A 377,666-nucleotide genomic window follows, 5' to 3' on the forward strand; every position below is an offset into this window, starting at 1 on the left:
TTCATGTCGGTGATCAGGGCCCGGGTCCTGAGGCCGGCGCCCTCGGCGACCGCGACGATGCTCTCGGCCAGGGCCTTGGCATCGTCTATATCGGCCATGAAGGCGCCGCTGCCGACCTTGACGTCCATGACCAGGCCCTGGAGCCCGGCGGCCAGCTTCTTGGACAGGATCGAGGCTGTGATCAGCGGGATGGACTCGACGGTCGCGGTGACGTCGCGGATCGCGTAGAGGCGCTTGTCGGCCGGCGCCAGGTCGGCGGTCTGTCCGATGATCGCGCAGCCGGTCTCGGCGATCGCCCGCCGGAAGGTTTCGATATCGGGTTGGCTTTGATAGCCCGGGATGGAGTCCAGCTTGTCCAGCGTGCCGCCGGTGTGGCCCAGGCCGCGGCCGGAGATCATCGGCACCGCGGCGCCGCAGGCCGCCAGGATCGCGGCCAGGGGCAGGCTCACTTTGTCGCCGACGCCGCCGGTCGAATGCTTGTCCAGCACCGGCCGCTCTTCCCCTGGCCAGTCGAGCACCCGGCCCGAGGCCATCATGGCGCGGGTCAGGGCGACGCATTCCTCGCGCTCGAGCCCTCGGAAGAAGACCGCCATCGCGAAGGCCGCCGCCTGACCCTCGGAAATCGAGCCGTCGGTGATGCCGGCAACGAAGGCCGCGACCTCCTCGGGCGCCAGCCGGGCGCCGTCGCGCTTGCGGCGGATCACTTCCTGCGGCAGGAAGCCGGGCGCGCTCACCCGCCGGCCTCCAGGGCCGCGAGCACGGTGTCGAGCAGCTTTGAGGCACCGATCCGGAAATGCGTCGGGCCGATCCAATCCGCGCCCAGGTGGCGTTCGGCGATCTCCAGATAGGCCGCCGCGTCCTCCAGGCTCCGGATGCCGCCGGCCGCCTTGAAGCCGACCCGTCCGCCGCGCTCCTGGATCACCCCGAGCAAGGCCTCGGCTGCCTCGGGCGTGGCGCCGACGGCGATCTTGCCGGTCGAAGTCTTGAGGACGTCGGCGCCGGCGGCGATGGCGTCGCGGGCCGCCTCGGCCGTTTCGGCCGGACCGGGAAAGGCGCCGGTCTCCAGGATCACCTTCAGCTTCGCCGCACCGGCCGCCGCCTTGACCGCGGCGATGTTGGTCTTGGCGGCCTCGTGCTCGCCGGCCAGCCAGGCCCGGTAGGGCATGACCAGGTCGAGCTCGGTCGCGCCCGCGGCCACCGCCTGCCGGGCCTCCGCCGCCGCGCCCTCGGCCGATCCTTCGCCCTCGGGGAAGTCGACGACCACCGCGACGGCGATCCCGCTGCCGGCCAGGCGCTCGGCCATCTCGGCGGCGAAGTCGGGCCAGGAGCAGACCGCCGCGACCTTGCCATGAGGCGTGACCGCCTTGGCGCAGAGCGCAGCGATGTCGTCGTCGCGGGCGTCGTTCAGGCTGGTCAGGTCGAGCAGCGGCAGCAGGCGCCGCGCCAGCCCGCGCAGGCTTTCGCTCATGCCTTGCCCCGCTCGAAGAAGAAGGCCTCGGGCAGCAGCTCGCCCAGGGTGAAGCTGCGACGCAGGCCCTCAGGTCCCGCGATGTGAACCGGGGTCCCGGAGCCCGCGAACTCGGCCAGGCGCTGGCGGCAGCCGCCACAGGGGGTGCAGAGCCGCTCGCCCTCCGCCAGGACCAGGACCTCGGCGACCTCGCGGGCGCCGGCGGCGACCAGGGCGCCAAGGGCGCCGGTCTCGGCGCAGAGCCCCTCGGGGTAGGAGGCGTTCTCGACGTTGCAGCCAGAAAAAAACCGACCGTCGCCGCTGCGCAGGCAGACACCGACCTGGAAGCCGGAGTAAGGGGCATGTGCATTGTCCCGCGCCGCCTTGGCCAGGCGGATCATCTCATCGAGGTCGCTCATTTGTCCTTCACGTAGGGGATGCCGCTGGCCTTGGGCGCCACGGCGCGGCCGACGAAGCCGGCCAGCAGGATCACGGTCAGAGCGTAGGGCAGGGCCTGGATGACCTGGACCGGGATCACGCCGATGCCGGGCAGGGCGACTCCCTGGAGCCGGATCTGCAGGGCGTCGGCGAAGGCGAAGAGCAGGCAGGCCAAGACCGTCGGCACCGGCTTCCACTTGCCGAAGATCATCGCCGCCAGGGCGAGGTAGCCCTTGCCCGCGGTCATGTCGCGCACGAAGCCGGCGGCGTGCGCGGTTGAGAGGTAGGCGCCGGCGATCCCGCAGAGGAATCCGCAGAGCAGCATCGCCCGGTAGCGCAAGGCGGCGACCGAGATCCCGGCGGTGTCGACGGCGTGGGGGTTCTCGCCGACCGCGCGCAGGCGCAGGCCGAAACGGGTCCGGTAGATCAGGAGGGCGACCAGCGGCAGGACCCCGATGGTCAGGTAGACCAGGAGGTTGTGGCCACTGATCACCTCCGAATAGACCGGGCCGATCAGCGGGATCGGTGCCAGCCACTCGCTCATCGGCAGGTCGAAGCCGATGAAGCGGCCCGGACCCTGCAGGGACGGCGTCACCCCGTTGAGGCCGAACCAGGCGACGGCCAGGGTCGGCCCCAGGCCGGCGACCAGGATGTTGATCGCCATGCCGGAGACCACCTGGTTGCCGTTGTGGGTGACGCAGGCGTAAGCGTGCAGCAGCGCGAAGGACATGGAGACGATGATCGCCGCGCCGAGCCCGAGCCAGGCCGAGTTGGCGACCGCCGCCACCGCCGCCGCGGCGAAGGCCCCGGCCAGCATCTTGCCCTCCAGGCCGATGTCGATGACCCCGGAGCGTTCCGCGACCATGCCGGCGAAGGCGGCGAGCAGCAGAGGCGTCGCCACCCGCACGGTGGCGTCGATCAGAAGCAAAATGAGGAGGAAGGTCTCGCCCATCAGGCCGGCGCCTCCTGTGGCGCCTCCCGGGACCTTGCCCGGAAGAAGGCGACGATGGGACTGCGGAAGATGTTCTCCAGGGCGCCGCAAAACAGGATCACCAGGCCCTGGATCACCACCACCATGTCGCTGGTGAAGGTCGGGATCTCGAAGGCCAGCTCGCTGCCGCCCTGGTAGAGCGCCCCGAAGAGCAGGGCGGCCAGGATCACCCCGAGCGGGTGGTTGCGCCCCATCAGGGCGACCGCGATGCCGGTGAAGCCGAAGCCGGCGGAGAAGCCGAGCATCAGGCGGTGCTGGGAGCCCATGACCTCGTTGATCGCCAGCAGGCCGGCCAGGGCGCCGGAGAGGGCCATGGCCAGCATGATGCTGCGCCCGGGCGAGATGCCGCCGTAGCGCGCGGCCTGCTCGTTGGCCCCGGTGCAGCGCAGCTCGTAGCCCCAGCGGCTGCGCCAGAGGAAGAGCCAGACCAGGCCGGCCGCGGCCAGGGCGACCAGGAAGGTCACGTTGAGCGGCGAGGGCCCGGTCCGCACCCCCAGCGCGCGCAGGACCTCGTGGGCGTAGGGTAGGTGCCCGGCGTCGGCGAAGCGCGCCGTCTGCGGCACCTGCTGGCCGGGCTCGATCAGGACCTCGACCAACAGGTAGTTGAGCAGGATCGCGGCCAGGAAGTTGAACATGATGGTCGTGATCACGGTGTGGCTGCCGCGCTCGGCCTGGAGGTAGCCCGGCACGAAGGCCCAGAAGCCGCCGAAGAGCATGGCGCCCAGCATTGCCAGCGGCAGCAGCAGCGGCCAGGGCAGGTCGCCCAGGGCTAGGCAGACCAGGGCCACGCCCAGGCCGCCGATCAGGGCCTGGCCCTCGCCGCCGATGTTGAACAGGCCGCAGTGGAAGGCGACGGCCACGGCCAGGCCGGTGAAGACCAGGCTCGTGGTGTAGAAAAGCGTGTAGCCGATCTGGTCCCAGGACCCGAAGGCGCCCCAGACCAGGGCCTTCAGCGCCTCCCAGGGGTTCTCGCCGACCAGCAGCACGACCACGCCGGCCAGCAGCAGGGCGACCAGCAGGTTGACCAGCGGAATCAGGGCCAGGTCGACCCAGCGCGGCAAGCCGTTGCCGGTCATGCCGCGTCCTCCGTGATCCCGGCCATCAGCAGGCCGATCTTCCGGCGGTCGGCCTCGGCGGTTGGCATCTCGCCGACGATTCGGCCCTCGTGCATGACCACGATCCGGTCGGCCAGGGCCAGGATCTCCTCCAGTTCGGCGGAGACCAGCAGGATCGCCTTGCCAGCGTCGCGCATTTCGATCAGCCGGCGGTGGATGAACTCGATGGCGCCGATGTCGACCCCGCGGGTCGGCTGCCCGACCAGCAGCAGGGCCGGGTCGCGCTCAATCTCGCGGGCCAGGACCAGCTTTTGCTGGTTGCCGCCCGAGAAGGATCCGGTCCGCAGCAAGGGGGCCGCCGGGCGCACGTCGAAGGACTGCATCAGGTCCTGGCAGTGCGTGACGATCTTGGGCCGCTCGCTCAGCAGGCGGCCGTTGTAGGCCGGGTCGTCGTGGTAGCCGAGGATCGCCGTCTCGCTGGCGTCGAAGCCGACGATGACGCCCATGCGCAGTCGGTCCTCGGGCACGTGGCCCAGGCCGAGGTGGCGCAGCTCCCGGGGATCGCTCGACTGGTAGCCGGAGAGGATGCGCCGGCCCTTGAGCTTGACCTCGCCGTCGGTGAAGCCGCGCAGGCCGACCAGGGCCTCGATCAGCTCGGTCTGGCCGTTGCCGGAGACCCCGGCGACGCCGAGGATCTCGCCGGCGCGGACCTCCAGGCTGAGGTCGACGACCTTGGGCTGATGGGCCTCGTCGGTCACCGTCAGGCCTTCGACCGTCAGCACTGGGTCGCCCGGCTTGGCCGGCGTCTTGTCGACCCGCAGCAGGACCTTGCGGCCGACCATCATCTCGGCCAGCTGCTCGCGGCTGGTTGCGGCCGTGACGACCCTGCCGACGACCGCACCATCCCGCATCACCGTCACCGCGTCGGTGACCGCCATGATCTCCTGCAGCTTGTGGGTGATCAGGACCACCGTCTTGCCCTCGGCCTTGAGGCGCCGGAGAATCTTGAAGAGGTCGTCCGTCTCCTGCGGGGTCAGGACCGCGGTCGGCTCGTCGAGGATGATGGTCTGGGCGCCGCGGAACAGGATCTTCAGGATCTCGACCCGCTGCTGCAGGCCCACCGGCAGCTCGGCGACCAGGGCGTCGGGCGGCACCTCCAGGCCGTAGTCGCGCTCGATGGCGATCAGCTCGTCGCGGGCCTGGTCGAGGCTGGGGCGCACCCAGAACTGGTCCTCGGCGCCGAGGATCAAGTTCTCCAGCACAGTGAAGGTATCGACCAGCATGAAGTGCTGGTGGACCATGCCGATCCCGGCGCCGATGGCGTCGCGCGGGTCGCGGATCCGCACCGGCTTGCCCCTGACCCGGATCTCGCCGGCGTCGGCCTGGTAGAAGCCGTAGAGGATCTTCATCAGGGTCGACTTGCCGGCGCCGTTCTCGCCGACGATGCCGTGGATCGTACCCGCCGCGACGGCGAGATCGACCTCGCGGTTGGCATGGACCGGGCCGAAGCGCTTGTCGACGCCGACCAGCTCAATCGCCATGCCCTCGGTCGCGGGCCGGTCGGTCGTCTTCCCGGCCGGCGCCGCTCCAGACGCCGTCTTGGTCACGGCCGGCCGCTCAATAGTTGCAGCTGTTGCCGGCGGTGTAGTCCGCGACCTTGATGTCGCCGGCGACGATCGCCTCGCGGGCCGCGCCAAGGGCCGTCTCCATCTCCGCCGAGATCAGCGCGCGGTTGTTGTCGTCCAGCGCCCAGCCCACGCCTTCTTCGGCCAGGCCCAGGACCTTGAGCCCCGGCTTCCATTTGCCGTTCATGGCGTCGGTGAAGGCTTCATCGATCGCCACGTCGACGCGCTTGACCATCGAAGAGAGCATGGTGCCGGGATGCAGGTGGTTCTGGTTGGAGTCCACCCCGATGGCCAGCTTGCCGCCGTCCTTGGCCGCCTGGTAGACGCCGACTCCGGTCGCGCCGGCGGCGGCGAAGACCACGTCGGCGCCGCGGTCGAACTGGCTGCGCGCCAGTTCGCCGCCCTTGGTCGGATCGTTCCAGGCCGCGGGCGTGTTGCCGGTCATGTTGACCAGGACCTCGGTCTCGCCCTTGGCGTGCTTGGCGCCCTGCTCGTAGCCACAGGCGAACTTGCGGATCAGCGGAATGTCCATGCCGCCGACGAAGCCGACCTTTCCGGATTTGGACGCCATGGCTGCCAGCATGCCGACCAGGAAGGATCCCTCGTGCTCCTTGAAGACCACCGATTGCACGTTGGGCGCCTCGGTCACGCCGTCGATCAGGGTGAACTTGACGTCGGGATACTCCTTGGCGACCGTCTCGATGGCCGAGGTCTGGGAGAAGCCGACGCCGACGATGATGGTGGCCCCCCGGCGCGCCATGCGGCGCAGCGCCTGCTCGCGCTGGGCCTCGTTGGTCGGCTCGAACTCCAGGTACGCGATCCCGGTCTTCTTCTTGAAGGATTCGGCGCCGTTGTAGGCCGCCTCGTTGAAGGACTTGTCGAACTTCCCGCCCATGTCGAAGAGCAGGCCCGGCACCACCTCGGCCGCTGTGGCCGGGCCGGCCGCGGCCCAGGCGACGACCACCAACCCCGCAAAAAGCTTGCGCATTTTCTTGTTCCTCCCTGAGAGCTGAAGCGCTTTGGCTCGTATTTTGTCCAGGCAGTCAAACACCAATGCCGATCATCTGCAAGCGCAGGTGGTGCCGCCCACGGGGGCGCCGGCGTGCCACGGCATTGACCCCCGGCGGCCCCGGGCGCAGGCTCGCCGGCGGGAGTTGAGATGCGGGCAGGGGAGGGCCGCAGATGAACCGAATCGACCTGGAGGGGCAACACGCCATCGTCACCGGCGGGGCGCAGGGCATCGGCCGGGCCATCGCCGAGCGCTTCCTGGCCAGCGGCGCCAGGGTCAGCCTCTGGGACCGGGACGAAGCCCTGGCGGCCGAGAGCGCGGCCGATCTGGCGGACCAGGGCGAGGTCCTGGCCTTCGCTATGGACGTCACCGACGAGACTTCGGTCGCGGCGGCGCTGGCGGCGAGCCGCGACGCCCACGGCACGCCGGCCGTGCTGGTCAACAACGCCGGAATCGCCGGGCCCGCCGTCCTGACCTGGGACTACCCGGTCGAGGACTGGCGCCGCGTCTTGGCCATCGACCTGGACGGCGTCTTCCTCTGCTGCCGGGCCGTGGTCCCGGCCATGATCGAGGCCGGCTACGGCCGCATCGTCAACGTCGCCTCGATCGCCGGCAAGGAAGGCAACCCCAACGCCTCGGCCTACAGCGCCGCCAAGGCGGGGGTGATCGCGCTGACCAAGTCCCTGGGCAAGGAACTGGCCGACCACGACATCGCGGTCAACTGCATCACACCGGCGGCGGCGAAGACCCGGATCTTCGAGCAGATCACCCAGGCCCATATCGACTACATGCTCTCCAAGATCCCGCGCGGCCGCTTCGTCGAGGTCGGCGAGATCGCGTCCCTGGTCGCCTGGCTGGCCTCGAAGGAATGCTCTTTCACCACCGGCGGGGTCTTCGACATCTCCGGCGGCCGGGCGACCTATTGAACCGAGAGCACGGAACGCGACGAGGAAAGGACGATGCCCGGTCTCAAGCTTCCGCTTTCCGTGTTGGTCGTAGGTCTGGCGCTCTCCTCGTCGGCGCTCGGCAGCGAGGAGAAGTTCACCCTGGTCGACCGCATGCCGCAGGTCGAGGGTGAGCTGCAGCGCACGATCTCGGAGCAGGAGGAGTCCGGCCTGACCTTCACGCAGAAGGTCTACCTCCAGGACTTCGGCGATGCCGCACTCTTCACCTACGTGACGGAAGCCAACTGTGCGGAGGGCGCGGCTGGGGTCGAAGCCTCCGCGCCCTTCATCGTCGCGCTCCGATACATCATCAAGCGGCCGCAGGACTTCTCGACCGCCGTCCTGCACGACATCTTCAAAGAGGTCTATGTCGAGGATCGCGAAGGCCGGGTCCGGCTCTACCAAGACCTGCGTGGCCCGCAGATGATCGAGCTGACGGAGAACTTCAAGCCGGCCTGTTCCGGGATCTAGCGCGAGGCCGCGCCTCGTGGCCGTCCTGTCGGTCAATTCGCATAGATTCTGAACTTTCATCTGTAAAACAATGTAAATACATACAAATATAATCGAAGCGAGCTTCTCTGGAGTGAATGCGATGGCGCTTTCGGACTACAAGACGGCCCTGGTCACCGGCGCCTCGAGCGGGATCGGCGCGGCCTGCGTGCGGGCGCTGCGGGAGCGGGGCCTGGACGTCGTCGCCTCGGCCCGGCGGGAAGATCGTCTCGCCGCGCTGGCCGAGGAGACCGGCTGCCGGACCCTGACCCTCGACCTCGACGACACGGAGGCGGTTTACCGAGACCTCGGCGGGCTGGAAGTCGACGTCTTGGTCAACAACGCCGGCCTGGGGCGGGGCTTCGAAGGCTTCTTAAAGTCGAGTCCGGCGGAGATCGACGAGATCCTCCGGATCAACGTGAGCGCAGCGATCCACGTCGTCCGCGCGCTGGCCGAAGGCATGGCCGGCCGTCGGCGCGGCCACATCGTCAACATCGGCTCGGTCGCCGGGCTGCACCCGGTCGGCTTCCCGGTCTACGGCGCGAGCAAAGGGGCGATCCACCTCTTCGCCCAGCACCTGCGCGTCGACCTTAAGGGCAGCGGTCTGCGTCTCACCGAGATCTGCCCGGGCCGAGTCGAGACCGAGTTCTTCGACACCGCCTTCAAGGATGAAGCCGACCGCCAGACCTTCCTGCGCGGCTTCCGGCTGCTGCAGCCGGAAGACATCGCCGCGGCCGTCGTCTATGCGGTCTCGGCGCCCTGGCACGTCAATGTGAGCACGATCGAGCTGACCCCGACCGAGCAGATCCCCGGCGGCGCCGTCATCGCGCCGGTGGAAGAGGGATGACCCGGGCGCGCGGACCCGGCGTCAGGCCTCCCGGCCCTTGTAGAGGTAGACGATGGCCTCGGCGCGGGACTTGATGCCGAGCTTCCTGAAGATGTTGGTCGCGTGATTGCGGACCGTGCGCTCTGAGATCGCCAGCGCGGCGGCGATCTCCGGATTGCTCTTGGCCTCGCAGATCAGCGACAGGATCTCGCGCTCGCGCGGCGACAGGCACTTAAGGTCCGGGCCCAGCTGCGGATCGACGCCGGGCGTCCCGCCGGCGAAGTCGAGCACGGCCTCCTTGAAGCGGCTCCAGGCCGTTTCCTGCTTGAGGAGGATGTGGTTCCGGGACTCCAGGACGACGAGCTCGGCCTTCGGCATGTGGCGCGCCAGGATGCGCGCTTCGGACATCGGCGTGATCTGATCCTGGTCGCTCTGAACCACCAGGGTCGGGACCGAGACCCGGGGCAGGAGGTCGAAGACATCGACGTCGGCCCGCGCGTCGAGCAGGCGGGACGCGGTGGCCGACGACATGGTCCTGTGGCAGAGATCGTTGTACCAGCCGATCTGCTCGTCGCTGCCGTCGGGTATGAAGCGCGAGGTGAAGAGCTGGCGAAACACCGGGTTCTCCAGGTTCCAGCCCAGATCGAGAATCTCCACGATCGACTTGTAGAGCTTCGCCCCCTGGGGGTTGCCGCGCTTCCGCCAGCCGCGTGCATAACCGCCGTGCAGTATCAGCCCTGACACCTTGTCCGGGTGCTTGACGGCGTAGGCGATTGCAGCCGAGGCGCCCTGGGAGATCCCGAGCAGCAGGATCGGCCGCTCGACCTCGGCTGCGGCCACGACCGTCTCGAGGTCTTCGACCCAGCGCGCGAAGGAAAAATCCCTGGCGGAGCGATCGGAGAGGCCGCAACCGCGCTCGTCGTAGCGGATCAGATGGAAGTGGTCCGAAAAGAAGCGGACCCAGTGGGACCAGACCGGGCTCTCCAGGTCGTACTCCAGATGAGTCAGCCAGTTCGCGGCCTTGACCATCGGTACGCCCTGTCCGCTGCTCGCCCAGGCCAGGGCTATGCCGTCCGGCGAATGGGCGAACCTGACCCGCTGTTTCAGCGATTCCATCTCGAGACCGCCAACGCCTCCCCGAGTCGACATGGGACAAGCGTCCCACGGAAAAGGCCAGGAATCGATGCGATTGGGACCTTTGCCCGATTAACGCCTCCGCGCGACCGGGGGAACCTCGCAAAGAGGTTAACCCAAGCGTGGAGCGAAAGCGATGTCCACCGGCTTTCGAGCCCGATCCGGCGGTCTGCGTTCGAGAGGGCCCAAGGATCGGGTTACCCAAACCGGTGACCGTCCGGTTGGAGCCGGGCCTGTGTGGGTCGTCCTCCCGCGCCGCCGGGGAGCGGGCGACGCCTGGCCGAACCCTCCGCGAGCCATCTTCGGGCCGCGACTCCGGCAAGGTCCTTGGCCGGTTATCGGCCGAGGAGTCGTCAGAAAAAAAGTCGAATTTCCTCAGGATTGCCCGGGCCGATGCCCGTATCGGAAACGCCACCGCACGGGCTCCCGGCCGTCGACAGGGTGGGAAGGGTCGAGGGGCGTTCGAGACGAGGCGTCAAGGAGAAGCAGGACGGCGACAGAAAAGGCTTGGAGACCGGCGGGTGGAAGCGCTCGCCTCCCGGTGCGGGCTTGGGGGAGGGGAGAGATCCATCGGCGCCTGAGCACGCAACGCTTCCAGGCACGCAAGAGCTGAAACCAGTTGACCAGCCGCGGGCGCGAAACCCGCGGCGAAGGGGGAATTTTGCCCGGATCATTCAATCTCATGCCGCGTCCGACGGGCCCGACGCTGTACAGCGCTTCCCGGTCGGACCGCCGGCCAGTCGTGGCCCTGCACTGCTCCGGCGCCGACGGCGGACAGTGGCGGCGCCTCGCGGCAGATTTGGGGGACCGCTTCGACCTCTCGGCGCCGGATTTTTTCGGTTGCGAGGGCGCGCCCCGCTGGCCTGGAGAGCATGCCTTCACGCTGGCGGAGGAGGCGCGCCCGATCCTGGCCGCCGTCGATGCCGCTTGGCGACCGGTGCATCTCGTTGGCCATTCCTACGGCGGCGGCGTCGCGCTGCGCATCGCCCTGGAGCGGCCGGAGCGGGTGGCGAGCCTGACGCTCTACGAGCCCTCGGCCTTTCACCTACTGAGAGGAGAACAGGGCGAGACTGCGGCGGCTCTCGCCGAGATCCGCGCCGTCGCGCGCGCCTGCGTCGAAGCGGTCGCCATCGGGGACTGCCGCCGGGCCGCGGCCGGCTTCGTCGACTACTGGAGCGGCCCCGGCGCCTGGGCCGGGCTGCGGCCCGAGGTCCAGGCCAGGCTGGTCCGCTGGGCGCCCAAGGCCCCGCTCGACTTCCACGCCCTCATCGAGGAGCCGACGCCGGTCGGCGCCTTCAGAGAGCTCGACATGCCGGTCCTGATCCTGCGCGGCGAGCTTGCGCCGGCGCCGACCCGCCTGGTCGCCGAGCGGCTGCGGCAGGCCCTGCCCGACTGCCGCCTCGAGACCATCGCCGGGGCTGGCCACATGGGCGCGGTGACACATGCCGAAGACGTGAATGCCTTCATCGTTGCGCATCTCACGGCGCTGGCCGCCGCCGGCGCGCAGGGCCTGCAGAGGCCCCCGCGTGATCCGAGCCAGTCCACCAGGTACGCGGAAGACCTGCAAACCCAATGAAATGAAGGGAAGGGAAACGACCATGTCCATCCAAACCATCCAAGGCAACACGGAGCGCTTCGCGCGCTGCATCGAAGCCTCCAAGCGGGTCCGCTGGGACATCGAGGAGGACGTCATCCGAGGCCGCCGCTTCGAGCTGTCGCAGAAGTTCCTGCCGGACGGCCTCTCCGGGGTGGCCGACCTCGACTTTCTCTCGGCCAGGGAACGGCGCTACCTCAGCCAGATCCAGGGCCGGACCTACGCGAACGTCTTCGGCCTGGTCGAGCGCTTCATCAACGCCAAGGTGCTGGAGCTCAGCCGCGATCACTGGTTTGGCGATCAGGTCGCCCTGGAGGCCCTGGTCCGCTTCAGCGACGAGGAGATCAAGCATCAGAAGCTGTTCCGCCGCATCGAGCGGCTCGCCGCCGAGCAGATGCCCGAGGGCTACGTCTTCGCCGCCGACCCCGACGCCGTGGCGCGGGCGGTGCTGAGCAAAGGGAACTGGGCGATCCTGGCGCTGACCCTGCACATCGAGCTTTTCACCCAGGCGCACTATCGCGAGAGCATCGAGCCGGACGACGAGCTCTCGCCGCTCTTCAAGGACGTCTTCCTGTTCCATTGGAAGGAGGAAAGCCAGCACGCGATCCTCGACGAACTGGAGTGGCGCCGCCTGCACGCCGGCCTCACGGAGGCCGAGCGCGATCGCGGCGTCGACGAATTCATCGAGCTGGTCGCCGCGGTCGACGGCCTGCTCCGGGCGCAGGCGGCCGCGGATGCCCGCTACTTCGCCGAGACCTGCGGCCGCGCCCTGGGCCGGCTCGATCGGGCGGCGCTCGGCAAGGGCGTCCTCGAAGCCTACCGCCGGCAGTACATCCTGTCCGGTGCCGAACACCCCCACTTCGTCAAGGTCCTGACCGAGATGACCACGGAACCGCAGAGGCTCCGGGTCGAGACGGCCTTGGCGACACTGTCCTAGTTCCGGCGAGAAGCTTCCGGGACCCTCGTTTCAATCGAACTTCGAAAGTCAGGAGAAAACAATGCTCTGTCGATATCTCTTCGTATCTGCTCTCAGCGCCGTCGCGCTGGGCGCGACCGGCGCTGCGGAGGCGGACTCCGCTGCGCAGGCGCGCTTCTTCTCCAAGGAGAAGGTCAGCGTGGCCGCCGTCGTGGACCTGCCGGCGCTGCCCGACGGGTCCTTCGCGGAACTCGATGGCACGACGGTGCTGACGCGCACCAAGACCGGCGTCGGCTTCACCTTCAATACGACGGATCTGGCTGCGGACGCGCCCTACACGGTCTGGTGGGTGACCTTCAATCGCCCGCGGCACTGCCTGGCGCCCTACCTCTGCGGCGCCGACGATTTCGGGAATCCGGCCGCCGAGCCCGGCGTGTTCTACGCCACCGGGCGCGTCTCCGACGCCTACGGTCAGGCCGAGTTCTCGGGCGAGGTCGACTACGGCGAGCTGCCCCAGGGCGAGGACCAGGTGCCTTTTCCGAGCCTCGACCGCCCGATCCGGCCGGGGGCCGAGGTGCACCTCATCGTCCGGGCCCATGGTCCGGCTTCGGAGGACCCCGAGGTCCTGGATGCGCAGCTGACCGAGTTCAACGGCGGCTGCCCGCCCTACGACTGCGTCGACGTCCAGGCCTCGCTGCATCGCAGTCCCAAGCTTCGGCTCTGGTAAGCGCCGGCGCGCTGATTCGCATTCCGGGGGTCTCCCGACCGGGGGATCCCCGGATCTTCGAAGATGAAAGGGAAACAGGATAATGGGGCAGATCTTCGACAACATACTCGAGACCGTCGGGCGCACCCCGGCGGTCAAGATCAACCGGCTGGCGCCGCCCGACATCGAGCTCTTCGTCAAGCTCGAGGCCTTCAACCCCATGGGCTCGGTCAAGGACCGTCTAGCCCTGGGCGTGATCGAGGATGCCGAGCGCCGCGGCCGCCTCTCGCCGGGACAGACGGTGATCGAGGCGACCAGCGGCAACACCGGCATCGGCCTGGCCATGGTTTGTGCGCAGAAGGGCTATCCGCTGGTGGTCACCATGGCGGAGAACTTCAGCGTTGAACGACGGCGGCTGATGCGCTTCCTGGGCGCCAAGGTCGTCCTGACGCCGGCCTCCGAAAAGGGCAGCGGCATGCTGTCGAAGGCCATCGAGCTGGCCGAGGCCCACGGCTGGTTCCTCTGCCGGCAGTTCGAGAACGAGGCCAACGCGGAGATGCACGTCCGCACCACCGCGCCGGAAATCCTCGCCGACTTCGACGGTCGGCGGCTGGACTACTGGGTCACGGGTGCCGGCACCGGCGGCACTCTCAAGGGCGTCGGCAAGGTCCTGGCCGACGCGCGGCCCGAGACCAAGATCGTCGTCTGCGAGCCCGACAACGCGCCGGTGCTGGCGAGCGGCCTGGCGCAAAGCCGCGCGGCCGACGGCGGCCCGGCCGAGAGCCATCCGCACTTCCGCCCGCACCTCATGCAGGGCTGGAGCCCCGACTTCATCCCCAAGCTCACCGAGGACGCCGTTGCGATGAAGCTGATCGACCGCATCCTGCCGATCAACGGCGAGGAGGCCTTGAAGATGGCCCGGGAGCTGGCACGGCAGGAGGGCATCTTCTGCGGGATCTCCGGCGGCGCTACCTTCGCCGGCGCCCTGCAGGTCGCTCGCGAGGCGGCACCCGGCAGCAGCCTGCTCTGCATGCTGCCGGACACCGGGGAGCGCTATCTCTCCACGCCGCTCTTCGAGGACATCGCGGTCGAGATGACGGCGGAGGAGCGGGAGATCTCGCGTTCGACCCCGAGCTGCCGCTTCGACGCGCCGGCCCCGGCAGTGCCCGCCCCGGCCGCGGCGGAGCCTCCGGCGGTCTCGGCGGCGGCGGCGGCCTTCGTTGCCGAGACGATCCACGATCCGGAGCAGCCGGTCGTGATGTTCGCTCTGGAGTGGTGTGAGTTCTGCTGGTCGGTCCGCAGGATGTTCGCCAAGCTCGGCATCGCCTATCGTTCGGTCGATCTGGATTCCGTCGCCTACCAGGCCGAGAACTGGGGCGGCGAGGTCCGGGCGGCGCTGACCGCGCGCACAGCCTGTCGGACCATTCCTCAGATCTTCGTCGGCGGGACCTTCATCGGCGGCTGCACAGAGCTCTTCGACGCCTACCGGGACGGCCGCCTGCAGCCGCTGCTCGAACAGGCCGGTGTCGACTGTGACGACGCGGCGGAGGTCGATCCCTACGGCTTTCTTCCGGCCTGGCTCCATCCGCGATCCAAGCCGGAGCCGGAAATCCGAGAGGCAACGCCCTGAGCGCCGGGCCGCGCGACCGGGGGAGGTCGCGCGGCCCTGGCTCGGGTCCGGGTTTCAGGCGACCTCGCGGGTCCTCTCGGTGACCGCGTCGGTGATCGCCGCGATGTGGCGGTCGTCGGTGCCGCAGCAGCCGCCGAAGACGTTGATGTGGCCGAAGCGGTGCCGCAGCTCGCCGTGCAGCCGACCGAACTCCTGCGGGTCGCCGGAGTCCAGCCCCTCGACCGCGTCGAGCGCGGCGTGGCTGAGCCGCGAGGCGTTGGCGCGCAGGCCGCGCAGCCTTTGCATCCAAGCTTCCCGTCCGGTCAGGGAGTGGGCGAAGTGGTCGGGGTGGGCGCAGTTGATCATGTAGTAGGCCGGCGCCGCCCGGGTCGCTTCGTCGACCCATTCGATCGCGTCCTTCAGGGTCTGGCCGGTCGGTAGGCGGCCATCGGTCTCGACCGTGAATGAGATGGCCACCGGCAAGCCGGCCGAGCTGGCCGCCCGGGCCAGGCCGATCGCTTCCTCGGCGTAGTTCATGGTGATCGCCGTCACCATGTCCGCGCCGGCTTCCGCGAAAACCGCGATCTGCCGGCCATGATAGGACTCGGCCTCGACCGAGGTCATCTTGTCCCGAGGATCGTAGCCGTCGCCGCGCGGCCCGACGCAGCCGCTGACCACCATGGGCGTTGCGGCGGTTTCGTAGGCGCGCCTCAGGTCGTGCAGCAGGGTGATCGCCTGGCGGTTGGCCTCCGCCAGATCTTCGGCCGAGTAGCCGAGCAGCTCGCCCCAATCACTGCTGGCGCGCCAGGTCGCGCTCTCCAAGATGAAGCCGAGACCCTTGGCGCGAGCGATCTCGGCATAGCGGGCGTAGTAGTCCCAAAGGGCGTCGCGGCCCTCGGGCCGCCGCAGAAGGTCGAAGGCGGCGAAGTAGGGCAGCTCGAAGCCCTCGTGGTAGATCAAGGTGGTCTCGATGCCCCCGTCGGTCAGGAACAGACCGCCGGTCAACTGCGGCAGGGCGTTCCGGTAGCGTGCCATGATGGCGTTCCCCTAAGTCAGTGGCGTAGTCGCCCCCACTTAGGCCGATCTCACGAGGCCGTGAAGTCCGGATGGCAGCGAGTGTGACCGCCGTCACCAAAAGTGCCGCTCAAATGGGAACGCTCAGCCGATCTCGACGCGGCGCCCGGTCTCGCTGGAGCGGTAGATCGCCTCTTCGATCTCGACGTTGCGCAGGTAGTCGCGGCCGCTGTTGGCCAGCGGCGCCCCCTCGATCAGGTGCTCGAGGATGTGCCGGGTTAGCAGGTAGACGCTGTCGCCGGCGAAGCCGCGCTTTTCCCAGTCGTAGGGCTCCGGTCGCTCCGGCGCGCCCTGGGGCTTGAACCAGAGCCCGCCGTCGCCGTCGAGGCGCAGCACGCCGCCGCTGCCCTCCAGGTGCATCTCGCCCATGGTGAGGCGGCAATCCTCGGCGTCGTGGTCGTTGAGCCGGTTGCCGTCGAAGAGCCCGGTGGCACCACTCTCGAACTCGAAGAGCACCTGGCCTGCGTCCTCGCCGGCGATGGCCGGGTTGAGGCGCCGCAGGCGTGCGGTCACGGCGATCACCTCGCCGAGCAGGTAGCGGAAGGTGTCGATGAAGTGGATCCCGGTCTCGTGGATCAGGAAGCGCGCCATCTTCTGGAAATAGGGCTGGCGGTTCAGGTAGGCCTCGGGGCCCTGGCCGTCGCCGGGGCGCAGCCGGAAGGCGATGCCGTGGGGCCTGCCCAGGCGTCCCGTCTCCAGCAGGGCCTTGGCATGGCGGTACCAGGGCTGGAAGCGGAAGTTCTCGTGCACGATCAGCGGCACCCCGGCGGCCTCGGCCATTTCGACCAGAGTGCGCGCCTCGGCGAGGCTGGGGGCCAGTGGCTTCTGGCAGACCATGGCCACGCCGCGGGCCGTCGCCGCGGCGACCATGGCCTCGTGGGTCTCGGGCGGGGTGACGATGTCGACCAGGTCTGGCTGGGTCTCTTCGAGCAGCGCCTGGATCGACGAGCAGACCGCCGGGACCGCGAAGCGTTGGGCCATGGCCCGGCCGCGGCCGGCATCGCGCTCCGCTAGGCCGACCAGCTCGACCTCGGGGCAGCGCTGCCAGGCTTCGTACTGGAACTGGCTGAAGTAGCCTGCACCGACGACGGCGACCCGCAGGCGGTCGGTCATGGAGCCTCCCGCTCGAGGGCCGCCAGGACCCCCTCGGTGATCTCGCGCAGGCCACTGCCGCCGCCCAGCTCGGTCGGCCGAAGGTTCCCGCCGGCAAAGGCCTGCTCGACGGCGCGGGCCAGCAGGCTGCCGGCCTCGATGCAGCACGGCAGGCCGTGCTGCTCGCCCAGCCAGTCGAGCATCATGGCTGCGGAGAGGACCATTGCCGTCGGGTTGGCCTTGCCGGTCCCGACGATGTCGGGCGCCGTGCCGTGGCAGGGCTGGAAGACCGCCTGCGCCTCCCCGACGTCGGCGGAGGGCGCCATGCCCATGCCGCCCATCAGCGCAGCGCCGGCGTCCGAGAGGATGTCACCGAAGAGGTTCTCGGTGACCAGGACGTCCAGGTCCCAGGGGTTGCGGATCAGGTTCAGGGCCATGGCGTCGACGTAGCAGTGGGTCGCCTCGACGTCCGGGTTCCGGGCCGCGACTTCGTCGAAGATCTGGCGGAAGAAGCCGAAGCTGCCCAGCACGTTGGACTTGTCGACGCAGGTGACCCGGCCCGGCCGGCCCTTGGCCCGGCGCCGGCGGGCGAGGTCGAAGGCGGCCTGGAACAGCCGCTCGCTGGCCCTGCGCGTGACCACCATGGTGTCGCGGGCGGTCTCGTCGCCGTCGAAGACGGTCTTGCCGCGCGCGGCGAAGAGGCCTTCGGTCGATTCCCGGATCAGCACGAAGTCCAAGTTCCGGGCGCGCGGGTCGGCGAGGGGGCCGGGCAGGCCCGGCAGGCTCTTAACCGGCCGCAGCCCGGCGAAGAGCTCGAAGGTCTCCCGTAGGTCCAGCTGCGGGGCGATCTCGCGGCCGTCCGGATAGCGCACCGAGGGCAGGCCCATGGCGCCCAGCAGGATCGCATCGGCCTCGCCGGCCCGGCGCAGGCTCTCCTCCGGCAGGGCGGTGCCGGTCTCGCGGTAGTGGTCGGCGCCGGCGGGCAGCGGCTCGAAGTCGAGGCCGAAGCCGCCGACCCGCTCTTCCACCCGTTTCAGGATCTCGAGGCAGGGCGGCATGATCTCGGTGCCGATCCCGTCGCCGGGCATCACGGCGATGCGAAAGCGCGAATTCTGCGGCATGGGCCTCAGTCCAGAAGGGTCCAGGTCGTCACGGTCTTGTCTTCGACCAGAGACGCAATATCGCTGTCGAAACTCCTGAAATGTCGTGTTTCGAGGTGGGCCTTGAAGGCGGCCTCGTCGCTGTAGATCTCGTAGAGGAAGATCCGCTCCGGGGCCTCCGGGTCGGCACAGACGTCGAAGCGATGGCAGCCCGGCTCGCGGTCCAGGGACTCAGCGGCCTGACGGCGCACGCGGTCGCGGAAGGCCTCCGCCTTGTCGGGTTTGGAAACGAAAATGACGGCGACGACGAACACGGAATCTCGGCTCCTAGGTTCTGGTTCAGTTGGGAAAGGCTTCGCGCAGCTCGGCAAGCTGCGCCGCGTCCAGGCAGCAGTAGCGGCGCTCGCCGAGCAGCAGGAAGAGCTTCGCGGTCTCCTCCAGCTCCTCGGCGGAATAGACCGCAGCGTCCAGGGCCTTGGCCGAGACCACCGGGCCGTGGTTGGCCAGCAGCATGGCGTGATGGTCCTTGGCGACGCCGCGCACGGCCTCGGCCAGGGCCAGATCGCCCGGGCGGTAATAGGGCACCAGCGGCAGGCGCCCGATGCGCATGACGTAGTAGGCGGTGATCGGCGGCAACACGTCGGCCGGGTCGAGATCCTCCAGGCAGGAGACGGCCACCGAGTGGGTCGCGTGCAGGTGGACGACGGCGCGGTCCTCGGGCCGCTCCTGGTAGATCGCCAGGTGCAGGAAGGCCTCCTTGGAGGGCTTATCGCCGGCCAGGTGCCGGCCCTCCGGGTCGAGCTTGGCGATGCGCTCCGGCTCCAGCATGCCCAGGCAGGAGTTGGTCGGCGTCACCAGAATGCCGTCCTCGAGCCGGACCGAGATGTTGCCGGAGGAGCCGCAGCCGTAGCCGCGCAGGAAGAGCGACTGGCCGAAGCGGACCATGGCCTCGCGCAGGCGGCCCTCCTGCGAGGTCATGACAGCACCTCGAAGGCCCGGGTGAAGAAGTCGGGGCCGCCGAAGTTACCGGACTTCAGCGCCAGGGCGAGCGGCTCCTCGTTTAGGCTTACCGTCCAGGGCACGCCGGGGTCGATCTCGGGCCCGATCGCCAGGCTGCGGATGCCCAAAGCCGTGACCACCGCGCCCGAGGTCTCGCCGCCGGCGACCACCAGGCGCCGCACCCCGGCCCGGACCAGGCTCTCGGCGATCCGCGCCAGGGCCCGCTCGACCAGCCGGCCGGCACGCTCACGGCCCAGGTCCCCTTGCACCTTGGCCAGGGTCTCCGGATCGGCGGTGGAGTAGATCAGGATCGGGGCGCTGCCGAGGCCGTCGCGGGCCCAGGCCAGCGCAGCCTCGATCGCAGCGTCGCCTTCCGCCAGGGCTTCCGGGTCCAGGCGGAAGCTCGGATGGCGCCGGCGCATCTCGGCGACCTGGCGGTTGGTGGCCTCGGAACAGCTGCCCGAGAGCACCGCCGCCGGTGCGTCCGCCGGCGGCCGGGGCAGGGGCGGGATCGGGTTCAGCTGCCCCCGATCCCGGAAGTTCGCCGGCAGGCCGACCGCCAGGCCCGAGCCGCCGGTGATCAGCGGCAGGCCCTCCGTCGCCCGGGCCAGGGTCGCGAGGTCGGCCTCGGAGAGGGCGTCGGCGATGGCGAGGCCGGTTCCACCGGCGCGGAGTTCTTCGATGCGTGCGGTGACGGCCGCCGGCCCCTTGGCGACCACGGCCTGCGGGATCAGGCCGACGCGGCCCGCGCTCTGGCGCTGCAGCACCCGGACCAGGTCGCTGTCGGTCATGGGGTTGAGCGGATGGTGCCGCATCCCGGTCTCGGACAGCAGGCGGTCGCCAACGAAGAGATGGCCCTGGTAGACGGTGCGGTTGTTCTCCGGCGCCGCCGGGCAGGCAATCGTGAAGTCGCTCTCCAGGGCGGCCAGCAGCGCCTCGGCGACCGGGCCGATGTTGCCCTCGTCGGTCGAATCGAAGGTCGAGCAGTACTTGAAGAAGACCCTTCGGCATCCCTGGCCACGCAGCCAGTCCAGCGCCACCAGTGACTGGGCGACCGCCTCGGCGGCCGGTATGCTCCGGGTCTTCAGGGCGATGACCGCGCCGTCGGCCTCGGGCGCCGGGCCGGCGCCGTCGTCGGGCACACCGTTGTACTGGACGCAGTAGAGGCCCTGGCGGGTCAGCTTGTTCGCCAGGTCCGTGGCCCCCGTGAAGTCGTCGGCGATGCAGCCGAGAAGCACCCTATCTTCCCCCTCGATGTCGGTTCCCGGGCCCATCGCAGCCTCGTTTCGGATCTGGCCAGAACCTGAAATAACGTATACATTAATTTCTCGAGGATTGAAACTCTGATCGGGCCGCCGGGGCGGGAACGGCGGGGGAGCGTTGAACTTGGGACAGGACATCGGGTTCGTCGGCTTGGGGGCCATGGGCCTGCCCATGGCGGCCGGCTTGGCAGGGGCGGGGCATCGGCTCCGGGTTTACGACATCGATCCGGCGGCCCGGGAGCGGGCCGCCGCCGTCACCGGCATCGCCGCCGTGCCCGATCTGCCCGCGGCGGCGGCCGGGGCCGAGGTCCTTTTCACCTGCCTGCCAAACGACGCGATCCTGCGCGAGGCCTATCTCGGGCCGGCCGGGATCGCCGGGGCCCTGGCCAAGGGCGCGACCACGATCGACTGCTCGACCGTGAGCCCCAAGGCGACCCAGGAGATCTCGGCCGCCCTGCGGGACCGCGGCGTGGCCCACCTCGATGCGGCCATGCTGGGTTCGGTGCCGCAGGCCGAGACCGGGGAGATCGGCTTCGTGGTCGGCGGTGAGCGCCAAGCCTTCGAGGCCGCGGCGCCGCTGCTCGACGTGCTCGGCCGCTTCCGGGTCTACGCCGGCGGCTCCGGGGCCGCCAACCGGATCAAGCTGATCCACCAGTCCCTCGTGGCGGCCAACGCGGTGGCCGTCGCCGAGGCGCTGGCGCTCTGCCGGGCGACCGACACCGATCTCGACTGCTTCTACGACGTGGTCTGCAATGGCGGCGGCTTCGCCTACTCCCGCTACTTCGAGAAGCGCCTGCCGCGGATGCGCACTGGCGACTTCTCGCCGCTCTTCATGCTGCAGCTGATGAAGAAGGATGCCGCGCTCGGCCGGGACCTGGCGTCGGAGGCGGGACTGGTGACTCCGCTCCTGGACCAGGTGGTGCAGCGCTTCGAGGCAGCGCTGGCACAGGGCCTGGGCGCTGAGGACTTCTCGGCGGTCGCGCGGCTTTACGACCGGGAAGGGGAGGAGGCGTGACCTTGAGCCTCGAGGATCTGACCTTCCTTGGCCAGGGCCTGAAGCGCCCGGAGTGCGTGCTCTGCACCGCGGACGGCAGCGTCTTCGCCGCCGACTGGGAGGGCGGCGTGACCCGGATCGCCCCCGACGGCCGCCAAGCCCGGCACCTCGCCGAAGGCGAAGGTTGGGTCCGTCCGAACGGCATTGCCCTGCGCCGGGACGGCAGCTTCCTGCTCGCTCACCTGGGCGAAGACAGTGGTGGCGTGTTCAGCCTGGACCGCAACGGCACCTTGCGTCCGGTCCTGACCGAGGTCGAGGGCTCGCCCTTGCCGCCGACCAATTTCGTCTTGGAGGACGAGTACGGGCGGCTCTGGATCACGGTCAGCACCCGTCTCCGGCCGCGCATCCGGGGCTGCCGCGCCGACGCGGCCGACGGCTTCATCGTCCTGTCCGACGACCGGGGTGCGCGCATCGTCGCCGACGGCCTGGGCTACACCAACGAGGTCCAGTTCGATGCCGAGGGCCGGCACCTCTACGTCAACGAGACCTTCGGCCGCCGACTTTCGCGGTTCCGCGCCGCCCCCGACGGCACGCTCTCCGACTACGAGATCGTCGCCGAGTTCGGCCCCGGGACCTTTCCGGACGGCCTGGCCTTCGATGCCGAGGGCGCGATCTGGATCGTCAGCATCGTCAGCAACCGGGTGATCCGCGTCCAGCCCGACGGGCGCCAGGAGGTGGTGCTGGAGGACAGCGACGCCGCTCATCTCGACTGGGTCGAGGCCGCCTATGCCGCCGGCCGATTGACTCGCGCCCATCTCGACAGGATCGAGAGCCGGCGGCTTCGCAACATCTCCAGCCTCGCGTTCGGCGGCCCGGATCTGAAGACGGTCTACCTGGGCTGCCTGCTGGGCGACAGCCTGGCCCGCTTTCCTGCTCCGGTCGCCGGCCGGCCGCCCCTGCACTGGGAGGTCGCGGCGTGACCGCGCGCACCAAGTCCGGCCCGGCAACGGCCGAGCCGAACAAGGCCGGAGCCAAGAAGGCCGCACCGCCGCGGGATTCGCTGGTCGACCGGGCCTACCGCGACATCAAGTCGCGGATCATGGGCAACCTCTACCCGCCCAACCTCCAGGTCCTGGAGCAGGACTTGGCCCTGCAGCTCGGCATGAGCCGGACCCCGGTGCGCGAGGCCCTGATCCGCCTGGAGAAGGAAGGCCTGGTCGAGATCCTGCCGCGCCGCGGCATGCGCGTCGTGCCCATCGCGCCCGAGGACATGCGCGACATCTACGAGGTCCTGACCAGCCTGGAGGCCCGCGCCGCCGAGCGCCTGGCCGAACGGCGTCCGACGGAGGCTGATCTGGCGCCGATGATTGCCGCCGTGCAGCAGATGGAGAGCTCGCTCGACCGGGGCGACCTCGACGCCTGGGCCCGGGCCGACGAGGACTTCCACCGCCTGCTGCTCGAGCTCTGCGGCAATCGACGCCTGGCGACCATGGCCATGACGGTCTTCGACCTGGTCCACCGGGCGCGCATGGTAACCCTCAGGATGCGGCCCCTGCCCAAGAAGTCGAGCCGCGACCACCGGGCGCTGATCGAGGCGATCCTCGCCGGTGAGAGCCGCCGGGCCTACGAGCTGCACTACCAGCACCGCCACCAGGCGATGCAGCTCCTGACCGACATCCTGGAGCGCTACAACCTGCAGGAGCTGTGAGGGGAGAGGACGTCTGGCACCCTGCCGACCTCGCCCTTCGACAGGGGGCGAAGCCCGGCGTTGCGCGTGGACGAGGTGCAAGGACGCGCTCATGCCGAGCCTGTCGAAGCATGAGGCTGCCGAAGCAGATCTCTCTCGGTGATTGGTGCGCGGCCGGCGCGACTACTCCTTCACCGCGCCGGTCATCGAGGAGACGTAGTGCTCGACGAAGAAGGAGTAGAGGATGGCGACGGGCAGCGAGCCGAGCATGGCGCCGGCCATGAGGCCGCCCCAGTTGTAGACGTCGAAGGTGATCAGCTCGGTCACCGCGCCGACCGGGACGGTCTTGTTCTCGGCCGAAGAGATGAAGGTCAGGGCGTAGATGAACTCGTTCCACGACAGGGTGAAGGCAAAGATGCCGGCCGAGATCAGCCCGGGCACCGAGAGCGGCAGCACGATCTTGACCAGGATCTGCAGGCGGGTCGCGCCGTCGATCAGGGCGCATTCCTCCAGCTCGTAGGGGATCGAGCGGAAGTAGCCCATCAGCAGCCAGGTGCAGAAGGGCACCAGAATGGTCGGATAGGTCAGCACCAGGGCCCAGTTCGAATCGAAGATGCCCAGCCAATGAACCATGATCGCCAGCGGAATGAAGAGGATGGAGGGCGGCACCAGGTAGGCCAGGAAGATCAGCATGCCGACCGTGCGTGAGCCCTTGTAGCGCAGCCGCTCGATGGCGTAGGCGGCGCAGACCGCGCAGAAGATCGACAGAAAGGTCGAGGTGACCGTGACGAACATCGTGTTCCACAGCCAGCTCGGGTACTCGGTCTCGGTCAGCAGGTGGTAGTAGTTCTCCAGGGTCGGCTCGTAGACCCAGAGCGCCGCGAGGCCCCGGTAGGCGTGGAGCTCCTCGGTCGTCTTCACGCTGGTGATGCCCATCCAGTAGAAGGGAAACAGCAGGACGAAGACGAAGATCGCCAGGGGGATGTAGACCACCACGACCTTGCGCGGGATCGACTCCAGGTAAGTCATGCCGCCTTCGCTGGCGACGGCCGCGGGCTTCTTGACGGCAACGTCAGTCATCCTGGCCTCCTTGCTGCCACTTGCGGCGCTGCAGGCCGAAGTAGCTGAACAGGATGGCGGCCAGCAGGAAGGGGATCATCGCAGTGGCGATGGCCGCGCCCTCGCCGAGCGCGCCGCCGACGATGGCCCGCTGGTAGGACAGGGTGGCCATCAGGTGGGTCGCGTTGATCGGGCCGCCCCGGGTCATCACCCAGATCAGCTGGAAGTCGGTGAAGGTGAAGAGCACCGAGAAGGTCATGACCACGGCGATGATCGGGGTCAGCAGCGGAAAGGTGATGTGGCGGAAGCGCTGCCACTCGCTTGCGCCGTCTATGGTCGCCGCCTCGTAGAGCGAGGGCGAGATGGTCTGCAGCCCGGCCAGCAGCGTGATCGCGACGAAGGGGATGCCGCGCCAGATGTTGGCGGCGATCACCGAGGCCCGGGCGTTGTTCGGGTCGCCCAGGAAGTCGATGGTCTCGGTCAGCAGGCCGGCCTCGATCAGGATCCAGCTGATCACCGAGTCCTGCGAGTCGTAGATCCACCAGAAGGCCAGGGCCGAGAGCACGGTGGGCACGATGAAGGGCATCAGCACGATGGCACGGATGAAGGCCTTGAAGGGGATGTAGTGGTTCAACAGCAGTGCCAGCCAAAGGCCGAGACCGAATTTGATGATGCTGGCCACGACTGTGTAGAGGAAGGTGTTGAAGACCGAGAGCCAGAAGACGTGGTCCTCGAACAGCCAGATGTAGTTTTCCAGCCCGATGTATTCGCCGGGCCGGCCGACCTTGACGTCGGTCAGCCCGATCCAGACCCCGAAGAAAAGCGGATAGGTCAGGAAGACCAGCAGGAACAGGGCCGCCGGCAGCATGAAGATCAGGCCGAGGGCGTTGCGGTTGTTGCGCAGGCGGTCGAGCAAGCCAATCGGCTCGATGCTCCTGGTCTGGCTGGCTATCGCCACGTGGCCCTCGCTTCGTCAGGAGTCGGTGGTCTCGAGCCCCGGCCGCGGAGTTGCGACGGCCGGGGCCCGGGATGGCCGGTCTAAGCGCCTCAGGAGCGGTAGACCCGCTCGGCGCGGCGCTGCGCGTCGGCCGCGGCCTGCTTCGGGCTCTTCGCGCCGGTCGCCGCCTCCGCCACCATGTTGACCACGACGAAGTCGGCGAAGACCTCCGACGCGGCGTTGCCCAAGGAACCGGCGTGGGCGAAGGACCGCGTGCGCTTGGAAACGTCGCGGAAGACCGTGCGCTTCGGATCCTCGGTCCAGACCGGATGGTTCTCGTAGGCGGCCAGCGTGTGGCTCAGGTAGCCGACCGAGTCCTGCAGGAACCTGTCGTGCTGTTCCTTCTCCATCAGCCAGGACAGCAGCGCCTTCACCGCGTTGGGATACTTGGTGTACTTGTAGGGCATCATGGGGAAGCAGACGTGGAACTCCGTCGGCTCGCCGACCGGACCGATCGGGTAGAAGGCGTGGTCCATGTCCTCGGCGACCTCGGTGTTGCCCTCGCGCACCGCCGCGGCATAGATCGAGATGCCGTTATTGGTCAGCGAGCAGGCGCCCTGCAGGAAGGCCTTGTTGTTGTGGCCGTCGAGCCAGGAGGCCGCGCCGGGGATGAAGGACTCGCCGAGCGCCTTGACGTACTCCAGGCCGGCCACGGTCTCCGGGCTGTTGACGACGACGTTGTCGTTCTCGTCGACCAGCTTGCCGCCGTGCGACCACATGATCCAGTGCGCCCAGCAGTTGCCGTCGCCGCTGGCGTTGCCCAGCGCGAAGCCGCCGGGGGTCCCGTTCTTCTTCAAGTTCACCATCAGCTTGAGGAAGTCGTTGGTGTTGTCCGGCACGGTCTCGAAGCCGGCCTTCTGGATGTGCGACTTGCGGTAGTTGATCAGGTTGCCGCCGATGGTGATCGGCAGGTTGATCCACTTGCCGTCGCGCTTGCCGTACTGCTCTGCGACGGGATACCAGCCGCCGTAGCTCGCGCCTAGGTGCTCGCAGACGTCGGTGATGTCCAGCATGGCATCGGGGTACTGATGGGCGTCGGCGTGGATACCCCAGATAATGTCCGGGCCACTGCCAACGCTGGCCGCGACTGCGGCCTTGGGACGCAGGTCCTCAAAGCCTTCGCTGTCGACCCGGATCTTCACGCCAGTGGCCTTGCTGAAGGCATCCATCATGGCGAGAAAGCTCTCGCCCTCGGACTGGACGAAGCGCTTCCAGCGCAGCACCCGCAACTCGGCACCCTTTTCCGGCTCCCACTTCATGTGGTTGGCAGCCCAGGACTTGGCCGCCGCGACCAGGGCCGGGCCGGCAATGACGGCCGCCGCGCCTGCCTTCAGAATGTCGCGTCTCGTAAACATGGTCATGGCTTCTCCTCCGTGTTCCTTCTTGTTGTTCGTTGTCGTTCCTCGGTTCCCGCTGGGCGGCGGCCGGTCCTGCCTGATCCCGCCGTTGCTTCGAAAACCTCCCTCTTGCCACCAGCCGGATCGGCCACGGGGTTTCAGCGCAGCACTTGACCGCTGTCCCGGTCGAAGATGTGTGCCAGCTCGCGCCGTGGCTGCAGATAGATCCGCTGCCCGTGGGTGAAGTCGTGCCGCTCCTTGAAAGAGACCTGCACCTCGGTGCCAGCCATGCGGCCGACCACCAGGATCTCGGCCCCGGTCGGCTCCACAACCACGACGTCGACCGGCAGGCCGTTGCTCTCGTCGGTCAGGGTGAAGTGCTCCGGACGGACGCCGTAAAAGACCCGCGTGCCGTCCGGGCCGCCGCGGCCCGGCGCCAGCTCGAGCATCGAGCCGTCCTCCGCGGCGACGCGCGCGTGGCCGTTGGCGACCTGCACCGTGCCTTCGATCAGGTTCATCGCCGGCGAGCCGATAAAGCCGGCGACGAAGGTATTGACGGGTTCGTCATAGAGATCCAGCGGCGCGCCGAACTGCTCGATGTTGCCGTCGCGCATGACCACGATCTGGTCGGCCATGGTCATGGCCTCGATCTGGTCGTGGGTGACGTAGATCGAGGTGCTGTTGAGCCGTTGGTGCAGCTCGCGGATCTCGGTGCGCATCTGCACCCGCAGCTTGGCGTCGAGGTTGGACAGCGGTTCGTCGAAGAGGAAGACCTGGGGGTCGCGCACGATCGCACGGCCCATGGCGACGCGCTGGCGCTGGCCGCCCGAGAGCTGCCGCGGGTAGCGGTCGAGCAGGTCGCGCAGGTTCAGGATGTCCGCCGCGCGGGTCACCAGCTCGTCGATCCTGGCCTTGTCGACCTTGGCGAGGCTCAGGCTGAAGGCCATGTTGTCGTAGACCTTCATGTGCGGATAGAGCGCGTAGTTCTGGAACACCATCGCGATGTCGCGCTGCTTTGGCGGGATGGTGTTCACGACCTGGCCGCCGATGGCGATCTCGCCGGAGGTGATCTCCTCGAGGCCGGCGATCATGCGCAGCAAGGTCGACTTGCCGCAGCCGGAGGGGCCGACCAGGACCGTGAAGGAACGGTCCGGAACGGTGATGTCGACGCCGTGCAAAACCTCGGTCGAACCGAAGGACTTGCGCACGTCGCGGATTTCGACCGACGCCATTGCCTCCCTTTCGGGCCTGCCTGCTGCACGCAGGGCCCGCTCTTTGCTCGGCGGGCTTGCCGTTGCATTAACGTATACATTAATCGGAGTTCGAGGCCGCGTCTACAGCAATTCTTGACCGAGCCCCGGCACCGAATTGTCGAAATGCACCGGGAAACGGCCAGCGAGCGCGCTCCGGGCGCTGGCCGGGCGCTCGCGGTGACGAGACAGAATATTGCACGACTACAAGGAATCAGAGAAGCATAGTTGCGAATTTCAACTCATTATTGGAATCGCAGGAATTTTAACCATGATGTAGGATGCAATCTGGGCTGGAGGCAAGCACCGGATATACCCGGAATAATAGACTAAAGCGAACAGGAGAAGGCCATGCTGCTTCAGTCCAGACGAAGGCCGCCCGCTTGCCGGGTTGGCGCCCCGTTCCGCCTCGGAACGGGCATTTCGATTCCCCTGACTCTCGCCGCGCTTTTGCTCGCGTCGAACGTGGGCGCCCAGGTGACATCCCGCGAAGCTGCGGTCAACTTCGACCGGCGCATTTCGATCATTCAGGCGACAGGCGCAGCCCGCGCCACGGCGTCGGCCGCGCAGAGCACTGCGCTCTCGGCACTCAGCTCGGCGCTGTCGGACTCGCTCCTGTCGTCCATCGACGCGCAGACCGGCGTGACGCGCTCGCTCTACAATCCCAAAGGCTTCCTGACCGAGGCGGCCCAGGGCGCGCCGCTGCAGATCGCCGACGGCTACCTGCGCGCCAACCTGACACTGCTGGGGCTGGACTCGGCCGATCTCGACGACTACGAGGTCACGGATTCCGTCTATTCCGCGGTCTCGGGCGTGACCCATATCTACCTGCGCCAGCGCCATCAGGGCCTGCCGGTCTACAACGGACAGCTGCAGGTTCACATCGCGCGCGACGGCCGGATCTCCGGGATCAACAACGCCTTCGTGCCGGGGCTGGCGCGCCTGGCGAAGTCGGCGGTGCCGGTGATGACCGCGGAGGATGCCGTCATGTCGGCCGCCGTGCATCTGAAGCGGCCCATGCTGCGTCGCCCGCAGCTCCTTGCGCCGGCCGAGGGGGCGGCGCAGACCACTTCCATGAACGCCGCGACCCTGTCCCGGGAAACGGTCGAGGCGGAGCTGATGTGGCTGCCGGTCGGCGCCGACCTCCAGCTGGTCTGGCGCTTTCAGCTGCACATGCCGGACTCCCAGCACATCTACGACATCACCGTGGATGCGGAGGGCGGCAAGCTCGCGGACACGGCCGGCGAGCGGGTGATGACCCGCTTCACCTGGTCGAGCTCCGCCAAGTTCCTAGTCTACGAGCAACCGGCGGAAAGCCCGAACCACATCAGCCCCCTGCCGCCGGATGACGCCAGGACCTTGGTCGTCGACCCGGAGGACGCGACGGCCTCGCCCTCCGGCTGGTTCGACAGCGGCCAGACCGACATGGACGGCAACAACGTCCGCGCCTACACCGACCGCGACGGGAACAATAGCCCGGATTCCGGTCAGCCCAACTGCACCGCGGCGCTGGAATGCGATTTCCCGCTGAACCTGGGCGCCGATCCCGTGAACTACAAGAGCGCCGCCATCGCCAACCTGTTCTACTGGAACAACATCATCCACGACATCCAGCACCAGTACGGCTTCGACGAGGCCGGCGGCAACTTCCAGGAGAGCAACTTCGGCCGGGGCGGCCTAGGCAGCGACTCGGTCAACGCCGAGGCGCAGGACAACGCCGACGGCAACTCCCGTTGCAACGCCAACATGGCCACGCCGCCGGACGGCAGCAATCCAAGGATGCAGATGTACGTCTGCAACTATTCGAACCCCCAAGCGGACGGCGATCTCGACAACGGCGTGATCGTCCACGAATACGGCCACGGGATCACCATCCGCCAGGTCGGCGGGCCCTCGAACTCGAGCTGCCTGAACAACAATCAGCAGCCCGGTGAAGGCTGGAGCGACTGGTTGGCCTTGGCCTACACGGCAAAGGTCGGCGATGCCGGGACCGACAGCCGCGGCATCGGCACCTACCTCTTCGGTCAGCCGCCCAACGGCGGCGGCATCCGGCCGCAGCCCTACAGCACCGACCCGGCCGTCAATGACTACACCTACGCCAGCATAAATGGGCTTTCCGTGCCGCACGGCCTCGGCTCGGTCTGGGCGCAGGTGCTCTGGGAGGTCTATTGGGCCCTGGTCGACAAGCACGGCTTCGATCCCGACCTCTACAACGCCCTGGGCGGGTCCGGAAACCAACGGGCCATGCTCTACGTCAACGAGGGCCTCAAGAACACCGCCTGTTCGCCGACCTTCGTCGAGACCCGCGACGGAATCATCCAAGCCGCCAACGGCTTCTCTGGCGGTGAGGACGTCTGCCTGCTGTGGGAGACCTTCGCGGCCTTCGGTCTGGGAACCGACGCCGTCAGCGGCGGCTCCAACAGCACCTCGCCGATCAACGGCTTCGCGCTGCCGGCGGAATGCACGGGTCCGACCCCGCCGCCTCCGGGCTGCAAGGCGGTCCTCTACGAGACCGACTTCGAGTCCGGCACTGCCGGATGGGAGGACGGTTCCGGCTTGAGCACCTGCACGACGGGAAGCTGGGTGGTCGGCGATCCCAACCGCATCACCAGCGGGGGCGTCGTCACGCAGCTCGGCGACGACAACACACCGACCGGCGTCAACGCCCTCTTCACGCAGCCGAACACCAGTGCGGGGCGGGACGACGTCGACGGCGGCGTCTGCTCGGTCGAGTCGCCGGTCATCGACGCGACCGGCCTGACGAACGTTCTGGTCGAGCTCTACTTTTTCCACGGCCAGCGCGACGCCGGTGATCATCCCGGTGGCGACTTCTTCTCGATCGATGCCGAGACCGCGGCACCAGAGGCCTTCGAAACCAACCTCGTCTCGATCGGGGACGTCACCTCGAACGCCGCCTGGACCAAGGTGACGACCACCTTGGCGAACCCCGGCACGATCCAGCTGCGGGTCCAGGCCTCGGACGGTGCCGGCCCCGGCGACCTGGTCGAGGGCGGTATCGACGACGTCCGGATCTGTGAAGCGGAATAGCCGACGGCCTCCGAGCTTAGAAGACTGAAGTCGAAGCCCGCCCCCCTGGGGGCGGGCTTCTGCTTTCGGCAGCGTTCGCCGCGTTCGATCCCAGGCGCGGGCTATGGCGTTTCAGCCATGACGCGCAGCGTCGCCACGTAGTCGGAGGTCTCGATCCTTCGCTCGGCTTCGGTCTGCGGCTCGAGGGCGGTGACGGTTACGCTGTAGCGGGCGAAGCGCCGGGTGTCGCTGCCGCCCGGCGGCACCTTGAACAGCAGCTCCTCGAGCTGCGATCCCAGCTCGGCCTTCACCAGCACGTGGGCTTCGCCCGCGACGAGGCATGCCGTGCCCTTGGGACAGCGGGAGTCCATCGGTACCTCCAGGAAGTGGAGGCGGAGTTCGGTGCCCTCCAGCCGTGACGCCTCGCCGACCCGAAGCGAGAAGGCCTCATCCAAGGCTGCACTCCCGGCGGCCAGAGCCGCGAAAAGCGAAACGATAAGATAATACTTCGCCATCAAGTTGCATTGAGCCTCTGGATGGTTGCGGCGTCAAGCGCGGCCGGTGGCAGGACCCGCGGTGCGCCGAGTCCGATTCCGGGGGGCGGGCAGGGGTGCCTTCCAGGCGTGGCGCCGATCGCGCCCGGTCCTGCGCGGCAAGAAGAAAGGACTGGAATACCTATGCGTTAGATGTGATTGTTCCCTTTCACTCGAGACGACCTTATGGAATTCCTGATCAATCTCATCGGCGGCGTCGCGCTGCTCCTCTGGGGCGTGCGGATGGTCCGCACCGGCGTCAACCGCTCCTTCGGCAGCGCCCTGCGCCGGGTGATCTCCAGATCGACCGGCAACCGGTTTTCGGCCTTCCTGGCCGGGCTCGGCGTGACGGCAATCCTGCAGAGCAGCACCGCGACGGCCCTGATCGTGTCCTCCTTCGCCGGGCGGGCGATCATCCCGGCGGCGATGAGCCTGGCCCTGATGCTCGGGGCAGACGTGGGCTCGACCCTGGTCGTCCAGGTGCTGTCCTTCGACGTCACCTGGCTCTCGCCGCTGCTGATCGCGGGCGGCGTCTTCGGGTTCCTGTCCTCGGAGATCAGCGCGCGGCGCAACCTGTCGCGGGCCGTGCTCGGGCTCGGTCTGATCCTTTTGTCGCTGAAGCTCATCACCGCGGTCTCGGCCCCGCTCAGGGAGGCCGAAGCCCTGACGGTGGTGCTTCGGACCCTGGTCGACGAGCCCCTGCTGGCGGTCCTGCTCGTTGCCGTCATCACCTGGCTGGCGCATTCCAGCGTCACCATCGTGCTCCTGGTGATGTCCTTTGCCGCGGTTCAGACCATCGCGATCCAGCTCGCCTTCGCCATGGTCCTGGGGGCCAACCTCGGGGCCGCCATCACCGCCGTGGTCGTCACCCTGCGCGCCCCGGTGCTGGCCCGGCGGGTGCCCTTGGGCAACCTGATCATGCGCGGCGCCGGGGTCCTGGTGCTGGTGCCGCTCTTGCCCTGGCTGCAGCCCTATGTCGCCGCGCTGGGGGACGATCCCGCGCGCATGGTCGCGAACTTCCACACGGGGGTGAACCTGGCCCTGGCGATCGTCTTCCTGCCGCTGCTGGCGCCGGTCGCCAAGGCCGCGGCACGTTTGCTGCCGGAGGAGGAGGCAGCCGAAAGCCGCCCCGGCCAGCCGCGCTATCTCGACGCCAACGCCTTGGACACCCCGGCGGTGGCGCTCGCCGCGGCGGTGCGCGAGACCCTGCACATGGGCGACGAGCTGCGCGCCATGCTTGCCAAGGCGGCGGCGGCCTTTCGTGAGGACGGCGCCCAGCTGGTCAAGGAGGTCTCCGCCGCCGACGACGTGGTCGACGACCTGCACGAGGCGATCAAGATCTACCTGACGCAGCTCTCGACCTCGGAACTCGACCGGGAAGAGAGCGAGCGCTGCATCGAGATCCTCAGCTTCACGACCAACCTCGAGCACATCGGCGACGTGATCGACAAGAACCTGATGGAACTGGCGGCCAAGAAGATCAAGAGCAAGTCCAGCTTCTCGCCCGAGGGCCAGCAGGAGCTGGAGAGCTACCACGAGCGCGTGGTCGCCAACCTCGACCTGGCGATGAACGTCTTTCTGACCCGCGAGAAGGCGCTGGCCCGGCAGATGCTGCGGGAAAAGGCGGAGATGCGGGATCTGGAGCGCAGCCTGGTCGACCAGCACTTCGCGCGGGTCGCGGCCGGGCGCGCGGAGTCCGTCGAATCGAGCTCGCTGCACCTCGACGTGCTCCGCGACCTGAAGCGGGTCAACAGCTACCTGACCTCGGTGGCCTATCCGATTCTCGAGCGGAGCGGCGAGCTGGCGGAAAGCCGGCTGGTCGAGGACCACGCCCTGGATCCGGGCTGATCCGGATCAGGCGTTGCCTTCCGCCAGGCGGTCGACCAGGCGGCCGACCTTGCGGACCGCGGCTCTGGGCGCAATCGTCCGGGCGCTGGCGATGGTCTTGAGCAACGCGGCCCGGTCGGCGGCTCCTCTCGGCGCGAGGACGACGCCGGCGGCCTCACCGTTGCCGAGGAACCCGAACAGGCGGCGCCAGCGCTTGCGGCGCAGGGTATAGCCCTGGCCGCGGTCGTCGAAGACGGCTCGAAAGCTCTCCTCAGTCTCGGACGCGTCGATGTCGCGCACGGCATCTTCGGCGGAGTCGTAGACGTAGAGGACGCCGTCGTCCTGAAGCGTGATCAACATGCTCTTCCTTCCCCCTGTGAGACCTCTCCGCACGGCACGCTTTCGGGCTTCGTCGAAGACATTGGCCCAGGTTGCGCCGGACAGCCGAATCCCCCTCCCAAACAAGAGGTGCTCCCGCCTCAAATGTCGCGCAGTAGCGTCAGGTATTCAACAGCTTGAGGGGTGGAATCCACCTAGATTATCAAATTGTCACAGGCATAGGCCGCCATCGATCACAAGAGCCGTCCCGGTGGTGAAGGCGGACTCGTCCGAGGCCAGGTAGACGGCCAGGGCCGCGACCTCCTCGGGCTGGCCCAGGCGGCCCATGGGCTGGCGGGCGATGAAGGCCTTGCGGGCCGCCACGGGGTCGTCGAAGGATGCGATTCGTCCGTCAAGCGAGGGCGACTGCACCGTGCCCGGGCAGATCGCATTGCAGCGCACGCCCTGGCCGACGTAGTCCGCCGCGACCGACTTGGTCAGGCCGATCACCGCGGCCTTGCTGGCGCCGTAGACGCAGCGGTTGGGCAGGCCGCGCAGGGAGGAGGCGACCGAGGCCATGTTGACGATGGAACCGCCGCCCTTTTCCAGCATGCCCGGCAGGAAGGCGCGGATCGTGCGGTACATGGCCGTGACGTTGAGGGCGAAACCGAAGTCCCAGTCCTCCTCGCCGCTGTCGAGGACCGAGCCGTGATGGACGTGGCCGGCCACGTTCATCAGGCCGTCGATCGCCCCCAGCTCGGCGGCGCAGGCCGTGATCGCCGTCGGATCCAGCACGTCCAGGCGCCGAATGGCGACGCCCTCGACGCCGTCTAGCTCCGACTTGAGCAGGGTCTCGTTGACGTCGCTGGCCGTGACCTCGGCGCCCTCCGCGGCGCAGGCCCGGGCGATCGCCTGGCCGATGCCCTGCGCCGCCGCGGTGACCAGGATCCGCTTGCCCTTCAGTCTCTCCGCCATGGTCGGTGCTCCCCCTTAGGGTCAGTAGTCGCAGCTGTTCTGGGCGCTGTAGTCGGCGACCGCGATCTTGCCGGCGACGATCTCGGCCCGGGCGGCGCCGAGCCTGCCCTCCATCTCGGCGCTCACCAGTGGCCGGTTGTGCTCGTCCAGCGCCCAGCCGACGCCGTCCTCGGCCAGGCCCAGGACCGTGATCCCGGGCGCCCAGCTGCCGGCCTGGGCGGTCGCGAAGGCCTCGCGGACCGCGACGTCGACCCGCTTGACCATGGACGAAAGCATGGTCCCGGGGTGCAGGTGGTTCTGGTTGGAATCGACCCCGATGGCCAGCTTGCCCAGGTCCTTGGCCGCCTGGTAGACGCCGACCCCGGTGCCGCCCGCGGCGGCGAAGATGACGTCGGCGCCGCGGTCGAACTGGCTGCGCGCCAGCTCGCCGCCCTTGGTCGGGTCGTTCCAGGCCTCCGGCGTGTTGCCGGTCATGTTGACCAGGATCTGGACCGCGGGGTCGACGTGCCTGGCGCCCTGCTCGTAGCCGCAGGCGAACTTGCGGATCAGCGGGATGTCCATCCCGCCGACGAAGCCGACCTTGCCGGTCCTCGACGCCATGGCCGCCAGCATGCCGACCAGGAAGGAGCCTTCCTCCTCCTTGAAGACCACCGACTGCACGTTGGGCGCCTCGACCACCGCGTCGATCAGGGTGAACTTGGTCTCGGGGTACTCCGCGGCCACGGTCTCGACAGAGGAGGCCAGGCCGAAGCCGACCGCGACGATCACGCTGGTCTCGCGCCGGGCCATCTTGCGCAGGGCCTGCTCGCGCTGAGCCGCGGTCGTGATCTCGAACTCCAGGTAGTCGATGCCGGTCCTCGCCTTGAAGGCCTCGGCGCCGTTGTAGGCGGCCTCGTTGAAGGATTTGTCGAACTTTCCGCCGATCCCGTAGACGACCCCGGGCCGGAACTCGGCGGCGCCGGCGGTCGACAGCCCGGCCAGCACCAGAACGGAGAGAGCGGTCATTACACGCAGCATGTCGTCTTCCTCCCCTGGCTCGAGGCTATGCCCTCGTTCAGATTTCTTGTGACTGCGGCAGTATCATCAGCCGCGGCAGCGCGACGTGATCGGGCCGGGTGAGGGCGAAGATCAGGAGTTCCGCGACGTCGGCCGGCCGCAGGGGTTGTTCAACGTTCTGAGTGACTTCCGGCCGAACGCTGTAGCCGCGATGCAGGTCGGTCACCACCAGGCCGGGCTCCAGGCAGGTGACCTTGATCGCCGATCCCGCGACCTCGAGACGCAAGGCTTCGGACAGCGCCTCGACGGCGTACTTGGTCCCGGCGTAGCCGCCGGCGAACTTGCGGACCTTGCTGCCGAGCACGCTGGAGGTGTTGACTAGGTGCCCGGCCCCAGCGCTGCGGAACTGCTTCATGGCGAGGTAGGCGATGCGGTAGGCCGCCTCGACGTTGACCCGGACCATCTCGCAAAGCGCATCGACCTCGACCTCCTCGATCGGACCTGTGTGGATCAGCCCGGCGTTGTTGAAGACCACGTCGAGGGCGCCGAACTGGCTCAGCGCCGCCTGGAAGAGCGATTCTGCATAGCCCGGATCGGTCATCTCACCCGGCACCGCGATGCAGTCGGGCAGGCGCCTCGTGTGCTCCTGCAGGATCTCGGCCCGCCGGCCGGCCAGCACCAGCTTCATGCCCGCGCCCGACATCGCCTCGGCCCCAGCCAGCCCGATCCCGCTGGTCGCCCCGGTGACGATCCCGACCTTGCCCTGGAGGGAGACGGCCATCGCCGCGGCCTCCGACGGCTAGTGGCTCTCTTTCGGAACCGGGGCGCCGGAGCTGCCGACCAGGAAGTCGAAGTCGCAGCCTTGGTTCGCCTGAAGGACGTGGTCGTGATAGATCTGGGCGTAGCCGCGGTCCGGCGCCTCGGGCGGCCGCCACTGGGCCCGGCGGCGTTCCAGCTCCGCGTCGTCGACGTCCAGGTGCAGGCGCCGACCGGCGACATCGAGCTCGATCATGTCGCCGTCCTGGACCAGGGCGAGGGGGCCGCCAACCGCGGATTCAGGCGCGGTGTGGAGGACCACGGTGCCGTAGGCCGTGCCGCTCATCCGGGCATCCGAGATCCGCACCATGTCGCTGACGCCCTTCTTCAGGATCTTGGCCGGCAGGGCCATGTTGCCGACCTCCGAGAATCCGGGATAGCCCTTGGGACCGCAGTTCTTCATGACCATGACGCAGGTCTCGTCGATGTCGAGACCGGGGTCGTCGACCCGCGCCTTGTAGTGGTCGAAGTCCTCGAAGACCACGGCCCGACCGCGGTGCTGCATCAGCTCGGGCGTCGCCGCCGAGGGCTTGATCACCGCGCCGTCCGGCGCCAGGTTGCCGCGCAGCACGCAGATTCCGCCGCTCGGCTTGAAGGGCTGGTCCAGGCTGTGAATGACCTCGCGGTTATAGCAAACCGTGTCCTTGACGTTGTCCCAGATGGCCTTGCCGTTGGCGGTGACCGCGTCCTTGTGCAGCAGGCCGTGCTCGCCCAGTTCGCGCAGCACTACCGGCAGGCCGCCGGCGTAGTAGAAGTCCTCCATGAGGAAGGCCCCCGAGGGCATGAGGTTGACCAGGCAGGGCACCTCGCGGCCCAGACGGTCCCAGTCGTCGAGGCTGAGGTCGACGCCGACCCGCCCGGCGATGGCGAGCAGGTGGACCACGGCATTGGTCGAGCCGCCGATCGCGCCGTTGGTCAGGACCGCGTTCTCGAAGGCCTGCTTGGTCAGGATCTTGGACATCTTGAGGTCTTCCTGGACCATCTCGACGATCCGCCGTCCGACCATGTGGGCCAGGACGTTGCGCCGAGAATCGGCGGCCGGGATCGCGGCGTTGCTCGGCAGGCCGAGGCCCAGGGACTCCATCATCGAGGCCATGGTCGAGGCCGTGCCCATGGTCATGCAGTGGCCGATCGAGCGCGACATGCAGGCCTCGGCGTCAAGAAAGTCGGCTTCTGTCATCTCGCCCTTCTTGCGCATCTCGTCGAACTTCCAGACGTGGGTGCCCGAGCCGATCAGCTCGTTGCCCCAGCGGCCGTTCAGCATCGGCCCGCCGGAGAGCACCAGGGTCGGCAGGTCGCAGGAGGCCGCGCCCATGACCAAGGAGGGCGTGGTCTTGTCGCAGCCGACCAGCAGCACCACGCCGTCGAGCGGGTTGGCGCGGATCGACTCTTCGACGTCCATCGAGGCCAGGTTGCGGAACATCATGGTGGTCGGCCGCATCAGGGTCTCACCCAGCGACATGACCGGGAACTCCAGCGGGAAGCCGCCCATCTCGTAGACCCCGCGCTTGACCCGCTCGGCCAGGACCCGGAAGTGGGCGTTGCAGGGGGTCAGCTCCGACCAGGTGTTGCAGATGCCGATCACCGGCCGGCCGTCGAAGAGGTGGTGCGGCAGGCCCTGGTTCTTCATCCAGCTCCGCCGGTGAAAGCCGTCCTTGCCCGGCAACCCGAACCACTCGGCGCTGCGGCGCTTGGTCTTGCTGTCGTCTGGCATGATCTCTCCCTGAAGGCGACCAGGCGCGGGAGGCCCGCGGCGGTCCGAAGCTCTCTGTTTCTCTATTCTGTCATTGCCGGACTTGATCCGGCAATCCATCGGGGTCGCGGTTCCGGCCTGGCCATGGATCCCCGGGGCGAGCCCGGGGATGACGACGGTGCGGAAGGCTTGCTTGGAAGCGCCGCGTCACGCTTCCAGATAGTCCGCGATGTAGTAGGCGACGATCTCGTCCAGGCTTTTTTCGCGGGGCAGGCCGAGGGCGAGGGCGCGGTCGTAGTAGGTGTCGAGCGGCCAGGTCTTGACGATTTCCTCGATGAAGGGGTCGGGCTCGACCGTGATCTTGCCGAGCGGGCGCTCGCCGGCGACCCGGTGCAGGGCCTCGATCATCTCGGCCACGGTCACGGTCAGCGCCGGCAGGCTGACCGCCCGGTCGCCGCCGAGCTTCTCGCCGGGCAGCTCGTGGAGCGCGACGATGCCGTCGACGATGGCGCGGTAGCCGAGCAGCGGCATGACCGTCTCGGTCCTGACCGGCAGGGCCATGTCGACGCCGTCAAGCGGCTCGCGGAAGACACCGGAGACGAAGCTGGAGGCGGCCAGGTTCGGCTTGCCCGGCCGGATGATGACCGTCGGCAGGCGCGCCGCCCGGCCGTCGAGGAAGCCCTTGCGGGTGTAGTCGTTGATCAGCAGCTCGCCGACCGCCTTGGTCATGCCGTAGGTGGTCTGCGGGGTCTGCTTGGTCGTGTCGCCGACGCTCTCCGGCATGGCCGCGCCGCCGAAGACCGCGATCGAGCTGGCGAAGACCAGGCGGGGCACAGACCCACGGGCGCGCAGGGCCTCCAGGACGTGGAGGTTGCCGTCCAGATTGACCCGTATCGCCAGGTCGAAGTCCTGCTCGCCGCCGCCGCTGACCACCGAGGCCAGGTGGAAGACCGAGATGTCGTCCCGGTCGATCAGGCCCGCGACCGTGGTGCGGTCGCTGATGTCGCCGGCGACGAAGCGGGCCTCCTCCGCCAGGGCCGGGGGCAGGGGGTCCGGAACCGCCTGGTCGAAGAGCAGCATCTCGTCGATCGCCGCCTTCTCCCCCGAAGGCGCCGTGATCGCGCCGATGTCCAGCAAACGCCGCGCCAGCCGCTGCCCGATGAAGCCGGCGCCGCCCGTGATGACCACTTTCATGCTTTTCTTGTCCGTCCCGTCTTGGCCTCCGCCTTTGCCCAAGGCTAATGTATACCTTAATCGAGCGCGAGCCTTTCCTGGCGCGCCACCTGGTACAAGGGGGAGAGATGAAGCCCGAGATCGTCCTGACGGGCGGCATGATGCCGCATGTCATGGAAGCCCTGGAGGCCGCCTACGTCGTGCACCGCTACGACCAGGCCACCGACAAGGCGGCCTTTCTCGCGGAGGTCGCGGACAAGGTGCGTGGCATGGCGAACGGCGGCCATCACGGCAACCTGGACAATGCCTTGATAGACGCCCTGCCGAAGCTGGAGATCATCTCCTCCTTCGGGGTCGGCGTGGACCACATCGACGTCGGCTACGCCACGGGCAAGGGCGTGGTCGTGGCCAACACCCCTGGCGTCCTCAACGACGAGGTCGCCAACCTGGCGATCGCCTTGATCCTAATGTGCAGCCGCCAACTGGTCGCCGCCGACCGCTACGTCCGCAGCGGCCAGTGGCGTGACGGCGCGATGCCGCTGCAGCAGGCGATCCGCGGCAAGACTGTCGGCATCCTGGGTCTCGGCCGCATCGGCAAGGACATCGCGACCAAGCTCCAGGTCTTCGGCTGCGAGGTGGTCTACAACGGCCGCCGCGAGCAGCCGGACCAGCCCTACCGTTTCTACCCGGACCTGACCGCCATGGCGCGGGACAGCGACTACTTGGTCGTGATCTGTCCCGGCGGCCCCGAGACCGAGGGCATCGTCGACCGCCCGGTCCTCGACGCCCTGGGGCCCGAGGGCACCCTGATCAACGTCGCCCGCGGCTCCGTGGTCGACGAGCCGGCGCTGGTTGCGGCCTTGGTCGAAGGCCGTCTCGGCGGCGCCGGCCTCGACGTCTTCGCCGATGAACCCAAGGTGCCTCAGGACCTCATCGACCTCGACCATGTCGTGCTGCTGCCGCATGTCGGCAGCGCCACGGTCCAGACCCGCAAGGCCATGGGCGACCTGGTGGTCGACAACCTCGCGGCCCACTTCGCCGGCAAGGGCGCGCTGACGCCCGTCACCGCCGGCTGACAAGAAACGAACGAGAGGGGAAGCCGAGAAATGAAGCTGTTGCGTTATGGTCCGAAGGGGCAGGAGAAGCCCGGTCTTCTGGATGCCCAGGGCGGCATACGGGATCTGTCAGGCCAGGTCGACGACATCGCGGGCGAGGTCCTGAGCGATGCCGGGCTGGATAAGCTACGCGCGCTCGATCCCGAAAGCCTGCCGCTGGTTCCGGGCGAGCCGCGCATCGGGCCCTGCGTGGGGCGGATCGGCAAGCTGGTCTGCATCGGGCTCAACTACCGCGACCACGCCGAGGAGTCAGGCCAGCCGGTCCCCGAGGAGCCGGTGATCTTCATGAAGGCGACTTCTTCGCTTTCTGGGCCGGACGACCCGGTGGTCCTCCCGCGCGGCTCCGAGAAGACCGACTGGGAGGTCGAGCTGGCCTTCGTCATCGGCAAGGAGGCGCGCTACGTCGAGCAGGCCGACTGGGCCGACTACGTCGCCGGCTACTGCGTCTGCAACGACGTCTCGGAGCGGGCCTTCCAGCTCGAGAGCACCGGGCAGTGGGTCAAGGGCAAGAGCGCCGACAGCTTCGCACCGCTCGGTCCCTGGATGGTGACCCGCGACGAGATCCCCGATCCCCAGGCGCTCGACGTCTGGCTGGACGTTGACGGCACCCGGCGCCAAAGCGGCAACACCCGGACCATGATCTTCCCGGTTGCCGAACTGCTCGCCTATGTATCCCGCTTCATGAGCCTGCAGCCGGGCGACGTGATCTCGACCGGTACGCCGCCGGGCGTCGGCCTCGGGCACAAGCCGCCGATCTTCCTGGCGCCCGGCCAGGTCATGACCCTGGGCATCGAAGGCCTGGGCGCCCAGCGGCAGGAGGTCGTGGCGTCGGAGTGAGGCGCCCGAAGCAGGCGAGAGACTTTGCGTTGAGAGGTTTTCCCCTCACCCGCTCGCTCCGCTCGCCGCCCTCTCCCGGGGGAGAGGGCTGTGAAGGCTTGGCGAGGCAATTGTCGAGCCCTAGCCGGAGCTGGGTGAGGGGACTCACAGGAACGAATTCGGACAGGGAGGACACTATGGCGAGACAAGGAGCGGCCAAGGGGCCGGCAAAGAAGGCCGCGGCCAAGAAACCGGCGGCCAATACGGCGCCGGCGAAGAAGGAACGGGTGGGCTTCATCGGCGTGGGCCTGATGGGCCACGGCATGGCCAAGAACATCGTCGAAAAGGGCTACCCTCTGACCGTCATGGGCCACCGCAACAAGAAGCCGGTCCGGGACTTGGTCAAGCGCGGCGCCGTGGAGGCCAGGAGCCCGGCCGAGATGGCCCGGCGCAGCGACGTGATCTTCCTCTGCGTCACCTCCTCGGTGCAGGTCGAGGACCTGATGCGGCGCAAGGACGGGCTCCTCGCCGGCGCGAGCAAGGGCCTGATCCTGGTCGACTGCTCGACCTCGGACCCCAACTCGACCCTGGCCTTGGCCGAGGAGCTCAAGGCCAAGGGCATCAAGCTGATCGACGCGCCGCTGGGCCGCACGCCCAAGGAGGCGGAGGAGGGCCGGCTCAACGCCTTCGTCGGCGCCGACAAGGCGACCCTCAAGGCCCTGATGCCGCTGCTCCAGACCTGGGCGGAGAACATCATCCACGTCGGCCCGGTCGGCACCGGTCACAAGATGAAGCTGATCAACAACTTCGTCGCCATGACCTATGCCGCGCTCTATGCCGAGGCCTTCACCGCCTGCAAGAAGACCGGGGTCAGCATCCAGACCTTCCACGACGTCATCGCCGCCGGCGGCCTCAACAACATCTTCTTTCAGAACTACTGCAAGTGGGTGCTGGGCCGCGATCCCAAGGCGCACGAGTTCACCATCCGCAACTGCGCCAAGGACATGGGCTACTACAACAACATGGCCGACGCGGTCGGGCTGACCACCATCATCGGCGCCGCCGCCAAGCAGAGCTACACCCTGGCCATGACCCAGGGCGCCGGCGACAAGTACATGCCGATGATGGCCGACGCGATCGGCGCGGTGAACGGGGTCAAGTTCGGGAAATAGCCGGTTAACAATCGGTTACGGCCGGCTTTTAAGGTCATTTTAAGGCCGGGGCGGGACCCTGCGGGCGAATCGAGCCCCCCAGGAGACCGCCCATGCGCCGCCCGATTTCCCTCGCCCTCGGCTGCCTTGCAGTCCTGCTGGTCGCCGGCTGCATGAGCCCGTCGGGCGACACCCCGGCGCAGAAGCGCCAGGCCGCCGCCGAGATGCGCCGCGACACCCTGGCCAAGCTCTACGCGATCCGGCCCAGCGCCCGGGCCGAGATCAAGCGGGCGGTCGGCTACGGGGTCTTCAGCAACGTCGGCGTGAATCTGATCTTCCTTTCGGCGGGCAACGGCTATGGCGTGGTGCGCGACAACCACAGCCGCCGCGACGTCTATATGAAGATGATCACCGGCGGCATCGGCATCGGTCTCGGGCTCAAGGACTTCCGCGGGGTCTTCGTCTTTACAACCCGCGAGGCCCTGAACCGCTTCGTCGAGTACGGCTGGGACGCCGGCGCCCAGGCCGACGCCGCGGCCAAGAGCAGCGACAAGGGCGGCGCCTTCGCCGGGGCGATCAGCGTCGCGCCGGGCATCGAGCTCTATCAGATCACAGAGAACGGCCTCGCCCTCCAGGCCACCATCCAGGGCACCAAGTACTGGCGCGACGACGACTTGAGCTAGATCCGCCTCAGCGCGCCGCCTTCGGGCGACGCACGGCGCAAGTCAGCGACACCCGACGGCAGATGATGCCTTTTGCCGGCGAGGCGCCGTGAAGCCTGGCTGAAGCCGGAGGCTAAGCGGTCTCGCTGCTTGGACCGAAAGCCGAGTGCACGCGTCCCGCGCTCGTCTGGAAGCGGTTTCGCTTGCCTTCACTCGGCCTTGGCGTGCAATAACGCCCCATGAAAAACGTGACCCTCTACGGCGCCACCTACAGCGTCTTCACCCGTATTGCCCGGCTGGTGTTGGAGGAGGCGGGGGTGGGCTACCGGCTGATCGAGATCGACATCTTCGATCGGGAGGCGCTGCCGGCCGGCTACCTGCAACGGCATCCCTTCGGCAAGATCCCGGCCTTCGCGCACGACGGATTCCGGCTCTTCGAGACCGACGCCATCGCCCGCTACGCCATCGAGACCGCCGGCGCCGAGGGCCTGGTGCCGGAGACCACGGCCGCGCGGGCGCGCATGACCCAGATCCAGCGGATCGTCGACAACTACGCCTATCCGGTCCTGGTCTGGGGCGTCTACGTCGGCGAGACGCGCGGCAAAGGCCCGCTGCCGCCGGAGACCGTCGAGCAGGCACACAAGGTCCTCGCGGTCCTGGAGGAGCTCTGGGAAGGGCCTTTTCTTCTGGGTGAGCGGCTCACGCTGGCCGACCTCTGGCTGGCGCCGGTCCTGGCCTTGTTCCGCTGCGCGCCGACCGGACAGGCGCTGCTCTCGGAGTTCCCGGAGCTGGAGAGCTGGCTGCAGCGCCTCCAGGCGCGATCCTCGATGCAGGCGACCCGCTTCCCGGTCGAGCTGGCGCCGGCAGGTGGGGCTTCAGGCTAGCCGCCCTTACCTTCGTGCCCATGCTGATCGAGACCGCCCGGCTCCGGCTTCGGCCCTTCATCCCGAACGATCTTCCCGAGCTCGCCCGGCTTCTGGCCGATCCGGATTTCATGGCCTGGTCGGTCGCCGGGCCACTCGGAGAGGCCGAGGCGCGCCGAAAGCTCGAGGCGGAGATCGCCTGCTTCGCCGTCCATGGCTTCTCGAAACTGGCGCTGTCGCTGCAGGACGATCCCCGGCTGATCGGCTATTGCGGTCTCGGCCGGGAGACGATCGAGGGCGCGCCGGTGCCGGAGCTCGGCTTTCGCCTGAGCCCGCCTTACCGAGGCGAGGGCTTGGCCACGGAAGCGGCCGAGGCCGCGATCGCGGATGCCTTCGGCCGGCTCGCGCTGCCCGAGATCTACGCCTTTGCGGCGCCGGGCAACGCGCCGTCGCGCCGGGTCATCGCCAAGCTGGGCATGACCTACCTGCGCGACGTCCGGCTCTACGGCCGCGATTGGCGGCTCTACCGCCTTTCGCGGCCGAGATGAGCCGCCTCAGTATTTGAAGGCCGGCTTGACGGCCTGGTTGCTCGCCAGCGGCGTATCCAGGCTGCTCGGATTGGCCCCGGCACCTTCGGCGAACTGGTTCTGCACCTTCATGCCGGTGGTCCAGATCCCGACCAGTTCCTGCGCGCAGTGCGTGCGGCTGATCATGCCGGCCTGGACGTAGGGGTCGAAGGTTTCCTGGGCCAGCGAGCGCGCGGCGACCTCGCCGGTCCGCCCGCCGTGCATGCGGCCCTGGATGAGCATCTCCTGCCGCACCATGTTGCAGGGGTCCAGGGAGCCGTAGCGGCCGATGAAAACCGCCGTGAACATGAGCACACCCAGGACGAGGACTGATACCAGGCTTTTCATCCAATGTTCCTTTCGGGCGGTTCGGGCCTTTTTGGGCCCGTCCTTCGGGCGCCGCTGTTCTTGCGGCGTTCGAAGACGTGGACGGTCCGCGGTGCTGATCCACGGGTCCGTGTCGCGGTTTCTCGTCATGTCGTGAGGCATCACTTGTCTTGTTTGCGGCGGTCAGCCGCGTGTCCTGGTCGCGCCCCCGCGCCGACCCTCCCGAGTACTTCTGCCGAGAGGCAAAGTACCGCCTTTACGCTAAGCTAATTCACCGCCACGGCGCATGAGCATTTTTGGGCATTTTCGGGTTATACTTTGGCGTCTTCTTGCAGCGTCAGGGTGACACGGACGATGCTGGGCTCCTCCGCATCGTTGCGCCGGGTGAAGCCGAGGATGTCGCAAAGCTTCAGCATGGTGCGGTTGTCGCGCAGAACGTCGCCGAAAAGCTCTTTGATTCCACGGTTTCGCGCGTAGTTGATGATTCGGCGCATCAACAGCATGCCCAGGCCCTGGCCGGTCATTTCGCCGCCGATGATGATGGCGTACTCCGCGCGTTCGTTGTCGGGATCGGCGCTCATGCGCACGACGCCGTAGACCTCGGTCTGGCCGGGGATGCCGGGATCGGTCAGGACCAGGGCCATCTCGCGGTCGTAGTCGATCTGCGTCGCACGCGCCAGGGCCTCGTGCGATATGGTCCGCATCGGGACGAAGAAGCGCAGCCGAATCTCCTCCGGCGTCAGCTTTGCGAAGGCGCGCTGGAAGGCGGGTTCGTCCTCCGGCACCACAGGGCGCAAGAGGAGCCGGCGCTCGTCGGCGAGCGGGATCTCCTCCTCCAACTCGGAGGGGTAGGGCCGGATCGCCAGCCGGCTCTTGGCCGCCGAATCCGATGCTTCGACTCGGACCCTGGCATCCAGGGCCATCACGCCGTATTCGTCGGCCAGAAGCGGATTGATGTCGAGCTCCGCGACGCTCTCCAGGTCGACGACCAGCTGCGACAGCTTGACCAGGGTGAAGGCGACGGCGTCCAGGTTCGTCGGCGGTAGGCCCCGGTAGCCCTGCAGAAGGCGGTAGATCCGGGTCCGCGCCATGACGTCGCGGGCCAGCTTCATGTTGAGCGGCGGCAGGGCCAGCGCCTTGTCGTCGATCACCTCGACCCCGGTGCCGCCTTCGCCGAACAGCAGCACGGGGCCGAACTGGCGGTCGCTGAGCACCCCCATGATCAGCTCGTAGGCGCCGGGCCGCCGGATCATGGGTTGCACGGTGAAGCCGTCGATGCGCGCTTCCGGCCGCTTCTCCGCGACCCGGGCGGCCATGGCCGCCGCCGCCTCGGCGACGCTGCCGGGGCCGCGCAGGTCGAGCGCCACGCCGCCGACGTCGGTCTTGTGGGTGATGTCCCGCGACAGGATCTTGAGTGCCACCGAGCCGCCCAGCTCGGCAGCCACCGCCGCCGCCGACTCGGGCGTCTCCGCCACCCGCGTGGGGCTGACCGGGATGTCGTAGGCGGCCAGTACCTGCTTGGCCTCGGGCTCGGTCAGCCAGTCACGTCCGTCGGCCAGCGCCGCCCCGATCACCGCCTGCGCGGCCTCCCGGTCCGGTGTGAAGCCCTCGGGTATGGAAGGCGGCGTCTGCATGAGCTCCGTCTGGTTGAGCCGGTAGGTCACCAACTCGGTGAAGGCGCCGACCGCCTTCTGCGGCGTCTCGTAGGTCGGGACCGAATGCTCGGCGAAGAGCCGCCGGGATTCGAGCGCGGCGTCTTCGCCGACCCAACTGGTCAGGATCGGCAGCTTCTTCGTGCTCTTGATGGACTCGACCACGGCCTGAGCCGCCTCGGTCGAAGAGGCGACGGCCGTCGGACAGTTGAGGACCAGCAGGCCGTCGATGCCGTTCTCCTTTCGGCTCGCGGCCTGGACGAGGATCTCCAGCGCCTTGGCGTAGCGCAGGCCGTCCGCATCGCCGATGATGTCGACCGGGTTGCCGCGCGACCAGGTCGGCGGCAGCACGGCCTCGAGTTCAGCCAGGACTTCCGGGCTCAGTTCGGCGAGGCGGCCGCCGTAATCGATCAGCGCGTCGGTGGCCATGACTCCGAAGCCGCCCCCGTTGGTCAGGATCGCCAGGCGGTTGTCCTTGGGCAGGCGGGCCTTGCCCACGGTCTCCACCGCATCGAAAAGCTCGTCCAGGTTCATGACCCTGAGCATGCCGGCGCGCCGGAAGGCGGCGTCGTAGACCTCGTCGGCGCCGGCTAGGGCCCCGGTATGGGAGGCCGCGGCCTTGGCGCCTTCGGCATGGCGGCCCGCCTTGACCACGATCACGGCCTTGCTGCGCGCCGCGGCGCGCGCGGCCGAGAGGAACTTCCGCGCGTCGCTGATCGCCTCGATGTAGAGCAGTATCGAGCGGGTCTGGATGTCGTTGGCGAGGTAGTCGAGCATGTCCCCGAAATCGACGTCGGACATATCGCCCAGGGACACCACGTAGGAAAAGCCGATGCCGCGGCTGCTCGCCCAGTCGACCACCGAGGAGACCACCGCACCTGACTGGGCGACGAAGGCGAGCCGCCCGGTCTCGGGCTCGCGCGCCGCGAAGCTGGCGTTGAGCCCCTGGCTCGGCACCATGATGCCCAGGCAGTTCGGACCGGCGATCCGCAGCAGGTGGGGGCGAGCCGCATCGAGCATCTCCTGGCGCAGGCTCGCGCCCTCGGCCCCGGCGCGCCGGCCCAAGCCGGCCGAGATGACCACTGCCGCCTTGGTGCCGCGCGCACCGAGCTCGTCGATCAGGCCCGGGATCGTCGCCGGCGGCGTGGCGATAACCGCGAGGTCCGGTCCTTCGGGAAGATCGGCGACACTCCGAAAGGCCGGAATCCCCTCGACCTCTTCGTGCGTCGGGTGGACCGGGTGGACCTTCAGGCCGCCCTCGCGGTTCAGGAGATTGCGGGCCAGGACCGCGCCGACGGAGCCCTGGCGCTTGCTGGCGCCGATCAGGGCGATCGACTTCGGCTTGAAGAGGAAATCGAGGTTTCGGATCGTCATGACGGCGCGGCTCCGGATCCATTTCATACTGCCGCAGGATAGCGGCGTGCGGGCTGCGCAAGATCAAGGCGCGTTTCGCAGATGCAGCATAATTGCCTTGTTTCGAGGTCGGCAATGAAGCTTTCATTGCCGGGGCGCGGAGGATCGGGAGACCACCATGGCCTGGGATCGGATCTCCAAGTCGGAGGGCGGACAGCGAGCGTCGGACGCGGCGTCTTACGAGGCCGCGTGCCGCAGCTTTACCTGGGCGGAGGCGCGCGCGGCCCTGGACGGCCTGCCCGAGGGCCGCGGCCTGAACATCGCCCACGAAGCGGTCGACCGCCACGCTGTGGGGCCGCAGGGCGCGCGAGTCGCCCTGCGCTGGCTCGGCAAGGACGGCGCCCGGCGGGAGCTCAGCTATGCCGAGCTCGCCGCGCTCTCGAACCGCTTCGCCAATGCCCTGCGCGCGCTCGGCGTCGGCGAGGGCGACACCGTCTTCAGCCTGCTGGGGCGAGTGCCGGCGCTCTACGTCTCGGTCTTGGGCGCCCTGAAGAACGGCAGCGTCTTCTGCCCCCTGTTCTCCGCCTTCGGGCCGGAGCCGATCCAGTCCCGCATGGAGATCGGTTCGGCCAAGGTGTTGGTAACGACGCCGCAGCTCTACGCGCGCAAGGTCCGGCAACTGCGCGCCGCGCTGCCCCACCTCGAGCGGGTGCTGCTGGTCGGCGGCGACGCTCCGGAGGCCGGTTGCCGAAGCTTCGAGCGGCTCGTCGAGACGGCCCCGGAGGATTTCACGATCCCCCCGACCGACCCGGAGGACCTGGCGCTGCTGCATTTCACCAGCGGCACCACGGGCCGGCCGAAGGGCGCCCTCCACGTCCACGAGGCCGTGGTCGTCCATTCCGCCTCGGCCCGCTTCGCCCTGGATCTCGGGCCGGGCGACGTCTACTGGTGCACGGCCGACCCGGGCTGGGTGACCGGCATGTCCTACGGCATCATCGCGCCCCTGGTGGTCGGCGCGACCCTGGTCGTCGACGAGGCCGAGTTCGACCCGGAGCGCTGGTACCGCGTCCTCCAGGACGAGGCTGTCCGGGTCTGGTACACGGCGCCGACCGCGATCCGCATGCTGATGAAGCACGGGCCCGACCTGGCCCGGCGCTTCGACCTCTCGGCGCTGCGCTTCGCGGCCAGCGTCGGCGAGCCGCTCAATCCCGAAGCCGTAATCTGGGGGCAGGAGGTCCTGGGCCGGCCGTTTCACGACACCTGGTGGCAGACCGAGACCGGCGGGATCATGCTTGCCAACTTCGCGGCGACGGACATCAAGCCGGGGTCCATGGGCCTGCCGCTGCCGGGGATCGAGGCCGCCATCGTTCGCCGCCGGGAGGATGGCGGCGTCGAGGTGATCGAGGAGCCGGAGCGGGACGGGGAGCTCGCGCTGAAGTGCGCCTGGCCCTCGATGTTTCGCGGCTATCTGAACGAGGCGGCGCGCTACCGCAAGTGCTTCGCCGCCGACTGGTACCTGAGCGGCGATCTGGCCCGGCGCGATCCCGAGGGCTACTACTGGTTCCTCGGACGGGCCGACGACATGATCAAGTCGGCGGGCCACCTGATCGGCCCCTTCGAGGTGGAGAGCGCGCTCATGGAGCACCCGGCCGTCGCCGAGGCCGGAGCGATCGGCAAGCCGGATCCGGTCGCCATGGAGACGGTAAAGGCCTTCGTCGCCTTGAAGCCGGGCGTCGAGCCGAGCGATGCCTTGCGCCGGGAGATCCTGGGCCTGGCGCGCGAACGCCTCGGCCCGGCTGTCGCGCCGCGCCAGATCGACTTCCTGGACGACTTGCCGAAGACCCGCAGCGGGAAGATCATGCGCCGCCTGCTGAAGGCGCGGGAGCTGGGACTGGCGGAAGGCGACACCTCGACGCTCGAAGCCGGGAGTTGAGGCGCAATATGTCGTTCTCCGGACAACGTTCTGAATTTCTTGGAGGAAGAGCATGAACGAGGCTGAGATCAAGGCGATGGTTCAAGACGTTCTGACCCAGGTTGCACCCAACATCGACACCGCCAGCCTGGACCCGGAGACGGCCTTCCGTGATCAGGTTGAGTTCGACTCCCTCGACTTCCTGAACTTCGTCATCGCCTTGGGCGAGCGAAGCGGAAGCGAGATCCCTGAGATCGATTATCCCAAACTGGCCAGCTTGCAGGGCTGCATCGGCTACTTCACCGCGCGATCGAAGGCCGTCGTCGACTAACACCAAGGAGCGCTGCCAGCACTGCTACCGCAAAGCAGTCAGGATCGGGGCTTGAAAGCCTGCTATAGTGGGACGGGCTGGGGTCGAGACCCGGGCCGTGCAGGCCCGAAAAGGGGACGTCGGCGACGGAGATCAGGCTCTTTGATCCGGACTCCATCTTGTCGGTTTCGGGCCGTCGCTTGCGCCGAGCCAATCCCCGGCCCGCCCTGCAATGTTAGGATTCACCGTCTTCGAGGTACCACGATGACCAGCGAGGAGGTCGAGGATCAGGCCGCGGAAACCGTACGCTCGCTCCCTGAGACGGCCAGAATGGTCCTCCTGCAGCCCGTGGCCTTCTTTCGGACCATGCCCAAGTCCGGCGGTTTCCTCTCGCCGCTGATCTACCTCCTGGTGATGACCGCGATTGCCTCGGTGATCTCGGTGGTTGCCGCCACGATCTCTGCGGCCGAGGTCGCTGGGGCGGCCCTTTTCGGGATCCTCCTCGCGCTCATACTGCTGGTGATCGGCGCCTTCATAGCGTCGGCTATTCTCTGCGTGATCTGGATGATGCTGGGCTCGAAGGAGAAGTTCGAGACCGCCTTCAGGGTCGTTTGCTACACCTCGACGATCCTGCCGATCGCGGCGCTTCTCGACATCATCCCCTACTTCGGTACCGCGGTCTGGGTGGTCTGGGGCACCTGGCTGATTATCCTCGCCAGCGTTCATGCCCACGAGCTGGCGCGAAAGCAGGCCGGCACCGTGTTCGGGATCATAGGCGCGGTCTTTCTCCTCGGGGCCTTCGGCTTCCAGTATGCCGGCCAGCAGTCGATGAAACGGCTGGAGGAGATCCAGGGCCAGTTCGAGGGCCTGGACGCGGACAACCCCGAGGACGCCGCCAAGATTCTCGAGATGATGAAGGATTTGCAGCGGCAGTAGGCCGCCGTAGTCCCCGTTTTCAGCGACGCCAGCTCGGATCGACGCGGTCGAGCATGCGCAGGTAGGCCGGCCATTCCGGCAGGCGGACTTCGGCGCCGGCCTGGGCTGCGCCGTCCTCGAACTGGCTGCGGGTGCGCGCCATCACCGCGCGGCTCGGCAGCTTGAGGGTGCCGCCCGAGGCCATGACCTTGAGCTGGATCGCGGCGTTGTCCTCGAAGTGGTAGAGACGGCTGAAGGCCCAGGCGACCGAGGGCCCGGTGGTGATCAGGCCGTGGTTGTAGAGCAGCAGGGTGTGATTGTCCGGCCCGAAGTCGGCGACCAGGCGCGCGCGCTCGTCGAGGTCGAGAGCGATCCCTTCGTACTCGTGGGTGCCGATACGCTCGTGGAACATGAACCCGGTCTGGGTCATGGGGACGAAGCCTTCCTCCAGGCAGGAGACCGCGACCGCGTTCTGGGAGTGGGTGTGCAGCACGCAGGAAATGTCCGGCCGCGCCCCGTGGATCGCCGAGTGGATGACGTAGCCGGCCCGGTTCACCGGGTAGGGGCTGTCGTCCAGCTTGTTGCCCTCGAGGTCGATCTTGACCAGGTTGGAGGCGGTGATCTCGTCGTAGGTCAGGCCGAAGGGGTTGATCAGGATCGCTTCCTCGCTGCCCGGGACCCGCGCGGTAATGTGGTTGTAGACCTGCGAAGTCCAGCCATGAAGATGCACCAGCCGGTAGCAGGCCGCCAGGTCCAGCCGGACCTGCCACTCCTGGGCGCTGAAGCCGCGAGGCGCGTCAATTGAGTGAGGGTTCTCTTTTGCTGCCATACCCATGTCAATTTCCCTCGGCTGCGAACGCCAAACTAAACATAGCATTGGTTTGCGGTAGAGCAGAACCGCCCATGTTGCTAGGGCAGTCTCATTCACTTCCGCAAAAGGGGTGGCTTGCGTAGCGCCGCCCCCCTCCGTGTCTGCCTGTGTTTGCGAAATTCCGCATTTCTCGCGGTATGGGCAAACAATCTCATTGACAGAAGGTTAGGCGGGCATTAATCAGAATGTGGTGGCAGCAGCGAATGGAATCTGGGCAATGAATGTTGAGTCTTTGTCGAGCGCAGAAAATGCCGAAGCTCCGGATGCGGGTCCGGAACGCCAGCGATCAACGATCGGATTTCCTTACATTGGTCTCAGCGAAGCAATTGGGGTCGCTCAGGCTTTGCATGCACATGTCGGGTCCGGCGCGTGTGATGACAATCAGCTTGCGTCATGGCTGAACCTTAGTGCGAAGAGTAGTGGTTTTCGCGTTCGAATTTCGGCGGCACGCATGTTTGGTGTCATAGATTCGGTGTCGCCTGGAAAGTACCAGCTATCATCTCTGGGTATGGCCATCGTGGATCGCGACCGTGCCGAGCGTGCCAAAGTGGAAGCCTTCCTAAGGGTTCCATTATTTGATGCAGTTTATGAGAAGTGGGGTGGGAGGCAGCTCCCACCACGGACTGGTTTTGAGCGCGAGCTAGTTGGCCTGGGGGTCGCAGAGAAGCAGAGCGACCGAGCACGACAGGTCTTAGAACGATCAGCACAGTCTGCAGGTTTCTTTCACGCAGGTAGAGACCGGCTCGTCAAACCAGGAATTAAGCCTGAAGAGGAGCGTCATTCGGATCAAGGTGGTGGTACCGCGAAAGTAGACGACAACCTACCGGAGCACCTTGATCCAGTGATTAAGGGACTTATCGACAAACTACCAAGGCCTGGGTCTATTTGGCCTGAGAAGGAAAGGGCTCTTTGGTTACAAATTCTCGAGAATAGCTTCAAGCTTGTCTACGATGAGGAGGCCGAACCGAAAGGCCATTCTATTAGGGAAGCTGGGACCGCCAATTCAGATGACGAGGGCTGGTCGTGACAGAGGAAGAGTACTATTCGGTAGTGGCAAAGCTAGGTCTCCGTCCGACCCAAGTGCCGACAGTATATGTGACTGGCCAGGGAGATCTCTATAACGTACCTATTGCAGCTCGATACACTGCCGAACAGCGCGCCGAAATCATCGAGCGACTTAAGATGAGGATGGGAATAACTTGGGGGGGCGCCTGGGATGCGGACTAGGCGCCCTATCGCCAAGTCAGCCTAGTTAGTGTTTAGAGCAGCCCGTGCAATCTCTGCAGGAAATGCAACCCAAGGCCGTAGGCCATCTTCTTCGGATTCGACCTTCGATACGACAACGCCAATACCAGAAGCACGATACAGATCGGCAATTGCCAAAGGAATGGCATCTTCGAGCGCGTCCATCGTAGGCTCAGCGACCAACAGGCCTGGCAAATCGGGGCTTGTTGCGTAGAAAAGGCCCGTTTCGCCTTCCTCTGTTCTCACTCGAACGATCTTTGCCTTGCTCGTGGGTCGATGCATGGTTCCCTTCCTATGACACCACTCAGCATACAGTGTGTGAGTGAGTGACTAAACTATCCATTAATCTGACGTGTGATGCATGCCAAATCAAGACACTGGGTTGCAATGCAGCATTGTGACTAGGGTCTATTGACTGCGGCGCTCTGAATTTCAATTCCGCCATACCATGTATAGGCGCGTCAGATTCAGCTGCTCCGCTGCGGAAAGATTTCCGGTGGGATGCGGGTCTCGGCCTTGATCCGGCGCAGGACGAAGTGCGAGCGCACGTGGTCGACGTAGGGCAGGTCCAACAGGAAATCCTGCAGGAAGCGGTCGTAGGCCCGGACGCTGGGCGCTAGGACCCGCAGCATGTAGTCCTCGTCCCCGGTGGTGGCATAGCAGTCCAGGACCTCGGGGCGGCTCATGACGGCGGCCACGAAGTCCTCGGTGTTGGCCTTGAGGTGGCGGCCCAGGCGCACGTTGGCGAAGACGCAGTCGGTCAGGCCGACCCGCTCCGGGTCGACCTTGGCGACATAGCCCTGGATCACGCCGCTCTCCTCCAGCGCCCGGACCCGGCGCCAGCAGGCCGAGGGCGAGAGGTTGACCCGCTCGGCGAGCTCCTGGTTGGACAGCCGGCAGTCCTTCTGGAGCTCGTCCAGGATGCGCAACTCCTGGGGACCGATCTCGGGAGAATCGACACGATTCTTCATTGAAGCTCTGTTCAGTGGTGAGACTTACCATTTTCTAGCAGATTCTCGCCTAGAAAGGAATATCTGACCAAAGCGCTTGGGTTAGAATTCGAGCTTGTGCAGTCCTCGTGCGGCAAGCGTGATGCTTAACGCCTCTTCAAGCTGTCATCGCCGGACTTGATCCGGCGATCCATGGTCGGGTGGCGCGGTGGATGCCCGGATCAAGTCCGGGCATGACAGCGGGGCAGAAGCGGAAATGCGCCGACGCATCTGGACGAAAGCCAACGGAGAGTCCCGATGCGTCCAGCCCCGATCGCCGTGCCCGACCCGACACCGGAGATCGACTGGGACTATCGACTGAACAGCCGCTACGAAGCCGAGCGCCGCCGGGTCTTCCTGACCGGCACCCAGGCGCTGGTGCGCCTCCTTCTCGAACAACGTCGCCTGGACCGCGCCGCCGGCGTGAAGAGCGCCGGCTTCGTCAGCGGCTACCGCGGCTCGCCGCTGGCCGGGCTCGACCTCTCCCTGTGGCAGGCCGAGGATCTCCTCAAAGAAGAGGACATCCGCTTCCAGCCGGCGGTCAACGAAGACCTCGCGGCCACCGCGATCCTCGGCACCCAGCAGGTGGAAAGCGATCCACGGCGCCAGGTCGAGGGCGTCTTTGCGCTTTGGTACGGCAAGGGCCCCGGGGTCGATCGTTCCGGCGACGCCCTGAAGCATGGCAACGCCCTGGGCTCCTCGCCCCGCGGCGGCGTGCTGGTCGTGGCCGGCGACGACCACGGTTGCATCTCCTCCTCCATGCCACACCAGTCGGAGCAGGCCTTCCAGGCCTGGTCGATGCCGGTGCTCAACCCGGCCTCGGTCGCAGACTACGTGAGCTTCGGGCTCTACGGCTTTGCCTTATCGCGCTTTTCCGGTACCTGGGTCGGCTTCAAGGCGATCTCTGAAACGGTCGAGAGCGGGGCCGCGGTGGTCCTGCCCGAGCCGCCGGCCTTCGTCACCCCGCGGGACTACGCACCCCAGGGCGACGGCCTGCACTACCGCTGGCCCGATCTGCCGAGCCTCAGGATCGAGCAACGGCTCTTCGACAAGCTAGCGGCAGTGCAGGCCTTCGCGCGGGCCAATCCCATCGATCGGCGGGTCTTCGGGGCCCGACATCCGCGCCTGGGCATCGTCACCACCGGCAAGGCGCACCTCGACCTCATGGCGGCCCTGCGGGACCTGGGCATCGACCGGCCGGTGGCCGAGGACCTGGGGATCTCGGTCTACAAGGTTGGGCTGTCCTATCCCCTGGCGCGCGATGGCATCCTCGAGTTCGTCCGCGGGCTCGACGAGGTGCTGGTGGTCGAGGAAAAGCGGAGCTTCGTCGAGAGCCAGCTCAAGGAGCTGCTCTACAACCTGCCCGCCGAGCGGCGGCCGCGCCTGCTGGGCAAGCGCGACTTCCGGGGCGCGCCGCTGATCCCGGAACTGGGCGAGCTTTCGCCGGCCCTGCTGGCGCCCGTCGTGCGGCGCTGGGTCCTCGAACACGACCCGAACTGGGATCGCCTGCTGCCGGGCCTCCCCGAACCCGACGCCGAGGCGGCGCCGGCCTTCGATGTCGCCAAGCGCCTGCCGTACTTCTGCGCCGGCTGCCCGCACAACACCTCGACCGTGGTGCCCGAGGGCAGCCAGGCCTTCAGCGGCATCGGCTGCCACTTCATGGCCAACTGGATGGGCCGCGAGACCGAGGGCCTGGTCCAGATGGGCGGCGAGGGGGTCAACTGGATCGGGCGCGCGCCCTTCACCAGCGACGGCCACGTCTTCCAGAACCTGGGCGACGGCACCTACTATCACTCCGGCACCACCGCGATCCGCCAGGCCATCGCCGCCGGCATCAACATCACCTACAAGATCCTCTTCAACGACGCCGTCGCCATGACCGGTGGCCAGCCGGTCGACGGCCAGGTCTCGGTGGCCGGGATCGCCGCCCAGGTCCGTGCCGAAGGGGTCGCGCGCATCGCGGTGGTCAGCGACGACCCCGGGCGTGCCGGCGCCCAGGGCGAGCTGCCGCCAGGGGCGACCCTGCACCACAGACGCGAGCTGGACGCCGTGCAGCGCGAGCTGCGCGACACCGAGGGCGTCACGGTCCTGATCTACGACCAGGCCTGCGCCGCCGAGAAACGTCGCAAGCGCAAGCGCGGGCTGGTCGCCGATCCGCCGCGCCGGGTGGTGATCAACGAGGCGGTCTGCGAGGCCTGCGGCGACTGCTCGGTGCAGTCCAACTGCGTCGCCGTGGTGCCCAAGCCGACACCCTTCGGGGTCAAGCGCCAGATCGACCAGAGCGCCTGCAACAAGGACTTCTCCTGCCTCGAGGGCTTCTGCCCTAGCTTCGTGACCGTCGAAGGCGCGGCGCTGCGCCGCGGCCCGGCGCCCGAGACGCCGGCGCTCGACCTCCTGGCCGAGGCAAACAAGCTGGCCCTGCCGGCCTGCATGCCGCTCAGCCGCACGCGCGAGATCCTGGTCACCGGGGTCGGCGGCACCGGCGTGGTGACCCTGGGCGCGCTGCTGACCATGGCGGCGCAGCTGGAAGGCAAGGGCGCCAGCGTGCTCGACTTCATGGGCTTCGCCCAGAAGGGCGGGGCGGTGCTCAGCCACGTCAAGCTGATGCCCGAAGCCGGCGCCGAGGGCCCGACCCGGATCGACCGCGACAGCGCCGACCTGCTGCTCGCCTGCGACGTGGTGGTCGCGACCAGCCCCGAGGCGCTGGCCGCCCTGGCGCCGGAGCGGGCCCGGGTGGTCGGCAACCTCGCCGAGACCCCGACCGCCGACTTCGTCCTGCGCGGCCAGGCCGATCTCCAGGCCGGCGAGCGCCGTCGCGCCCTGCGCGCCCGCGCCGGCAAGGGCCGCTGCAGCTTCTTCGACGCCACGGCCCTGGCCAAGGCGCTCTTCGGCGACGCCGTCTACGCCAACCTCATGGTCCTGGGCCAGGCTTGGCAGCAGGGTCTGATCCCGCTGAGCCTGGACTCGATCGAACGCGCCGTCGAGCTCAACGGGGTCAAGGTCGCGGAGAACCGCCAGGCCTTCGCCGCCGGCCGCCTGGTCGCCGCCGATCCCGGCTTCCAGCAGCGGGTCCTGGGCGGTCCGGAGGCGACGTCCGCGCCCGAGAAGGGTCTCGCGGAGATCGCTGCCCGGCGCCGCGCCTTCCTGGCCGACTATCAGGACGCCGCCTATGCCGAGGCCTATGCCGGCTTCGTCGCCCGGGTCGAGGCGGTCGAGAAAGAACAGGTCGGCCGGGCCGGGCCGCTGAGCGAGACGGTCGCCCGCAACCTCTTCAAGCTGATGGCCTACAAGGACGAGTACGAGGTCGCTCGGCTGTACAGCGACGGGTCCTTCCTGGCCAGGCTCGGGGCCGAATTCGAGGGCAAGCCGCGCCTGACCTTCCACCTGGCGCCCCCGGTCTTCAATGGCGGCAAGGACGCCCGAGGCCGGCCGGTCAAGCGGCGTTTCGGGCCCTGGATGCTGCCGGCACTGCGCCTGCTGGCCAAGGGCCGGCGCCTGCGCGGCACCGCCTTCGACCCCTTCGGCTACCTGGCGGAGCGGCGCGAGGAGCGGCGCCTGATCCGGGACTACCGCGCCCTGGTCGAGCGCCTGCTGGCCGGCCTGACGGTCGATAGCCTGCCGGCGGCCGTGGCGGTCGCCGGCGCGGCGGATCGGATCCGCGGCTTCGGTCCGGTCAAGGCCGAGGCCATCGCCGCCTACCGCAAGGACCTCTCCGAAAAGCTCGCGGCCTTCGAAGCCGCGGCCATGAACAGGGACGCCGCGTGAACCACCTGTCTGGGATTTGAACATGAACCTGCGCACCCACCCCGACTTCGACGACCACGAGGAGATCACCTTCTTCGCCGATCCGGCGAGCGGCCTGAAGGCCATCGTCGCCCGGCACCGGGTCTGGAACAGCCCCTCGGTCGGCGGCTGCCGGATGCGTGACTACGCCGGCGAGGACGAGGCTTTGGCCGACGTCTTGCGCCTGTCGCGCGGCATGACCTACAAGTCGGTCATGGCCGGGCTCGACTACGGCGGCGCCAAGGCGGTGATCCTGGGCGTGCCGCCGGCCGAGCGGCGCGAGGCCCTGTTCCGGGCCATGGGCCGCGCGGTCAACCGCTTCCGCGGCGGCTTCCGCACCGGGGTGGACGTCGGCCTGACACCGGACGACGTCGAGGTCATGAAGACCGAGACCCGCTTCGTCGCCGGCATCGGCGCCATGGCGCCGGCGGAGGCCACCGCCCTGGGGGTGCAGGAGTCGATCAAGGCGAGCCTGTCCAAGCGCCTCGGCTCGGGGCACCTGCGCGGCCGCCGAGTCGCGCTACAGGGCCTTGGCAAGGTCGGCCGCCGCCTGGCCGAGCTCCTGGTCGCCGACGGCGCGGCCGTGGTCGGCGCCGACGTGAACGGCGAGTCCGTGGAGCAGGCACGGCGCGATCTGGGCATCGAGATCGTCGCCCCGGAGGCCATCCACGCAGAGGCGGCCGAGGTCTACAGCCCCTGCGCCCTGGGCGCGGTGATCAACGACGCCTCCATCGGCGAGCTCCGAGCTAAGGTGGTCGCCGGCTCGGCCAACAACCAGCTCGCCGAGGCGCGGCACGGCGCGGCCCTGGCCGAGCGCGGTGTCCTCTACGCCCCGGACTACATCGCCAACGCCGGTGGCCTGATCGCCGTCGCCGCCGACCTGGAAGACCGGCGCGAGGACTGGATCTGGCAGAAGCTGCGCGGCCTCGGCCCCAGCCTGACCCGGGTCTTCGAGCGCGCCGAGGCCCTGGGACTGCCCACAGCGGAGGCCGCCGACCGCCTGGCCCGGGAGCTGATCGCCGAGGCCGAGCCCGCGCAGCGCAGCGCGGCCTGAGCGGGGTCGGCTCTTGACGCGGACTCCGAGGTTTCACTTGCCGGAAAAGTCCGGGCCTTCCCATCATGCGGGGCCTCAGTCCGGAGCCCGCCCCATGACCGAAGCTCTTTCCGGCGTCGCGCGGAACCTCGAAGCCTTCAGCGACGCGGAGGCCGCGCTGGCGCGGCTGGGCGAGATCTACGCCCGCGGGGCGGCCGCCCTGCGCGACCGCTTCGACCGCTTTCTGGCTGGAAAGGCGATCGAGCCCGACTCCTGGCCCTGCTATCCCTACCTCGGCATCGAGATCGAGCCGACGGATGTCAGCCGAAGCGGCGGGCTGTCCTACGGCAAGCTGCCGGGGGCGGGGGCCTACGGCACCACTCTGACCCGGCCCGACCTCTTCCGCGACTACTACCGGGCGCAGCTGGAGCTGCTGCTCGGCAACTACGGCAAGCCGGTCTGGGTCGGGACCAGCAGGCGGCCGATCCCCCTGACCTTCGCCGTGGAGGAGGCGACGGCCGACCTCACGGCCGAGAAGGTCCACGAACTGCGCGGCCTCTTTCCGCTGCCCGAGCTGTCGCGGATCGACGATTCCATCGCCAACGGCACCTACCGCCAGCCGTCGCACGCGCCGAAGCCCCTCGCGCTCTTCACCGCCGAGCGGGTCGACTACTCCCTGGTACGCTTGGCCCACTACACCGCGACCCTGCCGCGCTGTTTCCAGCGCTTCGTTCTCTTTACGAACTATCAGCGCTATGTTGATGAATTCATTGATTTCGGACGCAAACAAGTGGCGGAAGGCGAGGACTATCTCGCCTTCGTAGAGCCGGGCAATCTGGTGACCCCCAACCCGCGCCTGTCTTCCGATCCGGCCTCGGGCCGGGCCCCGGAGCACCTGCCGCAGATGCCGGCCTACCACCTGGTTCGCGAGGACCACGAGGGCATCACCCTGGTCAACATCGGGGTCGGCCCGTCCAACGCCAAGACCATCACCGACCATCTTGCGGTCCTGCGGCCGCACTGCTGGGTGATGGTCGGTCACTGCGGCGGGCTGCGGCTGTCCCAGCGGCTCGGCGACTACGTCCTGGCGCACGCTTACGTGCGCGACGACAACGTCCTCGACGTGGACCTGCCCGACTGGGTGCCGGTGCCGCCGATCGCCGAGATCCAGATCGCCCTGACCGAGGCGGTCTCGCGGGTCACCGGCCTGGCGGGCCGCGAGCTCAAGGTGCGGCTGCGCACCGGCACGGTCTTCACCACCGACGACCGCGACTGGGAGCTGCGCCACGACGAGCTGGCCCGGCGCTTCAACCAGTCGCGGGCCATCGCGGTCGACATGGAATCGGCGACCATCGCGGCCAACGGCTTCCGCTTCCGCGTGCCCTACGGGACCTTGCTCTGTGTCTCCGACAAGCCGCTGCACGGCGAGATCAAGCTGCCCGGTATGGCCGACGCCTTCTACCGCGCCCGGATCAGCCAGCACCTGCGGATCGGGATCGAGACCCTCTGCAGCCTGCGCGACGCCGGCGTCGAATCGCTCCACTCCCGCAAGCTGCGCAGTTTCGACGAGCCGGCTTTCCGCTAAACTTCGCTCATGGCGAAGGTTCAACCGCAGAAGGTCGCTCTGGTCGTCGGCGCCGGCGACTTCCTCGGCGGCGCCATCGCCCGGCGCTTCGCTCGGGAGGGCTTCCACGTGGTGGCCACGCGGCGGCGCGGCGATCTCGCGCCACTGGTCGCTGCGATCGAGGCGGACGGCGGCCGGGCCCGCGGCCTCCATTCCGACGCCCGCGACGAGGCCCAGGTCCAGGCCTTGGTCGAAGAGGTCGAGCGCGACCTCGGCCCGATCGAGGTCGCGGTCTTCAACGTCGGCGGCAACGTCCGCTTTCCAGTCGTTGAGACCACGGCGCGGGTCTACCGCAAGGTCTGGGAGATGTGCGCCCTCGGCGGGTTCCTGGTGGGCCGCGAGGTCGCCCGGCGCATGCTGCCGCGCGGCCGGGGCACGATCCTCTTCACCGGTGCCACCGCGAGCCTGCGCGGCGCCGCCGGTTTCGCCGCCTTTTCCGGCGGCAAGCAGGCCCTGCGCGCCCTGGCCCAGAGCCTGGCCCGGGAGCTCGGGCCAGAGGGTATCCACGTCGCCCACGTGGTGATCGACGGCCCGATCGACACCGAGTCGACCCGGGCGCTCTTCCCGGACTGGTTCGCCGCCCGCCCCGCGGACGGCATCATGCAGCCCGCCGACCTCGCCGAGATCTACTGGCAGCTGCACTGCCAACCCCGCTCCGCCTGGACCTTCGAGACCGACGTCCGCAGCTACCTGGAGCCCTGGTAGAGCCTCCGAACCAGGTTGCGTCGCATTGCGCTACGCGCGCAGACGGGGAAGATTGCGATGCGGAAGCTGATTCACCAGACGGGAGACGATGCCGTGTTCTGCAACTAAAGTGCGTCTTGCCTTGACCCTTGGAAATCGCACCGCCGATGTTCTGGAACCGAGCCAAGAGCCCGATCGATGAGGAGACCGAGGACTGGCTCATCGAATGCTGGAGCTGGCTTCTGGCGAACCTGATCGGGTTGGAGCAGCTTCGCGAACTCCCTCTGGTCCTGCCGACGCCCGAGTTCTTTCCGCCGAGCGACGCGGTCGGCCACGACCGCGCCGACCACGTCTTCCGCAGCGTCGCGGCCTGGAGTTGGACTCAAGACTGGCCATTCGTCTTGGTGCCCCAGGAGGAAGGCTTCAACCCGGTCCTTGGCCCGATGGCCGTGGTCCAGAACGTCGAATCCGAGCCCGCGGGAACCTTTTTCCTCGGACCGGGGGAGCCGATGCGAATCACCTACGATCCGGCCTTGCTCGACCGGCCGATGAGTCTGGTCGCCACCTTCATCCATGAAATCGCCCACGCCATCCTCCTGGGCATCGGCAAGGATGTGCCGGGCGGGCCGGAGTTCGAGGAATGGGCCACGGACCTGACCACGGTGTTCCTGGGCTTTGGCATCTTCGGCGCGAACTGCGCCGTCGAGTTCCAGCAGTTCCACGACGTTGGCGGCGGCGCCCAGGGCTGGTCCCTGCGGCGAAGCGGCTACCTGAGCGAGTCAGAATGGGCCTTCGCGCTCGCCCTCTTTCTGTCATCGAGAGGGGAGAGCATGGAGGCAGCCGCACCCTGGCTAAAGCCCACGCCGCTGACGCTGCTCAAGAAATCGCTACGATACTTCGAACGTTATCCGGAACGGCTGGCGGCCTTAGGACGATAGAACCCGAGGCCCAACAAAGTGGGCTCGTCAGATGACTGAAGATCAGGACAGCTGGCGCGTCATGCGCCAGGACGACAACGGCAACAGGTTTCTGGTCGAGAGCGGACTCTCGGCAGATCGGGCCAAGGCGCTGGTCGATGAGCTATCGGCTCGTGGACACAAGCAGACTTATTGGGTTGAACGCGAGACCGAAGTTGGTCCTCGAAATGGCCGCGCTCACTTCTAGCGGCCTTCTGGATTCCCTGCTCGCAGCTCCTTCAGCAACCTCTCCGCCACATCCTGGCGGACCTCGCCGGCTTCGATCAGGGCGGCGGCCAGGGTGTCGACCTCCTCGCCCAGGGCGCCGGCCAAGAGGGCGACGTTCTGGGCGTGCAGGGCCATATGGCCCTTCTGGATGCCGGTGGTGGCGAGGGCGCGCAGGGCGGCGAGGTTCTGGGCCAGGCCGACCGCGCCGATGACCCGGGCGAGGCCTTCCGCAGTCTCGACGCCGAGGACCTTGAGGTTCTGCTGCGCCGTCGGGTGCAGCCGGGTGGCGCCGCCGACCAAGCCGACGGCCAGCGGCATCTCCAGGACCCCGACCAGATCGTCGGCGGCGTCGGTCTCCCAGCGGCTGAGGCTGCGGTAGCGGCCGTCGCGGGCGGCGAAGGCGTGGGCGCCGGCCTCGACCGCCCGGGTGTCGTTGCCGGTCGCCAGGACCACCGCGGTCACGCCGTTCATGATCCCCTTGTTGTGGGTCGCGGCGCGGTAGGGGTCGGCCTCGGCGAAGCGGTAGGCCGAGAGGATGCCGTCGCGCACCTCGGCGCCGCCGATCTCCGCCAGCGGCCAGAGCGCGCGGGCGCGCACCAGGCGCCGGTCGGCTAGGTTCGAGAGGATGCGCAGGTGGGTCCGGGCGCCGGTCCACTCGGCGAGGCGCGGCGCCACGGCCTCGGCCATGGTGTTGACCGCATTGGCCCCCATGGCGTCGCGGGTGTCGACGATCAGGTGGGTGATGACCATGGGTCCCTCGGCGGTCTCGATGACCCGGACCTCGAGGTCGCGGAAGCCGCCGCCCAGGTCGCACAGCACCGGGTCGGCCGCATCGCAGATGGCCTTGATGTCGGCGCGCCGCTCCAGGACCTTGAGGCGGACCTGCGCCGGGTCCGGCATGCCGAGCTGCTGAATCTGGGCGATCATCTCATTACCGCTACTGGCTGTGGCGAAGCCGCCGCTCGCCCGGCAGCGCTTGGCCGCGTTGCCGATCGCGGCGATCACCGAGGACTCCTCGGTCGCCATGGGCACCAGCACGTCGCGGCCGTCGATCAGCAAGTTGGTGGCGATTCCGAGCGGCACGTTCATCGTTGAGACCGCGTTCTCGACCAGATGGTCGGCCAAGGTCAGCTGATCGCCGGCCGCAGCGGCGTAGTGCGCCGCCAGTTCCGGCCCGAGCCCGGCCAGCGCCGCAGTCCGCTCGGCACGCTCGACCGGCGTCAGCTTGTGGAAGCCCGAAAGCCGTGAGGTCGTTTCTGCCATCGTGGCACCCTCCCCAGGATCGCGGGGAGCTTAGCGCCGGCAGGGCGGTGCAGAAAGGGGCGGGCTTCCGAGCGGCCATGCAGAAAAGAGAGCGGGCCGCCCGGCCTGACGGCCGTGGCGGCCCTTCTCCATCCGGCCTTCGAAAGCTGCGCGCGGGGCGGTCCTGTCTGCGGCAGCCCCTCGGGGCGGATCCAGCGCGGTCGGGTTTTCCCGCTCGCTACCCTCTTGAACATCGCCGAGCCGATTTCCTTCCCCGACCGCGGCGCGAGGCGCCGTGGCAATTCGGTGGCGAGGGTGGCGGCCCGGCCGCAGCCGCGGCTCAGAGCAGCAAGCGGAAGGTTTCCTGATAGGCCGAAGGAATCGGCGAGAGGGGCGGGCAATAGGAGAGATCGGTCACCGTCTTGAAGATCTGCCCGGACAGAACCATCACGACGTCGTTGCTCTCAGAGACCAGCGGCATCATCAGGCGCTTTGTCAGCCGCTCCGGCTGCGTGCCGTGCAGGGGATAGAGGGACTCCGTATAGAGGGCGCAGCGTTTCCCGATGATCTCGGCGTAAAGCGCAAGGACATAGTCCCGGTAGGGCGGGCGCAGCAGCTCGTCGAGATACTGCCCGCTCAGGCTCTGGCCGGTGACGGCCTCGACCACGGTGCCGGCGAGGCGGTAGCGCAGGCGACCGTCCTCCAGGATATCGGTCAGCATGATGTGCGGTAGGATCTCGGGACCGATTTCGACCGGATCGATGTCCTTCCGGGAGGGCAGCTCGCGCCCGGCCTTTTTGCGGGACCAATAGAGAAAGAGCCGCTGCAGGAGCGGCTGATCGATGCCCGCTGGCGGCCGGGCGGATTCCCCGGCGTCATGGCTTTCGGGGTCGTACCCGAAGGCCCCGCGGGGTCTCTTCATGCCGATCGTCGTCACGGGCAGGCCCTATCCGGAATGCGCGCAGAGGGTGCGGTCATCAAGAGGCCGATGGTCTGAGCCGTCGGTAAAGAAAACCTGAAGAGCCGCCGCAATCCGAGCCGGCTGATTCCGGGGCCGGCGCTCGGGCCGGAATCCGGCTGGACCTGCGTGGCCCGAGCCCCTAAACCCTCGGCCCATGTCGATCTCCTCCCAGAGCGCCCTGGCCGAGGGCTTGGTGCGCGATTTTGCGGCGCAGCAGCCGATCCGGGCCGGTTCCTTCATCGTTACGATCTATGGCGATGCCGTGGCGCCGCGCGGCGGCACCCTGTCCCTGGTCAGCCTCCTGGCCTTGATGTCGGAGGTCGGGGTCAGCGAGAGCCTGGTGCGCACCGCGGTCTCCCGCCTCGCCGCGGACGGCTGGCTCAGGGGCAGCCGGCAGGGCCGCCACAGCTTCTACAGCCTGACCGAGGACGGCAGCCGGCGCTTCGAGGCGGCGACCCGCCGGATCTATCTCGGTACGCCTCCGCCCTGGGCGGGGACCTGGGAGGTCGTGCTGCTCCCGGGCGGGGCCGGAGAGGGCCGGGAGGTCCTGCGCAAGGCCCTGCGCTGGCTGGGTTTCGGCCAGGCCGGCCCGGCGGTGATGATCCACCCGCAGCCCGACCGCGAGGCACTGGCCGCGGTCCTGGGCGAGCCCGGAGCCGCCGCGGCGGCCCTTCTGGTCTCGGGCACGGCCGGGATCTCCGGCAAGTCGGCCGTGTTGACGCGTCTGGCGGCCGAGAGCTGGGATCTCGAGGGCCTGGCCGCCGGCTATCGCCAGTTCCAGGACCGCTTCGGGCCGCTGGGCGACGCCTTGGCCGTCGGCAGCGAGCTGACGCCGCTCGAGAGTCTTCTGGTCCGGCTGCTGCTGATCCACGAGTACCGCAAGGTGATCCTCCGGGATCCGGCCCTGCCGGCGGCGCTGCTGCCGGAGGACTGGCCGGGGCGCGCCGCGCAGGCCCTGTGCCGGCGGATCTATGCCGGCGTAGTGGAAGGGGCGGAGACCTGGGTCTCCGGGACCCTGCGCGGCGACGACGGGGCCTTGCCGCCGCCCAGCCCCGATTTCTGGTCGCGCTTCGGCGGCCTGCGCCCGGGAAACCCCTGATTCCCGCCAGGGCTGCGGCCTGAACATTACAGGAATTCATTGTTTTTCGGGGAATCTTGTGCCATATCATCGGGTAGAGCCGATCGGCCGGCCACACAGCCATCGGGAGCGACGGCGCGCATGTACACGCAAGGGCTGGACATCAAGCCTGGCGACAAGGCGATTCCTCTTGAGACCGGGAGCTCCGAAGCGGAGCGGCGCTTCCAGGACCGCATCGACCGGGACGAGCGGATCGAGCCCAAGGACTGGATGCCCGAGGGCTACCGCAAGACCCTGATCCGCCAGATCTCGCAGCACGCCCATTCCGAGATCGTCGGCATGCTGCCCGAGGGCAACTGGATCACCCGGGCGCCCTCCCTGCGGCGCAAGGCGGTGCTGCTGGCCAAAGTCCAGGACGAGGCCGGGCACGGCCTCTACCTCTACGGCGCCGCCGAGACCCTGGGCGTGTCACGGGCCGAGCTGGTTGAGCAACTGCTGAGCGGCAAGGCCAAGTACTCCAGCATCTTCAACTATCCGACCACCACCTGGGCGGACATCGGGGCGATCGGCTGGCTGGTCGACGGCGCCGCGATCATGAACCAGATCCCGCTCTGCCGCTGCTCCTACGGGCCCTATGCCCGGGCCATGATCCGGGTCTGCAAGGAGGAGAGCTTCCACCAGCGCCAGGGCTACGAGATCATGCTCGCCCTGTCGCGCGGCAGCGAGGCGCAGAAGGCCATGGCCCAGGATGCGCTTGACCGCTGGTGGTGGCCCTCGCTGATGATGTTCGGGCCCAGCGACAAGGATTCGGCCCATTCCGCGCAGTCGATGCGCTGGGGCATCAAGCGGATCTCCAATGACGACCTGCGCCAGAAGTTCGTCGACGTGACCGTGCCCCAGGCCGAGTACCTGGGGCTCAAGGTGCCCGACCCCGATCTCGCCTGGAACGAGGCGCGGGGCCACTACGATTTCGGCCCGATCGATTGGGAGGAGCTGAAGCAGGTGATCTCCGGCAACGGGCCCTGCAACAAGGCGCGCATGAAGGCGCGGCGCGATGCCCACGCCGAGGGCGCCTGGGTCCGCGAGGCGGCCTTGGCCCATGCCGAGAAGCGCCGCGCCCGGGCGCTGAAAAAGGCCGGCTGAGCCGGCCGAGGAGACGATCCCATGAGTTCACGCGACTGGCCTCTCTACGAGGTCTTCATTCGTTCGCGCAACGGCCTCAGCCACAAGCACGTCGGCAGCCTGCACGCCGCCGATGCCGAGATGGCCCTGGAGAACGCGCGCGATGTCTACACCCGCCGCGCCGAGGGGGTCAGCATCTGGGTCGTGCCCTCGGCCGAAATCGTCGCCTCCGACCCGGGTGCGAAGGACGCCTTCTTCGATCCGACGGCGGACAAGATCTACCGCCACCCGACCTTCTACGACATCCCCGACGACGTGAAGAACATCTGAGCGGCAGAGGCAGAGACGATGACCGACATCGCCAGGGACCAGCTCTTAGAATACCTGCTCCGGCTCGGTGACAGCAGCCTGATCCTGGGCCAGCGGCTTTCGGAATGGTGCGGCCACGGCCCGGAGCTGGAAGAGGACATCGCGCTGATCAATGTCGCGCTCGACCTCATCGGCCAGGCGCGGAGCCTGCTGACCTACGCCGGCGAGGTCGAGGGGCGAGGCCGCGACGAGGATGCCCTGGCCTTCCTGCGCGACGGCACGGGCTACTGCAACCTTCTGCTGGTCGAGCAGCCCAATCAGGACTTCGCCTACACCATCGCCCGGCAGTTCCTTTTCGACGCCTTCCATCTGGAGCTGCAACGGGCGCTCTTGGGCTCGGGTGACGAGCGGCTCGCGGCCATCGCCGGAAAGAGCGTGAAGGAGGTGACCTACCACCTGCGCCACAGCTCGGAATGGCTGGTCCGCCTAGGCGATGGCACACCGCTCAGCCACGACAAGATGCAGACGGCGCTCGACGACCTCTGGATGTACAGCGGCGAGATGTTCGAGATGGACGCCCTGGAGACCGCGCTGGCCGAGGCCGGCGTGGCGCCCGACCGCGCCGCGTTGCGTCCGGCCTGGGAGGCGCGGGTCTCGGCGGTGATCGAAGAGGCGACCCTGCAGCGGCCCGACGACGGCTGGATGCAGAGCGGCGGCCTGCGCGGCCGCCACAGCGAGCACCTAGGCCACATCCTGGCCGAGATGCAGCATCTGCAGCGGGCCCATCCGGGAGCCCAGTGGTGACCGCGACCCGGCCGGCTACGGACCTTTCTTCCGACCGTGTGGCCGGACCCAGGACCGCGGAAGAGGCCAAGGTCTGGACACTGCTTGAGGACGTCACCGATCCGGAGATCCCGGTCCTGACCGTGGCCGACCTCGGCGTGCTGCGCGAGGTCAGGACCGAAGGCGACACGGTCGAAGTGGTGATCACGCCGACCTACTCGGGCTGCCCGGCCATGGACACCATCGAGTCCGACATCCGGCTTCGGCTCGAAGGCGCCGGCTATCGGGACGTCAAGGTCACCACCGTGCTGGCGCCGGCCTGGACCACCGACTGGCTGAGCGAAGCCGGCCGGGCCAAGCTCGCCGCCTTCGGAATCGCGCCGCCGGCCGAGGCCAGCGGCAGCAAGCGCGCGCTCTTCGGCGAGGAGCCCGTGGTCGCCTGTCCGCACTGCGGCGCCCGCGAGACCGAGTGCGTCAGCCAGTTCGGCTCGACCGCCTGCAAGGCGCTCTACCGCTGTCGCGCCTGCCTGGAGCCCTTCGACTACTTCAAGTGCATCTAAGCGCCGCCGAGCGCCACGTATTCAAAGACACCAGAGGTCCCATGGCCCGCTTCCACGCCCTGACGATCGCCGAGGTCGCGCGCGAGACTGAGGACGCGGTCGTCGTCACCTTCGATCTGCCGCCGGAGCTGGCCGAGGCCTATGCCTACGTCCAGGGCCAGCACCTGACCCTGCGCCGTGACATCGACGGCGAGGATGTCCGGCGCAACTATTCGATCTGTAGCGGCGTCGACGAGGGCCGGCTCAGCATCGCGATCAAGCGGGTCGAGGGCGGCCGTTTCTCCAGCTTCGCCAACGACGCGCTCAAGCCCGGCGACAGGCTCGAGGTCATGACCCCGACCGGCTCCTTCCACACGGCCTTGGATCCGGCCCAGGCCAAGACCTACGTCGCCTTCGCCGCGGGCAGCGGCATCACGCCGATCATCTCGATCATCAAGACCACCCTGGCGCACGAGCCCGATAGCCGCTTCCTTCTGTTCTACGGCAACCGCAGCGTGGCCTCGATCATCTTCCGCGAGACCCTGGAGGATCTGAAGGACCGCTACCTGGAGCGCTTCTCGCTCTATCACGTGCTCAGCCGGGAAAAGCAGGAGGTCGAGCTCTTCAACGGCCGCCTGGACGCCGAGATGGCCGAGGCGCTGCTCTCCGCCTTCTGCCCCGTGGAGTCCATCGACGAGGCCTTCATCTGCGGCCCCGGGACCATGATCGAGGCGGTCAGCGGCAAGCTGACGGACCTGGGCCTGCCGGAAGCCAGGATCCACTTCGAGCTCTTCACGACCGAGGTCCAGCGCGCGCCCGAGTTGCGCCCGGTCGCGCATGGCAAGGTCGAAGGCAGCGGCGACGCGGCCGAGATCACCGTGATCCTCGACGGCGTGCGGACCCGCTTTGAGCTGCCCTACGACGGCGAGAGCCTGCTCGACGCAGCCTTGAAGGAAGGCCTCGACCTGCCCTTCTCCTGCAAGGGCGGTGTCTGCTCGACCTGCCGGGCCAAGCTGGTCGAGGGCAAGGTCGACATGACCGTCAACTACGCTCTGGAGGACGCCGAGGTAGACGCCGGCTTCGTCCTGACCTGCCAGTCGCATCCGCTGACCGAGCGCATCGTCCTCGACTACGACGAGGCGTAACGCCGCAGCGTGCAGGGGTCAACAGGCGTCGGCGGCCTTCGAAGATATCAGGATGCAGCCGGTATCGCGGCGGTAGGGGCTGAAGGTGCCGATATAGACCTCGTCTTGCGCCGGGCCCGTGCCCGCTCGCGTGTGGTCGGCCTGGTCCTTGCCGATGTGGCCGCGCGGCGTCGGGTCGCCGGCGAAGCCCCAGGTTGCGGTGTCGGGATCGATCCAATAGCGGCCGCTGGGCACCGGGCCGCCGGCAAGTTCGTCGAGCAGCGCAAGCTGCTTTTCCGACAATGCCTGGCCGTTGACGATAACCAGACGTTCCTGCGCATTCCCGTCCAGGGCGGCGAGGCCGACCAGAAAGGCGATGATCGCCAAGGTCAGAGCGAGACGTCCCAAGGTCGGTCGGTTTACCATGTGCATCCTGATCTCCGTTCGGACGCCGCCGGCTCCTGCAGATGACGGCGGGCGCTCAGTTCGAATCCGGCCCGCGACCGGATCCGACCTGCGAGATAGGGCCTTGCGTGCAAACCGCATGTGATTATTCGCACAGGGCCTGGCCGACCAGGCTTTCGCCGAAGGGGCCGGCCCCGACGAAAAGAAGGGCCGGCCTCTGATGAGGCCGGCCAAGGCATGATTTGGCGGGAGGTTCGGTGAGAGGGAGCCGGGATCGCCGCCGGCACTGCGGCATCCGTCTCGCTGTCTCACACCAAGAAATGGTGCGCCCCGAGGCGCCGAAAAGTGACGGTCGTCACAGTTCCCACAGTCCAGGCGCCGAGATGGCGCCTCACTGCCGGGTCTTGAGCGGCGAGAGCTGGACGATGGCGATGGTCACGAGCGGCGCCATGAGCGTGATCAGGGCCACGGAGATCAACAGCCAGCCGAGTTCGCCGTAGTCGGCGGCGACCTCGACGGCGCCCGTCGCCCGGTCGACGACCTCGCGCGTCACGACGTAGATCTGGTTCATGTACTTCGTGCCGAGACTGGCGGCGGAGAGCGCGAGGTTGGTGAAGGAGGCCATGACCGCGAAGAAGGTCGCCTTCAGGTGCGGCGGCGCGTTCTTGGCGATCCAGGCCAGCATCGGGATCATCGAGATCTGCGCCAGCGGCGATTCGATGGCGGTGTCGAGGATCGCGATGAAGCGCGCGTCGACGATGCCGCCGCTCCAGCCGGCGGTCCATTCGTGCAGGCCGTAGTACAAGCCGATGTTGGGCAGCGAGAGCAGGCCCGCGGCCAGAGTCAGCAAGGCCATGACGTAGGCGATGGAGCGCGTCGCCATCAGGGGCCGCAGAACCACCATGCCGACCAGCGCCAGGCCCGAGGTGATCAGCGACAGCACGGAGAGAAACTGCTGGTCGAAGCCGAGGACGTCGATCTCGAACCAGGTCACGCCGGGGCCGGGCAGGGGCACGGCGCGGAACACGAAGATGATGATGGCGGTCCCGACCAGGGCCTTCCGGACCCCGGCGTCCAGTTCCCGGATCAGCCGGTTCATCAGGAAGATCACGATCGCCATGGATCCGGCGAAGACGATCTCCTGGGCGTAGGGCACCTGGCCGAGGCCGATGCCCAGGGTGAAGACGGCGAAGGCGAGGCTGCCCCCGAGGATATACCAGTTGGGCCGTGTCTCGCCCGCGGGCTGGAACAGCAGCCGTTGGATCCGGAACTCGTCGACGCCGCGCCGGCGCAGACGCCGGGCCCGCAGGCGCAGGGTGAGCTGGCCGAGCAGAACCCCGGTGACCGAGACCGCGGGGATGCCCAGGGCGAGCAGGTAGATCCGGGCGTAGACCTCGACCTTGTCGGCCTCCGACATGGCCTCGACCCCGGCGAACATGAAGATGTTGACCGCCGAGACCGCGGCCAGGCCACTGATGATCGCGAAGCGGCCGAGGGTCTGCATGGTGGTGTGCATGGCCTTGATCTCGGCTTCGGGATAGGGCCGGCCCTCGTCGTCGGCGGTCGGGACCGCTTCCACGGTCATGGCGTCGGCGACGACGTCCTGGACCACGTAGCCGGTCGGCGCCAGCAGGGCCGAGGTCACGTACCAGGCCTCGATGGGCATGAAGCCGGTCATCCACCCGGTGTGGGCGATCAGGCCGTACATGATCCCGATTGCGAGCGCGATCAGCGCCGCGCCGAGGTAGACCAGCAAGGCCTTCCAGCGCCACAGCAGGTCCACCAAGTGGCCGAGCGGCATCTTCAGTGCCCAGGGAATCCCGGCCCAGAAGCCGAGACCGGCCAGAAAGGCCGCCGAGAGACCCAGGTACTCCTTGATGAAGAAAGTGCCGACGATCGCAGTCAGCCCGGAGACGCCGGCGGCGAGGTAGACCAGCAGGGGCGGCAGGTAGGACCAGCGCAGCTGGCGCGCCAGGTCGATGAAGGTGGCGTCGAGCCAGCGCCAGAGGGCGCGGGCGGTCATGTTCGCGCAGCTCCACGCCGGCCGCAGGCCGGCGCGCACGCCTGCAACGTGGCGTCGGGGCAGGGTCGCGAAGTCACCCTAAGGCCCGCCGATCACTTCAGGTATTTCGAATCGAGCGGCTTGGCCGTCTTGTTCGGGTCGATCCAGAAAACGTGCCCGCGCAGATCGTCGGGCAGGGTTGTGTGCTCGGAAAGGTCGAAGGTGTAGTCGACGATCCCGCCCTCGCCGTCGGACGTCTGCGCGCCGATGTAGAGCGCGCCGTGCCGGACCGAGTAGACCATCTTCGTGACCCGCTCGCCGGGCGGGTTGTCCAGGGTGATCTTCAAGATCTTGCCCTCGTAGCGCACCTCGGCCTTGTAGCGGGCCAAGTCCTCCTGGCTGATGTCGGAGGAGATGGTTTCGCAGGCGAACAAGAGGAGGCAGGCGAGGACGGCAGAAAGCTGCTTCATGGTGTTCCAGTCGCTGTGACGCCGAATCCGAGCGTATTGACCGGGAAACGGGCGGTGGAGTCAAACGCCCGGCCACCCGGGCTGCCGCCGGGCCGCTGGGCGCCAGAATCTCCTCTTGCCTTGGCCTCCCGGCTTCGGTGGATTGACACGGCCGGGGCGAGGCTCGCGCCTTCGGCCTGGGACAAGAGGCGGAGCGAAGAGGAGCAGAGGGACAACATGGCTGCGACACGTTTTGGATTGGGACAATCGGTCAGGCGCGTCGAGGATCGGCGCTTCCTGACCGGCCAGGGCCGCTACCTCGACGACATCGCATTCGACGGCCAGCTGCAGGCCCGCGTCCTGCGTTCGCCTTACGCCCACGCCGAGATCCGCCGGATCGACGTTAGCGCGGCGGCCGCCGTGTCCGGCGTGGTCGCGGTCCTGACCGGGGCCGAGGTCGCGGCCGACGGCCTGGGCGATATCCCGCCGGGCGCCCTGGTCACCAATCGGGACGGCAGCTCGAACCACGTGCCGTCGCGGCCCGCCCTGGCCCGGGAGCGGGTGCGTTTCGTCGGTGAGCCGGTGGCCCTGGTCCTGGCCGAGAACCTCGAGGCGGCGCGCGACGCCGTGGAGCAGATCGTCGTCGACTACGCCGACCTGCCGCCGGTCGTCGGGACCGAGGCGGCCCTGGCGGCGGGTGCGCCGCAGATCTATCCGGAGGCGCCGAACAACCTCTGCCTGGACTGGGAAAAAGGTGACGAGGCGGCGACCGAAGCTGCCTTCGCTGCGGCCGATCGTGTCGTGACCCTGGATCACGTGAACAGCCGCGTCGTGGTCAACCCGATCGAGCCGCGCGGCTGCGTCGGCCTCTGGGACCCGGCGACCGAGAGCTACACGCTCTACAACGCCGGCCAGGCGGTCCACGGCATCGCGCGCATGCTGGCGACCGGCGTCTTCAAGACCACGCCGGACAAGCTGCGGGTGATCTCGCCAGACGTCGGCGGCGGCTTCGGCACCAAGAACTTCGTCTACCCGGAAATGGCCCTGGTGCTCTGGGCCGCGCGGCGGCTGGGCCGGCCGGTGAAATGGATCTCCGAACGGACCGAAGGCTTCGTCAGCGACACCCAGGGCCGCGACCATGTGATGCGAGCGGAGCTGGCGCTGGCCGCCGACGGCCGCTTCCTTGGCCTGCGCATCGCCTCCATCGCCAACATCGGCGCCTACGTCTCGACTTTCGGCGCGATGATCCCGACCAACCCGGTCGCGGTCGTGCTCGGCGGGGTCTACGACATCCCGGCGATCCACTACCGGGTCAAGGGTGTCTTCACCAACACCGTGCCGGTCGATGCCTACCGCGGCGCCGGCCGGCCCGAGGCTTCCTACGCCATCGAGCGCCTGGTCGATCTCGCCGCGCGGGAGCTCGGCGTCGATCCCTTGGAGCTGCGCCGCCGGAACTTCATCCGGCCGGAGGCCATGCCCTACACCACCGGCGTCGGCAGCGTGCTCGACTGCGGCGAGTTCGAGCGGATCCTCGACCGGGTCCTGGAGACCTCGGACCATGCGGGCTTTACGGCGCGCCGGCAGGAGTCGGAAGGGAAGGGGCGCCTGCGCGGGCGCGGCTTCGCCTGCTACTTCGAAGCGACCCTGGGCCTGCCCAGCGAGAAGACCGAGGTCCGCTTCGACAAGGACGGCGGGGTCACCGTCCTGGCCGGCACAATGTCCAACGGCCAGGGCCACGAGACCACCTACGCCCAGATCCTGCACCAGCGCCTGGGGCTGGACTTCGAGAGCATCCGTTTCCTGCAGGGCGACAGCGGCCGGATCGCGGTCGGCGGCGGCCACGGCGGCTCGCGTTCGATGCAGCTGGGCGGCAACGCCCTGCTCGCCGCCGCCGACATCATCGAGGAGAAGGCCAGGAAGCTGGCCGGCCACCTGCTGGAGGCGGCGCCGGCCGACATCGAGCTGGCCGAGGGCGCCTGCCGCGTGGTCGGGACCGACCTCAAGATAAGCCTGCCCGAGCTGGCCCGGATCTCGAGGGATCCGGCGCGCCTTCCCGAGGGCATGGAGCCCGGCCTGGACGCGGTCGGCGGCTACGAGCGGGAGGCCAACACTTTTCCCAACGGCGCCCACGTCGCCGAGGTCGAGGTCGATCCAGAGACCGGCGCGGTGCACCTGGTCGCCTATCACGTGGTCGACGACTTCGGCACGCTGCTCAATCCCATGATCACCGCCGGCCAGGTCCACGGCGGCGTCGCCCAGGGGGTGGGACAGGCCCTGCTGGAGCGGACCGTTTTCGACCGCGAGAGCGGGCAGCTGCTGTCCGGGTCCTTCATGGACTACTGCATGCCCCGGGCCGACGACCTGCCGGATATCGAGGTCGTCTTCGAGCCGGTGCCGACCGAGACCAATCCCCTCGGCGTCAAGGGCTGCGGCGAGGCCGGCTGCATCGGCGCCCTGCCGGCCGTGATCAACGCGGTGGTCGACGCACTGAAACCTTACGGCATCCGCCATCTAGACATGCCGGCCACGCCGGAGCGGGTCTGGCGCGCGATCCAGGATGCCACGTCCGGACGACAAGGTGGGTCGTGAAGCTTCAGCCTTCGGCGAGCTGGTCGAAGGCCTCGAGGGCCTGCGCCCCGTAGACGTAAGAGGGCCCGCCGCCCATGTAGATCGCCATGCCGACGGTCTCGAGAACCTCTTCGCGCGTGGCCCCTAGCCTGATCGCCGCCGCGGTGTGGAAGCCGATGCAGCCGTCGCACCGCCCTGCGATGCCGATCGCCAGGGCGATGAGCTCCTTGGTCTTCATGTCCAGCGCACCCGGTCCGTTCGCAGCGCTCGCGAGCTCGGAGAAGGCCTTGGCGACCTCCGGCGCGAGCGCGCGGTAGTTCGAGATCGCCTCGGACAGGCTGCTGTTCTCGGCTTTCCAATCCTTGTGCATGGCTTCCGGCTCCAGGCTTGCAGGGAGATTCTCCTGTTCGCGATCTTGCGGCCACCGGTGAGTCCGAGCGCTGACCCACGTCAAGTCGAAGGGTTCTTTCGGGCAGGTTCGGGCACAGAGTTTACTGGCAGGAGTCCAGCGCCGAACCCAAGTAGAGTTGCGAGGAGGTCCGCATGACAGAAGAAGCCTCGAAACTCAGCCGACGCGCTGTCTTGGCATCGCTGGGCGCTGTCGGGCTCGCGGCGGGGATCGTTCGAGGCCGTGCCGCGGCGCGAACCCGGGCGGCGGATGGCCCCCTGACCAGGCCGATCCCGGCGAGCGGCGAGGCGCTGCCGGTGATCGGCATGGGCTCCTGGATCACCTTCGACGTCGGCGCCGACCAGGATGCGCGCGACCGGCGGGTCGAGGTGCTGCGCGCCTTCTTCGAGGCCGGCGGCGGGATGATCGATTCCTCGCCCATGTATGGGTCCTCCGAAGAGGTGATCGGCCACGCCCTGGCGCGGCTCAAGGACGGTGCGCCGCTGTTTTCCGCGACCAAGGTCTGGACGCCCTCGGTGCGCCGCGGGCCGGATCAGATGGAGGCCTCGCGGCGGCTCTGGGGGATCGAGCGTTTCGACTTGATGCAGGTCCACAACCTCGTCGAATGGGAAGGTCATCTGGAAACGCTCAAGGCCTGGAAGGCCGAGGGCCGGGTCCGCTACCTCGGCGTCACCACCTCCCACGGCCGCCGGCACGCCGCCCTGGAGCGGCTGATGGCGACGGAGCCGCTGGACTTCGTGCAGTTCACCTACAACCTGATCGACCGCGAGGCCGAGCGGCGCCTCTTGCCCCTGGCCGCCGAGCGCGGCCTGGCGGTGATCGTCAACCGGCCGTTCCGGCGCGGCGCGCTCTTCGACGCCTATGCCGGCAAGCCCCTGCCGGGTTGGGCAGCCGAAATCGACTGCGAGAACTGGGCGCAGCTCTTCCTCAAGTTCGTGGTCTCGCACCCGGCGGTGACCTGCGCCATCCCCGCGACCTCGCGGGTCGACCACATGCGCGAGAACATGGGCGCGGCCTACGGCCGGCTGCCGGACCCGAAGCTCCGCCAGCGTATGATCGGCTACATCCAGAGCCTTTAGCGGTGGATCGCGACCGCCTCACATTCGCCTGGTACGGCTTCGGCTTCGAGGCGGTGTCGGAGGAATACCTGGTCGAGGGCGGCGTGCCGCACATCGACATGCGGCGGTCGCCCTTAGCTTGAGGGCCGCCTCTAGCCGAGCGCCGCCGTCACTTCGACCGGCGGGCCGGCCTTCAGGGTCTGATAGACGACGCAGTAGCGCTCGGTCAGCTTGAGCAGGGTTTCGAGCTGCTCCTCGCTCAGATCGCCGTCGAGGTCAAAGGCGAGGCGGATCGCGCGGAAGCCGACCGGGGCCTCCCGATCGACGCCCAGAGTGCCGCGGAAGTCGAGGTCGCCCTCGGCCTTCACGGTTGCGTCGCGCAGCGGCAGCTCGAGCGCGGTTGCCACGGCGTTCAAGGTGACGCCGGCGCAGGCCACCAGGGCTTCGAGCAGCATGTCGCCGGAGCAGGCGTGGACCCCGCTGCCGCCGGTCGCCGGATGCAGCCCGGCCTCGACCAGAGCGCGGCCGGTGTCGACTTTGCAGGTCACGCCTTGGCCCATCCGCCCTTCGGCCTTGAGGGTAACCACCGCGGCCTCCGGATCTTCCCGGTATTTGGCCTTGATCGGTGCTTGGGTCTCCTTCAGCTCTGCCGCGTCCATCGCGTCCTCCCGTGCTGTGGCCGCCGGCGTCCCGCCCGCCGAAGCGAACCCGATGATGCGGGCCGTCAAGCGCCAAGGCAAGACGCGGGGCGCGCGTGGCAAAACCCACCCCTGCCACCGCCACCGCATGCTAGGCCTCTTGCCGCTGCGGGGGCGTTTCCGCTGCCGCGGATCGGAAAAGGAGGCCGAACCATGCCGCGCTCGCCGATCGTCTTTGCCCTCGCCCTGCTGATCGTCTTGGCGGCGCCACCGATGGACCGCGCCAAGGCCGGTTTCGGCGGCATCCAGGGCACCTGGGAGGTTACGGTCACACCCCAAGCGACGCCCGACGTCCCGCCGCCGGCGCCGTTCCAGGCGCTCTTCAGCTTTCACTTCGGCGGTACCCTCTCGGAGACCGACGGCGGCATCCACCCCGGCAGCCAGGCCGAGCTCTTTCCCGAGCTTGGCACCTTCAGCGCCAGCGACGGCCTCGGCGTCTGGTCGCGCAGCGGGCATCGGCGCACTGCCTTGACCTTCTTCAAGGTCCTCTTCGTCGAGCAGGAGCAGGTCGGCTATCTGCGGATCCGCGGCAAGGTCGCCTTGAGCCACGACCGCAAGCGCTTCACCGGCGAGGCCCTTTCTGACTTCATCCTCGGCCCCGACCTGGAGACCGGCGAGATCTTCTTCACGGGCCCCGTCCGCCTGGACGGCCGGCGCCTCGGCGTCGTGGCGGCGACCCCCTGAGCGGCGAAGCGAGAGGAGGCTGTCATGGCGAGCGAAGGGGGCGAGCGCTACGCGCTGGGGCGCCTGATCCTGGACTACCTGCGCAGCTTCACCTGGCCGGCGATCCTCCTTGCCGTGGTGCTCTTCTACAGCAGCGACGTGCGGGAAATCCTGCGCAGCCGCGAGCTCGAGGTCGTGGGCTTCCTCAAGATCGGCCAGAAGGTGGAGGAACTGGAGGCGCAGGCCGCAGAGGAGATCGCCGACGTACGGGCCCTGCTGCAAGAGCTGCAGGCGCGGCCCGACCTGCCGGCCGAGGCGGTGGCTGCGGACATCGACGGCAAGCTCACCCGGCTGAGCAGCAACCTTAGCCGCGAGGTCCAGCAGATCCAGCAGATCGCGCCGGACCTGGCCTCGGGCGCGGCGACCGCCCAGGTCGCGCTGACCCCGCGCCCCGCCGCCTCGGTCGTCGATCTGGAGCGTGAGGGCTTCGAGGCCTTGCTCGACCGCGATGCCGAAAGGGCTCTGGAGACCTTCGGGAGGGCCGAGGCGCTGGTGCCCAACCACAACAGCGTGGCGGCCATCCGTGCCCTCCTGGCCGAGCACCGGGCCGAGCTCGCGGACCCCGAGTCCCGCGCCTGGAGCAAGCTCTACCGTGTCATCCTGACCAAGCACTCCTGGGGCATGCCCAGCGGCTTTCGCCCCAAGTTCCGGCGCCTGGCCGCGGCCTCCTAGCGAGATGCTCTCGAAGTCCGGCGCTCTTTGTGCGTCTGACCGGGAAAGGGCCAAGACACAAGAAACCCGGCTCTGCCGTCGCCTAATCCCCGGAAATGGGTTACCTCTATGGGCTTGATCGAAAGCCTGCCGAGGAACTTGCCCCATGCCGAGTGCTTGCTCTAGAAGTCTCGTTCTTACATTCGCGGTCCTGATCGTCCTCTCGGTCGGGTTGCGCGAGGTCTCTGCCCAAGGCGATATCGATGACATCCTCGGTGCCGGCGACAAGGAGCTCTCGCTCGAGGCGATCTTCGCGCTGATGGACAAGAACGGAGACGGAATCGTGACCCGCGACGAGCTGCGCACCCACAAGATGGGGGTGTTCTTCCAGCTCGACCGCAACAGCACCGGCAAGCTGTCCCGAGAAGATCTGCCGCGCCTGACCGACGCCGAGTTCGTATCGATGGATGAGGACGGCGATGGGCAGATCTCCGGCTACGAGTTCAATCAGGCCAAGGTGATCGAGTTCGAAGCCCTCGACTTGGATGGTGACGGCAAGATCACCTTGGAGGAATTCCTGAACGCTCCCAGCGATTCGGCCAAGTGATGCTTTCCGGCACCGTGGCGCGCTCGGTCACGAACGGCGTCGCGCGGCCGGGCCGCGGCGGGAAGCGGGCAGCATTCCGGCCGAGCTGACCGAGGCAAGCGGATGAAGGAACCCGGACTTCAGTGGCTCCAGGCCCCAGTCCTCACCCTGGTTGCCATTCTCTTGATCACGCTGGCCAGCGGCGGCACCGAGTTCATCTTCGGGCTGACGATGTCGGTGGTCATCTTCGCCGGTGTCGGGACCATTTATCTCCTGTTTCCGGGCAGCCGCTTCTTTTCGATCTCGCTGGCCAACTTCCTCGCGGTCTACGCCTGCGTCTACGTCTTCCTCGTCGAGACGAACTTCCTCAAAGCCTCCGACATGGCCGGAAAGATCGGGTTCATGCTGCCGGTCGCCGCCTTCATCGGCGGGGCCTTGCTCCGCCGACGCGAGGTTCAGGAGATCATTTCCGAAGCGCCGCGCCTGGGAGCCGAAGCTGTCGGGCGCGGCCTGCTCTGGCTGCTTCCGCTTGCCGTAATCGGCATGCTCAGCTTCGCCGTTCCCATGCTCGCCTGGAGCGCCGACCAAGAAAGCGTTGCTCTCCTGGCTTCCATGACCTTGGTATCCCTGCTCGTTTTCCTCCTAAGCCCCAGCATCGGCGCCTTCCTGCTCTTCGCAGGCCAGATGTTCGATCATTTCTTCGACCGCGTCGTGGGGCTCGTGATACCGGCCTTCGCCTTCATGACCTTCTACTCGCTGCAGGTGATCCTCTTCGCCTGCCTCTACCGGATCATCGACCTCTATGTCCCGGGAAATCACTTCAACTTCAACGGCGCGCCCTACGAGCCCAGTTTTTCGGACAGCCTCTATTTCTCGATCGTGACGATGTCGACCCTTGGCTACGGGGACATCGCGCCGGCCAGTCAGCTGATTCGCGCCCTGACCGCCATCGAGATCGTCAGCGGCGTCCTGCTCTTGCTCTTCGGCTTCTCGGAGATCATGCGTTATGTCCAAGACCGGGAACAGGCGACCGAGGGCCCAGCGAAAGACCGGCTAGGCGCCGGCTCCAGCCGGCGTCTTGACACCGAAGAAGAGGGCGTAGAGCACCGGGACGAGGAGCAGGGTCAGCACGGTCCCCAGGGCCAGGCCGAAGGCGATCACGCAGGCCATGGAGAAGAACAGGGGATCGACCAGGATGATCAGCGGCAGCACGCCCAGGATCGTCGTGGTCGCTGACATCAGGATCGGCCGGAAGCGCGAGACGGCGGCGAGCACCACCGCCTCGTAGTCCGAAAGCCCGGCCGCCCTTTGGCTGTCGATCCTGTCGATCAGCACGATGCCATTGTTGAGGATGACCCCGGCCAGACTGAGCAGGCCCAATATGCCGAAGAAGTCGAAGGGCGCCCGCATGATGATCAGGCCGACCAGGGCGCCGGCGAAGGCCATGGGGATGGTCAGCATGATAATCGTCGGCCGGCGGAAGGAATTGAACTGCCAGATCAGCAGGACCACGATCCCGATGACACAGGCCGGCATGTAACGGAACAGCTTCTCGTTGGTCTCCTCCGAGTCCTCGATCTCGCCGCCGACCTCCCAGCGATGGCCGAGCTTGAGGCCCAGCGCCTCGATCTTCGGCGTCATTGCTGCCAGCAGCTCCGGCGCCTTCAGGTGCTGATGGCGGGCGTCGACGGTGACGGTGCGCTCCTGATTGTACCGGGCGATCCGGCTGTATTCCCACTCGCCCCGGTAGTCGGCGACCTGCGACAGCGGCACCATCTCCTCGCGAGCCGAGGAATAAACATTCACGTTCCACAGGTCGCCCAGCGTCTGGCGTTCGTCCTCGACCGCGCGGAAGACGACCGGGATCGCGGTGTCGCCCTCCCGGTAGTCGGTGATCTGCGCGCCATCCATGAAAGCGTTCAATGAAGTCGCGATCTCTCGCGATGTGACCCCGGCCCGCCGGGCGCGGGACTGGTCGACGACCACGTTGACCTTCAGGACCTTGTTCTCCCAATCGATCAGAGCGTAGTCGATACCTGGCATGTCCTGGAAGGCCCGCTCCAGTTCGTGTCCCTTGGCGAAGAGATGTTCGGCATCGATGCCGATCAGGCGGATCTCGAGCAAGCCCGGCTCGGAGGACCCCATCCACATCCTCTTCAACTGGGGCTCGACGTCGGGGAAGGACTCGGCAAGATAGAGCTTGCTGCGCCTGATCACTTCCGGGACCTGATCGGCCTTGGCCGTATTCACAACCAAAAAGCCCCGGTGGGGGTCTGGGTCCTTCGGCGAGAGCGAAAGGAAGAATCGGGGCCCTCCGGTGCCAACGTAGGCGATGCTGCTGGTTACTTCGGGGTTGGCCGCCTCGTCGCCCAGCCAGGCCGCGTATTGCTGCACCACTTCGTCCGTCGTCTGGATGCGCGAACCGGCGGGCAGGTCCAGATAGACCAGGAACTGGTTTCGGTCGCTCGGCCCGAAGAACTCCCGGACCAGGGAGGATGCTGCATAGCCGGCGACGATCAGAAGCCCGAGCGTCACGGCGAGGGTGGCGTATCGCTGCCTAAGGACGAATTCCAGGAATGAGCGATATCGGCGGTAGAAGCCGCTGTCGTAGGGATCCTCGCCTGAGTCTTTCCCACCGGCCGGCGCCTTGACCACGAGGAACCAGTTGCACATGGCCGGGGTCATGTACATCGACAGCAGCCAGGACGCCAAAAGCAGGATGATCACGACCATCGGCAGAGCGAAGGCATACTCTCCCGTCTGGCCGTCGATCAGCAGCATCGGCAGGAAGGCCAGGATGGTGGTCAGCGACGATGTCAGTAGAGGGACCGCCAGGGTCTGACCCGCGGCAAGGCAAGCCTCGCGCTGCTCCTGGCCGCGCTCCATGCGGGCCCGGATGTCTTCGACCACCACGATCGCGTTGTCGACCAGCATGCCCAGGGCCACGATTGCGGAGAGGATCGAGACGCGGTGCAGCTCGATGTCCATGAGCCACATGACGATCAGGCCGAGCAGCATGGTGATCGGGACGAAGGAGCCGACGATCAGCCCCGCCCGCAGGCGCAGGAAGAGAACGACCACCACGAGCACGGTCACCAGGGTCTGGTAGACGTTGCTGAGCGCACCGTCGACCGCCGCCTGGACCAGGTCTGGTTGGAAGGTCGCGTACTCCATCACGTAGCCGACGGGCAGCCCCGCTTCGAGCTCCCTGATCTTGCGGGTGAGCTGCCTCCCGAACTCCACGCTGTTCACGCCGGGCGTTATGGAGAGGCTGATCACGACCGCCGGCTTCCCCTTGTAGTAGGCGAGACTCGACGGCGGGTCGACGTAGCCGCGCTCCACCGAAACCAACTCGGTCAGGTTGACCAGCTGGTCGGACTCGGGGATCGAGATCAGCACCGCTTCGATGTCTTCGATGCTCTGGAAGTCGCCGGAGGGTTCGATGACGAGGTCTTTCTCTTCCACTTCGACGGTGCCGCTGGGCAGGATCACGTTCTGCTGCTGCAGGGTGGTCAGCACGTCGTAGATGCTGATCCCGAACTGGGCGAGCTTGGCGTTGGAGAACTTGAGATAAACCTGTTCGTCCTGAACCCCGTAGAGCTCGACCTTGCGGATTCCTTTGAGCTCGTAGAGCCGGTCGCGCACGTCGCGGGCGACCAGGCGCATCTCGGCCATCGAGAAGCCGTCGCTCCAAAGCGCGATGGTGGCGACCGCGGTCAGGCCGAACTCGTCATAGACCAAGGGACCGACCGTGCCCTCTGGCAATTGCGGCCGGACGTCGTCCATCTTGTTGCGTAGCCGTTTCCAGATCGCCTCTAGGTCCTCGTACTCGTCGCGCAGGATGGCGTGGATGACGGTGATGCCGGTCTTGCTCTCCGAGGTGATCTCGTCGATCTCGGGCATGGTCCGGATCTCTTCTTCGATCCTGCGGGTGATCAAATCCTCGACCTGAAGCGGATCCATGCCCGGAAAGGCCGCAGTGATCACCGCCTCGCGGATCACGATCGGCGGATCCTCGAGGCGCGGAAACTGTACGAAGAGATAGATGCCGACGATGACGATGCCGAGGATCGCCGTGATGGTCAGTCGGCTGGTGTTGATGGCGAAGTCGGTGATCGAGAACATGGCGAACTCCGGCAGCGGGGTGGGACGGGGCAGGGCTGACTACTGCGAGAGCAGCTTCACTTCCTGGCCGTCCTTCAAGAAGCTGACCCCGGCGATCGCCACGACATCGCCTGCGGTCACACCCTCCGTGATCACCACCAGGTTATCCCGGACTCCGTCCGCCTTGACCGGTGTTCTCTTGACGGCCGAGGTCTCCGGATCGAAGACGAAAATGTAGCCTTCCCTCGGGTTCTGCGGATCCACCCCGGGCGCGAGGGCCGAGATCGGCACCAGGTAGGACTCCGCCTCGTCCTCGCCGCCCAGGATCAGGCTGACTTCGGTGGTCATGCCGGGCAGCGCGCCCTCCTGCTGCTCGAGGATCGCAACCTTGACCGGGAACACGTTGCCGGCCTCCGCCTGTGTGCCGATTTCCGACACCCGTCCCTTCACGGTCCCGATCGGCCCGGTCAGGAATCGGACCTCGGCGGGCAGGCCGAGGTAGATGTCGCGAACGGTGCCCTCCGGCACGCTGATCTTCGCCTCCATGGCGCCCTCGACGTAGACGTCGAAGATCGTCTGGCCTCGAGAAACCTCGGCGAAGGCGTCGACGTAGCGCCTGGCGACCACCCCGTCGAGCGGCGCGAGCAGCTCGGTCTTCTCCAGATCGCGGCGCGCAAGGTTCAGCTCGGAGACCCGGTACCTGACCTGGTTCTGCGCACTCTCATAAGCCGCCAGGGCCTGCTCCTGGGCCGACCTCGCCACCCATTGCTTCTTGTAGAGGGCGTCCTGACGCTCGAACTCGGTCCTCTTTTCGGCCTCGTCGGCCCGGGCTCGGCCAAGCGCCGCCTTGGCCGATTCGACGCTCAGCTCGAAGGTCTGTCTGTCGAGCGCGGAGAGAACCTCCCCGCTCTTGAAGCGATCGCCGACATCGACCTTGAGCTCCCTGACGTTGCCGGCGACCTCGAAGCTCAGGGCCGAAGTATCGACGGCCTCGATCACGCCCGGGAACTTCCTGAGTTGCCCGGAAGCTCTCTGCGAGACCGTGGTGGTCTTGATCGCCCGGACCTGCTCGATCGTCTCGGGCGCCTCCTTCTCGCAGGCGACGAGCCCCCCGGTGCCGAGCAGCATCGCGGCCACCAGGCCGAGGTACCGGGGTCTCGGGCAGGGACGCCAAGAATGGGTCCTGGTCGACAACAAGTTGCTTCTCCCCATTAGATTGACCTTCGATGACAGGTTGCGCGGCCTCAGGAAGATCACTCGAGCCCGCTACTGCCTCTCCTCCTTGATCGCCCGAAAGAACTCCGTCAGATCGCTCTTCATGCGCTTCTGGCCGACCGATTGCGCGACCCCGCTGAAGAAGCCCGTGATCTGGTCTGTGAAGGCGCTGTTGACGAAGAAGACCGCGCTGCCGCCCTCGACCGGGAGCGCCACCGCGATGACCTGCAACGACTGATAGGTGTGGCCGACGAAATACTCGCGGCTGGTCAGGAGCGTGTAGTCCTCGTTGCCCGCGACCATGTCGTGCATGAGTGTCAGGGCGGGCCGGCCTTCCACGTTGCGTTTCAGCCAGAAGAAGTTGTGGGTGATCTCGGCATTCTTGGTCTCGGGGAACCCGAAGAAATCGGCCGCGAAGTCGGGAAAGTAGCTCTCGAGGAAATTCCTTGCCTGCTCCGATATGTCTTTCAGTTCCTTCGCCGGCTCGAGAGTCGCGTTGCCGCTACGGTAAGGCGCGATCCCGCCCAGACCGCCCTTCTGGTAAGCCTCGAAGCGCCCGACAAGGATCTCACGATATGCGGCAGAGACCGTCTCGACCATGTCCTGGGAGTCGGCGTCCAGGTCTCTCAGTTTGGTTCTCAGCGTCTCGATCTCCTCGGCACTGAGATTGAAGTCCTTGCCGCCCCGATAGCCGAGAAGCTTCCTGGCCTCGGCGCCCTCCGACGGCGCGAAGCCAATCGCCTGCCATTCCGCAGGTTCGGTGGCAGGGCTCAGCGCACCATAGGCGAGAATGCCTTGGTCTTGATCGAAGCCTCTTCCCTTTCGCGTGTCGTCCGTCAGCGTCTTCACCGGCACCGGAAGAAACACGGCCGCAGCCGCGATCAGCTGATCGTCCCGCGTCCGCTTGACGTCCGTCGTGACGATCTTGCCGGACTTGAGGGCCTGGCGGTCCTTCTCGCTGTAGCCGAGGCGCGACATCACCTCGTCGACGCTCGGCGGCTTGGTGTCCTGCGCCGCCGCCGCGCCGAGGGTGACCGTCAAGAAGAGCAGCGCGCTTGCACAGGTTTTCAGCATGATCTCTCCCGATGTCGGCCGATTGCGTCCGCCGTCCGGCAGTACCCTAACCCTCAAGACAGGCCGACACCAACACATCCAATGAGACCGGCGCAGACCTCTGTCACGCCCCGGCGCCGGCGGGCTTTGCGAGAGCCCCCCTGCGGCCGAACTTTCTGGCAATGCCCGCATCATATGCGCGAAGTGGATAGTCCGGTTCTGCCAATTGCGACTAAATTGAGGGTCTTCTACCGCGACACGGCAGCTCAGGCCTTGTGTCCCCGCTACGTCGCCAGCGCGCGGGTGCGGTTGTTGGCCGAAGGGCCGGATAGAGAGGGTTCCGAATCTGCGCCTTGGAATGTCGGACCTGTGACAGCCCGGGATATCGGCTACGATGGATCGTACCAGTCAGCTGCGAAGTGGAGGATCAGGATGATGCGTGGATTGGCTCTGGCTGTCGGGGCGTCAGCGGCGCTCGCGGTCGCGCGGCCGGCGGCGGCCCAGGAGCTCTATTTCTATCCCAGTCAGGGACAAAGCCAGCAGCAGCAGAACCAGGACTTCGGGGAATGCCATGCCTGGGCGGTCCAGCAATCCGGCTTCAATCCCATGGCGCAGCCGGCGCCGCCGCCGCAGGAAGCCACGCAGGGCGGTCTGCTCCGCGGCGGTGCCCGCGGCGCAGCGGCCGGCGCGGTGGTCGGTGCCATCACGGGCAATGCCGGCCGGGGCGCCGCGGCCGGGGCCGCAGGCGGCGCCCTGATCGGCGGATTTCGCAGGCAGGATCAGCGCAGGCAGCAGGAGCAGGCGCAGCGGCAGTACAACCAGCAGCAGGCCGCCGGCCGCTCCTCCTACAACCGGGCCGTCAGCGCTTGCATGCAGGGCCGCGGCTACGGCGTGAGCTAGGAAAGGATCCGCATATGCGACTCTTCGGTACGCTTGTCCTGGCCGCGCTCCTGCTGGCTTCACACGCTGCTCGGTCGGAGGGCTTCGACAGGTCGAATCCCGTGATCTGCGCCTCCGTCGACAGTCTTTCCTGCGCACCGGGCGAGGCCTGTCAGGCCGCGACCACGGAGGCACTCAACATTCCTCAGTTCTTCCGCATCCACTTTGCCGAGAAGGTGGTGAAGGCGGAGCGACCCGATGGCGAGGAGCGCACGTCGGAAATCAGGAGCATCGACGAGCTCGAGAACGAGCTGATCCTGCAGGGGACGCAGGGCGGCCTCGGATGGAGCCTCACGATTGCGCGCGCGACCGGCAAGATGTCCTTATCCGCCGTCGGGGATGAGGTCGCCTTCGTTGTCTTCGGCGCCTGCACCCGCCTGTGATGGAGGTGAAGGCCGGGCTCGGTCGGTGATGGAAGACCTGCAGTGTTTCAGGAGCAGCGATGCTCCGAGCAAGTCCAGGGAGACGAAAAGGAGGCTAGAAGCATGAGAAAGACGGCATTGGCTCTCGCCACGGCCTTGGCCCTTGCTGCGACCGGCGCTCTGGCGCAGGGCAGCAATAAGATCAAGACCCTTTCGGTCGATGATTTCCAGCTCGACACCGCCAAGGAGCTGGTGGAGATCTGCACGCTCGAATCCGCCCATCCCGATTTCCAGACGGCCATAGGGTTCTGCTACGGCTATATCTCGGGCGGCGGCCATTTCCATAGGGCGCTGGCCAATGGACCGGAATTCGATCCCATGGTGTGCCCACCGACGGAAGTCACTCACGACCAGGTGGTGAAGATCTTCACGGCCTACACCCAAGCCAATCCGCAGTTTCTCGAGGAGCCGGCGATGGATGTCCTGTTCCGTGCCGCGGTTGCCAAGTGGCCCTGCGGGTAGAGGGCTTTCGTGGATCGCCTTTGAATTTGGGAGTAAGGGAACTATGACGAAGACCATGGCAATAACCGGTACTAGCCACCCGGACGGCGGCCTGCTGCGGCGCATCGCGATTCCGTTTCTCGTGGCCTGCGCACTCATTCTCGCTGGTTGTTCCTCGGATCCCTCGAAGCGGGAGACCGAGGAGCGTACCGGCAAGGGCGTCGGCATCGGGGCGGCGGCAGGCGCGGCAGGCGGCGCCTTGTTCGGCGCAATCGCCGGCAAGCCCGGAACCGGCGCAGCGATCGGGGCGGCGGCAGGCGCGGTCCTCGGCGGTGCCGGCGGCTACATCTACGACCAGAGCCAGAAGCGCAAGGACGCCGAGAGCGAGAACGAGCAGCTCAAGCGCGAGAATGAGGAGTTGCGCCAGCAGCAACAGCAGCAGCAGTAGCTGTCCTCGGCACCGGGATTGCGGCCCCGACGAGGAAGCGAGCCGATCTCTGCACCGCCTGGGGGAGGGTGGGCATTGCCCACGCGAGGGATTCGCGGCCCAAGGCCTTCGGAAGTCGAGCCTGTGAACCTTCCGCCGGGCGCCGGCCGCGCCCCGAGCGAGAGGTTCGAGCCCCGCCGCACACCCGGGTGGCCTTCGTCGCAAGATGGCCAGGCTTGCGGGGTGATGTATGGTAGTGACCTGAGTGTCACGGTGAAGGAGGGTATCTGAGTCAAGGGGTTGCTAGGTTCGATCGGGGCCGGGTCTGCGCCCGGCGCCGTGTGCGGGGGCGGGAGCTGTCGTAGTTCCAAGCGTCCTATGGGGGAGCGAAAATGACCGCTGAGACAACAGCGACGAAAGGCGGTGAGCTTGAGCTCGAACCGACGCGGGAGGCCTTGGTCCTCAAGCTGAAGGGGCCCTGGCGGTTGGCCAGGGGAATCAGTTCGATGGAGAGCCTCTTCGCGCGGCGCGAGCTCACATCGATCCCCAAGCAGATTAGGATCGATTCCTCTGCGCTGACGGAGTGGGACAGCGCTCTGATTTGCTTCCTGGTCGAGCTGAAGAAGCGCTGCCAGACCTTGAACATCGCCTTCGATGCGAGCGATCTTCCCGAGGGCGCCAAGCGCCTCGTCGACCTCGCCCTGGCCGTTCCGGAGCGCGAGGATTCCAAGCGGGCGGAGAGCCGCAGCGACTTCCTGACCGTGATTGGTCGCGATGTCATAGACTCCCTCAAGAGCGCCGGCGAAATGCTTGATTTCTTGGGCGAGAGCTTCATCGCCTTGGGTCGCGCGATCCGTGGCCGCGCGCGCTTCCGCATGTCCGACGCGTTACATCTGGTTCAGCAGTGCGGGCCCGACGCCCTGCCGATCGTGACCCTCATTTCATTTCTCGTCGGCATGATCTTGGGCTTCGTCGGTCTGGTCCAGCTCGAGCAGTTCGGCGCCGACATCTTCGTGGCCAATCTTGTGGCCGTCGCCATGGTCCGTGAAATGGGCGGCATGATGACGGCGATCATCATGTCCGGGCGGACCGGCGCCGCCTTCGCCGCCCAGCTTGGCACCATGCAGGTCAACGACGAGATCGCCGCCTTCCGGACCATCGGCATCCCGCCGATCGAGTTCATCGTCCTGCCGCGCATGCTGGCGCTGATCTTCGCGGTTCCCCTGCTGACGATCTACGCCAACATCATCGGTATGCTGGGCGGCTCGCTGGTCACCGTGGCCCTCACCGAGGTGTCGATGCTGCAGTACTACGTGCAAACCGTGCAGTCCGTCGGCCTGATCGATTGGGCCAGCGGCCTCGTCAAGGCCACCGTCTATGGGATCATCATCGCCATCTCGGGCTGCCTGCGCGGCATGCAGTCCAAGAAGAGCGCGGCTGCCGTGGGCGAGGCCGCCACCTCGGCCGTGGTCATGTCGATCGTCTTGATCATCATCGCCGAAGCGATCCTGACGATCATGTACCAGATCCTGGGGATCTAGCGATGGCCGAACAGCAGGTCCCCGAGCCAAGCAGGGTCAGCCCACCGGCCGTCGGGCCGCAGGCCGGTGCGGATGCGCCCATCGTGATCGAGGACGTGACCATGGCCTACGGCACCTTCGTGGTGCAGAAGGACCTCAACTTCACGGTCAAACGCGGCGACATCTTCATCATCATGGGTGGCAGCGGCTGCGGCAAGAGCACGGTGATGCGCGCCCTCATCGCGATGCAGCCGCCGGCCAAGGGTCGCGTCTGGTTCGAAGGCGAGAGCCTGTGGGAGATAGAGGAACAGGCGCGCCAGACCCTGATGCAGGAGACCGGAGTCGTCTTTCAGAGCGGCGGCCTGTGGAGCTCCATGACCCTGGCCGAGAACATCTGCCTGCCCCTGGGCGAGTACACCGACCTCTCGGAGAAAGACTCCTTCGAGGTCGCCAAGCTCAAGCTCGCCCTGGTCGGCCTGGCGGGTTTCGAGGATTTCTATCCCTCCGAGATCTCCGGCGGGATGCAGCGCCGCGCTGGTGTGGCTCGCGCTTTGGCGCTTGATCCGCAGATCCTGTTCTTCGACGAGCCTTCGGCCGGGCTCGATCCGATCAGCTCCCGGCGCCTCGACGACCTGATTCTCGAACTCCGGGACAGTCTCGGCACGACGATCATCGTCGTCACCCACGAGCTCGCCAGCATCTTCACCATCGGCAACAACTCGGTGGTTCTCGACCCGGACAGCAAGACCCAGATCGCGACTGGGGATCCGAAGTGGCTGCGCGACCATAGCGAAGATCCGCGTGTGCGTGCGTTCCTGAACCGCGGAGAGGAAGAATGACGTTCACGGACCGCGCAACGGAGGGGGAGGACTGAGACGCCATGGCCAAGGCCAATCCTAGAACCGTTGGGGGGTTCGTGCTCGGCGCCGTCGCTCTTGCCGTCGCCGCTGTTGCCGTCTTCGGCACCGGAAGGTTCTTCGAGACACGGGACACGGTGGTCTCTTTCTTTTCTGGCTCGCTCATGGGCCTTCGCGTTGGCGCCCCGGTGGAGATGCGTGGGGTCCTGATCGGCACGGTCACGGACCTATGGGTCGAAGTCGATCCGGAAACTCTAGAGTTTACCTTCCCGGTCCTGATGGAAATCCAGCAATCGAGAATCCGCGGCATTGCCGAAGTCGAAGAGGATCGTCTCGACGAACTCATCGACGACGGGCTTCGCGCGCAGCTCGCCACACAGAGCCTGGTGACGGGCCAGCAGTCGATCCAGATGCAGTTTCTGCCGGAAACGGAGGTCGAGTTCGTAGAGACGACTCTTCCCTATGACCAGATTCCCACCGTGCCATCGGTGTTCGAGCAGATCGAGAGCGATGTCAGCGAGGTGATGAGGCGGGCGAACATACTGCTGGACCGTGTGAATGACATACTCTCCGATGACAACCGGTCGAGGGTCGGAACCATTCTGGACAACCTGACCAAGACGACGACCGAACTTGAGCAGGGCATAGACTCCCTGAACCGGCTGGTGGAGGATGCGCAGGAGGTGGTGCTGAACGTCAAGAACACCGATCCGAAGATACAGAGACTTCTCGATACCGCGAACGGGACTCTGGAGCGCTATGGTGCCCTAGCCGAGCGCAGCACGGCGCTGGTCGAGGAAAATCGCAAGGGCATGAAGGACTTCACCACGACCGGGCTCTACGAGCTGACCAACCTGGCGGTCGACGCCCAGGGTGCGATCGAGCAGTTTCGACGGGTAATGGAAGAGATGGAGCGCGACCCCGCGCGCTTCTTCCTGGGCAGGCCCGCAGAGGTGGAGGTGCAATGATGGACTGGCGCAAGCAAGGTCAGACTCCGATTACAAGGCGCTTTTTTGGCGGTCTCTTGCTCTCGGTTCCGGCGCTGGCGCTGGTTGCTTGCAGCCTTCCGGGCGGGCGCAAGGCGCCCCGCCGCGTGAGGCTGACGGCGGCCGAGGACTTCCCGCCGAACATGCCTTCGGTGGCCTGGACCTTGCTGGTCAACGAACCGCAGGCGACGCTCTCGCTCAACTCCGCGAAGGTCGCCTACATCGGCGAGAAGAAACAGATCGCATATCTCGCGACCGCTGAGTGGGCGAGCCGGGCGCCGGAGATGGTCATGGAACTGCTGGTCGAGTCCTTTCAGAACTCGAACAAGATCCTGACGGTCGGCGACCGTCGGGCGCGGATCCGGCCGGACTTCGAGCTCGAAACCAGACTCGTCGAGTTCTTCTTCGAGCAGACCGACAAGAACGCCGGCGAGGTGCGGGTCCAGCTTGAGACGACCCTCATCAAGCGCCCGCAGCGCTCGCCCCTGGCCACCTTTTCCTTCGAGTCCACCTCCACAGTCTCGCCGCGCTCTCTCGACAACATTATCGCGGCCTTCGACGAGAGCCTGAGGGACGTGATGGAGCAGACGGTGGAGTGGACGCTCCAAACCGGCGCGCGCGCCTAGCGCGGGCCGGGAACGCCAGCCTGTCCGCGCTCGGCCGAAAGTTCGATCTAAAGCGGGGTGATTTGAAGCTGAACCGGCTTCAAAACTGAATCCCGCTTTCCCTTAACGATTGAGAGTACGGCTCAGACATGAGGTCGATTCGACCTCATGTCATCGTGCTCTAGGCTCGACCGCCCGCGCTGGTTGATGACACCGGCGGCGCTGCGACACGGTGCACCGGCTTCCGCGCGGCGGGCGAACGCTGCGTCCGGAAGAGCCGTGGCTGCCTCTGGGCCAGCGTCTTGGACGGCACTTCGCCGAAGTGCTTGCCGTAGGCCATCGAGAAGCGTCCGAGATGAAAGAAGCCCCAGCGGAAGGCGATGTCCGTCACCGAGGCCTCCGAGGGCTCGGATCGTCTCAGATCGGCGTGGGCACCCGTCAGGCGCCGCAGCATGTGATACCTCGTGGGCGAGATGCCGAAGTAGTTCTGAAAGGCATATTGCAGCGTCCTGACGCTGATCCCGACCTCGGCGCTGAGCTCGGTGAGTCCCAGGGGCTCGTGCCGCTTCGCCTCCATGATTTCGCGGGCGCGTCGCGCGTGGAGGCGCACCTGCCGGGAATTCCCGGCAAGGCGCTGTCGTTTGTCCCAGTCGACGCTCGAAAGGGCCATAACCAGCAGATTGCCGATGTCAACCGAGATCGTCCGGACGTCGGTCCCGAGACGATGGCGGTCCGTCGAGACAGCCCCTTTCATGAAGATCCTTGCGACATGTTCTTTAAGCGCCGCTGTCGCGGGCCCGTCGATTATGCAGTCCTGACCCCGGGCGCCCGGCATCTCGGCATCCGGGCCGAAGGCGGCGCGCCAGACGGCGAGATAGGCCGCCTCCGTCATGTAGACCCCGGCCAGCTGGGTCTCCTGCTGTATGAGGACGTCTTGCTCGGTACGGCCGTGAAATACAATCGCTTCGGCTTCGGTGAAGGCCCGTCCCTGGCAGCGCAACGACCGTCCGATTTTGACCGGCAGGATGATCGGGACGAGCTGCCTTGGACGCGTGCCCAGGCCATGAAGCGCAGGGCAGCGATGGGTTTTTAGCGAAAGATAAAGCCCGGGAAGCGCGAGACTTTGGTATCTGGCGGTATAGCTGCCGGGGGAGAGCTGTATGTAGCGAAGATCCCATCCCTCGGCCTCGGCGTAGTCCTGTGCCTCCTCAACGTCTGCGATGGTCTGACTGTGGATTTTAGGAACCTTGTCACCTGCCAGGTCGGTGATGTCCACGCGAAGCCCCCCTAGATCATCGATAGCCTCAATCAGAACACATACATATCACTGCGGTGTGCCATTTCACGACAGTGTGCCTGTTCACGACAATGCGATGCTTCACAAGCATCGGTCCAGCGAAAAGCTGCCGCCGCAACATCACCCACGCGATGCGGTCTGAAGAACCGGAGCGTCCGAGGTTCACGGCACCGCCAACCTGTCGGCCACCTCTATGAAGACGCTTTCCGGGGCGTTTCCGGGTCCGGGACCGGCGGTCTGCGGGGCGCCCGCCTGGTCGCCGGTGTCCGCTGCCCTTGGAACAGCCGCGTCTCGCGGCGGCTCAGCGTCCTAGAGGGCAACTCACCGAAATGGCTTCCGTAAGCTCTGGAGAACCGCCCGAGATGAAAAAAGCCCCAATGCGTGGCGACTTGCGTCACCGAGACCTCTGCCGGATCCGCTTGCTTGAGCTCGGTATGGGCGCCAGCCAGCCGGCGAAGCAGATGGTAGCGTCCCGGCGAGATGCCGAAGTGGTCCTGAAAGGCGTACTGCAACGTCCTGACACTGACCCCGACCTGAATGCCGAGGTCGGTGAGCGTCAGCGGCTCGTGCCGCTTTTCCTCGATGATGTCGCGGGCACAGCGGGCATGACGTGCTTTACGCTCGATGCTTCCGGGCTGCCAGGGGGGCAAGTCCTGGTCCTGGCCATAGACAGCGGCCACCAACAGGTCTTTGAGGCGCCCTGAGAGGCCCGGGCTGCGCAGGTCCGGTATCTGAGCCTCCGGATCCGGTCCGAACAACGCGCCCAGCATTGTTTTCAAGAGCGCGACCTCCGGACCGCCCACGATCCGTATCGGCTTCGAGAGGTATTCCGCCCCCGGTTCGGAACCGCGAAGGACTGTAAGACGGGTTTCCTCTGGCAAATAGGCAACGATCGCATGGATGCCGCCATCGATGGCCAGGTCGATGTCTTCTTGGCGGTCGACGAGGATCAGATCCGCGTCGCTGACCTTTCGCCCCTGGAACTGAAACGACCGACCGGTCTTGACCGGAAGGATCACGGTGGCGAGGTCTCCTGGTGCTCTGCCTGAGATGTGCAGCGAATAACCGCGGTAGTTCTTCCGCACCAGAAAAAGAGCGGGTAGATCTAGGCGAGCGTAGTCACCGACGAAGCCACGGCTGGGGAGGGGAAGGAATCGGACATCCCAGCCTTCCACCATCGCCTGCTCCCGAGCTTCGTCGATGGTTTTGAGTTGCCGCCGCGAAATCTTGGGCCCGAGACCTTTCCCGAAAGGTGCGATTCGGCTCAAACCGGATTCCCCCCAAGCACTTCGTCATCCGAAGTCATTTTTGTTACGGGGATATGTCGGCGCCGGATCAAATTCCTTGCGTTCGCAGTGTCAGTCGGGGCAGGCACCCGGTGGTCGCAAGGAATTACCATTTTAGGTCAGGCGAGCGCCGCGACCCGCTTCGGAGGCCCTTCGCATTGTGATCGGAAGCAGCGCAGGCTAGGCTCTGCGGCGTGGGTTCGCTGAGCGTAGAGGAAGGGAGCGGCGGCAATGCACTTTCGAAAGTCGGGTCGTCTCGCTTTGGCGGGTCTGGTCCTGCTGGCTGTACCCGCGTCGGCGGAACCGATGGAGGGGTCGATGGCCAAGCTCGTCGGCCATCCCTCGGCCGACCTAACGCCCGAGGGCGTCTTCGAGCGAATGGACGAGAACAGGGACGGCAAGCTCAACCGCGCAGAGCTGAGAAACCGCAAGATGAACGTTTTCTTCGTCCGCGATAAGAACCTGGACTCCTATATCTCGCGTGAGGAGTTCGATTCACTGAGCGATTCGGTCTTCGCCGCGCTGGACGAGGACAAGGATGGCCGGATCTCCGGGTTTGAGTTCAATCAGGGCAAGCTGACCGAGTTCGAAACGATCGACACCAACGGCGACAACGTCATCAGCCTCGAGGAGTTCCAGGCCTTCAGAGTCCGTATTGAGGGATAGACTCAACCTCAGGCCCTGGAGACGGTCACCTAGCAGCTGCGCCCGGTCTTGTGCCGCGCGTGCGTCCGCTTTGATCCGGCGGATTGCGCTAGGGATGGTAGGGCGCGGAAGGCGGATCGAGAGGAGTCTCGAATGCGGAGGTGGAGCGCCGCTGCCTGGCGAGACGGCGTTTTTGCGCGAATCGGATAGCCCCGGTTCGAGGCGCGCGCTAAATTTTCGACCGTTGCGAGACAGCTGGCTTGGCGAGAAGGCCGAATGACGGCGTGAACCTTTTGGGGGGTATCGCGAGAATCGGTCCACGCGAGTTTCGGGGGAGGATCTCAGATTCGAGGCACCCCTGGACGGACAGAAGGGGGAGTAGTCCGGTGTCGGCAAAGGTCCTGGCGATCATCTTTGTTTCGTTGTTCTCCTTGTGTGCCTGCGTGAAGGTCGGCCCGGATTTCGAGCCGCCGGAGGCGCCGCTTCAGGACGACTGGCTCGAGGACGCCGAGGCGGGGGTCAAGGCCGAGCCCGCGGACTTCAGCACCTGGTGGCAGGTCTTCGAGGATCCGGTCCTGACCGAGCTGGTGGAGACCGCGACCAGGCAGAACCTGACCCTGCAGTCCGCCGGCCTGCGGGTGATCGAGGCGCGCGCCCAGCTGGGCATCACGGTCGGCCAGCAGTACCCGCAGGTCCAGGACGCGGTCGCCGACTACTCCTACAACAAGGAGGCCAACAACGCACCGAACACCAGGGGGAACGACCGCACCTACCAGAACCTCACCATGGGCATCGACAGCACCTGGGAGATCGACTTCTGGGGCAAGTTCGCGCGCGCGATCGAGTCCTCGAGCGCCAGCCTGGGAGCGAGCGTCGCCGACTACGACGACTTCCTGGTGATCCTGACCGCCGAGGTGGCGCGGAACTACGTCGTGGTCCGCGAGGCCGAGGAGCGCATCCGCCTGGCGCGCTCGAACGTGGTCATCCAGCGGCGCAGCCTGGAGATCGCGTCCTCGCGCTTCCGCGCCGGCGCGGTGAGCGAGCTGGACGTTCAGCAGGCGCGGGCGCTGCTGGCGGAGACCCAGTCCTCGATCCCCTTCTTCCAGATCCAGCGGCGCCAGGCGCGCAACGCCATCGCGGTGCTGCTCGGGATCCCGCCGTCGGAGCTCCTGGAGATCTTCGGCGAGGATCCGGAAGAGGAGCTGGACGCACCGGAGGAAACCGAGCTGACCTTGATCCCGACGGCGCCCGGGGAGGTCGCGGTCGGGATCCCGGCGGAGCTGCTGCGGCGCCGGCCGGACGTTCGCCGCGCCGAGCTGGACACCGCGGCCCAGAGCGCGCAGATCGGCGTCGCGCGCGCTCAGCTCTTCCCGGCCTTCAGCCTGGGCGGCTTCGTCGGCCTGCAGACCGCCGGCAGCACCGACCGCCGCTCGAACAACGCCAGCCTCACCGATCTCTTCAAGACCGACAGCTTCACCGGCTTCATCGGCCCGACGGTCTCCTGGCCCTTCCTGAACTATGGCCGCCTGACCAACAACGTCCGGGTCCAGGACGCCCGCCTGCAGGTCCTGATCGCCGACTACCAGAACACCGTCCTGGAAGCCTACCGGGAGGTCGAGGACGGCCTGGTCGGCTTCCTGCGCTCGCGCGAGCAGGCCGACTTCCTGACCACCAGCGTCACGGCCTCGAAGCGCTCGGTGGAGCTGGCCTTGCTCCAGTACCGCAACGGCGTGGTCGACTACACCCGGGTCCTGGACACCCAGCAGGACCTGGTCGAGCGCCAGGACGAGCTCGCGGTCTCCCAGTCGGCGATCGCCCAGAACCTGATCCTGAGCTACCGCGGCCTGGGCGGCGGCTGGCAGACCCGCGGGCCGAACGACTTCGTGCCGCCGGAGACGATCGAGGTCATGCGCACCCGCACCGACTGGGGCGGGATCCTGCCGCCGGACGATCTCGGCGACGCCCCCGACAGCGGCACCGCAGCCGCCGAATCCGACACATACTTCAGAAGGCCGGACTTCTAAAGGGGCGGCGGCCGCGTGACCCCTCGAGACCACCGCGTCACGCCTCCCGGTCAACTCGAAGAAGCGCAATCCGGCTCCGTCGACAGGCTGCAGTGGCGGAAATGCGGCCCTCCAGCATTAAAGTTCTGTTACAGCCATGGGTTGCATTAATCGGATAGCACCCGTCTGCGCCTGCCGCTAGGCTTTCTCATCTTCGACTTCGCCCGCATGGCGAGCGATTGGAGGTGAGGCAGGTCGCCTCGGGCGCTGTAAGTGGTGTCACGCGGTATGGGCGGCTCTCTGTCACGCAGCGTCCGTTCGTTTGGGACGCGGCCGCCGGCTGAATCCAAAGATGCCGACTTTCGAGGTCCGAGGCCGCGCCGCCCGCTCTTGCCATCCAAGAGACAGGAGAAAGCGGTTATGAATCAAAGACGTAAAGGAACTTCGCGAAGCTTTGCGGGCGCACTCCTGGTGGCTGTCTTCACCGTGTCTTTCGCCTTCACGACCGTGGCTGGTTCAAAGCATGACCCTTACGCGGGCCTATCCGGAGAAGACCTGGCAGCCGTCTTGTCGAGCTTTCATACGCGCGTGATCGGAGATGAAAAGCGGGTCAAGGGAACCTCGAAGGAAAGACGAACGGCGAAGTACATCGCGTTTCAGTTGCGCCTAGCCGGCTATAACCCACGGCTGCAGCGGTTTGACGCGGCGACGGGCGAGCTGATCGGTCCCGAGAAGAAACGATACGGGCCCAGACGGGACCAAGTGATTTCCTACAATGTCATCGCTGAGAAGAAAGGCAGCGTCGACCCCGAACGTGTTCTCGTTTTGGGCGCTCATTTGGACTCGGTGCCGCAGAACGATGGCACCGGCTACTCGGACAACGGCGCCGGTGCGGGCGTCGGGCTCGGTGTCGCGCAGGTACTGGCCAAGCAAGATCTGCCGTTCACCACCGTCTTCGTCTTCTTTGGTGCCGAGGAAAGCTGTCCGAGCTACATCGACTACTGCGTCGACAGCGGCCTGGCCGGCACCGGCGGCAAGAAGGGCTCAACGGCCTACACATCGACGTTCACCCCTCAGCAGGTGAACGATACCGTTGCGATGCTGAACCTCGATACCGTCGTCGGCGGCGACTTCCTCTATGCCCATGGCGCGTCAGAGGGTTCGGACGGCTGGGTCAGGGAGCGCCTGCTGGAAATCGCGGCGGAGGCGAGGATCGACCTTCGCATCAATCCGGGCTATCCGATCGACTATGCCGACGGCAAGGTGCTGTATCCCCGGGGTACGACCGGTGACTGGGGGGATCATTTCCCCTTCGAGGAAAAGGGCGTCGAGATCGGCTTTATCGAGGCGACCAACTGGGACATCGGCGATCTGGACGGCTACGAGCAGTCGGAGAAGCTGCTGAACGAAACCGGCGACGGCGCGATCTGGCATACCGACCGGGACATCTTCAAGTTCCTGAAGAAGACCTTTCCCGGTCGGGTCCAGCGCCAGAACCGGGAAGCTGTTGCGCTGGTCTACCGCTTCCTGCGCGATCCCCAGCCGCCCGCCGAGCTTTCGCCCGGCGCCCTGGCCCGGCGTGAGGCCTCGATCTGCGCCGAGGTCATCGGCAAGAAGGTCGCCGGCACCTCCGGCGAGCTGGCGATGCGGGACTACATCCTCGAGCGGTTGCTGGAGATGGGCTACGACGCCGACATCCAGCCCTTCGAGATCCCCGAGGACGCCGACTACAGCGGCGGCGAGACCTCGTTCAACGTCTTCGCGGTCAAGCCGGGACAGAGCCCCACGGAAAGCGGCAAGGAATTCGTGATCGGATCGCACTACGACTCGGTGCCTCAGAACGACGGCAACGGCTACACCGACAACTGCGCCGGCACCGGCACCAACCTGGCCCTGGCCGATGTCCTGCAGGACGAAGCCGTGCCGGTCACCGTCCGGTTCATCTTCTTCGGCGCCGAGGAGCTCGGCAAGATCGGCTCGGAGGCTTATGTCGACGCCATGGATGGCGCGAGCACGGGAGTTGCAGGCGAGCCGCTCGGCGATATCGACGATGTCGAGGGAATGCTGAACCTCGACACGCCCTGGGGCGGCGATTTCAACTATGTCCACGGCGCGTCGGAGGGCAACGAGGGCTGGATCCGGGAAGCCCTTCTGAGCATTGCCGAGGCGAAGCGCTACCAATGGCAAGAGAACCCGGGCAACTTCATCTCCGTGGCCTATTGGTACGGCGGCAACGGGACCGTCCCGCAGGACACGGCTTGCGTGACCGGCGAGACCTACGATACGAAGGCCGCAGAAGAGGGCGAGCCCCTGACAGTCGACGACTTCGACAGCGACGAGCTGATCGACACCTCCGACGAGGAGGGCACCGACGTCAGCGCGGCCGACTACTGCGTCTTCCTGCCCGAAGGCACGACCGGTGACTGGTCCGATCACTTCCCATTCCAGGCCCAGGGCAAGGAGATCGGCTACATCGAAGCCACCAACTGGGATATCGGCGACTTCGACGGCTACCAGCAGTCGGCGGAGCTCTTGGAGGAGTTCGAAAACTGCATCGCGAGCGGGGGCGATACCGACGATTGCGGCGACGCCGCCGGGGCCATCTGGCATACCGACCGGGACGAGTACGGTTTCCTGAACGAGACCTTCCCAAGCCGGATCCAGCGACAATCGACCGAGATCATGGAGGTGTTGCTCGCGTTCCTGCGCGCGCCGGAACTGCCTCTTGTCGCCAGCGTGCCGCCGAGCGCCGAGGTGGTGTCTGCCCGCAGCAGCGATGTGCGGGAGCGCATCTTGCGGCGGGGCCTGCGCGTTCGGCTCAAGGCCTTGGTTGAAGACCTGGGCAACAACAACGAGAGCATCGATCTCCTGATCGAGGCGCTGAAACGGCGCGACGTCAACGACTCGGTGCTGATCAAGCGGATCCCGCCCGAGGCGGTCGCGCGCCTTGAAGAGCTGCGGGAGGAATTCGGAGACTTGCTGCGCGAAACACCGTAGCTTCACGGGCCGTCGTGGTGCGGGCGGCCCGCGCATCTCCGGGCTCCGGTCGGCCTCGAGGTTTCGGAGCGATCGCGGGTCGGAGGGCTGCATTGCCGCGGCGTCAACTGGCAAGGCGCGGCGACGAGGCGGTGAGCGACAGCGGCTCGGTCTGTGCCCGCCGGCTCGCGATCCGCCGTCGCGTGCCGAAGAGACCAAGACGCTTTCGTAACCAAAGTATAACACTTGCGTCCGGTCCCAACTCCTCGCGGTGGTGAGACTTCGATCCGCTCCGTCGGGTTTCTGTCGAACCCTCTCGAACCCGGCAAGACGCCGCTTGTGTGCGCAAAAGTCAATTGAGTTCAAAGCATTGGTTCAAGGCTCGCCCGCAAGGATCCTAGCGTGCTCGCGGCCTGCCGATGCGACTTGACGCTCGGACGATGTCGTCCTTTCACGGAGACAGCAGCCGTCTGTGTTCAATTGTTGCGTGAATCGGATAGCGCGGTATCGACGGCGGGCCTAGGGTCGTGATGACAGCCACAATCCGCGAGTGAACCAGCGGGGTGAATGTTGAAGGGGAGGGCCGTCGGCAGGGCTGGCGCGCAATGGCAGGTTTCCGATGCCTCTGTTTCCTACTGTTGCGCCGGGGCTATTCGCTGACCGCAGGGCGCCGACGGTCATGTTTGGCGGCGCATTGAGCGCAAGGTAACGGAAACGCGGCAAGGATGGCATCAATCGACGACGACGGAAGTGGGTCTCAAGAAACGGGTCCCGGGCGCTAGATGCCAGTCATTCCGCTGATCCGAGGGATCAGGGTGGGAGCGGAAGATGCTGATCAGAACGTGGTCAATCGCATTTGTTATCGCGATCTCCGTACAGGCTTTCCTCTCGGTACCGGTTGGGGCTCAGACGGTAGCCGTAGATGCGGAGCTGCTCAGGCAACTGCAGGAGCTCGTCAAGGAGCAATCCGACCAGCTCAAGCAGCAGTCTCAGCAGCTCGGTTCGCAGGCGCAGACCATTGAGACGCTCAAGTCTCGGGTCGATCAGTTGGAGCGGGCCTCGACGGAAACACAGAACATCGCGACCCAGGCGCAATCCACCGCGGCCGAGGCCCAGACAACCGCGACCGAGGCCCAAACGGTCGCCGCTAAGGCCATAGACACGGCGGAGCAGACGAGCGCTGGCCAGCTGCCAAGCAACGTCGTCACATCGGGCGACGACAAGATCAAGGTGACGGTTTCGGGCCAGATCAACCGGGCCGTCAACTTCACCGACGATGGCGAGGAAACCAGAGCGTACTTCGTCGACAACGACGTCTCGAATTCGCGCGTCCGCTGGGTCGGTGAGGGAACGACGATCGACGGCACCAATCTGGGCTCGAGGATCGAATTCGGCATCAGTCCCAACAACTCCGGCGACGTCAGCCAGCAAAACGAGACCTCCGACGACTTCCTCGACGTGCGGAAAGCAGAAGGCTGGGTCCGCAATGACACCTACGGCATGCTGCAATTCGGCAAAGGCCAGGCGGCGGCCGACGACACGGCGGAGTACGACCTCTCGCTGGTCGGTGCGGTGAATACCTACTCGGGTGTTGCCGATCTCTTCGGTGCCATTGAGTTCACCGAAAGCAACGAACTGACCGGTATCCGGGTCGACGACGTCTTCTTCAACTTCGACGGCGACCGGCAGAACCGCGTCGGAATCGATTCACCGGTCATCGGGCCGGGCCTTCAGATCGCGGCCTCGGCCGGCGACGACCAGCGCTACGACATCGCGCTCAAGTGGGGCTACGACTACGGCGACTGGAGCGGTGTGCAAATCGGCGACTTCCTGACCCTGGGCGCCATTTCGATCCGGGATCCGAGCATAAACAAGACGGACTGGCGCCTGGCGGGTTCCTTCTCGGCGATCCACGAGCCGACCGGTCTCGGCCTCACCGTTTCCGGGGGCATGGATGAGAGGGACCAGCGGGACAATCCGCACAACATCTATGCAAAGCTGAGTTGGGACACCAGCTTCTTCGATTTCGGCGACACCGGGTTCGGAATCGACTACACCTACGGCAAGAATAGACAGGCCGACTCTGACGAGAATCAGTCCTACGGCATCGGCGTCGTTCAGCTCATCGACGCCTGGGCGACGGAACTCTACGCCCAGTATCGCATCTTCAACTACGAACGCGAAGACGAGCAAAACCCCGACAACATCATCGCCGGCACGATCGGTGGGCGGGTCAAGTTCTGATGCGCGCCGCAATTATCCTTGTGTGCCTTCTGGCGACCGCCTGCGGCGTGACGATGAAGCCCGGCTCGGAACCGCGCAACCGCCGGGAGATTCCTCCGGGCCCGGGGATCATGAGCGGCGAGGAGGGCGAGTTCGTGATCTATCGGCTTAATCGGACGCCCCCCGCAACGAGAGCCTCCGACGAAGCAGCGGAGGCGCCTGAAGAGGATGCCTCCGACGCGGAGTCAGGCCAATAGGGCCAGCGAAGACCTTACTGGAAGCCGAGGTCAGCCTGGCCGACGCAAGCGCAACAGGGACAGAGAGCAATGGCGCATTCACATGGACGACCCTGGGGTCTTCGTGCGCTGGTCGCCATCGCGGCGATTCTGATATCGGCGGCCTCGCCGGCCTCCGCGCAGACCTTGGAACGGATCGCTGAAACCGGCGTGCTCAAGGTCGGCTACCGCGAGGACGCACGGCCTTTCTCTTTCAAGGGTGAGACGGGCGAGCCGAGCGGCTACGCGATCGAGCTCTGCCGGGAAGTCGCGGCCGACGTGGCGATCAAGCTCAAGCTGCCCGAGCTCTCGATCGACTATCGGCCGGTCTCGACGGAAGAGCGCTTTCGGGCCGTCGCGGAGGGACGGATCGACATCCTCTGCGGTGCCAGCACGGTCACCCTGGCGCGGCGGGAGATCGTCTCCTTCTCGATCCCGACCTTTCAGACCGGGATCAGCCCGCTGCTGCGCGCCGATGCACCGGCCTTCCTGCGCGAAAGCCTGGCGCAGCGCAGACCGGCGCTGCCGCCGCGCGTCGTCCTGATGCAGGCCTTCGAAGACCGGAAGTTCGGCGTGCGCGCCGACACCACGGCCGAAGCGTGGCTGCGCAAGAGCATCAAGACGCTCGCCTCCAACGCGGAGATCGCAACCGTCGACAGCCACGACGAAGGCCTTCGCCAAGTCCTCGACGGCGAGCTCGACGCCTACTTCGCCGATCGGGCGATCCTTCTGGGCATGGCCTTGGCCAGCGACCGAATGAGCGAGCTCGTGGTCGGCGAGCGGCTCTACAGCCACGAGCCCTACGGTCTGGCCCTGGCGAAGGGGGACGAGGACTTCCGCCTGCTGGTCGACCGCAGCCTCAGCCGGCTTTACCGGACGCTCGCGATCACGCCGATTTACGCCCGATACTTCGGATCTCCGGGGCGGCTGGTCCTGGCCCTCTATCAGATGAATGCCCTTCCGGAGTGACCCCAGGTGCCGATCTGTCCCACCACGAAGGGCCGGCGCCCGGACCCGGAGGCAAGCTCTGCGGCGGTGGCGCTCGAACTCCGTGACGGCGCGTTGGAAAAGGCTAAGGCGAGAAAACGCAGGGGAAGCGTGACACCATGAAGTTTCCGAGCGCATACACCATTCTCTTCGGTCTCATCATCGCGGTCGCCATCGCGACCTGGTTCGTCCCGGCCGGAGAGTACGACCGCGAGATGAACGAGGCCCTCGGCAAGGAGGTGCCGGTGCCCGGCACCTACAAGGAGGTCGAGCCGAACCCGCAGGGCTTCGTCGACGTGGTGCTGGCGCCCATCGCCGGCTTCTACGATCCCGGCAGCTACGAGGCGGCGGCGATCGATGTCGCGCTCTTCGTGCTGGTCATCGGCGGTTTCCTGGGCATCGTGACCAAGACCGGCGCGATCGATGCCGGGATCGGCGGCGCTATGCGCAGCCTCGCGGGCCGGGAAAAGTGGATGATCCCGATCCTCATGGCGCTCTTCGCGGCCGGTGGCACGATCTACGGCATGGCCGAGGAATCGCTGGCCTTCTACACCCTGATCATTCCGGTCATGATTGCCGCGCGCTACGACGCCGTGACCGGTGTCGCGATCATCATGCTGGGCGCCGGCGTCGGGACCCTGGGATCGACCATCAATCCCTTCGCCACGGTCATCGCGGCCAATGCCGCGGGCGTGCCCTTCACCGACGGGATCGTCCTGCGCTTCGTCGTTTTGATCCTCTGCTGGCTCGCCTGCGTGATTTACGTGATGCGCTACGCGGAGCGAGTCCGCAAGGATCCCGAGGTCTCCATCGTCGCCGACCGGCGCGCCGACAACGAGGCCCATTTCCTCAAGGGGCGCGATGAGGCGGATAACATGGAGCTGACCTTCACGCGCAAGATCATCCTCGTGATCTTCGCCGGCAGCTTCGGTGTGATGATCTGGGGCGTTTCCGCCGGCGGCTGGTGGATGGCCGAGATGTCCGGCCTCTTCATCGTCGCGTCGATCCTGGTCGGGATCATCGCGCGCATGAGCGAGGAGGACTTCACCAACACTTTCGTCGACGGCGCCCGCGATCTTCTGGGCGTGGCTCTGGTCATCGGCATCGCGCGCGGCATCGTGGTCGTGATGGATGCCGGCAAGATGACCGACACCATCCTGTTCTGGGCCGAGAGCGCGGTCTCCGGGCTGCCGGAGATCGCCTTCATCAATGCGATGTTCGGGCTCCAGGCGCTGCTGTCCTTCTTCGTGCCTTCGTCCTCGGGCCTCGCCGTGCTCACCATGCCGATCATGGCGCCCTTGTCCGATTTTGCCGGGGTCCAGCGCGATCTCGTGGTGACCGCCTATCAGTCGGCAAGCGGCCTGGTCAACCTGATCAATCCGACCTTTGCCGTGGTGATGGGCGGTCTTGCCCTCGGTCGGGTGCCCTACGAGCGCTGGCTACGCTTCATGTTCCCGCTGCTCGTGGCCCTCACCGTCATCATCATGGCTGCGATCAGCGTGGGGACGATCCTGAACTAGGTGCGCGGGAATGCTGCGGGAGGATGCCCAGATCGGCACGGCGCTGAACGGCGGTCACAGCGAAAGCCTGCCGGTCAGAAAACTGGGGCTTTGGATGTGCACGGCCCTCGTGGTCGGCAACATGATCGGCTCGGGCATCTTCCTGCTGCCGGCCGCCCTGGCGGCCTATGGTCCGATCTCCATCGCCGGCTGGCTGGCGACCTCGACCGGGGCCATCGTGCTGGCCCTGATCTTCGGGCGCCTTGCTCGCCTGGTGCCCAAGACCGGCGGCCCCTACGCCTATTCGCGGGAGGGTTTCGGCGATTTCGCAGGCTTTATCATCGCCTGGGGTTACTGGATCGCGCTCTGGGCCGGCAACGCGGCGGTGGCCGTGGCCTTCTCGGGCTACCTGGGATTCCTGGTCCCGGCGATCGGCGACAATCCGTTGGCCGGCCTGGCCTCGGCCCTCGCAGCGATCTGGCTGCTCACCTGGGTGAATGCGCGCGGCATCAGCGAAGCGGGCTTGGTGCAGCTCATCACCACGGTCTTGAAGCTGCTGCCCTTGTTGCTGGTCGCGCTGATCGGCCTGGTGTTCATCGACCCCGGCCTCTTCACCCCGATCAACGTCAGCGAAGAGAGCAACGCGGCCGCCGTGGCCGCCTGCGCGGCTTTGACCCTTTGGGCCTTCCTGGGCTTGGAGTCCGCGACCGTGCCGGCTGGGGACGTCGTGGAACCGGAGCGCACCATCCCGCGGGCGACCATCATCGGCACCGGCCTGGCAGCGGTCGTCTATATCGCCGTCACCGTGGTCGCCTTCGGGCTCGTGCCGGGTGCCGAGCTGAAGAGCTCGACCGCCCCCCTGGCCGACGTGGCCACGGCGATGTGGGGCGCGCTGGGCGGCACCTTCATCGCGGTCGCGGCCTGCATCTCGACCTTCGGGACCCTCAACGGCTTTACCCTGCTCACCGGCCAGGTGCCGCTCGGTGCCGCCCGCGACAGGCTCTTCCCGCCGCGCTTCGCCCGTCTGTCGAAGGCCGGGACGCCGGTCTTCGCGCTGGTCGTCTCGAACACCCTGGCGAGCATCCTGATCGCGATGAACTTCACCAAGGGGCTGGTCGACCAGTTCGTCTTCATCATCCTCTTGGCGACCTTGACGACCCTGGTGCCCTACCTCTTCTGCGCCCTGGCCGAGCTGATGATCTACATCACGACGGGACGGACGATCGTGCGCAAGGGCCTGGCACCCGTTGTCGGCCTGGCGGTCGCCGGGTTCCTCTACTCCGCCTGGGCGATCTACGGGGCCGGCCAGGAGGTCGTCTTCTACGGGTTCCTGCTGATCACGGCAGGTGTCCCGGTCTACGTCTGGTTGAAGTGGCGCCTGCGCGCCGGGAACACGAGCACAGAGGTCATTCAAGGAGAAGCGACATGACGACGTTGGGAGTCCATTCGGAAGTCGGAAAGCTGAGGAAGGTGATCGTCCATCGCCCAGGCCTGGCGATCGCGCGCCTCACGCCGAGCAACTGCCACGACTTGCTCTTCGACGACGTGCTCTGGGTCAAGCAGGCGCGCCAGGAGCACCTGGCCTTCTGCGACGAGATGCGGCACCGGGGCATCGAGGTCTATCTCTTCCGCGAGTTGCTCGAGGAAACGATGAAGGATCCGGCAGCGCGCGAATGGCTGCTGAACCTCAGGATGCCGGAGAATACGGTCGGAGTCGGCATGGCGCGGGAGCTCTACGCCCACGCGATGGAGGTGGACGCCTACGATCTTTCGGTCCACCTGATCGGCGGTATCAACCGGGCGGAGCTGCCTTTCGAGCCCAAAGGTATGCTCGCCGCCATGCTCGATCCCCAGGATTTCGTCCTGGCGCCCTTGCCGAACCAGCTCTTCACCCGCGATCCCTCGGCCTGGATCTACGGCGGCGTGACGCTTCACCCGATGTTCTGGCCGGCGCGTCGCGCGGAGACACTTAACACAGCGGCGATCTACAAGTTCCATCCGATGTTCAAGGACGCGGATTTCCAGTTCTGGTGGGGCGACGACGTCGAGAACGACCACGGCATGGCCCGCGTCGAGGGCGGCGACGTCATGCCGATCGGCAAAGGTATCGTGCTGATCGGCATGGGCGAACGCACGACCCCGCAGGCGGTCGGCCAGGTCGCGCGCAGCCTCTTCGCCAAGGGCGGGGCCGAGCTGGTCATCGCCGCCGGAATGCCCAAGGAAAGGGCCGCGATGCACCTGGACACCGTCTTCACCTTCTGCAGCGAAGAGGTCGTCAACATGTTCCCGGATGTCGTGAACACGATCCGGCCCTTCTCCATCCGGCCGGGCGACAAGGAGGGAGAGATCTCGGTCGTCGAGGAGAAGAAGCCCTTCCCGACAGTGGTCGCCGAGGCGTTGGGGGTCAAGAAGCTCCATGCCGTCCACACCGGCGGCGACCCCTATGAGGCCGAGCGCGAGCAGTGGGACGACGGCAACAACGTGGTCGCCCTGGAGCCGGGCGTGGTGGTGGCCTACGAGCGCAACACCTACACCAACACCCTGCTGCGCAAGGCGGGGATCGAGGTCGTCACCATCGCCGGCAACGAGCTCGGGCGGGGTCGCGGCGGCGGTCACTGCATGACCTGTCCGATCGAGCGCGATCCGGTCGACTATTAGGACCGGCCTGACCAGCGGGGGAAGTGACGGAGTGAATCCGATGTGCCATGACCCGCTTGAGGGCAGCCCCTGGCAGGCCAGGGCGTTGGATGCAAAGCCGGGCGACCGGCCCGGACTTCGCAGAGGATCGCGCGTCCGGGTCGGGCAGGGCAGTCGGGATCAGTTGTCTGTAGTCGAGCCGAATTGCCTAAATCGGATAGCGGCGGCTCGAAGCAAGTCGTAGCGTTAATGGTGTTGGCCAAAGGGCCGGTGAATGGAGATCTAAAAAGATGGCATTCAATCTCAAGGGACGCAATTTCCTCAAGATCGTGGACTTCAACCAGCGCGAGCTGCGCTACCTGCTGGATCTGTCGCGGGATCTGAAGCGAGCCAAGTACGCTGGGACGGAGCAGCAACATCTGAAGGGTAAGAACATCTGTCTGATCTTCGAAAAAACCTCGACCCGGACGATGTGCTCCTTTGAGGTCGCCTCGATGGACCAGGGTGCCGGCGTCACCTATCTCGGCCCGTCGGGCTCCCAGATGGGCCACAAGGAATCCATGAAGGACACGGCGCGGGTGCTGGGTCGTCTGTACGACGCCATCGAATACCGCGGCTTCGGCCAGGAGATCGTCGAGGAGATTGGAAAGTACGCCGGAGTACCGGTTTTCAACGGTTTGACCGACGAATTCCACCCGACCCAGATGCTCGCTGACGTCCTGACCATGCGCGAGCACAGCGACAAGCCGTTGCACGAGATCTCCTACGCCTTCGTTGGAGACGCGGGCAACAACATGGGTCACTCCCTAATGCTTGTCGGCTGCATTATGGGCATGGACGTACGTCTTGCCGGCCCTAAAGAGAAGTGGCCGAGCGACGACTACGTGGAGCGAGCGCGAGAGCTCGCCGAGACTTACGGCGCACGCCTCACGATCACCGACGATCCCCATGAGGCGGTGAATGGCGCTGACTTCATCCACACCGATATCTGGGTCTCGATGGGTGAGTCCGCCGAGCTCTGGGAAGAGCGGATCAAGCTGTTCAAGCCCTATCAGGTGACCAGCGAGCTGATGGCGGCAACCGGGGTCTCGAGCACCAAGTTCATGCACTGCCTGCCGGCCTTCCACAACCGCGAGACCAAGGTCGGCGAGGAGATGTATGAGAAGTTCGGCATCGCCGAGATGGAGGTCACCGACGAGGTCTTCGAATCCCCGGCCGCGATCCAGTTCGAGCAAGCCGAGAACCGCATGCACACCATCAAGGCGGTGCTCGTCGCGACGATCGGGAGCTGAGCCATGCGTGTCGTCGTCGCCCTGGGCGGCAATGCCTTGCTGCGTCGCGGCCAGGCGCTGACCGCGGAGAACCAGCGCGAGAACGTTCGGGTCGCCGCCCAGGCGATGGCGCCGATCGCCGAAGAGCACCAGCTGGTCATTTCCCACGGCAACGGTCCCCAGGTCGGGCTGCTCGCCCTCCAGGGGGCCGCCTACAAGCCGGACGAGGCCTACCCGCTCGACGTCTTGGGGGCGCAGACCGAGGGCATGATCGGCTACATGATCGAGCAGGAGATGGGCAACCTGCTGCCCTTCGAGGTGCCCTTCGCGACCATGCTGACGATGATCGAGGTCGATGTCGACGACCCGGCCTTCAAGAACCCGACCAAGTTCATCGGACCGGTCTACGAGGAGTTGGAAGCCCACCGGCTCGCGGAGGAGAAGAACTGGTCGATCCGGCAGGATGGCGACAAGTGGCGCCGGGTCGTGCCCTCGCCCTTGCCAAAGCGGATTTTCGAGCTGCGTCCCATCAAGTGGCTGCTCGAGCAGAACACGATCGTGATCTGCGCCGGCGGCGGCGGCATTCCGACGGTCTACGACGAGAACCGCAAGCTGCACGGCGTCGAGGCGGTGATCGACAAGGACCTCGCAAGTGAGTTGCTGGCGCGGGACCTCGACGCCGACCTCTTCATCATGGCGACCGATGCCGATGCGGTCTACCTCGACTGGGGCAAGCCCGAGGCGCGAGGCATCAGGCTGGCGTCGCCCGCCGCGATGCAGGACTACGAGTTCGCGGCCGGATCCATGGGACCCAAGGTCGCAGCCGCCTGTCAGTTCGCCGAGCAAACCGGCAAAGCGGCTGCCATCGGTGCGCTTGCCGACCTGCCTGATATACTTGAGGGCAAGGCCGGCACGACAATCAGCGGGTCCGCCGAGGGAGTGGAATACCATAGCTCGGCTTGAGGCCAGGCCGGGCTTCGGGCGGGCGAGAACATGAACGCCTTGACAGGCTGATCCCGGAAAAGGGGGCGACCGGGCGTTCAGGGAACAGGGAGTTTGCGGGCATGACGCGCGAGTTGGTGCGTTACTCGAAGATTCTGTCGATCGTCGGCGATATTCTACAGGTTCAGGTGCCGGAAGCTGCGGAGGGCGAGGAAGCCGTCGTCCGCTTCAAGGACCTTGCCATCATCGAGGATGAGGGTGGTCACAAGGCCCTGGCTCAGGTCATCAACATCGTCCGCGACTCGGTTTCTTTGCAGATCTTCACCGGGACCAAGGGCGTCTCGACCAGCGCGACCGTAACCTTCCTCGGCCATCCGATGCAGACGACCTATTCCCCGAACATCCTGGGGCGCGTCTTCACGGGGGCGGGGGAGCCGATGGACTCCGGGCCCGACCTCTCCATGGATCCGCAGGTCCCCATCGGCGGGCCGTCGGTCAACCCGGTCGAGCGCATCGTGCCGACCAAGATGATCCGCACCGACGTGCCGATGATCGACGTCTTCAACAGCCTGGTCGAAAGTCAGAAGATCCCGATCTTCTCGGTCTCTGGCGAGCCCTACAACCCCTTCCTGGCGCGCATCGGCATCCAGGCCGACGCCGACATCGTGGTCTTCGGCGGGCTCGGTCTGATCTTCGACGACTACTACACCTTCCGGAAGAACTTCGAGGACGCCGGCGTGTTCTCGCGGACCGTGATGTTCGTCAACCAGGCTTCGGATCCTATTGTCGAGCGCCTCCTCGTGCCGGACATGGCTTTGGCCGTGGCCGAGCGCTTTGCGGTCGAGGAGGGCAAACGGGTCTTGGTCCTGCTGACCGACATGACCGCCTATGCGGACGCGCTTAAAGAGATCGGCATCTCCATGGAGCGGGTGCCCTCGAACCGCGGCTACATGGGCGACCTTTATTCTCAACTCGCGCGGCGCTACGAGAAGGCCTGCGACTACGCCAAGGGCGGCTCGGTGACGATCCTCGCCGCGACCACCATGCCGGGCAACGACGTCACCCATCCGGTACCCGACAACACCGGCTACATCACCGAGGGACAGTTCTATCTGCACAGCGGCGTCATCGATCCCTTCGGCTCGCTCTCGCGCCTCAAGCAGAACGTCATCGGCAAGGTGACGCGGGAGGATCACGGCCAGATCATGAACACGATGATCCGCTTCTACTCCGAAGGACAGGACGCCGCGCAGAAGCAGGCCATGGCCTTCGACCTTTCGGACTTCGACCATCAGCTGCTCAAGTTCAACCGGCTGTTCCGCGAGCGCTTCATGAACATCGAGGTCTCGATCCCGCTCGAGGAGGCGCTCGATCTCGGCTGGCAGACCTTGGCCGAGTGCTTCCGGCCGGAGCAGCTGTTGATGAAGCAAGACCTGGTCAACAAGTACTTCCCGCAAAACGTCTCGCCGACGGTCGCGGCGGAGGGCGCGGACGGCGAAGATGCCGAGACGCAGGAGGCCGAGGCAGCACCGGAACCCAAGGCCGCGGTGAAGGGGCAAGAGCAGGCCGGATCAGAGGCCGACGCCGGGACCGACAAGCAGGAAGGCAACCATGGCGAAGCTGCAGCTCAGTAAGTCCGCGCTCGCCCGGGAGCAGAAGAGCCTCAAGACCTTTGAGCGCTTCCTGCCGTCTCTCGACCTCAAGCGCCAGCAGGTCATGGCCGAGCGGGCGAAGGCCGAAAAGGCGCTGGCCAACACGCAGCAAGAGATCGAAAGGTTCCGAAAGGAAGCTGGCGAAAAGCTGCCGATGCTTGCCCTGGGCGAGGTGGATCTGACCGATCTGGCGAAGCTGAAGAAAGTGACCCTCGGAACCGAGAACGTGGTCGGGACGCGTCTGCCGAAGCTTGAAGAGATCGAGGTCGAGGTGCGCCCCTATGCCCTTATGGGTCGGCCGCAGTGGGTCGATCGAACGGCGGAGATTCTGCACGACATGCTCGAGCTGCGCGTGCGGGTTCAGGTCGAGGAGCGCCGGCTGGCGCTCTTGGAGCAGGCGGTCAAGACGGTCACCCAGCGCGTCAACCTTTTCGACAAGGTTCTGATCCCGACCGCTAAGCAGAACATCAAGCGGATTCAAATCTACCTGTCGGACCTTCAGACCGCTGCCGTCGCACGCTCCAAGCTCGCCAAGAAGAAACACGCATCCGCGGGGGCCGCATGAGCATCGCCCGAGTAAAGAGGGTCACCGTCTGTGGCCTTTTGACCGAGAAGGATGACCTGCTGGAGGGGTTGCAGAGGCTCGGCTGCATGCATCTGCTGCCCTTGCGGCCGGCGCCGGCGGAAGCTGAGAACGTGGCGAGCCCCCGGGCCGAAGACGCCTACAAGGCCCTGCGCTTCCTCACCGACATGCCGGAGAAGCGCAAGCAGGTCACCAGGGACCCGACGTTCGATGTCGAAAACCTCGTGCACGAGGCACTCGTCGTTAAGGACAGGCTGCGCGACGCCACCGACCGCCGCGAGTTTCTCGAGCATCGCATAGCGGCGGTCGAACCTTGGGGTGACATCGCGTTTCCGCCGCTTTCCGAGCTCGCCGGTTATCGGCTGTGGTTCTACGTCTTGCCGTCGGGAAAGGCCGCCGCCCTCGAAAAGGTCGAGCTCCCCTGGCAGATTGCCCGCAAGGACAACCGCTTCACCTACGTCGTGGTGATCGCCGAGGAGGAGCCGCCAGAAGATCTTCTGCCGGTGCCGAGGACCCGTACCGGCTCGCTTCCGCTGCAGGCTCTCAAGGAACGGCTCGAAGAGACCGAGATCGAGATCGAGGACACGATTGCCCGGCGCCACGCGCTGACACGCTACATTTATCTGCTGAGCGTCAATCTGGCCGAGGCCGAGAACCGGGCCTCGCTCGCCTATGCCGACCAGCAGGTCCGCGAAGAGCAGGGCATTGTCGCCGTGCAGGGCTGGGTGCCCGAGGATGCGGTGCCTGGCGTGCAAGCCTTTGCCGAGGAACGCGGCCTCGCCTGCCTCCTGGAGGAGCCCAAGCCGGACGAACAGCCGCCGACCTTGATTGAAGAGGCGCCCGAGATGACCGCCGGGGTGGACCTGGCGATGTTCTACACCGTGCCGCCCTACCGGATGTGGGACCCCAGCGTGGTCCTGTTCTTTTCCTTCTCGGTGTTCTTCGCGATGATCGTGGCGGACGCCGGCTATGCCGCCGTCCTCTTGGCCGCCCTTTTTGCCTTCTGGAAGCGACTCGGGGACAGCGTCAGGGGACGCTCTTATCGCCTGCTCGGCCTTTCCATGCTCGGCTGCACCATCATCTACGGGACCATGATCGGCAGCTTCTTCGGCGTCACACCGCCGGAGGACTCCCTGCTCGGCGCCCTCAAAGTGATCGATTTGAACAACTACGGGGCAATGATGCAGCTCTCGGTCATCATCGGCGTCCTGCATCTGATTCTCGCGAATGCCGTGGTCGGCTTCACGAATCACAGGAGTACGACCGCGATCGCAAATCTCGGCTGGATTGTGGGTCTGATCGGCGGCACGGCGATGGTCTATGCCGAGGAGAATGGGGGCTTGGCGGAAGCGGCCCCCTATATCCTGGGCGCCGGCATCGGTCTTATCTTCCTCTTCTCCAGCGACCGGCCGATCGCGAAACTTCCAGGCGATCTTCTCTGGCGGGCCCTTGACGGCTTCAAGGCCTTGACCGGGGTGATGGGCGCGTTCGGCGACGTGCTGAGCTACATGCGCCTTTTCGCGCTTGGCCTGGCCGGCGCGTCTCTGGCCATAACCTTCAACAGCATGGCCATGCAGGCCAAGGACGCATTACCCGGGCTGGGCCTGCTCTTCGCGATCCTCATCCTTATCGGGGGTCATGTCATCAACCTGGGCCTGGTGATCATGAGCGGCGTGGTCCACGGCCTCAGGCTCAACTTCATCGAATTCTACAAGTGGGGCATGCCGGGGGAGGGCAGCCCCTTCCAGAAGTTCGCCCGCAAGGAGGTGCAACCGTGAATGAACTAGTAGTGGCCTTGGGCTGGGTCGGGATCTACGCGCCCATGGCGATCGGTGCGATCGGCAGCTCGATCGGCTGCGCCCTCGCTGGCTCCGCTGCCTGCGGCGCAATGCTCGAGACCGAGAGCGGCTACGGCCGCTTCATCGGTCTGACGGCGCTGCCGTCGTCCTTCGTGATCTACGGCATCGTCATCATGTTCACACTCCAACGTGAAGTGAACCCGGAAAACGCCGGGGCCTTGTTCGGGATCGGGTTCTTCGCCGGACTCGCGTTTCTCTATGCCGGCATCTATCAGGGCCGGTCCTGCGCGGACGCGATCAATGCGGCGAAGGAGAAGCCCGAAATCTTCGGCCTGTCGATCGCACCGGCCGCCATCATCGAGGGCTTCGCGGTCTTCGCCTTCGTCTTCGCTCTGGTCGTGAGCGCCGGCATCCCGGCAGTGGGGGGCTCCTGATGGCCAAGGCAATCAAGGAGGCATTACCGCCTGCGAGCGGAGTCGATGCGCTCATCGCCAAGCTTCGCGACGAGGGGGTCACGGCGGGCCGCGGCGAGGCCGACAGGATCATCGCCGACGCCCAGGCCCAGGCGAAGCAGATCATCGACAAGGCGAAAGCCGAAGCCAAGGCGCACTTGGCGGCCGCCCACAAGGAGGGCGATGCCTACCAGTCGGCCGGGGAAGAGGCGGTGAAAACCGCCTTGCGCGATACCGTCCTCGACATGAAGGCCCGCCTGATGCAGCGCTTCAGCGCGGACGTGAAGAGGCTGGCGACGGAAGAGCTCGGCAAGGACGACACGCTCAAGCAGATGATCCTCGAGCTGGTCGGCCGGGTGGGAACGGACACGGGCCTCGCCAAGGCAGGCGACGTCGAGGTCATTCTGCCGGAGAAGGCGGCGGGTCTGGAGGAGCTGCGCAAGAACCCGGCGGAGCTGCAAAAGGGCAAGGCGACTAGGTACGCTTTGGGTCTGAGCGACGCCATGCTGCGCGAGGGTGTCACCTTCTCCGCGTCCGAAGATGTCAAGGCGGGCGTCCAGATCCGCGTCGTCAAGAACAACATCACGATCGACCTGACCGACGAGGCGATCGCGGCCCTGCTGCTGCAGCACCTACAGCCGCGGTTTCGCGCCGTGCTCGAAGGCATCGTGAAGTAACGGACGAGCAGCAGGGCGATGAGCGATCCGAACGTCTACATCATGCTGATGTCGAGCCTGCCCAGTCCGGAGGCGCTCTTCCTCGCGAAGCGGCCGCCGCTTTCGCGCCTGAAGCTGGATCGCCGCCTGCGCGTCCTCGCGCCAGCGCACGCCCGGGACCTCAAGGCGACCGAGCAGGTCCTTCACTGGGGAGAGATCCCCCTCTCCGTGACGGATGAGGAGATCGTCAGCCGGGCCAAGAAGGCGGTCAAGCAGATCGAGAGCGAGACCGTCCGGCTGATCATTCGCGATCGGCTCGAGATCCGGACTTGCATGGTGGCGCTGCGCCGACGCCATCGCGGCGAAACGGCGCCGGGGTCCAGCACCGTCTGGGGCTTCGGCCGCTGGACGAGGCACATTGCGCGCAACTGGACCGAGGCGACCTTCCGGCTGGACAACGTCTTTCCATGGCTTCGCGAGGCCGACCGCCTTCTGAAGGAGGGCGAGACCCTGCCTTTGCAACGGCTGATCCTGGAGCAGGCCTGGAAAGTGGTGAACCGCCGCAAGGGCAAGCATCAGTACGACTTCGAGGCTGTGGTCGCCTACGTCCTCAAGTGGAACATCGTGGACCGCTGGGGCCGCTACAACGGCGAGCAAGCGGCCGAGCGCTTCGAGCAGTTGACCCAGGCCGCTCTCGGAGACCACGCGAAGGTGTTCGAGGAAGGACAAGCCTGATGGCCAGCACCGATAAGCCCAAGAAACCCGCGAGCGCATCCGGGTCCGGTGGTGGCGGATCTCCGCAGGCGGCCAAGGCGGCGAGCCGGCCGAAACGCAAAGCGGCCGCGGCTTTGCCCGTCAAACCCAGGACCAAGAAACCGCAGGAGAGGCGAATGGCCGAAGGAAACCTGCAGGCGACGGCACGAGTCGTCGCCGTCCAAGACGACCTCGTCCAGATCGAGGCTGTCGACGACCTCGAGGGTAACCCGGCAGATCTCGTAAAGAACGAGGTGGTCTTTATCTGCCCCAAGCAGGTCAACGAGCTGGGCGAGCAGGAGAGGCTGAAGGCGGAGGTCCTGCGGGTCCGCGGACGGACCGCCGACGCGCAGGTCTACGAAGACACCGCCGGCGTCGCCATCGGCGATGCCGTCGAGCAAAGCGGCGAAATGCTCGCGGTCGACCTTGGCCCTGGACTGCTCGGGCAGGTCTACGACGGGCTGCAGAACCCCCTCTACGAGCTCTCCACGCGCTACGGCATCTTCCTGCCGCGCGGGGCGACGACGACTCCTCTGGATCCCAAAAGCAAATGGTCCTTCGTGCCGACGGTCAAGGTCGGCGCGACCGTTGCCGCCGGCGACACCATCGGCACCGTTCAGGAAGGACGCTTCAAGCACAAGATCATGGTGCCCTTCGGCTGGACGGGCGAGTTCAAGGTATCTTGGATTCAGGAGGGGAACTTCACCGTCAGCGAAACGGTGGCCCAGGTCGAGGACAAGGCGGGGCGGGCGCAGGATATCCGCTTGGCCCAGAAGTGGCCGGTGCGGCGCGCGCTCGACTCCAATCTGATGCAGAGCCGAAGGTCGGAGCGGCTCTATCCCGACGAGCCGCTGGTGACGACCCAGCGCATCATCGACACCTTCTTCCCGGTGGCGCGCGGCGGGACGGCCTGCATCCCGGGTCCCTTCGGCGCGGGCAAGACGGTGCTGCAGAACATGATCTCGCGCTATTCCGCGGTCGACGTGGTCATCGTCGTCGCCTGCGGCGAGCGCGCCGGCGAGGTGGTCGAGACGATCAACGAGTTTCCCAAGATGAAGGATCCGACCACGGGCGGCTCGCTGATGGATCGGACCATCATCATCTGCAACACCTCCTCCATGCCGGTGGCGGCGCGCGAGGCCTCGATCTACACCGGGCTGACTCTCGGCGAGTACTATCGGCAGATGGGTTTCGACGTGCTCTTGATCGCCGATTCCACCTCGCGCTGGGCGCAGGCCATGCGCGAGACCTCCGGAAGGCTCGAGGAGATACCCGGCGAGGAGGGCTTTCCCGCCTATCTCGAATCCTCGATCAAGAACGCCTACGAGCGGGCCGGGATGATCAAGTCCAATGACGGCGCGGTCGGCAGCCTGACCATGATCGGCACCGTCTCTCCGGCCGGCGGGAACTTCGACGAGCCCGTCACGCAGGCGACCTTGTCGACGGTCAAGGACTTCCTCGGCCTGTCCTACGATCGCGCCTACAAGCGCTTCTACCCGGCGGTCGATCCGCTCATCTCCTGGTCGCGCTACCTGAAGCAGCTGGAGCCCTGGTTCAACCAGAACGTCGACGTCGGCTGGACCAAGCGTGTCGAGGAGATGCAGGAGCTGCTGCACAAGGGCGAAGGCGTTTCGCAGATGATGCAGGTGACCGGCGAGGAGGGCATCACGACCGAGGACTTCGTGGTCCAGCAGAAGGCGCTGTTCCTGGATATGGTCTATCTGCAGCAGGATGCCTTCGACTCGGTCGACGCCTCGGCGCCCCTGGAACGCCAGAAATTGACCTTCGGCAAGGTCTACGACCTGGTGACGCGGCGCTACAGCTTCGCCGACAAGGAGGCGGTCCGGGACTACTTCACGAAGCTCACGGGCCTGTTCAAGAACTTCAACTACGCGGCTGAAGACTCGCCGGATTACAGCGGCTTGCTCAAGCAGATCGACGATCTCGCGGCCGGTGTGCCGCAGTGAGCTGAAACGGAATTCCTGAACCAAAGGCCGCCTCAGTCAACCCGGGCCGGCCGGAGAAGGGCCCGGCTTCTCGTCCATCTCGCAAGAGACGGCTCTGCTATACCAGCAAAACCGCCTTGCGCCGCCCTTTCGAGATGTGCCCGACGGTGGGGACCGGCGCAGGATGATGGCCCAGGGCAACGCGACAGGTTGTGGCTTGGTGGTCTGGCGAAAACCCTGACAAATCCTCTCATGCTGCAATTGCGAAAAGGGCCGAAGTTTCCGCCGCTTAATCGTACAGGCTGCTCCCGTCCACAGGCCAAAATATAATCGCTATCACAAAAGCTTAAAGTTCCTTTCGTCGGGTTTCTGTGCTATAATTTATTCGTAAGATTGCATTTTGCAGATGCGAAGGTTCTTTAGTGGGAGGCACGCCATGCCGCCGTCCAAGCAGATCGATCGCACCCAAGATCAGACACAATCCACAACGCAGTTGCCGTGGCAGGCCTTCTGGGACTACGCGACGGATTGCTGGCAGCGCAACGTGCTCTTTGCCGACGTCATGCGCCAACGCGGCAACCAGCACCTGGAGCACATGGCGCAGCCGGTCCAGCATGTGCTGAACTACGATTTCGATCTGGTCATGGACGGACGCGATCTGCCTCGGCCGGCCAACTACGGCTTGGTCCGGATCCGCCCGCCGGCGGGGATAGAGGTCGATGATAACAAGCGTCCCTTCGTCGTCATCGACCCGAGGGCCGGGCACGGGCCGGGCATCGGCGGTTTCAAACCCGACAGCCAGGTCGGTGCCATACTGAAGGCTGGCCATCCCTGCTACTTCATCGGCTTCGTGTCGGAGCCGGTAGAGGGCCAGACCATCGAAGACGTCGGCGGTGCCGAGCTCGCCTTCCTGGAGCACGTCGCCGAGCTCCACCCCGCGACCGAAGGCAAGCCCTGCGTGATCGGCAATTGCCAGGCGGGCTGGGCGATCATGATGCTGGCGGCCGTGGCGCCCGACGCTGTCGGTCCGCTCCTGATCGCCGGTTCGCCCTTGTCGTATTGGGCCGGCGTGCGCGGTAAGAATCCCATGCGCTACACGGGCGGGCTTCTCGGCGGCACCTGGCTGACGGCGCTCTCCGGCGACCTCGGGCACGGCATCTTCGATGGGGCCCATCTGGTCTCCAACTTCGAGAACCTGAACCCGGCCAACACCCTGTGGTCCAAGCAGTACAACCTTTGGTCCAAGATCGACACCGAGCCGGAACGCTACCTGGCTTTCGAGCGCTGGTGGGGTGGCCACGTCCTGCTGACCGACGAGGAGATGCAGTTCATCGCCGACGAACTCTTCGTCGGCAACAGGCTCGTCCAGGGCAAGATGCAGACCTCCGACGGGCTTGCCATCGACCTGCGCAACATTCGGTCCCCGATCGTCGTGTTCTGCTCCCACGGCGACAACATCACGCCGCCCCAGCAAGCGCTGCAATGGATCCTGGACCTCTACCAGGACGTCGACGAGATTCGGGCCTACGGCCAGACGTTCATCTACGCGCTGCACCACGACATCGGCCATCTGGGGATCTTCGTCTCCGGCCGCGTGGGCAAGAAGGAGCACACCGAGTTCACCCAGAACATGGACCTGATCGATGTCCTGCCGCCGGGCCTCTACGAGGCCGTGATCCGCGAGAAGACGGAGGAGGACAGCAACGTCGAGCTCGCCCAAGGCGACTACATCATATCCTTCGAGGAGCGGAGCTTGGACGACATCCGCGCGCTGGGCGAGCAGGACAGCGACGACGAGCGCGCCTTCGAAGCGGTGGCCCGCGTTTCGGAGATCAATCAGGGCCTCTACAAGACCTTCCTGTCTCCCTTCCTGCGCGGCGCGGTGACGGAGCAAGGCGCCAAGGCGCTGCGGGATACGCACCCTGCACGCCTGCAGTACAGCTTGTTCTCGGACCAGAATCCCTTCATGGCCTGGGCCAAGGAGGCCGCCGAGACCGTGCGCGACAACCGGCAAAAGGTGGAAGACGACAACCCCTTCCGCATGGCCGAGAAACAGGTCTCGGACGGCATCGTCGCCTGGCTCGATTCCTGGCGCGAACTGCGTGACCGCGCCCAGGAACAGCTCTTCTTCTCGATCTACGAGTCGGAGTTCCTGCAGGCGCTGGTCGGGCTCAGGTCGAGCAGCGAGGAACGGCGCAAAAGGACCGCGGCGCGCGATCCTGCCCGCGAGGCCCTGGTTCACGAGAAGATCCGGGACCTCAAGCAAAGGATCGCATCGGGCGGAGCGGCAGAGGCCGTGGTGCGCGCCTTGCTCTACGCCGGGCTGCCCGACGGTCGGATCGACGAACGCGGCTTTGGCGCCCTGAAGGTAATCCACGAGCAGTCTCCGCCCGCCGAGCAGATGGCGCTGGGCGAATTCAAGGCGCTGGTCCGAGACCAGTTCTTCATGCTGCTGATCGACGAAGAGGCGGCGATGAGGACCCTGCCGGACCTGCTTCCGACGGATCCGAAGGCGCGGCGCAAGTTGTTCGAGGAGGTTCTGTCGGTCTCGACCGCGGCCGGTCCGCCGAGCGACATACGACGTGCGCACCTGCGCGAGCTGGCGACCTGCTTTGGTCTGGACCCCGATGTCGCTGTGGATGGACGGAAACTGGAGGTGGTCGCCAAGGAACAGGCTGAACCGCAATCCGACGAGCGACCCGCCCCGACCGCGCCGGTCACCCGGGCGCCGGCCGCCCGGCCGCGTCGCCGGACCGCTGCACGACAGCAAACCTCCTGAGCGTTGGCAGACGCCTTTTCCGCCCAGCGCGAGCAGGATATTGGAGTGAGCATCCCATGACGGACTTGGAGGCCCAGAAGGACGAGGGCCAGTGGAAACACCGGGGCGAGAAGTACGATCGCTTGATCGCCGAGACTGAGCAAGTGCCGGTCATCGGCACCGTCGTAGTCCACCCCTGCGACAGCTCGGCCCTGGCAGGTGCTCTAGACGCTGCCAAGGCCGAGATCATCGAGCCGATCCTCGTCGGTCCAAGGCAGAAGATCGAAACAGTCGCCGCTGAGCACGATCTGGACATCTCGACCTGCGAGATCGTCGACGCGCCCCACAGCCACGCGGCCGCCGAGCGCGGTGTCGAACTCGTGCGTGAGGGGCGCGGCGAGGTCCTGATGAAGGGCAGCCTTCACACCGACGAACTGATGCGTGCGGTGCTCAGCAGCTCGGCCGGGCTTCGGACCGAGCGGCGCGTGTCTCACGTTTTCGCCATGGACGTGCCGACCTATCCAAAGCCGCTGTTCATAACCGACGGAGCGGTCAACATCTTTCCCGATCTCGCGGCCAAGGTTGATATCGTCCAGAACGCGATCGACATGGCCATCGGGCTGAACGTGGAGGAGCCAAAAGTCGCGATCCTTTCGGCGATGGAGACCGTAAATCCCAAGGTCCCCTCGACCGTCGAGGCGGCCGCCCTCTGCAAGATGGCGGAGCGGGGACAGATCACCGGCGGATTGCTCGACGGCCCGCTTGCGCTCGACAACGCGATCAGCCTCGAAGCCGCCCGGGTCAAGCAGATCAAGTCGCCCGTGGCAGGCCAGGCCGACATCTTGGTTGCGCCCGACCTGGAGGCCGGCAACATGCTGGCGAAAAACCTGACCTTCTTGTCGGGGGCCTACGCCGCCGGCATCGTGCTTGGAGCCCGAGTGCCGATCGTGCTGACCAGCCGAGCCGACTCCCTGCAGACCCGCATGGCGTCCTGTGCCGTGGCCGCGCTCTACGCCCTGGCCTTGCGTGCAAAGAAGCCAGTCTCGGTCTGAACATGTCGGAGACGATCCTCGTCCTCAACGCCGGCTCGTCGAGCATCAAGTTCCAGCTTTTCGCGATCGGCGGGGGGACGCCGTCGCGCCTTTTCAAGGGTCAGATAGAGGGTATTGGTGCGAAGCCGCGCCTGACGGCGAAGGATGCCGAGGGCGCAGCGCTCGTCGAGACCGCCTTCGAGCCCTCCGAAGTCGCCAACCTGCCGAGCGCGCTGGCGATCCTGCGGGACTGGCTGGAAGAACGGCTGGCCGGCAACCTGCCGGTTGCCATCGGCCATCGCGTTGTGCACGGGGGGCCGAGCTTCGACCAAGCGGTGCTGATCGATGACGCGGTCCTTGCAGAGCTTGAGCACTTTGTCTCACTGGCGCCCCTGCATCAGCCCAATAACCTGGCGCCGATTAAGGCGATCCGAGAGCTCCTTCCGGACATCCTGCAGGTGGCGTGCTTCGATACGGCCTTTCACCGCAATCACGGGGAGCTGGCGGATCGTTTTGCGCTTCCCGGCCGCTTCTACGACATGGGGATTCGGCGCTACGGCTTCCACGGCCTGTCATACGAATACATCGCGGGTGTGCTACCGGAAGTGGCGCCGCAGATCGCCCGCGGCCGCGTGATCGCCGCCCACCTGGGAAGCGGCGCGTCGCTCTGCGCCATCGACCGAGGGCGGAGCGTTGACAGCACGATGGGCTTCACCGCTCTCGACGGGCTTCCTATGGGCACGCGACCGGGTCAGCTCGACCCGGGGGTCGTTCTTTTCCTGATCTCGCACGAAGGCATGAGCCCGCAGGAGGTGGAGCGATTGCTCTACCACGATTGCGGTCTCAAGGGCTTGTCTGGGGTCAGCAACGATGTCCGCGACCTGCTCGCCAGCGAAGAGCCCGGTGCCCGCTTGGCCCTCGACTACTTCGCTTTTCGTGTCGCCAAGGAGGTGGGCGCCTTGACCTCGGTGCTCGGCGGCATCGACGCGCTGATCTTCACCGCCGGAGTCGGCGAGAACGCCCCGGAGGTACGCCGCGACATCTGCGAGCGTTTAGCCTGGCTGGGGATCTCTGTAGACGATGAGGCCAATCGGCAGAACGCTGCGCAAATCAGTCGAAAAGGCACGCGCCCCTTGGTCTATGTCGTTCCGACCGACGAAGAGCGGATGATCGCAACTCACGCGTTGCGTATCGTCGGCGCCGGCGTCGATGCTTGATTGACGAGGTTTGATTATGCCCCAGCGAAAACAAGATCAGATGTTCACACCGGAAGCCCTCACGCTGGAAGGCAAGAAGGGGCTGATCCTCGGGATCGCGAATGACCAGTCAATCGCCTATGGTTGCGCCAAGGCCTTCAAGGTCTTCGGGGCCGAGGACCTCGCCATCACCTACCTGAACGAAAAGGCGAAGCCCTATGTCCAGCCGCTTGCTGAGGAACTCGAGGCCGGGATCTTTATGCCGCTCGACGCTCGTGTCGACGGCCAAATGGAAGAGGTATTTGGGGAGATCGAGCACCGCTGGGGGCGGCTTGACTTCGCCTTGCACTCGATTGCCTTCGCACCGAAGGAGGACCTGCAAGGCCGGCTGACCGACACCTCGCGCGACGGCTTTCTGCTCGCCATGGACGTATCCTGCCATTCCTTCATCCGGATGGCGCGCCTGGCCGAGCCGCTCATGACGAACGGGGGCGCCCTCTTCACCATGAGCTACTACGGCGCCGACAAGGTGATCGAGAACTACAACCTGATGGGACCGGTCAAATCCGCGCTGGAATCGGCGACGCGATATCTGGCCTGGGAACTCGGACGCAAGGGCATTCGGGTTCTCGCGATCTCTCCGGGCCCGCTGAAAACGCGCGCGGCCTCGGGCATTAAGGACTTCGACGAGTTCCTGGACCGCGCTACGGCCGAGGCGCCGGCCGGCCGATTGGTCACGATCGAGGATGTCGGGGTCGCCTGTGCGGGTCTTGCCACCGACGCCTCAAAACTGATCACCGGCAAGACCGTCTATATCGACGGCGGGCTGCACATCATGGGGTGAGGCGAGAAGCCCGCCCCAGGCCGAGATTCGCCAGACAGCGTCCGTGTTGATCCCGAGCCGTCGGGCCAGACAAAGACCTCAAATATATCCTGTTAATCAAAATACTAACAGAGAATCTTCAGGTGAGACTTGAAGATTACCGTGGCGCGGCGCGGCCGTTCATCCGACGGTGACCATAGCGTGGCAAAATGCTGTCCTCACTTGGCAGCAGGATTTGAGCGCGCCAATAATCCTGCCCAATCCGACCGGCAGCGACTCATACCGGTTGGCGCGAGGTAGCAGAGGGGTCCAACCCAGATGACCGTTTTCAATCGCTTCTGCCGGGCCTTGGCAATGCCCTTGGCGCTCGTCATCCTCTTCGTTTCCCTGCCGGCCAATCTGGCTCAAGCCGCGATGGTCTCCACCGATCAGGTCCTGGCTGAGAGCGAGACCGAGTCGGACCGGGCGCGCGTGCTCGCTTTCCTGGCTCGCGAGGACGTGCGGCAGCAGATCACAGCCCTGGGAGTCGATCCCGACGAAGCGACCCGGCGGGTCCAGGGCCTCTCCGATGTCGAGATCGCGAAGATCGTCGATCAGATGGACCAAGAGCCGGCCGGCCAGGGGATCGTGGTCATCCTTGTGGCGACGATCCTTATCATCTTCTTGATCTTCATCATCACGGACCTGGTCGGCGCCACCGACATATTCCCCTTTATCAATCCGATCTGACGGCCTTGACCGCACCCTGGGTGGAGACCGCAGGTCGCCGGGCGTGCTATCTTTCACCCCGAGACCCGATCACGCAGGTCGCTGCGAGGTTACTTGGACAGGTCTTTGCTTCCGGGATTTGCGCCATCGTCGCTATGTGTCGACGTCGAGTGTGCCGGGCCGCCCTGTGCCGTAAGGATCCGGCGTCTCGCGTCTCGGTTGACAGGCCTGATCCTGGCTGTGGGGCTTGCCGCCTGCACTGCGACGCAAAGCGAGCGGCTGCGGGAACAGCCGGGCGATCTGCCGGCGCGTGCAGAGGTCGCCGAGGTGCCGTTTTTCCCGCAGGAACGCTACTACTGTGGCCCGGCGGCCCTGGCCATGGTTCTTGCCTGGTCCGGCTCACCGGTCACGGCGCAGGACCTGGTGCCGCAGGTCTACACGCCCGGGCGGGAAGGTACGCTGCGCAGCGACATCCTGGGCGGCGCACGCCGCAACGGCCGCCTTGCGGTCGAGACCCGACGCCTGGAGGCTTTGCTCGCCGAGCTGGCGGCTGGGCATCCGGTTCTGGTCTTCCAGAATCTGGGGCTCGATCTCCTGCCGCAGTGGCACTTCGCCGTTGCGATCGGCTACGACCTGACCGAAGGGACCATCACCCTGCATTCGGGAACCGAGGCCAGGCGCAGGTTCGACCTGGCGACCTTCGAGCGGACCTGGCGGCGGGGTGACTTCTGGGCGCTGACAGTCCTGGCCCCCGATCGCCTGCCGGCCACGGCGAGGCAACGTGAGGTGGTCGAAGCGGCCGCCGGGCTCGAGCGAGCCGGGCGCCTTTCAGAGGCCGAAACCGCCTATGCGGCGGTCCTGGAGCGCTGGCCGGAAAGCCATGCCGCCCTCATGGGGCTCGGCAACACCCGCTATGCGTCAAAGAACGCTGCCGGCGCGGAGACCGCCTTTCGGCGTGCGATCGAGCTGCGTCCCGACGCGGCGGCGGCTTGGAACAACCTGGCCTACGCCTTGAAGGCGCTCGGCCGCCGGACGGAAGCAATCTCGGCCGCGGAGCGGGCGGTGGCATTGGGCGGCACGCAGACGACGCGCTATCGGGAAAGCCTTCGGGAGATCCTTGACGACAAGCCTTGAGACGCCGTGCTTCAGAAGGGGCGGCAAACCCCGAGAAGCGGCGCCTTGGTGGGTCAGACAGCCTCGCTCATCCGGCGCGGGCTCGCGGCGGGGGGCCACTCCGGCAGGGCCTCGATGACTTTCGGAAGGCTCGGTCCCTCTGCCAAGAGGTTCTGTCCATAGAGCGGGCAGCAATAGGAAAGGACGTAGGTACCGTCCAAGCGGCGCAGCTTGAAAACCGTGTCTCCCTCTGGCTCGCTCAAAATCTCGGCATAGGAGTCGCCGCCCTCGCTCCGGAGGTAAGCTAGGTGACCGGCGATGCCGCGGCTGAGGCGCCGACGGCAGATCGTCTCGAGGGCATCAATGTCCTCTGGCGAAAGGCCGTTCGTATCCAGGGTTGTCAGGACCGTTACTGCGGTCATGTCACCTCCGTCGTGAATTCGTTCCGCATCAAAGTTTTGTGACGGACACCATTATAGGTTGCAAATTCTGGCAAAGGAAGATGTTAAAGCTGTGTCGTTGTCTGCCCGCGGAATCGAGGCGGTGACACGAGGGTCTGTGCCAACGAAATCCAGCTTTTCCGGTGCCCTGATCACCATGCTAGAAATCTGCAACACTCAATAATCTTAGTAAATTAGTAATTCCCCTAGGGGTGGTAACCTTTGGTTAACAGCCGGTCCGCGGCCATTCTTGTCCTTTCGGTGACAGACAGTTACCCAAAAGAGACTCCACCTTTCGCTTGCGCTCACGTAGCATCCGCGCCGGGGTCAGACTTGCCGACTGTGCCGGCGGGTAGGGCGCCTTCATGCAGCCGGCTCAGATCGGCCAAGGCAAGAAACGCAGGCAGGGGTGCCGTGCCTGGAGCAGGGAAGGACTTGGACGCCAAACCCACGTCATACGGCGGCGATGCGATCGTACGTTTCGAGCGCGTGCAGAAGAGCTATGACGGCACTCTGCTCGTGGTCAAGGATCTCAACCTGGAGGTCCGGAGGGGCGAGTTTCTGACCCTTCTGGGGCCTTCGGGGTCGGGCAAGACCACGGTCCTGATGATGCTGGCAGGCTTCGAGACGGCAACCTATGGCGCCATCTCCCTGAACGGCGAGCCGATCAACAACGTGCCGCCGCATAAACGCGGAATCGGCATGGTGTTCCAGAACTACGCCCTGTTTCCTCACATGACGGTTGCCGAGAATCTCGCCTTTCCGCTGGAGGTGCGGCGGCTGCCCAAAAGCGGGATCGAGGAGAAGGTCCGACGTGCCCTGGAAATGGTGCGCCTGGGCGGTTTCGAGCATCGGCGACCCGGGCAGCTGTCCGGCGGCCAGCAGCAGCGCGTGGCCGTCGCCCGCGCCCTGGTCTTCGAACCCGATCTGGTTCTGATGGACGAGCCACTGGGGGCTTTGGACAAGAACCTCCGCGAAGAGATGCAGTACGAGATCAAGCACATCCACGAGAACCTGGGGGTCAGCATCGTCTACGTCACCCACGACCAGTCGGAGGCGCTGACCATGTCGAACCGAATCGCCGTCTTCAACGACGGCCGGATCCAGCAGCTGGCCGCCCCGGACGATCTCTACGAGCGTCCAGAGAACGCCTTCGTCGCCCAGTTCATCGGCGAGAACAACCGTTTGAGTGGCCAGGTCAGCCGGCTCAACGGGACGTCCTGCGCGGTAGATCTCGACGACGGCGGCGGCCGGGTCCAGGCCCTGGCGGTCAAGGTCGCCGGCGAGCAGGCCCGCACCACCTTGTCGCTGCGCCCCGAACGGGTCGCCATCAATCCAGAGGACGGCGCCTTTCCGAACGTCTTCGAGGCCCGCGTGCAGGAGCTGATCTATCTGGGCGATCACATCCGGACCCGGGTCAGCCTCTGCGGCAAGGACGACTTCATCATCAAGGTTCCCAACGCCCAAGGCCATGCCATGCTGCGCGAAGGCGAGCAGGTGCGCGTCGGCTGGGCGCTGGAGGACTGCAGGGCGCTTGATGCCTAGAAGCGAAGGAGCGTGCCTGCAAACGCGCTGTCCCGGGACCGGGGACGACGAAGGCGCGGAGAGGGACTTGGGGGAGAGCGAAGGGGCCATCACGACCCGGCCCCGGTATCAGACTGGGAGTTTGCGACACATGAAACGTGATCTGAAGAAATCCTGCTTGGCCATCGCCGGCGCCTCGGCTTTGGGGGTTTGGACCGCCATGCCGGCGCTTGCGGCGGACAGCTTGACCGTCGTGTCCTGGGGCGGCGCCTACACGAAGAGCCAGGTGGAGGCCTACCACAAGCCCTATACCGAGAAGACCGGCATCAAGATTCTGTCGGAGAACTACAACGGCGGCTTGGCCGAGATCAAAGCCCAGGTCGAGGCCGGCAACGTCAACTGGGACCTAGTCGATCTTGAGCTGGCGGACGTGGTTCGTGGCTGCGACGAGGGCCTGCTCGAGACTCTGGACTTGGATGCCCTCCCGGCCGCGCCGGACGGCAAGGCGGCGCGCGACGACTTCATCGCCGGTACGCTGCACGAGTGTGGGGTCGCGACCATCATCTGGTCGACGATCTACGCTTACGACGACACCAAGTTCTCTGGCGGCAAGCCGACCACCCTGGCCGACTTCTTCGATACGGGGAAGTTTCCGGGCAAGCGCGGCATGCGCAAGACGCCCAAGGTCAACCTAGAGTTTGCCCTGATGGCCGACGGCGTGCCCTCGAACAAGGTCTACGAGGTGTTGGCGACCCCGGAAGGCGTCGATCGGGCCTTCGCCAAGCTCGACACCATCAAGGACGATGTCATCTGGTGGGAGGCCGGCGCCCAGCCGCCGCAGCTTCTGGCCGACGGCGAAGTCGCCATGACCACGGCCTACAATGGCCGGATCTTCAACGCCCAGGCGCAGGAGAACAAGCCCTTCGTCATCGTCTGGGACGGCCAGGTTTGGGACATCGACCTCTGGGGCATTCCCAAAGGCGCCAAAAACAAGGACGCGGCCATGGAGTTCATCAAGTTCTCCACCGACACCCAGCGCCTCGCCGATCAGGCCGCCTGGATCTCCTACGGTCCGGCGCGGCAGTCGTCGATCCCGCTGATCGGCAACCACGCCGACGCGGGTGTACCGATGGCTCCGCACATGCCGACGGCGCCGGAGAACTTCCGGACCGCGGTGCAGAACGACTTCGAGTTCTGGGCCGATTACCAGGACGAGTTGAACGAGCGCTTCAACGCCTGGCTGGCGAGGTAGTAGCAAACGGGCGGGGCGGGTCGGGAGGCCCGCCCCGACGCTCTTGGCGCCCTGACGCGCGGACAGGGCAGCGGATGGCGGGAGCGGAACGCGCATGGTGGACATCGCAGGGAGCACCCAGTCGACGGCGGCCATGACGACCGCGGACGGGCGGCCGCTGGCACTGGCCCTGCGCCATGCTGAACGGATCAAGCGATGGAAGGCGCTGTTCCTAGTTCTGCCGCTCTTGCTCTTCCTCGGCGCGACCTTCCTGTATCCCATCGCGCTGATGCTGTTCCGCTCGGTCGAGAACCCGGTGGTCGCGGAAAATCTGCCGCGGACCCTCGAGGCGCTCGAGGCCTGGGACGGCAAGGACCTGCCCGACGAAGAGGTCTTCGCCGCCCTGGCGGTGGACCTTGGCGAGGCGAGGAAGAACAAGACCTTCGGCCGCCTGGCGACCCGGGTCAATCAGGAGCTGAGCGGCACGCGGACCATGATCATGCGCACGGCCCGGCGGGTCGCGCGCTTCGAGGCGCCCTTCAAGGACGCGATCACTGAAGCTCACCCCGGTTGGTCACGGCTCTCGACCTGGGCCGCGATCAAGCGCCTCGGTGACCGCTACACGCCGATCCAGTACCTGGCCGCCGTGGACCTGGGCTACGACGTGCAAGGCGACATCGTCGCCCAGCCCGAAAACCGGCAGATCTACCGCAACCTCTTCCTGCGCACCTTTTGGATGAGCGTGGCGGTCACCCTGGCCTGCCTGGCGCTCGGCTATCCGATCGCCTACCTGCTGGCCTCGCTGCCGGCTCGCTATGCCAACCTGCTGATGATCCTGGTCCTGCTGCCCTTCTGGACCTCGCTGCTGGTCCGCACGACCTCCTGGATCGTGCTGCTCCAGACCCAGGGCGTGCTCAACGATCTGCTGGTCTGGCTGGGCATCATCGGCGACGACCAGCGCATCCAGATGATCTTCAACGCCCAGGGTACCGTGGTCGCCATGACCCAGATCCTACTGCCCTTCATGATCCTGCCGCTCTACAGCGTCATGAAGACCATTCCCGAGAGCTACATGCGGGCCGCTCAGTCGCTGGGCGCCCCGCGGTTCTACGCTTACTGGCGGGTCTATCTGCCGAACACCCTGCCGGGCATCGGGGCGGGCTGCCTGCTCGTCTTCATCCTGGCCATCGGCTACTACATCACACCCGCCCTGGTCGGCGGCGAGGACGGCCAGATGATCTCCAACCTCATCGCCTTCCACATGCAGAAAAGCCTGAATTGGAGTCTGGCGGCCGCCCTGGGCGGCATCCTCCTGGTCGGCGTGATCGCGCTCTACTGGCTCTACAACCGGCTGGTCGGCGTCGAGCGGCTCAAGCTGGGGTAGGCGCACATGATCTCCCTGCCGCCTCATGCCGGTCCGCTCGAGCGCATCTGGCACTACCTTTTCCTGCTGATCTGCGTGCTGGTTTTCGGTTTCCTGATCGCGCCGCTGCTGGTCATCCTGCCCCTGTCCTTCAACGCCGAACCCTACTTCACCTTCACCGAGGGGATGCTGTCGTTGGATCCCGAGGCCTATTCGCTGCGGTGGTACGAGGCCCTCTTCGACACCAACCCGAACCGGGAAAACAAATGGCTGGAGGCGATCCCCAACTCGCTTTGGATCGCGCTCTGCTCGACCTTGCTGGCGACGGTTCTCGGGACCTTGGCGGCCCTGGGCCTGAGCCGTGCGGAGATGCCTTTTCGCAATCTGATCATGGGGCTACTGATCTCGCCCATGATCGTGCCGCTGATCATCACGGCGGCCGGCATCTTCTTCTTCTACGCAAGCCTAAACGAGTACCTGCAACTGACCGGTTCCTTTGTCGGAATCGTCCTGGCGCACACGGTCCTGGGGACGCCCTTCGTGGTCATCACGGTGACCGCGACCCTGATCGGCTTCGATCAGTCCCTGGTGCGCGCCGGCCTGATGTGCGGGGCGACCCCGACCCGCGTCTTCTTCAAGGTCGTGCTGCCCCTGATCCTGCCCGGCGTGATCTCCGGCGCGCTCTTCGCCTTCGTCACCTCCTTCGACGAGATCGTGGTGGTGCTCTTCGTCGGCAGCGTCGAGTACCAGACCATCCCGCGGCAGATGTGGGCCGGCATCCGCGAGGAGATCAGCCCGATCATCCTGGCGGTGGCGACTCTGCTGATCTGCGTTTCCACCCTCCTGATGATCGCGGTCGAGGTGCTGCGGCGCTACAACGAGCGGCAGCGCGGCGTCACGCCGAGCTGAACGGCCGGAGGGATCTGCGGCAGTCAGCGCTGCTGCCGGCGCCAGCGTTCGACCACGGCGTCGATGAAGGCGCTGTCGCCCTTGTCGATCTTCCAGGTGTGGGAGAAGGGCGCGGTCCCGCTGAGCGGCCGGTATTCCCGCGGCAGCTCGTCGAAGCAGATCCGCACCGGCACCGGCACGCCCTCGCCGACCGCGATCGCCTCCGCGGTGCCGAGCAGCGGCAGGAAGTGCATCAGGCCCTCGGCGGATTCCGACAGGGTGCTGCGCACGAAATCCTGGTCCCTGCTGTTGCTCATCCTGAGCGCGAAGATCGTGTTGCACTGGGACAGGATGTCGGTGTCCAGCTCGGAGGGCCGCTGGGTGATGACGCAGAGCGAGACCCCGTACTTCCGGCCCTCCTTGGCGATCCGCGACAGGGCGCGCTTGGTCGGCTCAAAGCCCAGCGTGGGGTTCTGCGGCGCGTAGCGGTGCGCCTCCTCGCAGACGAAGAGGATCGGCAGGGCCCGATCGCTCCAGATCGCAAAGTCGAAGGTCATGCGGCAGAGCACCGAGACCACCACGTTCAGGATCTCGGAAGGCACGCCGGACAGGTCGATGATGGTGATCGGGCGGCCCTGCACCGGGATCCGGAAGATCCGCGAGATGATCTGCGACATGTTGTCGCGCAGGGCGACCGAGCCGAACATGAAGGAGAAGCGTGAGTCGGCCTGCAGCGCCTTGAGGCGGGCCTTGAGCCGCATGTACGGACCGAGGTCCTCGGGCTTCTCGAGCTTGCCGATGATCTCGTCGATCAGCTGGATCAGGTAGTTGAAGCGGTAGGGCACCGGCGTGTCGGCAGTGACGTAGCGGTGGTCCTCGGCGTCGCCCAGGAACTGCCGCTTGGCGATCGGAATCAGCTCGTTGAGGATCGAGGCCTCGATTGCGTCGGGGCTGCTCTTGCGGCCCAGGACGACCTCGACGAACTCCTCGAAGTTGAACAGCCAGAAGGGCAGCTCCAGGGTGCCCGGATCGATCAGTTCGGCCATCTCGCCGAAGGCGCGGTGGTATTCGTTATGCGGGTCCAGCAGTACCACGTGTCCGTTCTGATGCTCCTGCAGGATCTGGCGCAGAATCAGGGCGACGGCGCAGGACTTGCCCGAGCCGGTCGTGCCGAGCATCGCGAAATGCTTGCCCAGCAGGTCGTCGACCGCGACACAGGCGGGCAGGCGCCGGTCCTGGTGAATGGAGCCGACCCGGACCTTGCTGGCGTCGGGGCTGGCAAAGACGATCCCGAGATCCTCCATATTGGCGTGGAAGACGCTGTCGCCGAGGGAGGGAAAGGTGGTGACGCCGCGCTGGAAGCCGAGGCGGCGGCCGCGCTCGTTGATCTGGGTCTCGCCGAGGAGCTCCAGTTCGACGACCCGGACTTCCGGCTGCGTGGGATCCTGGGATGGCACCGGGACCGAGAGCGCCGCGACCAGGCCGAAGACCACGCTGCGGTCCGTGCGCATGGTCACCAGCTTGCCGATCTCCAGGCCGCAGGACTGCTCCCGGCCGTCGGCGCCGTCACCTTCCAGCAAGGCCACCGCCTGGGAGCCGGAGACCGAGACCACCCGTCCAACCCTGATATCCGGCGCCGCGGCCGGCTGCGGTTGCGCGCCGCCTGGAGCGCTCTGCGCGGCAGGCGTGCCACTGCCGGCTGCAACGCTGGCCCTGGGCCCACTCGCCGGTGGCGCAGTCGGGCTTCCGACTGGACCGCCGGACCCCGAAGCCTTGGCTTCGGGTTCGGCGCGCGCAAGCGACGAGGCCATCTCGCTCGCCGCGGCCTGCAGCCTGGCATAGCGGGCGTGCGGTTCGTTGGGCGCCGCGCCCCCCGACCCGTTCTGCGGGGCGCTCGGCAGTGTCGTTCCCGGATTCTGGGCCGGGACGGCGGTCCTCTCCGGCGCCTGGGGCGCCGGGGTCCCGGCGGCGGCCGGCGGTGCTTTCGCAGCGGGCGTGGCAGCGGCCGGCGGGCCTAGCACGGCGGATCCCGGGTAGGTGCTGGGCACGCCGGGAGATGATGCTGGAGGATCGGAGGCCGTGATGCCGCCCGGCGTGGCGGTTTGGCTGGAACCCGCGGCACGAGCGGGATCCGGCATCCCATCTTGAGGAACGCTTGTCTCGTTTTGGTCTGCCGCCAGGGGTGGGGGCGGTGTCTTGGGTGCTGGCCGTCCGTCCATCGCTCTTCTTTCGCTTTCCTTCTTGCTTGCCACCCGTCCTCCCGCCGGAGGTCAGGCGGCGCGGGCCAGAACCCGCTCTCTCGGCAGGCGGACGGTAACTTCCGTGCCCCGGCCGAGTTCGCTGTCGATCGACAAGTCCCCGTCATGCAGTTCGATCAGGCCCTTCGTCAGCGGCAGCCCGAGGCCGGTGCCTTCGACGGTCAGGCCGGCTCTGCTGCGGACTTGCTCGAAAGGCGCAAGAGCCCGCGGTATGTCCTGGACCGCAATCCCGATGCCGGTGTCCGTGATCCGGAAGATCAGGGCGCCATCCTGGTCCAGAAAGGCTTCCAGGCAGACCTTGCCGCCCTGCGGCGTAAACTTGACGGCGTTCGACAGCAGGTTGATGAGGATCTGCTTGAGCTTGCGTTCGTCGGCGCGCAGCCGCGGTAGGTCGCCGGCGAGCGCGCTGGACAGCTCCAGGCCACGCTCCAGGGCGCTGTCCCTGACGAAGGTCAGGCTGGCTTCGACAACGGCGGGGACCTCGACCTGCCGATCGTCGAGCTCGAGCTTTCCGGCCTCGACTTTTGCCAGGTCGAGAACATCGTTGATCAGCTCCAACAGGTGCTGCCCGGAGGCGCTGATGTCTGCGGCATATTCCCGGTACTTGGCGAGGCCGTCGTCGCCCAGCAGGACCATCATTTCGGAAAAGCCGATGATGGCGTTGAGCGGAGTCCGAAGCTCGTGGCTCATGTTGGCGAGGAAGGCGGTCTTGGCCCGGTCCGCGGCCTGTGCCTTGTACATGGCGCTACGGGCCTGTTCCGCGGCCCTTTCGGCCTCCTTCTTGGCGGCCAGCAACGCCGCTTCCGAGCGCCGGCGCTCCACTAGCAAAGAGAACTCCGCACTGTAGCGCAGCAGAAGCGAGTTGCGTGCCGGAGCCTTGAGGCGATGCTGAAGCATTGATGTCCCGCGACGTTATTGTCGCAATATCGCGGCCAGCGCCAAAAAAAACATTAATATCAGAGGTCTTAGTTCGGCAGTAAAGATCGTAAAATGCGGGTTCTTATTTTGAAGAATACTTCATGTATATACGATGTTTTCGCCCAGGGAAAAAAGAAGCCCCGCAAGGCGTGGCTGCGGGGCTTCTCGCTACGGCATAGAAGAATGGGAGGGGAAGTGCTGTAACTCCCGGCGATGAGAATAGGTAAATTGTCTTAAGAAGCGGTTAAGCTTAACGGCGGTGCGCCCGGCTTGCGTCCGAATCACGAGAGCAGAACGCTATGAGGCTGGACCGATCTCATGGCATCGCGGTCCTTGGTATCAGCTGTTGAGGTGCGGCGGGAATGAGGTCTGAAATCCATCCGGCTTCGGATTATCCCGCTCTAGGCGTTCCGGTCTTCTCGTCGGGCCTTTCGGTCTTCGCGGGCGCGGGCGCGCCTTCTTTCCTGCGCCTCCTTCCGGCTCTGACCGGCGATCACCACGGTCGCCTCGCCCTTGACCTTTTGCGCGGCGAAGCGCGCGGCGAGCTCCGAAAGCCCGGCCCGGGCGACCCTTTCGTGCAGCTTGGTCAATTCCAGACAGACGGCCGCGGTCCGGTCGCCCAGCACGGCGGCGGCGTCGGCGAGCAGGCCGGCCAGCCGGTGCGGCGATTCGAAGAAGATCAGGGTCTCCGGCCGCTCGGCCTCGGCCTCCAGCAGGCGCCGCCGCTGCGAGGACTTGCGCGGCGGGAAGCCCTTGAAGACGAAGCTGGCGGTCGGCAGGCCCGAGCAAAGCAGGGCGGTGATCACGGCGCTCGGCCCCGGGATCACCCGGACGGGGATGTCGGCTTCGACGGCGGCGGTGATCACCCGGTACCCGGGATCGTTGACGCCGGGTGCTCCGGCGTCGCTGACCAGGGCGACCGAGCGACCCTCGCGAAGCAGGGCCAGGATCCGCTGGGCCGCGGCCTTCTCGTTGTGCTCGTGACAGGCCAGAACGACCGGCGGCCGGGTGAGGCCGTAGTGGTCGAAGATCCGCCGGCTGTGCCTCGTGTCTTCGCACGCCAGGACATCGACGCTCTGCAGCACCTCCAGCGCGCGCCGCGAGATGTCCGCCAAGTTCCCGATCGGCGTGCAGACGACGTAGAGCGTTGCCGGGTCGCTGGCGGTCATGCGCTGGGGTTCGCACCGCTCGAAGCCCGGCCGACGGCCTCGGCCAAGGGATCGTAGCGCCAGGACAGGCCCTGTGGGAGGGACGCGGCTGCGTACTCTAGGTGGATGACGCGCCGGCGGCTCGGAGTCTCGGCCGGCGCCGAGCGATGAAGCAGCAAGGGATGCATGGCCAGGATGTCGCCCGTCCTGGCCTCGCAGAGCCTGACGGACGATTGGCCCGGAAGGGCTTCTCGCGCCGCCACGCCCAGCTTGCCGCGTCGATGGCTGCCGGGTACCACCAACAGGGGCCCGTTCCGGGCGTCGCAGTCGTCGAGGTGCAGCCGCAAGGCGACCATCCGGCGCAGAATCCCGAGCGGCGCCTCGGCATGGACGACACCGGACTTCGAGCTCCAGCGCGAAAACCCGGGCGTCTCGGCGACCTCCCGCAGGGCGACGGTCAAGTCCTGGTGCCAGGGCAGGGTCCAGTTGGCCTCCGCGACCTTGTCGAAGAGCGTGGCCTTGACCGGCCGGGCCTCATCGCCGATCAGCACCCGTGCCAGCGCCAGGGCCGGGTCCGAAACGGCCAGCGCCCGGACGGGCGCGGAGTGCTCGAGCAAGCCACGGTTGCCGGCGCGGGTGGCGAAGGCTCCGGACGTCGCCGCTTGGTCCAGCGCCGATCTCAATGCCGCGAGCGCCGGTCCATCGTAAACTGCTGGAATCCTGAGGATTCCCTCCTCAATCCAAGTATTGCGCAGCGCCTGGGCAAAGGGTACGCGGAAGTTGTCTTCGGTCGTTCTGTCAGGGTGATCCATTTCACAGTCGCTGGGGTAGAATTCCTTCATCCTCATTCTCAACCCGGCCTGTCTTGTACAGCAATCTGGCAGAATCGGACGCTGTCGGCTATCGTCGACAGGACGTGAATGGCCAGGGCACCAAGGCGGGAAAGCTGTGATCAGCGCACGTCCGGGCTTGCCGAATTTTTGACACAAAGCGACGGTTGGATGGCCACCCATCTGAAATCCCGCAAAAAATCTTTGCTCGCACCGGGGTTGGCACCAGGGACCAGGTAGGCGCTGCTCAGTGATGGCGTTAAAGGCGAATATATGAAAATCTTCTTTGCAGAACCCACGGCAATCGGGCTGAAGGTCTCCAGGAGCTAGGTAAGCTGACCAGATTTTCGGTGTGTTTCTTCCGGCGGGCAGGAAAATGAGGGCCAAGGCGTTCGTTTTGGCATCGCTGTTATTGGCGCTACCCGGCTGCGAGCTTCTGGGAATGGAGTCCGAATCGGCCGACTCGCCGGCCGGGGCTGCCCTGCCCGAAGGCACGGGCGCCGGATTCGAGACCTCGGATTCCGAGCTCCAGGCAAACCTGAACGAGGACCTCCTGGTCGTGCTTCCGCCGCCGCCTGGCCCGCCGCCGCGCAAGCCTTTGGTCGGAATATCCCTGCTGCCCAGCAAGTCCGACCACGAGGGGCTTGAGGCTTTGCGGACCTACGAGGCGGTAAAGTTGACAGAAGATAACCTAATTGGCATAGAGCCGGTGGACGCCATGGGCCTTCTAGGCGTGCCGGAGCAGATTCGCGAGGATCCGCCGGCCCAGGTCTGGGCCTATCGGCGGGAGGGCTGTCGGCTGGAGATCTACTTCTACCTTGATCTTGAAAGTGACAATTTGCGTTCTTTGACCTATGAACTCGAAGCGGGTGAGCCATCTGAGGCGGCAAGGCAAGCCTGTCTAACTCGTTTGCTGACTCCGGAGGGTGATCATGGCTAGTGTTGCCTTGGCGACGGACCCGGCCTTGGTGGTGGTTGTCGACGACGATGCGCTGTTTCGAGAATCGCTGGGGCGAAACCTGTCGGACGCCGGCTTCTCGGTGATCGATTTCGGCGATGGCGTTTCCGCCGTCGAGTACTTCGATAACGGCGGTGCCGCGGATCTGGTCCTGCTCGACTGGAAGATGCCGGAGCTCAACGGCATCGAAGTCTTGCGCATGCTGCGCGAACGGCACAATGACGTCCCCGTCATCTTCCTGACCGTCTTGAGCGACCAGATCTACGAGGAATCGGCGCTGTTGCATGGCGCGGTCGATTTCGTCGAGAAGTCGCGCAGCTTCTCGATCCTGCTGAAGCGTATCGAATTGATCACTTTGGGCACCCGCCGGGGCGCGGCGAGCGCTGGCGACATGGCCGACCAGCACGGCAGCATGCGCCTCAGCAAGCTCGAACTGCTGCCCGATACCAGCCGTGCCTATTGGGAAGGACGCCAAGTCGATCTGACCCTGAACGAATTCAAGATCGTCGAGTACATGGCGACCAATGCAGGCCGCGACGTCCGCTATCGCGAACTCTATGACCTGATTCACGGCAAGGGCTTCGTCGCCGGCGCCGGGAAAGAGGGTTATCGGGCCAACGTGCGCACCTTCATCAAGCGCATTCGCCAGAAGTTCCGTGATCTTGATCCGGCCTTTGAGGAGATCGAGAACTACCCGGGCTATGGCTACCGTTGGCGGGATGATAAGTCTAAGACGACGTGACACCGCGGAGAGGGCCAGATTCCTTTGGGGATCCTTTGCGACCAAGTTGGCCCTCCTCGTCACGATCTTCTTTTCCGTACCGATCATCCTCTATGCACAGTTCCGTGAAGGCGACGTACAGCGGAACAAAATTCTACTGGACAGCCTCGAGACGCAGGGACGCTTGATCGCCCGCAGCCTCGAGCCGATGCTGCAATCCTTCGATGGCAACTCCGCCCGGGTGCTCAGCGAGGTTCTGGTGCGCCTGGGGGCCGGAGAGATCCTCAAGATCAAAGTGCTTCTGCGGCCGGCGGGCCAGCCGGAGCCGACCGGGTTCTTCTACGTCGCTTCCCAGCCCGTCGTGCCCAACGAATACCTGGACCAGGAGCGGGTCGAGCTGGTCGAGACCGGAATCCTGCGGCTGCTCCAGAACTCCTGCGAAGGCAACCAGACCCGCGCCGTACGCTACATCAACCCGGCCGGCCAGGAGGAGATCCTGACCTCGATCATCCCGGTCAACACCGAAGCCGGGTGCTGGGCGGTGATCACCTCCCACGCCAGCGACGAGTGGCTGGGCGCGAGCCTCGACTTGCCCTATTGGCAGACCCCGCAGGTCCGGGTTGCGGCGGCGATCTACATCCTGATGGCGCTGATCGTCTTGTCGCTCTTTCTCGGCATCTGGCGCAGCCTCGTGCGCTTCGGCCGCCTGGCCCGGGACATCCGGACCGGCGGCCCGGGCGACCGTTCCTTCGCCGCGCTCAACAGCCTGCCCGAGCTCTCCGCGGTCGCCCAGGAGTTCGACTCCATGGTCGAATCCCTCGACGCCTCGGCCCTGTCGATCCGGCGCGCGGCAGAGGAGAACGCCCACGCCTTCAAGACTCCGATCGCCATTATCTCCCAGTCGCTGGAGCCGCTGCGCCGTTCCATCAACGGCGACGACAAGCGCACCGTGCGCGCGATCGAGCTGATCGAGCGGGCCATCGGGCGGCTCGACGCCCTTGTCTCGGCGGCCCGCCAGATGGACGAGATGTCGGCCGAGCTGATCGACCCGCCACGCGAGCGGACCGAGCTCTCGACCCTGGTCGAGGCCATGCTGGACGCCTACGCCGAGTCCTTCGACGCCAAGCACCTGCGCGTGGTCCGCCTGATTGAGCCGGGCATCGATGTCCTGGTCGGCTCGGACCTGCTCGAGACGGTGATGGAGAACCTGCTGGACAACGCCATCGATTTCTCCCCGCTGGGCGGCGAGCTGACCATCGGCCTGGCCAGGCAGCGCAAGATGGTGACCCTGATCGTCGCCGACCGCGGTCCCGGCGTCGATCCCAACGACCTGGACCGGATCTTCGAGCGCTACTATTCCTTCCGCACCGCCAAGGAGACCGGCGAGCACATCGGCGAAGGCGAGAACTTCGGCATTGGTCTCTGGCTGGTACGTCGGAACATCGAGGCCGTCGGCGGCACGGTGCGGGCGGAAAACCGCCCCGAGGGCGGGCTCGCCATCTCCGTCGCCCTGCCGCTCCCCGGCTGACCCCGCTTGTCGATCAGGCGCTTTCGAGGGCCTTGATCTGGGCCAGGGCCGGCACCGGCTCGACCCGGCGGCAGTGGCCGTCGAGGATCGCCCCCTTGCGGACCACGAGCTTTTCGTAAAGCACCTCGCCGGACACGCTGGCGCCCTTGGTGAGGATCACCTTGGCCGCCCGGATCCGGCCGCGCACGGCGCCCTCGACGGTGACAGCGTCGGCGATGATCAGGCCGCGGATCGAGGCATCCCGGCAGACCCGCAGAGTGCGGGCCCGTATCTCGCCTTCGTAGTGCGCGTGGAAGTGGATGTCGCCGGTGCTCTCCAGGTTGCCGACGACTTCGGCCCTGGGGCCGATGACCGAGGGCCGCTGGGCCTTGAGGGTCCGGGCGAAGGCACGGGCGCTGGGCGTGGTGGTGACGTCGCGCCACAGGCTCTTGCCGCTCTCGATCGGCAGGGGCAGGCGGCGGAAGCTCCGGGCGCCGGCGGCGAGGGCGCCGTGCAGCACCCGGACCGGCAAGGCCTTGCGTTCCGGCTCCGCCGCCACCGGCAGGTTCGGCAGGGAGGCGCGGAAGGAATGCGTCGCCTGGCGGGGCACCCGGTCGAGGCGGGACAGCAGGTAGTCCCAGAGCCGGGCGACCTCCGAGGAGGCCGGCGAGGTCCGGTTCAGCTCGACGATGGTCTGGCCCATGCGGATGCTGGTGCCCAGGTCGTCGTTCTGGGGCATGATCACCGGCGAGACGGTGCCGTGCTGGGCCAGGTACATCGCGGCGTCGCCAAGCGCGTCGCCGATGGCCTCGCTGTCCAGCTCGGCCGCGTTGATCACGAAGATGAAGGGCTTGCGCTGCTGCTCGGCGAGCGCGGCGCAGCCGCTGGCCTGGGCCAGGGCCTCGGTCGCGGCATGGGTGGGCACGACCACCAGATCGGAGGCGCCGGCCATGCGGAACAGGGTGTCCTCGTCCTCGAAGGCGCAGTCGATGACCGAGAGCCTGACCCCGGCCCGGTTTTGCTTCTCCAGGACCGCTCCCAGGTCGGCCAGGCTGGTCTCCTCGTAGAGGGGATGGCGGCCCTGTCGCAGGCCGGCCCAGTTCGACAGGATTGGGTCGTGCCGAAGGCCGGTCAGGGTCACCGGACCGTGCCCGGTGAGCTGGGCCTGGACCGCGACGTGGCAAGCCAGGGTCGAGGTGCCCATGGCTCTTTGCTTGGAGAGAAACGCCAGGACCTGCATCACGTCTCCGGTGTCCGCTGGGGCGTCGACCCGGCCCGAGGCCAACTTGCCCCGAGCGACCGGCGCTGCGCGGACTCGGGGCCCCTGCGGTGATTTCCGACCGCCATCGTGCTGGTGTAAGGCCGAAGGGTAAATCCGCGCTTAATTGTCCTTTGTGGCGCGGCTGCATTTTCGCGGCGGCGTCACAGCCCGGTCCTGGAATCCAGCCCCGAGGAGGCGCGCAGCGCCGGGACCTGCCTTGGCCTGGAAAGTGCACCTCCGCGGCTCAGCGAACCGGAGGCTAAGCCGCCGGGAAGCCAGCGAAACTGAGGCATTGCGGTGAGCTCGCATGACGGCTTAAAGTAACGGGTCGAGAAAGCGCAGGACCGACGACGGGCCTCTCGAAATGGCATCGAAGCAACGCGAGACTCCTGGCGAATTCCCGCGGCCTGACCGTCGCGAAGGGCGGGGCCCGCAGCCTGCCGACGACCTTCCGGACCTCCCGGCGCTGCCGCTGGAGCAGGCCGAGCGGGCCGCCCGGGCGCATAACGACCGTCTGCTGATGGTCGGGCCGGGCATCTCGGTCAAGGGCCGGATCCAGAGCTGCGACCGCCTGGTCGTCGAAGGCCAGGTCGAGGCCACCCTGCAAGCGGACGAGATCGACGTCATAACGGGCGGCCACTTCAACGGCGACGTCGAGGTCAACACGGCGATCATCTCCGGAACCCTGACCGGAAACGTCGTGGTTCGGGGCCGATTGGAGATCACCGAGACCGGGCGCGTGACCGGCCGGGTCCGCTACAATCAGCTCATGATCCACGAGGGCGGCCGGATGTCCGGCGACGTCCAGTTCCAGGCCATCGACGACGTTCTGGTCGAAGCCTCGGAACGGGTCCGCGCCTGAAAACTTCAAGGCCGGCTCAGGTAGCCGGCGATCACCTGCCTGTGGAAGCTCAGATAGCCCGAGGCACGCGTCGAGGCGCGCGCCGCAAGGATCTCCTGCGCCGCCGGCAAGGCGAAGAAGGGCAGGGCGGGATAGGCATGGTGCGCCCCGTGAAAGGGCATGTTCCAGGCAAGCCAGCGCAGCGCCCCGTTGCTCTCCGTGGTCCTGGAGTTGAGCATCATGTCGCCGCTCTCGGGGCAGCCCAGGTGCTCCGCCAGCAGGAAGGCCCTGAGCAGCGGCTGACCGAGCAGGACCGGAACCACCCAGAGGCTCAGGGCCAGGGTGCTGCCGCTCCAGAGCGAGAGCCCGGCGATGCCGGCGTAGACCGCCAGGAAGAGCCGCGCCTCCCTCACCACCCGGGCGCGTTCCCGCGGCGTGACGAAGGCCTCCGTGGCCCGGCCGGAGGCGTGGCGCAGCAGGGCCGTGATCTGGCCGCGCCAGTAGGCGAAGCCAGTCAGGTGTCGGAAATAGGCGCCGAGGCTGCGCGGTTTGGGCTCGGCCAGCTCCGGGTCCCTGACCGGATCCTGGGTATGGCGGTGGTGCGCCAGGTGAAAGGCCCGGAAGAAGGCCGGCGGCAAGAGGAGCGCCAGGCCGCAGAGCCAGGCCACGGCATCGTTGATCGCCCGGGTCCGGAAGGCCGTGCGGTGGATCGCCTCGTGCACCGGGCAGAAGAGAAAGACGATAGCGGTGCCCTGGGCCAGCAGTGCGGGGACCAGCCAAGGGCCGCTTCCCGCCAGTACAACCAGCACCGTGGTTCCGGCGATCAGCGAGAGGTGCCCGCCGAGCTGCAGGAGGCCGCGCGTGTCCGAGCGGCGCACCAGCGCTTTGAGAGCGGCGTGTTCCCTATCGGTTAGAGTGGCCCCGTCCATGCCGCCCAGTATAGCTCAACGCGGACCTAAAGCAGCGCGGCGTGATGCCTCAGGTGGTCGTCGATGAAGCTCTGGATGAAGTAGTAGGAGTGGTCGTAGCCCGGCTGAATCCGTAGCTCCAGCGCCTGACCGGCTTCCTTGCAGGCTTCTTCCAAAAGCCAGGGGCGAAGCTGCTCCTCGAGGAAGTTGTCCGCCTCGCCCTGGTCGACCAGGATCTTGCCGGTCCTGCGCCCGCTCTTGATCAGTTCCACGCTGTCGTAGTCGGCCCAGGCCGCGCGGTCGTCGCCCAGGTAGCCGCTCAGGGCCTTCTCGCCCCAGGGCACCTGCATGGGCGCGACGATGGGCGAGAAGGCGGAGACCGAGCGGTAGGCCTCGGGGTTCTTGAGCGCGATGGTCAGCGCCCCGTGGCCGCCCATGGAATGCCCGGTGATGCCCTGGCGGGCGAGGTCGGCCCGCGGGAAGCCGGCGGCCAGGGCGGCCGGCAGCTCTTCGGTGACGTAGCTGTACATGCGGTAGGCGCCGTTCCAGGGCGCCTGGGTCGCGTCGAGATAGAAGCCGGCGCCGCTGCCGAAGTCGTAGGCCTCGTCCTCGCCCGGCAGGTTCTGGCCGCGCGGGGAGGTGTCCGGCGCGACGACCATGAGCCCGAGCTCGCCGGCCAGGCGCTGGGCGCCGGCCTTGGTGATGAAGTTCTCCTCGGTGCAGGTCAGGCCCGAGAGGTAGGTCAGCACCGGCACGGCTTCGCCGGCCAGGGCCTGGGGCGGCTGGTAGACGGCGAAGCGCATGGGGCCGTTGCAGGCCCGGGACTCGTGGCTGTAGACGCCCTGGATGCCGCCGTGGCAGCGGTTCTCGCTGACCGTGGTGATCTCGCTCATGCTGGTTTCCGGATCGGCGCCGGTCCCGGCGGTCCGGGGCCGGGCCTCGTTGCGCGGTTAGTAGATGACGACGCTGCGGATCGACACGCCCTCGTGCATCAGATCGAAGGCGGAATTGATCTCCTCCAGCGGCATGGTGTGGGTGATCAGGTCGTCGATGTTGACCTTGCCCTCCATGTACCAGTCGACGATCTGCGGGACGTCGGTCCGGCCGCGGGCGCCGCCGAAGGCGGTGCCCTTCCAGACCCGGCCGGTGACCAGCTGGAAGGGTCGGGTGGCGATCTCCTGACCGGCGCCGGCGACGCCGATGATGACCGAGACGCCCCAGCCCTTGTGGCAGCACTCCAGCGCCTGGCGCATGGTGGTGACGTTGCCGATGCACTCGAAGCTGTAGTCCGCGCCGCCGCCGGTCAGCTCGACCAGGTGCGCCACGACGTCGCCGTCGATGTCCTTCGGATTGACGAAGTGGGTCATGCCGAACTTCTCGGCCAGGGCCTTCTTGCCCGGGTTGAGGTCGACGCCGACGATCTTGTCGGCGCCCACCATGCGCGCGCCCTGGATGACGTTTAGGCCGATGCCGCCGAGGCCGAAGACCACAACGTTGGAGCCGGGCTCGACCTTGGCGGTGTTGATCACCGCGCCGATGCCGGTGGTCACCCCGCAGCCGATGTAACAGACCTTGTCGAAAGGCGCGTCCTCGCGGATCTTCGCCAGCGCGATCTCGGGCAGCACCGTGTAGTTGGCGAAGGTCGAGGTGCCCATGTAGTGGTAGATCGGCTTGCCGTCGAGCGAGAAGCGACTGGTACCGTCGGGCATCAGGCCCTGGCCCTGGGTCGCGCGGATCGCCTGGCAGAGGTTGGTCTTGGGGTTCAGGCAGTACTCGCACTGCCGGCACTCCGGCGTGTAGAGCGGAATGACGTGGTCGCCTTTCTTCAGGCTGGTGACGCCCGGCCCGGTCTCGACCACGACGCCCGCGCCCTCGTGCCCGAGGATCGCCGGAAAGATGCCCTCGGGATCCGCGCCCGAACGGGTGAATTCGTCGGTGTGGCAGATGCCTGTCGCCCTGACCTCGACCAGGACCTCGCCGTCCTTCGGCCCCTCGAGCTGCACCGTGGCGATCTCCAAGGGCTTCCCGGCTTCGAAAGCCACCGCTGCCTTGACGTCCATTGCCTCCCCCTCCGTTCGTTCAGAGATTTTTGATCTGCGCTATCCTTCCAGTCTTGGCAGCCCAACGCAATCCTCGCCTCTTGCCGCGCCGGGTCGCGCAGCCGGCGCGAAGCCGTCTTGACGGTGCCGCGCTACCTTGATCTGCTTCTGCATTGGAGTCTTGCGCAAGGAAACGGGGCCATGAGCGACGCCTTGTATCGGGCCAAGTCGGATCTCGCGGCGGCTCTGCAGCTGGCCGCGCACTTCGGCCTGCAGGAAGGCATCTGCAACCACTTCAGCTATGCCGTGCCCGGCGAGCCGGGCCGCTTCCTGCTCAACCCGCATGGCGTTCACTGGTCGCTGCTCCGCGCCAGCGACCTGCTGGTGGTCGACGACCGGGGGCAGGTGCTGGAGGGCGAGGGTCAGATCGAGAGCACCGCCTTTTGCATCCATTCGCGGATCCACGCCCGCCATCCCCAGGCCGCCTGCGTCCTGCACACGCACATGCCCTATGCCACCGCCCTGACGGTGCTGGAGGGCGGCCGCTTGGAGCCGGTGCACCAGAACTCCTTGCGCTTCTATAACGACGTCGCCTACGACCGGGACTACAACGGCCTGGCTGAGAGCTTGGAGGAGGGCGACCGGCTGGCCGAGGCCCTGGCCGACAAGCGCATCCTCTTCATGGCCAACCACGGAGTTATCGTCGTCGGACCCGACGTGGCCCGGGCCTTCGACGATCTCTACTACCTGGAGCGCGCCTGCCAGGTCCAGGTCCTGGCCATGTCGACCGGCCGGCCGCTGAAGCGCATCGGCGACAACATGGCGGCGACCGCCTTCGGTGTCTGGAAGGGTGGCGACGGCAGCTACGCCCGCGGCCACTTCGAGGCGCTCAAGGCCGTGCTCGCCGACAAGGGCTCGCGCTACGCGGAGTGAGCGCCGCGCGGCCGCGGGCTACTCCGCGGCGATGCCCGTCGCCGGCGCGCGCAGCCGGCCGAGTTCCTCACCGAGGAAGCTGGCGATAGCCTTCATCCCATAGGGTCCTCCGGCGGCCGCCTCGGCCTCCGGATTGTAGTTCGTATTAGTGTTCACATCGTAGGTGAAGATCTCGCCTGAAACATCTCTAATAAATTCGATTCCTGAGATCTCGATCCCGTTGTCGGCGAGGAAGCGGGCGTAGCGGTGTGTGATCGGATCGTCGAAGCCCTCCAGGACCCGGAACACCGGGGCCCTGCCTGCGCCCTCGACGGCGCAGACGTCGGACGGGCAGAGCTCGAAGCCCTCCCGGGTGTCGACCTCGACCGCATAGAGAAAGCGGCCGCCGACGAACTCGCAGCGCGTGATGACCGGCGCGGGCGCGCGGATGTAGGACTGGACCAGCCAGATGCCGTCGATCGGGGCCTCTTCGGGCGCCGCGTCGAGCCGGGCGGCGAGCTCTTCGGCGTCGTGGAAGAGGTGGACCCCGAGCCCCTTGCCGCCGCGGTTCGGCTTGACGATGAAGGGCGCTTCACCGAAATCGCGGGCGGCCTGAAGCAGCTGCGCGCGGCCAACCGCCGCCACGCTGCGCGGGGTCCGGATCCCGGCCCGGTTAAGCGCGGCGTACTGCGCGATCTTGCTGACCTCGAGGTAGAGCGCCCGGCTGGAGTTGACGACCCGGCGGCCGTGGGTCTCGAGCCAGTTGAGGGTGGCATGGGTCAGCTCCGGCGCAAAACGATGGCCGCGGGTGTGGGAGGAAGCGCTCATCCGGTTGTAGAACACGCCCTCGGGCGGGGCCTCGTCGAAAGGAACCAGGCCCTGGTCCAGGAACCATTCCTCGTAGGGCAGGCCGAGCTCCTCGAAGGCGGCGCGCAGCGGGCCGAGCCAGGCGGCGTTCTCGTGCAGGACATGGATCTTGGCCATCGAATATCTACCAGAAACTAGTGTAGAAAAAATATTTCTCCTTCACGCAATGAGAATATGATTCCTTTTACCGGCGTTCAAGGGATTAACCCCGGGCTCATTTGGCCTATGGTAGAGGGGGACGGAAAGGGCAGGGCCTCGGGCCGCCCTTGACCCGGGAGCGCGAGGCGTGCGACAGCGACTCATGACCATTCTCGGCACCGCTGTGATCGGCTACGGCGCCTTGCTCGCCATCATGTTCGTGCTGCAGCGAAGCTTTCTCTACTTTCCCTCGGCCGATCTCCAGCCCTTGACCGACGGCATAAGCCCGGTCGAGACCGGGACCGCCGACGGCTTGACCCTGAGCCACTGGTATCGGCCGCCGGCCCAGGCGGGGGCGCCCGTGGTCGTGGTCTTCCACGGCAACGCCGGCAACCTCTCGCACCGGGTGCCCAAGTTCATCGGCTTGGCCGGCCAGGGCCAGGGACTCTTCCTCGTGGGCTACCGGGGCTACGGCGGCAATCCCGGCAAGCCGCACCAGGACGGCCTTCTGGCTGACGGCCGGTCGGTGCTGGACTGGCTGGCGGGGCAGGGGATCGGGCCGGAGCGAGTGGTGCTCTACGGCGAGTCCCTGGGCTCTGGCGTCGCGGTGCACCTAGCCGCCGAGCGGCCGGTGGCCGGGGTCGTCCTGGAGGCGCCCTATAGCTCCGTGGCCGAGGTCGCCCAGCACCACTACTGGTACCTGCCGGCCAAGTGGCTGATCCTCGACAAGTGGGATTCGGTTTCTCGGGTCGACGAGCTCTCCGTGCCCCTCCTGGTGCTCCATGGCGAGCGCGACCGCGTCATCCCGCCCCACTTCGGCAAGCGCCTCTTCGCAGCGGCTCGGGAACCCAAGGAGCTGCTTCTGCACCCGCAGGCCGGCCACAACGACCTCCTGGCCTTTCCTCAGGTGGCGCGCAGGATCGAGTCTTTCCTCGCTGGCCTGACCGGGGCTCGCGGGCGGCTCGAATAGCCGCTCAGCCCGCGTCCTTGAAGGCGGCCAGGGCGTCGGGGGTGTCGATGTCCTGCAGGATCGCGTCGTCGGCCATGGGCACCTCGGCCAGGGCTTCGGGATACTCGCCGATCAGGTGGCGGGCGCCAACGTCGCCCGAGATCGCCTGGATCTCGGCGAAGTAGCGCCGGGCGAAGAGCAGGGGGTTGCCGCGCTTACCCTGCCAGGTCGGCACGCAGATCGCGCGGCCCTCAAGCGGATTGAAAGCGGCGATCAGTCGGTCGATGGCGCCGGCCGTCAGGCCCGGCATGTCGCCCAGGCAGACCACCGCGCCGTCGCTCTCGGCCGGCACCGCGCCCAGGCCACGCTGCAGGCTGGTGGAGAGCCCGGCGGCGTAGTCCGGGTTGTGGACCAGCTGCAGGTCGAGGCCGGCCAGGGCGGCGGCCACGGCTTCCGGCTCGTGCCCGGTCACCACGACCACCGGCCCGGCCTTGGAGGCCAAGGCCGCCTCGGCGACCCGGCGCAGCATCGGCGTGCCGCCGACCTCGGCGAGCAGCTTGTTGATCGGCCCCATGCGCCGCGACTGTCCGGCGGCGAGGATGACCGCGGCAATGCGGGGCGCGCGCTGCACTTCGGCCGGGGTCTCCACGGCCTCGGCGCGTGGCAGGGGGCGGCCACCGGTCTCCTTGAGCAGGCCGCCGGCGCCCAGGGCCATGATCTCGGACGGGCCGACCGCGAGGCCGGCCACCAGCCGCTGCAGCACCCAGTCCAGGCCGTTGAGCTTGGGCGAGCGGGCGCAACCCGGCAGGCCGACAACCGGAATCGCGCCGTCGTGGGCCAGCAGCATGAGGTTGCCGGGGTCGACCGGCATGCCGAAATGATCGATGGTGCCGCCGGCCAGGACGATGCCGGCGGGCACGACGTCGCGCCGGTCGACGATGGCCGAGGCGCCGGAGACCAGCAGCAGATCGCAGCCCTGGGCCTTGAGGGTCCCCAGGGCTTCCGCGATCTTGGCCGCGTCGTGGCGGCAGCGCTGCTCCCGGCTCGGCGCGCAGTCCAGGCCGGCCAGGCGGGCGTCGACGGCCGCCTTGGTCTTCTCCAGCAGGCTCGCCTTGCCGCCGGGCAGGGTGGTCTGCACCAGGCCGACCCGGCGCGCCCGGAAGGGGGCGACCCGGACCCCTGCCGCCTTCGCCAGCTCGAGGCACTGCCGAAGCACAGGCCGCGGCACGGCGAAGGGGATGATCTTCACCGTTGCGACCATCTGGCGCGGCACCACGCCGTCGTAGGGTGCCAGGGTCGCGACGGTCACAGCCTCGTGCACGAGGTTGAGCGCATCCAGGCGGTCCCGGTCGAGCACGGCCAGGCCGCGGGCCTCGGCGATCAGGTTGCAGCGCCCGGTGAAGGCCGCCGAGACCGAGAGGTGATCGCCGGCCAGGGCCTCGGCGATGACCGTCGCGGCCTCGTCCTCGTGGACGTCATCGGCCTCCAGGCGCGCGGCGATCACGCTGTCCCGGCCGGCCGCGCGCAAGATCTCGACGTCGTCGGCGGAGAGGATGCGCCCCTTCTTGAAGTTCCGGCTTCCGGCCTTGAGGGAATGCGCCAGGATGGCGCCCTCGGCCCCATCCAGCGGCGTCTCGCCGAAGATCATGCGGCGGCCTCGCGCTGCGCGCGCAGCGGCCCGGCGCCGTGAAGGACCTGGGTCATCTGGGCCAGGACGGCGATGGCGATCTCCGCCGGCGAGCGGCCGCCCAAGGGCAGGCCGATCGGGCCGTGGATGCGGGCCAGCGCGGCCTCCTCGCAGCCCTGGTCGCGCAGGCGCTCCAGGCGCGTGGCATGGGTCCTGCGGCTGCCAAGGGCGCCGAGGTAGAAGGCCTCGCTGTTCAGGGCGGCGATCAACGCAGGGTCGTCCAGCTTGGGATCGTGGGTCAGAGTGACCACCGCGGTCCGGCTGTCGGGCGCGAGCTTCGCCAGGGCCTCGTCCGGCCAGTCGTCGACCAGGGTCAGGCCCGGAAAGCGGTCAGGGCTGGCCCAGGCCCTGCGCGGGTCGATCAGGGTGACCTCATAGCCGGCCAGCTCGGCCATGGGCGCGAGGAGCTGGGCGGTGTGGACTGCGCCGACGATCGCCAGCCTCAGCGGCGGGTTGAACACCGCCACGAAGTGGCCTTCCAAGGGCTCGGGCAGGCGCCCGCTCCGGTCGTGCCGGATTGCCGCCGCGACCGCGCTCAGGACCTCCGGACCGGGCTGAAGCGCGCCGGCGCCGACCGCGCCTCGGTCCACCACGGCCTGGCGGCCGCTGTCCAGCTCGGTCACCAGGGCGGCTGGCCGCTTCGCCGCGCGGGCCGTCTGCAGGGCATCGAAGACTTCACGTTTCATGTCAAGGGCTCGACGTAAACCTGTACACTGCCACCACAAGCCAGGCCGACCGCCCAGGCATCCTCGTCGCTGACGCCATACTCCAGCAGCTTCGGCGGGGCGCCGGCCATGACCCGCAGGGCTTCCTCCACCACGCTGCCCTCGATGCAGCCGCCGGAGACCGACCCGGTCATGTTGCCGGCCTCGTCGACGGCCAGCTGGCTGCCGACGGGGCGGGGCGAGGAGCCCCAGGTCGAGACCACCGTCGCCAGCGCCACCTTGCGGCCCGCGCCCAGCCAGCGGCCGGCTTGGGCCAGGACGTCGTCCGCCGGTTCGCGCGCGTCTATGGGATGCTGTCCAGCCATTCGCTCACGCCCTCCTCGCGCCGGGTGATCGGCCGGCTCAGCACCTCGGCGAGCTCGGCCAGGCTGTCGAGATTGTACACCGGGCGGAACTCGTCGACATGCGGCATGATCGCCCGGGCTCCCAAAGACCTTGGCTCGTAGCCCTCGTAGCGCAAGAGGGGATTGAGCCAGATCAGCCGACGGCAGGACTTGTGCAGGCGTTCCATCTCGCCGGCCAGGCCCTCGGCGTTGTCGCGGTCCAGACCGTCGGAGATGAACAGCAGGATCGCGCCCTGGCCGAGGACCCGACGGGCCCAGGTCTTGTTGAAATCGTGCAGGCAGGCGCCGATCCGGGTCCCCCCCGACCAGTCGAGCACGTGCTCCGAGACCAGCTTCAAGGCGACGTCGACGTCCTTGTGGCGCAGGAAGCGGGTGATGTTGCTCAGCCTGGTGCCGAAGAGGAAGGTGTGGACCCGGTCGCGGTCGTTGGTCACGGCGTGCATGAAGTGCAGGGCCATGCGCGAGTAGCGGTCCATGGAGCCCGATATGTCGCAGAGCACGACCAGAGGCGGATGGCGCCGGCGCCGGCGCCGCCACTTGAGCGGGATCGAGTCGCTGCCCGAGCGCAAGGCGGCCCGCAGGGTCCGGCGCAGGTCGGCGCGGCGGCCGCGCGGGTGCGATACGAAGCGCCGGGTCGGAACCTGCTGCAGGGAAAAGCGCAGGCGGGAAATCGCGGTCTTGGCGGCCGAGAGCTCCTCGGCCGACATCTTCTCGAAGTCCATCTTCTGGAGGACCTCTCGCCCCGACCAGGTCATGGTCGCGTCGACTTCGATTTGCTCCTGCTCGCCTTCGCCGCTCGGCTCCCGGCCCTGGGCGATGGGGGTCAGGGCCTCGGCCACCCGACGGCTCAGCTCCAGCTCCTCCTCGGGACTGCCGGTCGCGCTGGGCCGGACGTCAGGCAGCAGCAGGCTCATCATCTTTTCCAGGATCTTCGGGTTGCGCCAGAAGACGTGGAAGGCCTGGTCGAAGATCTCCCGTTGGTCCCGGCGGTTGACTAGGACCGCGTGCAGGGCCCAGTAGAAGTCCTCGCGCCGCTGGATGCCGGCGACCTCGACCGCGCGGATTGCTTGCAGCACCTTGCCGGGCCCGACCGGCAGCCCCGCCGCCCGAAGGGTCCGCGCAAAATGTAGGATGTTCTCGACCAGCCGGCCGCTCTGCAGCGGCGCCTCGGCCAGCGCCGCGATCGCCGGAGGCTTGTCACCGCTCATGGCTCAATCGCCGGCAGGCTGCAGCGCGAGCATTTCCTGTTTCATCTGGTCGAGGATCCGCTGCGCCTCGCTGCCCTGGATCTTGGCGATGTCGTCCTGGTACTTCAAAAGAACGCCAAGCGTGGAATCCACGGTCTCCGGGTCGAGCGAGACCTTGTCCAGCTGGGTCAGGGCTTCGACCCAGTCGATGGTCTCGGCCACCCCCGGCAGCTTGAAGAGATCCGTACCGCGCAGCTCCTGCACGAAGAGCACGACCTCGCGGGAAAGCCGCTCCGCGGCCCGGGGCGCCTTGACGCGCAGGATCTCCAGCTCGCGCGCGGCGCTGGGATAGTCGACCCAGTAGTAGAAGCAGCGCCGCTTGAGAGCGTCGTGGATCTCCCGGGTCCGGTTCGAGGTGATGACCACGATCGGTGGCTCGGGCGCCCGGATCGTGCCCAGCTCGGGGATGGTGATCTGGTAGTCCGACAGCACTTCGAGAAGGAAGGCCTCGAAAGGCTCGTCGGTGCGGTCCAGCTCGTCGATCAGCAACACCGGCGCGCCGCCGACCTGTGGCTGCAGCGCCTGGAGCAGGGGCCGTTCGATCAGGAACTTCTGGGAAAAGATGTCCTCGTCCAGGGTCTCGCGCTGGGCTTCGCCGGTCGCCTCGGCGAGCCGGATCTCGACCATCTGGCGCGGGTAGTTCCACTCGTAGACCGCCGAGGCCACGTCCAGGCCCTCGTAGCACTGCAGCCGGATCAGGCGGCGCTTGAGAGTCTCCGCCAGGACCTTGGCGATCTCGGTCTTGCCGACGCCGGCCTCGCCCTCCAGGAACAGCGGCCGCTTCAGCGCCAGCGAGAGGTGCAGGGCCGTAGCCAAGCTGCGGTCGGCCACGTAGTCGCCCGCTGCCAGCAGCGCCAGGGCCTCGTCGACCGAGCTCGGGATTTTGGGCGGTTCAGCCATGGTCGGGACGATCTTGGTTCATTCCATTTTCCGTTACCAGCCTCTGGTCAGCCGAAGCAATGCGCCAGATCAAGCCGGCGCGAAAGCCCGCCCGTCCTCCGCCTTAAGGTCGTCCGTTCGAACCCTGACGAGAAACCCCGGGGGCCGCAGACAGGGCCCCCGGGATCCTGAGGCAAGCTCGAAAGCGCTCGTCAGCCCGCGGCCGCGACCGCCCGCCGGGCCATCACGCCCACGAGGTGGGCGCGATACTCCGCGCTGGCGTGGATGTCGCTGTTGAGGCCGTCGGCCGGCACGGAGATGCCCTCGATGGCCGATGCCGAGAAGTTCGAGGCCAGGGCCGTCTCCATTTCCGAGACCCGGAAGACCGAGGCGCCCGCACCGGTCACCGCGACCCGCACGCCGCCCGCTCCCTGGCTGACCAGGACGCCGACGATGGCGTAGCGCGAGGCCGGGTTGGCGAACTTGGCGTAGGCCGCCTTGTCGGGCACCGGGAAGGCCACCGCGGTGACGATCTCGTCCTCGGCCAGAGCGGTCTCGAACATGCCGGTGAAGAAGTCGTCGGCCGGGATCTCCCGCTTGTTGGTGCGGACCGTCGCACCCAGACCGACCAGACCGCCCGGGTAGTCGGCCGCCGGGTCGGCATTGGCGATCGAGCCGCCGATGGTGCCGCGGTTGCGGACCTGGACGTCGCCGATGCCTTCGGCCAGGTCGGCGAGGGCCGGGATCTTGGCCTTGACCGTGGCGTCGCCTGCCACCTCGGCATGGGTCGTCGTGGCCCCGATCACGATGTTGCCGCCCTCCTCGGAGATTCCCTTGAGGTCGGCGATCGCGCCCAGGTCGACCAGATCCGACGGCTGAGCCAGGCGCTGCTTCAGCGTCGGGATCAGGGTCATCCCGCCGGCGACGATCTTGCCCTCGCCGGCGCCGCTCAGGGCGCTCGCGGCCGCGTCGAGGCTGGCGGGACGATGGTAGTTGAACTCATACATGACACATCCTCCCTTACTCGGCCGCCTGGGCCGGTTGGGTCGCTTGGGCGATCCGCCAGACCTTCTCCGGGCTGGCCGGCATGGCGATTTCCTCCGTCCCGAGGGCGTCGGTGACCGCGTTCATGAAGGCGGCCGGGGCCGCGATCGCGCCCGCCTCGCCGCAGCCCTTCACCCCCAGGGGGTTGTGCGGGCAGGGCGTCTCGGTGGTCTCCACCTTGAAGGAGGGCAGGTTGTCGGCCCGCGGCATGCAGTAGTCCATGTAGGAGCCGGTCAGTAGCTGACCGTCGGCGTCGTAGACGCAGTTCTCCAGCATCGCCTGGCCGACGCCCTGGGCGATGCCGCCGTGGACCTGGCCCTCGACGATCATCGGATTGATGACCTTGCCGAAGTCGTCGACCGCCGCCCAGTCGACGATCTCGATCACGCCGGTCTCCGGGTCGATCTCGAGCTCGCAGATGTGGGTGCCCGCCGGATAAGTGAAGTTCAGCGGATCGTAGAACGAGGTCTCGTCGAGGCCCGGCTCCAGGTCTTCCGGATAGTTGTGCGGGACGTAGGCGGTGAAGGCGATCTCGCCGATGGCCTTCTCCTTGTCCGTGCCGGCGACCCGGAAGGTGCCCTTGTCGAACTCGATATCGTCGACCGAGGCCTCCATCAGGTGGGCGGCGATCTTCTTGCCTTTCTCGATGATCTTGTCGCAGGCCTTGCTGATCGCGGAGCCGCCGACCGCGAGTGATCGCGAGCCGTAGGTGCCCATGCCGAAGGGGATCGACCCGGTGTCGCCGTGGACGATCTCGACGTTCTCGATCGGCACGCCCAAGGTATCCGAGACCAGCTGCGAGAAGGTCGTCTCGTGGCCCTGGCCGTGGCTGTGCGAGCCGGTGAAGACCGAGACCGTGCCGGTCGGGTTGAAGCGCACCTGGCCGGACTCGTAGAGGCCAACTCCGGCGCCCAGGGAGCCGACCACCGCCGAGGGCGCGATGCCGCAGGCCTCGATGTAGGCCGAGAAGCCGATGCCGCGCAGCTTGCCCTTGGCCTTGGAGGCCTCGCGGCGCGCCGGGAAGCCCTCGTAGTCGATCAGATCCTGGGCCTTGGTCAATGCCAGCTCGTACTGGCCGGAATCGTAGGTCAGCGCGACCGGCGTGGCATAGGGGAAGGCGTCGGGCGGCACGAAGTTGCGCTTGCGCAGCTCGGCCGGATCCATGCCCAGCTCGCGCGCGGCCGCCTCGACGATCCGCTCGACCACGTAGGTCGCCTCGGGCCGGCCGGCGCCGCGGTAGGCGTCGACCGGGGCGGTGTTGGTGAAGACCGCCTTGACGTTGCAGTAGATGACCGGGGTCGTGTACTGCCCGGCGAGCAGGGTCGCGTAGAGATAGGTCGGAATGCTGGTCGCGAAGTTCGAGAGATAGGCGCCCAGGTTCGCCGTGGTGTCGACCTTCATGCCGACGAACTTGCCTTCGGCGTCCATGCCAAGCTCGACATGGGTGACGTGGTCGCGGCCGTGGGCGTCCGCAAGGAAGGCCTCCGAGCGGTCACCGGTCCACTTGACCGGCCGGCCGGTCTTCTTGGCGGCCCAGGTGCAGACCGTCTCTTCGGCGTAGCAGTAGATCTTGGAGCCGAAGCCGCCCCCGACGTCGGGCGCGATGACCCGCAGCTTCGATTCCGGGATTCCGAGCACGAAGGCGCAGAGGATCAGCCGCAGCAGATGCGGGTTCTGGCTGGTCGAATAAAGCGTGTAGCTGTCGGTCCCGGTGTCGTATTCCGCGATCGCTGCCCGCGGCTCAATGGCGTTCGGGATCAGGCGGTTGTTGACCAGGTCCAACTTGGTGACATGGGCTGCCCGCGACAGGGCCTCGTCGACCGCGGCCTGGTCGCCCAGTTCCCAGTCATAGCAAAGGTTGCTCGGCGCCTCGTCGTGCAGTAGCGGGCCGTCCATGGCCTTGGTCGGATCGATGTTGACCGGCAGGCTCTCATAGTCCACCTCGACCAGCTCGGCGGCATCGACCGCCTCGGCCGCACTCTCCGCCAGCACGACCGCGACGTGGTCGCCGACGTAGCGCACCTTGTCGCGGACCAGGGGAAAATGCGGCGGCGCCTTGTGCGCTTCGCCGTGCTTGTCGGTGACGGTCCAGCCACAGGGCAGGGATCCGACGCTGTCGGCCTCCATGTCCTTGCCGGTGAAGACCGCGATCACGCCGGGCGCGGCGGCCGCGGCATCGGTCTTGATCGAGGCGACCGTGGCATGGGCGTGCGGTGAGCGCACGAAGACGGCATGAACCTGGCCGGGCCGGTTGAGGTCGTCGGTGTAGCGGCCCTTGCCGGTGAGAAAACGCTGGTCTTCCTTGCGCCGAACGCTGGCGCCGATTCCTGTGTCTGGCATGGCTCAGCTCCTCATCGCCTTTGCGCCGGCCTGGATGGCCTTAACGATATTGTGATAACCGGTGCAGCGGCAGATGTTGCCCTCCAGCCAGTCGCGGATCTCGGTCTCGCTTGCCTCGCCCTTGGTGTTCACCAGGTCGACTGCGCTCATCACCATGCCCGGGGTGCAGAAGCCGCACTGCAGGCCGTGGTGCTCCTTGAAGGCCGCCTGCATCGGGTGGAGCTCGCCGTTCTGGGCGAGGCCTTCGATGGTCGTGACCTCGGCGCCATCGGCCTGGACCGCGAGCATGGTGCAGGCCTTGACCGACTTGCCGTCGACGTGGACGACGCAGGCGCCACACTGGCTGGTGTCGCAGCCGACGTGGGTGCCGGTGAGGGCCAGGTCCTGACGCAGAAAATCGGTGAGCAGAGTGCGCCCCTCGACGTCACGGGTCAGTTGCTGCCCGTTGACCGTCATCGTTACGCTCGGCATTCGGATCTCCTCCCTTTGGACTGATTTGCGGCCCTTTCTGCGGGCCGTTCTCGCTACGGATGCTTTCCCGTACCGCCGCCTCGATCACGGCCTCAGCCGTGCCTGAGGAACTCGTCAATCATGTACCAAGGCACTGCCAGCGCGTCACTAAGAAAAACCCCGGTCCGCGGCGGGACCGGGGGGAATCTGGCTAAGGCGGGGACTTCGCGCGCAAGCGGCCGGGAAGCCGGAACCGAGTCATACCAAGGGAAGGAAACATTGACCTGTTTCATGGGCCTCATCGGCCGCCCGGGTGCAATGCGGCCCGCTTATGGTGCGCCAGCACCACTGCGCAGACCGCGCCTTCCCGGAAGGCACCACAGCGCCGTGAAACAGGTCGATGTTTCCTTCCCTTGGTATCAGCCCGTGCCGCGTCGGCGCTTGGACTTCCGCGCCGTTCCGCCGCGCTTCTTCCTCGCCGGCGGCGAGCCGGCCTCGGACCGTGCAGAAGGGCCAGGTGCGGCGTCCGGCTGGTCGGCTTCACCACCGCGGCGCTCGGCCCAGTAGTCGATCTTGCTCAGCAGTTCGGCCCGGTTGATCGGCTTGGGCAGGTAGTCGTTCATGCCCGCCTGAAGGTACTTCTCGCGGTCGCCCTTCATGGCGTGGGCGGTGACGGCGATGATCGGGATGTGCCCCATCTCGCCCTCCAGTTCGCGGATCCTGCGGGCGGCCTGCACCCCGTCCAGCTCGGGCATCTGAATGTCCATCAGGATCAGGTCATAGGGCCGGCTGCGGACCGCCTCGATCGCCTCCACGCCGTTGCCGGCGACGTCGACCCGGACGCCGGACTTGGCGAGAAGCGCGATCATCACGCGCTGGTTGACCGGGTTGTCCTCGGCGAGCAGGACCCGGATCGTCGATCGGGGGCGGGCATCGGCCTCGGCCTGGACCATGGCGCCGTCCGCGGGGCTGCCGGGCGCATCGGCCAGCAAGGCACGCAGGCATTTGATCAGGCTGTTCGGCCGCAGCGGCTTGGAGAGGGCGAGGTCGAAGCCCATCTCGCGCGCCGCTTTGCCGGTGTTGCGCAGTCCGGCAGCCGAGGCGATGACCAGCTTGAGGTCCTTCAATGCCGGCTCGGCCCGGATCAGCCTGGACAGGGCAACCCCGTCCGTCCCGGGCATCATGTGGTCGATGATCGCCGCGCTGAAGGGGGCAGGGCCTTCCGACGCCGCCTTCAGGGCCTCGATCGCGGAGCCCGCATCGGGCAGGACCGCGGTCTCGCAGCCGAGCACGGTGAGCTGGTCCTCGAAGGCGCGCCGATTGACCGGGTTGTCGTCGACGACCAGGATTTTCAGGCTGGCGCTGGCACCTCGCAGCTCGCCCAGCCAATCCGCATCGGCGCCGCCGCCCTGGCGGCCCAGGGGCAGGGTGAACCAGAAGCGGCTGCCTTCGCCCAGCTGGCTGACCACGCCCAGTTCGCCACCCATGGCGCCGACCAGGCGCTTGCAGATGGCAAGGCCAAGGCCGGCGCCGCCGTGACGCCGCGAGGTCGAGCTGTCGACCTGGGTGAACTGCTCGAAGATCCGATTCTGGGCCTTGGTCGCAATGCCGATCCCGGAATCGATGACCTCGAATTTCAGGACCACGGTGTTCTCCGCGGTGATGTCGTCCAGCAGAGTGATCTGGGTCGCGACGCCGCCGGCCCCGGTGAACTTTATGGCGTTGGCGATGAGGTTGAGCAGGATCTGCCGCAGCCGGGCCTCATCGCCGCAGAGCCGGCCGGGCACCTCGGGATCGAGATAGACGGGGAGGGCCAGGCCCTTTCCGTGGGCCTCCGGGGTCAGGATCTGAACCACGCCGTCGAGCAGCGTCGGGAGGTCGAAGTCGACGGTCTCGAGCTGCAGACGGCCGGCCTCGATCTTCGAGAAGTCGAGGATGTCGTTGATGATCGCCAGCAGGGACTCGCCGGAGTGGCGGATCACCTCGGCGTAGTGGTGGTCGTCCTCGCTCAGGTCGGAATCGAGCAGCATTCCGGCCATGCCGATGATTCCGTTCAAAGGTGTCCGGATTTCGTGGCTCATGTTCGCCAGGAACTCGGACTTGGACTGGTTGGCGGCCTCGGCGTCCTCCTTGGCGGTGCGCAGCGCGGTTTCCGCCTGACGGCGCTCGTTGACCTCGCGGCGCAACTCCTGGGTGCGCTCTTCGACTCGGACCTCGAGGTCTTGCTGCGCTTCCTTGAGCGCGGCTTCGGCGCGCCGGCGCTGCTGGATCTCGTGCTCCAGCAGGCCGTTCTTCGCCTGCAGGTTGGTCCTGGCCTCGTCAAGCTCGACGTACTGCCGGTTCAGGATGCGGTCGGCGCGCCGGACGATCGCATAGAGCAGGGAATAGAGGGCGAGGCTGATCAGGAAAAGACCGCCGAGATAGCTGATCGTGTTGTTGGTGACCCGGGCCATCGAGAGGGTCACGTCGGAGTAGAGCTCCACGACCGCTTCGACCCGGCCGTGCGGACCCTTGATCGGAATGTAGCTTTCGACCAGGTCACGGTTCTGCATCTCGCCGGAGAAGGCGCTGAAGCTGTTGCGGTAGCTGTGCTTGCTGGCCGGCCTGCCGTCCTCGGCCGCGCTCCGGAAGCCGTCGTTGTCCTTCCATTCGCCGATCTGGCTGGGTTGGGAGGAGTAGACGGTGAGGCCGTCGACCCGAAAGATCTTGATCTTCAGGACCGGGAGGCCGCGTGCCATCTCCCTGACCCTTCGGTCCAGCGCCTGCGTCTCCGGCAGGTCGCGAATCCTGTCCCCGTCGTCCTCCGCGAGGGTCGTCACGTAGGGCCCGAAGTCGCGCCAGAGGGTGTTGGCGAAGGAGCGGGCCAGGGCCACGTTGTGGTTCTCCGCGGCCACCACGACTTCTTCGATCGCACTATTCCTGTAAAGCAGCACGGCGATCAGCATCATGCATATGATCGCCAAGGCGCTCGTGATCGAAAAATATCTAAGCAATTGAAACATAATAAAGAATAGCGCTCGCAATCGAAAGACGCAGACATGCCGCCCTGCCCGGGGCCCGCGCCTGCGAGCCCAGGTGAATCGAGCGCCAGAGGATGAAAGAATCCGTTAAATTAACGAAGATTGGGGCAAGCCGGGCGCACCCGCTACGAACCGCCTCGGCCAGTCGGGAGGGTCAAAAGCGGCGCGCGCGTGAGGGCCGACCGGGCCGGATAAAGGTCGCCGCAGCTTATCCTTGGAGGCCGGGAGGCAAGAGGTTAAGAGGCGCCGCCGAACAAGAACAGCAGCAGGGCCACGACCACGACCAGGCCAAGGATCCAAATGATTGGCGACAGGCCGCGCTTCTCGGCGACCGGAGGGGCCGCAGGTGCCGGGGCCGCTTCGGCCGCGGCCTCCTCCGCCGCCGGTGCGACGATCTCGCTGAAATTGCCGAAGAACTCGTCGGCCAGCTTCTGGGCGGTGCCGCCGATCAGCCGCGAGCCGATTTGCGCGAGCTTGCCGCCGACCTGGGCCTTGGCGTCGTAGTTCAGGACCGTGACCGTGCCGTCCTCGCTCAAGCGGACCGCGGCACTGCCCTTGGCGAAGCCGGCGGCCCCGCCCTGGCCTTCGCCGGCGATGGTGTAGCTCTCCGGCGGGTTTATGTCGGCCAGATTGACCTTCCCGGTGAAGGTCGCCGAGACTGGTCCGACCTTGGCGCGAACCTTGGCCGTGAACTCGTTGTCGGCGGTTCTCTCCAGTTCCTGGCAGCCGGGAATCGCCTGCTTCAGGACCTCCGGGTCGTTGAGGGCGTCCCAGACCTTCTCCCGCGCTGCGGCGATCCGGTACTCGCCGGACATCTCCATTCCCGAAGCCCTCCCAGGCCGCAAAAAAAGCCGAGACTCGATGTCTCGATAGGGGCGTTACACTAGCGTGACAGCCGAGGCGCGAACAAGATCGCGGAACAGCCTCCTAACCGCCAAGGAAGAGCCGGCCGACCTCCGGATTGGCGAGCAGCTCCTTGCCGGGGCCCGCCATCGCGAGCTGGCCGGAAACCAGAACGTAGCCGATATCGGCGAACTCCAGACCCTTCTTGGCGTTCTGCTCGACCATGATGATAGTCTTGCCTTCGCCCTTCTGCAGGTCGTCGAGGATCTCGAAGACCATGTCGATGAAGCGTGGCTCCAGGCCGATCGAAGGCTCGTCGACCAGCAGCACCTCGGGATCCATGACCAGAGCGCGGGAGATCTCCAGGAGGCGTCTTTCGCCGCCGGACAGCACCTTGGCCGGATGCGACCGCCGCTCGGCCAGGCGCGGGTACTTACCGAAGATCTCCTCGGCCTTCTCCTTGGCCCGGGCCGGCTTGTCCATCAGGTAGCCGCCCATCCAAAGGTTCTCCTCGACGGTCATGCCGGGAAAGACCGACTTGTCCTGCAGGATGTAGGCGATGCCGGCGGTCCTCAGCTTGTCCTTCGAGGACAGCCGCGTGACGTCCCTGCCGCCGACCGAGATGCGGCCGTCGAAGATGTTGGTGAAGCCGAAAATCGAGTGCAGCACGGTGGACTTGCCGGCGCCGTTCGGTCCGATCAGGCAGAGTGACTGCCGGCGTGCGACCTGCAGGTTGAAGTCGTGCAGGATCTCCATCTTGCCGTAGCCGGCGCGCAGCCGCTCGATGGACACGAAGGGCTCCGGCCCGGCCAGTTCGGCGACACGCCCCGCAGACACGCCGGCCTCCGCGATGGCCGCGGCCTGGCGGTTCACCTCTTCGACCGAAATGACGGTCTCGACCGATCCGGCGCCGTAGCCTTTGATCCGGTCCTTCTGGCCCTGGGCGGCTTGATCCTCGCTGGAGGGGTCGTCCGAAGGCGGCATCAATGCGCTCCCAGGTAGGCGTCGACGACCCTTTGGTCGTTGCGGATCTGATCGGGCGTGCCTTCTGCCAGCAGCTCGCCATGGGCCAGGCAATAGATGCGCTCGGCCAAGTTCATGATGACGCGCATGTTGTGCTCGATGACGAAGAGGGTGATGCCGAATTCCTGGTTGGCCCGCTTCAGGCGATCGATCAACCCGTTGATCAGGGTCGGGTTGATGCCCGCCGTCGGCTCGTCGAGCAGCAGGGTCTTGGGCTCGTTCATCAACGCCATGGCGAACTCCAGCAGCTTCTGCTGGCCGAAGGAGAGGTCGCCCGAGATCAGCCGGCGCTTGCTGTAGAGGCCGACGAACTCCAGCAGGTGCTCGGCCTTCTCCGTCAGCTCCGCGGGAAACTCGCCGAACATGGTCGACCAGCCGCCGCTGCGGTGCGGGACCGAGATCAGCATGTTCTCGACGCAGTTCATCTTGGAATAGATGCGGGTCTGCTGGAAGGTCCGCAGCAGCCCCAGGCGCGCGATCTGCGGCACCCGCAGCTTGGAGATCTCGCGGCCCTCGAAGCGGATCGAGCCGCTGTCGATGGGGTGATAGCCGACCACCGAGTTGAACAGGGTGGTCTTGCCAGAGCCGTTGGGGCCGATCAGGCCGGTGATCCGGCCCTGGGGCACGGACAGCGAGATGTTGCGGTTGGCCTGGACGCCGCCGAAGGCCTTGGAGACGCTCTCGACTTCGATCTGCGGTGTCATTCGCCCGCCCTCTGCGGCGCGCCGGCCGGCGCCTCCGCGTCCTCGGCCGGGGCGGCCTCGACCCGAATGCCGAAGAACTCGGGCCAGCGGTCCTGCGCCCAACCCAGGATGCCCTGCTGGAAGTAGACAACGCTGACGATCAGGACCAGGCCCAGCGCGACCCACTGCCAGCCCTCGAGGTGGGTCCAGGTGACTTCCTTGATCACGTGGAACAGAGTGGCGCCGAGGACGGGCCCCCAGAGCGTGCCCTTGCCGCCGAGCAGGGCCATGACGACCATGAAGATGCCAAAGGTGACGGTCGGGAAGGCGACCTCGAGGGGCTCTATGAAGCCGATCATGTTGCCGAAGATGCCGCCGGAGATGCCCAGGAAGAAGGCCGCGATGGCCCAGGCGACCGTCTTGTGGCGCACCGTGTGCAGGCCCATGGCCTCGGCCTTTTCCTCGTCGTCGCGGATCGCGTTGATCGCCAGCTTGAAGCGCTTGGCGTAGAGCCAGCGCAGGAAGATGAAGGTCGCGATGGCGGCCAGCATCGAGAGGAAGTAGTAGATCAGCGAGCGGGTATCCGGCTCTCCCGGGTAGGTCGGCATTGAGATGCCGCCGCCGCCGCCGACCCAACCCCAGGCACCGACCAGCTCGCCCGCCGCGATCGCAACGCCCAAGGTCCCGATGGCGAAGTAGGGGCCTCGAAGCCCGAAGACGATCCAGCCGAAGACAACGGCGAAGAGCGCGGAGAGGATCGCGGCCACGACCAAGCCCAGGGCAAGGCCCGTGAAGTATTGATCGAAGGTGAAGTCGACCTTGATCGCGCCGAAGGCCGAGGTGTAGGCGCCGACGTCGTAGTAGAGGCCGATCTGCACTACCGCGCAGATGTACATCCCAGCGCCGAAGAAAAAGATGTTGCCCAGCGAGTTGTAGCCCATCTGTCCGCCCATGATGTCCCAGGTCAGGGCGAAGAGGATCATGACCCAGAGCACCGAGAGCTGGTTGGTGTAGGCGGGAAAAAGAAGCGGCGCCGCGATCCCGGCGATGAGGACCGCGGTGTAGAGGCCGATCTGACGGGCGGTGAGACTCATTGCACCACCTGCCGGACCCGGCTCTGCTGCAGCTGGCGCCAAACTAGGACGGCGACCAGCAGGCCGACCACCGTCGCCTGCTGGAACTCGGCGCCAAGGACGAAGCCGCTGTACTGCTCCGCCACGCCCAGCCCGAGGCCGGCCGTGATCACCCCCGGCAGGTTGCCGAAGCCGGCCGCGGTGACGATGACGAAGGAACGCACCGAATGGGTGATGCCGTAGAAGGGCTGGATCACCCAGATCATCACGATCAGCACGCCGGCAGCGCCGCAGATCGCCGAGTTGAGCGAGTAGGTGAAGGCGTAGACCCGGTCGGTGTCGATGCCCATGATCTTGGCCGCCCGCGGGTCCTGGGCCGTCGCGCGGATCGCCTGACCGATCCGGCTGCGCTTCATGAAAATCACGATCGCCGAGGCGAGAAGGGCGGCCAGGACGAAGGAAATCAGCTTGATCTCGGCGATGGTGACCTGTCCGTCAAAGATGTAGCGGGTATCGAAGCCGGACTCGGCGACCCGGACCTCTGGGCCATAGGCGAGGTTCAGGGCCTGCTGGATCACCAGGGCGATGCCGAAGGTGGCCAGCAGCGAGGTGAAGAGGTCGCGGTCGATCACCCGCCGGATCACCAGGATGTAGACGATCCAGCCGAAGCCGAACATGACCACCGCCACGATGGGCAGGGAGAGGATCGGATGGATGCCGAAGCGGCCCAGCTCCAGCGCCAGGTAGCCGCCCATGATGACGAAGTCACCCTGGGCCAGATTCTTGACGTTCATCACCCCCCAGACCAGGGCGAGACCGTAGGCCGCGAGCGCGAAGATCGCGCCGATGAAGAGACCGTCGAGCAGAAGCTGGACGTTGAAGACCGGCGCGATGGTCAGGACGGAAAGGTTGTCTAGCATGGGGTCTCTGGGGCCTGATGCCGCTGGCGGGAAACGCGCAGCCGCCCCCGCCCGTCAGGGGGCGGGGGCGCTGCTGGTTTCACCTCTCTCGAGAGTCCCTTTGAAATCGCCGCTCAGGGCGCCTTCCGCGGGAAGTTCACCGGGTGGGAGGCCCACTTCGAGGGCGCCACGACGTTGTACTTTCCGTCCTGGATCTGGCGCAGCACCATGGGCTTGGCGATGTTGTTGCCGGCCTCGGAGAACTTGATCGGACCGTAGAAGGTATTCATCTCGGTGGCTGCGATGGCATCGCGCACCTTCTCGATGTCGAAGGAGTCCGCCCGCTCGAAGGCGTCCTTCCACACCATGACCGCGGCGGCCGCCTGGGCCGACTGGTAGGGCACGGTGGTGTAGCCCTCGAAGGTGTTCTTGAACTTCTCGTGGAAGTCGGCCGCGGTGCCGAAGTACTCGTCCTCGTAGGACAGGGTCTCGGCCCACTGGGTCGAGCAGAGGATGTCGTTGGCGCCGGCGCCGAACTTGTCCGTGACCTTGGCCGCCTCGCAGTGGGTCATGGCGATCATCGGCACGTCGATCTTCATCTCGTTGATCTGGCGCACCGCGGTGGCCGCACCCTTGGAGTGCCCCGAGACGATCAGCAGGTCGGGCTTGAGCGCCTTGGCCTTGGTCAGCGTGGCCGACATGTCGGAGAGATCGCGCGGCAGCTTGTCGTCGATCACGATCTTCATGTCGTACTTCTTCGCGTCCTCCATCACGCCCGCGCGGACGTCGAGCGAGAAGGGATCGTTCTCGAAGGCCATGGCGATCTTGATGTCGGAAGGCTTCTTGCCGTTCTTCTCCGCCAGCTCGGCCGCGAGGTCGATGGCGCTGGCCAGATATTGCTCCGACGTCGAGAGCACGGCGAAGAGGTACTTGTAGCCCTGGGTGAAGAGCGAGCGCGAGGCGCCCTCGGCCTCGACCATCGGAATCTTGTACTTCTCGGTGACCGGCGCGATGGCCTTGGTCAGGCCCGAGGAATACGGTCCAAGCATGAACTGGATGCCGTCCTGCTTGATCAGGCGCTCGGCGAGCTGGGCGCCGCGGGCCGGTGTCGACTCGTCGTCGTAGTAGACGATGTCCAGCTTGTAGGACTTGCCACCGACCTTGACGCCGCCCATTTCGTTGATGCGCGCGACGGCGATCTCGTAGCCGTTCTGGGCGTGAATGCCGTTGGTGGCGTACTTGCCGGTCAGGGATATGGCCGAGCCGAGGACGATGGTGTCACCCTCGACCTTGGCGTTGGCCGGCCCGGCAACCAAGAGGCCGACCGTCGCAGCCGTGGCCAGGAGGCTGCTCACGGGTTTCATGGTGGACATGTGGTTTTCCTCCCTCGCAGTCGGCGAATCTGTGTTTATGTTCAGGTCGTTTGCCGCCCGGCGCCGCCCAGGTACGACCTTGCTGGCCCCAAAGTTATCAGACCCGCTGTGCGAGGCAAGTCCCCTGCGACGAAGGGCTAGGGACAAAAGTTCGTTACCGCGTCTGGAGTTGGCGGTGCCGAGCTGCCCTCGACGGTAGCCTGCAAGCCGGCCGTCCAAGCAAAGCGCCGGGCGCAGGAGACTAGGACTAAATGCCATGCCTGACGCGCTCGACAAGCTTCGCCTGGCCTTGGAACGACGATTTGCCGATCCGCCGGTCGCGCCGGATCTGGCCAATGGGTTGGAAACCCTGGCGGGCATGGCCGGCCGTGGGGCCCAGCGAGCCTTCACGGCGCAGCCCCTGGACCAGGGCCTTGTCCGCCTGCTCTGCGCGGTCGCCCTCGCGTCGCCGACCAAGAGCGACCTCCAGCAGCGCGATATCCTGCGGATCTCGGATCCCGATCTGCGGCAGGCCGTCAACGGCTTGATCGAGGCCCAGGCCTGGATCGCAGACGCGCCGGAGCTGCTGATTTTCTGCGGCAACAACCGACGCCAGCGTCAGCTCCACGCCTGGCGCGGCCGGCCCTTCGTCAACGACCACCTCGATGCCTTCTTCAACGCCGCGGTCGACGCGGCCATCGCCCTCGGCGCCTTCGTCACCGCGGCCGAAGCAGTCGGCCTCGGCTGCTGCCCGGTCTCGGCGGTGCGCAATGAGGCGCAGCGGCTCAGCGAGTTGCTCGAGCTGCCAGACCACGTCTTCCCGGTCGCCGGACTGGCCCTGGGCTGGCCGGCCGGCCCGGCAGAGATCAGCCAGCGCCTGCCGCTCGCGGTGACCCTGCACGAGAACCGCTTCGGGTCCGCCAATCCGCGGTCGGCGGTCGAGGCCTACGACAGGGCCAGGACGGCGACGCAGCCCTATGCGAAGCAGCGTTTCACCAAGGACTACGGAGAAGACCCCGACTACGGCTGGTCAGAAGACAAGGCGCGCCAGTACTCCAAGCCGGAACGCGCGGACTTCGGCGCTTTCATCCGTGCCAAGGGCTTCAAGCTCGACTGATCGTCCCGAGTCAGAGGAAAAAGAGGATCAGGTAGACCCCGAGCAGGATCGCGACCCACATCACCGTGTCCCCGGTGGTCCAGGTCCGGCCAAGGATCCCTGTCGGCCCATGATGGCGTTCGGTGCGCAGGATCACGGCATAGACCGCGCGCAGGCCCGCCTGGCGGAGGCCCATCTCCAGGGGCTTGAAGATCTCGGCCCCGGCATGGATCAGCCGCGGCAGGGCGCGCCGGTAGATCCAGTCGCTGTCCAGATTCACCGAGCGCAGCTCCGGCGGGTAGAGGCCCGTGCGCATCAGCCAGGTGAAGGCCAGCGCCGAGAACAGCAGGAGCTGAAGCTGGGTCACGACATGCTCTGCCGTGTAGGGCTGATAGTCCACGTCGAAGGGCAGCAGGGCGTAGAGCGGCGCCGGATAGACCCCGATGCCGATGCACAGGAAGGCGGCGATGGCCATGGCGGCCAGCATGTTGGCCGGCGCCTCCTTGACCCGGATGCCGCTGTCGTGGGCGAAGAAGGCAAAGAAGGGGATCTTGATGCCCGAGTGGTGGAACACGCCGGCCGAGGCGAAGAGCAGGATCAGCCAGGGCACGAAGTAGCCCTCCTCGGCGATCGCGCTCAGGATCAGGGACTTCGAGACGAAGCCGCTGAACAGCGGAAAGGCCGAGATCGAGGCGGCGCCGACGATGCAGAAGCCGGCTGTCCAGGGCATCGACTTGTAGAGCCCGCCCAGTTCCGAGCCCTTGATCGTGCCGGTGCGGTGCAGGACGGCCCCCATCGACATGAACAGCAGGGCCTTGTAGATGATGTGGCAGAAGGCGTGCGCCGCCGTGCCGTTGAGGGCCAGCTGGCTGCCAACGCCGATGCCCGCGACCATGAAGCCGAGCTGGTTGTTGAGGCTGTAGGCCAGGACCCGGCGCAGGTCGTTCTCGATGACCGCGTAGAAGATCGGGAAGGCGGTCATGGAGACGCCGATGTAGATCAGGATCTCGGTGCCCGGAAAGCCGCGCGCCAGGGAATAGACCGCCAGCTTGGTCGTGAAGGCGCTCAGCATCACCGTGCCGCTGACGGTCGCCTCGGGATAGGCGTCCTCCAGCCAGTTGTGCAGCAGGGGGAAGGCGCATTTGATGCCGAAGGCCAGGAAGATCAGGTTGGTCCCGAGGCTGCCCAGGCCGAGCTCGCCGAAGACCAGCGAGCCGGTCGCATCGAAGTGCAGGATGGCCCCGGCCAGCAGCAGCACCCCCGAGCCGACCTGGATGATCAGGTAGCGCATCCCGGCACGATAGGCGCGCTCGCTGCGCCGCGCCCAGATGAGAAACACCGAGGCAATCGCCGTCAGTTCCCAGAACACGAAGAGCGTCACCAGGTCCCCTGCGAAGACCGCGCCGATGGCGGCGCCGGCGTAGATCAGGCCGGCGACCTGCTGTACCGGGTCCTGGTCGTGCAGGCTGTAGAGGACGCCGAGTGCCGCGGCGATGCAGAAGATGATGCCGAAGATCGTCGACAGGCGGTCCACGCGGACAATCTCCAGGTCGATGCCCAGGACCGAGAGCTGCCAGTGGCTGCCCGGCTCGAGCAGGAGCACGCTGGCCAGCCCCAGGACCGGCAGGGCCAGCATGTAGAGATTGCGCGCCTGGCCGCGCAGCAGCGGCACCGCCAGCGCGCCGAGGATCAGGATCAGGCCCGGGGACAAGCTAGTCATCGGAATCGTAGTAATCCTCGGGGCGCATCAGGATGATCCGCAGCGCCTTGGCGGCCAGCACGAGCCCGACGCAAACGACGAAGCCGTAGATGCCGTAGAAGCCGAAGATGTGCTCGACCTGGAAGTAGCCGTGCTTGTGGATCAGGGCGTCGGCGAGGAAGACGATCACACAGACCCCGACCAGGGCCCAGACGACCTTCTTCACGTTCGCCGGATCATCCAGCCAGTAGGTCCTTTCTTTGTCGTGGTCGGCCATGGCGTCATCCCTGTGGCGTGACGAGGAGCGTCAGGAAGTCGTAGACACTGTCGGCATAGAAGAAGAGCGCCAGGCAGCCCAGCGCGGTGATCGACAGCGGCACGACGCAGAACATAGGCGCTTCGCGGATCCCGACGGCGGCCGAACTGGCGCTTTCGGGCGGGGGCAGGAAGAAGGCTCTGGCGACGATCGGCATCAAGTAAGCGACGTTCAGCAGTGAGGAGATCATCAGCACGGCAACCAGCAGAGTATGGCCGGTCTCCGCTGCGCCCAAGGCGAGATACCATTTGCTCCAGGCGCCGCCGAAAGGCGGCAGGCCGATGATGCTGAGCGAACCCAGAAAGAAGGCGGACATGGTGATCGGCATGCTGCGGCCGATCCCGGCCATCTCGCTGATCTCGGTCTTGTGGGTGGCGACGTAGATCGCCCCGGCGCAGAAAAACAACGTGATCTTGCCGACGGCGTGCATGGCGATGTGCATGCCGCCGCCGATGACGCCGAGCGTGCTGGCCAGCATCGCCCCCAGCACCACATAGGACAACTGGCTCACCGTCGAGTAGGCCAGCCGCGCCTTGAGGTTGTCTTTGGTCATGGCGACCAGGGAAGCGAGCAGGATGGTTGCAGCCGCCACGTAGGCCACCCAGTCGCCGAGCCCGCTGCGGCCCAGGAAGTCGACCCCGAAGATGTAGACCGTCACCTTGAGCACTGTGAAGACCCCGGCCTTGACCACGGCGACCGCGTGGAGCAGGGCGCTGACGGGGGTCGGCGCGACCATGGCCGAGGGCAGCCAGCGGTGGATGGGCATCAAGGCCGCCTTGCCGATGCCGAACATGTAGAGGAACAGCAGAAGGCCGAGCAGTGGACCCGAGGCCTTGCCCTCGAGGATGCCGCCGGGCAGGAAATCGAGAGTCCCCGCAATGTTCCAGGTCGCCAGCATTCCCAGAAGCAGCAGGCCGATCGAGGTGGCCAGCAGGATCCCCAGGTAGACCCGCCCGCCGGCTTTGGCCTCCTCATTGCCCTTGTGGGTCACAAGGGGATAGGTCGAAAGCGTCAGCGCCTCATAGAATATGAACAAGGTTAGCATGTTGCCGGCGAAGGCGACGCCCATGGTGCTGGCCAGTGCAGTCGCGAAGCAGACGTAGAAGCGGGTCTGGTTCTGCTCCTGGTTCCCGCGCATGTAGCCGATGGAATAAAGCGAGTTGACGATCCAGAGGCCCGAGGCGATGACCGCGAACATCATGCCTAGGGGCTCGACCTCAAAGCGGATCGGCACGCTGGGGAAGATCTGGATCTGGGTCAGGGTGAGCGACGGCCGGGACCCGGCGGCGATTTCGGGCAGCAGCAGCAGGACGTCGCCGAACAGCAGGACGGCCGTGATCAGCGTGACCGCCTCGCGCAGGTTGGGCCGGCGGCCGCTGAGGCTGATCAGCAGCGCGCCGAGCGACGGCACCAGGAGCGCCAGCAGGATCTTGGTCTCCGCCGTCACGGTGACGGACCCACGTCGAGAAGGAGTTCCGCGGCGGTCTTTGCGACGCCGACCGAGAGGGAGGTCTCGATGCCGAAGTAGATACTGGCGCCGATCAGCACCCAGGTCGGGATCAGCATCGACAGCGGTGCCTCCGCCACCTTGGCGTCATCCGACGGGGGCTGGAGATAAGCGACTTCGACCACGCGCCAGACGTAGACTAGAGCAAGCAGCGAGCCGACCAGCACCGCCAGGGCGACCAGCCAGCGGTCGTCCTCCAGAGCGCCGAGCACCAGGTACCACTTGCTGACGAAGCCGGCCGTCAGGGGCACGCCGATCAGGCTCAATCCGCCGAGGACGAAGGCGAACATGGTCAGCGGCATGCGCCGCCCCAGGCCGCGCAGCCGGTCGAGCTCGACCGAGCCGAGGCGGAGGAAAACGCAGCCCAGCGCAAGGAACAGGCCGCCCTTCATAAGGGCGTGGTTAAAGATGTGCAGGATCCCGGCGGTGACCCCGGTGACGGAGATGAAGGAGAGCCCAAGGATCATGTAGCCGATCTGGGCGACGCTGGAATAGGCCAGCATCCGCTTCACGTTGGTCTCGAAAATCGCCACGGTCGAGGCAACCAGGACGGCGATGACCGACAGCGGCATCAGCATGCCCTGGAGAGTGATCGCCTTGAGGGGGAAGTCGAAGCTGTAGACTGTGAAGAAGAAGCGCAGAAGGATATAGACCCCGACCTTGGTCGCCGTCGCCGCCAGGAAGGCGGTGACCGCCGAGGGCGCGAAGGCGTAGGCGTTGGGCAGCCAGAAGTGCAGCGGAAACAGCGCTAGCTTGAGCGTGGCGCCGACAGTGATGAAGGCGAAGGAGACCAAGACCGTGCGGCTCTCGTCGACGTAGGGCAGGCGGTTCGCCAAATCGGCCATGTTCAATGTGCCAGTGGCCATGTAGAGCAGACCGATGCCGATCACGATGAAGGTGGCGCCGATGGTGCCCAGGATCAGGTACTGGAAGGCGGCGTGCAGCGCCCGGCGGTCGCGGCCCAGGCTTATCAGCACGTAGGACGACAGCGACGAGATCTCCAGGAACACGAAGAGGTTGAAGGCATCGCCGGTGATCGTCACGCCGAGCAGACCGGTCAGGCAAAGCAGAAAGCTGGCGTAGAACAGGCTGTGCAGGGATTCCGGGACCTCCTCCAGCGCGCTCCGCCGCGCGAAGGGCAGGACCACGGCGCCGACGATGGAGACGATCAGCAGAACATAAGCGTTGAGCGCGTCGATCCGGTACTCGATGCCCCAGGGCGGCTCCCAGCCGCCGAAGGCATAGGACAACGGGCCGTCGTCCAACACCTGGCCGAGCAAGAACACGGAGATCGCCAGGCTGATCCAGGAGACCAGGAGCGCGAGCGCCCAGGTCCAGGTTCCCCGGCGCAGGATCACGCAGAGCGGCGCCGCGATCAGCGGCACCACCACCTGGAGCGCGGGCAGGTGGGCGGAGATCACTGGCGGTCGTCCTGGGCCTGGATTTCGTCTTCCTCGATGGTGCCGTAGGCTTCCTTGATGCGGACGATGAGCGCCAGGCCGAGCGCTGTGGTCGAGATGCCGACCACGATCGCGGTCAGGATCAGGACGTGGGGCAGGGGGTTGGAGAAGACCTCGGGTTCGCCGGTCAGGATCGGTGCGGTACCGCCGCTGACCTTGCCCATCGATATGTAGAGAATGAAGACCGAGGTCTGGAAGATGGTCAGCCCGACGATCTTCTTCACCAGGTTGTCGAAGGCGATGACGGTGTAGAAGCCCGCCATCATCAGCACGACCACGATCCAGTAGTTGTAAAGACCGAGCAGCTCCACGACCTAGCGCTCCCGTCCCGCAAAGGCGAAGAAGATGGTCATCATTACCGCCGCGACGGTGATTCCGACGCCGAGCTCGACAAGAAGAATGCCGATGTGCTGGCCCGCCACAGGGTCCTTGGCCATGACGTCGTAGTCCAGGTAGTTGCCGCCCAGCAGCAGGTCGACGACCCCGACTCCGGCAAAGATCAAAACGCCGAGCGCGACCAGGAAGCGGACCAGGCCGGGCGGCGCGACGCGCTGGGCGTTCTCCACGCCGTAGATCAGCGCATAGAGGATGAAGCCGGCTCCGAAGATCACACCGGCCTGGAAACCTCCGCCGGGACCGAAATCGCCGTGGAACTGGACGTAGAGCGCGAAGAGCAGGATCGGGGGGATCAGCAGCTTGGCGACGACCCGAAGGACGAGATGGCGTCTCATGCGCCTTCCTCCTCCGCCAGCGCGGACTCCTCCGGCTCGGCTTCGGCCGGCTTAGGCCGGCGCCGGCGTCGGGTCGCGACCCCGAGCAGGACCATGACGCCGATGCCCGCGGTGAAGATGACCGTCACCTCGCCCATGGTGTCGTAGCCGCGGTAGCTGGCCAGGACCGAGGTCACGATGTTCGGCAGACCGGTCTCCTGTGGCGAGTCCTGGATGTAGCGCGGCACCACGTGCTGATGGATCGGCGCGGTGGGATCGCCGTAGCGTGGCATGTCCAGGGTCCCGTAAATCAGGGCGCCGCCGGTGATCACGACCACGGGCAGCGCCAGCCGCCAGCGGGCCTGGCGCGGCTTGGAGTCTTCCCCGGTCAGGGCCAGCGTGCCGAGCAGGAGCACGGTCGAGATGCCGCCGCCGACCGCGGCCTCGGTGAAGGCGACGTCGACCGCATCCAACGTCACGAAGAGCCCGGCCGACAGCAGGCTGTAGATTCCGCTCAGCATTACGACGGCGAAGAGATTGTCGAGCCGGATGATGCCGATCGCGACGGCAGCCAGGAAGGCCAGCAGGGTGATGTCGACTAGAGCTTCGATGATCCGTCGTCCTTCGAGCTCAGGAGAGGGGCGAGGCCGCTGCGGTAGGCCGCATTGGCCAGGGCGTAGGTCGCCGTCGGACTGGTGAACTGTACGAAGACCAGGATCAGCAGGAGCTTCAGGGTGACCAGCGTCAGCCCCGCCTGAAGCGTCAGGCCGATCAGAAGCAGGGCGCATCCCAGCGTGTCGATGACACCTGCGGCGTGCATGCGCGCATAGAGGTCCGGAAAACGCAGAATGCCGATCCCGCCGATGATCAGGAACGCGGCGCCCAGGCCAAGGAAGACCCAGCTCAAGATATCCGGAAGCAGCTCCATCGCCGGTTTCCCTATTCCTCGTCGGCGAGGGAGCTCGGCCCGGGCGTGCCGAGGTCGCGGAACTTCAGGAACTTCAGGGCTGCAATGGTGCCGATGAAGTTGATCAAGGCGTAGACCAGCGCCAAGTCGAGGAAGTCCGGCCGGTCGATCAGGAAGCCGAGCACCGCGATCAGCAGAACGGTGGCGGTGCCGAAGGTGTTCACCGCCAGCACCCGATCGTAGATCGTCGGCCCGAGCAGCGCCCGGATCAGGGTCATGGCCATGGTCACCAGGACCGCCAAGGTCGCCATCAAGAACATTAGGTCGCCGTCTCCTTTCTGGATGGCGGGTCCTCGACTGCGGTGACCCGACGGTCCATCTCTCCGGAATCCAGATCTTCGGCCATTTCCTCGGCGATGGCGTGCACCAGGATCGTCCTGTCCTGGACCAGCATCGACACGGTGCCCGGGGTCAAGGTGATCGAGTTGGCGTAGATCACATGGCCGAGTTCGCTCTTCTGGCTCGCCGTCACCCGGATCAGGCGGGGTGATATGGGCAGCGCCGGATTGAGGATGCGCCGCGCGACGTCGATATTCGACTTGACGATCTCCCAGCTCAGCCAGACCCAATAGGCCAGGATGCGCCAGCCCAGGTGAATGGGATGGCCCTCGTGATCGATCACGTCCATGCGATGCGCGATCAGGACCACGGCGACGCAGGAAACCACGCCGAGAGCCAGGAGCAGGGGCTGGAAGAATCCGGAAAGGGTCAGCCAGATGATGGCGAGCAGGATGCCAAGGCTGATCGCGTGGAGGAGTGCCTTGATCATTTTCTTGCGAAGCAGCCCGGCATCATTGTCGTTCTACCCCCCTGTTATCTCGGGCAAAGCGGAAGCTATCAGATCGCGGCAAAGGGCGACAAGCGACTTGAGCGATCACCTGCGACCGCTTTGCAGGCATTTGCGAGCGCGGAAGCTCGATCAGATCTCGGCGCGCAGGATCAGCTTGCGGTCGTGAAGTCGAGTCACCCGATCGCCGTCGAGTTCGAAGAGCCCCTGGGTCACCGCCGCCGGTGCGGCCAGGATCCGCGCGACGATGGCATCGATGGCGCCGCGCTCGAGCCCGGTGCGCTCGATCCAGGGCCCGAAGTCGTGAACCTTGCGGAAGACCTGCTCGTCGGTGATGCGCAGCCCGGCCGCCGCAAGGGCGCCGATCCACTCCGCGCGGGACAGCGTGTGGACGTGGCTGGCGTCGCGCGACTTTTCGACCGCCTCGAGAAAGGCCGCGGCCTCGGTTGTCTCCGGGGCAAGGCTGTCTTCGAGCACGAAGCGGCCGCCGGGCTTGAGGCAACGCGCCGCCTCTGCGAGGAAGGCGGGCACCGAGCGGAAGTGATGCGGCGCGATGCGGCAGGTGATGGCGTCGAAGGCGCCAGCGGGGAAGGGCAGGGCCTCGGAGGCCGCGCGCACGAGGCAGAGGTTCGTCAGGCCTTTTTGCTCGGCCTGGCGCCGGGCGACCTGCAGCATGCCGGGCGCGATGTCGCAGGCGACGACCAGCCCGGCGGTGCGCGCCAGGCGGAAGGCCACGTTGCCTGGGCCGGTCGCGACGTCGAGGCAGCGGTCCCCGGCCCGACAGTCGGCCAGCGCCTCGACGATGTCCAGATCGGCGTCCTTCGCGTGGCTTGCGCTGGCGACATAGGCTTCGGCCTGGCGCGAGAACTGCGCGGCCGGGTCGCTTCGGTCCGTGGTCATGGCGGGCCCTCCCGTTCCCCTGCCGAGGAAACACGAGGCGCTAAGAAGATCAAGATCAAGGCCAGGCCGCAGAGGCCGGCCATGGCATAGAAGCTCTGGAGCCCGAGCCGCTCGTAGAGCGGACCGATCGCCAGCATCACGAAGCCCATGAGGACTCCGCCGCTGACGCTGGCGTAGAGGCTCTGGCCAGTGGCGGCGAGGCCGTCCGGCGCGCGCGCGGCGATGACGTGGACGGCGGCCAGGTGCGCGGCCGCGAAGGTCGCCGCGTGAAGCAGCTGGACCGCGGCCAGAATGGGCAGTTCGGTGGTCGTTGCAGTCACGCTCCAGCGCAGCAGCCCGCCGGCCGCCGCCAGCAGCACCAGGCCGCGCAGGGGGACGCGCTCCAGGATCCGGCCGCTGAGCAGGAAGAAGAGGATCTCGGCAAGCACGCCCTCGGTCCAGAGCCAGCCGATGGTGAAGGTGCCGTGCCCGGCCGCCCGCCAGGCGACCGCCGAGAAGACGTAGTAGACGGCGTGGCTCGCCTGGACCAGGGCCGCGGCCAGCAGCATCCACAGCAGCGGCGCATCCGACAGGAGGCGCTTCAGGTCGCCCTTGCCCGGCCTTTGCCGGTCCTCGGCCGAGGCGGGGAGGGCCCGTGCCGCCAGCAGCCCGAGACCGAGGCCGGCGGCCAGCAGCCAGGGCAGGCTCTCGACCGGGAGCAGGTCGAGGCCGGCGCCGACCGTCAGGACCCCGGCGACGAAGGTGACCGAGCCCCAGAGGCGGCTGCGGCCGTAGTCGAGGCCGTGGCGACGGACCGCGGCCAGGGCCTGGCTTTCGCCAAGCGGCAGTAATCCCTGGAAGCAGGCGGCGGTCAGGATCTGAAGCGGCAGTAGCACCCAGAAGCCTTGAGCCAGGCTGAAGCCGACAAAGCCGAGGGCGCCGAGGGCCATCAGTGCGGCGATCACCAGCCGAGGCCGGCCGCTGGCGTCGGCGAGGTAGCCGGTCAGCGGATTGCTGGCGACCTTGATCCAGGCTGCGGCGGCCAGCAGCACCCCGATCTCGCTGCCGGAGAGCCCGCGCGCCTCCAGCCACAGCGGCCAATAGGGCAGCTGCGCACCGAGCACGAGAAAGACCACGCCGTAGAAGCCGGCAAAGCGCAGCGTCAGATTGCGGGGGCCCGCAGCCGGGTCGGACGACGAGGGCAAGCCTCTAGCTGAAGGCCTTGTAGCCGACCAGGGTGAAGGTGTCCTTGATGCCCGGCAGGGTCTGGATGCGGTCGGTGACGAAGTGGCCGAGGTCGTCGTCGTCGGCCAGATAGCATTTCACCAGCAGGTCGTATTGGCCCGATATCGAGTGCACCTCCGAGACCTGCTCGAGGTTCTGAACCAGGCCGTCGGCGACGTCGTAGGCCTTGCCCAACTCGCACTTGACCATGATGAAGACAGTCTGCATGCCGACTCCTCCCACCGCGCTTCCGGGATCATAGCCGATCGGACGCCTGCGCCAACGGGCAAGCGCGGTCTTCAGGTCTCCGGACGCGACTCGCCGTCGGTCAACAGACCCTCTGCCTCGAGTTCTTCGAGCGTCGTCTCCAGGTCGTCCAGAGAGGCCTCCGCCTGTGCGAGCTTTCGGGAGATCAGCCATTGCCCGCCCAGCAGCAAGGCCAGGGAAAACAGTGCGAGACCGGCGCCGGCCCACCACAGCCAAGCGAAGTCCGGATAGAAGTAGGTGACCAGAAAGATCCCGAAGAAGCCGATCGTCCAGCGTAGGGCCCAACCCAGGAGACGTTCGCGCAGGAAGGCCTCCCAGCCGTGCCCGATATCGGCCCGGTACTTCCGGAAGGCGGCGAGCGTCGCCCAAACCGGATCGTCTCTGCGTCCGTCCGTCATGGCGTCCTGGCTCTACGGATGTCCGTCAGGGCTCGCCCGCGGCGGCCGGGCCTCAGCCGCCGGCAGCGAGCTTGACCGGCCGGAGCAGGAAGGCGGGCGTGTCCTTGCCAAAGGGCTTGGAGGTGCTTTCGCTCTCGGACGCCTGGGAAAGCGCGGCCTTCGCGCTCCGCGCCTCGGGCGCAGGGGCCTCCGCAACGACGGCCTCGGGCGCCGGGGCGTCGGCGGTCTTGCGGCCGCGCGCGCCGCCCGTCTTAGTGCTGCGCCGCCGGCTCCTGGTCTTCTCCGCGGTCGCGCCGCCGCGCGCTCCGGTCTCCGGTTCCGCCCTCGTGCTTGCCGCTTCCATACCGTCCAGCTCGATTTCGGGGATCGGCTTGCCGATCAGCCGCTTGATCGCAGCGAGCGACCTGTTCTCCTCCGGCGTCACCAGGGTCAAGGCCTTGCCGCTGCGGCCGGCACGACCGGTCCGTCCGATCCGATGCACATAGTCTTCCGCGTGTGTTGGCACATCGAAGTTAACGACGTGTGAAACCTCCGGGATATCGAGCCCGCGGGCGGCGACGTCGGAGCAGACCAGGAGCTTCACCTCGCCCTTCTTGAAGCCCTCGAGGGTCTCCATGCGCTTCGACTGGATCATGTCGCCGTGCAGACAGTCGACGGAAAAGCCGTGGCGCTTCAGCGAACGGTGGACTACGTCGACGTCGCGCTTGCGGTTGCAGAAGATCAGCGCGCTGCGGATCTCGTCCTGGCTCAGCAGCGTGCGCAAGGCCTTGCGCTTGTCCCTGGGCCCGACCCGAACCATCGACTGGCTGACGGTTTCTGCGGTGGAGGCGGGCGGGCTGACCGAGATCTCCTTGGGGTTCATCAAGAAGGCGTCGGCCAGCTTGCGGATTTCCGGCGGCATGGTCGCCGAGAAGAACAGGGTCTGGCGGATCTTCGGCAGCAGTCCGACGATGCGCTCGACGTCGGGAATGAAGCCCATGTCAAGCATGCGGTCGGCTTCGTCAATGACGAGGACCTTCACGTCGGCGAGCAGGATCTTGCCGCGCTCGAAGAGATCGATCAGGCGCCCCGGGGTCGCGATCAGCACGTCGACCCCGCGGTCCAGGGCCTTCTCTTGATCGACGAAGGAGGAGCCGCCGATCAGCAATGCCATCGAGAGGCGGTTGAACTTGCCGTAGCGCTCGAAGTTCTCCGAGACCTGGGCGGCCAGCTCGCGGGTCGGCTCCAGGATCAGCGAGCGCGGCATGCGCGCCCGGGCCCGGCCGCTGGCCAGGATGTCGATCATCGGCAGGGTGAAGGAGGCGGTCTTGCCGGTCCCGGTTTGGGCACAACCCAGGATGTCGCGGCCCATGAGGACATAGGGGATCGCCTTTTCCTGAATCGGCGTGGGAGTCTGATAGCCGGACTCGTCTACGGCCCTGAGCACTTCCGGGCTGAGCCCGAGATCGGAGAAATCCATCAACTCATTCAATTCGGTTCGGAGAAAGGGCCTCTAGGCAGAACGGCCGGCAGGCCATGTACCGAGGCGATTCGCGGCGCATCTTAGGGTCGATGTCGGCAAAGTCAATCTCTGTGGCCGGTCTGGAAACGGGCGTTTACTGGTCCTGTCACCACGCTTGCGTTACTTTGCTGACACCTTCTACAGCGCGACTGGTTAAGCCTTTGATAGTGAGCGACTCCCGGCTTCTCAAGGCCGAGGCCTCGGTTCTTCTCGTGGTCGACGTGCAGGCGCGTCTGGCGCCGGCGATCCCCAACCGCTCGGCCATCCTGCGCAACGTCGAGGTGCTCGCGCGGGCGTCGAGCCGCTTGGGCGTGCCGGTCCTGGCCTCGGAGCACAATCCGCGCGGCCTGGGCGCCACGGTGGCGGAGCTCGATCCGGTGATCCCCCTGGAGGCGCGCTTCGAGAAGATCACCTTCTCCTGCCTGGGCGCGGCGGAGATCCGCGACCGCCTGTCGACGCTGGGCCGGCCGCAGGTCGTGGTCGCCGGCTGCGAGGCCCATGTCTGCGTCATGCAGTCGGCGATCAGCCTGGCCGAGGCGGGCTATCGCACCTACATCGTCGCCGACGCCACGGGTTCGCGCGATCCGGCAAATGCCGAGGCGGCCTTGGCGCGCATGACCCGGGCCGGCGTCGAAGCCGTGACCACGGAAATGGCCGTCTTCGAATGGCTCGAACGGGCCGACCGTCCGGAGTTCAAGGACCTCCTGCAGCTCGTCAAATAGGAGAAACAGCCGATGTCGGAGCGGGTTCCGCTCGCCCTGCTGCCCGGGCTGCTCTGCGACGCCCGACTCTGGGCGCCCCAGGTCGCCGCGCTGGCCGACCTGGCCGAGCCTTGGGTCGCCGACTTCACGACCCAGAGCAGCGTCAGCGAAATGGCCGAGAGCGTCCTCGCCGCCATGCCGCCGCGATTCGCCCTGGCCGGGCTTTCCATGGGCGGCTACGTCGCCTTCGAGATCCTGCGCCGGGCGCCGGAGCGGGTTCTGCGCCTGGCCCTGCTGGACACCAGGTCCGACCCGGATACCGAAGAGCAGACGGCGCGTCGGCGCGGCCTGATCGAGCTGGCGGAGAAGGGCGAGTTCAAGGGAGTCACGCCCCGGCTCCTGCCCCTGCTGATCCACCGGGCCCGGCTCGAGGACCGGGACTTGGTCGGGCTGGTGACGGCGATGGCCGAGGCGGTCGGCAAGGCCGCCTTCCTGCGCCAGCAGCAGGCGATCATGACCCGCCCCGACAGCCGTCCGACTCTGGTCAAGGTCTCCTGCCCGACCCTGGTGCTCTGCGGCCGCGAGGACGCCCTGACTCCGGTCGACAAACACACCGCCATGGCCGCCGGAATGCGCGATGCCCGCCTCGTGGTGATCGAGCACTGCGGCCATCTTTCAACCCTCGAACGGCCCGAGGCCGTGAACCAGGCCCTGCGAGCCTGGCTCGCGGATTAACCCGGTTTTATCCCCCCAGGGGCACCATGATCGGCCGCAGAGGGCTGGCCGGGGGAGGGCGCCGATGGGGAACTTCTACGTCAACGTCACGCTCAAGGGACCGGGCCGGGATCGGATCGCCGCCTGGCTGGCCGAGGCGGGCTTCGATGCCTACCTGTCGCAGACCGTAGGCGGCCTGACCACGGTCTGCGAGGCAGGCTGCGACTCCCAGGACGACGACCACATACGCGCCTTTGCCGCCAAGCTTTCCGAGCAGCTTGGCTGTCCGGCGCTGGCCGTGCTGAACCACGACGACGACCTGCTCTGGTACGGCCTCTATGCTGCCGGGGTCCTGGACCACGAGTACAATTCCGCTCCCGATTTCTTCGAGGGCGAGTGCCTCGGCCTGGACGACGACCTCGACCTGGACGACGACGGCGTCTCGATACCCGAAGGCGGGGATGCCCAGGCGCTCTGCGCGGCCTTCGGCCCGGCCGCAGACCCGGCCGAGGTCGAGGCCATCCTGCGCGCCCTCGACGACGAGACCGGCTATGTCTTCGCCTTCGAGCGCCACGAGGCTCTGGCCAAGGCCCTTGGCCTGCCGGACTTCACGGTGTGCTGCGGCTACCGCGACCTGGAGCGGGGCTGCTTTCCGCGCGGCTACGGCGAAGCCGACTTCCTCAGGTGCGCGGCGGGCTAGCGGCATCCAAGGCTAGACGTCGATCTCCTCGACGAAGCGGGCGTGCTCCTGGATGAAGGCGAAGCGCAGCTCCGGCTTTCGGCCCATCAGCCGCTCGACTAGGTCCGCGGTCTCCTTGATCCCGGCCTTGGGATCGACCGCTTCGGGATCGACCACGGTGACCCGCAGCAGGGTCCGGGCGTCCGGGCTCATGGTGGTCTGCTTGAGCTGGCTCGGCGGCATCTCGCCCAGGCCCTTGAAGCGGCTGATGTCGACCTTGGCGTTGGGCTTGAAGTCGCTGCGCAGCAGCTCCTCCTTGTGGGCGTCGTCGCGGGCGTAGACACTCTTGCCGCCCTGAGCCAGGCGGTAGAGCGGCGGCTGCGCCAGGAAGACCCGACCGGCCTCGATCAGGCCTGGCATCTCCCGGAAGAAGAAAGTCAGCAGCAGCGAGGCGATGTGGGCGCCGTCGACGTCGGCGTCGGTCATGATGATGACCCGTTCGTAGCGCAGACGGTCGACGTCGAAGCCGGCGCCGGAGCCGCAGCCCAGGGCCTGGATGAGGTCGCTGAGCTCCTGGTTGGCCTTCATCTTGTCGGCGGTCGCGCTTGCGACGTTGAGGATCTTGCCGCGCAGCGGCAGCACCGCCTGGGTGTCCCGGTTGCGCGCCTGCTTGGCCGAGCCGCCGGCGGAATCGCCCTCGACCAGGAAGATCTCGGTGCCTTCCGAGCGGCTGCGCGCGCAGTCGGCGAGCTTGCCCGGCAGTCGTAGCTTGCGGGTCGCCGACTTGCGGTTCAGCTCCCGCTCCTGGCGCTTGCGCAGGCGGTCCTCGGCGCGGGCCACGACCCGCTCCAGCAGGGTGCGGGCGCGTTCCGGATGGCCGGACAGCCAGTGGTCAAAGTGGTCCTTGACCACGGCCTCGACCAGGCGCGCTGCCTCCGGCGAGGCCAGGCGCTCCTTGGTCTGGCCCTGGAACTGCGGGTTCTTGATGAAGATCGACAGCAGGGCCGCGGCGCCGCCGAGGACGTCCTCGGCCGTGATCTTGCCGGCCCGGCGGTTGCCGACCAGGTCGCCGTAGGCCTTGAGGCTGCGCAGCATGCCGCTGCGCAGGCCGGACTCGTGGCTGCCGCCCTGGGTGGTCGGCACGGTGTTGCAGTAGGAGTGGACGAAGCCTTCCTCGCTGGCCGGCCAGGAGATCGCCCATTCGACCCGTCCGGCCCCGTCCGGCAGCTTGGTCTCGCCGACGAAGGGGTCAGGGGTCAGGGTCCGGCCGTCCTGCAGGGCGGCATCGAGAAAGTCCCGCAAGCCGTTGGGAAAGTGGAGATCTTCGCTGTCCGGGACCTTGTCCTTGCCGCGCAGCAGCGCCGGGTCGCAGCGCCAGCGGATCTCGACGCCCTTGAAGAGGTAGGCCTTGGAGCGAGCCATGCGGTAGAGCGTCGGCGGGTGCAGCCGGGCGCCCTCGCCGAAGATCCCGGTATCCGGCCAGAAGGTGACGCTGGTGCCGCGGCGGTTCGGCGCCTGGCCGACGGTCTTCAGCTTGGTCTTGGGCTTGCCGCGCTGGTACTCCTGGCGCCAGAGCTTGCGGTCGCGGGCGACCTCGACCAGCAGCCGCTCCGACAGCGCATTCACCACCGAGACGCCGACTCCGTGCAGGCCGCCCGAGGTCTGGTAGGCCTTCTGAGAGAACTTGGCCCCGGAGTGCAGGGTGGTGAGGATAACCTCGAGGGCCGACTTGCCCTTGAACTTCCTGTGCGGATCGACAGGGATGCCGCGACCGTTGTCGCGCACCGTGGTGCTGCCGTCGCCGGAGAGCTCGACCTCGATCCGGGTCGCGTGGCCGGCGACCGCCTCGTCCATGGCGTTGTCCAGTAGCTCGGCCACGAGGTGATGCAGCGCGCGCTCGTCGGTGCCGCCGATGTACATGCCCGGGCGCCGTCGGACCGGCTCCAGGCCTTCCAGCACTTCGATGTCCTTCGCCGAGTAGTCGCTTGCCTTGGCGGGCGTGTTCTGGAAGAGATCGGCCATGTCCTGCGGGGTCTCCGGTGGCGGTGGCGGCGAATCGCTCTGGAGGCGCGGTAACTGGATGATTATGTAGTGGCCAGTGTCAAGGCCGACCAGCCATGAACGTCACCTCAGAGGAGCCGCGCAGCGTGGCCGAAGACAGCGAGACCCGGGATCAGCCCCGCGGGGAAATGCAGACCCGGACCCTGGCCATGCCGGCCGACGCCAATCCCAGCGGCGACATCTTCGGCGGCTGGGTCCTGGCGCAGATGGACATCGCCGGCGGCATCGCGGCGGCGCAGATCGCGAAGGGCAGGGTGGCGACCGTCGCGGTCACCGCCATGACCTTCCATCTTCCGGTCTTCGTCGGCGACGTGCTCTGCGTCTACGCCTCGGAGCCGCGCATCGGCCGGACCTCGATCACCCTGAACCTCGAAGCCTGGGCGCTGCGGCGGCAGAGCGGCCAGCGGGTCAAGGTCACCCAGGGGGAGTTCGTCTTCGTCGCCCTCGACGAAGACGGCAGGCCCCGAGCGGTGAAGAAGGAGCACAGCCCATGAAACGCCTGATCCCGATCCTCGCCGCCCTCGGCCTCGCCGCCGCCGCCCAGGCCGGAGAGACCGACGTCGTCGGCGCCCGCGCCATCAAGGAGGGTGGCAACCTCTGGCGCTTCGACGTCACCCTCAAGCACGCCGACGAGGGCTGGGACCACTACGCCGACAAGTGGGACGTCCTGACCCCGGACGGCAAGCTGCTCGGCACCCGCGTGCTCTACCACCCCCACGTCGAGGAGCAGCCCTTTACCCGATCGCTCGGCGGGGTCGCGGTGCCCGAGGGCGTGACCGAGGTCGTCATCCGCGGCCACGACAAGGTCCACGGCAGCGGCGGCAAGGAGATGACGGTCGAGCTGCCGCGCTGAGGCGCGCCGCGCAAGGGTCTTGCATCACAAAGAGAACGGGCCGCCCGAAGGGGCGGCCCGCAAGCTCCGTGTTCGGCGATTTGCGATCAGACCGAGTAGTACATCTGGAACTCGATCGGGTGCGGGGCGTGCTCGAAGGCGTAGATCTCCTCCCAGCGCAGCTCCATGTAGGCGTCCAGCTGGTCCTTGGTGAAGACGTCGCCGGCCAGCAGGAACTCGTGGTCGTCGATCAGGGCCTCCATGGCCTGGCGCAGCGAGCCGCAGACCGTCGGCACGTCCTTGAGCTCCTCGGGCGGCAGGTCGTAGAGGTTCTTGTCCATCGGATCGCCCGGGTGGATCCGGTTCTGGATGCCGTCTAGGCCGGCCATCAGCATGGCGGCGAAGGCCATGTAGGGGTTGGCCGAAGGATCCGGGAAACGGATCTCGACCCGCTTGGCCTTGGGCCCGGCACCGAAGGGGATCCGGCAGGAGGCCGAGCGGTTGCGCGCCGAGTAGGCGAGCAGCACCGGCGCCTCGAAGCCCGGGATCAAGCGCTTGTAGCTGTTGGTCGTCGGATTGGCGAAGGCATTGATCGCCCGAGCGTGCTTGATCACGCCGCCGATGTAGTAGAGCGCGGTCTCCGATAGCCCGGCATAGCCGTCGCCGGCGAAGAGCGGCTCGCCGCCCTTGGAGATCGACTGGTGGGTGTGCATCCCCGAGCCGTTGTCGCCGAACACCGGCTTGGGCATGAAGGTCGCCGTCTTGCCATAGGTGTGGGCGACGTTGTGCACCACGTACTTGTAGATCTGCATGTTGTCGGCGCAGCGGGTCAGGGTGTCGAACCTGAGGCCGAGCTCGTGCTGCGATGGCGCGACTTCGTGGTGGTGCTTCTCCATGGTCAAGCCCATCTCGGCCATGACCGAGACCATCTCGGCGCGCAGGTCGGTGCCGGAGTCCACCGGCGGCACCGGGAAGTAGCCGCCCTTGGCCGCCGGGCGGTGGCCCAAGTTGCCTTCCTCGAAGACCTCGCCGGTCATATAGGGGCCTTCCTCGGACTCGAAGCGAAAGAAGCTGTGGTTCATGTTGTTGGCGTAGCGGACGTCGTCGAAGACGAAGAACTCCGCCTCCGGTCCGAAGATCGCGGTGTCGCCGACGCCGGACGAGCTGAGGTAGGCCTCGGCCTTGACCGCGGTCGAGCGTGGGCAGCGGCCGTAGGGCTCGCCCGTGGTCGGCTCGGTGATGTTGCAGAACAGGATCAGCTGCGGCTGCGCGGCGAAGGGATCCATGACCGCGGTCGAAAGGTCAGGTTTGAGGTTCATGTCGGACTCGTTGATCGCCTTCCAGCCGGCGATCGAGGAGCCGTCGAACATGATGCCCTCGTCCAGGGCCTCTTCGTCGACCGCGTCCGACTTCATCGCCAGGTGCTGCCACTTCCCGCGCGGGTCGGTGAAGCGGTAGTCGACGTACTTGACGTCGTTCTCCTGGATCATCTTCAAAACGGTGCTGGCATCAGACATCTTGTGCCTTCCCCTGATGGCAAGTGGATTGACTTGGTGTGGTGCTGGCCCCCGGGCCGGGGGCCAGCCGTTCGAACGGCTGCGACCGGACGGCTTGGGCTAGACGGCTTCCGCGCCGCGTTCGCCGGTGCGGATCCGGATCGCTTCGTCGATCGAGCTCACAAAGATCTTTCCGTCTCCGATGCGGCCGGTCTGGGCCGCCTGTTGGATGGCTTCTACGGCGCGCTCGACGAGGCCGTCCTCGAGAACGACCTCGACCTTCACCTTCGGCAGGAAGTCGACGACATATTCGGCGCCGCGGTATAGCTCCGTGTGGCCTTTTTGCCGGCCGAAGCCCTTGGCCTCGATCACCGTGATGCCCTTGATGCCGATCTCGTGGAGGGCTTCCTTCACCTCGTCCAGCTTGAACGGCTTGATGATGGCTTCGATCTTTTTCATGTTCCGGCTCGCTTGCGTCACGGATAAGGGATCGGCGCCCGACGGACGCCGTTGGACAGCCTTTAGCAGGGCGCGTGCCAAGTCCGCCGGGGGACCGAATTCCGACCGATTCCGCCGTGTCGGCAGGGCGTGTCCGCTGCCGCGGCAACCCTGATTGCCGATTTGGTAATCAGGTTGCCGCTTTTTTAGGCAGCGCCCGCATCCGATTTTTGACCGCCGAGCCAGCTTCCGATGCGCGCGAGAGCCTCGCGGATGTTCTCGACCGAATTGGCGTAGGACAGCCTGATGAATCCCTCGCCGTGGCGGCCGAAGCTGGTCCCGGCCACTGTGGCGACCCCGGCCTGCTCCAGAAGCCCAGTCTCGAGCTGCTTGGCGCTGATGCCGGTCGCCCGGATGTTGGGGAAGGCGTAGAAGGCGCCGGCCGGCTCGACGCAGGACAGGCCCGGGATTGCCGCAACCTCGTCCATGACCACTTGGCGCCGCTGGTCGAAGGCGGCGACCATGCGCTCGACCTCGTCCTGGGGGCCGGTCAGCGCGGCGATGCCGGCATACTGGGCGGCCGCATTGACGCAGGAATGGCAGTTCACCGACAGCCGATTGGCCTTCTCCACCAGGTCGCGGGGCCAGACCCCGAAGCCCAGGCGCCAGCCGGTCATGGCGTAGGTCTTGCTCCAGCCGTCGAGCAGGATGACCCGATCGCGCAGTTCCTCGTAGCCGAGCAGGGTGGTGTGCCGGCGGCCGCCATAGAGCATGCGGCTGTAGATTTCGTCGGAGAGCAGCGCCACCTGGGGGAATGCGGCGAGCCCCTCGACCAGTCGGTCGACCTCGGCCTTGGGCGTCACCCCGCCGGTCGGGTTGGCCGGACTGTTGAGGATCAGCAGCCGGCTGCGCTCGGTCAGCCGGGACAGCACCGCCTCGGCCGAAAAGGCAAAGCCGTCCTTCTCCTCCAGCGGGATGGCGACCGGCTTTGCGCCGCTGTAGGCGATCACGGACTCGTAGATCGGGAAGCCCGGATTGGGGTAGAGGATCTCGGTCCCGGGCTCCCCGAACATCATGATCGCGAAGAACATCGTCACCTTGCCGCCCGGCACGATCATCACCTGGCCCGGGTCGACCACGACGCCGTGGCGCGCAGCGAGGTCGGCGGCGACCGCCTCGCGCAGTTCGGGAATGCCGTTGGCGGGCGTGTAGCCGTGGTGGCCGTCCCGCAGTGCCTTGATCGCCGCCTCGACGATGTGCGGCGGGGTCTGGAAGTCCGGCTGGCCGATGCCCAGGTTGATAATGGAGCGGCCTTGGGACTCCAGGGCCTTGGCCCGCGCCAGGACCTCGAAGGCGGTCTCGGTGCCCAGGCGCTCCATGGCTTGTGCGGTCTTAAGCATGTTCATCTTGGCTCCGCCGCGAGGTTGCCGGATACTACGTCCCGGAGAAGGGCAGGCTACGCCCGCTTCGGCGGTGACAGCAAGCCGGCGGCTCGGGTTGACCTGCGCTCCGCCCGGGAGTAAACAGCCCGGCGCCGTTGGTGAGCCAGCGGCTGCGTTCTCGTTGCGGTGACCATAGCTCAGTTGGTTAGAGCGCTAGGTTGTGGTCCTAGAGGTCGCGGGTTCGAATCCCGCTGGTCACCCCATTTCCAGAAAATTAACCATCTTTCAAGTCTCTCTACGGAGAGTATGAGGTGGTGTTGTAGATTTCGAAGGGTGACGTTGTGTCCACCGCTGATTGGAGACGGCGCCGGCCGAGGCAGCGCCGGGCCTGTCCCGACGACGGGTCCGGGCGATGCCATCCCGGATCGAGGTCGTCGATGAGCTGGAGAAGTCTCGTCGCACGGTCGCCGCGGGCGCCCTCGGCGCGAAATAGTAAGACCCGCGATGGTAGAAACTTTGGGGTAGTGATGCCTTTCGCCTTGCGTTCATGGATGGCTTGCGGCAGCGTTTGCCAACTGGAACTTCCAACGAGTTCGGGAAGACCCGGCTATGCCGTTTAGACGAATTCTCCCCCTGTTCGTCCTCTTCCTGGCAGCGGTCTCGTCTGCGCAAGCGCAGACTTATCGTGACGGCCTCGAGGCCTTTCGGGCCGGACAAGTCGAAAAAGCCTACGAGATCTGGAATCCCTTGGCCGAGGCGGGGGACGCCTTGGCCCAGTTCGGCTTGGCGTTGATCTACGAGCGGGGCAGCGAGACGATCCCGCAGGACCTCGACGCCGCCGTCAAATGGTATGAGCTCGCCGTGGTTCAGGGGGTGGCCGCGGCGCAGAACAACCTCGGGCACATGTATTCCCAGGGCCTCGGCGTTCAGGAGGACAAGGCGCGGGCGGTCGAGCTCTGGAGAGAGGCCGCCAAGGCGGGACACTCCACGGCCTATTACAACCTTGGCTTGGCCTACTTCCGTGGTGACGGCACGGAGAAGAACGAGATCGAGGCGACACGCTGGTTCGCCCAGGCCGCCGATGCCGGCCTGAAGGACGGGCAGTTCGCGATCGGCGAGATGTACCGCCTGGGCATCGGCACGGAGCGCAATGAATCCAGGGCCTTGGGCTGGTACAAGCTGGCGGCGGCCCAGGGCCACGTCATGGGCCGTCGACTTGCGGTAATGCTTGAAGATAAAGGCGTAAGACCCTCTTCGGTAAAGACTGAGCCGATCACGCAGACGGCCGTCGTCGGGAGCGCCGACGGCGCCAACGGTTCCTCGCCGCTCGCCCCTTCGGACGGTTCGGCGACCGACGCGTCCGAGTCCGGGCAGGGCACGACGGTGACCCAACGCCAGCTGCCGCAGGCCGGGACCGGCGGCGGTGCCTCGGCCGAAGCTTACCGTGGCGGGATCGACCCCCGTCAGGAACCCTCGGCTCAGGGAACCTCGGCTCAGGGCACGGGCGTCCGGCTTGAAAGCGTCGAGGCGGTTCCGGTTGGGCCTGCGCAGGCGACTTCGCGCCCACGGGCCGCGCAGCAGGCGGCGGTCGCACCGGGCACCAATCCGGTGACGCGGCCGGCGCCGCAGCCCGGAAGCCAGCAGCTGGCGGCAAGGCCGGCCCCGCTGCCGAACGTGATCAGAGGCGGAAACCAGCCCGGCCCAAGTCCAGCGATTGCAAAGATCACCGGCGCCACGCCGAAAGGCGTCCATATCTGGCTGGCGTCGATGAAAAGCTCAGATGACGCCGAGGCGCACTGGAAGCAGGTCCGGCGCCAGCACGGCGACATCCTTGACGACCTTTCGCCCCTGTTCACCAAGGTCGATCTCGGTAGCCGCGGGATCTACTATCGGGTGATGGTCGGACCGATCGAGAACCGGGCCGACGCCCAGAGCCTCTGCCAGCAGATGCGCAGCAGCGATCCAGCCGCATTCTGCAAGGTGCTGGTTCGCTAAAGCCTGTCATCCAGCCTCAGTTGGTGATAGGCCTCTTGCCATGACGGCGAGTCTCAAGCAGAAGCTGCGCGGCGGACGTCCGGCGACCGGGTGCCGGATCGAGGTGGTCTCGCCGCTGGCGGCGGAAGTCTTCGCTTTGACCCCCGCCGCCTTTGGCGATTCTGTGGGACCGAACTAGAAACGCGCCTTTCGGTGTCTGAAGGCGGACCGGGGAGGATTCCGTGACACCTCTGACCAAGAGAGACGATTCCGATCGCAGCCCGGCCGCCGCCGCCCTCTTGACCGTCGAGGAGGCCTATGCCGCCGACAAGGCGGCGATGCGCACCGGCATCGACGGCGCCACCCTGATGGAGAACGCCGGTGCCGCGGTCGCGCGCGCGATCGCGGACCGTTGGACGCCGCGGCCGGTCACCGTGCTCTGCGGCCCGGGCAACAATGGCGGCGACGGCTTCGTCGCGGCGCGCTATCTGGCGAAGCGCGGCTGGCCGGTCGCCCTGGCGCTGCTCGGCGATCAGGGCGCGCTGATGGGCGATGCCGGCCACCATGCCCATCTCTGGACCGGAGAGGTCATGCCCCTGGGCAGCGTCTCCTTCCAGGGTACGGGCCTGGTCGTCGACGCCCTCTTCGGCGCCGGGCTCAGCCGGCCCCTCGACGGCGTCTCGCGCGCCGTGGTGGAACGGCTCGGCGTATCGGGAGTCCCCGTGGTCGCGGTCGACATGCCCAGCGGCGTCAAGGGCGACGACGGCCGGGTCCTGGGCGAGGCCGCGGTCAAGGCCGACCTCACGGTCACCTTCTTCCGCAAGAAGCCGGGGCACCTGCTCTATCCAGGGCGCTTCTTCAGCGGCGAAACGATCATCGCCGACATCGGGATCCCGGGCGACGTGCTGGATGAGATCGCCCCCCGCTGCTTCGAGAACGGTCCGGCGCTCTGGCTCGAGGCGCTGCCCCGCCGCCGCTTCGACAGCCACAAGTACGACTTCGGCCACGCCCTGGTGGTCGGCGGTGGCGAGCTGACCGGGGCGGCGCGCCTGGCGGCCCGGGCCGCGATGCGGGTTGGGGCGGGGCTGGTGTCTCTGACCTGCCCGCCGCCCATGGTGGCGGTCTATGCCTCCGGCTTTCCCAGTCTCATGGTCCGGCCGACCGGCGGGCCCGGCGACCTCTCAGCCATGCTGCGGGATCAACGGCGTAACGCCATCCTGGTCGGGCCTGGCTTCGGCCTGACCAAGAACACCCGCGAGATCGTCGCCCTGGTGCTGGGCACGCGCCGGGCCACGGTCCTGGATGCCGATGCCCTCACTGCCTACCACCAGGACCCGGAGACCCTCTTCGCCAGCTTGAAGTCGCCCTGCGTGCTGACGCCGCACGAGGGCGAGTTCACGCGACTTTTTCCGGAGCTCGACGGCGACAAGCTGCAGCGCTGCCGCGGCGCCGCGGCGATGTCCGGCGCGATCGTGGTCCTGAAAGGGGCCGACACCGTGATCGCCGCGCCCGACGGCCGGGCGGCGATCAACGGCAACGCGCCGCCTTCCCTGGCGATCGCCGGGACCGGCGACGTGCTGGCGGGCCTCGTCCTCGGGCTGCTCGCCCAGTCCATGCCGCCCTTCGAGGCGGCCTGCGCGGCGGTCTGGCTCCAGGGGGCGGTGGCCGCGGAGATCGGCCCCGGTTTGATCGCCGAGGACCTGCCGGAGGGCCTTCCCAAGGTCCTGCGGCCGCTGCTGTCTTCCCCGATTTAGGCCTTTACCCGCTGTTAACGGGGCCTCTGCCAAGGTCGAAGGGAGAGAGGTGCGAAGCACGTAGCTTCACAGCAAGCAGAGGCCAGAAATGTTCGCTCAGATGAACGTATTCTCGTTCTCGCGCGGCCAGGACGGCGAAGCCCCCGAAGAGAGGATCAAGGTCGGTTCGACCTACCGTCACGCGGGCCCCGGAGACACCATCGAAACCGCCACGGTCATCGACGTCGGGCCCGACCCGATGGGGATCCCCCACGTCGTCTACAAGGTCGAGATCGAGCGCGGGCAGCAACGGCAGTTCGTCGAACGCAGAACTCTGAATCTTCAAAGCTTTAGCGAGTATTTTTCAGAGACTGTCGAAGCCTAGCCGGCGGCTGGTCCCGTCGGTGACGCGGCACGCATAAGGCATCGTAAACCGGGTCTGACACGACCATCGCGGCCTGCCGGGCTTTTGTCCGATGGGGACGGCGGCTAGACTGGCCCGTCAAGTGTGGTTTACGAGGCCCGATGCGGATCGAGATACACTTCGACGACAGAGCCGGCTTTACCGAGGCCCTGTTCGGCCTCCTGGTTCTGCAGCATCAGCCGCCACGGGCCCTCGAGGTGGTCTCGCGCCACGTCTATCTGGACCTGCCCGGTCTGACGCGGGAGGCCCTCGGGCCGCTTACCGAAGCGGTCCGGAACCTTCCCGGCTTCGTCGGATTGCGCCAGGTTTCCGCCATGCCGCGGGAGCTGCGGCTGCGCCAGCTCGAGGCCGTGATCGAAGCCTTCCCGGATCCGGTGCTGGCGATCAACAGCCAGGGCCTTGTCGTCCTCTCCAACCAGGTGGCCAAGGCGAGTTGGGGGGCGTGGCTCGCCGGCTTGCCCGTCGACGAGGTCCTCGGCCGCAAGGGCTGGGACAAGGCGGACTGGCAGCCGCGGGCCGACGGCACCGCGGAGTTTCTCGGCGGCTCCGTCGATTTTGCGGGCGCGACCTACCTGGTCGAGCGGATTCCGATCCGCAAGCAGGGCGCCGGAGCGGGGGTCGCCGGTGCCGTCCTGGTGCTCCGGGCGCCACAGCGTGTCGAGGCCCTGCGCCGCTCCGGTGTCGAGGCGTCGCAAGAGGTCGGCGGCGCCGAAGCGGTCACGGCGCCCGGAGATCGGATTCCCGCCTCCTTCGCCGAGGCGCAGAAGGCCTTCGAGGCCGAGCTGCTGCGCCGGCTCTTTCCGCACTATCCGAGCAGCCGCAAGCTGGCCAAGCGGCTGAAGCTGTCCCACACGGCAGTCGCAAACAAGCTTCGCACCCACGGCATCGGCCGCAGCGATTGAGCGGCGTCACACCGGCGCCCGGCCGGCCGGGGCTTGGCAGGCGGGCGATCTCGTGCCATTTCCTCCGACGGGAAATGGTCGCGCCCAGGCTCACCGAAGCCGGGACCTCGCGAGGGAGGAGTGAAGTGGCCGGTCACGCCAGTCGGGACTCGACCCAGCCGGACGACGGCGCCGAGGCGGCGCGCCTGGCTTGTCTCAAGGCCTTGGAGCGCAAGCTGCTCTGGCTCTCGTCCTGGATGATCCACAACGCGAACCACCTGCGGCCCAGCCGGGACGGGCTGAAGGTCGGCGGCCATCAGGCCTCCAGCGCCTCGCTGGTGACCTTGATGACCGCGCTTTACTTCTCCGTGCTCCGGCCGCAGGACCGGGTGGCGGTCAAGCCCCACGCCAGCCCGGTGTTCCACGCCATCCAGTACCTCCTGGGCAACCAGAGCCGCGAGCGCCTGGAGCGCTTCCGGGCCTTCGGCGGCGCCCAGTCCTATCCCTCGCGGACCAAGGACGGCGACGACGTCGACTTTTCCACCGGCTCGGTCGGCCTCGGGGTGGCCATGACCTCCTTCGCCAGCCTGGTCCAGGATTACGTCAGCCTCAAGGGCTGGCTGGGCGCCGACCAGCCCGAGGGCCGCATGGTCGCCCTGGTCGGCGATGCCGAGCTCGACGAGGGCAACGTCTACGAAGCCCTGCTGGAGGGCTGGAAGCACGACCTGCGCAATGTCTGGTGGGTCATCGACTACAACCGGCAGAGCCTGGACGCCGTGGTCTCGGACCGGCTCTTCGGGCGTTTCGACAGCCTCTTCGACACGATGGGCTGGCGGGTCGTGACCCTGAAGTACGGAAAGAAGCTGCAGGCCGCCTTCGAAGGCGCCGGGGGCGAGGCCCTGCGGCGATGGATAGACGACTGCCCGAACTCGCTCTACTCGGCCTTGGTCTTTCAGGGCGGCGCGGCCTGGCGTCGGCACCTGACCTCCGATCTCGGTGCCGAGCCTGGGATCAAGGCCCTGCTCGAGCGGCACGATGACGCCGCCTTGGCGGAGCTGATGACCAACCTGGCCGGCCACGACTTGGAGACCGTGCTCGAGGCCTTCGAAGCCATCGACGACGACCGGCCGACCTGCTTCATCGCTTACACCATCAAGGGCTTCGGGCTGCCCTTCGCGGGCCACAAGGACAACCATGCCGGCCTGATGAACGGGGCCCAGATGGCCAGCTTTCAGGCCGAGAACGGGATTCCGGTGGGCCAGGAGTGGGAGCCCTTCGCCGGGCTCGATCTACCGGCCCAGACCCTGGAGGCCTACCTCTCGGCGGTCCCCTTCAACGCCAAAGGCAGCCGGCGCTATCAGGCCCAGCGCGTGGCGGTGCCTGCCGACCTCGCATTGCCCGAGGCGCCCCGGATGTCGACCCAGGAGGGCTTCGGCCGGATCCTGGCCGAGCTTGCCCGCGCCGAGAGCCCGCTCGCGGAGCGGATCGTGACCACCTCGCCCGACGTGACCGTCTCGACCAACCTGGGCGCCTGGGTCAACCGCCGGGGCATCTTCGACCGCCGCCCGCGTGAGGACGTCTTCAAGGCGGAACGGGTGGTCTCGGCCCAGCGCTGGATGATGTCGCCGGAGGGGCAGCACATCGAGCTGGGGATTGCCGAGAACAATCTCTTCTTGCTGCTGGGGGCCCTCGGGTTGTCGCAGAGCCTCTTCGGCGTCCGGCTGCTGCCGGTCGGGACGCTCTACGACCCCTTCATCCAGCGCGGCCTCGACGCCCTGAACTACGCCTGCTACCAGGACGCCCGCTTCATGCTGGTGGCGACGCCTTCGGGGATCACCCTTGGGCCGGAGGGCGGGGCTCACCAGTCGATCTCCTCGCCCCTGATCGGCCTGGCGCAGGACGGTCTGGCGGCCTTCGAGCCGGCTTTCGTGGACGAGCTGGCGGCGATCATGGCCTGGGGCTTCGACTACATGCAGCGGGATGGCAGCGGTGAGGCGGCCGGCGATTGGCTGCGGGACGTCCACGGCGGCTCCGTCTACCTCCGGCTCTCGACCCGGCCGCTCGACCAGCTTGGGCGCGAGATCACCCCCGAGCTGAGGCGCCAGATCATCGCGGGGGGCTACTGGATTCGGCCGCCGGCGCCGGGGGCGGAGCTGGCCCTGGTCTACAGCGGCGTGGTCGCGCCGGAGGCCCTGGGGGCGCATGACGCGCTGCTCGACGACATGCCCGGCGCCGGCCTGCTTGCGGTGACCTCGGCGGACCGGCTCAACGCCGGCTGGCACGCCGCAGAGCGCGCACGGCAAGGCGGCATCCCGGAGGCGCGCTCCCATGTCGAGGCCCTGCTTGCGCCCCTGGCGCCGGACGCGGGCCTGGTGACCCTGGTCGACGGCCATCCGGCCGGTCTGTCCTGGCTGGGCTCGGTCCGGGGCCATCGGGTCCAGGCGCTCGGCGTCGAGCACTTCGGCCAGTCCGGTGACCTCGACGATCTCTACCGGCACTACCGGATCGATATCGCCGCGATCCTCGACGCCTGTGCCGCCGCCGCGCTGCAGCGTCTAGACATGTGAGTCCGGGCCGCGGACGCAGGCCCCGTTTGGCGTGTTGCGCGCCGGGGCCCTATGATGTACACGGGCGCTCCCGGCGGTCGCGCGGGCGTGGCGGAACTGGCAGACGCGCTGGTTTTAGGTACCAGTGGAGCAATCCGTGGGGGTTCGAGTCCCTCCGCCCGCACCACGCGCAAGCCTGGGTTGGAAAGGCTGACCCGGAGCGGACCCTGGTCCGTCACCGGGCTTCCTCAGCACCGGGCACTGCCGCCTTTAGCCCGGAACAACAGGGACATGAGCAAGAAAGGCCAAGGGGCCAATGCAGGTAACGGAAACTGAGACCGACGGCTTGAAACGCGAGTTCAAGGTCGTCATCGCCGCCAGCGACATCGAGGAGAAGCTGGAGCACCGCCTGATGGAGCTGGGCAGCTCGATCAAGGTGCCGGGTTTCCGCCCCGGCAAGGTGCCGGTCCAGGTGCTCAAGCAGCGCTTCGGCCGCTCGGTCCTCGGTGAGGTCGTGGAACGGGCGGTGACCGACGGGTCCAGCCAGGCCCTGAGCGAGCGCGGCCTGCGCCCGGCGACCCAGCCCCGGATCGAGATCACGTCCTTCGACGAGGGCAAGGATCTCGAGTTTACGATGGCCTTGGAGCTGCTGCCCGAAATCAACCCGATCGACTTCGGCGATCTCAAGCTGACCCGGCTCAAGGTGGAGGTTGCGGACTCGGAGGTCGACGGCGCGCTGGATCACCTGGCCGGTCACCGGAAGGAGTCCAAGCCGCTCGAGAAGCCGCGCAAGGCTGAGAGCGGCGACGTGCTGGTGATCGACTTTCGCGGCAGCGTGAACGGCGAGGAGCTGCCCGGCATGGCCGCCGAGGACCATCACCTGGAGCTGGGCTCCAGCAGCTTCATCGAAGGCTTCGAGGACCAGCTGGTCGGCGTCGAGGTCGGCGAGGAGCGCCAGGTCAAGGTCCGCTTCCCCGACGGCTACGTCAATGAGAAGCTGGCCGGCCAGGAAGCGGTCTTCGAGGTCAAGGTCAAGGAGATCCGGGAGACCGTGCCAGCCACGGTCGACGACGACTTCGCCAAGGCCCTGGGCGAGGACAGCCTGGACTCCTTGAAGACCAGGCTGCGCGACCAGATCGGGCAGGACTACGAGCAGGCCAGCCGGACCCACCTCAAGCGCGAGCTGCTCGACAAGCTCGCCGAGGCGCACGACTTCGTGGTGCCGGCCGGCATGGTCGATGTCGAGTTCGAGACCATCTGGCCGCATATCGAAGAGGCGCTCAAGTCGGGCGAGCTCGACGAGGAGGACCAGGGCAAGAGCGAAGAGGAGCTCAAGGCGGAGTACCGCGAGATCGCCGAGCGGCGCGTCCGCCTGGGCCTGCTGCTGTCCGAGGTCGGCCGGATGAACAACATCGACGTCTCAGCGGAGGAGCTGAACCGGGCCCTGGCGATGGAAGCGCGCAAGCACCCGGGCAAGGAGCGCGAGGTCTTCGACTACTTCCAGCGCACGCCGGAGGCCATGGCCAACCTGCGGGCGCCGATCTTCGAGAACAAGGTCGTCGATTTCATCGTGGAGATGGCCGATACGCAGGACAAGGGCGTGACCGCCGAGGAGCTCCGGGCCGAGCTCGAAGACGGGCCCGCCGCCGCCGAGAGCGAGAAGGCCGCCAAGGGCAAGACCGGGTCGAAGGCCAAGAGCGGTTCCAAAAAGGCGGTCGCGGAAGCGAAGTCCGACGGCCCGTCCTGAGATCAAGAGCGGTTGCGGCTTGCTGCCGGAGAGGCCCGGAACCCTTGGAAGTAAGGAAAAATTAACCACATTCGCTTTGGCATTGACCTGGCGGCGAATCCGCTGCTGTTAGTGCGCCGGACGCGGGGCGGACGGCGAATACGGTCGCTTGGACCCTTGGCGCAAACGACGACGGATAGAGGCAGCATGAAGATGAACACCTTGGTCCCGATGGTGGTCGAGCAGACCAACCGGGGCGAGCGTGCCTACGACATTTACTCCCGGCTCCTAAAGGAGAGGATTATTTTCCTCACCGGGCCGATCCATGACGACGTGGCCAGCCTGGTCTGCGCCCAGCTGCTGTACCTGGAATCCGAGAACCCCAACAAGGACATCTCTTTCTACATCAACTCGCCGGGCGGGGTCGTGACCGCGGGCCTGGCGATGTACGATACCATGCAGTACGTCCGCCCGGACATCTCGACGGTATGCATCGGCCAGGCGGCCTCCGCCGGATCGCTGCTGCTTATGGCCGGGGCCGCCGGCAAGCGCTACGCCCTGCCGAACGCCAAGGTCATGGTCCACCAGCCCTCCGGCGGCTTCCAAGGCCAGGCGACGGACATCGAGATCCATGCCAAGGAGATCCTGGCGACCCGCCAGCGGCTCAACGAGATCTATGCCCGTCACACCGGCCAGTCGCTCGAGGTGATCGAGGACGCCATGGAGCGGGATCGCTTCTTGAATCCCGAGGAGGCCCGGGAGTTCGGCCTGCTCGACGCGGTGGTCGAGCAGCGCCCTCGGACCGAGGCGAGCGAGGGCTGATCGGGGCCGAACCGCGGATTTCCGGGACCGAGGCGCCCCTTAGGCGGGATAGCTAGCCTTTTAAGGAAAAATGAACGCAGGAATCCGTAAGCTGAGGGGGTCGCTCGTTCCGGGTTGGTTAACGCGAAGCCCAGAAAAATCGGGCCAATTTTCGATTTGCCAAGCCGGGGCGTTTGTCTAACATGACAGCCGAGCAGGAAGACAGAGACGGTGGCCAATGAATAAATCGACCGGCAGCGACTCGAAAAATACCCTGTACTGCTCTTTTTGCGGAAAGAGTCAGCATGAGGTTCGCAAGCTTATTGCCGGGCCGACCGTCTTTATCTGCGACGAGTGCGTCGAACTCTGCATGGACATTATCCGTGAGGAGAACAAGACGACGCTGGTCAAGTCGCGCGACGGGGTACCCAGCCCCCGCGACATCTGCGCCGTGCTCGAGGACTACGTGGTCGGCCAAGACCACGCCAAGCGGGTACTGTCGGTCGCCGTGCACAACCACTACAAGCGGCTGGCGCATGGCGCCAAGAACAACGACGTCGAGCTGGCGAAGTCGAATATCCTCCTGATCGGGCCGACGGGCTGCGGCAAGACCCTGCTGGCCCAGACCCTGGCCCGGATCCTCGACGTGCCCTTCACCATGGCCGACGCCACCACCCTGACCGAGGCGGGCTACGTCGGCGAGGACGTCGAGAACATCATCCTCAAGCTGCTGCAGTCGGCCGACTACAACGTCGAGCGCGCGCAGCGCGGCATCGTCTACATCGACGAGGTCGACAAGATCTCCCGCAAGTCGGACAACCCCTCGATCACCCGGGACGTCTCGGGCGAGGGCGTCCAGCAGGCCCTGCTGAAGATCATGGAAGGCACCATCGCCTCGGTGCCGCCCCAGGGCGGCCGCAAGCATCCGCAGCAGGAGTTCCTGCAGGTCGACACGACCAACATCCTGTTCATCTGCGGCGGCGCCTTCGCCGGTCTGGAGAAGATCATCTCCCAGCGGCACCAAGGCTCCTCCATGGGCTTCGGTGCCGACGTCCGGGGGCCTGAAGACCGCTCGACCGGGGACATCCTGAAGGACGTCGAGCCGGAGGACCTGCTGAAGTTCGGCCTGATCCCAGAGTTCGTCGGCCGCCTGCCGGTGGTCGCGACCCTGGAGGATCTGGACACCGCGGCCCTGATCGAGATCCTGACGACGCCGCGCAACGCCCTGGTCAAGCAGTACCAGCGGCTCTTCGAGATGGAAGACGTCAGCCTGCAGTTCACCGACGACGCCTTGCGGGCGATCGCGGAGAAGGCCATTTCCCGCAAGACCGGCGCGCGGGGCCTGCGCTCCATCATGGAAGGCATCCTCCTGGAGCCCATGTTCGATCTCCCCGGCCTGGAAGGGGTGGAGGAAATCGTCATCAATCGTGAGGTTCTGGAAGGTGGTGCCCGGCCGCTCTATATCTATACCGACCGTCGTGAGGACGTGGGCAGCAGCGCCTGATCGCCTCGACGGACCGGCAGGTGTATCGGCCCTACTTGTACCGGCCGCTATTGGCCGCCACATTCCCAATCAGTCAGGCGTCTCCTGAACCAACATCAGGTCCGTACGGCGCAGCATGCCGGGCGGTCGCCAAGGAAAGCGAAGCGAGACTATGCTAGAAACCGCGCGTGGCAATCTGTTTCCGGTCCTTCCGCTCAGGGACATCGTCGTCTTCCCGCACATGATCGTGCCGCTCTTCGTCGGCCGCGAGAAGTCGGTGCGGGCCTTGGATGACGTTATGAAGGATGACAAGCAGATCCTGCTGGTTACGCAGCGCAACGCCTCCCAGGACGATCCGACGTCGGAGGACATCTACGCCGTCGGAACGATCGGCACCGTGCTGCAGTTGCTGAAGCTGCCCGACGGGACCGTGAAGGTGCTGGTCGAAGGCGGGCAGCGCGCACGCATCATGCGCTACGCCGAGAACCCAGACTTCTTCCAGGCCTACGCCGAGAGCATCGAAGAGCATCCCGGCGAGGAGGGCGAGATCGACGCTCTGGCGCGGACCGTGGTCGGCCAGTTCGAGCAGTACATCAAGCTGAACAAGAAGATCCCGCCCGAGGTCCTGGTCTCGATCAACCAGATCGAGGAGCCGAGCAAGCTGGCCGACACCGTGGCTTCGCACATGACCCTGAAGATCCCCGAGAAACAGGAGCTGCTCGAGACCGAGAAGGTCAGCGAGCGCCTCGGCAAGGTTTACGCCTTCATGGAGGGCGAGATCGGCGTGCTTCAGGTCGAGAAGCGGATCCGCAACCGGGTCAAGCGCCAGATGGAGAAGACCCAGCGCGAGTACTACCTGAACGAGCAGCTCAAGGCGATCCAGAAGGAGCTGGGCGAGGGCGAGGACGGCCGCGACGAGGTCGCCGAGCTGGAAGACAAGATCAAGAAGACCAAGTTCTCCAAGGAGGCCCGCGACAAGGCCATGGCAGAGGTGCGCAAGCTGCGCTCCATGAGTCCGATGTCGGCCGAGGCCACCGTGGTCCGCAACTACCTGGATTGGCTGCTGTCGATCCCCTGGAAGAAGCGCACCAAGGTCAAGAAGAACATCGCCCTGGCCAAGGAGATCTTGGACGCCGATCACTACGGCCTCGACAAGGTCAAGGAGCGGATCCTCGAGTACCTCGCGGTGCAGCAGCGGATGAACAAGGTCAAGGGTCCGATCCTCTGCCTGGTCGGTCCGCCGGGCGTCGGCAAGACTTCGCTCGGCAAGTCGATCGCACGGGCGACCGGCCGCAACTTCGTTCGCATGAGTCTGGGCGGCGTCCGCGACGAGGCCGAGGTCCGCGGCCATCGCCGGACCTACATCGGCTCGATGCCGGGCAAGGTCATCCAGGGCATGAAGAAGGCGAAGTCGTCCAACCCGCTGTTCCTGCTCGACGAGGTCGACAAGCTGGGCGCGGACTGGCGCGGTGATCCTTCCTCTGCGCTGCTCGAGGTCCTGGATCCGGAGCAGAACAACACCTTTGCCGATCACTACCTGGAGGTCGACTACGACCTGTCGGACGTGATGTTCGTAACCACGGCCAACACGCTGCGCATGCCGCAGCCGCTGCTCGACCGGATGGAGATCATCCGCATCGCCGGTTACACCGAGGATGAGAAGGTCGAGATCGCCAAGCGCCACCTGATCCCCAAGCAGGTCAAGGAGCACGGCCTGAAGGCGGCCGAGTGGTCGATTTCGGACCAAGCGTTGCGCGACCTGATCCGCTACTACACGCGCGAGGCGGGGGTCCGGAACCTGGAGCGCGAGCTGGCCAACCTGGCGCGCAAGGCGGTCAAGGAGATCGCGGTCAGCAAGGCCGAAAAGGTTCACCTCAGCCGGCGCAACCTCGAGAAGTTCGCAGGTGTCCGACGGCACCGCTACGGTGAGATCGAACTCGAGGACCTGGTCGGTGTCTCGACCGGCCTGGCCTGGACCGAGGTCGGCGGCGAGCTGCTGTCGATCGAGGCGGTGACCGTGCCGGGCAAGGGCAAGGTGACCTCGACCGGCAAGCTTGGCGACGTCATGAAGGAGTCGATCCAAGCGGCCGAGTCCTTCGTCAAGAGTCGCTGCTTCGCCTTCGGTATCCAGCCGGCCGTGTTCGAGAGCAGGGACATCCATGTCCACGTGCCCGAGGGGGCGACGCCCAAGGACGGGCCGTCGGCCGGGGTCGCGATGGTGACGGCGATCGTCTCGGTGTTGACCGGCATTCCGATTCGGCGCGACGTTGCCATGACCGGCGAGATCACCCTGCGCGGTCGGGTGCTGCCGATCGGCGGACTCAAGGAGAAGCTGCTCGCCGCCCTACGGGCCGGCACCAAGACGGTGCTGATCCCCAAGGACAACGAGAAGGACTTGGCGGAGATCCCGGACAACGTGAAGCGGGGTCTGGATATCATTCCGGCCGATTCGGTCGACGACGTCTTGCAGCACGCTTTGCAGCACCCGCCGACTCCGATCGAGTCGCCCGATGAGCCGGTCGAAGCGGTTCCTGCATCGGGCTCCGAGGACGACCACACCGGCGTGACAACGCACTAAAGTTCTGAATCATTTTTGCGACAAGGGACCTGGGAGCCGCGAAAATCCGGGGGATTCCGGCGTTCTCAGATTGACGCCGCGCGCGGGAGAGTCTTACACTCACGCACCTTTGCAGCGGATTCTCGCCATTTTCTCTTTTCATCTACCCGACGTAATGAGGGGGGTTCATCGTGAACAAGAACGACCTTATCGCCGCCGTCGCTGACAGCACCGGCTTGTCCAAGGCGGATAGCGCCAAGGCCGTGGACGGCGTTTTCGACTCGATTACCGGATCCTTGAAGAAGGGCACGGAGGTGCGCCTCGTCGGCTTCGGCACTTTCAGCGTCGCACGTCGCAAGGCGTCCGAGGGTCGTAACCCGCGGACCGGGGAGCCGATCCAGATCCCCGCGTCGAATCAGGCGAAGTTCAAGGCCGGTAAGGGCCTGAAGGACGCCCTCAACTGATTTGCGGCCTTCGGGCCGCCAGAATCTCTGAACGGCCGCCCGGAGCGTTCCGGGCGGCCGTCGTCTTTTGTGCCACGGATGGCTCGGGATCAGGCCCGGCTTCGCTTTGCCGCGAATCCTAGAGCGGGATGATTTGTCGTCGAAGGGGCTTCAAACTTGAATTCGGCCCCGCTTCAACTGTTTGGAGCACGATGAACTCAGGTCGCTTCGACCACATACCATCGTGCTCCAGGCGGAATCGGTCTAGACTGCCGCAACGGCATTCCGGGCGGTTAGCTCAGCTGGAAGAGCGTCTGGTTTACACCCAGAAGGCCGGCGGTTCGATCCCGTCACCGCCCACCATCGGCTCCGGTGTTCCGCCTCATACCAGCGGCGGCTTGCCGACCCGGGTCCGGGCGACCAACTTCTCCGGCAGCGGCGAGCCTGCGATCGCCGACTTGTTGACGTTCCAGGACAGGGTGATCCGCGGCCGCTCGCCGGTATAGGGGCTGACGCAGTGCACCACCTGGCCGGGGAACATGATCATCAGGCCCTCTTTCATGATCGGGGCGCAGGGCGTCGTCATCCGCCCGGCCTCCTGCTGGCAGCACATGGCGAGCCTCGGATCGGCGAAAAGGAAGCGTCCGCTCGCGCTCTCGTTGGGATGGCTGTCGCCGAAGGTCAGGAAGTAGACCACGCTCGCCATCGTCCGGTAGTGGCTGTGCGGCATGCAGTGGTCGCCCTTGCGGTAGACGGTGGCCCAGCCCAGGTCGAGGAAGGCCTCCTCGGTGTTGAAGACGCGCTTGAAGAGGGTCAGGGCACGGGCCTGGATCAGTTCCGCTTCCGGACAGCCCCAGCGGTCCAGGTGATAGACCTTCGCGCCGCCTTGCAGTCGGTGCCACTCCTCGGACAGCGTTGGGTCCTTCTCGAGTTCGAGCACCCGGCGGATCAGGGCGGCGTGGTAGGCTTCGGTGTCCCGGAACTGGGTCAGGACGACCGATTTCTCACGCCAGCGTTCGATCGTCTGGCCCTCGGGCCAGGTTTCGATCTGACCGGAGGCCAGCGCCACGGTTTCCGCCTTCACGTCAGTGCTCATTCCGGCCTCTCCCGGCAAGCTCCGGTCTTTGAGTTTAGCACTCCCCCCTGGGCGCGACCGGGGCAATCGGGTGGCAAGCCGGATGAGGCGGCAAAGATGCGGCGGCGCCCTGCCGGACCGCTTGACACCAATTCGGCGGTTCAGTACACCACAGCGTCCCGCCTGTCGGCGCAGACGGGGGTGTAGCTCAGTTGGTTAGAGCGCCGGCCTGTCACGCCGGAGGCCGCGGGTTCGAGTCCCGTCACTCCCGCCACTCTTCAAACTCTGCTCGATTTCCCGGCCGGGGGCTGTCAAACCTTGGTCCCCCTTTGTTCCGCAGGCGCCGCGCCTCGCCGAGAACCCTGCACGGCCGCGCTGGATACCAGCGCACTTCCCGATCAGACGCATTCGCGTCTGGCCGGGAGTAGTGCGCTAACACGTTGCAACGAGGGCAATACATCCGGCCAGATGGATCGCAAAGCGATTCCATCTGATCGGATAATGCCTTAGGAACTCAGGACCCACTACCCTAAAGCCGCCAGCGGCACCAGGCGCCGCGGCGGCGGAGTTGCTGGCTGCGGAGGGCCAGCTCCTCGACGTCGAAGCCCTGGGATTCCAGCCATTGCCAGCCCGGTCCGCGCCAGGCGACAGCCCTGAAGTCGACCCGGCCCCGGTCGTCGAAATGCACGCCCTCGGCTTGCAGCAGACGCCGTTGGCGCAGATCGCCGTCACCGCCGTCCTTTCGGTCGCTGACCTTGCCCTGGGCGTTGATGATCCGGTGCCAGGGGAGGTCCTGACTGGCGGGAAGCTGGGCCAGGGCGCGACCGACGATACGCGCAGAGCCCAGGCCCAGAACGAAGGCGACCTGACCATAGGTCGCGACTTCGCCGGCCGGCACCTGACGGATGACCGCCGCGATCCGCGGGTCGGCCACGCTTCGGTCGAGCTTTCCCGGCCGCCCGGTTCTGCGTTCTGCACGTTGGGCCCGGGTCATTGCTTCAGCCCTCGTCGGTGGAGATTCGGACCAGGAATACTAGGACAAAATCGAGAGTTCCGGGGTGTGCCTTTGGGCTTTCCGCGTCCGGTCCACGGTCCTATACTCCCGGCCGCCTGCCGCTCGCGGGACGTGAGTTGAGGTGTCCCACGGCGCTGGCCTTGGCAGGTTTCGGATCAGAGAGGTCTGGCGGCCCGATGGAGAATACTCTCATCATCGAATACCTGCCGATCTTGATCTTTATCGGGATTGCGATCGGCTTGGCAGTGGTGATCGTCGCTGCCTCCTACATCCTGGGTGAACAACGTCCGGACAGCGAGAAGGTCTCCGCCTACGAATGCGGATTCGAGGCCTTCGACGACGCGCGAAGCCGCTTCGACGTGCGCTTCTATTTGGTGGCGATTCTGTTCATTATTTTCGATCTGGAAGTGGCCTTCCTCTTTCCCTGGGCCGTATCATTAAATGAGACCGGCGTCTTTGGGTTCTGGTCGATGATGGTCTTCCTGGCGATCCTGACCGTCGGCTTCATCTACGAATGGAAGAAGGGAGCCCTGGAATGGGAGTAGAGGCCGATCTCCGAGGACAGATGCCGCTCCAGCCGGGAGCGCAGCAGGAGCAGGTGCTGCGCCGGGTGACCGAGGAAATCGGCGAAAAGGGCTTCGTGGTCGCTCAGCTCGACAAGCTGGCCGCCTGGGCGCAGACCGGGTCGCTCTGGCCGATGACCTTCGGGCTGGCGTGCTGTGCCGTCGAAATGATGCACACCGGTTGCAGCCGCTACGACCTTGACCGTTTCGGGATCATCTTTCGCCCGAGCCCGCGGCAGTCGGACGTGATGATCGTCGCCGGCACCTTGACCAACAAGATGGCGCCGGCCCTGCGCAAGGTCTACGACCAGATGGCGGAGCCGCGCTGGGTGATATCCATGGGCTCCTGCGCAAACGGCGGCGGCTATTACCACTATTCCTATTCGGTGGTGCGCGGCTGCGACCGTATCGTGCCCGTCGACATCTATGTGCCAGGCTGCCCGCCCACGGCGGAGGCACTGCTCTATGGCTTCCTCCAGCTGCAGAAGAAGATCCGGCGCGAAGCCGGCATGAAGGTGTAAGGCAAGGCCGTCGGCGACTGGAAGAAACGGTATTGGAAGGCTGGCATGGATGAGGCCCTCAGGGATCTCGGCGACTACGTCGCGGCCGCACAACCGGGTATCGAGTCCGAGATCGCTTACAGCGAGCTGATGCTGCGCTCGGAAGCTTCGGCGCTCATCAAGCTCCTGACTTTCCTGCGCGACGATCAGAACTGCCAGTTCAAGCAGCTTATCGACGTCACCGCGGTGGACTTTCCGGAGCGCCGCCCGCGCTTCGACGTGATCTACAACCTGCTGTCGCACAAGCAGAACCAGAGGATCCGCATCAAGATCGCCGCAGAGGAGGAAACCGCAGTTCCCTCGGCCTGCGAAGTCTACAGCACCGCCAACTGGTTCGAGCGGGAAGTCTGGGACCTTTACGGTCTCTTCTTCGACAACCACCCGGACCTGCGCCGCATTCTGACCGACTACGGTTTCGAAGGTCATCCCCTGCGCAAGGACTTTCCGCTCACCGGCTACGTCGAGGTGCGCTACGACGAGGAGCAGAAGCGTGTCGTTTACGAGCCGGTGAAGCTGGTCCAGGAGTTCCGCAACTTCGACTTCGAGAGCCCCTGGGAAGGCATGCTGCAGCAACTGCCGGGCGACGAGAAGGCGGAGGCCGACGGCGAGGGAGGCAAGCCCTGATGCCCGAAGCCAAGATCAAGCCGTTGACGCTCAATTTCGGGCCGCAGCATCCGGCGGCCCATGGCGTGCTTCGCCTGGTGCTGGAGATGGACGGCGAGGTGGTGACCCGGGCCGACCCGCACATCGGCCTGCTGCACCGCGGCACCGAGAAGCTGATCGAGTACAAGACCTATCTGCAGGCGGTGCCGTACTTCGACCGGCTCGACTACGTCTCGCCGATGAATCAGGAGCACGCCTTCGCCCTGGCGGTGGAGAAGCTGCTCGGAATCGTCGTGCCGCCGCGCGGCCAGTACGTCCGCGTGCTCTACAGCGAAATCGGCCGGATCCTGAACCACATCCTGAACCTCACGACCTTTGCTCTCGACGTCGGCGCCATGACACCGATCCTCTGGGGCTTCGAGGAACGCGAGCGCCTGATGGAGTTCTACGAGCGGGCCTCCGGCGCGCGGTTGCACGCCGCCTACTTCCGGCCCGGCGGCGTGCACCAGGACCTCCCGGCCGGGCTGCTGGAGGACATCGCCGAGTTCTGCAAGACCTTTCCACAGGCGATCGACCATATGGAAGGCCTGCTGACCGACAACCGGATCTTCAGGCAGCGGACCGTCGACATCGGCGTGGTCAGCGCCGAGGAGTGCTACGACCTCGGCTTCAGCGGCCCCATGCTGCGCGGCTCCGGCGTGCCCTGGGACCTGCGCCGGGCCCAGCCCTACGATTGCTACGCCGACCTGGACTTCGAGATTCCGATCGGCAAGAACGGCGACTGCTTCGACCGCTACCTGGTGCGGATCGAGGAGATGCGCCAGAGCCTGCGGATCATGGAACAGTGCGTCGAGCGCATGCCGGACGGGCCGGTCAGCGTCGAGAACAACAAGATCACGCCGCCCAAGCGCGGCGAGATGAAGCGCTCGATGGAGGCGCTGATCCACCACTTCAAGCTCTACACCGAGGGCTACCACGTGCCGCCGGGCGAGACCTATACGGCGGTCGAAGCGCCCAAGGGCGAGTTCGGCGTCTATCTGGTTGCCGACGGCTCGAACCGCCCCTACAAGTGCAAGATCCGCGCGCCGGGCTTCGCCCACCTGCAGGCCATGGACCACATGTCCCGAGGACACATGCTGGCCGACACGGTGGCGCTGATCGGCTCAATGGATATCGTCTTTGGCGAGATCGACCGATGAAGGCATCCAGTTTTCCCGACGCCGAAAGCGGCGGCTTCAGCTTCTCGCCGGAGAACGATACCCGCGCGAAGGCGATCGTCGGCCGCTATCCCGAGGGGCGCCAGGCCAGCGCGGTCTTGGCGCTGCTCGATCTGGCGCAGCGCCAGAACGATGGCTGGCTGTCGGGCGAGGCGATCGAGTACGTCGCCGATTACCTCGATATCGCGCCGATCCGAGCGCACGAGGTCGCGACCTTCTACTCGATGTTCAATCTCGAACCGGTCGGCAAGTACTTTATCCAGGTCTGCCGGACAACGCCCTGCTGGCTCTGCGGCTCCGATGACCTGACACAGCTCTGTCGCGACAAGCTCGGGATCGAAAAGGGCGGGACCACTGAGGACGGGCTCTTCACCCTGGTCGAGGTCGAGTGCCTCGGCGCCTGCGCCAACGCACCCATGGTGCAGATCAACGACGACTACTACGAGGACCTCAACGCCGAGCGCCTGGCCGAGATCCTGGACGCCCTCAAGGCGGGCCGCGAGGTCAAGGTCGGCTCCCAAAGCGGACGGCAGTCCTCGGCTCCCGACGGCGGGCCCAAGACCCTGGTCGACGTTGCCCCGGCGGGTGGAGACGCCTGATGCTGCAGGACAAGGATCGCATCTTCACCAACCTCTACGGCCAGGACGACTGGCGCCTCGAAGGCGCCCGGCGCCGCGGCGTCTGGAGCGAGGTCAAGTCCCAGATCGAGCTGGGCCGCGACAAGATCATCGAGCTGGTCAAGGACTCCGACCTGCGCGGCCGGGGCGGGGCGGGCTTCCCGACCGGCCTCAAGTGGTCCTTCATGCCCAAGGATCCGGGCGACCGTCCGGCCTACCTGGTGGTCAACGCCGACGAGTCCGAACCGGGCACTTGCAAGGATCGCGAGATCCTGCGCAACGACCCGCACCGCCTGCTGGAGGGCTGCCTGGTCGCCGGCTTCGCCATGGGCGCCAGCGCCTGCTACATCTACATCCGCGGCGAGTTCTTCAACGAGGCCTCCAACGTCCAGGTCGCCATCGAGGAGGCCTACGACGCCGGCCTGCTCGGCAAGAACGCCTGCGGCACCGGCTACGACTACGACGTCTACCTGCACCGCGGCGCCGGCGCTTACATCTGCGGCGAGGAGACCGCCCTGCTGGAGAGCCTGGAGGGCAAGAAGGGCCAGCCGCGCCTGAAGCCGCCGTTCCCGGCCATGGTCGGTCTCTACGGCTGTCCGACGACCATCAACAACGTCGAGACCATCGCCGTGGTGCCCGAGATCCTGCGCCGCGGCGTGCCCTGGTGGAGCGCCCTCGGCCGGCCCAAGAACACCGGTACCAAGATCTTCTCGATCTCCGGCCACGTGAACCAGCCCTGCAACGTCGAGGAGGAGATGGGCATCCCCTTGAAGGAGCTAATCGACAAGCACGCCGGCGGGGTCCGCGGCGGCTGGGACAACCTGCTGGCGGTGATCCCCGGCGGCTCCTCGGTGCCCTGCCTGCCCAAGCCGATCTGCGATTCTGTGCTGATGGACTTCGACAGCCTGCGCGAGGTCAAGTCGGGTCTCGGCACGGCGGCGGTGATCGTCATGGACAAGTCGACCGACATCGTCGCGGCAATCCAGCGGCTCGCCCATTTCTACATGCATGAGAGCTGCGGCCAGTGCACGCCCTGCCGCGAAGGCACGGGCTGGATGTGGCGGGTCCTGACCCGGATGATCGAAGGCCGTGCCGACGTCGAGGAAATCGACACCCTGCTCGACGTGACCTACCAGGTCGAAGGCCACACCATCTGCGCGCTCGGCGATGCCGCGGCCTGGCCGGTGCAGGGCCTGATCCGGCACTTCCGGCCCGAGCTCGAGCGCCGGATCGTCGAGTACAAGAAGACGGCGCAGGCGGCGGAGTAGGGACCTTGGCCAAGCTGACCATCGACGGCCGGGAGATCGAGGTCGAGGACGGCATCACCGTGCTCCAGGCCTGCGAGCTGGCAGGGATCGAGATCCCGCGCTTCTGCTACCACGAGCGGCTGTCGGTCGCCGGCAACTGCCGCATGTGCCTGGTCGAGATGGAGCGCTCGCCCAAGCCCATCGCCTCCTGCGCCATGCCGGTCGCCGAGGGCATGGTGATCCACACCGACACGCCGGGGGTCAAGAAGGCCCGGCGGGGCGTCATGGAGTTCCTGCTGATCAACCATCCGCTCGACTGCCCGATCTGCGATCAGGGCGGCGAGTGCGACCTGCAGGACCAGGCCATGGCCTACGGTTTCGACAGCAGCCGCTACGAGGAGAACAAGCGGGCGGTCAAAGAGAAGTACATGGGTCCCCTGATCAAGACGATCATGACCCGCTGCATCCACTGCACGCGCTGCGTCCGACTGGCGACCGAGGTCGCCGGGGTCGAGGAGCTCGGCGCCCTCGGCCGCGGCGAGCACCTGGAGATCTCGACCCTGGAGCGGGCGATCGATTCCGAACTCTCCGGCAATCTGGTCGACGTCTGCCCGGTCGGCGCCTTGACCTCAAAACCCTATGCCTTTTCCGCACGGCCTTGGGAGCTGCGCAAGACGCCGTCAATCGACGCCCTGGACGCGGTCGGCTCCAACATCCGGGTCGACTGCCGTGGCCGCGAGGTCATGCGGGTGCTGCCGCGCCTGCACGAGGACGTCAACGAGGAATGGATCTCGGACAAGACCCGCCACGCCTGCGACGGGCTTCGCCGCCAGCGCCTCGACCGTCCCTATGTCCGGCGCGACGGCAAGCTTCAGGAGGCGACCTGGGACGAGGCCTTCAAGGCCATCGCCGATCGCCTGTCCGGCCTCTCCGGCGAGAGGATCGCGGCCGTCGCCGGCGACCTCTGCGACGCCGAATCCATGCTGGCCTTGAAGGACCTGGTGGCGGCCCTGGGCTCGCCCAACCTGGACTGCCGCCAGGACGGTGCGAAGCTGGAGGGCGGAACCCGCGCCGGCTACATCTTCAACACGACCATCGCCGGCATCGAGCAGGCCGACGCGGCGCTGCTGATCGGCACCAATCCCCGTTGGGAAGCGGCCCTGGTCAACGCGCGCCTGCGCAAGCGCTTCCTCATGGGCGGCTTCCGGGTCGGCGTGATCGGCCCCCAGGTCGACCTGACGTATCGAAGCGACTATCTGGGCGCCGGGCCCGAGACCCTTAAGGAGCTGGCCGAGGGCCGCGGCGCCGGGGCCGAGCTGCTTAAGTCGGTCGAGAAACCCATGCTGGTGCTGGGCATGGGCGCCTTGGCGCGCCCCGACGGCGGCGCCGTGCTGGGCCTGGCGCGCCGGGCGGCCGAGGCCCTGGGCCTGGTCAAGGACGGGTGGAACGGCTTTAACGTCCTGCACAGGGCGGCAGCGAGGGTGGGTGGCCTCGACCTCGGGTTTCTGCCGCAGCCTGGGGGCAGGGACCTGGCGGGCATCTTGGAGGGTGCGGGCAAGGGCGAAATCGAGGCGGTCTTCCTGCTCGGCGCAGACGAGATCGACATGGCGGCCCTGGGCCAGGCCTTCGTGGTCTACCAGGGCCATCACGGCGACGCCGGCGCGCACCGCGCCGACGTGATCCTGCCGGGCGCCGCCTACACCGAGAAGAACGGCACCTACGTCAACACCGAGGGCCGGGTGCAGCTGGCCCGCCTGGCCGGTTTCCCGCCCGGCGACGCGCGCGAAGACTGGACCATCCTGCGCGCGCTGTCGGAGGCCTTCGGCAAGCCCTTGCCCTACAACAACCTCGGCGAGCTGCGCCAGCGCCTGGTCCAGGCCAACGAGGTCTTCGGCGCGGTCGATCAGGTCCAGGCCGCGCCCTGGGGCGCCTTCGGGGCCGAGGGGGCGCTGGATCCGGCGCCTTTCATATCGCCGATCGACAACTTCTACATGACCGATCCGATCAGTCGGGCCTCGGAGACCATGGCCGCCTGCACCGAGGCGTTCGTCTCCGGCCGGGGGGAGGCGACCGGCACCCATGGCTGATTTCGTCAACTGGGCCTTCTGGGACAGCTACCTGGGACAGGGCGTCATCATCGTCGCCCAGATCATTGCCATCCTGGTGCCGCTCCTGCTGTCCGTGGCCTACCTGACCTACGCCGAGCGCAAGGTTATCGGCGGCATGCAGCTGCGCAAGGGGCCCAACGTCGTCGGCCCCTTCGGACTGCTCCAGCCCATTGCCGATGCGCTCAAGCTGCTGTTCAAGGAGACGATCCTGCCCGCCGGGGCCAACCCGGTGGTGTTCCTGATGGCGCCGATGTTGACCTTCATCCTGGCCTTGATCGCCTGGGCGGTCATTCCCGTGGGCGCCGGACTGGTTCTGGCCGACATCAACGTCGGCATGCTCTATCTCTTCGCGATCTCCTCGCTCGGCGTCTACGGCGTGATCATGGCCGGCTGGGCCTCGAACTCGAAGTATCCCTTCCTCGGCGCCCTGCGCTCGGCGGCGCAGATGGTGTCCTACGAAGTCTCCATGGGCTTCGTGATCATCACCGTGATCCTGTTCGCAGGCTCGCTGAACCTGTCTGACATCGTCGAGGCCCAGCGGGATGGCTGGTTCATCTTCAGCATGTTGCTGCCGATGTTCGTGGTCTTTTTCACCTCGATTCTGGCGGAGACCAACCGTTCGCCCTTCGACCTGCCGGAGGGCGAGTCGGAACTGGTCGCCGGCTTCTTCGTCGAGTACTCGGCGATGACCTTCGCCCTCTTCTTTCTGGGCGAATACGCCAACATGATCCTGATGAGCGCGATGACCGCGATCCTGTTCCTGGGCGGCTGGCTGCCGCCGATCGACGTCGCGCCCTTCAATTGGATCCCGGGGCCGATCTGGTTCGCCGCCAAGATCGCCCTGGTCCTTTTTGGGTTCCTCTGGGTCCGCGCGACCTTCCCGCGCTTCCGCTACGACCAGCTGATGCGTCTGGGCTGGAAGGTTTTTCTGCCGCTGACCCTGCTGTGGGTCTTCTTGACCGCGGCCTATGTGGTCTTCGTCTGAGGGGGCGGCCATGCGGGGCAGCGTGAGTCGGATTTCGCGGGGGGAAGGGAAGAGCTGACATGTCGTTCCTCGATCGCACCGCGCGCTCCTTTCTCCTGCTCGAGCTGCTCTCGGGCCTCTGGCTGACCCTGCGCTACCTGTTCAAGCCGAAGGTCACCTTGAACTATCCCTACGAGAAGGGGCCGCTGAGCCCCCGCTTCCGGGGCGAGCATGCACTCAGACGCTATCCCAACGGCGAGGAGCGCTGCATCGCCTGCAAGCTCTGCGAAGCGATCTGCCCGGCCCAGGCCATCACCATCGAGGCCGAGCCGCGCGAGGACGGCAGCCGGCGGACGACGCGCTACGACATCGACATGACCAAGTGCATCTACTGCGGCTTCTGCCAGGAAGCCTGCCCGGTGGACGCCATCGTGGAAGGGCCGAACTTCGAGTTCGCCGCCGAGACCCGCGAGGAGCTCTTCTACAACAAAGAGAAGCTGCTCGCGAACGGCGAACGCTGGGAGCAGGAGATCGCGCTCAACATCTCGCTCGATGCACCTTATCGATAGAGCCCGGGCGAGGGATGCCGAGACGACGTGAGGGGAACCGGGGGATGAAGCAGCACAGCCTGGGCGGAAGGCCCGCCGAGAGGGAGCGCCGGTCATGATCGTTCAGGCCCTGGCCTTCTATCTCTTTGCCGGGATCACCCTGGCCTCTGCGGTCATGGTGATCTCCGCGCGCAACCCGGTGCATTCCGTTCTCTTCCTCATCCTGGCCTTCTTCAACGCCGCCGGGCTCTTCGTGCTGATGGGCGCCGAGTTCCTGGCGATGATCCTGGTGGTGGTCTACGTCGGCGCGGTCGCGGTGCTCTTCCTCTTCGTGGTGATGATGCTGGACATCAACTTCGTCGCCCTGCGCGAAGGGGTGCTGCAGTACCTGCCGGTCGGCGGGCTGGTCGGCCTGATCCTGCTGATCGAGCTGATCCTGGTCGCCGCGGCCTGGTCGGTCGCGCCCGACGCCGAAGCGGTTGCCCGGGTGCCGGTCCCGCCGCCGGACCAGGTCGACAACACCAAGGCGCTGGGGCAGGTGCTCTACACCAAGTACATCTACCTCTTCCAGGCCTCTGGCCTGGTGCTGCTGATCGCCATGGTCGGCGCCATCGTCCTGACCCTGCGCCAGCGCGAGGGTGTGCGCCGCCAGTCGATCGCCCGCCAAATCGGACGCCGCCGCGACGAGGGCGTGGAGCTCAAGGACATGCCGAGCGGAAGCGGGGTCTGACGCAATGTTCGAGATCGGCCTTGGGCACTATCTGACGGTCGCCGCGATCCTCTTCACCCTGGGGATCTTCGGCATCTTCCTGAACCGCAAGAACGTCATCATCATCCTGATGTCGATCGAGCTGATGCTGCTGGCGGTCAACATCAACCTGGTCGCCTTCTCGACCCACCTCCAGGACCTCGTCGGCCAGGTCTTCGCGATGTTCGTCCTCACCGTGGCCGCGGCCGAGGCGGCCATCGGCCTGGCGATCCTGGTGGTCTTCTTCCGCAACCGCGGCTCCATCGAAGTCGAAGACGTCAACATGATGAAGGGCTGACGCAGTTATGGATGTCATAGCCGTCTTTGCCCCGCTTCTGGGCGCCGCGATCGCCGGCCTCTTCGGCCGCAAAATCGGCGACCGCGCCGCGCAGCTGGTGTCCTGCGGCCTGATGGTGCTCTCCGGCTTCTTTTCGATCCTGGTCTTCAAGGCGGTCATCTTCGACGGCGAGACCTGGACGACGGAGCTCTTCACCTGGATCGACTCCGGGACCTTCGAGGTCTCCTGGGCGCTGCGCGTCGACAGCCTCAGTGCGGTCATGTTGCTGGTCGTCTCCAACATCTCGGCGCTGATCCACATCTACTCGATCGGCTACATGTCGCACGACAAGTCGATCCCGCGCTTCTTCTCCTACCTGTCGCTCTTCACCTTCTTCATGCTGATGCTGGTGACGGCGGACAACTTCCTGCAGATGTTCTTCGGCTGGGAAGGGGTCGGCCTGGCCTCCTACCTGCTGATCGGCTTCTGGTACGAGCGGCCCAGCGCCTGCGCGGCGGCGATCAAGGCCTTCCTGGTCAACCGGGTCGGCGACATCGGCTTCGCGCTGGGCATCATGGCCTGCTTCGTCCTCTTCGGCGCGGTCAGCTTCGACGAGGTCTTCGCCGTGGTGCCGCAACTTGAGGAGGCCCGCTTCGTCTTCCTCGGCGTCGAGTGGCACGCGCTCACCGTGACCTGCATCTTGCTGTTCATCGGCGCCATGGGGAAATCGGCTCAGCTCGGCCTTCACACTTGGCTGCCCGATGCCATGGAGGGCCCGACCCCGGTCTCGGCCCTGATACATGCCGCGACCATGGTGACCGCCGGGGTCTTCATGGTCTGCCGCCTGTCGCCGATGTTCGAGTACGCCCCGATCGCGCTGCAGATGGTCACCTACGTCGGCGCCGCGACCGCCTTCTTCGCCGCGACCATCGGTCTCACTCAATTCGACATCAAGCGGGTCATCGCCTACTCGACCTGCAGCCAGCTCGGCTACATGTTCTTCGCTGCCGGCGTCTCGGCCTATGGCGCGGCGATGTTCCACCTCATGACCCACGCCTTCTTCAAGGCGCTGCTGTTCCTCGGCTCGGGCTCGGTGATCCACGCCATGTCCGACGAGCAAGACATGCGCAAGATGGGCGGGCTCTACACGATGATCCCGATCACCTACGCTATGATGTGGATCGGCAGCCTGGCGCTGGCGGGCATCGGCATCCCGGGGGTCTTCGGCTTCGCCGGCTTCTACTCCAAGGACATGATCCTCGAGGCCGCCTTCGCCGATCACAGCCTGCACGGCAACATCGCCTTCTGGCTAGGCATCGCCGCCGCCTTCATGACCGCCTTTTATTCCTGGCGCCTGCTGATCATGACCTTCCACGGGCGCCCGCGGGCGAGCGAGGAGGTCATGTCCCACGTTCACGAGTCGCCCTGGGTCATGCTGGGGCCGCTGGTGGTGCTCGCGATCGGCGCGGTCTTCGCCGGGCTGATCGGCTACGACGCCTTCGTCGGCGACGGCCGCGAGGCCTTCTGGGGCGAGGCGATCCGGGTGCTGGCCGACAACGACACCATCGAGGGCGCCCATCACGTGCCGCTCTGGGTCAAGCTCCTGCCGCTGATCATGGCGGTGAGCGGGATCGGCCTGGCCTACGTCATGTACATGCTGCGGCCCGACCTGCCGGCGGTGGCGGTGCGCATCTTCCGGCCGATCCATGCCTTCTTCTTTAACAAGTGGTTCTTCGACGAGCTCTACGACCGGGTCTTCGTCCGGCCGGCCGTCTACCTGGGCTACGGTTTCTGGAAGGCGGGCGACGGCGCGGTCATCGACGGGGTCGGGCCGGACGGCGTCGCCGCGGCGACCCGCAACCTGGCCAAGCGCTTCAGCGCGCTGCAGAGCGGCTACCTCTACCACTACGCCTTCGCCATGCTGATCGGCGTCGTCGTGCTGGCCACCTGGTACATCTTCACGCAGGCCGGGTAGGGCGCAATGGAAGGCTATACCCTCCCAATTCTCTCTTTAGTGACCTTCCTGCCGCTCGTCGCCGCGGTTCTCATCTTCATCACCTGCCGGGGCGAGGACGAGGCTGCCGTGGCCCGCAACGCGCGCTGGGCGGCGCTGTTCACCTCGACCTTCGTCTTCCTTTTGTCGCTGCTGATTTTCCGCAACTTCCAGCTCGGCACGGCGGAGTTCCAGTTCGTCGAGGAGCTCGCCTGGCTCCCGGACTACGGCATCAACTACAAGATGGGCGTGGACGGCATCTCGGTGCTCTTCGTCCTATTGACTACCCTCTTGACGCCGATCTGCATTCTGGCCAGCTGGGAGGCGATCCAGACCCGGGTCAAGGAGTACATGATCGCCTTTCTGGCCCTCGAGGCCCTGCTGGTCGGCATGTTCTGCGCCCTCGATCTCGTCGTCTTCTACATCTTTTTCGAGGGCGTCCTGATCCCGATGTTCCTGATCATCGGGGTCTGGGGCGGCGTGCGGCGGGTCTACGCGGCCTTCAAGTTCTTCCTCTACACCCTGGCCGGCTCGGTGCTGATGTTGCTGGCGATCCTGGCGATCTACTTCACCGCCGGGACCAGCGACATCCCGACGCTCCTGACCACGCGCCTGCCGGCCGATTTGCAGTTCTGGCTCTGGCTCGCCTTCTTCGCCTCCTTCGCGGTCAAGGTCCCGATGTGGCCGGTCCACACCTGGCTGCCCGACGCCCACGTCGAGGCGCCGACCGCGGGCTCGGTGATGCTGGCCGGCGTGCTCCTGAAGATGGGCGCCTACGGTTTCCTGCGCTTCTCCCTGCCGATGCTGCCCGAGGCCTCGGTCTTCTTCACGCCGTTGATCTACAGCCTCTCGGTGGTGGCGGTGATCTACACCTCGCTGGTCGCCCTGGCCCAGGAGGACATGAAGAAGCTGATCGCCTATTCCTCCGTGGCCCACATGGGCTTCGTCACCATCGGCATCTTCACGGTGACCCAGCAGGGCATCGAGGGCGCGCTCTACCAGATGCTCTCTCACGGCATCGTCTCGGCCGCGCTCTTCCTCGTCGTCGGCGTGGTCTACGACCGCCTGCACACCCGGCTGATCGAGCGCTACGACGGTCTGGTCGAGCGCATGCCGGCCTACGCCCTGGTCTTCATGATCTTCATGCTCGCCTCGGTGGGCCTGCCGGGGACCGGCGGCTTCGTCGGCGAGGTCCTGGTCCTGGTCGGGGTCTTCCAGGTCAATACCTGGGTCGCGCTGCTGGCGGCCACCGGCATGGTGCTCGGCGCCGCCTACATGCTCTACCTCTACCGGCGGGTCATCTTCGGGGTCATGACCAAGGACGACCTCAAGGGAGTCCTCGACATCGGCTGGCGCGAGAAGGCGGTCTTCGCGCCGCTGATCCTGCTGGTGTTCTGGATGGGCATCTATCCCGCCACCTTCATCGACATGATGGCGGCCTCGGTCGACAACCTGATCGACAACCACGCCGCCGCGCTCGCCTCGTCGCAAGGCCTCTCGGTCGCCGGCGTCCTGGGTTTGGAGTGAGACGACCATGATTTCTGCCGATCTGGCCACAGCGCTGCCGGAGCTCTTCCTGGCCTGTGCCGGCATGGCAATCTTGATGGTCGGCGTGTTCCGCGGTGGCTCCAATTCCCGTCCGGTGCTCTGGCTCTGCGTGCTCAGCCTGGCCATCGCGCTGGGCATGATAATCCTGGCCGGGCCGGACGACGCCACGGCCTTCGGCGGACTCTTCGTCGCCGATGCCTTCGGCAACTTCATGAAGGCCCTGGTCCTGATCGGCTCGGCGCTGACCATGGTCATGTCCCTGGGCTATCTCCAGCGCGAGAAGATCACCCGCTTCGAGTTCCCGGTGCTCATGCTCTTCGCGACCCTGGGCATGCTGATGATGGTATCGGCGAACGATCTGATCTCGCTCTACCTGGGCCTGGAGCTCCAGAGTCTCGCGCTCTACGTCATCGCTGCCTTCCGCCGCGACACCCTGCGCTCGACCGAGGCCGGGCTGAAGTACTTCGTCCTCGGCGCTTTGTCCTCGGGCATGCTGCTTTACGGCAGCTCGATGGTCTACGGCTTCGCCGGCACCACCAGCTTCGAGGATCTGGCGCAGGTCTTCGCCGCCGCGACGCAGGCCGAGCAGGCGCCCTCCATCGGGGTCATCTTCGGCCTGGTCTTCGTGGTCGCCGGCCTGGCCTTCAAGGTCTCCGCCGTGCCCTTCCACATGTGGACGCCGGACGTTTACGAGGGCGCGCCGACGCCGGTCACGGCCTTCTTCGCCACCGCGCCCAAGATCGCCGCCATGGCGCTCTTCGTCCGGGTCCTGACGGAACCCTTCGGCGACTTGGTCGCGCAGTGGCAACAGGTCGTCAGCCTGATCGCCATCGCCTCGATGGTCCTGGGTGCCCTGGCCGCGATCGCCCAGACCAACATCAAGCGGCTGATGGCCTACTCCTCGATCGGCCACGTCGGCTACGCCTTGGTCGGCCTCGCCGCCGGGACCCAGGAAGGCGTGCGCGGCGTCGCCTTCTACCTGGCGATCTATCTGGCCATGAACCTCGGCACCTTCGCGGTAATCCTCTCCATGGTCCAGAAGGAGCGCATGGTCGAGGGCATCGAGGATCTCAAGGGCCTGTCCAGAACCCACCCGATGGTCGCTTTCGCGCTGGCCGCCTTCATGTTCTCCATGGCCGGGATCCCGCCGCTCGCGGGTTTCTTCGGCAAATTCTACGTCTTCATGGCCGCCATCGAGGCCGGGCTCTACACCCTGGCGGTGATCGGCGTGCTGACCAGCGTGATCGGTGCTTTCTACTACCTGAGGATCGTCAAGCTGATGTACTTCGACGAGCCTTTGGAGGGCTTCGACCGGCCACTCGGCCGGGAGACCTCCGTGGTGCTGGCGGCCACCGCCTTGGCCGTTGTGCTCTTCTTCGTCGCCCCGGGGCCGCTGCTCGACACCGCGCAGGCGGCCGCAGCCTCGCTGTTCCCTGAATGAGCGACCCGTCCCGGGCCGTCGACCCGCCGAGACTGCCGCCCGCCTACCGCCTGGTGGCACTGGACGCGGTCGGAAGCAGCAACGACGAGGCGCGCCGCCTCGCGGAAGCGGGGGCCGAGGACGGGACCCTCGTCTGGGCCCGCGAGCAGAGCGGCGGCCGCGGACGCCGCGGGCGCCACTGGGCAAGCCCGAGGGGCAACCTGTACCTTTCGCTGGTCCTGCGGCCGCAGTGCAGCCTTGCGGAAGCCGCGCAGCTCGGTTTCGTTGCGGCGCTCGGCCTGGGCGACGCCATCGGCTCGGTGGCGCCGCCCATGATCGAGGTCACCTACAAATGGCCCAACGACGTCCTGGTCAACGGCCGCAAGGCGGCGGGGATCCTGCTCGAAAGCCAGGGTGCCGGGAGCGATACCTGCGACTGGCTGGTCCTCGGCCTGGGCGTGAACGTCGCCAGCTATCCGGAGGAGACCGAATACCCCGCCACCAGCCTGCGCTTCGAGGGCTGCCCGCCGGAGGTGACCGAGACCGCCCTGCTGGAGGCCTTCGGCAAGCACTTCCTGACCTGGGTCAACCGCTGGCTGGAGGAAGGCTTCGCGCCAATCCGCAAGGGCTGGCGCAATCACGCCCACGGCCTCGGCGAGGAGATCCGGGTGCGGCTCGCGAACGAGGAGGTCTCGGGACTCTTCCGAGACCTCGACGAGACGGGCGCCCTGGTGCTCGCGCAGGCGGACGCCGGCGAGCGCCGGATCACCGCGGGCGAAGTCTACTTCCCGTGAGACCCGAAGCCGGAGGCCGGCCATGCTGCTGGTGATCGATCAAGGCAACACCAATGCCGTCTTCGCCGTCTACGAGGGCGAGCGGCAGCGCGGGAAATGGCGGGCCTCGACCGATGCCAAGCGGACGGCCGACGAATACGCGGTCTGGCTGGCCCAGCTGATGGCGCTGCGCGACCTCGTGCTGACCGACATCGAAGAGGCGGTCATCGCCAGCGTCGTGCCTGCTGCGACCCACAACCTGGTCAAGCTCTGCCGGACCTATATCGGGACGGAACCCCTGGTCGTCGGACAGCCGGAGGTCGACCTCGGCATTCCGGTGCGCGCCCAGCAGGTGGGCGCCGACCGCCTGGTCAACGCCTTGGCCGCCTTCGAGCGTTACGGTGGGCCGCTGATCGTGATCGATTTCGGGACCGCGACCACCTTCGACATCGTCGGCGAGGACGGCGGCTACGAAGGCGGCGTCATTGCGCCGGCAGCCGAGCATTCGGTCGACGCGCTCTACCGCATGGCGGCGCAGCTACCGCGAGTCGCCATCGAGCCGCCCGAGCAGGTCATCGGCCGCGCCACTGTGCCGGCCATGAAGTCCGGGGTCTACTGGGGTTACGTAGGATTGATCGAGGGCCTGGTGGCGCGGATCAAGGCGGAGTACGGCAAGCCGATGAAGGTGGTCGCCACCGGGGGCCTGGCCCCGGTCTACGCCGAGGCCACTGAGGCGATCGAGGTCACCGAGCCGGACCTGACGCTCCGCGGCCTGATCCTGATCCACAGGGCCAACGCAGCCGACGCCGGCGGAGGCCGGGAATGAGCGAGGCCCCCGCTAGCGACGAGCTGGTCTTCCTGCCGCTCGGCGGGACCGGCGAGATCGGCATGAACCTCAACCTCTACGGTCATGACGGTGCCTGGCTGATGATCGACCTCGGCATCACCTTCGCCGACGACCGGGTCGGCGGCCTGGATGTGCTGATGCCCGACCCGACCTTCATCGAGGCGCGTCGCGAGCAGTTGGCCGGCCTGGTCCTGACCCACGCCCACGAAGACCACATCGGGGCGGTGCCCTATCTCTGGCCGCGGCTGCGCTGCCCGATCTATGCGACGCCCTTCACCGCCAAGGTCCTGCGCGGCAAGCTCCAGGAGGCTGGCCTGCTGGAGGAGGCGGAGATCACCGAGGTGCCGATGTCGGGGCGCTTTTCGGTCGGTCCCTTCGAGCTCGAGCTGATAACCCTGACCCATTCGATCCCCGAGCCCAACGCCGTGGTGCTGCGGACCGAGGCGGGCACGGTCCTGCACACCGGCGACTGGAAGCTGGATCCCGATCCGCTGGTCGGCGCCGACTACGACGAAGCCGCGCTGCGCGGCCTGGCCCAGGAGCGGGTGCTCGCGATGATCTGCGATTCCACCAACGCCCTGGTGGAAGGCGATTCCGGCTCCGAAGCCGAGGTCTGCGAGAGCCTGGAACGGCTGATCGGGGCGCAGAAGGGCCGGGTGGCCGTGGCCTGCTTCGCCTCCAACGTGGCCCGGGTCGAGGCGGTGTTCCGCGCCGCGGAGGCCCATGGCCGCCGGGTCGCCCTGGTCGGCCGCTCCCTGCTGCGGATCTTTCAGGCGGCGCGCGACACCGGCTACCTGGCCAGCGTGCAGGCGCCGATCCGGGTCGAGGACCTGGGCTACCTGCCGCGCGAGGAGGTCCTGCTGCTTTGCACCGGTAGCCAGGGCGAGCCGCGCTCTGCCCTCTGGCGCATCGTCCGCGACGAGCATCCCCACGTGGTGCTGGAGGCGGGCGATACCGTCATCTTCTCCTCCCGGGTGATTCCGGGGAACGAGATTTCCATCGGCCGCCTGCAGAACGCCCTCAGCCGCCAAGGCCTCCACGTCGTGACCGACCGGGACCACTTCATCCACGTCTCCGGCCATCCGGCCCGGGAGGAGCTGACCCAGATGTACCAGTGGGTCCGGCCGAAGATCGCGATCCCGGTGCACGGCGAGGCCCGCCACCTGGCCGAACACGCCGAGCTGGCCCGGGCTTGCCAGGTGCCCCAGGCGCTGGTGGCCGAGAACGGCGAGTTGATCCGCCTGGCCCCCCAGGGCGCCGAGGTGCTGGAGCGGGTCGAGACCGGCCGTCTGGCCCTCGACGGCACCAGGCTGGTGCCTCTGGGCGACGAGTCGGTCCGGGCCCGCCAGCGCATGAACTTCAACGGCGCCGCCATGGCGACCGTGGTGCTCGACAGCCAGGGCGCGCTCAGGACCGACCCCCACGTCACCCTGCAGGGCCTCCTGGACGGTCAGGGTGCTGAGGGCCTGGAGGCCGCCAGGACGACGATCCGCGAGGCCCTGGCCGGCCTGAGGCGCTCCGAGCTGCGCGACGACGCCGCGGTCCACGAGACCGTGCGCGTCGCCCTCCGGCGCTGGGCCTACCGGCTCTTCGGCAAGCGCCCGGTGACCGACGTCCACGTCCTGCGCCTCGATTGACACCCGGTCCGCGCTCTGCCAGGAAGCTCACAGGAGGAAACGCCATGATCGGACGCTTGAACCACGTCGCCATCGCGGTCCCCGACTTGGCGGCCGCCTGCGCCCAGTACCGCGGCGTCCTGGGCGCCGAGGTCTCGGACCCCCTGGACCAGCCGGAGCACGGCGTCACCGTCGTCTTCGTATCCCTGCCCAACACCAAGATCGAGCTGCTGCACCCGCTCGGCGCCGAGTCGCCCATCGCGAAGTTCCTGGAGCGCAGCCCGGCCGGCGGGATCCACCACATCTGCTACGAGGTCGACGACATCCACGCCGCGCGCGAGCGCCTGCAGTCGGAGGGCGCCCGGGTGCTCGGCGACGGCGAGCCCAAGATCGGTGCCCATGGCAAGCCGGTGCTCTTCCTTCACCCCAAGGATTTCTGCGGCACCCTGGTCGAGCTCGAGCAGGCCTAGGAGCCGCCTGATGACCGTGTTCAACGGCATCGTGCTCTATGCCTGCATCTGGTTCGTGGTCATCTTCACGGTGCTGCCCTGGGGCGTGCGGGCGCCGGACAATCCCGAGGCCGGCCACGAGGTCGGGGCGCCTGACCGGCCCCGGCTCCTGCTCAAGGCGGGGATCACGACTGTGATCTCGGCCGTGGTCTGGGGCATTGCATATTTCCTGATCACCAGCGGCCTGCTGTCCTTCCGGCCCGGCTGAGGCCCGGCGGGGCTAAGGGCTTTGTTAAGCCCGGCGGCCTAGCCTTCGGCCATGAGAAATACTCAAGAAGTCCTCTTAACTATCTGCTTTATATTATTTTTTTCATCCTTGAGCCGAGCCGCGGGAGAGCCTTTGGAGCTGCGCATCTCGCCTGCGGACTGCGCGCGTCTGGTCGCCCACCTTTCGGATGACGACGTGGCCTACCAGCCCGGCGTTGACGTGCGAGGCCGGCCGGTCGCGTCGGCGGACCTCGATGACGCGCCGAAGCTGGCGCTGCCCAATGACTACCGGGTCCGGATCGAGGTCGACAGCGACGACCGCTTCGGCGTTCCGGCCAGGGCCGGCAGCTACGACGCCGACATTGCGGTCGGCGAAGCCCTGGTCGAAGCCGACGGCCGGGTCCTGTTCAACGGCCAGACATTGGCGCCGGGAGCCGCTTTCGAGCTGGGCCGGCGCTGTCGGGAACTGCTGCGGCAGACGCCCTGAGCGCGATGGACAAGGCCGCGGGCATCCCCTAGTCTCTGCGCGCTTTTCATCCGAGCCTTCGGGATACCGTCCAGCCGATGCGCCTCTCCGTCTATTTCCTGCCGACCCTGCGTGAGACTCCGAAGGAAGCGGAGATCGTCTCTCACCGCCTGATGCTGCGGGCGGGCATGGTGCGCCAGGCCAGCGCCGGGATCTATTCCTGGCTGCCCCTGGGCTACCGGGTCCTGCGCAAGATCGAGCAGATCGTGCGCGAGGAGCAGGACCGCGCCGGCTGCCAGGAGATGCTGATGCCGACCATCCAGTCGGCGGATCTCTGGCGCCAGTCCGGCCGCTACGACGACTACGGCAAGGAGATGCTCCGGATCGAGGACCGCCACGGCCGTGACATGCTCTACGGCCCGACCAACGAGGAACTGATCACCGACATCTTCCGCCACGCGATCAAGAGCTATCGGGACCTGCCGCGGCTGCTCTACCACATCCAGTGGAAGTTCCGCGACGAGGTCCGGCCGCGCTTCGGGGTCATGCGCGGGCGCGAGTTCCTGATGAAGGATTCCTATTCCTTCGATCTAGATTTCGATTCCGCGAAAACGGCTTACAACAAGATGTTCGTGTCATATCTCCGGACCTTCGCGCGCATGGGCCTGAAGGCGATCCCGATGGAGGCGGACACCGGACCGATCGGCGGCAACCTGAGCCACGAGTTCATCATCCAGGCGGACACCGGCGAGAGCGAGATCTACTGCGACAAGCACTTCCTCGACTTCGACGTGCTCGGCTCCGACATCGACTACGAGAACCCGGCGGGCCTGCAGACGGTGGTCGATTCCTTCACCAGCCTCTACGCCCGGACCGACGAGAAGCACGACGCGCAAGCCTTCGCCGCGGCCGTCGCCGAGGAGCGGCGCTACGAAGGTCGGGGGATCGAGGTCGGCCACATCTTCTATTTCGGGACCAAGTACTCCGAGCCCCTGGGCGCCGAGGTGGCCAAGCCAGACGGCACCCAGGTCCCGGTGCACATGGGCTCCTACGGCATCGGCGTCTCCCGCTTGGTCGGCGGCATCATCGAGGCCAGCCACGACGAGTCCGGGATTATCTGGCCGGAGGCCGTGGCGCCTTTCAAGGTCGGCCTGATCAACCTGAAGGTCGCGGACGCGGCCTGCAGCCAGCTCTGCGAGGAGATCTACGGCAAGCTGCGGAGCGCCGGTGTCGAGGTGCTCTACGACGATCGCGACGAGAGCGCCGGCGCCAAGTTCGCGACCATGGACCTGATTGGCTTGCCCTGGCAGCTGGTGATCGGCCCCCGCGGGCTCAAGGCCGGCACCGTCGAGTTCAAGAACCGCGCCAGCGGCGAGCGCGAGGAGCTGTCGCTGGATTCGGCCCTGGCCCGCCTATCTGACTAAGCGATGGTCTTCAGCGCTTTCGAACGCCTGGTTGCCCTGCGCTACCTGCGGCCACGGCGGCAGCAGGGCGTAATCTCGGTGATCGCCCTCTTCTCGCTGCTGGGCATCGCCATCGGCGTGGCCGCGCTGATCGTCGTCATGTCTGTGATGAACGGCTTCCAGCAGGAGTTCCTGCGCCTCGTCCTGGGCGTCAACGGCCAGTTGACGGTCCAGGCGCACGACGGGCGCATCGACTACTACGAGGCGTTGTCCGACCGTCTGCGGAGCATCCCCGGGGTGGGCGCAATCACGCCGCAGGTGCACGGCCAGGTCATGGTCGTCGCCGGGGACGCCACCGCGGGCGCCCAGGTCCGTGCCATGAGCCTCGACGACCTGCGCGCCCGCGACCTGGTCGCCGGCAACGTCAGGGCCGGCAGCATCGACGCGATGGCGGAGGGCGAGGGGGTCCTGATCGGCACCCGCATGGCGTCCAAGCTCGGAATCGCGGTCGGCGACAGCATCACCCTGGTCCAGCCGCGCGGCAACGTGACCCCCCTGGGCATGGTGCCGCGCTTCAAGACCTACACGGTCGCCGGGCTCTTCGAGGTCGGGATCTATCACTTCGACAACCTGATCATCTACGCGCCGCTGGCGGCGGGCCAAGTCTTCTTCAGGCTGCGCGATCAAGTCAACACGATCGAGATCTTCGTCGACGATCCGGACCAGGCCGACCGCATCACCAGGTCCGCGGTTCAGATGCTCGGCGGCGGCTACCGCATCAACGACTGGCGGCGGGCGTCCAGCGGCTTCTTCGCCATGATCCAGGTCCAGCGCAACGTGCTGTTCCTGATCCTCACGCTGATCATCGTGGTCGCCGCCTTCAACATCATCTCGGGCCAGATCATGCTGGTGAAGGACAAGGGGCGCAGCATCGCGATCCTGCGCACCATGGGCGCGACCCGGGGCATGGTGATGCGGGTCTTCCTGCTCAGCGGGGCCAGCATCGGGGTGGTCGGCACGCTGCTCGGCTTCGCCCTCGGACTGGCCCTGTCGGACAACATCGAGCTGATCCGCGCGCTCCTCGCGGGACTTCTGGGGATCGAGCTCTTCGATCCCTCGATCTACTACCTCTCCGAGCTGCCGGCCAAGATCGATCCCGCCGAGGTGTCGGCCGTGGTGATCCTGGCGCTCCTGCTGTCCTTCCTGGCGACGATCCAGCCGGCCAGGCGGGCCGCCCGCCTCGATCCGGTGGAGGCCCTTAGATATGAATGACTCCCCTGCATCCGGGCTGCGGCTTCGGGACGTCAAGAAGACCTTTCGCCAGGGCGCGCGCGCGCTCGACGTGCTGTCCGGCGTCGACCTCTCCGTGCAGAAGGGCGAGATGGTCGCCCTGGTCGGCCCCTCGGGCGCAGGCAAGTCGACCCTTTTGCACATTGCCGGGCTTCTGGAGGGCCCGGATGCGGGCGAGATCGAGATCGACGGGCACGGGACCCTGGGCCTGCCCGACGACGAGCGCACGGCGCTGCGCCGCCAGACCATCGGCTTCGTCTACCAGTACCACCACCTGCTGCCGGAGTTCTCGGCGCTGGAGAACATCGTGCTGCCGCAGATGATCGCCGGGCAGTCGCGCCGCAAGGCGGCCGAGCGCGGCCTCCAGCTCCTGACCGTGGTCGGCCTTTCGGAACGCGCGCAGCATCGCCCGGCCGAGCTCTCCGGCGGCGAGCAGCAGCGGGTCGCCATCGTGCGCGCACTGGCCAACCGACCTTCGGTGCTGCTTGCGGACGAGCCGACCGGCAACCTTGATCCGCACACCGCCGACGACGTCTTCGACCTGCTGATCAACGTGGTCCGCAGCGCCAAGCTTGCCGCCATGATCGCCACCCACAACTACGAGCTGGCGCGGCGCATGGACCGCATCCTCAGGCTGGAGGAGGGCGGCATCGTTGAGGGCCTGTGAGCGCCGGACCGCAAAGCAGGGCAGGGGCGCGCCTCTGCGTCGCGCTGCCGCAGCACCGATGACGGTCGTCCGATGATCTTCAGCGCCTTCGAACGCCTGGTCGCGCTGCGCTATCTGCGCCCACGGCGACAGGGCCGCTCGGTCTCGGCGATCGCCTTCTTCTCCATGCTAGGGATCGCCCTCGGCGTCGCGGTCCTGATCGTCGCCATGGCGGTCATGAGCGGCTTTCGCGACCAGCTCATGGGCCAGCTCCTCGGCGTGAACGGCCATATCACGATCCGCCAAGACTCCGGCAGGATCGACGCCGACCCGGCGCTCCTGGAGCGCCTGATGGAGATCCGCGGTGTCATCCAGTTGATCCCGCAGGTTCAGGCGGAGGTCATGGTCGCGGTCGGCAACTCGGCCACCGGGGCCCTGGTCCGCGGCATGTCCCTGGAGGACCTGAAGTCCCGGCGGCGGATCGCCGACAACGTGATCGCCGGCGACATCGACGACCTGCGAGACAGCGGCAAGATCCTGATCGGCGTCCTCCTGGGACCGAGCCTCGGGATCTCCGTGGGCGACCGCATGGCCTTCGTGCTGCCCAGGCGGGGCGGCGACGGGATCGTCATGGCGCCGGAGATCAGCGCTTCCACCGTGGCCGGAATCTTCCAGGTCGGCAGTCCCGACTACGATTCCTCCCTGATCTACATGTCCCTGGCGGCGGCACAATCGGTCTTCGGCCTGCCGGGGCAGGTCAACGCGATCGAGGTCTTCGTCCAGAACCTGGACGAGGTCGACCGGATCTCGGCCGAGATCGAGGCGCGCCTCGGCCCGGGCTTCGACGCGGTCGACTGGCAGGAGGCGAATGCCAGCCTGGTCACGGCGCTCCAGGTCGAGCGCATCGCCACCTTCCTGATCCTCACCCTGATCGTCGTTGTGGCGGCCTTCAACATCGTTTCCGGGCAGACCATGCTGGTGAAGGACAAGGGCTCGGATATCGCCATCCTGCGCAGCATGGGGGCCTCCCGTGGCACGATCCTAAGGGTCTTCCTCTTGAGCGGTGCCGCCATCGGCTTTGCTGGCACCCTCCTGGGCCTGGCCATGGGAGTCGCCTTCTGTTCCCACATCGAGGAACTGGGCCGGCTGCTTCAAGGGCTGCAGGATTCCCTGCGGCGGCTTCCCGTCTTCGGCCCTCTGGCCGAGTACATGGAAGGCACGATCCGCTTTCTCGCCCAGATGCCCGCCAGGATCGACCCGCTTGAGGTGGCGGTCGTGGTGGTGACCGCCCTGGTCCTGACGCTTCTGGCCAGCCTCCAGCCGGCCTGGCGGGCCGCCCGGCTCGATCCAGTCGAAGCGCTGCGCTACGAATAGCGACCGGACCGTCTCATCCACGATATCCACAGGCCGGCCGCCGCCTCGGGAGATGACGCGGCCCGCCGCGCGTGGAATCCTTCGGCCATGCCTCACGCCGGATTCGTTCATCTTCGCGTCCACTCGGCCTACTCGCTCTCGGAGGGCGCGCTCAGGCTCAAGGACCTGGTCAAGACCTGCCGGGAGCAGAGGATGCCCGCGGTCGCGGTCACCGACAGCGGCAACCTCTTCGGCGCCCTGGAGTTCGCGCAGACCGCCGAGGCGGCCGGTGTCCAGCCGATCATCGGCTGCCAAGTCGGCCTGACCGCCGAGGACGCCCAGGGCCGAAACGGCACGCCCCCGACGCCGGACCAGCTGGTCCTGCTGGTTCAGGACGAGGCCGGCTACCGCAACCTCATGAAGCTGGTCAGCCGGGCCTTCCTGGAGGGCGACCCGGGCCTGGACCCCCAGGTGACCTTGGACGAGCTCACGGCCCTGAGCGGCGGCCTACTGGCCCTGACCGGCGGCCCGGCGGGGCCGCTCGGCCGGCTGATCCGGGCCCGCCGCCCCGAGGCGGCGGCAGCGCTGCTCCGGCGTCTGATGCAGGCCTTCCCCGGCCGGCTCTACGTCGAGCTGCAGCGCCACGGGCTGTCTGCCGAGGCCGAGACCGAGAGGCCCCTGCTGGACCTGGCCTACCGCCACGAGCTGCCTCTGGTCGCCACCAACGACGCCTACTTCCCCGATGCCGAGATTCATGAGGCCCACGACGTCCTGCTTTGCATCGCCGAGGGCCGCTACGTCACGGAGCAGGAGCGGCGCCGGCTGACCCCGGACCACCGCTTGAAGACCGCCGAGGAAATGCGCGCGCTCTTCGCCGACCTGCCCGAGGCGGTCGACAACACCCTGGTCGTGGCCCGGCGCTGCGCCTGCTACCCGGCCTCGGTCGACCCGATCCTGCCGGCCTATCCCACCGATGCCGGGCGCAGCGAGGCCGAGGAGCTGCGCGCCCAGGCGGCGGCGGGCCTGGAGCAGCGCCTGGCGGCGCAGGTCTACAGCGAAGAGATGGACGCCGCGGCGCGCGAGTCGGCGGCCAAGCCCTACCGGGACCGCCTTGATTATGAGCTCGCCGTCATCGAGCAGATGGGCTTTCCCGGCTACTTCCTGATCGTCGCCGAGTTCATCCAGTGGGCCAAGGGGCAGGGCATCCCGGTCGGCCCCGGCCGCGGCTCGGGCGCCGGCTCTGTGGTCGCCTGGGCGCTGACCATCACCGACCTAGACCCCTTGCGCTGGGGCCTGCTGTTCGAGCGCTTCCTCAACCCCGAGCGCGTGTCGATGCCGGACTTCGACGTCGACTTCTGCCAGGACCGGCGCGACGAGGTGATCCGCCACGTGCAGGAGCGCTACGGCCGCGACCGGGTCGCCCAGATCATCACCTTCGGAAAGCTCCAGGCCCGCGCTGCCCTGCGCGACGTCGGCCGGGTCCTGCAGCTGCCCTTCGGCCAGGTCGACCGGATCTGCAAGCTGGTGCCCAACAACCCGGCCAACCCGGTCACCCTGAAGCAGGCCATCGCCGGCGAGCCGCAGCTGCAGCACCAGCGCGACACCGACGAGACGGTGGCCCGCATGATCGACATCGCGCTCAAGCTGGAGGGGCTCTACCGCCACGCCTCGACCCATGCCGCCGGCGTGGTCATCGGCGACCGGCCCCTGGACGAACTGGTGCCGCTCTACCGCGACCCGCGCTCGGACATGCCGGTCACCCAGTTCAACATGAAGTACGTCGAGCAGGCCGGCCTGGTGAAGTTCGACTTCCTGGGGCTCAAGACGCTCTCGGTCCTGGCCCGGGCCCAGGAGCTGATCCGAGAGCGGGTCTCCGACTTCGAGCTCGAGGCCATACCGCTGGACGACCCGGAAACCTTCGAGATGCTGGGCCGGGCCGAGACCGTCGGAGTGTTCCAGCTGGAATCCTCGGGCATGCGCGACGTCCTGCGGCGCCTGAAGCCCGACCGCTTCGAGGACATCATCGCCGTGGTCGCCCTCTACCGGCCCGGGCCGATGGACAACATCCCCAGCTACATCAACCGCAAGCACGATCAGGAGCAGCCGGACTACCTCTATCCGACCCTGGAAGGGATCCTGAAGGAGACCTTCGGCATCATGATCTACCAGGAGCAGGTCATGCAGATCGCCCAGGAGCTGGCCGGCTACTCCCTGGGCGGCGCCGACCTGCTGCGCCGGGCCATGGGCAAGAAGATCAAGGCCGAGATGGAGGCGCAGCGCGAGAGCTTCGTCGAGGGCGCGATGGCCCGGGGCGTGCCCAAGGAAAAGGCGGCGGAGATCTTCGAGCAGGTCAACAAGTTCGCCGGCTACGGCTTCAACAAGAGCCACGCCGCCGCTTATGCCCTGGTCGCCTACCAGACCGCCTACCTCAAGGCCAACTATCCGGTCGAGTTCCTGGCCGCCTCGATGACCTACGACATGAACAACACCGACAAGCTCAACGTTTTCAAGCAGGAGCTCGACCGCCTCGGCGTGCCCCTGCTAGGCCCCGACGTCAACCGCTCGCGGGCCGACTTCGCCGTGGAGCGGGACCCGGCCGGCGAGGGCGCTGCGGGGATCCGCTACGCCCTGGCTGCCGTCAAGAACGTGGGCGAGACCGCCATGGAGACCCTGGTCGCCGAGCGGGATCGCGGCGGGCCGTTCCGGGACCTGGCGGACTTGGCCGGGCGGATCGACACCCAGGCGGTCAACAAGCGGCAACTCGAGAGCCTAGCCTGCGCCGGCGCCTTCGACAGACTGCACGAGAACCGCCATCAGGTTTTCCAGGGGGCGGAACTCCTGATCCGCAATGCCGCGGTGGCCGCGAGCGAGCGAGACTCGGCCCAGAACAGCCTCTTCGGCGGGGACGACGGCGCCCTAGCGATCCGCCTCGACCTGCCTCCGGTCGAGGACTGGCCGCCCCTGGACCGGCTGCGCCAGGAATTTGACGCCATCGGCTTTTACCTCTCCGCGCATCCCCTGGATGCCTACGAGGAGGCCCTGAAGCGCCTGGGGGTCCAGCGCTTCACCGACCTGGAAGGCGGCGAACGCGACACCCCGGGGTTCCGCAAGCTGGCGGGAATCGTGGTCGGCAAGCAGGAGCGGACCTCGCGGACCAGCCAGAACCGCTTCGCCTTCGTCCAGCTGACCGACAGCAGCGGGGTCTTCGAGGTCGTGATCTTCCACGACCTTCTCGTAAAGACGCGGGAGCTGCTGGAGGCCGGACAGCCCCTCCTGCTCTCGGTCGACGTCCGGCGCGACAACGACAGCCTCAGGCTGATGGCCCAGGACATCCAGCGCCTGGACGATGCGGTGGAAAGAAAATCCAACGGAATCAAAATATTTGCAAATAAACCTGAGCCACTACATCAACTTAAGAGCCTGTTCGAGCGGCAGGCCGGCGGACGCGGACGGGTCAATCTGATCCTGGATCTCGAGGACGGCCGCGAGGTCGAGCTGGCCCTGCCGCCGGACTGCCTGGTCTCGCCCTCCCTGCGCCAGGCGGTCAAGGCGGTCCCGGGGGTGGACGTCCGGGACCTTTGAGCGCGCCCGGAGGCGGGCGGCGCGCCCTGCCGCCCGGTCGAAAAACCCGCGGCTCCCCTGCGAAATCCGCTTGCATGTCGGGCGCACAGCCACTATCAAACGGCGCAATCCCACACGCGGATCCTGCGGTGTCCCGGCCCTAGCCGGGGGTCGCTTCCGGTGCCCTGAGAGGGGCCTTGATCCGCGGAGGCTCAACCGGAGAAGAGAGACATGGCGCTACCAAGCTTCACGATGCGCCAGCTGCTTGAAGCTGGCGTCCACTTCGGACACACCACCCGCCGCTGGAATCCCCGCATGTCGCCCTACCTGTTCGGCGAGCGCAACGGGGTCCACATCATCGACTTGGAACAGACGGTGCCCCTGCTGCATCAGGCGCTGAGCTTCGCGCGCGAGGTGGTGTCAAACGGCGGCCGGGTGCTCTTCGTCGGGACCAAGCGACAGGCCAGCGAGCGGATCGCAGAGGCGGCCCAGCGCTGCGGGCAGTACTACGTGAACCACCGCTGGCTCGGCGGCATGCTGACCAACTGGAAGACGATCTCGCATTCGATCAAGCGCCTGCGCGAGATCGAGGGCCGGCTGGCCGAGGAGAACGTCGGCCTGACCAAGAAGGAGCTTCTGAACCTGACCAGGGAACGCGACAAGCTGGAGCGCGCCCTCGGCGGCATCAAGGAGATGGGCGGATTGCCCGACGTGCTGATGGTGATCGACACCAACAAGGAGCACATCGCGGTGGCCGAGGCGCGGAAGCTGGGGATCCCCGTGATCGCGATCGTCGATTCCAATTCCGACCCGGACGGCCTGATGTTCCCGGTCCCGGGCAACGACGACGCCATCCGGGCGATCTCGATGTATTGCGATCTCTTTGCCGACGCGGTGCTGGACGGCCTGCAGCAGGAGCTGCTGTCGACCGGCAAGGACGTCGGTGAGGCCGAGGAAGTGGTCGAGCCCGCGCTGGCCAACGGCGACGCAAAGGTTGCCGAGCCGCCCAAGGCAGAGGCGGCGCCGGCTCCGGAGGCGACCGCCGAGCCCGCTGCGGAGCCTGCGGCCGAGGCCGCCGCCGAAGACACAGCCAAGGTGGCGGAGCAGGCCTGAGGCGCGGCCGCGCTGCCGGACATCGCTTGCCGGGACAGGGGGCGCTCCCTTTGGACCCGGAAGCCACATCGGACTTTAGAGACAGAGGTTGGATCATGGCCCAGATTTCGGCCGCGCTGGTCAAGGAACTGAGAGACAAGACCGGCGCCGGGATGATGGACTGCAAGAAGGCGCTGAGCGAGACCGATGGAGACGTCGAGGAGGCCGTCGACTGGCTGCGCAAGAAGGGCGTGGCCTCGGCGGCCAAGAAGGCCGGCCGCGTCGCCGCCGAGGGCCTGGTCGGCACCTTCGTCGAGGGCAATCGCGGGGCCCTGGTCGAGATCAACTGCGAGACCGATTTCGTCGCCCGCAACGAAGAGTTCCAGGGCTTCGTGGCGAGCTGCGCCAAGCTGGCCCTTGATGCCGGCGGCGATCGCGAGGCCCTGGCCGGAATGGCCTATCCGGACGGCAGCGGCTCCGTTCAGGACAAGCTGACCAACATGATCGCGACCATCGGCGAGAACATGAACCTGCGGCGGACCGCGGTGATCTCGGTCGAGCAGGGCGCGGTGGCGGCCTACGTCCACAACCACGTGGCGCCGGGCCTCGGCAAGATCGGCGTGCTGGTCGGACTGGAGTCGGCCGCCGATGCGGATCGGCTGCAGGCGGTCGGCCGGAACCTGGCGATGCACATCGCCTTCGCGGCCCCCCAGGCGGTCGACGTCTCCAGCGTTTCGCCCGCAACCCTGGAGCGGGAGCGCAACGTCCTGATCGAGCAGGCCCGGGCCTCGGGTCGTCCGGAAGAGATCATCGAAAAGATGGTCGAGGGGCGTCTGCGCAAGTTCTATGAAGAGATCGTGCTCATGGAACAACCCTATAGCGGCCCGCCCTCCAAGGACATCGAAGCCGAGGCGAAGCTCTCCAAGGCGCTCGACAAGCTGGGCAAAGAACTGGGCAGCGAGGTGAAGGTCGCCGGTTTCGGCCGCTTCCAGCTGGGCGAGGGGATCGAGAAGGCCTGAGGTCCCAGGCCTGGCCCCGGGCTCCGGATGAAACCATGACGACAGAAACGGTCCCGAAGACCGCCTACCGAAGGGTCCTCCTGAAGATTTCCGGCGAGGCTCTGCTGGGGTCGCAGGACTACGGCATAGATCCGGGAACGGTGCAGCGCATCGCCGAGGAGGTTAAGTCCGTTCACGGCCTGGGCATTCAGGTCGCCCTGGTGGTGGGCGCCGGAAACATCTTCCGAGGAATCTCGGGCACGGCGACCGGGATCGACCGGGCGACGGCCGACTACATGGGCATGCTGGCGACCGTCATAAACTGCCTTGCCCTGCAGAACGCCCTCGAGCGCCTCGAGGTCCACACCCGGGTCCAGTCCGCGATCCCGATGTCGGCCGTGGCCGAGCCCTACATCCGCCGCCGCGCGGTCCGCCATATGGAGAAGGGGCGGGTCGTGGTCTTCGCGGCGGGCACCGGCAATCCCTTCTTCACGACCGACACTGCGGCCGCCCTGAGGGCCTCGGAGATGGACTGCGACGCCCTGCTCAAGGGCACCAAGGTTGACGGCGTCTACGACGCCGACCCTGCCAAGGTCCCGAGCGCCAAGCGCTATGAGCGTTTGAGCTATCTGAAAGTGCTCACCGACGACCTTGGCGTGATGGATCACGCCGCCATATCCTTGGCACGTGAAAACCATATTCCGATTCTGGTATTCTCCATCACCCAACCCGGGGCCTTCGCGCGCGTGATCAAAGGCGAGGGCTCCTACACAATCGTGACAGGTGAGGACTAAGTCGTGGCAGAGCCAGATCTATCCGACATTCAACGGCGCATGGACGGCGCCATCGATGCGCTTCGGCGCGAGTTCGCCGGTCTTCGCACCGGACGGGCTTCCGCCAGCCTGCTCGAGCCGCTCACGGTCAGCGCCTACGGCAGCGACATGCCCATGACCCAGGTCGGGACCATTTCGGTGCCGGAGCCGCGCATGATCACCGTTCAGGTCTGGGATCGCTCCCTGGTCACTGCGGTCGAGAAGGCGATCCGGGAATCCGACCTCGGGCTCAATCCCTCGGCCGACGGCCAGCTGATTCGGGTGCCGATCCCGGCGCTCAGCGAGGAGCGTCGCGTCGAGCTGGCCAAGGTCGCGCACCGCTATGCCGAGCAGGCTCGGGTCGCGGTCCGCAACGTGCGGCGCGACGGGATGGAGATGCTGAAGCGCATGGAGAAGGACCACGAGATTTCCAAGGACGAGCATCACAGCTGGGGCGAGACGATCCAGGATATGACCGACGAGCACGTCAAGAAGGTCGACGAGACCCTGACCCAGAAAGAAGCCGAGATCATGCAGGTCTGACGGCGTGGAAGCCCTGTCGGAAAACCGGAGCGGCCGGGGGCCGATGCACGTTGCCATCATCATGGACGGCAACGGACGCTGGGCGAACGCCCGCGGCCTGCCTCGGAGCGCGGGGCATCAACGCGGCGCCGAGGCGGCCCGGCGTGCGGTCAAGGGAGCCCTCTCGATGGGCGTGTCCTACCTGACCCTCTATGGCTTCTCGGCCGAGAACTGGAAGCGTCCGGCCGCCGAAGTCGACGACCTCATGGGCCTCTTGCGCTGGTACCTGCATAGCCAGATCGCCGAGATGGTGAAGGAGGGGATACGCCTCCGCGTCATAGGCGATCGGGCGCGCTTGTCCCAGGACCTGAAGGACCTGATCGCCGAGGCCGAATCCGTGACCGCAGACAACCGGCGTCTCAACCTGACCATGGCGATCAGCTACGGCGGCCGTCAGGAGATCGTCGCAGCGACCCGCCGCTTGGTGCGTCAGGTTCTGGACGGCGACCTGGCGCCCGGCGACATCGATGAGCGGGATTTCGAGGCCCAGCTCGACACAGCGGAACTGCCGGATCCGGATCTGATCCTGCGGACCAGCGGTGAGCAGCGGATCAGCAACTTCCTGATCTGGCAATCCGCCTACAGCGAGTTGGTCTTCGTCGACAAGCTTTGGCCCGATTTTGGGGAGGCCGATCTGGCCGCAGCCATCCAAGAGTATCAATCACGCGACCGGCGCTATGGTGCCGCTTACGGATAGCGACAAAGCCGGCAGCAATTTCGCCAAGCGTCTGGTGGCCGGGCTTGTGCTGGGCCCGCCGGTGCTGGCCGCACTCTATTTCGGGTCGCCCTACAGCGATCTCCTGATCGTCACCGCCTCGGGCATCATGGCCTGGGAGTGGGCGCGCCTCTGTGGTGCGGATGCCGCTTCGCCGACGATGCTGGTCATGGTCGGCACCGTAGTCGCTGCCAGCGGCGCGATCGCGCTCGGACTGCCGGGCGCAGCCGGCTGGATCGTCCTGGTCGGGATCATGGGGGGAGTTCTGGCCGCGCGGCAGGGACAGCTGGAACCCTTCTGGATCGCGGCCGGCGTCACAGTCGTCGGCCTCTCGGCCATGGCCCTGATCTGGCTGCGAGGTCACCCGGAGTCCGGACGGGCTCTGGTTCTCTGGCTGGTCGCCGTGGTCTGGGCGACCGACACCGGTGCCTACTTCGCCGGCCGTGGCCTGGGCGGGCCGAAGCTGGCACCGAGGATCAGCCCGAAGAAGACCTGGAGCGGCTTGGCCGGCGGCATGGCCGCGGCCGGGCTGGTGGGCTGGGTGGCGAGCCAGGTGGCGCTGGACTATGGTGCCTTCGGTCTCATTGTCTCCAGCATGCTGCTTGCTCTTGTCAGCCAGGGGGGAGATCTTTTCGAATCCAGGCTGAAGCGCCGATTCGGCGCCAAGGATTCAGGCCACCTGATTCCCGGACACGGTGGATTGTTGGATCGCACGGACGGACTCATAGCGGCAAGCTTGTGCCTTGCCGCCGCGATCTGGTTCGCGGGGGAAGCGAGGTTCTGACATGGCAACGGCAATTACGAGAGCGAAAACGCGACCAGAAGTGGCGCCCCGCCGGGTGACGATCCTCGGATCTACTGGCTCGGTCGGCTGCAGTACCATCGACCTTCTCCGCCGGGCCCCCGCGGCCTACGACGTGGAGGCGCTGACCGCGCACCGCAACGTCGAACAGCTCGTCGCCCAGGCATGGGAGCTGCGGCCGCGGCTCGCGGTCATCGCCGATCCCAAGCATTACCCGGCGCTGAAGCAGGGCTTGGAAGGCAGTGGCGTGGCCGCGGCGGCCGGCCTGGAGGCGCTGGTCGAGGCCGCCCAAAGGCCCGTGGATTGGGTGATGGCAGCCATCGTCGGGGCGGCCGGCCTTGCCCCGACCCTGAGCGCGGTCAGGTCCGGCTGCGTGGTGGCGCTGGCGAACAAGGAAACCCTGGTCTGCGCCGGTAGTCTCATGATTGCCGAGGTGATCTCCCACGGGGCGACCTTGCTGCCGGTGGATTCCGAGCACAACGCCATCTTCCAGGTCCTGGACCAGGAGCGTCCGGAAGGTGTCGAACACCTCATTCTGACCGCTTCGGGCGGGCCCTTCCGGACTTACAGCCGGGAGGAAATGGCCGAAGTCACCCCCGAGCAGGCCGTTGCCCATCCGAACTGGGATATGGGCGCCAAGATCTCGGTCGATTCGGCCACCATGATGAACAAGGGGCTGGAGATCATCGAAGCCAGCCATCTCTTCGCCATGACCGAAGATCGGATCGAGGTCCTGGTTCACCCGCAATCGGTGGTCCACAGCGCCGTCGCCTACATCGACGGGTCGGTGCTGGCGCAGATGGGCAGTCCCGACATGCGGACCCCGATCGCGCATACTCTGGCTTGGCCGGCCCGAATTCCGGCGCCGGTGGAGCGCCTGGACCTGGCGGCCATCGGCCAGCTCACCTTCGATAAGCCGGATCCGGAGCGCTTCCCCGCCCTGCGCTTGGCGCGGGAAAGCCTGCGGGACCGGCCCAGCACGCCGATCGTCCTGAACGCTGCGAACGAGGTGGCTGTCGACAGTTTTCTGGCCGACCGGCTCGGATTCCTGCAAATCGCTGAAGTGGTAGAACGCACCATGAACAAACTGCCGGGGCGCAATCCCTCGAGCCTGGACGAGGTAATCGATATCGACAGCCAGGCACGCCGGACTGTTAACGAGGTTATCAAGGCTCTGGGCTAGGCTGCCCGGCGTGCGGCCAAAATTGTGACAGAGTCAAGTTAACTTTAGTTTTTTCTTTCAGCGGCTTGCCGGAATACGCCGGGGCGACGTAGAGTCTGGGCGGTTTCGGCACGGCGGACAAAGGCAGAGCGCATATGGAGATTCTGGACCTGATCCTGACCTATGTGATCCCGTTCCTGATCGTGCTGACGATTCTCGTTTTCGTTCACGAACTTGGCCATTACCTCATCGCGCGCCGCTGCGGCGTCCGGGTCGAAGTCTTCTCGATCGGATTCGGGCCCGAGATCTTCGGCCGGACCGACAAGGCGGGCACGCGGTGGAAGTTCTCGGCGATCCCCCTCGGCGGCTACGTGAAAATGTTCGGCGATGCCGACTTTTCCAGCATGCCTTCGGCCGAACTCGCGCGAATGACCCCGGAAGAGCAAAACCAGGCCTTCCATCGTAAGACGCTCGGCCAGCGGTCCTGGATCGTGGCCGGCGGTCCCTTGGCCAACTTCTTGTTCGCGTTCCTGGCCTTGGCCGTGCTCTACGGCTTCTACGGAGAACGGGTTCCGATCGTCGGCGACCCGACTGCCGTCGAGTGGGTCCGGCCCGGGTCGCCGGCCGAAGAGGCCGGGCTGATGACCGGTGACAGAATCCTCAAGATCGAAGATAAGCGGATCGAGAGCTTCGAAGACATCGTTGCCGTTGTCCAAGGGGCGGTAGGTCAGCCGCTCGACTTCCTGATTGAACGCGGGTCGGAGCAACTCGCCTTGGTCGTGACCCCGGAGATGGCGAGCGATCGGGACGTCGGGCAGATCGGAATCAGCAACGCGCGGTTCGAATACGAACCGGTCAGCGCCTTTGACTCGGTCTGGATGGCCGGAGCAGAGACCGTGCGGGTGACGGGTTTCATCCTCCAGGTCGTCGGCGAGTTCATCAGCGGCGCGCGACGCTCCGACGAGCTCGCCGGACCGCTCGGGATCGCCCAGGTCTCGGGCCAGGTCGCCGAACGCGGACTCGACCAGATCATCCTCTGGACCGCCTATCTTTCGATCAATCTCGGGCTGTTGAACCTCTTTCCGATCCCAATGCTCGATGGCGGCCATCTTCTGTTCTACGCGATCGAACGGGTGCGCGGCCGGCCTCTTGGTCAAAGGGCCCAGGAGTACGGCTTCCGGATCGGTCTCGCTCTTGTCTTGGCTCTTATGCTCTTTGCCACATGGAATGACATCCTTCGCCTTACGTGACCAACGATCTGTTGCTTGGCCGGTGAAGTCTGAATAACAAACCGGAAGACTCTACGGAGGGAGAGGACGTCTTGGCTCGCAACGCCGCCTTTGGGCTGGCACTTCTTCTGATTGCGGCAAGCCTGCTGACCAGCTCGGAATCCGTGGTCGCCCAGAGCATCTTCGCGGGCGGCACGATCGAGGAAATCCGGATCGAGGGCTCGCAACGGATCGAGCCGGCGAGCGTTCGCTCCTACATGGGCGTGAACCCGGGGGACACCTTCGATGCGGTGAAGCTGGACCGCGGTCTCAAGGCGCTCTTCGACACGGGACTGTTTGCAGACGTGACCTTCCGGCGTGAAGGCAACACCCTGGTCGTTTCGATCGTCGAGAACCCGATCATCAATCGGCTGGCCTTCGAGGGCAACAGGCGGATCGACGACGAGACCTTGCAGGCCGAGACCGAGCTCCGGCCCCGGATCGTCTACACGCGCACCAAGGTCCAAAACGACGTCAAGCGGATCCTCGATATCTACCGCCGCAGCGGCCGCTTCGCCGCCGTGGTCGAACCCAAGGTGATCCAGCTCGAGCAGAACCGCGTCGACCTGGTCTTCGAGATCGACGAGGGTCCGACCACTGGCATCAAGTCGATCAACTTCATCGGCAACCGGGAGTTCTCCGACGGCACTCTGCGGGGCGAGATCGTGACTCAGGAAACCGCTTTCTGGCGGATCTTCTCGGCGACCGATACCTACGACCCCGACCGACTGTCCTTCGACCGCGAACTCCTGCGCCGGTTTTATCTGAGAGAGGGCTTCGCCGATTTCCGCGTGGTCTCTGCCATCGCCGAGCTCACCCCCGACCGAGAGGGCTTCATCCTGACCTTCACGGTCGAAGAGGGCGAGCAGTACACTTTCGGCAAGATCGATGTGATTACTTCACTCCGCAACCTCGACCCGAACGCTCTGCGCTCGCGCGTGGTGACGGAAGAGGGGGACACCTACAACGCCGACGAAATCGAAGAGAGCATCACAAGCCTGACGGAGGCGGTCGGTGACCTCGGCTACGCCTTCGTCGACATCCGACCGCGGGTCGACAAGGATGTCGAGAACCGCATCATCAATCTGACCTATGACATCCAAGAGGGACCGAAGGTCTTCGTCGAGCGGATCGAGATCGAAGGCAACGAGCGCACCTTGGACAAGGTCATACGCCGCGAGTTTCGCCTGGTGGAAGGCGATGCCTTCAATGCCACCAAGCTGCGCCGGTCGCGGCAGCGGGTTCAGGACCTCGGTTTCTTTCGAAGCGTCACCGTCGACACCGAAGAGGGGTCACAGGACGATCGTTCAGTGGTCCGGGTGGCTGTCGAGGAGCAACCGACAGGTGACCTGACCTTTGGCGCCGGCTTCTCGACCACGGTCGGGCCCGTGGGCAATATCGCGATCCGTGAACGCAACCTCCTGGGCCGCGGACAGGATTTGCGGCTCAGCTTCACGCTCTCCGGCGACCGCTCGGAACTCGACCTCAGCTTCACCGAGCCTTATTTCCTCGATAAGGACCTCAGCGCCGGCTTCGACGCTTTCCGGGTGCAACAGGACCAGGACGAAAGCTCCTTCAACGAGACGGTGACCGGTGGCGGTGTCCGGATTGGCTACGACCTCTTTGAGGACGTTCGGCAGGTCTGGCGCTACACCGGCAAGTATCAACAGGTACAGGACGTCGACAACGATGCCTCTGAATTGGTGAAGGATCAGGAAGGCAACCGGATCGTTTCATCGATGTCTCAGGAACTGATCTGGAACCGGCTGGATTCTCGGCTCAATCCCAGCGACGGCTATGCGATCAGCCTGACGACCGAGGTCGCAGGCCTTGGCGGTGATGCCTTTTTCAGCAAGAACAGCATCAAGGGCGCCTACTATTACCCGGTCTTCGATGATGTCATACTGAGCGTGACCGCGATCGGCGGCTACATGATCGGCCTTGGAAAGGACACCCAGGTCAGCGACCGCTTCTTCATCGGCGGAAGCACCTTCCGCGGCTTCGAGTTCGCCGGCATCGGGCCGCGCGATGCCGACACCGATGACGCGTTAGGCGGGAACTACTATTATGTCGGAACGGCAGAGGCGACCTTTCCACTGGGCCTGCCGGAGGAGTTTCAGATCAAGGGCCGGCTGTTTGCCGAAGTCGGCGCGTTGTGGGATCTGGACAACAATGATGTTGACGTCAATGTCGACGATTCCTCGAGTCCGCGCTTGACCTTGGGCGCGGGCATCTCATGGAACTCGCCGCTGGGGCCTTTCGTCGTTGATTTCGGGATCCCGCTGATTAAGGAAGACTTCGATGAAGAGGAGATTTTCCGTTTCAGCGTTGGTACGAGGTTCTAGCCCCATGACTACCCCTAGTCGGATTTCTCGGGCGATTTGTGCTCTGGTCCTTGCCATCTGGGCGACGGCTTCGACCGTCCCCTCGGCTCAGGCTCAGGGCCAGGGAGCCCCGATCATCATCGTCATCGACACGCAGAGGATCCTGCGCGAATCCGTCGCGGTGCGCTCGATCCAGAAACAGGTTGGGGAGCAGCGGTCTGCCTACCAGAACGCCTTGAAGGAGAAGGAGAAGGCGCTGCGGGAGAAAGACCAGGAGCTGATGCGCCAGAGCACCATTCTGTCTGCCGAGGTCTTTTCCCAGAAGAAGCGGGATCTGGAGAAGCAGGTCGGGGCTCTGCAGCGTGAGATCCAGGAGAAGCGCCGCGCGCTGGACAAGGTTTTTGCCGAAGGCATGAAGGAAGTCCAGGCCGCTTTGGTCGACATCACCCGCGACATCGCCAAAGCGCGCCAAGCCGATCTGGTTTTGCAGCGGGCGACCGTGGTTTACGTCAGGCCCGAAATGGAGATCACCGAAGAGGCTCTACAGAAGCTGAATGCCAGCCTTTCGAGCGTCAGCCTGCCGGCTTTGCAAAATTAGGAGCCTGTTTGGAAAGGCCTGACCGGTCCGGCGCGGCCGCACTTTCTCCTCCGAAGGGGTGGTCCAAGTCGGCGAATTCTCGTAAATCTGGGAGACAGGCGCTGGCGCCCGAAGCCGGGTCTCGCATCGTACCGAGAGCCGCAACCAAGCCGGCTTTCGCCCGTGCGGCTGACGTCGGCCAAGCGATCCTTGGCCCCGGTCATCGAAGTCGTGAAGTTGAAGGACCGTGAAGATGGACGACGCAAGGACCGGCCAGGCGCAGAGCAGGGCCAAGGATATCGGCGAGATCATGGAGATGATCCCGCACCGCTATCCCTTCCTGATGATCGATCGTATCCAGGAGATCGTGCCGAACGAATATGCCATCGGGATCAAGAACGTCTCGATGAACGAGTGGTATTTCGAAGGGCATTTTCCTCGGCATCCCGTGATGCCAGGGGTTCTGATCATCGAAGCCATGGCCCAGACTGCGGCGGTCATGGTCGTCGAGTCCCTGGGGCCCGACACCGCCGGCAAGCTCGTCTACTTCATGTCGATCGAGGAGGCGCGATTCCGCAAGCCCGTGGCGCCGGGAGACATCCTTGAAATCAAGGTGAGCCGGCTGCGTGGCCGCCCGACCGTCTGGAAATGCAAAGGCGAAGCCACGGTTGGTGGCAGCCTGGTCGCCGAGGCCCAGTTCACCGCCATGATCCTGGACCGGGAGCCGGAGTAGTCCGCCGAGATCTACTCGGCCCGAACCTCAGGCGCGCCGGTCGAGCGGCACGAAATCGCGCTGAGCGTGCCCGGTGTAGAGCTGGCGAGGCCGGCTGATCTTCTGGCTCGGATCCTCGATCATCTCCTTCCACTGGGCGACCCAGCCGACCGTGCGGGCGACGGCGAAGAGCACCGTGAACATCGAGGTCGGGAAACCCATCGCCTTAAGGATGATGCCGGAATAGAAGTCGACGTTGGGGAAGAGCTTCTTCTCGACGAAGTACTCGTCTTCCAGCGCGATGCGCTCCAGCTCCATCGCCAGGGCTAGCAGCGGCTCGTCCTTGATGCCCAGCTCGTCCAGCACCTCGTGGCAGGACTTGCGCATCACCGAGGCCCGCGGATCGTAGTTCTTGTAGACCCGGTGCCCGAAGCCCATCAGCCGGAAGGGATCGTTCTTGTCCTTGGCGCGCTCGACGAACTCCGGGATGCGGTCCTTGGTGCCGATCTCCTGCAGCATGGCGAGCACGGCCTCGTTGGCCCCGCCGTGCGCCGGGCCCCAGAGCGAGGCGATCCCGGCCGCGATGCAGGCAAAGGGGTTGGCGCCGCTGGAGCCGGAGATGCGAACGGTCGAGGTCGAGGCGTTCTGCTCGTGATCGGCATGCAGGATCAGGATTCGGTCCATCGCTCGGGCCAGAACCGGGCTGACCTTATACTCCTCCGCCGGCACGCTGAACGTCATGTGCAGGAAGTTCGCGGCGTAGTCCAAGTCGTTGCGCGGATAGACGAAGGGCTGGCCGATGGAGAACTTGTAGGCCATGGCGGCGATGGTCGGCATCTTGGCGATCAGCCGGTGTGAGGCCACCATGCGCTGGTGCGGATCGCTGATATCGGTGGAGTCGTGATAGAAGGCGGAGAGGGCGCCGACCACACCGACCATGATCGCCATGGGGTGAGCGTCGCGCCGGAAGCCGCGATAGAAATAGGTCAGCTGCTCGTGCAGCATGGTGTGGTAAGTGATCGTCTGCTCGAAGCTCTGCTTTTCGACCAGGGTCGGCAGCTCGCCGTGCAGCAGAAGATAGCAGACCTCCATGAAGTCGCTGTTCTCCGCCAGATCCTCGATCTTGTAGCCGCGGTGCAGCAAAACGCCTTCGTCGCCGTCGATGAAGGTGATTTTCGACTCGCAGCTGCCGGTCGAGGTAAAGCCCGGATCGAAAGTGAAATAGCCCGCGGTGCCGTAGAGTTGTCGAACGTCAACGACTGCTGGGCCAAGCACCGCCTCGTGGACCGGAAGCTCCCAGGACTGTCCGGTGGAATTGTCGGTTACCGTCACCGTACGCGGCGACGGCGCGGTCGCGGCCGAGCTCTTCTGGGTCATACCTCGGATCTCCGGGAGTCATGGATTGTCATGAGTTTAGCTGCGCCGCAGCATAAAGAGTCTTAACGCTCTGATCAATTGCGCCGCCTCGGTTTCAGGCCTCTCCTGCGGGCGGCGCGGCGAGCCGCGCCAGGCTTTCCTCGCGGCCCAGCAGGGCCATGACCTCGAAGATGCCGGGCGAGGCGTGGGAGCCGGTCAGGGCGGCACGGAGGGGCTGTGCAACGGCCCCGAGCTTAACGCCCTGGACCTCGGCGAAGGCCCGCACCACGCCCTCCAGGGCCGCCTCGTCCCAAGTTTCGCTGGCCGCGAGGCCGGCCGCGAGCTGCACCAGAAGGTCCCGTGCGGCAGGATCCAGGATCTTCGCCGCCTTCGGTGTCAGCGTGCTGGGTCGAGCTAAAAGAAATCCAGCCGCGTCAGATAGTTCGACAAGGGTTTTCGCTCTCGGCTTGAGGATTGGAATGGCCGCCGTGAGGCGCGCCCTGGCGCCCTCGTCGATGGCGGTCCCCGGGCCGTCGCAGATCAGGCCGGCCAGGCGGTCGTCGTCGGCTTCTTTGAGGTAGTGCGCATTGACGTTGTTCAGCTTCGCCATGTCGAAGCGCGAGGGCGAGCGGCCGATGCCATCGAGATCAAACCAGGCGATCGCCTCTTCGGTCGAGATGAACTCGTCGTCGCCATGCGACCAGCCCAGGCGCAGAAGGTAATTCCGCATCGCCTCCGGCAGGTAGCCCATCTCACGATAGGCCTCGATTCCTAGGGCGCCGTGCCGCTTGGAGAGCTTCGCGCCGTCGTCGCCGTGGATCAGCGGGATGTGGGCGAAGGCCGGCGGCGCCCAGTCCATGGCCCGGTAGAGCACGGTCTGGCGGAAGGCGTTGGTCAGGTGATCGTCGCCCCGGATGACCTGGCTTACCCCCATGTCGTGATCGTCCACCACCACCGAGAGCATGTAGGTCGGCGTGCCGTCGGCGCGCAGCAGGACCATGTCGTCGAGCTGCTGGTTGGCCAGGGCGACCCGGCCCTGGACCCCGTCCTCGATGGCCGTCTCGCCGTCCAGTGGCGCCCTGATCCGGACCACGGGTTCGACGTCGGCCGGTGCGTCGGCTGGATCCCGGTCCCGCCAGCGCCGGTCGTAGAAGGCCGAGCGGCCTTCCGCCCGGGCCTTCTGGCGCATTTCCTCGAGCTCTTCCGGACTGCAGTAGCAGTGGTAGGCCTTGCCGGCCTCGACCAGGGCCCGGGCCACGGCGGCATGGCGCTCGGCACGCTCCGACTGATAGACCTCCTCGCCGTCCCAGTCGAGGCCCAGCCAGCGCAGGCCGTCGAGGATCGCCGCGATCGCCTCCGGCGTCGAGCGCTTGCGGTCGGTGTCCTCGATACGCAGCAGAAAGCGGCCGCCGTGGTGGCGCGCGTAGAGCCAGTTGAACAGGGCCGTGCGGCAACCGCCGATGTGCAGGAAGCCGGTGGGCGAAGGGGCAAACCGTGTGACGACGCTCATGGCTTTGGAATCGTGTTTCGCTCACTCTGTGGCTGGGGGTCATTGCCCCGGCGGGGCTGCTTACCACAGCCGGCCCGCCTTGGCATGCCAAGAAACCGAAGGGGGAAGCTCGCCGGAATGGCGGAGGTGGCAGCGGAACCTGTCCTGGCCCGGCTCCGCGGGCTACGGCCGCTTGGCCGGTTCGTCGGGTTGCTGGCGGCCGAGAGCGGCCGTGCGAGCCTCTGGCTGCCGGTTTGCCTGGGTCTGGGGATCGCGGGCTACTTCGCCTTGCCGCAGGAACCGCCGTCCTGGCTGCTTCTGCCGCTCGGCCTTGGCCTCCTGGCGCTGGTCTGGCTGGTCTGGCAGCGCGCCGCCCCGCGCGGCCTTGCGTCGGCGCTGGGCATGTTCGGCCTCGGCCTCTTCGTCGCGATGCTCCGGACCCTGACCGTCGCCGCGCCGGTGCTGACCGAAGAGCTTGGCCCCGGCTGGGTCTCCGGTCGGGTGGTAGAGGTCGAGATCGTGGAGTCGCGGCCCCGGGTGCTGCTCCGGGACACCCAGATCGCCGGACTGCCGGCAGAGGCGACGCCGGCTCGCCTGCGGCTGCGCCTGCTGCGTCCGCAGCCCGGTCTCCGGCCAGGCGATCTCGTCAGGCTGCGGGCGGTGCTTCGACCGCCACCCGAGCCGGCCGCTCCGGGCGCCTTCGATTTCGCGCGGCGCGCCTATTTCCAGCGCCTCGGGGCCGTGGGCTACGCCGTCACGGCGCCGCGCGTCGAGACCGGCCCAGACGAAGGCGGAGGGCGCCGCCAGTCCCGTCTTGCCTGGGCGGGCCTGAGGCAGGCGCTCGCACAGAGGATCACGGTGGCCCTGGACGGAATCCCCGGCGCGGTCGCGGTCGCCTTGATCACCGGTGACCGAAGCGCGATCCCGGAAGGCGTCCTGGAGGACATGCGGGCCTCGGGCCTGGCGCACCTCCTGGCGATATCCGGACTCCATCTGGGCCTGGTCGCCGGCCTGGTGTTCTTCGCGGCGCGCGCGGGCCTGGCCTTGATCCCGGCTTTGGCCCTTCGGTTTCCGATCAAGAAGTGGGCGGCGGTCCTGGCGGCGGCGGCCGCCCTGATTTACCTCTTCCTGGTCGGCGCCACGATCCCGACCCAGCGTGCCTACGTGATGGTCGGACTGGCGCTGCTGGCCGTCGTGCTCGACCGGCAGCCGATCTCCCTGCGGCTGCTGGCGGCCGCGGCAGCGCTGATCCTGCTGCTGTCGCCGGAAAGCCTGCTGTCGGCCAGCTTCCAGATGTCCTTCGCCGCCGTCACCGCCCTGGTCGCGGGCTACGAGTGGCTGAGCCGGCGCCGGGCCGCCGGGCCGCGCGACCGGCGCCTGCTGACCCGCCTGGGCCTCTATCTGGGCTTCCTCCTGCTGTCCTCGGTCATCGCCAACCTGGCAACGGCCCCCTTCGCGATCTTCCATTTCAACCGCTTGGCAGTCTTTGGCCTCTTCGCCAACCTGGTCGCCATACCCCTGACCGCCTTCTGGATCATGCCGGCCGCGGTGGTCGCCATGCTGCTTCTGCCTTTCGGGCTGGAGGCCGGGGCCCTCGCCGTCATGGGCACCGGCATCGAGCTCCTGCTCGCCGTGGCCGGTGAGATCGCCGGCTGGGAGGGCGCCGTGATCCCGGTCCGGGCGATGCCGCTCTGGGGCCTGGCCGCAGCGGCCTTCGGCGGCCTTTGGCTCTGCCTCTGGGAACGGCGATGGCGGCTCGTCGGGTTGGCCGGGCCCCTGCTGGGCGCGGCCTCGATCGCGCTTACGAGCCCGCCGGACTTCCTGGTCAGCGGCGACGGCAGGCTGCTCGCGCTGCGGGCCGCGGACGGCGCCCTGGTCTTCTCGGCGCTGAAGCGGGAGCGCTACCGGCGCGACATCTGGCTTCGCCGTTCGGGGGCCGAGGCCGCGCGGGCCTGGGACCGGGGCGGCGGGCAGCCGGAACCCGGCCTCCGCTGCGACGCCCTCGGCTGCGTCTTCGAGTTCGCCCCCGGCCGCCACCTTGGCCTGGCTTTGACGGGCGAGGCTCTGGAAGAGGACTGCAGGACCGTCGAGGTCCTGGTCAGCCTGGAGCCGCTACGGGGCCTGGAATGCCCGGAGCCGCGGCTGGTGATTGACCGCTTCGACCTCTGGCGCAACGGCACCCACGCCGTCTGGCTGAACGCGGCTGCGCCGCGGGTCGCGAGCGTCAGGGCGCAACGGGGCGATCGGCCTTGGGTGCGCAAACCCGAGGCGTCGAGCGCCCGGCCCGCCGAGGGCCAGACCCAAAGGTGAGGCGGGATTTCCTCGATCCACTTGAAAAAGTTGAAGCCTGCTTCACGCGTCAAACCGTTGCGGTGTGACGCGATCATGCGTCAGCGCCGTCAGTACTGGCGCAGAAGCCCGATCAGGCGGCCCTGGACCTTGACCCGGTCCGGCGGAAAGATTCGGGTCTCGTAGGCCGGGTTGGCGGGTTCCAGCGCGATCGCCTGGCCGCGGCGGCGCAGGCGCTTCAGGGTGACTTCCTCGCCGTCGATCAGGGCGACGACGATGACCCCGTTGTCGGCGTGCTCGGAGCGCTCGATGATCACGGTATCGCCGTCCAGGATCCCGGCCTCGATCATGGAGTCGCCCTCGACCTCGAGGGCGTAGTACTCGCCGCCGCCGATCAGCGAGGGCGGCACCTCGACGAAGCTGGAATGGTCGCGCAGCGCCTCGATCGGCGTGCCGGCCGCGATCCGGCCGAAGAAGGGGAGTTCAAGTGCGTTGGCCGCCGGCGGATGGCTCTTGCCGTGCTGGCCGCTGAAATCGCCCTTGATCACGTTGGCCGGCAGCGCTGCCGGCGCCTCTATGTCGTCGGGCAGACGCACGACCTCGACCGCGCGGGCCCGGTGCGCTAGGCGTCGGATGAAGCCGCGCTCTTCGAGGCCGGTGATCAGGCGATGAATGCCGCTCTTCGACTTCAGACCCAGCGCATCCTTCATCTCGTCGAAGGAGGGGGAGACGCCGTGTCGGTTCAGGTGTTGGTGAATGAAGCTGAGCAATTCGTGCTGTTTTCGCGTGAGCATGTCGTACGCCTCGCTTGGCCCCCTGGAGAATTATCTTGAACCACTATATCTAGAACAAAACAAAAACTTCTTACATGTTCTAGTTTGGTTCTCTTATTTCGTCAAGGGGTGATATGACAGGAAAACGTCAGCAGCGCCATTGGGGGTATTACCCGCCACCGGGGAGATCCTTCGCCGGGGGCCTCAGATCCCGAGCAGCGGGCCGCCCAGGCGCAGAATCGTGACCCGCTCGCCGGCGGCCGTCGGCGGAGCATGGGGCGCGCGGACGACCAGGCAGTCGGCGCGCGACAGGGTTGCGAGCATGGAGCTGTCCTGGCGCTCGAAAGGCACCGCAGTCAGCTGCCCGCTGGCGTCGGGTTTGAGCCGGGCGCGCAGATAGTCCTGGCGTTCGTCGTTCTCGCCCAGATCGCGGCCCAGGATCGCGGTCTCTTCCGGGAGGTCTTCCGCAACGCCGAGCAGGGCAGAGATCGCCGGGCGCAGAAAGAGAAGGGCGCAGACCAGGCTCGACACAGGGTTGCCCGGCAGGCCCAAAACCGGCGTCGGCCCCATCCGGCCGAACATCAACGGCTTGCCTGGCCGCATGGCGATCTTCCAGAAGTCCAGATCCATGCCCTTGTCGACGAGGGCGCCCTGGACCAGGTCGTGCTTACCGACCGAAGCGCCGCCGGACGTGACCAGGAGGTCGCTGCCGGCGGCCTGGTCCAGGGCGGCGTCGAGCCGCGCCCGCTCGTCGGCGGCAATGCCCAGGTGGATCGCCTGCCCACCGACCGCGGTGACGAAGGCGGAAAGCGAAAAGCCGTTGGAGGCGACGATCTGGCTCTCGCCCAGGGCCTCGCCCGGCAGCACAACTTCGTCGCCGGTGGAAAGAATCGCGACCCGCGGCCGCCGCCGCACCTTGAGCCAGGGCCGGTTCATCGCCGCGGCCAGGCCGATGTCCCGAGAGGTCAGGCGCCGGCCTGCGGCGATCCCCGCCTCGCCGGCCCGGAAATCGAGCCCGGCGGGCCGGACATAGCGGCCGGGCCCGACGGACTTGAAGATCCGGACCTGTCCGGACCCGGCTTCGGTGTTCTCCTGGATCACGATCGCGTCGGCGCCGGGCGGCAGCGGCGCGCCGGTGAAGATTCGGACCGCCTGCCCGGGCCCAAGCGCTTCGTCGCGCCGGGTGCCGGCGGCGATCTCGGCCACGACTTCGAGGTCGATCGGAACCTCCGTCAGGTCGGCCGCACGGACCGCGTAGCCGTCCATGGCCGAAACGTCGTGGGGCGGCTGGGTGAGGGCGGCGGTGACGTCCTCGGCCAGGACCCGTCCCAAGGCCTCGGTCAGGCCCACGGTCTCCGCCGGCAGGGGCGAGAAGGCGCCGAGGATGCGGGCCAGCGCCTCTTCGACCGAGATCATCAGGGCGCCTCGTAGGTTCCGGACTTCCCGCCGGACTTGTGCACCAGGCGGATGTCGCCGATGCGCATGGCGCGGTCCCGGGCCTTGCACATGTCGTAGACCGTCAACGCCGCCACGGCGACCGCGGTCAGGGCCTCCATCTCGACCCCGGTCCGGCCCTTGAGGGCGCAGCTGGCGGTGATCTCGACCGCCGTCTCGGCCTCGTCGAGTTCCAGGTCGACCTTGACCGAGGTCAGCGCGAGAGGATGGCAGAGCGGGATCAGGTCCGGGGTCCGCTTGGCCCCCATGATGCCTGCAAGCCGGGCGACCGAGAGCACGTCGCCCTTCTTGACCGCGCCCTCGCGGATCAGCGCCAGGGTCTCTGGAGCCATGAAGATGCGGCCCTTGGCCACCGCCCGGCGCTCGGTCTCGGCCTTGTCGGCGACGTCGACCATGACCGCCCGGCCTTGTTCGTCCAGATGGGTGAAGCCGCTCATTCCGCCGTCTCCGCGCGGGTCGGCCGCAGGGCCGCGACGGCCGCGGCCGCGTCGTCCTGGCGCATCAGAGACTCGCCGATCAGGAAGGCCCGGGCGCCGGTGGCGCGCATGCGGGCCAGGTCCTCGGGCGAGTAGAGTCCGCTCTCCGAGACCAGGAAGCGATCTTCTGGCAGCCCCGCCGCCAGGGCCTCGGTGACTGCAAGATCAACCTCCAAGGTCTTGAGATTGCGGTTATTGATGCCGATCAGCGGCGAGCGCAGGGCGAGCGCCCGCGACAGCTCCTCGGCGTCGTGGACCTCCAGCAGCACGTCCATGCCCAGGGCGACGGCCGCAGCCTCCAGTTCCGCCGCCTGACCGTCCTCCAGGGCCGCCAGGATCAGCAGGATGCAGTCGGCGCCCAGGGCCCTGGCCTCGGTCACCTGGTAGGGATCCAGCATGAAGTCCTTGCGCAGCACGGGCAGGGCCGTGGCCGCGCGGGCCGCGATCAGGTGCTGCGATTCGCCCTGGAAGTAAGGCGCGTCGGTCAGCACCGAGAGGCAGGCCGCGCCGCCGGCCTCGTAGGCCCGGGCCAAGGACGGCGGGTCGAAGTCTTCCCGAATCAGGCCTTTGGAAGGCGAGGCTTTCTTGACCTCGCAGATCAGGGCATAGCCCTCGGCCGCCGCGACCCGGCGCAGGCGATCGAGGAACCCGCGTGGCGCGGAAGCCTGTCGTGCCCGGGCCTCCAGCTCCGGCAGCGGCAGGGCGGCCTTGCAGGCGGCGACGTGGTCGAGCTTGTCGGCGCAGATCCGCGCCAGGACGTCGCTCTCGATCCGCTTGGCCGGGCGGCTCATTGCGGGGCGCCTTCGTTGGTGATCGCCACCAGGCGGTCCAGCACGGCCTTGGCCCTGCCGCTGGCGATCGCCTCGGCCGCCATCACGACGCCCTGCTTGAGGTCCGAGACCTTGTCCGCCACCAGCAGCGCGGCGGCGGCCGTATAGAGCACGATGTCGCGGTAGGGGCCGCTCTCGCCGCCGAGCAGGGCGCGCAGGGCCGCCGCGTTGGTCTCCCGGTCGCCGCCCAGCAGGTCCCCCAGGCGCGCCTCGGGCAGGCCGGCCTCCTGCGGCGAGACCTCGAAGACGCGGATTTCGCCGTCCCTGAGCTCGGCCACCGTCGAGGGCCCGGTCGTGCTGAGCTCGTCCAGGCCGTCGGCGCCGTGCACCACCCAGGCGCGCTCGTGTCCAAGGCTCTTCAAGACCTGGGCCAGGGGCTCGACCCATTCCTTGGCGAAGACGCCGATCAGCTGCCGCTTGACCCCGGCCGGGTTTGACAGCGGGCCGAGCAGGTTGAAGATCGTCCGGGTGCCGAGCTCGACCCGCGTCGGGGCGACGTGGCGCATGGCGCTGTGGTGCCGCGGCGCCATCAGGAAGCAGGTCCCGGCCTCCTTGAGGGCCCGCTCGATCAGCTTCAGGTCGGCGTCGATGTTGACCCCCAGCGCGGCCAGGACGTCGGCGGCGCCGGTCTTGGACGACAGCGCCCGGTTGCCGTGCTTGGCCACGGGGACGCCGCAGGCGGCGACGACGAACTGGGCGCCGGTCGAGACGTTCAGGGTTCCCTTGGCATCGCCCCCGGTGCCGCAGGTGTCGATCGCACCCGGCGGCGCCTCGACCGGCAGCATCTTGGCGCGCATGGTCCGCACGGCGCCGGTGATCTCGGCCACGGTCTCGCCGCGGACCCGCAGGGCCATGAGGAAGCCTCCCATCTGCGAGGGCGTGGCATCGCCAGACATCATGATGCCGAAGGCGGCCTGGGCCTGGTCTTCGGAGAGCTGGCCGCCGCTTGCGACGTAGGACAGGAGGGTCCGGAAATCCGTGGTGTCGGCCGCCATGCGAAATGTCCCTGGTTCGGCCCCGGCTCAGGCGTTGTGGCCGGCGATGGCGAGGAAGTTGTGCAGCAGGGCGTGGCCGTGCTCGGAGGCGATGCTCTCCGGGTGGAACTGCACGCCATGGATCGGCAGCTCGCGGTGGCGCAGCCCCATGATGGTGCCGTCCTCGGTGTCGGCGGTAACCTCCAGGCTGTCCGGCAGACTGTCTCGCTCGACGGTCAGGGAATGATAGCGGGTCGCCGACAGCGGCGAGGGCAGGCCCTCGAAGACGCCGCCGGCCTCGTGCCGGATCGGGCTCAGCTTGCCGTGCATCGGCGCCGGCGCCCGCACCACCCGGCCGCCGAAGGCCTGGCCGATGGCCTGGTGCCCGAGGCAAACGCCGAGCAGGGGCAGGCGCCCTGCGGCCTTGCTCACCAGCTCCAGGCAGATCCCGGCCTGGTCGGGATCGCAGGGGCCGGGCGACAGGATGATCCCCTGAGGCGCCATTTCCAGGGCCTCCTCGGCGCTCAGCGCGTCGTTCCGCCTGACGGTCACGCGCGCGCCCAGCTCCCCCAGGAAATGGTAGAGGTTGTAGGTGAAGCTATCGTAATTATCTATAAGCAGAAACATTACAGAGCTTTATTTTGGTTTGCTCATAACTGCGTTGAACTGCCGGCTCTTCTTATATCAGGTCGCCGGGAGCGAAGAAAGCGCTGCCCGCCCGGTCGGGCGCCGCGCCAGCCCGCCGCAGGGCTGAGGATCATAAACCGAACCTTAACCTTCGTCTTCCAATGAAGGTGCAGTCGCCTGGCGGGCGAGCGGCAAGGGGCGCCGGTCCGAGCTTTCGAGTCGGCGGGCCTCTCGGCGAAAGGGACGCGACGTGGGACGAAGACGGCGCCGAAAGCAGCCGCAAAAGGCGAAGACCGCAAAACGCACGACGCCCAAGAAGGCGCCGGCGCCGCGCAGGGAGCCTTCGCAGCAGTCCTGGCTCGTGTTCGGGGCGGTCGGGCTGTTCTTCAGCGGCGCCCTGATCGGCGCCGTCGTCGGGACCCAAATTGCCCGCGACGACTTCGAGACCCGCTTGGCGGCCTTGGAGAGGCCGGCCGCCGAGCGCGCCGCGCCCGGCATGTGGCGCCGCGGTCCGTCGCGGCATGACTTGGCCGTGTTCCGTCCGGCCAGGCCAGCGCCGCCCGCGCCCGGTTCCCTGCCTAAGGACGGCGGGGCGGAGCGCGACCCGGCGCAGGCCGGCTTCGAACCGGAGGCGAGGGCGGAAGCGGGCGAGCCGGACGAACCCGTCTCGGCGCCCCCCGACGTGGCAACCGAGGAGCCGAGGCGGCTGGCCCATGTGGAGCCGACCCGGGAAAGCCCGGTCGAAATCTCGGAACCGGCCTGGCGGCGCCATGCCGTGCCGGTGGGCGCACTCCAAGGCCGCCCTGCAATTGCCATCGTCCTCGACGATCTCGGGCTCAACCTGCCGAATACCCGCAAGGCGATCACGCTGCCCGCGCCGCTCTCGCTGGCCTTCATGACCTACGGCTATGATCTGCCGCGCCTGACCCGGCGCGCCAGAGAGGCCGGACACGAGCTGCTGGTGCACCTGCCCATGGAGCCCAGGGACCGTGCGACCGACCCCGGGCCGAACGTCCTGATCACCGGCATGGCTGAGGCCGATCTGGCGCAGCGCCTGGACTGGGGCCTTGGCCGCTTCGAGGGCTTCGTCGGGGTCAACAACCACATGGGCAGCCGCTTCACCGCATCGGCGCCCGACATGGCCCTTGTGATGCAGGCGCTGAAGCGCCGCGGCCTGCTGTTCCTCGACTCCCAGACCATCGCAGACAGCGTCGGCGGGGAGGTGGCCGAGGCCTTCAGTGTGCCCTTCGCCCGGCGCGACGTCTTCATCGACAACGTCGCCGAGGCCGATGACATCCGGACGCAGCTCGCGAAGCTGGAACGGCTGGCGAGCCGCCGCGGCTACGCCGTCGGCATCGGCCATCCCTACAGTGAGACGATCAGGGTGCTGGAGGCCTGGATCCCGGAGGCCAAGGCCCGCGGCTTCGTCTTCGTGCCGATCAGCGACATCGTGGGACGCCGCAACGTCTCCGGCTGAGGTCCGGCGCATAGGCCGGTTGAAGGCTCTCCGCTCACGTCTTTTGGGCCGCGAAACGCATGGCTTCCTCGGCTGCCCGGATGACGGCGCGCGCCTTGTTGCAGCTCTCCTGATACTCGGCCTCGGGATCGCTGTCGGCGACGATGCCGCCGCCGGCCTGGATCACGACCTCGCCGTCCTTCACCAGGGCGGTGCGCAGGGCGATGCAGGTGTCCATGGCGCCGCCGGCGCCAAAGTAGCCAACGGTCCCGGCGTAGATGCTGCGCCGCTCGGGCTCCAGCTCGTCGATGATCTCCATGGCCCGGACCTTGGGCGCGCCGGAGACCGTTCCGGCCGGAAAGCCGGCGACCAGGGCGCTCATCGCGTCCTCGCCCTCGGCCAGGTCGCCGATCACATTGGAGACGATGTGCATGACGTGGCTGTAGGTCTCGACGGTGGACTGCTCGGTGACCCTGACGCTGCCGACCTTGGCGACCCGACCGACGTCGTTGCGGCCAAGATCCAGCAGCATCAGGTGCTCGGCGCGTTCCTTGGGGTCGGCCAGCAGCTCCTCGGTCAGCTGCCGGTCCTCCTCGGCGCTGCGCCCGCGGGGCCGGGTGCCCGCCAGGGGCCGGATCGTCACCTCGCCCTCGCGCAGCCGGACCAGGATCTCGGGGCTGGAGCCGACGATCGAGAAGCCGCCGAAGTCGAGGAAGAACAGAAAGGGCGAAGGGTTGAGCCGGCGCAAGGCGCGGTAGAGCGAGAAGGGCGGCAGCGCGAAGGGCAGGGTGAAACGCTGCGACAGCACGACCTGGAAGACGTCGCCGGCGAAGATGTACTCCTTGCCGCGCTCGACCATGGCCCGGAAGGCCTCCGGCGTCATGTTCGATTTCGGCTCGGGCAGCGCCGCGGCCGCCTCGACCGGCTCGCGCCGGTAGGGCAAGGAGCGCTCGAAGTCGACGACCACGTCGGACAGCCGCTCGCAGGCCCGTCCATAGGCGGCCTTGGCGCCGACTTCGGGGTCGGGCCAGACCGGGGAGAAGACCGTGATCAGGTCCTCGACCCGGTCGAAGACCGCGATCACGCTTGGCCGCAGAAAGACCGCCTCGGGCACGCCCAGGACGTCCGGGTTCTCGTCGGGCAGACGCTCCATCTGCCGGACCATGTCGTAGCCCATGAAGCCGACCAGGGCCGAGGCCATCGGCGGCAGGCCCGGTGGCAGGTCAATGCGCGATTCCGCCACCAGCGCGCGCAGGGTCTCCAAGGGCTTGCCGGACAGGGGCTCGAAGCTCTGCAGGTCGAAGTGGGCCTGGCGGTTGATCTCGGCGCGGCCCTCGCGGCAGCGCCAGATCAGGTCCGGCTTGCGACCGAGGAAGGAATAGCGGCCGATGGTCGCACCGCCTTCCACGGACTCGAAAAGGAAGCTGTTGGGCCGGCCGTCGGCGAGCTTCAGGAAGGCGGAGACCGGGGTCTCCAGGTCGGCCACCAGGGTGGTCGAGACGATCTGCGCCCGGCCCTCTTCGTAGGCTCGGGCGAAGGCCGCGAAGTCGGGCTGTGCGCGCATCGGCTCAGATGTTGCCGGTCAACTGATCGACCAGCTGCTGGTTCACCGTGATGTCGTAGCGTTCGCGCAGGGCGGCGATGAACTGGGCCATGAAGTCCTGCTGAAGGCCGGCCCCAAGCTGGTCGCGCAAGGCGGCCAGGCCTTCCGGGTCGCCGGCCGGGTCGGCCGGCAGGATCTCGACCAGCTTGGCGACGACATAGCCGTCCGAGGAGGCCGCGGTGACCACGCCGTTCGGCTTTGCCTCGAAGAGCCGGCCGGTCAACTCGGGTGCGGGCACCTTTTCCGGGCCGCTGTCCTCGCGCCGCAAAGGCTCGGTCTTGGCCAGGCTCAGGCCTTCGGTCGAACCGATCCCGGCCAGGTCGCCGGCCTCGCCGAGCCGCTGGGCCAGGCTCTCGGCCTTCTCACGCAGTAGGCGGTCGATCTCCTGCTCGCGCCAGGCGGTGAGGGCCTCGTCGCGGACCTCGGCGAAGGGGCGCTGCGCGCTCGCGGTGATGCCGTCGACACGGACCACGAAGTAGCCGCCGTTGGCCGTCTCAATGACCAGGCTTTCCTCGCCGCTCTCCAGGTCGAAGGCCTCGCGCAGGAAGGAACGCGGGTCCGGCAGGCCGGCCACTTCCTGGTCCGCGCGGTCACGGCCGTTCCGTGCGATCGCGTCCACCTTCTTGATTGGCAGGCCGAGGCTGTCCGAAACCTGTTCCAGGGTGTCGCCGCGGCCGAGGTCGTCGTCCAGCTGGCCGGCAGTATCCAGGATCCGGTCCAACGCCTCGGTCTCGGTCAGCTCCTGGAGCAGACTTTCGCGGACCTCGGCGAAGTCGGGTTCCTGACGCGGCTCGATCGTCCCGACCCGCACGAGGTGCCAGCCCAGCGGAGATTCCAGGGGTGCGCTGGCCTGCTCCGCCTCGAGCGTGAAGACCGCGTCGGCGATCTCGGGCAGAAGCTCTTCCCTGGTCAGCACGCCAAGGTCGATGGGCGGGTTCCCGGTGGTCTCCTCGGCGACGACGGCGAAGTCGCTGCCGGTCGCCAATTTCTCAGCCGCCGCCTTGGCCGCGCCTTCGTCGGGCAGGATGAACTGCGCGATCTGGCGCCGCTCGGGGACCACGTACTCTTCGCGGCGTTCCTCGAAGGCCGCCCGCAAGTCCTCCTCGGGAATGCTGATCTCGGCGGAGACGTCCGCGACCGCCAGGTGGAGGTAGGTGAGGCTGCGGTACTCCGGCGCCATGAAGCGGCCGCCATTGTCCCGGTAGAAGGCCTCGAGCGCCGCTTCCTCGGGATCCGCCGGCACCTCAACCCCGGTGCGCGGCAGGACGAGGTACTCGGCGATCCGCCGTTCCGAACGATAGCGGTAGAGGATGTCCGCGAGGCTCTCCGGGGCGGCGATGCCTTCGGTGACCGCGGCGTTGATCTGATCCTGGTTAGTCTCCCGGCGCAGCTGATCCAGCAGCATGCCCCTGGTCATGTTCGCGTTCCGCAGGGTCTGGTCCAGGATCATCTGGTCGAACTCGCCCGCGGCATTCTGGAAGGCGGAGATCTCGCGGACCACCTTGAGCAGCTGCTCGTCGCTGACCACCAGCCCCATATCGCTGGACAGCTGATCGAGCAGGGCCCGGTTGCTCAGCTCGCCGAGGACCTGATCGACCAGGCCGAAGCTGCGCGCCTGGCGCATGTCCATCGGCTGGCCCAGCATCTGCTGTATGCGGTCCATGGACTGCCGCAGGGCCCGGTCGAAGTCCTCGCGCGGCACCTGGGTGTCGCCGACCTGGATCACCGAAGAGCTGAGCGCCGGACCGCGCACGATGTCGCCGATGCCCCAGACCGCGAAGCTCAGAATCAGAAGCCCGAAGAGGATGAAAGTGACGATCTTGGCACCGGTTTTGCGCAGGCTGTTCAACATGGCGGGGCTGTTGTCTCCCGGTCTCGGCTGTCGGCTTCGCAGATGAGGCTCGGCGCAAAAGGCGTCGGCGTTCGTGGGCGCGGCATCTTAGAGTCGCGGGATTTGCCCGGCAACACGCAAATCTCGGCGGGCTTTGCGGGCCTTGCGGCACTGTGCTAAGGGACCGGTCAGGCTTAGCAGGGAGGGGTCCGACCATGCGGCGCAAGCTGATTGCCGGCAACTGGAAGATGAATGGCTTGCGCGCCTCTTCTCGAAATCTGGCGCAGAGCCTGCTGGACGGGATCGCCTGCGCGGCACCGTCCTGCGACCTTCTGGTCTGCCCGCCCGCGTGTGTGCTGGAGACGGTCGGCGGCATGATCGCCGGGACGCCGATCGCGCTCGGCGGCCAGGACTGCCACAGCGCCGAGGCCGGCGCCCACACCGGCGACATCTCCGCCGCCATGCTGAAAGACGCCGGCTGCGCCTACGTCATCCTCGGCCATTCAGAGCGGCGCAGCGATCACGGCGAGACCGACGCCCTGGTCCAGGCCAAGTCGGGCGCGGCGCTGGCCGCCGGCTTGACCCCGATCGTCTGCGTCGGCGAGACCGCAGCGGAGCGGGACGCCGGCCGCACCCTGGCCGTGGTCGAAGCCCAGCTGGCCGGTTCCCTGCCACGGCTCGGACCCGGGCAGGTCCTGGCAATCGCCTACGAGCCCGTCTGGGCCATCGGCAGCGGCCGGACCCCGAGCGCCGCCGAGGTCGGCGAGCTCCACGGCGCGGTCCGGCGCTGGCTCGAGGCCAGGCTGGGCAACGAGGCCGCGGCGGCCGTCCGCATTCTCTACGGCGGCTCGATGAAGCCGGCCAATGCCGCAGAGCTGCTGGCCGTAGCGGAGGTCGACGGCGGCCTGATCGGCGGTGCCAGCCTTAAGGCCGAGGATTTCCTGGCCATCGCCCGGGCCTGCGGCTAGGCCCTGCCGCGGGCTGGAAATCCGGGCTGGTCAGGGGCCGCCGGAGCCGCTAAAAAGCTGCCGCGACCGACCCGGCCTCAGCGGCATGCGCCCGCCGGCCCGGACGTCGCCAGCGCCCCCGGACAAGAGCAACGAGACCGAACCGATGACCACCGTCCTCCTCGTCATCCACCTGCTTCTTGCGATCGCCTTGATCGGGACCGTCCTGCTCCAGAAGAGCGAAGGCGGCGGCCTCGGAATCGGCGGCGGCGGCGGCGGCGGGGGCGGCATGAGCGGATTCCTGACCGGCCGCGGCACGGCCAACCTCCTGACCCGGACCACCGCGATCCTGGCCGCCTGCTTCATGGTGACCAGCCTGACCCTGACGCTCCTGGCCGGCGGTGACCGGGAGGCGGGCTCGATCCTCGACGCCCCGATCCAGAGCGAAACGGCCCCGGCGGAAACCGGCCAGGGCGAGCCGGCGGAGCCCTCGGTCCCGGTTCAGTGACCGGGATCTCGAAACCCCAGGACGACCGCCCCACGAATCGAGATCGCTTTCTTTCGCTCGCCAGGCCGAGGCGCGCGCGGATGGCCCCTTGCGGCGCCCCCGCGAGACCTCGGCGCGGCCCGGCAATTCTCGCTTTCCGCTGGGATTCTGCGGCCTCCGTGACAATTGCGATGACGCGCCCCGCGGAGGCTTGCCCCGGCCGGTCGTTGGACCGATAGTGCGGGTCCATGGCGCGGTTCATCTTCATCACCGGCGGCGTGGTCTCCTCCCTCGGTAAAGGTCTTTGCTCTGCGGCCCTCGGCGCGCTGCTCCAGGCGCGCGGCTTCAAGGTCCGCCTGCGCAAGCTCGATCCTTACCTCAACGTCGATCCGGGGACCATGAGCCCCTATCAGCACGGCGAGGTCTACGTCACCGACGACGGGGCCGAGACCGACCTCGACCTGGGGCACTACGAGCGCTTCACCGGCGTGCCCTCGCGGCGCGGCGACAACGTCACCACCGGGCAGATCTACTCCCAGGTCCTGGCCAAGGAACGGCGCGGCGAGTACCTGGGCGCCACGGTCCAGGTGATCCCCCACGTCACCGACGCGATCAAGGACTTCGTGCGGGCCGGGCTCACCGACGAGGACTTCGTGGTCTGCGAGATCGGCGGCACGGTCGGCGACATCGAGGGCCTGCCGTTCCTCGAGGCGATCCGCCAGCTCGGCAACGAGCTCGGCCGCGAGCGCAGCATGTTCATCCACCTGACCCTGCTGCCATACATCGCCTCGGCCGGCGAGCTGAAGTCCAAGCCGACCCAGCATTCGGTCAAGGAGCTCCAGAGCGTCGGCATCCAGCCGGACATGATCGTCTGCCGCACCGAGCACGAGATCGACGAGGACGCACGGCGCAAGATCGCCCTGTTCTGCAACATCCGCCGGGAAGCGGTGATCCAAGCCCTCGATGTCGACACCATCTACGCGGTGCCGCGCAGCTACCACGAGGAGGGCCTGGACCGGGAGGTCTGCCGCCACTTCTCGCTGGGCGGCGGCGCGCCCGACCTGGAAGTCTGGGACCGGGTGGTTGGCCGCATCCGCCAGCCCGACGGCGAGGTCACCATCGGGGTGGTCGGGAAGTACACCAGCCTAATCGATTCCTACAAATCCCTAGCCGAGGCCCTGACCCACGGCGGCATCGCCAACAACGTCCGGGTCAAGGTCAACTGGCTCGATTCGGAGATCTTCGAATCCGAGGGCGCGGTCGATCGCCTGGAGGGCGTCCACGGCATTCTGGTGCCCGGCGGCTTCGGCGAGCGCGGCTCGGAGGGCAAAGTGGCCGCCGCCAGCTTCGCGCGGACCAGGGGCGTGCCCTATTTCGGCATCTGCTTCGGCATGCAGATGGCGGTCATCGAGGCGGCCCGGAATCTCGCCGGCCTGGGCGGCGCGGGCTCGACCGAGTTCGGCGGCTGCGAGCACCCGGTGGTCGGCCTGATGACCGAGTGGACCCGCGACAACGTCGTCGAGCGCCGCGACGCCGCCAGCGACCTGGGCGGCACCATGCGGCTCGGCGCCTATCCCTGCCTGATCGCGGAAGGCAGCCAGGTCGCCGGGATCTACAGCGCGACCGAGATCAGCGAGCGCCACCGGCACCGCTACGAGGTCAACATCAACTACCGCGCCAGGCTCGAGGATGCAGGGCTGCGCTTCTCCGGCCTGTCGCCGGACGGGGAGCTGCCGGAGATCGTCGAGTTGCCGGCGCATCCCTGGTTCATCGGCGTCCAGTTCCATCCCGAGCTCAAGTCCAAGCCCTTCGCGCCACACCCGCTGTTCACCTCCTTCATCGAAGCGGCGGTCGCCCAGTCGCGGCTGATGTAGGCGCCGTCGATGTGGATAGCTTGTAGCGGGCCAACGCTCATGGAGTATGTTGGGCCGCCGTCACTCGTCTTGCCGGTCCAGTGAAGAGGGAAAGAGGATCATGACAGCCATCGTCGATATCCGGGGCCGGGAGGTCCTCGACTCCCGCGGCAATCCCACCGTCGAGGTCGACGTGGTGCTGGAGAGCGGCGCCTTCGGCCGCGCCGCGGTGCCCTCGGGCGCCTCGACCGGGGCGCACGAGGCGGTCGAGCTGCGCGACGGCGACAGGGCGCGCTACCGCGGCAAGGGTGTGCTCCAGGCCGTCGAGGCGGTCAACCACGAGATCCTCGACGTGCTCTCCGGGCTCGACGCCGAGGACCAGGTCCAGATCGACATGATGATGGCCGAGCTGGACGGCACCCCGAACAAGGCCCGCCTCGGCGCCAACGCCGTGCTCGGGGTCAGCCTCGCGGTCGCCAAGGCCGCGGCGGAGGAAGCCGGGCTGCCGCTCTACCGCTATGTCGGCGGCACCCAGGCGCGGAGCCTGCCGGTGCCCCTGATGAACATCATCAACGGCGGCGCCCACGCCGATAACACCATCGACTTCCAGGAGTTCATGATCGCCCCGGTCGGCGCCGACAGCTTCGCCGAGGCCCTGCGTCACGGCGCGGAGGTCTTCCACGCCCTGGGCGGCCAGCTCAAGGCGGCGGGCCACAATACCAACGTCGGCGACGAGGGCGGCTACGCGCCGGGCCTTTCGACCGCGGAAGAGGCCCTGGACGCGGTCATGAAGGCGATCGAGGCGGCCGGCCTGAAGCCGGGCGAAGATATTCTCCTGGCCCTCGATACCGCCAGCACGGAATTCTACCGCGACGGCAAGTACCACCTGGAAGGCGAGGGCAAGACCCTGGACTCCGAGGCCATGGTCCGGCGCCTGGCCGAGCTGGCCGCAGCCTACCCGATCCGCTCGATCGAGGACGGCCTGGCCGAGGACGACTGGGAGGGCTGGAGCGCACTGACCGCCGAGCTGGGCGCCAAGGCGCAGCTGGTCGGCGACGACCTCTTCGTCACCAGCACCGAGCGGCTGGCCCGCGGCATCGAGGCCGGCGCCGGCAACGCCATCCTGGTCAAGGTCAATCAGATCGGCAGCCTGACCGAGACCCTGGCGGCGGTCGAGATGGCCCAGAAGGCCAGCTTCGGCGTGGTCATGTCGCACCGCTCGGGCGAGACCGAGGACAACACCATCGCCGACCTCGCGGTGGCGACCAACTGCGGCCAGATCAAGACCGGCTCGCTGTCGCGCAGCGACCGGACGGCCAAGTACAACCAGCTGCTGCGCATCGAGGAGGAACTCGGCCTGGCCGCCCACTACCCCGGCGCCCGAGTCTTCGCCGGGAGCCGCTGAGGCGGAGTCGTCCTTGAGGACTTGGACGCAACTGCCCTTCCGCTGGCGGCGCAGCGGCCTTTTGGTCCTGTCCCTCCTGCTCTTCGTCCTGCCCTGGCTGGCTCTGGCGGGCGAGAGCTATTCCGGCTGCGGCTTCCGTGACCTGGCCGGGGCGGTGCGGGCCGCGGCCGAGGGGCCGCTGGCGGCGCCGATCGCCTGGGACCTGGTGATCTTGCAGCCGGCGGCCGCGCTCGCCGGCCTGATCGTGGTGCAGCGCGGCTTAAGCCGGAAAGCCGCAGATTTCCTGGCCGCATTCGCGATCTTCGTCGGACCGCTCGCGATCGTCATGGCGCTCTACGAGGTGCCCGAGGTCTCGCTGCGGCCGGCCGGCTATGCGGTCCTGGCACTGGCGGCGCTGGCCCTGGTCCTGGATTTCCGTCCGGGCCTGGCCACCCGAAACCCCGAAGATCCCGAGGCGCCCGGGACCTGAGCGCAGGGCCGGGTCCGCGGTCCCGGCCTTGGCCATCGAGGGATCGCTCCGAGAATCCTAAGCTTTTTGGTTGACGCCGCGAATCGGCCTGTGATTCTCTGGGTCCATGTCAAGCGTCAGGGACATCCGGCGTCGGGTCCGGCAGGTCGCCCCCCAGTTCCTCTCGGCCTGCGTGATGCTGTACTTCCTCTACCATGCGATCCAGGGCGACCGCGGCTTCCTGGCCTGGCTCAGTCTGAACAAGGACCTCGAACAGGCGAAGCTGGCCGCCGTGGAGGTGGAAGCGCAGCGGGAGCGTCTGGAAAGGCGGGTCGGCCGGCTGCAGCCGGAGCATCTGGACCCCGATCTGCTGGACGAGCGCGCCCGGGCGCTGCTGAACCTGGGCCGGCACGACGAGGTGGTCATCGTACGGCCGCGGCCGAAGGACTAGCCGGCACTTTGTCCACACTTGCTTAATCAAAATCGCATTAATTCAATAAAATCACATGTTTTTCAGGGCCATGCGCCCTGTTGCCTTCGTTAACCTTCCGCACTATTTTCAAGCCATAACAACTCCCGATCACAGGGATACATTCCGTTTCCGAGGGTGACATGGCCAATCCGAAGAGCAGCGCGACCCGGGCCGGCGGCTCCGGGCCGAAAAAGCGGACGCGCAAAGGCAACGGTATCGCCGACTTTCCCGCCGAAGAGCTGATCGCCTACTACGAGGAGATGCTGCTGATCCGCCGCTTCGAGGAGAAGGCGGGGCAGATGTACGGCATGGGCCTGATCGGCGGCTTCTGCCATCTCTACATCGGCCAGGAGGCCGTGGTGGTCGGGATGCAGGCGGCGATCACCGACAAGGACACGGTGATCACGTCCTACCGGGACCACGGCCACATGCTGGCCTGCGGCATGGATCCCAAGGGCGTGATGGCCGAGCTGACCGGACGCCGCGGCGGCTATTCCAAGGGCAAGGGCGGCTCGATGCACATGTTCAGCCGTGAGAAGGGCTTCTACGGCGGCCACGGCATCGTCGGCGCCCAGGTCCCGCTCGGCACCGGCATCGCCTTCGCGCACAAGTACCTCGACGAGCCGGCGGTCTGCCTGACCTACCTCGGCGACGGCGCGATCAACCAGGGCCAGGTCTACGAGTCCTTCAACATGGCCTCGCTCTGGCAGCTGCCGGCGATCTACGTCATCGAGAACAACAAGTACGGCATGGGCACCAGCAGCGACCGCGCCTCGGCCCGCAGCACCGAGCTCTACCAGCGCGGTCAGTCCTATGGCATCCCGGGCCAGCAGATCGACGGCATGGACGTCCTCGCCGTCAAGGCCGCCGGCGAGAAGGCCGTGGCCCACGCGAAGGGCGGCAAGGGCCCCTACATCCTGGAGGCGATGACCTACCGCTATCGCGGCCACTCGATGTCCGACCCGGCCAAGTACCGCAGCAAGGAGGAGGTCCAGAAGGTCCGCAAGGAATACGACCCGATCGACCAGCTGCGCAGCGCCCTGCTGGCCGGCGGGATCATAGACGAGGCCAGGCTCAAGGACATCGACCGCGTCGTGAAGGCCAAGGTCTCGGAGGCCGCGGAGTTCGCCCAGGAGAGCCCGGAGCCCGATCCTGCCGAGCTCTACACCGACGTCTTTGTCACGGCCTGAGCGGGCCATCGCGGGGAGGCAATCATGGCGATTCAGATACTCATGCCGGCGCTGTCGCCGACCATGACAGAAGGCACGCTCGCAAAGTGGCTGGTCAAGGAGGGCGACAACGTCAACTCGGGCGACGTTCTCGCCGAGATCGAGACCGACAAGGCGACCATGGAGGTCGAGGCGGTCGACGAGGGCACCGTCGGCAAGCTGCTGATCGCGGAAGGCAGCGAGGGCATCGCGGTCAACACGCCGATCGCCGTCCTGCTGGAGGACGGCGAGGACGCCTCCGCGATCGAGGGCGCCGCGGCGGCGCCCGCAGCCGCGCCGGCGGAGGCGCCCGCCGAGACGCCGGTCGCGGCGCCGGCAGCGCCGGCCCCTGCGATCCAGACCGCGGCCGCGACTCCGGCGCCCGAGCCGGAGTGGACCGGCGAGACCGTGACCCTGACCGTGCGCGAGGCCCTGCGCGACGCCATGGCCGAGGAGATGCGCCGGGACGAGAAGGTCTTCCTAATGGGCGAGGAGGTCGCGCAGTACCAGGGCGCCTACAAGATCAGCCAAGGGCTGTTGGAGGAATTCGGCGCCAGGCGGGTAATCGACACGCCGATCACCGAGATCGGCTTCGCCGGGCTGGGCGTCGGCGCCGCCTTCTACGGCCTGAAGCCGATCGTCGAGTTCATGACTTTCAACTTCTCCATGCAGGCCATCGACCACATCGTCAACTCGGCGGCAAAGACGCTCTACATGTCCGGCGGCCAGATCTCCTCGCCGATCGTGTTCCGCGGGCCCAACGGCGCGGCCTCCCGGGTCGCGGCGCAGCACTCCCAGTGCTACGCCAGCTGGTACAGCCACCTGCCGGGGCTCAAGGTCGTCGCGCCCTATTCGGCGGCCGACGCCAAGGGCCTGCTGAAGGCGGCGATCCGCGACCCCAACCCGGTGGTCTTCCTGGAGAACGAGGTGCTCTACGGCCACAGCTTCGAGGTGCCCAAGGCCGAGGACTGGGTCGTTCCCATCGGCAAGGCCAGGATCGCGCGGCCGGGCAGCCACGTCACCATCGCCGCCTTCTCGATCATGGTCGGCAAGGCCCTGGAGGCGGCCGAGCTGCTCGCCGCCGAGGGCATCGAGGCCGAGGTCATCGACCTGCGCAGCCTGCGGCCCCTGGACAGCGAGACGGTGATCGCCTCCGTCCAGAAGACCAACCGCCTGGTGACCGCGGAGGAGGGCTGGGCCCATGCCGGCATCGGCGCGGAACTCGCGGCGGTGATGATGGAGCAGGCCTTCGACTGGCTCGACGCGCCGGTGGCCCGGGTTGCGGGCAAGGACGTGCCCATGCCCTATGCCGCCAACCTCGAGCACCTCGCCCTGCCGCAGCCCGCCGACATCGTCGCCGCGGCCAAGGCGGTCACCTACAAGAGCTAAGCGACCCTGCAGGGGACACCCGCAATGCCGATCAACATCCTGATGCCGGCCCTGTCGCCGACCATGACTGAAGGCACACTTGCCAAGTGGCACGTCAAGGAGGGCGATGACGTGGCCTCCGGGGATGTCGTGGCCGAGATCGAGACCGACAAGGCGACCATGGAGGTCGAGGCCGTCGAAGAAGGCACCGTCGGCAAGCTGCTGATCGCCGAGGGCACCGAAGGCGTGGCAGTCAATACGCCGATCGCCGTGCTGCTAGAGGAAGGCGAGGACGCCGGGGCGATCGCGGCCGCGCCGCCGCCCGCCGCGCCAGCCGCCGCGCCGGCACCTGCGCCGGCCGCAGCCTCGGGCAACGGTTCGGCGCCGGCCGCTGCTGCGGCCTCACAGCCCTCCGTCCCGACGCCACCGGCCACCGCGCCGAGCAACGGCGGCGGGCGGATCTTCGCCTCGCCCCTGGCACGGCGCATGGCCGAGCAGGCGGGCCTCGACATCGGCGGCCTGAAGGGCAGCGGCCCGCACGGGCGCATCATCAAGGTCGACATCGAGGCCGCCTTGGCCGGTGGCGCCCCGGCGGCGCAGCCGGCAGCGGTCCCGGCGAACGCCCTGGTCCCGGCGCCCGCGGCGGTCCCCGCAACGACCGGGCCCTCGGCCAAGGACCTGGCCGACCTGCTGGGCATGACCTACCAGGCTCTGCCCAACAGCAACGTGCGCAAGACCATCGCGCGGCGCCTGGGCGAGGCCAAGCAGACCGTCCCGCACTTCTACCTCTCGATCGACTGCGAGCTGGACAAGCTGCTGGCCGTCCGCAAGGAGCTCAACGCCCGGGGCGAGGACTTCAAGCTCTCGGTCAACGACTTCGTGATCCGCGCCTCGGCCCTCGCCCTCAAGGCGGTGCCGGCCGCCAACGCCTCCTGGACCGACGCCGAGATCCTGCTCTACGACCACGCCGACGTCTCGGTCGCCGTGGCTACGCCGAGCGGCCTGATCACCCCCGTGATCAAGCAGGCCGAGGCCAAGGGCCTGGCCGAGATCTCGAACGAGATGAAGGACCTGGCCGGGCGCGCCCGCGAGGGCAAGCTCAAGCCCGAGGAGTACCAGGGCGGGACCTTCTCGGTCTCCAACCTCGGCATGTTCGGGATCACTGAGTTCGCGGCCATCATCAACCCGCCCCAGGGCTGCATCCTCGCGGTCGGCGCCGGTCAGCAGCGTCCCGTGGTCAAGGACGGCGCCCTGGCCGTTGCCACCGTGATGACCTGCACCCTGTCGGTCGACCACCGGGTGGTCGACGGCGCGGTCGGCGCCGAGTTCCTGGCCGCCTTCAAGAAGCTGATCGAAGATCCGCTGGCGATGCTTCTCTAGAGGGAGCGGAGCCTTGGACAAGGTCAATCTGACGGAGAAGCTGGGACTGATCGGCGAGCACTGGAAGCCGCATCTGGTGGCCGAGCTCGACGACTACGAAATCAAATTGGTGCGGATCAAGGGCGACTTCGTCTGGCACAAGCACGACGAGGAGGACGAGCTCTTCCTTGTGATCAAGGGCGGTTTCCGCATGGACTTTAGGGACCGCCAGGTCGAGGTGGGCGAGGGCGAGCTGATCGTGGTGCCCAAGGGCGTCGAGCACAAACCCTTCGCGGAACAGGAATGCCAGGTCATGCTTCTGGAACGGCGCGGCGTGATCAACACCGGGGATGCCCCGGCCGGCGAACTGACGCGCCAGACCACGCCGAGGATCTAGAGCGATGGCAGACACTCAATTCGACCTCATCGTCGTCGGCGGCGGGCCCGGCGGCTACGTGGCGGCGATCCGGGCCGCGCAGCTCGGCATGAAGGCCGCCGTGGTCGAGCGCGAGCACCTGGGCGGCATCTGCCTGAACTGGGGCTGCATCCCGACCAAGGCGCTGCTGCGCACCTCCGAGATCTATCACTACATGCAGCACGCCGGCGACTACGGCCTTTCCGCCAAGGAGGTCGGCTTCGATCTGGACAAGGTGGTTAAGCGCTCGCGCAAGGTCGCCGGACAGCTTAACGGCGGGGTCAGGCACCTGCTGAAGAAGAACAAGGTCCCGGTCTTCGACGGCCACGGCCGGCTCGACGGCAAGGCCGGCGACCGCCGAAAGCTCCATGTTTCCAAGGACGGCAAGGGCGTCGCCGACCTCACGGCCAAGAACGTGATCCTGGCCACCGGCGCCCGGGCGCGGCAGCTCCCGGGCCTGGAGGCCGACGGCAAGATCGTCTGGACCTACAAGGAAGCCATGGTGCCCGACAGCTTCCCCAAGTCGCTGCTGGTCGTCGGCTCCGGCGCCATCGGGATCGAGTTCGCCAGCTTCTACCGGACCATGGGCGCCGAGGTCACCGTGGTCGAGGTCCTGCCGCGGGTCCTGCCGGTCGAAGATGAGGAGATCTCGGGCTTCGCCCACAAGGCCTTCGAGAAGCAGGGCATCAAGATCCTGACCGACGCCACGGTGAAGTCCCTGACCCGCAACCCGCGCGGCGTGATCGCGACGATCGAGGCCAACAGCAAGTCCGAGGAGATCGGCTTCGAACGCGCCATCATGGCGGTCGGCATCGTCGGCAACGTCGAAGAGCTGGGCCTGGAGGGCACCGCGGTCCAGGTCGACCGCAGCCACGTCACCACCGACCAGTGGATGGCCACCGGCGAGCCGGGGGTCTACGCCATCGGCGACCTGACCGGGCCGCCCTGGCTGGCCCACAAGGCGAGCCACGAAGGGGTCATCTGCGTCGAGAGGATCGCCGGTAAGAACGACGTCCATCCCCTTAACACCAAACGGATTCCAGGCTGCACCTATTGCCATCCCCAGGTCGCCAGCGTCGGCCTGAGCGAGGCCGCGGCCGTGGAAGCCGGCCACGACGTCAAGGTCGGCCGTTTCCCCTTCATGGGCAACGGCAAGGCCATCGCCCTGGGCGAGCCCGAGGGCATGGTCAAGACGGTCTTCGACAGCAAGACCGGCGAGCTGCTGGGCGCCCACATGGTCGGCGCCGAGGTCACTGAGCTGATCCAGGGCTACGCCGTGGCCATGACCCTGGAGACCACCGAGACCGACCTGATGCACACGGTCTTCCCGCATCCGACCCTGTCGGAAATGATGCACGAGAGCGTCCTTGACGCCTACGGCCGGGCCATCCACTTCTAGGTGGCCAAGAGGAGCGACCTGCCATGTCCGTGACGACAGAGCAAAAGCGGGTCCGCCATCCGGAGAAGGCGCACAAGCCGGACAACCCGGTCAAGCGCAAGCCGGCCTGGATCCGGGTCAAGGCGCCGACCTCGCCGGCCTACCACGAGACCCGGCGGATCATGCGCGAGAACAGGCTGGCCACGGTCTGCGAGGAGGCGGCCTGCCCCAACATCGGCGAATGCTGGGCCAAGCGCCACGCGACCATGATGATCATGGGCGAGATCTGCACCCGGGCCTGCAGCTTTTGCAACGTGGCGACGGGCAAGCCGGGCGCGCTCGATCCCTTCGAGCCCACCAACGTCGGCCAGGCCGTGGCCAAGCTGGGCCTGGAGCACGTGGTGGTCACCTCGGTCGACCGCGACGACCTGGACGACGGCGGGGCGCAGCACTTCGCCGAGACCATCCAGGCGATCCGCAAGGCCGCCCCGGGCACGACCATCGAGGTCCTGACTCCGGACTTCCTGCGCAAGGATGGCGCGCTGGAGGTGGTGGTCGCGGCCAAGCCCGACGTCTTCAACCACAACCTCGAGACCGTGCCCCGGCTCTATGCCGAGGTGCGCCCGGGCGCGCGCTACTTCCACTCGCTGCGCCTGCTGGACGAGGTCAAGGACCTGGATCCCTCGATCTTCACCAAGTCCGGCATCATGGTCGGCCTCGGCGAGAGCAAGGAGGAGGTCTACCAGGTCATGGACGACCTGCGCTCGGCCCGGGTCGACTTCATGACCATCGGCCAGTACCTGCAGCCGACGCCCAAGCACCACATCATCGACCGCTTCGTCACACCCGAGGAGTTCCAGGCATACGAGCGCCAGGCCTTCGGGAAGGGCTTCCTGATGGTCTCGGCCTCGCCGCTGACCCGCTCCTCCTACCACGCCGGGGATGATTTCCAGCGCCTGCGCGCCGCCCGCGAGGCCCAGCTCGCCGCCGCCGGTTGAGCGCGCCCGCCGAGACCGCAGATCCGAAGCAGAGGCCGGCGGCGCCGCGGGCCTCGCTCCGCTGGCTCTTCGCGGCCCTGGGACTCTACGTCAGCCTGCTGGCCCTGCTGCGCTACGGCGAGTTCCTCTTGGTCGAAGTCTTCGGCCCCAATCCCTGTTGCATCGGGGAGACGATCAGTGGCACCCGGTTGGCCTCCCTGACCTGGCTCGGGCTCTGCCTGCTGGCCGCCTTCCTCGGCCGCAGCTTCACGATCTGCCTCCTCTTCCCCGAGATCGCCTGGCCCAGCGCCCTCTGGCGCGCCTTCAAGGGCCTCTGGGTGATCGTGGCTGCCGGCACCCTTCTGATCTCAGGGCTGGCTCCGGGGCTCTGGAACGGTGAAGAACAGGCCTTCGACGGGTTCCTGCTCGTCCTCACCGCGCTGATCTCGGGCCCGGCCCAGGCCTATCTCGGCGGCTTGGCCCTCCTTCGGCCCGGGTTGCAGATGCTGTGGCGCCACGCCGCGCTTGCGATCGAGAACGGCGTCGTCCTGCTTCTGGCGAGCCTGGGCGTCTTGAGCTTCGTCGCCGCCTGCTCCAAGCTTGGCGGGCTCTACGACTTGCGCCTGGCCTGTCCCTAGAGCGCCGGGAACGAAACGGGAAGCGATGCCGACCCACGCCGAGAAGCGCCTGCTGCCCTACGAGCCGGAACAGCTCTTCGCGCTGGTCGCGGACGTCGAGCGCTATCCGGATTTCCTGCCCTGGTGCCTGGCGGCGCGGGTCACCCGCCGCCAGGACAACGTGATCCACGCCGACCTGATTATCGGCTTCAAGATGTTCCGCGAAGGCTTTACGAGTCGGGTCACACTCGACCGGCCGGCCAGCCGGATCGACGTCGCCTACACACGCGGACCCTTCAGATACCTCAACAACCACTGGATCTTCGACAGCCATCCGGAGGGCTGCCTGATCGACTTCTACGTCGACTTCGAGTTCCGCTCCCGCCTACTGAGGCGGGCCATGGCGCCGCTCTTCAACGAGGCCGTTGGGCGGATGGTGGCGGCCTTCGAGGCGCGTGCCGAGGATCTCTATCGGGGCGGCCCTGCGGCCTCCGTGGCGGGCTGATCCCGTCCGAGCTCGCGTCACCCGATGGTCAGCGCAAGCAGGACCAGATTGATCGCGTTGTAGGCCCCGTGCACCACGATGGCCGGCCAAAGCGAACCGCTGCGCTCGTAAAGCAGGGCGAGGACCACGCCAATGGCGAAGAGGGACGGCATCAGCCAGGGTATCGCGTGCACCGAAGCGAAGAGCGCTGCGGAAATCGAGGCCGAGATCAGCACACCGAGGTGGCGCCGCAGCCAGGCATAGAGAAGGCCCCGGAACAGCAGCTCCTCGACCAACGGCCCAAGACCGGCAGCGACCAAAAGCAAGCCCAGGAATGACGCGGGCGACAGGCCCTCCGCGGCGAGGATCGCCTCCTGCGGGTTGTCGAAGGTGCGGCCGACGAGGCGCTGCACCAAGATCATGAGCACCAGGGCCAAGGCGAAGGTCAGAAGGGTCACCCAGAGAGTCCGCCGGTACCACTCGGGCGCGGCCGGGCGCAGGCCTAGGTCCTGCCAGGAGAGGGCGCGCCGCCGGAACACGACGATATGGATCACCGCCAGCAAGCCGAGGTAGTGAAGTGCGAGCATGCCGACCAGGAAAAGCTGCTGGCCGACCTCGTTGCCGCCTATATGCGCGCGCAGGGACTCTCCCAGGAAGCTGCCCAACTCAATCGTTCCGAGAAGGATCGCGACGCTTCCGACTGCGACAAGGAGGATGTCCACGCCGGTCGGAGGCTGGCGCCGACGCAGCTTTCGAGGTCCGATCCGCGGCGGCGGGGTCATGGCCCGGCCGCCGGCACTTCTCCGGACAGCAGCTCGAAGGCTGCGGCGAGGGACGCGGCGCGCACCGCCTGGCGATCGCCGGAAAAGACGAAGCGGCGATGCTCCGGCGCCTGCCCGCTGCGGCAGAGACCCAGGTAGACCAGGCCGACCGGCTTGGTCTCGGTCGCCCCGCCGGGGCCGGCGATGCCGGTGACCGAGACCGCGACCTCGGCGCGGGAGCGGTCCAGCGCGCCAGCCGCCATGGCCTCGGCGACCTCGGCGCTGACCGCGCCCTTGGCGCGCAGCAGCGTCTCGGGCACGCCGAGAAGCTCCTGCTTGGCCTCGTTGGAGTAGGTCACGAAGCCGCGCTCGACCACGTCTGAGGAACCGGGGATCTCGGTCAGGCAGGCCGCGATCAGGCCCCCGGTGCAGCTCTCCGCGGTGACGATCCTGAGCCCGGCCCGGCGGTAGCGGGCGAGCAGGTCCTCGGCAGCGGCCGCGAGGTCTAAGGGAAACATGGCGGCACTCCGAAGGCAGCCAGCAGAGCATAGGCCGCCGCCGCGGCGAAGAGGCCGGCGACCATGTCGTCGGCCATGATTCCGAGCGCGCCGGAAAGGCGCCGTTCGGCGAGGCTGACCGGCCAGAGCTTGGCAATGTCGAACATGCGGAACAGGACGAAGCCGAGGACGAAGCTCTCGACCGTGAGGCAGAGCGGCGCCAGGGTCAGCCACTGCCCGGCGACCTCGTCGATCACCACGGCGCCGGGGTCCGGGTCGCCGCCGGCCCGCGCGTAGCGCCCGCTGACCGCCAGGCCGAGGCCGAAGACGGCGGCGGCGGCAATCAGCAGCCCCAGGTTGCCGCCGGCCCAGAGGATCAGGGCGGCGAAGGGCAGGGCGGCCAGGGAGCCGAAGGTGCCCGGCGCCGTGCGGAGCAGCCCGCTGCCGAACCAGGTGGCCAGCAGGGTCACCGGCGACCAGAAGGGCAGGGCGGGCCGGCGCAGCATCATCCGCCGGGCAGGTCCAGGCTGGCCGTGGCCTGGGCCGCGATGCCCTCGCGCCGGCCGGTGAAGCCGAGGCTCTCGGTGGTCGTCGCCTTGACGCTGACCCGGCCCCGGTCAAGACCCAGGATCTCGGCGATGCGCGCGACCATGGCCGCGCGCCGGGGCCCGACCTTGGGCGCCTCGCAGATCAGCGTCACGTCGAGGTGCACGATCCGGGCGCCCCGCGCCGCCGCGAGCTCCCCGGCGGCACGCAGGAAGACCGCGGAATCGGCGCCCTTCCACTGCGGGTCCGAGGGCGGGAAGTGGCTGCCGATGTCGCCCTCGCCCAAGGCGCCCAGGATGGCGTCGGTGCTGGCGTGGAGCCCCACGTCGGCGTCCGAATGGCCGAGCAACGCCCGGTCATGGGGCACCGCGACGCCGCAGAGCCGGATGGTGAGGCCGCCGGGCACCGGCGGGCCGAAGCGGTGGACGTCGAAGCCGGTGCCGCAGCGGGTCTCCCGCCGGCCCCCGGCCAAGAGGCCTTCGGCACGTTCCATGTCGTCCTTGCTGGTGATCTTGAAGTTGCGCTCCGCGCCCTCGACGACGCCGACCGCTAGCCCCGCCGCCTCCAAAAGGGCCGCGTCGTCGGTCAGCTCCCGCCCGGCGAGGTCGGCGTGGGCCGCCACGATGTCCGCGTAGCGGAAGCCCTGCGGCGTCTGGGCCCGCCAGAGGCCGCCGCGGTCGACGGTGCCGGAGATCGCTCCGTCCTCGACCCGCTTCAAGGTGTCGGCCACCGGAACCGCAGGTATCACTCCGGCGTGGTCGTCCAGGCCGGACAGGACCCGGTCGACGATCTCGCCGGAGACGAAGGGCCGGGCGGCGTCGTGGATCAGCACCCGCTCGGGTGCGATGTCGGCGAGGGCGGCAAGGCCGAGGCGCACCGACTCCTGACGGGTCGCACCACCGCCGACGGGCGGCCGGAGATCGAGCCCTGCGGCCGCGGCTTCGTAAAGCTCCCGGTCGTCGGGATGGATCACCGTCTGAACGGCGCCGATCCCGGGATGCGCCGCGAAGGCCTCCAGCGCGTGGCGCAGCACCGGCTTGCCGCCGAGGGCCAGGAACTGCTTCGGCAGCTCGGCGCCGAAACGATGGCCGCGGCCGGCGGCCACCACCAGGGCGGCTGCGTCAGGCATCTTCGCTCCTCGGAATCCACACTGAATCGAGGCAGACCCTAGAGCGCGATGGCGGTCCGGCCAAGAGGTGATATATAGGGGCCATGTGGCACGCCTCCGCGATGAGCTTCGCAGCCCTGGTCGCTCTGCTGCCCGGCGCGATTCTGCCGTTCCGGCGCCGGGTCGAACGCCCCGACATGGTCTACTGGCTCCTGCTCGCGGTTGCCCTGGCCGGCAGCAGCGCGGTCGCCGTGGCCGGCTTCAGGGGCGCGTGGAACACCGGATTCAGCGCGACGCTCTGGCTGTCGATCGCGACCACGCTCGCGTTCTTCATCCTGCTCTCGGCGGCGCTGCGCGAGGCCTGGCGCCTGGCCCCGCTGACGCTGCCCTACCTCTTGCTGCTCGGCCTGCTTGCGACTATCTGGGCGCAGGCGACCCCGCTGGCCCGGCCGGAAGCCGCCTTCGATGCCTGGCTGCGGATCCACATCGCGACCGCGCTGGCGACCTACGCCCTGGCGACCCTGGCGGCGGTCGCCGCGACCGCGGTCCTGATCCAGGAGCGGGCGCTCAAGCGCAAGCGGGAGACCGGCCTGTCGCGTCTTCTGCCGGCCCTGGCCGATGCCGAGCGGCTGGAGGTCAGCCTGCTGCGCTGGTCCGTCCTGGTCATGGCGGTCGGCCTGATGACCGGAATGGCCGTCCAGTATCTAAGCACCGGCCTGCTGCTGATCCTGGACCACAAGGTTCTCCTGTCCTTCCTCGCCTTCGCCGTCCTGCTGCTGCTTCTGGCCTTCCACCACACCACCGGCCTGCGGGGCCGCATGGCGGTGCGTCTGGCCCTCCTGGCCTACCTCCTGCTGACCCTGGCCTTTCTCGGGGTCAAGTTCGTCACCGACGTGCTGGCGGCCTGATCCTCGGAGGCGCGAGCGGGGGCGAGAAAAGGGCGTGCATCTTCGGCCCGGCCGGGGTACAAAGCCCAAAATTTCAGCAAGTAGCTTGAGTGATTAAAAATTGGGCATTCAGCTTGACGGCCTTCGCATTGCGACGCCCGTGATCCTGGCGCCCATGTCGGGGATCAGCGACCTGCCGTTCCGTCGCCTGGCCAAGGCCGCCGGGGCCGGCCTCGTGGTCTCGGAGATGATCGCCTCGCAATCGGCCATCCGCGAGACCCGGGAGAGCCTGAGCCTGTCCCGGAGCAGCCCGGAGGAGGCGCCCCTGGCGGTGCAGCTGGCCGGCTGCGAGCCCGCAGTCATGGCCGAGGCGGCGCGCCTGACCGAGGACCGCGGCGCGGCCCTGGTCGATATCAACTTCGGCTGTCCGGTGAAGAAGATCGTCAACAAGCAGGGCGGCTCCGCCCTGATGCGCGACGAACCCCTGGCCGCCCGAATCCTGGAGGCCACCGTCAAGGCGGTCAGCCTGCCGGTCACCCTGAAGATGCGCCTCGGCTGGGACGACGAATCCCGCAACGCGCCGCGCCTGGCGCGCATCGCCGAGGACTGCGGCATCCGCATGATCACCGTGCACGGGCGGACCCGGATGCAGATGTTCGACGGCCGCGCCGACTGGGCATTCTTGCGCCGGGTCAAGGAGGCAGTGTCCGTTCCCATAATTGTCAACGGCGATATCGTCGACGCGCCCTCGGCCCGCCGCGCCCTTGCGGCCTCCGGCGCGGACGGGGTCATGGTCGGGCGCGCGGCCCGCGGCCGGCCCTGGCTGCTCGGGGAGATCGCGGCCGCCCTCGGCGGTGCCGGCACGCCGCCGCCGGATCTCGAGGCGCAGCGCGCGCTGGTGCTGGCGCACTACGAGGACATGCTCTCGCACTACGGCATCGCCCGGGGCCTGCGGATCGCTCGCAAGCACTTGGCCTGGTACGGCGAAGCCCTGAGTGCGTGTGAAGGGGGTGCGCGTGAGGGGGGTGCGGATGAGGGGTTCAGGGCGAGGATCAACGCCGAAACCGAACCGGAGCGGGTCCGCGGCGCGATCGGCGCGCTTTTCGACGCGGCCTGCGCGCGGGCGGCGGCCTGATGACCGGCGTCACCGTCAAGCTCGCCAGGGGCGGCGACCTGCCGGCCGAGGTGATCCTCAACACCCTGGCCCAGCCCTTGGTCGTGGTCGACGGCGAGGATCGCCTGACCTATGTCAACCAGGCGGCCGAGCAGTTCTTCGAGACCAGCGCCAACGCGCTCCTGGGGCGCCCGCTGGCAAGCATCGTGCAGGCCGACAGCCCCCTCTTCGGCAGCCTGCAGCAGGCCCGGGAGTCCGGGCACAGCCTCTTCGGTCACGAGGTGGCGCTGGCCTCGCCCCGCATCGGGCAGCGCCTGGTCTCGCTCAGCGTGACGGCCATCCCGGATTCCCTGTGCCACGGGGCACCGGGCCAGGTGATCGTCAGCTTCGACGAGCGTTCGATCGCGCGCAAGATGGGCGACCAGCTCGTCCATCGCAACGCCGCCCGCTCGGTCACCGCCATGGCCGCCATGCTCGCCCACGAGGTCAAGAACCCGCTGTCCGGCATCCGCGGCGCCGCCCAGCTCCTGGAAGGCAGTGTCGCCGAGACCGACCAGGAGCTGACCCGCTTGATCTGCAGCGAGGCGGACCGCATCGTCAATCTGGTCAACCGCATGGAGATGTTCTCCAGCGACCAGCCGATCGCCCGCGAGCCGGTGAACATCCACCAGGTCCTGGAATACGTCCGGCGAGTCTCTCAGAGCGGCTTCGCCCAGGGCTACCGTTTCGTCGAGCGCTACGATCCCTCGCTGCCGCCGGTCCACGGCAACCGCGACATGCTGATCCAGGCCTTGCTGAACCTGGTGAAGAACGCCGCCGAAGCGGCCCAGCCGGGGGGCGGGGAGATCGTCCTGACGACCCGCTACAAGCCGGGCCTGCGCCTGACCGCGCCGGTCGGCGGCGACCGCCTGCACCTGCCGCTGGTGGTCACCGTCCAGGACAACGGCCCCGGAATCCCCGAGGAGCTGCGCCGGCACCTCTTCGATCCCTTCGTCACCACCAAGCCGGGGGGCAGGGGCCTGGGCCTGGCCCTGGTCGCCAAGGTGGTGAGCGATCATGGCGGCGTGATCGAGTGCGACAGCGAACCGGGGCGGACGCTGTTCCGGCTCCTGCTGCCGCTTTACCGCGAGGAGGCGCCCCGATGACCGACGCGACGATTCTGGTCGCCGACGACGACCGCGCGATACGCACCGTTCTGACCCAGGCCCTGGCCCGACAGGGCCACCGGGTCCGGACCACCGGCTTCGCCGCGACCCTCTGGGACTGGGTCGAGCGCGGCGAGGGCGACCTGGTGATCACCGACGTGGTCATGCCCGACGAGAACGGCCTCGACCTGATTCCGCGCATCCGGCGCCTGCGCCCGAACCTGCGGGTCATCGTCATGAGCGCCCAGAATACCCTGCTGACGGCGGTGCGGGCGACCGAGCGCGGCGCCTTCGAGTACCTGGCCAAGCCCTTCGACCTGCGGGAGCTGATCTCGACGGTCGATCGGGCCCTGGCCTCGCCTTGCAGGGCGGCGGATCCGGACACCGCCGCGGGCCCCGTCGCCGAGGAACGCCTGCCGCTGATCGGCCGCTCGCCGGCGATGCAGGAAATCTACCGGGTACTGGCCCGGCTGATGGGCACCGACCTGACCGCCATCATCTACGGCGAATCCGGGACCGGAAAGGAGCTGGTCGCGCGGGCGCTGCACGACTACGGCCGCAGGCGCAAGGCGCCCTTCGTCGCGGTCAACATGGCGGCGATCCCGCGCGAACTGATCGAGAGCGAGCTCTTCGGCCACGAGAAGGGGGCCTTCACCGGGGCGACCGCCCGCTACGCCGGCCGCTTCGAGCAGGCCGCGGGCGGCACGCTGTTCCTGGACGAGATCGGCGACATGCCGCTGGAGGCCCAGACCCGACTGCTGCGGGTACTGCAGGAGGGCACCTTCACGACGGTCGGCGGCCAGATCCCGATCTCCGGCGACGCGCGGATCGTCGCGGCGACTCACCGCAACCTCCTACAACTGGTCCGCCAAGGCCTGTTCCGCGAAGATCTCTACTATCGCCTCAACGTGGTGCCGATCCGGCTGCCGCCGCTGCGCGAGCGCAGCGAGGACATCCCGGAGCTGGTCCAGCACTTCCTGGCCGAGGGCGAGAAGCTCGGCCTGCCGCGCAAGTCCCTCGACGCGGAGGCCCTGGAAGCGCTCAAGGCCCATGACTGGCCGGGCAACGTGCGCGAGCTCGAGAATCTGATCCGGCGGCTCGCGGCGCTCTACAGCCAGGAGGTCATCGGCCGGGCCGACATCCTGGCCGAGATCAGCGATCCGGCCCCGACGGCGGCCGGACAGGCCCGCGAAGATGAATGCCTCGGCGACGCGGTGGAGCGCCACCTGACCGACTACTTCGCCGCGCACCGGGAAGGCCTGCCGGCGGCCGGCCTCTATCACCGGGTCCTGAAGGAGATCGAGCGCCCCCTGATTCAGATCTCTCTAGCGGCGACGCGCGGCAACCAGATCAAGGCGGCCGCGCTTCTCGGCCTCAACCGCAACACATTGCGCAAGAAGATCAAAGAGTTGGACATTCGCGTCTTCCGTAGCTAAGAATGCTGTTGCAGATCGGCAACAGAGCGGCCTTCCTGCAACGACCTTCAACGACGCGTGAAGCCAATCGATGCCAGGAGATGATGCGGGCTCGGCGCTGCGCCAAGCCCTGAAGGACTTCCTCGACTGGGCGCGCCGGATCAATCTCGAGCGCAAGCTTGCCGTCGGTCTGATGATCGCGGCGATCGCATCGGGCATCGCGACCTATTGGGCGATGACCGGCGAATCGGCCAAGACCACCGGCCCGCGCGCGATCCTGATTCTGTTGAACCTGGATCTGGTCCTGCTTCTAGGGCTGGGCATCCTGGTGCTGCGCCGCATGGTGGCCCTCTGGACCGCGCGCCGCCGGGGCATTGCCGGCGCGCGCCTGCACAGCCGCCTGGCGGTGCTCTTCGGCCTGGTCGCGGTGACCCCGACTATCGTGGTCTCGGTCTTCTCCGTGCTGTATTTCAGCTTCGCACTCCAGGGCTGGTTCTCGGATCGGGTCAGCACCGCCGTGGAGGAATCCTTCGCTGTCGCCAAGGCCTACCTCGAAGAACACCGCCAGACCATCGGCGGCGATGCCCTGGCGATGGCGCAGGACCTGAACCGGGAGGGCCAGGTGCTGCTGTTCAACCGCGCCCGCTTCACCCAGTTCCTGGCCGCCCACGCCGCCTTGCGCTCCCTGACCGAAGCCGTGGTCTTCGATTCCAGCGGCCGGGTCCTGGGCCGGGCCGGGATCGGGCTGCTCTTGGACTTCGATCCGGCGATCCCGGACTGGGCCTTCGAGCAGAGCCGCGAAGGCGAGGTGGTGATCCTGACCGCGGACACCGACGACCGGGTCCGCGCCCTGGTCCGCCTGGATGCCTTCCAGAACACTTTCCTGGTCGTCGGCCGCCTGGTCGATCCGCGGGTCCTGGCCCATACCGACCGGGCCAGCAACGCCTCGACCATCTACAAGGCCCTGGAGCGCCAGCGCGAGGGCTTCCAGATCACCTTCGCGGCGATCTTCGTGGTCGTGGCGCTGCTCTTGCTCCTGGCCGCGACCTGGGTTGGACTGGCTTTCGCCAACCAGCTGTCACGACCGATTCAAGACCTGATCTCGGCGGCCAACCAGGTACGCCAGGGCGACCTGGCGGCTCGTGTCCCGGAGCCTGACAGCGGCGATGAGATCGGCTGGCTGTCGCGGGCCTTCAACCGCATGACCGGCCAGCTGGAAAGCCAGCAGCGCGCGCTGATCGACGCGAACAAGGAGTTGGACCAGCGTGGCCGCTTCACCGAGGCCGTGCTGTCGGGCGTCAGCGCCGGCGTGATCGGCCTGGACCACCAGGGCCGGATTACCCTGCCCAACCGCTCGGCCTGCGAGCTGCTGTCCGCGGAACCCGAAGAGCTGCGCGGCAAGCGCCTGAGCGAGGTGATTCCGGAACTGCGCGAACTGCTGGACAAGGCCGACAACGTGCGCCGCGACCACCAGCACCAGATCACGCTCAACCAGCCGGATGGCACGACCCGCACCCTGCTGGTTCGGATCACGACGGAGCGGGGCGGCCACGGGATTCTGGGCTTCGTCGTCACTTTCGACGACATTTCCGAGTTGATGTCGGCGCAGCGCAAGGCCGCCTGGGCCGATATCGCGCGGCGCATCGCCCACGAGATCAAGAACCCGCTGACCCCGATTCAGCTCTCGGCGGAACGTCTGAAGCGCAAGTACCTGGACGAGATCCAGAGCGACAAGGAGACCTTCGAAATCTGCACCGACACCATCGTGCGCCATGTCGGGGACATCGGGCGGATGGTCAACGAGTTCTCCAACTTCGCCCGGATGCCGGCCCCGGTGATGCAGGAGGAGAGCCTGACCGACGTCATCCGCCAGGCGGTCTTCCTGCAGCGCTCGGCCCATCCCGGGATCCGCTTCGACACCGACCTGCCCGAGGCGGCCGTCCAGGCGAACTTCGACCGCCAGCAGATCAGTCAGGCGCTGACCAACCTGCTGCAGAACGCCGTCGAATCGATCGAGGAGCGGATCGCCAGGGACGGCGAGGCCGACGGCGGCGAAATCCGGGTCTCGCTGGGACGCCTCGAGGAAGCGCTTGAGATCCGGGTCGAGGACAACGGCCGCGGTCTGCCGAAGAAGGACCGGGACCGTCTGACCGAGCCCTACATCACCACCCGCAAGCACGGCACCGGACTGGGCCTCGCGATCGTCAAGAAGATCATGGAGGACCACGGCGGCGACCTTAGGCTGGCCGACAAGGAGGGCGGGGGTGCGACCGTCTGTCTGTTCCTGCGCGCCAGCGAGGGACCGGGCGTCCGGAAGCAGGCGTCAGCCGCCGAGTGAGCTTCGCAACAGGGTTTGGCAAAGGCGAGAAGCCATGGCGCGTGAGATACTGATCGTCGACGACGAAGCCGACATCCGGATGCTGATCACCGGCATCCTGGCCGACGAGGGCTATGAGACCCGCGAGGCCTCGAACAGCACCGAAACCCTGGATGAGATCCGCAAGCGCCGGCCCGACCTGGTGATCCTCGACGTCTGGCTCCAGAACAGCGAGCTGGACGGCATCGAGGTGCTGACCAAGCTGAAGCGAGTCGATCCGACCCTGCCGGTGGTGATCATCAGCGGCCACGGCACGATCGGGACCGCGGTCCAGGCGATCAAGCTGGGCGCCTACGACTTCATCGAGAAGCCCTTCAAGTCCGACCGCCTGCTCCTGGTCGTGGAGCGCGCCCTCGAGGCCGCGGAGCTGCGCAGCGAGAACGAGGAACTGCGCCTGCGGGTCGGACCGGACAGCGACCTGATCGGCACCTCCTCCGCGATCAACCATCTGAGGCAAGCGATCGACAAGGTAGCGCGCACCGGCAGCCGGGTGTTGATCACCGGACCGGCCGGTGCCGGCAAGGAGGTCGTGGCGCGCCTGATCCATCAGAACTCGGCCCGCGCCGCCGAGGCCTTCGTCGCGCTGAACTGCGCGGCCATGCATCCCGACCGCCTGGAAAGCGAGCTCTTTGGCGCGGAGGCCGGCGCCGAGGGCGGCGACTCGCCCCGCAAGCTGGGCACCTTCGAGCGCGCCCACCGGGGCACGCTCCTGCTCGACGAGGTCGCCGACATGCCGCTGGAGACCCAGGGCAAGATCGTCCGGGTCCTGCAGGAGCAGACCTTTCGCCGCCTGGGCGGCGAGGGCGTGGTGCAGGTGGACGTCCGGGTCATCGCCTCGACCAACCGGGACCTGGCGAGCCTGATGCGCGAGGGCCGCTTCCGGGAGGACCTCTTCTACCGTCTGAACGTGGTGCCCCTGTCGGTGCCGGCCCTAGCCGACCGGCGCGAGGACATCCCCTTGCTCGCCAGGCATTTCATCGAGCGCTCGGCCGAGGCGACCGGCTTGCCGCCGCGCCGCCTGACCAGCGATTCCCTGGCGGTCCTGCAAGGCTACGGCTGGCCCGGCAACGTGCGGCAGCTGCGCAACGTCCTCGACTGGATCCTGATCATGGCCCCGGGCGACCCCGGCGAGCCGGTTGGCGCGGACATGCTGCCCGCGGACATCGGAGAAATCGCGCCGGCGGCCCTGCGCGGCGGCAACGGCGGCGAGATCATGTCCCTGCCGCTGCGCGAGGCGCGGGAGGTCTTCGAGCGGCAGTACCTGGAGGCCCAGGTCACCCGCTTCGGCGGCAACATCTCCCGGACCGCCGGCTTCATCGGCATGGAGCGCTCGGCGCTGCACCGCAAGCTGCGCTCGCTCGGCATCTCGACCTCCCCCGACCGTCCGCCGAGCAACGGTGGCGGTTCATGAAGGTGATCATCTGCGGGGCCGGCCAGGTCGGCTTCAACATCGCGCGCTACCTGTCCAGCGAGGGCGCCGACATCACCCTGATCGACCAGTCCGAGGCTCTGGTCACCAAGATCGCCGACTCCCTCGACGTCCAGGGGCTGGTCGGCTTCGCCTCGCACCCTGACATCCTCGAGCGGGCCGGCGCACCCGACGCCGACATGGTGATTGCGGTGACCTACGCGGACGAGGTCAACATGGTGGCCTGCCAGATCTGCCATTCGCTCTTCGACGTCACCACCAAGATCGCCCGCGTTCGCCATCAGAGCTACTTGAACCCCTTGTGGTCAGACCTCTTCAGCCGGGACCATCTGCCGATCGACGTGATCATCTCGCCGGAGATCGAGGTCGCACGGGCGATCAGCCGCCGGCTGGAGGTGCCGGGGGCCTTCGACGTCATTCCCCTGGCAGACGGCAAGGTCAGCCTGATCGGCGTCCATTGCACGCCGGAGACGCCGATCCTCGACACCCCGCTGCGCCAGCTCACCGGCCTTTTCCCGGACCTCCACATCCTGGTCATCGGGCTGCAGCGCGACGGCCGCGCCATCGTGGTCGCCCCCGAGGACGTCATGCTCGACGGCGACGACGTCTACTTCGTGGCGGAGACCGAGCACCTGACGCGGGCCATGGTCGCCTTCGGCCACGAGGAGAAGGAGGCCCGCCGGGTGATCATCGTCGGCGGCGGGAACATCGGCCTGAGCCTGGCGGAAATCGTCGAGGACAAGTATCCCCACGTGGCGCTCAAGCTGATCGAGATCAACAAGGAGCGCGCCGAGTACGTGGCACAGCAGCTCAAGCGCACGGTGGTCATCCACGGCGACGCGCTGGACCAGGAGATCCTGGAAGAGGCCAACGTCAAGGCGACCGAGACCGTGATCGCGGTCTCCAACGACGACGAGGTCAACATCTTGACCTCCCTGCTGGCCAAGCGCTTCGGCTCGCAGCGCGCGGTCACCCTGGTCAACTCGACGACCTACAGCCCCCTGATCGGGACCCTGGGCATCGACACCGTGGTCAGCCCGCGCGAGATCACTGTCTCGACCATCCTGCAGCACGTGCGCCAGGGCCGGATCCGATCGGTGCACTCCCTGTCCGAGGGCTTCGGCGAGATCATCGAGGCGGAAGCGCTGGAGACCTCGAGCCTGGTCGGGGTCCCGCTGCGCGAGGCCGACCTGCCCGAGGGAGTCATGGTCGGCGCCATCGTCCGCGGCGAGGAGGTCATCATCCCGCGCGGCGACACCGTGATCAAACCTAAGGATCAGGTCGTGATCTTCGCGGCGTCCAGCGCCGTCAAGTCGGTGGAAAAGCTCTTCGCCGTCCGGCTCGAGTTCTTCTAGCGGCGCCACCAGGGAGAAGGGGTACAAGACGCCATGGCGAGACAGGCTTACGTGAACGGGCGCTACCTGCCGCAGGGCGACGCGACGGTGCACATCGAGGACCGCGGCTACCAGTTCGCCGACGGCGTCTACGAGGTGGTGCCGGTGGTGCGCGGCGCGCTGGTCGACGAGGATCCCCACCTCGACCGGCTCGAGCGGTCCCTGGCAGAGCTCAGGATCCCCATGCCGGTGTCGCGGGCGGCCCTGAAGCTTATCAGCCACGAGCTCATGCGCCGCAACCGCCTGAGCAACGGCTTTCTCTACATGCAGGTGACCCGCGGGGTGGCGCCCCGGGACCACAAGTTCCCGAAGGCCGCGACGCCCGCCCTGGTCATGACCACCCGGCAGACCAAGCCGCACAGCGCCGCGCAACTGGCCGAAGGCGTCGCCGTGATCACGGTCCCCGACATTCGTTGGAAACGCTGCGATATCAAGTCGGTATCCCTGCTTCCCAATGTGTTGGGCAAGCAGGCGGCGGTCGAGGCCGGGGCCTTCGAGGCCTGGATGGTCGCCGAGGACGGTCGGGTGACCGAAGGCACCTCGACCAACGCCTGGATCGTGACCGGGGACAACAAGCTGGTGACCCGGGAAGCCGGCAACGCCATCCTCAACGGCATCACACGCGTGTCCTTGTTGCGCCTGGCCGAGGGCGAGGGCGTCGAGCTGGAGGAGCGCGCCTTCACCGTCGAGGAGGCCCTGGAAGCCCGGGAGGCCTTCATCACCTCCAGCACCAACTTCGTCATGCCGGTCACGCGGATCGACGACCGCCCGGTGGGCAACGGCCATCCCGGGATCCTGACCCAGCGGCTGCGCGAGGTCTACGAGGGCTACGCAGCCGGCACGGGGCCCGCGTGAGCCTGCCGAGGCCGCGGGCCCTGCTCTTCGACTGGGACAACACCCTGGTCGACACCTGGGCGGTCATCCACCAGGCCCTGAACGTGACCCTGCGGGCCATGGGCCAGCCGACCTGGACCTTGGAGGAGACCCGCGCCCGGGTCCGCGCCTCGGCCCGTGACAGCTTTCCCGAGCTCTTCGGCGGCCGCGCCGAGGAGGCCATGGCGATCTTCTACGGCACCTACGAGCGGGAGCACCTGAAGCGGCTCCGGGCGCTGCCCGGCATCGAGGAGATGCTGGCGGACCTGGCCGAGAGCCGCCGCTACCTGGGCGTGGTCAGCAACAAGAAGGGCAGCATCCTGCGCCGCGAGGCGGCCCATCTGGGCTGGGAGCGGTGGTTCGGCCGCCTGGTCGGCGCCGAGGATGCCGCGGCGGACAAGCCGGACCCTGCGGCGATCGACCTGGCGCTGGCGGGGTCCGGTCTGACGGCCGGGCCGGAGGTCTGGTTCGTCGGCGACACGGACATCGACATGGCCTGCGCGCAGGCGGCCGGCTGCACGGCGATCCTGCTGCGCGAAGCCGCACCGGCACCGGGCGAATTCGCCGCGCATCCGCCCTGCCGGCACGCGGCGACCTGCGCTGAGCTTATGGCATCTATTGGGAAGTCTGAGTTTTCATCCCGGTGAATACGTGATACTCAACCTTAAGGTTTGTCTCTGCTCGTGCCACGTGCGCGGGGTCTCCCGGTACAGTTAGGCAAACGGTCCTAGCTCCAGCGGTTTCTGGAGCCGCAGCTGAGACGAAAACGAAACGTGAGGGGGTCGCATGGCGGCGGAGAAATCACAAAACGTTCAGGACGTTTTTCTGAATCACGTCCGCAAGAACAAGGTTCCGGTCACCGTATTCCTGGTCAACGGTGTCAAGCTCCAAGGCGTGATCACTTGGTTCGACAATTTCTGCGTCCTGCTGCGGCGCGATGCACACTCGCAGCTTGTCTACAAGCACGCCATCTCTACCGTAATGCCGTCGACGCCGGTGCAGCTCTTCGAGCCGTCCAAGGAAGGAGAGGGGTCCTGACGGAGCGAACCTTAAGGATCTCAGATTGAATCGGGAGGATCCCAGCGCAGCGGCACCGGCGGGAAAGGAAAGCTCGACCGGCCGCGTCGTGGTGCTGCATCCGGCCCTGGCAGAGGCGCGGCAGAGCCGACGCGCTGCCGAGGGGCGCCTGGCCGAAGCCGTGAGCCTCGCCGCAGCCATCGATCTCGAGGTCGTACACGCTGAAGTTGCAACACTCCCGCGGCCGCGGCCGGCGACTCTCTTCGGTCAAGGCACCGTCGAGCGCCTGGCCGGGACCGTCTCGGCCTGCCGGGCCGATCTTGTGCTGGTCGACCGGGCGCTGTCCCCGGTGCAGCAGCGCAATCTCGAAAAGGCTTGGAAGACCAAGGTTATCGATCGGACCGGGCTGATCCTCGAGATCTTCGGCGCCCGGGCCAGGACCAAGGAGGGCAGCCTGCAGGTCGAGCTGGCGGCCTTGAACTACCAGCGCTCGCGCCTGGTGCGCTCTTGGACCCACCTGGAGCGGCAGCGTGGCGGCTTCGGCTTCCTCGGCGGCCCGGGCGAGAGCCAGCTGGAGATCGACCGGCGCCTGATCTCGGAGCGGATCACGCGGATCAAGGCCGAGCTCGAGAAGGTCAAGCGCCGGCGCGGCCTGCATCGCCGGGCGCGTCAGCGCGTGCCCTATCCGGTGGTCGCCCTAGTCGGCTACACCAACGCCGGAAAGTCGACGCTTTTCAACAGGATCACCGGCGATGCGCAGCTCGCGCACGACATGCTCTTCGCGACCCTGGATCCGACCATGCGCCTGGTGCGCCTGCCGGGCGGCCTGGAGGCCATCCTCTCCGACACCGTCGGCTTCATTTCCGACCTGCCGACCGACCTGGTGGCAGCCTTCCGGGCCACCCTGGAGGAGGTGGTCGAGGCCGACCTGATCCTCCACGTCCGGGACATCGCCAACCCCGACAGCGAGGCCCAGCGCCAGGACGTCCTGGCTATCCTCGCCGACCTCGGCCTGGAGGCCGGCGCCGAAGAGCCCATGCTCGAGGCGCTCAACAAGATCGACAGCCTGACCCCGGCACAGCGGCAGGCGGTGCGCGAGCGCGCCGCACGCAAGCCGGAGGTCCTGGCCTGCTCGGCCCTGACCGGCGAGGGCCTGCCCGAGCTACTGCAGGCCGTCGAGGCGCGGCTGGTGCGAGACCACAAGCGGGTCGAACTGACCCTCGGGCCGGAGGAAGGGGCCGCCATCGCCTGGCTCCACGAGCACGGCCGGGTCCTGGAGCGTCGGGAGGTCGAGGGCAAGACGCACATGTGCATCAGCCTGAGCCCGGCGGCCCTGGCCCGCTTCGAGCAGCGCTACGGCGCGCAGCGGGAGGCCGCGGCGGAGTGAGCGGCCTGTGACCGTCTCGATCGAAGAGGTCACCCGGGTCCTGCTGGAGACGGCAGCCGAAGAGGTGCTCCCGCGGTTCCGCAGCCTCGACGAAGAGGACAAGCGGATCAAGGCGGGCGGCGAGGTCGTGACCGTCGCCGACGAAGCCGCGGAGCGGCGCCTGACGCAGCGCCTGCGCGCCCTCCTGCCGGGTTCCCTGGTGGTCGGCGAGGAGGCCGCCGCCGCCGATCCCGAGGTCTTCGCGAATCTGGCCCGGGACGAAGCGGTCTGGCTGATCGATCCCATCGATGGCACCACCAACTTCGCCGAAGGCGTGCCGGTCTTCGCGATGATGCTGGCCCTGGTCGAGCGGGGAGAGATCTGCGCCGCCTGGATCCACGACGTGCCCGGCGAGCGGACCGGCGTGGCGGAGCGGGGCAGCGGCAGCTGGATCGAGGGGCACCGTCTCCAGGTCGCCGCCGCCGCCGCCCTCGGTGAGATGACCGGGACGCTTCATGCCGGCCAGTTCGGCGGCTCGGAGCTGCGCGAGCGGATCCGGGCCAAGCGCGGCAAGCTGGGCGCGATCCGCAGCCTGCGCTGCGCCGGGGCGGAGTACCTGCGCCTGGCCGCCGGCGAGATGCACTACAGCCTCTTCACCAAGCTGATGCCCTGGGACCACGCGCCGGGCGTTCTCCTGCACGCCGAGGCGGGCGGCTACGCCTGGACCGCCGAGGACCGGCCCTATTCGCCGCGCCGGCGCGAAAGCCGCGGGCTCCTCCTGGCACCGGACGAGGCCTCCTGGCGCTTGCTCCACGAGGAGCTTTACGGCGACGCCGTGGTCACCACCGGGGGAACGCCAGGCGCGCCCTGAGCCTGCTGGCTCTCAGCCCTCCGAGGCTTTTGCCGCCTGCCAAAGGCCTTCGAGTTCGTCCAAGGAAGCTTCCGCGGGGCCGCGGCCCTGGGCGGCGAGGGCGGTCTCGATGGCCCGGAAGCGCCGCTCGAACTTGGCGTTGCAGCGGCGCAGGGCGACCTCGGGATCGATCGTGAGGTGGCGCGCCAGGTTGACCAGGGCGAAGAAGAGGTCGCCGATCTCGTCCTCCAACCGCTCCCGGTCGCCGCCGCAGGTCATTTCCTCTTTCAATTCAGAGACCTCTTCTTCGATCTTCGCAAAGACCTGGGCGGCTTCCGGCCAGTCGAAGCCGACTCGGGCAGCGCGCTTCTGCAGCTTCTCCGCGCGCATCAGGGCGGGCAGGGCGAGGGCCACGCCGCCGAGGACGCTCTCGCCATCACCCTTGGCGGCGCGCTCCTGGGCCTTGTGCTCCTCCCAGGCCCGGCGCTGGGCGGCCGCGCCCCCGACCTCGGTCTCGCCGAAGACGTGGGGGTGGCGGCGCTCCATCTTGTCGGAGATCGCGGCGGCGACCTGGGTGAAGTCGAAGGCGCCGGCCTCCTCGGCCATGCGGGCGTGGAAGACGACCTGGAGCAGCAGGTCGCCGAGCTCGTCGCGCAGCTCGCCCATATCGTCGGCCTCGATGGCCGCCGCCACCTCGTAGGCCTCCTCGATGGTGTAGGGGGCGATGCTGCGGAAGTCCTGCTCGATGTCCCAGGGACAGCCGTGCTTCGGATCGCGCAACCGGGCCATGATCTCGAGCAGGCGCCGGGTCTGCGCTTCGGCTTGGATCGATTCGTCGGTCATAGCGCCGGATCTTAGCCAAGCCGGGCGCCCCGGGCCATGGCCGAGACGGGGCGCCGAGGCAGCGTCCCCGGGGACCCTGGCCTTGACATAAACCTTGACATATGTGCGATCTGATAATATGTAATACGCGAAATAGATATATCTCTGGGAACCGAAGCCATGAGCGGCAAGGCCGGACAGACGACAGAAAGCGCTCCCGACGATCCCAGGGCCTACGAGCGGCCGTCGGTCACGGTCGACCTGGCGCTGCTTTCGGTCCGCGAGGGGCGTCTGAGCGTGCTCCTGCTGCGCCGCGACCGGGCGCCGTTCCAGGGTGCCTGGTCTCTGCCGGGCGGCTTCGTGCGCATCGACGAATCGCTCGAAGAAGCGGCGGAGCGGATTCTGCGCGAGAAGGCGCAGATGTCCGGCGTCTTCATGGAGCAGCTCTTCACCTTCGGCGCGATCGACCGCGACCCCCGCGCCCGCGTCATCACCGTGGCCTACTACGCCCTGGTGGAAGCCGGGCGGTTCGACGAGGCACTGAAAGCCTCGGCCGAGCTTTCCTTGTTTGAAATCCTCGTGCCCTGGGCGGGCGAGACCGGGGGCGCGGTCGCCATCTGCTCCGCCGACGGCGAGACCGAGCCGCTCGCCTTCGACCACGCCGAGATCCTCGGCATGGCGGTCAAGCGGCTGCGCGGCAAGCTGGACTACAGCCCGGTCGGCTTCGAGCTTCTGCCGGAGCGCTTCACCCTGCGCCAGCTCCAGGAGGTCCACGAGGCGATCCTCAATCGCCGCATGAACAAGCCCGCCTTCCGCCGCCGGATGCTCGACAAGGGCGTCCTGCAGGCGACCGGAGAGCGGGAGAGCGGAGTCACCTACCGGCCGGCCGAGCTCTATCGCTTCCTCGCGCCGAAAGCCGCCGGTCCGGGCCAGAACCAGGAGGGTTGAGACATGGCCGAGATCCGCCGCTATCCCTTTCTGCGCCACCTGCGCAGCGAAGCCAGCGTTCACGTGACCCACTACCGCAAGGGCCGCAAGCACAGGGCGGGCAGGGGCCTGGCCTTCTGGTTCCGCCCCGACGGCGCCAGCATCGCCGAGATCCCGATGGACGACCGCGACATGCCCTTTCTGTTCCGGGGCCGCTCCAAGGACTTTCAGGAGGTCACGGTGCAGGGGCTGATCACCTGGCGGGTCGCCGATCCCGAGGGGCTCGCCGAGCGCCTGGACTTCACGATCGACTTGAAGACCGGCGCCTATCTCAATGAACCTATTGACCAGGTTGCGAGCCTCTTGACCGGGCTCGCACGTCAGGAGGCGCTGCGCTACCTGGCGGAGCTGCCGATCGGCGAGCTGCTGGAAAATGGCCCGGCGCCGGTCCAGGCCTGCGTCGAGCGCGGCCTGACCTCGGCCGAGCGCCTGACCGATATGGGGATCGAGGCGGTCACGGTCCGCCTAGCGGACCTGGCGCCCTCGGCCGAGCTGGACCGGGCCCTGCAGACCCCGACCTTCGAGGCCCTGCAGCAGCGCGCCGATCAGGCAACCTTCGAGCGCCGGGCCCTGGCGGTCGAGAAGGAGCGGGCGATCGCCGAGAACGAGCTGCAGAACCGCATCGAACTCGCACGCCGGGAAAGCCAGCTCATCGCCCAGGAAGACGAGAACGCCCGCAACCGCGCGACCGGCGAGGCCGAGGCCCGGCAGATCGCGGCGGCCGGGGAGGCCGAGCGGATCCGGGTCGTCGGCCAGGCCCGCGCCGAGACCGAGAAGGCGCGCATGGAGGTCTACCGCGACCTGCCGCGCGACGTCCTCCTGGCCCTGGCGGCCCGGGAGTTCGCCGGCAAGCTGACCTCGATCGAGCACCTCAGCGTCACGCCGGACCTGCTGGGCAGCCTGCTGGGCTATCTGGCCCGTGCGGGAGCCAAGCGCCTCGAGCACGACGCCCAGACGGGCGCCGACTAGGCGGGCGGGCCATGGCCAGCACCGCGGCCCGCGCCGTGGTCGTGACGCGCGAGACAGACTACGAAGCTCTGCTCGCGCGCCACGCCACCCGGGAGCAGGCGCGCTTCTTCCTGAAAAGCCGCGGCCAGAGCCTGGAGGCGGTCGAGGCGCGCCACACACGATTCCAGGCCGCGCTGCAACAGGTCCGCACGGCGATCCCGCTGGACTGGCGTCGCTCCCTGATCCGCCGGGGCGACCTGGACCGCTTCCTCTTCGGCCCCGAGGATGTGGTGATCGCGGTCGGCCAGGACGGCCTGGTTGCCAACCTGGCGAAGTACCTGGACGGGCAGCCGGTCCTGGGGATCAACCCGGAGCCGGAGGTCAATCCCGGGCTCCTGGTGCCGCTGCCACCGGCGGCGACCGGCGGGCTTCTGCTGCCGGCGGCCGAGGGCACGGCGGATCTGGAGCCCCGTACCATGGCCGAGGCCCGCCTGGACGACGGCCAGAGCCTTCTGGCCCTCAACGAGATCTTCGTAGGCCATCGCAGCCACCAGTCGGCCCGCTACCGGCTGTCCCGGGACGGGCAGGTCGAGGAACAGTCCTCTTCCGGGATCATCGTCGCCACCGGGACCGGGGCCACGGGCTGGGCCCGCTCGATCATGGAGAGCCGCCGGATCACTCTGGAGCTCGATCCCGTCGCACGCGAACTCGGGTTCTTCGTCCGCGAGCCCTGGCCCAGCGCGACCACCGGCACCGCCCTGTCGGCCGGCCGGCTGGGCGACGGCGCCGCACTCGAGGTGCTGTCGCACATGCAAAGCGGCGGCGTGGTCTTCGCCGACGGCATCGAGGCCGACCACCTCGGCTTCGACTGGGGCCGCCGGCTCGAGGTCCGCGTCGCCGAACGGCGCCTCAACCTGGTGAGGGGATAGCCGGCTCGAGAATTGACAAGCCACGGCCGGACAAGCCTAGGATCGTCTAAGTCCGGCGGTGTCCGGGGAACAGGGGCTGGGATGACGCAGGACCGGCAGAGCTTGGAAGCCCTCAAGGCGGAGCTGCGCGCGCTGCCCGGAACGCCGGCGGAAGAGGCGCACACGCTGCCGCCCGGCGCCTTCACCTCCGAGGCCTTTTTCGCCTTGGAGCAGGAACACCTCTTCCGGCGCGAATGGGTCTGCCTGGGGCACGAGTCCGACATCCCGGCGCCCGGCGACTACTTCACGAGCGAGCTGGCCGGCGAGCCCCTGATCGTCTGCCGTGACGCCGACGGGCCGGTCCGCGTGCTGTCCAACGTCTGCCGTCACCGTGGCACCGTTCTCCTGCAAGGCGCTGGAAACAAACGTGTTTTTGTGTGCCCTTACCACGCCTGGAGCTACGGGCTCGACGGCCGCTTAAAGAGCGCGCCGCATATGGATCAGGTTGCGGGCTTCGACAAGGCGGCCTGCCGCCTGCCGGTCTTCGCCAGCGAAATCTGGCGCGGCTTCGTCTTTGCCAACCTGGGAGGCGCGACCAAGCCCCTGGCAAAGCGGCTCGGGACCCTCGAAGCCCTGATCGAGAACTACGGCATCGAGCACCGAAAGGCCGTGCTGGTCGAGGAAGAGGCCTGGGCCGCCAACTGGAAGTGCCTGGTCGAGAACTTCATGGAGGCCTATCACCTCAGCCCGATGCACCCCAAGACGCTGCACCCCATGATGCCGAGCACGCTCTGCGAGCGGCTCGAGGTCGGCGAGGGCTGCAGCGCCTACCGGGGCAACTACCGGCCCGGCACGCCGCAGCGCAGGCCCTTTCCCGAAGCGCTGACCGCGCAGGAGCGCAACAGCAGCCTGCTGTTCAGCGTCTTTCCCAACCTCGTGATCGCGCTGGGGCCCAGCACGGTCCTCTACCTCTGCATCTTCGCCAATGGGCCGGGCGCCTTGAGGGTCCGCTGGGGCCTGCTCGCGCATCCCGGAGAGGCGGGCAGAAAGGCCGCCCGCGACTACGAAGGCCTGGTCCGGGCCTTCAACGCCGAGGACAAGGTGACCCTCGAGAGCCTGCAGAAGGGCCTGGGCTCGCGTCACCTCGCGCGCAGCCCTCTGGCGCCCGCCGACTACGAAGGCACCGTCTGGGACTTCTATCTCTATCTGGCACGCCGCCTCGGCGAGAACGGCGCACTGGACTGAGGCGGTGTCCGCCGCCGACTTGTTCTGGCGCGAGGGGAGATGCCAGTCAGCAGCGGCAGGCGATGCCTCTGCCAACACAAATCGCGCATAATGTATATTATGGAAAATACACGATACCCTGGCACTGCCGGGCGTCCAAGGCCTTCAGGCGCCGCTGATCTCGACCACCTGGCCGTCGTAGGCCGGCTCGACGCCCGCCGGACAGCGGCTCTTGAGCTCGGCGTAGTCCGTCTTGTGGTTCATATGGGTCAGCAAGGCCCGCTCGGGCTTCAGGCGCTCGATCCAGGCCAAGGTCTGCTCCGTGTGGGAGTGCGTGGGATGCGGCCCGTCCTGCAGGCAGTCGACGATCCACAGCCGGACGCCGTCCAGCGCCGCGAAGGCCGCGTCGTCCAGGTCCGAGACGTCGGTCGAATAGGCCATGTCGCCGATCCGGAATCCGAGCGACCGGCCCTCCTCGCCATGGCCCTGGACGAAGGGCGTGACCTCAACGCCGGCGGCTTCGAAGGCGTCCTCGACCACATGATCTTCGAGCAGCGGCCGGTAGAAGCTGCCCGGCGGGCAGCTCGAGGTGAAAGCATAGGCGAAGCGCAAAGTCAGCATGGCCTGGGTCTCGGCGTCCATGAAGGCCGGGATCGGCGCCTTCCGCCGATAGACCAAGGACCGCAGGTCGTCCAGACCGTGGCAGTGGTCGGCATGGTGATGGGTGAAGAGCACGGCGTCGAGCCCGGTGACGCCGGCATCGAGCAGTTGGGCGCGCAGGTCCGGTGACGCATCGATCAGGATGCTGGCGTCGCTGGTCTCGACCAGGACCGAGACTCGGCGTCGCCGGTTGCGCGGGTTCGTCGGATCGCAGCGGCCCCATTCGCCGCCGACCAGCGGCACGCCACCGGAGCCGCCGCAGCCCAGAATCGTGACCTTCATGCCGCGGCGGGCCGCGCCGCCCTGTCAAATAAATCATAGAAATTATTAGTGGTTACCTGAGCAAGCTCATCTGCAGTGACAGCCTTGAGCTCGGCCAGGGCCGCCGCCGTATGAACCACGAAGGCCGGCTCGTTCCGCTTGCCCCGCCGCGGCACCGGCGCCAGGTAGGGCGCGTCGGTCTCGACCAGCAGGCGCTCCAGGGGTACCCGGCGCAGGGTCTCGCGTAGTTCTTCCGCCTTCTTGAAGGTCATGATTCCGGAGACGCCGATGTAGAAGCCCAGGTCCAGGGCCGCCTCGGCCAGCGCCGGGCCCGCGGTGAAGCAGTGGATCACGCCGTTCAGGGCGCCGGCTTCGGCTTCCTCCCGCAGGATCGTGACGGTATCCGCATCGGCGTCCCGGGTGTGGACGATGAGCGGCAGGCCGGTCTCCCGGGCGGCCGCGATGTGGCTGCGAAAGCTGCGCTGCTGCGCCTCCCTCGGGCTGTGTTCGTAGAAGTAGTCGAGGCCCGTCTCGCCGATGCCGACGACCTCCGGCAGGTCCGCCAGGGCACAGAGCCGCTCCGGGGTCTCCTGCCCCTCCTCCGCCGCTTCGTGCGGATGCACGCCGACCGAACAGGAAACCTCGGGAAAGCGCTGCGCAATACCCCGGACGACGTCGAACTCGGAGAGCTTGGTGCAGATCGTCACCATCGCCGAGACCCCGGCCCGGCGCGCCCGGCCGACGATCTCCTCGAGGTCGCCGTCGCGCGCCAGGTAGTCGAGGTGACAGTGGGAATCGATCAGCATCGTCCGGTCTCACAGGGCTGGCCCCGATCCGAGACATCGCATCGCGACGTCCCGGCGCGAGGCCGGATCTTCTACGAGGCGTGCTGATAGCGCGGCACCGCTGCCCGCGTCAACGCAGCTTGATCTAGCGGCGGCGCGGCGTTGCGGGTTCGAGGCCGAGGCGGACCGCCGCGGGGCGCCGGCCGGCGAGGAGCAGGCCGCTCTTGAATCGGCTGGTCAGGGAGAAACGGCGCGGCTGCGGCGGCGCTTTGGTCAGTCCCCTGCCCGAGGTCGGTTTCTTCATCGCTTCCGCCTTCGGCTGATTGCTCAGCGGCATCCCTTTCGGAACGCGGTTGGAAACGATAGGCGGCGAAGTGTTAACCAAAGCTGAATCGTGCGGGCGCGACCGCAGCGAAGGGACGCGCCCGCGCCGTCGGAAAGCGATCAGGAGGCCGTTTCCTCTTCCTCGACGAAGCGCGGGAAGACTCCCTGCGGCTTCGGCAGCTCCCTGCCGACAGCAAGCGGCGACGGAAGCGCCGCCGCATCGCGGTCCGCTTCCGCGACGCCGAGTTGGTCAAGCAGCCGGGCCATGGACTGCGGCATCACCGGCTGGCTCACGATTGCCAGGTGGCGCAGCACCTCGGCGCCGACGTAGAGCACCGTCGCCATCCGGGCCGGATCGGTCTTTCTCAAAGCCCAAGGCGCCTGCTCGTCAACGTAGCGGTTCGCGGCGCCGACGAGCTCCCAGGTCGCTTCCAGCGCCTTGTGGAAGGCCTGGACCTCGTAGTGCGCGCGCAGCCGGTCGAGCAGCCCCGCAGCCTGGTCGAGCAGAGCCCGGTCGGCGTCCGCGAAGGCACCGGGCGCCGGCACCCGGCCCTCGCAGTTCTTGGCAATCATCGACAGGATGCGCTGACCCAGGTTGCCAAAGTCGTTGGCCAAGTCGCTGTTGCTGCGACGAATCAGGCTCTCGCGCGAGATGCTGCCGTCATTGCCGAAGGGCACCTCGCGCAGCAGGTAATAGCGCAGCTGGTCCAGGCCGAATTCCTCGACGATGGCCTGGGGCGAGAGAACGTTGCCCAGCGACTTGGACATCTTCTGGCCCTCGACGTTGAGGAAGCCGTGGGCGAAGACCCGCTTGGGCAGCGGCAGGCCGGCGGACATCAGGAAGGCCGGCCAGTAGATCGTGTGGAAGCGCAGGATGTCCTTGCCGATGACGTGCAGGTCTGCGGGCCAGTAGGTCTTGAAGGCCTCGCAGTCCTCGTCCGGATAGCCGACGCCGGTGATGTAGTTGGTCAGGGCGTCGAGCCAGACGTACATGATGTGGTCGGCGTCGCCCGGCACCGGGATGCCCCAGCGGAAGGTGGTGCGCGAGATCGAGAGGTCGAGCAGCCCCTGCTTGATGAAGTTCTCGACCTCGTTGCGCCGGTAATGCGGCAGAATGAAGTCCGGGTTGGCCGCGTAGTGCGCCAGCAGCTTGTCGGCGTAGGCCGAGAGCCGGAAGAAGTAGGTCGGCTCCTCGACCCAGTCGACCGGCGCGCCGGACGGCGCCAGGAACCTGCCCTCGCCGTCCTTGGTCAGCTCGTCCTCGGCGAAGAAGGCCTCGTCGCGCACCGAGTACCAGCCGGCGTACTTGCCGAGGTAGATGTCTCCGGCCGCCTCCAGCTTTCGCCAGATCGCCTGGCTGGAGGTGACATGCCGGGCCTCGGTGGTCCGGATGAAGTCGTCGTTTGAGATGTCGAGGTAGCCGCCCATTGCGCGGAACAGGCCGGCGATCTCGTCGCAGAAGGCCTTGGGCTCCTTGCCCGCGGCGCCGGCGAACTGCTCGACCTTCTGGCCGTGCTCGTCGGTCCCGGTCAGGAAATGCACGTCGTAACCGTCCAGCCGCTTGAAGCGCGCCATGACATCCGTCGCGATGGCCTCGTAGGCATGCCCCAGGTGGGGCGCACCATTGACGTAGGAGATCGCGGTCGTGATGTAGTACGGCGTCTTGTCCGCGGCGGACATGGACAACTCCTCGGAGACTTACCGGGCCTTCGGGATCAGGCCGCGAGGGCCTCGAGCTCTTGGAAGGCGGCCATGAAGACCTGCCGGCGGTCGAGGTTGACCGCCTCGGCACGGCCGAACAGGCGGTGCAACTTCTCCCACAGGCTCGCGGCCTGCGCAAGATTGCCCTGGGCCAGCAGACGGCCGAGCAGGGCGCCCTCCCCGGCCACGATCTCCTCCGGCTGCCGGCCCTGGGCCGCGGCCCGGGCCAGGCGCGCCAGCCACCAGAGCAGCAGATCGCTCGCGGTGCGGAAGGCGGCCCCGGAGCGGTCGCGGCCAAGCCGTTCGGCCAGGGCCTTGAGCTTGGCGAAGTCCGTCCGCGGCAGCTCGGCCAAGAGTGCGACCAGCTCGGCATAGAGCCCGAGCCCGCCCTGCGAAGCCAGGTCCAGGGCCCGGCCGATGCTGCCCTCGGCCAGCTGGACCAGGCCGGCGGCTTCCTGGGCCGGCAGCTCCGGCGCGTAGCGGCCCAGGAGCTGCGTCACCTCGGCGTCTGGCAAGGGCGGCAGCACCAGGTGGCAGCAGCGCGAGCGGATGGTCGGCAGCAGGCGCCCTGGGGCATGGGCCAGCAGCAGCAGCAGGGTGTTCTTCGGCGGCTCCTCCAGGGCCTTCAGGAGGGCGTTGGCGGCGTTGCGGTTCAAGTCGTCGGCGGCGTCGACCAAGATGAGGCGCCAGCCGCCCAAGGCCGGGGTCAGGTGGACGAAGCCAAGGGCGGCGCGGACCCTGTCGACGCTGATCGACTGCTGCGGCTTGCCGCTCTCGTCCTGGCCCCGCTCCAGGACCCTTAGGTCGGGATGGCTGGCCGAGGCGATCAGGCGGAAGGCCTCGCCGTCCTCCGGCACCGCCAGGCTACCGGGGGGATCGCCAGGATCGGCGCCAAAGAGGCCCGGCTCCTGGGCCGCGCGACCCTGCCCTTGTCCCAGGACGAAGCGCGCGAAGCGATAGGCCAGGGTCGCCTTGCCGACCCCGCGCGGCCCGCTGATCAGCCAGCCGTGCGGGAGCCGACCGGAATGGAAAGCCTCGAGCAGCCGCGCCTCGGCGGCGTCCTGGCCCAGCAACAGCGGGTTGGCACGCGGCAGCGGCGGTCCGATCGTCGCCGGCTCAGCAGCGGTCATGGCAGGATTAGCCCCAGGCGCTCGGTGACGGCTTTGCAGACGGCGCGGTGCACCGCATCGGCATCGCCGCGGCCGTCGATCAAGGCGCAGCGCTCCGGCTCCGCCCGGGCGATCGCCTGAAAGCCCTCACGGACCCGCTGGTGAAAGGCAGTTCCCATGGCCTCGTAGCGCGCCGCCCCGCCGGCGCGCGCGCCGGCCCGGGCCAGGCCCAGCTCGACCGGCAGGTCGATGACCAGGGTGAGGTCCGGCCGCGGGCGCTCGGCCACCAGTCCGCGCAAGGCCTCGACCGGGGCCGTGCCGAGCTTGTGGCCGTAGCCCTGGTAGGCCAGGGTCGAATCGGTGAAACGGTCGCAGAGCACCCAAGTGCCGGCGGCCAGCGCCGGGCGGACGGTCCGCGCCAGGTGCTCGGCCCGGGCGGCGGAGTGCAGCAGCGCTTCGGTCAGCGGCAGCCAGCGTTCCGCCGGGCCGTCGACCAGGAGGTTGCGGATCTGCTCGGCGCCGGGGCTGCCGCCGGGCTCGCGGGTCTCGGCCACGGCCAGACCCTCGGCCCGCAAGGCGGCGGCCAGCAGCCCGACCTGGGTCGATTTGCCGGCGCCCTCGCCGCCTTCGAAAGTAATGAACCTCGCCTCCGCCATGGCGGCGACTCTGCCGGGGCGCCTCCCGGCGGTCAATCGGGGGCGCTCGATTGCAGGGGTCGTGCGTGGCGGCTTCCGTCAGGGCGCGCCGGTCACGAAGTACATCAGGGCCGAGACGATCCGCCCAAACGGCCCGAGCTGCTCGACCGAATGCCCGGCATAGAGCGGGAACTCGCGCGGCGCCATTTCCGGGGCGGTCACCCTCAGGGTCCCGATCTGGTCGCCTTCCTGGATCGGCGCCGGCACCGGCTGCTCGTAGATCGCGGTCACGACCATGTCCTTTCGGGCCTTGCGCGGCAGGGTGATCACGATGTCCTCGGGCGAGGTCAGCGGTACGTTCATGGCGTCGCCCAGCCAGACGTCCGCGGCCTCGACGCTCTCGCCGGCCTTGAACAAAGTGTAGTTGTTGAACTCGCGGAAGCCCCAGTTGAGGATCCGTTCGGTCTCCCGGCCCCGCTCCTTCATGCTGCCCAAGCCGGTCGCGACCAGGATCAGGCGCCGGCCGTTGCGCTCGGCCGAGGCCGTGAGGCCATAGCCGGCCTCCTCGGTGTGTCCGGTCTTCAGGCCATCGGCCCCAGTGTTGCGGTAGAGCAGCGGGTTGCGATTGCCCTGGCGGATGTCGTTCCAGGTGAATTCCTTCTCGGAGTAATAGGCATAGTACTCCGGGTATTGCTCGATGATCAGCTGCGCCAGGATCGCCAGGTCGCGCGCCGACATCCGTTGGCGCTCGTCGGGCCAGCCGGTGGCGTTCGCGAAGCTGGAGTTGGTCAGGCCGATCTCCCGCGCCTTGTCGGTCATGGCCTCGGCGAAGGCCTCCTCCGAGCCGGACAGGCCTTCTGCCAGGACGATGGAGGCGTCGTTGCCGGACTGCACGATCACGCCGCGCAGCAGGTCCTCGACCCTGATCTGCTTGCCGACCTCGACGAACATCTTGGAGCCGCCCTTGCGCCAGGCCTTCTCTGACACCGTGAAGGTGTCGTCCAGGGAAAGGCTGCCCTCGCGCAGCTTCTCGAAGACCATGTAGGAGGTCATGATCTTGCTCATCGAGGCCGGCGGCATGGGCAGGTCAGCATCCTTCTCGAAGAGCACCGTATTGGTGCTCATGTCGACCAGGATGGCCTCTCGCGCCAGGGTCTGGAACTCGGCCCTGGCGCCGAAGGAAACGCACAACAGGGCCGCGAGACCGATCGCTGCGGCAGTAAGTCTTGGCATCTTCACTCCAAAGGGGATCTTCGGTCGGCTCTATCGGCTCCCGGATCGGCAGCTGGAATTCGCCTATCGCGGGATTGCGCCGAAAATATGACGGTCGGAGTCTGCGCTGGGATAGCGTTCATTCCACCACGATGCGGGCGTCGTTGTAGCCTTTCGACAGCAGCGAGCTGAACAGGCGATCCGCGTCCTCGATCGAGGCCAGCGGCCCGAAGCGAACCCGGAAAAAATGCCGGCCGTCGACGATCGTGGGCGCGATCGAGGGCCGTCCCAGCGGGGTCAGGCGGACCCGAAGCCGATTGGCGTTGTGGAAATACATGAAGGATCCGGCCTGCACATAGAGCCGGTCGGCCCGCTCTGAACGGATCGTCACAACTCCGTCCGGCTGCGGCATCGCGTTGTCGGCGATGAAATCCAGGCGCCCGCGATCTGCCAAGGGCTCGGCGGCTCTCAGCGACCCGCCGCCGATCGCAGCGCTGTCGTTCGGAGTCGGCGGCGGCGCGGAGGCCGATGGCGCCAGGGGCACCACGGCCACCGCCACAGTCGGCACCGCCAGGGGCGCCGGGTCGTCGTCCTGCCGCGATTGGGCCGCGGCGGCGAGGCGGCGGCTCTCCGCTTCGATCAGTTCGACCCTCACCTTTGCGGTCCCGGCCTCCTGAAATCCCAGGAGCTCGGCGGCCTGACGAGAGACGTCGATGATTCGGCCGCGCGCGAAGGGCCCGCGATCGTTGACCTTGAGCCTGAGCGAGCGGCCGTTCTCGAGATTGGTCACCCGAACCATGGACGGCATCGGCAGGGTCCGATGCGCGGCCGTCAGGGCTTCCTGATCGTAGGTCTCGCCGTTGGCCGTCGGCTTGCCGTCGAAGCCGGGGCCGTACCAGGAGGCGATCCCCGTCTCGTCGTAGTCGTACTGAATCCGTGGGTAGTACCAGGTGCCTTGGATCTGATAGGGCTTGCCGATCTTGTAGTGCCCGGCTGCGGGGGCCGGCCGCTCGGGCCTGGCCTTTTTGCTCTCCTCGACGCTGTGGACCGCCACCTGGGTCTCGCTGCAACCGCTCAGCCAGACGGCAGCGGCGGCCAGCACGGCGAGCCGGTGGCTCGAGTGGCACCGCCCTGAGCTTTCCCAGAACCGGCTCAATTGACGCCCTCCTTCTTGTCTCCGCCAGGCTCGATCGATGCCTGTCGAAGCTGCTGCAGCAGATCGGCAGAGGGATAGCCGTCGGGCGGCAATCCGGCGCCGCGCTGATAGGCGCGCACCGCCCGCCGCGTCAACGGCCCGGCGACGCCATCGGGTTTCCCGACGTCGAAGCCCAGGGTGTTCAGGCGACTCTGGATTTCCTCGACCTCGGCCCGGCTCAGCGGCCGGTCGGAGGAATCCGGTTCGCTGAGGAGCCGGCTCCGGCCCTTCAGCCGGTCGGCCAGATGCCCGACCGCCAGTGCGTAGAGAACCGAGCGGTTCCACTTCATGATGGTGCGGAAGTTCTCGTAGACCAGGAAGGCCGGCCCCCGATGTCCCGCCGGCAGCACGATCGAGCCGGTGATCTGGGAAACCGGCAGGCGCTTGCCGTCGCTTCGCCGTATCCCGAGCCGGGCCCAGTCCGAAACCGCCCGCCGGGTCCCGAGCCCGGCCAGCTCGAGGTCGAAGCCCTTCGGCAGCCGGACCTCGCGGCCCCAGGTCTCCTCCTTGCGCCAGCCGATGCGGCTCAAGTAGTTGGCCGCGGATCCGAAGGCGTCCGGCAGGTTGGTCCAGATGTCGCGGCGGCCGTCGCCGTCGAAGTCGACCGCGTAGCTCTTGAAGGTCGAGGGAATGAACTGCATGTGCCCCATGGCGCCGGCCCAGGACCCCAGCATCTTGTCCGGCGCGATATGCCCCTGCTCCAGGATCCGCAGGGCATCGATGAGCTGGACCCGGAAGAACTTGCTGCGCCGAGGGTCGTACGCCAGGGTCGCCAGGGCTTCGACGACCCCAAAGCGGCCCTTGTAGTCGCCGAAGTTGCTTTCCAGCCCCCAGAAGGCCACGAGGTAGTGCGGCGGCACGCCGTACCCGCGGTAGACCCGCGCGAGGAGCCGGCGGTGCTTGACGAGCAGCTGCCGACCGCGCTTGATCCGCTCCTTGGTCAGGCGCTTGTCGAAATAGCCCCAGAACGTCTGGGTGAACTCCGGCTGGCGCCGGTCGAGCTCGACGATCTTGGGGTTCGGCCGCAAGCCGGTCAGCGCCTTGTCGAGTGTCGCCTCTGAAACGCCTTGCCTGCGGGCCTCGGCTCTCAGCTCGCGCAGGAAGTCGTCGAAGGTCCCCTGGGCCGCGGCCAGCGGTGAGAAGGCCGTGCTCAACGCGGCCACCAGGACCCAGAGCCGGAGGCCGGCTAGACGGCGTCCCCAGGACCTCCGGCAAGCTTCAATCTGGAGCGAGATCAATCGTTCAACCTTCGCGTCGACACCGCGGCAGGAAGCGGTGAACCTTCTGCCACAGGTGCCTGCTTCGCGCAATCCGCGGTTTCGCACCACGGCGTTCCAGGCCCCGAAGGCCTTCGCCCGCCGCTCCCGGGACGGGACGGCGCCCGCTGCGGCGCTGCCCGGAGTCCTCCGCGAGGCGCCGAAACCCTACGCCGGCAAGCCCGCCCTTCAAACGTCCAGAGCACTCAGAGAAAGGCCGCCGCCCGGCGAGCCCGGAGGCCGCTCTACAGAAAGCCCTGATTCATTTCGATCTTTCCCGAGGCTATCTGGCTGTTTTTCTTGATTCAATTCAATTACGTGTACAGATTATTCTGCATTTTTATAGAAGCTTAACAATTAGTTTCTTCTTAAGAATTTCATGTTTGATGGTAGTTCTGCAAATAAGACTTGCAACTATTTGTCTTTATTTGTTCGTTTTTCGGTTGCGGAGGGAGGTACTCCAATGCGGTTCCCGATGTTCGCAAGAGCGCGCTCGGCCCTGCATCGCTACAAGCAGAACGAGGAGGGCACGGCCATCGTACTCCTCGGCTTCGCGGTCTTCGTCCTGGTCGGCGCGGCCGGCCTGGCCTTCGATGCCGGGCGCGGCTACATGCTCAACGCCAGGCTGAGCCAGGCCGTGGACGCCGCCGCCCTGGCCGGCGGCCGCTCGCTCAGCATCGGCAGCGGCGGCGATTACAAGGCAGTTATCAAGAAGTACTTCAAGGCCAACCTGCCCGACGGCTACATGGGCGCCGAAATCCCGGATCCCATCATCGAGCTGAAGGGCGATGGCGACGAGATCGAGGTCGTCGCCACGGCCACGGTGCCGACCACCCTGATGCGGGTCCTGGGCTCCAAGAGCATGAAGATCGACGCCCGGGCCGTGGTCCACCGGGCGGTCAAGGGGCTGGAAGTCGCCCTGGTGCTCGACAACTCAGGCTCGATGTCCGGCGGCAAGATGACCGACCTCAAGGATTCCTCCAAGCTCCTGGTCGACATCCTCTACGGCGACAACGACGTCGTCGAGGACCTCTACGTCTCCATCGTGCCCTTCACCGGCCGGACCAACCTCAAAGGCCACACCCAGGTCCATCCGGTCGAACCGCCGCCGCCGAGCTCGACCTACATCTGCCTCGACATGCGCGGCGGGAACTTCGCCGAGAACGACGCGCCGCCGGTCACCAATCCCTTCGACCACTTCTCCAACGGGCCCTACACCTGGGAAGAGAATTCCACGAAGCACAAGGACAGGGTCTGTCCCAAGGCGGCGATCCTGCCTCTGGTCCAGAGCAAGTCCACGGTCAAGACGGCGATCAACGGCATGAAGGCCAAAGGCTGCACCCGCTACGACATCGGCACGGTCTGGGGCTGGCGGAACATCTCGCCCCGCTGGCAGGGGCTCTGGGGCGGCTCCCCGGGCAGCCTGCCATTGGCCTACGAAGAGGCCGACATGGAGAAGGCGATCATCATCATGACCGATGGCGCCAACACGCCGGACTGCCTGAAGGATGTCCAGACGGAGGAGCAGACCGAGCAGGCCTTCTCCCGGATCTGCGCGGACATGAAGGCCAACGGTATCGTGATCTACACCATCACCTTCAAGCTCGACGATCCCGACACCAACGACCTTTTCCGCACCTGTGCCTCCGGTCAGGAGCGCTACTTCAAGTCGCCCTCCAGCGACGCGCTGGAGACCGCCTTCACGACGATCGCCAACGATCTCTCGACCCTGCGGCTGAGCCAGTAGGAGAGGTCACGGCCGGCCGTTCGACCGAGTCGAACGGCAGAGACGACACGCAAGAGCCATCGGGGCGCGGCCAAGGGGCCGCGCCCCTTTTCCTTGCCCCGGCCCCCGGCGGCGCCCTTGGTCCGGCCCAACGCTTGGTTCGAGCCGGCGATCAATGCCATGACGGCCAAGGGCCGCACCCCCCACGACATCGGTGCGGTCTGGGGCTGGCGGGACATTTCGCCCGAATGGCGGGGTGTCTGGTCCGGCTCCGGCGCCAGCCTGCCCCTGGACTATCAAGAGGCCGACCTGGAGAAGGCGATCCTCATTCGGATCAGCGCTTTCGTCCTGATCGGCCTGACAGACATCCAAGGCGTGCAAACTGCGCATGTAATTCTATATATTACTACCACAAATACCTAGATTATTTACTGCATGTTAAGAGATAAGGAGTGAAGTGTTTCTCTGCAGAGGGCCTTTTCACCAAATTTATTGGGCCTTTTATTTCCTTATTCTGGGGCGGGAGGCCCTGAAGACATGCGCTCGTTCTTTCAATCCCGGTTTCGCCCGGCGGTGGGCCGCTTCGCCAAGGCGGAAGACGGTACGGCCATCGTCCTTCTCGGGTTTTCGGTCTTCGTCCTTGTCGGCGCGGCCGGCCTGGCCTTCGACGCCGGGCGCGGTTACATGCTCAACGCCAGGCTGAGCCAGGCCGTGGACGCCGCCGCCTTGGCCGGCGGCCGCTCGCTCAGCATCGGCGGCGGCGGTGACTACAAGGCGATCATCAAGAAGTATTTCAAGGCCAACCTGCCCGACGGATACATGGGCGCCGACGTTCAGGAGCCCACGATCACGCTCAGCACCGAAGGCGACGAGATCGAGGTCTTCGCCACGGCCACGGTGCCGACCACCCTGATGCGGGTTCTGGGCTCCAAGAGCATGAAGATCGACGCCCGGGCCGTCGTCCACCGGGCGGTCAAGGGTATGGAAGTCGCGCTGGTGCTCGACAACTCAGGCTCCATGTCCGGCAGCAAGATGGGCGACCTCAAGGACTCCTCGAAGCTCCTGGTCGACATTCTCTACGGCGACAACGAGACGGTCGAAGACCTCTATGTCTCGCTGGTTCCTTTCTCGGGCCGGACCAACGTGAAGGACCAGGTGGAGATCCATCCGACGTCCCCGCCGAACCCGGACTACGTTTGCCTCGACATGCGCAGCGGGACCTTCGCCGAGGACGACACGCCCCCGGCGACAAGTCCCTTCGGGCACTTCTCGAACGGCGAATACACCCACGAGAACGATCCCGGCAAGTACAAGAGCAAGGTCTGTCCGAAAGCCCAGGTTACGCCGCTGATCCAGCCCAAGACGTCGGTCAAGTCCGCGATCGACGCCATGCAGGCGAAGGGCTGCACCCGCTACGACATCGGTTCGGTGTGGGGCTGGCGCAACATCTCGCCCGAATGGCGGGCTGTCTGGTCCGGCTCCAGCGCCAGCCTGCCCCTGGACTATGAAGAGGCCGACATGGAGAAGGCGATCATCATCATGACCGATGGCGCCAACACGCCGGACTGTCTCCAGGACGTCCAGACCCAGGAGGAGACCGAGCAGGCCTTCGCCCGGATCTGCGCCGATATGAAGGCCAACGGCATCGTGATCTACACGATCACCTTCAAGCTCGACGATCCCGACACCAACACCCTGTTCCGCGAATGCGCCTCGGGCGCGGAGCGCTACTTCAAGTCGCCCTCGGGCGACCAGCTGGAGGCCGCCTTCACGGCGATCGCCAACGACCTCTCGACCCTGAGGCTGAGCCAGTAGCGGCTTGGTCACCGACCCCTCGACTCGGGGCCGCGGCAGATCCTGCCGCGGCCCTTTTCCTATGCGGAGCCCGGGCGCTCCGCCGGAGACGCCGTCCGGCGGCAAGGCAGGCGACCTCTCGGTCGAAACATCGCGTTTTGGTTGTAAATGTTCAGTAAACTAAATAAAAATTGAATACACTAGAGTATTGCATATTTATTTATCCGGAGATTTGGGTTATATTTACTTTCACAAGTCGTTCCGGATGGATACATGAAGATCGCGGCGACTCAACGACTGCGGGACCGTCCAGCAAGCTTCCTTCGCGACGAGGGGGGCTCCGGCCTCGCTCTGATCGCGTGGTCGATGCTGACCTTGGCGGCCGCCTCGGGCCTCGCTTTCGATGCCGGCCGCGGCTACCTCATCAAGGCCAAGCTCGGCCAGGCCGTCGATGCCGCAGCGCTCGCCGGCGGCCGGGCGCTGGCCGCCCGGGACGGCGCCCGCTACGAGTCCCAGATTATCAAGTATTTCAGGGCGAACTTCCCCGACGGCTATCTGGGCGTCGCGGTCGCCGAGACCGAGCTCGACATCCGGTTGCGGGGCGAGAAGATCGAGGTCACCGCCTCGGTCGAGGTGCCGACGACGTTGCTGCGGACGGTCAACATCCGGGGCTTCACCGTCTCGGCCAGCGCAGCGGTCAACCGCACGGTGCGAGGCCTGGAGATCGCCATGGTGCTCGACAACTCCGGTTCCATGAATGGTCGCAAACTCAGAGAGTTGAAGGCAGCCGCGGATATTCTGGTCGAAGCCCTCTACGGCGACGGTGGGACGGCCGACAACGTCTACGTGTCCCTGGTGCCCTTCACCGCCCGCGCCAACGTCAAGGGCCAGGACAAGGTCCACCCGGGCAAGTCGCCCAACAAGGACTACGTCTGCTTCGACGTGCGTCCCGGCACCCACGCGGTGGGTGACAGCAATCCCGTCGACATGCCCTTCGAGCACTACTCCGGGACCCTCTCGGCCGACAGGAACCCCAAGGCCTATGCCGACAAGATCTGCCCGAAATCGGCCGTTCAACCCCTCACACGAAAGCGGGCCGAGGTCGAGGGCGCGATCAGGGACATGAAGGCGAAGGGCTGCACCCGCTACGACCTCGGGGCGGCCTGGGGCTGGCGCGCGCTCTCGCCCAAGTGGCGTGGCTTTTGGCAGGGCGTGGAGTTCGAGCAGCCCTTCGAGTACGGCGAGCAGGGCCTCTCCAAGGCGGTCATCATCATGACCGATGGCGAGAACACGCCCAAGGACTGTGCCCTCGATCTGGAGAGCAAGCAGGAAACCGAGGCGATGTTCGTCGAGGCCTGCCAGGGGATGAAGACCGAGGGCATCATCGTCTACACCATCACCTTCCAGGTCGAGGACGAGACCACCAACGCGATCTTTGAGAGCTGTGCGTCCGGAAGGGCCCGGGCCTTTCGCTCGCCCGACGGCGCCGAGCTGATCTCGGCCTTCGAGGAAATCGCCGGCGATCTCTCGACCCTGCGCCTGGTGCAGTAGGCCCTCGCAGGCGCGCGAATCAAGTCTGCAGCGGCTTTCCCCGGTGCCTCACAGACGGCCGACGGCGCGGGTGGCGCCGGTTGTGGTGCCCCTGCGGGGGTTGTGCCATAACAGGGTTGCTGCAACCGGAGATCCGGAGGCGACGAGTCGATGCGGGGTTGCTTTCTGCGGGCTTTACTGGGGCCGGCCTTGGCCGTCGCGCTCGCGTCTCCCTGCGGGGCCGAAGAAGCGCAAGACCTCGAATTCTTGCAGAATCGCCTGAGCAAGATCCTGGAGTTCGAGCCGACGGGCCGCGAAATCTCCTGGCGCAACCCGGGCACCGGCAACGACGGCCTCGTCATGGTGGAGCGCACCTATTTCCTGGACCCGAAGACGCCTTGTCGCGATTTCATCCTGACCTTGGACCGTGGCGGCAGCGCGCCGCAGATTTTGCGCGGCACGGGATGCCGCAGCGAGGATGGCGACTGGCGGCTCGGCGCCGACGGCGAGCCGACGTTGTTGTCCGCAGTCGAAAGAGGCTGGGTCCAGGCGGGGCCCGAGTTCGACCGGGTCTACGATGACGAGCTGGTGCCCGACGACATCGACGGCTTTGAATTTGCCGACAAGGCCTTGCCTGCCGAACCCGCGCCGCCCTCGGAAAAGCTGGCCTTGCAGGACCTGGTGGCCGATGCCCGGCGCCTCGACGATTCAATCCTCCAGGATGCCACCGAAGAGATAGGGCCGGACGACCTGGCTTCGGCGGAGCTTGCGGCAGAGCTGAACGCTACGGCGGACCCACAGGCCCAAGCCGTTATCGCCCTGCCCGCCACCGGGCTTCTGCCCGAGCCAAACTGCACCGACTATCCTGTCGGGGGCCCGTCGGTCGAAGCCGAGGAACTCGACCTCGTGTTCCTGCTGGACACCACCTCCAGCATGCGGTCCGAACTCGGCGACCTCAAGGCCGGCGTCATGTCCTCCGTCAGGGTTCTGCTGCGGATGGTCTCCAGCCTCAACATCGGCTTCGTGGCCTTCCGCGACCGGAACGATTCCTACGTGACCAGCGCCTTCCAGCTGACCCCGATGACGGAGGACAGCCTGAGGCGGCTCGAGATCTTCGTCGAGGGCCTCAAGGCCGGCGGCGGCGGCGATCGTCCCGAGGCCATCGACAAGGCGATGGGCGTGGCCAAGGACATGCCCTGGCGGCCGACGGCCCTTGGCCAGATCGTCGTGATCGGGGACGCCCCGGCGCACGCCGGCGCTCGGGGCCGGACCCTCATCATGGCCGAGAACTTCCGCGGCGACGTGCCCTCGAGCGCCGCTCGGCGCAAGGTCTCCGCAGTCTATACCGGCTCCGCGCGTCGGCGGGGTAGTCGGAAGTTCTTCCATCATCTCGCCAAACACGGCGGCGGTTGCTTCACGTCCGACCCGCAAACGCTTGTCGAGAACGTGCTGCTCTCGGTCCTGGGTCGGGGACGGTCCAGGCCGGCAGAAGCCCTGCCGGGGCCCTCTTGACGGCCTGGCAACCGGAACCGATGTTCCTACGCAACGCCGGTAATATGCGGGTCGCATAGAGGACACAAGCGGCCCAACGTCGGAGCGCGCCCTATTTCTTATATATTTCAATAAATTACGCTGGAGACTTTCGCCGCCAATGGAGCGCCGTTGCCGTGCGACCGCCGTCCGAAGCCGAGGTCTTGGTCACAAGGATGCGACTGCCGCCGCTAGGATTTAGATGGTATATTTGCCGGTAAAGCGGGCTTCTTGCCCGCCGTTTGCCGTGCACGACAAAAAGGGGTTGTCTCTTGGCTAAGACGGTTCGATCGGCGTTTCATCCAGGCACGAACAAACAGTCCCCGGACAGGATCTTGGCCGTGGTCGCGCTCAGCTTGGCCCTGCTCGTCCCGGCGAGCCTTCAGGCCCAGGAGGACGCGGCGGCCGCGGACCGGGCCTATCTGGAGAAGCGCCTCAGGAAGATCCTGGAGTTCGAGCGGACCGGCGCCGAGGTCGTCTGGACCAATCCCGAGACCGGGAACAGCGGCAAGATACAGCTGATGCGCACCTATTTCCTCGATCCCAAGACGCCCTGCCGGGACTACCTGCGGACCATCGATTCCACTGCCGGCGAGCCGGTGTCGGTGCGAGGGACTGGCTGCCGCGAGGCGACCGGCGGCTGGAAGCTGACCGAGGATTCCAAGCCGAAGCGTACCGTCAAGCGCGGCGATAAGGGAAGCAAGACGGCGGCAGCCACCCCGGGCGGAAGCGATCCGACCGCCAAGGCGCCGGCCGGTGCCGGGGGCGCGCCTGATGGCAAGAAGCCCAAGCCCCCTTCTGCTAAGAAGAAGAAGCCCGCCGCGCCGGCCAAGGCCGTTGCCAAGGCCCCGCCCCCGCCGCCGAAGATCTCGGCGCGAGTGCCGAGCCGGCCGCCGGAATGGGAGGCCGCCGACGACAATGCCTACTAGCTACGAGGCCGATGCCGGCGCCCTGTCGCCCTTCGCCGGCGGGGACCCCAGGGACCTCGCGCCCGGGGCCGACGTCGACGGCTTTCAGATCCTGGGCATTCTCGGCCGCGGCATCTATGGCGTGACCTACCTGGCGCGGGAAGCGACCCAGGGCGCGAAGGCGGCAATCAAGCTCTTCCAGCCGGACCCCGGCAGCCTGCAGCCCCTGGCCGCCGATGACGATCCCGGCGCCTCGGCGCTGGCCGCCTTTCGTCGCGAGGCGGCGATCCTCGGGCGCCTGGACCATCCCAACATCGCCCGCTGCCGCGATTTCCGCGACAGCCGCGAGCGCCCCTACATCGTGCTCGAGCCCGAAGAGGGGCACAGTCTCGCGGCGGCCCTGGTCGCCGTGCCCGAGGCCTTCAACGAGGACCGGCTGCATCGAATCCTGGTGCCCCTGCTGGATGCACTTTCTCATTTGCACGCCAAGGGGATTTTGCATCGGGACATCAAGCCGTCGAACATTCATCTGCGGCCGGACGGCAGCCCAGTCCTGCTCGACTTCGGCGCTGCAGGCGAACTCGTCGGCTCCTCGGGCAAGACGGATCCCGTGAGCTGCCTGACACCGGGCTTCGCGGCACCGGAGCAATACCAGAAAGCTGGTCACGAAGGCCCCTGGACCGACATCTACGGCTTGGCGGCCGTGGCCTATCGGGCGGTGACCGGCAAGATCCCGCCGGACGCCCGGGACCGGCTGAACGGCGCGAAGATGCTGCCGGCCCGAAAGCTGGGCGCCGGCCACGCGTCGCCGGCCTTCCTGGCCGCCATCGACTGGGGTCTCGCCCTGACGCCAGGCAAGCGGCCGCAGAGCGCACAGGATTGGACCAAGGCCCTGGCCGTCGCCGCCGGTGAGCCGGGCAAGCAGGACCTGACGCCGGCCGCAGAGTCTGGCGAAGCCGAAGAGGCGGCCAAGGACGCCGATCTGGACGACGTCCCTCCGACCCAGCGCATCAAGCGCGAGCCGGGCGTGAGCGACACCTTCTACGTCGAGGGGCCCCGGGCTCAGGTCGCCGGCCCAGGCACCGCGCGGCCTCGGGCCAGCCGGACGCCGGTCGGTCTGATCTTCGGGATCTTGTTCATCGTCGGCCTGACCGGTGGCGGCTGGGCCTATTGGCAGTGGACGGTCCTTCAGAACAAGACGGAATGGACGGTCGACCCGGCCGGCCGGGGCGACACCGCGACCATCGAAGCGGCGCTCGCCCAGGCCAGGGACGGCTCGACGATCCGGATTCAACCCGGCACCTACGAGGAAAGCCTGGTCCTGTCGCGTCCGGTGACGATCGAGGCGGTCTCGGCGGACCCCGCGGACACCGTGATCGCGCCGAGCAGCGGCAGCTGCCTGACCGCAACCGCGGAGACTGGCAAGCTGTACGGCCTGACGCTCCGCAAAGCGCCCGGCGGCGGCGGCGAAGGCTGCGTGCTTCTGGTCGGCAGCAATCTGACCCTGGCCAACAGCGTGATCGAAGCCGAGGGCACGCCCGCCGTCATCCTGCACAGCGGGGGCGCCGCGACGCTCAAGGACCTCGAGATCAAGGTCTCGGGCGGCGTGCCCGCGGTGGTCGTCTCCAACGGCGCCCGGGCCCGCATGTCCGACAGCAGCATCGCCGGCGAGGCCGCGGTCGGCCTCCTGGTGCGCCGGGGCGCAGCGCCCGAGGTCATCGGCAACGAGATCAAGGGGACCAAGCGCGCGGGCATGATCCTGGAAGCGGGCGCGGCCGGTCGCTTCGAAGGCAACCAGATCATCCAGAACGCCGGCACCGGCGTGGTGATCCGCGGCGGCTCGCGACCGGTCTTCGCCAAGAACCGGATCGAATCAAACGGCGAGGCCGGGGTCTTCATCTACGAGGGCGCGCGCGGGGAGCTCGACAGCAACGTCGTGACCCGCAACGGCGGCTCCGGGATCATCGTCGGTGAGGGCGCAACCCCGCTTCTTCGCAAGAACGAAGTGCAGGACAACGGCGACCACGGGATCCTGCTCCTGGAGCGGGCCGGTGGCCGGCTCGAGGGCAACCGGGTCAAGTCCAACAAGAGGTACGGTCTGGCCATCAGCGTCGATGCCGCGCCGGACCTGAGCGAGAATGAGGTGACCGGAAACGCGAGCGGTCAGACAAAGAAAGGCAAGATCGCGACGGAGGGCAAATGAGGCGGGCCGGGTATTCGGCGGAGGCAATCTGGACGTGCGGCAGACGCCGGCTGGAGCGACGCGACCCGGATCGCGGCGGCGTTCCGGCCATCTTGTTCGGGAGGGCGGGGTGAAGACGGTCGTTGTTGGGCGCAGTCCCTACGCCGACGTGGTCCTGGCCGACGCCTCGGTGGCTCGGCGTCATGTCGAGGTCGTGATCACCGACGACGGCCGCTACTTCGTGACCGACTGCGCCACGGAAACGGGGTGCTGGCGACGGGTATCGGCCGATCAGGGGCGCGACCATTGGGAGAAGCTGCGCCAGAGCTTCGTATCGATGGAGGATCACCTCAGACTTGGCGACCATCACTGCACCCTGAAGGATCTGCTGCGCGACGTCGACCTCCGCGACTCCGCCGAGACCGGCCCCGGTGGCGGCGGTGCCGGGCGCGGCGGCGATGCCCACGGCGGCGGCGCGGCGGGCGGCGCCGACCGTCGCATCGAGAGCCTGCGCGGCCGGGTCGAGCGTGATCCCGTGACCGGCGAGATCATTCCCAAGAGGCTGTAGGCATGGCTGAGAGCGTTCTACCCCATCAGGATCTCGAGCAACGGGAGCGACCGCGGCACCACTACAGCCGCAACATCTTCGCGCACCTGCTGATCCTTTTCGGCGCTCTGATCGCCGGCCTGCTGACCATTCTCCTGTTCCACAACGTGCTGCCCGACACCGCGGCCGAGATCCTGATCGACCGCGACCGGGAAAGCTATCCCTTCACCGTGCAGAACGTGATGTGGATCGTGTTCTTCCTGGGCCTGGGGGAGCTGGTGGTCCGGGTTCGCGACGCCATCGCGGAACGCGGCCAGGTGCAGGAGGGCTATCTGCCGGAGGACGAGCGCACCATCCTCCAGACGCCCGAACTGCGCCAGATCTACAACCACGCGCGTCTCGTCTCCGGGCCCGGCGGTGTCGCCGAGGGCCGCTTCTTGCCGCGCCTGATCCAGCGGGTGGTTCTGCAGTTCCAGACCAGCCGCTCGATCGACCAGGCGAACTCCCTCCTGAACTCCAGCCTGGAGCTCTGCCTGCACGAGATCGACCTGCGCTACAACATGGTCCGCTACGTGGTCTGGGTGATCCCGACCCTCGGCTTCATCGGCACCGTCGTCGGCATCTCCCTCGCCCTGGCCTACGCCGGCTCGGTCGACCTCCAGGACCCGACCCTGCTCGCCGAGCTGACCAAGCGCCTCGGCGTGGCCTTCAACACCACCCTGCTCGCGCTCTTCATGTCGGCGATCCTGGTCCTGGTCCAGCATGTCGTGCAGGCGCACGAGGAGCGCGCCCTGAACCTGGCCGGCCAGTACTGTCTCGACAATCTGATCAACCGCCTCTACGAGGAGTGATCGGCGATGCACTCGCGCCAGAGGCGGAACCTCGAGGTCATCAGCATTTCGGCGCTGGACCTCTTCGCCTCGGCCCTCGGCGTCTTCATCCTGATGTCGGTCGTCCTGTTCCCCTACTACCTCCGCCAGCCCTCGACGGAGCAGGAGTTGCAGGGCGCGCGCGCCAATCAGGCCGCGTCGGGGGTCTCGCTCTCCGAAGCGCGCCAGGTCGCGGAGGACGCCCAGGACGCCATGGCCGAGGCCGAGGCCCGGCGCAGCAAGGCGCGTGACGAGCTGCAGCGCGCCGAAGCTTCCCTGGCCGAGGCCGAGCAGGTGAGACTGGTTGCCGCCCGCCGGGTCAAGAAGGAGCCGGAGAAGAAGGCCGCCGACGACACAGAGAAAGGGCGGCTCAATATCGGCGACCTGGACATCGTCTTCGTGGTGGACACCACCAGCAGCATGAAGCGGGAGATCGCGGATGTTCAGGCGAGCCTCCTCGGGATCATCCGGGTGCTGCACCGCCTGGCGCCCAGTCTCAACGTCGGCTTCGTCGCCTATCGGGATCGGAGCGACGCCTACCTGACGCGCACCTTCCAGCTCGCTCCCATGACCGGCAACAATCTCAGGCGGATCCAGGCCTTCGTCGAGCGCCTGAGGGCGTCCGGCGGCGGCGACGTGCCGGAGGCCGTCGACAAGGCGCTCGGCGTGGCCAAGAACATGCCCTGGCGGTCGACCGCCCTCGGCTGGATCATCGTGGTCGGCGATGCCCCGGCGCACGCCGGCGCCCAGAGCCGGACCTTCGACATGGCCCGGAACTTCCACGCCTACGCGCCTGCCGGCGTGGTTCAGCGCCGGATCTCGGCGATCTTCACAGGCAACGAAAGGCGGCGGAGCAGCCGGAGGTTCTTTCAGCAGCTGGCCAAGTCCGGCGGCGGCGACTACGTCAACCACCGGGGCCGCATCATCGAGAGCGTCCTTTTGTCGATCCTGACCCAAGAGCCCTCGTCGTCGTGATGTTGTTCCAAGGGCGGAGGATATGAGCGACTATCACAATCGTCTGAATTCGGACCTCGAGACCGGCTGGTGCCTCGAGGGCAGCGACGGGGAGGACAAGAAGGTTCGCCTCTTGATCGGCGACACCCAACTCGGCCGCGCGACCCTGGGCCTGACCCTCGGCCGCCACGGCGCGCTCTGCGACCTGGTGGTCGAGGATCCCACGGTTTCGCGCCGGCATCTGCGGATCGGCCGGGGCAGCGAGGGGCTCTTCGCGGAGGACACCAATTCCCTGAACGGCACCCTGCTCGACGGCGCCAGGTTGCGCCCCTTCGAGCCGGTCAAGCTCTACGAGGGCGCCCAGCTCACGCTCGGCGCCACGGTCTTGACCTTGAGCCGGGTCGCCGAACCGGCCTTCGCCTAGACCGGAGGGCGCGCCGTGCAGCGGCCGTCGCGCGAGACCTCGATCTTCAACATGTCGGCGCTCGACCTGCTGGCCATGGCGACCGGCACCTTCGTGCTGATCGTGGTGATTCTGCTGCCCTACTACCGCAAGGAGTTCGACGCCCACGCCGAGATCCTCGACCTGAAGGCCGCGACCGAGACCCAAAGCGCGGAGGCCGAGGATATCTTGCAGGCCGCGGTTGCCGAGGCCCGAGCCGCCGCGCAGATGAAGTCCGAGGCCGAGCAAATGCGCAACGCCGCGGCCGAGGCCCGGGCCGCCGCCGCCTCGCTGCGCCAGGAGGCGGACCAGCTCGACGCGCAGGGCGGCAAGACGGAAAAGAAGGCGGAGAAAAAGAACGCCACCCTGGTTCCCAAGACCATCGAGAAGCTGGACCTGATCATCGTCATCGACACCACCTCCAGCATGGTGGAGACCTTGAAGGACCTGCGCCTTTCGATCCACGGCCTGATCCGGATCCTCGAGCGCCTGGTGCCGTCCCTGCGGATCGGCGTCGTCGCCTACCGGGATCACGATTTTGGTACCTGGGTCACGCGCAGCCTGCAGCCGACCTCCACCGAGCGCCAGCCGAAGGAGATCTACGATTTCGTCGGCCGCCTGAAGCACGCGGCCCGAGGCGGTCCGACCCCGCGCGAGGCCGTCCATGCCGGTCTCAACCGCGCCGTTTCAATGTCGCTGCGGCAAGACGCACAGCAGACCATCATTCTGGTCGGCGACGCCGGCCCGCATAAGGAAAAGGAGAGGTCCACCCTGCTGCTGGTGAAGCGCTTCGCCGAAGGCGGCCCCAACCGCAACGTCAGCGCGCACTTCGTGGAAACCCGCTCCTACCGGTCCTTCGGCACCAACGATAGGAACTACTTCAAGAAGCTGGCCGAGGTGGGCCGCGGGGAGTTCAGCGACCAGCGAGGCAGCATGATCGAGAAAGTGCTGCTGGCCGTCTTGAAGGAATAGCGCCACTCGGCCTCAGTTGCGCCTTGGTAAGAACGCCTTGGCTGGCCATGTGGAAGCCATGACAAAGGCCGACTGCCTCCTCGGCGCCGGCCTTCACACCATCGGCACTGACCTGAACGGGTATTGGCCGACCCGCCTCAGCCAAAGCCCCTTTCGGTTACCCCGTCAGGAAAGCGGACTCGCCGCCGAACCCGAAAGGTCGAGGCAAGATCCTTCAGTAGGTATCCGACCCGTCGCCGGTTCCCGGTTGCTGGCCGCTGCCCCCGGAGGCCCGTGGCGTGGTGTCCGCAGGCGTGTCGGAGTCGACCAAACTGCCCGGCGGCTTCTGGCCGGGCGGCAGCGTGTCCGGGTTGATCCAGGTTCCCGAAGCCCCGGGCGCCGTAGATCCGAGGTTCTGCGGCAAAGGGATGATCCGGGTGTAGGTATCCCCGTACTGCACCAGGACCGGCGCACCATCCTTGATCGGCTCCTCCTGATCCCCGCGGTTCTGCACCAGGGTGACGACCCGTCCGTCATCCATGCGGACGACGTACTCATAGCCATCCCGGTCGTTGAAGGTGCTCTCGGCCAGGTAGCCGGCGCCCGCGCCGACCAGGGCGCCGAGCACGGTGATCGGACCGCTGCCTCCGGTCAGGCCATAGCCGGTCGCACCGCCGGCCGCACCGCCCGCGAGTGCCCCGACCGGGCCGGTGCTGCCCTCGATCTCGACCTCGCGCGACGAGAGGACGGTCCCCTCGGCGGTCGAGAGAACCTTACCGACGTCCTCCGCATCGTAGGTGTCGGACGACGACGTGCCGCAAGCGCCGAGGAACATCGGAACGAGTAGAACTGCGAAAAGCCGTCGCATGGCCTCTCTTCCCCATCTAGATTTAGTCTCACTAACTATAGTGCCGCCCGCAGCGCCCCACCAGTGCGGTGGTGCGCTTTGTTCAAGCGATCTCACCCCAAGCCATAATCCTAAAGATATTAACATGTTCTGTGAAGAAATTCATTTATTTTCTCAATAACGGTCCCAGACTGCTCACGCGCGATTGAACTTGGTCACGGGTCTCGAGGCCCAAGCTGCCCGAGGCGCCGGGCGCCATCATCGGCCGGATCCTGCCCTCGACCCAATTCTCCCTTGCCTGGCAGGGCGATCCTCCGCAAGCTTGCGCAGGGAGGCAGCGATGAAGGTCCTGGTGCTCGGCGCCGCCGCCGGTGGCGGCTTTCCTCAATGGAACTGCAACAGCGCGCTTTGCCGACGGGTCCGCGAGGGCGATCCCGCGGCCAAGCCGCGCAGCCAGTCCTCGATCGCGGTCTCGGCAGACGGCGAGCGCTGGGCGGTGTTCAACGCCTCGCCCGACCTGCGCCAGCAGTTCAACGACAATAGGGCGCTTCACCCCAGGGAGGGCCTCAGACACACGCCCTTGGGCGCGGTCGTCCTGACCAACGCCGACGTCGACCACGTCGCGGGCCTTCTGACCCTGCGCGAGCGGCAGGCCTTTGCACTCTACGCCAGCCGGCGGGTGCAGGACGCCCTGGCCGCAAACCCGATCTTCAACGTGCTGCATCCCGACTACGTGGCGCGGCGGGCTTTGGAACTCGGCCAGGCCACGCGGATTCGGGACGGTGCCGGCGACGACCTCGGGTTGCTGGTGACGCCCTTCGCGGTTCCCGGCAAGGTGGCGCTCTACCTGGAAGACGAGGCGGCCGGTCCGGACTTCGGCACGCAGGAGGGCGACACCATCGGCCTGAAGATCGAAGCCAGCGGGGGAGAGACCGGCTTCTACTACATCCCCGGCTGCGCCGCCGTCGACGGCCCCTTGGCGGAACGGCTTCAAGGCGCGCCGCTGGTCCTGTTCGACGGCACGCTCTACCGCGACGACGAGATGGTCGACGCCGGCCTCGGCAGCAAGACCGGCAGGCGGATGGGCCACATCAGCATCTCCGGGCCCGAGGGCTCGCTCGCCGCCTTCGACGGCCTCGGGGTCCGGCGCCGCATCTACATTCACATCAACAACAGCAACCCGGTGCTGCTCGAGGACTCAGAGGAGCGCCGGGCCGTGGAGGCCGCGGGTTGGGAGGTGGCCTACGATGGACAGGAGATCGAGCTGTGAGTGACCTGCTCAGCCCCGCGCAGTTGGAGGCCCGGCTGCGCGAGATCGGCGCGACCCGCTATCACAACCTGCACCCCTTCCATAAGCTTCTGCACGCTGGCGAGCTGAGCAAGGGCCAGGTCCAGGCCTGGGCGCTCAACCGCTACTGCTACCAGGCGACCATCCCGGTCAAGGACGCGACCCTGATCGCCCGGCTGGAGGATCCCGAGCTTCGGCGGATCTGGCGCCAGCGCCTGGTCGACCACGACGGGGACGAGCCCGGGACCGGCGGCATCGCCCGCTGGCTGGCCCTCGCCGAAGGCCTGGGCCTCGACGTCGGCTACGTCAAGTCGCAGGACGGCGCCCTCCCCGCCACCCGTTTCGCGGTCCGGGCCTACGTCGCCTTCGTGCGCGAGCGCAGCATCCTGGAGGCCATCGCCTCCTCCCTCACCGAACTCTTCTCGCCGACCATCATCGCCGAGCGGGTCTCCGGCATGCTCGCCGGCTACGACTTTGTCAGCGAGGAGACCCTCGCCTACTTCAACGCCCGCCTGACCCAGGCCCCGCGGGACGCGGATTTCGCCCTGGCCTATGTGTTGGAGCGGGCCCGCTCGCCGGACCAGCAACGCGCTGCGATCCGCGCCCTGGAGTTCAAATGCAGCGTGCTCTGGGCCCAGCTCGACGCGCTCTATCACGCCTACGTTGCGCCGGGGCACGTGCCGCCGGGCGCCTTCCAGCCCGACGAGGTTTGACCCGGGTCAGTCCAGGTTGCGCGCCGGACAGGTGCCGGCGTCGAGCTCCCGCAGCGGATGATCAGCGACGAACGGCGGCGAGCGGATCAGAAATTCGGCCAACGCGCGTCCCGACTTGCCTGTCGCCCGGTCCGGGTCTCAAAGGAAGCGAGTGACAAGCGGTCGTGCAGCGCCGTCGAGGCACCGCGACGGCCGTCAGGGCTTGGGCTCGAAGGAGAACTGCTGGCCGCCGACGCTGGCCTCGAACATCAAGCCGCCGCTCGCCAGGGTGAAGACCGCGATGCCGCCGGCGAAGTCCAGGGCGTTCGAGGCGCTGCTGTCCAGAGCCACCGCCGAGACGTCGGCCGCGAACTCGAAGTTGCCGGCCTTGAAGCGCTCCAGCGCCTCCTTGTCCTTGAAGAAGACGATCTCCCTGAAGGTCTGGCCGCCGGCCTGCAGCCCGAAGGTGAACTGCGTGATGGAACTGGCGCCGATCACCTCGCCCTGCTCGTAGACCGTGCCGTCGCCGTGGGCCCCGCCGAAAACCAGCCCGCCCTTGGTCACCTTGGGAAACACCGCATAGCCGTAGGAGCGCGCGAAGAAGACCTCGAGACGGGGATTGGCCTCCTTGAAGGCGACGACGGCCTCCTGCGCCAGCTTCTGCGATTCGGGGTCCCAGCCGGCGGCAGCAGGGCCGCTCCAAACCCCTATGACCAGACAAAGCCCGATGACGCTTCTTGAGACAAAGCGGATCATGGTTCAGCACCCCATTGGAATCGATAGCCAGCCTGCCGTTTCGGCGCGAGACTATCAGACCCGGAGCCCCGCTGCCTAGCCAAGGGTCGGGCGCAGCGCCCGAAAATGCAAGCAAATCCGGGGGATTCCTGCATCGCTTCCTTGTCACATCAATCCCACAAGTCAGTCACAGGCCAGCCCGTATCCTCGCGCGCGATGGAGATGGAGGTGGTCTCGCCGAAAAGAAGCCAACCGCCGAGTTGGTTGAATAACAAAGATCTAGCGCTTGCGGATTTGGTGGGATCTAAACCATGAAACCTTTGAACCGAAGCTTCTTGCCGTGGCTCGGCGCGCTCTTGCTTGTCGGCTGCGGCGTTCAACTCGAAGTCGCCGAAGAGGCCGAGCCGAAGGGCACGGACTTCAACAAGAGCCTTTACGAAGGCTATTTGGAGCTCTCCCGGGCGGAGTACCAGGAGGGCGACTACCGCGACTCCGACACTTTCGCCGAGCGGGCAATCATCGCCGCGGACGGCGCCGCACCGCCGCCGGAGGCGGTCGACGCCAGGGACATTCCCTCCGACAAGGTGAGCCTGCTCGCCGAGGCGCGGGACCGGCTCCTGGCCCTGCTTGACGAAGGCGGGATCGAGCGCCTGCCGCAGCAGGCCGCGGAAGCACAGATCAAGTTCGAATGCTGGATGCAGGAGCAAGAGGAAGACCGCCAGCCTGACGACATCGCCGCCTGCCGGACGGACTTCTTCGACGCGATGGCCTACCTCGAGACCGAGCTTGCACCCAAGGCGGTGGCCGCCGCCGAGACCCCGGCGCCGGCCGCGAAGATCGAGGCGGTCCCCGTGCCCCGGGCCAAGACGGCGGACGAGGCGCCCGCGGCCTTGAAGCCGGTTCCGGATTCCTTCGTGGTCTATTTCGACTTCGATCAGTCGAAGCTCTCCCAGGAGTCCATTGCGGTGCTGATGGAAGTCGTGCTCGCCGCCTCCAAGAAGGAAGGCAGCGTGATCACAGCGCTGGGACATACGGACTCTGCCGGCAAGCAGGACTACAACCAGGCTTTGGCCCGCAAGCGGGTGGAAGCGGTCACGAAGTTCCTGATCGAGAGCGGCGTCGACAAGACGCGGATCAAGGCAGAGGCCCTCGGTCCTGCAAAACCCGCGGTGGCTGCGCCCGACGGTCAGCCCGAACCGAAGAACCGCCGGGTCGAGATCAAGTTCGCAGCCAAGGAGCCGGTGGTCAGCGCAAATTGAGTTGGGCGCGTCGCCGCCCGTCCCTTCCTCATCGCCGAAGCCGTGCCCGAGGCGGCCGGCTTCGGCGACCACCGGAGATTGCCCAATAATCGGGCAGACTCGTGCATGGCGCTAAATTGAGGTGCCGGCGGGGTATGACTCCGGCCCGGGCAGTGTTACTCTTGTGAACATCGTAGCGCTGGCGGGCACGAGGAGGAGGTCGCTTTGCGCCGGGCCCAGATCTCAGTCGTTACCCTGCTCTATTTCCTGGCGGCCTGCGGCAGCCCGACCAAGGATGTCTACAACGTCAGCGAGGTCGGTCAGCTCCAAGAGGTCATGGAAGGCCGCGTCCAGGACTCGCGTTTTGTCGACATCGACGCCAAGGATTCAGGCTCGGGAACGATGATCGGCGGCCTTGCCGGCGGAATCGGCACCCTGGTCAGCGTTGGCGGGGGTTTCGGTCTGGTCGCCTTCCTTCTCGGCAGCGCGGTCGGGGCCGTGGTGGGCTACGTGGTCGAAGACGTGGCGACCGACCGCGACGGCGTCGAGTATATTCTGACCCTCGATGACGGGCGGACCGTCACGGTGATCCAGAACCGGGGCGACGAGGAAGAGCCCTTGCCGCCGGGCACCGAAGTCTTCCTCCAGTTCGGCAGCAACTACACGCGAGTCATCGAGCGTCCCAAGACCCTGCCCGAGCCCTGGACCGACCCGGACGCCTGGGTCAATCCCGATGAGCTGCCGCCGGGCATTGATGCCGCGCCGGCATCCAGGGGGCCCAAGCCGGCCTCCCCGCCACAAGGGTTGAAGTAGCCGGGCTCGCCACCATCCTGCGTGCCGGGTTGTTCCGCTGCATTCTGCCGCCTGCGAAAAACTTGCCGAGCAACTCCGCGGCCGGAGTCCTGATGCGACGACGAGGTTTCGCTGAGATCGTCCTGCATCGGCGCTGAGCCCTGTGGCTTTTACCACAGTTTTTCTTCCGGTCTTTTGTGGTAAACCAGGGCGCCGGAAAGACTGGGGGGCTGGCTCTCATGAACTACGACGACGTTCTGACCGCGCTGGCACTGTTCAGCGGCTCCTTTGCGTTATCCTTTCTGCTGGTGAAGTCGGTGCGCGCGATCGCCGGCATGTAGCGCCCGGCAGGCCGCTCAGCTTCCGGTCTTCGCCTGATAGGCCTCGATGGCCCTCTTGAGCTTGTCGTACTCCTCGCAGCCGAACAGGCAGGCGCCGTCGAGGACGATCAGGCGCTCCTTCGCCTTGTCCAGGTCGCCGAGCCGCAGGTAGAGCTCTCCCAACTCCTCGTTGGCGCCGCGATGCCAGGGATCGATCGTCAGGGCCTTCTTGTAGTAGGCCAGGGCGCGCTCCTTCTGGTTCAGCTCCCGATGGCAGTAGCCGAGGTCCATGAAGGCGTCGGCGTTCCGCGGCTCTTGCGCGACGACTTGAACCAGGAGTTCGATCGCGGCGACGTAGTTCTTCTTGTCGAGCTCTTTTCGCGCCGCTTCGTGGTCCGGCGGCGACAGGGAAGGGATTTCCTCGCCACCGTTGCCGGCCTCGACCGTCGTGGCGAGCAAGCTCGCAGCAAGCATCAAGGCGACGGCCAGGATCGAAAGGGTACGCATCGCTGATCGTCTCCATCGGACGTCGTGTTCCGCTTGAAGCTACCTGCATCAACACCGAAAGCGCCAATCCCTTCCGAGCAGTTTCTTTCGGCGGCTTCGCAAGACCCGGTCCCAAGCGAGTGATTCATAAGCTGCATGAGCCGGCACGCGTGCTATCCTCGGGCTCGGTTCGATCCCTGCGCAGGAACGGGCGATGCGGGATGCAGACTAGCATGGCAAGGCTGTTGCGGGCGATCTGCGCGGTGGCGGCAGCGACGCAGCTTGTCGCCTGCGCGAACCCGCCGCAGGCGCCGTCCGGCTACGAGTCCGACTTCGAGGACTACCTGGAGCGGCCGCACGCCCGGGCCTTCGCGCTCGCCGCGGCCAAGGGCAACATCGGCCCCGCCTTCGGGATGGCCTCGGCAGAGACCGCCGTGCTCGACGCCATCGACCGGGCTCTGGCCCGCTGCCAGGAGGTCCAGAACCGCTTCGACGAGCCCCTGCCCTGCCGGCTCTGGTTCATCGGGGACATCGACGTGCACGACATGACGCCCGAGCAGCTGCAAGCCGCCATCGCCGTCTATCGAGAGAACCCGGGCGCAACCAACGACGACCTTTGACCCCCCGTCGGGCGTAAAGGCCGCCGCGGCATCGCGCGCTTGCCCCTTTTCGGCTCTCGACGGGCTTGCTACCTAGTCCCCTCCCAGCGGATGGGTGGCCGAGCGGTTGAAGGCACCGGTCTTGAAAACCGGCAGGGGTTAACAGCTCCTCGTGGGTTCGAATCCCACCCCATCCGCCAAGGCCCCTCCGGAACGCCCGGAAAAAAGCCAAGGTCGGCAGCGCCTCGCTGCCGCCGCTAACCCGGCCGGTGCGCCAGGACCTTGCCCGGGACCAGCGGCATCCGGCCTTCGGTGCCGGGCGTCAACCAGTGGAACATCAGGGTCGAGGTGTTCTTGCGCTCGAAATAGCGGATCGTGATCGGATACCACCCCGGGGTCTCGACCTCGACGCTGCCGATATCCGAGAAACGGTCGGCGTGCACGTCCGGGTCCTCGACCACCATCTGGCCGTCGATCTCGAGCCGCACCCCGTCGTTCGATTCGAAGGCAAAGGAGTACTTGCCGGGCGTATCGAGCAGGATATAGCCGGTCATCTTTGCGCCCACGCCGTCGTCGGAATTGCTGGTCAGCACCTTGCCCTGACCGACCCGGCTCTTCAGCTCGAGGATTGGCTCGCCCGGCGTGCCGTCCCTGTACTCTTCCCATTCGACGAGCTCCCGAATGTGACGGAAGTAGTGGCCGTAATAGACCACCGCGAGCCCTGGTTTCAGCTCTTCGGGCGCCGGTTGCGGATCCGCCGGGCTGATCGATGCGGCCTGGGCCGCCGCCGTGCCGAGGGTCACGAAGAGAACGGCCGCTGCCGGCCACCTCACGAGGTTTCTCATGTCAGTCCGGTCCTCTTTGACTCGTTACAACCTGAATGCAGTCGCTCTTCCGGAAGTCCCCCGCACGGACAGTCCATCCGGTCGGCCTCGGGGCAGAATAACGCGCTCGGCCGGCCCCGAGAAGTGAAGAGGCCGCGCCAAGGGTAGAGGGCTTCCGATGCCGGGCGCCACCCGACTTGGCTCGGGCCTGGCTCCCCCTCCCGTCCCCGAACGGCCGGGCATGCCCAGGGCGCGCTCCGCCCGGCCGCGGGCTTCACTCCCGGGGCCAGTCCCCCTCGGGCAGGACGCCCAGCGCCTTCGCCGTGTCGATCAGGCTGTGCTCGTCGAGCAGGGCCCCGGCGCCGAGCTGGCGGAGCTTGGCATCGCTCTTGGCCTGGCGCCGCTCGAGCGACTTGGCGGCCAGCCGCTCGCCCACGGCCGCCTTGGCCGCGGCGTCGAGCGCCTTGCCTTCCCGCTCGATCGCCCGCCGGAGCTCTGCGTCGTCCCAGGTCCGGTAGGCCTCGAGCACCCTGCGCTCGCCTTCAAGGGCCGCCAGCGCGGCGCGGAGCTGCCGGGCGCGCGACCGGAGCCAACGCTTGCGGCTCTGCAGGGCCCCCCGCTCGATCCGAGCCTCCCAGGCCAGCTCGCCGTCCCGACCTCCGTCCAGCGATGCCGCAGCCCGCGCGACGGATTTCGCGTCGGCTTCGATAACCCGGCAGAGCTCTTCGAGCCTGGCCGTGACGGCAACCACGCGGGCCAGGGCTTGATCCGCGCTCTCGGCGCCGTGCAGGTTGGCGAGGGTTCGCTGCCGCGGCCGGCCCCGGTCGTCCCGGAAGCTCTCCATCAGGGTGGTGACCAGGGTCCCGCCGGCTGTCGTTCTGCGTCTGACGAAGGCCATGGCAGCTCCGCCCGGAAACGTTGTAGTGACTTGGAAGCATATTTTATGCGTCACTACAAGCGCCGCGAGTGCACAGGCCCCTTCAACGCGGCGAGAAGGCCCGTAGGATGGAAGTTCCACGTCCTGTCGCCCGCTCAGGGCGACGTCGGAGCGGCGGGCGGTGCCGGCACCGCGTCACGCTTGCGCAGCTGGCTTTCGCGATAGGCGATGTAGCTGGTGCTGATCACGATGATCGCGCCGCCGAGCCAGATGAAGGCGTCCGGCAGCTCCGCGAAGAGGAGGTACCCGAGGATCGTCACCCAGATCAGCTTCAGGAAGTCGAAGGGCATGACCGCACCGGGCTCCGCTTCCTTCAGGGACTGGGCCAGGGCGAGCTGCGCCAGGGTGCCGAGGATGCCGATGACCAGCAGCCAGGCAAGGGCCGCCAGCGACGGCGTGCGCCAGACCAAAAGCGCGGGCAGGAAGGACAGTAGCGCCAGGAGGACGTTCATGTAGGCGGTGATTGTCAGGCTCGACTCGCTCCGACCCAGGACCCGAATGACGATCATGGTCGCCGCCCAGAGCACGGCCGCGACCAGGGTCAGGACGGAGCCGAGGTCGATGCCCTGGAGCCCCGGGCGCAGGATCACAACGGTGCCGAGAAAGCCGAGCAGGATCGCGGTCCAGCGCCGGAGGTGAACCCGCTCGCGCAGCAAGACGACACTCAGGACCGCAGCGAAGATCGGCGCCGTGAAGGCCAGGGCGGTGACCTGAGCGATCGGGGTCAGGGTGAGCGCGGTGAAGAAGGACAGCATGGCGGCCACATTGAGCAGCGCCCTGAGACCGTGCAGGCCCAGGCGGCGCGTACGGAACACGGCCAACCCGGTCGTCAGCATCAGTGGCAAGAAGACCACCAACCCGAAGGCGTTGCGGAAGAAGGCGATCTGGAAGGGATGCAGCTCGGCCGAGACGTAGCGGACGAGAACGTGCATGGCGGCGAAGCCGACGGTCGAGGCCACCATCAAGAGGATGCCACGGCTGGTCGGCGTAAGAGCCGCCCAGCTCCCGCCAGCGGCGGGCGCCGTCTCTCCCGGCGCTGTGGTCCCGCTCTCGCCCTCCGGCCGCTGACCGTCCAAGCGCCGCCCCCCCGCCTTGATCCCATCAAGGACTTACCATAGAAGCGCCACACTGCCCTCCCAGATAATCGCTTCAAGGAGCGCGCATGACCGCTTTCGTCGCCTACGTCCCGATCTACAAGACAAGGCTGGGCTCACCGTCCAAAGGCCTGATGAAAAGGCGTTTCCAGGTTCGCGACTTCGTCTGCGATCGGGGCCGCCTGCTGGCCGAGTTCCTGGACGCGACCCGGCTCGGGACGCCGGAAAGCGTGGTCCTGCGCGAGGCCAGGCGCTTTGCCCGGGAGCACGAAGCGGTGCTCCTAATCGCCGCCGGCGGCCCGCTGCGGGTCGAGGCCTCTGCCGTCGGGCAGAGCCTGCCGGCTCAGGCGGACGGCGGGCCCTTGAGCTCGACCGTGTTGCCGTCCGGGTCCTCGATGTAGAGCGAAGGCCCGCTGCCCTCCGCTCCGTAGCGGGAGGCGACTTCGCCGACCGCGACCCCGTGGCCCTCCAGGTGGCGGCGTAAGGCCGCTTCGTCGAAGGGGTCGATGCGCAGGGCGAAGTGGTCCATGTTGCCCGTCCCGGCGTCAGGCGAGGACTCCGCGAGGATCAGGTCGATGAGGGACTCGCCCGCACGCAGCTGCACGAGCGATATGCTTTCGACGCGCCGTTCCTCGCGGCAGCCGAGCACGTCTTGGTAAAAGGCGATCGCGCGGTCGAGGTCGGCGACCCGCAGGACAACGTGGTCCAGGCGCCGGATGGAAAAGGCCATGGAGCGATCCTTCCAGGTGTGTCCGCCAAGCCCAGGATATCAGGATCCACTCCGGGAACTTCAACGACTCGTCACGGCAATAGAAAGCTCAAGGCTTCCTCCGCCGCGGCCAGGTGGTAGCCGACCTCTCCGGCGAACCAGAGCAGATCGAGCGAGGAGCTTGCGGCCAGGGAGTCCCAGCCGAGCTTCGCAACCAGCACCAGGAGGAGTGCCGAGAGCAGCCCCAGCTCGCCCAGCGGCCCCGGACGCCAGCGCCGTCGCTTGCCCTTCGAGGGCCCCTGTCGCCGTTTCCTGCTCATCGCCGGCCTCCGCCATCTCCTTCCGGACATGGTGTCCGACTGTGACGAAGCGAAGGCAGGACGGCGGCAAGCCCCGGGCGCGGCCGTTCTTTAGTGGCGATGCTCCGCACCATCCGTCGGCTCGGGGGCTGGCCCGGCCGGTTCCGGCTCGCCGGATAGGAAGACCACGACGCCGGGATGCAGGGGCAGGGCGGCGCCAGGTCCGGGATCCTCCGCACCGAGCGCTTCGGCCACACGGTAGGCGTGGGCCGCCGGAAAGGCCGCCCGGGCGACCAGCAGATGGTCCCCAGCCAGAACCTGCAGCAGGCGCAGGTCGATCGGGCCGTAGCCCTTGGACGCCCCCTCCCCGGTCCGCATATCCCGGGCGGTCTCGGCATCGACCACCGCAAGGTCCATCTGCCCGGTGCTGAGCAGGCTGGCCATGCGCTCCGCGCTGGCCGCCCGGCTGGGCCTCGCCCGGCTCTCCGGCAGGACCGCCGCCAGACGCTCGGCCAGGCCGCGGCACTTCGCATAGCCCTCTGGGTCCCGTTTGCTGGCCAGGATCATCAGGTGCCGCTTGCGATAGACGACCCACTGCCGGTAGGGCGTGTGAGCCGGCAGCAGCCCGGCGGCCGCAACGAGCAGGGCCGCGCGCCCCGCGACGCCCAGGAATCGGCGCCGTTCCATGGCCTTACTCCCCTTCGAAGACATCGAGGTTGAGGATCGCCGTGACCACGTAGTTGGGCACGTCGACCACCTGGCCGACCCGCAGGTCGACCGCCACGCTGGCCAGGATGTAGGCCTGCTCTCGGGTCAGGTTGTGCTCCTCGACCATGTAATCGATCATCTGGATCAGGGCGTCGCGCGCAGCCAGGGTCAGGCTCTCGGAAAGGTTCTCCAGGTCGGCGATCTTCTGGGAGTCGAGGTAGGTGTCGTAGACTGGGATCGTGCCCTTGTCCTTCAGCGGCAGGCCGACGGTGGCGTAGAAGTTCGACGGCATGGTCGCCTTGAGCTCCGCGCCGCCCTCGAAATGCGGCTGGCTGACATCCTCGGCCAGGTCCTCCAGCACCTCGGTGACCACGGTCACCCTGGCGCCCATCTCGATCGCCGTGCCCGAGACCTCGCCGTCGCCCTGGGCGTAGTGCACGTCGCCGACGAAGAGGCCGCAGCCGTCGACGAAGCAGGGCAGCAGCAGGGTCGTGCCGACCTGCATCTGCTTGACGTCCATGTTGCCACCGTTCTCGCGCGGCGGGATGGTGCGCAGGCACTTGTCCTTGTGGCTGCCCTCGGCGCCGCAGAGCGCCGCAGGCAGAGCGCCGGCCGGCAAGGGCATCAGAGCGATGCCGCCGGCCTCGGCCAGGGCGCCCTCACGGGCCAGCCAGGCCTCGACCTCCGACTCGCCCGGCAGCACGCCGACCGAGCCCATGAAGCCCTGGAAGGGCACCGCCACGCCTGGCATCTGGTCCGAGACTGCCTTCAGGCGACTGGTCTTCCAGTTGACGATGTAGGGGTCGGGGTAGAGGTCCCGCAGGAAGCCGAAGCCCGGCACGATCACGGTGTAGCCGTACTGGTCCGGCTCTATGTCGACCAGGGTCACGGCGAGGACGTCGCCGCGCTCGGCGCCCTCGATGAAGACCGGCCCGGTCATGGGATGCACCAGGGACAGGTCCAGGGCCGTGACGTCCTCGACCGTGGAGTCCAGGTCGAGGTCGCTGTCCAGGGCATCGCGGGTCTCGAACACGATGTAGTCGCCCGCCTCGGCCCGCGCTGCTGGCGGGATCGCCGGATGATAGCGGTTGAAGCACTTGGGATCGTCGGCGCAGTGAGCGCCGGTCTTCTCGACCACGACCCGGGTCTGCCAGGTCACGTCGCTGGTGTCGGCGACGGCGGCCGTGGACGAGGCGATCGTCACGGCAAAGGCCGCCAGGATGCCGGATAGCTTGAGATTGGACTGCATGTCTTCCTCCCCTGTTCCGGGCGCCGCGCATCGCGGGCCCGATCCTGGCCAAAGGCGCGTGCGCTCGCGCACAACGTCTCCGGTGGCACAGCGACGCCTTTCCAGGTTTCCTTGTGGTTCAAAGCTTAAGGCCAGGCCGTTCGGCTTCGCAAGGCGGACCCTGCGGTCGCGCGCCCGGCCGTTCCTGCATCCCTGCAGTTCGCGGCGGGACGAGCCCGGCAGACCGGCTCGGAGGTATTGAGATTCAATCGCTTGAGGAGCGGCCTTCGCTCGGCCGTCGAAGCCCTCAGGCGTCCGGCATCGCGATCGCACGGACGGGCGCGCCGTCGCTGTCCTCGATCTTGAGCGGCAGGCAGCAGAACCAGACGCGGTCCCGGTCGAGCGCCTGGGTGTTGACCAGGTACTCGATCAGCACCACGCCGTTGCGTAGCAGGACGTCGTGGGTGACCTGTTCCTCGATCGGCCGGACCTCGCCCTTCAGCAGCAGGCGGATCGGATAGTCCTGGGGGAAGTCGAAGCCGACCGCCCGCGGCTGCCGCTCGAGGAGCCACTCGGCGCCGTCGCGGGTGATGTAGGGCGCTTCGGTCCAGAACTCCGGGGTCTCAATAGAGCGCCGCGCGCCCCAGGCGGTCTTGAAGAGCGCGATATCGCCGGGCCGCAGGTGACCGGCGCGGGCCGCCAGCGCGGCCCCGTCCAGGGCCGTCTCCGGCGCGATGCCGGTGAAGTCCAAGACCGCCGCCTCGCCGATCGTGGTCTCCAGCGGGATGTCGCTGGTGGTCGGGCCGCCGGGCACCATGTGGCGCGGGCTGTCCATGTGGGTAAAGCCGTGGACCGTCCAGCCCAGGCGCGTGACCTGGAAGACGTCGCCCTTCTCCAGGTCGCCGCGGACACTCCGCTCGACCGGCCAGCGGAAGTGGTCAGCGATCGGCGTGCTGAGGTCTACGATTCGGGACATCGGCTAAGCTCCTGATATCCGTACAAAAGGTTCGTCCCTTGCCGGTCGGGTCACGAAAGGCTTCGTCCTGCCGCCGCCGCAGGGCCAGGAGGATCGAGTCCTCGGGCAAGGCCACGTCCGCGAGGGTGATCGTGGTCCCGGGCGCCAGGTCGCGTCGCAGTCTGGCCCCGGCCGCCAGGTAGTAGGGCAGCGGCGCCGAAGGGCCTAGGGGCGCTGCTGGAACCAGGCGGGGCGCCACGCCGGGCAGCGCATGGCGTTCGCCGAGCGCCAGGACCTGCCCCTCGGTCAAGGCTTCGGCGGTCACGCCGGCCAGGTCGACGCGCGGACGCGGCAAGGGTCCTCGTCTCCGCGGCTCGACCGTCTCCAGCAGGGAGATTGCCGCCTCGGCGCCGAGCAGATGCACCGGGTTGTGAACCATCAGGCGACGGCCGTCGCGGCTGACCGGCAGGCCCTTCGCCGCCAGCAGCGCGCCGAGCTCGGGGTCGCAATCGACGACCGCGAAGACCCCGCCCGCGAAGCCGAGCTCGTCGCGCCGGCGCAGGCAGACGAAGGCAGCGACGCGACCGGCGCACGCCAGGATGCCGCCGCCATCGGTCTCGCGAAAAACCTCGGGCAGCTCGCCCGGCCTGAGGAAGGGCGCGTGCATTTCGGGACGGTCGGGCGCCAGATCCGACCAGTTGGCGACGATCCCCAGCTCGCAGAGATCCGGCACGGTCTGCCGGATCGCACCGGCCAGGCAATCCGCCCGGCCGGACAGCGTTGCGGCCACCGCATCCGGGTCGAGCTCCCAGAAGCGCCTCAGGTTTGGGGTGTCTAGCCGCTGCCCCCTGCACTCGGCGGTGCCGAGACTGGGGTCCGCGACCACGTCGTGCTCGGTCGCCTTGCCGGCCGCCACGATTGGGAAGCCCAGGGTCCTGAGGTGCGCGCAGAGCTTGATCAGAAGGCTGGGCTGATCGCCGTCGACCAGGGTGTAGCTCCGGCCCGCTTCAGCCGCGAGGCGGGCCAGGATCGGCCCGACCACGATGTCGGTCTCCTTGGTGACCATGGCGACGTGTTGGCCCGCCCCGATGGCCGCCAGGGCGTGGCGGGCCCCGGCCTCGGGCTGGCCGGTCGCCTCGACCAGGAGGTCGACCGGCAGACCCGCCAGGGCGTCCGCGTCGTCGGTGATCAGGATCCGACCCGGCACAAGCTCGGCCCCGGTATCGCCGCCCGGACCGGCCCGGAGGATCTCGTCATCGTCGAAGCCCGCCGCCTTCGCCGTAGCTATCGCCCGCCCCGGATCAAGATCGCAGAGCACCTGGATCGACAGCCCTGCGAGCCTGCGCGACTGCGTAAGCAACGTACGGCCGAACGCGCCGGCGCCGACCAGGGCGGCGCGCAGGGGCGGGTTGGCCTCGTTGGTCGCCACGGCTGCGGATCCTCGAGGGTTTCGGCACTGCGTTCAAACGCGCCGGAGACTATAGATCGGGCGCGGCGCCGAAGTCACACCGGCGAGACCGGATCACGCCGCGGCGCCCCTGCCCGTTCCGTGGCCGCTTCGGCCCTGGGCCAGGCGCACCACGGTCATGAAGGCCCGGCGGGCCGGTTCGACCTCGGCCTTGTTCTGCCCGACGATGTCGAAGGCGGTGCCGTGGGCCGGCGTGGTGATGGGAAACGGCAGGCCGGCGAGGACCGAGACACCCATGTGGAAGCCGAGCAGCTTGATCGCGATCTGGCCCTGGTCGTGGTACATGCTGACCGCGCAGTCGTAGTGGCCGTCACGGACCTTGAGGTAGAGCGTGTCGGAGGGGAAAGGCCCCTCGCAGGCGATCTGAAGTTTCTGGGCCTGCTGCACCGCCGGGGCGATGATCTCGATCTCCTCGCGGCCGATGTTGCCGCCTTCGCCGGCGTGGGGATTGAGCGCCGCCACCGCGATTCGCGGCCGGTCGAAGCCTGCGGCCCGCAGGGTCTCGTCGGCCAGCTTGATCGAGGCCACGATCTCCGCCGTCGTGAGCTGGTAGGCGACCTCCTTCAGGGGGATGTGCGAAGTCACGCGGGCGTTCCACATGCCGTCGATGACGTTGAACTCGCTGACCCGCCCCCGGTGGCCGATCCGCGCCTTCGCCCACTGGGTCTCGTCCTCGACGCCGAGCCCCGCCCGGTGCAGGGCGTCCTTGTTGAAGGGCAGGAAGCAGAGGCCATCCGCCCGGCCCTCGGCGCAGAGATCGAGGGCCAGGCCGTAGCCGGCCAGCACGGCCTCGCCTGCGGCCTTAGAAACCTCGCCCGGCCGGAGCGTCTCGAAGCCCGCAATCGGCAGGTCGAGCAGGTTCGGCCTCTCGTCCGAGAAGTCCGCCTCGCCCGCCGCCGAGATCAGGCGCGGCTCCAGGGTCACACCGGCGACCTGGCAGCCGTTCTCTAAGACCCGCCGGTCCGAGATGACCAGGATGTTGGCCGCGGCGCGCAGCTCCTCGATGGCCAGCAGCTTGGCCAGCAGCTCGGGCCCGATGCCGGTCGCGTCACCCTGAAGCAGTGCAATGGTCGGTTTCATGATCCAGGCCTATCGGTAGAAGATCTCGACGAGAGTCATGGGAACGAAGGGGACATAGGTCACTAGAAGGAGCAACGCGAGCAGGACCAGAATGAAGGGGAGGTTGGCCTTGGTGGCGTCCCAGATCTCCGTCCTGGCGATGGTGCAGGCCGTGACCAGCACGCTGGCGACCGGGGGCGTCTGCTGGCCGATCGCCAGGTTGAGGGTCAGGATGATACCGAAGTGCACCGGGTCGATCCCGACCGCGTGGACCAGCGGCAGGACGATCGGCACGACCAGGATGATCGCTGCGGCGCCGTGCAGGAACATGCCCAGGACCAGCAACAGGACGTTGAGCATCAGCAGCACCAGGATCTTGCTGGTCGTGGCCTCGGTGATCGCCCGGGCCAGGCTCTGGGGCAGCTCGATCTCGGTCAGGTAGAGGCCGAGCACGGCGCTGGTCGCGACTAGCAGCATCACCACCGCGGTCTGGGTCACGCCCTCGACCAGCGCATGGTAGAACTGCCGCAGGTCGAGTTCCCGGTAGACGAAGGCACCGATGAGCAGGGCCGCCACCACGGCCAGCCCCGCCCCCTCGGTCGCGGTGACAACCCCGCCGAAGATGCCGCCCAGGATGATCACCGGCAACAGCAAGGCCCAGGCCGCGCCCTTGAAGGCGGCCCAGAGCCGCGCCAGCGAGAAGGCCTCCTCGCGCGGCAGGTCGTAGCGGACCGCCAGCCAGTGGCAGAGGCAGAGCATGGCGAAGCCGCCGAGCAAGCCGGGCACGATACCGGCGACGAAGAGCTGCACGATCGAGGTGTCGGCCAGAGCGCCGTAGAGGATCATCGGGATCGAGGGGGGAATGATGATCGCCAAAGAGGCCGAGGACGAGGTCACCGCCGCCGCCATGGTCGCCTTGTAGCGCCGTGCCTTCATCGCCGGGATCAGCACCGAGCCGATCGCGGCGACGTCGGCGACCGCCGAGCCGGAAATCTCAGCGAAGAACAGCGAGACCCCGACATTGACCATGGCCAGGCCGCCGCGGACGAAGCCGATGAGGGCCGAGACGAAGGCGATCAGCCGGCGCGAGATGCCGCCTGTGTTCATCAGGGCGCCGGCCAGGATGAACAGCGGGATGGCGATCAGCGGAAAGCTGGTCGCGCCGTCGAACATTGTCAGCGCCGCGTTGTAGAGGCCGAAGACCCCCTTGGAGGCCACCATGCCGACCAGTGCCACCGCGCAGATCGCCACCGCGATCGGCACGTTCAGCAGGATCAGGGCCAGGAGCCCGAGGAAGACCAGGAGGGCGGTCATGCCGCCGGGCCCCGCTGCGGCGCGTCGGCCCGCGCCCGCGCGATCTCCGTCTCGATCTCGACCGCGTCGGCGTCGCGCCCGCTCTGCAGGCGGCGCCAGGCCTCGGGGGTCGAGAGCCCCTGGGCCAGGACGAAGAGCAGGCAGCCGATCGGCACTACGGACTGGGTGAACTGAAGCGGGACCCAGTCGAGGGAGACCAGGGTCTCGCCGGCCATGACCCGGAGCACGTACCAGCCGGCGTAGGCGATCGATAGGAAGACCGCGTAGACCACCGCCTCCGCCAGAAGAAAGACCGGCACCCTGGCGCCGCGCGGCAATCCGAGCACCAACCCGGAGAAGCCCAGATGGCTGCGCCGCAGCGCCGCCAGCGCGGCACCATAGTAGGTCAGCCAGGCCAGCATCACCGAGGCGACCTCGTCGTACCAATGGAAGGACGAGTTGAAGACGTAGCGCGCCACCACCGCCGAGACCACGACCATCGCCAGGCTCACCAGCAAGGCGACCGTGATCGCCTCCAGCAGGCGATGCAGGACCGCCGCCGCGCGTTGCATCCCGCTCCTCCGGTCAGGCCGGCCAAAAAAACGGGGACGCCGCTAGGTTCGATTGCGGCGTCCCGTCAAGGTCGGCTCAGGGACTCTCCGCCAGGGCAAGCGCCTTGTCGATCAGCGCCTTGCCGCTGGGGACTTCACTCGAGAACTGGGCGTAGATCGGCTTGGAGGCCTCGACGAAGGCGGCGCGGTCGGCGACGTTCAGCTTCATCCCGGCACCGACCAGCTTGTCCTTCAGGCTCTGGTCGCCATCCGCACCCTTGCTGCGGGCCCAGAGCGCCATTTCCGCGGCCGTGTCCGTCAGCACCTCCTGGATATCGGGATCGAGCTGCGAGAAGGCCGCCTTGCCCGCGGTCGGATAAGCCGGGCTGTAGACGTGGCCGGTGACCGACAGATAGCTCTGCACCTCGGCGAACTTGGCCGACCAGATGTTGGTGTAGGGGTTCTCCTGGCCGTCGATCACGCCGGTCTGCAGGGCGACGAAGACCTCGGAGAAGGCCATCGGCGTCGGGTTGGCGCCCCAGGCCTCGAACATCTTGACCCGCCACTTCGACTTCGGCGTGCGCAGCTTGATCCCGTCCAGGTCCGCCGGGGTAGCGATCGGCCGCTTGTTGTTGGTGATGTGGCGGACCCCGTTCTCCCAGACCGCCAGCACCTGGTAGCCCTTGGCCTCCGCGGCCGGGGCGATCTCGGGCCAGAAGACGTCCTTCTCGATGCGCGCGACGTGGTCCCGGTCCTTGACCAGGAAGGGCATGTCGAAGAGCCCGAACTCGTCGGCTACTGAGGACATGATCGAGCTGGGCAGCGCGATGTGAACCGTGCCCAGCTTCAGCTTCTGCATCAGCTCCTTGTCCTTACCGAGCTGAGCGGAATCGAAGAGCTTCACCGTCGCCTTGCCGGCCAGCCGTTCGTTGGCGCGCTTGGTGAATTCGGCGGCGGTCATCTGCTGCAGCGAGCCGGTCTTGGCGCTGATCGCGAAGACGATCTCCTGCTCGGCGCGGGCCGAGCCGCCGAGATCTGCTAGGGCGATGGCAACGATGCCGAAAAGGGCGCCCGTCAAGGCGCGCCTGGTCATGAACATGGCTTCCTCCCGCTTCTCAGAGCCGGCCGTTCCGCCGGAGTCGACCGGCCTCTGTTCTTGTTTCTTGACCGGCGCACCGTCAGATTGCATACCAAAATTGCGACTGTCAACGATCGCACGCAGAGGCGCGGCTCCTTTTTCCTCTGTTTTCGAACATATTATGCAATTATCTTTTGGTCATGCAGGAGACCCTTCATCCTGTGAGGCAAGTCGGGCCTTTTGGTATGCTATTTTTTTGCTGAAGCCGGCCGCCAAGCTTTCGCCTTTCGCCGTGACCGGGATAGACTGCGCCATGGATCGTGATACCCAGCCTTCCGACAGCGAGCTCGATCAGGGGGCCGTGCTCGAAGCCGGCACCGCCACACCAAGGCACCACACCCGGGCCGAGACCGTGGCCGAGCGGCTGCGCGACATGATCGCCCAAAACGTGCTGCAGCCGGGGGCCCGGATTCGCGAGCGCCACATCGGCGAGGCGCTGCAGGTCTCGCGGACACCGATGCGCGAGGCGCTGCGCATTCTGGCGGCCGAGCGGCTGGTCGATCTGCTGCCCAACCGGGGCGCGGTCGTCTGCGACCCCAGCCCGCGGGAGATCCGCGACCTCCTGAGCGTCCTGGCGACCCTGGAGGCGCTCGCCGGCGAGCAGGCCGCGGCCGCCGCGACGGATGCAGAGATCGCCGAGATCCGCGCCCTGCACTTCGAGATGCTCGCCGCTTTCGAGCGTCAGGACCGCCTCGCCTACTTCAAGCTCAACCAGGCGATTCACCGAGCCATCGTCGCCGCCGCGCACAACGCGCCCCTGGCCGAGCTCCACGCCCAGCTCAACGCCCGGCTCTACCGGGTGCGCTACCAGTCGAACCTGAACAACGCGAAGTGGCACAGCGCCATCGAGGAGCACGAGCAGATCTTGGCCGCCCTCACCGCCCGCGAAAGCGAGGCCCTGGCCCGTATCCTCCGCGCCCACCTCGGCAGCACCTGGGCCAAGGTCAGCGAGACCCTGGAGACCGACGCCGGCACGCCGCGACCCTGACCGGAGAGGCTACGTCGCTCGGACTGTGGAGATCTACCAGACGCCGGCCATAGGGGCGTCGCGCTTTACTCTACACTGGGGCCGCCACCCGCGCCGGAAGCTCTAACCAGGCCTTAGCTGAACCATGTATGGCGTTGCGGCCAAAGGTGGACGGTAGCTCGGCAAGGCGCTGCGCTGATCGACCTGCCTGCCTACCTCAAGTCTTGGCCTCTGCTTTGTCCACGACTCGAGGATCAGTCTCACGGAGCCGCCACTCCAAGCCTGAGCGCGCGAGTTCGAAGAGCGCGGTGCTGCCATCGAAGCGGCCGGCGCGGATGGCCTCGGCCAGCCGGCGGCGCAAATCCGGCTTGTCGCCCGTCGCGGTGCCCAGGAGCCCCGCGATCGCGCCCGTCTCGTCCTCGGGCGCCGCGTTCTCCAGCTCGCGCTCGGCCATGCCCAGGGCCGAGAGCACCATCAGGGCCTCCAAGCGCCGCTCCCTGGGCAGGGTCGGCAGCAGGTCGTCCTTGAGGACCGCCCGGGCGATGCGCAGCAGGGCCGCGCCCGAGGTCTGGTGCCGCTTCATGAGGCCGCGCTCCAGCGTTCCGGCGGAGTCAGGCGCAGGATCTCCCAGGCCAGGGTCTCGGCCCGGCGTCCGGTCAGGGCGAGGTCGAGGGACTCCTCGGCGCCCGAGGCGTGGCGCTGGCCCTGCTGCAAGGCGATGACCGCCCAGCGCAGGTGGGCCATGACCTCCCAGTAGGCGACCGCCTCGTGGTCGATCTCGCGTCCCGAGACGCGCCGGTAGCCGCGGTAGAAGGCCTCGCGCGGCCCGATGCCCCCGGCCTCCAGCGCGTCGCGACCGAAACGCCAGCACTTGGCGCAGAACCAGCCGAGGTCGCTCATGGGGTCACCCCAGGCGCAGAACTCCCAGTCCAGGACCGCGGTCAGACGGCCTCCGTCGACCATGTAATTCCCGGTCCGAAAGTCCTGATGCACAAGGACAAGCTCCCTCTCGGGCGGGGCGTTGAGCTCGCACCAGCGCAAGCCCCATTCCAGGGCCGGGTCCCACCACTCCAGGGCGTCCAGGTGAGACCGGTAGGCCGCCACCGCGGCCAGGGCCGGGCTGCCCTCGGGCAGCGGAAGAAAGTCCAGGTCGGGGCATGGCGGGGTGATGCCGTGGATCTTGCCGAGTTCCTCGCCCAGCCGTTCCGCCACCGCGGCGCCGTCACCCAGGAGCGCCGGCTCGCGGACCAGGCGATGGCCCTGGGCCTCGCCCTCGACCTTGCGCATGACGTAAAAGGGCCCGCCCAGAGCTCTGTCGAGGCTGAGAAAAAGCGGCTCCGGAACGGTCACTCCGGCCGCGAAGGCCGCGGTCAGCAGGGCGAACTCCTCGGCCTTGCCGTGGCTGACCGCGACCCCGGAGGGCGCGTCGCGGCGCAGCACCAGCTCTTGCCGGCCGGCCAGGCGCCCGCCGTCGAACTCGACCACTAGCAGGCGGTTGTCCTGGATCGCGCCGCCGGTCAGCTGGCTGTCGGAGACGACCCGGGCCGCTGACGCTCCGGCCGCCTCGGCGAGAAAGGCCTCCAGCGCACTCTGGTCGGTCACGCCCAGCCCCAGAAGTCCTGGCCTTCCTCGACCAGGAAGCGCGCCAGGACCATCTTGTGGACCTCGGAGGCGCCGTCGACCAGGCGCGCCTGGCGAGCGTAACGGTACATCCATTCCAGCACCGTGTCCTTGGAGTATCCCCGGGCGCCGCAGAGCTGGATCGCCGTGTCGACCGCCTTGTGCAGGGCCTCGGAGACCTGGATCTTGGCCATGGAGACCTCCTTGCGAGCGAAGTCGCCGGCGTCCAGCTTCAGCGCCGCCTTCATGGTCAAGAGCCGGCCGACCTCGATCGCCATGGCCGCCTCGCCCAGCATCCACTGCACGCCCTCCCGGTCCTTCAGCTTGCTGCCGAAGCTCTCCCGCTCCGAGACGTAGCCCGAGGCGATCTCCAGGGCCCGCTTGGCCATGCCCAGCCAGCGCATGCAGTGGGTCAGGCGGGCCGTGCCCAGGCGGATCTGGGTCACCTTGAGGCCGTCGCCAACCCCGAGCAGGCGGTTCTCGTCCGGGATCTCCAGGCCGTCGAAGGCCAGCTCGCAGTGACCGCCGTGCTCCTCCGGCCCCATGATCGGGATCCGCCGCAGGATCTCCCAACCCGGCTGGTCGCGGTCGAAGAGGAAGGCGGTCAGGCCCTTGCGGGGGTCGTCGGAGGTCTTGGCGACCAGGATGAAGTGCTGCGCCACCCCGGCCCCGGTGATGAACCACTTGCGGCCGCGAATGGTCCAGGCGCTGTTGCCCTTGCGCTCGGCCACGGTGCGCATGGCCGAGGGGTCGGAGCCGGCGCCGGGCGCGGGCTCGGTCATGGCGAAGGCCGAGCGGACCTCGCCGTCGACGATGGGCTGCAGCCAGCGCGCCTTCTGGTCCTCGCTGCCGATCTTCTGCAGGACGATCATGTTGCCGTCGTCCGGCGCCGCCGAGTTGAAGACCACGGGGCCGAAGATCGAGCGGCCCATCTCCTCGTAGCAGGCCGCCATGCCGGCGACGGGCAGGCCCTGCCCGCCCCGGTCCTTGGGCATCTGCAGCGCCCAGAGACCCTTGGCCTTGGCCTTGGCACGCAGCTCGTCCAGCAGGTCGAGGCGGATGTTCTCGTGGTCGTCATAGGCCTCGGGATCCGCCTCCAGCGGCAGGATCTCCGCGGCGACGAAGGTACGGATCCGCTGGCGCAGGTCCTCGATCTCGGCAGGCAGGGCAAAATCCATGAGCGGGCTCGCTTCGGGTTCAGATCACGGCGGACTGGCCGCCGTCGATGGCGATCACGCTGCCGGTCATGTAGCGCGAGGCCTCGGAGGCCAGCAGCAGCAAGGGACCGCTCAGCTCCTCCGGATCGCCGAAGCGGCGCTGCGGGATCCGCTTCAGCATGGCCTGACCGGCCTCGCTGGCGAGGTAGTCGCGGTTGAGGTCGGTCTCGAAGTAACCCGGCGCCAGGGCGTTGACCCGGATCCCGTCGCGGGCCAGGTCGCCGGCCAGGGAGCGGGTCAGGTTGACAACGGCGGCCTTGGAGGCGCAATAGGCCGGGATCCGCGCGGTTCCGACCAGGCCCAGGATCGAGGCGATGTTGATGATCGAGCCGCCGTGGCCCTGCTCGGCCATGTGGCGGGCTGTCTCCTGGGCCATGAGCCAGACGCCCTTGAGGTTGGTGGCGATCACCTTGTCCCAGTCCGCCTCCTCGACGTCGAGCGCGCGCCCCGGGGTCACCGTGCCGGCGTTGTTGACCAGGACCGAGAGGGCGCCGAGCTCGGTCTCGGCATGGACGACGCAATCGCGCACGCTCTGAGCGTCGGTCACGTCCAGGGCGACCGGGATCGCGCGGCCGTCGAAGCCCTGGACCTCCTCGCAGAGCTCGACCAGCTTCTCGACCCGCCGCGCCGCCACCGCCACCTTCATCCCGGCGCGGGCCAGGGTCAGCGCGAAATGCCGGCCCAGGCCGCTGGAGGCGCCGGTCACGATGGCCGCCTTGCCGTCCAATCCCGGCCAGGACGCCGGGCAGATCTCGGTCATAGTCTGATCCTCCTGCGTCGGCGGCCGAACCAGACGGAGCCGGCCGCCGCGGTGCCGGCGACCGCCAGGGCCGCGGGCCAATAGCTTGTCGCGATGGTCAGGGTGATCCAGCCGGCCTGCCAGAGGCCGAAGGACGAGCCGGTGCAGACCACCCAGGCCAGGAACCTGAGCCAGCGCCGGTCGGCCATGATCAGGGCCACCGAAGAGGTCGTGAAGACCACCAGCCAGGCGAAGAACAGGGCCAGCTGCTGCTCGCTGTAGGGGTTCAGCGAGGCTTCGAGCCCGATCCAGAAGTCGTTAATCCAATCAAACATCTAGGCGAGTCTCTTCGCCTTGTCTCGCAGGACGAATTTCTGGATCTTGCCGGTCGAGGTCTTGGGCAGCGGCCCGAAGACCACGGTCCTTGGCGCCTTGAAGCGGGCCATGTTGTCCTTGCAGAAGGCGATGATCTCCTCCGCCTCGACGTCCTGCCCGTCCTTCAGGGTGACGAAGGCGCAGGGCGTCTCGCCCCAGGTCCCGTCGGGCCGGGCCACGACGGCCGCCTCCAGGACCTTGGGATGGCGGTAAAGCGTCTCCTCGATCTCGAGGCTGGAGATGTTCTCGCCACCCGAGATGATCACGTCCTTGGCCCGGTCCTTGACCTCGATGTAGCCGTCGGGGTGCAGGACCGCGAGGTCGCCGGTGTGGAACCAGCCACCCTGGAAGGCGGCCTCGGTCGCCGCTGGGTTCTTCAGGTAGCCCTTCATCACCGTGTTGCCGCGCAGCATGATCTCGCCCAGGGTCTCGCCGTCGGCCGGCAGGGGCGCCAGGGTCTCGGGGTCGCGCACCGTGGCGTGCTCCAGGGTCAGCAGGGAGACCCCCTGGCGCGCCATCTTGGCCGAGCGCGCCTGCAGGTCCAGGCCGTCCCAGCCCTCCTGCCAGGCGCAGAGCGTCGCCGGGCCGTAGCACTCGGTGAGGCCGTACATGTGGATGACCCGGAAGCCCTGAGCCTCCATGGCCTCGATCACGGCGCTGGGCGGCGCCGCGCCCCCGGTGACGATCTCGACGGTCTGCTCGAAGGCCAACTTCACCTCGTCCGGGGCATGGATCAGCAGGTTCAGGATGATCGGCGCCCCGCACATGTGGCTGACACCCTCGTCGCGGATCAGCGGATAGATCAGCGCCGGGTCGACCCGGCGCAGGCAGACGTGGGTCCCGGCCGCCGCGGTCACCGCCCAGGTGTAGCACCAGCCGTTGCAGTGGAACATCGGCAGGGTCCAGAGGTAGACCGCCTGCGGGGTCAGGCCGAAGGCGATCAGGTTGCCGACCGCGTTCAGATAGGCGCCGCGGTGGTGATAGACCACGCCCTTGGGGTTGCCGGTCGTCCCGGAGGTGTAGTTGAGGCAGATCGCGTCCCATTCGTCCGCCGGCAGCACCGGGGAGAAGGCCGGATCGGCGCCGGTCAGGAAGGTCTCGTAGTCGGTCTCGCCGCGCAGGCTGCCGCCCTCTCCTTCCGGGTCGTCGATATCGATGACCAGGGGCCTGGTCTCCAGGCGCGCCAGCGCCGCCTCCACCACCTCGGAGAACTCCCGGTCGGCGATTAGCACCTTGGCGCCGCCGTGCTCCAGGATGAAGGCAATCGTCGCCGCGTCCAGTCGGGTGTTGAGCGCGTTCAGGACGCCCCCGGTCATGGGCACCCCGTAGTGGGCCTCCAGGAGCGGCGGGATGTTCGGCGCCAGGACCGCCACGGTATCGCCGTTGCCCACCCCTCGGGCCGCCAGGGCGCCGGCCAGGCGCCGACAGCGTTCCTCGAACTGGCGATAGGTAAAGCGCGCGGCGCCGTGAACCACGGCGAGCTTGTCCGGGTAGACCGCCGCCGCCCGCCGCAGGAAGCTCAGGGGCGTCAAGGCCGCGGAATTGGCCGGATTCCGGTCCAGGTCCCGGTCGAAGATCGAAGGCTCTGCTGGCATCCCGCCTCGGGTCACGCTTTCTTGTCTCGGCCCGGGCCCGGCGCTACAGACGCGCCGCATCCCGGGCGCTATGCTGGGATGACGATCATCCAAAGGTCAAGGCTCGCGGAGGACCGCCATGCGGCTGGACATCTTTTCCGACCCGATCTGCCCCTGGTGCTTCATCGGCAAGCGCCGCCTCGAGCGGGCCCTCGCCGCCCGGCCGGACCTCAAGATCGAGGTCCATTGGCGGGCCTTCCAGCTCAATCCCGAGATGCCGGCCGAGGGCATGGACCGCCAGATTTACCTGGAACTCAAGTTCGGCGGTCCCGCCGCGGCCCAGCGGATCTACGACACCATCGCCGAGGCCGGCGCCGGCGAGAAGATCCCCTTCGACTTCGGCGCCATCCGGCGCACCCCCAACACCGTGAACGCCCACCGCCTGATCCGCCGCGCCGGCTCCGAGGGCAAGCAGGACGCGGTGGTCGAGGCCTTGTTCGCCCGCTATTTCCTCGCGGGAGAGGACATCGGCGATTCGGCGGCCCTGATCGAGGTGGCCGAGGCGGCCGGCCTCGCCTCGGCGGGCCTGGAGGCCTTCCTGGCCGGCAGCGAGGAAAGCGAGGCCGTGCGCGACGAGGACTCCCTGGCCCGCCGCACCGGGATCCAGGGCGTGCCCACCTTCATCTTCGCCAACCGCTATGCGCTTTCGGGCGCCCACGAGCCGGAGGTCCTGTTGCAGATGTTCGAGCTCGCCGAGCAGGACGGCGCTATCGAGGTCGCCGCCGGTCCCTGAAGCGCCGGCCCTGCCGGTCCACCCTGGGCTTGGTTAAGACTGCGAGCGGTGCTAAGAGAGGCTTGCCGACGGACCGGAACGACGTCGAACGGCGCGGTAGAGCTGCGCATTCCGGTTCCTAGTGCCGTCGCAGGATCGACTCGGGCCCCCGCCGGACATGCAGGGCTCTCATACAATGACGTCTCAGGTGGCCGCTGCAAGCCCGGACGGGGAGCGCAGGCGGCCCGACCTCAGTGTTTTCGATAGGCCAGGCAAAGCCGGGGGTGCAATTGAAAGCTGCAAGTCGGATTGAGCAGGACCAGAAGCAACCGCTTTCGAGTCCGCCGCCAAAGCCGGAGGACGGTCCGCAGACCCAGGCCCCGTTCAAGGCGGGCAGGTCGCCCGATCTATCGACCAGAGCGCGGAAGATCCTCAGGCGCTTGGCGAATATTGCCCGCTTCGGCGTCGGTGAAGGCGGGCGGGCGCGCAAGCGGGCGGCAAAGGTCGCCGCTCGAGAAGCCGCCTTCGATACCGAGACCTGGCAGCACCAGTCGGACCTGGCGCAACGCAGCTATGCGTCCTACGCCGAGTATCTGGAACATCAGTCTAGCAAGCTGAGCCAGGTCGAGCACAGGCTCCACGAGACCTACGAGGTCGACCTCGCCGAGTTCCGGCGCCGCTTTGCGGACTGCGAGCCTCTGCGCGAGGCGCGCAACGTGCTTTGCCTTGCCGCCCGGCTCGGCACCGAGGTCCGGGCCTTGCACGATCTCGGGTTTTTCGCGGTCGGCATCGACCTCAATCCCGGCAAAGACAACGACTGCGTCCTCAAGGGCGACTTCCACCATCTGGTGTTCCCCGATGGCACGGTCGACGCGGTCTATTGCAACTCCCTCGACCACGTCATGGACCTCGAAAAGCTTCTCGGCGAGATCGACCGGGTCCTGCGCAGCGGCGGCCTCTTCGTTGCCGACCTGCTTCAGGGCTTCGAAGAGGGATTCACGCCCGGCAGGTTCGAGTCCATGATCTGGCGGAATCGAGAGGAGTTCATTCAAGAGATAGCGCAACGCAGTGGCTTCGATGTCGTGGAGGTCAGGGATCTGGGACACCACCGGCGTGACAACTGGGCGCAAGTCGTCTTCCGTAAGGGCGGTCCGGAATGTACTTCACCTACGACCACCTGAAGCTTCGCTACGAGCCATTTCCGATCGGACTCGCCAAACCGATTTTGGAGGAGTCCTTGTACCAGCAGCTGGTCGCCGCCTACCCGCCCGTCGAGCTGTTCAAGTACATACCCAAGATCGGGAAGAAGTACTCCCTGTCCGAGCGCTACCACGGCCGGCAATACAAGGAGTTTGTCCGCGCCTCTTCGGTCTGGCGCGACTTCCACGCCTGGATCAAGAGCCCGGACTTCATCCAGAGCGTCCTCGCTGCGCTGCGCCAGCGAAACGTCGATATCGGCTACAGCGAGCAGACAGGGTTCGGAAAGCAGGTGACGCGGGCGGTGAAGCGTCTGTCGAGCCTGAAGCTGCCGCAAGGTGAGCCGCGGCTGAACGCCCGCTTCGAATTCTCGATGCTGCCCGCCGACGGCGGCTCGGTCATTCCCCACACCGACGCGCCGAGCAAAATCGTCACCCTCGTGGTTTCGATGATACGCGGCGACGAATGGGACCCCGCCTTCGGCGGCGGCACCGACATCAATCGGCCGAAGGATGAGACACAGGTCTACAATCAGCTCAATCGCCAGGCGGATTTCGACGAGGTCGATGTGCTGGATTCCTTCGATTTCACGCCCAATCAGGCGGTGATCTTCGTCAAGACCTTCAACTCCTGGCATTCCGTCCGGCCCATGACCGGCGCGGGCTCGGAGGCCATGCGCAAGACCCTTACGATCAACATCGAGGCCGAGTCCTGATCGCCGGCGACGCCCAGGAGCTGACTGGCGTACCAGCGGCTGGTGGCTAATGCATCCCATACACGAGACCGGGCCAAGGTATCCAAGGGACCGGCTCTACATCAAACTGAGGCGCTTCAGGGGCAAGGTCACCGCCAGTCAAAACTGCTGCATTTCAGATACTTGCACGAGTCGATGACTCGCTCTGAGATTGACTCCCCGTGCCAGGAAGAATAGACCATTGAGCCGCTGGCGGACGTGCCGCATCGATGGCGGGACCCGGTCGATACACTCCCTCTCATCCGGCAGTATCGTGGCGTAGGCGCCGATTTCCCACGGGGTGGTAGTCATCTAGCCAAGGGCATCTCTCGCAGAACGCAAAGGGCGAAGGTTTGAGAACACTGTTCAGAATCTATTTCCAGGCCGATGGAGCCCGCCCGTGGACCGTTCTGGCCGCCCTCATTGCGGCAAGCTTTGTCGAGGGTGTGGGCTTCATGACCCTGGTACCGCTCTTGTCCGTTCTAACCTCGCAGGATGAAGCCGACCAATCTCAGGTGACAATAATTGCCAGAGACATCGCCGAGCGCTTCGACATTACTTTCGAGGTCGGTCCGTTACTCCTTTTCTTCGCCGGCGCCATGGTCTTGAAATCAGTTTTTGTTTTCCTCGCCATGCGCCACGTCGGCCATACCATCGCCGAGGTCGTGACCCGCTTGCGGCGTCGCATCATCGAGAACTTGCTGAAGGTGCGGTGGGGTTATCTGGTCCAGCACCCGGTAGGCCTTGTGACGCACCTGTTGAGCGGCGCGGCCAGCCAGTACGGTTCTGCCTATTCACACTGTGCAACATTCTTGGCAAACACGATCCAGACTGCAGTCTACCTCGTTGCCGGTTTCTTGGTGTCTTGGCAAATCTCAATCGGCGCCATTTTGGTGGCTGGCTTGATGTTGGTCAGCCTAAGCTTCCTAGTCAAAATCGCGAGGCGAGCCGGGTATCGCGAGATGCAGCGTATGTCTGAGTTGATGGTATTCCTCGTTGACGCCCTCAACAACATCAAGCCGCTGAAGTCGATGGCCAAGCAGGCCGCCTTCTCGAACCTTTTCGACAAGAAAATCGGCTCTGTTCGCAAAGCCATGAAACGTCAGGTATTTAGCAAGCAAGCGCTGAAGAATTTGAACGAGATATTTTTGTCCATTGCTCTTAGCGCTGGATTCTACTTTGCAATCACAGTGTGGAACGTAGAATTTATTGACTTGCTTGTTGTGGGTATTCTTCTCACCAAGAGCGTTCGAGGCGTTTCGAAGCTCCAGGACACCTACCAGAATGCCGCCATGGTTGAGGGGCCCTGTGAGAAGATCAACGCGTTCATCGAAGAGTCCGGCGCTGCCAAGGAACGCGAGCAAGGCAGCCTCACGGCAACTCTGGAGCAAGGATGCCGATTGGAGAGCGTCGTCTTTGGATACGGAGCAAAGACCATCCTTGACACGGTCTCCATTGAGATCCCTGCCGGGCAGATCACAGTCCTGACGGGGCCTTCCGGTGCCGGGAAAACGACAATCGCCGACTTGATCATCGGCCTTTACCCGCCCGATGAAGGTCAAGTGACGCTCGACGGCGTGTCCTTGAGCGAGATAGAGCTGGAGACTTGGCGCCGCCAGATCGGTTACGTGCCCCAGGAACTGGTGCTTTTCAACGACAGCATCTATGCGAATGTCAGCCTCGGCGATCCGGGCATTGGAGAAGAGGAGGTACGGAGGGCGCTTGAGCAGTCCGGCGCTTGGGAATTCGTGAAAGACCTTCCCGATGGCATCATGTCGCTGGTAGGCGAGAAGGGGAGCAAGCTGTCGGGCGGACAGCGCCAGCGGATCGCCCTTGCCAGAGGACTCGCAGCCAAACCAAGACTGCTGATTCTGGACGAAGTCACGAGCGCGCTTGATCCGGCTACGGAGCAGGCTATTTGCGAGAACATCAAAGCCCTCGCGGGCGAGATGACTGTACTTGCCATCACCCACCGGCCCGCGTTCATCGAGATTGCGGATCGAGTCTACCGAGTGAATGACGGAGTTGTCTTGGCGGGACCCGAGGCTGACGAAATGGCCCTGGCAGGCTGTTGAAAAGGTCGGCCGTGTCTTGGCGAGAGCTATTCGCAGTGCCGTGCCTGTGCGCCGGTTGAGGTCGCGCCGAAGACCTGTCGCCATGCCTCGAAGCGCGGAGACGGCATTGCGCTCGGAGATCGGCTGTGCGCGCCGTTATCTGGCCGCAAACGCGAGCGCTGTAGGCCAGCGCACTGCTCCAGGGCTCTGCCGCAGGTCGTTAGTGTCGAGCCGATGGCCTCTCCACCGTATTGAGCTAGCATATTGAAATTGCAGAAGAAACAATACGGCCTGTGGGATGAGAACCCGGCCGTTGGCCGACTTGACAGCCACTGGCATCTTCAAGATAGTCCGCTGCATGAGCACGTCCAAAAGAGTCGCGGTCTGCGCCTGTACCTTCCGGCGGCCCAAGGGTCTGCAGTCTCTGCTTGAGGGCTTGGCCGCGCAGACTTTCACTCGTTTGACCACTCCAGAGATCACGATCGTCATCGCTGACAACGAGTGCAGCGACGTGGCCGAGAGGATCTGTTGCGAGTTTCGACAGTCGAGGGGCATTGATCTGATCTACGTGCGCGAGGCACGCCGCGGCATCCCCTTCGCGCGAAACGCGTTGCTGGAAAACATTCCCGATGATGCAACTTTCTTCGCCATGATCGACGACGACGAAGTGCCTGTCCCTGAATGGCTGGAAGAACTCCTCCTTGTTCAAGAAGAAACGGGCGCGGAGGTGGTTCGCGGCCCAGTTGTGCCCGAATTTCCAAAAGACACGCCGAATTGGATTGTCGCAGCCAACATCCACGGCTGGCCAAATCTGCCGACATCAGGAGCCTTGCCCCATCTCCAGAATGGTCAGGAGGTTGAGGAAGGCGGTACCAACAATGTTCTCGTGAAGTGTGAAGCCGTGCGGCGCCTGGCTATGAAATTCGATATCCGGCTCGGGAACATGGGCGGTGAAGACTACATGTTCTTTGGGCAAATGTATGCGGCGGGATGTCGTATCGTCTACGCAAAAAATGCGGTCGTTTACGCACCGGTCCAAGCGGCCAGAGCCTCTACTTCCTACGTGTTTCTCCGGCAGTATCAGGCGGCGCTTACCCATACGGCTCAGAACAAAAGGAAGCCGCCGAACCAGACGCCGGTCCGCGTTTTTTTGAACAGGATCAAGAAGTCCTCTTTCGTTAATGGACTGAAGCATTTATTTGCCGGGTTGGGAGCCTTGGTGTCGAGCTTTTTCAGGAAGAAACATCGGGATCGTGATTTTGCCTTGTTCATCCTGCGAACGGGATACGGCGTGGGTCTGCTGTCTCGGTTGCTGCAGGTCAAGTACGAAATATACAATAAGCCGGCCTACAATTCCGAAGTAAGATCATAGGCAGGGTTTGGCGGTCGGGCAGCTCTGGCTCGCTCTTCAAAGACGGGGCGGAAAGGACGAAGAAATGGACAGCTGTTGCTCTGTCCCGGGCCCGCTGGCCGCACTTGAGCGGCAATCGCTTGATGGGTGACCTTTCGAAGAGCGGTGTCCTGCCCACCGGCCAACCGTTCAGGATGATCGATCAGTCCTTTACACCTTCCAACCTCCATTGCCACGGTTGCTTTATCGATCTGGAGGCGCTGCCGCCCCGTCGCGGCCATGACATTCAATTCATCAAGGACGTTCATGGGTATTAGTTATCACTCTGCGCGCTTTCTCCTAGATGCCAAGCGCAACGGTTGCGAAATCGGCCAAGTGCTTACAATCGGCCGTCAAGAAATGACCATTTCGCCGGCGGGTCTGCGCAAGCTTGCCTCTGAGTTCGGGCTCGACGATCCCCCCGAAGACCTGAATTACGACACCTACGCCGAGCGCTTTTTGCGGGAAATGCTGGGGGCAACGCAGCTGACCTGCCTGGATGCCTCTCGGTACGAAGGCGCTGACATCCAACACGATTTGAACAACCCCATTCCGGGTGACCTGGAGGCCAGTTTCGATACGGTGCTCGACGGCGGCACGCTGGAGCACGTGTTCAATGTACCTATAGCTGTCGCCAATTATATGCGCCTAGTAAAGCCAAATGGTCAGATCTTTATTTTCACTCCGGCCAACAACTATTTCGGTCATGGTTTCTACCAATTCAGCTCCGAATTTTTTTATCGCGTGTTCTCTGAGGAGAATGGCTACGCCGTTCGGCGCCTGTTGCTCAGTGAACATGATCCCAGCGTCCTGCGCACATCGGAAGCCGGTCGGCGCTACGAGGCTCCGGATCCGGCCGAGGTTGGCTCACGTACCGCCTTCATCAACGCGATGCCGGTCGAAATCATGCTGCATGCGCAGCGAACGGCAATTCGATCGATCTTCAGCGAACACCCGAAGCAGAGCGACTATTCGGCGCGCTGGAAGACGAACGATAAAAAGGGGCTCAGAAAGCCAGTCGGAGCCCGCAAAGACTCTCCGCTAAAACTCCTTCGTCGCATGCTACGCCGGCGGATGAAGAGGAAAGCTCGCAGCTTACGCAACGCCAAGAACTTCCCCCCTGTCTCATAGAGCCGGGATTAGGACAGCGGATGGCAAACCGCACACCAATTGGCGAACGCGAATTCCGACTCCAAACCTGCTTTGCGCAATCTGGTTTGACGGTCTGCAAGTCTTTGTTAAGCGCCGTCACCGATGCACTGCCGAAGAAAGAGAATGCGAAGATGAAGCCGATTGGCAAAGCCGCCCAAGACGCATCGCCAAGCGCGGCCACTGTGAGGCGATTTCAGTCTCTGTACAGTCGGGGACCATCCGCACAGGGACATTCCCCCGACCCATGCACCGTGTGAGCGGAAAACCTAGCAGGCGACGCGCAAACTCACCGAGTGCAACGGCGCGCGCGGTCAAGATTGATCAAAAGCGCGAATTTGTGTTCACACGCAGCTTGCGAATCAACCTCTTTAGAGGCCTTTTTAGCAGCCTCTTAGCCGTAATTGGCCTTGGATATGCATGCCGAAAAACCCGGGGCATAGCGTGAACCTTTTCACCGAAAGTCAATTTCGATGCGCCGAGAACGCGGAAATGGCAGAACACAAACCAGGTGAAAAACCGCGTTCGCTCCCAGGCTGATCTTGGTGCATAGTTGGTTGTGGAAACCCTTGTAATACGCTGCGTGAAAAGCGCGTCATTGTTTCCAATAATTTCATCGTTCAGAATATACGATACCAAAACCATGGTATCGGACCCCCATACGTATCCAAAATTGACAGCTAGCCGATACCGCTCCTTAAGGATATACGCGTCGAAAAGGCCGTAAAACCACGCAGGCTCTGTGTTCGACAAGAGCAAATTTATTCGCTCCTGCCTTGAGCATTGACGCGTAACCGGAGGATGTTTCGTCTCGAGCAAAGTCCCTTCGGCACCGACCTTATCGATCTTTGGAATCGCCAACTTGCAGTCTGGGTTTTCGATAAGTACTTTGACCAAGGATTCCAGGTAGTTGCTTTCGATCCAATCATCGTAAGCATGCCACATGAAGTAACGAGAGTCGCATTTATCCAAGAGATATCGAAAATTCGCTAAAGGACCAATATTGAAAGCTTGACGATATAGGACGATGCGGTCGTCGCGCGCCGCCCATTTTTCAAGGATCTCCCAAGTGCCGTCGTCGGATGCATTGTCCGACACAATCAATGTGAAGTCTTCATAGGATTGGTCAATCACACCTTTGAGCGCTCGCTCCAGGTAGCGAGCGCCATTGAAGACCGGCATCCCAATCGTGACGGTAGGCCGGTGAACAGCGCCGGCGAGCCGGTCGTCTGATATGTGATCGCTCATGCGCGGAGGTATCTAACCTTCGAAGCGGCGATCATTCACATGCCTACTCTATGCATTTGAGATATCCGTCCGGTGCTGCCGTTATCAACAGCTTGTCCTGAATTTCGCGATCAATCTCGAAACGGTCGGTCGAGTCCAGGAAGGCGTGAACAGCCGTCATTGCGTTGTTGCCTTTGCCCCACGGTCGATTGGGGAAGAACTCGCCTGGCATGTTTTCGATCAGAGTGTCGAAGACGATGAGATAGCTGCCTGCCGTAACCATCGGTGAATAAAGCCTGAGCTCCTCCAAGACGTGAGCGTGGGTGTGATTAGAATCCAAGATAACCAGGACTCTTTTCTTGTCGCCCACGATCTTGATTACCTCGGCAATGGTCGATTCATCGGTTGACGAACCCTCGATCATGACAATTCGTTTCGCGAGCGGATGCTGTTCCACGGCCCTTTTGTTTTCGCGACGAATATCGATATCGATCCCAACGACGACCCGCTCGCCGCCAAGGAGCTCGAGGAGAGAGGCGCTGAAGATGAGCGATCCGCCACGGGCAATACCCGTTTCAACGATAGCGTCGGGCTGCGCGCGCCAGATGATTTCCTGCAACGCGACTATATCCTGCGGATATTGGATGATGGGTAGGCCCAGCCACGTGAAATGATAGGAGTATTCGTAACTATAGCTTCGCGCAAACCACTCCTTGGTGGCCTCGGCCAGGCGCTCATCACCAGCCATATTGGCTATAAGCCTGCGGTTTCGGGCTTCGAAGGCTTCGTCTTTCACGCCTCTGTCCTCGCGTTCGATCGACCGCCGTCGATCCGGGGGTCCAATGCTTCGTCCAAGTTTTGCCGCCACCAATTCACGGAGTTCATAAGGCCATGCTCCAGGTCGAACTGCGGCTTGAAGCCGACTTCCTCGGTCAAGCGCGTCACGTCCGCGTACAGCGACGGCGGATCGTGGGGGCGATTCTCCAGCGCGCCAAATTCGAAGAGGTCTTTCCGGCCGATAAGTCGTGCGAGACTGTCTGCGACGTCACCGATGGAAACCTTGTTGCCGCCCGCGATGTTGATCGGCCCCTCGACCGGTGAAAGCAAGAGGGCAGCTAGGGCTGCTCCCGCGTCGCGGGCATCCATAAAGTCTCGGATCTTGCTAGGGTCGCCAAGCCGTACCGGCCCACCTTGCAGCAGACCGCAAATGATCGAAGGCACAAGGCGGGATTTCGTCTCAAAGGGGCCATAGACCATGAAGACACGGCCTCCGGCATGGCTAATGCCAACGCGTTCAGAAAAGGCCCCGGTCAGTTCGAATGCGGCGTTTTTTGCCATGCCGTATAGCGTTGCCGGTCGGCAAGCTGTCTGACCCTCGTGACAAATACCGTCACCGATACCTTCTGGTGTCCAGTCATATTCTGCGCAGCTCCCCGCCAAAACCACACGCTTGCCGCCCGCGTCGTGAAACACCCTTACCAGATCGAGCGTTGCCGCTACCCAATCGAGGTTTTCCGGTGCCTCCCAAAAATAGCCATGACGCGTTTCCCAGGCCAGGTGGAGAAGGTGCGTAGGTCGAACCTGGTCAATCAAGAGCCGGCGTGCTGCCACATCGAAGAGGTCGGTCGCGTGCCAAATCGCCGGCACTTCAGCAAGCTCATGGCGCGCCACCGCATGTACCGTGAGGCCCTGCTCCAGCAGCGCTCTGACGGCATGGCGGCCAATAAAGCCGCTCGCGCCGGTCACAACCACGGTGCTCATGGCAGGAAATCCGGATAGGCGGCATCCCGCGCCGAGATCACTTGCGGCACAAACGGCCAGTCGATGGCAAAGGCGTGATCATCCCAGCGCACGCCGCGCGCCAGGTCGGCATCGTAGAACTCGCCCATGAGGTAGTGCACCTCGCAGTGCTCATCCAGCGTGATGAAGCCATGGGCGCAGCCGGGCGGGACATAGAGTGCCCGACCGTTCCTGGCGCTCAATTCATGGCCTGTCCAGCCGCAGTACGTGCTGGAGCCGGCACGCAGGTCGACGGCGACGTCGAAGATCGCGCCCCGTGTGCAGCGGACGACCTTAGGTTCGGGTTTGGGATTCGCTTGGTAGTGCATGCCGCGCAACGTGCCTTTGGCACTGTTGAACGAGATGTTGGCCTGAGGGAAATGTGTGTGCAGGTCCCGAGCGGCAAATTCCTCGGCGCAAAAGCTGCGGGCGAAGAACCCGCGCTCGTCTGCCTGCTTCTCAAGCCCCAACAGCAGGACGCCGGGCAGCGTGGTCTCGGTGAAGATCATTAACAGACCTCGACCTCGGGAATCGGGATCACGAAGCGGCCGCCCCATGCACGAATATCGGCCATCGACGCCACGATTTCGTCCCGCAGGTTCCATGGCAGGATCAAGAGATAATCGGGCTTGGTTTCGAAGACCCTCTGTGGCGGACAAATGGGCAGGTGGCTGCCCGGGAGATAATGGCTCTGCTTGTGCGGATTTCGGTCCACCGCATAAGCTATCAGCTCCTCGTCGATGCCACAGGTGTTCAGCAAGGTGTTGCCCTTGGCGGCTGCGCCATAGGCGACCACGTTCTTGCCCTCGGCCTTGGCGTCGCGGAGGAACCGGACAAGTCCCTCTTTGACTGCGGCGACCTTGGCGGCAAAACCGTCATAGGTATCGAGGCGGTCAAGCCCGCGGGCATGTTCGAGCCGGCGAAGATCTTCGACAGCAGGTCCTTCGGCGCGTGCTTGGCCGCCCCCCCGGCAGGCGAGCACGCGCAGGCTGCCGCCGTGGGTGGACAGGCGCTCGACATCGAAAACCAGAAGTCCATGCTTGTTGAACACCTGTTCGACACTCAGAAACGAGAAGTAGCAGAAATGCTCGTGATAGATCGTATCGAACTGAACCTGCTCTATAAGCCGGAGCAAATGTGGGAACTCCACGCTCAAGACGCCCGCCGGATTGAGTAGGGCTCTGAGGCCGGCAACGAAGTCGTTGAGATCGGGCACATGCGCCAGCACGTTGTTGGCGACCAGGAGGTCGGCCCCTGCTTCGCGCGCCACGAGGTCACGAGCGACCTCTTGGCCGAAGAATCGGACTTCGGTCGGGACGCCGACAGCCTGCGCAGCCGCCGCCACATTGCCCGCCGGCTCGACGCCAAGCACCGGGATCCCTGCGGCAACGAAGTGGCGCAAGAGATACCCGTCGTTGCTGGCCACTTCGACGACCCGGCTGTCGGCATCCAGTGCAAAGCGTGCAATACTTGCTTTGGCAAAGCGCTTTGCGTGCTCGACCCAGGTCGTCGAGTAGCTGGAGAAATAGGCGTAGTCGCCGAATATCTCCTCTGGCGGAACCACAGATGCGACCTGGACCAGGAAGCACGCCTGGCAGACCCGGGCGTGCAGTGGGTAGCGCGGCTCCGGGCGTGCCAGATCAGCTTCGCTCAGGTAGGAATTGGCAAGCGGAGTCTCGCCGAGGTCAACGAAGGTCTGGGTTAACGCGGCCCCGCAAAAGCGGCAGGCTTTTTCCCCAGTCGCGGACATCAGGCGAGCTCCTGGTACCGCTGTATCTCGTTGAGACTGTAGGCCCGCATGTCACCGCCGCCTTCGCAAGCGCGGTACCAGGCGACGGTCCAATCAATGGCCTGCTCCAGACGGAGACGCGGGCGCCACCCAAGAGTTCGGATCGCCAGACCGGCATCAAGCATCAAGGCCGCGGCCTCGGGCGGCGTCTCAGTGCCGTCCTGTCTCCAGCCGGACCCATCGCCCCAGCGTTTGACAAGCCGGTCCACTACCCAGCGGACCGGGCGCACGTCGGCCGTGTCCGGCCCGAAGTTCAGTGCCTTTGGCGGGTCGTCCCCGGCGCAGATGCGCTCGGCATAACGAAGGTACCCCGCCAGCGGGTCCAGGACGTGCTGCCACGGACGAGTGGCGTCCGGGTGGCGAATCGCCACCGACACGCCCGCCCCCACGGCGCGGACGAAGTCGGGGACAAGTCGGTCGGTGGCCCAGTCGCCGCCGCCGATGACATTACCGGCACGGGCGCTGACGATGGCAGCCGAGCCATCTTGGAAGAAACTCGTGCGGTAGCTTGCAGTGGCGATCTCTTGGGCGGCCTTGGAGGCGCTGTAAGGATCGCCTCCGCCAAAGGGATCTCCCTCCCGAAATGGCTGACCGCGACCGTCGTTGGCGTAGACTTTGTCGCTTGTGACGACGACCACAACTCTGACCGAGGGCGTCCGGCGCACCGCATCGAGCAAATGGACCGTACCGAGCACGTTGGTCGCGAAGGTTCCGATCGGGTCAACATATGATGGCCGCACGAGCGACTGTGCGGCCAGGTGAAAGACGACCTCGGGTCGGGCACGGGACAGCGCGGCCGAGGCCGCCTCGGGCGCGCGAATGTCGCCAATCAGCGAATCCAGCTTCGTCCAGGGAGAGAGCACGTCAAACAGGTTCGGCTCGGTCGCGGGCGCCAAAGCGAGCGCCGTGACCTCGGCGCCCAGGCTTTCGAGCCACAACGCGAGCCAGGCACCCTTGAACCCCGTGTGACCGGTCAGCAGAACCCGCCGGCCACGCCAGAAGTCAGGCGTCACCGCCACAGCTTCCACGGGGCCCGGTCGTTCTGCCAAAGGTCTTCCAGAACCATCTTGTCCCGCAGGGTATCCATCGGCAGCCAGAAGCCGTGGTGGCGATACGCGGCAAGTTGCCCGTCGGCAGCCAGAGCTTCGAGCGGATCCCGCTCCCAAACGGTGTCATCTCCCTCGATAAGGTCGAGCACCTTGGTAGATAGAACAAAGAAGCCACCATTGATGTAGCCGCCGTCACCGCGCGGCTTCTCGGCGAAACGCTCGACTTGGTCGCCATCGAGCACCGCGGCGCCAAATCGACCAGGCGGCCGCACCACCGTCATGGTTGCGAGACGGCCGTGGTCCTTGTGGAAGTCGATGAGGGCAGCGATATCTACGTCCGCGACCCCATCGCCGTAGGTCATGCAAAAGGTCTCGTCTTCGCGAAGGTAGGGGGCCATGCGCCTCAGCCGACCGCCGGTCATGGTCTGCTCCCCGGTGTCCACCAAGGTAACGCGCCAGGGCTCCGCAGCCGTTTCGTGGAACTCGATATCGTGATTCCCCACATCGATCGTGACATTTGAGTTGTGGAGAACAAAATTGGCGAAGTATTCCTTGATGACGTACCCCTTGTGACCAAGACAGATCATAAAGTCCGTCAGGCCGAAGTGGTCGTAGATCTTCATTATATGCCAGAGGATCGGGCGATCGCCGATATCGACCATCGGCTTTGGCTTCACCGTGGTTTCTTCCGAAAGCCTCGAGCCCAGGCCTCCGGCAAGGATTACCGTCTTCATGAAATGCTTCGGTCCCGTTCGTACTCGTGGCGTTTCGCGAGGGTCTCTTGCAGATTTTGACCGATCGCCCGGTATCGCCGTCTAGCGGCGGCGCCAACCGCGGCGTCGTGAGATCCTATATGGGAGCATAGGAGGCAACTCAAGGCCCTGTGCCGCCGCTCAGGCGTTGCGGGCGCCGACCAGGCGGCGGACCCGGGTCGCTACGCGACCGCCGAGCGACCGCCGGATCGGAAAGAAGCCGTCTGTCGATAGGCGGTAGGTCTCCGCATGGAAGTTGACGTACTGCCGCGGTTCCACCGTCACCGACCGCGGAGACACGCCGTGGATGCTGCGGGAGGTATTGATCATCATGATCAGTGTGTTGGCCCGGTATGGGACGGTAAGGACCGGCTCCACGTAGCGGTCCTCGATGTCGCGGCGGCCATCCTGAAGGAAATGCCCGCTCTTGGCCTTGGGCCGATAGATCACGAAGTCGCCGCCTTGGGACTCGTCCTCGGGTCGGCGAAAGTACAACAACGCGTTGAACAGCTTGTGGATGTCGTCGATGTGCGGTCCGCGCACGACGCTCTCGCTGGTCACCGCGCTGTTCACGCCAAACTGGCAATCCAGCATCACGTCGGCGCTGCGGTTCTCCGGGGTGCCTTTCTTTCCGGGATAGCGGACCTCAGTCGACAGCTCGGACAGCGGCTTGCCGAAGCGCGCCTCGATATCCGGGTACTCGGACGCGATGGCGTCCCGCCAGAACTCCAAGAACTCCTCGAAGAACGCCCTGGAGGTGTGATAGGCGAAGAAATCCCGCCAGATCGCTGGCATTTCCGGGTCTTCAAAGACGCTGCGCGCCTGCATGAGATAGGCGTAGTTGTTCTTCAATGGCCGACCGGCCAGGACCTTCTCGAGGGTCGGATAGGCGGCGCTCAACTCGGCAAAGTGCGCCGGATCGAGGCACTCGGTTGAGTGCAGGTGCGGATACGGCTGATGCGAGATCTGGCTCGGATCCAGCCTCGCAAGTATGCTCTGTGCCACTGCTCTTACTCTCTCTTTACGCCTCAGATCTGTCGGGCCCCGGATAGATCGTCAGGGGAGGCATATTGAATTGTTCGGTGACCTCGATGATGATCGTGGCAATGGGACGATGAGCACACTATCCGCCAGTCCCTTCTCGCAAGGAGTGCTGAGGAAACTGTCATTGCCCAATAATCCCGAGCCTACCAGCTCACGCGTTCAAGCCGAAAAACCCAGGCCAGCCCACTCCGTCACGATGGGTCACCTGACCTCGGGTACGGGAGCCGGCGCGACACCGAGCGCTTCGTAGAGGTCGACCGTTCGGTCGACGGAAAACTCCGAAGCTCGAGTCCGCAGGACCTTTGGATCGGGTGGCGAGTCCAAGGTGGCGAGGATCGCTGCGGCCATGGCGGCCTCGTCGCCGATCGGAACGATGGGGCCGTATTTCTGATCTTCGAGAATTTCGGCGGGACCGCTGGGCGTGTCCGTCGACACCACGGGACAGCCGCAGGCCATCGCTTCGATCAGCGCGTTCGGCAGTCCTTCGACGTGGGACGACAACACGTAGACCGAAGCGCGGGCCATGTACTTGTAGGGGTTGACGACGAAACCCGGCAGGGAGACATCCTCGGCGACCCCGAGTTCGCCGGCGAGATCCATGAGTTCGGCCACGCGCTGCTTCGTCTTCTTCTCGCTCTTGGCGTTGCCCAGGATGACCAGCCGGGCGGGACGGTTCCGCCGCACCAAGGCGAAGGCGCGGACCAGCGTGGCGAAATCCTTGGTGCGGCTGAGCCTCCCCGCCCCCAGGATCACGGGGGGATCGCCGTCGGCGAACCAAGGATGATCCAGCGCTTCGCCGGCCTCCCGCTCGAGTGCCGGCGTCACGGTCGGGTTATAGACGACGGTGATGCGCTCCCGAGGGAAGCCGCTACACCTTGCCAGCTGGTCGGCGACGCCCTTCGACACCGAGGCGACCGCATCGGCCCGACTGTAGGTGCGGTATAGAAGCGATCGGATGTAGGGCCGGTTCCAGCCGCCAAGCACCGAATGGTCCGGCGAGAGAAAGACATGCTCGCTGATGACGAAGCGGCTCGCCGCCTTCGAGGAACGCAGAGCCAGCGCCGCTTCCACGGCCATGAAGGTCGTCGCCACGTAAAGGACGTCCGGCTCTTCCGCTCGCAGGTAGCCGACCAATGCCGGCAGATAGGGCAAGGTGGACGAGTTCGACTGCGGAGCCAAGGCGTAGCCGGCCACGCTCAGGAAGCCTGCAAGATCGGCTTTCAGCGCCGTGAGTCGCGCCGCCATCCGGCCGCTTCGCTCGAGGTGGATGACGCGGATGCCCTCCGGTATTCGCTCGGTCAGCGGACCGCCCGCCTCGCACAGCAGGAGATCGACCTTGTAGCCTCTTCGCGCCAGTTCCCCGGCGATGATCAGGCGCATCCTGGAAACGCCGCCGCCATCGAGATGATGGAGAAAGAAAGCAAGGCGGCGAGACGACCCGACGGCCGTCCCGGCGGGGCGGGGACTGCTCTCGGCCTCTGGCGTCTCGATCGCCGTGGCGGCTCCGCTTGCGCCCGTCAACATGCCGTCGCCCTCACATCTGCGAGCTGCCTGGGTCCTGCCCGCAGCGCGTCATACCAAGTCTGAAACATCAACACGCTCCAAAGTAGATCCCGGTTGTCGCACCATCCCGCGAGGTGTTGTTGCCATGTTCGCCGGACCGCTTCAACATGGAAAAAGCCGTCGGCGAGGAGGCGGCGTTCACCGAGGAGGTCTTCCGCCCAGTCCCGCATCGGACCGCACAACCAAGAGGAAATCGGCACGCTGAAGCCTTGCTTCGGTCTGTCGGTCAAGCCCCGATGCACATAGCGCTCGAGCACCTGACGCAGGATCCTCTTGCCCCCCTTGGCGCCGCCCATCCGCAGATGCAGTGGCAAGGTCCAGGCGAACTCCACCACCCGATGGTCGAGCAGCGGGCTCCGCACTTCCAGGCTGGCGGCCATGCTGGCCCTGTCGACCTTGACCAGGATGTCGTCCGGCAGGTAGCTCACCATATCCAGGTACATCATCGTCTTCCGCGGCTCGGCGAAATCGGGCCAGCCCCCGGGATCGCTTAAGGCGGACTGGGCGGCCCCGGCGCCGACGACGAACTCGGAGGCTCGCTGACAGGCAACGCGCATGCCGGCAAAGAGATCGAGGGCGCTCTCCGCCCCGATATGCGCCGTTCGGCGCCGAAGCTTGGACGGATAGCGCTGCCAGGGACCCAAAGGTCGCCGCGCCTCCGGCCCGGAGGCAGCAAGGACATTCCACGTCCCCCGCTCGAGGCAGCGGGCCGCGGCCGTCATGCCCCGGCGCATCGCGCGCGGATACCGGCGCAGTCTGTTCCACTTCTCTGGGGTCTGGGCGTATCTCGGGTAGCCGCCGAAGACCTCGTCGCCACCGTCGCCGGACAGCGCCACGGTGACCTCGCGCCGGGCCAACTCCGACACCATGAGAGTCGGTATCTGCGAGGGATCGGCAAAGGGCTCGTCGTAGACGGTGGAGAGGCGGGGAATCAGGTCGAGGCCGTCGTCCGGGGAGACATAGAGCTCGGTATGATCGGTCCCGAGAAAGTCGGCGATTGCCTTGGCATGATCGGCTTCGTTGAACTTCGGATCATTGAAGCCGATGGCAAAGGTCCTTATCGGACGCGAGCTCTGGGCCTGCATCATGGCCACGACCGTGGTCGAGTCGATGCCCCCGGAAAGCAGGCCGCCGAGATCGACATCGGCGATCATGCGCCTCTTCACGGCGTCGCGGAGCAAGCTGTCGAGTTCCTCGACGGCCTCTTCTTCGGAGCCTGGGAACGCTGCGCGCTCGCCCTGCCGCGCAGCGTCTTCGAGCGACCAATAAGACTCCGGAGTCGGATGGCCCGGCGCGCCCTCCGCGCGCAGCGTCAGCAGCGAGCCGGCAGGCAGCTTTCTGATGCGCCGGTAGATGGAATAGGGCGCCGGAATCCACTGATGCTGAACAAGAAGGCCGAGCGCGTCACGGTCGATCTCATCGTCGAAATCGGGATGAACGCGCAAGCACTTCAGTTCCGAACCGAAGAGAAAGCTCTTCCCGCACCAGCCGAAATACAGCGGCTTCTTCCCCAGCCGGTCGCGCGCCAGGGTGAGGCTGCGGTTCTCCCGATCCCAGAGCGCGAAAGCAAACATGCCGTTCGCCCGGCGGAGCGCCTCTCCGAGACCCCACTCCGAGATCGCCGCCAAGAGGACCTCGGTGTCGGAGTGTCCGCGAAAACTGTGGCCCAGCGCCCGCAGGTCCTCGGCGAGTTCCCGGAAGTTATAGATCTCCCCATTGTAGGTGATCATATAGCGACCCGACGCCGAGGCCATGGGCTGCCGCCCGGCTGCCGAAAGATCGATGATCGAGAGGCGCCTCTGACCCAGGGCGATACCGGCCCGCGCATCCACCCAGACCTGGCCGTCGTCGGGACCGCGGTGGACGAGCGTATCGGTCATGCGCAAGGCCAGCGCCCGGAACGCCTCCGGTCTCAAATCGCCGTCGCACGACAGAATGCCGCTGATTCCGCACATCGCTTATGCGCTTTCCCGAATTGCTGAGCCGAGGCACGCGTCCAAAACTGGGCGCAGCGGCGAAGACCGCCGATGTGACGCCCGCAACGCCGCAGCAAGCCTCTCCTTAGCGCACCACCCGCTGCGGATCAAACCCGCACTTCGCAGTCCGGGCCGCTTCCGCGCCGACGATCGCAAACGCTCGCCGCGATGACCCGGTCCAAGGCTATCGCGCCCCCGCAACCGCAGGCGAATCGGTGGAGTATCCGGATTGCATCTCCGGATCGGAGAAATCATCGGCATACAGCGTCTGTATGGGTGGCTGGAAGGCCTCGTCGCTCACCTTCCGCAGAACCGCCACGATGAGGACGTTCTTGAACCGCCGAACGAGCGAATGGATGACGTCGCCGAGCTCGTTCCCGGAGCGCCCGCGGCCAAGCAGCCCGCGGCGCAGCCTCTTGAGCAAAGGATAGCGGCGCTCGTTCTCGAAGCGGGCCTTCCCCAGCATGGTCGAAAGGCTGATCGAGCCGCCCTCGAGCAGAAAGCTCGGAAGCTTCTCCGCCCCGCCATCGAGCTCAGTCGCCACGCCGGCGCCACGCCTGTTGGCCAAGGCCAGGCAGAGCAGGTGGTAGCGGTTAGCTCTCGCAAGCGAATAGTAAAGGCTTGGATGGAAGCAATAAAACCCGTGATTGACGTAATTCAGCATCGGCATGACGTGCACCATGATACCGTTGGCCTTGGTCATGTTGTGCATGTTCCGGAGCACGCTGGCCTGATCGAAGATGTGCTCGCCCGTGCCGTTGTTCGTCACCAGGTCGTAGGTACTCGTAAATCCATAGGCCTCCCTGACGTCTTTGTTCAGGTCCATGACTTTGCTGCCGTAGGTATCGTTGATGTCTATCGCCTCGTACTGTGAGAACCCAAGGCAGCGGTAGTAGCCAGCCGCGGACTGCTTGTCCGACGTATCGAGCGAACTTCTAAGCTCTTTCAGACCCTTAAGATCAATATGCGCGCGTCCCTGCGAGCGCTCGATCACGCTATCGAGCGCGTCGGTGCTGGAATTGAATGTCTGGTTGCCAAGTTCGAGCACGCTTGGGTTCTGGTCCAGAAGCTCGACGGCGCTCCGCACGACGAGAGTCATCAATGGATTAAAACTCATAACTTTTCCTGATCTTGGTCGCTATGCAGCACCGAGACTATTCTCGTTCCTGCCTTGCCGAAGCTCTGTCCGATCGGCGCCGGACGATAGGCGCGAGCTCCCCTCTGCGCGAAGCCGAACAATGTCCATGGAGGCGGGGTTTGCAAGTTCAAAACCCTTTGTCCGACCGCCGCAATCTCAAGGAAAACAGAGGAATGAAAAATTCTCTCGACCCGGTGTTAAGAGTCTGTGCTGCACGGCAGACCTGGCCAGAGAGGCAATTCAGCCTGGCGCGCAGCGCGGCGCGGCCGTCGATGGCTGGGTGTCCTCCGGGAGCAGAGGCACCCCGCTCCGCTCGTGCACGACCGTCTCCGTGGTATAGATCGACCGGTACTTTCGGGAGAGATACCCAAGGACCGCAACATCGGTGTCGGCGTGCTTGCTGACAGAGCTCCCTTGTTCATCGATGAGCGGGTTTCTTGCGTAGGCATGGGAAATCTCGAAGCTGAACCCGGCGACGATGATGCGCTCGAAGCGCGCGACGGCCAGCCCGAGCGCGATCGCCACCAGACCGGTCGAGGGATTCTTGCGTTCGATCACATCCGCAATCGCGCCGTCACGGTCGCAGAGACCCTCGATGAGGTTCAGATACTCCTCCAAAGGCCAGCTGATGAAGCGATCGTAGCCATAGTCGAGCGACCGCAGCCGACGGCGGATGTACGCCGGCTGCATCTTGTAGGTCCGCAAGCGGTTCCAGGCTCGGCCCAAAGCCGTGCGCCCGCGTATCGGCCGTGGATAGACGTAGAGATCACCCGTGTGCAGGCCGCGCAGCGCCTCCAGCGCAAGGTCGTTCGCCGCCTTGTGCCCGGAAGTGAGAATGGCCGACATCACCGTGAACGAGGGCGCGCGCAGGCCGTGGGCGATCGCCGAGCGGGCCGAGGCGTTGGCGCAGGCGAGCGCATCGTAGCTGCCCTCCGGCGGCAGAGCGGGCTCCGGTTTCGAGCCTAGAACGAGCAGTGTCGACATTGGCCTGGCACGATTCGCGCTGTGTTCCGGGGACAGAAGCTGCCTTCCAACCTCGCCGGGTGTTAGCCGCAGGGGTAATGGCCGTCAAGCCTTGCCCTTGGTCCAAGGGTTGGGTGCCACGCCGGTCACCGAGGCCTGCCGAATGCATCTGCCCACTGCCCCTGCATCGACGATGCGGGCGCCTTACAGTCCGAGCAAATATGGCATGAATTTCGCGCACAGGTAGTAATTCTGTCGCCCGCTACACAGACGCGCGTCACACCCAGCCTTGGGGTACCTTCAGGGTTGGAGAGATGCTTGACTACACGACTTTGGATGCAACTCTGCAAAATAGAAATCCCATTTCTTTCAGTATGATAATAGGATTCATTCAATCCGATTCTCTGGATGAGCTCAACCGCGTTTTCCCCGAGATCTCGGGACCGGGGAACTACCCGATCGAATGCCTGGGCCTTGGTTCGGCCTTCGAACGCTTCGTCGAGGACCTCAAGGGGCCAGAGATGACCCGGTGCTTTCCGAAGAAGTTCGGATTCGATCTGACCGGCTTCGAAATCCTGGCCGCGGCGCCAAGAGTAATGCCAGGAGTCCGACAGTGCGATTTACACAGATTGCACAAGGTCGTCACGATCTTGTTCTACTTCAACAAGGAACGGCCACACGAGGGCGGACGCCTGAGACGCCTGCGCTCCGCCGACGATCTGCAGGACTACGAAGCGGAGGTCTCGCCCGAAGTGCGGTGCGATGCTGGCTTTCCGGCGCAGCAAGTGCTCGTACCACGGCCACAAGCCCCTCCGCGGCCACCGCCGCATCCTGCAGATGCACTGGGTCGATCCGAAGCTGGTCGCCAAGAAGACGCGTAAGCGGCGGTCGCTCTGGTGGACGACCCGCGAGGCGCTGGGAATGGGCTAAGCGGCCTCCTTCGCCACCTTGGCCAGATCGATCAGCAGGCGCCGTGCGCCTTCGAGGCGGGCCTGGGCGGTCTCCCAGTTGCGCCGATAGACCAGGCGCTGGTCCGGCCGCAGCTTCACCAGGCCGGCCTGCGCGCCGATGAAGGCGACCAGGGCGGCCGGGTTGGCGAACTCGTCCTTGTGGAAGGCGATGACCGCGCCCTTGGGTCCGGCGTCCAGCTTGGCGACGTTGGCCTCGCGGCAGAGCTGCTTGATCGCGATCACGTTCAGCAGGTTCTCGACCTCCTCGGGCATCGGCCCGAAGCGGTCGACCAGCTCGGCCGCGAAGGCGTCGATCTCGCCCTGGCCGACCAGGGTGGATAGCCGTCGGTAGAGGCCCAGGCGAACATTGAGGTCCCGGACATAAGCCTCTGGAATCAGGACCGAAGTCCCCAGTGAGATCTGCGGCGTCCAGCTCTCGGCCTCGGCCGCCTCGCCGGCCTGGCCGCGGGCCGTGGCCACGGCTTCCTCGAGTATGGCCTGGTAGAGCTCGATGCCGACCTCGCGGATGTGGCCGGACTGCTCCTCGCCCAGCAGGTTGCCGGCGCCGCGGATGTCCAGGTCGTGGCTGGCCAGGGTGAAGCCGGCGCCCAGGGTGTCCAGGGTCTGCATGACGTCGAGCCGACGCTCGGCCGCCGGGGTCAAGAGGCGGCCCGGCTTGAGCGTGAAGTAGGCGTAGCCGCGCAGCTTCGAGCGGCCGATTCGGCCGCGCAGCTGGTAGAGCTGGGCCAGACCAAACATGTCGGCGCGGTGCAGGATCAGGGTGTTGGCGGTCGGAATGTCGAGGCCCGATTCCACGATGTTGGTGCTCAGCAGGACGTCGTAGCGGCCCTCGTAGAAGCCAGTCATCACGGCTTCCAAGGCGCCGGCGGCGAGCTGGCCGTGGGCCACGCCGACCTTGATCTCGGGCACCAGCTTCGTCAGCCGCTCCTCCAGCTCCGGCAGGTCCTCGATCCGCGGGCAAACGTAGAAGACCTGGCCGCCACGGAAGTGCTCGCGCAGGATCGCCTCGCGGACGATCACCGGGTCGTAGGGCAGGACGAAGGTCCGCACCGCCAGGCGGTCGACCGGCGGGGTCGCGATCAGGCTCATGTCGCGCACCCCGGACATGGCGAGCTGCAGGGTCCGCGGGATCGGGGTCGCGGTCAGGGTCAGCACGTGGACGTCGGCCCTGAGCTGCTTCAGCCGCTCCTTCTGCTTGACCCCGAAGTGCTGCTCCTCGTCGACGATCAGCAGGCCCAGCCGCTTGAAGGAGATCGATTTGGCCAGCAAGGCATGGGTGCCGATCACGATGTCGACGCTGCCGTCCTCGATCCCGGCCTTGGTCGCCGCCGTTTCGGCCGGCGGCACCAGGCGCGAGAGCTGGCCGATGTTGAGGGGCAGGCCAGCGAAGCGCTCCCTGAAGTTGCGGCTGTGCTGCCGGGCCAGCAGGGTGGTCGGCACCACGACCGCCACCTGCAGGCCGGTCATGGCGGTGACGAAGGCCGCGCGCAGGGCGATCTCGGTCTTGCCAAAGCCGACGTCGCCGCAGATCAGTCGGTCCATCGGCCGGCCGGAAGCAAGATCCTCCAGGGTGTCGGCGATCGCGTCGAGCTGGTCGTCGGTCTCCGGATAGGGAAAGCGGGCGCAGAACTCCTCGTAGAGCCCCTCGGGCGGGTTCAGGACTTCCCCCTCCTTGAGCTCCCGGGCGGCCGCGATCTTGATCAGCTGGTCGGCGATGTCCTTGACCCGCTGCTTGACCCGCGCCTTGCGCGCCTGCCAGCCGCCGTGGCCCAGACGGTCCAGGTCGACCGCGGTCTCCTCCGAGCCGTAGCGCGACAGGACCTCGATGTTCTCCACGGGTACGAAGAGCCGGTCGCCGCCCTGGTAGATCACCTTGAGGCAGTCGTGCGGGGCGCCGCCCACGTCCAGCGCCACCAGCCCTTCGTAGCGGCCGATGCCGTGCTCGACGTGGACCACGAGGTCGCTCTCCTGCAGCGAGGAGACCTCGGTCAGGAAGTTCTCGGGCCGCCGGGCCCGGCGGGCCGGCCGGGCGATGCGCTCGCCCAGGATGTCCTGCTCGGTCAGCAGGGTGGCATCCTCGGAGCGGAATCCGCGCTCTACGCCCAGGGTCACCAGGGCGACGCTCTGAGGCGCCAGGCCCGCCGCCTCGGCCCAGCTGCCCGCGGTCTCCAGGCCGGCCAGGCCGTGTTCACGCAGCAGGGTCCCCAGGCGGTCGCGGGAGCCGTCGCTAAAGCCGCCGATCAGCACCCGCCGGCCCTTGCCTTGCTCGGCCGCGACGTAGGCGCGGACCGAGTCGTAGAGACCTTCGCCGCCCTGCGCCCGGGCCTCGGCAAAGTCCTGGCCGGAGCGGCCGCCGCCGCTGACCACGCCCGTGGCCTCAGGCGGTGCGGCGAAGGGCGAAAGCTGACCGACCGCCCGGCCCTCCAGGCCCCGCTCCCAGTCCTCGGCCGAAAGGTACAGCCGCGCCGCCGGCAACGGGTTGTAGTTGCTCTCGCCGCCGGCCTCGCGGGTCATTTGCCGGGCCTCGTAGAAGTCGGCGATGGTCTCAAGGCGCGCGTTGCGGACCTCCTCGGCCTGGTGGTCCAGCAGCACCGGCGCCTCGCCGATCAGGTCGAAGAGGGTCTCCATCTCTTCGTAGAACAACGGCAGCCAATGCTCGATGCCGGCGTAGCCGCGCCCAGCGCTGACCGCCTCGTAGAGCGGGTCGCCACCCTTGGAGGTCCCGAAGGCCTCGCGGTAGCCGGTGCGGAAGCGGGCGATGCTGGCCTCGTCGAGGATGATCTCCGAGACCGGCTTGAGGACCGCTTCGCCGCGGCTGCCGCTGCTGCGCTGGGACAAGGGGTCGAAGGCGCGGATGCTCTCGATCTCGTCGCCGAAGAAGTCTAGCCGGAGGGGCGCCGGATCGCCCGGCGCGAAGACGTCGACCAGGCCGCCGCGCAGGGCGTACTCTCCGGCCTCCCCGACGGTCTCGACCCGCAGGTAGCCGTTGTCGGTCAGGAAGGCGACCAGGGCGTCCGGCGAGACCGCCGCGCCCGGCGCCAGGCGCAGCAGGCGGCCCTCGAAGGCGCGGCGCGGCGGGATCCGCTGCAGCGCCGCGTTCACCGTGGTCAGGACGGCCCTCGGAGTCTCCGCACCCTCGCCGGCCATCAGCCGGGTCATGGCGTCCAGACGCTGGGCCACGATGTCGCGGTGCGGCCCGACTCGGTCGTAGGGCAGGCAGTCCCAGGCCGGGAAGCGGACCACCTCCAGCTCCGGTTCGAAGAAGGCCAGCAGTTCGGCGACCCGCGCCAGGCGGGCGTCGTCGCGCGCGATCAGCAGGACCCGGCGCTGCTCCCGCGCGGTCGCGGCGAGCAGACGGGCGTCCTGGCCTTCGGGCGCGTCCGCGACGAGGAGGCGCCCGGGCCCGGAGAAGACGTTACCGGCCGGAGTCAAGGTTCGCTGCTGCGTGATCGAAGTTGAGAAGGAGTCGCATGACCGGGCTGTCGGCCTCGGCCGGCAGGGGCTCGCGGCCGCTGATCCAGCCCATGAGGTCGGGATCGGGCAGCTCGAGAATCGCCTCGTAGAGGTCGAGCTGGTCCGAATCGAAGCCCGCAAGATGGGCGTCCGCGAAGCGGCCCATCAGCAGGTCGTTCTCCTTGGTGCCGCGGTGCCAGCTTCGGAAGCGCAGGCGCTTGCGGCGGTTCTCCAGGTTTTCCGAGGTCATTGCGTGCTTTGCGGACTGAGGCCTTGTCGATCTCGGCTAGGATATAGAAGCTTTCCCCCGGCTTGTCAGCGACCCAGAGGCCAGCGGCAGCCGAAATATCGGAGACCCGCGGCCATGTCCGAGCGCTCGCCCTTCGACCAGCTCAGGACGAGGCCAACGGTCTGGCCGGCAACTCACCGCTCCTCATCCTGAGCCTGTCGAAGGGTGAGGGCCGCATGCTCGGCTGCAGAAGGGAGTGAACTGACCCTTGCGCCCGGAAGTCCTCTACCCCCTCTTCGCCCCGGTCACCAGCCTGCCGGGGGTCGGGCCGCGCCTGGCCAAGCTCTTCGAGCAGCTCGCCGGGGCCCACGTCCTGGACCTCTGCTGGCACCTGCCGAGCGGCCTGATCGACCGCCGCTACGCGCCCAAAATCGCGGCCGCCGAGCCCGGCCGCATCGCCACCCTCACCGTGAAGGTCGGACAGCACCGGGTGCCACACACCCCCCGCCAGCCCTACCGGGTCACCTGCCGCGACGAGACCGGCAGCCTGGACCTGGTGTTCTTCCACGCCAAGGCGGACTACCTGCAGAAGATCCTGCCCGAGGGCGAGACCCTGCTGGTCTCCGGCAAGGTCGAGGTCTTTCACGACCGCCTGCAGATCGCCCACCCGGACCACGTCACCAGGCCCGAGGAGCGCGGCAGCCTGCCCAAGGTCGAGCCGGTCTATCCCCTGACCGCCGGCCTCAGCCTCAAGACCGTCGGCAAGGCGGTAAGGGCCGCCCTGGCCGAGGCGCCCGAGCTGCCGGAATGGCTCGACGCCGCCCACCGGCAGCGCCAGGGCTGGCCGGCCTGGCGCGACGCCTTGCGCCGGGCCCACGCCCTGGAGGACGAGCGCGACCTCGCGCCCGAGGCCCCCGCCCGCGCCCGCCTGGCCTACGACGAGCTGCTGGCCAACCAGCTCGCCCTGGCCGTGGTCCGCGCCCGCCAGCGGCGCCAGCGCGGCACCCCGGTGGTCGGCGACGGCCGCCTGCGCGACAAGGTGATCGCCGCCCTGACCTACGACCTGACCGGCTCGCAGCGCAGGGCGCTGCAGGAGATCGACGCCGACCTGGCGGCGCCGGTGCGGATGCTGCGCCTGCTCCAGGGCGACGTCGGCAGCGGCAAGACCATCGTCGCCCTGCTGGCCATGCTGGCCGCGGTCGAGGCCGGCTACCAGGCGGTCCTCATGGCGCCGACCGAGATCCTGGCCCGCCAGCACCACGCCACCATTGCGCCCCTGGCCGAGGCCGCCGGGCTCGAGGTCGCGCTCCTGACCGGCCGCGACAAGGGCAAGGCCCGGGAGGCGATCCTCGGCCGCCTGGCCGAGGGGTCGGTGCAGATCGCGGTCGGCACCCACGCCCTCTTCCAGGACGACGTCGGCTTCGAGAACCTGGGCTTTGCGGTGATCGACGAGCAGCACCGCTTCGGAGTCCACCAGCGCATGCTGCTGGCCGAGAAGGGCCGCAGCGTCGACGTCCTGGTCATGACCGCGACCCCAATCCCGCGCACCCTGATGCTGACCGCATACGGCGACATGGACGTCTCGCGCCTGACCGAGAAGCCGGCCGGGCGCCAGCCGATCGACACCCGGGCCCTACACCTGGAGCGCCTGCCCGAGGTCGAGGACGCCGTCGCCCGCGCCCTGGACAAGGGCACCAGGGTCTACTGGGTCTGCCCCCTGGTCGAGGAGTCCGAGGCGGTCGACCTGGCCGCGGCCGAGGACCGCTTCGCCGCCCTGCAGCGCCGCTTCGGCGCCCGCGCCGGCCTGGTCCACGGCCGCATGAAGGGCGCCGAGCGCGACCAGGTCATGGAAGCCTTCAAGTCCGGCGGCCTCGACCTCCTGGTCGCGACCACGGTGATCGAGGTCGGGGTCGACGTGCCCGAGGCAACCATCATGGTGATCGAGCACGCCGAGCGCTTCGGCCTGGCCCAGCTGCACCAGCTGCGCGGCCGCATCGGCCGCGGCACGGCGCGCTCGACCTGCCTGCTGCTCTACCAGGCGCCCCTGGGCGAGGTCGCCCGCGCCCGCATCGAGATCCTGCGCGAGACCGACGACGGCTTCCGCATCGCCGAGGAGGACCTGCGACTGCGCGGCGCCGGCGAGCTGCTCGGCACCCGCCAGAGCGGCCTGCCCCGCTTCCGCATCGCGGACCTGGAGGCCCACGCCGAGCTCCTCGCCGCCGCCCGCGACGACGCCACCCTGATCCTGGAGCGCGACCCCCAGCTGAAGGGCGACCGCGGCCAGGCGCTCCGAACCCTGCTGTACCTCTTCGAGCGGGACGCGGCGGTCCGGTATCTGAGGTCTGGATAGCTAGGCCCGGATCAATGAAGAAGGACCAGAGGATGGACCAGGACAAGGTAACTCGCATCGCCCGGCGGATCTTCGAGGCGAACCGGGCACGGGAGCGCTTCCGGTCGCTGCGCGGGGCCGAGACGCCGGAGTCGCTGGAAGAGGCCTACAGGATCCAGGACGAGGTCCATCGGCTCTTCGAGACCGAGGCCGGCATGGGCCCCCTGGGCGGGCACAAGATCGCGCTGACCTCGCGGGCGGTGCAGGAGCTTTGCGGCGTCGACCAGCCGGCCTACGGCAAGGTCTTCGCCAAGACGATCCGGCGCTCGCCGGCCCAGGTGAAGCTCTCGGACTACCTTCGGCTCGGCCTGGAGTTCGAGGTCGCGGTCGAGATCGCCCACGACGTGTCCGCAGCCGCGGCGCCCTGGACCCGCGAGAGCATCGGGGCCCACGTCGCCGCCGTCCTGCCCGCCTTCGAGCTCATCGACGATCGGGGCGCCGACTACGGCGACCTGGACGCCGCCTCGATCCTCGCCGACCGCTGCTGGTGCGCCGGCGTGGTTCTCGGGCCCCGGGTCGAGGCCTGGCAAGGGCTCGACCTGGCCGCGGCACCGGTCGCGCTGACCTGGAACGGCGAGACGGTCGAGCGGGCCGTGACCGGCGATTCCATGGGCCATCCCTTCGAGGGCCTGGCCTGGGTCGCCAACCACCTCGCCGGCCGTGGCCAGGCGTTGCGCGAGGGCGAAATCGTGATCACCGGCTCCGCGCTCAAGACCCGCTTTCCGGAGCCCGGCGACAGGGTCACCTACCGGATCAAGGGCCTTGGCGGCGTGTCCCTCTCCGTCGAGCCCTGACCCCACGGATGGCCATGTAGACATCACTGCAGGCAGCAGCGCTTGAACTTCTTGCCGCTGCCGCAGGGACAGGGATCGTTGCGGCCGACATGGCGGAAGGGATTGCTGGCCGGCTCAACGTAGAAGGGATCCGGATCCAGCTCTTGCCGCAGGCGCTTCAGCTCCTGCTTCCGCTCTCGCTCCTGCAGGTAGGCTGCGGAAAAACCGTACCAAGTCGAGAGTTCCTCGATGACCTCCCCGAAGAGCGCGAACTCTTTGTCACCCTGACGACGGGGCTCGCCGGGACGGGCGATGCCCCGAGCGAGGTCTTGCTCGAAATGCGGGAAGCCGAGCCATTGCGGATCGATGAAGCGGCGGTCGAAGGCCTCCTTGACCAGATCTTTAAGCTCCTCCAGCCCGAGCAAGGCGATCGCGCTCTGCCAACCCTGCCAGACAAAGCACTCGGCCTGCGGCAAGAGGCTTTTGGCACAATCCCGGAGGAACTGCGCCGCTTCTTCGCGTGGCAGCCGACCGTCGAGCACCACCATGGCGACCGCCTCGCACATTCGAGAGCGCAGATACTCCTCTGCCGCTGGATCGCGTATGATCTCGTAGAGCGGTTGAGGGTCTCCGTCGAACACGGCCGCCATCACCCGGTGGCTCGTGATGGTGATGCTCTCTCCAAGGAGCTCGTCGACATCCTCGGGCGGACATCGCAACAGGCGAGCGAGAGGCCGATAAGCCGAGGTCTCGCGCCATTCTCCAAAAAGATGAAAGACCAGGAACAGCGGCGTAGCAGCCAGGCGCTGGGCTTCGTCACCGTCGACGTAGGCCTCGACTTCCGCCAGGAAGCGGGGCAGCAATTCGCCGCGCTGCGCTGTGGCTGCTCGTAGCGCCTTCTTCGGCAGACCGTCGAAGTAAGTCAGCTCGCGGAGAATCTCTTCCACATGCATGGTCTTTGGGCCAATTCGAATCTCTCGCTAGAACTGGAACGGCAGCTGCGACTCCAAGGCGTCTGCTTCTAGCAAGACATCCGGGGACCGGGCCGGAGTCAATCGGCCTTTCGGCAGATGCCAAGCCCTTGTCGTTGTTCCCTGTCGCCGCTAGACCGGCGATCCGCCCCGCGCCTTCAGGTTCGCCAGGTACTCCCGCCGGGTCTTGGGGCCGTAGGTCCGGAAGTGTGGGTCCGGGTCCTGGCGGTACTCGGCGCGGCGGCGCTGGAGGTCGTCGTGGCGGGCGCGCTTCAGGATCTCGGCAACGTCGAGGCCGTAGGGCCTGGCGGCGTTGAGGCCGAAGATGCGGGCCCTGAGTTCCGGCGTCATCTTGGGATAGCCGTAGGCCTCCTGGAATTCCTCGGAGATCTGGAAGCTGCGGAAGGCCTGGATCTGGTCCTGGGGCGAGCCGTACCAGATGCAGTCGGAGCCGTAGAGCACGTTCGCCTCGCCGATGTGCTTCACCAGCTTGCCGACGATGTGCGCCGCCATCTCCGGGTTGCGCAGGGCGAAGCGCCAGGTCGAGCCGAGCTCGGCGTAGACGTTGGCGTTGCGCCTGACGCCGTTGTCCTCGACCGAGCGGATCAGGGCGTCGACCCCCTCGCCCCGCTCCGGATCGTAGGGCCCTTCGGACTTTCCGGTAATGAATCCAGAGTGATAGACGAGGAAGTTCACGTCCGGATACATCTTTGCGACCACCCCGATGTCGCTCGCCAGGCTGTGCTCGTAGGACTCCCGGCCGAAGGGCAGGCCCTTGTGGACGCAGATGTTTTTGACCCCTAGCTCGCGGGCCTTCTCGATCATCTCGAGGCCCGGGTCGTCGCTGAGGAAGAAGCCGCGGCCGTCGGGACCCCACTGGGTGTAGCACTTCCAGGCGGAGACGCCCCAGGTCTCGGCCAGCTCGTCCATGCCCTCCAGGTCGCCCGGCTGGTTCGGATTGGCCCGGCCGTGGAGCAGCAGGCGCCGCGAGCCCTCCAGCTTCTCGACGATGCGCCGGGTCTCGTCGGCCTCCTGGATGGTCAGCAGCTCCTTCTCGCGCCGCGAGGGGATGAAGGACAGCACCATCATGTCGGTATCGGAATCGAGGAAGATGTCCTTGATGAACTGCTCCGAGCCGCCCAGGCCGACCCGCCCCAGGCCGTGCCGTCCGACGAAGTGCCCTTGGACGTCGAAGACGAACTCGCGCCCCTCCAGGCCCTCCAGCGCCGCCTCGGGATCCAGGGCCGCCGTCCGGTCGAGCTCGAAGAAACCGCCGCGCCGACCGGCTTCGGCGCTGGCCTCGTTGAACGCCAGCAGGGTGCTGGCGGCCCCGCAGGCGGAGATCATGAAGCTGCGGCGGTCAAGGCCACGGCGCCGGGCGTTCTCCCCCGCCTGCGCCTGCGCCAGCGAGTTGGCGCGGCGACTCACGGCATCCAGGGGCACCGGCTCGAACTCGCCGTTGGAGGTTGAGTCCAGTTTGATCGGCAGACGCTTGCCTTCGGGGTCCGATTTGGCGGCCATGGCGAAACTCCTCGTGATGAGTCCCCTCCTACTGTGAGATGGTCAGCCCGGGCCGTGCCGCCAGCGCTTGGCCGGCGATTATGGCCGCAACACCTTGACCGTGCGCCGGAGTTCCTGCGTGAGCTTGGGGCGGTTGTAGCCGTGGTACTCGCCGTCGACCGGGTTCTCGGCGTTTTCCAGGTAGGCCCGCTCGGTGGCGCCCGAGGCCGGGTCGAGGGCGATGAAGGCAGGTATCGGCCCGCCGATCACGGCCTCGGTGCCGATGTCGGTCATTACCTGCTTCGCTTCGGCCTCCTGCTCGGCGTTGATGTGCACCAGGATGAAATTGTCGCTCATGGTCTTCGCCAGCTGCCTCGAGAAACCGAGGTCCAAGTGGTCGATCTGCTCTTTCTGGACGCCGATATTGCCGTCGAAGTACTGGTCGATGACACCGCACCAGATGCAGGAGTCGGCGCCGTAGTCGATCAGCAGCAGCTTGTTCTCGACGGCGGCGTGATCGCGGGCCCTTTGGAAGATCTCCTTCTGCGGCAGGCAGGTGGCGAAAAGGCTGCCCGCCGGCTGCTTCGGGCACAGCAGCGCCACGTTGGGATAGCTGACCAGCCCGTAGCGTCCGACGGTGTAGTAGTCCGAGTCCAGGTCCGTCGCGCCCGGGCTCTGCGGCGCGGCCATCAGGACCAGCAGAAGCAGGGACAGACCTAGGGTCTTGCGTCGCATTTGGCCCTCCGGGGCTTGGCGTCGGTACCTGGGCCCAAGCGGGCCCAAGCCGGCGACTGGCGCATCCGTAAGCCCAGATTCGACTGCAGATTCTTGGCGACTTCAAGGCTGCGCAGTCGCGACGGGGTCAGCTGCTCCGCCGGACCATCGACGCCGCGCGCAGCAGTTCCTTCAGCATCTCGACACGGTCATAGCCGACATAGCCCGCACCGGCCGGCACCTCCGCCTCGACCAGACGGGCCTCCTCGAGGGCGCCGGACCTGGGATCCAGCACGACGAAGACCGGGACCGCCGGCCGGACCCAACGGCCCGCGCCGATCTCTTTCATGAGGGGTGTCGTCTCGGCCTTCTTGTCTGAATCGACGTGGAGCACAACGAAGGTCTCGGCGACGAATTCGGCCAGGTTCCTGGCCAGCCGCAGGTTGCTTTCCGGCGAGCCTTGCTCCTGCTTGCTCACCGCGCCCTCCAGGTAGCGATCGCTGACCTTGCACCAGACGCACCAGTCGGCGCCGTAGCCGATCAGCAGCAGCTTCTCGGAGCCAATGGCGTGGTCGCGGGCCTTCTGAAAGAGTTCGCGCTGCTTGCGACAGCTCGCGTAGACGTCCCTGGGCCCCTGCGCCGGGCAAAGCGCGCCGACGTTCGGATACTTGACCAGCCCGTGGTCACCGACCGTGAAGTAGTCGGGCTCGGCGGCTACGGTCGGGGCCGAAAGCGCGCCGGCGACCCAGAAAGCGAATAAAACAGTGACCGGGAGTGGCAGGATCCTCTTCACACCACAGTTCCTTTAAATGGCTAGAGGGTTAATCTTTCGCCGCCACGTGGATATTATTTTGCAGTCACTCGGCAAACACAAGACCAAATTACTCAATACCAGCCTTGACGGCGCCCAGGGCCTCACTCCGGCCAATCGGCCTCGTCCTCGCCGATGACCTCGCCGCGCATCGAAGGCCCCTCGCTGTGCACCCGTTCCGGGTCGCCGCAGACCAGGTGGTGCCACTCCGGCAGGTCCTGGCCGAAGGCCAACAGGCGGTAGGCGCAGGTCGGCGGCAGCCAATCGAGCCGGCGGACGTTGTCGGGCGTGATCCGCACGCAGTCCGGCACGTTGGCCTTGCGGTTGGGGTAGTCCGAGCAGCGGTGGCTGCAGAGGTCGAGAAAGCGGCAGGCCACGTTGGAGAGCGCGACCTCGCCGCTGTCCTCGTCCTCGACGCGGATCTGGCAGCAGAGCCCGCAGCCGTCGCAGAGCGACTCCCACTCCTCCGGGCTCATCTCTTCCAGGGTCTTGTCGTGCCAGAAGGCCACGTTAGGCCCCGTCCTCAGTCCCCCGGCGCCCCGGCGCGCCGGGGCTCCTCCCCGCTCTCGGCAGGTGCAGGCGCGTCGGACTCCTCGTCCGCGGGTGCTTCGGGTGTCACGATGCCGCCGGAGACGACCATCTTGATACCGTCCTCGACACTCATTTTCAGCATCCTGATCTGCTCGCGCGGGACGAAGATCAGGAAGCCCGAGGTCGGGTTCGGGGTGGTCGGCAGGAAGACGTTGACCCGATCTCCCGGGGCCGCGTCCGTAACGGTCGCGGCGGTGTCGCCGGTCAGAAAGCCGATCGCCCAGGCGCCAGGCCGGGGGAACTCGACCAGGACGACCTTGCGGAAGGCCTCGGAGGATTGGGCCAGGACCGTCTCGAAGATCTGCTTGGTGGCGCCGTAGATCGAGCGGACCACCGGGACCCGGGCCAGGAGCCGCTCGCCGCTGCCCATGACCAGGCGGCCGAGGAAGCCGGCGGTGATCATGCCGACCAGGGTCAGGCCGAGGAAGATCAGCACCAGCCCCAGGCCCGGGACACTGAAGGGCAGGTAGGTCGCCGGGTTCCAGGACGCGGGGATCTGCGGAATGACCCGGGAGTCCACGTAGGTGATGAACTCCAGGGCCAGCCAGACGGTGATCGCCGCCGGCGCGGTCACCAGGATGCCGGCCAGCAGGTAGTTGCGCAGACGTGCCATGAGCGAGAAGCGGCTGCTGCGGCGGGTCTCATGGGCTTCGGCCGCCTGCGCCTGCTCTGCCGCGGCCTTGCCGTTGCCCTCGGCCGGCGGCACCAGGCCGCTCGAGATCACCAGCTTGATGCCGTCGTCGATCCTGATGTCGGGATAGCGGACGTCGTCCTCCGGGACGAACAACAGGAAGCCGGTGGTCGCGTTCGGCGTGGCGGGCACGAAGATGTTCAGGACCGTCGCCTGGGTCACGTCCTGGACCTCGCCACTGGTCGTGCCGGTCAGGAATCCGACCGCCCAGACGTCGCGCCGCGGGAACTCGACCAGGACGGTCTCCCGGAAGGCCTGGGCGCGCTCGGCGAAGACCGCCTCGAAGACCTGCTTGGTGGCGTTGTAGACCGAGCGCACGATGGGCACCTGGTTCAGCAGGCGATCGCCCAGCCTGTGCAGCATCCGGCCGACGTAGCCGGCGGCGAACATGCCGATCAGGATCAGCAGGATAACCGCGACGATCAGACCCAGGCCCGGAATGCCGATCGGGATCAAGGCGAGCCAGTCCGGCGGAATCCAGGGCTTGACCAGGCCGTCGACGAAGCTCACGAAGCGCCAGGTGAGCCACAGGGTGATGCTGATCGGCGCGGCCACCAGGACGCCGGCGAAGAAATAGGTTCGCAGCCGCGCGACCAGCCCCCGGCGCTGACCGGGATGGCCGAGCAGTTCGGCCTGCGTGCGGGGCGCGTCAGCCCCGTCCGTCGAATGCTTGGCCTTCTTGATCACGCCCTCCGGCCCGCCAGGGTCTTGAAGTCGTTGTTGTTTCGGCCCGAGATCCCGCCCTCGAAAGCCTTCGCCCATATCAGCGTATAAGCCCCAATGATTAAAGGAAGGCAAGCAACTCCTTCAAGGTCTCCTCCGGCTCTTCCTCGGGCAGGAAATGACCGCAATCAAGAGCCCTGCCACGGACGTTCTCGGCCTTCTCGCGCCAGGTCGCGAGCACGTCGTAGGTCGCCGCCACCACCCCGCGTCCGCCCCAGAGGACCAGAAGCGGCGCGATGACCTTACGATCGCGGTCGGCGCGGTCATGCTCCAGGTCGATGCTGGCCGCGGCCCGGTAGTCCTCGCAGGTCGCCCGGATCGTTGCCGGATCGGCGAAGCAGCGCTTGTACTCGGCTACGGCCTCGGGCGCAAAGGCGCCGTCCCTGCGGCTCCAGGCCGCCAGCTTGCGCTCCAGGTAGTAGCCCGGGTCCGCCCCGATCAGCCGCTCCGGCAGGTCGAAGGGCTGGATCAGGAAGAACCAGTGGTAGTAGGCCCTGGCGAAAGCCATGTCGGTGTTCTCGTACATCGTCAAGGTCGGCGCGATGTCGAGGACCGCGACCTTTTCGAGACGACCGGCATGGTCCAGGGCCATGCGGTGCGCGACCCGGGCGCCGCGGTCGTGGCCGACAACGGAAAAGCGATCGAAGCCGAGTCCGGCCATGAGCTCGACCTGGTCATTCGCCATGACACGCTTTGAGTAATTCGTGTGACAATCGGTCCTTTCCGGTTTGCCGCTGTCCCCGTAGCCCCTAAGATCCGCCGCCACCACGGTGAAATGCTGCGCCAGAGTCGGCGCGGTCCTGTGCCACATGACGTGGGTCTGTGGATAACCGTGGAGCAGGAGGAGCGGAGGCCCCTCGCCGCCCTTGCGGTAGGCGATCTCGGTCTCGGAGGTCCGGTGTCGACCGCGTTCGAATCCGGGAAACATCGGGACGAAACTCCTCCCAGGCGGTGTTGATCGAGGTGCAGGCCCACAACCGGATGGAACCGAGGACAAGTTAGATCAGGATGGCCGAAGCGTCCCCCCCGAAGCTTCTTGGCCTGGCCACGGCGGTGCCTCCCTATCGCCTGGGCCAGCCTGAGATCGCGACCGTGTCGCGCCAGCTGTTCAACGGCCAGCGCGCGGAAATCGAACGCCTGATGCCGATCTACGCGAACGCGGGCATCGAAACCCGCTATTCCTGCGTGCCGCTCGAGTGGTATCTGGAGCCCGCCGGCTGGAAGGAGAGCAACCGGCTCTACGTCGAGAACGCCGAGCGCCTGCTCGTCGCGACCGCCGACCGGGCCCTGGAAGAGGCCGGCTGCGAACCTGGAGAGATCGACGCAATCGTCGCCGTGTCCACCTCGGGCATCACGACGCCCTCGCTCGACGCCCGGCTGATGAACCTCCTGCCCTTCCGTCCGGACGTCCACCGACTGCCGATCTTCGGTCTGGGCTGCGCCGGCGGCGTGCTCGGCCTGGCGCGGGCCGCGGCCATGGCACAGAGCCGGCCCGGCTCCAAGGTGCTCTTCCTTGTGGTCGAGCTCTGCGGCCTGACCTTCCGCAACCAGGATCGCTCCAAGAGCAACATCATCGCCACCGCGCTATTCGGCGACGGTGCGGCGGCCGCGGTGATCAGCTGCGATCCCCAGTCCGACGCGCCGTCCTTGGAAGCCTGGGGCGAGCACACCTGGCCGCATTCCCTGGACGTCATGGGCTGGCACATCGAGGACGACGGGCTCGGCGTGCTGTTCTCACGGGACATCCCGGCCCTGGTCCGCGGCCGTTTCCGCGACGTGGCCGAGGGCTTCCTGGGCCGTCACGGCCGCCGCCTGAGCGACATCGGCGGCTTCGTCTGCCATCCCGGCGGCGCCAAGGTGATGGACGCTTTGGAGGAGGTCCTCGGCGCCGAGGCGGGCGGCATGACTGCCGCCCGCGAGGTGCTGCGCGACTACGGCAACATGTCCGCGGCCACCGTTCTTTTCGTCCTGCACCGCAGCCTGGCCGAAGGCGCCAGGGGCGAGCAGCTCATGTCCGCCCTGGGGCCGGGCTTCACCGCCGCCTTCATGTTGGTGCAGCCATGAGCGCGCTGGGCAACGAGTTCGGCCTGGCCTGGGGCCTGCCGCAGATCGTCTTCCTCTTCGTCGCGGCCCAGCGGGTCATCGAACTGGGGATCGCCAAGCACAACGCCGCCCAGCTGCTGAGCGAAGGCGGTACCGAGATGGGCGCCCGGCATTACCCGCTCTTCGTGCTCCTGCACGGCGGCTGGCTGCTGGCGCTCTTCCTGGTGGTACCGGCGTCGTCTCCGGTGTCTCCTTGGCTGCTCGCCGGCTTCGGCCTACTCCAGATCGGCCGGATCTGGGTCATCGCCAGCCTCGGCCGCTACTGGACCACGCGGGTCATCACCTTGCCGGAGGTGCCTCTGATCCGGCGCGGCCCCTACCGCTACCTCCGGCATCCGAACTACCTGATCGTCACTCTTGAGATCGCGGTACTGCCCCTCGCCTTCGGCGCCTGGGAGCTGGCACTGGTCTTCAGCGGCCTCAATGCCGCCTTGCTGGCCCTGCGCGTCAAGGTCGAGAACGCCGCCCTGGCGCCGAGACAGGAGCTGGCGGGCAGCGGCGACTGATAGAGGAAGATTGTCCTGAACCTGAGCGCGTTCCGCGGCGGGTCGAGTGCGGGCGGGCCCGTCATGACCGGAAGGGCTGGTGCGGCTGAGAGGACTTGAACCTCCACGGGGTTGCCCCCACAGCGCCCTCAACGCTGCGCGTCTACCAGTTCCGCCACAGCCGCAGGATCCTGCGGGCCCTTCGCCCGCCTGACCGTCAGACCTCCTTGTTACGCATCTTTGGCTGCCGACTCAAGAGCGCGATAGGGCCGCCCAGGCGCCTTTCGGCTTGGCCGAACCCGGACCTGGGGCCGATCACGGCCAACCGGAGTCTCCGGCGCCGGAGCCCGCCGGTGCCGGTCGCCAAGGGACGCCGCACAGGGCATCCCGGGCCCTGCGTTCGGGAAAAGTTGTCACGACAAAAGTAATAGTAAGGGAAATCCCCGACATCTCAGCAATAATAACCATAAGATCCAGGCAAATTATTTCATTAACCCTTGAATTTAACGGTTTGTATCAATTCCCTGACGCACTCTAGGCAAGGGACCAGCTCAATGGAGCAGTCTCTTTGCCGTAAGGGAGTAGCACCTCCGGCCGAAGGAGCCGCGGGGTGCTGCCGGTCAGGAGGATCGGGATGGCGCGAGGGAAAGACACGGGGACCGAGTCCGCTGCCGGTGCGGGTCCCAACCCTCAGGATCAGTTGGACCTGGGCAGCGCGGCTCAGACGGGCGGCGACCTGGAAGACGGCTTCGAGACCCTGGAGCAGCAGCCCCAGGTCGAGGAAGACATCACCAACCCGAACATCCATTTCGGCAGCAATGTTGAGCCGGAGACCCTCGCCGAGGCACCGGAGGAAGGGGCGGAGGGCCCGGAGGGCAAAGACCAGGCAGAGCCGCCGGCAGACCCGGCTTCGGCCCTCGATCCTCTCCCCCCGGGGCAGGATCCCGCTGCGCTCGGCCCGCGCGGCGAAGACATCTTCTGGGAGCCCGGGCCCGACGCGCCCGCTCGCCGTCCGGTATTCTCCTCGGGGTCCCCGAGCCGAAGAGGCGAAGACCCGGTGTCGTCGGCAGCCGGCGACGACCCGCAGCCTTCCGCCCTGCCGTCCGGTGGCGGGGCCCGCAACGCTCAGCCCCAGGCGAGCGGCGAGGCCCTCGACGCCACCACGGGACCGACCGGCAATGCCGGCGGCGGAAGCGGCGGTGGCGGCAGCAGCGGTGGCGTCAGCATCTCGGGGCCACTCTCCATGACCGGGACCTCGGTCGACGAGAACGCGGCCGACGGCACCGCCGTGGGCAGCATCGCGCCGAGCCTGTCTTCCGGATCGCTGAGCTATACCTACAGCCTCGTCGACGATGCCGGCGGCAGGTTCGCGATCGACAGCACCACCGGCGCGGTCACCGTCGCCGACGGCTCGCGGCTCGACTACGAGGCGGCCGGAAGCCACAGCATTTCGGTCTATGCGGTGGGCTCCGATTCCAGCACCGCGATCGAGAGCTTCACGATCAGCCTCAACAATCTGAACGAGGCGCCCGAGGACCTGACCCTGAGCGGCAGTTCGGTGTCTGAAAACGCGTCGGACGGGACCGCCGTCGGCACCGTGGCGGCCAGCGACCCCGACGCCGGCGAGACCTTCGCCTACGCGCTGATCGACAACGCAGGCGGGCGCTTTGCCATCGATTCCGCCACCGGCGCGATCACGGTCGCAGACGGCTCCCTGCTCGATTTCGACAGCGACAGCAGCCACGACATCACGGTCCTGGTCGCCGACGGCAATGGTCTGACCTACACCGAGACCTTCACCATCGCGGTGACCGACCTGCCGGACAATCCGCCGAGCGATCTGAGCCTGTCCGGAACCTCGGTCGCCGAGAACGCTGCCGACGGCACGGTCGTGGGCACCGCCAGCGCGACCGACCCCGACGCCGGCGAGACCTTCACCTACGCCCTGACCGACGATGCCGGCGGCAGGTTCGCCATCGATGCCGCCACCGGCGAGATCACCGTCGCAGACGGCAGCCTCCTCGACCACGAGGCCGCCGCCAGCCACGACGTCACCGTCCGCGTCACCGACGGCG

The 377,666-nt window shown here is 66.9% G+C and carries 349 protein-coding genes, 6 tRNA genes and 2 pseudogenes (1 of these 357 cut by a window edge); 201 read left to right on the top strand and 156 right to left on the bottom strand.

Going from position 1 to position 377,666, the window contains the following annotated elements:
• The 7 genes from deoA to QNJ30_00290 form a co-directional block, all read right to left on the bottom strand.
• Positions 1-734, bottom strand: the 5' portion of a protein-coding gene (deoA, locus tag QNJ30_00260) for a thymidine phosphorylase (protein MDJ0941868.1). 604 nt of this gene lie to the left of the window's left edge; only the first 734 of its 1,338 coding nucleotides appear in the window; the start codon lies at positions 732-734; its stop codon lies beyond the left edge, outside the window.
• Positions 731-1,468 (bottom strand): deoxyribose-phosphate aldolase, encoded by a 738-nt coding sequence (deoC, locus tag QNJ30_00265; protein MDJ0941869.1) that lies wholly within the window; start codon positions 1,466-1,468, stop codon positions 731-733. Before deoC ends, deoA begins: the two co-directional genes overlap by 4 nt.
• Positions 1,465-1,866 (bottom strand): cytidine deaminase, encoded by a 402-nt coding sequence (gene cdd / locus QNJ30_00270; GenBank protein ID MDJ0941870.1) that lies wholly within the window; start codon positions 1,864-1,866, stop codon positions 1,465-1,467. The genes deoC and cdd overlap by 4 nt, the downstream gene beginning before the upstream one ends.
• On the bottom strand, positions 1,863-2,837 hold the full coding sequence (locus QNJ30_00275; protein ID MDJ0941871.1) for an ABC transporter permease: 975 nt from the start codon (positions 2,835-2,837) through the stop codon (positions 1,863-1,865). The genes cdd and QNJ30_00275 overlap by 4 nt, the downstream gene beginning before the upstream one ends.
• Positions 2,837-3,952: an ABC transporter permease gene (locus tag QNJ30_00280; GenBank protein MDJ0941872.1), complete on the bottom strand. Its 1,116-nt coding sequence runs from the start codon at positions 3,950-3,952 to the stop codon at positions 2,837-2,839. The genes QNJ30_00275 and QNJ30_00280 overlap by 1 nt, the downstream gene beginning before the upstream one ends.
• Positions 3,949-5,472: an ABC transporter ATP-binding protein gene (locus tag QNJ30_00285; protein MDJ0941873.1), complete on the bottom strand. Its 1,524-nt coding sequence runs from the start codon at positions 5,470-5,472 to the stop codon at positions 3,949-3,951. The genes QNJ30_00280 and QNJ30_00285 overlap by 4 nt, the downstream gene beginning before the upstream one ends.
• A gap of 76 nt (positions 5,473-5,548) precedes the next feature.
• Complete coding sequence (locus tag QNJ30_00290) at positions 5,549-6,544, bottom strand: BMP family ABC transporter substrate-binding protein (protein ID MDJ0941874.1); 996 nt, start codon at positions 6,542-6,544, stop codon at positions 5,549-5,551.
• A 194-nt stretch (positions 6,545-6,738) separates the two neighbouring features.
• Between QNJ30_00290 and QNJ30_00295 the strand changes: the two genes are divergently transcribed.
• The 3 genes from QNJ30_00295 to QNJ30_00305 all read left to right on the top strand — a co-directional run bounded on the left by QNJ30_00295 (position 6,739) and on the right by QNJ30_00305 (position 8,845).
• Positions 6,739-7,491, top strand: a complete 753-nt coding sequence (locus QNJ30_00295) for an SDR family NAD(P)-dependent oxidoreductase (GenBank protein ID MDJ0941875.1) — start codon at positions 6,739-6,741, stop codon at positions 7,489-7,491.
• Between the two features lie 33 nt (positions 7,492-7,524).
• On the top strand, positions 7,525-7,980 hold the full coding sequence (locus tag QNJ30_00300) for a hypothetical protein (GenBank protein ID MDJ0941876.1): 456 nt from the start codon (positions 7,525-7,527) through the stop codon (positions 7,978-7,980).
• A gap of 121 nt (positions 7,981-8,101) precedes the next feature.
• Entirely contained in the window at positions 8,102-8,845 is a 744-nt protein-coding gene (locus QNJ30_00305) for an SDR family oxidoreductase (protein ID MDJ0941877.1), read from the top strand.
• Between the two features lie 21 nt (positions 8,846-8,866).
• Here the strand turns inward: QNJ30_00305 and QNJ30_00310 are convergent, their stop codons facing one another.
• Positions 8,867-9,940 (bottom strand): alpha/beta fold hydrolase, encoded by a 1,074-nt coding sequence (locus tag QNJ30_00310; protein MDJ0941878.1) that lies wholly within the window; start codon positions 9,938-9,940, stop codon positions 8,867-8,869.
• A gap of 700 nt (positions 9,941-10,640) precedes the next feature.
• Between QNJ30_00310 and QNJ30_00315 the strand changes: the two genes are divergently transcribed.
• The 4 genes from QNJ30_00315 to cysK all read left to right on the top strand — a co-directional run bounded on the left by QNJ30_00315 (position 10,641) and on the right by cysK (position 14,804).
• Positions 10,641-11,534 carry an alpha/beta hydrolase gene (locus QNJ30_00315; GenBank protein ID MDJ0941879.1) on the top strand — a complete coding sequence of 298 codons (894 nt, stop codon included), beginning with the start codon at positions 10,641-10,643 and terminating at the stop codon, positions 11,532-11,534.
• Between the two features lie 22 nt (positions 11,535-11,556).
• Entirely contained in the window at positions 11,557-12,489 is a 933-nt protein-coding gene (locus QNJ30_00320) for a hypothetical protein (GenBank protein MDJ0941880.1), read from the top strand.
• Positions 12,490-12,550: 61 nt separating this feature from the next.
• Positions 12,551-13,195: a hypothetical protein gene (locus tag QNJ30_00325; GenBank protein ID MDJ0941881.1), complete on the top strand. Its 645-nt coding sequence runs from the start codon at positions 12,551-12,553 to the stop codon at positions 13,193-13,195.
• An 82-nt stretch (positions 13,196-13,277) separates the two neighbouring features.
• Positions 13,278-14,804 (top strand): cysteine synthase A, encoded by a 1,527-nt coding sequence (gene cysK / locus QNJ30_00330; GenBank protein MDJ0941882.1) that lies wholly within the window; start codon positions 13,278-13,280, stop codon positions 14,802-14,804.
• A 54-nt stretch (positions 14,805-14,858) separates the two neighbouring features.
• Here the strand turns inward: cysK and QNJ30_00335 are convergent, their stop codons facing one another.
• From QNJ30_00335 to QNJ30_00360, 6 genes are all read right to left on the bottom strand, one after another.
• Positions 14,859-15,818, bottom strand: coding sequence for a homocysteine S-methyltransferase family protein (locus tag QNJ30_00335; protein ID MDJ0941883.1), 960 nt, complete (start codon positions 15,816-15,818; stop codon positions 14,859-14,861).
• A gap of 123 nt (positions 15,819-15,941) precedes the next feature.
• Positions 15,942-16,970, bottom strand: a complete 1,029-nt coding sequence (locus tag QNJ30_00340; GenBank protein ID MDJ0941884.1) for a Gfo/Idh/MocA family oxidoreductase — start codon at positions 16,968-16,970, stop codon at positions 15,942-15,944.
• Positions 16,967-18,070 (bottom strand): isocitrate/isopropylmalate dehydrogenase family protein, encoded by a 1,104-nt coding sequence (locus QNJ30_00345; protein ID MDJ0941885.1) that lies wholly within the window; start codon positions 18,068-18,070, stop codon positions 16,967-16,969. The genes QNJ30_00340 and QNJ30_00345 overlap by 4 nt, the downstream gene beginning before the upstream one ends.
• A gap of 5 nt (positions 18,071-18,075) precedes the next feature.
• A complete protein-coding gene (locus tag QNJ30_00350) occupies positions 18,076-18,363 on the bottom strand; it encodes a putative quinol monooxygenase (protein MDJ0941886.1) in 288 nt (95 codons plus the stop codon).
• A gap of 25 nt (positions 18,364-18,388) precedes the next feature.
• Positions 18,389-19,027, bottom strand: coding sequence for an aldolase (locus QNJ30_00355; GenBank protein MDJ0941887.1), 639 nt, complete (start codon positions 19,025-19,027; stop codon positions 18,389-18,391).
• On the bottom strand, positions 19,024-20,322 hold the full coding sequence (locus tag QNJ30_00360; protein ID MDJ0941888.1) for a four-carbon acid sugar kinase family protein: 1,299 nt from the start codon (positions 20,320-20,322) through the stop codon (positions 19,024-19,026). The genes QNJ30_00355 and QNJ30_00360 overlap by 4 nt, the downstream gene beginning before the upstream one ends.
• A gap of 112 nt (positions 20,323-20,434) precedes the next feature.
• Here QNJ30_00360 and QNJ30_00365 point away from each other — a divergent pair, with 112 nt between their 5' ends.
• Genes QNJ30_00365 through QNJ30_00375 form a run of 3 tightly spaced genes read left to right on the top strand, consistent with a single transcriptional unit; the run spans position 20,435 to position 23,012 of the window.
• Complete coding sequence (locus tag QNJ30_00365) at positions 20,435-21,325, top strand: NAD(P)-dependent oxidoreductase (protein MDJ0941889.1); 891 nt, start codon at positions 20,435-20,437, stop codon at positions 21,323-21,325.
• A gap of 2 nt (positions 21,326-21,327) precedes the next feature.
• Positions 21,328-22,284 carry an SMP-30/gluconolactonase/LRE family protein gene (locus QNJ30_00370; GenBank protein MDJ0941890.1) on the top strand — a complete coding sequence of 319 codons (957 nt, stop codon included), beginning with the start codon at positions 21,328-21,330 and terminating at the stop codon, positions 22,282-22,284.
• On the top strand, positions 22,281-23,012 hold the full coding sequence (locus QNJ30_00375; protein ID MDJ0941891.1) for a GntR family transcriptional regulator: 732 nt from the start codon (positions 22,281-22,283) through the stop codon (positions 23,010-23,012). The genes QNJ30_00370 and QNJ30_00375 overlap by 4 nt, the downstream gene beginning before the upstream one ends.
• A gap of 162 nt (positions 23,013-23,174) precedes the next feature.
• Here the strand turns inward: QNJ30_00375 and QNJ30_00380 are convergent, their stop codons facing one another.
• The 4 genes from QNJ30_00380 to ugpC all read right to left on the bottom strand — a co-directional run bounded on the left by QNJ30_00380 (position 23,175) and on the right by ugpC (position 27,616).
• Positions 23,175-24,071 carry a carbohydrate ABC transporter permease gene (locus QNJ30_00380; protein ID MDJ0941892.1) on the bottom strand — a complete coding sequence of 299 codons (897 nt, stop codon included), beginning with the start codon at positions 24,069-24,071 and terminating at the stop codon, positions 23,175-23,177.
• Positions 24,064-25,008, bottom strand: a complete 945-nt coding sequence (locus QNJ30_00385) for a sugar ABC transporter permease (GenBank protein ID MDJ0941893.1) — start codon at positions 25,006-25,008, stop codon at positions 24,064-24,066. Before QNJ30_00385 ends, QNJ30_00380 begins: the two co-directional genes overlap by 8 nt.
• Positions 25,009-25,097: 89 nt before the next feature.
• On the bottom strand, positions 25,098-26,408 hold the full coding sequence (locus QNJ30_00390) for an extracellular solute-binding protein (GenBank protein MDJ0941894.1): 1,311 nt from the start codon (positions 26,406-26,408) through the stop codon (positions 25,098-25,100).
• 134 nt (positions 26,409-26,542) lie between these two features.
• Positions 26,543-27,616 carry a sn-glycerol-3-phosphate ABC transporter ATP-binding protein UgpC gene (gene ugpC, locus QNJ30_00395; protein ID MDJ0941895.1) on the bottom strand — a complete coding sequence of 358 codons (1,074 nt, stop codon included), beginning with the start codon at positions 27,614-27,616 and terminating at the stop codon, positions 26,543-26,545.
• Between the two features lie 495 nt (positions 27,617-28,111).
• On the opposite strand from ugpC, the gene QNJ30_00400 reads away from it, so the two are divergent.
• Positions 28,112-30,682 (top strand): M36 family metallopeptidase, encoded by a 2,571-nt coding sequence (locus QNJ30_00400; GenBank protein MDJ0941896.1) that lies wholly within the window; start codon positions 28,112-28,114, stop codon positions 30,680-30,682.
• Between the two features lie 101 nt (positions 30,683-30,783).
• Here QNJ30_00400 and QNJ30_00405 read toward each other — a convergent pair whose 3' ends face one another.
• Positions 30,784-31,116: a hypothetical protein gene (locus tag QNJ30_00405; GenBank protein MDJ0941897.1), complete on the bottom strand. Its 333-nt coding sequence runs from the start codon at positions 31,114-31,116 to the stop codon at positions 30,784-30,786.
• 264 nt (positions 31,117-31,380) lie between these two features.
• Between QNJ30_00405 and QNJ30_00410 the strand changes: the two genes are divergently transcribed.
• Positions 31,381-33,042 carry a Na/Pi cotransporter family protein gene (locus QNJ30_00410; protein ID MDJ0941898.1) on the top strand — a complete coding sequence of 554 codons (1,662 nt, stop codon included), beginning with the start codon at positions 31,381-31,383 and terminating at the stop codon, positions 33,040-33,042.
• A 6-nt stretch (positions 33,043-33,048) separates the two neighbouring features.
• Here QNJ30_00410 and QNJ30_00415 read toward each other — a convergent pair whose 3' ends face one another.
• The 6 genes from QNJ30_00415 to QNJ30_00440 form a co-directional block, all read right to left on the bottom strand.
• Positions 33,049-33,381 carry a hypothetical protein gene (locus QNJ30_00415; GenBank protein ID MDJ0941899.1) on the bottom strand — a complete coding sequence of 111 codons (333 nt, stop codon included), beginning with the start codon at positions 33,379-33,381 and terminating at the stop codon, positions 33,049-33,051.
• Between the two features lie 189 nt (positions 33,382-33,570).
• On the bottom strand, positions 33,571-34,314 hold the full coding sequence (locus QNJ30_00420) for an SDR family oxidoreductase (GenBank protein MDJ0941900.1): 744 nt from the start codon (positions 34,312-34,314) through the stop codon (positions 33,571-33,573).
• Between the two features lie 21 nt (positions 34,315-34,335).
• Positions 34,336-35,331 (bottom strand): BMP family ABC transporter substrate-binding protein, encoded by a 996-nt coding sequence (locus QNJ30_00425; GenBank protein MDJ0941901.1) that lies wholly within the window; start codon positions 35,329-35,331, stop codon positions 34,336-34,338.
• A 37-nt stretch (positions 35,332-35,368) separates the two neighbouring features.
• On the bottom strand, positions 35,369-36,091 hold the full coding sequence (locus QNJ30_00430; GenBank protein MDJ0941902.1) for an SDR family oxidoreductase: 723 nt from the start codon (positions 36,089-36,091) through the stop codon (positions 35,369-35,371).
• An 18-nt stretch (positions 36,092-36,109) separates the two neighbouring features.
• Positions 36,110-37,840, bottom strand: a complete 1,731-nt coding sequence (araD, locus tag QNJ30_00435) for an L-arabinonate dehydratase (GenBank protein ID MDJ0941903.1) — start codon at positions 37,838-37,840, stop codon at positions 36,110-36,112.
• A 186-nt stretch (positions 37,841-38,026) separates the two neighbouring features.
• The gene (locus QNJ30_00440) at positions 38,027-39,013 is read right to left on the bottom strand and encodes an NAD-dependent epimerase/dehydratase family protein (protein ID MDJ0941904.1); all 987 of its coding nucleotides are present in this window, start codon (positions 39,011-39,013) and stop codon (positions 38,027-38,029) included.
• A gap of 107 nt (positions 39,014-39,120) precedes the next feature.
• On the opposite strand from QNJ30_00440, the gene QNJ30_00445 reads away from it, so the two are divergent.
• The 6 genes from QNJ30_00445 to QNJ30_00470 all read left to right on the top strand — a co-directional run bounded on the left by QNJ30_00445 (position 39,121) and on the right by QNJ30_00470 (position 44,147).
• Positions 39,121-40,068, top strand: a complete 948-nt coding sequence (locus QNJ30_00445) for a 2-hydroxyacid dehydrogenase (protein ID MDJ0941905.1) — start codon at positions 39,121-39,123, stop codon at positions 40,066-40,068.
• 30 nt (positions 40,069-40,098) lie between these two features.
• Entirely contained in the window at positions 40,099-40,944 is an 846-nt protein-coding gene (locus tag QNJ30_00450; protein MDJ0941906.1) for a fumarylacetoacetate hydrolase family protein, read from the top strand.
• Positions 40,945-41,120: 176 nt separating this feature from the next.
• A complete protein-coding gene (locus QNJ30_00455) occupies positions 41,121-42,095 on the top strand; it encodes an NAD(P)-dependent oxidoreductase (GenBank protein ID MDJ0941907.1) in 975 nt (324 codons plus the stop codon).
• A 92-nt stretch (positions 42,096-42,187) separates the two neighbouring features.
• Positions 42,188-42,757, top strand: a complete 570-nt coding sequence (locus QNJ30_00460; GenBank protein ID MDJ0941908.1) for a hypothetical protein — start codon at positions 42,188-42,190, stop codon at positions 42,755-42,757.
• A 218-nt stretch (positions 42,758-42,975) separates the two neighbouring features.
• Complete coding sequence (locus QNJ30_00465; GenBank protein MDJ0941909.1) at positions 42,976-43,620, top strand: glutathione S-transferase family protein; 645 nt, start codon at positions 42,976-42,978, stop codon at positions 43,618-43,620.
• Between the two features lie 20 nt (positions 43,621-43,640).
• Entirely contained in the window at positions 43,641-44,147 is a 507-nt protein-coding gene (locus QNJ30_00470) for a GNAT family N-acetyltransferase (GenBank protein ID MDJ0941910.1), read from the top strand.
• Between the two features lie 6 nt (positions 44,148-44,153).
• On the opposite strand, the gene QNJ30_00475 is transcribed toward QNJ30_00470, so the two are convergent.
• Positions 44,154-44,513, bottom strand: a complete 360-nt coding sequence (locus tag QNJ30_00475) for a hypothetical protein (GenBank protein ID MDJ0941911.1) — start codon at positions 44,511-44,513, stop codon at positions 44,154-44,156.
• Positions 44,514-44,803: 290 nt separating this feature from the next.
• Complete coding sequence (locus QNJ30_00480; GenBank protein MDJ0941912.1) at positions 44,804-47,518, bottom strand: bifunctional acetate--CoA ligase family protein/GNAT family N-acetyltransferase; 2,715 nt, start codon at positions 47,516-47,518, stop codon at positions 44,804-44,806.
• Between the two features lie 157 nt (positions 47,519-47,675).
• Between QNJ30_00480 and acsA the strand changes: the two genes are divergently transcribed.
• The 3 genes from acsA to QNJ30_00495 all read left to right on the top strand — a co-directional run bounded on the left by acsA (position 47,676) and on the right by QNJ30_00495 (position 50,655).
• The gene (gene acsA, locus QNJ30_00485) at positions 47,676-49,430 is read left to right on the top strand and encodes an acetate--CoA ligase (protein ID MDJ0941913.1); all 1,755 of its coding nucleotides are present in this window, start codon (positions 47,676-47,678) and stop codon (positions 49,428-49,430) included.
• A gap of 52 nt (positions 49,431-49,482) precedes the next feature.
• Positions 49,483-49,740, top strand: coding sequence for a phosphopantetheine-binding protein (locus QNJ30_00490; protein ID MDJ0941914.1), 258 nt, complete (start codon positions 49,483-49,485; stop codon positions 49,738-49,740).
• A 243-nt stretch (positions 49,741-49,983) separates the two neighbouring features.
• Positions 49,984-50,655: a YIP1 family protein gene (locus QNJ30_00495; protein ID MDJ0941915.1), complete on the top strand. Its 672-nt coding sequence runs from the start codon at positions 49,984-49,986 to the stop codon at positions 50,653-50,655.
• A gap of 19 nt (positions 50,656-50,674) precedes the next feature.
• Here the strand turns inward: QNJ30_00495 and QNJ30_00500 are convergent, their stop codons facing one another.
• Positions 50,675-51,463 (bottom strand): class II aldolase/adducin family protein, encoded by a 789-nt coding sequence (locus QNJ30_00500; protein ID MDJ0941916.1) that lies wholly within the window; start codon positions 51,461-51,463, stop codon positions 50,675-50,677.
• A gap of 259 nt (positions 51,464-51,722) precedes the next feature.
• Here QNJ30_00500 and QNJ30_00505 point away from each other — a divergent pair, with 259 nt between their 5' ends.
• Complete coding sequence (locus tag QNJ30_00505; protein MDJ0941917.1) at positions 51,723-52,532, top strand: hypothetical protein; 810 nt, start codon at positions 51,723-51,725, stop codon at positions 52,530-52,532.
• 221 nt (positions 52,533-52,753) lie between these two features.
• Here the strand turns inward: QNJ30_00505 and QNJ30_00510 are convergent, their stop codons facing one another.
• Together QNJ30_00510 and QNJ30_00515 are read right to left on the bottom strand one after the other, a co-directional pair.
• Positions 52,754-53,032, bottom strand: coding sequence for a hypothetical protein (locus tag QNJ30_00510; GenBank protein MDJ0941918.1), 279 nt, complete (start codon positions 53,030-53,032; stop codon positions 52,754-52,756).
• A 185-nt stretch (positions 53,033-53,217) separates the two neighbouring features.
• Positions 53,218-53,721 carry an Lrp/AsnC family transcriptional regulator gene (locus tag QNJ30_00515; protein MDJ0941919.1) on the bottom strand — a complete coding sequence of 168 codons (504 nt, stop codon included), beginning with the start codon at positions 53,719-53,721 and terminating at the stop codon, positions 53,218-53,220.
• 276 nt (positions 53,722-53,997) lie between these two features.
• Here QNJ30_00515 and QNJ30_00520 point away from each other — a divergent pair, with 276 nt between their 5' ends.
• The 6 genes from QNJ30_00520 to QNJ30_00545 all read left to right on the top strand — a co-directional run bounded on the left by QNJ30_00520 (position 53,998) and on the right by QNJ30_00545 (position 62,027).
• The gene (locus QNJ30_00520; GenBank protein ID MDJ0941920.1) at positions 53,998-57,504 is read left to right on the top strand and encodes an indolepyruvate ferredoxin oxidoreductase family protein; all 3,507 of its coding nucleotides are present in this window, start codon (positions 53,998-54,000) and stop codon (positions 57,502-57,504) included.
• A gap of 22 nt (positions 57,505-57,526) precedes the next feature.
• Entirely contained in the window at positions 57,527-58,576 is a 1,050-nt protein-coding gene (locus QNJ30_00525) for a Glu/Leu/Phe/Val dehydrogenase dimerization domain-containing protein (GenBank protein ID MDJ0941921.1), read from the top strand.
• A 94-nt stretch (positions 58,577-58,670) separates the two neighbouring features.
• Positions 58,671-60,140, top strand: coding sequence for an AMP nucleosidase (locus QNJ30_00530; GenBank protein MDJ0941922.1), 1,470 nt, complete (start codon positions 58,671-58,673; stop codon positions 60,138-60,140).
• Positions 60,141-60,149: 9 nt separating this feature from the next.
• Positions 60,150-60,884, top strand: coding sequence for an SDR family NAD(P)-dependent oxidoreductase (locus tag QNJ30_00535; protein ID MDJ0941923.1), 735 nt, complete (start codon positions 60,150-60,152; stop codon positions 60,882-60,884).
• A gap of 146 nt (positions 60,885-61,030) precedes the next feature.
• Entirely contained in the window at positions 61,031-61,801 is a 771-nt protein-coding gene (locus tag QNJ30_00540) for a hypothetical protein (GenBank protein ID MDJ0941924.1), read from the top strand.
• A gap of 31 nt (positions 61,802-61,832) precedes the next feature.
• Positions 61,833-62,027, top strand: a complete 195-nt coding sequence (locus QNJ30_00545) for a hypothetical protein (protein ID MDJ0941925.1) — start codon at positions 61,833-61,835, stop codon at positions 62,025-62,027.
• Here QNJ30_00545 and QNJ30_00550 read toward each other — a convergent pair.
• Both QNJ30_00550 and QNJ30_00555 read right to left on the bottom strand, forming a co-directional pair.
• On the bottom strand, positions 62,024-63,310 hold the full coding sequence (locus tag QNJ30_00550) for a hydroxymethylglutaryl-CoA reductase, degradative (GenBank protein ID MDJ0941926.1): 1,287 nt from the start codon (positions 63,308-63,310) through the stop codon (positions 62,024-62,026). The two genes, QNJ30_00545 and QNJ30_00550, sit on opposite strands and share 4 nt — an antisense overlap.
• A gap of 319 nt (positions 63,311-63,629) precedes the next feature.
• A complete protein-coding gene (locus QNJ30_00555) occupies positions 63,630-64,211 on the bottom strand; it encodes a PAS domain-containing protein (GenBank protein MDJ0941927.1) in 582 nt (193 codons plus the stop codon).
• A gap of 193 nt (positions 64,212-64,404) precedes the next feature.
• Between QNJ30_00555 and paaX the strand changes: the two genes are divergently transcribed.
• From paaX to paaK, 6 genes are all read left to right on the top strand, one after another.
• Positions 64,405-65,349 carry a phenylacetic acid degradation operon negative regulatory protein PaaX gene (gene paaX, locus QNJ30_00560; protein MDJ0941928.1) on the top strand — a complete coding sequence of 315 codons (945 nt, stop codon included), beginning with the start codon at positions 64,405-64,407 and terminating at the stop codon, positions 65,347-65,349.
• Positions 65,350-65,469: 120 nt separating this feature from the next.
• Complete coding sequence (gene paaA, locus QNJ30_00565) at positions 65,470-66,471, top strand: 1,2-phenylacetyl-CoA epoxidase subunit A (protein ID MDJ0941929.1); 1,002 nt, start codon at positions 65,470-65,472, stop codon at positions 66,469-66,471.
• Positions 66,472-66,492: 21 nt separating this feature from the next.
• Entirely contained in the window at positions 66,493-66,780 is a 288-nt protein-coding gene (gene paaB, locus QNJ30_00570; GenBank protein ID MDJ0941930.1) for a 1,2-phenylacetyl-CoA epoxidase subunit B, read from the top strand.
• An 18-nt stretch (positions 66,781-66,798) separates the two neighbouring features.
• Entirely contained in the window at positions 66,799-67,563 is a 765-nt protein-coding gene (paaC, locus tag QNJ30_00575) for a phenylacetate-CoA oxygenase subunit PaaC (protein MDJ0941931.1), read from the top strand.
• 38 nt (positions 67,564-67,601) lie between these two features.
• Complete coding sequence (paaJ, locus tag QNJ30_00580; protein ID MDJ0941932.1) at positions 67,602-68,102, top strand: phenylacetate-CoA oxygenase subunit PaaJ; 501 nt, start codon at positions 67,602-67,604, stop codon at positions 68,100-68,102.
• Between the two features lie 41 nt (positions 68,103-68,143).
• The gene (gene paaK / locus QNJ30_00585) at positions 68,144-69,226 is read left to right on the top strand and encodes a phenylacetate-CoA oxygenase/reductase subunit PaaK (protein MDJ0941933.1); all 1,083 of its coding nucleotides are present in this window, start codon (positions 68,144-68,146) and stop codon (positions 69,224-69,226) included.
• A gap of 18 nt (positions 69,227-69,244) precedes the next feature.
• Here paaK and QNJ30_00590 read toward each other — a convergent pair whose 3' ends face one another.
• The 3 genes from QNJ30_00590 to QNJ30_00600 all read right to left on the bottom strand — a co-directional run bounded on the left by QNJ30_00590 (position 69,245) and on the right by QNJ30_00600 (position 72,082).
• Positions 69,245-69,592 (bottom strand): hypothetical protein, encoded by a 348-nt coding sequence (locus QNJ30_00590; GenBank protein ID MDJ0941934.1) that lies wholly within the window; start codon positions 69,590-69,592, stop codon positions 69,245-69,247.
• A gap of 409 nt (positions 69,593-70,001) precedes the next feature.
• On the bottom strand, positions 70,002-71,633 hold the full coding sequence (locus QNJ30_00595; GenBank protein MDJ0941935.1) for a hypothetical protein: 1,632 nt from the start codon (positions 71,631-71,633) through the stop codon (positions 70,002-70,004).
• A gap of 92 nt (positions 71,634-71,725) precedes the next feature.
• Entirely contained in the window at positions 71,726-72,082 is a 357-nt protein-coding gene (locus QNJ30_00600; protein ID MDJ0941936.1) for a hypothetical protein, read from the bottom strand.
• Positions 72,083-72,298: 216 nt separating this feature from the next.
• Here QNJ30_00600 and QNJ30_00605 point away from each other — a divergent pair, with 216 nt between their 5' ends.
• On the top strand, positions 72,299-74,650 hold the full coding sequence (locus QNJ30_00605; protein MDJ0941937.1) for a xanthine dehydrogenase family protein molybdopterin-binding subunit: 2,352 nt from the start codon (positions 72,299-72,301) through the stop codon (positions 74,648-74,650).
• Positions 74,651-74,654: 4 nt separating this feature from the next.
• On the opposite strand, the gene QNJ30_00610 is transcribed toward QNJ30_00605, so the two are convergent.
• Positions 74,655-74,999 carry a carboxymuconolactone decarboxylase family protein gene (locus QNJ30_00610; protein MDJ0941938.1) on the bottom strand — a complete coding sequence of 115 codons (345 nt, stop codon included), beginning with the start codon at positions 74,997-74,999 and terminating at the stop codon, positions 74,655-74,657.
• A 173-nt stretch (positions 75,000-75,172) separates the two neighbouring features.
• On the opposite strand from QNJ30_00610, the gene QNJ30_00615 reads away from it, so the two are divergent.
• Positions 75,173-76,117: an aldo/keto reductase gene (locus tag QNJ30_00615; protein MDJ0941939.1), complete on the top strand. Its 945-nt coding sequence runs from the start codon at positions 75,173-75,175 to the stop codon at positions 76,115-76,117.
• A gap of 131 nt (positions 76,118-76,248) precedes the next feature.
• Here QNJ30_00615 and QNJ30_00620 read toward each other — a convergent pair whose 3' ends face one another.
• Entirely contained in the window at positions 76,249-76,755 is a 507-nt protein-coding gene (locus QNJ30_00620; protein MDJ0941940.1) for an OsmC family protein, read from the bottom strand.
• Positions 76,756-76,947: 192 nt separating this feature from the next.
• On the opposite strand from QNJ30_00620, the gene QNJ30_00625 reads away from it, so the two are divergent.
• The 4 genes and pseudogenes from QNJ30_00625 to QNJ30_00640 all read left to right on the top strand — a co-directional run bounded on the left by QNJ30_00625 (position 76,948) and on the right by QNJ30_00640 (position 79,756).
• Entirely contained in the window at positions 76,948-77,478 is a 531-nt protein-coding gene (locus tag QNJ30_00625; protein ID MDJ0941941.1) for a hypothetical protein, read from the top strand.
• Between the two features lie 24 nt (positions 77,479-77,502).
• Positions 77,503-78,189, top strand: coding sequence for a hypothetical protein (locus tag QNJ30_00630; GenBank protein ID MDJ0941942.1), 687 nt, complete (start codon positions 77,503-77,505; stop codon positions 78,187-78,189).
• A 145-nt stretch (positions 78,190-78,334) separates the two neighbouring features.
• Positions 78,335-78,775, top strand: a complete 441-nt coding sequence (locus QNJ30_00635) for an EF-hand domain-containing protein (GenBank protein MDJ0941943.1) — start codon at positions 78,335-78,337, stop codon at positions 78,773-78,775.
• A gap of 720 nt (positions 78,776-79,495) precedes the next feature.
• Positions 79,496-79,756, top strand: a pseudogene (locus QNJ30_00640) (ion channel).
• A gap of 51 nt (positions 79,757-79,807) precedes the next feature.
• On the opposite strand, the gene QNJ30_00645 reads toward QNJ30_00640, so the two are convergent.
• The 3 genes from QNJ30_00645 to QNJ30_00655 all read right to left on the bottom strand — a co-directional run bounded on the left by QNJ30_00645 (position 79,808) and on the right by QNJ30_00655 (position 85,147).
• On the bottom strand, positions 79,808-82,879 hold the full coding sequence (locus tag QNJ30_00645; GenBank protein MDJ0941944.1) for an efflux RND transporter permease subunit: 3,072 nt from the start codon (positions 82,877-82,879) through the stop codon (positions 79,808-79,810).
• 39 nt (positions 82,880-82,918) lie between these two features.
• Positions 82,919-84,052 carry an efflux RND transporter periplasmic adaptor subunit gene (locus QNJ30_00650; GenBank protein ID MDJ0941945.1) on the bottom strand — a complete coding sequence of 378 codons (1,134 nt, stop codon included), beginning with the start codon at positions 84,050-84,052 and terminating at the stop codon, positions 82,919-82,921.
• A 72-nt stretch (positions 84,053-84,124) separates the two neighbouring features.
• Complete coding sequence (locus QNJ30_00655) at positions 84,125-85,147, bottom strand: hypothetical protein (GenBank protein ID MDJ0941946.1); 1,023 nt, start codon at positions 85,145-85,147, stop codon at positions 84,125-84,127.
• A gap of 411 nt (positions 85,148-85,558) precedes the next feature.
• On the opposite strand from QNJ30_00655, the gene QNJ30_00660 reads away from it, so the two are divergent.
• From QNJ30_00660 to QNJ30_00695, 8 genes are all read left to right on the top strand, one after another.
• Positions 85,559-86,026, top strand: coding sequence for a glycine zipper domain-containing protein (locus QNJ30_00660; GenBank protein ID MDJ0941947.1), 468 nt, complete (start codon positions 85,559-85,561; stop codon positions 86,024-86,026).
• A 14-nt stretch (positions 86,027-86,040) separates the two neighbouring features.
• A complete protein-coding gene (locus QNJ30_00665; protein ID MDJ0941948.1) occupies positions 86,041-86,448 on the top strand; it encodes a hypothetical protein in 408 nt (135 codons plus the stop codon).
• Between the two features lie 102 nt (positions 86,449-86,550).
• Positions 86,551-86,949 (top strand): Rap1a/Tai family immunity protein, encoded by a 399-nt coding sequence (locus QNJ30_00670; GenBank protein MDJ0941949.1) that lies wholly within the window; start codon positions 86,551-86,553, stop codon positions 86,947-86,949.
• 43 nt (positions 86,950-86,992) lie between these two features.
• Positions 86,993-87,376: a glycine zipper domain-containing protein gene (locus tag QNJ30_00675; protein MDJ0941950.1), complete on the top strand. Its 384-nt coding sequence runs from the start codon at positions 86,993-86,995 to the stop codon at positions 87,374-87,376.
• 371 nt (positions 87,377-87,747) lie between these two features.
• Positions 87,748-88,896: an ABC transporter permease gene (locus tag QNJ30_00680; GenBank protein ID MDJ0941951.1), complete on the top strand. Its 1,149-nt coding sequence runs from the start codon at positions 87,748-87,750 to the stop codon at positions 88,894-88,896.
• Between the two features lie 101 nt (positions 88,897-88,997).
• Positions 88,998-89,714, top strand: a complete 717-nt coding sequence (locus QNJ30_00685) for an ATP-binding cassette domain-containing protein (protein ID MDJ0941952.1) — start codon at positions 88,998-89,000, stop codon at positions 89,712-89,714.
• A gap of 41 nt (positions 89,715-89,755) precedes the next feature.
• Positions 89,756-90,700: an MlaD family protein gene (locus tag QNJ30_00690; GenBank protein ID MDJ0941953.1), complete on the top strand. Its 945-nt coding sequence runs from the start codon at positions 89,756-89,758 to the stop codon at positions 90,698-90,700.
• A 125-nt stretch (positions 90,701-90,825) separates the two neighbouring features.
• Positions 90,826-91,344, top strand: a complete 519-nt coding sequence (locus QNJ30_00695) for an ABC-type transport auxiliary lipoprotein family protein (protein MDJ0941954.1) — start codon at positions 90,826-90,828, stop codon at positions 91,342-91,344.
• Positions 91,345-91,504: 160 nt separating this feature from the next.
• On the opposite strand, the gene QNJ30_00700 is transcribed toward QNJ30_00695, so the two are convergent.
• Positions 91,505-92,599, bottom strand: coding sequence for a helix-turn-helix transcriptional regulator (locus QNJ30_00700; GenBank protein MDJ0941955.1), 1,095 nt, complete (start codon positions 92,597-92,599; stop codon positions 91,505-91,507).
• Positions 92,600-92,811: 212 nt separating this feature from the next.
• A complete protein-coding gene (locus tag QNJ30_00705; protein MDJ0941956.1) occupies positions 92,812-93,888 on the bottom strand; it encodes a helix-turn-helix transcriptional regulator in 1,077 nt (358 codons plus the stop codon).
• 336 nt (positions 93,889-94,224) lie between these two features.
• On the opposite strand from QNJ30_00705, the gene QNJ30_00710 reads away from it, so the two are divergent.
• From QNJ30_00710 to QNJ30_00820, 23 genes and pseudogenes are all read left to right on the top strand, one after another.
• Positions 94,225-94,572 (top strand): EF-hand domain-containing protein, encoded by a 348-nt coding sequence (locus tag QNJ30_00710; protein MDJ0941957.1) that lies wholly within the window; start codon positions 94,225-94,227, stop codon positions 94,570-94,572.
• Between the two features lie 365 nt (positions 94,573-94,937).
• Positions 94,938-96,575: an efflux transporter outer membrane subunit gene (locus QNJ30_00715; protein MDJ0941958.1), complete on the top strand. Its 1,638-nt coding sequence runs from the start codon at positions 94,938-94,940 to the stop codon at positions 96,573-96,575.
• Between the two features lie 267 nt (positions 96,576-96,842).
• A complete protein-coding gene (locus QNJ30_00720; GenBank protein MDJ0941959.1) occupies positions 96,843-99,551 on the top strand; it encodes a M20/M25/M40 family metallo-hydrolase in 2,709 nt (902 codons plus the stop codon).
• Between the two features lie 807 nt (positions 99,552-100,358).
• A complete protein-coding gene (locus QNJ30_00725) occupies positions 100,359-101,774 on the top strand; it encodes an alanine-zipper protein (GenBank protein ID MDJ0941960.1) in 1,416 nt (471 codons plus the stop codon).
• 305 nt (positions 101,775-102,079) lie between these two features.
• Complete coding sequence (locus tag QNJ30_00730; GenBank protein ID MDJ0941961.1) at positions 102,080-102,997, top strand: amino acid ABC transporter substrate-binding protein; 918 nt, start codon at positions 102,080-102,082, stop codon at positions 102,995-102,997.
• Positions 102,998-103,134: 137 nt separating this feature from the next.
• Positions 103,135-104,535, top strand: a complete 1,401-nt coding sequence (locus QNJ30_00735) for a YfcC family protein (protein MDJ0941962.1) — start codon at positions 103,135-103,137, stop codon at positions 104,533-104,535.
• A 10-nt stretch (positions 104,536-104,545) separates the two neighbouring features.
• On the top strand, positions 104,546-105,943 hold the full coding sequence (locus tag QNJ30_00740) for an amino acid permease (GenBank protein ID MDJ0941963.1): 1,398 nt from the start codon (positions 104,546-104,548) through the stop codon (positions 105,941-105,943).
• The gene (gene arcA / locus QNJ30_00745; GenBank protein MDJ0941964.1) at positions 105,940-107,172 is read left to right on the top strand and encodes an arginine deiminase; all 1,233 of its coding nucleotides are present in this window, start codon (positions 105,940-105,942) and stop codon (positions 107,170-107,172) included. The genes QNJ30_00740 and arcA overlap by 4 nt, the downstream gene beginning before the upstream one ends.
• Before the next feature lie 269 nt (positions 107,173-107,441).
• Positions 107,442-108,443: an ornithine carbamoyltransferase gene (gene argF, locus QNJ30_00750; protein MDJ0941965.1), complete on the top strand. Its 1,002-nt coding sequence runs from the start codon at positions 107,442-107,444 to the stop codon at positions 108,441-108,443.
• A gap of 3 nt (positions 108,444-108,446) precedes the next feature.
• Positions 108,447-109,385: a carbamate kinase gene (arcC, locus tag QNJ30_00755; protein MDJ0941966.1), complete on the top strand. Its 939-nt coding sequence runs from the start codon at positions 108,447-108,449 to the stop codon at positions 109,383-109,385.
• 101 nt (positions 109,386-109,486) lie between these two features.
• Complete coding sequence (locus QNJ30_00760; protein MDJ0941967.1) at positions 109,487-110,998, top strand: V-type ATP synthase subunit B; 1,512 nt, start codon at positions 109,487-109,489, stop codon at positions 110,996-110,998.
• Positions 110,976-111,581: a V-type ATP synthase subunit D gene (locus QNJ30_00765; protein ID MDJ0941968.1), complete on the top strand. Its 606-nt coding sequence runs from the start codon at positions 110,976-110,978 to the stop codon at positions 111,579-111,581. Before QNJ30_00760 ends, QNJ30_00765 begins: the two co-directional genes overlap by 23 nt.
• Complete coding sequence (locus QNJ30_00770) at positions 111,578-113,377, top strand: hypothetical protein (GenBank protein ID MDJ0941969.1); 1,800 nt, start codon at positions 111,578-111,580, stop codon at positions 113,375-113,377. The genes QNJ30_00765 and QNJ30_00770 overlap by 4 nt, the downstream gene beginning before the upstream one ends.
• Positions 113,374-113,832, top strand: coding sequence for an ATP synthase subunit C (locus tag QNJ30_00775; GenBank protein ID MDJ0941970.1), 459 nt, complete (start codon positions 113,374-113,376; stop codon positions 113,830-113,832). Before QNJ30_00770 ends, QNJ30_00775 begins: the two co-directional genes overlap by 4 nt.
• A complete protein-coding gene (locus QNJ30_00780; protein MDJ0941971.1) occupies positions 113,832-114,527 on the top strand; it encodes a hypothetical protein in 696 nt (231 codons plus the stop codon). The genes QNJ30_00775 and QNJ30_00780 overlap by 1 nt, the downstream gene beginning before the upstream one ends.
• 18 nt (positions 114,528-114,545) lie before the next feature.
• Positions 114,546-115,241 carry a hypothetical protein gene (locus QNJ30_00785; GenBank protein MDJ0941972.1) on the top strand — a complete coding sequence of 232 codons (696 nt, stop codon included), beginning with the start codon at positions 114,546-114,548 and terminating at the stop codon, positions 115,239-115,241.
• A 155-nt stretch (positions 115,242-115,396) separates the two neighbouring features.
• The gene (locus QNJ30_00790) at positions 115,397-117,226 is read left to right on the top strand and encodes a V-type ATP synthase subunit A (protein ID MDJ0941973.1); all 1,830 of its coding nucleotides are present in this window, start codon (positions 115,397-115,399) and stop codon (positions 117,224-117,226) included.
• A gap of 415 nt (positions 117,227-117,641) precedes the next feature.
• Positions 117,642-119,984 carry a DUF3141 domain-containing protein gene (locus tag QNJ30_00795; GenBank protein ID MDJ0941974.1) on the top strand — a complete coding sequence of 781 codons (2,343 nt, stop codon included), beginning with the start codon at positions 117,642-117,644 and terminating at the stop codon, positions 119,982-119,984.
• A gap of 101 nt (positions 119,985-120,085) precedes the next feature.
• Positions 120,086-121,015: pseudogene (locus QNJ30_00800) on the top strand (phosphate acetyltransferase).
• A gap of 2 nt (positions 121,016-121,017) precedes the next feature.
• Positions 121,018-122,211: an acetate/propionate family kinase gene (locus QNJ30_00805; GenBank protein MDJ0941975.1), complete on the top strand. Its 1,194-nt coding sequence runs from the start codon at positions 121,018-121,020 to the stop codon at positions 122,209-122,211.
• Between the two features lie 40 nt (positions 122,212-122,251).
• Positions 122,252-123,034, top strand: a complete 783-nt coding sequence (gene fabI, locus QNJ30_00810) for an enoyl-ACP reductase FabI (GenBank protein ID MDJ0941976.1) — start codon at positions 122,252-122,254, stop codon at positions 123,032-123,034.
• Between the two features lie 297 nt (positions 123,035-123,331).
• Positions 123,332-123,742, top strand: coding sequence for a PA2779 family protein (locus QNJ30_00815; protein MDJ0941977.1), 411 nt, complete (start codon positions 123,332-123,334; stop codon positions 123,740-123,742).
• A 198-nt stretch (positions 123,743-123,940) separates the two neighbouring features.
• Positions 123,941-124,855: a PA2778 family cysteine peptidase gene (locus QNJ30_00820; protein ID MDJ0941978.1), complete on the top strand. Its 915-nt coding sequence runs from the start codon at positions 123,941-123,943 to the stop codon at positions 124,853-124,855.
• A 53-nt stretch (positions 124,856-124,908) separates the two neighbouring features.
• Here the strand turns inward: QNJ30_00820 and QNJ30_00825 are convergent, their stop codons facing one another.
• Entirely contained in the window at positions 124,909-125,256 is a 348-nt protein-coding gene (locus QNJ30_00825) for a hypothetical protein (GenBank protein MDJ0941979.1), read from the bottom strand.
• 453 nt (positions 125,257-125,709) lie between these two features.
• Between QNJ30_00825 and QNJ30_00830 the strand changes: the two genes are divergently transcribed.
• From QNJ30_00830 to QNJ30_00845, 4 genes are all read left to right on the top strand, one after another.
• Positions 125,710-126,819: an ABC transporter ATP-binding protein gene (locus tag QNJ30_00830; protein MDJ0941980.1), complete on the top strand. Its 1,110-nt coding sequence runs from the start codon at positions 125,710-125,712 to the stop codon at positions 126,817-126,819.
• Positions 126,820-126,949: 130 nt separating this feature from the next.
• Complete coding sequence (locus tag QNJ30_00835) at positions 126,950-128,050, top strand: ABC transporter substrate-binding protein (protein ID MDJ0941981.1); 1,101 nt, start codon at positions 126,950-126,952, stop codon at positions 128,048-128,050.
• 94 nt (positions 128,051-128,144) lie between these two features.
• Entirely contained in the window at positions 128,145-129,413 is a 1,269-nt protein-coding gene (locus tag QNJ30_00840; GenBank protein MDJ0941982.1) for an ABC transporter permease, read from the top strand.
• 6 nt (positions 129,414-129,419) lie between these two features.
• Positions 129,420-130,301, top strand: coding sequence for an ABC transporter permease (locus QNJ30_00845; protein ID MDJ0941983.1), 882 nt, complete (start codon positions 129,420-129,422; stop codon positions 130,299-130,301).
• 23 nt (positions 130,302-130,324) lie between these two features.
• On the opposite strand, the gene QNJ30_00850 is transcribed toward QNJ30_00845, so the two are convergent.
• The 4 genes from QNJ30_00850 to QNJ30_00865 form a co-directional block, all read right to left on the bottom strand.
• On the bottom strand, positions 130,325-131,893 hold the full coding sequence (locus QNJ30_00850) for a DUF87 domain-containing protein (GenBank protein MDJ0941984.1): 1,569 nt from the start codon (positions 131,891-131,893) through the stop codon (positions 130,325-130,327).
• 657 nt (positions 131,894-132,550) lie between these two features.
• Complete coding sequence (locus QNJ30_00855; GenBank protein ID MDJ0941985.1) at positions 132,551-133,435, bottom strand: ATP-binding protein; 885 nt, start codon at positions 133,433-133,435, stop codon at positions 132,551-132,553.
• Between the two features lie 422 nt (positions 133,436-133,857).
• Positions 133,858-134,625, bottom strand: a complete 768-nt coding sequence (rsmI, locus tag QNJ30_00860) for a 16S rRNA (cytidine(1402)-2'-O)-methyltransferase (protein MDJ0941986.1) — start codon at positions 134,623-134,625, stop codon at positions 133,858-133,860.
• On the bottom strand, positions 134,622-135,446 hold the full coding sequence (locus QNJ30_00865; GenBank protein ID MDJ0941987.1) for a phytanoyl-CoA dioxygenase family protein: 825 nt from the start codon (positions 135,444-135,446) through the stop codon (positions 134,622-134,624). Before QNJ30_00865 ends, rsmI begins: the two co-directional genes overlap by 4 nt.
• A gap of 364 nt (positions 135,447-135,810) precedes the next feature.
• On the opposite strand from QNJ30_00865, the gene QNJ30_00870 reads away from it, so the two are divergent.
• The 3 genes from QNJ30_00870 to QNJ30_00880 are packed head-to-tail and all read left to right on the top strand — an operon-like array spanning position 135,811 to position 138,641.
• A complete protein-coding gene (locus QNJ30_00870; protein ID MDJ0941988.1) occupies positions 135,811-136,374 on the top strand; it encodes a hypothetical protein in 564 nt (187 codons plus the stop codon).
• Positions 136,367-137,134 (top strand): response regulator transcription factor, encoded by a 768-nt coding sequence (locus tag QNJ30_00875; GenBank protein ID MDJ0941989.1) that lies wholly within the window; start codon positions 136,367-136,369, stop codon positions 137,132-137,134. The genes QNJ30_00870 and QNJ30_00875 overlap by 8 nt, the downstream gene beginning before the upstream one ends.
• A 46-nt stretch (positions 137,135-137,180) precedes the next feature.
• Positions 137,181-138,641 carry a HAMP domain-containing sensor histidine kinase gene (locus tag QNJ30_00880; GenBank protein ID MDJ0941990.1) on the top strand — a complete coding sequence of 487 codons (1,461 nt, stop codon included), beginning with the start codon at positions 137,181-137,183 and terminating at the stop codon, positions 138,639-138,641.
• Between the two features lie 13 nt (positions 138,642-138,654).
• Here QNJ30_00880 and QNJ30_00885 read toward each other — a convergent pair whose 3' ends face one another.
• On the bottom strand, positions 138,655-139,860 hold the full coding sequence (locus tag QNJ30_00885) for a polymer-forming cytoskeletal protein (GenBank protein ID MDJ0941991.1): 1,206 nt from the start codon (positions 139,858-139,860) through the stop codon (positions 138,655-138,657).
• A 385-nt stretch (positions 139,861-140,245) separates the two neighbouring features.
• Here QNJ30_00885 and QNJ30_00890 point away from each other — a divergent pair, with 385 nt between their 5' ends.
• On the top strand, positions 140,246-140,743 hold the full coding sequence (locus QNJ30_00890) for a polymer-forming cytoskeletal protein (protein ID MDJ0941992.1): 498 nt from the start codon (positions 140,246-140,248) through the stop codon (positions 140,741-140,743).
• 5 nt (positions 140,744-140,748) lie between these two features.
• On the opposite strand, the gene QNJ30_00895 is transcribed toward QNJ30_00890, so the two are convergent.
• From QNJ30_00895 to QNJ30_00905, 3 genes are all read right to left on the bottom strand, one after another.
• A complete protein-coding gene (locus tag QNJ30_00895; GenBank protein MDJ0941993.1) occupies positions 140,749-141,600 on the bottom strand; it encodes a fatty acid desaturase in 852 nt (283 codons plus the stop codon).
• Between the two features lie 77 nt (positions 141,601-141,677).
• A complete protein-coding gene (gene fghA / locus QNJ30_00900) occupies positions 141,678-142,523 on the bottom strand; it encodes an S-formylglutathione hydrolase (GenBank protein ID MDJ0941994.1) in 846 nt (281 codons plus the stop codon).
• 57 nt (positions 142,524-142,580) lie between these two features.
• Positions 142,581-143,690 (bottom strand): S-(hydroxymethyl)glutathione dehydrogenase/class III alcohol dehydrogenase, encoded by a 1,110-nt coding sequence (locus QNJ30_00905; protein MDJ0941995.1) that lies wholly within the window; start codon positions 143,688-143,690, stop codon positions 142,581-142,583.
• A gap of 180 nt (positions 143,691-143,870) precedes the next feature.
• Between QNJ30_00905 and QNJ30_00910 the strand changes: the two genes are divergently transcribed.
• Positions 143,871-144,602, top strand: a complete 732-nt coding sequence (locus tag QNJ30_00910) for an aldolase (protein MDJ0941996.1) — start codon at positions 143,871-143,873, stop codon at positions 144,600-144,602.
• 18 nt (positions 144,603-144,620) lie between these two features.
• Here QNJ30_00910 and QNJ30_00915 read toward each other — a convergent pair whose 3' ends face one another.
• Entirely contained in the window at positions 144,621-145,565 is a 945-nt protein-coding gene (locus QNJ30_00915; protein MDJ0941997.1) for an alpha-L-glutamate ligase, read from the bottom strand.
• Positions 145,566-145,734: 169 nt separating this feature from the next.
• On the opposite strand from QNJ30_00915, the gene QNJ30_00920 reads away from it, so the two are divergent.
• On the top strand, positions 145,735-146,556 hold the full coding sequence (locus QNJ30_00920) for an alpha/beta hydrolase (GenBank protein ID MDJ0941998.1): 822 nt from the start codon (positions 145,735-145,737) through the stop codon (positions 146,554-146,556).
• Positions 146,557-146,560: 4 nt separating this feature from the next.
• On the opposite strand, the gene QNJ30_00925 is transcribed toward QNJ30_00920, so the two are convergent.
• The 15 genes from QNJ30_00925 to QNJ30_00995 form a co-directional block, all read right to left on the bottom strand.
• A complete protein-coding gene (locus QNJ30_00925; GenBank protein MDJ0941999.1) occupies positions 146,561-148,183 on the bottom strand; it encodes a molybdopterin-binding/glycosyltransferase family 2 protein in 1,623 nt (540 codons plus the stop codon).
• Complete coding sequence (locus QNJ30_00930) at positions 148,180-148,908, bottom strand: XdhC family protein (GenBank protein ID MDJ0942000.1); 729 nt, start codon at positions 148,906-148,908, stop codon at positions 148,180-148,182. Before QNJ30_00930 ends, QNJ30_00925 begins: the two co-directional genes overlap by 4 nt.
• Entirely contained in the window at positions 148,905-149,252 is a 348-nt protein-coding gene (locus QNJ30_00935) for an XdhC family protein (GenBank protein ID MDJ0942001.1), read from the bottom strand. The genes QNJ30_00930 and QNJ30_00935 overlap by 4 nt, the downstream gene beginning before the upstream one ends.
• On the bottom strand, positions 149,231-150,499 hold the full coding sequence (locus QNJ30_00940; GenBank protein MDJ0942002.1) for a VWA domain-containing protein: 1,269 nt from the start codon (positions 150,497-150,499) through the stop codon (positions 149,231-149,233). The genes QNJ30_00935 and QNJ30_00940 overlap by 22 nt, the downstream gene beginning before the upstream one ends.
• 3 nt (positions 150,500-150,502) lie before the next feature.
• The gene (locus QNJ30_00945) at positions 150,503-151,438 is read right to left on the bottom strand and encodes a MoxR family ATPase (protein ID MDJ0942003.1); all 936 of its coding nucleotides are present in this window, start codon (positions 151,436-151,438) and stop codon (positions 150,503-150,505) included.
• A gap of 191 nt (positions 151,439-151,629) precedes the next feature.
• Positions 151,630-152,424, bottom strand: a complete 795-nt coding sequence (locus QNJ30_00950; GenBank protein ID MDJ0942004.1) for a xanthine dehydrogenase family protein subunit M — start codon at positions 152,422-152,424, stop codon at positions 151,630-151,632.
• Between the two features lie 13 nt (positions 152,425-152,437).
• The gene (locus QNJ30_00955; protein MDJ0942005.1) at positions 152,438-154,801 is read right to left on the bottom strand and encodes a xanthine dehydrogenase family protein molybdopterin-binding subunit; all 2,364 of its coding nucleotides are present in this window, start codon (positions 154,799-154,801) and stop codon (positions 152,438-152,440) included.
• A gap of 3 nt (positions 154,802-154,804) precedes the next feature.
• Positions 154,805-155,272 carry a (2Fe-2S)-binding protein gene (locus QNJ30_00960; GenBank protein ID MDJ0942006.1) on the bottom strand — a complete coding sequence of 156 codons (468 nt, stop codon included), beginning with the start codon at positions 155,270-155,272 and terminating at the stop codon, positions 154,805-154,807.
• 398 nt (positions 155,273-155,670) lie between these two features.
• Positions 155,671-158,199, bottom strand: coding sequence for a response regulator (locus QNJ30_00965; protein MDJ0942007.1), 2,529 nt, complete (start codon positions 158,197-158,199; stop codon positions 155,671-155,673).
• A gap of 308 nt (positions 158,200-158,507) precedes the next feature.
• Positions 158,508-159,092, bottom strand: a complete 585-nt coding sequence (locus QNJ30_00970) for a carbon monoxide dehydrogenase subunit G (GenBank protein MDJ0942008.1) — start codon at positions 159,090-159,092, stop codon at positions 158,508-158,510.
• Between the two features lie 106 nt (positions 159,093-159,198).
• A complete protein-coding gene (locus QNJ30_00975; protein ID MDJ0942009.1) occupies positions 159,199-160,098 on the bottom strand; it encodes an ABC transporter ATP-binding protein in 900 nt (299 codons plus the stop codon).
• On the bottom strand, positions 160,098-160,841 hold the full coding sequence (locus QNJ30_00980) for an ABC transporter ATP-binding protein (GenBank protein ID MDJ0942010.1): 744 nt from the start codon (positions 160,839-160,841) through the stop codon (positions 160,098-160,100). Before QNJ30_00980 ends, QNJ30_00975 begins: the two co-directional genes overlap by 1 nt.
• Positions 160,838-161,914, bottom strand: coding sequence for a branched-chain amino acid ABC transporter permease (locus QNJ30_00985; GenBank protein MDJ0942011.1), 1,077 nt, complete (start codon positions 161,912-161,914; stop codon positions 160,838-160,840). Before QNJ30_00985 ends, QNJ30_00980 begins: the two co-directional genes overlap by 4 nt.
• Entirely contained in the window at positions 161,911-162,813 is a 903-nt protein-coding gene (locus tag QNJ30_00990) for a branched-chain amino acid ABC transporter permease (GenBank protein ID MDJ0942012.1), read from the bottom strand. Before QNJ30_00990 ends, QNJ30_00985 begins: the two co-directional genes overlap by 4 nt.
• Positions 162,814-162,926: 113 nt before the next feature.
• Positions 162,927-164,165, bottom strand: a complete 1,239-nt coding sequence (locus QNJ30_00995) for an amino acid ABC transporter substrate-binding protein (GenBank protein ID MDJ0942013.1) — start codon at positions 164,163-164,165, stop codon at positions 162,927-162,929.
• Positions 164,166-164,421: 256 nt separating this feature from the next.
• Between QNJ30_00995 and QNJ30_01000 the strand changes: the two genes are divergently transcribed.
• Entirely contained in the window at positions 164,422-165,261 is an 840-nt protein-coding gene (locus QNJ30_01000; GenBank protein MDJ0942014.1) for a nitroreductase family protein, read from the top strand.
• 10 nt (positions 165,262-165,271) lie between these two features.
• On the opposite strand, the gene QNJ30_01005 is transcribed toward QNJ30_01000, so the two are convergent.
• The 15 genes from QNJ30_01005 to QNJ30_01075 all read right to left on the bottom strand — a co-directional run bounded on the left by QNJ30_01005 (position 165,272) and on the right by QNJ30_01075 (position 176,913).
• Positions 165,272-166,960 (bottom strand): Na(+)/H(+) antiporter subunit D, encoded by a 1,689-nt coding sequence (locus tag QNJ30_01005; GenBank protein ID MDJ0942015.1) that lies wholly within the window; start codon positions 166,958-166,960, stop codon positions 165,272-165,274.
• Positions 166,953-167,216, bottom strand: a complete 264-nt coding sequence (locus tag QNJ30_01010; GenBank protein MDJ0942016.1) for a hypothetical protein — start codon at positions 167,214-167,216, stop codon at positions 166,953-166,955. The genes QNJ30_01005 and QNJ30_01010 overlap by 8 nt, the downstream gene beginning before the upstream one ends.
• A gap of 4 nt (positions 167,217-167,220) precedes the next feature.
• Entirely contained in the window at positions 167,221-168,702 is a 1,482-nt protein-coding gene (locus tag QNJ30_01015; protein ID MDJ0942017.1) for a monovalent cation/H+ antiporter subunit D family protein, read from the bottom strand.
• Entirely contained in the window at positions 168,699-170,183 is a 1,485-nt protein-coding gene (locus QNJ30_01020; GenBank protein MDJ0942018.1) for a monovalent cation/H+ antiporter subunit D family protein, read from the bottom strand. The genes QNJ30_01015 and QNJ30_01020 overlap by 4 nt, the downstream gene beginning before the upstream one ends.
• Entirely contained in the window at positions 170,180-170,533 is a 354-nt protein-coding gene (locus QNJ30_01025) for a cation:proton antiporter subunit C (protein MDJ0942019.1), read from the bottom strand. The genes QNJ30_01020 and QNJ30_01025 overlap by 4 nt, the downstream gene beginning before the upstream one ends.
• A gap of 3 nt (positions 170,534-170,536) precedes the next feature.
• Positions 170,537-170,953 (bottom strand): Na(+)/H(+) antiporter subunit B, encoded by a 417-nt coding sequence (locus tag QNJ30_01030; GenBank protein ID MDJ0942020.1) that lies wholly within the window; start codon positions 170,951-170,953, stop codon positions 170,537-170,539.
• Positions 170,950-171,543 (bottom strand): DUF4040 domain-containing protein, encoded by a 594-nt coding sequence (locus QNJ30_01035; GenBank protein ID MDJ0942021.1) that lies wholly within the window; start codon positions 171,541-171,543, stop codon positions 170,950-170,952. Before QNJ30_01035 ends, QNJ30_01030 begins: the two co-directional genes overlap by 4 nt.
• Positions 171,531-171,860: a monovalent cation/H(+) antiporter subunit G gene (mnhG, locus tag QNJ30_01040; GenBank protein ID MDJ0942022.1), complete on the bottom strand. Its 330-nt coding sequence runs from the start codon at positions 171,858-171,860 to the stop codon at positions 171,531-171,533. Before mnhG ends, QNJ30_01035 begins: the two co-directional genes overlap by 13 nt.
• An 11-nt stretch (positions 171,861-171,871) precedes the next feature.
• Entirely contained in the window at positions 171,872-172,159 is a 288-nt protein-coding gene (locus QNJ30_01045; protein MDJ0942023.1) for a monovalent cation/H+ antiporter complex subunit F, read from the bottom strand.
• Positions 172,159-172,668 (bottom strand): Na+/H+ antiporter subunit E, encoded by a 510-nt coding sequence (locus QNJ30_01050; GenBank protein MDJ0942024.1) that lies wholly within the window; start codon positions 172,666-172,668, stop codon positions 172,159-172,161. Before QNJ30_01050 ends, QNJ30_01045 begins: the two co-directional genes overlap by 1 nt.
• 150 nt (positions 172,669-172,818) lie before the next feature.
• Positions 172,819-173,586, bottom strand: coding sequence for a methyltransferase domain-containing protein (locus QNJ30_01055; protein ID MDJ0942025.1), 768 nt, complete (start codon positions 173,584-173,586; stop codon positions 172,819-172,821).
• The gene (locus QNJ30_01060; protein MDJ0942026.1) at positions 173,583-174,770 is read right to left on the bottom strand and encodes an MFS transporter; all 1,188 of its coding nucleotides are present in this window, start codon (positions 174,768-174,770) and stop codon (positions 173,583-173,585) included. Before QNJ30_01060 ends, QNJ30_01055 begins: the two co-directional genes overlap by 4 nt.
• A 4-nt stretch (positions 174,771-174,774) precedes the next feature.
• Positions 174,775-175,017, bottom strand: a complete 243-nt coding sequence (locus QNJ30_01065; GenBank protein MDJ0942027.1) for an Lrp/AsnC ligand binding domain-containing protein — start codon at positions 175,015-175,017, stop codon at positions 174,775-174,777.
• A gap of 71 nt (positions 175,018-175,088) precedes the next feature.
• Positions 175,089-175,454, bottom strand: a complete 366-nt coding sequence (locus QNJ30_01070; protein MDJ0942028.1) for a hypothetical protein — start codon at positions 175,452-175,454, stop codon at positions 175,089-175,091.
• Between the two features lie 52 nt (positions 175,455-175,506).
• Complete coding sequence (locus tag QNJ30_01075; protein ID MDJ0942029.1) at positions 175,507-176,913, bottom strand: DEAD/DEAH box helicase; 1,407 nt, start codon at positions 176,911-176,913, stop codon at positions 175,507-175,509.
• Positions 176,914-177,122: 209 nt separating this feature from the next.
• Between QNJ30_01075 and QNJ30_01080 the strand changes: the two genes are divergently transcribed.
• From QNJ30_01080 to QNJ30_01090, 3 genes are all read left to right on the top strand, one after another.
• A complete protein-coding gene (locus QNJ30_01080; GenBank protein MDJ0942030.1) occupies positions 177,123-177,677 on the top strand; it encodes a hydrolase in 555 nt (184 codons plus the stop codon).
• A gap of 12 nt (positions 177,678-177,689) precedes the next feature.
• Positions 177,690-178,391: an alpha/beta fold hydrolase gene (locus QNJ30_01085; protein MDJ0942031.1), complete on the top strand. Its 702-nt coding sequence runs from the start codon at positions 177,690-177,692 to the stop codon at positions 178,389-178,391.
• A 64-nt stretch (positions 178,392-178,455) separates the two neighbouring features.
• Complete coding sequence (locus QNJ30_01090) at positions 178,456-179,070, top strand: hypothetical protein (protein MDJ0942032.1); 615 nt, start codon at positions 178,456-178,458, stop codon at positions 179,068-179,070.
• A gap of 12 nt (positions 179,071-179,082) precedes the next feature.
• On the opposite strand, the gene parE is transcribed toward QNJ30_01090, so the two are convergent.
• Positions 179,083-181,071 carry a DNA topoisomerase IV subunit B gene (gene parE / locus QNJ30_01095; protein MDJ0942033.1) on the bottom strand — a complete coding sequence of 663 codons (1,989 nt, stop codon included), beginning with the start codon at positions 181,069-181,071 and terminating at the stop codon, positions 179,083-179,085.
• 95 nt (positions 181,072-181,166) lie between these two features.
• On the opposite strand from parE, the gene QNJ30_01100 reads away from it, so the two are divergent.
• Positions 181,167-181,604: an acyl-CoA thioesterase gene (locus QNJ30_01100; GenBank protein MDJ0942034.1), complete on the top strand. Its 438-nt coding sequence runs from the start codon at positions 181,167-181,169 to the stop codon at positions 181,602-181,604.
• Entirely contained in the window at positions 181,601-181,963 is a 363-nt protein-coding gene (locus QNJ30_01105; GenBank protein ID MDJ0942035.1) for a hypothetical protein, read from the top strand. Before QNJ30_01100 ends, QNJ30_01105 begins: the two co-directional genes overlap by 4 nt.
• Positions 181,964-182,049: 86 nt before the next feature.
• On the opposite strand, the gene glnA is transcribed toward QNJ30_01105, so the two are convergent.
• From glnA to QNJ30_01120, 3 genes are all read right to left on the bottom strand, one after another.
• A complete protein-coding gene (gene glnA / locus QNJ30_01110; GenBank protein ID MDJ0942036.1) occupies positions 182,050-183,459 on the bottom strand; it encodes a type I glutamate--ammonia ligase in 1,410 nt (469 codons plus the stop codon).
• Between the two features lie 99 nt (positions 183,460-183,558).
• Positions 183,559-183,897: a P-II family nitrogen regulator gene (locus QNJ30_01115; GenBank protein MDJ0942037.1), complete on the bottom strand. Its 339-nt coding sequence runs from the start codon at positions 183,895-183,897 to the stop codon at positions 183,559-183,561.
• A gap of 185 nt (positions 183,898-184,082) precedes the next feature.
• Complete coding sequence (locus tag QNJ30_01120; GenBank protein ID MDJ0942038.1) at positions 184,083-185,276, bottom strand: pyridoxal phosphate-dependent aminotransferase; 1,194 nt, start codon at positions 185,274-185,276, stop codon at positions 184,083-184,085.
• 168 nt (positions 185,277-185,444) lie between these two features.
• Between QNJ30_01120 and QNJ30_01125 the strand changes: the two genes are divergently transcribed.
• The 13 genes from QNJ30_01125 to QNJ30_01185 all read left to right on the top strand — a co-directional run bounded on the left by QNJ30_01125 (position 185,445) and on the right by QNJ30_01185 (position 200,189).
• Positions 185,445-185,521: transfer RNA gene (locus QNJ30_01125), tRNA-His, on the top strand.
• A gap of 346 nt (positions 185,522-185,867) precedes the next feature.
• Complete coding sequence (locus QNJ30_01130) at positions 185,868-187,253, top strand: SPOR domain-containing protein (GenBank protein MDJ0942039.1); 1,386 nt, start codon at positions 185,868-185,870, stop codon at positions 187,251-187,253.
• A gap of 221 nt (positions 187,254-187,474) precedes the next feature.
• Positions 187,475-188,986: an NAD(P)H-hydrate dehydratase gene (locus tag QNJ30_01135; GenBank protein ID MDJ0942040.1), complete on the top strand. Its 1,512-nt coding sequence runs from the start codon at positions 187,475-187,477 to the stop codon at positions 188,984-188,986.
• Between the two features lie 88 nt (positions 188,987-189,074).
• On the top strand, positions 189,075-189,350 hold the full coding sequence (locus QNJ30_01140; protein MDJ0942041.1) for a hypothetical protein: 276 nt from the start codon (positions 189,075-189,077) through the stop codon (positions 189,348-189,350).
• 140 nt (positions 189,351-189,490) lie between these two features.
• A complete protein-coding gene (locus QNJ30_01145) occupies positions 189,491-190,291 on the top strand; it encodes a hypothetical protein (protein MDJ0942042.1) in 801 nt (266 codons plus the stop codon).
• A gap of 236 nt (positions 190,292-190,527) precedes the next feature.
• On the top strand, positions 190,528-192,837 hold the full coding sequence (locus tag QNJ30_01150) for a 1-deoxy-D-xylulose-5-phosphate synthase N-terminal domain-containing protein (GenBank protein ID MDJ0942043.1): 2,310 nt from the start codon (positions 190,528-190,530) through the stop codon (positions 192,835-192,837).
• 81 nt (positions 192,838-192,918) lie between these two features.
• Positions 192,919-193,003: transfer RNA gene (locus tag QNJ30_01155), tRNA-Leu, on the top strand.
• A gap of 129 nt (positions 193,004-193,132) precedes the next feature.
• Positions 193,133-194,563 (top strand): trigger factor, encoded by a 1,431-nt coding sequence (tig, locus tag QNJ30_01160; protein ID MDJ0942044.1) that lies wholly within the window; start codon positions 193,133-193,135, stop codon positions 194,561-194,563.
• Between the two features lie 186 nt (positions 194,564-194,749).
• Positions 194,750-195,364, top strand: a complete 615-nt coding sequence (clpP, locus tag QNJ30_01165) for an ATP-dependent Clp endopeptidase proteolytic subunit ClpP (GenBank protein MDJ0942045.1) — start codon at positions 194,750-194,752, stop codon at positions 195,362-195,364.
• Between the two features lie 217 nt (positions 195,365-195,581).
• Complete coding sequence (gene clpX, locus QNJ30_01170) at positions 195,582-196,847, top strand: ATP-dependent Clp protease ATP-binding subunit ClpX (GenBank protein MDJ0942046.1); 1,266 nt, start codon at positions 195,582-195,584, stop codon at positions 196,845-196,847.
• 151 nt (positions 196,848-196,998) lie between these two features.
• Positions 196,999-199,404 carry an endopeptidase La gene (gene lon, locus QNJ30_01175; GenBank protein MDJ0942047.1) on the top strand — a complete coding sequence of 802 codons (2,406 nt, stop codon included), beginning with the start codon at positions 196,999-197,001 and terminating at the stop codon, positions 199,402-199,404.
• A 170-nt stretch (positions 199,405-199,574) separates the two neighbouring features.
• Positions 199,575-199,847: an HU family DNA-binding protein gene (locus QNJ30_01180; GenBank protein MDJ0942048.1), complete on the top strand. Its 273-nt coding sequence runs from the start codon at positions 199,575-199,577 to the stop codon at positions 199,845-199,847.
• A 266-nt stretch (positions 199,848-200,113) separates the two neighbouring features.
• Positions 200,114-200,189 (top strand) — tRNA-Val (locus tag QNJ30_01185).
• A 19-nt stretch (positions 200,190-200,208) separates the two neighbouring features.
• Here the strand turns inward: QNJ30_01185 and QNJ30_01190 are convergent.
• Positions 200,209-200,922: a putative 2OG-Fe(II) oxygenase gene (locus tag QNJ30_01190; protein MDJ0942049.1), complete on the bottom strand. Its 714-nt coding sequence runs from the start codon at positions 200,920-200,922 to the stop codon at positions 200,209-200,211.
• 176 nt (positions 200,923-201,098) lie between these two features.
• Here QNJ30_01190 and QNJ30_01195 point away from each other — a divergent pair.
• A tRNA-Asp gene (locus QNJ30_01195) sits at positions 201,099-201,175 on the top strand.
• A gap of 255 nt (positions 201,176-201,430) precedes the next feature.
• Here QNJ30_01195 and QNJ30_01200 read toward each other — a convergent pair.
• Positions 201,431-201,835, bottom strand: a complete 405-nt coding sequence (locus QNJ30_01200) for an MGMT family protein (protein MDJ0942050.1) — start codon at positions 201,833-201,835, stop codon at positions 201,431-201,433.
• A gap of 257 nt (positions 201,836-202,092) precedes the next feature.
• Between QNJ30_01200 and QNJ30_01205 the strand changes: the two genes are divergently transcribed.
• The 36 genes from QNJ30_01205 to fabZ all read left to right on the top strand — a co-directional run bounded on the left by QNJ30_01205 (position 202,093) and on the right by fabZ (position 240,065).
• A complete protein-coding gene (locus QNJ30_01205) occupies positions 202,093-202,461 on the top strand; it encodes an NADH-quinone oxidoreductase subunit A (protein MDJ0942051.1) in 369 nt (122 codons plus the stop codon).
• Complete coding sequence (locus QNJ30_01210; GenBank protein MDJ0942052.1) at positions 202,452-203,000, top strand: NADH-quinone oxidoreductase subunit B family protein; 549 nt, start codon at positions 202,452-202,454, stop codon at positions 202,998-203,000. The genes QNJ30_01205 and QNJ30_01210 overlap by 10 nt, the downstream gene beginning before the upstream one ends.
• Positions 203,001-203,045: 45 nt before the next feature.
• The gene (locus QNJ30_01215) at positions 203,046-203,663 is read left to right on the top strand and encodes an NADH-quinone oxidoreductase subunit C (protein ID MDJ0942053.1); all 618 of its coding nucleotides are present in this window, start codon (positions 203,046-203,048) and stop codon (positions 203,661-203,663) included.
• A complete protein-coding gene (locus QNJ30_01220) occupies positions 203,663-204,841 on the top strand; it encodes an NADH-quinone oxidoreductase subunit D (GenBank protein MDJ0942054.1) in 1,179 nt (392 codons plus the stop codon). Before QNJ30_01215 ends, QNJ30_01220 begins: the two co-directional genes overlap by 1 nt.
• Positions 204,838-205,458, top strand: a complete 621-nt coding sequence (nuoE, locus tag QNJ30_01225; protein ID MDJ0942055.1) for an NADH-quinone oxidoreductase subunit NuoE — start codon at positions 204,838-204,840, stop codon at positions 205,456-205,458. Before QNJ30_01220 ends, nuoE begins: the two co-directional genes overlap by 4 nt.
• Positions 205,458-206,744: an NADH-quinone oxidoreductase subunit NuoF gene (gene nuoF / locus QNJ30_01230; protein ID MDJ0942056.1), complete on the top strand. Its 1,287-nt coding sequence runs from the start codon at positions 205,458-205,460 to the stop codon at positions 206,742-206,744. Before nuoE ends, nuoF begins: the two co-directional genes overlap by 1 nt.
• A gap of 5 nt (positions 206,745-206,749) precedes the next feature.
• The gene (gene nuoG / locus QNJ30_01235) at positions 206,750-208,810 is read left to right on the top strand and encodes an NADH-quinone oxidoreductase subunit NuoG (GenBank protein ID MDJ0942057.1); all 2,061 of its coding nucleotides are present in this window, start codon (positions 206,750-206,752) and stop codon (positions 208,808-208,810) included.
• A complete protein-coding gene (gene nuoH, locus QNJ30_01240) occupies positions 208,803-209,816 on the top strand; it encodes an NADH-quinone oxidoreductase subunit NuoH (GenBank protein ID MDJ0942058.1) in 1,014 nt (337 codons plus the stop codon). Before nuoG ends, nuoH begins: the two co-directional genes overlap by 8 nt.
• Before the next feature lie 59 nt (positions 209,817-209,875).
• Positions 209,876-210,364, top strand: a complete 489-nt coding sequence (gene nuoI, locus QNJ30_01245) for an NADH-quinone oxidoreductase subunit NuoI (protein MDJ0942059.1) — start codon at positions 209,876-209,878, stop codon at positions 210,362-210,364.
• A gap of 94 nt (positions 210,365-210,458) precedes the next feature.
• Positions 210,459-211,073, top strand: coding sequence for an NADH-quinone oxidoreductase subunit J (locus tag QNJ30_01250; GenBank protein MDJ0942060.1), 615 nt, complete (start codon positions 210,459-210,461; stop codon positions 211,071-211,073).
• A 4-nt stretch (positions 211,074-211,077) separates the two neighbouring features.
• Entirely contained in the window at positions 211,078-211,389 is a 312-nt protein-coding gene (gene nuoK, locus QNJ30_01255; GenBank protein MDJ0942061.1) for an NADH-quinone oxidoreductase subunit NuoK, read from the top strand.
• A gap of 7 nt (positions 211,390-211,396) precedes the next feature.
• The gene (gene nuoL / locus QNJ30_01260) at positions 211,397-213,343 is read left to right on the top strand and encodes an NADH-quinone oxidoreductase subunit L (GenBank protein ID MDJ0942062.1); all 1,947 of its coding nucleotides are present in this window, start codon (positions 211,397-211,399) and stop codon (positions 213,341-213,343) included.
• Positions 213,344-213,349: 6 nt separating this feature from the next.
• Positions 213,350-214,888, top strand: a complete 1,539-nt coding sequence (locus QNJ30_01265) for an NADH-quinone oxidoreductase subunit M (GenBank protein ID MDJ0942063.1) — start codon at positions 213,350-213,352, stop codon at positions 214,886-214,888.
• Between the two features lie 7 nt (positions 214,889-214,895).
• Positions 214,896-216,350: an NADH-quinone oxidoreductase subunit NuoN gene (gene nuoN / locus QNJ30_01270; protein ID MDJ0942064.1), complete on the top strand. Its 1,455-nt coding sequence runs from the start codon at positions 214,896-214,898 to the stop codon at positions 216,348-216,350.
• On the top strand, positions 216,347-217,123 hold the full coding sequence (locus QNJ30_01275; GenBank protein MDJ0942065.1) for a biotin--[acetyl-CoA-carboxylase] ligase: 777 nt from the start codon (positions 216,347-216,349) through the stop codon (positions 217,121-217,123). The genes nuoN and QNJ30_01275 overlap by 4 nt, the downstream gene beginning before the upstream one ends.
• Positions 217,124-217,145: 22 nt before the next feature.
• The gene (locus QNJ30_01280) at positions 217,146-217,928 is read left to right on the top strand and encodes a type III pantothenate kinase (protein MDJ0942066.1); all 783 of its coding nucleotides are present in this window, start codon (positions 217,146-217,148) and stop codon (positions 217,926-217,928) included.
• Positions 217,925-219,586 (top strand): ribonuclease J, encoded by a 1,662-nt coding sequence (locus QNJ30_01285; protein ID MDJ0942067.1) that lies wholly within the window; start codon positions 217,925-217,927, stop codon positions 219,584-219,586. Before QNJ30_01280 ends, QNJ30_01285 begins: the two co-directional genes overlap by 4 nt.
• A gap of 44 nt (positions 219,587-219,630) precedes the next feature.
• Positions 219,631-220,035, top strand: a complete 405-nt coding sequence (mce, locus tag QNJ30_01290; GenBank protein ID MDJ0942068.1) for a methylmalonyl-CoA epimerase — start codon at positions 219,631-219,633, stop codon at positions 220,033-220,035.
• Positions 220,036-220,045: 10 nt separating this feature from the next.
• Positions 220,046-220,282: a DUF1467 family protein gene (locus tag QNJ30_01295; GenBank protein ID MDJ0942069.1), complete on the top strand. Its 237-nt coding sequence runs from the start codon at positions 220,046-220,048 to the stop codon at positions 220,280-220,282.
• A gap of 132 nt (positions 220,283-220,414) precedes the next feature.
• Positions 220,415-220,768 carry a hypothetical protein gene (locus QNJ30_01300; protein ID MDJ0942070.1) on the top strand — a complete coding sequence of 118 codons (354 nt, stop codon included), beginning with the start codon at positions 220,415-220,417 and terminating at the stop codon, positions 220,766-220,768.
• A gap of 77 nt (positions 220,769-220,845) precedes the next feature.
• Positions 220,846-222,171 carry a proline--tRNA ligase gene (locus QNJ30_01305; protein MDJ0942071.1) on the top strand — a complete coding sequence of 442 codons (1,326 nt, stop codon included), beginning with the start codon at positions 220,846-220,848 and terminating at the stop codon, positions 222,169-222,171.
• Positions 222,172-222,174: 3 nt separating this feature from the next.
• Positions 222,175-223,422, top strand: coding sequence for a lipoprotein-releasing ABC transporter permease subunit (locus QNJ30_01310; GenBank protein ID MDJ0942072.1), 1,248 nt, complete (start codon positions 222,175-222,177; stop codon positions 223,420-223,422).
• Positions 223,415-224,107 (top strand): ABC transporter ATP-binding protein, encoded by a 693-nt coding sequence (locus QNJ30_01315; protein ID MDJ0942073.1) that lies wholly within the window; start codon positions 223,415-223,417, stop codon positions 224,105-224,107. Before QNJ30_01310 ends, QNJ30_01315 begins: the two co-directional genes overlap by 8 nt.
• Before the next feature lie 72 nt (positions 224,108-224,179).
• Positions 224,180-225,460: a lipoprotein-releasing ABC transporter permease subunit gene (locus QNJ30_01320; protein ID MDJ0942074.1), complete on the top strand. Its 1,281-nt coding sequence runs from the start codon at positions 224,180-224,182 to the stop codon at positions 225,458-225,460.
• A gap of 87 nt (positions 225,461-225,547) precedes the next feature.
• Positions 225,548-229,021, top strand: coding sequence for a DNA polymerase III subunit alpha (gene dnaE / locus QNJ30_01325; GenBank protein MDJ0942075.1), 3,474 nt, complete (start codon positions 225,548-225,550; stop codon positions 229,019-229,021).
• A gap of 210 nt (positions 229,022-229,231) precedes the next feature.
• Positions 229,232-230,113: a 30S ribosomal protein S2 gene (gene rpsB / locus QNJ30_01330; protein ID MDJ0942076.1), complete on the top strand. Its 882-nt coding sequence runs from the start codon at positions 229,232-229,234 to the stop codon at positions 230,111-230,113.
• A gap of 95 nt (positions 230,114-230,208) precedes the next feature.
• Positions 230,209-231,111, top strand: coding sequence for a translation elongation factor Ts (tsf, locus tag QNJ30_01335; GenBank protein MDJ0942077.1), 903 nt, complete (start codon positions 230,209-230,211; stop codon positions 231,109-231,111).
• Positions 231,112-231,146: 35 nt separating this feature from the next.
• Complete coding sequence (pyrH, locus tag QNJ30_01340; GenBank protein ID MDJ0942078.1) at positions 231,147-231,884, top strand: UMP kinase; 738 nt, start codon at positions 231,147-231,149, stop codon at positions 231,882-231,884.
• A 3-nt stretch (positions 231,885-231,887) separates the two neighbouring features.
• Entirely contained in the window at positions 231,888-232,445 is a 558-nt protein-coding gene (gene frr / locus QNJ30_01345; protein MDJ0942079.1) for a ribosome recycling factor, read from the top strand.
• Positions 232,446-232,488: 43 nt separating this feature from the next.
• Positions 232,489-233,181, top strand: a complete 693-nt coding sequence (locus QNJ30_01350; GenBank protein MDJ0942080.1) for an isoprenyl transferase — start codon at positions 232,489-232,491, stop codon at positions 233,179-233,181.
• Complete coding sequence (locus QNJ30_01355) at positions 233,162-233,983, top strand: phosphatidate cytidylyltransferase (GenBank protein MDJ0942081.1); 822 nt, start codon at positions 233,162-233,164, stop codon at positions 233,981-233,983. The genes QNJ30_01350 and QNJ30_01355 overlap by 20 nt, the downstream gene beginning before the upstream one ends.
• Position 233,984: 1 nt before the next feature.
• Entirely contained in the window at positions 233,985-235,184 is a 1,200-nt protein-coding gene (locus QNJ30_01360) for a 1-deoxy-D-xylulose-5-phosphate reductoisomerase (protein ID MDJ0942082.1), read from the top strand.
• Between the two features lie 134 nt (positions 235,185-235,318).
• Positions 235,319-236,413 (top strand): RIP metalloprotease RseP, encoded by a 1,095-nt coding sequence (gene rseP / locus QNJ30_01365; GenBank protein ID MDJ0942083.1) that lies wholly within the window; start codon positions 235,319-235,321, stop codon positions 236,411-236,413.
• A 71-nt stretch (positions 236,414-236,484) separates the two neighbouring features.
• Entirely contained in the window at positions 236,485-238,776 is a 2,292-nt protein-coding gene (gene bamA / locus QNJ30_01370; GenBank protein ID MDJ0942084.1) for an outer membrane protein assembly factor BamA, read from the top strand.
• Positions 238,733-239,353, top strand: a complete 621-nt coding sequence (locus QNJ30_01375) for an OmpH family outer membrane protein (protein MDJ0942085.1) — start codon at positions 238,733-238,735, stop codon at positions 239,351-239,353. The genes bamA and QNJ30_01375 overlap by 44 nt, the downstream gene beginning before the upstream one ends.
• Positions 239,354-239,585: 232 nt before the next feature.
• Entirely contained in the window at positions 239,586-240,065 is a 480-nt protein-coding gene (gene fabZ / locus QNJ30_01380) for a 3-hydroxyacyl-ACP dehydratase FabZ (protein MDJ0942086.1), read from the top strand.
• Positions 240,066-240,092: 27 nt separating this feature from the next.
• On the opposite strand, the gene gltA is transcribed toward fabZ, so the two are convergent.
• Together gltA and gltX are read right to left on the bottom strand one after the other, a co-directional pair.
• The gene (gene gltA, locus QNJ30_01385) at positions 240,093-241,421 is read right to left on the bottom strand and encodes a citrate synthase (protein ID MDJ0942087.1); all 1,329 of its coding nucleotides are present in this window, start codon (positions 241,419-241,421) and stop codon (positions 240,093-240,095) included.
• A 94-nt stretch (positions 241,422-241,515) separates the two neighbouring features.
• Positions 241,516-242,910 (bottom strand): glutamate--tRNA ligase, encoded by a 1,395-nt coding sequence (gltX, locus tag QNJ30_01390; GenBank protein ID MDJ0942088.1) that lies wholly within the window; start codon positions 242,908-242,910, stop codon positions 241,516-241,518.
• A gap of 117 nt (positions 242,911-243,027) precedes the next feature.
• Here gltX and QNJ30_01395 point away from each other — a divergent pair, with 117 nt between their 5' ends.
• Complete coding sequence (locus QNJ30_01395; GenBank protein MDJ0942089.1) at positions 243,028-245,199, top strand: ComEC/Rec2 family competence protein; 2,172 nt, start codon at positions 243,028-243,030, stop codon at positions 245,197-245,199.
• 89 nt (positions 245,200-245,288) lie between these two features.
• Here QNJ30_01395 and lexA read toward each other — a convergent pair whose 3' ends face one another.
• The 6 genes from lexA to QNJ30_01425 all read right to left on the bottom strand — a co-directional run bounded on the left by lexA (position 245,289) and on the right by QNJ30_01425 (position 250,313).
• Positions 245,289-245,972: a transcriptional repressor LexA gene (gene lexA / locus QNJ30_01400; protein MDJ0942090.1), complete on the bottom strand. Its 684-nt coding sequence runs from the start codon at positions 245,970-245,972 to the stop codon at positions 245,289-245,291.
• A 183-nt stretch (positions 245,973-246,155) separates the two neighbouring features.
• Positions 246,156-247,367, bottom strand: coding sequence for a molybdopterin molybdotransferase MoeA (locus tag QNJ30_01405; protein MDJ0942091.1), 1,212 nt, complete (start codon positions 247,365-247,367; stop codon positions 246,156-246,158).
• Positions 247,367-247,843 (bottom strand): cyclic pyranopterin monophosphate synthase MoaC, encoded by a 477-nt coding sequence (gene moaC, locus QNJ30_01410; protein MDJ0942092.1) that lies wholly within the window; start codon positions 247,841-247,843, stop codon positions 247,367-247,369. The genes QNJ30_01405 and moaC overlap by 1 nt, the downstream gene beginning before the upstream one ends.
• On the bottom strand, positions 247,840-248,673 hold the full coding sequence (trpC, locus tag QNJ30_01415) for an indole-3-glycerol phosphate synthase TrpC (GenBank protein ID MDJ0942093.1): 834 nt from the start codon (positions 248,671-248,673) through the stop codon (positions 247,840-247,842). Before trpC ends, moaC begins: the two co-directional genes overlap by 4 nt.
• Positions 248,670-249,707, bottom strand: coding sequence for an anthranilate phosphoribosyltransferase (gene trpD / locus QNJ30_01420; GenBank protein MDJ0942094.1), 1,038 nt, complete (start codon positions 249,705-249,707; stop codon positions 248,670-248,672). The genes trpC and trpD overlap by 4 nt, the downstream gene beginning before the upstream one ends.
• A 27-nt stretch (positions 249,708-249,734) precedes the next feature.
• Positions 249,735-250,313, bottom strand: coding sequence for an aminodeoxychorismate/anthranilate synthase component II (locus tag QNJ30_01425; protein ID MDJ0942095.1), 579 nt, complete (start codon positions 250,311-250,313; stop codon positions 249,735-249,737).
• Between the two features lie 361 nt (positions 250,314-250,674).
• On the opposite strand from QNJ30_01425, the gene QNJ30_01430 reads away from it, so the two are divergent.
• Positions 250,675-251,790 carry a divergent polysaccharide deacetylase family protein gene (locus tag QNJ30_01430; GenBank protein MDJ0942096.1) on the top strand — a complete coding sequence of 372 codons (1,116 nt, stop codon included), beginning with the start codon at positions 250,675-250,677 and terminating at the stop codon, positions 251,788-251,790.
• A gap of 34 nt (positions 251,791-251,824) precedes the next feature.
• Here QNJ30_01430 and trpE read toward each other — a convergent pair whose 3' ends face one another.
• On the bottom strand, positions 251,825-253,333 hold the full coding sequence (gene trpE / locus QNJ30_01435; GenBank protein MDJ0942097.1) for an anthranilate synthase component I: 1,509 nt from the start codon (positions 253,331-253,333) through the stop codon (positions 251,825-251,827).
• A gap of 4 nt (positions 253,334-253,337) precedes the next feature.
• On the bottom strand, positions 253,338-255,224 hold the full coding sequence (locus QNJ30_01440) for a peptidyl-prolyl cis-trans isomerase (GenBank protein MDJ0942098.1): 1,887 nt from the start codon (positions 255,222-255,224) through the stop codon (positions 253,338-253,340).
• 194 nt (positions 255,225-255,418) lie between these two features.
• Here QNJ30_01440 and tpiA point away from each other — a divergent pair, with 194 nt between their 5' ends.
• From tpiA to QNJ30_01510, 14 genes are all read left to right on the top strand, one after another.
• Entirely contained in the window at positions 255,419-256,171 is a 753-nt protein-coding gene (tpiA, locus tag QNJ30_01445; protein ID MDJ0942099.1) for a triose-phosphate isomerase, read from the top strand.
• Between the two features lie 145 nt (positions 256,172-256,316).
• Positions 256,317-256,658, top strand: coding sequence for a preprotein translocase subunit SecG (gene secG, locus QNJ30_01450; protein ID MDJ0942100.1), 342 nt, complete (start codon positions 256,317-256,319; stop codon positions 256,656-256,658).
• Positions 256,659-256,885: 227 nt separating this feature from the next.
• On the top strand, positions 256,886-258,511 hold the full coding sequence (locus tag QNJ30_01455; GenBank protein MDJ0942101.1) for a CTP synthase: 1,626 nt from the start codon (positions 256,886-256,888) through the stop codon (positions 258,509-258,511).
• Positions 258,512-258,611: 100 nt separating this feature from the next.
• Positions 258,612-259,895 carry a phosphopyruvate hydratase gene (gene eno, locus QNJ30_01460; protein MDJ0942102.1) on the top strand — a complete coding sequence of 428 codons (1,284 nt, stop codon included), beginning with the start codon at positions 258,612-258,614 and terminating at the stop codon, positions 259,893-259,895.
• Between the two features lie 13 nt (positions 259,896-259,908).
• Complete coding sequence (locus QNJ30_01465; GenBank protein MDJ0942103.1) at positions 259,909-260,364, top strand: hypothetical protein; 456 nt, start codon at positions 259,909-259,911, stop codon at positions 260,362-260,364.
• Positions 260,365-260,470: 106 nt separating this feature from the next.
• Positions 260,471-260,794, top strand: a complete 324-nt coding sequence (locus QNJ30_01470; protein ID MDJ0942104.1) for a septum formation initiator family protein — start codon at positions 260,471-260,473, stop codon at positions 260,792-260,794.
• A gap of 161 nt (positions 260,795-260,955) precedes the next feature.
• On the top strand, positions 260,956-262,005 hold the full coding sequence (gene pdhA / locus QNJ30_01475; protein MDJ0942105.1) for a pyruvate dehydrogenase (acetyl-transferring) E1 component subunit alpha: 1,050 nt from the start codon (positions 260,956-260,958) through the stop codon (positions 262,003-262,005).
• A 24-nt stretch (positions 262,006-262,029) separates the two neighbouring features.
• Positions 262,030-263,412: a pyruvate dehydrogenase complex E1 component subunit beta gene (locus tag QNJ30_01480; GenBank protein MDJ0942106.1), complete on the top strand. Its 1,383-nt coding sequence runs from the start codon at positions 262,030-262,032 to the stop codon at positions 263,410-263,412.
• Positions 263,413-263,436: 24 nt separating this feature from the next.
• Positions 263,437-264,771 carry a pyruvate dehydrogenase complex dihydrolipoamide acetyltransferase gene (locus QNJ30_01485; protein MDJ0942107.1) on the top strand — a complete coding sequence of 445 codons (1,335 nt, stop codon included), beginning with the start codon at positions 263,437-263,439 and terminating at the stop codon, positions 264,769-264,771.
• Positions 264,772-264,784: 13 nt separating this feature from the next.
• A complete protein-coding gene (locus tag QNJ30_01490; protein MDJ0942108.1) occupies positions 264,785-265,147 on the top strand; it encodes a cupin domain-containing protein in 363 nt (120 codons plus the stop codon).
• Between the two features lie 4 nt (positions 265,148-265,151).
• Positions 265,152-266,564, top strand: a complete 1,413-nt coding sequence (lpdA, locus tag QNJ30_01495) for a dihydrolipoyl dehydrogenase (GenBank protein MDJ0942109.1) — start codon at positions 265,152-265,154, stop codon at positions 266,562-266,564.
• A gap of 23 nt (positions 266,565-266,587) precedes the next feature.
• Positions 266,588-267,541: a lipoyl synthase gene (gene lipA, locus QNJ30_01500; protein ID MDJ0942110.1), complete on the top strand. Its 954-nt coding sequence runs from the start codon at positions 266,588-266,590 to the stop codon at positions 267,539-267,541.
• Complete coding sequence (locus QNJ30_01505; GenBank protein MDJ0942111.1) at positions 267,538-268,158, top strand: hypothetical protein; 621 nt, start codon at positions 267,538-267,540, stop codon at positions 268,156-268,158. Before lipA ends, QNJ30_01505 begins: the two co-directional genes overlap by 4 nt.
• A 25-nt stretch (positions 268,159-268,183) precedes the next feature.
• Entirely contained in the window at positions 268,184-268,642 is a 459-nt protein-coding gene (locus QNJ30_01510; GenBank protein MDJ0942112.1) for a type II toxin-antitoxin system RatA family toxin, read from the top strand.
• A gap of 17 nt (positions 268,643-268,659) precedes the next feature.
• Here QNJ30_01510 and QNJ30_01515 read toward each other — a convergent pair whose 3' ends face one another.
• The 4 genes from QNJ30_01515 to QNJ30_01530 all read right to left on the bottom strand — a co-directional run bounded on the left by QNJ30_01515 (position 268,660) and on the right by QNJ30_01530 (position 271,554).
• Positions 268,660-269,286 (bottom strand): type II CAAX endopeptidase family protein, encoded by a 627-nt coding sequence (locus QNJ30_01515; protein MDJ0942113.1) that lies wholly within the window; start codon positions 269,284-269,286, stop codon positions 268,660-268,662.
• A gap of 113 nt (positions 269,287-269,399) precedes the next feature.
• Positions 269,400-269,900, bottom strand: a complete 501-nt coding sequence (locus tag QNJ30_01520) for a CinA family protein (GenBank protein MDJ0942114.1) — start codon at positions 269,898-269,900, stop codon at positions 269,400-269,402.
• A complete protein-coding gene (locus tag QNJ30_01525; GenBank protein ID MDJ0942115.1) occupies positions 269,888-270,388 on the bottom strand; it encodes a phosphatidylglycerophosphatase A in 501 nt (166 codons plus the stop codon). The genes QNJ30_01520 and QNJ30_01525 overlap by 13 nt, the downstream gene beginning before the upstream one ends.
• Positions 270,385-271,554 (bottom strand): bifunctional 2-C-methyl-D-erythritol 4-phosphate cytidylyltransferase/2-C-methyl-D-erythritol 2,4-cyclodiphosphate synthase, encoded by a 1,170-nt coding sequence (locus QNJ30_01530; protein ID MDJ0942116.1) that lies wholly within the window; start codon positions 271,552-271,554, stop codon positions 270,385-270,387. The genes QNJ30_01525 and QNJ30_01530 overlap by 4 nt, the downstream gene beginning before the upstream one ends.
• Before the next feature lie 83 nt (positions 271,555-271,637).
• Between QNJ30_01530 and ccsA the strand changes: the two genes are divergently transcribed.
• From ccsA to QNJ30_01590, 12 genes are all read left to right on the top strand, one after another.
• Positions 271,638-272,441 carry a cytochrome c biogenesis protein CcsA gene (gene ccsA / locus QNJ30_01535; GenBank protein MDJ0942117.1) on the top strand — a complete coding sequence of 268 codons (804 nt, stop codon included), beginning with the start codon at positions 271,638-271,640 and terminating at the stop codon, positions 272,439-272,441.
• A gap of 100 nt (positions 272,442-272,541) precedes the next feature.
• Positions 272,542-273,555, top strand: coding sequence for a tRNA dihydrouridine synthase DusB (gene dusB, locus QNJ30_01540; protein ID MDJ0942118.1), 1,014 nt, complete (start codon positions 272,542-272,544; stop codon positions 273,553-273,555).
• Entirely contained in the window at positions 273,555-274,679 is a 1,125-nt protein-coding gene (locus QNJ30_01545; GenBank protein ID MDJ0942119.1) for an ATP-binding protein, read from the top strand. The genes dusB and QNJ30_01545 overlap by 1 nt, the downstream gene beginning before the upstream one ends.
• Complete coding sequence (gene ntrC, locus QNJ30_01550) at positions 274,676-276,115, top strand: nitrogen regulation protein NR(I) (GenBank protein ID MDJ0942120.1); 1,440 nt, start codon at positions 274,676-274,678, stop codon at positions 276,113-276,115. Before QNJ30_01545 ends, ntrC begins: the two co-directional genes overlap by 4 nt.
• Before the next feature lie 70 nt (positions 276,116-276,185).
• Positions 276,186-278,432 (top strand): PAS domain-containing sensor histidine kinase, encoded by a 2,247-nt coding sequence (locus QNJ30_01555; GenBank protein MDJ0942121.1) that lies wholly within the window; start codon positions 276,186-276,188, stop codon positions 278,430-278,432.
• A gap of 34 nt (positions 278,433-278,466) precedes the next feature.
• Positions 278,467-279,882: a sigma-54 dependent transcriptional regulator gene (locus QNJ30_01560; GenBank protein MDJ0942122.1), complete on the top strand. Its 1,416-nt coding sequence runs from the start codon at positions 278,467-278,469 to the stop codon at positions 279,880-279,882.
• Positions 279,879-281,255, top strand: a complete 1,377-nt coding sequence (gene trkA / locus QNJ30_01565) for a Trk system potassium transporter TrkA (protein ID MDJ0942123.1) — start codon at positions 279,879-279,881, stop codon at positions 281,253-281,255. Before QNJ30_01560 ends, trkA begins: the two co-directional genes overlap by 4 nt.
• A gap of 33 nt (positions 281,256-281,288) precedes the next feature.
• The gene (locus tag QNJ30_01570; GenBank protein MDJ0942124.1) at positions 281,289-282,149 is read left to right on the top strand and encodes a D-amino-acid transaminase; all 861 of its coding nucleotides are present in this window, start codon (positions 281,289-281,291) and stop codon (positions 282,147-282,149) included.
• The gene (locus QNJ30_01575) at positions 282,146-282,814 is read left to right on the top strand and encodes an HAD family hydrolase (GenBank protein ID MDJ0942125.1); all 669 of its coding nucleotides are present in this window, start codon (positions 282,146-282,148) and stop codon (positions 282,812-282,814) included. Before QNJ30_01570 ends, QNJ30_01575 begins: the two co-directional genes overlap by 4 nt.
• Before the next feature lie 139 nt (positions 282,815-282,953).
• Complete coding sequence (gene hfq / locus QNJ30_01580) at positions 282,954-283,205, top strand: RNA chaperone Hfq (GenBank protein ID MDJ0942126.1); 252 nt, start codon at positions 282,954-282,956, stop codon at positions 283,203-283,205.
• Positions 283,206-283,296: 91 nt separating this feature from the next.
• A complete protein-coding gene (hflX, locus tag QNJ30_01585) occupies positions 283,297-284,571 on the top strand; it encodes a GTPase HflX (GenBank protein ID MDJ0942127.1) in 1,275 nt (424 codons plus the stop codon).
• Between the two features lie 7 nt (positions 284,572-284,578).
• Complete coding sequence (locus tag QNJ30_01590; protein MDJ0942128.1) at positions 284,579-285,421, top strand: inositol monophosphatase; 843 nt, start codon at positions 284,579-284,581, stop codon at positions 285,419-285,421.
• Positions 285,422-285,433: 12 nt separating this feature from the next.
• Here QNJ30_01590 and mazG read toward each other — a convergent pair whose 3' ends face one another.
• Complete coding sequence (mazG, locus tag QNJ30_01595; protein MDJ0942129.1) at positions 285,434-286,243, bottom strand: nucleoside triphosphate pyrophosphohydrolase; 810 nt, start codon at positions 286,241-286,243, stop codon at positions 285,434-285,436.
• Between the two features lie 159 nt (positions 286,244-286,402).
• Between mazG and QNJ30_01600 the strand changes: the two genes are divergently transcribed.
• The 4 genes from QNJ30_01600 to QNJ30_01615 all read left to right on the top strand — a co-directional run bounded on the left by QNJ30_01600 (position 286,403) and on the right by QNJ30_01615 (position 290,310).
• On the top strand, positions 286,403-287,170 hold the full coding sequence (locus tag QNJ30_01600) for an NUDIX domain-containing protein (protein MDJ0942130.1): 768 nt from the start codon (positions 286,403-286,405) through the stop codon (positions 287,168-287,170).
• 3 nt (positions 287,171-287,173) lie between these two features.
• Positions 287,174-288,178 (top strand): SPFH domain-containing protein, encoded by a 1,005-nt coding sequence (locus QNJ30_01605; GenBank protein MDJ0942131.1) that lies wholly within the window; start codon positions 287,174-287,176, stop codon positions 288,176-288,178.
• 11 nt (positions 288,179-288,189) lie between these two features.
• Complete coding sequence (locus tag QNJ30_01610; GenBank protein ID MDJ0942132.1) at positions 288,190-289,086, top strand: hypothetical protein; 897 nt, start codon at positions 288,190-288,192, stop codon at positions 289,084-289,086.
• Positions 289,087-289,167: 81 nt separating this feature from the next.
• Complete coding sequence (locus tag QNJ30_01615) at positions 289,168-290,310, top strand: aromatic ring-hydroxylating dioxygenase subunit alpha (GenBank protein MDJ0942133.1); 1,143 nt, start codon at positions 289,168-289,170, stop codon at positions 290,308-290,310.
• A gap of 144 nt (positions 290,311-290,454) precedes the next feature.
• Here QNJ30_01615 and QNJ30_01620 read toward each other — a convergent pair whose 3' ends face one another.
• From QNJ30_01620 to QNJ30_01660, 9 genes are all read right to left on the bottom strand, one after another.
• Positions 290,455-291,231 (bottom strand): MBL fold metallo-hydrolase, encoded by a 777-nt coding sequence (locus QNJ30_01620; GenBank protein MDJ0942134.1) that lies wholly within the window; start codon positions 291,229-291,231, stop codon positions 290,455-290,457.
• On the bottom strand, positions 291,228-292,016 hold the full coding sequence (locus tag QNJ30_01625) for a TatD family hydrolase (protein MDJ0942135.1): 789 nt from the start codon (positions 292,014-292,016) through the stop codon (positions 291,228-291,230). Before QNJ30_01625 ends, QNJ30_01620 begins: the two co-directional genes overlap by 4 nt.
• Before the next feature lie 124 nt (positions 292,017-292,140).
• Positions 292,141-292,299 (bottom strand): hypothetical protein, encoded by a 159-nt coding sequence (locus QNJ30_01630; GenBank protein MDJ0942136.1) that lies wholly within the window; start codon positions 292,297-292,299, stop codon positions 292,141-292,143.
• A gap of 140 nt (positions 292,300-292,439) precedes the next feature.
• On the bottom strand, positions 292,440-293,999 hold the full coding sequence (metG, locus tag QNJ30_01635) for a methionine--tRNA ligase (GenBank protein MDJ0942137.1): 1,560 nt from the start codon (positions 293,997-293,999) through the stop codon (positions 292,440-292,442).
• A gap of 35 nt (positions 294,000-294,034) precedes the next feature.
• Positions 294,035-295,150 carry a DNA polymerase III subunit delta' gene (locus tag QNJ30_01640; protein MDJ0942138.1) on the bottom strand — a complete coding sequence of 372 codons (1,116 nt, stop codon included), beginning with the start codon at positions 295,148-295,150 and terminating at the stop codon, positions 294,035-294,037.
• Entirely contained in the window at positions 295,147-295,785 is a 639-nt protein-coding gene (gene tmk / locus QNJ30_01645; GenBank protein ID MDJ0942139.1) for a dTMP kinase, read from the bottom strand. Before tmk ends, QNJ30_01640 begins: the two co-directional genes overlap by 4 nt.
• A gap of 78 nt (positions 295,786-295,863) precedes the next feature.
• A complete protein-coding gene (locus QNJ30_01650; GenBank protein MDJ0942140.1) occupies positions 295,864-296,997 on the bottom strand; it encodes a D-alanyl-D-alanine carboxypeptidase family protein in 1,134 nt (377 codons plus the stop codon).
• Positions 296,998-297,115: 118 nt separating this feature from the next.
• Entirely contained in the window at positions 297,116-298,132 is a 1,017-nt protein-coding gene (locus tag QNJ30_01655) for a septal ring lytic transglycosylase RlpA family protein (GenBank protein MDJ0942141.1), read from the bottom strand.
• Positions 298,129-299,334 carry a lytic murein transglycosylase gene (locus QNJ30_01660; GenBank protein ID MDJ0942142.1) on the bottom strand — a complete coding sequence of 402 codons (1,206 nt, stop codon included), beginning with the start codon at positions 299,332-299,334 and terminating at the stop codon, positions 298,129-298,131. The genes QNJ30_01655 and QNJ30_01660 overlap by 4 nt, the downstream gene beginning before the upstream one ends.
• A gap of 556 nt (positions 299,335-299,890) precedes the next feature.
• On the opposite strand from QNJ30_01660, the gene QNJ30_01665 reads away from it, so the two are divergent.
• The 12 genes from QNJ30_01665 to QNJ30_01720 all read left to right on the top strand — a co-directional run bounded on the left by QNJ30_01665 (position 299,891) and on the right by QNJ30_01720 (position 312,881).
• Positions 299,891-301,174 carry a pilus assembly protein TadG-related protein gene (locus tag QNJ30_01665; GenBank protein MDJ0942143.1) on the top strand — a complete coding sequence of 428 codons (1,284 nt, stop codon included), beginning with the start codon at positions 299,891-299,893 and terminating at the stop codon, positions 301,172-301,174.
• 117 nt (positions 301,175-301,291) lie between these two features.
• Complete coding sequence (locus QNJ30_01670) at positions 301,292-301,576, top strand: hypothetical protein (GenBank protein ID MDJ0942144.1); 285 nt, start codon at positions 301,292-301,294, stop codon at positions 301,574-301,576.
• Positions 301,577-301,690: 114 nt separating this feature from the next.
• Positions 301,691-302,968, top strand: a complete 1,278-nt coding sequence (locus QNJ30_01675) for a pilus assembly protein TadG-related protein (GenBank protein ID MDJ0942145.1) — start codon at positions 301,691-301,693, stop codon at positions 302,966-302,968.
• Between the two features lie 252 nt (positions 302,969-303,220).
• Positions 303,221-304,498, top strand: a complete 1,278-nt coding sequence (locus tag QNJ30_01680) for a pilus assembly protein TadG-related protein (GenBank protein ID MDJ0942146.1) — start codon at positions 303,221-303,223, stop codon at positions 304,496-304,498.
• Positions 304,499-304,648: 150 nt separating this feature from the next.
• Entirely contained in the window at positions 304,649-305,989 is a 1,341-nt protein-coding gene (locus QNJ30_01685) for an RT0821/Lpp0805 family surface protein (GenBank protein MDJ0942147.1), read from the top strand.
• A gap of 359 nt (positions 305,990-306,348) precedes the next feature.
• Positions 306,349-306,936: an RT0821/Lpp0805 family surface protein gene (locus tag QNJ30_01690; protein MDJ0942148.1), complete on the top strand. Its 588-nt coding sequence runs from the start codon at positions 306,349-306,351 to the stop codon at positions 306,934-306,936.
• Positions 306,926-309,118 (top strand): right-handed parallel beta-helix repeat-containing protein, encoded by a 2,193-nt coding sequence (locus QNJ30_01695; GenBank protein ID MDJ0942149.1) that lies wholly within the window; start codon positions 306,926-306,928, stop codon positions 309,116-309,118. Before QNJ30_01690 ends, QNJ30_01695 begins: the two co-directional genes overlap by 11 nt.
• Positions 309,119-309,227: 109 nt before the next feature.
• Positions 309,228-309,665, top strand: a complete 438-nt coding sequence (locus tag QNJ30_01700; protein MDJ0942150.1) for an FHA domain-containing protein — start codon at positions 309,228-309,230, stop codon at positions 309,663-309,665.
• A gap of 2 nt (positions 309,666-309,667) precedes the next feature.
• Positions 309,668-310,495: a MotA/TolQ/ExbB proton channel family protein gene (locus QNJ30_01705; protein MDJ0942151.1), complete on the top strand. Its 828-nt coding sequence runs from the start codon at positions 309,668-309,670 to the stop codon at positions 310,493-310,495.
• A gap of 6 nt (positions 310,496-310,501) precedes the next feature.
• Complete coding sequence (locus QNJ30_01710) at positions 310,502-311,488, top strand: VWA domain-containing protein (protein MDJ0942152.1); 987 nt, start codon at positions 310,502-310,504, stop codon at positions 311,486-311,488.
• Between the two features lie 22 nt (positions 311,489-311,510).
• The gene (locus QNJ30_01715) at positions 311,511-311,891 is read left to right on the top strand and encodes an FHA domain-containing protein (protein ID MDJ0942153.1); all 381 of its coding nucleotides are present in this window, start codon (positions 311,511-311,513) and stop codon (positions 311,889-311,891) included.
• A 15-nt stretch (positions 311,892-311,906) separates the two neighbouring features.
• The gene (locus QNJ30_01720; GenBank protein ID MDJ0942154.1) at positions 311,907-312,881 is read left to right on the top strand and encodes a vWA domain-containing protein; all 975 of its coding nucleotides are present in this window, start codon (positions 311,907-311,909) and stop codon (positions 312,879-312,881) included.
• Between the two features lie 214 nt (positions 312,882-313,095).
• On the opposite strand, the gene QNJ30_01725 is transcribed toward QNJ30_01720, so the two are convergent.
• Positions 313,096-313,728 (bottom strand): hypothetical protein, encoded by a 633-nt coding sequence (locus tag QNJ30_01725; protein MDJ0942155.1) that lies wholly within the window; start codon positions 313,726-313,728, stop codon positions 313,096-313,098.
• Between the two features lie 319 nt (positions 313,729-314,047).
• On the opposite strand from QNJ30_01725, the gene pqqB reads away from it, so the two are divergent.
• Together pqqB and pqqC are read left to right on the top strand one after the other, a co-directional pair.
• Positions 314,048-314,977, top strand: a complete 930-nt coding sequence (pqqB, locus tag QNJ30_01730) for a pyrroloquinoline quinone biosynthesis protein PqqB (protein ID MDJ0942156.1) — start codon at positions 314,048-314,050, stop codon at positions 314,975-314,977.
• Entirely contained in the window at positions 314,974-315,708 is a 735-nt protein-coding gene (gene pqqC / locus QNJ30_01735) for a pyrroloquinoline-quinone synthase PqqC (protein MDJ0942157.1), read from the top strand. The genes pqqB and pqqC overlap by 4 nt, the downstream gene beginning before the upstream one ends.
• Before the next feature lie 195 nt (positions 315,709-315,903).
• On the opposite strand, the gene QNJ30_01740 is transcribed toward pqqC, so the two are convergent.
• Positions 315,904-316,443 (bottom strand): lipid-binding SYLF domain-containing protein, encoded by a 540-nt coding sequence (locus QNJ30_01740; GenBank protein MDJ0942158.1) that lies wholly within the window; start codon positions 316,441-316,443, stop codon positions 315,904-315,906.
• 290 nt (positions 316,444-316,733) lie between these two features.
• On the opposite strand from QNJ30_01740, the gene QNJ30_01745 reads away from it, so the two are divergent.
• Both QNJ30_01745 and QNJ30_01750 read left to right on the top strand, forming a co-directional pair.
• Positions 316,734-317,681: an OmpA family protein gene (locus QNJ30_01745; protein ID MDJ0942159.1), complete on the top strand. Its 948-nt coding sequence runs from the start codon at positions 316,734-316,736 to the stop codon at positions 317,679-317,681.
• Between the two features lie 204 nt (positions 317,682-317,885).
• Positions 317,886-318,473, top strand: a complete 588-nt coding sequence (locus QNJ30_01750) for a hypothetical protein (protein ID MDJ0942160.1) — start codon at positions 317,886-317,888, stop codon at positions 318,471-318,473.
• 335 nt (positions 318,474-318,808) lie between these two features.
• Here QNJ30_01750 and QNJ30_01755 read toward each other — a convergent pair whose 3' ends face one another.
• Positions 318,809-319,279 carry a tetratricopeptide repeat protein gene (locus QNJ30_01755; GenBank protein MDJ0942161.1) on the bottom strand — a complete coding sequence of 157 codons (471 nt, stop codon included), beginning with the start codon at positions 319,277-319,279 and terminating at the stop codon, positions 318,809-318,811.
• Between the two features lie 212 nt (positions 319,280-319,491).
• On the opposite strand from QNJ30_01755, the gene QNJ30_01760 reads away from it, so the two are divergent.
• On the top strand, positions 319,492-319,878 hold the full coding sequence (locus QNJ30_01760; protein MDJ0942162.1) for a hypothetical protein: 387 nt from the start codon (positions 319,492-319,494) through the stop codon (positions 319,876-319,878).
• Positions 319,879-319,966: 88 nt separating this feature from the next.
• A tRNA-Ser gene (locus QNJ30_01765) sits at positions 319,967-320,057 on the top strand.
• 57 nt (positions 320,058-320,114) lie between these two features.
• Here QNJ30_01765 and QNJ30_01770 read toward each other — a convergent pair.
• From QNJ30_01770 to QNJ30_01780, 3 genes are all read right to left on the bottom strand, one after another.
• Positions 320,115-320,690: a PA14 domain-containing protein gene (locus QNJ30_01770; GenBank protein MDJ0942163.1), complete on the bottom strand. Its 576-nt coding sequence runs from the start codon at positions 320,688-320,690 to the stop codon at positions 320,115-320,117.
• Between the two features lie 265 nt (positions 320,691-320,955).
• On the bottom strand, positions 320,956-321,579 hold the full coding sequence (locus QNJ30_01775) for a hypothetical protein (protein ID MDJ0942164.1): 624 nt from the start codon (positions 321,577-321,579) through the stop codon (positions 320,956-320,958).
• A gap of 134 nt (positions 321,580-321,713) precedes the next feature.
• Positions 321,714-322,583 (bottom strand): DMT family transporter, encoded by an 870-nt coding sequence (locus QNJ30_01780; protein MDJ0942165.1) that lies wholly within the window; start codon positions 322,581-322,583, stop codon positions 321,714-321,716.
• Between the two features lie 197 nt (positions 322,584-322,780).
• Between QNJ30_01780 and QNJ30_01785 the strand changes: the two genes are divergently transcribed.
• The gene (locus QNJ30_01785; GenBank protein ID MDJ0942166.1) at positions 322,781-323,113 is read left to right on the top strand and encodes a hypothetical protein; all 333 of its coding nucleotides are present in this window, start codon (positions 322,781-322,783) and stop codon (positions 323,111-323,113) included.
• On the opposite strand, the gene QNJ30_01790 is transcribed toward QNJ30_01785, so the two are convergent.
• The 10 genes from QNJ30_01790 to QNJ30_01835 form a co-directional block, all read right to left on the bottom strand.
• Entirely contained in the window at positions 323,056-323,442 is a 387-nt protein-coding gene (locus QNJ30_01790) for a VOC family protein (GenBank protein ID MDJ0942167.1), read from the bottom strand. The two genes, QNJ30_01785 and QNJ30_01790, sit on opposite strands and share 58 nt — an antisense overlap.
• Positions 323,443-323,513: 71 nt before the next feature.
• Positions 323,514-323,741, bottom strand: coding sequence for a hypothetical protein (locus tag QNJ30_01795; protein MDJ0942168.1), 228 nt, complete (start codon positions 323,739-323,741; stop codon positions 323,514-323,516).
• 90 nt (positions 323,742-323,831) lie between these two features.
• Complete coding sequence (locus QNJ30_01800; protein MDJ0942169.1) at positions 323,832-324,407, bottom strand: hypothetical protein; 576 nt, start codon at positions 324,405-324,407, stop codon at positions 323,832-323,834.
• A gap of 4 nt (positions 324,408-324,411) precedes the next feature.
• The gene (locus tag QNJ30_01805) at positions 324,412-325,677 is read right to left on the bottom strand and encodes an acetamidase/formamidase family protein (GenBank protein ID MDJ0942170.1); all 1,266 of its coding nucleotides are present in this window, start codon (positions 325,675-325,677) and stop codon (positions 324,412-324,414) included.
• Between the two features lie 286 nt (positions 325,678-325,963).
• Complete coding sequence (locus tag QNJ30_01810; GenBank protein ID MDJ0942171.1) at positions 325,964-326,632, bottom strand: cyclase family protein; 669 nt, start codon at positions 326,630-326,632, stop codon at positions 325,964-325,966.
• A complete protein-coding gene (locus QNJ30_01815) occupies positions 326,595-328,040 on the bottom strand; it encodes a homoserine dehydrogenase (protein ID MDJ0942172.1) in 1,446 nt (481 codons plus the stop codon). Before QNJ30_01815 ends, QNJ30_01810 begins: the two co-directional genes overlap by 38 nt.
• Positions 328,041-328,133: 93 nt before the next feature.
• A complete protein-coding gene (locus tag QNJ30_01820) occupies positions 328,134-329,159 on the bottom strand; it encodes a 4-hydroxythreonine-4-phosphate dehydrogenase PdxA (GenBank protein MDJ0942173.1) in 1,026 nt (341 codons plus the stop codon).
• Positions 329,160-329,168: 9 nt separating this feature from the next.
• Entirely contained in the window at positions 329,169-330,452 is a 1,284-nt protein-coding gene (locus QNJ30_01825; GenBank protein MDJ0942174.1) for a TRAP transporter large permease, read from the bottom strand.
• Complete coding sequence (locus QNJ30_01830; GenBank protein ID MDJ0942175.1) at positions 330,449-331,003, bottom strand: TRAP transporter small permease subunit; 555 nt, start codon at positions 331,001-331,003, stop codon at positions 330,449-330,451. Before QNJ30_01830 ends, QNJ30_01825 begins: the two co-directional genes overlap by 4 nt.
• Positions 331,004-331,079: 76 nt before the next feature.
• Entirely contained in the window at positions 331,080-332,081 is a 1,002-nt protein-coding gene (locus tag QNJ30_01835; GenBank protein ID MDJ0942176.1) for a TRAP transporter substrate-binding protein, read from the bottom strand.
• Between the two features lie 292 nt (positions 332,082-332,373).
• Between QNJ30_01835 and QNJ30_01840 the strand changes: the two genes are divergently transcribed.
• A complete protein-coding gene (locus QNJ30_01840) occupies positions 332,374-333,108 on the top strand; it encodes a GntR family transcriptional regulator (GenBank protein MDJ0942177.1) in 735 nt (244 codons plus the stop codon).
• Positions 333,109-333,304: 196 nt separating this feature from the next.
• Here QNJ30_01840 and QNJ30_01845 read toward each other — a convergent pair whose 3' ends face one another.
• Genes QNJ30_01845 through QNJ30_01870 form a run of 6 tightly spaced genes read right to left on the bottom strand, consistent with a single transcriptional unit; the run spans position 333,305 to position 338,633 of the window.
• Positions 333,305-333,670, bottom strand: a complete 366-nt coding sequence (locus QNJ30_01845; protein ID MDJ0942178.1) for a DUF6285 domain-containing protein — start codon at positions 333,668-333,670, stop codon at positions 333,305-333,307.
• Positions 333,667-334,689, bottom strand: coding sequence for a phosphotransferase family protein (locus QNJ30_01850; GenBank protein MDJ0942179.1), 1,023 nt, complete (start codon positions 334,687-334,689; stop codon positions 333,667-333,669). The genes QNJ30_01845 and QNJ30_01850 overlap by 4 nt, the downstream gene beginning before the upstream one ends.
• Positions 334,686-335,885 carry an acyl-CoA dehydrogenase family protein gene (locus QNJ30_01855; GenBank protein ID MDJ0942180.1) on the bottom strand — a complete coding sequence of 400 codons (1,200 nt, stop codon included), beginning with the start codon at positions 335,883-335,885 and terminating at the stop codon, positions 334,686-334,688. Before QNJ30_01855 ends, QNJ30_01850 begins: the two co-directional genes overlap by 4 nt.
• Positions 335,886-335,904: 19 nt before the next feature.
• Entirely contained in the window at positions 335,905-336,684 is a 780-nt protein-coding gene (locus tag QNJ30_01860) for a glucose 1-dehydrogenase (protein MDJ0942181.1), read from the bottom strand.
• Positions 336,681-336,998 carry a hypothetical protein gene (locus QNJ30_01865; protein ID MDJ0942182.1) on the bottom strand — a complete coding sequence of 106 codons (318 nt, stop codon included), beginning with the start codon at positions 336,996-336,998 and terminating at the stop codon, positions 336,681-336,683. The genes QNJ30_01860 and QNJ30_01865 overlap by 4 nt, the downstream gene beginning before the upstream one ends.
• On the bottom strand, positions 336,999-338,633 hold the full coding sequence (locus tag QNJ30_01870; protein ID MDJ0942183.1) for an acyl-CoA synthetase: 1,635 nt from the start codon (positions 338,631-338,633) through the stop codon (positions 336,999-337,001).
• 118 nt (positions 338,634-338,751) lie between these two features.
• On the opposite strand from QNJ30_01870, the gene QNJ30_01875 reads away from it, so the two are divergent.
• The 6 genes from QNJ30_01875 (at position 338,752) to QNJ30_01900 (ending at position 345,889) form a co-directional block, all read left to right on the top strand.
• Positions 338,752-339,405, top strand: a complete 654-nt coding sequence (locus tag QNJ30_01875; protein MDJ0942184.1) for a DsbA family oxidoreductase — start codon at positions 338,752-338,754, stop codon at positions 339,403-339,405.
• A gap of 419 nt (positions 339,406-339,824) precedes the next feature.
• Complete coding sequence (locus tag QNJ30_01880; GenBank protein MDJ0942185.1) at positions 339,825-340,565, top strand: class I SAM-dependent methyltransferase; 741 nt, start codon at positions 339,825-339,827, stop codon at positions 340,563-340,565.
• A complete protein-coding gene (locus tag QNJ30_01885; GenBank protein MDJ0942186.1) occupies positions 340,541-341,296 on the top strand; it encodes a hypothetical protein in 756 nt (251 codons plus the stop codon). Before QNJ30_01880 ends, QNJ30_01885 begins: the two co-directional genes overlap by 25 nt.
• Before the next feature lie 371 nt (positions 341,297-341,667).
• Positions 341,668-343,389 carry an ABC transporter ATP-binding protein gene (locus QNJ30_01890; protein MDJ0942187.1) on the top strand — a complete coding sequence of 574 codons (1,722 nt, stop codon included), beginning with the start codon at positions 341,668-341,670 and terminating at the stop codon, positions 343,387-343,389.
• A 337-nt stretch (positions 343,390-343,726) separates the two neighbouring features.
• On the top strand, positions 343,727-344,740 hold the full coding sequence (locus QNJ30_01895) for a glycosyltransferase (protein MDJ0942188.1): 1,014 nt from the start codon (positions 343,727-343,729) through the stop codon (positions 344,738-344,740).
• 285 nt (positions 344,741-345,025) lie between these two features.
• Positions 345,026-345,889 carry a hypothetical protein gene (locus QNJ30_01900; GenBank protein ID MDJ0942189.1) on the top strand — a complete coding sequence of 288 codons (864 nt, stop codon included), beginning with the start codon at positions 345,026-345,028 and terminating at the stop codon, positions 345,887-345,889.
• Positions 345,890-346,231: 342 nt separating this feature from the next.
• Here the strand turns inward: QNJ30_01900 and QNJ30_01905 are convergent, their stop codons facing one another.
• The 12 genes from QNJ30_01905 to QNJ30_01960 all read right to left on the bottom strand — a co-directional run bounded on the left by QNJ30_01905 (position 346,232) and on the right by QNJ30_01960 (position 359,208).
• Positions 346,232-347,155: a glycosyltransferase family 2 protein gene (locus tag QNJ30_01905; protein ID MDJ0942190.1), complete on the bottom strand. Its 924-nt coding sequence runs from the start codon at positions 347,153-347,155 to the stop codon at positions 346,232-346,234.
• Between the two features lie 43 nt (positions 347,156-347,198).
• The gene (locus QNJ30_01910) at positions 347,199-347,930 is read right to left on the bottom strand and encodes a cephalosporin hydroxylase family protein (protein MDJ0942191.1); all 732 of its coding nucleotides are present in this window, start codon (positions 347,928-347,930) and stop codon (positions 347,199-347,201) included.
• Positions 347,927-348,895, bottom strand: a complete 969-nt coding sequence (locus QNJ30_01915; GenBank protein MDJ0942192.1) for an NAD(P)-dependent oxidoreductase — start codon at positions 348,893-348,895, stop codon at positions 347,927-347,929. Before QNJ30_01915 ends, QNJ30_01910 begins: the two co-directional genes overlap by 4 nt.
• Positions 348,892-349,422, bottom strand: a complete 531-nt coding sequence (rfbC, locus tag QNJ30_01920) for a dTDP-4-dehydrorhamnose 3,5-epimerase (GenBank protein MDJ0942193.1) — start codon at positions 349,420-349,422, stop codon at positions 348,892-348,894. The genes QNJ30_01915 and rfbC overlap by 4 nt, the downstream gene beginning before the upstream one ends.
• A complete protein-coding gene (locus QNJ30_01925; protein ID MDJ0942194.1) occupies positions 349,422-350,663 on the bottom strand; it encodes a class I SAM-dependent methyltransferase in 1,242 nt (413 codons plus the stop codon). Before QNJ30_01925 ends, rfbC begins: the two co-directional genes overlap by 1 nt.
• Positions 350,663-351,715, bottom strand: a complete 1,053-nt coding sequence (gene rfbG, locus QNJ30_01930; protein ID MDJ0942195.1) for a CDP-glucose 4,6-dehydratase — start codon at positions 351,713-351,715, stop codon at positions 350,663-350,665. The genes QNJ30_01925 and rfbG overlap by 1 nt, the downstream gene beginning before the upstream one ends.
• Positions 351,712-352,485 carry a glucose-1-phosphate cytidylyltransferase gene (rfbF, locus tag QNJ30_01935; GenBank protein ID MDJ0942196.1) on the bottom strand — a complete coding sequence of 258 codons (774 nt, stop codon included), beginning with the start codon at positions 352,483-352,485 and terminating at the stop codon, positions 351,712-351,714. Before rfbF ends, rfbG begins: the two co-directional genes overlap by 4 nt.
• Positions 352,486-352,644: 159 nt before the next feature.
• Positions 352,645-353,508 carry a hypothetical protein gene (locus tag QNJ30_01940; GenBank protein MDJ0942197.1) on the bottom strand — a complete coding sequence of 288 codons (864 nt, stop codon included), beginning with the start codon at positions 353,506-353,508 and terminating at the stop codon, positions 352,645-352,647.
• 240 nt (positions 353,509-353,748) lie between these two features.
• Positions 353,749-355,071, bottom strand: a complete 1,323-nt coding sequence (locus QNJ30_01945; protein MDJ0942198.1) for a glycosyltransferase — start codon at positions 355,069-355,071, stop codon at positions 353,749-353,751.
• Positions 355,065-357,065, bottom strand: coding sequence for an asparagine synthase (glutamine-hydrolyzing) (asnB, locus tag QNJ30_01950; protein ID MDJ0942199.1), 2,001 nt, complete (start codon positions 357,063-357,065; stop codon positions 355,065-355,067). The genes QNJ30_01945 and asnB overlap by 7 nt, the downstream gene beginning before the upstream one ends.
• Positions 357,066-357,270: 205 nt before the next feature.
• Positions 357,271-358,203, bottom strand: coding sequence for a hypothetical protein (locus QNJ30_01955; protein ID MDJ0942200.1), 933 nt, complete (start codon positions 358,201-358,203; stop codon positions 357,271-357,273).
• 261 nt (positions 358,204-358,464) lie between these two features.
• Positions 358,465-359,208: a hypothetical protein gene (locus tag QNJ30_01960; GenBank protein ID MDJ0942201.1), complete on the bottom strand. Its 744-nt coding sequence runs from the start codon at positions 359,206-359,208 to the stop codon at positions 358,465-358,467.
• 293 nt (positions 359,209-359,501) lie between these two features.
• Here QNJ30_01960 and QNJ30_01965 point away from each other — a divergent pair, with 293 nt between their 5' ends.
• Positions 359,502-360,068, top strand: a complete 567-nt coding sequence (locus QNJ30_01965) for a hypothetical protein (GenBank protein MDJ0942202.1) — start codon at positions 359,502-359,504, stop codon at positions 360,066-360,068.
• A gap of 45 nt (positions 360,069-360,113) precedes the next feature.
• Here the strand turns inward: QNJ30_01965 and mfd are convergent, their stop codons facing one another.
• Positions 360,114-363,590 carry a transcription-repair coupling factor gene (gene mfd, locus QNJ30_01970; GenBank protein MDJ0942203.1) on the bottom strand — a complete coding sequence of 1,159 codons (3,477 nt, stop codon included), beginning with the start codon at positions 363,588-363,590 and terminating at the stop codon, positions 360,114-360,116.
• Entirely contained in the window at positions 363,574-363,861 is a 288-nt protein-coding gene (locus QNJ30_01975; GenBank protein MDJ0942204.1) for a succinate dehydrogenase assembly factor 2, read from the bottom strand. The genes mfd and QNJ30_01975 overlap by 17 nt, the downstream gene beginning before the upstream one ends.
• A gap of 247 nt (positions 363,862-364,108) precedes the next feature.
• Here QNJ30_01975 and recG point away from each other — a divergent pair, with 247 nt between their 5' ends.
• Together recG and QNJ30_01985 are read left to right on the top strand one after the other, a co-directional pair.
• Positions 364,109-366,190 (top strand): ATP-dependent DNA helicase RecG, encoded by a 2,082-nt coding sequence (recG, locus tag QNJ30_01980; GenBank protein ID MDJ0942205.1) that lies wholly within the window; start codon positions 364,109-364,111, stop codon positions 366,188-366,190.
• A gap of 32 nt (positions 366,191-366,222) precedes the next feature.
• Complete coding sequence (locus QNJ30_01985) at positions 366,223-367,023, top strand: fumarylacetoacetate hydrolase family protein (GenBank protein ID MDJ0942206.1); 801 nt, start codon at positions 366,223-366,225, stop codon at positions 367,021-367,023.
• Positions 367,024-367,046: 23 nt separating this feature from the next.
• Here the strand turns inward: QNJ30_01985 and QNJ30_01990 are convergent, their stop codons facing one another.
• The 7 genes from QNJ30_01990 to QNJ30_02020 form a co-directional block, all read right to left on the bottom strand.
• Positions 367,047-367,949 carry a DUF1186 domain-containing protein gene (locus QNJ30_01990; protein MDJ0942207.1) on the bottom strand — a complete coding sequence of 301 codons (903 nt, stop codon included), beginning with the start codon at positions 367,947-367,949 and terminating at the stop codon, positions 367,047-367,049.
• 156 nt (positions 367,950-368,105) lie between these two features.
• Positions 368,106-369,494 (bottom strand): amidohydrolase family protein, encoded by a 1,389-nt coding sequence (locus tag QNJ30_01995; protein ID MDJ0942208.1) that lies wholly within the window; start codon positions 369,492-369,494, stop codon positions 368,106-368,108.
• A gap of 78 nt (positions 369,495-369,572) precedes the next feature.
• Positions 369,573-370,208 carry a hypothetical protein gene (locus QNJ30_02000; GenBank protein ID MDJ0942209.1) on the bottom strand — a complete coding sequence of 212 codons (636 nt, stop codon included), beginning with the start codon at positions 370,206-370,208 and terminating at the stop codon, positions 369,573-369,575.
• A gap of 127 nt (positions 370,209-370,335) precedes the next feature.
• Positions 370,336-370,980, bottom strand: coding sequence for a hypothetical protein (locus QNJ30_02005; protein MDJ0942210.1), 645 nt, complete (start codon positions 370,978-370,980; stop codon positions 370,336-370,338).
• A 122-nt stretch (positions 370,981-371,102) separates the two neighbouring features.
• Positions 371,103-371,507 carry a YcgN family cysteine cluster protein gene (locus QNJ30_02010; protein ID MDJ0942211.1) on the bottom strand — a complete coding sequence of 135 codons (405 nt, stop codon included), beginning with the start codon at positions 371,505-371,507 and terminating at the stop codon, positions 371,103-371,105.
• Positions 371,508-371,521: 14 nt separating this feature from the next.
• Entirely contained in the window at positions 371,522-372,967 is a 1,446-nt protein-coding gene (locus QNJ30_02015) for a DUF502 domain-containing protein (GenBank protein MDJ0942212.1), read from the bottom strand.
• A gap of 97 nt (positions 372,968-373,064) precedes the next feature.
• Entirely contained in the window at positions 373,065-373,931 is an 867-nt protein-coding gene (locus tag QNJ30_02020; protein ID MDJ0942213.1) for an alpha/beta hydrolase, read from the bottom strand.
• Between the two features lie 80 nt (positions 373,932-374,011).
• Here QNJ30_02020 and QNJ30_02025 point away from each other — a divergent pair, with 80 nt between their 5' ends.
• Positions 374,012-375,067, top strand: a complete 1,056-nt coding sequence (locus QNJ30_02025) for a 3-oxoacyl-[acyl-carrier-protein] synthase III C-terminal domain-containing protein (GenBank protein MDJ0942214.1) — start codon at positions 374,012-374,014, stop codon at positions 375,065-375,067.
• Positions 375,064-375,612, top strand: coding sequence for an isoprenylcysteine carboxylmethyltransferase family protein (locus tag QNJ30_02030; protein MDJ0942215.1), 549 nt, complete (start codon positions 375,064-375,066; stop codon positions 375,610-375,612). Before QNJ30_02025 ends, QNJ30_02030 begins: the two co-directional genes overlap by 4 nt.
• 77 nt (positions 375,613-375,689) lie before the next feature.
• Here QNJ30_02030 and QNJ30_02035 read toward each other — a convergent pair.
• Positions 375,690-375,776, bottom strand: a tRNA-Leu gene (locus tag QNJ30_02035).
• Positions 375,777-376,225: 449 nt separating this feature from the next.
• On the opposite strand from QNJ30_02035, the gene QNJ30_02040 reads away from it, so the two are divergent.
• Positions 376,226-377,666: cadherin domain-containing protein (locus tag QNJ30_02040; protein ID MDJ0942216.1), on the top strand; the 1,441-nt coding region annotated here is incomplete at its 3' end.

The organism is Kiloniellales bacterium, from assembly GCA_030066685.1.
GTDB lineage: Bacteria > Pseudomonadota > Alphaproteobacteria > Kiloniellales > JAKSBE01 > JAKSBE01.

Bases quoted from the DNA above. Each gene is read 5' to 3' on its own strand.
- deoC (MDJ0941869.1), bottom strand. From the start codon at position 1,468: ATGAGCGAAAGCCTGCGCGGGCTGGCGCGGCGCCTGCTGCCGCTGCTC.
- cdd (MDJ0941870.1), bottom strand. From the start codon at position 1,866: ATGAGCGACCTCGATGAGATGATCCGCCTGGCCAAGGCGGCGCGGGAC.
- QNJ30_00275 (MDJ0941871.1), bottom strand. From the start codon at position 2,837: ATGGGCGAGACCTTCCTCCTCATTTTGCTTCTGATCGACGCCACCGTG.
- QNJ30_00280 (MDJ0941872.1), bottom strand. From the start codon at position 3,952: ATGACCGGCAACGGCTTGCCGCGCTGGGTCGACCTGGCCCTGATTCCG.
- QNJ30_00285 (MDJ0941873.1), bottom strand. From the start codon at position 5,472: ATGGCGATTGAGCTGGTCGGCGTCGACAAGCGCTTCGGCCCGGTCCAT.
- QNJ30_00290 (MDJ0941874.1), bottom strand. From the start codon at position 6,544: ATGCGCAAGCTTTTTGCGGGGTTGGTGGTCGTCGCCTGGGCCGCGGCC.
- QNJ30_00295 (MDJ0941875.1), top strand. From the start codon at position 6,739: ATGAACCGAATCGACCTGGAGGGGCAACACGCCATCGTCACCGGCGGG.
- QNJ30_00300 (MDJ0941876.1), top strand. From the start codon at position 7,525: ATGCCCGGTCTCAAGCTTCCGCTTTCCGTGTTGGTCGTAGGTCTGGCG.
- QNJ30_00305 (MDJ0941877.1), top strand. From the start codon at position 8,102: ATGGCGCTTTCGGACTACAAGACGGCCCTGGTCACCGGCGCCTCGAGC.
- QNJ30_00310 (MDJ0941878.1), bottom strand. From the start codon at position 9,940: ATGGAATCGCTGAAACAGCGGGTCAGGTTCGCCCATTCGCCGGACGGC.
- QNJ30_00315 (MDJ0941879.1), top strand. From the start codon at position 10,641: ATGCCGCGTCCGACGGGCCCGACGCTGTACAGCGCTTCCCGGTCGGAC.
- QNJ30_00320 (MDJ0941880.1), top strand. From the start codon at position 11,557: ATGTCCATCCAAACCATCCAAGGCAACACGGAGCGCTTCGCGCGCTGC.
- QNJ30_00325 (MDJ0941881.1), top strand. From the start codon at position 12,551: ATGCTCTGTCGATATCTCTTCGTATCTGCTCTCAGCGCCGTCGCGCTG.
- cysK (MDJ0941882.1), top strand. From the start codon at position 13,278: ATGGGGCAGATCTTCGACAACATACTCGAGACCGTCGGGCGCACCCCG.
- QNJ30_00335 (MDJ0941883.1), bottom strand. From the start codon at position 15,818: ATGGCACGCTACCGGAACGCCCTGCCGCAGTTGACCGGCGGTCTGTTC.
- QNJ30_00340 (MDJ0941884.1), bottom strand. From the start codon at position 16,970: ATGACCGACCGCCTGCGGGTCGCCGTCGTCGGTGCAGGCTACTTCAGC.
- QNJ30_00345 (MDJ0941885.1), bottom strand. From the start codon at position 18,070: ATGCCGCAGAATTCGCGCTTTCGCATCGCCGTGATGCCCGGCGACGGG.
- QNJ30_00355 (MDJ0941887.1), bottom strand. From the start codon at position 19,027: ATGACCTCGCAGGAGGGCCGCCTGCGCGAGGCCATGGTCCGCTTCGGC.
- QNJ30_00360 (MDJ0941888.1), bottom strand. From the start codon at position 20,322: ATGGGCCCGGGAACCGACATCGAGGGGGAAGATAGGGTGCTTCTCGGC.
- QNJ30_00380 (MDJ0941892.1), bottom strand. From the start codon at position 24,071: ATGACTGACGTTGCCGTCAAGAAGCCCGCGGCCGTCGCCAGCGAAGGC.
- QNJ30_00390 (MDJ0941894.1), bottom strand. From the start codon at position 26,408: ATGACCATGTTTACGAGACGCGACATTCTGAAGGCAGGCGCGGCGGCC.
- ugpC (MDJ0941895.1), bottom strand. From the start codon at position 27,616: ATGGCGTCGGTCGAAATCCGCGACGTGCGCAAGTCCTTCGGTTCGACC.
- QNJ30_00410 (MDJ0941898.1), top strand. From the start codon at position 31,381: ATGGAATTCCTGATCAATCTCATCGGCGGCGTCGCGCTGCTCCTCTGG.
- QNJ30_00415 (MDJ0941899.1), bottom strand. From the start codon at position 33,381: ATGTTGATCACGCTTCAGGACGACGGCGTCCTCTACGTCTACGACTCC.
- QNJ30_00420 (MDJ0941900.1), bottom strand. From the start codon at position 34,314: ATGGCGGAGAGACTGAAGGGCAAGCGGATCCTGGTCACCGCGGCGGCG.
- QNJ30_00425 (MDJ0941901.1), bottom strand. From the start codon at position 35,331: ATGCTGCGTGTAATGACCGCTCTCTCCGTTCTGGTGCTGGCCGGGCTG.
- QNJ30_00430 (MDJ0941902.1), bottom strand. From the start codon at position 36,091: ATGGCCGTCTCCCTCCAGGGCAAGGTCGGGATCGTCACCGGGGCGACC.
- araD (MDJ0941903.1), bottom strand. From the start codon at position 37,840: ATGCCAGACGACAGCAAGACCAAGCGCCGCAGCGCCGAGTGGTTCGGG.
- QNJ30_00440 (MDJ0941904.1), bottom strand. From the start codon at position 39,013: ATGAAAGTGGTCATCACGGGCGGCGCCGGCTTCATCGGGCAGCGGCTG.
- QNJ30_00445 (MDJ0941905.1), top strand. From the start codon at position 39,121: ATGAAGCCCGAGATCGTCCTGACGGGCGGCATGATGCCGCATGTCATG.
- QNJ30_00450 (MDJ0941906.1), top strand. From the start codon at position 40,099: ATGAAGCTGTTGCGTTATGGTCCGAAGGGGCAGGAGAAGCCCGGTCTT.
- QNJ30_00455 (MDJ0941907.1), top strand. From the start codon at position 41,121: ATGGCGAGACAAGGAGCGGCCAAGGGGCCGGCAAAGAAGGCCGCGGCC.
- QNJ30_00460 (MDJ0941908.1), top strand. From the start codon at position 42,188: ATGCGCCGCCCGATTTCCCTCGCCCTCGGCTGCCTTGCAGTCCTGCTG.
- QNJ30_00465 (MDJ0941909.1), top strand. From the start codon at position 42,976: ATGAAAAACGTGACCCTCTACGGCGCCACCTACAGCGTCTTCACCCGT.
- QNJ30_00470 (MDJ0941910.1), top strand. From the start codon at position 43,641: ATGCTGATCGAGACCGCCCGGCTCCGGCTTCGGCCCTTCATCCCGAAC.
- QNJ30_00475 (MDJ0941911.1), bottom strand. From the start codon at position 44,513: ATGAAAAGCCTGGTATCAGTCCTCGTCCTGGGTGTGCTCATGTTCACG.
- QNJ30_00480 (MDJ0941912.1), bottom strand. From the start codon at position 47,518: ATGACGATCCGAAACCTCGATTTCCTCTTCAAGCCGAAGTCGATCGCC.
- acsA (MDJ0941913.1), top strand. From the start codon at position 47,676: ATGGCCTGGGATCGGATCTCCAAGTCGGAGGGCGGACAGCGAGCGTCG.
- QNJ30_00490 (MDJ0941914.1), top strand. From the start codon at position 49,483: ATGAACGAGGCTGAGATCAAGGCGATGGTTCAAGACGTTCTGACCCAG.
- QNJ30_00495 (MDJ0941915.1), top strand. From the start codon at position 49,984: ATGACCAGCGAGGAGGTCGAGGATCAGGCCGCGGAAACCGTACGCTCG.
- QNJ30_00500 (MDJ0941916.1), bottom strand. From the start codon at position 51,463: ATGGCAGCAAAAGAGAACCCTCACTCAATTGACGCGCCTCGCGGCTTC.
- QNJ30_00505 (MDJ0941917.1), top strand. From the start codon at position 51,723: ATGAATGTTGAGTCTTTGTCGAGCGCAGAAAATGCCGAAGCTCCGGAT.
- QNJ30_00510 (MDJ0941918.1), bottom strand. From the start codon at position 53,032: ATGCATCGACCCACGAGCAAGGCAAAGATCGTTCGAGTGAGAACAGAG.
- QNJ30_00515 (MDJ0941919.1), bottom strand. From the start codon at position 53,721: ATGAAGAATCGTGTCGATTCTCCCGAGATCGGTCCCCAGGAGTTGCGC.
- QNJ30_00520 (MDJ0941920.1), top strand. From the start codon at position 53,998: ATGCGTCCAGCCCCGATCGCCGTGCCCGACCCGACACCGGAGATCGAC.
- QNJ30_00525 (MDJ0941921.1), top strand. From the start codon at position 57,527: ATGAACCTGCGCACCCACCCCGACTTCGACGACCACGAGGAGATCACC.
- QNJ30_00530 (MDJ0941922.1), top strand. From the start codon at position 58,671: ATGACCGAAGCTCTTTCCGGCGTCGCGCGGAACCTCGAAGCCTTCAGC.
- QNJ30_00535 (MDJ0941923.1), top strand. From the start codon at position 60,150: ATGGCGAAGGTTCAACCGCAGAAGGTCGCTCTGGTCGTCGGCGCCGGC.
- QNJ30_00540 (MDJ0941924.1), top strand. From the start codon at position 61,031: ATGTTCTGGAACCGAGCCAAGAGCCCGATCGATGAGGAGACCGAGGAC.
- QNJ30_00545 (MDJ0941925.1), top strand. From the start codon at position 61,833: ATGACTGAAGATCAGGACAGCTGGCGCGTCATGCGCCAGGACGACAAC.
- QNJ30_00550 (MDJ0941926.1), bottom strand. From the start codon at position 63,310: ATGGCAGAAACGACCTCACGGCTTTCGGGCTTCCACAAGCTGACGCCG.
- QNJ30_00555 (MDJ0941927.1), bottom strand. From the start codon at position 64,211: ATGAAGAGACCCCGCGGGGCCTTCGGGTACGACCCCGAAAGCCATGAC.
- paaX (MDJ0941928.1), top strand. From the start codon at position 64,405: ATGTCGATCTCCTCCCAGAGCGCCCTGGCCGAGGGCTTGGTGCGCGAT.
- paaA (MDJ0941929.1), top strand. From the start codon at position 65,470: ATGTACACGCAAGGGCTGGACATCAAGCCTGGCGACAAGGCGATTCCT.
- paaB (MDJ0941930.1), top strand. From the start codon at position 66,493: ATGAGTTCACGCGACTGGCCTCTCTACGAGGTCTTCATTCGTTCGCGC.
- paaC (MDJ0941931.1), top strand. From the start codon at position 66,799: ATGACCGACATCGCCAGGGACCAGCTCTTAGAATACCTGCTCCGGCTC.
- paaK (MDJ0941933.1), top strand. From the start codon at position 68,144: ATGGCCCGCTTCCACGCCCTGACGATCGCCGAGGTCGCGCGCGAGACT.
- QNJ30_00595 (MDJ0941935.1), bottom strand. From the start codon at position 71,633: ATGACCGCCCGCGCCCTCTGGCGCTGGCTCGACGCCACCTTCATCGAC.
- QNJ30_00600 (MDJ0941936.1), bottom strand. From the start codon at position 72,082: ATGAAGCAGCTTTCTGCCGTCCTCGCCTGCCTCCTCTTGTTCGCCTGC.
- QNJ30_00605 (MDJ0941937.1), top strand. From the start codon at position 72,299: ATGGCTGCGACACGTTTTGGATTGGGACAATCGGTCAGGCGCGTCGAG.
- QNJ30_00610 (MDJ0941938.1), bottom strand. From the start codon at position 74,999: ATGCACAAGGATTGGAAAGCCGAGAACAGCAGCCTGTCCGAGGCGATC.
- QNJ30_00615 (MDJ0941939.1), top strand. From the start codon at position 75,173: ATGACAGAAGAAGCCTCGAAACTCAGCCGACGCGCTGTCTTGGCATCG.
- QNJ30_00620 (MDJ0941940.1), bottom strand. From the start codon at position 76,755: ATGGACGCGGCAGAGCTGAAGGAGACCCAAGCACCGATCAAGGCCAAA.
- QNJ30_00625 (MDJ0941941.1), top strand. From the start codon at position 76,948: ATGCCGCGCTCGCCGATCGTCTTTGCCCTCGCCCTGCTGATCGTCTTG.
- QNJ30_00630 (MDJ0941942.1), top strand. From the start codon at position 77,503: ATGGCGAGCGAAGGGGGCGAGCGCTACGCGCTGGGGCGCCTGATCCTG.
- QNJ30_00635 (MDJ0941943.1), top strand. From the start codon at position 78,335: ATGCCGAGTGCTTGCTCTAGAAGTCTCGTTCTTACATTCGCGGTCCTG.
- QNJ30_00645 (MDJ0941944.1), bottom strand. From the start codon at position 82,879: ATGTTCTCGATCACCGACTTCGCCATCAACACCAGCCGACTGACCATC.
- QNJ30_00655 (MDJ0941946.1), bottom strand. From the start codon at position 85,147: ATGCTGAAAACCTGTGCAAGCGCGCTGCTCTTCTTGACGGTCACCCTC.
- QNJ30_00660 (MDJ0941947.1), top strand. From the start codon at position 85,559: ATGATGCGTGGATTGGCTCTGGCTGTCGGGGCGTCAGCGGCGCTCGCG.
- QNJ30_00665 (MDJ0941948.1), top strand. From the start codon at position 86,041: ATGCGACTCTTCGGTACGCTTGTCCTGGCCGCGCTCCTGCTGGCTTCA.
- QNJ30_00670 (MDJ0941949.1), top strand. From the start codon at position 86,551: ATGAGAAAGACGGCATTGGCTCTCGCCACGGCCTTGGCCCTTGCTGCG.
- QNJ30_00675 (MDJ0941950.1), top strand. From the start codon at position 86,993: ATGACGAAGACCATGGCAATAACCGGTACTAGCCACCCGGACGGCGGC.
- QNJ30_00680 (MDJ0941951.1), top strand. From the start codon at position 87,748: ATGACCGCTGAGACAACAGCGACGAAAGGCGGTGAGCTTGAGCTCGAA.
- QNJ30_00685 (MDJ0941952.1), top strand. From the start codon at position 88,998: ATGGCCTACGGCACCTTCGTGGTGCAGAAGGACCTCAACTTCACGGTC.
- QNJ30_00690 (MDJ0941953.1), top strand. From the start codon at position 89,756: ATGGCCAAGGCCAATCCTAGAACCGTTGGGGGGTTCGTGCTCGGCGCC.
- QNJ30_00710 (MDJ0941957.1), top strand. From the start codon at position 94,225: ATGGCCAAGCTCGTCGGCCATCCCTCGGCCGACCTAACGCCCGAGGGC.
- QNJ30_00720 (MDJ0941959.1), top strand. From the start codon at position 96,843: ATGGGCGGCTCTCTGTCACGCAGCGTCCGTTCGTTTGGGACGCGGCCG.
- QNJ30_00725 (MDJ0941960.1), top strand. From the start codon at position 100,359: ATGCTGATCAGAACGTGGTCAATCGCATTTGTTATCGCGATCTCCGTA.
- QNJ30_00730 (MDJ0941961.1), top strand. From the start codon at position 102,080: ATGGCGCATTCACATGGACGACCCTGGGGTCTTCGTGCGCTGGTCGCC.
- QNJ30_00735 (MDJ0941962.1), top strand. From the start codon at position 103,135: ATGAAGTTTCCGAGCGCATACACCATTCTCTTCGGTCTCATCATCGCG.
- QNJ30_00740 (MDJ0941963.1), top strand. From the start codon at position 104,546: ATGCTGCGGGAGGATGCCCAGATCGGCACGGCGCTGAACGGCGGTCAC.
- arcA (MDJ0941964.1), top strand. From the start codon at position 105,940: ATGACGACGTTGGGAGTCCATTCGGAAGTCGGAAAGCTGAGGAAGGTG.
- argF (MDJ0941965.1), top strand. From the start codon at position 107,442: ATGGCATTCAATCTCAAGGGACGCAATTTCCTCAAGATCGTGGACTTC.
- arcC (MDJ0941966.1), top strand. From the start codon at position 108,447: ATGCGTGTCGTCGTCGCCCTGGGCGGCAATGCCTTGCTGCGTCGCGGC.
- QNJ30_00760 (MDJ0941967.1), top strand. From the start codon at position 109,487: ATGACGCGCGAGTTGGTGCGTTACTCGAAGATTCTGTCGATCGTCGGC.
- QNJ30_00765 (MDJ0941968.1), top strand. From the start codon at position 110,976: ATGGCGAAGCTGCAGCTCAGTAAGTCCGCGCTCGCCCGGGAGCAGAAG.
- QNJ30_00770 (MDJ0941969.1), top strand. From the start codon at position 111,578: ATGAGCATCGCCCGAGTAAAGAGGGTCACCGTCTGTGGCCTTTTGACC.
- QNJ30_00780 (MDJ0941971.1), top strand. From the start codon at position 113,832: ATGGCCAAGGCAATCAAGGAGGCATTACCGCCTGCGAGCGGAGTCGAT.
- QNJ30_00785 (MDJ0941972.1), top strand. From the start codon at position 114,546: ATGAGCGATCCGAACGTCTACATCATGCTGATGTCGAGCCTGCCCAGT.
- QNJ30_00790 (MDJ0941973.1), top strand. From the start codon at position 115,397: ATGGCCGAAGGAAACCTGCAGGCGACGGCACGAGTCGTCGCCGTCCAA.
- QNJ30_00795 (MDJ0941974.1), top strand. From the start codon at position 117,642: ATGCCGCCGTCCAAGCAGATCGATCGCACCCAAGATCAGACACAATCC.
- QNJ30_00805 (MDJ0941975.1), top strand. From the start codon at position 121,018: ATGTCGGAGACGATCCTCGTCCTCAACGCCGGCTCGTCGAGCATCAAG.
- fabI (MDJ0941976.1), top strand. From the start codon at position 122,252: ATGTTCACACCGGAAGCCCTCACGCTGGAAGGCAAGAAGGGGCTGATC.
- QNJ30_00815 (MDJ0941977.1), top strand. From the start codon at position 123,332: ATGACCGTTTTCAATCGCTTCTGCCGGGCCTTGGCAATGCCCTTGGCG.
- QNJ30_00825 (MDJ0941979.1), bottom strand. From the start codon at position 125,256: ATGACCGCAGTAACGGTCCTGACAACCCTGGATACGAACGGCCTTTCG.
- QNJ30_00835 (MDJ0941981.1), top strand. From the start codon at position 126,950: ATGAAACGTGATCTGAAGAAATCCTGCTTGGCCATCGCCGGCGCCTCG.
- QNJ30_00840 (MDJ0941982.1), top strand. From the start codon at position 128,145: ATGGTGGACATCGCAGGGAGCACCCAGTCGACGGCGGCCATGACGACC.
- QNJ30_00845 (MDJ0941983.1), top strand. From the start codon at position 129,420: ATGATCTCCCTGCCGCCTCATGCCGGTCCGCTCGAGCGCATCTGGCAC.
- QNJ30_00855 (MDJ0941985.1), bottom strand. From the start codon at position 133,435: ATGCTTCAGCATCGCCTCAAGGCTCCGGCACGCAACTCGCTTCTGCTG.
- rsmI (MDJ0941986.1), bottom strand. From the start codon at position 134,625: ATGACCGCCAGCGACCCGGCAACGCTCTACGTCGTCTGCACGCCGATC.
- QNJ30_00865 (MDJ0941987.1), bottom strand. From the start codon at position 135,446: ATGAAGGAATTCTACCCCAGCGACTGTGAAATGGATCACCCTGACAGA.
- QNJ30_00870 (MDJ0941988.1), top strand. From the start codon at position 135,811: ATGAGGGCCAAGGCGTTCGTTTTGGCATCGCTGTTATTGGCGCTACCC.
- QNJ30_00875 (MDJ0941989.1), top strand. From the start codon at position 136,367: ATGGCTAGTGTTGCCTTGGCGACGGACCCGGCCTTGGTGGTGGTTGTC.
- QNJ30_00885 (MDJ0941991.1), bottom strand. From the start codon at position 139,860: ATGCAGGTCCTGGCGTTTCTCTCCAAGCAAAGAGCCATGGGCACCTCG.
- QNJ30_00890 (MDJ0941992.1), top strand. From the start codon at position 140,246: ATGGCATCGAAGCAACGCGAGACTCCTGGCGAATTCCCGCGGCCTGAC.
- fghA (MDJ0941994.1), bottom strand. From the start codon at position 142,523: ATGAGCGAGATCACCACGGTCAGCGAGAACCGCTGCCACGGCGGCATC.
- QNJ30_00905 (MDJ0941995.1), bottom strand. From the start codon at position 143,690: ATGGACGTCAAGGCAGCGGTGGCTTTCGAAGCCGGGAAGCCCTTGGAG.
- QNJ30_00910 (MDJ0941996.1), top strand. From the start codon at position 143,871: ATGAGCGACGCCTTGTATCGGGCCAAGTCGGATCTCGCGGCGGCTCTG.
- QNJ30_00915 (MDJ0941997.1), bottom strand. From the start codon at position 145,565: ATGGCCAAGATCCATGTCCTGCACGAGAACGCCGCCTGGCTCGGCCCG.
- QNJ30_00925 (MDJ0941999.1), bottom strand. From the start codon at position 148,183: ATGATCTTCGGCGAGACGCCGCTGGATGGGGCCGAGGGCGCCATCCTG.
- QNJ30_00930 (MDJ0942000.1), bottom strand. From the start codon at position 148,908: ATGAAACGTGAAGTCTTCGATGCCCTGCAGACGGCCCGCGCGGCGAAG.
- QNJ30_00935 (MDJ0942001.1), bottom strand. From the start codon at position 149,252: ATGGCTGGACAGCATCCCATAGACGCGCGCGAACCGGCGGACGACGTC.
- QNJ30_00940 (MDJ0942002.1), bottom strand. From the start codon at position 150,499: ATGAGCGGTGACAAGCCTCCGGCGATCGCGGCGCTGGCCGAGGCGCCG.
- QNJ30_00945 (MDJ0942003.1), bottom strand. From the start codon at position 151,438: ATGGCTGAACCGCCCAAAATCCCGAGCTCGGTCGACGAGGCCCTGGCG.
- QNJ30_00950 (MDJ0942004.1), bottom strand. From the start codon at position 152,424: ATGTATGAGTTCAACTACCATCGTCCCGCCAGCCTCGACGCGGCCGCG.
- QNJ30_00955 (MDJ0942005.1), bottom strand. From the start codon at position 154,801: ATGCCAGACACAGGAATCGGCGCCAGCGTTCGGCGCAAGGAAGACCAG.
- QNJ30_00960 (MDJ0942006.1), bottom strand. From the start codon at position 155,272: ATGCCGAGCGTAACGATGACGGTCAACGGGCAGCAACTGACCCGTGAC.
- QNJ30_00965 (MDJ0942007.1), bottom strand. From the start codon at position 158,199: ATGATGCTGATCGCCGTGCTGCTTTACAGGAATAGTGCGATCGAAGAA.
- QNJ30_00970 (MDJ0942008.1), bottom strand. From the start codon at position 159,092: ATGGAGATGTCCGGCGAGTACCGGATCGCCGCAGCGCGGGAGAAGGTC.
- QNJ30_00975 (MDJ0942009.1), bottom strand. From the start codon at position 160,098: ATGCCGCCTTCGGACGACCCCTCCAGCGAGGATCAAGCCGCCCAGGGC.
- QNJ30_00980 (MDJ0942010.1), bottom strand. From the start codon at position 160,841: ATGACACCGCAGATCGAAGTCGAGAGCGTCTCCAAGGCCTTCGGCGGC.
- QNJ30_00985 (MDJ0942011.1), bottom strand. From the start codon at position 161,914: ATGAGTCTCACCGCCCGTCAGATCGGCCTCTACACCGCGGTCCTCATC.
- QNJ30_00990 (MDJ0942012.1), bottom strand. From the start codon at position 162,813: ATGCTAGACAACCTTTCCGTCCTGACCATCGCGCCGGTCTTCAACGTC.
- QNJ30_00995 (MDJ0942013.1), bottom strand. From the start codon at position 164,165: ATGTCCACCATGAAACCCGTGAGCAGCCTCCTGGCCACGGCTGCGACG.
- QNJ30_01000 (MDJ0942014.1), top strand. From the start codon at position 164,422: ATGCCTGACGCGCTCGACAAGCTTCGCCTGGCCTTGGAACGACGATTT.
- QNJ30_01005 (MDJ0942015.1), bottom strand. From the start codon at position 166,960: ATGACTAGCTTGTCCCCGGGCCTGATCCTGATCCTCGGCGCGCTGGCG.
- QNJ30_01010 (MDJ0942016.1), bottom strand. From the start codon at position 167,216: ATGGCCGACCACGACAAAGAAAGGACCTACTGGCTGGATGATCCGGCG.
- QNJ30_01030 (MDJ0942020.1), bottom strand. From the start codon at position 170,953: ATGAGACGCCATCTCGTCCTTCGGGTCGTCGCCAAGCTGCTGATCCCC.
- mnhG (MDJ0942022.1), bottom strand. From the start codon at position 171,860: ATGGAGCTGCTTCCGGATATCTTGAGCTGGGTCTTCCTTGGCCTGGGC.
- QNJ30_01045 (MDJ0942023.1), bottom strand. From the start codon at position 172,159: ATGTTCTTGATGGCGACCTTGGCGGTCCTGGTGACCATGGCCATGACC.
- QNJ30_01050 (MDJ0942024.1), bottom strand. From the start codon at position 172,668: ATGATCAAGGCACTCCTCCACGCGATCAGCCTTGGCATCCTGCTCGCC.
- QNJ30_01055 (MDJ0942025.1), bottom strand. From the start codon at position 173,586: ATGACCACGGACCGAAGCGACCCGGCCGCGCAGTTCTCGCGCCAGGCC.
- QNJ30_01065 (MDJ0942027.1), bottom strand. From the start codon at position 175,017: ATGCAGACTGTCTTCATCATGGTCAAGTGCGAGTTGGGCAAGGCCTAC.
- QNJ30_01070 (MDJ0942028.1), bottom strand. From the start codon at position 175,454: ATGACGGACGGACGCAGAGACGATCCGGTTTGGGCGACGCTCGCCGCC.
- QNJ30_01075 (MDJ0942029.1), bottom strand. From the start codon at position 176,913: ATGGATTTCTCCGATCTCGGGCTCAGCCCGGAAGTGCTCAGGGCCGTA.
- QNJ30_01085 (MDJ0942031.1), top strand. From the start codon at position 177,690: ATGTCGGAGCGGGTTCCGCTCGCCCTGCTGCCCGGGCTGCTCTGCGAC.
- QNJ30_01090 (MDJ0942032.1), top strand. From the start codon at position 178,456: ATGGGGAACTTCTACGTCAACGTCACGCTCAAGGGACCGGGCCGGGAT.
- parE (MDJ0942033.1), bottom strand. From the start codon at position 181,071: ATGGCCGATCTCTTCCAGAACACGCCCGCCAAGGCAAGCGACTACTCG.
- QNJ30_01100 (MDJ0942034.1), top strand. From the start codon at position 181,167: ATGAACGTCACCTCAGAGGAGCCGCGCAGCGTGGCCGAAGACAGCGAG.
- QNJ30_01105 (MDJ0942035.1), top strand. From the start codon at position 181,601: ATGAAACGCCTGATCCCGATCCTCGCCGCCCTCGGCCTCGCCGCCGCC.
- glnA (MDJ0942036.1), bottom strand. From the start codon at position 183,459: ATGTCTGATGCCAGCACCGTTTTGAAGATGATCCAGGAGAACGACGTC.
- QNJ30_01115 (MDJ0942037.1), bottom strand. From the start codon at position 183,897: ATGAAAAAGATCGAAGCCATCATCAAGCCGTTCAAGCTGGACGAGGTG.
- QNJ30_01120 (MDJ0942038.1), bottom strand. From the start codon at position 185,276: ATGCTTAAGACCGCACAAGCCATGGAGCGCCTGGGCACCGAGACCGCC.
- QNJ30_01130 (MDJ0942039.1), top strand. From the start codon at position 185,868: ATGCCGTTTAGACGAATTCTCCCCCTGTTCGTCCTCTTCCTGGCAGCG.
- QNJ30_01140 (MDJ0942041.1), top strand. From the start codon at position 189,075: ATGTTCGCTCAGATGAACGTATTCTCGTTCTCGCGCGGCCAGGACGGC.
- QNJ30_01145 (MDJ0942042.1), top strand. From the start codon at position 189,491: ATGCGGATCGAGATACACTTCGACGACAGAGCCGGCTTTACCGAGGCC.
- QNJ30_01150 (MDJ0942043.1), top strand. From the start codon at position 190,528: ATGATCCACAACGCGAACCACCTGCGGCCCAGCCGGGACGGGCTGAAG.
- tig (MDJ0942044.1), top strand. From the start codon at position 193,133: ATGCAGGTAACGGAAACTGAGACCGACGGCTTGAAACGCGAGTTCAAG.
- clpP (MDJ0942045.1), top strand. From the start codon at position 194,750: ATGAAGATGAACACCTTGGTCCCGATGGTGGTCGAGCAGACCAACCGG.
- clpX (MDJ0942046.1), top strand. From the start codon at position 195,582: ATGAATAAATCGACCGGCAGCGACTCGAAAAATACCCTGTACTGCTCT.
- lon (MDJ0942047.1), top strand. From the start codon at position 196,999: ATGCTAGAAACCGCGCGTGGCAATCTGTTTCCGGTCCTTCCGCTCAGG.
- QNJ30_01190 (MDJ0942049.1), bottom strand. From the start codon at position 200,922: ATGAGCACTGACGTGAAGGCGGAAACCGTGGCGCTGGCCTCCGGTCAG.
- QNJ30_01205 (MDJ0942051.1), top strand. From the start codon at position 202,093: ATGGAGAATACTCTCATCATCGAATACCTGCCGATCTTGATCTTTATC.
- QNJ30_01210 (MDJ0942052.1), top strand. From the start codon at position 202,452: ATGGGAGTAGAGGCCGATCTCCGAGGACAGATGCCGCTCCAGCCGGGA.
- QNJ30_01215 (MDJ0942053.1), top strand. From the start codon at position 203,046: ATGGATGAGGCCCTCAGGGATCTCGGCGACTACGTCGCGGCCGCACAA.
- QNJ30_01220 (MDJ0942054.1), top strand. From the start codon at position 203,663: ATGCCCGAAGCCAAGATCAAGCCGTTGACGCTCAATTTCGGGCCGCAG.
- nuoE (MDJ0942055.1), top strand. From the start codon at position 204,838: ATGAAGGCATCCAGTTTTCCCGACGCCGAAAGCGGCGGCTTCAGCTTC.
- nuoF (MDJ0942056.1), top strand. From the start codon at position 205,458: ATGCTGCAGGACAAGGATCGCATCTTCACCAACCTCTACGGCCAGGAC.
- nuoH (MDJ0942058.1), top strand. From the start codon at position 208,803: ATGGCTGATTTCGTCAACTGGGCCTTCTGGGACAGCTACCTGGGACAG.
- nuoI (MDJ0942059.1), top strand. From the start codon at position 209,876: ATGTCGTTCCTCGATCGCACCGCGCGCTCCTTTCTCCTGCTCGAGCTG.
- QNJ30_01250 (MDJ0942060.1), top strand. From the start codon at position 210,459: ATGATCGTTCAGGCCCTGGCCTTCTATCTCTTTGCCGGGATCACCCTG.
- nuoK (MDJ0942061.1), top strand. From the start codon at position 211,078: ATGTTCGAGATCGGCCTTGGGCACTATCTGACGGTCGCCGCGATCCTC.
- nuoL (MDJ0942062.1), top strand. From the start codon at position 211,397: ATGGATGTCATAGCCGTCTTTGCCCCGCTTCTGGGCGCCGCGATCGCC.
- QNJ30_01265 (MDJ0942063.1), top strand. From the start codon at position 213,350: ATGGAAGGCTATACCCTCCCAATTCTCTCTTTAGTGACCTTCCTGCCG.
- nuoN (MDJ0942064.1), top strand. From the start codon at position 214,896: ATGATTTCTGCCGATCTGGCCACAGCGCTGCCGGAGCTCTTCCTGGCC.
- QNJ30_01275 (MDJ0942065.1), top strand. From the start codon at position 216,347: ATGAGCGACCCGTCCCGGGCCGTCGACCCGCCGAGACTGCCGCCCGCC.
- QNJ30_01280 (MDJ0942066.1), top strand. From the start codon at position 217,146: ATGCTGCTGGTGATCGATCAAGGCAACACCAATGCCGTCTTCGCCGTC.
- QNJ30_01285 (MDJ0942067.1), top strand. From the start codon at position 217,925: ATGAGCGAGGCCCCCGCTAGCGACGAGCTGGTCTTCCTGCCGCTCGGC.
- mce (MDJ0942068.1), top strand. From the start codon at position 219,631: ATGATCGGACGCTTGAACCACGTCGCCATCGCGGTCCCCGACTTGGCG.
- QNJ30_01295 (MDJ0942069.1), top strand. From the start codon at position 220,046: ATGACCGTGTTCAACGGCATCGTGCTCTATGCCTGCATCTGGTTCGTG.
- QNJ30_01305 (MDJ0942071.1), top strand. From the start codon at position 220,846: ATGCGCCTCTCCGTCTATTTCCTGCCGACCCTGCGTGAGACTCCGAAG.
- QNJ30_01310 (MDJ0942072.1), top strand. From the start codon at position 222,175: ATGGTCTTCAGCGCTTTCGAACGCCTGGTTGCCCTGCGCTACCTGCGG.
- QNJ30_01315 (MDJ0942073.1), top strand. From the start codon at position 223,415: ATGAATGACTCCCCTGCATCCGGGCTGCGGCTTCGGGACGTCAAGAAG.
- QNJ30_01320 (MDJ0942074.1), top strand. From the start codon at position 224,180: ATGATCTTCAGCGCCTTCGAACGCCTGGTCGCGCTGCGCTATCTGCGC.
- dnaE (MDJ0942075.1), top strand. From the start codon at position 225,548: ATGCCTCACGCCGGATTCGTTCATCTTCGCGTCCACTCGGCCTACTCG.
- rpsB (MDJ0942076.1), top strand. From the start codon at position 229,232: ATGGCGCTACCAAGCTTCACGATGCGCCAGCTGCTTGAAGCTGGCGTC.
- tsf (MDJ0942077.1), top strand. From the start codon at position 230,209: ATGGCCCAGATTTCGGCCGCGCTGGTCAAGGAACTGAGAGACAAGACC.
- pyrH (MDJ0942078.1), top strand. From the start codon at position 231,147: ATGACGACAGAAACGGTCCCGAAGACCGCCTACCGAAGGGTCCTCCTG.
- QNJ30_01350 (MDJ0942080.1), top strand. From the start codon at position 232,489: ATGCACGTTGCCATCATCATGGACGGCAACGGACGCTGGGCGAACGCC.
- QNJ30_01355 (MDJ0942081.1), top strand. From the start codon at position 233,162: ATGGTGCCGCTTACGGATAGCGACAAAGCCGGCAGCAATTTCGCCAAG.
- QNJ30_01360 (MDJ0942082.1), top strand. From the start codon at position 233,985: ATGGCAACGGCAATTACGAGAGCGAAAACGCGACCAGAAGTGGCGCCC.
- rseP (MDJ0942083.1), top strand. From the start codon at position 235,319: ATGGAGATTCTGGACCTGATCCTGACCTATGTGATCCCGTTCCTGATC.
- QNJ30_01375 (MDJ0942085.1), top strand. From the start codon at position 238,733: ATGAAGAGGAGATTTTCCGTTTCAGCGTTGGTACGAGGTTCTAGCCCC.
- fabZ (MDJ0942086.1), top strand. From the start codon at position 239,586: ATGGACGACGCAAGGACCGGCCAGGCGCAGAGCAGGGCCAAGGATATC.
- gltA (MDJ0942087.1), bottom strand. From the start codon at position 241,421: ATGACCCAGAAGAGCTCGGCCGCGACCGCGCCGTCGCCGCGTACGGTG.
- gltX (MDJ0942088.1), bottom strand. From the start codon at position 242,910: ATGAGCGTCGTCACACGGTTTGCCCCTTCGCCCACCGGCTTCCTGCAC.
- QNJ30_01395 (MDJ0942089.1), top strand. From the start codon at position 243,028: ATGGCGGAGGTGGCAGCGGAACCTGTCCTGGCCCGGCTCCGCGGGCTA.
- lexA (MDJ0942090.1), bottom strand. From the start codon at position 245,972: ATGCTCACGCGAAAACAGCACGAATTGCTCAGCTTCATTCACCAACAC.
- QNJ30_01405 (MDJ0942091.1), bottom strand. From the start codon at position 247,367: ATGATCTCGGTCGAAGAGGCGCTGGCCCGCATCCTCGGCGCCTTCTCG.
- moaC (MDJ0942092.1), bottom strand. From the start codon at position 247,843: ATGAGCGGCTTCACCCATCTGGACGAACAAGGCCGGGCGGTCATGGTC.
- trpC (MDJ0942093.1), bottom strand. From the start codon at position 248,673: ATGAGCCGCCCGGCCAAGCGGATCGAGAGCGACGTCCTGGCGCGGATC.
- trpD (MDJ0942094.1), bottom strand. From the start codon at position 249,707: ATGGCGGCCGACACCACGGATTTCCGGACCCTCCTGTCCTACGTCGCA.
- QNJ30_01425 (MDJ0942095.1), bottom strand. From the start codon at position 250,313: ATGTTTCTGCTTATAGATAATTACGATAGCTTCACCTACAACCTCTAC.
- trpE (MDJ0942097.1), bottom strand. From the start codon at position 253,333: ATGCGCGCACAGCCCGACTTCGCGGCCTTCGCCCGAGCCTACGAAGAG.
- QNJ30_01440 (MDJ0942098.1), bottom strand. From the start codon at position 255,224: ATGTTGAACAGCCTGCGCAAAACCGGTGCCAAGATCGTCACTTTCATC.
- tpiA (MDJ0942099.1), top strand. From the start codon at position 255,419: ATGCGGCGCAAGCTGATTGCCGGCAACTGGAAGATGAATGGCTTGCGC.
- secG (MDJ0942100.1), top strand. From the start codon at position 256,317: ATGACCACCGTCCTCCTCGTCATCCACCTGCTTCTTGCGATCGCCTTG.
- QNJ30_01455 (MDJ0942101.1), top strand. From the start codon at position 256,886: ATGGCGCGGTTCATCTTCATCACCGGCGGCGTGGTCTCCTCCCTCGGT.
- eno (MDJ0942102.1), top strand. From the start codon at position 258,612: ATGACAGCCATCGTCGATATCCGGGGCCGGGAGGTCCTCGACTCCCGC.
- QNJ30_01470 (MDJ0942104.1), top strand. From the start codon at position 260,471: ATGTCAAGCGTCAGGGACATCCGGCGTCGGGTCCGGCAGGTCGCCCCC.
- pdhA (MDJ0942105.1), top strand. From the start codon at position 260,956: ATGGCCAATCCGAAGAGCAGCGCGACCCGGGCCGGCGGCTCCGGGCCG.
- QNJ30_01480 (MDJ0942106.1), top strand. From the start codon at position 262,030: ATGGCGATTCAGATACTCATGCCGGCGCTGTCGCCGACCATGACAGAA.
- QNJ30_01485 (MDJ0942107.1), top strand. From the start codon at position 263,437: ATGCCGATCAACATCCTGATGCCGGCCCTGTCGCCGACCATGACTGAA.
- lpdA (MDJ0942109.1), top strand. From the start codon at position 265,152: ATGGCAGACACTCAATTCGACCTCATCGTCGTCGGCGGCGGGCCCGGC.
- lipA (MDJ0942110.1), top strand. From the start codon at position 266,588: ATGTCCGTGACGACAGAGCAAAAGCGGGTCCGCCATCCGGAGAAGGCG.
- QNJ30_01510 (MDJ0942112.1), top strand. From the start codon at position 268,184: ATGCCGACCCACGCCGAGAAGCGCCTGCTGCCCTACGAGCCGGAACAG.
- QNJ30_01520 (MDJ0942114.1), bottom strand. From the start codon at position 269,900: ATGTTTCCCTTAGACCTCGCGGCCGCTGCCGAGGACCTGCTCGCCCGC.
- QNJ30_01525 (MDJ0942115.1), bottom strand. From the start codon at position 270,388: ATGATGCTGCGCCGGCCCGCCCTGCCCTTCTGGTCGCCGGTGACCCTG.
- QNJ30_01530 (MDJ0942116.1), bottom strand. From the start codon at position 271,554: ATGCCTGACGCAGCCGCCCTGGTGGTGGCCGCCGGCCGCGGCCATCGT.
- ccsA (MDJ0942117.1), top strand. From the start codon at position 271,638: ATGTGGCACGCCTCCGCGATGAGCTTCGCAGCCCTGGTCGCTCTGCTG.
- QNJ30_01545 (MDJ0942119.1), top strand. From the start codon at position 273,555: ATGACCGGCGTCACCGTCAAGCTCGCCAGGGGCGGCGACCTGCCGGCC.
- ntrC (MDJ0942120.1), top strand. From the start codon at position 274,676: ATGACCGACGCGACGATTCTGGTCGCCGACGACGACCGCGCGATACGC.
- QNJ30_01555 (MDJ0942121.1), top strand. From the start codon at position 276,186: ATGCCAGGAGATGATGCGGGCTCGGCGCTGCGCCAAGCCCTGAAGGAC.
- QNJ30_01560 (MDJ0942122.1), top strand. From the start codon at position 278,467: ATGGCGCGTGAGATACTGATCGTCGACGACGAAGCCGACATCCGGATG.
- trkA (MDJ0942123.1), top strand. From the start codon at position 279,879: ATGAAGGTGATCATCTGCGGGGCCGGCCAGGTCGGCTTCAACATCGCG.
- QNJ30_01570 (MDJ0942124.1), top strand. From the start codon at position 281,289: ATGGCGAGACAGGCTTACGTGAACGGGCGCTACCTGCCGCAGGGCGAC.
- hfq (MDJ0942126.1), top strand. From the start codon at position 282,954: ATGGCGGCGGAGAAATCACAAAACGTTCAGGACGTTTTTCTGAATCAC.
- mazG (MDJ0942129.1), bottom strand. From the start codon at position 286,243: ATGACCGACGAATCGATCCAAGCCGAAGCGCAGACCCGGCGCCTGCTC.
- QNJ30_01600 (MDJ0942130.1), top strand. From the start codon at position 286,403: ATGAGCGGCAAGGCCGGACAGACGACAGAAAGCGCTCCCGACGATCCC.
- QNJ30_01605 (MDJ0942131.1), top strand. From the start codon at position 287,174: ATGGCCGAGATCCGCCGCTATCCCTTTCTGCGCCACCTGCGCAGCGAA.
- QNJ30_01610 (MDJ0942132.1), top strand. From the start codon at position 288,190: ATGGCCAGCACCGCGGCCCGCGCCGTGGTCGTGACGCGCGAGACAGAC.
- QNJ30_01615 (MDJ0942133.1), top strand. From the start codon at position 289,168: ATGACGCAGGACCGGCAGAGCTTGGAAGCCCTCAAGGCGGAGCTGCGC.
- QNJ30_01620 (MDJ0942134.1), bottom strand. From the start codon at position 291,231: ATGAAGGTCACGATTCTGGGCTGCGGCGGCTCCGGTGGCGTGCCGCTG.
- QNJ30_01625 (MDJ0942135.1), bottom strand. From the start codon at position 292,016: ATGCTGATCGATTCCCACTGTCACCTCGACTACCTGGCGCGCGACGGC.
- QNJ30_01630 (MDJ0942136.1), bottom strand. From the start codon at position 292,299: ATGAAGAAACCGACCTCGGGCAGGGGACTGACCAAAGCGCCGCCGCAG.
- metG (MDJ0942137.1), bottom strand. From the start codon at position 293,999: ATGTCCGCCGCGGACAAGACGCCGTACTACATCACGACCGCGATCTCC.
- QNJ30_01640 (MDJ0942138.1), bottom strand. From the start codon at position 295,150: ATGACCGCTGCTGAGCCGGCGACGATCGGACCGCCGCTGCCGCGTGCC.
- tmk (MDJ0942139.1), bottom strand. From the start codon at position 295,785: ATGGCGGAGGCGAGGTTCATTACTTTCGAAGGCGGCGAGGGCGCCGGC.
- QNJ30_01650 (MDJ0942140.1), bottom strand. From the start codon at position 296,997: ATGCCAAGACTTACTGCCGCAGCGATCGGTCTCGCGGCCCTGTTGTGC.
- QNJ30_01665 (MDJ0942143.1), top strand. From the start codon at position 299,891: ATGCGGTTCCCGATGTTCGCAAGAGCGCGCTCGGCCCTGCATCGCTAC.
- QNJ30_01675 (MDJ0942145.1), top strand. From the start codon at position 301,691: ATGCGCTCGTTCTTTCAATCCCGGTTTCGCCCGGCGGTGGGCCGCTTC.
- QNJ30_01680 (MDJ0942146.1), top strand. From the start codon at position 303,221: ATGAAGATCGCGGCGACTCAACGACTGCGGGACCGTCCAGCAAGCTTC.
- QNJ30_01685 (MDJ0942147.1), top strand. From the start codon at position 304,649: ATGCGGGGTTGCTTTCTGCGGGCTTTACTGGGGCCGGCCTTGGCCGTC.
- QNJ30_01695 (MDJ0942149.1), top strand. From the start codon at position 306,926: ATGCCTACTAGCTACGAGGCCGATGCCGGCGCCCTGTCGCCCTTCGCC.
- QNJ30_01705 (MDJ0942151.1), top strand. From the start codon at position 309,668: ATGGCTGAGAGCGTTCTACCCCATCAGGATCTCGAGCAACGGGAGCGA.
- QNJ30_01710 (MDJ0942152.1), top strand. From the start codon at position 310,502: ATGCACTCGCGCCAGAGGCGGAACCTCGAGGTCATCAGCATTTCGGCG.
- QNJ30_01715 (MDJ0942153.1), top strand. From the start codon at position 311,511: ATGAGCGACTATCACAATCGTCTGAATTCGGACCTCGAGACCGGCTGG.
- QNJ30_01725 (MDJ0942155.1), bottom strand. From the start codon at position 313,728: ATGCGACGGCTTTTCGCAGTTCTACTCGTTCCGATGTTCCTCGGCGCT.
- pqqB (MDJ0942156.1), top strand. From the start codon at position 314,048: ATGAAGGTCCTGGTGCTCGGCGCCGCCGCCGGTGGCGGCTTTCCTCAA.
- QNJ30_01740 (MDJ0942158.1), bottom strand. From the start codon at position 316,443: ATGATCCGCTTTGTCTCAAGAAGCGTCATCGGGCTTTGTCTGGTCATA.
- QNJ30_01745 (MDJ0942159.1), top strand. From the start codon at position 316,734: ATGAAACCTTTGAACCGAAGCTTCTTGCCGTGGCTCGGCGCGCTCTTG.
- QNJ30_01755 (MDJ0942161.1), bottom strand. From the start codon at position 319,279: ATGCGTACCCTTTCGATCCTGGCCGTCGCCTTGATGCTTGCTGCGAGC.
- QNJ30_01760 (MDJ0942162.1), top strand. From the start codon at position 319,492: ATGGCAAGGCTGTTGCGGGCGATCTGCGCGGTGGCGGCAGCGACGCAG.
- QNJ30_01775 (MDJ0942164.1), bottom strand. From the start codon at position 321,579: ATGGCCTTCGTCAGACGCAGAACGACAGCCGGCGGGACCCTGGTCACC.
- QNJ30_01785 (MDJ0942166.1), top strand. From the start codon at position 322,781: ATGACCGCTTTCGTCGCCTACGTCCCGATCTACAAGACAAGGCTGGGC.
- QNJ30_01790 (MDJ0942167.1), bottom strand. From the start codon at position 323,442: ATGGCCTTTTCCATCCGGCGCCTGGACCACGTTGTCCTGCGGGTCGCC.
- QNJ30_01795 (MDJ0942168.1), bottom strand. From the start codon at position 323,741: ATGAGCAGGAAACGGCGACAGGGGCCCTCGAAGGGCAAGCGACGGCGC.
- QNJ30_01800 (MDJ0942169.1), bottom strand. From the start codon at position 324,407: ATGGAACGGCGCCGATTCCTGGGCGTCGCGGGGCGCGCGGCCCTGCTC.
- QNJ30_01805 (MDJ0942170.1), bottom strand. From the start codon at position 325,677: ATGCAGTCCAATCTCAAGCTATCCGGCATCCTGGCGGCCTTTGCCGTG.
- QNJ30_01810 (MDJ0942171.1), bottom strand. From the start codon at position 326,632: ATGTCCCGAATCGTAGACCTCAGCACGCCGATCGCTGACCACTTCCGC.
- QNJ30_01820 (MDJ0942173.1), bottom strand. From the start codon at position 329,159: ATGAAACCGACCATTGCACTGCTTCAGGGTGACGCGACCGGCATCGGG.
- QNJ30_01825 (MDJ0942174.1), bottom strand. From the start codon at position 330,452: ATGACCGCCCTCCTGGTCTTCCTCGGGCTCCTGGCCCTGATCCTGCTG.
- QNJ30_01830 (MDJ0942175.1), bottom strand. From the start codon at position 331,003: ATGCAACGCGCGGCGGCGGTCCTGCATCGCCTGCTGGAGGCGATCACG.
- QNJ30_01835 (MDJ0942176.1), bottom strand. From the start codon at position 332,081: ATGTTCATGACCAGGCGCGCCTTGACGGGCGCCCTTTTCGGCATCGTT.
- QNJ30_01840 (MDJ0942177.1), top strand. From the start codon at position 332,374: ATGGATCGTGATACCCAGCCTTCCGACAGCGAGCTCGATCAGGGGGCC.
- QNJ30_01845 (MDJ0942178.1), bottom strand. From the start codon at position 333,670: ATGAAGCGGCACCAGACCTCGGGCGCGGCCCTGCTGCGCATCGCCCGG.
- QNJ30_01855 (MDJ0942180.1), bottom strand. From the start codon at position 335,885: ATGGATTTTGCCCTGCCTGCCGAGATCGAGGACCTGCGCCAGCGGATC.
- QNJ30_01860 (MDJ0942181.1), bottom strand. From the start codon at position 336,684: ATGACCGAGATCTGCCCGGCGTCCTGGCCGGGATTGGACGGCAAGGCG.
- QNJ30_01865 (MDJ0942182.1), bottom strand. From the start codon at position 336,998: ATGTTTGATTGGATTAACGACTTCTGGATCGGGCTCGAAGCCTCGCTG.
- QNJ30_01870 (MDJ0942183.1), bottom strand. From the start codon at position 338,633: ATGCCAGCAGAGCCTTCGATCTTCGACCGGGACCTGGACCGGAATCCG.
- QNJ30_01875 (MDJ0942184.1), top strand. From the start codon at position 338,752: ATGCGGCTGGACATCTTTTCCGACCCGATCTGCCCCTGGTGCTTCATC.
- QNJ30_01885 (MDJ0942186.1), top strand. From the start codon at position 340,541: ATGTACTTCACCTACGACCACCTGAAGCTTCGCTACGAGCCATTTCCG.
- QNJ30_01895 (MDJ0942188.1), top strand. From the start codon at position 343,727: ATGAGCACGTCCAAAAGAGTCGCGGTCTGCGCCTGTACCTTCCGGCGG.
- QNJ30_01900 (MDJ0942189.1), top strand. From the start codon at position 345,026: ATGGGTATTAGTTATCACTCTGCGCGCTTTCTCCTAGATGCCAAGCGC.
- QNJ30_01905 (MDJ0942190.1), bottom strand. From the start codon at position 347,155: ATGAGCGATCACATATCAGACGACCGGCTCGCCGGCGCTGTTCACCGG.
- QNJ30_01915 (MDJ0942192.1), bottom strand. From the start codon at position 348,895: ATGAGCACCGTGGTTGTGACCGGCGCGAGCGGCTTTATTGGCCGCCAT.
- rfbC (MDJ0942193.1), bottom strand. From the start codon at position 349,422: ATGATCTTCACCGAGACCACGCTGCCCGGCGTCCTGCTGTTGGGGCTT.
- QNJ30_01925 (MDJ0942194.1), bottom strand. From the start codon at position 350,663: ATGTCCGCGACTGGGGAAAAAGCCTGCCGCTTTTGCGGGGCCGCGTTA.
- rfbF (MDJ0942196.1), bottom strand. From the start codon at position 352,485: ATGAAGACGGTAATCCTTGCCGGAGGCCTGGGCTCGAGGCTTTCGGAA.
- QNJ30_01945 (MDJ0942198.1), bottom strand. From the start codon at position 355,071: ATGTTGACGGGCGCAAGCGGAGCCGCCACGGCGATCGAGACGCCAGAG.
- asnB (MDJ0942199.1), bottom strand. From the start codon at position 357,065: ATGTGCGGAATCAGCGGCATTCTGTCGTGCGACGGCGATTTGAGACCG.
- QNJ30_01955 (MDJ0942200.1), bottom strand. From the start codon at position 358,203: ATGAGTTTTAATCCATTGATGACTCTCGTCGTGCGGAGCGCCGTCGAG.
- QNJ30_01960 (MDJ0942201.1), bottom strand. From the start codon at position 359,208: ATGTCGACACTGCTCGTTCTAGGCTCGAAACCGGAGCCCGCTCTGCCG.
- QNJ30_01965 (MDJ0942202.1), top strand. From the start codon at position 359,502: ATGCTTGACTACACGACTTTGGATGCAACTCTGCAAAATAGAAATCCC.
- QNJ30_01975 (MDJ0942204.1), bottom strand. From the start codon at position 363,861: ATGACCTCGGAAAACCTGGAGAACCGCCGCAAGCGCCTGCGCTTCCGA.
- QNJ30_01985 (MDJ0942206.1), top strand. From the start codon at position 366,223: ATGGACCAGGACAAGGTAACTCGCATCGCCCGGCGGATCTTCGAGGCG.
- QNJ30_01995 (MDJ0942208.1), bottom strand. From the start codon at position 369,494: ATGGCCGCCAAATCGGACCCCGAAGGCAAGCGTCTGCCGATCAAACTG.
- QNJ30_02000 (MDJ0942209.1), bottom strand. From the start codon at position 370,208: ATGCGACGCAAGACCCTAGGTCTGTCCCTGCTTCTGCTGGTCCTGATG.
- QNJ30_02020 (MDJ0942213.1), bottom strand. From the start codon at position 373,931: ATGTTTCCCGGATTCGAACGCGGTCGACACCGGACCTCCGAGACCGAG.
- QNJ30_02025 (MDJ0942214.1), top strand. From the start codon at position 374,012: ATGGCCGAAGCGTCCCCCCCGAAGCTTCTTGGCCTGGCCACGGCGGTG.
- QNJ30_02030 (MDJ0942215.1), top strand. From the start codon at position 375,064: ATGAGCGCGCTGGGCAACGAGTTCGGCCTGGCCTGGGGCCTGCCGCAG.